Below are 461,373 nucleotides of genomic sequence, written 5' to 3' on the forward strand. Positions count from 1 at the left end.
CGCGCAGCAATAATGCGTATCCCGTTTTCTTGATCCCAAAAGTTCATTGGCATGTTCGCTGCAGATAAAAACACATTCACCACATCATCACCATCGGTATCAACGCCATACATAAAGTGAATATTTTCGATGCCATCGATCATCGGCTCAAACACCATTTCATCATTATCCAGTCGTCCATGCATCAGCACCGGAATAACTTGACCTGAAAGTGTTTCGTCTTTGATGTAATAGACATGATGTTGATATTGCCAAATTGTGGCATCATCAAGATTTGGCACCGGGGACGAGCCTTTAAACATAGCCCCTGTCCCCAAGTTGGCCTTAATGTAATATTCCGTTGCCTGAATATCGGCTTCGTCAATGGGCTGAGCTAACACCCGTTTTATTTGCAAAATATCACTACCAATTTTTGCATCGCTGATACAGTTTATTGGCGAGATGGTTGTTGCTGTCGCTCCCCAAAGCATGCGAAATTGGCCATCGGTATTAGGAAACGAGGCATTATTGACGCCATCACCGATACAATCCTTGTTGGCATTTATTGCCACAGGGATTTGGGTAAACTGCTGTGTTTGTTGTATCGTTGTACTTTCACCTAAAAAACCAGCACGCAATAATTCATTACTCAGTACCGATACAGCAAAGCGGCCGTTTTCTTGTAACATACCCGCCGCAGTTGTTTCTGCGGTAGTGGCTCGAACATTTGTAAAAACACTGATTAATCCAGTTAGTAAGAACAAACTCACCACCATCGCAATCATCAATTCCAGTAACGAATAACCTTTAATATTCATAAACCACCTAATAAATATGCATGGTTACGCTAATTTGTCGGCGATTAGCGCTCGCTGTGCCACAGGTAACGTCACTGGCACCGTCAACGGTTGCTGTACGACTTTGCCAACTGATCACCACAGTTACTTGGGCAGCATTGTAATTTATGCAACCGGTAGGATTAACCAAGCCACCAATGTTACTGCCATCGGAAGTGACACTGGTTTTACCAAGTAGGGCTTGTTCCCATTGATATAAATCGGCGGTCGCAATTTGCGCTGCAGTACAAAGTGAAGCAGCATTATTGCAGAGGTTAGCTGGTTGGGTGAGAGCGCCTGAGCCAAACGTGCCATTATAGGCAGTAAGAAATGAGCCGGTACCATCGTTGGCGCGCATACGCTCAATGATATCTTGTGCTAACGAGGAGGCGAGCGAACGCTGCATCGCGTCAAAGCTGCCTTTTTTGACGGACGCTTCCATGGATATGGCACCAAGAATACCTGCAGCAAGAATAAAAAATGCCACAAGCGCTTCTATCAGCGTCATTCCGAGTTGCTTACGTGCACTGACAAGTCTCATTATTATTATATTTCTATTATTTATTATTATATATCGATAAATATCAGCTATCGTCTATCACGATAAATTTATCGTTATTTTGTTACGGTCTTATACCGCAAATTTAGCATCCAAACACTGCTGTTAAGTATGGTTTCACACCTAACGGGCAATATAGAATCAAGAGCATGTTGTTGCCTTTATTATCGTTGCAGATCCTAAAACCGGATTAACGACAGGCCACCGTCTTCACACATTAATGATACTATCTCACAGTTTAAAATAGCATCAAAAAGGCAAAAAACAAACAACTAAGGTAACTTTTTATTAACAAGGTGAGTGTGTAAAAGCTTGATAACAATCATAACTTTAGCATCGTAGGTTGGAGGTCTGGCTTTGGTTACTGGATGATGTCTTTGCGACCTAACGCTAACAGATTTGCTATGAGTAGACAGATATAGAATGTCTCAATTTATGAATTTCTCACCACAGTGAGTTTGAGGGCGCAAATAACGTTACCTGGTCATGACTGCGCTACTCATTTTAGTGACTGTTCGCTCAAAAATGCCGGCTGATTAGTTTGGGATTAGTTCAGGATGAATTCGTGGTTGGTATTAATGAACTTTGTTTGCTAAACCTATAACTAGTACTCATTAACAAGGATGTTAAGATGCTTTCAAGCAACCGCCATAGGCGGAAATTTCACCATAGCAGTATCCACTATAACGCATATAGCTCAATGCGCTCTTTTCCGTTAAAAGACGACGTCGGTGACAAATCACGCCATTGTGGCCAAGATATCATAAACGAATTGAGTCGACATCCCCCAAGCTTGCAGTCAAAAGCGTCTGGTTTTAGTCTTATTGAGGTGTTAATTGCCCTGCTGATTTTAGCTCTTGGTGTATTAGCTAACGCCAAGTTGCAACTGATGTCGCTGCACAGTATTCGCTTTGCCACACAGCAAGGGCAAGCGGCGAATTTAGCGGAATATATTCGCCATAAAATTAGCGCAAATCCGCAGGCCCAAGCGCATTACCAATTGCAGACAACGATCCCCATGACTTCTCCGGTTAATTGCCTAGAGCAGTTTTGTCAGCCTAAGCAGCTTGCTAAGTATGATCTGGCTGTATGGCAACAACATGTTGAGCGCCGGCTACAAGGTGGTAAAGGACTCATCAAAATCAATGGCAATAAAGCGAATATTACTCTCGGTTGGCCAAACGCCAGTAACCAGCACAGCAACAGTTGCCCGCCTCAGTTACGACATTATGTCTGTGTAACATTTACATATTCGATACATTTTGAGGCGTTCAATGAATAATCGACAACAGGGCTATTCCATTGTCGAGTTAATGATAGCCCTTACCATCGGCTTGATGTTACTGTCCTCGGCTCTCGCCTACTTAATTGATAGCCTCAAAACTCATAAGCAAATACAACAACAAAGCCAGCTTAATGAAAATAGCCAATTAGCGATGGCATTACTCATCAATGACATTGCCAACAGTCGCTTTTGGCTGGCCGCAAGTGAATATCATCAAAGTACCGGTAGCATCGATTTAGCAGCATTAACAACAGGTTTATGTGATGAATCGACCATCGATTGGGCGGCAGATCTGAATAGCGCATTTTCAGTTTCCAGCAACGCGGAAAATCTACAGTGCATAAAAAATGATGATTACCTACAAGGCGATATTATCCACGTGAGATATACTCAGCCATGGCAAGCTAGCTTTGTTAATAAACGACTCTACAGCAGAATATTAGCGACACAAATAAAACTATTTAACGGTGATCAGCAAGCAACCAATCAACTCAACAATAGCTTAGTTGAACAGCTTGTCGCCCATAGTTTTTTTATTGCACAAAGTAACGACAAATGCCAACAACGGGACATTCCGGCGTTGTATTGGCAACGTTCTGCTAATGGTTTGCCGAGCAAAGAAGAGCTCATTCAAGGGGTCGAAGATATCAAAATCATTATTGCTGTCGACAGCAATAATGACGGTAATATTGACGGCTATAGACAGCAATTTAATGATATCGATTGGCGCCAAGTTAAACTCGTCGAAGTGCATATGATAACGCGCACACTATGCCCCTATTTTAGCCAACCTACCAAGCAACAATTTCACTTTGCAGGGCAAGAGATCACCATTAACGATCGCTATTTACGCAAGTATACGCTGAACAACGTGTTGCTCTAAGGAGCACACGACAGAGCAAGGATAGATATGCTCGAGTCAAATTTAAGGATAATACAGTGACTGATTTAGACTTTACTAAAATAACTTCGACACAGACTAATAAAGGCTTTGTGCTAGCCACATGCTTAATATTGATATTGATGATCAGTGCGCTTAATGCATCGTTGATCGCGAGCGTTGATAAACAGATTATTTTTCACCAAGAACAACAGGGGTTATCACCAGCTCAGCACTTTAGCGTACTTGCTCGACAGCAAATTACACAGACATTAACAGCGATGGTCACTAATGGCGATAATCTAACGCTCGATAAGCCGGGCTATATTGGGCGCTGGCAACCGCTAACCGCGCAACAAGTGCGCTGGCATGAGCAAGCTGTGGCATTAAATAACCATGATCCAATTCGCTACTTAATTATCTACCTCGGTGATAAGGCCACTTCAACAACCCCTAATCGCGGCGAGCTGCAACACTTATTTAAAGGGTTTATTTATTATCACCCGAGCGGAGATGTGGGCTCTGCACGCCTGAGCACAGAGTTTTTTGTCATAAAAGGTGCTGTCCATGAATAACCAAGCTCATAATAATCACCACGATTTGGTTACTGCTCAAGCTGATGGTGTAAATTCAGCAGATACTGACAATGCCAATCAAGTGGCATCAGGCTTTAGCTTACTTGAGTTGCTGATTGTCATGGCTATCATCGGCATTTTGGCAAGCATCGCCTTGCCAAGTTATGAGCAACAAATACAACACGCGAGGCGTCAGCAAGTTCAACAATATCTACTTATGCTGGCAACAGCCCAACAAAAGCAATTTAGCCTCACGGGTGAATTCACCGAAAACGCTTTGGATCTTGTTAGTGATGACGCTGACATCAGCCAACATTATCAGGTTGACACGATAATTATCAACGCGAGCAATGCATTACCGATCCGGGCGCGAATGCGTGCTACCGCCAAAGGCAGTCAAGCCAAAGATCAGCTATGCACAACCATAATCATTGATACCCTAGGTAATAAAACCAGCCTAAATTCATCGGGGGTAGCGACTGAGCATTGCTGGTAGTAAAGGTTTCACTCATGTTTCTTTGTCACGAGTTGTTGCTAATAATGGTTAAGGTAGCGTTAAACAATGTAGCAGTTATAAAATTTCTGACTAGTAAACTACCAGCTCATCAGTTACTGCTTTATTAACTAACACAGCTAACGCGGCTAACACCGTACCGGCACATTACGGCGCTTTTCGTGCACGCCATCACCATTGTAGTCTCGGGAGGCTTTTAACCGCCCGCTGCTGCTAACAATGACAGCTCGCCCTTGCGATGCAACCTGCCGATGACATAACGTCATGGTACCGTTATAGCCACGAGCTAAACCGTAGCTATTAAAGACAATCAATGCGTTACGTTGCAATGACGTCCAGCGCAGTTCGATATTTTCAGGTACATCCGCCAGTATTGCTAATAAACGGTCATCATCATCAAATTGTCGATTACCATTATTATCAACAAAACTCATCGCCCCATGTTGCCAGTCATCAACGCATATCAGTTGCTGTTTTTTAGGGCAAATGACTACAGCAGTTTGATAGCGAATCGCTTGGCGTCGGGCCAATGCCAGATGACGTTGCCATTTTAGCTGCTCATGTTCGATTGTCAGCCGGCGCTGCATATCTGCGAAATTTGGCATAACAATACGGATCACAATCAACAAGATAGCTAGGGTCACTAAGCATTCAATAAACGTCACGCCGCCTTGATGACGCAAACGATTGATTGATGGTCTCGGTTGGGAGGAAAATCTAAATAAGGCGCTTGATTGGCCTTGGCAAAATCCATTTGCTGACATGCTAGTCTTCCTTGGTTTATCTGCGTTATCAAAACATATTGACAAAACGCTATATGATTCCTTAATACGCATTTAACGTGAATGAAAACGTCTATTGATATAATAAATCTGTCATACCAACTCGCATAAAAATTTAGTATACGTCATTCAGTATAGTCCACAGACAAAAATGCCGACACTAACTAAGCTTAGTGTCGGCATTTTTTACAAGCTAGATGATGTACTAACGTCGCGTTAGTTGGCGATGTTTTACTAACGTAATTCAGCAGGTACGGCAAATACCGTGGTTTCTTCACGGCCAGGGTTTTCAATAACCACTTTACCGCCCATCCCCTTTAATGTATCAACAACTTGTTTAACTAACACTTCAGGTGCCGACGCGCCCGCGGTTACACCAACAGAATTGATATCAGCTAACCAGTTTTTCTCAATATCAGCAGCACCATCAATTAAATAAGCGGTTGTGCCCATTTTTTCGGCCAGCTCGCGCAGACGATTTGAATTGGAGCTATTCTTAGCACCAACAACCAGCAGTAACTCGACTTTTTCAGCGATAGAACGCACCGCATCTTGGCGATTTTGTGTCGCATAGCAAATATCGTCTTTACGCGGCCCTTCGATGTTCGGGAACTTAGCACGCAAGGCATCAACCACTTCCGCGGTATCATCAACCGAAAGCGTTGTTTGCGAACAATAAAACAGGACATCAGGATTTTTCACCTGCAGGCTTGCAACGTCCGCTACCGACTCGACCAAATAAATACCACCCGTTTGTGATTCGTATTGGCCCATAGTACCTTCCACTTCCGGATGTCCTTCGTGACCGATCAAAATACACTCGTGGTTTTTACGAGACGCGCGAGTCACTTCCATATGCACTTTAGTGACTAATGGGCAGGTTGCGTCAAATACTTTTAAACCACGATCGCTAGCTTGCTTACGTACCGCTTTTGATACGCCATGGGCAGAGAAGATCACCGTATTGCCATCTGGCACTTCATCTAACTCGTCAACAAAAATGGCACCACGATCACGCAAACCATTTACCACAAACTTGTTGTGCACCACTTCATGACGCACATAAATAGGCGCGCCAAAGATATCTAACGCTCTATCTACAATACTTATCGCTCGATCAACGCCGGCACAAAAACCGCGAGGATTAGCTAAAATAACGTCCATAATAATTCCTGTTGTCGCCTATAAAATATCAACAAGCTCAACGTTAAAGGTAACGTCTTGACCTGCTAGCGGGTGGTTAAAGTCAACCGTTATCGCCAAGTCATTCACTTCTCGAATAATACCAGGCACTTCACCACCGGGGGCGGTAAAGGTCATGATGGTACCAACTTCTGGAACGCCATCAGCGGCAAATTTTTGGCGATCAACGTAATGTATATTTTCTGGGTTTGGTTCACCAAAGGCATCTTTGGCGACAAGCGTAAACTCTTTGCTCGCGCCAATGGTTAACCCCAACAACTGCGCCTCAAATGCTGGCGATATACTGCTGTCACCTAAGTTAACGCGTGCCGGCTTGTTATTCACCTTAGTACTATCAACAGCAGAGCCATCTGCTAACGTCATGGTGATGTGCATTAACAGGTTAGAATCTGACTGTACTACTTTATCGGTCATTCGGTATTACCCTTGCTTACTATCTACGTGTTCGTTGTCGGCGACTTGTTTATTCTCGCCAGTACGGTTATCGCTTTGCTCATTGTTGGTAAACGCATCATAGATCATCAATGCGGCACCAACAAAGATGGCTGAATCGGCAACATTAAACGCCGGCCAATGTTTATTGCCGATGTAAAAATCAAGGAAATCGATAACATAACCAAACATTAAACGGTCAATCACATTGCCAATCGCACCACTTAAAATCAGCGCGAAGGCGATTGAGATGAGTGCCTGCTGTTTTGGTGTTTTACGCATCCAAATGATCAGCATCACGCTAACAACAATAGCCACCGCAGATAAAAACCAACGCTGCCAGCCACTTTGATCGGCAAGCCAACTAAAAGCGGCACCGGGGTTATGCACATAGGTTAAATTGAAAAATGGCATCACCTCAATCACCTCGCGATAATTAAAGGTTGCCGCAACCCAGTGCTTTGTTACCTGATCGATAATTAGCAACAGCAGCGCTAGCCAAAGCCAGCGCAATCCCGTTTCCTTGAAGACGTTACCCATAGACAATTACCCTATCCTTGCTTATGCAAATTGGCGTGTTTCACCATCGCCATCAATGTTGGTCACACAACGACCACATAAATCGGTATGTTGCTCATTAGCACCAACATCGTCGGTATAGTGCCAACAACGCTCACACTTACTACCGTTTGATGCAGTGACCTTAATTGCTAAGCCGGCAATATCAGTCGCTTGTGCGCCTTCTGATTGACCATCACCGACAACCACTTTGGCACCAGAAGTAATAAACACAAAGCGCAATTCATCAGCAAAGACATTAAGTTTGTCTGCTAACTCGGCTGATGCATAAAGCGTTACGTTTGCTTGTAGCGTTGCACCAACAACGTCTTCTTTACGAGCCAACTCTAATGCTTTGTTAACTTCATTACGCACCGCGATGATTTGCGTCCAAAAATCGTCATCTAGCTTGTCATCAACGCGTTTAAGGCCGTCGAACCATACGCCAGTGAAAACAAATTCATCACGCTCACCAGGTAACGCTGACCAAATTTCTTGTGCTGTAAACGACAAAATTGGTGCCATCCAGCGTACCATAGCTTCAGCGATTAGGAATAATGCTGATTGACATGAACGACGTGCGTGGGAATCTTGCTTAGCGGTATATTGTCTATCTTTAATAATGTCTAAATAGAAGCCACCAAGCTCTGTTGTACAGAAATTCATAATTTTTTGCACAACCGCATGGAATTCGTAGTTATCGTACGCGTCGATAATTTCTTGCTGCAACTGCGCTGCACGGCCAACAACCCAGCGGTCCAATGCCACCATATCGGCCACATCGACCATGTGTTGGTTCGGCTCAAAACCGTTGATATTGGCTAATAAGAAACGTGACGTATTACGGATACGACGATACGCATCAGCTTGACGCTTAAAGATTTCATCCGATACCGTGATCTCTTGGGTATAGTTCACCGACGCGACCCATAAGCGTAAAATATCGCCACCCATTTTTTTGGTGATTTGATCCGGTGTTACCACATTGCCTAATGACTTAGACATCTTGTGGCCTTTAACATCAACCGTAAAACCGTGTGTTAATACTTCACTGTATGGCGCTTCACCAGTCATCGCTACCGATGACATCATCGACGACATAAACCAACCACGGTGTTGATCGCTACCTTCAAGGTATAAGTCGGCACGTTTATCAAACTCATCACGGGCATTAACAACCGAGTAGTGAGATACGCCAGAATCAAACCAAACATCCAAGGTATCGGTAACTTTCACATATTGTTCAGCGTCACTTTCGTTAAGTAAGTCCGCAGGCTCTAGGTCAAACCAAGCTTGGATGCCCTTTTCTTCAACCAACAAGGCAACTTTTTCGATTAACGCGACCGATTCTGGGTGCAAAGCACCAGTGTCTTTATCAACGAATAGTGCAATTGGTACACCCCAGGTACGCTGACGTGAAATACACCAATCAGGACGCCCTTCGACCATTTTTTCAATACGGCTTTGGCCCCAATCCGGGATCCATTTGGTTTTTTCAATTTCTTTTAATGAGTCGCTACGCAAATTATTTTTGTCCATGCTAATGAACCATTGTGGTGTCGCACGGAAAATAATCGGCGTTTTATGACGCCAGCAATGTGGGTACGAATGCTCATAGGCATGATGGTGAACAAGTGCACCCTTCTCTTTTAACACCTCGACCACATTATCATTGGCTTTAAATACGTGCTGACCAGCAAACAATTCGGTACCTTCTAAGTACACACCATTTGCACCAACCGGGTTGGCCACTTCTAAGTCATATTGACGGCCAACGTTAAAGTCATCAACACCGTGACCAGGTGCTGTGTGAACACAACCGGTACCCGAGTCGGTGGTAACGTGATCACCTAAAATGATTGGCACAGTAAAGTCATAGAACGGGTGCTGAACAGGTACGTTTTCTAATGCATTACCTTGGCAGAAACCTAATGCATGGTATTTTTCAACGCCGAAACGATCCATGCAATCTTTCACTAGGTCGGTTGCAAGAATAAAACGTACAGGTCCTTGCTCAGTATAGGCTTGTACTAAGCTGTATTGTAATTCAGGGTGCACCGATACGGCGCGGTTCGCTGGCAGTGTCCATGGCGTGGTGGTCCAAATAACAATACCGATTTGACCTTCACCACCATGACCTTCAGGGTGGTCAAATAAGTCTGCAACGCTATCATCTACGTTAAATTTTACGTCAATCGCTGGTGATACTTTATCTTTGTATTCAACTTCAGCTTCAGCAAGTGCTGAACCACAGTCTGTACACCAATGTACGGGTTTAAAGCCTTGATGTAAGTGGCCATTTTCAGTGATTTTGCCCAATGCTCGAATGATATTCGCTTCGGTATCAAAATCCATGGTTAAATAAGGCTTATCCCAATCCGCGAATACACCTAAACGTTTAAAGTCTTCACGCTGGCCATTCACTTGAGTCATCGCATATTCGCGACACTTTTGACGAAACTCGGCTGAATTTAATTTTTTACCCGGCTTGCCCCACTTTTTCTCAACAACAAGCTCAATTGGTAAGCCATGACAGTCCCAACCTGGCACATAAGGCGCGTTAAAATCAGATAAGGTTTTAGCTTTAACGATAACGTCTTTGAGAATTTTGTTAACCGCGTGACCTAAATGAATATTACCGTTTGCATACGGAGGACCATCGTGCAAAATAAACGATTTTTTACCTTTTTTGGCAGCTCGGATTTGACCATACAAGTCTTTGTCCGCCCACTCTTGTAACATTTTCGGTTCACGTTGCGGCAAGTTACCGCGCATTGGAAACTCGGTATCTGGTAAATTTAAAGTATGTTTATAGTCACTCATTGAATCTAATATCCGTAGCTATTAAAATTTTTCGGCAACAAGCTGTTTGGCTTGTTGTGTATCTTGGCTAATTTGTGCTGTTAACGCGTCTAGCGACGCAAAACGTTGCTCTTCTCGCAACTTTTTCAGCAAAATCACGTCGATTTGCTGGCCATACAAATTACCTTTAAAGTCAAAAATATGAACTTCCAGTTGTTGGCGCATACCGCGCACGGTTGGTCTGGAGCCAATGTTGGCGACACCATAATAACGACTGTCGTTGAACTGAACTTGTACTGCATATACCCCACTCACAGGTGACACACAGCGTTTTAATAAGACATTAGCCGTTGGAAATCCTAACTGTCGCCCTTGCTTATCACCATGCACAACGCGGCCAATAATGCTGTATGGGCGGCCCAACATAGATTGGGCTTCAATTAAATCGTCTTGTTGCAATGCTTTGCGAATTTCAGTGCTGGAAATTCGGCAATCGTCCAGTTTAAAACTGGCGGTATCGGTAACAGCAAAATCAAACTTTTCACCTGCTTGCTTCAACATAGCAAAATCACCGCGACGATTTTTGCCAAAACGAAAATCATCACCAATGATCAGGTGCTTAACACCCAACTTAGCCACGAGTAATTGCTCAATAAACTGTTCAGCAGACTGACTGGCAAACTGGTGGTTGAAGTTAACACAAATAAGTCGCTTAACGCCCAATTGGCGCAGTAAAGTGTACTTATCGCGCAGACGAGTGAGTCGTGCGGGTGCCATTTGCGGATTAAACAACTCTTGTGGCTGTGGTTCAAATACCATAACCGCAGGTATTAAACCTAACTCTTCACTCTTTTTTATTAAGGCACGAATAACGCGCTGATGGCCTAAATGCACGCCATCAAAATTACCAATGGTCAATACACAACCATTGTGAGCGTCTCTAATATTGTGAATGCCTCGAATCAATTGCATTAGATAAAAACCTGAACTTACGTTTAACGGCAACAATAACCGGCGAATTATATATCAGTGCGGATGATTAATCAGCAATAAAACCCATGATTGCCAAACTTTTCATGGATTTTTTGTATTCACCGCCAGTCACTTGCTTACATTCAATGATAACACGCAGATCATCATGTCGTTAATGGGCGATAAAATGACGTGCCCGTACCCCAAGGGCAAACGCACTTAACGCATAAATACATACCCCGGCCAAAATTAATGCCAGCAAATAACCTATTTGCTGGCTCACACTCATGTGCAACCATACGGCAAACATCGGTGAGATAAAAAACAGCGCGACAGCCATAATAACAGCGGCAATTATCAAGCGGATAATGACCGATTTACTTTGTCTATCAAGCTGATAAATTTGTTGCGCCTGCAAGCCACGGTAGAGCAATACGGCATTTAATGTCGCCGATAGAGCGGTCGCCATGGCCAGACCAACATAACCAAAAAATGGCGCCAACATTAAATTAAATACCATGTTAGCAACCATAGCCTTGATGGCAATACTCACGGGGGTCTTGGTATCTTGCCTTGCGTAATAGCCAGGCGCGAGTATTTTGATAAACATAAAGCTAAGTAAGCCACTCATGTAGGCAAACAACGCATAAGATACTTGTAAGACATCTTGCTGGGTAAACTCACCGCGCATAAACAAAATCATAATAATCGGTTGTGCCAACACCATTAGTCCCGCCATTGCCGGCCAGCCTAACAAACTAACCACTTTTAAGCCCCAGCCTAACGTATGGGCAAAGGCTCGTTGGTCTTTACCTGCGTGCAAGCGCGAAAGGTTTGGCAAGATAATGGTAGCAATAGCGATACCAAATAAACCCAATGGGAACTCTAGCAAGCGATCGGCGTAATACAGCCAACTGATGGAACCCGTTATCAAGAAACTGGCGATAAGGGTGTCGAGTAGTAAATTGATTTGCGTAACCGATACACCAAACAAGGCCGGGATCAGTAACTTGCGAATTTTTCGTACCCCTGGATGCGACCAACCCCAGCTAGGCTTCACCAAAACACCGGCTTTAACAAGAAATGGAATTTGAAATAAAAACTGTGTTAAGCCACCAAAAAATACCCCCCAAGCGAGCGCGTACGCTGGCTCAGCAAAGTATGAAGAAGCATAGATTGCAGCAACAATAATACAAACATTAAGTAGCACCGGAGTAAACGCCGCAGCAGCAAACTTGCCAAGCGTATTAAGAATAGATCCCGCTAATGCGGTTAAACTAATAAACCATAAATAGGGAAAGGTAATGGTTAATAAGCTCGATGCTAAGTCAAATTTTGCGGCATTAGGGCCATCGTTGAGCCAATCCATAAACCAGCCAAAACCAAATAAAGCAACCACCACTGGCGTGGCGATCATACCAAACAAGGTGACGATGCTAACAATGACGCCTAACGTACCGCTGACCTTAGCAATCAACTCCCGGCTGTGTTGACTGCCATTTTTATCATCGTCATGTTGATACTCAGCTAATACCGGCACAAACGCTTGGGCAAAAGCCCCTTCGGCAAACAAACGACGCAGAAAGTTGGGGATTTTATTGGCAAAAAAGAACACATCGGCGCCCGCACTGGTACCAATTTTGTCCGCAATCACGATGTCGCGTACCAGACCGAGTACACGAGAAATAAGAGTCATAAAGCTAACGATGAGGCCTGACTTGAGCAATTTTTTCGCCAAAATTGCTGCTCCTTGCTTATTATTTGTATCTATTTAGCAACGAAGCTTGGGAAAACTTCGTACTGAGGCTTAAGTGTGGTAATATCATAGCCTTTGATGGGCCCGGTTAAAACAGCTAATTCATCTTAATCACTGCTTATCCGTCATTAATCGGATAAAAAGTTTGACATTGGTTGAAAAAACAGGCATATTTCACGGCCTTAAATTATGGCTATATTTATTTTATTTTAGGAGCTCACCTTGGCTAACTCTAAGTCTGCTAAGAAGCGCGCTATCCAATCAGAGAAGCGTCGCCAACACAACGCTTCACGTCGCTCTATGATGCGTACTTACGTGAAGAAAGTTATTGCTGCTATCGAAGCAGGTAACAAAGAAGTTGCAATGCAAGAACTTGCAGCAGCTACACCAATTTTAGACCGTTACGCAAGTAAAGGTTTAATCCACAAGAACAAAGCAGCTCGTGCTAAGAGCCGCTTAAATGCAAAAATCAAAGCGTTATAATCGCCTGATAGCATTGTGTTCTTGAGAAATACCGCCTTCTGGCGGTATTTTTTTTATCTGCAATTTAGTGACTGCAAGCTACCAACCACCAACTATAAGCAGGCCCCTAGCGTCTAATGCACTTTAACGGGAAAGTGGCACGCAAATAATGTACACATAACAAACAACAAATTCGCTATCGACACCAGTAAGCCCTCAATAGGGCAAACTTTGTAAACGCATTTCACCCTGTAGCAGCTTTACTTACTGCTATCTACTCACCTCGATAAGCCATCAAAGCCCGCCGTAAAAAACCACTGTGCAGGGCAAGCAACTGCTCCCCCTCACTCAAACCAAGCCCGGTTAACACATGCAAGATTGCCAATTTCACCTTGTTATCACACACCTTTAATGCCGAAATTGCCTGCTGTTGTTGGCAATTAGTTGCTTGCATAACAATGCGCACCGCACGTGCGTGCAGTTTTTCGTTACTGGCATGTACATCAACCATCAGATTTTGATAACTTTTTCCTGAGCGGATCATACTTGCTGTGGTAAGCATGTTAAGCACTAATTTTTGTGCTGTGCCTGACTTTAATCGCGTTGAACCGGTGAGCACTTCTGGACCGACAATAGGACAAATGTGGATTTTTGCTTGCGTGGCAATTGGTGAATTTGGGTTGCAGGATAACGATACCGTCATCGCCCCGAGTTGATTTGCGTAGTCTAAGCCACCGATAACATAAGGTGTCCTGCCACTCGCAGCAATACCTACCAATACATCATTTGCATCAAAGTCGATGTCTTGTAAATCCGCAACAGCCGCTTCTGGCTCATCTTCGGCACCCTCTACGGCTTTATAAATAGCGCCATCACCACCAGCAATTAAGCCAATGACCATGTCATCTGGGGTACTGAAGGTAGGCGGACACTCTACCGCATCAAGTATGCCTAAGCGGCCACTGGTGCCTGCGCCGATATAAATCAAACGTCCGCCTTTGGCAAATGCCGCAACTATCGCATCAACAGCTTGGCTTATCGGCGTTAAACACGCCTGTACCGCACCGGCAACGTTCATATCTTCGTCATTGATTTGGCGCACAATTTCTAGCGAATTATGCAGATCAATATCCATCGTTCGTGGATTACGTCCCTCTGAAACCAAGCTATTAAGCTGCTGCAACAAAACAGAGGTTTCGTCTGCATGTTCTGGCGTTACATTGTCAGCTGAGGCACCGCTTTGGTCGATTGGAATGTGCTCTGTTGATTGTTCAGTTGATTGCCTGAGGCAGTACTGACGAGCTAGATAACAAGCACCATCAAGCGATGTGCCGCGACTTATCTGGCATCGCTGTTGGTAACGTTCACTAAGATGAGGCAAGGTCGCCTTTGCTAAGCCGCCCATCAATACAACAGGCACTTGAGTTTGCTGGCAGCTAAGTTCGATCAACTGCTCGACATCAGCCATATGGCGACTTAGCAACGCCTTCGCTGTTGGGCAATGCTCGGCTAGTTTAAATACCGACTCAGCGAAACGTGCATAATCTGCGGGTTTAGCCGATGCGAGCCAAGTCAAAATGTCGGTGTGTGTTATGCCAAGGTGGTTTTGAATATATTGTGCTAAGTCGCTAAGAGGCGATGTTCGTGCGTCCAATTCATGCAATAACACCTTGACGGCGTTAAACCCGAGCAGTGCACCACTGCCTTCATCGCCGATAGGAAAGCCCCACCCCCCGGTATATAACTCTTGCTTATCTTGTGTTAATAATGCACCAACGGAGCCCGTCCCTAACGCAACAACAGCAACAGGTTTACCTAAATTCGCACCATAGAGTGAGGTTGTCGCGTCATTGACAATGTCGATATATGCAAATGAATACGAGAGATAATCCTTTAAGCGAGCAACTTGTACTGCGTTTCCAGCCCCGGCAAGCCCCATCACCACAGCAGTTTCTTCTGCTGTAGCCTTGGCTTGCGCCAATAGATCATCGATTAACGTCACTAAGTTACGACATGCGCCATCAAAGTCATTAGTCAACGAACTTGCACCCGCGCTTGCATGATAGTGCTTTGCACCAGCGACATGCTCTAATCGAGCAATGGTCTTGGTGCCACCACCATCAATCCCAAGAATGTAGTTAATCGTCATGACTTAATGATCTCCATACCATGATTCCTTTGTTATCGTCAGCACAAGCCCATAAAGCTAACCATAATAATGCCTTAGGCGTATCCTGTATTTCGTTACATTATCTATTATATCAAGCCAAGGCAAAAGCATATTCACTGCATTTATGATCTGCTTTTGATTACCACGTATACCGCATTAATAACACACTATGCGAACTCATAAAAAAGAGGACGTTGTGTCCTCTTTTATTGGTTAGTGATGTTAGCTTGGCTTATACCGAAAATGGATACTGAATTGGATCGTGGTGCTGGTAGCCAGTCACTTTAAAGTCATCCGCGGTTACCCATTTTTCTACATCGTCGAGTGTTTTGATATCTGGGTTGATTTCCAGCTGCGGCGATGGAAACGGTTCACGTTTTAATTGCACATTTTGCATTAAATCTAATTGATCTTCGTAAATATGCGCATTAACAATTTTATGGTACGCCGTACCGGCCTTGTGACCGGTGATTTGTGCCATCAACGCTAAGAACGTAAACACCTGAATTTGATTAAAATTCAAACCTAAAGGGACATCACATGAACGCTGGAAACTGGTTAGATACAGGGTATCACCGAGTAGCGAAAAATTATGGGTGTGCATACATGGGCGTAGACAGCCCATATGAAATTCACCAGGGTTGTAAAAACTAATGATTTCACCGCGATCGTCAACACCGTTTTTGAGATTTTCAACCACCTTTTTCAGCTGGTCGATACTACCACCATCCGGCTTTTGCCAAGCACGCCCTTGTACGCCGTAAACACGCCCCATATCGTCTTCGCCTTTACGGTACGGATTGTTTAACCAGGCACTGTTCTCATTGGCATTGGCGTCCCAAGTTTTGGTACCCAGAGCACGAAAGTCCGCCGCGTTATCGTAGCCTTTAATGTAGCCAAGGAGTTCAGCAATAGCCGCTTTATAAAAGCTCTTACGGGTAGTGATTAATGGAAATTGATTTTTGCCAACTTGATATTCTAAGTCGGCATTAATCACGGTTAGACAGCGTTTACCGGTACGCTTATTATCAACCCAAACACCTTCATCAATAATGCGTTGGCATAATTGTAAATACTGCTTCATTATTTTGCTCCCGCTCGTTGCGAATTACTGTTGTGCTTTAGCCCCCAAACAATGAGACCAATACCAATGATGATCATCGGTAACGACAACACTTGGCCCATAGAAATAAAACTAAAAATAAAACCTAAATGGGCATCTGGTTCACGGAAAAACTCGACGATAAAACGGAATGTTCCATAGCCCGCTAAAAAGGTACCACTGGCAACGCCACTGGCTTTGGTGTATTTGCTAACAAAGTACACCATAAAGAATAACACCACACCTTCTAAGAAAAACTCATACAGTTGGGATGGATGACGGGCAAGCCCTTTGGCATCGGTCGGAAATACCATAGCCCACGGCACATCACTTTCGCGTCCCCAAAGCTCTGCATTGATAAAGTTACCGATACGTCCAGCACCTAAACCAAATGGCACCAAAGGAGCAACAAAGTCACCTACTTGTAAAAACGTTTTCTTCTCTTTATGGGCAAAAATTGCGATGGCCACAATAACCCCAAGTAAGCCACCGTGGAATGACATTCCACCGGTCCAAATTTTGAATAAATATAATGGGTCTGTTAGGAAATAATCGAAATTATAAAACAACACATAACCGATACGGCCACCGAGGATCACCCCTAAAAAACCGTAGAAGATTAAATCACTTACCTGATCGCGAGTCCATACACCGTTTGATTTGTCAGCGACGCGATTAGCGTAGAGGATGGCAAAGATAAACCCTAATAAATACATAAATCCGTACCAGCGTAACGATACGGGACCAATGGAAAAAATAATAGGATCAATTTGTGGAAACTGAATAGCTGCTAATGTCATAGATAATCCATATTAGAACATCATATTTATCGCCACTAAAATTAAAAATGCAGCGAATACTTTTTTTATTGTCTTTACTGGTAACCGATTAGCGAGTTTTACCCCGAAACGTGCGGCAATGGTTGATGTACTGGCTATACCAAGTACGGCAGGCCAAAATACATACCCTAGACTCCAACTAGGCAAATCTGGGTTACCAAGTCCTGCTATCATAAACGCCATCGTGCCAAAAAGCGACACTATCATACCGCAGGCCGTGGAAATACCGATGGCATGGAGTAAATTCAAACCACAATAGGTTAAATATGGGATCAAAATAGCCCCACCACTGATGCCCATCAGACTGGCTATAACCCCACTGATACCGGCAACGGCTTGCACCACTTTGTTGGCAGGCATACTGCGCTGTACCGGTTTACGAATAGAAAAGATCATATAACTGGCAAGGGCAATAACAAAGGCGGCAAACAAGCTTTTTAATGCCTTTGCGGGTAATAAATCAGCCAAGTTGGCACCGACGACGGCACCCACTGCAACCCATACCATTAACTTTTTGGTAAAACGCCAGGGTATATTACCTAGCTTATGATGGCTAAACGCCGCACTCGATGAGGTGACGACGATGGATGCCAGCGATGATGCTAAGGCGATTGGCATCACCACACTCTGATCCACAGCAAATTTTGGCAGTAAGACAACCAAAGCAGGAACAATGACCAAGCCACCACCGATACCCAGCAACCCAGCGAGTATACCAACAAAGGCACCGATGACCATGCAAGCAAGAAAAACGGAGAAAAACATGATTTAAATTTTTGTCTCTACTGATTACATTGTAGCGCATCCCATAAAGGGGATACACGCTTGGGCAATTACTTACCTGCTCGCACGAAACTACCGAAACCTAGCTGCTCTAATTCACGATTTAAGTAAGCGTGCACTTGTTCTGATGTCGCACATTGCAAGCAATGCGCTAATATTTTCTGACTGTGTTTAAATTCGACATTACGCACCACCCACTTCACTTTGGGGATACTTTTCGAGGTCATACTTAACTTGTCGTAACCCATTGCAAGTAGCAATAATGCACCAGCAGGCTCTCCAGCTAATTCGCCACATAAACTTAATTCAATAAGATTTTTTTGTGCTCGCTCAGCAATAAAGTTTAATGCTCTAAGTACGGATGGGTGATAAACATCATACAGGCCAGATACCCGGGCATTGTTGCGGTCAACCGCTAACAGGTATTGCGTTAAATCGTTACTGCCAACAGAAAAAAAGTCAACACGCTGCGCGAGCTCATCAAGTTGAAAAATAACCGATGGCACCTCAATCATGACACCAAGTTTGGGTTTTGCTAGCTGTTGCTGTAACTCGCTACTCACTTCAGCGTGCGCCTGTTTGATTAATGTTATCGCCTCGTCCACTTCACTCACATTAGATATCATCGGCAACATAATTTCTAGGTTGCCGGAATCAGCGTTGGCTTTTAACATGGCGCGAATTTGCACCAAAAATATTTCCGGATGATCAAGGGTAATACGAATACCTCGCCAACCTAAAAACGGATTGCTTTCTTCAACCGGAAAATATGTCAGTTCTTTATCGCCACCGATATCTAAGGTGCGCATCACCACAGGTTGACGCGGAAACGATGCCAGCACAACTTGGTACCATTGATATTGTTCTTGCTCAGAAGGAAAGCAATTGCGCTCCATAAATGGTATTTCAGTGCGATACAAACCAATACCGGATGCGCCATTTTTCATTGACTCATCAAATTGCGAACTTAATCCGGCGTTTAATAATAATTCAATCGAGCGACCATCGCGGGTGATCGCCGGCAAGTTAATCACCTTAGCGATAATTTGGTTCAGCTCTTGCTCTTCACGTTGCAGGCGTCGATATTTAGTTAAGATTGACGCCTTGGGCGATAGATATACTTCACCAGAGTAGCCATCAACAATCGCTTGTTGGTTACGAAACGACGCTAACGACATTTGACCAAGACCAACGACAGCTGGAATACCTAACGCTCTTGCCAAGATCACCGCATGGGAATTGGTTGAACCACGGAGCGATACAACCGCGCGAATTTGGCTTTGTTGAAATTCCGCTAACAGCGCAGCCGTCACCTCCTCGGCCACCAAAATCATATCGTCAGGTACAGCTATATGTTGTGCTTCATTTTCTTGCAAATGCAATAACACCCGATTTCCAAGATCTTTAATGTCCGTTGCTCGCTCTCGAATATAGGCATCCTCGACACCTTCAAATTGCACAACATATTGATCAATGATCAACTTGAGCGCACTTTGAGCATCCCAACCTTCGGCAATTTTGTCATATATTTCATTACCTATGGTGGCACTTTCCAACATATGACGATACATTTCGAATATTTCGAGCGTATCTTGGGGAATAACTCCCTGCATTTGTTCGGCCATTTTGGTCAGGTCAGAGCGTGTGCGCTGTAAGGCTTGTTTTAAGGCCGCGGCCTGCTCCTTTGGTTGCTCCGTTTTGGTTAGACTGACACTGCTTAATTGGGCTTTAGGATAACTGACAAATATGTTGCCAATGGCAACGCCTGGAGAGCTAGGAATGCCTTGTAAAAACGGCTTGGACGGCAGTGATGCTAAACGAGTTCTACTGCCTTTGCTGTCAATATTGGCTATGGCACCAGCTAATTGCGCCGACAAGGTGACTAAAAAGGCCTCTTCGTTCTCATCAAACTGGCGCGCTTGTTTTTGCTGCACGGTTAACACGCCAACTACTCGACGTTGATGGATTATTGGCGTACCTAAAAAGGCGAATAAATCATCTTCTTCAACTTCAGGAGCGTATTTAAAGCGCGGATGCTGTTGGGCATTATCGATATTAATAGGCTCTTCCCGTTGCCCCACTAAACCGACTAATCCTTCGGAAAAGCCAATGGCTGTGCGCCCCAACGAACCTTGCGCCAAACCATCTGATGCCATCAACAAAAAATGCTGTTTGCTATCATCGGCCAAATACACAGAGCAACAATCGGTCGCCAGAGCTGTTTTGACATCACTCACCATATTGCTCAAAGCAACATCTAATTCAGGTTGTTGATTAAATGCTAAAACGATACGGCGAAGCGTGGTTAACATGATTTCCCTTATTTATGCCATATGCCGTTATTGTTACTCATGACAGAGCTGGTTTGGTGATTGCCAGTAATACCATGACAGCTTTGGCGATAGTATCCACAAAGACCAAATGATGATGACGGCGCGGTGAACACTAAGTATACCGCAAAAATGTTACTATTAAAAATCAGCAACTTATTAAATAACAGCAATAAGAATACGACGATAGATTAGAGCGTGTTGATCTTTCAGGGTTAAATTTTGTTCGAATTAAATGCATTTTTATCGCCGCACTTGTGATACGCATAGTTATTCTACGCACAGAGCAAGTAACAATGAAAAAAATGCATTTAAACGAATCTAAAGGACAGCTTTTATGACGCCTTTCTACTGTGTTATCACTTACTTATGTGGAGCAACCGCGCAGCATAAGTTCTGCCTTGTATAAAAACATCATACATTGCTGCAAAAACAACCTCAAAAGATCAACACGCTCTCGTGTTTAGCACTAGAAAAACAACCTTACAACAAACAAAAAGACCGCGATAAATCGCGGTCTTTTTCTTAGCTTTAGCAATGCAATTACTAGATGCCCTTCGACTTACGACGCCGTTGATTACGTCGTTGATTGGGATTTTTTCGATACTTCTGCTGTCCTTGCTCTTGGCTATCAAATTGTCCCTTGGGTAGCGCTATCGGTGCAAACTCCTTCATTACCCGTCGATACACATCCCGTTTAAAAGAGACGACTTGCCGTACCGGATACCAGTAACTCACCCAACGCCAGTCATCAAATTCAGGGTGGGATGAGTGCAACAAATCAACGTCTTGATCAGCACAGGTTAACTTGAGTAAAAACCATTTTTGTTTTTGCCCAATACACACAGGATTACTGTCATGACGTATCAGTCTCTTTGGCAATCGGTACTTTAACCAGTGTTTTGAGCTCGCGATGATTTCCACCTGATGTGGTTTCAAACCAACTTCTTCATGCAATTCTCGATACATGGTTTGCTCTGCAGACTCACCATCATCGACACCACCTTGTGGAAATTGCCAAGAGTGCTGGTTGTATCGACGCGCCCAAAATACTTGTCCCTTGCCATTTGTAATTACAATGCCGACATTGGCTCTATAGCCCTCGGCATCAATCACATGAACTCCTGTTCAACTCGTTCAATTTAAATTGATTGTTCCATAAACAACGCTATTGAGCAAATAAACAAACAAAATAATTAATCATTTGCCGGTATGCCTTATTAATTAAGGTCATTAGCAGCACAAATTGTTGAGCAAACATTGCTTTTTAGGGAGCTAGCATGACAAAATAATTACAAATGGCAAAGTCTCGTTACTATGATCACTCCAGCGACTGAACAGCAATTATTAACACATGCCCAAGCGATTGCCGGCCTAACGCTCGGTCAGTTGGCAAATAAACATCATGTTGTGGTACCAACATCACTTAACCGTGAAAAAGGTTGGATAGGTTTATTGTTAGAAAAAGAACTGGGCGCGCAAGCGGGCTCTAAACCCCTGCCTGACTTTCCTGAGCTGGGTATCGAATTAAAAACCCTGCCGATTAATCGTCAAGCAAAACCACTGGAAACCACCTTTGTTAGTGTGGCACCGTTAACGGGTATTACAGGACAAACATGGCAACAAAGTCATGTGCGCCGCAAACTAAATAAGGTGTTGTGGGTACCAATTATTTCGGAACGAGATATCCCCATTGCCGATCGTATTGTTTGTACGCCATTTTTGTGGACTCCTAACCTAGAAGAAGAACGGCTACTAGCAGAGGATTGGCAAGAACTAACCGATATGATTGCTTTAGGAGAAGTTGAAAAAATTAATGCGACTTACGGGCAAGTGATGCAGCTACGACCTAAAGCCGCCAATAGCCAAGCCAAAACGCAAGCCTATGACCGCCATGGTCGTCCATTTATGACGCTACCGCGGGGTTTTTACTTAAAGACGCAATTTACCCAGCAAATACTCCACAATCATCTGCGAATCAACTAGAGCCTGTCAAATACGCCATTTATCGCTTTAGATTGCGTACACTAAAATCGTTTGCGACATAGATAACCTTGCCCCCGCAGCAACAGATTGCGCTTCAGTATTTGCAGGCTCAACACAAACAAACTCTGTTTCCCCACCAGGGTGCACATCCGTCATTGTCGATGCGATATGATGATCAGGGTTCCATAATACGGTCTGCTCACTGTTTGATTTTTTAATCTCGATTGCTCGACGCATGCCTTTATCAATCAAGGTTACCGAGCCTTCATGATAATAAACCCGATCAATAGGTCCTTGGCAACTAAACACGTCGTGCGGCGGATTATTTTCCGTCCCCGTTATTTTGTCATCGTACATACAGGGGTTAAGCTCTGGTATGGCGACATGCTGTGGCGCGCTGACTAAAAAATAACTGTGTAGAGCATCGGTAACTTCACAGCTATGCTGGCTTAAATTGGTAAATTGGAGCTCTTGCGTAAATGTCTCGGCAAAAATCAAGCGTTGCTTTAAATCGAATGCATTATCCCAACAAGGACTTTGCCTCTCACCACCAAGAGAAAGCTCGATCATTACCTGTTCTGCACTAATCTCGATAGCTGATAATTGCCATAGGCTGTTACGTGCAAAACCATGCTGTGGTGCGTTTTCACGAGGGCCAAACCAAGGCCAGCAAATTGGTACTCCTCCTCGAATAGCTTTACTGCCATCGAGCGCAGAAGTTTGGCTTAACCAAAACACCGGAGCTTGACCTATAGGCTGCCAAGTAAGAACTTGCCCACCATAGAGTGAAAACGACGCCTGAGCTAATTGATGTTCTATTTGCACAATACGGTTTTCACCATATTCCGCACGGACAAATACACGGCCGTGTTCATTACTCTCTAACATTTGCTCGGGATTATTCATATTACTTGCTGACAAAGTCAGTACTCCTGTAGCGCGGCTAATGCAGTACCGCGACAATGACATTGATGATCATTCACTATAGCACTTGTCAGGCAGCCTGCCGATACACTGATAGCTATGATGGTTGGCAAGCATCATAACGAAAAGCTTTTGTCAGCTCAACACGCTTAGGTTAGAGTAAAATCATCACTTTCAAAAAACATAAACATGAAGATTATCAAACATCTACTATGGCACAGTTGCAGTGTATCATTACTGTTATGTTGTTTTGGATTAGCCTGGCAGATAGCCAAGGGTATCGACTACGGTTATCCATGGTTTTATGACATGTTAGCTATAGACCAGCATATTGCGACCTACGCGCCACAAAACCGTTTACACAAAGATAACTTTGTTACCACCGAAAAAGCACAACATCTGCAATTATTTGAGGATATAGCAACAGCGATTAATAATGGCGGCATTGGCTTAACACAACTGCATTATCGTGTTGATGGTGTCTTCTACACTCTGCTCACCAAAGATGAAGTGATTCATCTGCAAGATGTTGCCAACCTTGTTGATAAAGGCAAACGACTCTGGTGGGTTAACTTAGCCGTATTAAGCTCGCTGCTGGTAATCTGTTATCGTTACCGCCTACACAAACCAAGTCGCCGTCAGCGTATTTGGCTAGTAACGACGGTTACCAGCCTAATCGTCGCATTATTTGCCACATTTGGTTTTAAAAAAATTTTTGCCTATCTTCATACCTTACTGTTTCCGCCTGAAAACCCTTGGTTCTTTTATTATCAGGGTTCGTTAATGTCCACCAGTATGAAAGCACCTGACTTATTTGCCGTTATTGGCTTGCTGCTACTGGCAATAACACTGGCTATTTTTGCCTTGTTACATTGCCTGTTAACTAAATGCACAACCAGCGAAAAGTAAAAAGCCAAACATTTAGTCTGGCTTTAGCAGTTTAAGCATTGCCGTTAATTGGCTTTCGTTGACTTAAGTTGGCTTAATTAGACGCTTCAATAAACTCAATTGCATCAACGTCTAACGTATAGCTTGTTGGGATTTGCTTCGCTCCATCAACCAAACTCAACTCTGGTGACATATTTTGTGACGTCATCAGACCTTGAACTTTAATTGCGGTAAACAAATTAAGTGATGGTGGCTCTACCGGCGTCTCAAGTTTTGCGTAAACAATTTGATTGGCAGCCGGTGGTGGCTCATGAATACACGCGCCCACGTAAGGCACCAGCAAAAACTCTTTGACTTTTTTACCTTCAAACTCCAGCGGTAATAAAAAACCAGACATTTCAATGTTGGTGTTCTCTAGCACCGGGTTAGTTGACGAGTATTCTAACTCGCGTTGAGCGATAATTTGTTCACGAATAGCAAATAATTTATCGATATCAATACCCTTTTTTTGCAAATCAATACGGGCATTTTCCGCTAATTGCTTCGAATTATCGTCAATCGGCTGACCGCTACTGATAATATCCTCAACAATAGCAATTTGTTGCATTTTACGAATATCTTCAATCGCCATATCTTCAAATGGATTCTTGATTTCTTTTCTTACTACATGTTCGTTGAGGGTGTCCCAACTGATTTTTTTAATATCTAGCGCATTAACCGCGGAGCTTACAAAAGCGATACATAAGGTCGCTGCGGCAAATAAGTTTTTCATACTTTATCCTAATTAACTTCTTACAGACATGCCATCTGACAAGGCATAACGGTATATTTGAATACTTGGTATTAAGCTGATTAATAAACCAGCTCCAGCTACAAGAGCCAATAACATTAACTCATCCGTCGTTGGCATACCCAACTGCAAATAGATACCGAAATTGTCTAATACAAATGGTTTGATAGCAAACAATATCGCATATAAACAGCCAACACCAAGCGCGAGCCCTAGTGCGATAAGCGCTAACGCTTCGCCCATCATTAGCGTAAAGATGTGCCCCGGTCGAGCGCCGATGGCTCTAAGAATTGCCATCTCGCGACGACGCTGATTTAAACTGTTTAATAAAATTATCAACATCGATGCTAAGGCAATGAGGATGACCATAATAGATATTGCAAACAAGGTTTTTTCGACCACCGACAATACCGACCATAACTCCAACAATGCCACACCCGGCATGATCGCCATCAATGGCTCAGCTTGATATTTATTAACTACTTGCATCATGGTCAATGCTTGCGGTCGCTGCTTTAACCCCATATAAAAGCCACTGATGCTATCGGCATCGTGATGATGGTCATGGTCTGCGACATCATGAGCTGTATCCGCAATCATCGGCTGTGTATGCTCACCTTCATGCTCGTGTTCATGTTCATGTTCATGTTCATGTTCATGTTCATGTTCCGCATGATGAGTGGACTCTGCCTGAGTGACAACTGACTGGCGTTTAGGCGCATCAGCCAACATCTGAGCAAACGGATCATGCCCTGTAGCAATCGACTTTTGCTCTTCATGCAGTGCTTCAATACCTGCCAATGATGTAAACACGGTGCGATCAATAGGCGTACTGGTTGCTGCTAAAATACCAACGATAATAAACGGGTCATTATCGTGCTTTATGTAGCTATCGGCACCACCATGAGAAATAATAATCTTGTCACCTAGATGATAGTGCAACATCTTAGCAACTTCGGCACCAATCACAACGTGATTGTCTTGGCTAAACCAGCGTCCTTCTATTATCTTCAACGCTTGCTTAGCGCCGTATTTATAGTGCTGATAAAAGGCTTCCGTTGTCCCCATAACGGTATAGCCCTTATGCGTATCACCTAAAGAAAACGGTATCGTCCATTCAACCATAGGGTGAGCGGCAATCTCTTCATATGACTCGTAACGGATAGCGTTTGTGGGTGTTCCCATTTGAAACACTGACGATAGCAATAGGTTTACCGAACTGGTGCGGGCACCAACAATCAAATCGGTGCCAGAAATCGTACTCGTAAAGCTATCTTTAGCTTGTACCCGTACTTTCTCTATGGCGATAAGTAATGCCACACTGAGAGCTATCGATAACACCGTCAGAAAAATGGTCACTTTACGATTACGAAAGCTTTTTAGCGCTAAATTTGTCATCGCCATTAGCTGTGCACCTCGTGATTAATCGTTACCATATCTTGCTGACCATCAATAAAGGTGCGTGATAAGCCCAAACTACGATCAAAATCCCGCTGCAAACGCATGTCATGACTAACAAAGATAAGTGTTGCTCCCGATGCTTGGCACTCTTTGAACAATAATTGCAAAAATGCCTCACAACGATCGGCGTCCAATGATGATGTCGGCTCATCGGCAACGATGATTTCAGGTGCCCCCATCAGAGCTCGTGCGGCGGCTACACGCTGTTGCTGACCAATACTTAATTGGTTTACAGGCTTGTGTAACAAGTGCTCATCGGCCATATCCAAATGTGCCAAAAGACGCTTAGCTTCATCCGCTAAGGTTGGCGAGCTCGCTAACGCTCGCTGCTTACGACGAGGTGAAAACTGACACGCTAGCAACACATTTTCTATGGTGGATAAATACGGGATCAAATTAAACATTTGAAAAATGACGCCAATATGATCAGCTCGAAACTGATCGCGTTCAGCGGCGCTCATCTTCGTTAAATCTTTACCAAGCATCTTCAGTTGGCCACGGTTTGCTTTGGTAATACCACACAGCAAACTCAATAATGTGGTTTTCCCTGAGCCACTTGGACCTTTTAAAAATAACCGTTCACCCTGTTGAACATTAAAATCCGTGATTTGAAAACGAAAATCGGCTTGCTTGTGCCAACTAAACTCTAAATTCGATATGTTAATAACCGAACTCATTCATTACTCCCTGCGACCCTATTAACATGTTTAGCTAATACGACAAATATATTTGCCAGATCACAACACAAAGCCATCCCTACCGCAAGCATCAACATCAGTCTATTTAGCGTTTAATGGCATGAGATATAGTCAGCGATTCTTTACATTTTACCGAGTTACGCTTTATCGCAAATAGTGGTTGTTTATCGCTTCTGCTATTGACTCAATACACTAGGGGCAATACATTTAGCTGCTTTTATTTAGCAAGCTAGTTTGCTCAGAATGGCATCGCCTTCTTGAGCATTGCCAATCGTGATTATCAGGGGCTTATATGAAGTTAAAATTCATGCTTGCTGTTGCGTCGCTGTGCACCGCATTTACGTGCTCAGCTTCGACAATGGCAGTAAAACAAACCAAAGGTGACTTTGAAGATAAATTTAGGCAAATGGAAGAGATTTTGCCGACACCAAACGATTACCGTAATGCCGCAGGTGAGCCAGGTAAAGAGTACTGGCAACAACAAGTGGACTATGACATCGATGTGGTTCTTGATGAGAAAAAACGTCGTCTTAGCGCCACACAAACCATCAACTATTATAATAACTCGCCTTACCGCTTAAAGTATTTATGGATCCAATTAGAGCAAAATCGCTTTAAAGGCGATTCGATTTCTGAGCGCTCGGCCGATTTTGGTGGCATTGGTCGCCGTGGTCCAGCAACCGGCAAACCGGCACCTGGTAAGCCTGGTCAAATAAGCTTTGCAGAACTTCGTAAGCAGCAGGCCTATGCCGATAACAGCTATGGTTACGATGTTTTTGAAGTAACCGATAGCCGCGGCAAGCCGCTAAAAACAACGATTGTTGGCGCTCAAGCACGTATCGATTTACCAACACCGCTAGCTTCTGGCGATGACATTGAATTTAACATCAAGTACGCCTTTAACATTGTTGAAGAAAATGCGGTATCAGCACGTGCGGGTTACGAGCATTTCCCTGACGATGCCAACCCTGGCGGTAACGATATTTTCTTATTGGCTCAGTGGTTCCCACGTGTTGCCGCGTTTTCTGATTACGAAGCTTGGCACAACAAAGAATTCTTAGGACGTGGTGAATTCACCCTAGAATTTGGTGATTACGACGTTGAAATGACCGTTCCTGCCGATCACATTGTTGCTTCAACGGGTGTATTGCAAAACGAATCTGACGTACTTACTAAAACTCAACTGCAACGTTTAAAAGACGCTGAAACAGCTAAGCGCCCAGTATTTATTGTGACTGCGGAAGAAGCCTTAGAAAACGAAAAAGCGGGCACAGATGCAACCAAAACTTGGCGCTTTAAAGCAGAAAACGTACGTGACTTTGCCTGGGCTTCATCACGTAAGTTTATGTGGGATGCAAAAGGCTACCAACAAGGTGGTGATGTACAACCGTTAGTTATGGCAATGTCGTTTTACCCGAAAGAAGGTGGCGACTTATGGAAGAAGTATTCGACCGAATCTGTGGTTCACACTATGGAAGTGTACTCGCGCTTTACTTTTGACTACCCATACCCAGTAGCCCTAAGTGTAAACGGTCCGGTAGGTGGTATGGAATACCCAATGATCACCTTTAACGGTCCTCGTACTAAGTGGCACGAAGATGGCTCTCGTACCTACACATTGGCTGAGAAGCGTTTTCTAATCGGTGTTGTTATCCATGAAGTCGGTCATATTTACTTCCCGATGATCGTTAACTCTGATGAGCGTCAATGGACTTGGATGGACGAAGGTCTAAACAGCTTCCTTGACGGTGTTGCGGGTCGTGAATGGGACCCAATGATCCCTTGGGGTGTTGAACCACGCGATATTACCAGCTACATGAAGTCTGACGTGCAAGTACCGATCATGACTCAGTCTGATAGTATCTTAAAACTAGGCCCTAACGCCTATGCTAAACCAGCTGTGGCATTAAACATCCTACGTGAAGTGATCTTAGGTCGTGAGTTATTTGATTTTGCTTTCAAAGAGTATGCACTTCGTTGGCAAGGCAAACGCCCAACGCCATCAGATTTCTTCCGCACTATGGAAGAAGCATCTGGTGTTGATTTAGATTGGTTCTGGTACGGTTGGTTTTACACCACTGACCACGTTGATATCAGCGTTGATAGTGTTTATAAGCTACGTTTAGATACTAAAAACCCAGACATCGACTTTGACCGTCGTCGCCAAGAAGAGTTAGACAAGCCAAGCTCGTTACACGTTGATCGTAACAAAGCCGAAGGCAAAAAAACGTGGGTAGAATTAAATTCTGATGTTCGTGATTTCCACGATGAAAACGATCGTTGGACGGTTACCAATAAAGAACGTAACGCCTATAAAGAAATGCTTAACAATCTAGACCCATGGGAGCGTAAAGCGTTTGAGCGTGCGGTTCGCGAAGATAAAAACTACTACGTAGTGAACTTCTCTAACCTTGGCGGTCTAGTGATGCCTATCTTACTTGACTTAACTTATGCTGACGGTAGCACCGAGTCGATGCATATCCCTGCTGAAATTTGGCGCCGTTCACCAAAAGCAGTAAGCAAGTTAATTGTCACTGAGCGTGATAAGCAACTGGTTTCAGTAACCGTGGATCCGCATTGGGAGACTGCAGATGTGAATGTAGAGAACAATCACTACCCACGTCGTATTATTGAGTCTCGTATTGAAGCGTTTAAACGTGAAAAGTCGCAAAAAATGGAATACCGCGACATCATGCACGATAGTAAAACTGAACTGAAAGAACCTGAAGTAAAAGTTTTCAAAAAGTAAGATAACATTATGACATTCCGAGCACTGTTATTAACGGTTTGTATGTCTTTAGGATTGATGAGCGCGGCTAGCCACGCTCATCAGCTAAAAGAGGCGTTCACTACCGTATTATTTAATGACCGCACTAGCAACATTGAAGTATCGCATCGCTTTTATTTACACGATGCGGAACACGCTATGGTTGATATTTTGGGTAAAAATACCGATTTGCTTAGTGATAAGCAATCGCAAGCTGATTTTGCCCAGTACATTCAGCAGCAGTTCCGCTTATTGGATCAGCACAAGACACTCCTTGCGCTAGGTGAGGTCGGCTTTGAGGTCGAAGGTAAATTCTTTTGGGTTTACCAAGAAATCGAGCAACCACAAGGGCTCACCTCCGTATTCGTAAAAATGCGTGCGCTACAAGATGTCTGGCCTGGTCAAGTAAACCAAATTAATGTGGAATACACCAACAGTGCATTAATGGAGAAAAAAGTGCGTTCGGTACGTGTTACCGAAGAAGATGATTGGCAGGAGCTCGTTATCGATAGAGCCCCTGGCAACGACTAACCACTTAATGTCATAGCCGTTAATTTTAGCTACAAAAAAGGCTTGTCATTGACAAGCCTTTTTCATCAGCATGGTAACCAAAGTTACTTCGATACCATTACCATGGCTGGACGGATCAAGCGGCCATTTAATTCATACCCCTTTTGCATTACGGCAATAACGGTATTAGCGGCAACGCCTTCAACTTCTTGCATTGACATTGCTTGATGAAATTCAGGATTGAATGGTTGATCTTGTGGATCAACCGCTTTAACACCAAACTTATCTAACCCTGATAACAAACCTTGTAGGGTTAAGTTAACGCCTTCATAGGTGTTTTTCTGTGCTTCATCTTCAGCGTCGATGGTTGCTAAACCACGCTCTAAGTTATCAACCACAGTTAACATTTCACCAGCAAACTTCTCTAACGCAAATTTACGTGCTTTTTCAACATCTTGCGCACTACGACGACGAATGTTTTCAACTTCAGCTTTAGCGCGAACAACACTGTCTTTCTGCTCATCGATGGTTGCTAAGGCAGCAGCTAACTTCTGCTCTAGTTCAGCAATTTTCTCTTGCTCTGGCGATAATTCAACAACATTTTCTGCTTGCTCAGTCTCAGCAGCTGTCTCGATAACATCAGCTTCAGTCGCTGAGTTCATTTCTTCTTGCACAACTTCTTGCTGTGGCTCGGTTTTATTTGACTCTGTGGTCATTGAAAACTCCCAAATTTCTTACAGCGATAAAACGCTAGTGCTCTATATTTCTGAGGTAATTAATGGGGGCATTATAACCGCTTTCAAGAGATATTTTGACTAAAAATATCATTGCGTCTTTACAATAATTAAAATCTTGGTAAAACTGCCATAATAAATCAATACATAAAGGCAATTAAGACAACCGCATGGCTAACATTTATCAGACCATTGGACTTATCGGTAAACCCGATCATGACGGTGCGTTGGCAACCATTGCTGCTTTACATCATTATTTACAGGATCACGGCTACACGGTGATGATTGAAAGCAAAGTTGCTAAGGAGCTTAACAAAGATGCCAGTGTAACATTCGATATTGTCGATATTGGCGTACAAGCAGATCTTGCCGTAGTGGTGGGTGGTGACGGCTACATGCTGGGAGCAGCCCGTGTACTTGCAAGCCATGATATTGATGTGGTCGGAGTTAACCGCGGTAATCTTGGCTTTCTTACCGACTTATCACCGGATAACTTAATTGAACCACTGGACGCCATTTTAGCCGGAAAATCTAAAACCGAAAATCGCAGCTTGCTTTACGCTGAAGTCTATCGTCATGGTCAATTAAAAAGTGCTAATGCGGCGATGAATGAGGCGGTATTACACCCAGGCAAAGTTGCTAGCATGATGGAGTTTGCGGTTTACCTTGATGACGCTTTTATGTTTTCACAGCGCAGTGACGGCATCATTATCTCCACACCGACTGGGTCAACCGCTTACTCAATGTCCGCAGGTGGGCCAATTATGACGCCTAACCTTAATGCCTTAACCTTAGTGCCAATGTTTCCACACACACTCACGTCAAGGCCTATCGTTGTTGATGGTGATGCTGAAATAAAAATTGTTGTTGCCGCAAATAATCACGAAGAATTGCAAGTGAGTTGTGATGGTCACGTTATCTTAGCGGTAATGCCAGGCGACGAAATACGCATTAGAAAAAACAAAGATACCTTACGTCTCGTTCACCCACTAGATTACGATTACTTTAATGTGCTGCGTACTAAACTGAGTTGGGGCAACAAGGTGTATTAACGGATAATGAGCTGAACCCACAGATTATTCAGTCCGCTCAACCCAAAACTCGAAAAAGCATTAAAGTTATTGATAAATAAGAAGTTATCAATAACTTTAATGCTTTTTTATTGCTCGTTAAAAATTCCACTTGCAAAGCTGAAAAAACACTGTTAATTTTCACTGTATAAATAAACAGTAACCTATAGTTACGCATTGATATTGCCAATTCGAAACGCTTTGCAGAGGCCACTATGCTTATCAACCTATCGATTAAAAATTTTGCGATTGTCAGTTTTGTCGAAATAGACTGGCAACATGGCATGACCACCATCACCGGTGAAACGGGCGCAGGTAAGTCGATTGCCATTGATGCTTTAGGCCTGTGCTTGGGCGATAGAGCGATGAGTAATACCGTAAGACCTGGTGCTGATAAAGCCGAAATTTGTGCAAGTTTCGATGTAAGTAAACTACCGAAAGTACAAAAATGGCTGTTGCATCATGACTTACAGCAAGAAGATGAATGCATCATTCGCCGTGTGATCTCAAAAGAGGGCCGCTCGAAAGGCTATGTTAATGGCTGCCCGGTGCCGTTATCGCAATTAAAGGACATTGGCCAATACCTCATTAATATTCACGGTCAACATGATCATCAGTTACTATTAAAGCCGAGTGAGCAAAGACGCTTACTCGATGATTATGGCAAGCACCAAAAGCTACTTAAGCAAATTGGTCAATTACATCGCCAATACACCAGTCTGCTCAACGAAAAGCAAGCACTGCAAGCAAGCCACGATAAACGCCAAGCTGAAATGCAATTATTGCAATATCAAGTAAAAGAATTCGACGAATTTGCATTACAAGCAAATGAATTTGAACAGCTAGAGAATGATTTTAAGCGCCATGCTAATGCCCAACAATTACTGCAAACATCAGAGCTTTGTTTAGCACAGCTTGCTGGCGATGACGCCTACTCGATATTGTCACTTATTCAACAATGTGGCGATCAACTGCATAAGCTGGCCGAGCTTGACAGCAATGCGCAGACAATCGCAGACATGGTAGAGGACGCACGCATATCACTGCAAGAGGCACAACATGATTTGAGTCATTATCAACAGAGTATTGATATCGATCCGCAAACCTATGCTTTAATAGAGGAGCGCTATTCATTCGCCTTACAGCTTTCTCGGAAACACCAAGTATTACCTGAAGCCTTATATGATTATCACCAACAACTGCGTCAACGACTGGCATCTATTGGTGATGATGACAGTCGATTAGAGTTCATTGATGGTGAGCTCATTGATGTCTGCCAAAGCTATCAACAATTAGCGGCACAATTAACCCAAGCAAGACAGCGCGCAGGGGAAAAGCTTGCCAAACAAATTAGTCAATCGATGCACCAACTCAACATGGAAAATGCGCGTTTTTCTGTCCAATTACAACAACACCCGCAGCAACAGCTAAGCAGGCATGGCCAAGATGACATAGAGTTCGTGGTAAGTATGAACCCTGGTCAACCACTTGAAGCGTTGCATAAAGTGGCCTCTGGTGGCGAATTATCCCGCATCAGCTTGGCCATTCAGGTTATCTTGTCAGCTAAAGTCACCACGCCAACACTGATTTTCGATGAAGTTGATGTTGGTATCAGTGGCCCCACGGCGGCTATGGTGGGTAAGCAATTACAGCGCTTAGGGCAATCGACACAAGTTATTTGTGTAACCCATTTACCGCAAGTTGCCAGTAAAGGTCGGCAACAATTATTTGTAGCCAAGCTAAGTGATGGCCAGCATACGCAAACCTCTGTAACACCGTTATCAACACCAATGCGTGAGCAAGAAATTGCTCGACTGCTAGCCGGAGATCAAATAACCGAGCATAGCTTAGCCAATGCACGTGAACTTTTAGCAAGTTAGGCTATCTACTATGGTTGATAATAGGTTACTTGGTGCTTGTTAGCTGTGACATAAAAATTGCTCAGGTAAACATGCTTTGTTGGGTAATCGTCGAACAAAGCAACGAAGCAAACTAAGGCAGGCGCTTTAAAAATAAGTTTTTCAACAAAAGCCTTTAATCTAGCGCAGTGCTTCGTTATTATTCTGACAGTCATGACGTTTATAACAAATAATACGCCATCGCTGTAATCACAGCGCAGGTACCGATTTGTCAAAGGCAGTCGCAATAAGGATAACAATGAAATGATACGAGCTTTAATCGTTAGCACAGCTTTGGTTTTAACCTCTGCTTGTGTATACAAAATTGACGTGCCACAGGGCAATTACATCGAGCAAAACCAAATAGATAAACTGCAAGTAGGCATGACCAAAGAACAAGTTAAGTATGTTCTTGGTAACCCTGTTGTGCAAGACACATTCAATGATGATACTTGGTATTACGTATATGAATTTTTATCCGGTAAAGACCAAGAATTGAACCGTAGCAAGCGCCTTGAATTGACCTTCGACAACGGAAAATTGACTAACGCATCTGGCGACTATGACATTGGTGAAAATTTTTACACGCCAATGGAGCAGTAATCTGTAAACCAAACATAAAAAACCGAAGCGAATGCTTCGGTTTTTTATGTGCTCAATTGTACTCTCTCAGTGCAACGTTTAATACAGGCTATCTTGGTTAATATTGATAGCTATTTGCTTTGCTTAACAATGCTTTGCTGTCTATCGACTCTAATACACAGCTTTTAATATCGGCCTTTTTAAACACGATAACCTTGTCTTTATTGCCTTGGCGTTGCTGCTCACCTGCCCCTTTAATGATAACTGACACATATTGCTCGTCAGGTATCTGACGCAAACCTCCGCCATAACGACACATCACCTGTGCTAAGTTTTGTTCCAGCGAATGCAAAAACTGTTGCTTCTCTGCTAAACGCTGTTGTTTTAGTGCGGCTACTTTTTCACGGTATTGTTTATTTTGTGCTTCAATAGCTTGTTTCGATTCTGCTATCTCAGCCTTTTTTTGTTCAATCTTCTCAAGTTGCTGTTTAAGTTCTTGTTTCTGCTGCTTCTCTACATGCAGCTTTTGATATTTTAAATCGCGCTCTTGTCTGGCAAGGTCACGCATGGCATAGGCTAACTCTCTTTCTTGCTCTCGTAACGTTCTTTGCTCTTCAAGTTGTTGCCGCAAGCCATCGTTTACTCGTTCCGCTACTAAGGCTGCGTCCTCTAAGGCTTGCTCAATAACCACTTCAAAGCCCTCACCAAATAGCGCTTCGCCACTCTCACCAACAGGAGGTACAGGCACCACTGGAGCAACTGGAAAATCAGCGAACCTAGAGGCATTCATTGACAGAGTAAACAGTACCCCCTGACCAGCCAGGTAATGTGAATCGACACGACTTACTCGGTGACGTTTATTACCATCCACTTGGTTGGCGCTATCTTGCATGATATTGCCCATGATATCGAGTTGCTTATGGATGTCATCCATATCAACAGCGGCGGCACTATTTAACGCCATAAAAGAGCCTGCGAGTAGTGACAATACACTCACCTTAGTTAACTTACTCATAATCGTTCTCCTTATTCACTTCCAGAGATGGCGTTATCGCCTGTGTTTGAATTTTATATTGCAACTGTTGTAATCGAAGCGTTTGATTTAGATTATCTTCACCACGACTTTGATTAACAAAACTGACCACGTCGGATATATCTTGTTGGCGCTCAGCTCGACTGGCACTAAGCACATAGGTCGCTAACTTCAAATTATTGTCTTGTTGGCGATCAACTATATCTTGATTAAACGCCGCCATAACCAACTGTTGTTCTTTCGCAAAATCAATCAAGCGTTGGTCGACCAAAGTTTCGATATCGTTAGGCAGTGCTTGTTGACTATGCCCGAACGCAATCGTCAATCCTTGCTCTGTCTGACTGACCTTAACGTTAAACAACACTAAGCCTATAGCGAATATAGACATTGCCATCGACGCAACCGGTAACCCTTGCCATTGCCACCAAGGCTTATGCTCTGTGTCAAATGTTGCGCTTTTATCCCACTTAGGTACCGATTGCTCGGCATAGCAAAATGCTTGCTGCTCAGCCAAGCGCGCGGTCATCAATCGTTGTGCTAATTGCTCATCGTCACTGGCTAATCGCTCTAGTTGCTCACTTTGCTCAGGACTGATCTGCCCATCTAGCCAGCATTCGAACAATCTTTGTTTATCTTGTTCAGACATACTCCACCTCCAGTAAATCTTTTAACTTTGCTAACGCCGCATATAATCGCGATTTTACGGTGTTTGTTGATGCGCCAATTTGTTTGCCTATCTCTTCAAAGGTGTATTGGTGAAAAAACTTTAACTCAATCACCACTCGCTGATTAACGGATAAACATTGCATCGCTTTGGCTAAATGATTTTGTTGCGATGATATTTCGCTACTTGCACACGGTAAATTACGCTGATCTTGATCAACCATTTCAGATTCATCATCTAACGACATGGTTGGTCTTTTTTTACGATAGAACTCTACACAGCGAAAATGAGCAATGCGAAATAACCAGGTTTTAAACTGACTATCACCACGAAAGGATGACAGATTTCGATAAACACTGATAAAAATATCTTGCATCAGATCAAGCGCGTCATCTCGATTTCCAACCATTCTTAAGGCGTAGTTATACACTTGCTTTTCATATCGCGAGATCAATGCAAACCAAGCCGATTTATTGGCTTTTTTGGCTTTTTCTATCAGAGTTTGATCACTGCGCTCGAACAAAAGAATATCCAATTATTGTTGTCTTGTAGTGGTTTAGTCGATGCAAAGAAATAAAAAGTTTGAAAATAAATTAACTTTTTTTAAGTTGCTGTTTGAAAAGTTTTGCCAATAATGAAAACGTCTGGGTACGCGGACTATGCTGACGTTCGAGTAAGGCGATAGCTCTACTGGGTTGATCTGGTAGCAGAGCACTTTTAACATTACTGATATCTGCTATACCTTTGCGAATAGCCATTTCCGGCAAGAAGGTCACCCCTTTATGGTGTATAGTCATCTGCATTAATGTTGTTAATGATGTTGGGGCAAAGGCATTGACTTTGCTTTTATCAACAAGTTTACAAGCAGAGATGGCATGCGCTGTCATACAGTGCTCATCCGACAATAAATAAATACTACCGTCAGGGATGTGACGATAGTGTTGATCTTTAATAATACTATCGACTAAGCTCGGCTCACCACTTACATAAAAGTTGTCGCTACCAAGCTCACTAATATGAAACGTATCTGAGAACTTATCATTAATAGGCATCGCTAAGATTGCGACATCAATATCACCAGACTGTAGCTTAGTTAACAATGCATCGGTAGGCGCTTCTGTGATCAACAGCTCAATATCTGGCAGCTGTTGTTGCACACTACTGACCACATCGGTTAACAAAAACGGAGCTATGGTGGGAATACAACCAATATGTACCAACCCTTTATCAACCTTACCTTGCGACATAGAAAACTCGACAAATTCCGACGCCTGAGCAACAAGTTTCTCGGCCATAGCAACCACCGCTTTACCATGAGTAGTAAAGACAAAGCTTTTGTGTTCACGCTCGATTATTTGGCAATCCAGTAACTGCTCAAGCTTAATAATGGCACTGGACAAGGTTGATTGTGAGACGAAACACGCATCCGCCGCTTTATGGAAATGGCGGTGCTCATTCAACGCCAATAAATATTGTAGGTGCTTGAGATTTGGAAGATGAGTATTCATCACTAAAACTAATCAAAACTTGCCAATGTAAGACATTAACTTAATGCAAAATCACCTTTTTTACCAATTTACGGGCAATATATTTATCTTATAGAGTGCATAGGTGTTGCGTAGTAAAGTCGCATAGATCTTAAAAAGAAATACATAAAGCCTTCTTGGGAATAAGAAATGACATCGCCCAAACAAAAAAGCCAGGCACTTGGCCTGGCTTTGTCTTAATCGTGTTTTGTATCGCGAGCGATTAGCTAAACATGCCTTTAATCATAAAGAAGAAGATGATAGAAAGACCGGCACCTACAGGTAGAGTTACCACCCAAGATACAACAATGTTACGTACAACACCTAAGTCAATTGCTGCAATACCGCGTGCCATACCAACACCTAAAACGGCACCAACTAACGTTTGCGTAGTTGAGATTGGTAAACCCGTACCCGATGCAACAACAACGGTACACGCCGCAGCAAGCTCAGCAGCAAAACCACGACTTGGCGTTAAGTGAGTGATGCCCTTACCGATAGTGGCGATAACACGGTGACCAAAAATCGCTAAACCAAGCACGATACCAATACCACCTAGAGGTAAAATCCACCATGCTAACGCTGCTTTCTTTGCAATTTCACCGCCACTTTCAACAACAGACACAACGGCAGCTAGTGGACCAATTGCGTTAGCAACGTCATTTGAACCGTGAGCAAATGCCATACAACAAGCGGTAATCACCATTAAAATTGCGAATACTTTTTCAACGTTTAAGAAGTCTGCACGCTTGTTAGTTTCTTTAAACTTAATGCGAGAGATGAAGATCTTACCAACAAGGGCAACAACAATCGCAACAGCAATTGCCCACATAAAGCCTTCGGCTGTACCAAGGTCTAAACCAACGTGTTTTAAGCCTTTTTTGATGGTCACAAGTGACAATACAAAACCAGCTAAGAACATGTAAACAGGCACCCAAGTACGTGCTTTTTCTAACGGCTTGTCGGTATCAAAAATCAGCTTTTGTGCACTGTTAAAAATGATAAATGAGAATACACCAGCGATAAGCGGGGTAACAATCCAGCTACCAACAATGCCACCAACTTTACCCCAAACAACAGCGTCCATCGACACACCAACGGCAGAGAAACCAATGAGCGCCCCAACGATTGAGTGAGTCGTTGATACTGGCCAGCCCATGTATGAGGCAATTAATAGCCAAGTACCTGCCGCCAACAACGCGGCAATCATACCGAACACCAGTTGTTCAGGAATATCAACAAAGTAGCTTGAGTCAATAATGCCTTTACGGATAGTAGAGGTAACCTCACCACCAGCTAAGTAGGCACCAGCAAATTCGAAAATCATCGCAATGATGATCGCTTGTTTAATGGTTAGTGCTTTTGAACCAACCGATGTACCCATCGCGTTCGCTACGTCGTTTGCACCAATACCCCAGGCCATAAAAAAGCCAACGACAGCAGCAAAAATAACTAACGTGCTACCGTAATCCATCAAAATATCCATGACTTGGACCCTTATCTTGCTAACATGATTTCTAAACGCGCACCTGCACGTTCAGCTAAATCGGCTAAATCGCCCACCCACTCGATGATTTGATACAAAAAGATCGCATCGATTGGGTTTAATTCAGCTTCCATCGACTTAAGACTACGACGTAATTTGACTTGCATGCCATCTGTATCATCTTCAATCTTAGCTAGCTTATCGATCATGTTTTCAACCAAATCCACTTCACGACCACGGAAACCGGCTTCTAATAGATCATCTAACTCATTTACCGCATCAGCAGCTTGTTTAACCGCATCAAGGCAGCGTGTTAGATACGCATTGAAGTCAGGCAAAAGCGAACCTGGGATAATTAATTCACGTCCAAATACACGACCGGCAATATCTTTGGTGCGGTTGGCAATTTTGTCTTGCTGACGCACTAATTCAAGGATATCTGTACGTTGCACTGGCATGAACAAACCGCTTGGTAGTTCATTGCGAATTGCACGTTTCATCTCATCCGCTTGCTTTTCAAGCGTTGAAATCTCTTTACGTAGTTTTTCCGCTTTTTTCCAGTCATTTTCTGCACATGCAGAAAAAAACTCAGGCAATAAAGCGGCACATTCATTTACTTTACGAATATGCTTTTCTAAAGGTTTTAATGGTGATTTTGCAAATACACCAAGTATGTTATTTCCACTCATATTTTATTCCTGCAACAAGGTTGTTGCTCGTTAAAAATGCCGAGGCAATATACACTATTTTGAGGGTTGATTAAAAACATTTACGCCTTAAGTATATCTATTACACCAATAAAATGTACTTTTTGTAACAAATAACACCATGCCAATGTTTTATCTATCAATACCCATAATTTTTGTGTGATTAACCCGGGCGGTTTTTGCTTAAATATTCATTGCCAACACTCGATAAGCGAGCGTTAAGCAAAGAATTTAGGTTCGCTAATACCTTAAAATGAATGTTTTATCGCATCCGTAATAATAGTATTAGCTAAAATGTCTTTATTAACTTTTTAACAGCTCTTCACTAATGTCACCATCGCCAATATGACGAATTACTTTACCTTTGACATAGTAAATCACGTATTCACAGATATTTTGACAACGATCACCAATACGCTCCAAGGCGCGTGCTGACCAAAGCACCGACATAATCGAAGGAATAGAGCGCGGATCTTCCATCATGTAGGTCATTAACTCACGCATTAAACCTTCATATTCACGGTCAATTTTTCGATCGCTTTTGTGAACCTGCAACGCCGCATCAACATCCATACGGGTAAATGCATCTAAGGTATCATGTAAGGTCTTTAGCGTGAGTTGTCCTAAGTTTTCCAAGCTCAATAAAAAGTCTTTTTGTTTTGAGCCAAATTGCTCGAGTGCCACCTTAGAAATTTTTTCAGCTTCATCGGCTATACGCTCTAAGTCGGCGATGGTTTTGATCACCGCCAAGACTAAACGTAAATCACTGGCTGCAGGCTGACGTTTAGCCAAAATATGAGTACATTCTTCATCAATCGATACTTCCATACGGTTGATTTTATAATCGCTAGAAAGTACTTTTTGTGCCAACTCGATGTTGTTATCGTGAACCGCACGCAACGCATCCTTAAGTTGTTGCTCAACCATACCGCCCATGACCATGACGTGATTACGCACGGCATCTAATTCTTGATTAAACTGCCCTGAAATATGGCGACCTGTATCTAATCTATCCATTGTCTACTCCGACACTTTGGTTATATCTGCCCTGTAAAAGTATAAACAGCGGCAGACAATAAAATGTTAATTCACTCAATCAAATAAATAAGGCGAACCATGTTATGACGTCTGGCTCGCATTCGCTCCATTAACCGTAACGGCCGGTAATGTAGTCTTCAGTTTTTCTCTTTGCCGGCGTTGTAAACAAGGTATTGGTATCAGCGTATTCAATTAAATCGCCCATATACATAAACGCTGTTTGATCTGATACACGCGCCGCTTGTTGCATATTGTGAGTCACAATCACAACGGTATACTTTTTCTTTAAGTCGTTAATTAGCTCTTCAATGGTTAAAGTAGAGATTGGATCAAGTGCAGAGGTTGGCTCATCAAGCAATAACACCTCTGGTTCAATAGCGATCGCGCGAGCAATGACCAAGCGTTGTTGCTGACCACCCGATAATCCTAGGGCGCTATCATGAAGGCGATCTTTCACCTCGTCCCATAATGCGGCTGCTCGCAATGAACGTTCACATACTTCATCCAGAACTCGACGATTATTTTCGCCAACTAAACGCAGACCGTAAACGACATTCTCGTAAATCGATTTAGGGAAAGGATTTGGCCGTTGAAACACCATACCTATTTTACGGCGAAGTTGTGCCACATCGACATGCTTCGAATAAATGTTCTCGTTATTTAGGTTGATTTGACCTTCAATACGGCAAATATCTACCAAGTCATTCATGCGGTTAATGCAGCGTAATAATGTCGATTTACCACAACCACTTGGGCCGATAAAAGCAGTTACTTGGCCTTTAGGGATTTTCATTGAGATGCCGTTAAGTGCCTGCTTGTCACCGTAATATAAGTTTAAACCTTTAATCTCTAATGCGGTTTGCTCTGCTGTTAAGTTGTTGATGTCAATCTTCTCTTGACTAGACATAGCAACATCCGGTTTCACTGTAATCATTGCAATTTAACTCTATTTTTAAATCTAAAATTCTGTTCGCTAACGCTAAGTTGTTATTAGTGTTCAAGCGCGCGGTATTTTTCGCGTAAACGGTTTCGAATCGTTACTGCCGTCATATTCAAGGCAACGATAATTGTTACCAACAATAGCGCTGTCGCATAGACCAATGGACGTGCTGCTTCAACATTCGGGCTTTGAAAGCCTACGTCGTATATATGGAAGCCTAAGTGCATGAATTTGCGCTCTAAGTGTAAAAATGGGAAGTTACCGTCTAATGGTAAGGTTGGTGCCATTTTGACCACACCAACGAGCATTAATGGCGCGACTTCACCGGCCGCACGAGCAATGGCCAAAATGATGCCGGTCATTATTGCTGGGCTGGCTATGGGGATAATAATGCGCCACAAGGTTTCCGCTTTGGTGGCACCTAACGCTAATGAACCATGGCGCATACTTGCAGGAATACGCGCAAGGCCTTCTTCAGTGGAAACAATAACCACAGGTAAGGTTAAAATTGCCAAGGTAATTGCTGACCACATAACCCCTGGTGAACCAAAGGTAGGGCTTGGTAGTGACTCAGGGTAGAAAATTTGGTCCAGCGAGCCACCAATCATGTAAACAAAGAAACCCAAACCAAACACCCCGTAAACAATCGAAGGAACACCTGCTAAATTAATCACGGCGATACGAACTAACTTGGTAAATGAGTTATTGCCGGCGTATTCATGCAAATAAATCGCCGCCACAACCCCTAACGGTGCGACGATAACCGTCATTAGAAGGACCATCAGTACGGTACCGAAAATCGCTGGGAATACACCACCTTCGGTATTAGCTTCGCGTGGGTCGTCAGCAACAAAGCTGCCAATTTGTGCGAAAAACATGGCCAATTTACTGAAAAACGATAAATCGTTATTAAAGTTAATTTGAATAACTTGCTCAAGCGGGATATCCACTAAACTATCGTCCATGGCACGCACAACAATTTTATCGCGCTTAACTTGCTCGCGTAGCTCATTTAATTGTTTTTCTAATGTTAAGTAGTCTTCATTTAACGCTTTGCGCTGGGCGTCAAATTCTGCTTGACGTTCAGCCGTTAACTCACCATCAAGCTCTGCTTTACGCTCTTTTAAGCGAATACGTTCAAGATCGTAGTTGATAGCACCAATATCTACTTTTTGTAGATCGTTAATATCAGCTTGCAGTGCATTAACTCGTTCAATAAAGGTATCAAGTTGGTCTACCGGCGTTTTTGTGCCGTCAATGTACAATGCTTCGATGAAGCCATAAAAGTTACCGTTCTTGCGGCGCTCAATCACAGCCACATCGGTTGGCATTGAGCGCTCTGTTACCATGGGCTCTAATATCCAACGAAAGTCCAAAGGTACCAGTTCGCGGTTACCGGTTTTGATCAGATAGCGAGTAACCATACCATCTTCATCACCTTCAAGCGCCAAATTTGCTAACTGCGATGCCGGTACGTTTTCTACATCGTAAATCTCACCAATAACCGTTGAATTAATGCCGTTGCCATCCGTTAATTGAAATTGATGAATCTCTGATGGCCAAAAGTACGATAAACCACGCGATGCGATTAAAAACAATAGACCAACCACCGAAATCAAACTGATGGTTACACCGCCAGCACTAAGCCAAACCCATGGCGATCCTGATTTAAACCAATTATTCATAATTGTTACTTCCTATAGCGAGCTGTATTTTTCACGAAGACGCTGGCGTACAAACTCAGCTACTGTATTAAATATAAATGTAAAGATGAACAGCACAAACGCGGCTAAGAACAAGATACGGTAATGTGAACTGCCGACTTCAGACTCAGGCATTTCAACCGCGATATTGGCGGATAAGGTACGCATACCTTGGAAAATACTCCAATCCATTACCGGCGTATTACCTGTTGCCATCAAGACAATCATAGTTTCACCTACCGCCCGGCCAAGGCCCATCATAATGGCTGAGAAGATACCTGGACTTGCGGTTAGCAACACCACTTTTACCAAGGTTTGCCACTGAGTAGCCCCTAGCGCCAAAGAGCCTGAAGTTAAGTGTTTTGGCACCGAAAAAATCGCATCTTCAGCCATAGAGAAAATGGTTGGAATAACGGCAAAGCCCATCGCGATACCAACGATTAATGCGTTACGCTGGTCAAAGTTAATACCTAAATCATTAGTCAAATACTGACGCATATCACCACCAAACAATGCGGCTTCGACATCACCAGACAAAGCAAATGATACCCAGCCAGCGGCAATGATAAACGGTAATAAAATCAGTGGTGAATACGCTTCTGGTAACCAAACTTTTACGTTCTTTGGTAAGTTGTGCCAGGCTACCGCAACGGCCACAATGGTGATTGGTATCACAACCAGTAAGGAAAATACCGCCGGTAAGTTCGCTTCGACTAATGGCGCTAACCAAAGACCAGCAAGGAAACCTAAAATAACGGTTGGCAAAGCTTCCATTAATTCGATGGTAGGTTTAACCGTTTTACGCAATGCCGGCGGCATAAAATAGGCGGTGTAAATAGCAGCCGCTAACGCAATTGGTACCGCAAACAACATCGCATAAAGCGCCGCTTTCATGGTACCGAATGAAATCGGCATTAACGAGAACTTGGCTTCAAAGTCATCAGAGCCCGACGTTGATTGCCAAATATAATCCGGCTCAGGGTAACCTTCATACCAAACTTCCTGCCATAATGCTGACCAGGTTACTTCTGGGTGTTCGTTATCAACTTTAACAGTTTCAATCGTTGCGCCATTATTGATAACGAGTGCGTTAGCGCGAGGGGCAATACTGACATGTTGCTCAGCCGAGTCGAGCAAATGAGCTTGCCATAATTCGGCCTCTGACGTGGTATAGTAAATTCCTACCAGCCCTGATGGTGTTACCGCATAAAAGCTCTTGCGATACAGCTCTGGGTATAAACGCACCACAGACTCGTTATCACTCACTGTGAATGAGCGAATGTGTTGAAATGCGCGCCCTTCTTCGCTTGCTACTTCAAAATATTGATGTACTTGACCATCGCTAGTACCGAGCAAAATGGAACTTGAACCAGACAATAACGCCATACTGGTTACAGTTTGCTGCCTAGCAACGGCCACAAAGGTACTGCGTACCGGTACCTCCCAATCGTCCTCTAGGTCATATACCAACACTTGTTGATCAATAACCGTAAATGCCGCGGTCATATCGGGGGTGATATCAAAAAAGTCGATATCATCTGCCTGCTCTTGAATAACTTGAAATTCTGTGGCGTATTCAGGATCGTAACTAAAGTCATCTTCAGCGATAAGCGACGTTTTGATCAGACGATTATCTTCTGTCAAAGCAACAAATACCGCTCGCTCGCTATCCATCGCAAAGCGCACATCCATTAAGGTGACTTCTTGTTCATCAATTAACAGTGGCTGTTCACCTAACGGATAATCAATGTAAGGGTAAATGTTGCGCTTATCCGCGACGAATTCCGCTCTAAATTTAGGAACGATGAGGTGTACCTTACCAGCCTCAGTAACCAATAAATACTGACCTGTATTGCTACTTACAATGCGGTGTACTGTTTCATCAGCAGGGATAAGTACTTTCTCTAGCAGCAATTGGTCAGCTTGACGTTCATCATCCTGGCTAATCTGGAAAAAGCGAATAACGCCATTGTTGTCAATGTTGTATGCAATCTCTTGCAATTCATCAACCCCTGCTACCAAGCTGTTTTCAATATTGGTGTTGATGATCTGGCTCGGCTCAACAGAGGCCGACTCAAACACTGGTTTAACAACATAAACAAGGTATAAGAATATAAGCACTAGGGTAAATAAAACACTTATCCCCCCAGCGGAAATCATCCATTTAGCAAGATTATTTTTTATTTTTCTTGCCTGAAAATTACTTGCAGATGAAGACACAGAACTACCTTAAACTATGATTAATTTAACAACATCGGCGATTATAAAGAACCAATATGACAGTTTTGTTACAGCAAGCCATTTATTAAATTTTTATTACATAAAACCGCTTATTACCTTAAAGAGCCTAGAGCGTGTTGATCTTTTGAGGTTGGTTTTGCACCAATTTATGATGTTTTTATACAAGGCAGAGCTTATGTTGTGTGGTTAACCCACATAAGCAATTGATAACACAGTAGAAAGGCGTCATAAAAGCTGTCCTTTGGATTCGTTTAAATGCATTTTTTTCATTGTTACTTGCTCTGTGCGTAGAATAACTATGCGTATCACAAGTGCCGCGATAAAAATGCATTTAATTCGAACAAAATTTAACCCTGAAAGATCAACACGCTCTAGCTCACAAACAAACCATTTACGTCGCGTTGACATAAATCAACACTTTATCTAGGTAATATCCTGTAAAGTGGTGATAGAGTAACCGTTGCATTAAACGCGAGTGCATCAACGTGTTATACCAATTACACTAAGTTTGTGCCCAACTCTGAGTTAGAGCAGAGGTTCAGTTACAACATAGATTTCATTGAAATAGTCATTCTATATTAATGAAATATAGGGCCGTAAATGGGCCTCTGGCAAACGCCCTACGGGTGAGTTTTAAAGGCTTTTATGCTGCCTAACTGATTTTGACAATGGAATAACCATTCTCTGCAATCAAAGCCTTGCCTAAATGCCTTTAAATTCTCACTGAGTGAGCAATAACTTAATGTTATTGGTATTATAAAATCCAACAGCGAGTTTGATAGAGTGACATTCGATGAGTGAAGATAAACAGATTACGTACTTAAAAATCAGTATTGTCGTTGGTTTGCTGTTATTGCTGGCAGGCCATGTATTGTTAAGTTACACCGATATAACGCAAACCTACGGGCCGATCGCGATGGCATGTTGCGCAGCCCTTATTGCATTGGGTTTGGTATTTTCGCTACCGACAAAAATGTACCTCACGTTTCTTTTAGTCAAACGAGAACAACAAAATAAAAAAATGCGCTAGTCGAAACACAGTGTGTAAAATATGCGATGCGCTTTTAAATAGCCGAATAGATAACTGCGCAAATAACACTTAGTTGGCCACTAATAATTCTACAAATAGCATTTCGTTACATTTTAAAACGTAAAATTCCCTTCATCCATTTTACATATGCGGCAGATTAGGTTAAAACCTATAACGCAAAAATATAATCGGTGGTCCCTACAACAAGTTAATCTGGCTTCTGCCAAATCTTGACCACCGCTAGATGAATAACAGGGAGCATGCATGAAAGCACGCATTTTATCACCAATAGCACTTGCTATTGCTTTGGCCGGTTGTAATGCCGCCAATACTGAGTTAACACCAACAACACAAGAAACTGTCGCTGGCGCCGAAGTGACCAGCCAGAACCCTTTCTTCAGTGAATACACCACGCCATATAAAGTACCACCATTTGAGCAAATTAAGATTTCTCACTACCGTCCAGCGTTTGACCGTGGTATTGAAGAAGTCATTGCTGACATTGACGTTATTGCCAATAACCCAGAAGCACCAACATTTGAAAACACCATCGAAGCAATGGAAATGTCAGGTGACTTATTGGATAAAGTGACTAGCACCTTCTTTGGTTTAATTGGTTCAATGTCAAGCCCTGAAATGCAAGCCATTTCAAAAGAGTATTCACCAAAGCTTTCTGCTATGGGTGATGACATCTACTTAAACGACAAGTTGTTTGCTCGCGTTAAAGCTGTTTACGAGCAAAAAGACAGCTTGACGCTGAACACTGAACAAAAAACCTTGCTAGAGAATACTTACCGTGGATTTGTTCGTGCCGGTGCTAATCTAAACGAAACAGATAAAGCACAACTTCGTGAACTAAATAAGCAAATCTCTAAGCTGTCGATTCAGTTTGGTGAAAACCTGCTAGCTGAAACCAACGCCTTTGAATTGGTTATTGATAACAAAGCTGACTTAGGTGGTTTACCTGAGTCTATCATTGCTGCTGCAGCGGCAACAGCATCACAACGTGGCCACGAAGGTAAGTGGGTATTTACCACCCATCGTCCAAGTTTTTATCCATTCTTAACGTATTCAACAAACCGCGATCTTCGTAAGCAATTATTCCACGCTTACACGCACCGTGGTGATAACGACAATGCTAACGATAATAAAGACATCGCAGCAGAAATGGCATCATTACGCTACCAACGTGCTCAGTTGCTTGGTTATAAGACGCACGCTCATTACGTGTTAGAAACCAACATGGCGAAAACGCCAGAAAACGTATACGGCTTGTTGGATCGTGTATGGCCTGCATCATTAGCTCGTGCTAAGCAAGAAGTTGCCGATATGCAAGCGTACGCTGAAAGCGAAGGCTTTAAGGGTAAGTTAGAAGCATGGGATTGGTGGTACTACTCAGAAAAAGTACGTAAAGCAAAATACGACTTAGACGAGTCAGTAACTAAGCCTTACTTTGAGCTGAACAACACCATGCAAGGTGTGTTTTACACCGCTGAGAAGCTTTGGGGCGTTACGTTTAAAGAGCGCAACGACTTACCTAAGTATCACCCAGATGTAACCACGTACGAAGTGTTTGATAAAGATGGCTCGTCAATCGGTGTTTACATGACCGACTTCTACGTACGCGCGTCGAAACGTGGCGGCGCATGGATGAGCTCGTTCCAAAAACAATACAAAATGTACGGTGAAAACGTTAAGCCTGTTATTTACAACGTGCTTAACTACCCAGCACCAGTGGGCGATGAGCCTGTATTATTAACCTTTGATCAAGCATCAACCTTATTCCACGAGTTTGGTCACGCGATTCAAGGTTTATTATCAGACGGTTACTACCGTTCACTAACCGGTACCGCTTTACCACGTGACTACGTAGAGTACCCATCACAAGTGATGGAAAACTGGATGACTGAACCAGAAGTGTTAGCTAACTTTGCCCGTCACTACAAAACGGGTGAAGTGATCCCAGCTGAACTTGTTGAAAAAATCCAAGCATCAGGCAAGTTCAACCAAGGCTTTGCCACCACCGAGTACATGGCGGCAGCATTACTTGACTTGAAATGGCACACCCTAGAAACCGCTGAAGTGCAAGATGCGGACGCATTTGAAGCAGCGGCGATGAAAGAAATCGGCCTAATTGATGAGATTGCACCGCGCTATCGTAGCACCTACTTCTCACATATCTTTGCCGGCGGCTACTCATCTGGTTACTACGGTTACATTTGGTCGAACATCTTTGATGCCGATACTTGGGAACTGTTTAAAGAAAAAGGTATTTTCAATCAAGACGTCGCCACAGGTTACCGTGAAAACGTTCTTGAAACCGGTGGCACTGAAGATCCAATGAAAATGTACAAACGTTTCCGTGGTCAAGAGCCAAACCCAGATTATCTATTAATCCGTCGTGGTTTAATGTCAGACAGCAAGTAATTGTAACTGACAGCAGATAAAAAAAGCCCTGAGATCAAAATCAGGGCTTTTTTATGTTTATTGTCCCGACTGTTTGACGAGTATAAGACTAAGTGAATCGTTAATGCTGTTTAGTGTCGATTAAACGCGGACAGTAATATTAGCAATTCCCATAAAGACTTACTCATTCGGCAAGATTTATACCAATTACACTAAGTTTGTGCCCAACTCAGAGTTAGGGTAGAGGCTCATTTACGGGTGAGTTTTAAAGGAATGGATACTTCTCTATTAATATCGACAAAACAGCTTATGAAGCTTTTAAACTCGCCCTTCGGAAGCTTTAATTTTAAAGATACAGTGCACCGCAAGACAACAACTACCAGCTTGAGGCTACTGCCAACACTGCTCTGGCGCTTTAACACCGTTTGGGTTGCTGGCATTAACCGTAAATGTTATCGCCGTACAGACACTGTCATTTGCCTGAACGCCCTGCGCGCTCGCGGTTAATGTATAAGCGTTACCTGAAGCACTGCTAACACTCAGCTGATAATAGCTATTCTCACTGCTTTGCGGGGCTTTTAAAGTGCCATTAGTGCAATCATTGCTACTGGCAAGACTACTGGCATACTGCGGACACTGAATGCGATATTTAGCCTGAGCCATTGCTAAACCCATTAACGCTGCTTGCGCATCGCTACGACGGGCTTTTTGCATATGATCAACATAACTTGGGTAAGCTATTCCGGCGATAATACCAAGAATAGCCACCACTATCATAAGTTCAATTAAGGTAAATCCCTGACTTTTGTTCATATCATTCCTTGCTATGTCATTGCTTATATATCATCAATATTAGTCGTCGCACATTGACCATTATTTACGGTAACATCGATATTCATGATCCCAGACTGCGCATTGCTTATAGCCACGGTTGATTGTTGCGAACCGTTTGTCACATCAAGCGTCGCGGCAGTGGTATTGTTTATATACGTGACACACGCCTTCGCTTTCGAAGCCTTGTAAGTAATAGTGCCATTAAACAAATTATTCACATCAAAATTTTCGCCAACACACTCATAAGTGGTGCCGGTAATGGTACACGCGCTGTCATCCAGGGTAATTGCCTCAATGGCACCGCTCGCTATAGTGATGTTACCTTTTACAATCATCATATTACTTGCCGCTGAAGCGTTATCATGACAGACAAAGTCACCTATGGTTGAATCGCCAGTAATTGCCTTGTTATCGGCAATATTGATGGCCAATGGATTACAGGTAAACGTCGATAAATCTGGGGTGATTTGCACATACCCCGTCCAGCCGTTACCCCAATCAAACACGTCGCATTGATAGTTCCAACGATATGCATGGGTCCCCACTAAGTCAGGTAAACTGACCCCACAGTTATAATAACCATCAGACGTATATATCCAGAAGTTATCTAACTTGTCGTAATTACCATCAGCAAAAGTAATAAATAAATCACCACTAATGGTATGTTTTTGCGACGGCGGATCGCTTGGATCAAACGGGCAATAGTTATCGCTACTGTAACCATATGCGTCCATTTTTACGCTATCTATCCAATCACTATTTTGATTTAAACAGAAAAAATCGGTAGGCACACCCGCAAATAAGTCACCATCACTGCCATTAACATTGCTGTCAGGGTGCATCATGACCGGATCCGTTTGATTATCACCTAGGGTACATAGAGATTCATCACTTGAGCTTAAGTTGGAAACGACAAAATCATGCCCCGCTTGGCCTTCGGCAGGTAAAATTAAGGCATCGGCAACACCGACTGAATAATAAATGGTGTTGCCTTTGTTATCGGTAATGGGGGCATTGGTGTCATCGGTTTTATAGGCCATGCCGCGGTACACTCGACGAATGGCAACTTTCGGGGCATCAAAACTGTCGGCGGCATTCGGATCGCCCATACACGCCCATTCTGGGCCATCAATCATGACCCCTACGTTGCCATGCCAGCCACCACCAAGATAACAGGTGTAATCAAAGTAATCGTAATTACCGGTCGCTGTTGATAGCGCACTATTGGTATCGGCAGTAACGGCTACGGCATCACCGTTGCTCGCAGTATAATAACGCTGACAATAAGCGGCATCGGAAGCGATGACATGCACACCACCAACACTGACCGATGTTTCAGCGCGATCGATATAGACTCTTCCCGATATTTCAACGAAGCCCGTACAAGGCTCATTGGTACGAATTCCGTCGTCTAATTCACAGGCATCTTCTAACGTTAATACCACATCATTGTCTGAGGTTAAGCGCAGATCACCATCACCACGGTCCAACAAACCTGTGGTATCGCCATTGCTGTATACGACCTTACCTGAGGCAATTTCTTCCTCCGTTACCTCACCTTTACCAAGACGCGCACGACCGGTAGCAGAGCGAACTAACGGGCCGATAGCTTGAGACATGTCAGCATCTCCGGCTAACCCAGGAGACTTATAAGCAAATTCTGTTGATAACTCGACTTGCTCTTGTTGTCCAGAGGCATCTTGCCATAACACCTGCACGGTGATTGTTTTTACGGCGTCATTTGCCAGGATCATCTCTTGGCGAGTAAATAAGGTGTTCGTGCCTTGATGGGTCGCTTGATTCGCAAATTCGGTGACAATGGGGAAAAGTTGGTGAAAATCCGCTTGTGAAACGGCTAAGTCGGTATAGTTGCGCATTTGTTCTATGCGTTGTTGAGCGATGGCTAACGCCTCGGCACGATTTTTACTGGTCGAGCTTTCGTTAATGACTGTGATATGAAAAGCCGCCATGGTCATCAAACCAAACGCCATGATTGCCAGAGCGACCAATACCTCAATTAAACCAAACCCCCTAATACGTCCCTGTGAATACGTCATTGTTAAAAATCCCGCCACGCGCCAGCAACACCTGCACGAGGGCCAATTTGTTGCACTTTTTCTAATAACTGCGAGTTATAAACGGCATCCAAACTACCGGTTCCCGTTGACACGTTGCCAGCGACCATCATCGCCCCGTGAATGGTTAAATTACCCGCGCCGATCATGTCGCCCATAACAAATAGCACGCCGTAAAAATGTGGTGTACCGCTAAAATCAACATCACCATTAACGATCACTATACTTGGTAGCTCATCGGCATCGCTACACACATGACTACCCGTAAGAGAAACAGCACAGCCCACACTGGCGCCCGTTTCGCTTACGTCACCTTCAATCCATATCACTTCGTTAAGCGCCATATCCACACAACCTGCCCAGGTATTACCGCAATCACCACGTGATTCACTCGGGTTAGCCGTATCCACGATGCGCGTCGCCATCGTCTCTTTGTAACTGCTAGGTGACATACCGAAAAAGTTCATAAACATTTCTTCGGTTGTTAAATTCGCTAAGTCGCTGTCGTGCTCAATAATATCAAGACCGGCCATTTCGCGATTTGAAGACTCAATCAACGCACAACTATGAGGAATGTCCATACAACCTGGGTAGGCTGGATCATTGGGATCAGCGATTAAGGTTTTCGTGGAATTATTGGAGCCGACATCAATATCGCCACCGCTCCAAATACTGCTATGCCCTTCAGAGTTACTGACTGTGGCAGAGCCACCGATAACAAAAGCTCCTTTACTGTTCAGTGGGTTATCGGGCACATTGGGGATAGGGTTAAGTGCTTTGACTTCGTTAACCAGTGTCCGCGATGCTGTGCCATCGCTGCTGGTACCCGTTGAGGTGATGCGCAAAGCCAGCATGCTATCGATTTCCATCTCTTCGATGGTTACCGAAAAACGGTTCTCACCTAAGCTACCCCGAAATGAATCGTCGCCAACGCCTGCTCCACTGGCAAATATTTCGTACTTACCATCGGCGGTATTGTTAGCAATGCCTTTCATAAAATATTGCTGCGCGATTGCAAGCCCAGCTTCGGCGGCCTCAAAGGCTTGCTTTGCTCGAGTATCACTGGCCACCAATTTTTGCTCTTGCAACACAGTACGGGCTAAATACAATGACACAATGGTGATCAACACCAGCAAAATAATCGATATCGTTAATGTCGCCAAACCGCGCTGTTTATGTATTGAAACCATTAACGGATCCTCACCACATCGTTTCTAACGCGAACAGCTTGCGCGATTTGTGTACGAACATCAGTATCGCGGTTAAGCCTTGCTGCTAAGGTAATTAATACTTCTCTTGTCTCAACAGTAATATCGCCGGTCTGTGGGGTAACGTTGTAACAGTCAAATTCAGCATCATCATCAATGACGTTATTACCATCACCAACAGCGTCAACATCATTTGGTTCACTTGAATTAATGCAGGCAGAGTTTACAGGGTTAAAAGATAATTCGGTTACGGTATATAAAGTTTTATCTGAGATTACTTCCCAAGTACCATCGGTACAACTGTCTGCATCAGATACCGAACCGGCTAAGCGCATTTCAACGGCACCGTCATTTAGACGCACACCAAACAGCTCGTTATCAACACCAAGCGCGTCAACAACACCATTTATATTACGATCATAACTGTATAAAACGCACGAACCTGATTGATCGGTATTTTCTAAAATTTTGCTACTGTCGGCCATGGAATTGACGATAACCAGCAATGTGTCATCGTCAACATTAAATGGGTTATCAGAAGGTTCTTCATGAGTGGCATTCGCCCAGTAGCCAGCGCGGCGGATATCTGCTGAGATGACGGCCATCATGGTCGCTACTTGGCTGTTTAATTTAGTGTTTTGTAATGTGCTAGAGCTAGAGGATATGACCGATACATAAACATAAGTCACGCCTGATAAAACAATTAAGCCAAAGACCATACTCAGTAGTAGCTCCACCAGAGTAAAACCATGCTGTTTTGTATATCGGCGTGTTAACTGCATGATGGATACTCGGCATAATCATTAGAGCATATTTTTACCAGCCCCAATTTATTAACTCGCACCACCAGTTGCTTAGCGTCGCTGACAAAATGAAAACTGCGACTGTTATCGACTGTACCGCGAGCAGGATCAAACACCATACTGGTTGAAGACGAGTTTGTTGCCAATCCTAGCTGCAAGTTGATGCCATCGTGTTCGCTCGCATCAATACGATGCAGCACGTAATCGTCTACCGTTGTGGTTCCATCGCCATCATCAATCAATAACACACATGCTGATGTATGGCTGGTGTCCGTTACCGTTGGATCACAATCGCCCGCAGTAGCCGTTGCAGGTAAATTGGCGGATTTCATCCCATATGACCAATTGCTACTGGCCATATTAGCGACGCTGACGTGGATTTTTTCAGAGCGAGCGAGAGACTCCGCACGAGCTTGTTGCATAAAAGAATACATCTGCTCAGCGGCACTTTGTAATTGCCTTTTTTTGAATGATTCAGCAAAGCTGGGACCGGCGACGCTAGCTAAAATACTCAACACGAGCAGTGCAACTAACACCTCGATCAGCGTAATACCTATTATTTTTTTCATTTCCAACACTTTCGCTACGCGAAAACAAGGGCAAAAGCACCCTGCTGTACAACTAGATTCTTCTTAAAATGTCAGCCCCTTGCTAATTAACAGACTTGTCTATTCACTCCACCGCTTTAATCCTAACGGCTAAACATAGCCTAATAAACGCCTTATTGCGCAGGCTTTCGCCATCCTGCAACTCAACATTAACTTTGACAAACTGATGAAATTAAAAGATAAACTGACTACCTTCCATAGCAACATATAGACTCACACGATATGCCTCTAAAGTCAAACAATTCAGTGTTAACCCTGATGATTAGCAACTTGGCACGCTCAATAATCAACCCTAATTTAACACTACAATTGCCGGTACTATACCGATGTGACAATGTCAGGTCGCGTGATACGTCATCAGTGTAGTCGTTCTAATGAATGGATTAGGGTATCCACATCATCACTTAATGCCAAAGGTTTACCGAAGGTAACTTTTATCATATTTTGTTTAACAAGCTTTGGTCTAACAGACGTGTTGTGATTTTTGGCAAAATCCATGAGTGAAAATGGCGTTATCATTGCAGTATCACCAAGTGCAACGATAACGGGTTTTAGAGGAAACTCTAGCTTCTCTTCAATAAAGCGAATGTTCTTCGAGTTACCTTCCCCCGCAACAATGTCAGCCACCAGACAAACCACGCCACCGTGTTGCAATGTATGATTAACGCTTGCCCATACTTGTTTACTGTAACCTTCTCGGATAGTGCTAATCGATAAAAGCTTTTGCAGTAGTTTTATAGGCCAAGAATGCATAGAGCTGCTCGATACAACAAAGCGAATAGGCCGCGGGCAAGCCGATTGCAACAATAACATTTTATACCAACTCAAAGAGTGGCCGAGCAATAATACCCCGGCGGAGCGAGGAAGTAGATCTAAGCCAATAACATCGATACGTTGGTAGCGAAAGTGACTCGCGCTTGTCACAATACGAATCAATGTTTGTGGCAAGCGATAGACGATATAGAGGGTGCCAATGATGATGATGGTGGTTAAAAAATAAAAAACGTCAACGGCTTCAATACCTATTGATACAACGCTGATGGTCAATAACAACCCTGACAGCATCGCAACATTTTGTACCCAATTATTACCGGCTAAAACTCGACCTAACTGATTGTCGCCTACATGATATTGCATCAAGGCATTAAGCGGTATAATAAACAGCCCGCCACTGATACCGAGCAACAAAAACACAATCGCCATACTGTGTGCTGTATCGAGCAAGGTTATAGACACTAACAAGGTCGCAAATGAGAGCGCCGCGATAGGTACGAAACCCAGCTCAATATAATTTTTCGACGCGTTGGCGGACAACACAGAGCCGATGACAATACCCACACCGGTGCAAGCCATAATCCCTTGAATAACAAAGGTGTTGGTTTCGTTTAACACGTCTTTAGCAAAAGCGGGGAACGTTGCCAACATCACTTGCGATACCGACCAAAACATCGATAGTCCTAGAATCGCTAGCCAGATGCTATGTTTACTGCGAATAAGTTTGAGATTATCGCGTAAGTAACCGCCTTTGAGATAACGTTTGAGTTCTAATTTTTGACTATCATCTCGCGTTGTTGTTATCGGTAATTGCCTTGCAAAATACCACTCGAGCAATGACAACAAGACGAACACCCAAGCAAGTACGACCACAGATTGCAAAATGCTGGCTTCATCTACTGCGCCAGCCTCTGGTGTAGCCTGCGCCGCTAATAACCATTCAAACAACCCCGAAAACACCAGCGTGCCAGATAAAATCGACACGATTGTGACCGCTTGTACCACCGCATTACCTTTTGCTAATAAGCTAACGCCAAGTAGCTCTTTGACATAACCATATTTAGCTGGCGAATAAAGAGCCGACTGTATCCCCATAATCAGCGTCATAATAAATGCTGGTACAAACCAACCTTGCCAATAACAAATGGTTATTAACGAGGTGGCAATAACCGCGACAATAGCGCTGACACGCATAATTTGTGGTTTAGGGTATTTGTCTGACAAATATCCAGAGGGACTAAACAAAAGAATAAAAGGTAATAATATGAGAGCATTAAGGATTGCGGTTAGAATAATCTGCGTTTGTCCATCGTAGATTTTAAATACGGTGTTTTGCACAACGATTTTATGACCCAGATCGACAAACGCATTAATAAACACCACAAGTAGATAGGCACTAAATCCCTTAAAAGCAAATAGCTTTTGCATGTAAAGCCCTCGTTATGGTTATATTATCGACGTTACTGATGCCATGGCGATCAACCTTTCAATTAAACTATATATTCATGTTAAATTGAACCGCGGGCACAGAAACGTCACTGAAGAGTTATTCCTCCAGTTGCGCTGTTTGTAGTTGTTCAAGCTCTAATAGTAACGCCAAGCTCAATTGCTCAATATAGTCTGCATCAACAGGTTGTTGCGCTAATGCTCTGTCTACGATAGCGGCAAATTCAGACAGCGTTGGGTAACCAAATACAGCTGCTGCCCCCGCCAACTGATGCACTTCATGACGCAGTTGCTGCCAATTTTTTAGCGCTAACAATTCGCTAATTTGCTGGTGGTTATCGGCAAGTTTGTTGGCAAAGCTGTCGACCAAATCGTCCATATTAGTGATTAATGGTAACTCAAGCGCAATACCGGTATTGGTTTGCCCCTTCACAGAGAGTGACTCATTCGACGCTTTATCGGTTGCGACAATATTGTGGTTATCCACGTTCGCCGTTGCTACAAAGTACTTAGCCACCGAGCGAACAAACGCGGTTCGATCAATCGGTTTTTTAATATGCTCATCAAAACCACGCTGCAAATACATTTTCACATCATGCGCCATAGTATTGGCGGTTAACGCGACAATCGGCTTGTAAAAACCATCATTACGTAACTTATCAAGTACTTGCAAACCATCCATGTGTGGCATTTGAATATCCAGTAACAGCAGGTCTATTTCTTGTTCGGCAATAATGTCCAACACTTGGGCACCATGACTGGCTGGAAAAACCGTTAAGCCCATAGCGGTTAGCATACGTGAAATAAAGCGTAGGTTATCGAGATGATCCTCAGCAACCAATACTCGTCCCTGCAAAGGCGTATCAATTAGGCTACTGATATTAGCGTCTTGAAGTTGATGGTGCTCTGTGCTTAACAACTTGGCTGGCATGGCGAAGGTAAAGCAACTCCCCTGGCCTAACTCACTGTGCACACAGATATTGCCTTGCATCAGCTGAGCCAGTTGACTTGATAAAAACAGACCTAAGCCAGTACCGCCAAAGCGACGATTTATGGAGCTGTCGGCTTGTGAGAAACTATCAAAAACCCGTTGTAATTGCTCTTGACTCATGCCGATACCGGTATCTTCGATACTCACCAACAACTGTTCATTATTCAGACTGATTGAGACTTTCACCTGCCCCTGATGCGTGAACTTGATAGCATTACCACACAGGTTGATGATAATTTGACTAAAGCGTAAGTAATCAATGGCAACGATACATGGACTTGGTAAGTTGTTGTCAATGACCAGCTCAAGTCGCTTTTGTTTTGCTTGCCCGCTAAAAATATTCAATAAATCACTACAAATTAAACTGATATCAGTAGCCTCTGGCGCAATTTGTAATTTATTCGCTTCGATTTTACTTAAATCAAGAATGTCGTTAATCAATTGCAATAGATGCTTACTGTTACTGTAAATCACATCAACTTCATCGAGTATCTCGTCGTCATTGACTTCGCCATAACGAATAGCTTCAGCTTGACCAATAATTGCCGTTAATGGCGTACGTATTTCGTGGGTCATATTGGCCAAAAATTGACTTTTTATAGCATTCGCTTCACTCAACTGCTCCATCGTTGCCTGCAGCTCTTGAGTACGCTCTTGAACAAGCTGCTCCAAGCTGTATCGATATTTGTTATCACGACTTTTACGGTACGCCATAAACCCGAACAAGAGTAAAAAACCAACCAACACTAAAACAAAGTTACGATGTTGCTGCATTTTTGTCTGGTTTAATTGAGCGATTTTTTGTTGATGTTTCAACTCATTAATCTGATGGTGAAGTTGCTCTGATTCATAGCTAGATAACTGTTTACTAAAATCGGCTTTCAATAACTCAGCTAAACCCTCTTTAGCATTTTGATAACTTTCCATTGCTTGTTGCCGATTGCCTGCCCCAGCATAAAGAACCGGCAATAAATTCTTCGTAATAGCCTGCATTGTCACATCGCTCAACTGCTCAAATAATTGTGCGGCACGTATGGCGTTTTCGATAGCTTGTTGCGTCTCACCATCGTGATAGAAAACTTTCGCTTGAAGATACAGACAATTGGCATAGGCCTGATTGTTTTCAGACTTCTGCGCTGATGGTAAGCATTGCTCGACATAGCCACGTGCTTGCTCAATGCGCCCCATAGCAACATACAAATCAGCAAGGTTGTTGAGCTGACTCGCCGTGTGAAAATAATGTTTTTGTTCCCGGTAGTAGCTCAAGTTTTTTAAATGATATTGCTCGGCAAGCTGATATTGGCCAGTATGTTTATAGGCTAAACCTAGATGGTTATAGGCAAGAGCGGCATCATCGTATAATTGTAAGCGTTCACGCTCTTCAATAACCGGAATAAGTAGCTCAATCGCCTTGTCATAACGCTTTAAGGTAATATATAAGCCCGCTAAATTAAAAGAAATATCATTTTTATCAAGTTCACTGCCAATATCATCATAAATGCTTTTAGCATTCAAAAAACTATTGAATGCGCTATTAACTCGCCCTAATCGATCATAGGCTAGACCTAGATTGTTATATAAGTGTGCGACGTCAATACGTTTATTTGTTTGCAGGTAATACGCTAGAGCTTGCTCATAATGTACTACGGCCTTGGCATTTTCACTTTGATAGTAATAAATAATCCCCATCAATTTCGCGAACTGCGCTTGCATTTCAAACTCGTGCATTTGCTTTGCGAACTGTTTACCTAACTGGGCAAAATGAAGTGCTTTTGACAACTGTCCTGATTGATGCCAATTCAGCGCGATTGCTCGATACACTTGCCCTTTTTGCTGCGAGCTTAATTGCCCATTAGCAAGTAACTGCAGAAATGCTTGCTGTGCGTCCTCGCCAACTTGGGTGTCATTAATGCGAGCTAAACGCTGTTCGAATGTCACCACGTTAGCATAACTAGGGACCTGACAGAGTATCAGCGCGAACCAGATAATAATTATAAATCCGTTTTTCACGTTATTTTTATCGTTAAAGATAGATTATCTAGGTTTATATCATATTCACATTAAAATTTCCTTTGCTCAAACGGCAAATTGGTCGAATTATTAGCAGCCTTCCCCCCTTCGGTGCTGCCATCATTTAAGCACGCCTATAACCGTGTTCGTTGTAGACAATTCGGCTTTTTCATTTGCCTAACCAGATACTAATAACCTAAAATAACGCCAATTATTTACCCTAGATAACAAAAAGGTTTTCCTATGGCTCAGCCGTTACCTGATAAGTTTATTTATTCGATGCATCGCGTTTCAAAAGTGGTGCCTCCGAAAAAAACAATTTTAAAAGACATCTCTATTTCCTTCTTCCCTGGCGCCAAAATTGGTGTGTTAGGTTTAAATGGTGCGGGTAAGTCAACCTTACTTCGCATTATGGCCGGCGTTGACACCGAATTTGAAGGTGATGCTAAATTACTATCGGGTACCAAAGTTGGCTACTTGCCACAAGAACCAGAACTTGATGAAAACGCAACCGTTCGCGAAGTGGTAGAACAAGCGGTTAGTGAGGTAAAAAACGCCCTAGCCCGTCTTGACCAAGTGTATATGGAATACGCCGAAGAAGGTGCTGACTTTGACGCCCTCGCTAAAGAGCAAGGTGAATTAGAAGCGATTATCGATGCCCACGATGGTCACAACATCGATAATGCCCTTGAGCGTGCAGCGGATGCCTTGCGCCTACCTGAGTGGGATCAAAAAATTAAAGTACTATCGGGTGGTGAGCGCCGTCGTGTTGCTTTATGTCGTCTATTACTTGAAAAACCAGACATGTTGTTACTGGATGAGCCAACCAACCACTTAGATGCCGAATCTGTTGCTTGGTTAGAGCGCTTCTTACACGACTATTCAGGTACTGTTGTGGCTATTACCCACGACCGTTACTTCTTAGATAACGTTGCCGGCTGGATTTTAGAGCTTGACCGTGGTGAAGGTATTCCATGGGAAGGTAACTACTCTTCATGGTTAGAGCAAAAAGACGCTCGTCTTGAAATAGAAAAGCGCCAAGAAAACGCTATGGCGAAAACCATTAAGCAAGAGCTTGAGTGGGTTCGTCAAAATCCAAAAGGTCGTCAAGCGAAATCAAAAGCGCGTATGGCTCGCTTTGAAGAGCTACAAAGCCAAGAAAACCAGAAACGTAACGAAACCAACGAGCTGTACATTCCACCTGGGCCTCGTCTAGGTGACAAAGTATTAGACGTTGAGCACGTGACTAAATCATACGGCGATCGCGTACTGATTGACGATTTGAGCTTCTCAATTCCAAAAGGTGCGATCGTTGGTATCATCGGTCCAAATGGTGCCGGTAAATCAACCTTATTCAAAATGCTATCAGGTGCAGAGCAACCTGATTCTGGTACAGTAACCCTAGGTGACACAGTGCAATTGGCGTCAGTTGATCAGTTCCGTGACGACATGATTGATACTAACACCGTATACCAAGAAATTTCAGAAGGTGCGGATATCATTCGTATCGGCAATTACGAAATTCCAGCTCGTGCGTATGTATCGCGCTTTAACTTTAAAGGTAACGATCAGCAAAAGTTCATCGGCGACTTGTCAGGTGGTGAGCGCAACCGTGTGCATTTAGCAAAATTAGTAAAAACTGGCGGTAACTTATTGCTACTCGATGAGCCAACCAATGACTTGGACGTTGAAACCTTGCGTGCACTTGAAGAAGCCTTATTGCAATTTCCAGGCTGTGCCATGGTTATCTCACATGACCGTTGGTTCTTAGACCGTATTGCTACTCACATCATCGATTACCGTGATGAAGGTCAAGTGAACTTCTTTGAAGGTAACTACACCGAATACGATGCCTGGTTGAAGAAAACTCTTGGCCCACAAGCTAACGAACCACACCGCATCAAGTACAAGCGTATCAGTAAGTAATATCTGATTTAATACACTTAATAAACGTAAAACGCCTGTGCTATATCCTAAAGCACAGGCGTTTTTATATCGGACTAGTTAAGACGATTCGCTCAATCTTCGCGGTTGATAGTTAGGTACGAATAATAATGAACTAATCTAAAAACTCATAAGCATCTAATGCTTGACGTGCTTGTGCTACCGTACAATTAGCTAAGGTGACCAACTCGTTGACACTGATGTTTGGATTGCGCTTTACAAACTCCAAAATATCAGCTTCGGTATAGCTGCCTATTTTACTTTCAAGTAATGTTAATACCCACTGCCAACTCGGTTCATCTTGCTGACGCAACAACTCTATAATTTCTAATATCTGCTCGCGACTAGCACTCAAGCGCCAATTCCGAGAGCGGCCAATACGAGATAGCTCGCACCCTGATTGACGTATAATCGCTTTTAACTCGAATGCACGCATTGCTCTGCGTAAAAACGATGGCAACATAATATGCCGTAGCTTGGCTGTATTTTGGCTCGACTTTTGACGACTCATAAGGTTTGATAAAGCTAACAAATGCAAGACTAGGCAGTATATCAAGACTGTTAATTTTGACAATTATCGTATTAGTACCTCAACGCATTAAACCTTGCAACTGCCTAAGGCCTAACTCAAGCCCAATAATTGCCTAGCTAACCCCAAGAGAGAGTAAAATCATCGAGGCAAAGGCGATAAACAGTATGGTTGTTATGCGCTTTAATTTATCTTCATTAAGGCGTGACAACCATCGTTTTCCAGCATATACACCCAACAAACAACTCAACACCAACGCCAAAGTGGCACTTGTCCATACCAACATAGCAGGTTGAGTCATACCGATCGTTGCCACTGCCAACTGAGTTTTATCCCCCATTTCGGCGACCATGATCAGCAAAAAGGTCGACACGGCGACACCATGCCTTAGTTTACTTGGCGAATTATCATCTTGTTCATCACCTTGCCAAGTTCTCCATGCAAAAAGTAATAATATACCGGCTGCAAAAAGCTTCAATGCTAGCTCGGGTATAAACTGGGCGATGCTAGCACCAACAACAACGGCTAACGCATTAAGGAGCATAAATGCACTTATTGCACCTAAAAGAACCGAACGTGCGCGATATTGTGCCGCCAGAGCCATACACACCAGCTGTGACTTATCACCAAGCTCTGCCATAAAGATTAAAGCGAAAGTGCTTAAGCCATTAATAAGTAGGGTTGCAATGCTTGTAAAATCCATAGGTTTATATTGTCTTTAGATATGTTTTAGAAACTAAATCGCTCGAAACAAAACACCTCGCATTAAGCGAGGTGTTTATGTCATACGGTATATGATAAACCAATAGTATTAGCTGTCGATACCATGTAATTCAAAACACTTTACCAAAAGCTCTTCTTCGCTTTCTTTGTGCTCTGGATCTGGCTTTATGCAATCGATTGGGCAAGCAGCAACACACTGTGGCGTGTCATAGTGACCAACGCATTCAGTGCAACGATTGGGGTCGATCTCATAGATCTCCTCACCCATGTATATCGCTGTGTTTGGACACTCTGGGTCGCACATATCACAGTTGATGCAGGTATCAAGTATTTTTAACGCCATTAGTTATACCTAGGTTTATCCATTTTTAGGACAGACACTCTGCCCTTAATATTGAAGATGAATTACTTACTAAGCTTTTGCCGCTTTTGCGCCGTCTTGGTTTTGTGCAAATGGGTGACGCGTGTTTTCACCATCATTTAAGTAACGCATGATAATACCGTATTCAACATCTAGATCAGTGTCGCACTTAATTTGCACAATGTAACCCGAGCCTTTGGCATCGTGAATTTCTTCACCTTTGCGGGTTTGCATGTATTCTAACACAAAGCTCTTATTGCCTTTTGGCGTCATTAACTCGATTTCATCACCCGTTAAGAACTTGTTCTTAACTTCGATTTCCAACAAACCATCGTCAGTACGGCCTAACACTTCACCAACAAATTGTTGTGAGTCTGATTTTGAGTAGCCATATTCAAAGTTTTGCAAACCATCGTGACGATGACGCGACAAGAAGCCCTCGGTATAGCCACGGCTTGCTAAGTGCTCTAAATCTAACTTTAAGCGCTCATTAAAGCTGCGACCTTCAACCGCATCCATTATCGCTTGCTTATAAATTTGCGCCGTACGAGCACAGTAATAGAACGACTTAGTACGACCTTCAATTTTTAATGAATGCACGCCCATTTTCACCAAACGCTCAACATGCTCAATTGCACGTAAGTCTTTTGAGTTCATAATGTAAGTGCCATGCTCGTCTTCAAATGCTGGCATGTATTCGCCTGGACGACCTTGCTCTTGCAATAAGAACACTTCATCAGTAGGTTTAAAGTCTGCCGCTGTATTGCCATTTGGCGTCCAGATCTCTGGCTGCTCGCTACCAACGATAGGCTGTTGCGGTTCTACCGCAATGATATCACCGTGTTCGTTTTCTTTTGCGTCATGAGCATTATATGACCAACGACATGCGTTAGTGCAGGTACCTTGGTTTGGATCACGCTTGTTAATGTAACCCGATAACAAACAGCGACCTGAATAGGCCATACATAAAGCACCGTGAACGAAAACCTCGATTTCCATTTCCGGTACTTGCATACGGATTTCTTCGATTTCATCTAGGCTTAATTCGCGTGATAAAATAACGCGTTCAACACCTTGTTGATACCAAAATTTCACCGTTGCCCAGTTCACTGCATTCGCTTGTACTGATAAGTGGATCGGCATATCTGGATAGGCTTCACGTACCATCATGATAAGACCCGGATCGCTCATAATAAGCGCGTCTGGCTTCATCGCCACCACCGGTTCAATATCGCGTAGGTAGGTTTTTAACTTAGCATTATGCGGAGAAATATTACTAACCACATACAGCTTTTTGCCTAAGCTATGCGCCTCATCAATACCAATTTTTAGGTTTTCAAGGTTAAATTCATTATTGCGAACGCGAAGTGAATAACGCGGTTGGCCTGCATAAACGGCATCTGCACCGTATGCAAACGCATAACGCATGTTTTTAAGGCTACCAGCCGGTGATAGTAATTCAGGTACAAACATAATAAAGCCTTTAGATAAACTGTGTACGAGACAATTTTAAAAAGTGCGCTATTGTAATGCCGATAACAACAAGGCGCAATGCACATTGGTTTAACATTCGTTACCAAGTGTAATCGCGCCTTAAGAAAGGAGTGAGTCACTTAGCAAACAAGTGACTCACCTCAATTGATGGTATTGGTTTAACCTTAGCTTGCTATATTAGCTTTCTATATAAGCATCGGTCGTTAAATCAAACTGTGCTAATAAATCATCAATAAAGTTATTAAGGGTGCCAGTCATTAACGTGAAATCAGCATCTAACTTAACCAACATATCGTCATTGGGAATATCTTCGTTTTGCTCAAAAACGCTCTCGTGGAACTTAACACGTTTTACTGATAAATCATCAGCAAGCACGCACGATAACGCTTGCTCATAATCAAATGCCAACTTCACAACTTGCTTGTCAGTATTTAAATGCGCCAAGATCTCGTCAGATAATAAATCTTGGTTTTTACATTTGATTACTGCGGCATCTTCACCCATCGCCTTTAATTCGCCTTCAAAGCCAATAACAAAACGTTCAGGTAAGTTTTGCTCCAATAACCAGCTTGTCATAATAGTTTCTGCGCCAGCATCAGGGGTAAAGCTAGTAACCGGTAATGAGCCAAGGCACTTACGCAGTAACGCCAAAAAGTCTTCGGCTTTGTTGCGTGAGCTGGTATTAATAACTATGATATTTTTCTCTGCACAAATATAGCCTTGCGTATCACTGATCCGCGAAAAAGCACGCGGTAATAAGGCAAAGGTAATATCTTCTTTAAACTGCTCTTTTTCTTTCTTGGTGGCTTTACGGCTATGCTCGTGCTCAAGCTGCTCTATTTTTTCTTCAAGTTGCTCTTTTACTACCGACGCAGGTAATATTTTTTCTTCTTTACGTGCATTTAACAAGATACAGCCATTAGCATTGTGCAATAAACGGTCGCCGTGTTTGCCAAGCGCACTGCTCCAGCCAAAACGTGACATTTCAGTTTTTCCACACGGTGCAAACACGTGCTCTTGTAGTGCCTTTTCAAGCTCTTCTTCACTGGTAGTAAATGGACGGGTAAATGCAAAAATATATAAATTTTTAAACCACATGATGATATTCCTTGGCTAAGCTATCTAGAGTAGTTGAGATCTGATCAGACACTAACGAATGAAACGATAAGGATTGAGATGATAACCAAATTGATACTGCTAAGTATATCTATTTTTTTAGTGGCCAAAGTACTCGATGGGATCCACATGAAAAATGGACTAACCGCCGTGATTGTCGCCATTGTTTACTCTGTAGTTGACTTATTTCTGTGGTGGCTACTGGTGATACTGTCTATCCCCTTGATTCTCATAACGTTTGGCTTATTTTTATTTATCATCAACGCATTTTTATTATGGTTAACCGATAAAATGCTCGATGATTTTACAATTAAAAACAAACGAACCACGTTGTTGGCTTCATTATTAATTTCAGGGATTAACTTACTACTAACGGCACTAATCACCTAGTCATGACATCGATGGTGTTTTAACTATGTGATCGCTACTAACCAATTTATGTTAATGATGGTCGCGCGGTTATGGCTCAAATTAAGACACTATACGAAACGACTCTTCAACTGGAAACTCAAGACTAAAACAACTGCCCTTGCCTAGCTCTGATCTGATTTTGAGACGGCCTTTATGGTTTGTCGCGACATGTTTAACAATGGCAAGGCCAAGGCCAGTGCCACCGGTATCACGCGAGCGCGACTTATCAACACGATAAAAACGCTCACTAAGGCGTAAGATATCTTGTTCAGCAATACCACAGCCATTATCTTCAACGGAGAAAATACATTTATCATTAACCTTTTGCCAAGAAATTTTAATAGTACCAGCATGTTGGGTGTAACTCATGGCGTTAACGATTAAATTAGAGCAGGCACTTTTTAATTCCGACTCGACACCCAAAATACCGAGCTCAGGTGTAATATCGAGAATAAGTTCGTGTTGCTTTTCTTGATTGAGAAAATAGATATCTTCCATCACTGCGTCTATAAGTTTAGGCAGATTGATTTGGTGACGGATATCGTCCTCATTATGCGATTCGACACGCGATAATACCAATAACTGCTGAACTAGCCGATCCATGCGAGTAACCTGATCTTCAACAGTACGCAGGCTTTTTTGCCACTGGGTGGGCATACTATCATGATCTTGCATCATTTCGACATAACCGCGCATTACCGTTAAAGGCGTCTTTAACTCATGGGATACATTCGCTACAAAATCGCGTCGCATTTTTTCAATGCGCTTTAGTTGACTCACATCTCGAGCTAATAGCAAATATTGATCATCGCCATAATTCATGAAACGCAGTTCAAGCTGTTGATTTGGGTTTTCAGGCGAGACTAGAGCGCATGGTTCACTAAAATCTGATTTTTCAACATACTTGTTGAGCACTAGCGAGCGCACTAAGTTGGTGATGCGTTGACCCGAATCTTGCGGCCAGCGAATCCCCAATAAACGATTGGCTTTTTTATTAGACCAGCCAATTTTATAATTTAAATCTAGGACAACGGCCGCATCTGGCAGGGCTTCAGCACCATCTCGATATTGTTTAATACGAAAATTGAGCTGCTTTTGCCGGCTACGATAGTAACGAATGCGTCGGTAAATACCATCGTATACATGCCCCCAGATACCGTTCGATTCTGGAGGGTATAATAAGTTTTTATGCCATAACCACTGAATTACCGCAAGCAAATGACGGTAATGAAGCGCCAGATTAACAGCTGTCACTAACCACAAAACCAGCCAAACATGACCAAACCAGTAGCCGATAAGCGCACTGGCAAGCAATAATGCAAGCTGCTTGACGATAAACTGTCGAGCAGAGAAACGATAGATCATAAATAATGTGTTTTGGTTAGTTGGCCAACGGCGCTATGCTACTCTACTTGAGAATCGATAGCCAGCGCCACGCACCGTTTGTACAAATTCGTCGTGTCCTGAACCGGCCAGTGACTTGCGTAAACGACGAATATGAACATCAACGGTTCTGTCTTCTACATAGACGTTCGTACCCCAAACGTTATCTAACAGCTGCTCTCGCGAATAAACACGCTCTGGGTGAGTCATAAAAAAATGTAGCATTTTAAATTCTGTTGGACCCAACTCTATCGGCTTATCGTCAATGGTGACACGATGGGATACCGGATCTAACGTCAGTCCTTTAAATTCAATAAGCTCTTCGAGCGCAGTTGGTGCAACGCGACGAATAACCGCTTTTATACGGGCTATGAGCTCTTTAGGAGAGAAAGGCTTAGTAACATAATCATCAACGCCAACCTCAAAGCCTTTCACTTTATCGTCTTCATCAGAGCGGGCAGTAAGCATAATAATAGGAATGTTACGCGTGTAGGCCTGTTGTTTTATTTCACGGGCAATCTTTAACCCGCTACCGCCAGGTAACATCCAATCGAGCAAAACTAAATCCGGCAAGGGATCAACGAGATGTTTTTTCGCATCATCATAATCACAGGCCTCAATTGGGTTAAAACCATTTTGCTCTAACACAAAGGTAATCATCTCTCTGATTGGTGTCTCGTCTTCAACGACAAGAATACGGCGTTCCATAATAAATAAACCCTGACCATTGGTAGTACGCTACATGTGACTATTTTGCCTGATTTTAATGACATTTTTATGACAATGATTATAAAAATGTCACTTTATGACTCAGCCTAACAGTATGAAAAGATAATTCCATTGTCAAAAACTTAACATCGAAACAACCATGCTAACAATAAAAAAGCCACGCATCTGCGTGGCTCTACATTAGCTGTTTCTATCCGCTAGATAAGCGCGTTTATAAATTAAAACTTGTATTCAAAACCTGTAGAGATAAAGGTGCTGTCTTCATCACCTGTAATGCTCTTATCATTATCAAACGATGTTGCCCAAGCAAATACCTTCGCGTTTTTAGCAAGCGCGTAGTCTAAACCTAACGAGTAAGCCGCATAGCTCGCTTCGTCGCCGAAGTCTTCTTCTGCTGTTTGTACTTGACCTTTCAGAGTAATGCTATCGATTTTATAAGCCGCTGATACTAACAAACCTTTCGTTTGTTCACCGGTGCTGGCTTTTTCATGTTGGTGAGCAATAAAACCTAGTTTAACACCGGCAAGCTTAGTTGCTAGGTTAAAGCGCATCGCGTCTTCACCGTCTACTTCATTATCAACTGCAAATGATGCGAACCAGTCTGAATTTTTAAGGCCTTTATCACCGTAAAATACTGCAGCAGAAACACCCGCTTCACCATTTTGATCTTTATCGCCTTCAGCGACATAGGTGATACCCGCAGAGAAGTCACCGATCTTAGGCGTGATATAAGTTAACGTTTCGCCCATGCGGTTTTCACCTTTCCAAAGGTTTTTGATATCGCCTTCGTAATCGCTGAATAAATCAATTTTTCCTTGAGATTGCTTTAACATGGTGTCGTTACGACCAAGTAATACGGTACCAAAATCGCCTTTTAAACCAACGTACTGATTACGACCTTTAATGTGATCAGCGTCATCATTAGCCATATCGATTTGAACTTCCGCTTTATAAACAACACTTAAGGTGTCATTTACTTTTAGGCCACCATTAACGCCTAAACGAGAAGAATTTGATTTTACTTCTGTTTGCGACTCACCACCTTCGTCAGAAAACTGCAAACCAATATTAGCTTTACCGTAGAAATTGATTTCATCTGCAGCCATTGCTGGTGCTGACATCACCGCCATTAAAGAAAGTGCAATTGAAGTTTTGGTTAAGTTCATTTTTTTAATCCCAAACTGTAAATAATAAATATGGATAACTGGCATTCCAGTCATTTAATGCTCGCTAGTGTGCCACCGATTTATGACATTTTTATGACAAACTGTAATTAAATTGAACTTTAGACGGAAATTTAATAAAACTCTAACAAATCAAAGAAATAGACAAAATAAAATAGCAAAACACGGTGTTTAAAATATCTTCACCGCGTTCTCGCGCACGTACCGTTAATAGCGAATAAATCACATATCTGTCAGAAGCTTACGAATTAACCAAAACATTTTAACTAAAAATATAAGTCAGAAATTTTATCTTACGAAAAAATTCAAATAATTAGCAAACTGTCATCAAAGTGTCACACTCGCGCCTTAACATCATCACCATCAAAAGACTTAATTAATAACATTTATACTCTTTGTGGAGAACGATTATGAAACTTAAAAGCTTACTAACTGGCGTTGCGCTAGCTGTTGCATCGCTAGCGAGCTCTAACGCATCAGCGCTCGATGCAAATTTGCCGGTCTATGAAAAAACCAGTGGTATTTCAGGTAATTTATCATCGGTAGGTTCAGATACACTAGCCAATATGATGACGTTTTGGGCAGAAGAATTTAAACGCACTTACCCAAGCGTTAACATTCAAATTCAAGCAGCGGGTTCATCTACTGCGCCACCCGCGCTAACCGAAGCAACTTCAAACATGGGTCCTATGAGCCGTAAAATGAAATCAAAAGAAATCCAAGCTTTTGAGAAAAAATATGGTTACAAGCCAACAGCGGTTCGTGTAGCGATTGACGCTTTGGCGGTATTCGTTCATAAAGATAACCCAATTAAAGGTTTAAATATTCAACAAGTGGATGCGATTTTCTCGTCAAACCGTAAATGTAAAGGCAACGAAGATATCGATCGCTGGGGTAAACTAGGTCTTGATGGTGATTGGACGGGTAAAGACATTCAATTATACGGTCGTAACTCGGTATCAGGCACTTACGGTTACTTTAAGAAAAAAGCGCTTTGTAAAGGTGACTTTAAAAACACCGTAAATGAGCAACCAGGTTCAGCATCGGTTGTGCAGTCAGTCTCTGCCTCACTAAACGGCATTGGTTACTCAGGTATCGGTTACAAAACATCAGGTGTTCGCGCGTTGCCACTAAGCAAAAAGGGTGACAACTATGTTGAAGCAAACATGGATAACGCAGTATCGGGTGACTACCCACTATCTCGTTACTTATATGTTTACGTTAACAAGCATCCTAACAAACCACTTTCACCAAAAGAGGCTGAATTCTTAAAAATGGTCTTATCTAAACAAGGCCAGAAGATTGTTGAAAAAGACGGTTATATTCCGTTACCAGCGTCAGTTGTAGAAAAAGAATGGGCTAAACTTGGTTTGAAATAAGCGATTATCAATACCATCAAACTCTCATTGAAAAAGCCCTAAAGGTCAATCCTTGGGGCTTTTGATTATCTGGTTTTCACTTTGACTATTGGCAAATGACAATACAACGGCCAATTAACGATTGATGTCAACAATCAAATCATCTTCTATATTTTCAAGCGCTTGAATCAGTGCATCAATCTGTTGCTCTGATTGTACGGCGACGATTGCCGATGCTTTAAAAATAGCTTGCCCAAAATGAGGCGCTTTGCCCTGCCGGCTAACCAGCTTCACCAGATTACCCCGAGTTTTATGTATAACCGATGATATATCACCAATAATTCCCGGACGATCATTGGCTACAATTTCTAAAGAAATGGTTTTGTCTTGCTGATAACGCGGTTCAGTGATTTGCACATGCATTGATAAACTTGGAAACGCTTTCAACTCATAAACCAGTGCCTCTGCCTTTTCTTCACTCACTTGTACCTCAAGGATACCCGCAAAAAAACCGGATAAATGACGCATGCTACTGGTTTGCCAATTACCATCATGCTTTTTCACGATACTGGCAAGTTGCTCAACAATACCTGGACGGTCTTCCCCTAAAAACGAAATTACCACATGTCTCATGCTACATCCCTCTTGTTTACATCAACCAACGCCATTATTAAAAACAGCTGTTAACTAATTAATAACAGAGCCGTTTAGTCGGCGCAAAGACTTTTGTTGTCAAAGCGAGATTTATTTCTTAAAGTTTATGCTAACAATGAACCTGCAGTAACATATGCATCATCTATGTTATTGCCTAAAAACAACATTGGAACTTCCATGAAAAAACATAAATTAGCTGTCGCATTGATGTTAGCGACAGGACTATTCGCAGGGTGCTCTGAAAAAGCAGAAACCGCAGAACGTTATACGCTAGTAGAAAGTGCTCAACAGCGTTTAGATATCTACAAAGAAGTTACCTTAAGTGCTGATTTGTCCCATTTATCAAGCGATCAAAAAAAGATGTTGGCAATCCTTATTGACGCATCGAAAATCATGGATAACCTATTTTGGCGCCAAGCGTTTGGCGATAACAAAAGCGAATTTCTGGCTCGCATCGACGACCCAAAAGTAAAACGCTTTGTTGAAATCAATTACGGACCATGGGATAGACTTGATGGTGATAAGCCAATATTAAATGGCGTGAGTGAAAAACCTCTTGGCGCTCAGTTTTATCCAGAAGATATGACCAAAGCTGAGTTTGAGGAACGTTCATTTAACGGAAACACCGCTTTATACTCATTGGTAAAGCGCAATGATAAAGGCGAGTTATATTCAGTACCTTACTCTGAAGCATACGCAAAAGAACTTGAACGTGCCGCTGCCTTATTGCGTAAAGCCGCGACCTTCGCAGAAGACGAAGAATTTGCGAACTATCTAAAACTTCGAGCGAATGCCTTTTTATCGGATAACTACCAGCCATCGGATTTTGCATGGATGGACATGAAGAATAATCCAATTGATGTGGTCATTGGTCCTATCGAAACCTATGAAGACTTATTGTATGGCTACCGCGCGAGTTTTGAATCATACGTATTGGTCAAAGATTTAAGCTGGAGTGAAAAACTGGCGAAATACGCTGAATACTTACCACAGCTACAAAAAGACTTGCCGGTACCAAAAAAATACAAACAAGAAGTACCTGGCTCCGATGCGGATCTTAATGCTTACGACGTGATTTACTATGCCGGTCACTCGAATGCAGGATCTAAAACAATCGCCATAAACCTGCCAAATGATGAAGAAGTGCAACTACAAAAAGGGACCCGCCGATTGCAGCTAAAAAATGCTATGCGTGCTAAATTTGATGCGATCATGCTACCCATTGGTGAAACCCTGATTAGTCCAGAAGATAGAAAACACATTACCTTTAATGCCTTCTTCGCTAATACCATGTTCCATGAAGTCGCTCATGGTCTTGGCATTAAAAATACGATTAATGATAAAGGTACGGTTCGTCAAGCATTGAAAGAGCACGCATCAGCATTAGAAGAAGGTAAAGCGGATATTCTAGGTTTGTATATGGTACGCCAGCTACTCGCAGAAGGGGCTATTACCGAGGGTGAATTAAAAGACTATTACACTACTTTTATGGCCGGTATTTTCCGGTCAGTGCGCTTTGGAGCATCAAGCGCCCACGGTAAAGCCAACATGGTACGCTTTAATTACTTTGCTGAAGCTGGCGCCTTCACTAAAGATGACGCTGGCCTATATAAAGTGGATATGGATAAGATGACTAAAGCGATTGACTCATTGTCTGAGCTAATTCTAACGCTGCAAGGCAACGGCGATTATCAAGGTGTCGATCAACTCGTCAAAGACAGCGGCTTTATCAAAGAAGATTTAGCCGCCGATTTAGCTAAGTTAGAAGCAGCCAATATTCCTGTAGACATTACTTTTAAACAAGGAAAGCGCGTTTTAGATCTATAAACGTTCGCTAGCAATCTAATATAACCTAAAGCCAGCAGGCACCGCGTGATAATGGTTCTGCTGGCTTTTCCTATTTGTTCATCTCATTGGTTATCTAATTCGCCACTTGATTATAACGAGATGTCTGCATGGTCAATTGGCCATTATCTAAATGATACACCTTGTCCGCCATATTTATGGTTTCCTGACGATGAGCGATAATAATTCGAGTCATTGATAAGGCTTGTATTTGCTGATTAATTTTTAATTCATTACTTGCATCTAAATGGCTCGTTGCTTCATCCATATATAACATACATGGCGATTGATACAGCGCTCTGGCTAATAATATTCTTTGAATCTGGCCACCTGACAAACTTGCTCCCATGTCACCAACAAGAGAGCTATAGCCCATATTCATTGCTTCAATGTCGTGGTGAACAGCGGCTAGATGAGCACATTGCTTTATTTTTAAAAGGTTGGGCTGCGGATCAAAAAAGCTTATATTATCATTAATTGAGCCAGCTAATAGCGTGTCGTCTTGCATCACGGCAGCAATTTGTCGGCGATAGTGCTTTAGGCCTAGTTTTGTTATGTCGTGACCATCAAATAGCACGCGACCAGATGTTGGTTGCAATAACCCCAACATAATTTTCATCAATGTGGTTTTTCCGGCACCAGACGCTCCCGTTATCGCGATTGACTCGCCAACATCAACACTAAGATTCAAATCACTGAATAACGGCGCCTGTTGGTTATCATAGCTAAAACCAACACCTTCTAACCGTAGCTGCCCTTTAGTCTTTTGTTGACTATGGTGAACATCAGCGCAGTGTGCAGTTCCCTCTCGATAAGACTCTTGCTCTGTCAACGCAATATCAGCAATACGGTCTAAATGCAAACGCATCATTTTAAACTGTATCAGTTGTTCAATTAACTGCACAATGCGCTGAATTAACTGCCCTTTGTAAGCCATAAACGCCAGCACCATACCAACCGACAAATGCCCTGCAATTACCGCCAGAGCAGCAAGATAAACAACCAACACATTTTCTAAACCAAACAATAGTTTGTTAAATGCATCAAAGCTTATGGTTAAACGTCCTAATCGTATTTCACTATTAATGACATCGGCATATCGGTGCTGCCATATACCTTGCCTTTGCGCCTCATTAGCAAACAGTTTAATGGTTTGCATGCTACGAATATTTTCCAAAAAATGAGATTGCTCAGTGGCTGAGTTTTGGATCATCTCTTCGGTCGCTTGATGCAAAGGCCGATACAAGGCCAAGCGCACTAGAGTATATAAGGCGATGGTGCCACACACCACCATGGTTAGCGTAAGCGAATAAAACCCCATCATCACCAACACTGTTACCGCCATAATGCCGTCAACCACGGTTTCAACAACGCCTGTTGTCATTCGTTCGCGAATTTGTGCTAGTGAGCCAAAGCGGGATACGATATCGCCAATATGACGAGATTCAAAATAATTCATGGGTAGACGAAGTAAATGGTGCAATAAGTTCACCCCCATTTGCATACTTAACATGCTTGAAAGGCGCAGTATCAACCAACTTCGTAGCGTATTCGTAACAACTGAAATAATCGCAATAAGGGCGAAACCTATCGCTAACACCGACAGCAGTGATGTATCAAAGCTAATTAACACTTCATCAACAACCCACTGCATATAATACGGTGCCATTAATGCAAATAACTGTAATATCAAAGATAACGCCAATAGCTTTAATACCCCGGAGGTTAAGCCAGTCATTGCACTCCATAACTGGCTTAGTCGCATTGATAGCTTTTCTTCGCTGACTTTAAAATGTTGAGTCGGTGTTAACTCTAAACAAATGCCGGTAAATTGTTGGCTAAACTGCTCAACAGATACGGTGCGCTTGCCTTTGGCAGGATCATGAATAACAAACCGGCGAGACTGGCCACTACCACTAACTTTAGTCAGAACGACAAAGTGATTCATGTTCCAGTGCAAAATACATGGCAGTTTAAGTTGATGAACTTCTTCTATAGGGCATTGTAGCGCGCGACTTGCTAACCCTAGGCTATCAGCAAGATCGATAAGCTGATGTAATGTAGTCCCTTTTAAGCCGACGCGATAACGTTTGCGCATCGCTGGCATATCTAACTGATGGCCATAATAGCTCGCTACCATTGCCATTGATGCTAAGCCGCACTCTGCAACTTCAGCTTGCAGGATGAGCGGAACTGTTTTTAATGAGGAAAAATTAAGTAAGCTGGTTACTGATGTTTTGTCTTCCATAACAATTTATTTCGCAACATGTAAAAAGATCTTGTTGCGCCCCTATTTTTATAAATCAAATTACAAAAGGTTAAATTATTGTCTCATACCAACCTCTTCAACCAACTATTTCAATTAATATTATTTAGTTAAAATAGGTTTGATATGCTATATAAATCAATCAGGTGTCCCTATCGCATAATGTCTAAGCAGAATGGTTGTAAATAATATTGAGAACATTAAACAACCAATAAATAACAAGTAATGTTTAGTGCTATGTCCATATAAAGAAAAACATATAATCATTGATAACCCCAATGTAGCAGTTAACATAAGCACTCTAAGGGATGCTGAGTTTTGAGCGTTTAAAATCTCTTTATCTCTAAAAATGAAGGCAGAGATTCTCAAAATAGGTAGATTTTTATGATCTTCAGCAAGTACTTCCCCTTCTTGATATATATATGCTTTTGAACTAATCAATAAGGTAATAAGAAATAACAGTGCGCTGACTATAAAATTAGTAGTTTGTAAGGCTTGAAATAGAAAACTAAAACAGATTATTAAAGATGCGTAACAATATACTTTTTTCATGTTGTTTCCTCATTATTTAATGATAAATTGCATCAACTAGCCTCTGCTAGCCGATGCTAAATTTAAAGTGTTTAGTTTGATTCCGTATAATCCATCACAGCATCAGCCGCTCCAATAATCGCGCCGATTCCCATTCCAATAAGCCCTCCAACTAACGCTCCGGGAGGACCTGCAAGTGCCCCTCCAACGGTTGCTCCTACACCCAGCCCGCCCACAGCACCAGTAGCCCCGCCCTCTCCGGCAGCCTGACTTATGCTTCCGCCTGTAATAATAGTTAACTCTTCAGTATGTAAATCTCGCATCACCTTCTCCTTTAGTTTGTAAGCCAGCTATAAATTGCACCTGCCACTGCACCTGTAGCAACAGCGGTTAGAGTCACAGGTGCTGTCACTGTTATCCCGACAGCGATAGCAGCACCAACTGCAGTAGCGCCCACTCCAGCTCCTGTCAACCCACCTGCGGCTACATCCCAACCATCGCCACCAACAACCAGTTCAACTTCCATCGTGTTTAATTCACGCATAATATAACTCTCCTTGTATCTGGCATAATGTGCCAGGTTAAATAACAGCCCTATACACGGGCTGTGTAACGTTGATTGAAATAATGAAATTTACCCACTATTTCAACCTCGACTCTTCAATGAATTGCATAAACCAAACTCATTGAAAGAATATTTAACGATTAGCCTAATCGTCCTTGTATGCTGTAAATAGGTTCTAATAGCCATGCCATAAGCGAGCGTCGCTCGAGCATTATATCTGCTTCAAATAACATGCCACTTCGTAAATCAAAGGTTTGTCCATAGGCAGCAATATATTGCTGTTTAAGTTTTGCTTTTAATCGATAAACGGGCTCTTGAAGCGCGACAGGAATTTGAATTTCATTCGGCGTGACAATGGCGTTATCGATACGCACTATCTCACTTTCAATAAAGCCAAAACGCTGATAAGGAAAGGCATCAAAGCGCAGTCGAGATAACTGGCCTTGCTCAACAAAGCCTGCCGATCGTGTAGGCAATAGCAGCTCTGCAATAAGCTCTGCGCCTTCAGGTAAAATATGCATTAATGGGCTAGACTGCGCCTTAATAGACGATAGCGCTTGTCCTTCAACCACCTGTAGCGCCATTACCGTACCTGCTTGACTGGCAACAACCGTATAGCGATAACTGCTGTTTATTTGGGCAAGTTGCTGCTGCAAATCAGCCTTTTGCCGTAATAGCTGATTGATGGTTAGCGTGTAGGTTTGCGGCAAATTAGCCTTTTCAAATGTTAACTGTTTAATGTGATTATTTTGCTGCACTATGAGACGAGAGATCTGATAATGCTCTTGCTGCGCGTCCATTAATGCTTGTTGGTGACGCTCTGTTTCAAACTTAGAGAGATAACCTTGCCGTTTCAGAGATTCCATATCCCGTTGTTTAGCGCTAAGTAATATTAATTTTTCAGCAGTAAGCTGTTGCTGCGCAATTAATGCGTGCTTTTCCTGCGCTAAATCTTGCAACTGCTGGTCAAAGTTAAGGCTTTGCTGTGTTTGAATGGTTTTATATTGTTCGATTTCAGCGTCTAATAAGTGTAATTGGGTATCGTATTGGCTTTGTAATTTGTCATTTAGTGCTATACCGTCAGCGGCGTTATTGGCAATAATTAAGGTTGCTAACGCATCCCCTTTTTGTACGTTACTACCAACATCGACCCACAGCTTCTCTATGGTACCACCTTGCTGAGCAAAGCTTTTTATCATACCTTTGTCGGGTGCTAAGAAACCTCGCACAGTTTGTTTTCGTGCATATTCCGCTGTTGATAGAAACACGATAATGAGCAAAGTGACAGCGAGTAACACCCCGACACTTACTTTAATGGATAATGGTTGATTAAGGGCAATGGCCCCACTGAGGCGCTGGCTTTGATGAGCTAAAACTTCCTTACGAAATAATGACATATCAACTCCTTTTGAACATATCCTATAACTAAAGCTAGGTAATGATCGAGAAGTCGTCAAATTTACACCGCTAAAAATTCAATAAAAATTTTGCAACACAATCAATGATATAGCTATGCCTAGAAAACAATCATTGCTAAGCTAAAAATTTCCCATAAAAAACGCCATCAGCATAAGCTGATGGCGTTAATATTATTGCGTTATATTTACTAATCTCGTGATAATTAATCTTCTAAGCGAATGGTGTTAATAATCTCCGTTGTTGAGATACCCTCTTCAAAGTTTAGTACTCGCACTTCACCACCATTGTCAATCACTTCCTTACCACCGGCAATTTGTTCGATTTCATAATCACCGCCTTTAACGAGAAGATCAGGTAATATATTGGCAATCAAACGTTGTGGTGTATCTTCGCTAAACTTTACCACCCAGTCGACTGCGCCAAGTCCAGCAAGTACCGCCATGCGACGATCTAACGAATTCACTGGTCGGCCGCTGCCTTTTAAACGCTTAACAGAATCATCGTCATTAACTGCGACAATTAATCGATCACCTAACTCAGCTGCGTGGCTTAAATAACTAACATGACCAGCATGCAAAATGTCAAAGCAGCCATTGGTCATAACCACTTTTTCACCACGTCGTTTGGCTTGTTCGATAATAATTTTTAGTTGCTCTTCGCTAACTACGCCATTGCCGCTTTCTTGGCCCACTGACAATGCTTGAGCTATTTCCACTTCGCTCACTGTTGAAGTCCCAAGTTTACCAACCACAATGCCTGCAGCAATGTTGGCGAGTGCCGAAGCTTGACAATAAGAGCTACCCGCAGCTAATGCCAAGGCAAGTGTCGCAATCACCGTATCGCCTGCGCCCGTTACGTCATAAACTTCTTTCGCTTGAGTAGGAATGTGTAGTTCAGGCATATCTGGGCGAATCAGCGTCATGCCTTTTTCTGAGCGGGTCACCAAAAGCGCTTGCAGCTCAAGATCGATAAGCAGTTGTTGGCCTTTTTCAACGATTTCGTTTTCATCTCGGCACGGACCGACAACCTCTTCAAACTCGGCCATATTCGGGGTAATTAATGTCGCCCCTCGATATTTAGCGAAATCAGAACCTTTTGGATCAACAACCACTGGGACGTTTTGCTGTCGAGCGATAGCAATTAACTCTTGCACCTCAGATAATGTTCCCTTGTCATAATCAGACAGTAACAATAGGTGATGTTGGCGAATATTCTCGGCAACAAAGTGAGACAATGCGCCTTTATCTAGGTGATGTAATGACTCTTCAAAATCCAAACGTAACAACTGTTGATTGCGGCTTAACACCCGCAATTTGGTAATCGTTGGTACCGACTCATGTTGCATAAACTGACATATCACATCCATCGAAGACAACCGGGTATCTAACGCCTGGGCGACATCGTCTTTACCGGTGATTCCAGACAAGGTTACCTGCCCGCCTAACGCGGCAATATTGAGTGCCACATTAGCCGCCCCACCCGGTCGTTCCTCTCGCCCACTAATTTTAACAACTGGCACTGGGGCCTCTGGTGAAATGCGACCGGTAGGTCCTGACCAATAGCGGTCAAGCATCACATCTCCTACGACCAGTACGCGCGCATGACTAAAATTAGGAATATCTACTTTCATACCTGTTTCCAAAGTGGGTATAATTAACGTTTGACAGCTTACTCAGTACAATTAAATCAACATCATGTCGTCTATTGTACGTCAATTAGCCGAGTTATCGGTTACTGTTTATGTTATTGGGTATAGTGTACCATAAGCTTTTCATTGAGTAGACCGAACCTTGAGTAAAAACAAATCGTTACAAACCAAATTTAAAGCCAGCTTCCTCCTGCCAAAATATTGGCCTACTTGGCTTGCTGTTTTCTTGCTATACCTGATCTCTTGGTTGCCGTTTAAAATGCAGTTAGCAATGGGCGCTGCTGTTGGACGCCTATTTATGAAACTCGGCGGTAGTCGTTTAAAAGTCGCCAAGAAGAATATCGAAACCTGTTTTCCAGAGCTTAGTGCCAAACAACAGCATGATATGCTGGTAGCAAATTTTGAGAACACAGGCCGAGCGTTGTTCGAAACAGGTATAGGCTGGTGGTGGCCAGAGTGGCGCATCAAACGCAAAGTCAACGTGGTCGGCTTAGACATTCTTAAACAGGCGCAGCAACAAGGCAAAGGTGTGTTGCTACTAAGTTTGCACAACTTAAGCTTAGAAGCATGTGCTCGCGTTATCGGTCACATTCACCCAACCGTGGTATTTTATCGTCCGAACCATAATGAACTTATGGAGTACTTTCAGCACGCAGGTCGCGCTCGTTCAAATAAATATATGCTCGACAAGTCGGATGTTCAAGGTATGAAAGATGCCTTAGCCGACGGTGAAGTATGTGTTTACTTACCCGACCAAGATTACGGCAAGAGACGCTCTATTTTCGTACCGTTTTTCGGCGTTGAAAAAACTGCCAGTACCATTGGTACTTTATTGTTCGCGAAACAACCTAATGTACGCACCATCATGGCTGTACCATCACGCTTGCCGGACAACAGCGGTTATCAAATCGAGTTTGTTGATGGTTTTGAGAACTTCCCTAGTGGTGATGACGAAGCCGATTTAACGCACGTCAACAACATACTTGAAGAGAATATCCGTAAACAACCTGAACAATACATGTGGTTGCATCGCCGCTTCAAGTCACGGCCAAATTCTGACGATCCTAAGTTTTATTAACAACGGCTATTGCAACGATTAATATCAACAATCACAAGCATAAAACATCATGGTTCTAGAGCCTTAGTTTTATCGCTTGTGATTAGTCACGTCATTGGGTTTGGTTCTCGGCTACGTTATCAACCTCACGCTTCGTTCAACCAGTTTCCCCTCGGGCTTTCTAAACGAGTTATCGTGAGTCGTTATCCGAGACAAATTATCCCAAGTACTTGTCCCAGCAGCTTATCACCTGCTGCCTAAGCTCATCAAAGTCCGCCTGAGACACCAACGTTGGTTTATTTTGCAAGGTTAATGCATGGCCTTTATCTCGCAAACTACAGTATGCGTTAATTAATTGCTGGCTTTCCCTTTGACTCAATAGTCCGGCTTGATGTAATTGTTCAAACATCCGCACATTGTCAGAGAATTGACACAAATTTGGCTGCTTATGGCAATACTTTAAAAGCAAGAACTGCGCTAGAAATTCGATATCCGCTAAGCCACCTTGCCCTTGCTTAATATCAAAGACTTGGTCATCGCTTTTATCTAAATGCGCGCGCATTTTTTGCCGCATCTCGATCACGTCTTGGCGTAGCTGTATTGAATCTCGTTCTTGGCTAAGAATGTCTTGACGGATAGTATCGAAACCTTGCTGTAAGGCGCTATCACCATAAATAAAACGTGCTCTGGTCAATGCCTGGTGCTCCCATGTCCACGCATCGTGTTGCTGATAGGTCGCAAACGTATCGACGTGAATCACCATTAAGCCTGAATTTCCCGACGGACGAAGGCGCATATCTATCTCGTACAAAATACCACTCGCCGTTCGGGTATTAAATAAATGCATGACCCGTTGTGCCAATTTTAAATAAAACTGACTGCTTGGGATCGATTTTTCGCCATTAGTGTGATCTTGAGGGTCACATTGATGGATAAACACTAGGTCTAAATCGGAGCCGTAACCTAGCTCGATACCACCAAGTTTGCCGTAACCGATAACCGCAAAACGTTTATCATCACTGCCTAGGGTCGAATTTGGTTGACCATAGCGGTGTACCATTTGTTGCCACGCCAAATTCACCGCCATGGTAATGACACTTTGCGCTACGGCGGTTAAATGATCACTAACCTGCATCACCGGTAAAATACCGGTTATATCTGCTGCCGCTATTTTTAAATGTTTAGCTTGCTTAAATTGTCGTAAAGTTTCCATTTGCGCTTCTAAATCATCTTCCGGAACCCGCATCATTTGCTCTTGTAAATGGCGCTGGTAGTCCGCTAGTGATGGAATAGCATATAGCAATTTTGGGTCAATCAGTTCATCAAGCAACAACGGATAACGTGACAAATAATCGCTGATCCAACTGCTCGCACGGCATAATCGAATTAGCTGGCTAAAAGCTGGAGGGTTTTCTAGCAACAATTCCAAATAGACTGTGCGGGTGACAATTTTACTAAGTACCTGTAATACCCGCTGTAAGCTCACCAAAGGTTGCACTTGCTCTGCGAGTAAATGCAATAAGGCAGGGATTAATTTATCCAAGATAAGTCGACCACGATTGCCAATGCTACGCTTTTTGACATCATCGCGAAAATCATCCAAGGCTTTATATATTTTGTCAGCTGGCCACTCTGGCTGATGCTCGGCAATAAACTCAGTGGCATCTTGAGGTTGCCAATCGGCTTGCCATAATGTTTGCCAATGCTCTTGTGCCGACTGGCTGTGACCATTTTCTTCGCCAATTAATAAGTTAAACTCGCGATTAACCGCTTGCATATGTTGTTCACAAAGGCTGAGAACCTGTTGCCAATCATCGGCGGCCAACAAACTGACTAAGCGTGCCTGATTTAATTCATCGCTCGGTAATTGCTGGGTTTGCTGATCGTTAAACGCTTGTATTGCATTTTCTATGCGTCGCAATACGTAATAGGCATGCTCTAGTTGTTGCCTCGATGTGACCGATACACAATCATACTGTTCAAGCAATGCTAACGCGCGCATACAATTGCGTTGCTGCAGTTGTGGAATGCGACCTCCTCGCATCAACTGAAATACTTGCACAATGAACTCTATCTCACGAATACCGCCAATACCCAGTTTGATATTTTGTTGCAATTGGCGGCGCCTTGCTTCTTGAGCGATCATCATTTTCATTTGTCGCAAGCTTTCAATAACGCTGAAGTCTATATAACGTCGATAGACAAACGGACGCAGCATATCTCTGAGTTGTCCATGATATGGGCTGTCGCCAATTAAACGCGCCTTAAGCATTGCATAGCGTTCCCAGTCTCGACCTTGCTCTTGATAATAGGTTTCCATAGCAGCAAAGCTAAGTACCAAAGGGCCACTGTCACCAAATGGACGCAAACGCATGTCAACACGATAGACAAAACCATCGACGGTAACTTGATCGAGCGCAGCAATTAACTTTTGTCCCAGCCGCGTAAAAAACGTTTGATTATCTAAGCTACGCCGACTGCCTGATGTTTCGCCGTTTTCAGGAAAGCAAAATATTAAGTCGATGTCGGAAGAAAAGTTCAACTCTCTGCCACCTAATTTGCCCATGCCATAAACCAATAAAGGCTGCTCGTTACCCTGTGCATCCTGTGGGATTCCCCATTGTTCGGCACAGCGTTTATATAACCAATTATTTGCCGCACAGATGAGCGTATCAGCTAAGTGTGATAAGTTATAAAAAGAAACTTCGATAGGTGCGCCAGCACACAAATCCACATAAGCTATGTGGGTCATATACCTGTTGCGTAACTGCCTTAATACTTGATGAAGCTCTTGTTCTGAGCGACAAGCATCCACTTGCTCATGTACCGTTACCGTCAGGTCAACGTGCTCACTAAACATACTTGCTTGTCGAAATAACTGGTCGATAAGTTCAGGGTGTCTAATCAGGTTTTCAGCAATAAAATCACTCATGGCGAGTGCATATTTAAGTTGTTGCAACTGATTACTATCGAGCTGTTGCACGAGTTCCGTAGCGTACTCACAAAGGCGACGAAAGTAGCCTTCTTGCTTGGCATGCATTACCGCAGGTAAGGTATCAGGCACATCTTGGCGCATGGTCTTTCTCTTAATAAACTATCTGAACATCAATTTAAGGTTAGCCTTATGCTAACGCATTGTAGGCATTTGCTTAACTTTATTTAACGTGACTTATTATCATTGAAGCCTCACGCAATCTGTAATCAGCAAATTTTAATGATATACGACTTTGCTATAGACATATTATGTCAATTGACGTAGTCTTTTCTCACCGTTGACATGATGACATAATAACGTCCTTATTGTTATCCTAGATACGCACCTAACGTCATCTCCTAGATAAAGGTAAGATTTTGACAACAAAAGGAAAGTTGGATTTAATGCGATATTTTTATTTACTGCTTTTAGCTTTATCCATGTTACTCAGTGGATGTGGCGATCCCAACCAAGCTAAATTTGATGAGCAGTTACCTCTCACCGAACAGCGTTTAGCACAGCTAGCTAATGCGCTCAATAAGCAAGATATCCGCAATGCGCGCTTAATCGATAGTTATGCCGATACCTTAATTGCCCAAAAGCCCAATTTAGCACCAATCATCAATGAGTTTCGCAAAGATGCCAGCAGTGAAGGACCTATGTATCAAGGGTTACTGCAACGTCTGAATGAAGTTAAGCAGCAACCAGATCTATTTGAGTCCAGCGAAGCACGATTGAATGAATTACAAACCATTTATCAAGCCGCAGATAGTGCGATATTTTCTGATGCACTCAGTGATCCTCTCAATGTGCTAGCTGACATGTCAGACGGTGAACTACCACGCGTTAATTCATTATCAAAACAGCAAGCGCTTGCAGCCAATGGTGCCGAGGACTTTGGCGTTGGTTCGCAATTAATCGGTAACCCAGCTTATGGCCAATGGCAAACCAACAGCTCTGGCATGTCATTTTGGGAGTGGTACGGCATGTATGCGCTAATGAGCAATCTATTTGGTAATGACCGTGTCTATTATGATCGCTGGGGACGCAAGCGTGGTTATAGTTACTATCATGACTATGGCCGTTCATATTACACATCGGCGAGAAAATATCGCGCTCAACAACAGCTTGAAACTCGCACGCGAAAGTCATTTGAACGTCGTGGACAAAAATTTGAAAGCACTTATGCCAAGCCTCGCACTGGCTCGTCAGGCTTATCAAGACAAAGTAAGACCGCACAACAAGCCAGTAAATTCAGACAAACCAGTAGCAGTAAATCTAAATACGCAAGTAAGTCAAACTATGCGAGCAATTCAAGCTTTAGAAACAGTAGAAGCACTACCACACGCAGTTTCAGACGTGGCAAATAACAGGAAGAATAATGGATAAATTACTTAACATTACCACCATCAACCAAGATTTATTAATCATTCTCGCTATTGATGTCGCCATTGCTATTTTGCTACTAACCGCTATGCGTTTTATCTCTGGTTTTACCGCCAAAGTTAGCACTAAGCATGAGCTAGCTAAAGAAGACAATTTCGCCTTTGGGATCAGCGTCGCCGGTTCAATTTCGGCACTGGGTATCGTCTTATCTGGGGCAATCACCGGAGAAAGCGCTGATAGCTTTACAACAGAAGCCATAGGCATGCTCAGTTATGGCCTGCTTGGTTTAGTGCTGATTAAGTTTGGTCGTTTTGTTCACGACAAATTAGCGCTAAACAAACTCGATAAGATGACAGAGATCCGCAACCGCAATATCACGGTGGGTATCGTTGATGCGGCAAGTGCCATCGCCACCGCAATTGTTATTCGCGCCGTGCTGATCTGGGTCGATGGATTAAACATTTACACCTTTGTCGCGATTTTCAGTGGCTTTGTGGTATCGCAAGTGACCTTAGTATTAATCACTCGTATTCGTGAAACGCATTATGCTCGCAACAACCAAAATGACTGTATGCAAGAAGCCTTTGTTGACGGTCAAGTCGCCCTTGCCTTGCGCTATAGTGGGCAAATTATTTCCACCGCATTAGCGATGACTGCGGCCAGTTACTTCCTTATTTACACGCCTGAGACCATCGTTGAAAACTTATTGGGCTGGTTAGTATTTGGCTTGCTCATGACCGTACTGGTGTCGTTTTTAACCTATTTCGCCAAACGTATTATCCTTATCGGAATTAACACCTTTGAAGAAGTAGACCAGCAACACAACATTGGTGTTGCCGCGGTAGAAATGGCTATCAGTATCGCGATTGCAATGATATTAACCGGCTTAATGGCCTAACCCATTACGGTAAATCACGTGCAATCAACATCAGGGCTAGTAAATAAAGCTCAACAACGTATCTCATCTCGACTATTTTGGGACGATGCGTTGTTGATGCTAACCATGGCTGTGCTAGCTGGCTGTGGACTTATCTACGAATACTTATTGTCGCATTATGCTGGGCGCGTATTAGGGATAATGGAAAGTACCATCTATGCGATGATCGGCTTAATGATCGTCGCTATGGGACTTGGATCATTTGCTGCACGTCTTGTAAAAGATGCGTTTCAAGGTTTTGTGGTATTAGAGCTTATTATCGGTTTACTTGGCAGTGCATCGATTTTAATTATTGCTAGCCTGATTGGCTTCACGCAAATTTTACCGCAAACCATCGCCGATTTATTAGCCCTACCTGCCGACGCCCTGCCTCAAGGAGGCATTTTTAAGCAACTCAGTGCCTTAGCATTGAAAACGCCCTATGTATTTGGCTTTATTCTCGGCTTTTTTATCGGCATGGAAATTCCCTTAGTTGCGCGTATTCGCGAGATCGTTCACCAACAACATTTAGCGCATAACTTTGGCACTATGTATGGCGCTGACTACATCGGCGCAGGCATTGGTGCAGCAATTTGGGTGATATTCTTATTAGCCATGGATATTTCCAAAGCTGCGGCGTTAACGGCAACACTTAACTTGCTCGCTGGTAGTTTTTTTATCATGCGTTTTTGGTCACGCTTACGCTATCGCAAACTTCTGCTGATTTTACATACAGGTTTATTGGTGATGCTGTTGCTGGTTCATCAACTCGGCGATCGCTGGCTTAATGAAATGAGCAATTTATTATTTCTTGATAAAGTCACCCACAGTGAAAAAACTCGCTACCAGCAGCTAACGTTTACAGAACGGAATATGGGTAATGGCGAGCCCGTAATCAATTTTTACTTAAACGCTCGTTTGCAATTTTCCTCCAGCGATGAGTTTATCTACCATAGCTATTTAGTCACCCCAGCGTTAGCGGGTTCCGCACGCCAGGAAAATATTTTAATCATTGGTGGTGGCGATGGCTTGGCATTACGAGATGTACTGAAATGGCCGGTAAAAAATGTGACATTAATTGACTTAGATGAACAGCTAGTCAATATATTCAAACAACCTGAGCAACATTTACCTGAGTCGCTAGCACGTCGAATCGAAAACCTAACCCAGGGCAGTTTACGCGATCCTCGGGTGCAAATTATTAACGATGATGCGTTTTTGTATATCGATACCTTACTCTCTTCAGGGCAAGTATTCGATGCCATCATTATCGACTTACCCGATCCAAGTCATCCTGATTTAAATAAACTTTATTCGGTAAACTTTTACGCACGAGTAAATCAATTGCTGGCCGGTGATGGCCTACTGAATGTCCAATCTACCAGCCCTTATCATGCAAAAAATGCGTTTATATCGATTGGCAAAACATTACAAAAAGCCGGATTTAATCATGTTGAACAGCTTCACGATAATGTGCCAAGCTTTGGGGAATGGGGCTGGAGTATCGCCAGTAAAGTAGGTGCTAAGCCATCTGCTCGCATACAACAATTAACGCAGTTCCCGATCGAGCACCAATGGCTTTCGTTACCGCTATTACGATCTGCTTTTATTTTCCCAAATGATTTTTACAAAAACGCCGATCAAATCGACGTTAATTATTTAGGCTCACATCAAATATATCAGTACCATCAGCAAGCATGGCAAAACCAACAGGGGTTAAATAATGCAAGTTTACAGCAATAGCTAACTAGAGCTCATCATTAACCCTATGAAAAATATGATATAAGCTTAGCTTACCGGTAAACAAAAAAACTATTGACATATTATGTCTGGGTGCTAAAGTTACTCATGCGACATATTATGTCGCTAAGCAATAATCGTAAATGAGGATAATAATGAACATTCATAACATTGCTGACCACCTAAACGGACTTGGAGATAACTCATTCACAGGTTTGTCATTTGACTGTCAACCGATCTCGGGCGACGTCGATGTATTACAAATTACCATTGAAGGGCGTGAAGAGTTACCGATATTTTTATCTGTTACTGATGATCAAATACTTTGCATCACCTATCTATGGGGCGAAGGCGAAGTCAAAGCAGAAAAACGCACTGAGATGCTAGAAGCAATGCTAGAAATGAGCATTCCTATGCCATTATCTTCATTTTCAAAAATTGCCGATAAATACGTTATCTTTGGTGCATTATCAACATCATCGGCATTTAATGACATTGAGCACGAATTAGCCGTGCTAAGCAACAACGCTATCGAAGTGATAGCAGATATGGACGAATTTTTAGTTTAAGCGGAGTTATTATGAGTATTTTCAAAAAAATTATGACTGCCATTCGTGGTGGTGCAACAGAAATTGGTGAAGGCATTGTTGATGCAAATTCAACCCGTATTTTTGAACAAGAAATCCGCGACGCAGAAAATCACTTAACCAAAGCTAAGCGCGATTTAACATCGGTGATGGCGCAACAAATGGCGGCAAGCCGTGAAGTTGACCGTCTAAAGCGCGAAGTTGTTGAGCACGAAGGCTACGCCGGCCAAGCATTAGAGCAAGGTAATGAATCACTAGCCCTACAGGTTGCTGAAAAGATTGCTAACTTAGAATCAGAGCTTGCTACGCAGCAACAAGCACTAGATAGCTTCAGCACGAATGCCGATAGATTAAAAGAGTTAGTGAAAAAGTCCGAGCGTCAAGTGGCTGAATATAAGCGCCAATTGTCTATGGTTAAGACAACCGACAGTGTACAAAAAGCAACGTCGGCGATTACCGATAATTTTGCATCAAGCAATTCAAAACTGCTTAATGCCAAAGACTCTCTAGAGCGCATCAAAGCCAAGCAACAAAAATTTGATGATCAATTAAAAGCGGCAGAGGTACTGGAAGCTGAAGATTCTGACGCTAGCTTAGCAGCGCAATTAAAAGCAGCCGGTATCGGTGCTCAAGATAACAGCGCAAACTCAGTGCTAGAGCGCATTAAGGCGAAGCAAAAGTAATCGCCTTCAACCGCAATAACAGCAACGCCCCATGGCGTTGCTTTTTTTGGGGCTGTTGACCTTTGTGATATGAATTTTGTTCGAATTAAAAGGGATTTAATCGAGGCGCAGTGAGAGTGGTATGGTTATTCCATACGAACGAACTGCAACAACGAAAAAATTACTTTTAAGCGAATCCATAGGACAGCGTTTTTTGAGTATTTTTACAGCGTTATTACTTACTCATGTGGAATAACCACACGTCATAAGCGCTGCCTTGTAAAAACACTCACTAAACCGCTGCAAAAACATACAGCAAAGGTCAACAGCCCCGTATTTATAGTGGTAGATTTTTATGAGCTTTCTAAAGAAACTTTTTAACAAACCAACAGAGCAGCGAAAATTAACGCAAGTGGCCGATTTACGCAAAGGCGATATTTTTGTTCTTGATGATAGTTTTGCCTTGCCTGAGCTGTTGCGCGGTCAGCAATTTGAAGTCAGCGCAGTGAATAGCTATGAGTATGAGCATCACACTGAAACCGAATGGGTGCTACAAAATCACGCCGATCAGCAACTTTATTTATCACTCTATGTTGATGACAAAACCTACCTAAAGTTATCAATTAAACTTGCTCACGAAGATGTCGAAGCCCTATTTGATTTAGAGCAATTTGCTGATGTTTTTGAGGAAGGTGACTGCATCATTGAACGACGACGAGATAATCAGCAAACACAAGGTTTTTCGTGCCCTCAGTACCGCCAGTATACGTTCGCTAAAGTGGGCTTTTTTCATCGTAAAGATCACCGTAACGAAAATCTCAGTGAGTACGTCGGTAAAGATCAAGGTGAACGCTTTGAGTTATTCCAACTTGAAGGCAGTGACGATCGCTATGGCATTGATATCGAAGTTTGGGAAGATGGCGATACCGACGTGTTTTTACATTTATATCGACCATTAACCGACGTAAAAGATATGTATCCTGGAAGCTAATATGAATAATCGTAAAGTACCAGAAAAGTGGCAGTCTAACATTAAAGCGGTAAAAGCGGTGCAAGTCGCTTTTGACATGGATGAGAAGGTACAAAAAGAAATTCGTAAAGCGGCGGTAGAAGCGGGTTTAAGTCCGTCAGATCAAATTCGTAAGATTCTCGGCCTTACTGTGCATAAAAAACCCAAACGCCCGCGTTTGACGGTTTCATTAAGTCCCGAAGATTATCAAGAGCTAGGCGAAAAGTACGGCATCCCCGCCGAACAGCAACTGGATATAAAAAGACGTTTAATGGAAGAATTAATCGAATTCGTCCAACAAAACTAACCATGTTGATCTGAGTTTACTCATTCTGCTGTTTATTGAGTTATTCTCCAAAGAGAAAAACAGCTCTAATAACAAGCCCGCTACTCGACGCTGGCTTGTTATTATCGATATCGAAAGCGATATAAACAGGTTATCACAACCAATAAGGCCTCAAAGTAAAGGCCACTTGTCGACATTGCTCTAATGCCAACAACAAAACATCGATTTTTTCATCAATCCACATCACTAAGTTCGTCGCAGGTTGTTCACCATGTTGTTGCAAATAGTGCTTTAAAAAATATAACGTTTCTAATTCATCGACACCCTGATGGATATCAAGCCACGGACCACGGTATTCTTGTCGATTAGAGTCCATAAACAATCGACCAAACCAACACCCTGTTAATAAACTGAATATCACCTGTTTATGATGGTTAATATAATCCGTTGCGCCAAGGTCAATATCGGCTGCCATATGCTCATGCAAAGAGTCGCGGTGTATCGACAACCAACTTTTCGCAAGATCCATAAGCGTTGTGTCTGTTTGCAACGTTGTCCAATCGGCAATAGTCAGCTGCAACATAGACAGTTGCAGTAAATTAAACTGCTCGCTCATCAATAACGCAGCAACATCATTTACATCTACTAACTGGTGTTTTTGCTCTTTAAGTTGCTCGAGTAATAAGTCGCTGTTTTCAATTTTGCGGCGATAATTACCTTTTTTATCGGTCAACTCCTTAATTTGACAAGCCGTTTTAACCCAACAAAGTTCGGTCAATATATGTTTAATCTGCTGCCTTAACAAATCGGCCTGTTGCTCAGGCAAGTAATCTTTATACAGCCAAATACCGTGACGAACTAATGCCAGCGTATCGGTAATACGCTTAAGCACCAGCAAATCATGGTCGTTTAAATATCGCTCTATTTGAGCTTGCATATACGTTAAGCACTGACCAAGACCAGCTTGAAATGAATGGATTAGATCATCGTCAGGGGTAAGCGCTAAAACCAAATCTCGATCGTCATCTAGCGGCGACTCGTCTTGCAGATTAGCCAATTGATAACCCCGTGCGGCCTTACTCTGCACACCTGGACGCATAGTAAACTCAGCAAATAACAACTTAGCCAAATCAAAAATAAATGAACTGTCGCCATCAATAAGCTCTATTTCAAGTTCGTGGATGCCAACATTATGTTGTGAATTGGCAATCGTGCCTGAGTCAAACACCAATTCGAGTTGATTGCCTTGTGGATCGCTGATCATATAGCTGCTGCGCACAAAGTTTGTGGTAAATAAACGCTGTAGACGAATGTTTATTTGCTCAACATCTATCGTCTCCGGCCAAATCGTGGCGTCAAATAACGCCAAATCAGGCACATTAGAGTCGACCATCACATTAAACTCAGGTCTTTGGTGCAGGCCACCGATCACTGTTCCAGCTAATTTAATCGTTTGCTCTTTACTGGCGTCTTCAAATTCGCGAATGCGAAGCCCAATATCGGCGTTACGCAGAGCGAGCTCTGGGGTGTCGTAGTAGCTATTTATTAGGTGCTTTTTAGAATGCGTGTAGGCAATATTGTGACGTGTTAATAAACCAGCCAGTTTATTATCTACATCGTCGTCTTTGAGTAGATACTTTAGTTCTATTTCGGTGTTCATCGACAGTGATGAAAGCTCGCAAAAGGGTGATACGTTAACAATACAAAAGCTTTATCTTGCTGGCAATAGCAGAGCAGGCAAAATAGACGCAAAATATCCCCAAACAAGGCCACAACGGCAGATCAAGATATTCTCAACTTAGGGTTGGGCGCTTATCGATTATGGGGTACACTATTTGCTCGTTACGTTTGGCTATGCACAGCATATGTTATTTCTAGAATAACCGCTGGTCGTAATATCAGAATTTATAAGATTTAATGCGAAAACCAGGTTGTACACTATGCGCTATTTAACTTCACTGTTCATCTCAGTATTGATGATGACTAGCCCTCTTGTTCAGGCAACAACAGAAGCAAGCATCAATCGCTATATCAGCGATGACCTATTTATTTATTTTCATTCGGGTCCTGGTACACAGTATCGTATCCTTGGCAGCATTGACGCAGGTAGCGAAGTTGACCTAACAGGCGCAAAGCAAAACGGCTTTAGCGAAATTATTGATAGCAAGCAACGTCAAGGTTGGGTTGATGACAAGTTTTTGAGCGAGCAGCCAGGCTTGCGCCACGTTGCCGAACAACTCAATCAAGAATTACAATCCAGCCAGCAGCAATTACTTAGCATCAATACGGCACTGGAAGATAAGCAAGCCACCATTGCCACTCAGTTAAGCAAAATAAATGACCTCGCAAATCAAAACAATAAGCTAGTCAAAGTCAATCAAGAACTTAGCGAACAACTAGATACCAAAGGTCTAGACATTAAAGTGACCTACTTTAGCTACGGCGCCGGTGTCTTATTGTTAGGCTTATTCGCTGGTTTAGTACTACCTAGATTAGTGAAACCGAAAAGCAATTACTCATCATGGGGCTAGATGCGATTACCCCCTAGCAGTCACAAGACAAATAAACGGCATTAAGGGCGTTTCAGAGCGCACTTAATGCCCCTCCCTCCTCAATCAAATCTAAAATCTTCGAATTGCTTTGTGATTTCGCAAAGCCATGTCTACCGTTATCATCGTTGGCAGTATTCAGCCGATAACTTTCCCCTTGCACAGATCCTACAGCTTGCCATCGACACGATACGCGCATAATCGCCTACTCTCTCTGCCTGCAAAATAGTCCACACCAACGATAATGTTAAAAACTCGTTAATTTCGTATTGACAGTGTTGAATAAAGACTCTAGTGTTTAATAAACATGCTAATTCAATCAAAAGAATACAACATGAATCATCACTTTAATGCTATTGACCTCTTAATGCTCCTTCTGAGTCACATCAGCGGGCGTTAACTTATGTGAATAGCACTTAAAGTAACAAAAAACCCGCACATCAATGGCGGGTTTTTTCGTTCTTACACCGCCAGTTGCGATAACGTAAACAAGGAATTCGGCTATGACGGATAATGTCATTATTTTTGATACAACCTTGCGCGATGGGGAGCAAGCGTTAAGCGCTAGCTTATCAGTTCATGAAAAATTACAAATCGCTTTAGCCATCGAGCGTCTCGGCGCCGATGTTATGGAGGTGGGCTTTCCAGTCTCATCACCAGGTGATTTTGAGTCGGTACAAACAATCGCCAAAGCGCTAACTCGTAGTCGCGTATGTGGTTTATCAAGAGCCGTCAAAGCCGATATTCAAGCTTGTGCTGATGCTATGAGTGTTGCTGAGGCGTTTCGTATCCACACCTTCATTTCAACATCTGATGTCCATGTAGAGCAGAAACTAAAAAAAAATTTTACCGACGTACAACAAATGGCGGTTGATGCCGTTAAATTTGCTCGTCGCTTTACCAACGATGTTGAGTTTTCTTGTGAAGATGCAGGTCGTACACCAATAGATAACCTATGCCGTATGGTAGAGGCTGCCATTAATGCCGGCGCAACCACCGTGAATATTCCAGATACGGTCGGTTATACCCTGCCACATGAGTTTTCAGGCATTATATCCAACCTATTTAATCGCGTACCAAACATCGACAAAGCCGTTATTTCAGTACATTGTCATAATGACTTGGGTTTGAGCGTTGCTAACTCCGTTGCTGCGCTTCAGGCTGGTGCCCGTCAAATTGAATGCACAGTTAACGGCATAGGCGAGCGCGCTGGCAATTGCAGCTTAGAAGAAGTCGCAATGATCCTTAAAACGCGCCACGATTTATTAACGCTCAACACCAATATTCAGCACAAAGAGATCGCTCGCACCTCAAAATTAGTGAGCCAAATTTGTAATATGCCAGTGCAGCCGAACAAGGCGATTGTTGGCGCAAATGCGTTTTCGCATTCCTCAGGAATCCATCAGGATGGTATGTTAAAAAGTGCCGACACCTACGAAATCATGACACCAGAAAGTGTCGGCATTAGTCAAACCAAGTTGAACTTAACCTCGCGTAGCGGTCGTCACGTCATCAAACATCGCATGCAACAGCTAGGTTATCACGAAAGCGACTATCAACTGGATGATTTGTATGCCGATTTTCTAGGTCTTGCAGATAAGAAGGGTCAAGTTTTTGACGACGATTTAGAAGCTTTATTGTTCAGCAAACAGCAACAAGACACCAGCGACACCTACAAAATTGATTACTTGAGCGTTCACTCTGGTAGTGGCGAGTTTGCAACTGCAAGTATCAAACTGCTTTGCAACGACCAGGCAACAATAAAATCCGCGACAGGGAATGGCCCTGTCGATGCCCTATACCGCGCTATCAAGCAGGCAGTTGATATTAATTTTGATGTATCAGATTACAAAATATCCAATAAAGGAGAAGGTGAAGATGGTCTTGGTCAAGCCGACTTAGTTGTCAGCTATCAAGGCCGTAAATATCACGGCTATGGACTTGAAACTGACGTCATAGAAGCCTCAGCAAAGGCGCTTATCAACGCCTTAAATAATATTGCCAGAGCAGAACAGGTTGCCTGGCTAAAACAACAAGCAAAAACTCAACAAACAGTACAAGGAGTATAACCTGTGGCGAAAATTGCAGTACTAGCCGGTGACGGCATTGGCCCAGAAATTATGGCAGAAGCAGTCAAGGTTCTTGATGCTGTTGCGACTAAGTTTAAATTGAACTTTGTTCTTAACGAATATGATGTTGGTGGCCTCGCTATCGACAAACATGGCACCGCATTGCCTCAAGCTACCGTTAATGGCTGTGAACAGGCCGATGCGATACTATTTGGCAGCGTTGGTGGCCCTAAGTGGGCTAATTTACCGCCAGCAGAACAACCTGAGCGCTGTGCGCTACTTAATTTACGCGAACATTTTCAACTATTTTGCAATATGCGACCAGCAACGCTGCAACCAGCGTTAAGTCACTTATCAACACTGCGTGCCGATATTGCCGAGCCAGGATTTGATGTGTTGGTGATCCGCGAATTAACTGGCGACATTTACTTTGGCGAACCTAAAGGCCGTCGTGGTGAAGGTGAACAAGAAACCGCCTTTGATACCATGCTTTACTCACGCCATGAAATCAAACGCATCGCCCACTTAGCCTTTAAATCGGCGCAAAAACGTCAGCACAAAGTCACGTCGGTAGATAAAGCCAATGTACTGGCGACCAGTCAACTTTGGCGGCAAGTCGTTGAAGAAGTGGCAACCGACTACCCTGACGTTAGCTATGAGCATTTATATGTTGATAATGCGGCGATGCAACTGGTTCGCGATCCAAACCAATTTGATGTCATGCTTTGTCCTAATCTATTTGGTGACATCCTGTCCGATATCATAGCCATGATCACCGGCTCAATGGGCATGTTACCTTCGGCAAGTACCAATCAAGCAGGATTTGGGTTGTATGAGCCCGCCGGCGGTTCAGCACCAGATATTGCTGGCCTTGGCATCGCTAACCCTATTGCCCAAATCTTATCGGCATCCTTACTATTGCGTTATAGCTTAAATCATAGCGATGCTGCTGATGCCATTGAACAGGCGGTTGGTAAAGCATTAACGGCCGGTTTTATGTCCGCTGACTTATTACCAGCAGAGCAACGCCACCAAGCAAAATCAACCAGCGAAATCGGCGATTTTATTGCCGCTAATATTTAGGGGACTAAGATGGCAACCACATTATACGAAAAACTATGGCAGCGACATCTTATTGAAGCTAATGCCGGGGAAACACCACTGATATTTGTTGATCGCCACCTTGTTCATGAAGTGACGTCGCCACAAGCATTTGCCAATTTAAAATATCACGGTCGCAAAGTGCGCAGTCCAGAGCGAACAATCGCAACCATGGATCATAATATATCCACCAAAAGTTGTGACATTGATGCTGCAGGGGAAAGCGCAGCAAATCAATTAAAAACCTTAGCGCAAAATTGTCAAGAATTCGGGATTGAGCTATATGGTATGGGCCATAAGAACCAAGGCATTGTCCATGTTATAGGGCCTGAACTTGGATTAACCCTACCGGGTCAAGTTATCGTCTGTGGCGACTCTCATACGGCAACCCATGGCGCTTTTGGTGCGTTAGCTTTTGGTATTGGTACATCAGAAGTTGAACATGTGTTAGCAACCCAAACACTTCGCCAAAATAAAGCCAAGACCATGAAAATAGATATTCAGGGACAGGTTTACCATGGGATAACCGCCAAAGATATAATCCTTGCGATCATCGGCACCGTTGGTCATGCAGGTGCAACTGGCTACGTTGTTGAATATTGTGGCGCTGCCATCTCTGCACTGAGTATGGAAGAGCGTATGACCATATGTAATATGAGTATTGAATTTGGTGCGAAAGCGGGGTTAATTGCCCCAGACCAAACTACGTTCGATTATTTATGTAATAAGCCAAATGCTCCCAAAGGTACGTTGTGGTTACAAGCCGTTAATGATTGGCTTAGCCTAAAGTCGGATGATGGTGCTCAATTTGATAAAGTTGTTACCATTGATGCAAGCAAGATAAAACCGCAAGTGACTTGGGGTACGAATCCAGGCCAAGTGGTTGCAATCGATGCTCTAGTACCTGCACCAGAGCAATTTAGCGATCCCGTCGAACGTGAGTCTTGTATCAGCGCATTAAAATATATGGACCTGCAACCCGGAACCAAAATTAGTGATATCACTATCAACAATGTATTTATCGGCTCATGCACCAATTCTCGTATCGAAGATCTGCGCATTGCAGCCAAAGTTATCAAGGGCAAAAAAGTGGCTGATGGCGTTACTGCCATCGTCGTCCCAGGCTCTTATCGTGTGAAACAACAAGCTGAACAAGAAGGTCTGGCCGAGATATTTACCGAAGCGGGATGTGAGTGGCGCTTACCAGGTTGCTCCATGTGCTTAGGCATGAACGACGACAAACTGAGTGACGGCGATCGCTGTGCGTCAACCAGTAACCGAAATTTTGAAGGTCGACAAGGGCGTGGTGCTCGTACTCATTTAGTTAGCCCCGCCATGGCTGCTGCGGCCGCCGTTGCCGGTCGCTTTACCGATGTAGACGTTTAGGAGATGATTATGGAAAAATTTAACCAACATACTGGTAAAGTCGCGCCATTGGATCGCGCTAATGTCGATACAGATCAAATCATTCCCAAACAGTTTTTACAAAAAACCACGCGTACCGGTTTTGCTGAGCACCTGTTTCATGACTGGCGTTACAACGACTATCAAGGAACACAAACAAACCCCGAGTTTGTCCTGAACAAAAGCCAATATCAGGGCGCATCCATATTATTAGCCCGCGAAAACTTTGGTTGTGGTTCATCACGCGAACATGCCCCTTGGGCAATTCAAGAGTTTGGCTTTAAAGTGGTCATAGCCAGCAGTTTTGCCGATATCTTTTATGGAAACTGTATCAATATCGGTTTAGTTCCGGTGGTGCTTGATGAGAAGATTATTGATGAGCTATTTCAGATGGTACATCAAGGTGAACTATCGCTAACGGTGGATTTAACAACCATGCATGTTACCCATGGAACGCAGCAATATCCTTTTCAGCTTACCGACTTTCAAAGGTATTGCCTTATGACCGGTATTGATGCGGTAGGTTGGACCTTGCAAAAACAAGATAAAATTGATGGTTTTGAAAGCTCGCTTCCTGCGTGGCAATAGCCAAATCCGACCATCGAAAATCTCCCATAAAAAAGCCTAGTGAGAACGTCACTAGGCTTTACATAAAACACGTTGTTTCCCCAAACCATAAACGACCTAAAATTGCACTCCAACCATGAGTTACAAACCCTGGTTACCAGCTTGATAGTGCAGCGACTTTAAAGCGCTCACCTTGATAACGCATAATCACATGCTGTGGCGAAATCTCATCAATAATAAGTCCTTCTTGGGTGATATCCCCTGGAGCGTAATCTTTACCATTTAATCGAACCCAACTGTCTGTGGCTTCAGAGGTGTACATGTGTTGAGTAAAATGCATAGTCGGCACCGCTTGTTGTAACCAACTTGGCATTTGTCCAAGTGTTTTGATATCAGCGTGTTGTGGCGTTTCTTGAGTATTTGCTTGAGAGCCCTCGCTTAGATCAGTCGCTTGCAATGCCGATTCAAATGCGGCAACTAACTTAGGATCAATATCCTGCAGGTTTTCTTTATTTAACGAAAAATCACTAACTTTTGGCTGACTTTCAGTACTTGTAACTTCCGTAGGGGTGATGCTAGCAGCATTGGCAAAGACCGTTGGCGTTGCTGCCAGCACGGCTTGGATTTGTGCAGTTAACTGTTGTTGCTGCAGGCGCTCATCCGCAAGTCGCTGTGCAGCTATCGTCTGCTGTTTTTCAATAAACAACGCCTGTCGGCGCGCATCCATCTCTTGTTGAAACGCTTTAGTATTCACAAAATAAGAGGCTAATTCATGAGTTTCCACGTAAGGACTATGTAGCCTATCTTGTGGGTATTGAAGCTTTTCAAGCGCTTGCTTTTGCGCAAACTGTTGCTGTTGTAGATTAGTCAAATGCTGTTGCTTAGCAAGTAACGTATAACCACCAAAGCACAGGTAACTTAGTGCGCTAAGCAATATCGTACAACCAACCAACAGGCTAACTTTACCCCACCATGATGAGGCTTGCGCTGGCTGGCTTACTTGCTTAACCAATTGTTGTTGTAACGCTTCACTCGCCAAAGGTTGCAGATGTTTATTTGGTGATGGCTCAGCGCGATCTGATTGAGCGTTATCATTGTTTTTTCGTAGTGATGTGAGAATAAATGACATCTTATTGCCCTCCTACGATATGATGCTGTCCAGCCTTGGTAAGTGCGATAACCGCTTGGGTATCCGATAACGGTGTGTCGGCAACTTGATGTTTAAATTGACTAAACTGATTTAACAGGAGGGCGTCGACAGCATTAATGTCTCGTGCCGCTCGTCGCTGAACGAGTGCCAGTTGTTGCTCAAGCCATGCAATAAAGCTTGGACTTGCGTTGTCATCAACCTCACCAAGATAATCGTCTGGCACTTGCCATAGCATGACGGCTTGTTGCTGGAACTGCTGCTCAACAAAATCTCGCGTTAACACGTTAGCTTGCCCTGCTATTGTTAAGACAATATCGTCGCTACTGCGATCACCTTGAGCCTGCTCTGTTTGAGCGTCAGCGCCAATTGGCGTTGCAATAGAGGGCTGATAAAGCGCGTAGTAATGATCGCCATGGCGATTTACTAAGCGTAAAATGGCATTTTGTTGCATCGCCAAGAGTTGCGATAAGCTACCGTCAAACCAATAACACTCAAGGTTCAATGAGATTGCTTTATCGCATGCATTCATCGTATTGTCCTGCGACAGGTGCGAATACGTGATTTGCCAAGATTGATATAGGCTGACAAATGCTTTATCTAAATCTTGAGCTTTCGCGATTAACTCATTACTGACTCTATTTTTTGTTGCAAAGGCAATATCCAGCTGTGTTTTTTGCAATGTTTGCTCGTGCTCAACGATGGCTAAGTCCATGTACATAACTTGCCTGTCAGCATAGATTGCTGCTAAAGCGGAAGGGACAGCAAACAACGCCAAAGCAGCAAATCGAGTAAACCAAGGGTGTTGCCAACGATTTAATTTGTGCGACTCGATATCAAGCGCTTGTCGTGCTGCTTGATTTAACAATCGCTTGTCAACATGTGTTTGATGCTGAGCATAAGCGCCTAACAAGGCTTTATCACAAAGTAAGTTAATAAGCCTTGGCACACCACCCGATAATCGATGCGCTTGTTTCAACGCGCTGCGAGAAAAAACCGGGCGCGAGCACCCTGCAACGGACAACCTGTGTTCAATATAATTGCGTGTTTCTTGCTCTGTTAATGCGAGTAAATGATAGCGAGCCGTAATGCGCTGGGCTAGCTGACGTAAGTCCTGCCGCTTTAGTAATTGCTGTAATTCTGGCTGGCCAATTAAGATCACCTGTAACAGCTTCTTGCTGTCAGTTTCTAAATTGGTTAGCAAGCGAAGTTGCTCCAACACCTGCGGTTGCAAATGTTGCGCTTCATCAATCACCAATAGCGTATTTTTTTGCTGCTGATGGTTTATCAGCAAATGTGCCATAATGGCGTCAGTTAAGTCCTTTAATGATGCACTTGCTTGGTAGGCTATATTGAGCTCATCACATACGGTTGCTAACAACTCGTGCGCCGACAATGTTGGATTTAAGATAAATGCCGCTTGGGTATTCTCTGGCAATTGATTAAGCAGACAACGCGAAACGGTGGTTTTTCCCGTTCCCACTTCTCCGGTAAGCAAGACAAAACCACCCGACTCACCAAAACCATAAGTCAAATGAGCAAGTGCTTCTTGATGACGATCGCTCATATACAAGTAATGTGGGTTTGGCGCGATAGAAAAAGGCGCTTCGGTTAACGAAAAATAGTCTAGGTAGTTAGCAGACATAACAACTTTGTTAGGGCGTTGGTTTGATATAGGCAACGCTACCCAAACACGACGACGAAGTCAAAACATGTTACCAATAGATGACTAGAGAATATAGTTTTTGCCGTAATTAAAACAACACTATCGCTCAATAGACTGATTGAGCAAAGCTAAACGCGTTCTATGGTATTACCCTATTTTAGGATAAACTTAACAGCAATATGATAACTCGCTATAAAAACCATGCGCTCGATAGAAAATAATACCTACTTAGTTGGCGGTGCGGTTCGAGATGAACTGTTAGGTCGTACCGTCATTGAACATGATTACTTGGTGGTTGGGGTTTCTCAGCAAACCATGCTTGAACTTGGTTTTGTGCAAGTAGGTAAAGACTTTCCTGTATTTTTGCACCCTAAAACTAAAGATGAATATGCCCTTGCCCGCACGGAGCGTAAACAAGGGCAAGGCTACACCGGTTTTGTTTGTTATGCTGAACCCGACGTTACTATTGAGCAAGACCTATTACGTCGTGATTTAACCATTAATGCGATGGCTAGAGATAGCAAGGGTAATATTATCGATCCTTACCATGGTCAGCAGGATTTAAAAGCGAAACTGTTACGGCATGTGTCTCCAGCATTTAGTGAAGATCCACTTAGGGTTTTACGCGTTGCGCGTTTTGCCGCTCGCTATCATTACCTCGGTTTTAAAGTTGCCGACGAGACTATGGCACTGATGACGACAATGGTTAACCAGGGTGAATTAAATGCACTCACCCCAGATCGCATTTGGAAAGAAATGTCACGTGCGTTATTAGAAGATAACCCGGAAGTGTTTGTCCAGTTGCTGCGTGATTGTGGCGCCTTGAAGGTGATTTGGCCGAGTCTTGATAAATTGTTTGGTGTACCTAACCCTATCGAGCATCATGGTGAAGTCGACAGTGGTATACACACCGTAATGGTCTTGCAACAAAGCGTGAAGTTTTCTGATGAACTTGCCGTGCGTTTTGCTGCCTTAACCCACGATTTAGGTAAAGGGTTAACACCCGAAACTGACTGGCCTAAACATTACGGTCATGAAAAACGAGGTTTGCCATTAGTAAAAGACATTTGCAAAGCATTGCGTGTGCCCAATCAAGTACGCGATTTAAGCTTAAAAGTTTGTGAATTTCATTTGCATGCCCACCGCGCTTTTGAACTGCGCCCGGACACATTACTAAAGATGTTTGATTCACTCGATGCTTGGCGCAAACCCGAGCAGTTTGCTTGGTTTTTGACTGCATGCCATGCTGATGCAACCGGCCGCTTGGGAGAAGAAGATAGCGACTACCCACAAGCTGAATATTTGCATAAAGCCCATCAGTTATGCGCTAGCGTTGATGCCCGAGAGTTCGTGGCGCAAGGTTTACAAGGACTACAAATCAAACAGGCGATACACGCAAAACGCCTTGCTATCATTAGTGATCTTAAACAAAACTTATCGTGATTGTCCGTACGACAATGATTCAGCTCTTTAGCCATCACTGCATCACTCATGAAAAAGCCCGCGATTTTGCGGGCTTTTTCATGGTGCTACGATAGGTGACTAGTTCGCTTAAACAATAAACCACACTAAAAAAGCGCCCAGCAATAAGCGGTATATAACAAACGGCATCATACCGATTTTTTCAAGCAATAATAAAAACACATGAATGCAGCTATAAGCACTGACAAAGGCTACTAACGTTCCTAAGCTGATTGTCGCCCAATCAACCGCTTCAGCAGCTAGCACCAACTTGATGGTTAAATAGGTACCCGCCATAGCAATAGCAGGGATCGATAGCAAAAATGAAAACCTTGCCGCCGCATCGCGAGTTAGACCCAGCATCATCCCCATCGTCATGGTGATCCCTGAACGAGATGTACCTGGAATTAACGCTAACGCTTGTGCGACACCAATCATCATAGCGCCTTTAAAGTCGAGCTTTTCAATGGTGCGATTTTGCTTGCCTTTAATATCGACGAAACCAAGCAACAGACCAAACACAATAGTCGTTACTGCAATAACGGCCGCCGAACGTAAGTGCTCTTCAATAAAGTCTTTACCAAACAGACCAAATAATCCTGCCGGGATCGTCGCAAACAGAATCCACCACGCAAGTTGGCTATCGAAAGTTTGCTTTTTATGAACAATACTGTCTGTCCATGCAAACAACATGCTCATGACCTCTCGACGAAAATATATGATAACGGCAGTAAGAGTGCCAACATGCACTGCCACATCAAATGCCAAACCTTGATCAACCCAGCCGAGTAACTGTGAAGGCAAAATAAGATGAGCAGAGCTGGAAATAGGTAAAAATTCGGTTAGCCCTTGAATAAGTGCTAATACAATGGTTTCAAGAGTTGACATGTTATTGTTATAAATCCTATTAAGGGTAGTTACTGCGGCGTAAGTTACAACTTAGGCCAACTAAATTCTATTCGTTGAACAGCTTGTTTGCTTTTATCGTATTGTTGCCACAGTTGCTGATATGTTAGCTCTAGCACGGGGTGAACATCATCAGGAGCAATTTCAGCCAACGGTTGCAACACATAGGCATTTTTGGGGATTTCGTCACGAGGGATTTGTACCGGTTGTTCCATCACCAGATCGTCATACGTTAAAATATCCAAATCCATTTTACGAGCACTGTACTTTTTCGAAAAATCGACTCGTCCGTGCTGTTTCTCTAACGACTTTAACAAGGCACCAATATACTCTGGCGATTGTTTAGTTTCAACCTTGGCAACGAGGTTATAAAAGTTTTCACCGGTAAACCCCACAGGTTCACATTCGTATACTGACGATAACTCTACCGTACCAAATTCTTGCTGCAGTGCTCGCACTGCCAGGGTAATTTGATTTTCACGATCAATGTTACTGCCGATGGAAATAAACACTTTCGCCATCAGGACTTTTGACCTCGCTCGATAATCACGCCGACGCCTGTGGCATTAGCGACCGCATCGGGCTTGTTTATCTTTAAACGCAACCAGTCAATCGCATAAGTTTGCATCAAATGCTGGGCAAGATTTTCAGCAAGCGTTTCCAGTAGATCAACCACTTTTGCGTTTGCAAATCGCTCGATCTCTGATGATATAACGGCATAATCAAGTGTTTTAGCAAGCTCATCACCAGCTGCTGCGGCTCGAATATCACATCCCATTTGCAGATCAAAAATGAGAGGTTGTTTAATCTGTTTTTCCCAATCGTAATAACCAATGGTTGTTTCGATTCGTAACCCCTCGATAAATACGATATCCATCACACGCATCTCATGTTTACATAAAAACACAATTTTACCTCAATGTGACCGAGAAAAACTAGGGGATAGGCATCTTTGTTAATAAATTATGGAAAACAAATAGACAATAATAAGGCGCCAGAAGGCTTCTCTGGCGTTACTCAGTAGGTCTGTGGACTGCGCCAACCACTTGGCTTCGCAATGACAGCGACTGACCTCTATGGTATAACTACGAAGGTAATGCTATTCCATCATTTAACCAACTCGAGGTTTTCACGTGCTATTAGCCATCGGCTTTATGATTGGTGCTTATTTACTCGGTTCTATTTCCAGCGCCATATTGATTTGTCGTTTACTGGGTTTGCCCGATCCACGTACCCAAGGTTCACACAACCCCGGGGCGACCAATGTATTGCGTATCAGCAACAAAGCCACCGCCGCCTGTGTACTTTTATTTGATGTTTTAAAGGGAACCCTGCCAGTCTGGTTAGCTTATAAACTAGGCGTCGAGCCATTAATGCTGGGCTTTATCGCCATAGCGGCATGCCTTGGCCACATGCTACCTATATTTTTTGGTTTCAAAGGTGGTAAAGCTGTTGCCACGGCCTTTGGTGCGCTTGCACCGATTAGCTGGGGGTTTGCTTTGGCGATGATATGTACATGGATCATTGTCTTAAAGCTCACACGCTATTCTTCGTTAGCGGCTATTGTTACCGTCAGTTTAGCGCCACTATATACTTGGCTTATTAAACCTTTGTATACACAATCGGTGACGATGTTATCGATTTTGATCATATTTCGCCATCGCGAAAACATCGTCAGATTGCTTAAAGGCAAAGAAGATAAAGTATAAGCCCTGTTTTATACGGGCGGTAAGCTATCAAGAGGCCAACGCGGGTTAGCTTTAAAGGTCAAGTCAGCGTTAACACCTGATTTTAAACGTTGCATACCAGCAAATGCGATCATCGCGCCATTATCGGTACAAAACTCAGGACGCGGGTAATAAACTTTGCCGTTGAGTTTTTTCATTGTTGCAGCCAATTTTTGGCGCAATGAGGTATTCGCGCTCACCCCACCAGCAATAACCAGACGATTTAGTCCACACTGCTCTAATGCACGCTTACATTTAATTGCTAAAGTATCAACAACGGCTTCTTGAAACGCATAGGCTATATCGGCTTTGGTTTCGGCGCTGTCATCTTCATTGCGAATGGTATTGGCTGCAAAGGTTTTTAACCCGGAAAAACTAAAATCAAGGCCAGGTCTGTCGGTCATTGGGCGCGGAAATTTAAAACGCCCAGGGGTGCCAGTTTCTGCCATTTTTGCCAAAACGGGGCCACCAGGGTAATCAAGCCCTAATAGTTTTGCGGTTTTATCGAACGCTTCGCCGGCGGCATCGTCAACAGATTCCCCCAACAACTCGTATTCACCTATACCGTCAACGCGAACCAACATAGTGTGACCACCAGAGACCAGCAAAGCAATAAACGGAAACTCAGGAACGTCCTCTTCTAGCATAGGTGCCAGCAAATGTCCTTCCATATGATGCACTGGCACAGCAGGAAGATTCCAACCATAAGCGAGTGAGCGACCAATAGAACAACCAACCAATAAAGCACCAACAAGGCCTGGGCCTGCCGTATAAGCAACACCGTCTAGATCTTGTGGCGTCATTCCCGCTTCGTTAAGCGCTTCTTTTATTAACGGAATGGTTTTGCGCACGTGATCACGTGAAGCAAGTTCCGGAACAACCCCACCATAATCGGCATGGACCTTAATTTGTGAATACAGTTTATGGGCTAAAATTCCCTTGTCTTCATCATAAATGGCGATGCCTGTTTCATCACAAGAGGTTTCTATACCTAAAATTCGCATGGGATTTAAATTCCATCAGTAAAATTAACAACATGTTCACAGCAACCATAATAACGTCGCTGTATTGTGTGAATTCTAACGCCCAATGAACAAATTAACCACCGCTTTTCAATAAAAAGCGATTTAAGACTTTACTTTCGTTCGGCGATCGGATTAGAATACTGCACCATTTTTAAACAGTCTCGATTTGTTATATCGAGTTAACAGTATTCACTAGAGGTGAGAGGCACAATGCCAGTAATTAAAGTAAGAGAAAACGAGCCGTTTGACGTAGCTCTTCGTCGTTTCAAGCGTTCATGTGAAAAAGCAGGTATCCTTTCTGAAGTTCGTCGTCGCGAGTCTTTCGAAAAGCCGACTTGGGAACGTAAGCGTAAGAAAGCAGCTGCTGTTAAGCGTCACGCGAAGAAAGTTGCTCGCGAAAACGCTCGTCGCGTTCGTTTATACTAAGACTTTAGGCATATACGCTTAAGTTATGAGTTTATTTGACAAACTCAACAACGAAATGAAAAACGCCATGCGTGCCAAAGACAAACCTCGTCTTGGCGTAATCCGCATGGCGTTGTCAGCTATCAAGCAAGCTCAAATTGACGGTCAAAAAGACATGACCGATGATGACATTCTTGCGTTAATCAGCAAAATGATTAAACAACGCAAAGAGTCAGTGGCAATGTACACTGATGGTGGTCGTCCAGAGCAAGCAGCAAGTGAGCAAGCAGAAATTACTGTTTTAGAAGAGTTTTTGCCTCAAGCTTTAACTGCCGAAGAAATTGTGGCACTTATTGCTGATGCTATCGCTGAAAGCGAAGCAAGCTCTATGGCTGATATGGGTAAAGTTATGGCGATTTTAAAGCCTAAAATGCAAGGCCGTGCCGATCTAGGCCAAGTAAGCGGTCAAGTAAGAGCGGCATTAAACGCTTAATTAACCCCAAATCGTTATCGAAAACCGCACACTATGTTGTGCGGTTTTTTTATGCCTGTTAATTTCCCCCTTTGCTATTTTGCTATAGCCTTCACGCGATAATATTTGGTATAGTTGCTGTTCACATACGTTTTCTTACTGACGCATATTCTGCATTTTATGGCTGGCTTAATCCCTCGTACTTTCATAGATGACCTTCTCGCAAGAACCGACATTGTCGACTTGGTTGAAAGCCGTGTACCGTTAAAAAAAGCCGGTAAAAACTACTCAGCTTGCTGTCCATTCCACAGTGAAAAGAGCCCGTCATTTACGGTCTCACGAGACAAACAGTTTTATCACTGTTTCGGCTGTGGTGCACACGGCAATGCGATTAGCTTTGTAATGGAATATGACCGCCTCGAATTTGTTGATGCCATTGAAGAGCTGGCGAGCTTTCACGGTTTAGAAGTTGAACGAGAACAAAGCCACAAAACTCCTGCCGAGTTAAAAAAAGCGCAAATCGCTCATAAGCAAAAACAAGACGACTATCAGCTAATGACGCAAATCAGTCGCTTTTATCAGCAAAACCTGCGCACTCACAATGACGCCCCAAAAGTCATAGAGTACCTAAAAAGTAGAGGCTTAACTGGCGAAATCGCTAAGCGCTTTAATATCGGCTACGCCGCCGACAGCTGGGACGATGTGGTTGCTAAATTTGGCCATAATCATCACAACCAAAAGCAATTAGTTGATCTAGGCATGGCAATTCAAGGCGATAAAAGCCGACCTTATGATCGCTTTCGTGGCCGGTTAATGTTTCCCATCACCGACAAACGCGGTCGCGTTATCGGTTTTGGCGGTCGAGTCATTGAAGAAGGTACACCCAAGTATTTAAATTCGCCAGAAACTCGAATTTACCATAAAGGGCATGAGTTATACGGCCTGTATGAGGCGAAACAATATACCACCGATTTACAACGTTTAGTGGTCGTAGAAGGGTATATGGATGTTGTCGCCTTGGCACAACACGGTATCCCTTATGCGGTGGCATCGCTGGGAACGTCTACCACAACCGAACAACTGCAAACCATGCTACGCACCGTAAAAGAGGTAATTTGCTGTTACGATGGCGATAAAGCCGGTCGTGATGCGGCATGGCGGGCAATGGAGAACGCCCTACCGTTAATTCGAGACGGTGTATCATTGAAGTTCGTTTTTGTGCCCGACGGCGAAGACCCAGACTCGCTTGTGCGCAAACAAGGTCAACAGGCCTTTGAGCAATTGCTTGATAACGCCAAACCTATGTCAGAGTTTTTATTTGAACACTTGTTATCGAGTGTAGAGATTGCTTCCCTCGAAGGCAAAGCAGCTTTAGTTGAGATTTTTCAACCCTATCTACAAAAAATGCCTGACAGCGTATTGAAAGATTCGATAGTTAACGAACTCGCCAATAAGTTTGGCGCTGGCTCACAGGCTCAACTACAAAAACTCAATGCCAGTACCAGCCAACAGGCAGTAGCGCGAACAAATAATAAGCAAGGAAAAGCAACTCCTGTTCGTTTAGCTATTGCATTATTGCTTGAGCATCCCCATTTAGTAAATGTAATAGATGATATAACTGTACTCGAGCCTATAGATTTACCTGGACTCGACTTATTTAAGCGCTTATTGCTACAGTGTAAACAAAATCCCAATATGAGCTCAAGCCAGCTCATTGAAATGTGGCGGGGAACAGAACAAGAGAAGATTTTGTCAAAGCTACTCATTTGGGAACACCATATAAACAGTGAAGCTGCAGAGCAGGTGTTTAGCGATATTATTGAAAAATTTATTAATACGTATGTAGAAAAGCGTACCGAATTATTATTACAAAAAGCTCGTATTGGACAACTTAACTCGTTGGAAAAAAAGGAACTTCAAGCACTGATTAATGCACAAAATTAAACAATTTGCTGTGCATAACTCGCTGGTATTTCTTATTCCAACTTGCTATAATTTTGTCCTTTACTGTTCGTATTTTGATAGCCAAGACAGGTGGACAATCGTCAATGGATCAAGCCCCACAATCTAGATTGAAAGAACTTATCACCAAAGGTAAGGAGCAAGGGTTCTTAACTTTTGCTGAAGTAAACGATCACCTTCCACAAGATATTATCGATTCTGACCAAGTTGAAGACATCATTCGCATGATCAACGACATGGGTATTCAGGTGTTTGAAAACGCCCCTGATGCTGATGAATTGATGATGAGCGAAGCTAATACCGATGAAGACGCAGCCGAAGCTGCTGCTCAGGCACTAGCTACGGTTGAGAGTGAAATAGGTCGTACAACGGACCCTGTGCGTATGTATATGCGTGAGATGGGTACGGTAGAACTTCTTACCCGTAAGGGCGAAATTCAAATCGCTAAGCGTATTGAAGAAGGTATCCGTGAAGTACAACGCAGTGTATCTGAGTACCCACCTGCAATTAATTACTTATTAGAGCAATGGGATAACTTTGAAGCTGAAGAAGTTCGCTTAAGCGACATCATCATAGGTTTTGCTGATCCTGATGCCGACGAAGATGACATTGCCCCTACAGCAACCCACATTGGTTCAGAATTGTCTGATGATGATCTTGACGATGAAGACGATGACGGTGTTGAGGACGATGACGACGACAGCTCTGACGAAGAAGAGGACACTGGTCCAGATCCTGAAGTTGCTCGTGAACGTTTCCAAGAACTGCGTCGCTTGTACGAAGCTGCCAATGTAGTTATTGAGAAAAAAGGCCGCAGTAGCAAAGAAGCGACCGCGGCTATTGATGCCGTTTCTGAAGCCTTTAAAGAGTTTCGTTTAATCCCGAAAGTATTTGATCGCTTAGTAAAAAACATGCGCGATGTCATGGATCGCGTGCGTGTGCAAGAGCGTTTGATCATGAAGCACTGTGTTGTTGGCGCAGGTATGCCAAAAACACATTTCATTAAGATTTTCCCTGGTAATGAAACGCAAACTGAATGGTTAGAGCAAGAAATTTCTGCTGGCCATGCTTACTCTGAGAAACTAAAACTGGTTGCCTTTGATATTGAGCGCAGTGTGCACAAGCTTAATCAGCTTGAAGAAGAAGCATCACTTAATGTGCATGGCATCAAAGACATCAACCGTCGCATGTCGATTGGTGAAGCAAAAGCCCGTCGTGCGAAAAAAGAAATGGTTGAAGCCAACTTACGTCTGGTTATTTCAATTGCCAAAAAATACACCAACCGTGGCCTACAATTCCTTGATTTAATTCAAGAAGGTAACATCGGTTTGATGAAAGCGGTTGATAAGTTTGAATACCGTCGTGGTTATAAATTCTCAACTTATGCGACATGGTGGATTCGTCAGGCAATTACTCGTTCTATTGCTGACCAAGCGCGTACCATCCGTATTCCGGTACACATGATTGAAACCATCAATAAGCTCAACCGTATTTCTCGCCAAATGTTGCAAGAAATGGGTCGCGAACCAACACCAGAAGAACTTGCTGAACGCATGATGATGCCTGAAGACAAGATCCGTAAGGTATTAAAGATCGCTAAAGAGCCAATTTCAATGGAAACCCCTATTGGTGACGATGAAGATTCGCACTTAGGTGACTTTATTGAAGACGGTAGCGGTGAGTTACCTGTTGATGCGGCAACCACAGAAAACTTAAAAGCAGCCACGCATGAAGTCCTAGCAGGCTTAACTGCGCGTGAAGCAAAAGTTCTGAGAATGCGCTTTGGTATTGATATGAATACCGACCATACGCTTGAAGAAGTAGGTAAACAGTTTGACGTTACACGTGAGCGTATTCGTCAAATCGAAGCGAAAGCGTTACGTAAGCTACGCCACCCTTCTCGTTCAGAACAACTGAAAAGCTTCCTAGACGGCGAATAACGCACGTCCAAGCTAACGAATTAAAGCCTGTTTCGACAGGCTTTTTTATCGCCCTCAATAAAGTGAGTCAACGATAACATCCGACACCTTCCTAGAATCGTGTCACACGAACATAGGCAAATCACGAGTGTTCAATATTTGAGCTAACGAACCGATAATACTCGATTTTTTTGACACAAGTGGTGACAAGAAAATAAAAACTGCTTATACTTGCCGAGTTTTCAGGAATTCTCCTAAACACCTAATGGCCCCTTAGCTCAGTTGGTTAGAGCACCCGACTCATAATCGGTAGGTCCCGTGTTCAAGTCACGGAGGGGCCACCATTTAATTCCAAATAAATATAAGTAAGATGCCTCGAGCATCTTTTTTTATGTCTGAAGTTTGCTGATACCAAAAGCAGCTATAAGAAACAGCATAGACTCAACTCATATAACCCCGAGCCAACTACCGTGTTCAAGTCACGGAGGGGCCACCATTTAATTCCAAATAAATATAAGTAAGATGCCTCGAGCATCTTTTTTTATGTCTGAAGTTTGCTGATACCAAAAGCAGCTATAAGAAACAGCATAGACTCAACTCATATAACCCAGAGCCAACTACCGTGTTCGGTCACGGAGGGGCCACCATTTAATTCCAAATAAATATATGTAAGATGCCTCGAGCATCTTTTTTTATGTCTGAAGTTTGCTGATACCAAAAGCAGCTATAAGAAACAGCATAGACTCAACTCATATAACCCTGAGCCAACTAACGTGTTCAAGTCACGGAGGGGCCACCATTGAATTCCAAATAAATATATGTAAGATGCCTCGAGCATCTTTTTTTATGTCTGAAGTTTGCTGATACCAAAAGCAGCTATAAGAAACAGCATAGACTCAACTCATATAACCCTGAGCCAACTAACGTGTTCAAGTCACGGAGGGGCCACCATTGAATTTCGCCCCCGAAGAGCTGATAATTTTCTGACAACACTTTAATACGTATCAGACTTTGTATCACTTGACTCGATAATCGTCAGGGTTTCTTCCGCTTCAACTAGCACAGCTTCTTCAACGTCAGATATCTCCTAGTATTGAGCATAAGCATTAGATACACACCTTGATAGTCCGATTAAAACTCGCAATAAAAATAGTTTATTCGTTTTGTATTACCCATTTTAGGTAAAACTAAGTTACTGGCAATATTTTGCGGCTTACCAAAGATAACAAAAAAACATACCAATCAGACACTTATACATAAACACAAAAATAAACACAGGCTTTTTTGGCATGCTTGTAACAATATAAATGCCGATAAAAATTATTAAATCTAAAATCAACTCCGCATTTTTATTGGCCTGCAAGGGATTTATTTACCTTGTAAACTTGTTATTTTGCCATTTCTCTGCTGTGCTTTAAGCGAGGATTAAACATATCACACTACTGGAAATAGTCTTGCTGATGTACCTTAACATTCCTTTAGTAATGATTAGTGCGATCTTCTGTCATTCAAAAATTAAAGACAAAAGGTTTAATCATGAAAACAGTAAAAAATTTATCTGTGGCTCTTACGATTGCAGCCTCTCTGACCAGTTACAACGTTTTTTCTCATGAATTTCTAGGAATCGGTGAAGGCGGTTACGTTGGTATCGCTGTTGGTGAAAGTGATTTAGATATGGATTGGTTCGATCACCCTACCGGTTGGGAAATATATGGTGGTTGGGAGCTTAGTGACTACTTCGGCTTAGAAGTATCTTATATTGACTTTGGCAAGTTCGAAAATCCATATGCCACAGATACCAATGGGTTGATTCAATCCATAGATGTCGAAGCATACACATTAGGTTTAATTGGTAAAATACCAATCACTGAAACAATTGATATCTTCGCCAAGATTGGTTACAGCCATTGGGATGCTGATGTTAGCCTAGTAGGGTATAGCGATAACAGTTGGGATACATTCTGGGGCGTTGGTGCTAATTACAAAGTTAGCGAACATTTCGCAGTCGGCGTTCGTTATAGTGAATATAAGCTTGATGCCGTAGGCCCTGCAGTTTGGGAAGATGACGTTTCTCTTGTCTCTCTCAACCTTGAATATCATTTCTAACCAATTCTACCGTAATATGATGCTCTCACTCGCGTGGGAGTATCATAAATATAGTCGTAGCAGAGAAGCTTTATCTCGACGTAACCTCTCTCATCTATCTACAAATACAGTGTGTTCAACAAGGCTATCATTCATCAAAAATTCACAAGATAATTAAGTAATTACCCTTTATACAAGTTCCGCTCGACATTCGTACATTTTTTTCATTTACATTAACCGTCAAGTTAAGTGGCTGATTTTTTTGTTACAAGATTACTTTTTATTTCAACTCTAATTAATCTTCACCCGCCTAATAACATACAAAACATTGCGATTCAGCCACAATGAACTTAACTTAAGAGTTAAGATCGTATGCATACTAATGATTTCAAGGGGCGTATATGCCATCCACACCTGCCAAGCTAAACCCCAAAGTCTTTGGTCCTGCAACCATTGTTATCGCCTGTTTGTTAGTTTTTACCGTGGTATGGCCAAAATACGCCAGTGAGAAATTTAGTGCGCTACAGGCCAGTATTACCCTAAACGGCAGCTGGTTTTATGTGTTAACGGTGGCGATCATTTTAGGCGTAGTGGTATTTTTAAGCTTATCGAAATTTGGTGACATAAAGTTAGGGCCCGATCACTCAACTCCTGATTACAAAGTGGGTACATGGATATCTATGCTATTTGCCGCTGGTATGGGGATCGGCTTAATGTTTTTTGGCGTAGCCGAGCCACTGATGCATTATTTAGCACCTCCTACCGCTGAGCCTGGCTCACTTGAAGCCATCAAAGAAGCTATGCGTATTACCTATTTCCATTGGGGCTTTCACGCTTGGGCGATATATGCCCTTGTGGCGTTAATTTTAGGGTACTTTGCTTATCGTCAAAATTTGCCATTGACACTGCGTTCTGCTCTGCACCCTTTAATCGGCGATAAAATCTATGGTTGGCCTGGGCATCTTGTTGATATTTTTGCCGTTGTTAGCACCGTTTTTGGTACAGCGACCACTCTAGGCCTTGGTGCCACACAAGTGAATTCTGGTCTTAATTATTTATATCAGTTTGACATCAGCCAGATAAATCAATTAATCATTATCGTGGTTATCACTATATTTGCGTCGATTTCTGTAGCTACCGGCTTAGATAAAGGCATCAAAATTTTATCAGAGCTCAATATGGGCTTGGCCATAATCCTGTTATTGCTTATTTTCTTTATTGGCCCGTCGGTATTTCTATTGCAAGCTTACTTACAAAATATCGGCGAGTACCTATCCACCATAGTTTCAAAAACCTTTAATTTATTTGCGTATGAAAAGCAGGATTGGATAGGTGGCTGGACAATATTTTACTGGGGCTGGTGGCTTGCGTGGGCACCATTTGTAGGCTTATTTATCGCGAGGATTTCCAAAGGCAGAACCATTCGAGAATTTGTGTTAGGCGCATTGCTTGTGCCCACTGCATTTACGCTATTATGGATGACCGTATTTGGTAATTCTGCAATATCCTTAGTTGTCGATGACGGTGTCACAAAAATAGCAGAAATGGCTAGCGAAAACTCTTCGGTTGCCTTGTTTGTCTTTTTGGATAACCTGCCATGGTCAAACGTCTTAATGATCGTCTCCATCTTTATGATCATTGTCTTTTTCGTCACCTCTTGTGATTCTGGCGCCATGATTATTGATATGATTTGTTCTAACGGTAGTAATGAGACCCCTGTATGGCAACGGTTATTTTGGGCGATACTAATGGGCGCAGTGGCAGGGATACTCAGCCTAGCTGGTGGTTTAGAAGCATTACAAACGGTAACCATCGCCAGTGCCCTGCCCTTTGCTGTGGTGCTATTACTGGCATGCTATGGTCTTGCTAAAGCGTTACGCATTGAGTCAGCAAAACGTGAAAGCTTGCAGCTTAACGTTACTGCTAACAATATTTATAGTGACACGGATAACTGGCAAGAAAACTTAAACAACATCTTATCGACGCCGAGCAAAGGCAATGTTAACGTATTTATCACTCGCACAGTAAGGCGCGCTCTTTATAAAGTTAAATCTCAGTTTGAGCTGAATGAAGTCGATGTCAGTATTAGCCAAGAAAAGTCAGGCATCATCATGAAAGTCTGTCATGGCGATGAGTACGATTTTGTTTACAGCGTATTTAAAAAACAATACTCATACCCGGAATTCAACAGTGCAGAGGGCGCTGAGCCAGAGGTTTATTATCGAGCCGAAGTGCATTTAGTTGAAGGTGGGCAAGACTACGATATTATGGGTTGGTCGGAGCAAGCGATCATCAATGATATTGTCGATCAATATCAGAAGCATCTGCATTTTCTCCATTTATTGCGCGAGTAGTGCATAGCTGAATGGTCGAGTTTCAAAAATATTAAATGAGTCAAATTAGTCTGTATGAACGCAAGGCAACTAGTATATAAAAAGGTGAACCCTAAAACGGAAGTTCACCTTTTTAATGCCATACCACGTTATTTAGTAATAGCTAATTAATTACCACACAGTGCGTTACTGTTGGTGCTATCAAGAGGTAAGCCGCCCGTGACACTATCAACACAGAATGACACCTGTACGGAGCCTGACTGCGCCGTACTGCTCTGCATGGTCACAGTACCGTCAGCAGCCGTAACACCGCTAGCCACTTCACTCCAAGTACCGCTAAAATTACCTGATACCGTCACACCTTCAACTGGATGGCCTAAGTTATCTAATACCGTTACTGTCGCTGTACCATACTTTTTACCTTTACCTGCACCTTGTGTGCCTGTTGTTAACGAGCTAACAACCAGTGAGGTCGCTTGCTCACCAGTACCTTCTTGCACGCTGACGACGGTATTGGTGGTATGGGTTGCTCCTTCGTTGTCGGTAACCGTTAACGATACGCTGTAATCACCTGCGCTAGCGAAACTGTGATTTACCATAGCGCCTGTTGCGCTATTGCCGTCGCCAAAGTTCCACTGATATTCAACAATGCTGCCATCACTGTCGCTGCTTGCCGATGCATCAAAGCTACAGGTTAATTCGCTACAATTACTGCTTATATTGGCGACTGGCGCCATATTTTGCGGTGTGCTACTGGCCGATAAAATATTAATGTTATCGATAACGTAGGTATCGTTATTAAAGCTATTTGGATCAATAAGAATCAACAGCGAGTCAACACTGGTATCGCTGGTTGCACCATCAATACGCTCAAGCAATTGGAAGCGCAGCGTCTGCCAGCCATTAGCATGCTCAACAAAGGCTTGGAACTTACTATGACGACCGCTTGGATAGTTGCTTGGCGTAGCAACGCTACCGTCTTCTAATTGAATTAAAATTTCTTTACCAACGAGACTTGCATCAAGGTTGTTGATGTCCATTTCAAACGCTTTATCACCAAGTAAAAATGGCTGAACGTCAGCTACTTGGCTGGTACTGTGGGCCATCACATCCCATTGACTTGCCGCATCACGGGTATACGTTAATACACCATCAGCGCTAACATAGTTACCATTGGCAGAAGTTAACGTCATATTCGACATGCCATCGTAATCAGCAAGCACAATGTCTTTGGTCAGTTTTTTACCCACGTAAATATTGGTGGTTACATCACACCCTTCGGTGCTAACCGTCAGGCTTTGCTTGCTCGCAGCGCTCGCTTCATCCCATGTCACTTGTACCGTGTCACCGCTACCAGAAATGGTGCCGCCGGTTACTGACCAAGCAAGATTACCTGAGGCATTTAATACCGAGTATGTTTCTGTCGTACCAGGTGCAGGTAAATGATTACCACTCAAGTTCGGCTGGTTACCACCATATACACGCACATAGTCTACTTCTAACGTTTGTGGTAAAACGGAATCATCTACCGCGCCACCCCAGTTGCCACCAACCGCAAGGTTTAAAATAAAGTGGAAATTATTACGACCATCAAATGGCCAATCTTCAGGGGCAACATCTTCAATTCGTTTGGTTGAGTAGAGCATGTTATCAACATACCAGCGAATTTCATCCGCTTCCCATTCAATAGCATAAGTATGGAAATCATCAGACCATTTACCTGGTTGCATTAGCATGCTACCACCCTGATGCGCATTATCCGGCCATGGTTGACCATAATGAATGGTACCGTATGCGGTATTAGCACTTTGTCCTACCGATTCAAAAATATCGATCTCGCCACTCATCGGCCAGCCTTGCACTGGGTCTGTCGGTAACATCCAAAACGCCGGCCACATACCTTGACCATCAGGGAACTTCATACGAGCTTCAAAGCGACCAAACGCCCACTCACCGCTTGCAGGCATATTCGCAGTACGAATACGTCCCGAGGTATATTGTGTACCTCGAATACGTTGCTTACGTGCCTCGATGGTCATTACACCATTCGCTAAAGTAATATTATCAGCTTGGTAGCTTTGTAATTCGTTATTACCCCAGCCACACATGCCAGTACCTTGGTCACAACCATCACCTGTTTGAATTTCCCAAGCATTGCTATTTAACGCTGTTTGATCGAAGTTATCTTCCCAAACGACCGGTTGACATTGTTGCGCATAAGCGGCTGAAGCACTTGCGCATGCTGCTGCAATAACCGCTAAACGGATCTTGCTGGTAACGAACTTTTGTTGTTTTGTCATAGTGACTCTCTGTTGTATTGCTTAGTACATATGAGGCATATGTCTAAGTCGTATCTTTTGGTTTTATTTTTATAATATTGCTATCGCAATTTTGTAAGCGCTTACATCATTAACGTAAACAAACTCCCTAAATGAGTTAAAAAATAACAAGAGATTGTTTACAAGGCGTTAAGGTAAGGTTGTTTTACAATATGTAGATATACCGCAGACAGTTATTTTTAGCAAACATTCAACCTACAAATGACCGATAAGTGTTCAGTGCTAAGCCAGTTTGTATAAAAAAGCTCATGACAAATACCTTGCCATGAGCCTTAAAATTGGATTAACCCAATTTGCGGTCAACCACTAGTTACATTTAGATCATTGTTTGTTCAACATACTTAACCACAACAAGCATTAAAAACGACAACATACAGCACGTACTAACGTTGTGCAGATTAACGAAACGTTTCGCTTTTATTAGCTTACGAATACTGGCGACACTTAAATGAAACGCGTCTGCCTTTATTATATTGTTTTTATTAATGTGAAATTCCCAATTTAGTTATTAAAAATGTTCTAAGCAGTTCCTCAGCCTAGCTGTTTAAACGCGAATATGACCGTCGCCATTAACGACAAACTTTTCAGTGGTCAATGACTCTAATCCCATAGGGCCGTATGCGTGTAACTTAGTGGTGGCAATACCAATTTCTGTTCCTAAGCCAATTTCGCCACCATCATTAAATCGCGATGAGGCATTAACCATAACAACAGATGCATCAACGATACGTTGGAACAGTTCTGCTCGGTGTTTATCTTCGGTGCAAATAACTTCGGTGTGATTACTACCAAACTCGTCGATATGGGCAATAGCATCGGTAAAATCTTTTACGGTTTTAATTGCGATCTCAGGGCCAAGATATTCTTCACCAAACTGATCAGCTTCTAACAGGGTGGCATTAGAAAAATGACCAATCGACTGTTGGCATGCGTTCACTTTCACATCGCGCTCAGCTAAGGCCTTTGCAACCATAGGCAAAAACTTCTCAGCAACATCTTGATGAACAACCAAGCCTTCTAATGCATTACAAACACCATAGCGTTGAGTTTTGCCATTTATTAGCAAGTCTAATGCTTTACCCAAATCAGCATATTCATCAACGTATAAATGACATACGCCTTTAAAGTGCTGAATCACCGGTACCCTGCTGTTTTCACTAACAAATTTAATTAGTCCTTCACCACCGCGTGGAATAATGACATCGATGTGTTTATCTTGTTGCATCAGATCAGTAATGTGAGAGCGATCTGACTCTGGTACTACAGTGATTAATGCTCGAGGTAACTCAAATGATGCTAATACGTTTTGCAATACGACAGCAATAGCACGACTTGAACGCAACGACTCTTTACCACCACGCAAAATCACCGCATTGCCCGATTTAAAACATAATGCGCCAGCATCGGCGGTGACGTTAGGACGAGACTCGTAAATCATGCAAATAACACCAAGTGGCATACGCATTTTACTAACTTTCAAGCCATTAGGTTGCTCGCCTAGATCACGCAGTTTACCGACAGGATCAGGTAAGGTCGCAACTTTCTCTATGGCCTCAGCCATCGCGTCAATACGTTGTTCTGTTAGCAACAAGCGATCGATCATTGCCGCTGATAAATTCGCTTTTTTAGCTTCTTCTATATCTGATTTATTGGCATCTAAGATCACTTTTTTATGACTACGAACACTGCATGCCATCGCTAAAAGAATATAATTCTTTTTTGCTTCATCTAAGGTTAATAACGCTTTAGATGCTTTTGCGGCTTGTGCTGATAGTTTTTCAATAAGGTTCATTATTTCTCCAATACGGCAATGTGTTCATTATGGATAATCGACGTCTTCTGTACATGGATATCGGCAGAAGACAAATTACCTTGTTCTTTCTTTAAAAATTTAAGCAAACAGCTACTAAACTTTGTTTTTGCTTTAGCAAGACAAGTGCCATCATCACTTTTCAGTAATATGGTATCGCCAACCGAAAATTGGCCATTAACATCAACAATATCATCACTGGTCAGCTGCTCATCATCACCTGCAATCGGCGATTTATCGTTACTAATAATCACTTCCCCACGGTGCTTCACGGTATGGGTTAGCCAGTGTTGAGCGGGTGACATAGGAGCTGATTTGCCCTTAAATAAGGTGCCAGGGTTGACGCCTTGCAATAAACTATAAAAGCTGATCGAGTTAAACCCGTTAACAATGTAGGTATCAATGCCATGTGCAGTTGCTTTATCAGCAGCTTGAAGTTTGGTGTGCATACCACCTGTACCAACATCGCTACTACTGTCACCAGCCATTGACCAAATGTGTGGATCAATTTCTGCAACCGTATCGATTAGCTTAGCGTCAGCAAAATGCTGAGGATTTTTATCAAATAAACCATCCACATCGGTACACATTATTAACGCGTCAGCTTTCGTCGCGGCAGCCGTCATAGCGGCTAAATTGTCATTATCGCCAACTTTAATGCGCTCACAAGAAACAGTATCGTTTTCATTGACAACAGGGACGACGCCACCCGCCAAAATAGACTCGATCGTATCTTGGATACTCATATAACGTTCGCGATCATTAAAATCAGCATGCGTAAGTAGCAACTGCGCTAAAGGCACATTTAACAACTTGTCCCACATCGCCATCATCTCGGTCTGTCCAGTCGCGGCCATGGCTTTCTTAAGCCCTTGTTGAGGGCGCTTATCACGGAACCATTGTTTACCCGCGGCAACAGAGCCTGACGAGACGATAACGACGTCTTGGCCATTCGCTCGGCAACGTAAAACAAACTGAGCAATGTTTTTTAAATATTTTGTACTACAACCATTGCTTTGTGGTGCGATTAACGCACTACCTACTTTTATTACGATACGTTTTTTATCTCGTAGTGACATAAATCCTCTTAGCTCGTTGCTTGACGATATTGGTTTTGTACTTGTCGGTACAAGCTCAACACACGTTCTGTTGGACGCTGAGTTAATAAACTCACCAACACTATGAGAACTGAGCTGACAATAAAACCCGGTACAATCTCATACAGTAGTCCTGATAAACGACCACCATCGGCGAGCACGGGTGCATAAACCCAGAATAATACGGTTACTGCCCCACCAATAATTCCGGCTAATGCACCTTGATAGGTGATGCGAGACCAGAACAAGCTAAATAAAATTAAAGGGCCAAATGCGGCGCCAAAACCTGCCCAAGCATTACTGACAATAGATAAAATGCTACTATTTGGGTTCAAAGCAATCATTGACGCAATCAATGCCACTAAAAACACACAAACCCGACCAATATTAACCAAGTTAGATTGTGACAAGGCTTTTTTCGAATACACCTTAACGATGTCATCGGTCAATGAGCTTGAAGACACCAACAACTGGCTTGAAATGGTACTCATCACCGCGGCTAAAATTGCTGCCAATAAGAAACCACTAACTAATGGGTGAAACAACACCTGCGAGAAAAATACAAAAATGACCTCAGGATCGCTTAAACTCACGCCAAATTTATTGACGTAGGCCCCCCCCGTTAAACCAGTTGCTAAGGCACCAATAATCGTTACCGTCATCCAACTCATACCAATGTGGCGAGCCGTTGAAATGTCAGCGACAGATTTAATCGCCATAAAGCGTACAACGATGTGAGGTTGACCAAAGTAGCCTAGCCCCCATGCCATACTTGATACTAGGGTCAAAAACGTTAATGACTCCAGACTTTGAGTGAAGGTTGGGATAACAGCATCGGAGTAATTCATCATTGTGCTTGCGCTATCAAAATAGGTAAACGCGACATAGGGAACCATGACTAAAGCGATGAACATGATGGAGCCTTGGACAAAGTCGGTTAAGCTCACCGCAAGGAATCCACCCAATAACGTGTAGGCAACAACAACAAGCGCTGTAACCGCAATACCAAGCTCGTAAGGTAATGCAAATGCTGAGACAAATAACTTGCCACCAGCAACTAGCCCTGCGGATGTGTACAAGGTAAAAAACACCACAATAACCAACGCAGAGACGAGTTTTATCGACCCGTTTGGTTTATCAAAACGTTTACTGAAAAAGTCAGGTAACGTGAGCGCATCGCTAGCTTTTTCAGTATAAATTCTGAGTTTTGGGGCGACTAATTTATAGTTTGCCCATGCCCCAAACAGCAACCCAAGAGCAATCCATACAGTGTTAAAGCCTGAGACAAACATCGCGCCAGGTAGCCCCATGAGCATCCAGCCGCTCATATCTGATGCGCCTGCTGATAAAGCGGTTACCTGCGGGCTTACTTGCCTGCCGCCTAACATGTACCCTGATAAGTTACTCGTTGACTTACGTGCCGCGTACACACCAATAGCCAACATTAATACAAAATAGATTAATAGTGCTAAATACGTGTAGCTCATTACTTCCCTGCTCTTTTCTTTGTACTCAACTTATAAGCTTTATACAGTGGATAAAACACATAAGTACTAAGAATTAAGCTAAAACATAGAAAACCCGTAAAATTTTTAGCCATTCGATTCAAACGCCTCGTACTAGCGTGAGATTTCAATAACTTTGAAAGCATCACTTTAATTCCTCCTCAAATAATTAGTACACTAATCATTATGCGGATTGATAGATTAAAGATCAACCGTGAAATAAAAATTTATATCAATTAGCTTGTTACTAAGATGTTGCTGTGTCGGTATTTGGCGGTTATTTTTGGTTTTTTGTTGATAGCTTTGTTAGTATTGTAACGATTAGTATTAAATTAATAGTGATGAATAAAAAGTTGCCGAAATGGAAAAATACGAAGAGCTCCTAATATCGTTACGACAAGTGATTCGTGCGATTGACTTATACTCAAAGAAGTTAAGCAAAGAAACCGGACTAACGAGTCCACAACTGTTGGTGTTACAATCAATTGCAGCCAATAATCACAGTACTGTAAAACACATTGCCGAAAGTATTAATTTAAGCTCCGCAACGATTACCAGTATTTTAGACAGATTAGAAAAGCGTGAATTAGTAAGCCGTGTGCGCTCAGTTACCGATAAGCGTAAAGTTGATATCACGCTAACGGAACAAGGCAGAGACATCATTAAAGACGCGCCAAAACCTTTACAAGAACACTTCATTAGTCGCTTTGAAGCGATGCAAGAGTGGGAGCAGTCGCAAATGTTAGCCACGATGCAACGGATTGTCAGCATGATGGACGCTGAAAATGTTGACGCATCTCCAGTATTACAGGTTGGTCATATTAGTGACACCCCACAATAGTAACAATCCCACTTAAAAACCGAGTGCCATTAATAAACTTGTTAAGGCACTCGCTTTCCATGTGAACTCCCCTTGTCACTACGTAATATCGAAAGCCTACTACCAACATAACAAGATATATTACCATCACCTAGCGCCATTCATTTCCCTGAACTTAACGCGACTATCCGCACCACGATTGTGCATTTATTGTTGAGATATACATAGTCTTCTTTATGCGCTATTACAACTGGTGAAAAACTAATTCTCTGTTAAATTTAAATAGTTAGCGATCAAACACTAGAATACGTGTTGCCATAAAATAGGAGAAATATAATGGCTTTTGAAGTGACATTTGAATTAACGGAATCTGATCTTGAACACTTTCGTGAGGTGATGACTACAGCACAAAGTAAAGCCATGCTTTTACCTGAGCACATCATAATTGAAAATGCTAAAAACCTAATTCAAGACGTTAGTGATAGCGTGCCTGAATTTGTTAAACAACGCATTGATAAACTGCAAACATTAATCGCTATGATTGAAGACAGCGAATGGAAAATTCCAGAAGAAGAGCGTAAGGACGTTATTAGCGCTTTGTCTTACTTTAGTGAACCTGAAGATATGGTGCCCGATGATATTCCAGCGTTAGGCTTTCTCGATGATGCTATTATGATTGAACTGGTTGCAGAAGATCTTAAAGACGATATTGAAGCATTCGATGAGTTTTGTGCCTATCGTCAACGCGAGCAAGAACGTGCGGGTGACGATGTTATTACCAAAGAAGACTGGCTCGATGCGAAACGCAGGGAGCTACATTCACGCATGCGAAATCGACGATCATCCCGTCGTAGCGGTCGCTCTTCGTTTCGTATTTTCTAATGACTTACATGCGATACTGATGGGCACTTATGGTAGCCAGTTTAAACAAATCCCACAGAACTAGGACGATATAACCTATATCGTCCTAGTTTTCATTCACTAAAGTGACACGCTAGCAACAGCATATCTGCAGGGCAATAACGACTAACGGCTTAGCATCTGTTGTCTACAACCATATAACTTTCAATTATTTGCACCTTGCAGCCCAACCCTAACAACTGTATATTTAGACAGTTACCCATCAATTTGTCTGTTTATGAAATTATATATCGCCGAGAAACCAAGTTTGGCGCGTGCCATTGTAGCCGCGCTACCTAAGCCGCACAAAAAAGCCGATGGCTATATTGAAGTGGGAAATGGTGATGTGGTCAGTTGGTGTATTGGTCATATCCTCGAGCAAGCAGAGCCTGAAAAATACGATGAAAAATACAAAAAGTGGCAACAAGATCACTTACCAATAATACCTCAACAATGGGCATTACAACCTAAATATAAAACCCGTAGCCAATTGTCGGTGCTGCGCAAGCTTGTTACGCAATGTTCACAACTAGTACATGCCGGCGATCCTGATCGCGAAGGACAATTATTAGTTGATGAGGTACTCGATTACTTAAAGGTGGGTCAACAAAAGAAACAACAATGCCAACGCTTGTTGGTCAGTGACTTAAATACTCCAGCAGTAAAAAGAAGTTTAGCCAACCTCGCTAGCAATACTGATTTTATCAGCTTATCGGTGTCTGCATTAGCACGTTCCCGTGCCGATTGGTTGTATGGCATTAACTTAACACGGGCATATACCTTAGCAGGGCAAAAATCAGGCTATAACAGTGTGCTTTCTGTGGGCAGAGTACAGACACCTATTCTCGGTTTGGTGGTTGAACGCGACAACAACATTGATAACTTTGTAGCAAAAGATCACTACCAAGTCCTAGCTCATGTTATCGATAAAGGTAATCAAACCATCAAAGCGAAATGGCAACCTAGCGAAGCGTGCAGCCCATACATGGATGATGAAGGGCGAGTGCTTCACAAAGCCTTAGCTGACAATGTGGTTCGCCGTATAGGCGACCAGCCAGCTAAAGTGATGGCTAATAAGCAGCAACAAAAGAAACAATTCGCTCCACTACCATACAATCTATCAGCGTTACAAATTGATGCCGCAAAAGCATTTAATATGAATGCGAAACAAGTACTGGATACATGCCAAAGCCTTTACGAAAAGCACAAACTTATTACCTATCCTCGTTCAGATTGCCGTTACTTGCCTAGCGAACATTTTCAGCAAGCGACAAGCATTATCTCAGCCATTTCAGCAAGCGAGAACAAATATCAACAAGCGTGCAAAGGCGCTGACAGAAAACGCAAAAGTAAAGCATTCAACGATGTTAATGTTGGTGCTCACCATGCTATCGTCCCAACCGAGAAAGTCGCTAAGTTAACTGCTCTGTCAAAATGGGAATTACAAATATACGAACAAATATGTGGTAATTACCTAAGTCAATTTTATCCACCGTATGTATATCAACAGGGCAAGCTGGAGTTAACCATTGCCGGAGGGATGTTTGTCGCCACCAGTAAAATAACCATAGATTTGGGCTATAAAGCGTTATTTGCAAATCAGCAAACTCAAGCGAAACAAGAAGAGCGAGATGATAATGAAGCAAGCAACGCAAGTGATTTTAGCCACTTAAGTGTTGGTGATGAGTTATGGTGTAAGCACGGCGAACTACTCGCCAAACAAACGCAACCGCCAGCAGCTTTCACCGATGCTACATTATTGCAGGCGATGACCGGTATTGCCCGCTTTGTCAACGATCCCAGCATCAAAGCGATTTTAAAAGAAACGGATGGTTTAGGCACCGAAGCAACGCGTGCAGGGATAATGGAGTTATTGTTTAAGCGAGGTTATTTACAACGTCAAGGTAAGGCCATCAAAGCGACCGATGTCGGCAAAGCGCTGATCAACGCATTACCCGCCATGGCCACAAAGCCAGATTTGACCGCCAAGTGGGAAGCGGATCTAACAGCCATCGTCGACAAAAAAATGAGCTACCAGCAATTCATGCAACCACTAACAGAACAAATACGCCAGTTTATTGAGCTTAGTCATCAACAAGACTTTTCGGGTTTACCGAACAAGCCATTTAAAGCAAATAAACGTCGTCGTTCTCAAGCGTCACCAAGCAAAAAGTCCCGCTCGACCACGAACAGAAAAAAGTCAGCAAAAATGAGCTAGGGTCTGTTGATTTAGTTACTAAAAAAACGCTCCACAATCCAGATATAGCCGAGTCCACCTAAGTAAACACCAACGATACCCATCACCCCCGATAGTACGGGCGGCGCAGGAATGGGTAATTTTAGAAAGGAAAATAACACCCCAACAATAAAACCAGCGAGTAACGCCAATAACACTTCTTGAACCATGCTGCTCTCCAATTATGCCTGAATCAGCATTAAGTTTAGACGCTATCAGAAAATTCGGTGGCTAGATTGCTGGTAAAAGCCTGCGGATACTTTTATTTTTAGGTGATTTGCCGTAACCTCACAAAAAACACAATAATATTGACGCAGATGAGCCTCGATAAAGCCCCTAAACACATTCAATTAGCCGTTGATTTAATTCAAATACTCGAAGACAATCAAGTAAACGAGCAAGTCGTTTTAGATGCATTACAGATTGTCATCAACGACTATCAACATAAGTTAACCATCAAGCAAAGCAAACACGAAGTAACAACTAACAATGACAATGACAATAAATAGTTGAGGCTCATATCAAAAACCTAACCAAATCATTACTAACGCTTTGGCTAACCGGTGTCCTCGTTGATATGCCACTTAGTGCAACAGAGGATACTGTCTTTACCTATCGTAACTCAGATGGCGTCGTCGCTTTTTCTGATATGGAACCTTTAGATCGGCCGTATAGACAAATCCGTGTAGGTTGCTATGCCTGTAAAGTCAGCTCGAAAGTTAATTGGCATACAACGCCTCTTAATCGTTTTGCCTATGCCAATGAGATAACCAAGCAAGCTAAACAACACCAGGTAGATGTAGCCCTTGTTCGAGCGATTATTCACGCCGAATCGCACTTCAAAGAGGATGCCATATCAAGAGTTGGCGCCCTAGGGCTGATGCAGTTGATGCCAGAAACGGCGAAAGAACTTGGCGTAACAAACGCTTTAGATGCCGAACAAAATATCGCCGGAGGAGTGAAGCACCTTGCCAAATTATTACAAAAATACCAAGGTAATATTGCGCTCACCGCTGCAGCCTACAATGCAGGCGAAGGGACAATAGCCAAATACAACGGCATCCCACCTTTTGCAGAAACGCTTGCCTATATCAGTCGAGTTGAAATTTTACGGCAACGTTACCAACAGGGTTAACGATGACGACAACACCGCCCTAGTGCGCATATAATCGTTAGCCTTGTTAAGCCCTATCAATACCGACCAAAAGAATTTATAAGATCATTTTACCTGATCTTATTCTTGTTAAACTCATTCTCCTTAACCCACAATCCTTGGCTCCATCCTCCAAAAGCTCGGGGAACTTTAGTTACGTGTATCAGTCAAAGGGAACGCTGATGTATCGTTCATGATTGATATCATCGAAGCTGTCGATAGCGATTGTTCTACCCAGCGGAGTTATCAAATGAAATTGTCACCTATTATCCCTACACTTATTGCCCTTACCTTAAGCGCCTGTGCCAGCAATTATGCTCACAACAGCAACCTTGTAAACGACACCAGCGAGCGCCAGCAAATCAGTAAAGTCTGTTTTGCATCAAATCTCGATGCGTGGCACCAGATAAAATCTGCCAGCCATAACAGTATTATTGTCGAAGACCAACAACAAACTTACCAACTCAATTTAATAGGGTCATGCGATCCTAAATGGCCGGATTTTAGAGTGAACACAATCAGTCGTAGTGCCGCTAATTGTTTAAGTCGTGGCGATAAAATCATCACTAATGCCTATTATGACGGCTACAAAAGCTGTGTTATATCAAGCATTCATGTATGGCAACCAAATCCATCTGCTGAGGTAACGGCTACGTTTGAACAAGCAAGCTCAACTCAAGCTAGGTTTTTACAATGAACGCCAACAATGAAATTAACGGCAAAGGGTTAGAACGGCTAAAACGACTTCGTTAGGTTATTGGTTACGTTAATCGCCGCTAATCTTTAATCGACATCGTTTCGTATAACCAGTAATCGAAGATTTGTTGGCAATGATGAGATAGGAACACATGGTTAATTGGCGATTAATATTAAATGGCTTAGCATTCAATGCGGTTTGGCTCGCAGCACTGGCCATAAAGTCGATTCCCCTTGCGGTCACACTAATGATGATTTGGCTAATCGTCGAATCAAAACAAGTAAAACAGCATTGGCGTTACCTTGTGATTTTGCTATCGTGCGGGCTACTTATCGATAGTGGTTTATTCTTGCTTGGCTGGATGGAGTTTCAAGCTGACATACTCCCTGCAAGCATTTTATTATTGATTTGGCTCGCCTTCAGCTTCTTTACCACGTACTTTTTTGATGCGACTAACTTTTCTTGGCCATCGCTGGCTTTGTTGTCGGTGGTAGGTGGCCCATCGAGTTATCTCGCCGCTCATTCACTCGGTGCGGTGCACATCAATTGGCAACAAGTCGGCTTTACAACCGCCTTCATCGTCTTCTGGTTCGTCGTTCTTCCGCTCGCCGCCAATATGTTTAGGAGCTTATCATGCAAAAAAGATATCCGCTATTAGCACTCGTTATTATCGCTGCGATTATCGCGTCGTTTTCAATTTCCGCGTCAACATCAACGCAATGGAAACAAGTTGGTGATGCTAAACTGAAAGTTATGTTTTGGGATGTATATACAGCTCGCCTCTATACCGAAACTGGCAAATTTGACGGTATTCAAGGTCCGTTAAAATTACACCTTACCTATCATATTGATATCGACGCCGATGAACTTGCCGAAGAAACCGGGAAACAGTGGCGAAAAATGAACTTTAAGCATCCAGACGACAGCGCTTGGGTTGCAGAGCTTCATCAGATTTTTCCAAGCTTAAAACGCTACGACAGCCTGACCCTCATTCTCGATGAACAAGGTCAAGGTAAGCTACTACACAACAATCAACCACACCATGATTTTGAACCCAGTGTGCAACTGCAACAATTTTTAGCCATTTGGTTATCGAAAAGAAGCACACGCCCAGATTTAGTCGCCGAGCTAACTGGCCAAAGATAATAAATATGACGACGCACCAAGGACCCTGTTATGTTAAAACCATTAATGATCGCCGCGCTAAGTTTGCTGTTACTTGCCTGTTCATCGAGTGACTTAAGCGAATACAAAAACACCACGCCAGAATTTAAACTGGAAACCTTCTTCAATGGCAAAGTAATAGGGTATGGCTTAGTAACGGGCTTTAGCGATGAGGTAACGCGACGTTTTGTTGTCGATATCGACGCATCATGGCAAGGCAACAAAGGCACTCTTGATGAGTACTTCACGTACAATGACGGTGAAAAGCAGTTTCGCCAATGGCGCATAACTAAGGTCGACGACACCCGTTATCAAGGCGAAGCCGATGATATTATCGGCACGGCAACAGGGCAACGTTCAGGCGCTGTCATTCATTGGCAATACGACATGGAGCTAACGGTTGATGGCAGTGACTATCAAGTGACATTCGACGACACCATGGTGCTGATAGATGATAAACACATGATCAACAAAGCTAAAATTTATAAATTCGGCCTCAATGTTGGTAACGTGACACTATTCTTCGAAAAGCTCGACTAAAGCAACCAAGCACAAAGTGACGATCTGAGCTGATTGCTCTTTCACAGCTTGCAGTCGTGGTTTTTTCGTCTATTTTTGATACAGACATTTCTCTTCGGTAATGGTAGCATCGGTGTTCATTAATAAAATAATAACAATTACATAGGAAGGATTATGGGCGCACCTCGTGAACACTTCAGTTCGAAGCTTGGTTTTATTCTCGCCGCGGCAGGCTCTGCAGTGGGGATCGGAAACATTGTCGGTTTTCCCGTAAATGCCGCAAAAAATGGTGGCGGTGCCTTTTTGCTGATGTACGCAATTTTCGTTTTTGCCATTTGTCTGCCAGTTATGATGGCAGAAATGGCTATTGGCCGTAAAACAGCAAAAAACCCTGTGGGTGCCTACAAAGCACTTGCTGGTGACAATTCAAAATGGCGCTTTGCCGGCTTATTAAGCATTATTACCCCATTTATGATCGCGGTATTTTATACGGTGCTGACCATTTGGATTTTCGTTTATTTGGCCATGAGTGTATCAGGGCAACTTGACTATTTAGCAAGTAATATCGGCTTCAACGAGATCATCAACAATCCATACTATTTATTCTCAGCAATGATTGCTGTCGGAGCATTAATCGCCATCATTTTAAAATCAGGCGTGAAAGATGGTATTGAGCGTGCGGCACGCATCATGATGCCTGCACTATTTGTTATGTTGCTATTACTCGTGGCATTCGTACTCACGTTAGATAACGCCATCAGTGGTCTCGCGTTTTACCTTATCCCAGAAGTCGATAAAATCACCCCTGCGGTTGTTAGCGGTGCCTTATCGCAAGCATTCTTTTCGCTATCGTTAGGTATGGGTATTTTAATCACCTACGGTTCATATATTTCAAAGAAAACCGACATCGAAGGCTCTGCAAAACTTGTTGCGATTACCGATACCAGTGTCGCATTTATCGCCGGCTTGATGGTATTACCAGCGATTTTTTCGTTTAACCCAAATGTTAACCCAGATGAGCTAAGTGACAGTTCCGTGTCGATGATCTTCGTATTTTTACCGAAAATCTTCCTCGCATTACAAGCCACGGTCGGTTACTTTTTTGCTAGCGTAATCGCGTCGGTATTTTTCTTATTGGTATTTTTCGCTGCGCTTACCTCACTGGTTTCAATTCTAGAAGTGCCAGTGTCGTACTTAATCGATGAGCGCAAACAAACTCGAAATACCGCGTTACGCAATATCTTTATTGTTGGTGGTGTATCTGCTGTGTTAGCCACATTAAGCTTTGGTATGGTTGAGTTTTTAACCAAGTTTGTAAGCTACGGCGGTGCTAACAAGTCGTTATTCGATGTTATTTACGATATATTTTACGACACGATTTTACCGCTAAATGGCTTGTTGATTTGCTTATTCGTTGTTTATCGTTGGAAAAAGCACAACTTAAACGCCGAGCTTAGTGAAGGTAATAAAAGCTTTGGCAGCAGTATGTTAGCTAAGTATGTAGACTTCTCATTGGGTACCTTTATCCCAGTTATATTGGCGCTAATATTTATCAATACCATCGCCAAAATTTACTTTGGTTATAGTGTGTTTGGCCTATAAGCCAATTCCAATAACAACAATTAAACCCGGTTTAGCATAGGCGCACCGGGTTTTTTATTGCCATTTCCGTTACAATATTCTGCATATATTCAAATTCATACGTACAAACAAAGAGAAACCAAATGAAGGTGCAAGAGTTGCTGCAACTTATCGACTTAAGCGATATTGATGACCACGAGTGTGGTCGGTTATTTCATGGTCGTGGTCACGCCTATCCCGGCTATGAGCATATCAATATCGATTATTTCCCGCCGATGTTATTAATCACCGTCTACCAAGAAACTGACGCCGATTTCTTACAGCAACTGAGCGAGCAACTGCATAGCAGTATCAACAGATGCAATTCAGTTAAAGTACAATATCGCTGTCGACCAAAAGCGCCATTTGCTACCTTAGTTGGTGAGTCTATTGAGTCATTAGTTGCGATAGAGCATGGCCTTAAATTTCAACTGCATTTTAGTGAGAACCAAAATTTTGGCTTATTTCTCGACATGCGAAATGGTCGTCGCTATGTCCTTGAACATAGCGAGGGCAAAAGCGTGCTTAATCTATTCGCTTATACGTGTGCTTTTTCAGTCGCAGCTATCGCTGGCAATGCCGCAAAGGTGGTCAATATTGATATTAGTAAAGCTGCGCTTAGCAAAGGTCGTGATAACCACCGTCTTAACAAGCACCCGCTAGAGAAAGTCCGCTTTGAAGGCGTGGATATATTTAAATCATACAATCGCTTAAAGAAGCACGGCCCTTATGATTTGTTAATTGCTGATCCTCCGTCATTTCAAAAAGGCAGTATCGATGTTAAGCGCGATTATCCCAAAATCATTCGCCGCCTTGACCAATTCATGGCGGAAGATGGCTTATTGATGCTGTGCCTGAACTCACCCGATTTAAGTGAAGAATTCCTGTTTTCAATGATGAACGAATACAGCCCTAACAGTGAATTTGTCGAGCATATAGAGCCACCAGCAGTATTCAAAGAAGCTTATACAGGCAAAGGATTAAAAGTCTTAGTGTTTCGCTATAAAAAATAACCATACATAGCGAAGTTAATTGCGACAACGATGTCAACGGGCGGATTTAGTAGGCTGAGAACAACTAAAGCCGCCACAACAATCATAGGCAAGTCGAACTCACCAAATAACACGAACAGCTAATAAAATTAGAACCAGCCCAGTGATCCGTTCAAGGTAATGTGCGTTATCCCGTAACCGCTGCAACATCGCCCCACGTGAGAGTCCCCAAGCAACCAAACAATACCAAAGCGTATCGATCACACCAACCGTTGCCACCATAATGCTCTGTTGCAATAACGTGGCATGGCTGTCAACAAATTGACTGAACAACGCGAGAAAAAACAGCGCTAACTTAGGGTTTAAAAACGCAATAAAAAAACCATCGCGCCAGCCATTTACCTTGCTTGTCACAACAGGTTCTTCGGCGTCATGCTTAGCGATGATATTGCCACGATGGCTAGTCAACGATTTATAAGCCAGATATAGCAAAAACAACGCACCGCTGTATTGAATGATGTTAAAAACGGTCTCAGATTGGACAATCACCAGGCCGATACCAGTCACCGCGATAGCCGCATACAAAGCAACCCCCAAGCCATGAGCAACAGCCGTACTCAATCCCCCTGTACGCCCCGCGTTAATGGTGTTACGAACGACAAGGGCCAATGAGGGTCCTGGTGAAAGCGCACCTAAAATACAAACCAACACCAACGATAACCATAAATCGAATGCCATTAATCCTCCATGACTTATTTAAAAACATACACATAAACATCTAATAAATAGAGAGTATTGACCACCGACGCAATCCGTTTGATAAAAACACCATCATACGACCCTACCCATGTTGCACATTAGAACAGACATTCAGCAAAACGTGGATAACGACTAATAAATGGCCATTTTCACCAACAATGCCTCTTTCTTTTATGGCGATCCAAAATAAAACCATTATTTACAAACACTTACCAACTGGCACTCACTTTGCATTATTGCATCAATAACAAAATATATGATGACAATTTAACTTATTAAGAGGTAAAAAAACTATGGCACAAACTATTTCTGTAATCCGCACACTTGTTGGTGCTATCTGCTTATTAATTGGTATCGCTTTTATTGTCTTACCTGGTCCTGCGATTATCTTTATTCCGGCTGGATTATTATTACTCAGTGAGCAATTCCCTATCGCCGAGCAGTGGTTAAAACAATACATGCGTTACACACGTAAAGCGGCAAACCAAACGGATCGCATGATAAAAAATGCTAAACAGCGCTGGCTTCAGCGTAAGTGGGTATAACGCCAATGCATTCTCACAATGCCCGAGCAGATAATAAAACGCCGCATTTTGATGCGGCGTTTTATTATCTGCGAAGACTGTTAAGTGCTATGACTAAAAGACACTAAGCTTCAACATTCAACAATAAGCAAAAGGCTGTTACGCGGTGTAGTTAAGCGACGCGATAAGCACCTTTCATGTCGTGATAGTCACCAATAATATTGTCGATGGTTTGCTGATCATAGGCTCGTAACCCACTCAACACCATGTATTTAATACCATGACCTACGACCTCACCATCGGCGATTAAATCAAACTTTAATTTAGCTTGGCCACGCTTGCCATCAACACTTAAGGTGGTTTCATCAGCATCAAATTGCAATGATAACTGCTGCATATCGACGCGGTCTAAACAGATTTCCATGCTCTCGTACATGATCATAGGTCGAGTGGGATTGATCATGACCTGATTTTCACGCATCAGATCACATAATATTTTCGGGAATGTTTGGCCTGAAAAGCCCACATAAGAGCGGATAAGCGATTCAATTAATGTTGAACATTGGCTGTGTTCACCATCACCAGCATAGCTTAAGTATTCTTTACCATTATCATCATTGATCGTTGCACTAGACTGATGTTCTATCGGGAAATTAAGTTGCACATCTTCGGTAACCATACCCGAAAAGGTAAAGTTCATTCGCTGCTGCAAACCAGACTTTTGCAAAATGATGGCAAACAACAAGTCACCGGGAACACAAAAACGCTTTGCATCAACATTGTGAATAGGATTGAAATCATCAGCAATTTGCTTGGCAAAATCGCTGGCTTGTTGACGCGTGAAGCTTATCTTTTGATTATCTTCGCTGTAGTATTGCTCAATAAACATCGGTTACCTGTTGTTATTGTCTGTTTTCTATGCGCTGCTAGTGTAGCAATGTTAGAAAATGAAATCATCGACAAAACAACTAATAAGACCAGCGCAAAAAAACAGCAAAAGAAAGGTAGCAAGGCGTCTATAGACCCGCTAACTGCAGTTTTTTATTACGACTTAAACGCTTGATGGCGGCTTCGCGCTTACTTGCTGACGAGCGGCACGGATAAGATTCCGAATACACTAAAGTAACCGGTAAACGGACTCGCGTGTATTTCGCTGCAAGTTTTCCTCCAGCGTTATGTTCCGCTAAGCGACGAGTTAAATTGGTGGTTATACCTGCGTATAAGCTATTGTCGGCACATTGCAACAAATAAACATACCAAACAGGTTCAGATGTTGTTATCGTATCAGTCACGTTGATCATTGGTTGTGTTACAGCACCTGCAACTATACTGGCTAGCATCGATACAAAGCAAATGCGTTTTTTAGAAATTAATCACAATTTAAAAATTGATATGCAAGCGATCGAATTGCAGATGATCCGAGCCCAAGGCAGTGGTGGTCAAAATGTCAATAAAGTTTCCTCGGCTATCCACCTTCGTTGCGATTTGCACAAAGCAAACATTAGCGATGATATGCTCAATAAAATCCTTGCTCTTAATGATAAGCGGATCAGCAAAGATGGTATTATCATTATCAAAGCACAAAATTTTCGAACCCAAGAGAAAAATCGGGACGATGCCATAGAGCGCTTGATAGCAATGCTTAAGCCTGTCACACTGTTCAGTAAAGTACGGCGGCAAACCAAGCCAACTCGCTCGTCACAGCGTAAACGCTTAGACAAAAAAAAGGCGCATAGTCAATTGAAGTCAAGCCGCGGCAAAATTCGTATTTAATTCTCACCTTTAATAAGCTAATTTTATTATGACGACAACTTCATGTACCGGACACTTAAGTAAAATGGTGTCGCATTTACAAGATGGTATAGCCCATTATCAACTTCCGGTTGGTGATACCTTAATCGATATGAATAAGCTGATTGGCAAGCATTTAACGCTTGAGCATACCGGTAATATCAACTGCCAAGAGTGCGGTAAAAAAACCAAAAAGAGCTATTCACAAGGTTTTTGCTACCCCTGTATGAGCAAATTAGCCAAGTGCGACATGTGTATTATGAAACCTGAAACCTGTCACTTTGCCGAAGGTACTTGTCGTGAGCCTGAGTGGGCTGAGCAACATTGTATGGTTGATCATTATGTTTATCTAGCCAATACCACAGCCATTAAAGTTGGCATTACCCGTCATACTCAAATTCCAACCCGTTGGATAGATCAAGGTGCTAATCAAGCTCTCCCTATATTCAAGGTAAGTACTCGCTTACAGTCTGGTTTGGTTGAAACCGCTCTCGCTGAATTCATTAGTGACAAAACCAATTGGCGCAATATGTTAAAAGGTAAAGCAGAGCCTATCGATTTACAGCAAAAAGCTGGTGAATTAATTCCAAAAATTGCCGAAAAATTAGCGGAATTGCAGCTAACCTATGGTGCTGATGCGGTAGTGCAATTGAATGAGGATGTGGTGGACATCGATTACCCGGTGGCCGAATACCCAAGTAAAATAAGCTCGTTCAATTTCGACAAGAACCCTGTCGTCGCCGGTACGCTGACAGGGATCAAAGGCCAATACTTATATTTTGATACTGGAGTGATTAATATTCGTAAGTTCACTTCATATGAAGTGACTGCGACCTTTTAATCACATTACCAATTGTGACGTCATCGCGCATTCCATAAATGCGCGTTAATGCGCTTTGCTTATTTGGGATCAAAAACGATAACAGGCTGTGGTGTTAAGCAAACTCGCACTTTAGCGCCTATGGTCAAGACAATATGTGCCGGCACCCAAACTTCTACCTGGCAATCGGCTAACGCGATCGTTGCCCGATAACCATCATCTCTAAATTGAAAGTCGACAATATAACCGTTGCTTTGCTGATTTTCCGCTTCGGCTACCTGCAAGTCAAACTGATGAGGTCGAATAAATAACTCAACCTGCTCATTGGCTACTAAAGGCCTATTGGTTTGTAAGTGAAGATCCGTACCTAATGGGCAATTAACCGTTAGATCAGCATTTACTTGCGCTGCTATGACACTGCCTTTACCAAGGAAGTCGGCAACAAATCGATGGGCAGGATTTTGATATAACGTCTGTGGTACACCCGTTTGCACAATACGCCCCTCATTGAGTAACGCCATACTATCGGCAAGTGCAAACGCTTCTTCTTTGGCATGAGTAACAAATACCGCGGCAATGTTGCGCTTTTTTAATATTTGGCGAATGTCTTTTATCAGTGGTAAACGCAACTGCGAGTCAATATTTGAAAATGGCTCATCAAGTAATAACACCTTAGGGTCACGTGCTAGGGCTCTGGCAATGGCAACACGCTGCTGCTGGCCACCAGAAAGTTGATGAATATAGCGCTGCTGATAACCTGATAGCTCGACTAAGTCGAGTAACTCATCGACGATGCGTTGTTGCTCAGCTTTACTTTTATCGGCAATGCCAAAGGCAATATTCGCCGCCACTGACAAATGAGGAAATAACGCGTAATCTTGAAAAATCATGCCCAGATCACGCTTATCACTGGTCACCGCAATATTGGCATCGCAATCGAGTAACAGTCGCCCAGCTAAATGAATGCTCCCTTGTTGGCAATCAATTAAGCCTGCAATGACTTTTAGTAATGTCGTTTTACCGCAACCGCTCGGGCCAAGCAAACACATGATTTCACCGGCTTTAAGATCAAGCGATACCTGTTCTAGCACTTTCGATTGCTGATACGAACAGCAAACGTTTTTGATGGCTAATAAGCTATTTTTCGTGGCCGTCGATGACGAATGTTCAATAGACATAAATGTTACTGCTGCTCCATGCTACGGTTAAGCAAAATAATAGGAACTAAACCGGCGATAATAATTGAAATGGCTGCCATTGAGGCGAGCTCAAGTTGTTCATCAGAGACATACTGAAATACGTAAGTCGCTAACGTATCATAATTAAACGGGCGCAACAGTAAAGCAGCCGGCAACTCTTTCATCGCCTCAATAAACACCAATAACATCGCTACTAGTGCACCACGCTTTAATAATGGCAAATGCACAGCTGATAAGGTTTGCCAACGATTTTTACCGAGCATGTAAGATGCCTGATCAAGCGATGGTGGCATGCGCTCATAACTCGACTCAATCGCGCCGATGGCGACTGCGCTAAAGCGAATAACATAGGCAAAGCCAATAGCAAACACAGTGCCTGTTAAGATAAGACCAACAGGGTCTATACCAAGTTGGCGTAAATAATGATTAATACCATGATCAACAACGGTGAGTGGGATCAACACCGCGATAGCCAATACCGTACCAGGCATGGCATAACCACTACTTGCCAAACGCATCGGCAATAGTGAACCCAGCCGATTACCATGGCTGTCTTGACTGAATCGTTTGAGCACCACCAAAACCAGTGCGACAACAAGGCAAATTAATGCCACGCTAAAACTTAACGATAAGCTATTTAAACCAAATTGAAAAAAGTCGCTATTCCAAGCTTGCGCCCGGTATAGATAAGCAAACCGCAACAAATAAGCGACAGGTACAATAAATCCAGCGCTTAACACCAAAAAACAGGCACTGAACGCCAGCGCGTTGGCGCTACCTGACAATTGCTTTAATGGATGCTTTTGCTGTTGTTGATAACTGCGTTGCTGTTTGCGTGAAAAGCGCTCTAGCGAGATTAACAACAGTACTATCACCAGCATAATTACCGATATCTTCGCCGCTGCAGTCAAACTACCGTAATTTAACCAAGTATCATATACCGCGGTGGTTAACGTATTTACTGCAAAATAATTTACCGTAGCAAAATCCGCTAGAGTTTCCATCGCCACTAATGCTGCCGACACCGCAATGGCCGGTCTTGCCAAAGGCATCGACACTTGCCAAAAAATTTGGCGTCGGCTTTTACCCAACATACTCGCGGCGTGAGACAAACTTTGCGATTGCTCTTTAAAAGCGGTTTTGACAATTAAAAATACGTAAGGAAATAATACCAACGCTAATACAAATGCAGCGCCGCCTAAGGTGCGAATATCAAAAAAGTAATAATCGGCTTTATTTTGCCAGTCAAATAACTGACGCAAGAAGCGCTGTACAGGGCCTGCGTACTCAAACCAATCGGTATAAATATACGCCATCACATAAGATGGCATCGCTAACGGCAGTAACAGCCCCCAATTAAAAAAGCGGGCTCCGGAGAATTGATAATTGGCCAACAAATACGCCAACGGTACGCCAATGAGCAAACACAGAAGGACAACCAACGTAATGAGCAATAAGGTATTACCGATATAATCAAATAATACGGTATCAAACAGGTGGGAGAATATCTCGGTTTCAACCACTAACGACTGCAGTGCTATGGCGACCAGCGGGGTGATCAATATGGCGGCAAGTACATAGGCGCTTATCGCCCAAGGAGAATGCCATTTAGGTGCTAACACGTGGTTCTCTTAACATTACTGTAATAGGGTAAATCAGTGTACGCTAAATGTAAGGCGCTTCTGACATCATTATCGACGAAATAAGGCGCAATAAATGCGCCTTATCAATATCTGCATAGTACGAAACTCGTCGTTACAGATCAAATTTCACTTCATCTAATAGCTTTATCGCCGTCGCACGATGCTTGACAATTTCAGACAAGGCGATGCTATCTTCCTTAAAGTCACCCCAAGATGCCACCATCTGAGATGCTTTGACATTAGGATTTACTGGGTATTCCATATTTACCTCAGCATAATCTTGCTGTGCTTGTGCCGAAGATAAAAACTCAATTAAGGCAATTGCATGCTGCTTGTTTGGCGCGTGTTTTGTCATAGCGACACCACTAACATTGATATGCGAGCCACGATCTTGTTGGTTCGGGAATAAAATATTTACCGAGTCAGCCCATACTTTTTGCTCTGGATCTAACAACATTTTACCAAAATAGTAACTATTACCAATCGCTAGATCACATTCACCTTCTTTAATTGCACGAACTTGGGCGCGATCATTACCTTGCGGTTTGCGTGCTTGATTTGCCTTCAAACCTTCTAGCCAGGTTTTGGTATCCGCTTCACCGTGATGAGCAATCATCGATGCAACAAGGCCAAGGTTGTATGGGTGCTTACCACTGCGCATACAAATTTTTCCTTGGTACTCAGGGTTAGCAAGTGCCTCGTAGCTGATATCTTGCAAGTCAGCTAAACGTGCTTTCGATGCATAGACATTGCGTACACGCTTGGTTAATGCATACCAATGGTGTTGTTCATCGCGAAACTGTGCAGGAATATTGGTATCTAGCACATCACTTTCGACCACTTGGCTTAGACCTGACTCGGTCATTTCCATTAAACGAGCAAAATCAGACGTTAATAAAATATCGGCTGGAGAATATTCACCTTCTTTTTTAAGCTTTTCAACTAAGCCCGATTTTGCATAAACGATGTTGGCGGTAATACCTGTTTGCTCTGTGAATTTCGCTAAAATTGGCTCAATAAGAAACGGTTGGCGGTAAGAATAAATATTAACTTCTTTCGTTTCGACTTGCTGCGCTTGTTCAGCTTTAGGTTGCTTACCGGTCTGCGACTGTTCTGCTGGTGAACAGCCCAATAACGTTGCCACCATAGACAACACGACGATTGTTGCTTTTTTCATTGTGATACCTTTCGCTCGAGTAACCGCCTTAAGTCATACTAATTCAGGCGCAAATAATAATAGTTCTCATTTGCGATTATACCGATAATTAACCAGAATAAAATAAATTTATTTAATTAAAGCAAATATCCTAAATAAAGCTGTGGTTTAGCAAGATATGGATTAAGATAAACACAATCATTTAACCCCTAAATTTTAGATACGCTGTTAACTTAACTTTTATAACTCAGCTAACCGACAATCACTTTTACGGCATATTATGAAAACCTTTTTAACTACCTCATTCACCACGCTATCTTTGTTACTATTAACATCTTGTTCAAATGAAGAAGCTCAGCCAGTACAACAAATTAGCCCTGCTGCGGCTGAAGCCACCTCGACAGAGTCGATAAGCCAACAGTTGGCGCAACTATTTGACGATTATTTTAATGATTCGTTAGCTCTTAATCCGGTGTCTGCTGTCTATCTTGGCGACTATCAATATAATGACCGCTTTAATCCACCAATTTCCAAAGAATCGATCGCGGCCAAACTAGCGCTAGAGAAAAAGTATTTAGCAAAATTAGCTTCCATTGATGCTGCTAAACTGTCCGGCCAAGACTTACTCAGTTATCAAATTTTTGAACGTGACCGTAAGCTCAATATCAAAGGTTTTGAGTTTAATGGCTATATGTTGCCACTAAACCAAATGTATGGCGTCCATAATAGCTTTGCAGCGCTTAGTTCAGGACAAAGTGCTCAGCCATTTAACACCATAAAGGATTATCAAGACTTCGTAAAACGTGCCCATGGTTTTACTGATTACATGGACAGTGCTATAGCCGCCATGCGCGAAGGCATGCAAAAAGGTATGGTATTACCTAAAGCCATCGTCGCTAAAGTAATCCCGCAAATGAGAGCGCACCAAGTCGATAACATTGAAGACAGCGTTTTTTGGGGGCCGGTGACAATGCTTGCTGATAAATCCTTCAGCGCCGATGAAAAACAACAAATTGAGAATGATTATCGTCAGCTGATCAGCAACACCCTGATACCAACATTTACCAAGTTTGCTGAGTTTTTAGAAAACGAATATATGCCTGTTGCACGTGATAGCGTTGGTTTATCAGCATTACCAAACGGCGAGGCATGGTACCAGCATCAAATTGAAGTAAACACCACTCTGCCACTATCGGCTGCTGAGCTACATGAATATGGTAAGCAAGAAGTTGCTCGCATTCTAAGCGAAATGAACAAGGTCAAACAACAAGTTAACTTTGATGGTGACCTACCAGCATTCTTTGAGTTTTTAAAAACCGATCCGCAGTTTTATTGGAATAACGAGCAAGATGTTGTCGATGCCTATGTTGCCATACGTGACAAAATTGATGCGCGTCTACCGAAACTTTTTGAAGTTTTTCCTAAAGCTAACTACGAAGTGCGCCCTGTAGAAGCATTCCGCGCGACTTCAAGCGCCGGCGCCAGTTATCAAGCACCAGCACCAGATGGCTCGCGTCCAGGCATTTTCTACATCAACACCCACAACTTAAAAGCTCAGCCTAAATTTATTTTAGAAACGTTAAGTATTCATGAAGCGTCACCTGGCCATCACTTCCAAATTTCGATTCAGCAAGAAGTGAAAGGCTTACCTAAGTTTAGAAAATTTGGTGGCTATACCGTGTTTGTTGAAGGTTGGGCACTTTATGCTGAAAGCTTAGGTAAAGAGATCGGCATGTTCACCGACCCATATCAATGGTATGGCCGTTTATCCGATGAGCAGTTGCGAGCGATGCGCTTGGTTGTCGATACCGGCTTACACGCATTTGGTTGGACTCGTGAGCAGGCGATTCAATATATGGTGGACAACTCTTCATTAGCATTAAGTGATATCACCTCGGAAGTGGAACGTTACATATCCATTCCAGGACAGGCGCTAGCGTACAAAACAGGTCAGCGTGCGATTCGTGACATGCGTAACAAAGCTGAAGCGCAATTAGGTGATAAGTTTGATATTCGTAAATTCCATACGCAAATCTTGACCGATGGCGCGTTACCCATGCCGGTATTAGCCAAAAAGATCGATGCATGGATCGACTCACAAAAATAATAGCCCGTGTTCGTTAACCAATGTTTATAGGTCACATTGACTCATTAGTGTGATATCAGCATTAAAAAACAACCAAAATTAAAGAGCTCCCGATTATTCAGGAGCTTTTTTTTTGTCTCATTTTTAACGCCATTGCTCGTCCGATTGATTACCCTATTCACTCCCTCATTAATCCCCCCATCAAGAGTAAATAACATGTAAACAACCCAATTTACCTCATCAACATCCATCACCGACAAAACAACATCATGTCGACAAAATTGATAAAAGCATTGGGAAATGTAAATAAATTTATAATTATTTACACATCGCGGGTTGTAAATGAAATGTGAACTCGATATAAACAAAAGACGCACATAAAAATAATAATAACGTGCCGGACTTACAATAAGACGCCTTGGAATAAGTCTCTGATCTAAAAATAATAAGTAGGAATTAGTTTATGTCTCAATCATTCAAGTTACGTCATCTTACCCTTGCTGTTGGTATGGCGTTAGCAAGCCAACCAACGTGGGCTGCAGACGCTGAAGACAGCGCCGCAGATGAAAATATCGAACAAATTGTTGTCGTTGGTAGCCGTGCAGCACCACGTTCCGTCGCAGATTCTCCAGTACCGGTCGACGTGATCAGCAGCGATGAGCTCGCTAAATCAGGCTCAAGTGACATGCTTGATATGCTGCAAAGCAGCGTGCCGTCGTTCAACGTACGTGCACAGCCTATTTCAGATGCCGCAACGCTTATCCGCCCCGTCAACTTGCGCGGCCTATCATCTGACTCAACACTGGTATTGGTTAACGGCAAACGCCGTCACCGCGCTTCTGTTATCGCCTTCCAAGGTGGCGGTGTGAACGATGGTGCACAAGGTCCAGATATTTCAGTGATTCCAGCAGCGGCTCTTAAACAAGTGGAGGTTCTGCGTGATGGTGCATCGGCACAATATGGTTCTGATGCGATTGCCGGTGTAATGAACTTTATCCTGCGCGATGACAGCGAAGGTGGTTCAATCTCGGTTAAATACGGTGAATACGCCCAAGGCGATAACGGCGAAGACGGTGGCATGACCGTGATTGATGGTAACATCGGTTTACCATTTACCGATGACGGTTTCGCGAACTTTAGTTTCCAACTAAAAAACGCCGATCCTACCAGCCGCTCAGTACAGCGCCCTGATGCAGCCAACCTTATTGCTCAAGGTAATACCTCCGTTGCCGATCCGGCGCAAATTTGGGGTAACCCAGAAGTAAAAGACGACATCACCTTATTTGCCAATATTGGCTTAGAAGTTGCTAAAGGTACTGAAGCCTACCTATTTGGTAACTACGCAGAGCGTGATGTCACTGGTGGTTTTTACTACCGTAATCCACATAATCGCAGTAACGTCTATTCCGTTGATGGCGGTGAAACTTTATTGGTGGGCGATGTTGGCTTAGCTAATGGTGGTGAAGCAACGTGTGCGGTTGTACCAATCCCGAAAAATGCTGATGGCTCAGATGGCAATGTGTTAGAAACCGATGACTATGCAGCAATGGTTGCAGATCCAAACTGTTTCTCAATGAACCAAATATTCCCGGGCGGTTATACCCCGCAGTTTGGTGGCAACATCACAGATACGTCATTAACTGCCGGTGTCCGTGGTGATATTTATTCTGGTTGGTTAACCGATTGGAGCTTTGACCTAAGCGCCTCTGTAGGCCGCAACGAATCGGCTTTCTTATTGAAAAACAGTCTTAACCCATCATTAGGTTTGAGCACACCAACCGATTTTGAAACAGGCAAGTACATCCAGCTAGAGAAAACAGTTAACCTAGACCTTGTTCGTGCTTTTGATGTTGGTATGGCTGAAGATCTGAACCTAGCAATGGGTGCAGAGTGGCGTGAAGAAAGCTTTGAAATCGTTGCTGGTGAAGAATCGTCTTGGAAAGCCGGTCCATATGCGGCGCAAGGCTTTAACATTGGCTCACACGGTTTTAAAGGCTTTGGTCCCGAATCGCAAGGCGTTAATGTGCGTCGTAACGTAGCCTTATACATTGATGCTGAAACCTACCTAACCGAAACATGGATGGTTGGCGCAGCGTTGCGCTTTGAAGACTACAGTACCTTTGGTGATACGCTAGACTACAAACTGGCAACGCAACTTGAATTAACCGACAGCGTCTCGTTACGTGCATCACACAGCACCGGTTTTAGAGCACCTACTGTTGGTCAAGCGAACGTGGTTAACACGCAAACATCTATGGTGGAAGGTGAGCTTATCCAGTCATTCTTGGCGCCGCCAACCAACCCGCTATCGGCCTTCTACGGTGGTAAAGAGCTGACGCCTGAAGAGTCAACCTCGTTCTCTGCTGGTTTAGTATATCAGCAAGGTGATTTCTTTATGACCATCGATGGTTACAGCATTGAAGTGACGGATCGTTTAGCGCAATCAAGTCAAATTGATGTATTATCAAAAGATCATGCAGAGCTTCGCGCCCGTGGCGTTAGTAATCCAGGTCTTATTTCAGCGGTGACTTTCTTTAATAATGACTTTGATACCACCACAGAAGGTGTCGATGTGGTTGCTAACTACTCAACTGAGTTAATGGATGGCTATACCAAGTTCAGCTTGGCCTATAACTTCAATGACACAACGGTTGATAGTTTTAATCCAGAAACCACCAACGAAGGTAAAGTAAAACGCCTTGAAGACGGTATCCCTGCGCATCAAGCAACCTTTACGGTAAGTCAAAGCTGGGATCAAGTGAGTGCGTTTGTACGTATGAACGCGTTTGGTGAGTACTATGCAGTGCATGCTGATGACACCTCAGCTGGTTGGTCAGAAATGGCAGACTCGGCAGTGACCTTTGATGCCGAAGTAAGCTGGTATGCAACTGACGACATCACGGTAAGCTTTGGTGGTAGCAACATCTTTGACCAGGACGCGCAAGAACTGCAAAAAGGTGACGGTGGTGCTTACGGAATTGTAGGCGGTAAATACTATGAAAGTGGTCCATTTGATTATAATGGCTCATTCTACTACGTAAAAGCCAGCTACAGCTTCTAAACAAAGCGAAAATATCCTTTATTTCTAGGGATAAAAAACGGGATGGCCATATTGCCATCCCGTTTTATTTTTGCCTGCCTTCATTTTAATCATTGTCGCTAAAGATTAAGTCATCATGCGACGTCCGCAAAACACTATGGATTAAAATGAGTAAACGCCGCTTCAAATGCACTTTGTTGATATTGTTTTAAGCCAGTGTCGCGAAAATCAATAGTCACTTGCGCACGGTTTAATTTTTCTTTAATGATATTGGCGCGTGCCAACTCAACATTCAAACCATCAATCAACTGGATCGCAGCTTCCATTTTGAAACCTTGCGAGCCTCCAGCAAATTTGCCTTTGGTTGGGCGTTCTTTAATCACCACAGTATCAATTTTGTAATCTTCAACCAATTTGGCAAAAGTGAACTGGAATTTGCGAATATTTTCCGCATCAGCGCCTTTCTGCAAACTGATTTTTGGCACTCGCAAGTACGGAATATCATACAAGCCATTTTCTAATGCCACTAAGCAGACGATGGCATCATCGCCCTTAATTTCAACGCCACAAGTACGCATTTTATCTCCAATAGTTAGGTAACGGCGTGATTATAATCTAATATAGCCGCTAACTTAAGTATTTGCCTTCGCAGTTATTTATGGCAAGGTATCAATCACAAAACGATAATAAACTAGCATTAGGAAAACACACATGAAAAAACACCTGATCGCCAGTGCTATTTTAGCAGCACTTATGGGTTGTTCACCGGCAGATAAAGAGCAAACACAAACACAGGCGCTAACGCCAGCTGAAACGAGCACTGAAACGGCAAAAGTCAGCGACACAGCCAGCCAAGAACAAGCAAATCAAAAGTTTAGCGAATTTTCTAATGCCTTAATTGAGAAAATCTGGCAGCACAACCCAGGCTATGCCGTTTATGTTGGCTACTACAAATTCGATGATCAACTAAGCATTCCAAATACAGAAACCATGGCCAAAGATCTCGCCTTTGCTAAACAAACCTTAGCACAGCTTAATGCCATGGATGTCAATTTATTAAACGCCAGTAATGCCAGTGATTACTACATTTTGAAAAATTTTGTGGAATCGCAGATTTTTACCAGTGAAGAGTTAAAAAGCCACCAATGGAACCCTGCAAACTATAACGTCGCTGGTGTTTTTGGGGTGATTCTAAATACCGATTATAAAAATAAAGATGAACGCTTGCGCACCATTTACCGACGTATGGAAAATATTCCAGCCTACTACCAAGCAGCTCAAGCAAATATCACCACCCCAACCATTCCTCACACCGAGCTGGCTATTCAACAAAACCAAGGCGCCGCCGGGTTATTTACTGGCTCATTGCAACAAGCGGTTGATGAATCAGGTTTGACAGAGCAAGAAAAACAGCAGTTTAACGAGCGCATTGCACAATCAACCAAAGCGATTAACGATTACATTGCCTTTTTAACCAATAAACTTGCCAAAATTAAAGCCGATGGCAGCGCTAAAGATTTTCGTATTGGCGAAGACCTTTATGAGAAAAAGTTCAAACTCGACATTTATTCCGACTTAACTGCGAAACAGTTATATGACAAAGCAGTAAGTGAGAAAACTCGCGTACACGCAGAAATGATCAAGTTGACCGAGCAACTATGGCCAAAATATTTTAACGATGAGCCGATGCCAGAAGATAAGCTGGTTGCAGTGAAGAAATTAATTGATCACTTAAGTGTAAAACACGTCGCTCGTGATGAGTTTGTTAGTGCCATCAAAGCGCAAATCCCTGAACTTGAAAAGTTCGCCATGGAGAAAAACCTGCTTGAAATGGATCCTGACAAACCACTTGTTGTCCGTGAAACACCAGAATACATGCGTGGTTTTGCTGGTGCCTCAATCAGTGCTCCGGGTCCATACGATAGTGGCGCCAATACCTATTACAACGTTACACCATTAGATAATTTTAATGACGAGCAAGCCGAAAGCTACTTGCGCGAGTATAACCATTGGATTTTACAAATCTTAAATATTCATGAGGCGGTACCGGGTCATTACACGCAACTGGTGCACAGCAATAAATCAAAGTCATTAGTGAAATCAATTTTCGGTAATGGCGCCATGGTAGAAGGCTGGGCCGTTTACACTGAGCGCATGATGCTTGAAGAAGGCTATGGTGATTTTGAACCAGAGCTTTGGTTGATGTACTACAAGTGGAATATGCGGGTAATTATGAACTCGATCATTGACTATTCAATTCAAGTAAAAGGCATTGGCGAGCAACAAGCGATGGATATGATGATTAACGAAGCCTTCCAACAGCAAGCGGAAGCTAGCGGTAAGTGGCGTCGAGCAACGTTATCACAAGTACAGTTAACCAGTTACTTTACCGGGTATTCTGAAATTTATGCTCTGCGTGAAGAGCTAAAAGATAAACTTGGTGATAAATTTAACTTAACCGATTTTCATAATCAGTTTTTAAGTTATGGTAGCGCACCCGTGCCAATCATCCGTAAGATGATGTTAGCCGATTAACTCTGCACGTAAATTTGTACTTACAAAACGGCGAGCTTAGCTCGCCGTTTGTATTTTTCGATTAAGGTTATAAAAAGATCATTAAATCATTAACCTTTTCGACAAAATTGATAGTAAAATTAATATCAAAACAAATAACAAGAGACAAATCATTGAAACCAGATTCGTTTACGCAAAAACGTCACTTTATTATTACCCTAGGTAAAATGTTGCATAAGTTTGGGGCGACTACCTATCGGCTGGAGAACCACCTTAAAAGCGTATCTGAATTTCTTGATGTACCGGCCTCTTTTGTACTGACACCAACGTCGATGACCTTTGTGCTATATAACGCCGAAGATCAACAAGATTATAACTTCATTATTCGAGTAGCTCCTGGGGATATAGATTTAGCATCGCTGGCACGCACCAATGAGTTAGTATCCGAGCTTGAATCGGGTACTCGTACCCTAAGCGAAGCCATCGAACGCTTGCAAGACATCGAAAGCAAGCCTCCAACCTATGCCAAGTTTTTAACGTTTTTGGGTTATGGCGCATCCGGTGGCGCCTTTGCTTTACTCATGCGCACAACTTGGAATGATGTATTTTGGTCTACCATGCTCGGCTTTGTGGTATTTTTATTTGTTATGTGGTCCGAACGTTCAAAAGGCATCGCCAACTCTCTCGAGCCACTAACAACCATAACCGTTGCCTTGCTCGCTAGCGCCATCACCATCATCGACCCCGCCATTAATGCGTCCTTGGTCATATTGTCCAGTATCATCGTCTTTATTCCTGGCCTGAGTTTAACCACCGGCTTAAGTGAACTTGCCGAGCGCCATTTAATATCAGGCACAGCGAAGATTATGGATGCGACTATGGTGATGTTTAAATTATTTTTTGGCGCATTTCTGGGACTCACGATAGGCGATCTTCTCTGGGGAACTTCCGTCAAAGTTGCTGCTCAGTTGGTGCCCGACTGGAATGCGTGGTTAGCTGTGGTCACTTTATCGTTAGCCTTAGTGATTATTTTCAAAGCGCTACCAAGACATGCCATTTGGTGCATATTCAGCGGTGTCATTGCCTTTGCCGCCAGTCTCTGGGCAGGCTATTACGTCGGTCCTGCGCTAGGTACCTTTGTCGGTGCATTTGCAATTGGCGTTTATGCCAACCTGTTTGCTCGCTTTGGTAAAGCACCCGCCAGTATTGTTATGCTGCCTGGCTTAGTTGTACTGGTTCCCGGTTCTAAAGTATATATTGGCTTAACAGCAATGGTTACGGGTAGCCAAATCGTTGCAGCAGATCATCTCGGCTCACAAACATTTTTGATATTTATGAGCCTTGTAGCGGGGTTGATCTTTGCTAATGTTATTGTTCGACCTAAAAATAATTCACTGTAACCAAGGCAAAAGAGTCGCTTATGTGTATCTTATTTATCGCCATAGAGCAGCACCCCGATTACCCGCTGATCATTGCTGCCAATCGCGATGAATTTTATCAGCGACCAACCCAACAAGCCCATATTTGGCACGGTCCTGACGGCATTTATGCCGGTAAAGATAATCAACAAGGTGGTACCTGGCTTGGCATTAATCAGCGGGGCGAGTTTGCGGCATTAACGAACATACGCGAACAAGAGCGACATAGAGATGATGCGACCTCGCGTGGCGAATTAGTTGTAAAGGCCCTAGCGGGTGATATAAACCATGATTGGTTATTGGCGCACAGCGACGAGTATAATCCGTTTAATTTGGTCTATCAGCATCAACACACCTTGTATTGCTATAACAGCATCGATAAAACCCAGACCATGATTGATGAGGGGTTTCATGCGATTTGTAATGGCCATATGGATGATGTTTGGCCGAAAATGGCCCGGGGCGAACAAGCGCTAGAAACTTTAGTGCGTCAAGCGAAACAACAACGACTTAATATTGATAAGCACGCATTATTAGCGTTATTAAAAGATCCCGAGCAAGCACCAGACTATTTGCTTCCCGATACCGGCGTCGGCATTGATTGGGAGCGCACATTATCCAGTGTTTTTATTCAATCAAGTTTTTATGGTACCCGCTCCAGTGCGATTGTTTTGAAAAAAAACGACAACAGCTTCGAATTTTTCGAACAAAGTTATAACAGTCAAGGAAGCGTCACTGAAACAACCAATGTATTCCTCAACCAACAAGGTCAGTATGAGTTCTAATTCTTCTCCCGTATGTATTGTTACCGGTGGTTCATCCGGTATTGGCTTGGCAATTTGTAAGGTGTTTATCAGCGCTGGTTACCAAGTGTTTAACCTCGATATTCAAGTCAGTGATATTGGCCATTTCATTGATTGTGATATGCGCAACAGTGCGCAAGTTAAGGCGGCGATAAGTCAAGTGGTTAGCAACACAAGTCGTGTTGATGTACTGGTTTCCAATGCCGGCATGCATTTTAGCGCAAATATCGAACAAACCTGTGAGGCAAGCTTTGATAAGGTTTTTGATTTAAACGTTAAAGGTGCTATTGCTGCCACCCAAGCAGTATTGCCGATGATGAAACAGCAACACCATGGTAGCATTATTTATATTGCTTCTGATCAAGCCCTAATAGGCAAGCCATCATCATTTGCCTACAACCTTTCCAAACATGCGTTAGCATCGATGGCCAAAACAACGGCCCTTGATTACGCCAGTTTTAACATCCGTGCTAACGCCCTTTGTCCTGGCACCATCGAAACACCGCTGTATCATCAGGCGATTGATAACTATTGTGCCAAAAGCGGTGCTGATAAAGTCAAAGTAGATGCCGAAGAAGCAGCCTTGCAACCTCTTAACCGTTTGGGTCAGCCTGAAGAAGTTGCGGAGTATGCGTTATTTTTAGCATCGAACAAAGCCAGTTTCATTACTGGTTCATTGCCCGTGATTGATGGTGGTTATACGACCCGCTAGCTACTGGCAACATTAGCGATATCCTATGCAAATTATCGATCCGCACCTGCATTTATTTAATCTGCGACAAGGCGACTACCACTGGTTGCAAAAAACTCGCGCGCCATTTTGGCCAGACAAAGCGATTATTAACAAAGATTTTCGCGAAAACGATCTACAACTCAGTGATGGTTTAAAATTGGCTGGTTTTATTCATATTGAAGCGGGCTTTGACAACTTAAAACCATGGCGTGAGCTAGGTTGGTTAGAACAACATTGCCATCTGCCATTTAAAAGTATCGCTTTTGTTGCCTTGGACGATGGTCAATTTAGCGATAAATTAATGCGCTTAAACGATCATCGATCAATGATCGGCATCCGCCACATTCTCGAAGACGATGCCAAAAAGGTACTCAAGCAACCGACCGCATTAGCGCATTTACAACAACTTGCTGAGCATCAGTTATTATTCGAATGCCAAGCCAATCTCGCCGATCACAGCATCGTTGAAGCATTATTGCAATTGTTGATCAAGACACCTGATTTGCAGATGATTATTAACCACTGTGGTATGCCGAGTAGCAATCACATGAGTAATAGCTTAATCGACAATTTGACCTTATTAGCCCAGTTTACAGGGGTAAGCATCAAATGCTCTGGGTTTGAAATGCGTGACAGACATTGGCAATGGTCAGAGCTAGAAGATACCCTCGCTATACTTATTGATATATTCACTATCGAGCGAGTAATGCTAGCAAGTAACTTTCCACTGACACTATTTAGCCGATCATACCAAGCATTATGGCAAGGCTATGCGTCGTTAAGCTACCCGAGCCAGCAATTAGATGCGCTTTGCTATGATAATGCCAAGCGCATCTACAAACTCTAATGCGACACTTGTAAATTGTACTTATTTAACAATCATATGCGGTGAGCGATAGACTACCTCGTCGTTTAAATGAATACCGATACCCGGCGTATCAGAAACGATAAAGTTACCATTTACAGGCTGCGGATCTTCAATACATAATTCGCGATTCCAGTCTTTTATGGCGTATGTGTGGTGCTCATGAATTAAAAAGTTTGGGATGGCTGTTTCAAGATGCAAAGCCGCCGCCGTTGCCACCGGCCCACCACAAACATGCGCTTGAATACGTACATCAAAGGTGTCGGCATAATCACATACCTTTTTGGTTTCGGTATAACCACCACACAAACCAATATCGGGCTGCAGGACATCAATCGACATATCTTGCATATACGGTTTAATGTTCCAGCGATTATATAAACGCTCGCCTCCAGCAATAGGGACATTAACTTTTTCGGCGACTTTTTTGTGGAGATCGGAGTTAAGGTAATTGACCGGCTCTTCAAAATACATGCAGTTAAACTCTTGTGCTAGTTCACCTAACTGAATTGCACTACTTACACCTGGCAACGAATGGCATTCAAAAATAATATCCGCGTCATCACCAATTGCATCGCGAATGGCTTGTAAGCGGGCTCGAAACAAACGCAGCTCTGATTGAGTAAATAATTTTGTGCGATCAAAAAAACATTCCCCATCTGCGCCATACATAATAGGATCCACTTTTACTGCATCATAGCCTTGCGCTATCGCCTTACTGGCCGCTTCACCGTACTCTTGTGGCGCAATTAACGCTTTAAACTCACTATCCCAGTCAAATTGTAATTGTGATGCATAAGTACGCAGCTTATCGTTCACTCTACCGCCAAGTAGCTGATATACCGGCACTCCTAACGCTTTACCTTTAATATCCCACAATGCGGTATCGATGGCGCTCATGGCCGCATAAATGATAGGCCCACCACCTAAGCCCCAAAAACTCTCGCGCAACATTCGTGACCACAACGCTTCTGTTTGCATAGGATCGTGACCAAGCAACATGGCCTCGCTAATTTCTTTTATCATATGAGCGGCTGCACTGTGCCCTAAATCGTAAGCCAGACCCGCTTCTCCAATACCGTTTATTCCTTCATCGGTATGTATACGCACAAATACGGGATTCCATACTGTTCGTTTGGGACAGTGAATATCAAAAATTTCAACACTCGTTACTTTCATCGCTGGGCTCGCTTATTATTGATTGAAATCAGAGTTAATACGCAACGCTTTGCGCATCATAGCTGGCCATGCTTTATCACCACCAGTTTGTCCAGAATGCACCACATTGGCTTGGCGATATATGTTATCGGCAACATCATCTGCGACATTAACCACATCAGTACCAGTTGCTTGTAGTTGCAATTGGATTTCACAGGCGCGTTGTAAGTCGTACATTCGCATAAACGCATCGCCGATGCTCGAACCTAGTGTTAAGGCCCCGTGATTGCGCAGCAACAAATGATTATTTGAGCCAAGGTTTTCTTGTAAACGTGCTTTTTCATCAGGGTTTACCGCCAACCCTTCGTAGTCGTGATAACTTAAGCTAGCCAATGAAAACAGCGAATACTGACTCAATGGCAATAATCCCTGTTGTTGACTGGCCACAGCAATCGTCGCATTGGTATGTAAGTGCATAACGCAAGTTGCATCATGCCGAGCTTGGTGCACGGCACTGTGAATCGTAAACCCAGCAGGATTAATCGAAAATTCACCGCCATCAAGGACATTGCCATCGATATCAATTTTTACCAGATTGGATGCCGTCACTTCATCAAACGCAATTCCAAACGCGTTAATTAGGAAGTGTTCGCTATTAGGAATACGTACAGATATATGCGTATAAATCAGATCATCCCACCCAAAATGAGCCACCAATCGATAACAGGCGGCAAGTTCCACCCGCATTTGCCATTCAATATCACTAACCTTTGTTTTTAAATTTCGCTGTAATAACTGATACATAACCACCAAAAACGTTAACCATTTGTTAAAACATACTATATGAGGTCACGGATAACTGGCAATCAAAACATTCGCGCATTAAACTTACAGTACCCTGTCGATAAGGCAGTGACTCTGTATTTAGCTTTGATGTGATGTATCAACATGTTCTATAAATTTATGCTCGCTATAGTTAGTGTTTGTTTACTTACGCTAACAAATTCTATTTATGCTATTGAATTTCAAATTCCTCGAGACGATAGTCGCCTGGTAGGCGAACTAACGTATTACACCGTGCAAGACGGCGATCACTTTCAAAGTATTGCTGAAAAATATCGCGTCGGTTATTTGGCAATGATGGAAGCCAACCCTGGTGTCGATCCGCTTCGCCCTAAGGTAGGTACTGAACTTGTCATACCAACTCAAATGATTTTACCGTACGTTAAGCAGGACGGTATTGTTATCAACTTATCGGAATTAAGGTTGTATTATTTCGACAAACAGCGTGATACCGTTCATGTGTTTCCTGTCGGTATCGGCAAAATAGGCGATATGACACCACGTCTCGTCAGTAAAATTACCGAAAAACGAAAAAACCCTAACTGGTACCCGACAGCCAATACCCGTCGAGAATACCTTGCCAAAAACGGCAAACCAATGCCTAAGATGATCCCTGCAGGTCCTCAAAACCCGCTTGGCGATTACGCAATGCGCATTGGTAATAGTGCCTATTTAATCCATGGAACTAATCAACGCTTTGGTATTGGCATGCGCGTTAGTGCCGGCTGTATTCGGATGTACCCTGCTGATATCGAATGGCTATTTAATAACACGCCTAAAGGCACTGCGGTACGCATTATCGACCAACCAATCAAAATGACTTACTTAGAGCCTGATGTACGCATGATTGAAATTCATGCGCCATTAACCAGTAACAATGGTGAAGTCCCTAGCTTGTTGCCACTATCGCTTGGTGTGCAAAATTTTATTGGCGATAATCCAGAGAAAATTGAATTAGTGGAAGAGTTACTTGATGCCCCAACAGGTTTACCATTATTGCTCGATCGTCGTTAATCAAAGCGATGAAACCGCAGTAAGTGCGGGTGTCATTAATAAACAATGCGCTTGTGATGAGTAGAGCGAAACAACACCGCTCGTTAACTAAGTGCTACATTGATATGGTACATTATCTTCAGTAGTCATTTAATGATAAAAGTGAGACACAAAAAAACGCCGACATTACGTCGGCGTTTTACTTCGATAATACTTAGGTGTCGCTATTTTTTGTAACCGCTGACAATATTGTCAATACGATCATTTGCACGTTCTGCTTCAGATTTAGCATCAGCCGCCATCGCTTTTGCATCATTTGCAGCTGCGGTTGCTGCTGCCACATCATCTCGTAACGCTGCTTGACCATCTGCTAGAGAATCAACTTTTGATGCTAGGTTATCCATCTTCATGTTTAAGTCTGCGATATCAGCTTCTAATTTTGCGTGACCAGCACAGCCAGATAGACCGAGTGCTAGAACCACAGTTGAAAGCATTAATGATTTTTTCATCCTGTCACTCCGAGTTTCTCAATTGTTAACATTTAAGGTAATACCAAAGTCAGTATGGCATAAAATCACAAAAGTACATATTTTTTGGTTAACTATTAATCACTTGCTCTGTCCGATATGCCATATTCAGATTCTTAGTTGATTAAGATCAAATGTTTAATGGCGCTAAGCTTAGGTAGACTGCGTCGCCAGTAACGGTAAACCTAGATCTTCCTTCACTTTCTCTATGACAACATAAGTATGGGTTTGCGATACACCTGGCAATTCCACCACTTTGCCCAACACATCACGATAATTGTCCATACTGGTTACGCGAAGCTTTATAAGGTAATCAAACCCGCCAGCCACCATATGGCATTCGGCGACCTCGCGAATACCAACCACTTGATCGCGAAATTGATTAAATATATCAGCCGTTGTTCTATCTAATGTCACTTGAATAAAGGCCGACATGCCGATATTCAGTTTTTGCGCATCTAATATTGCCCCGTAGCGCTTAATATATCCCTCTGCTTCAAGTCGTTTTACTCGATCAAGGCACGGGCTAGGGCTTAAATTAACTTGTTTAGCAAGCTCAACATTGGATATGCGAGCATTGAGTTGCAGGGTCGCTAGAATAGTTAAATCAATGCGGTCCAACTGTCTACTTTTCACACTCATAAAGTATTAAATATGGTTTTGGAAAGATATTTCCCAATATTATACCGATTTTTTGCCGAATACATCAGCACATTTTGTTATGAATAGTTGATAATGCGCGCAAAATTATCGTACAAAATTTAGATAGGTTAAAACTATGCTTTTTAATGGGACCTTAACGACTGACGATCCTATTCGCCAGAAAATACGCGACGCCTATCGCGCCAATGAAAACGACATTCTTGAGCAATTACTACCTCTTGCGGAAATCGGTGCAAACGCTCGTTCTCGAGTGTGGGAAAAAGCCCGCCAAATGGTAGTGCAAATTCGTAAAGATCAAGAAGGTAAAGGTGGCGTAGATGCGCTATTAAACGAATTCTCACTTTCGACTGAAGAAGGTGTGGTATTGATGTGTTTGGCTGAAGCCTTGTTGCGCGTACCAGACAAAGATACCGCGGATAAGCTTATTCGCGATAAGCTTGCTGAAGGTGACTGGAGTTCACACATTGGTAACTCCGACTCTATTTTCGTTAATGCGTCATCATGGGGCTTACTACTAACCGGTAAGCTGGTTAATTACTCAGACGAGAAAAAAGCCGAGCAATTTGGTTTATTAAGAAAAACCGTTGGTCGTTTAGGTGAACCAGTAATCCGTAAAGCGGTGCGTTATGCGATGCAAATTATGGGCACCCAATTTGTTATGGGTCGCACCATTGATGGCGCTGTAGAGCGAGCAGTAAAAACCGAAGCAAAAGGCTATACCTACTCTTACGACATGTTAGGTGAAGGTGCGCGTACCATGAAGGACGCTGATCGCTACCTACAAAGCTACGTCACTGCCATTCATGCCATTGGTAAAGCGGCTAAAGGTCGTGGTCCTCAGAAAAGCCCTGGTATTTCGATTAAATTATCGGCCATTCACCCACGCTATGAATTTACCCATCGCGACCGTGTGATCGAAGAATTAGTACCACGCTTAAAAGATCTTGCGCTATTAGCGAAATCTTACAATATTGGTTTTACCGTTGACGCAGAAGAAGCGGACCGTCTAGATATTTCTTTAGACGTGATTGCTGCGGTATTCCTAGATAAAGATCTTGATGGTTGGGATGGTTTTGGTATCGCCTTACAGGCTTATCAAAAACGCGCTCTATTCGTTCTTGAGTGGGTACGTGAACAAACCTTAACGGCGGGTCGTCAAATGATGGTACGTTTGGTTAAGGGTGCTTACTGGGATAGTGAAATTAAAATTACCCAAGTTGAAGGCTTTGAAGACTTCCCTGTATTCTCACGTAAACCGTCTACTGACGTGTCTTACCATGCTTGTGCAAAAAAACTGCTTGAGTACCGAGATACCATTTACCCACAATTTGCCACCCACAATGCCTACACCGTAGCCACCATTTTAGAAATGGCTGGCAGCAATAAAGAAGGCTTTGAATTCCAACGTTTGCACGGTATGGGTGAATCTTTATACGACCAAGTAGTGACCGGTGATCGTGTGCCTTGTCGTGTATACGCCCCAGTTGGTGAGCATTCAGATCTTCTGGCTTACTTAGTTCGTCGCTTACTTGAAAACGGCGCAAATAGCTCGTTTGTAAACAACATTGTTGACGAAAAAATTCCAGTGGAATCACTACTACAAGATCCGGTAGAAGAAGTGCGTGGTTGGGTCAATAAATATAACCCTCAAATTCCACAATCTATTGAGATTTACGGTGAAGAGCGCGATAACTCAAAAGGTATCGATTTAACCAATATCGATCACATCACACCAATGCGTGACAACTTAAACGCATGGTTTGAAAATGCGATTAAAGCCGAAAAAATCGACGGCGCTGAGCCGGTAATCAACCCAGCGAATCACGATGAAGTTATCGGTTACATAAAGCATGCTGACAGCCAACAAATGCAGCAAATTTTAGCCGACTCACAAGCAGCCTTCGCAAGTTGGTCACAAGTCGATGTTGCCGAGCGTGCAGAGATTTTATTAAAAACGGCTGTTCTACTAGAAGAGCATATGGACGAGTTCATCGCTATGTGTATCAAAGAAGCAGGTAAGATCCCAGCAGATGGTGTTGCAGAAGTTCGTGAAGCTGTCGATTTTTGTCGTTACTACGCGGCGCGTGCCAAAGAGCTAATGGCCGACGACGAGCTACAATCACGTGGCGTGGTGTTGTGTATCAGTCCATGGAACTTCCCGCTAGCAATCTTCCTAGGCCAAGTTGCTGCGGCAATTGTTACTGGTAACACGGTTGTAGCTAAACCTGCTGAGCAAACCAGCCTAGTTGCCCTGCGCACCATTGAGCTAATGCAGCAAGCTGGTTTACCTGCCGATGTTGTTATTCCAGTGATCGCTCGCGGTAGCGAAGTTGGCGCAAATATTGTTCCAGATGAACGCGTTCAGGCGATCATGTTCACCGGTTCAACGGCGACAGGTACTTGGATTTCACAAAAACTGGCTGAGCGTCAAGGCGAGCCAGTGCCACTGATTGCCGAAACTGGTGGTCAAAACTGCATGATCGTGGATTCAACTGCGTTACCAGAGCAAGTGGTTGATGATGTGGTTACTTCGGGCTTCCAGTCTGCTGGTCAACGTTGCTCTGCATTACGCGTGTTATTCTTGCAAGAAGATATCGCCGATAAAGTTATCGACATGATCAAAGGCGCAATGCAAGAGCTACATGTTGGCGATCCAGCATTACTCAGCACAGACGTTGGTCCGGTTATCGACGAAAAAGCCTTTAATGCCCTAAACGCTCACGTTGATTACTTAAAAGATAAAGCGACATTGCACTACCAGTGCAGTCTGCCTAAGCTAGCTCATGGTCACTACTTCTTTGCACCGCGCCTGTATGAAATCAGCGACTTATCGGTACTTAAAGAAGAAGTATTTGGTCCATGTGTGCATATTATCCGCTACAAAGCTCAAGACTTAGAAAACGTGATTGACCAAGTTAATGGTACCGGTTTTGGTTTAACTATGGGTATCCATACGCGTATCGAAGAGAAAAGCGAATACCTAGCGCAACGTTCACGTGCCGGTAACGTTTATGTTAACCGTAACATGATTGGTGCGGTTGTTGGTGTGCAGCCGTTTGGTGGTCGTGGTCTATCTGGTACTGGCCCTAAAGCCGGTGGTCCAATGTACTTGACTCGCCTAGTTAAACGCGCGGATGCCGTAACTGAATTCACTATGACTGATGACGAGAAGCAACAACTGATTAATCAGTTCAACGACTACTCGACCTCTGCCTGGAAGATCGGTGCTAAGTTACAAAATGCCAAAAATGATGAGTTAAAATGGCGTGATACCGCTTTAACCGTTCGCGTATCAGTGGTGCGTCAATTGCTAGCACAAATCGCTGGCAATAAAGTATTTATCTCGCAAGAAGATGAACTTGAGCAAGTCATTGAAACTGCTCGTCGTCAATTAAAGATGATTGAGAAAAAACTTGCCAAGCCGACCCAGCTACCAGGCCCAACAGGTGAGTCAAACACCTTATACCTAGAGCCTCGTGGCGTGTTAACTGTCGTTCGCGATCAAGACACGAGCTTTGCTTATTGGTTGTTATCAATTGTTTCGGCATTAGCTACAGGTAATAACGTCATCGCTATGGTTAATGAAGAATACTTAGATGAAGCAGAAGCCTGTGAACGCGTTCTTGCTGAGTTAGGTATTGTGTCAGGCATCTTCCAAGCGGTATCGTTAAATCATTTACCAACGGTATTAGAAAGCGACCACTTAGCAGGTGCTGTTGTAGCTCCTGAGTCTCGCTTAAAGCAATTGCTAAACGAGAAACTGGCAGCACGTCAAGGTGCTATTTTGCCTCTGATCACGGCAAGTGATTACGATAACTTGTTTGAGCGTTTAGTCACGGAAAAAACCATTACTATTGACACAACGGCAGCAGGTGGCAATGCCTCATTGATGACAATGGAAATGGCCGACTAGTTACCGTAACTCTACTGACAAAGGCGCTAAGCATTATGCTAGCGCCTTTTTTGTCGCAATTGTCTCGTCCTGATATACGATGGTCTTCGCACTCTGTGATCGGGCCCCATTAACAATAACAAGTAGCAAGCTATTCAAACGCTATCGCGATTTGTCGTGAAATGCATTAGACGCTTCATGCAAGGCATTAATGCCTTGATGATAAACTCAATGAAAAGCGTAACCTTATTAAGACATTCATCAGCACAATTCACATCATTTTTTAGCGATCAAGAAATGCTTGTTCAGTGACATAATGACCTTGTTGTCTTGACGTTGCCTTACTAAATCCAAACTGTTCAAGGATCTCAGTGGTATCGTTGAGCATATGCTGATTGCCACATAGCATAAACCGATCGTTATCCACATTTAGAGGCGCTAAGCCCGTTTGTTTGACGATAGTATGATTGAGTAACAAACTTGTTATGCGTTGCTGATGAGCCGCACCGGTAAACGCCTCTCGCGTTACGGTTGGGTAATAAATCAACTTATCCTTAACTAAGTCACCAAAATAAGGGTTGTTGGGTAATTCTGTGGTAATGCTATGTTGGTAAGCAAGCTCACTGGCATAACGGACACTATGGACAACGATCACTTTATCGTACTTTTCATAAATACTGGGATCTTTAATGATGCCAATAAATGGTGCTAAACCGGTTCCCGTCGCCAGTAAATATAAATGTTTACCAACCAGCAAATTATCAACAACAAGTGTCCCCGCTGGCCGGGTAGAGAGTAGCAATTTATCCCCAACAGCGATATGTTGTAATTTTGACGTTAACGCACCATTGGGTACTTTTATGCTAAAAAACTCAAGCTCATTTTCATAGTTGGCACTGGCAATACTGTACGCTCGCATCAAAGGCTTACCATCGACCTCGAGACCAAGCATAACAAATTGGCCATTTTCAAATGTATAACTTGGTCGGCGAGTGGTTTTAATGCTAAAAAGCTTATCGTTCCAATGACGTACATCTGTCACCGTCTCACAAATCGTATTCCGCATCCTAGTCTCTTATTATTATGCTTTATTAAACCGTACCTATCACGATACTGCAGATAAGCGTATACAAATGATAATAGCCACTATTTCGACGAAAACCAGCTGAAATTTATAACAAAGCTAATACCAATCACATTAAGTTATTGCTCACTCAGTGAGAATTTAAAGGCTTTTAAGCAAGGCTTTGATTGCAGAGAATGGTTAATGTGAGGGTAATAAAAAAGCCGCCTTAGTACGATGACTAACGCGGCTTTTTAATGGCTATCTCCGATTACGCGTTACGATTGGCGCTGATATCGGCTAAAGCAATTAATGCTTGCTTGTATTCACTGTCTGGTAAGACAGCAAGAGCAGCAATGGCTTTTTCGGCCTCTTGCTCGGCTTGCTGTTGAGTAAAGGCCAACGCCCCTGTTTGTTGCATTGCCTCTAAAATAGGCTCCAGATTATCCATACCGTTACCTAATTCAATGGCATCGCGGATCATTTTCGTTTGCTGCTCTGTACCATGACGCATGGCGTGTAATAAAGGTAAGGTAGGCTTACCTTCAGCAAGATCATCACCAACATTTTTGCCCATTTCTTGCGCTTGTGCAGTGTAATCCAGCAAATCATCAATAAGCTGAAATGCGGTGCCGACATGCATACCATAGGCTTTCATCGCCGCAACAATTTGCTCATCTTGCTCGGTGATGACTGCCGCTAAGCGCGTTGCTGCTTCAAAAAGCTTGGCTGTTTTACTGTAAATCACCTGCATATAACTATCGATGGTGGTGTCAGGATCATTGACGTTCATCAGCTGCAAGACTTCACCTTCAGCAATCACATTAGTGGCATTCGATAGCACCTTCATCACTTCCATGCTATCGAGACCAACCATCATTTGAAACGAACGGGTATATAAGAAGTCACCGACTAACACGCTAGCACTATTGCCAAACATCGCGTTGGCGGTTTCCAAGCCTCTACGCATTGTTGACTCATCAACAACGTCATCATGTAACAAGGTTGCCGTATGAATAAATTCAATAATAGCAGCTAAGCTGATATGCTTTGCGCCTTGATATCCCATTGCTCTGGCTGCCAAGACGGTCATCAGCGGTCGCACGCGCTTTCCACCCGCATTAACAATGTACATGCCCAATTGATTAATTAGCGCCACATCGGACTCTAATTGTTTGTAAATCAGCGCATTAACGTCGGCCATGTCCTTACTAGCCAATTTTTGGATATCGGTAATATTCATAATAATTCAGGTTTGATCCTCAGTGGATCCTCATATTTTGTTACTGCTTTAATACAAAAACATCGCACTAAGCAGTGATATATCTTGCTATAATTATGGCAGCAGATTTTACACGATTTTGCGCAAGAGCACAGTAAAGATATTGCAATTACGTGATTTTTCCTAGACTTACCTAGCACGTTTTATGAGTTAGTAGTCAGTTTAAATCATAGACACCAAGGTAGGTTTTTGGCAGGTTAGCGCCCTAATCGAAAACAAGCCTGACTTTTTGCTAAAAAATTCAGGAAATTTTATCGCTAAAGCTTGCGTAACAAATAATCTTAGCGTAGAATCCGCCACCTATTATTTTAATTTGTGCGCCTTTAAAGTTATGGCGCGTTTCGGAGTAGCAAATGTACGCGGTATTCCAAAGCGGTGGTAAGCAACACCGTGTAAGCGAAGGTCAAGTGGTTCGCTTAGAAAAATTAGAGCAAGAAATCGGCTCATCTGTAGAATTTGATAATGTTTTAATGGTTGCTGATGGCGACGACATCAAAGTAGGTGCTCCTTACGTTGATGGTGGTAAAGTTACAGCTGAAGTTGTAGCGCAAGGTCGTGGCGACAAAGTTAAAATCGTTAAGTTTAAACGTCGTAAGCATTCACGCAAGCAGCAAGGCCACCGTCAGTGGTACACTGAAGTGAAAATTACTGGTATCAACGGTTAATAGGAGTAATTAACGATGGCACATAAGAAGGCAGCAGGTAGTACTCGTAACGGTCGTGATTCAGAATCAAAACGCTTAGGTGTTAAGCGTTTCGGTGGTGAGTCTGTTCTAGCGGGTAACATTATCGTTCGTCAACGTGGTACTAAATTCCACGCTGGTACAAACATGGGTATTGGTAAAGACCACACTTTATTTGCTTTAACTGACGGTAAAGTTCAGTTCGAAGTAAAAGGTCCTCAAAACCGTAAGTTTGTATCAATCATCGCTGAATAATAGCGATATCTGAGACAATCCGAAAAACCTCGCTTTCGCGAGGTTTTTTTTTGAGCGTATCTTACTATTCTTCATGAAATATTATGTTTCGTGAAGAGAGTTATATATTTAAAAGGTTTGGGTTTATAATTAACCTCTACCTATAATCTGGTCAGTTTTTAGGAGCTGGTTACAAACTAATGAAATTTGTTGATGAATCAGAAATCCGCGTTGAAGCGGGTGATGGCGGCAGTGGCTGTGTCAGTTTCCGTCGTGAAAAATACATCGAATATGGTGGCCCTGATGGTGGCGATGGCGGTGATGGTGGTGATGTTTACCTTATCGCTGACGAAAACCTAAATACCCTTATCGATTACCGCTTTGAACGTTTTCATAAAGCCCAACGTGGTGAAAACGGTAAAGGTCGTAATATGACGGGTAAGCGAGGCCAAGACTGTACATTAAAAGTTCCTGTCGGTACCCGTGTTATTGATGTCGATACTGGTGAGCAAATTGGTGATTTAACCAAGCATAAGCAAAAGCTGATGGTAGCCAAAGGTGGCTGGCATGGTTTAGGTAATACTCGCTTTAAAAGCTCAACGAACCGTGCTCCACGACAAAAAACCTTAGGTACTCCTGGGGAAATACGCAATTTAAAGCTTGAATTAATGCTACTTGCCGATGTCGGTCTTCTCGGCTTACCAAACGCCGGTAAATCAACATTAATTCGCAGCGTTTCTGCAGCTAAGCCAAAGGTCGCCGATTACCCGTTTACAACCTTAGTGCCAAACCTTGGTGTGGTGCGTTTAAATCAGCAACGCAGTTTTGTCATTGCCGATATTCCAGGGCTAATCGAAGGCGCTTCTGAAGGTACCGGTCTTGGTATTCGCTTCTTAAAGCACCTTGAACGTTGTCGTATTTTATTACATTTAGTTGACGTGTTACCGGCAGATCAAAGCGATCCAGCTGAAAATGCGGCGACCATCGTTAATGAGTTAGAACAATACTCAGAAAAGCTCGCCTCTAAACCGCGCTGGTTGGTGTTTAACAAACTTGATTTGTTATTAGAAGATGAAGCTGAAGAAGTCATGCAGCGCGTTATTGAGGCGCTAGACTGGCAAGGTGAAGTGCGCACGATTTCGGCGTTTAATCGTGAAGGTACCGAATCGCTAACCCAAGACATCATGAACTTCCTTGAAACCCTTCCTTCGGTTGAGGAAGAAGTTGAACAAGATCAAGAAGATGTTGAATTCAAATGGGATGATTATCATAAAGATGCCATCGAGAATTACGATTACGATGACGATCTTGACGATGAAGAGTGGGATGAAGACGATTATGACGTGGACGTTGAATATCGTCGCTAAATAACACAAACCTCATTTATCCTGACAATAAAGGCCTGAATATAGATAACTATACTCAGGCCTTTTTCTTTGGCACAATGACCGCCAAAATAACGATAGCCATCGCTATAGCAGCCTGTATATAAAAGCAATAGCTATGGTGACCGTTTGGCGTTAACAGAACTCAGAGATACCAATGACTATTCTTTCTATGATCGTCGCCCATGCACACAACCGTGTTATTGGCAAAGACAATGACATGCCTTGGCACATGCCTGCAGATTTAAAGTACTTTAAACAAACCACAATGAAAAAACCGGTCATTATGGGTCGTAAAACCTTTGAATCGATTGGTTTTCCATTGCCTGGGCGTCGCAATATTGTTATCAGCCGCGATGCACAATACCACGCCGAAGGTATTGAAACCGTCGCCAGTGTTGATGCAGCATTAGCGCTAGTGCAAGATGTTGAGGAAGTGATGGTGATTGGTGGTGGCAGCATTTACCAGCATTGCTTACCTGCCGCAGATCGTTTGTATATCACCGAAATTGATTTAGACACTGACGGGGATACGTTTTTCCCTGACTATAACGCTAATGGTGAATGGGTTTGTGTAAATCAAGATCCACACCCAGCTGATGACAAAAACCCGCATCCATACAACTTTAAGATCTATGAGCGCAAGTAACCACTTGCTTCACATCTGAGAAAAATATTTCAGGATGGGACAGACCATAAAAAAGAGCGAACAACATTATGCTGTTCGCTCTTTTATTAATAACAGACGCTTAATCAGAAACTGCTGTATTAGCGTCAGGATTGGCAACCACTTGCTGTTTGTCACGACCCTTAAATAAGCCGCCGACTTTGCCCTTAATGTCTTCGACAATAATGTACAAACATGGGATCAGCATTAGCGTAACGACGGTAGCGAATAGTACACCAAAACCTAATGATACCGCCATTGGCACCACTAACTTCGCTTGCATGCTGGTTTCAAAGAACATGATAGGCGCTAAACCAATAAAAGTCGTCAGTGAGGTTAACAAAATAGCTCTAAAACGATAGCAACCGGCGTCAACCACCGCATCTTTCGCTCGCACACCTGCCTGTTTCGCTTTATTAATGTAATCAATCATCACCAGCGAGTCATTGACCACAACACCTGCTGCTGCAATTAAGCCGAACATTGATAATGCCGATAAATCCATACCAAGTAACATGTGACCACCCACAGCGCCAATAACACCAAATGGAATGACCGACATAATGATCAGTGGCTGTGAATAAGATTTTAATGGAATCGCTAACAAACTAAAGATAACCAACAACGATACGATAAAATCGCGAGTTTGGGTGTTGGCACTATCAATTTCTTGCTGAATGCGTCCCGATAACTGGCTTTTTACCAATGGGTATTTTTGCAATAGCGTTGGAATGTAGTTATCGCGAATGTCCTTGGCAATTTTAAACGGTTCAGCCTGCATCGCATCGACCTTGGCCCAGACATTAATGGTGCGATTACCGTTTTCTCTTCGAATTTGACTCACGCCATCGGTAACAATGATATTGGCCACTTCGGATAACGGGACCTCACCACCATTTGGTAATAGAATCATCACATCATCAACATGGGCAATCGAGCTACGATCTTGCTCAGGGTAACGCACCATTACCTTGATCTCTTCACTGTTACGCAATATACGCTGCGCTTCAATACCATAAAAACTATGACTGACCTGTGAAGCAACATCCGCTAAGGTCAAGCCTAGGGTATAGGCTAAAGGCTTAAGTTCGAACTGTACTTCTTTGGCGGTATTCATGCGTGAATCATTAACATCGCTCACGCCAACCAAGGAATTAAGCTTAGCTTTGAGTTCTTTTGATGCAGCTAACAGCTGTTGGTCATCACTGGCTTCTAATTTAAAGCTGATATCACCATCGTCTCGGTCGTTACCGAACAAGTTATCTTGGGTATCTAAGCTTTTCACGCCTGCAATCATTGGCATATTGGCACGCCAACGTTCAGCTATTTCAAAGGTATTTAGCGGACGTAGCTCTGGCTCAATCAGTTTCACCATCACTTGCGCACGGGTGCGACTGCGTAAGTCAACTTGCATGTCTGAAATGACACGTGTGCCAAACTCTTGCTCAATTTGATCATCAACTTGATACAAAGAACGCTCAATGGCACGTGCAGCGTCTAGAGTTGCTTGTTCAGACGTGTCAAGGTTCATTTCTAAATTGATACGCGGAAAGTCATGAGGGACTTTGGGTTGACCAATAAAGCGCACTACACCACTTTCAAATAAACCGGCACAAATCAAGACCAGCGCCACGAACATACAGGTAACGGCGTAGCGATATTTTACCGCCGTAGTCAATGTATGTCGGTAACGGTTGTCAACAAAGCCTTTTAAGCCATTATCAATCGCTAAACGCATACGTGCGAGAGGATTTTTCAGGTTCGGCTCGGTTACTTTCATTCTCGCTAAGTGAGCAGGCAAAATCAGCTTTGATTCGATTAATGAGAATATTAAACATAGCACCACAACAAAGCCGATTGATTGACTCCATGCTGCGCCTTGACCATCACTTAATACCAATGGCATAAAGGCTGCAATGGTTGTTAACACACCAAATGTTGCAGGCATCGCTACACGTTTTACACCACGGATAACATTATCGACGCTATGACCTTTTTTCTCGATTTCAGCATGGGCACTCTCACCCATAACAATGGCATCATCAACAACGATACCGAGCACCAGAATAAAGGCGAATAAGGAGGTAATATTGATGGTGACGTCAATCATGCTCATAGGCATTAGCAATAAGGTGCCTAAGAAACACACTGGTAGGCCCATCATCACCCAAAACGCTAAACGTACACGAAGGAATATGGCCAACATTAAGAACACCAACACTGCGCCACTTAACAAGTTCGACATCATCATGTCCAAACGTTGCTCAAGATAGCCAGTCATATCAACCCAAGTTTCTAACTTTACCCCTTGAGGCAATTGAGTTTGCTTTCTTTCAACATAGCCCTTTATGACTTTAGCGACATCAGTAATTGACTGGTCGGCAGCAGCGCCTATAAAGAAGGTCACCGAGTTTTCACCATTAAACTTGGAATATTGAATACCGTCTTCAAAGCCATCGTTGATGGTCGCCACTTCACCTAAGAAAACCGTACTGCCATCAGCTCGGCTGATCAGTGGCAGATTTTCAAATTCATGGCCAATGTACGCTTGATTCTCAACACGTAAATTAATATAACCGTTTTCGGCTTTGATGGTACCCGCAGACATGTTGCGCGACCAGTTGCGCACAGCACTCGCTACTTGCGTAAACGATAAATCATACTCGCGTAATTTATCTTTGCTAACCTCAATGGCTATTTCATAATTTAAGCCACTGTAGTATTCGGAAATATTGACCAGCGGTAACTGCTGAATTTCATCGTGGATCTTACGACCAAACTCTTTTAACTGCTTTTGTTCCATATCGCCATACAAGCTGATGTACATAACCTCTTGGCGCATCTTTATGCGTTCTACCGTCGGCCGTTCCATGCCAGCCGGAAACGACGAGATAGAATCAATTTGCGATTTAACTTCTTCCAGCACAATCTGAGGGTCGTAACTATCGTCGACGCGGATAAAACCATAAGACGAATTACGTCCAGAATAGGTGATCATCCGCTCAATGCCTTGCACCGATTCTAACGCTTCTTCAACCTTAATGGTGATGCCTTCCTCAACTTCTTGCGGTGCGGCACCAGGGTAGACGGCACGATACTCAAGCCAGTGGATTTCGACTTGCGGAAAAAACTGTTTGCGAATGGTCCCCATGGTCAGCAAACCACCGATGATGATCACCGCCATTAATAAGTTAGCGGCAACCGGATTACGGGCAAACCAAGCAATGATGCCCTTATTTGTATCAATCATTACTGGTCACCTTTCAGAGCAACTTGCGTGTCTGCCTCTGCTGTCTGCGTATCTTGCTCTGCACCGAGTACGGATACTTTCATGCCATCAACAGGGAAATCGAGTGCTGAAGTGATGATCATATCGCCTTGCGTCAAACCGTCGGTAATAACCACTTTATCGCCTTGCTGACGCAAAATATCAACGCTTTTATAACGTAAGGTATTATCGGCATCGATGGTGGCTACTTGCTGTTCATCGACTAAATGACGTGGGACTAGCACCGCGTTATCAACCGCAACACCTTCAATAGTCGCGTTAACGTAGGTACCAAAACGAATCACAGGTTTGTTGCTCTCTAATGCATACGGATCAACAATTTCTGCGACAAGATAATTCATACGAGATTGCTTATCAATCACGCCTTCGCTGCGAGCAATGCGCGCTTGCCAAGCCATATCTTTGCCCGACACTTGGCTCGTTAACAGGACATTAGATCCTTTACCACTGTTTAGTAAAAACTGTAACTTTTGATCCGCAACCGGCAAACGAACTTCTGCGACATCAACGCTAAGTACATGGCCTAATTTACTGCCGACGGTCACGAACGAGCCTAAACCGATATCGCGCGCTTCTATCATCGCATCGTATGGGGCGACAATTTTAGTGCGCTCGAGATTACGTTTAGCACGCTTAACCGCAGCCTCTGCAGCATCAACACGAGCCATTTCTTGCTCTAATTGTGGTTTACGCAAGCTTAAGTTGGTTGGCGAACTGGTTTTGATGCGTTGCCATTCTCGCTCGGCAACTTTACCACGGGCGATCTCTTGCTCAAGCGCGGCTTTGGCCGATGCCAGTGATGCTTGTGCATCCATCAAAGCTGCTTCGTAATCGTTTGGATCAATTTGCGCTAACAACTGGCCTTTCGTTACAAACCCGCCGCGTACGAATACATCAGCAAGTTCAACGATTTGCCCTGATACTTGGGCAACCAATTCGGTTTGGTATTTCGGTTCGACTAAACCGTACGAATCAACGTTTAAGGTTAACGGCTCTAACACAACATGCTGTACCGACACCAACGGTGTGGTATCGACTTGTTTTTTCTCTTCAGGTGGCTTTTTCATTGCACTGAGTGCGGAAAATCCGCCCACACCGGCAAGTAAAATAGCAATAGGTAAAATAATCTGTTTTTTAGTGGCCACGATGCTCACTCCCCCCCTTATATTTTTCTAACTAGGATGTTAGCAAAGTGTTATCAATTTGAGTGTGTCAATATGTTACGAGTTATTACAAGATGAAGATCTTTCATACACACAAAATAACATCCTTTCGATTAATGGTGCGGCGATGTGGTGTCGATAGTTGCAATTGCACGCTATTACGACGGTTAATAAAGCGCTACATCCTGGCTCATATTGCCGTTTCACGCGATTGATTTTATTGTTTATATGGCAACAACTGAAACTATACTAATACCTATTACACTAAGTTTGTGCCCAACTCAGAGTTAGGGCATAACTTAATGTGATTGGTATAAGTCTTGAGCGTCCAATATCAATATCATCACCACCTCAACCAAGGCGATGATAGTAAACTAAAAAATTACAGGTAGAAACTATTAATGATCAATAGAATTAGGGTCTTTTTTAAATCACTTCAAACAGATACGGTGATCAGTAGTGCCATGTCTATCGAAATTGCTACTGCCGTTTTATTATTGGAAGTGGTCCATGCCGATCAGCAAATACATGAAAATGAAAAAACACAAATGGTCACGTTATTACAACAGCATTTTGCATTGACCAAGGCCGATGTGGAAGAAATATTATCGCAGGCAGAAGATGAAGCGTTACATGCGCATGACCTATATAAATACACCTCATTAATCAACGGCCAATTTGAACTAGCTGATCGCATAAAAATTGTCGAGATTCTTTGGCAGTTAGCCTATAGCGACGGCCACCTCGATGTTATCGAAGAGCATATAATTCGTCGTATTGCCGATTTATTGCATCTACGTCACGGTGAGTACATCCAATGTAAGTTAAAAGTTCAGAATCAATTGGGCGAGCATTGTTAACTTAGGGTACAATAACGCTCTTACCTATTTCAGTCGGCACAGGAACATTTATGGCCACTATCGGCAAACGCAATTTACTTACTGTCATCAAATTAACCGATTTTGGTGCTTATCTCGATGCCGGTGAACTCGGAGAGGTATTATTACCAAAACGCTTTGTACAGCCTGAACATCAAGAAGGTGAACAAGTTGATGTGTTTATCTACTTCGATTCTAGCGATCGTTTGGTTGCAACCACTGAAATTGCCAAAGGTGAAGTCGATCAGTTTGTTAGCCTAAAATGTATTCAAACCAATAAAATGGGCGCGTTTTTAGATTGGGGCTTGAGTAAAGACTTGTTAGTCCCCTTTAATCAGCAAAAGCCAAGAATGGAAGAAGGCAAGTATTACTTGGTTAAAATCTACCAAGATAAATATACTGACCGAATCGCTGCGACCAATAAAATCGACCGCTTTTTAGATATTTGGCCGACGAACTATGAAATTGGCGAGCGCGTTAACCTAACGATAGCTAACCGCACTGATTTAGGTGTTAAAGCCATTATCAACGACAAACACTGGGGACTGATTTTTGCCAGCGAAATATTTAAACCGTTGCGCTCAGGGATGAAAATAACTGGCTACGTTAAAAACGTGCGCCAAGACGGTCGTGTTGATTTAACCTTAAACCGTACGGGCATGAGCAAAATTAACGACTTTGCGCCACAGTTTATTGATTATCTCAACGCTCATAATGGTTTTTCTCATATCCACGATAAGAGCACACCAGAGCAAATTAACGACACCTTCGGGGTCAGTAAAAAAACTTTAAAAAGCACCATCGGCAACTTGCTAAAACAGGGAAAAGTTAGCGTTGAAGCAAACGGAGTGCGTTTGGTCGTTAATAGCAAAGCTAATGCGAAAAAGCCTGCAAACACGAAAACCCCTAGCAGTTCAAAAGCACAGCGCCAACCAACGCAAAAATCAGGCAGAAAGCCTGATAATAAACGCTAGCTCATCACATCCTGTGTACGACAGAAGTCATATGTTTTAACACAAAAAATGGAGGCGAATAGAAGCCTCCATTTTTATAGATACCGACTTATCTTTATAAGTAATGATCTATCGTTTGCTCGCGTTAACACATACTCTAGGCTCTAGCTTCAACCTATACGTCCTAGTGTTAAGCGCCAGCTCTATTGCTTTTTAGCTCGATTATGTCGGTGATGTATTCAATGGCTCTGTCTGTACAGTTACGCAGCTCTTACCAGTTTACTCACACTAACAAAGATAACGGCACAACACGCTAAGGCCCAAACGACACTTGCCCCAGAAGGGAGATCCCAAATCACTGATGCGGCTAACCCCACGACAAAGGCAGTCGCCCCCACTAGGTATGCCCATAGGTAACGATAACGGGTTAAATTTGTTGTGGCTAAAGCCGGGATAATCAAGCAACTGAATACCAAAAACACCCCAACCATCTGTACCGAACTGGTAATGATCAGCGCAAACATGAAATAAAACGCTTTGCCTTGCAACCAGTGTGGACGTAAAACAAAACATAACAATGCTGCCGCATACAACGCCATATGCGGGTACAGATCAGTAAAGGTGACCCATAGTATTTGCCCAGACAAAACTTGTTTAAGTAAGTCTGCGCCATGCGGGTCATTAGCGAGCAGTAAGAAAGCCCCCGTTGCCGAGAGAACGTACAAACAACCAATTAATGCTTCTAAGTGTTGCCGTGCGTATTTTTCAAATACAGCAATCGCTCCCGCACCAACTAACGCAAAACTCACTGCAACCGAATATTGCGCCATAGGGATATGATGAGCAATATCACTTGCTGCTACCATAACCGCACCTAGCCCAGCAACTTGAGCAATTGCTAGATCGATAAAAATAATCTCACGCTGCAGCACTTGAAAGCCAAGCGGAATGTGAGTAAGCAATACCAATAAACCGGCGACCAATGCAGGTAATAGTATATCCAACATGTCCAGTATCACATCACAACCCTACTCGATCAATCACGAGATTCAATAGCATTTAACAGTAACTCGATATGGCTGTCCATTAAAGCGAATAGATCACTACTTTGTGAGTTGCCCCCAACCGTATAGGGTAATTGCAGTGCCTTAATGGCAGACTTACTGGCAAGCCAGTTAGCACCTTTATCGTCATGATAAGCCGTGTAAACAATGGCGATAATATCTTCGCTCTTGGTTTGTGATAGCAACGACATTAAGTGACTCGTCGTCGGAGGTAACCCTGGTTTTGGTTCTAAATCAGCTACCTGTTCTATAGCCAAAAAGTCGAATAAGTAACGAAACGACGAATGGTAGCCGATAACTTTACGTCCATGTAACGGTGTTGCTTGTTGTTGCCAACGTGCTATAGCCTGTTGCCAACGGCGCTGAAAATCATCAAACCTTTGCTGATAGACATCAGCATTTTCAGCATCAAGGCTTTGCATTTTTTCGGTAGTCGCTTTAGCGATCTGTAATAAACGATGCGGATCCAAATGTACGTGAGGATTACCTGCCGCATGGACATCGCCCATAGACGCATCGACACGGTCCAGCACATCTAAGTTTTCAACCACATCTGATGCGAAAAGCACCCCTGAACCGTTTACCTTCACCGCACTGTTACCGGCCTTCATTTGCAACATCGGCAGCCAACCAATTTCTAAATCGGCACCAGCACAAATAAGTAAATCGGCTCTACGTAATTTGGCGATAAGGCTTGGCCTAGCCTGTACAAAATGAGGATCCTGTTTGGCCGTTGTTGCACTATTGATGGTAATTAATTCACCACCGAGTTCACGTACTAACGAAGCATATTCCGGCTCACAGGCAAATACGTTTAATGCCGCGCGAGCAGGCAACGCTAGCATCAAACATGCTGCTAGCGTCACGCTCAAATATTTGCCCCATTGGTTATGTTGCTTAGAATTGGTGTGCACTATGATCTCCTAAGACCATCGAAAATTGCAGAGTCACTTGATTATCGGTTATCTCTTCAACAGATTTATCTTGGTTAAATTGCCAACGTACCGTTGAGAAATGTGAATGGCGATATTCGACCATTGCTGTGGCAATGGATGGCCTAAAACCATCGGAATAAGGCGCATCAAAATCAACTTCAGAGTAACGCAATCCAGCAGCCCAGTTTGGACTAAATTGGTATACACCACTGACATAATAACCATGGTGTTCGCCATGCTGTTCATCATGATGCATATTTTCTGCTAGCATGCTTATTTCATCCGCATGAACGCCATGTTCTTCGTGCTCTTCATGATGGCCTAGCTCACCATCTTCTTTTACCCAAAAGTACTCAGCTGCAAATGTTAGATTTTGGTATTTGTAATTGCCATCAGGCGCCCATTTCCATACAAAATCAACTAAATAAGAGTCTTTTTTTCCGCTAAAGTCACAAGCACCGGCAATGAAATGCTCTTCGAGCCCTTCTTCGTGCTCATGCTCTGCTTCGTGTTCATCTTCATGAGCGTGATCTTCTTCATGGCCATGGTCGTGTGCAGAACACGCACCTTTGTCATTATCAAAGCCTAAATACGATACCCCTAATTGCCAACTTTGTTCTTCATTGATATCGCCACCAGTTTTCACAAACAGCGACGTTGCGCCAACTCCGCTACCATCACTATACGCCGGCATTTGCCCGCCTTTGAATAATTCACTACCAATTTCTAAATATAGATCGGTTGGTGCCACCCATGACACTCGCACACCATCATCATAATAGTGATCATTTAAAAAGGCGCGATAGACCAATGGGCGATCGGCAAAACTGTCGGTATGCGCATGCTTGTTATTTAAATAACCAACATTTGATAAAAAGCGACCAACACGCAACGATAGACCATAATCTAGCCCTATGGTTTGCACAAACGCTTCTTCTAATTCTATTTCGGTTGCGCCGTCATGCTCATCTAACACCAAGCTAACCTTACCGTAGAACATATCATCAATCGGAGCTGATAATGTCAGCTCAGTATGATCCACCCAAAAGCCTTGCTTTAACCCCGCGGCATGTTCATCAACCCCATAACCGGCAATTCCGTTAAACTCATCTCGCTCGGTATAGCCAACATTGATTACTGAGCTAATATTTATATTGTCCGCAGCGAACGTTGAAAATGACGTACTGGCTACCATTGTGGCAACCGCTAATTTTTTAATTTGCATTGATAAATTTCCACCTAAAAGTAACTGAAAAAATCAGTTAAAAACGACCTGTAAAATGATTTAGTAACAGGAGGTTTGCGGTGGGGCACGCGGATTTGGCAAGCAAAGCGACGGTTTAATTGTCTCATGTTGCTTGGCATAGAGAGGGAGCGAAAAGACTACTTGAGAGATGCGATCAGCGTAATCATCAACAACGAAATCATCGTTAAGAACGCTCACATGACATAAATAACATAGCGTATCTTGATGTTTATAATCAAAGTGTTCGCCAAGATGATCTGCCTTAGCAAGCGGGATCAGCAACATTGCGATAAATAAGCCTACGCTTAATACCGTTTTCATTGCCTGATTTGCTCTTATTTGCCGAATCATCATCCGTTAATATCGCTACTTGATAGGATGCGTTGTCTATCACAACGCTTTTCATTTTGTGACATTATAACAATTACTCAACGCATTGCATCAATTAAATTTAATCACCACATTTGTTATTTTTTATCCAATCCCATAGAGTAAAAACAAACGGCCATGATCGGCATGAACTAGGAAATACATTGGTCATTAGCAAATGGAGAGCTGATATGGTTACCCTTGAGATTAAAAATACGATCGCTTTTGTCACACTTAATCGCCCTGACAAACTTAACGCCTTAAATATGCCAATGTTTAAGCAACTTGATAGCACGATTAAATCGTTACGTAAAAATCGGCAAGTTCGCGCGGTGATCGTTTCTGGCAGTGGGGCAAGTTTTTGTTCTGGTCTCGATATTAAAGCCATTATGAACTCGCCGAGTAACGTTATACGGTTGCTATTTAAATGGCTACCTTGGCAAGCAAACTTAGCACAACGTGTCAGTTATGGCTGGCGACAATTGCCCGTCCCAGTTATATTTGCTATCCACGGTCATTGCTATGGCGGTGGCTTACAAATTGCCTTAGGTGGGGACTATCGAATTGCCAGTAGTGATGCCCACTTTTCGATTATGGAAGGTAAATGGGGATTAATCCCCGACATGGCCGGTAATGCGCCTCTAAGTGAGCTGATGCCTTATGACCAAGCCCTTAAGCTCGCTATGACCGCTGATGTTATTGACGCGAAGCAAGCACGGTCATTTAATCTGATCAGTGAAGTTGCGAATAATCCACTACAACAGGCTATTGACCTAGCTAAGCGCTTAATCGAACGATCCCCCGACACCGTCGCTGCCAATAAACGCCTGTACCGTCGGTGTTGGCATAGTGGCAAAGGTCGTTGGCTAATGCTAGAAAGTATTTACCAAATAAAAAACATGCTCGGTAAAAACATGAAAATTGCCATCAAGCGGCAACAACAAAAAGATGCAAAGCAAGAGGTTAGTGACGAATATCAACCCAGAATGCGCTGGTAGCGAATCGCGAGTTATTTTTAAAACGCCGAACCAGCGTGAGTTTATTTCGACAGGTAACCAATTGCCAGTTACCTGTGTTCAAAGCTGCGCAGCGATTAAGCTGTGACGTTTTTATACCAAGCACTAATAGCCTCATCAGCTGTCTGCAGATTAGTATGACTTGGCAATTCGCGATGTGTTAGTGGCGCACGCAATACCGGTGTGCTAATTTGCCCTTGTTTGTGCATTAACACTTTAACAGGAATAGGGTTAGCCACCTCAAATAAAGCACTAACGGCATTGTACCATGTTGGAAATAAGCCTTGAGTTTCACCGGCCAGTGATTTACGCACGTACAAGTTAGTTGCCTCAGGCCAAGCATTAGCGCATACCGAAACCAACCCTACAGCCCCCGCTGAGGCTAAATATGGCATCAAGCCATCTTCACCTGAGTACATTTTTAGGTTGGGGGCTGCCTCAACATAGGCAAGAAACTCATTGATATCACCGCTAGCTTCTTTCATCGCCCAAAGATTTGGATGCTGAGCGAGGTTTGCAACCGCCTGTACAGGGATGCTCGCGCCAGTTCGTGATGGCACGTTATAAATCATGCACGGTAATAACGCGGCATCCATTAGCGCCTTAAACCACTCAGTTTGTCCCACTACACCTGGTTTTGTATATAGCGGTGCAGTAAGTAAATAGCAGTGCACAGGCAATTGATTACAACGTTTGATCCATTCTTGCTGTTGTGTAAGGTTAGAGCCGCCAACAGCGACCATTAGCGGTACTGTTGGCTGCAAGTCACATACAAACTTAACGATTTCGTATTGTTGCTCTGGCTCAATGGCAAGTCCTTCGCCCGTACTACCACAAATTAAAATACCATTGTTGGCTCGCTCTTGTTGAGCAACGACGCTTTTTAGGCTGGCAAAGTCTACTTGGCCTTGTTCATCAAACGGCGTTACCAATGCGGTCCACAAAGAAAAGTCATCAAGTTGAAAAGTTGTCATGTTTTGTCTCATTACTGCCCGAATGACAGCACGAATCGAGCGCTCCATTCGGCGATTTTTTATTAGAAAAGTGAAAGACTGGTGTAACGTCAAACCGCTACGACCAGAAGCACTCCACTTAACCCATATTCGTTAAGCGACAGCTGCACGGATTCAGCCGTTACAGCCGACATTGTGACGCCCTATATCGTCACAATGCCTCGGCGATAATCCCCATCATTATCTATCTTCGGGTTAGGCCCTCCAGATAACTGCCTGGTTAACGCTCCTCTTCTGATCCCCTATAATTGAGGAAATATATCAGTGCAATATTTTGCTGACTAATACCAATAGGCATAAAGTGCCAGTTATTTAATCATTTTAGTACTAACAATGCAATCTGAGGCAAGCCCGAACGTATGGCAAAATTTGCTTTTTAAATATTTGCTAGCGTGAGAAAATACCATGGCAGATAGTAATCAATAATCAACTTGGCACATCCTTATGAGTTTAACTAACCCGTCACAACTTCTTGTTCGCAATATGCATTTACTCGAAGGAAACAATATCTTGGTCATCGGCTGCCCCGATCCATTATTTTTTCAAGAACTAAGTGAACACAGCCCGCATGCCCAAGTGACAAGTTACAACATCAACTATGCCGATCATCAGGCGATTAAACAACAAAACCCAGATGTCGACTGTGTATTTAGCGAGCAATATCACACAATCAATAAGCATGACTTAGTCATCTATTATTTTCCAAAATCAAAGCCTGAATTTGTTATGCACATGGCCATGCTCAGTAATTATTTAACTGAACAGGCTATTGTGATGTTCGTTGGCGAAAACAAAGGTGGGGTCAAGTCCGTTACTAAGCTAGCCAAACCTTATGCAGCGCGTTGTGATAAGGTCGACTCGGCGCGCCACTGTATCTTATTCGAAATGATTTTTAATAATCAAAGCTGCGACTTTGACCTAGAACAATGGTTTAAATCCTACCCATTAACCCTAAATGATACCACTCTGATAGTTAAGGCACTGCCAGGCGTCTTTAGCCATAGTGAACTTGATATTGGCACTAAGTTACTATTAGACAATTTGCCAGCGTTATCGGGACAAGTGCTTGATTTTGGTTGTGGTGCTGGTGTTATCGGTTGTTTCGTAAAAAAAGCCAATCCGCACGTTCGCATCGATATGCTCGATGTAAATGCCCTAGCGATCGCCAGTGCAAAACGTACTCTGCAAGAAAACCAACTTGAGGGTCACGTATTCGCATCCAATGGCTTACAGCAGGTTACTGATAATTACCATGTGGTATTATCAAACCCACCGTTTCATCAGGGTTTAAAAACCCATTACTTCGTTACGGAACAATTTTTAGAAAATATTAAGCATCATATGCAACCTAAAGCGACACTCACCATTGTCGCCAATAACTTTTTAAAGTACGCCCCTATCATCAAGAACGCGTTAAATAACTATCAATTAATCGCCAATGAACGTGGCTTTGCTATTCATCAGGCACAACGATAATCTCCACAATCCAATCACAGACAACGGCTTGTTAACACTGCGTAAGACACTGTAAAACAGGCCGTTAAAGCAACGTGTCGATTTACACTCAGATCACATTCTGCTAATCGAAAATTGGCAAATTTAAACGCCTAATAACCACAAAAATACTCTGGCAATTACAATTTGTTGCAAACACAAAATTAACACACCTGACCAGAAACAGAACACAAAACCGCTTAAAATCATAGATATAACAAAAAAACAACATCTTAAAATAACAACTTTACGCTTACATTTTTACAACAATTTCACCATTGTTTAGTTGTTAACTTTAATTATCATATGCGCACTGAAAAATAGACTCGTTTACTCGACACAGATTCGAGTAACAAACTAACCAACATATGCTCGCTACATACTTTGGTGATATTGAACTTTGAGGTATATATGATCAACCAGTCCCAGGCTAAGATTCTTATTGTCGAAGACGAAGAAATTACCCGCATCAACCTGAAAAACCTATTTGAAGCCGAAGGTTATGAAACGTTTGTTGCTACCGATGGTGAAGAAATGGAACGCCAATTAACCGAGCGTAACATTGACTTAGTGTTGATGGATATCAACCTTCCAGGTAAAAATGGCTTATTGCTAGCCCGTGAAATCATCGAACGCAATGATAAAGGTTTGATGTTCATCAGTGGCCGTGATAGCGAAGTAGACAAAGTTCTTGGTCTAGAGATTGGTGCCGACGATTACGTCACCAAGCCATTTAACCCACGCGAATTAACCATTCGTGTACGTAATCTTTTAAAACGTTTAAGCCAGGTAGAAACAGCAACCCCTGTTGCAGACACCGAAACTATCCGTTTTAACGACTGGCAGTTAGATCCAAACTCTCGTCAAATGACGTCTCCTAAAGGTGATACCTTCCCTATTCCTCGTGGTGAATACCGTGCTTTACGCCTACTTATGGCTAATCGCGGAAAAATTGTTACACGTCAGGCGTTAATTCAAGAAATGACGGGCCGTGATTTGCGTGAAAACGATCGTACGGTTGATGTGACCATTCGTCGTTTACGTAAGCATTTTGAGTCAGATGATACTAGCCCTGAATTTATCAACACCATTCACGGTGAAGGCTACCGCTTTGTAGGTAATATCGAAGCCTAATTCATCGAATTAAGTCGTAAATACAAAATAGGCAAAGGTCGATAACCTTTGCCTATTTTTTTATCTGCTATTGCACGACTTGGATCATGCTAAAAACTGTTTAAGCTGCACCAAGCATTCGTTGTTTAGCTGTTTAGCCTCGGCAAGTTTGTCAGTCATGTGCTGTTGATTGGCACAGGTATATTCCATATCACCTAATAATTGATGCAGCGCCTTTAGGCCCATATTGCCTGCTGCGGATTTCATCGTGTGACAGCCTTTTTGCCATGCTTGTTTGTCGTTATGATCGATGGCGGTCGCTAAATCGGTAAAATAATTTGTTGCTTGCTGCTCATATAAACTCAGCGTCTGCAAAAACACATCTTTACCAAGCGCCTCAGTATATTCGCTAATAATTACGGTATTTAAATGTTCCATAATACGTCCCAGTTGCCTGCGATTTATTGTCTACTAACACAGAAAGTACTGCATTTGCCCGACGATACCATGTTTTTACTACAGCGTCTTGCCTTGCGAAAAAAAACAGTTGCACAACCACGGCGTGACATAAACGCCACACCATAATAACAATAACCAAACATCCTGAGAAAATGGCCAGAAAATATCTACTTAGCCACTCTTGAAAGCCAATATTTCAACGCCATATAGTGTGAACTGCCAATTATATTGGCTAGACTTTGCTAAATATCTTGCCATTAGGCTCTATGTGTAAACAACAACTTACACGATATTTACCAGTAATTACGTGTTTTTCCGTAAATTCACAAAAAAGAGTAAAAAAATGGGCAATTTTTCGCTAGAATATGCGCCCTGAAATCATTCGACATGTTCAGTAATAACGTTGTAATAGGAAACTGATAAATAATGCCAACATCAATGCCAGATATCGCTAATCAAACAGCGGCACAAACCGAAGGCACACTCGACAGAGTGGGCATGGGTAATATTGAAATGCCTATCATGTTAGCGGCGAAAGATGAAGCTGAGCGCGTCATTAATGCGCATATTGACGCATTTGTTAACTTAACGCAGCCAAAAGCCAAAGGCATTCATATGTCTCGTTTGTATTTGGCGTTGGATGATCTTGCCAGTAATAGTGTCCTAAACTACCCGTCACTGGTGTCGTTATTAAACGACTTCATTACTTCGCATGAAGACTTAAGTGATACCGCCTACGTTAAGTTTGCCTTTGATTATCCAATCCGTCGCGAAGCGTTATTAAGTGGTAAGAAAGGTTGGCGTGTATACCCAGCTGCCATTATCGGTAAGTTAGAAAAAGGCGTATTAGATATTGAGCTATCTATCGATATCGCCTATTCATCGACTTGTCCGTGTTCAGCAGCTCTAGCACGTCAACTAATTCAAAAATCGTTTGCTGATAAATTTGCTGGTCAAGCTCAGGTGGACAATGAAGATGTTCACGCATGGCTGGGCACTACTGAAGGTATTGTTGCGACGCCGCATTCACAACGTTCGATTGCTGAAATTAAAGTAAAACTTAACTCGCAAGTAGACTCGTTTCCAATTACCGATATCGTCGATACCGTTGAAGCTGCGCTGCAGACACCGGTGCAATCAGCAGTAAAACGTGAAGACGAGCAAGAATTTGCCCGCCTCAATGGTCAAAACCTAATGTTCTGTGAAGATGCCGCTCGTCGCGTACAACACGCAATGAACTTAATCGATGGCTATGATGATTTTTGGGTTAAAATTAACCATCTTGAATCATTACATGCGCATGATGCGGTAGCGGTAACCACCAAAGGTATCGCTGGCGGTTACCAACCATAACGGTGCAACGCAACCAATATTGCGATTAATCAGCATATTGTGTAGAGCCAAATTCGATAATCGTTCGAATTTGGCTTTTTTGTTTCTATCGCAAGTTTCATTACTGACCCTAGCCAAACTCCCCCTATTTCATATCAGGTATCAGCTTGCGCTCACCTGTGCAGCATAAACAGCCATTACTTTCTGTTAAAACTGCTCGCCACACCAACACGAATGTTAACAAAACATCAACACAGCACCCGTAAATGTAAACCAATCATCAAGAGCAATAACTCTAATTAGTATTGACCTTTGTATATCATCCCTATATCTTTAGAAGTTCCCCTATGAAAAAACGCGATATTTATTCATTTTTTATTCTTATTTATCCGCGTTGTTAGCAAATTATTCATCTACATGAATACAGGAGTTATTGCATGCAACTTTATGATCGCAATTTCCAAAAAGATAATTGCGGATTTGGCCTTATCGCTCACCAAGAAGGCGAACCGAGTCATAAATTAATAAAAACCGCTATTGCCGCTCTGGATAGAATGCAACATCGCGGTGGCATCGCTGCCGATGGCAAAACAGGTGATGGCTGTGGCTTACTTATGCAAAAACCTGACAGTTTTTTCCAAGAGATTGCTGCAGACAATCATTGGAAACTGAGCAGTAAGTATGCTGTCGGTATGATTTTTCTTAGCCCTAATCCCGACGAAGCGCTAATTAGTAAACAAATTCTAGAACACGAGTTGACCGAAGAGACTCTTGATGTGGTTGGTTGGCGAAAAGTACCGACCGATATTAATGTGCTTGGTCCTATCGCCAAAGGTAACCTACCCGCCATTGAACAAGTGTTTATTAATTGTCCGTCAGGTTGGCGCAGTCAAGATTTTGAGCGACGCTTATTCATGGCGCGCCGACGTGCCGAGAAGCGTATCAATGACAAACGCTTTTACGTTGCCAGCCTGTCTTGCTTGGTGACCATCTACAAAGGCCTGGTGATGCCAAAAGATCTACCAAACTTTTATTTAGATCTTGCTGACATTCGCATGCAATCAGCAATTTGTGTCTTTCACCAACGTTTTTCAACGAATACCTCACCGCAGTGGCATTTAGCACAGCCATTTCGTTATTTAGCTCATAACGGTGAGATAAATACCATTCGTGGCAATCGCCAATGGGCCAAAGCCCGAACGTATAAATTTAAAACGCCATTAATCCCTGATCTTAAAGATGCCGCACCATTTGTTAATGAAAGTGGCTCTGATTCATCATCGTTAGATAACATGCTGGAATTATTCCTTGCTGGTGGCATGGATCTGTATCGAGGCATGCGCTTGTTAATGCCACCGGCGTGGCAGAATAACGGTACTATGGATGACGACTTGCGTGCTTTTTACGAGTTTAACTCGATGCATATGGAGCCTTGGGATGGTCCAGCGGGTATCGTTATGACCAATGGTCGCCACGTTGCTTGTAATCTTGACCGCAACGGCTTGCGCCCAGCTCGTTATGTTCGTACTCGTGACGGCTTTATCACCTTAGCTTCAGAAATAGGCATTTGGGACTATGGTGAAGATGAAGTCATTGAAAAAGGCCGCGTCGGTCCAGGTGAAATGCTCAGTGTCGACACCTATACGGGCACCTTATTTAAGTCGAGTGATATCGACAACGAACTCAAATCACGCCACCCATATCGAAAATGGCTAGACAACAATAGTCGCCGTTTGGTGCCATTTGAAAAGTTAACCGCCGAACTAGCCGGCAAACGCGTGTTTAGCGATGCGGAAATGGCCTGCTATCACAAGCTGTTTAATTATTCCTATGAGGAAATTAATCAAGTCATCAAGGTGATGGCAGAAAATGCTCAAGAAGCAACAGGCTCAATGGGTGATGATACGCCAATGGCGGTATTATCTAGCAAATCGCGAACGCTTTATGATTACTTTCGTCAGCAATTCGCGCAAGTGACTAACCCGCCCATAGACCCGCTACGCGAACGTTACGTGATGAGCTTAGCTACGTGTATTGGCCGCGAACATAATGTTTTTAATGAAACAACAGGCCTTGCTGATCGGGTATTGTTTGAAACGCCAATAATGATGTATACCGGTATAAAACAGTTACGTGAACTTGATGACGAACATTATCGGTGTGAGACCATTTCGCTAAATTATCATCCCGCTGAAGGTTTAGAAAACGCCCTATTACGGGTATGCGACCAAGCAACACAGTTAGTGCGTGAACAACGCGTCGTTATTCTTATTTTAAGTGACCGTAAAGTAAGTAAAGATACATTACCTATCCCTGCAGCAATGGCCGTCGGTGCAGTACAAAAGCGCCTGATTGATGAGAACCTACGTTGCGATTCAAATATCGTTGTCGAAACAGCAAGCGCTCGTGATCCACATCACTTTGCTGTTTTATTAGGACTTGGTGCAACCGCGATATATCCATTCTTAGCGTATGAAACCATTGAAACGTTAGTCGAAAAAGGACAATTAGACCTTCATCCAAAACAAGCATTAACCAACTATCGTAATGCGATTAATAAAGGCTTATTAAAGATCCTGTCAAAAATGGGCATCTCATCTATTGCCAGTTATCGTTGCGCCGGCTTATTCGAAGTGGTTGGTCTCAATCAAGATATCATGCAGTTATGCTTTGAGGGCATCCCAAGTCGTATTCAAGGCAGTAATTTTGACGATCTACAGCAAGATGCGATTAACCTAGCACGCCGTGCATGGTTACCACATCAAAAAATCAGTCACGGTGGCTTATTAAAATACGTACATGGTGAAGAGTATCATTGCTTTAATCCTGATGTGGTATCAAGCTTACAGCGCGCTGTACAAACGGGAGATTATCAAGCGTATAAAGTATTCGCCAAAGCTGTCAATGAGCGTCAACCGGCAACGATACGCGATCTACTGGCATTAAAAGAAGATCAAGAAAGTATAAAACTGGATAAAGTAGAAGCCGCTGAAGCTATGTTTCAACGCTTCGACAGTGCAGCTATGAGTATCGGTGCACTAAGCCCCGAAGCACATGAAGCGTTAGCCATAGCAATGAACCGCTTAGGAGGTTTTTCTAACTCAGGTGAAGGCGGTGAAGATGCCAGCCGTTTTGGTACGGTTCGTAACTCGCGCATTAAGCAAATAGCTTCAGGGCGCTTTGGCGTGACGCCTCACTACTTAGTCAATGCTGATGTGTTACAAATCAAAATTGCGCAAGGGGCTAAACCTGGTGAAGGTGGTCAACTACCTGGTGATAAAGTCACCCCGTTAATCGCCAAACTGCGTTTTTCGGTGCCAGGAGTTACGCTCATTTCGCCACCACCGCATCATGATATTTACTCGATTGAAGATTTAGCGCAGCTAATTTTTGACTTAAAACAAGTTAACCCAAGCTGTATCGTCTCGGTAAAATTAGTGTCGGGTCCTGGTGTTGGCACCATTGCCTCGGGTGTTGCGAAAGCCTATGCCGACTTCATTACCATTTCTGGCTACGATGGCGGTACCGGTGCCAGCCCATTAACATCAGTTAAGTACGCAGGCTGTCCATGGGAGCTTGGTCTTGCGGAAGCACATCAATCTCTGGTTGATAATGAACTGCGTCACAAAGTTCGCCTGCAGGTTGATGGTGGCTTAAAAACCGGTGTTGATATCATCAAAGCGGCTATTTTAGGTGCCGAAAGCTTTGGTTTTGGTACTGCGCCTATGGTGGCGCTTGGTTGTAAGTTCCTGCGTATTTGTCACTTAAACAACTGCGCGACAGGTGTTGCAACGCAAGATCAGTTATTACGTGACGAGTATTTCAAAGGCTTGCCAGAGCAAGTGATGAACTACTTTAAATTTATTGCTGAAGAAGTTCGTGAGTTGTTAGCCAAACTCGGCGTCGCCTCATTGCAAGAACTGATCGGTAGAACAGATTTACTTGAACAATTACCAGGGCTTACCAGTAAACAGCAAAAGTTAGATCTATCTCCTATTCTGGCTGCGGTAAAACCAAGTAAACACACGGCGCTGTATCAAACAGAGAAAAACGAGCCATTTGATAAAGCGGTGTTAAACAATAATATTCTTGCTCAAGTTAGCGAGGCTATTACAGAGAAAAGCGGCGGCGAATATTACTTTAATGTGCAAAATACCGATCGTAGCGTTGGCGCGCTAATCTCAGGTGAGATCGCTCGTCAGCACGGCGATCAAGGCATGGCTAGCCACCCGATTCAGTTGAATTTAACCGGTACGGCAGGTCAAAGCTTTGCCTGCTTTAACGCCGGAGGTTTGCATATCCGCTTAACCGGTGATGCCAACGATTATGTTGGTAAAGGTATGGCTGGTGGCATCGTTGCCGTTATGCCGCCTAAAGGCGTTACCTACCAAACGCATTTAACGCCGATTATGGGGAACACCTGCTTGTACGGTGCTACCGGTGGTAAGCTCTACGCCGCGGGGCGCGCTGGTGAACGTTTTGCCGTTCGCAACTCAGGATGTCATGCCATCGTTGAAGGTGCCGGCGATCATGCCTGTGAATATATGACCGGCGGTGTTGTTACCTTCTTAGGTGATGTCGGCCTTAATTTTGGCGCGGGCATGACCGGTGGTTTTGCCTACGTGCTTGACGAACAGAACGATCTACAAAGTCGTCTCAATGGCGAGTCGATAGAGATCGTTGATTTGCAATCGTTAACCATTCATCAAGAGCATCTGCGCGGTATTATCAATCACCACTTAGAAGAAACGGGTAGCCCAAGAGCGGCTTACATTCTCGAAAATTTTGCTGAGTTTGCAACAAAATTCAAGTTGGTTAAGCCAACCGCAACGGATGTAAAAACCCTGCTAGGTCATCGCAGTCGCAGCGCTGCAGAGCTTAGAGTGCAAGCGCAGTAATCAATAGGATTGTGTTATGAGTAAGAATGTTTATCAATTTATTGATGTAAAAAGAATTGATCCGCCAAAGAAAGCGATTGATGTACGCAAAGCTAACTTTGTGGAAATCTATCAGCCGCTAAGTAATGAGCAAAGTGCCGGCCAAGCGGATCGTTGCTTAGACTGTGGTAATCCTTATTGTGAGTGGAAGTGCCCTGTCCATAATTATATTCCACAATGGCTAGAGCTGGTCACTGAAGGTAAAATATTAGAAGCGGCTGAATTGTGCCATCAAACGAACTCGTTACCTGAAATGTGTGGCCGAGTTTGTCCTCAAGACAGGTTATGTGAGTCGGCGTGCACATTAAATGATGAATTTGGTGCTGTCACCATAGGTAATATTGAAAAGTTTATTACCGATAGCGCATTTGCCATGGGTTGGACGCCTGACTTGAGTCATGTCGTCGATACCGGTAAGACGGTTGCTGTTATTGGCGCAGGCCCTGCAGGCCTAGCATGTGCGGATGTGCTCACCCGCAACGGCGTAAAGGTAACGGTTTATGACAAGCAAGCTGAAATTGGTGGCCTACTGACCTTTGGTATTCCGAGCTTTAAATTAGAAAAAGAGGTGGTCGTTAGACGTCGTAAAATCTTTGAAGGCATGGGAATTACCTTTAAATTAAACACCGATGTCGGTAAAGACATCAGCTTTAGCGAGATTAGCGACCAATACGACGCGGTATTTTTAGCTCTTGGAACATACACGGATATGACCGGTGGTTTTGCCAATGAGCAAGCCAACGGTGTTTACAACGCCTTAGATTACCTGATTGCCAATACCCAACATACCATGGGCTTAACCGATAACGTCAAACCTTACACCAACTTTAAAGATAAAAAAGTCGTGGTACTAGGGGGCGGTGATACCGCTATGGATTGTGTGCGTACCGCTATTCGACAAGGAGCAAGCGAAGTCACGTGTGCTTATCGACGCGATGAAGCCAATATGCCTGGCTCACCACGTGAAGTACAAAACGCAAAAGAAGAGGGGGTAAATTTTCAATTTAATTTACAGCCTCTCGATATCGCTATCGATGCTGCTGGTAATGCCATTGGCGTTGAGTTTGTAAAAACCAAACTTGGTGAAGCGGATGCCAATGGCCGTCGCAGTCCAGAGCCAATCGCAGGCAGTGAATTCATCAAAGAAGCTGATGCTGTCATTATTGCTTTTGGTTTTCTACCTAGCCCGCCTAAATGGATGCTTGACGCGGGTGTTGAAACCGACAGCAAAGGCCGAGTAATTGCTTGTGACAATAGTGCATTTGCGATGCAAACGACCAAGCAAAACATCTTCGCGGGTGGTGATATGGTACGAGGCTCAGATCTTGTCGTCACCGCTATCGATGAAGGCCGCAAGGCTGCCTTAGGTATTTTGGATTTTGTCATGGCTGACGAATTACTGCACATTCAACAAGCCTAACGACAATAACGAAGCCAAGAGTTTTAATATCCATTAGGACTCTTGGCTTTTTACTGTATGACAGGCCTATCCAGCAAGCCTAGCCTACACGCTCTCAGCGCATTACAAAAGCCACTGATTTTTATATAAAAAACACTCGAATTGTGCATCACCCTGTAATAAAGTGGTAAGCATTGGGCAAACGATAAGCAGTCATAACTTGCAAATAACATTAACAGTTGGCCCTCATGGATGCACAAATGATACAAGCAGAAAAGATTATAATTGCCGACGATCACCCGTTATTTCGCCAAGCCCTGCTTGGTGTGCTCAGCAATAAAATGCCGCAAGTGAATTGGATACAAGCCGAGCATGCCGACCAGTTAGAGGGTGCTCTGCAACAGCACACAGATTCCGATTTATTGCTATTAGATCTTGATATGCCCAACGCTCACGGCTTTAACACCTTAATTCGTATTCGTAGTGAGTTTGCTCATATCCCCGTTGTCATTATTTCAGCATTTGAAGATGATGAAACAATCGCCAAAGCAATTGATTATGGTGCATCGGGTTACATTCCTAAATCCACACCACCGGAAGAAATGTTTGCTGCCATTAATTGCGTAATGCAAGGTGAAGTATGGTTACCTCAAGGCAATCAAGTCAGTCACTCTCATGATGACATTGCCGAGCGCTTAGCAAGCTTAACAAGTCAGCAATACAAAGTATTAAGAATGTTTGCTGATGGTATGCTCAACAAGCAAATCGCCTATGATTTACATGTCTCGGAAGCAACAATAAAAGCACATGCCACAGCCATTTTTAAAAAACTTAAAGTGCGCAATCGTACCCAAGCTGTCATAGCTATAAGCCACTTGCAACTAGAGCATCACTTTAGTGAATAATTGCTTATTTGCTGTTTAGTGCCGATTTATAGTTCGGTTATCGTGACACTTTGCTCTAAGCGCAGATTTACTGCCAGATAAACTGATTAGCTAAATTTCAGGGTTTACCTTAACCGTATATTCCTTGTAACCCTTGAGATAACTGCGCGTTTATCATCGCTCGCAATGCTGCCGGTTTAACCATTTTAGCTAAAAAGCCAAAGCCTAATTGTTGCGCTTTCGCTGGTAGTTCAGGATCGGTATTCGCAGTGATTAAAATGCATGGAATTTTGTGCCCTGCTGATTGCTCAATCGACGACAGCAACGCTAAGCCAGTGTGTTCATTTTCTAAATGATAATCCGCAATCACCATATCAATATCGTGAGCGTGTTTATCAAACATCTGCATACCTTGATGATACCCACCAGCTAAAATTGTTTTCACACCCCATACTTTTAATAAACTATCCAAGCCACTGAGCACCATTTCTTCATTATCAATACACAGTATCGTCAGGCCGTTTAACGTCCCCGATGTTTTCCTTATCGGCAACGGTTGCACTTGCGGTAATTCATCCGCTAGTGGCATACGTAAATAGAAGGTGCTGCCTTTTTGTTGAGTCGACTTAACGCCAATTTGCCCTCCTATAATCGTCGACAAGCTTTTCGCTATATTAAGGCCAAGCCCCAACCCCGCAGCGCCGCTACAACTGTCTGTATGCAGTTGGGTAAATTGTTCGAAAATAAATTGCTGTTTGTCTTTTGCAACCCCTGGGCCATCGTCGATAACTTGAATCTCAAGTTGCTGCCCTCGTTTGCGACAACCGAGTAGCACTTTACCATTCGCCGCGTACCGAAACGCATTGCCAATAAAGTTTTGTAATACGCGACGCACCAGTTTTATGTCGGAATCAAGCCAAAAGCTCATGTTAACGACACGAAACTCGACGTGATACTTCCCCGCAAGCAACTTGTATTCATCAATTAAATCATTTGCTAATGCTTGCAAATTGAAGCGACGATTTTGCGCTTTAATTTTACCGCTTTCGATACGGGCAATCTCGCCAAGCGACGCCAATAAATCATTCGCAACAGCTAGCGCATTTTCAATATTATTCACTTGCTGACGTTGCCAGTCGGTCAACTGATTGGCTTCAGATAATGCCGATGCGAACAGTTTTGCTGCTTCAAGTGGTTGCATTAAGTCATGTGAGCAGGCTTTTAAATATTGGCTTTTCTCTCGGCTGGTTTTCGCCGCCAAGTCATTCGCCTTGGCTAACGCTCTATTGGACTCTGCCAACGAACGAGTGTGTTGTTTCACAATACCTTCTAAATCGAGATTCTTTTCCGTTAAGATTTTTTCGACGTGCCGATACGCAGTGATGTCGGTGAAAATCATCACAAAACCACCACCCGGTAATGGATTGCCCTGTAAACGGATAGTTTTTCCATTTGCCAGTTCACGCACCGATTGGTGTGAGCTGCCCGCTTGCAAATAATCAATACGTTTATTGATTTTATGCTCAATATCCTCGCTACCAAACAATCCTCTTTGGGCGTTATAGCGGATTAATGATTCTATCGACTGCCCTCGAACTAATAAGGTATCTGGATAATCAAACAGCTCAATATACTTTTGATTCCAAGCAACAAGGTTAAGGTTTTCATCAATAATCGACATACCTTCACTGGCGTTTTCGATGGCACTGGTCAACAAGTCTAAACTGTATTCTCGTTTTTCAGATAACGCTTGCTCAACCAAAAAAGCAATGTCATTAAGATCGATATCTCGACCATCCATCGCGGAAGATAAGACTAACTGCGCCGAACTTGCTCCCATCACCCCGGATAATACTTTTTCCGTATGTTGTAAAAGCCGCTCATTAAACTGAGCTATGGCCATGCTGTCTTTAGGGTTGCAGCGCAAAAACTGGGCAAAGCTCTTTTCTGCTTTATCTTCGCCTAAAAAAGAGGCGACAAGCGCTTGTAACTCTTCCATCGCCAACATACGGCTAGCATGGCTGTGATAAGGTTGTGAAACATTTTGAGGGATAAAATATTGGGCTTGAATTCGCTCACGCACAGTCGGTCGTGTAAGCTGTGAAAACCACCATAACACCAGCACATTAACCGTTAAACTCAACAGCGTTGCCATCGTTGTCGCCGGTACTAAATTGTTTTCAAAAATACTCGGATACAACCCAAACGCAGGCAACAAGTTAAGAACAAACCACATCATAAAGCCGATACTGATGCCACTATACACACCAATAAGATTGGCATTGCGCCAATAAAAAGCAGCTAACAAGGCCGGCATTAACTGCGCTACGGCGCCAAATGCGATTTCACCCAGCGTCGACAACGTGTCGGCAGTCGTCAGTAAAAACACCACATAGCTTAAGGCAATAATGAATAGTGCTAACAGCTTACGCACCCTCAACATTTGCCACTTAAAATGAGTGAAGTCACCGACTACTTTGCTTTGTTGCTTAAAAAGTCTAGGAAAGACCACTTCATTACTGAGCATGGTACTTAGCGCCATAGTACAGATGATGACCATCGAGCTCGCAGCAGATATGGCGCCAACAAAAGCAAGCAGCGTTAGCCAACCTAGTTGATTAGCACTCGGTAATAATAAAACGTATGCGTCTCTTGGTGCCATATCACCCAATACATGAACGCCTGCAACACCTAGCGGTATCGCCAACAGAGCAAACGCCAGTAAGTACAAGGGAAACATTGTTCGCGCTAAACTAATATGACGAATATCTTTTAGCTCAACAATCATCACCTGAAATTGTCGAGGTAGCACCAAAAACGCAGCCATAACAATCACTAACAAGCCAAACATCGAGGTTAAACTTGGCAGTGTTGTTGCAGTAGATAGGTCAACGGATGTCGCCGCCTGCTCAAACAACTGCAGTGGAGAGTCATATAACCAAAAGCAAACAAAAATTCCAACCAATGTTAAGGCGATTAATTTAACAACCGACTCAAACGCAATTGCCAACATCACGCCTGGGTGTCGCTCGGTGACATTAATACTGCGAATACCAAATACAATAGTAAAACCAACCAATATCGCGCTAACCGCCAAACCTATTTGCCAGTTACTGAAATGCTCCTTAACCACCAATAGCTGAAAGCTGTTAACAATCGCTTTAATTTGCAAAGCAATATAAGGCAAGGTACCAATGAGAGTCACCATGGTGACGAGCACGGCTAATTGCGGAGATTTGCCAAAACGCGAGGCAAGTAAATCTGCTATCGATGTGAGATTGAGTTTTAAACTGGTTTTGATAAGACGGGTAATCACTGGCCAAGCAAATATAAAGAGTAAAATGGGGCCAAGATAGATAGGGATATGGGACAGGATATTGTCCGCCGCTTGTGCAGTCGTACCAAGGAAACTCCAAGACGTACAATATACACCGAGCGATAGCGCGTAAATTAAAGCATGGTTTTTAGATGAGATACGAGCATGAAATTTATGACCAGCTAGCGCAACTACAAACAGAAAACCGGTATACCCTAAACTAACCAGCAACAACACCCAATCTTCAAACATATACCCTGCCTATTGTTGTTATTCATCCACGCGCTATTTTATTGCGCCAACACTTTTAAATTCGCTAATGTAATTATCGCCTTGCGAGACTGCGACTAAGCGTAGTGTAACCATGGCTTTATCATCTTGTTCCACTGGCAAATGTGTTTCGCTTTGCCAATAAAAGGGAGAGTCTTGCATTTGCATAGGAAATACGCGAGTAACCTCACCGCTTTTCACCACCATTAAGGTAAGTTCGTCCATGGCAAAGGTCGTATTAATTTTTGTCAGGTTCGCTTGTTGGGTCAGCTTGATTTTTAGATCGCCACTTTGCAGTAAGCACGCGTCGCCTACCACATCACAACCCGGCTCTGGTGTTAATTGATACACACCGCCACCTTTTGTATGTTTGGCCCAATAATCAGCAGCAATATAGCCACCTAGTAGTAGGAACGGGGCAATAAAAATTGCCACTTTTGTGTGTCTATTCATATTTTTATCACAAAATTTCGTTTGCTAAACTTACGGTTTCTATAGTCACTGTATCGCAACAACGGGCAATAACCTAGTGTTACAATTCGGTTATTTGATAAGAAAAGGGCTTCACGATTGAAGCCCTATAACACGACTAGTGGTTGTGAGCGGCGCCTGCTCCCGATGGAATCCTAAACGATTCCACTAGGTTTTGGATTTCTTTCGGTGCAGGTCCGGTTACTTTCAAGATAATAAAGGCTACCGTAAAGTTAACAATGGCACCAACAACACCAAAGGCATTAGGAGATATACCAAAGAACCAGTTTTCGTCTAAGCCACCTAAAAACGAGGTACCCGAGATAAACATGATGCCTTTGTGCTGGAATACATACAGCATGGTTACGCCGATACCAGCAATCATGCCCCAAACAGCCGCCTTACCGCTCATTTTCTTGGAGAAAATGCCCATCATTAATGCCGGGAATAATGAGCTTGCTGCCAGGCCGAAGGCCAATGCAACCGTCCCTGCGGCAAAGCCAGGTGGATTAAGCCCCAAATATCCGGAAATAAGGATGGAGATGGTCATAACAATTCGTCCCCACCTAAGCTCACTTCGCTCTGACATATCTGGGGTTAAGACCCCTTTCATTAAATCATGGGAGACGGATGAGGAAATCGCCAACAATAAACCGGCAGCCGTCGATAGCGCTGCGGCAAGACCACCTGCTGCGACCAATGCGATAACCCAGTTAGGTAAATTTGCGATTGCAGGGTTAGCCAAAACCATAATGTCACGGTCAACTTTAACCATTTCATTTTGTTCATTATCTGCTACATACTGCACTTTACCATCATTGTTTTTGTCTTCGAATTTCAGTAGACCTGTTGTTTCCCAATTTTTAAACCACTGCGGACGCTCATCGTAAACTAAATGCTCGCCTTTAACCGGTTCAATGGTACTCATCAGATTTAATCGCGCCATTGCTCCAACCGCAGGTGCTACCGTGTAAAGTAATGCGATGAAAATGAGTGCCCAACCGGCTGATGCACGAGCGGCTTTAACACTTGGTACGGTAAAAAATCGCATAATAACGTGTGGCAAACCAGCAGTACCGATCATCAGTGACATAGTGTACGCAACCATATTCAGGCTACTGCCCATTTTTGACGTTGTGTACTCTTTAAAGCCAAGGTCAGTTACCACCATATCTAACTTATCGAGTAAGTACACGCCACTACCATCAGCGAGCGTAGAACCCAAACCAAGTTGTGGAATAGGGTTACCGGTTAATTGAAATGAAATGAATACCGCAGGAATGGTGTAGGCAAAAATAAGCACACAATATTGGGCGATTTGTGTATAGGTAATGCCCTTCATGCCACCTAATACCGCATAAACCCAGACAACGCCCATACCAATGCCCAAACCGACACCGTAGTCCACTTCTAAAAAGCGAGAGAAGGCGACTCCAACGCCTTTCATTTGACCGATAATGTAAGTCAAAGACGCGATAATTAAACAAATAACCGCAACAACCCGAGCTGTTTTTGAGTAATATCTATCGGAAATAAATTCAGGGACGGTAAACTTGCCGTGTTTACGCATATATGGCGCGAGTAGCATCGCTAGCAATACATAGCCGCCAGTCCAGCCCATTAAAAAGACCGAACCACCATAACCTAAGAAAGCTATCATGCCTGCCATCGAAATGAACGACGCGGCGCTCATCCAGTCTGCGCCTATTGCCATACCGTTTTGTATGGGTCCTACACCACCACCAGCAACATAAAAATCACTGGTTGAACTCGCTCTTGCCCACCAAGCAATGGCAAAGTACATGGCAAACGAGCCAAAAACGGCAATATAGGTATAGAGTTTTAATTCATCCATTATTTTTCTTCTCCTACACCGTATTTTTTATCAAGATCATTCATCTTTTTGCCATACCAAAAGATCAGTGCGACAAAGGTATAAATGGAGCCTTGTTGTGCAAACCAGAATCCCAGTTTATAGCCGCCTATGGTAATCACATTTAACTGTTCAACCAATAACAAACCAAAGCCAAACGAGACAACAAACCAAATCCCTAAGCAAATCAGGATCAGGCGCAGGTTTTCCTGCCAATATGAGCTGATTGATTCCACGAAACACCCCTTTTTTGAGTTATTTGTTTATATTCAATTACATAAATCAATTGTGGCGAACTCTACTAAATTGATGTGTTATCACACACATCACAATAAGTCGTTTATCAAATTAGCAACTAAACCGGTCGGGGGGTATTAAACTTTAGTCTATAATGACCTGCTATTTGTTGATTTTAGCTGTCGATGAATTTTTAATAATAAGCAGCAACACATAACCTAAACAGGTAGATAGCCATGGATAATGATGTAACGGACCTTATCGACTTTATAAGCCAAACAGAGCCGTTTTCAGCACTCGACAATCAGCAAAAGCAAGGTCTTGTTAAGCTGATCAAGATCACTTACATCCGCGCGGGCGAAAAATTATGCCAAGACGATTTTAACAACGATAACCTGTTTATTATTCGTAAAGGTGCCATCAACCACTGGCAAATCGAATCAGCTAATAAGCTACTGCTAGGTAAGTATGGTGAGGGTGATATATGCACAGCATTATGTAGCTGCCAATTAACCAATCAGAGTGACCCCAAAGAGCGAGAAAAGCATAGCAAGAGTCAAATCATAGCGGCGGAAGATTGCTTATTGTATGTCATCCATTGGCCTGATTTAGCTGAGCAGTTGCATAACAACAAGTTTGTGTTGCGTTATTTCCTTGAGTCATCAGCGCAAAAGCTAAAACACAAGGTAAAACAAATAAGTAACGATGCCATCGTCAACGCAACCTTAATGAACCAAACTATCGCCGATTTTTATAATGCTCCAGCGGTTAGCGTGGACATTAACACCAGCATTACCCAAGCGGCGAAAACCATGGCCGAACATGGTTTTTCGTCTTTATTGATCACCAATCAAGAGCAACTTGTCGGCATTGTTACCGATAAAGACTTGCGTAATCGCTGCTTGGCTAACAAGTTAAATCCAGATAGCGCGATAGGTAGCATCATGACTGAGCAATTGCTTACTATTGACCATCAAGCCAATGCATTTGATGCGCTGCAGCAAATGTCAGCAAAGCAAGTACACCACTTACCAGTCATGGCGCAAGGAAAGCTCTGTGGTATGTTATCGGCGGCAGATTTAATGCGCCAAGAGCAACGTAATGCCATTAACGTCAGTGCAAGGCTGCATCATGCACAATCACTCGATGAATTAATTGATGCCAGCAAACTGATACCTCAACTGCAACTGAAGATGACGAAAATGGGCACCACGGCATCCCATGTTGGTAAAACCATTAGTGCGATAGCCAATACCTTAACGTGTCGATTAATTGAAATGGCAGAGCAAACACTCGGCAGCCCACCTTGTCGCTATGCCTGGATCGCAGCAGGCTCACAAGCGCGCCGTGAGCAAGGAGCTCACTCTGATCAAGATAATGCCTTGATCATTGCTGACGATATTCAACCTAGCGATGATGCATGGTTTAAAGCGTTGGCGGAGTTTGTTTGTGATGGCTTAAATGCCTGCGGTATTGTTTATTGCCCAGGGCATATCATGGCAACCAACCCACAATGGCGACAACCAAGTAGCGTTTGGCATCAATATTTTCAGCAGTGGATCGAAACACCGGATCCTAAAGCCTTGTTAAACTGCAGTGTATTTTTTGATATGGCGTTAGTATATGGCGATGCTGAGTTACTTCACGATGTGCGCTCACAGATGTTACAACGCACTCAGGTCAACACCTTGTTTCTTGCACATTTGAGTAAAAATGCACTCTTGCACCGCCCGCCACTTGGTTTTTTTCGGGATTTTGTCTTGGAAAAAGATGGCAATAACAAAAACACCCTTGATTTAAAACATAAAGGATTAGCGCCGATTGTTGATTTGGCGAGAATTTACGCGCTTGCCGAAGGCGTTGCAGAGGTTGGCACTATCGAACGATTAAACGCAATCGCCGGCAGTGTATCACTAACCCAAAAATCAGCGGATGATTTAATCGATGCGTTTGAGTTTATGGGCATGTTACGGCTTGAACATCAAATGACACAGCTCGAATTACACCAACCAGCCGATAACTACCTAAATCCAAAGAAGCTCTCTCGTCTTGAGCGCGATCATTTAAAACACGCATTTAAAATCGTCCAGTCGCTGCAAGATGTGCGGCAAAGTGCATACGGGTAAGCTATGAAGTACTCCTTTAATAACCCAACGTTATGGCGACACGATTTTTTCAGGTGGCTTCACTTTCATTGCAGCCATTACAACAGCCATCGTGAGTATTTATTACAACGCGCGCCTGCCGGCCCTGTGCAAGATTACCTTTCGGTGCCATTACCGAGCCCTAAATTAGCGATTGTTGATGTGCCCATTGTGTCACTTGATTTTGAAACAACAGGCCTCAACCCACGCCAAGACAATATATTAAGTATTGGGCACGTTAACCTTCAACACTGGCAAATTGATGTTGCGAGTGCATCACATTACATCATAAAACAAGATAAAGACCTTAATAGTGACAATGTTATTGTGCACCATATTACCGACCAACAAATGCAAGACGGCATCAGTGCAAAGCAAGCATTAGCAACGCTGCTAAACGTGCTCGCAGGCAAGGTGTTACTGGTGCATTTCGCCACCATTGAATTACGCTTTTTAAAACAGGCCTGTATACATTATTTTGGCTTTGCGCCGATATTTGCCACCATTGATACCATGCTCATAGCAAAACGCCGATTTGATATGCGCGATATCAGCTACGATCCATCACAACTGCGTTTAATGAATTTAAGAGCACGCTACCAACTACCAAAGCATCACGCTCACAATGCACTGAGCGATGCACTAGCCACTGCTGAATTATTTATGGCACAAGTCTGTGATTCGCCGCAAAACAAAGACACCCCGTTATCACACTTTTTGCGTTATTAACGCGTTAGATATTGTCGCAATCTTAGACCAAGGTCTAATTTAACTCCTTGTCATCAAGAGCTATTTTGTAATTCATCGACCATGTAACCAATACCATTGGTAATCACCACAAAACTGCAAACATTGATGGAGTTAACAATGACAAACCCAGATCAAAATGTTTTTTTTCATCCAAGCCAAGACGTCGTGCAACAAGCGAACGTTGAGGAATATGACGCTTTATATGATTTTTCAATAACTAACCGTGAAGCATTTTGGGCTGAGCAAGCACACACCCTCGATTGGTATCAGCCTTGGGATAAGGTTCTAGATGAATCAAATGCGCCATTTTATAAGTGGTTCGCAGGTGCTAAAACCAACATCGTCTTAAATGCAATAGATCGCCACGTTGCGACAGCGAATCGCAATAAAATGGCCATTATTTGGGAGAGTGAGCATGGTGAAGTGCGCAATTACTCCTATAACGGCTTAAACCGTCTCGTGTCACAATTTGCCAGCATATTAAAAAGCATGGGGGTTGAAAAAGGTGATGTGGTAACCATTTACATGCCGCAAATTCCTGAACTCATTTTTGCTATGCTCGCTTGTGCCAAAATCGGCGCGGTACACAGTGTGGTATACGGTGGTTTTAGCACCGATGCGCTTGCTTCGCGAATTGATGATGCTCAATCTCGGGTATTGATAACCGCCGATGGCAGCTGGCGTCGCGGTAAACAAGTTGCTCTCAAACCGATTGCCGATGAGGCGATGAAACGCACACCAAGCATTGAAGTATGTATTTGTGTCAAAAACAACAGTATGGATGTGGACATGGAGCCCACACGTGACTTTTGGTATCACGACTTACAAACCCTCCCTATTGCCTCTCCTGTTTGCGAAACAGAACAACTTGATGCAGAAGATCCGTTATTTATACTTTACACCTCAGGGACCACCGGCAAGCCGAAAGGCATGCTACATACCCACGGTGGTTATTCTGTTTACACCTCAACCACACACCGAATGGCGTTTGATATTAAACCTGAAGACCGATGGTGGTGTGCTGCAGATCCAGGCTGGATCACCGGTCATAGCTACATTGTATACGGACCACTCATCAATGGTGCCACCATCATGCTCTATGAAGGTGCGCCGAACTACCCTTATCCTAACCGTTGGTGGCAAATCATTGAAAAATACGGCATCAATATTTTATATACCTCACCAACGGCGATTCGTGGCTTAATGCGCTTTGGCGATCGCTGGCCTAAGAAACACGATCTATCTAGCTTGCGATTGCTTGGTAGCGTTGGTGAACCCATTAACCCAGAAGCCTGGAAGTGGTACCACGAGGTTATCGGCGACAGTAACTGTCCTATTATCGATACTTGGTGGCAAACCGAGACCGGTGGTTGCATGATTTGTCCACTTCCTGTGACGCCATTAAAACCAGGCTCGGCTACAAAACCTTTCTTTGGTAATGAAATTACTGTTGTCGATGACGACGGACATCCAGTCGCTGCTAACGAAGAAGGAAAATTGGTTATCGACAACCCTTGGCCAGGCATGGCTCGCACCATTTTTAAAGACGATCAACGCTATGCCGATCTTTACTGGCAACAACACAACGGTCAATGGCGATATATGGCCGGCGATAGCGCTAAAGTTGATGAAGATGGATACATATGGGTTATCGGCCGGATGGATGAAGTATTAAAAGTCAGTGGTTATCGCCTTGGTACCGCTGAAATCGAAAGTGCTTTAGTCAGCCACTCGCTCGTTAGCGAAGCAGCCGCCATTGGTTTACCCCATGAATTAAAGGGTAATGCTATTCATACCTATGTCATTTTAAATGACGGCGTTGAAGGCAATAAAGAACTGGCACAGCAACTTAAAGCCCATGTAGGTAAAGAGATGGGGCCAATAGCAACGCCTGAGTCGGTAACCTTTGTCGACACTTTACCCAAAACACGCTCTGGAAAAATCATGCGTCGCGTTTTAAAGGCACGAGCATTAGGCCAAGACGAAGGCGATTTAAGTACGCTTGAAGAATAACCCCGGCGATATGTATAAACAACGGGCACGATAGTTAGTACTTTAAAGAGTACCTCAATCAAGCCCAAGTTTATCCGTCATAACAACAATTATTTGCGCTACACGAGGAACATCATAACCATGAATAAGCTCAAATCGAAGATTGGCATTGCGGTATTTATTGCTTTAACTCAAACAACGACAGCATCGGCTGCGGTCACCCTTAATGACACATTAAAAGATACAACCTTTACCTTTGGTGGGTATATTAAAATAGACTCCTTTTGGACAGAAACATCTGACGGTGCAATTGCTTCTAATAGTATTGGTCGTCAATTCTATGTCCCTTCGACGATTCCTGTTAACGCTGGTGATAGTGCAACCTCATTTGATACCCATGCTCGCTCCAGTCGTTTTAATTTTGGTACCACAAGTGATGTCGATGGCGCTAAAATTAAAACCTTTTTAGAGTTTGATTTGCTCGGCACGGCAGGTGGTAACGAGTTAGTATCAAATAGTTATTCACCTCGACTTAGACATGCATTTGTCTCCTATAACAACTGGTTAGTCGGCCAAACTTGGTCGACCTTTCAAAACGTTGGCGCTTTACCAGAATCTATCGATTTTCTAGGCCCTGCCGATGGTTCGGTATTTGTTCGCCAATCACAGGTACGCTACACCCACGGTAACTGGCAATTTGCCTTAGAAAACCCAGAAAGCCTCATCCATAATTATCAAGGTGCCGGGAGAAGTGCTTATGATGAAAGTGTCTTACCCGATGTCGTCGCAAGATATAACATCAGCGAAGATTGGGGGCAAATGTCGTTAGCAGGCCTGATGCGCCAATTAAAAGCAGATAATGACTTAATCGATGACACTGCCACTGCGTTTGGTATCAGTGTTAGCGGCAAGCTAAAGGTTGGTAGCAAAGACGATATTCGCTTTATGGGAACGTACGGGTCAGGCATGGGGCGCTATATTGGTCTTGCGCTGATTAGTGACGGGGTACTTGATACGAACCACAATATCGAAACCATAGACAGTTTTGGCGGATTACTGGCGTATCGGCATTTTTGGACAGACACAACTCGATCTACCATTAGTTACTCATTTCTTGAGGCCGACAACGATCCGAATTTAACCGGTCATTATGTCAGCCAAAGTTCCAAGAGCTTACATGTCAACTTGGTGTTTGAGCCGGCAAAGTCGTTTACGGTGGGCACTGAATATATATTTGCTAACCGCGAATTAGAAAACGGTGATGATGGTGACATGAATAGGCTGCAGATATCTGTCAAATACGCTCTGTAGCCAATAGAAATATATGGGGTATCTTGCACAATTGCTTGTTGCCCCAGTCCCTAAGGTTACATAAACCAACTCCCCGTAGACTCTTTACCCACCAAGCTTTGATAATGCCGCTGTTTTCCATATCAAGCTCTCACTAGATCACAGTTATTACCAGCAAAATCCCTGACAAATTGAAAAATTAGTCTAACTTGAAAGGGATAAATAAAAACATTGGAGAATGTAATATGAAAAAATTAGCACTATCATTGTCGACAGCACTACTGCTGGTCATATCAAACCAAAGCTTTGCTGCACCACCTCTAGATAAGAAACTACCAGAGCAAGCCAGTGAAAAAGCCAAAGAGCGCGTTGCGGAAAATGCCGAGAAGAAAGCGGCTAAAGCTGAGGAAAAAGCTAAAGAAAAAGTAGCAGAAAAGACAGCTGAAGAAGCCAAAGCAGTAGAAGGTGAAGTCAAAGCTGTCGAAGAAGAAGCGACAGCGCAAGCAGAAGCTGAAATGGACGATATAACCAAAGAGATCAAAGAAAAGGCAAAGGAAAAAGCGAAAAAAGAAGCTAAGAAAAAAGCGCTGGAAGTCATCGATTAATAGTGCTTCTCAGCCAACCTAGCTTAGTAAATAGCAAACACAAAAAAGCCCGTTAAGTTCAATACTTACGGGCTTTTATTTATCGCTTAATTACGGGCAATAATGAGTAGGATTATTCCCACTCGATTGTCGCTGGAGGCTTACCAGAGATATCGTAAACAACACGTGAAATACCGTCGATTTCGTTAATGATGCGGTTCGATACCAAACCTAGGAAATCATATGGTAAGTGAGCCCCTATTGGTTATGGCGGTCATAAGTTATGACGAGCCAAGGGCACAAAAAAAGCCCGTTAAGTTCAATACTTACGGGCTTTTATTTATCGCTTAATTACGGGCAATAATGAGTAGGATTATTCCCACTCGATTGTCGCTGGTGGCTTACCAGAGATATCGTAAACAACACGAGAAATACCGTCGATTTCGTTAATGATGCGGTTCGATACCAAACCTAGGAAATCGTATAGTAAGTGAGCCCCAATTGGTTATGGCTGTCATAAATTATGACGAGCCAAGGGCGCTAAAAAAGCCCGTTAAGTTCAACACTTACGGGCTTTTATTTATGGCTTAATTACGGGCAATAATGAGTAGGACTATTCCCACTCGATTGTCGCTGGTGGCTTACCAGAGATATCGTAAACAACACGAGAAATACCGTCGATTTCGTTAATGATGCGGTTCGATACCAAACCTAGGAAATCGTATAGTAAGTGAGCCCCAATTGGTTATGGCTGTCATAAATTATGACGAGCCAAGGGCGCTAAAAAAGCCCGTTAAGTTCAACACTTACGGGCTTTTATTTATTGCTTAATTACGGGCAATAATGAGTAGGATTATTCCCACTCGATAGTCGCTGGAGGCTTACCAGAGATATCGTAAACAACACGTGAAATACCGTCGATTTCGTTAATGATGCGGTTCGATACCAAACCTAGGAAATCGTATGGTAAGTGAGCCCAATGCGCTGTCATGAAATCGATAGTTTCAACCGCACGTAATGACACAACCCAGTCGTATTTACGACCGTCGCCCATAACACCTACAGAGCGAACTGGTAAGAATACGGTAAATGCTTGGCTTACTTTGTTGTATAGATCGTGCTTGTGTAGCTCTTCGATGAAGATCGCATCAGCACGGCGCAGTAAGTCAGCGTATTCTTTTTTCACTTCACCTAGAATACGAACACCAAGGCCTGGACCTGGGAACGGGTGACGGTATAGCATGTCGTATGGTAAACCAAGTTCTAAACCAATTTTGCGAACTTCATCTTTGAATAGTTCACGTAGTGGTTCAATTAAGCCAAGTTCCATATCTTCAGGCAGGCCACCTACGTTGTGATGTGACTTGATAACATGCGCCTTACCTGTTTTTGATGCTGCTGATTCGATAACATCTGGGTAAATTGTGCCTTGTGCTAACCACTTAGCATTCTTAAGCTTGCTAGCTTCTTCATCGAACACATCAACAAATACGTTACCGATGATCTTACGCTTCGCTTCAGGATCCGCTTCACCTTCAAGACGATCTAAGAAACGTTGTTCCGCCTTCACATGAACAATGTTTAGGCCAAAGTGGTCGCCAAACATGTCCATAACTTGCTGGCCTTCGTTTAGACGAAGTAAACCGTTATCAACGAATACACACGTAAGCTTGTCGCCAATGGCGCGGTGAATTAGCATCGCTACAACCGATGAATCAACACCGCCTGATAAACCTAGAACAACTTCGTCATCACCAACTTGCTCTTTAATTTTGGCTATCGCATCTTCGATGATTGACGCCGATGTCCAAAGTTTCTCACATTGACAGATATCAACAACAAAGTGCTCAAGAATACGCATGCCTTGTTTGGTGTGCGTTACTTCTGGATGGAACTGTACACCATAGAATTGCTTTTCTTCATTAGCCATTGCCGCATAAGCACAGCTTGGTGTTTGCGCGATCGTCGTAAAGCCAGCTGGAATTGCCGATACTTTATCACCGTGGCTCATCCATACATCTAATGTGGCGTTACCTTCTGCGTTAACCGCATCTTCAATGTTTTTGAATAATGAAGACTGAGCGATAACCTCTACTGCTGCATAACCAAACTCTTTGTGTTCTGAGCTTTGTACACCACCGCCAAGTTGTTCAGCCATGGTTTGCATGCCGTAACAAATACCTAGTACAGGTACGCCTGCGCTAAATACATATTCAGGCGCACGTGGCGAGTTTGCTTCGGTTACAGACTCTGGACCACCAGCTAAAATAATACCGGTTGGCGCAAACTCTTTAATTTGCTCTTCAGTTACATCCCAAGCCCAAAGTTCACAGTAAACACCGATTTCACGAACACGGCGAGCGATTAGTTGTGTGTATTGAGAACCAAAATCTAAAATCAGAATTCGGCTGTCATGAATGTCTTTACTCATTTTATTCTCTTTTTCAGAGAGCACCGTTATATAAACCATGCTCTCACTTCAACGTCAGTGTAAACAAGATAGGCTATCTTTTGTTTGCGCCTGCTGGCTGATACAACAATGACCTATCTCGAAGTGATTAACCTAAACGGTAGTTTGGCGCTTCTTTGGTAATGGTCACATCATGTACATGTGATTCGCCCATACCCGCACTGGTTACGCGCACAAATTCCGGCTTAGTACGTAACGTGTCAATGTCTGCTGAACCGGTTAAGCCCATAGCACTGCGAATACCACCGATTTGTTGGTGAATGATGTTAGCGATAGGACCTTTATAAGCAACACGACCTTCAATACCTTCTGGTACTAACTTGTCGGCTTCATTTGATTTTTGGAAGTAACGATCTGATGAGCCTTCTTTTTGGTTCATTGCGCCAAGGCTACCCATACCACGGTAAGACTTGTAGTAACGACCTTGGTATAGCTCCACTTCACCCGGTGCTTCTTCAGTACCAGCTAGCATTGAACCAACCATGACACAGTGTGCACCAGCAACAAGTGCTTTAACGATATCGCCAGAGAAGCGAATACCGCCATCTGCGATGATCGTCACATCCGTACCTTCGACACCTTTAACCGCTTCAGAGATAGCGGTGATTTGTGGTACACCACAACCGGTTACGATACGTGTAGTACAAATAGAGCCTGGGCCAATACCCACTTTAACCGCATTAGCGCCGGCATCAGCCAATGCTTTTGCACCTTCTGCCGTTGCAATGTTACCAGCAACAATTTGTAAATCTGGGTATGTTTCACGCGTTTTCTTAACGCGCTCAATGACACCTTGAGAGTGACCGTGTGAGGTATCGATAAGTAAAATATCAACACCGGCTTCCACTAGAGCGGCGATACGCTCATCGGTACCAGCGCCAACACCAACGGCTGCACCAACACGCAGGCGACCAAATTCGTCTTTACATGCATTTGGTTTGCTTTCCGCTTTTTGGAAATCTTTAACGGTGATCATCCCTTGTAAGGTGTAATTATCGTCAACTACTAAGATTTTCTCGATGCGGTTTTCGTGCATCAAATTAAGGATTTCTTCACGGCTTGCATCATTTTTTACGGTAACTAGCTTGTCTTTACCTGTCATAAGCTCACATACTTGCTTATCTAGGTTAGTTTCAAAACGTAAATCACGAGAAGTAACGATACCGACTAAGTTGTCGTCGCAATCAACGACAGGGAAACCAGAAAACTTTAATTCTTCTGATAGTTGCATAACGTCACGAATGCTAACGTCTGGGCTAACCGTAACAGGATCGGTTACAATACCTGATTCAAACTTTTTAACTTGACGTACGTTAGCTGCCTGCTGTTCTATCGTCATATTTTTGTGGATAAAACCAAGACCACCTTCTTGAGCTAACGCAATCGCAAGGTTAGCTTCAGTTACAGTATCCATAGACGCAGATAAAATCGGAACGTTTAATTCGATTTTGCTGGTTAGCTTAGTTTTAAGGTTGGCAGTGTGTGGTAACACTGTCGAGTGGGCAGGTACTAATAGTACATCATCAAAGGTTAAGGCTTCACGAGCGATTCTTAACATAGCAACATTCTCACTTATATGGGAGTAGTAAATATTGCGCAGGGATTTTAACGACTTTGCCTATACAGGTAAACCAAAATCTGTAAAAATCTGTAAAAAGTTTTAAAAAACTGTTCTCATTAACATAAACGAAATATTTGGCATGTTTAATAGTCCCAAACAGCACATATTAAAGGTTAGCGAGCTAACCAAAAAAGTACGTTATCTTCTAGAATCTGAGTTAACTACGCTGTGGTTAACCGGTGAAATATCTAATTTCATGGCGGCAAGCTCAGGTCATTGGTATTTATCATTAAAAGACGATAAATCACAAGTCCGTTGTGCTATGTTCAAAGGCAACAATCGCTACAGTCGAGTTCGCGCTGAAAATGGCAAACAAGTGCTGGTCAAAGCACGGGTGTCAATGTATGAACCTCGCGGTGAGTTCCAGCTAATCATTGAGCAAATGGAAGACGCTGGCGAAGGCTTACTAAGACAAAAGTTTGAGCAACTCAAAGCGCAACTGCAAGCTGAGGGGCTATTCGATCAAAAATATAAGCAGCCAATACCTGAGTTTGTTGAAACCCTGGGTGTCGTTACTTCTCCTACAGGCGCTGCCATACATGACATTTTGCATGTATTAAATCGCCGTAATCCGAATATCAACGTGATTATTTACCCAACACTAGTACAAGGCGAAGGCAGTAGCGAACAAATAGCTGATGCCATTTATACCGCTTACGAGCGCGATGAAGTTGATGCGCTTATCGTTGGTCGCGGTGGTGGTTCATTAGAAGATTTATGGGCGTTTAACGAAGAAGCTGTGGTGCGGGCAATATTCGATTGTGACATACCTATCGTCAGTGCCGTTGGTCATGAAGTGGACGTTAGCCTTGCCGATTACGTCGCAGATATGCGCGCCCCGACACCATCAGCAGCGGCTGAACTACTGTCAAAAGATACCTCGATTCAAGGTAAGCAACTGCAAAACTCAGTGGTACAGTTGGCAATGCAGATGCGCCATAAGCTGCACACATGGCAACGCCAGCTAACGCAACAGCAACATCGCCTAGCCATACAAAACCCATTAAACAAGTTACGCGAACAACAACAACGTGCCGATGATTTGCATATGCGCCTTGAACGCATCAGTAATACGTTATTACAACACCGATGCACTCAACAGCAATGGCTTGGACAACGCTTAACTGCGGCCAATCCGGCAAACAGATTGCCACAGCATAAGAAGCATCTCGCCGATTTGTCACTGCGCCTAAAACAAGCGTTATGGCACAGTAAAGACACGAAACAGATGCAATTGGCTCGCCTTGCGCAAAGTTTGAATATTGTCAGCCCATTAGCAACAATTGCGCGTGGTTACAGCATCACTCGTGACCAGCAAGGCAATATTGTCAGGCAAACAGATAAAGTCAATATTGGCGACTCCATTACTGTTCAAGTCAATGATGGTTCTCTTGACGCAACCGTTACCGCTATCCAGCACAACGACGATTAACCCCAGCTTATATCGACCACTTATAGCCAGCGTCGTACCTGCTGGCTATAGTCATCATACGCTTTACCAAATAATTGCTTTAGAGCTTGCTCCTCGGGAATAATTTGCCAAAGGGTAAGGTAAGCCGTAAAGGCTGGGGTGACAATAAATAGCCAAACACTATTCATAAGCAAACCAAAGGCAATAATAAGTAACACAAAGGCTAAATATATTGGGTTACGGCTATATGCAAATATGCCCTGATTTATTAAGTGAGTTGTCTGCCGCGGATCTCGTGGATCTATCGTGGTTTGCTGACGGCGAAAGCCTATCACGGCTACAACAATTATCACCAATGCCAAAGCCCCCAACAGCAAAGCAATGACGTTGGTTAACCATAGCCTGTCTTCGCTAACTAAATTGTTATTCGGTAACATCGCTAATAACAAACCAGCAAACACTAACAACAGTGCCGGTGGTATTTTGGTATTTAAACGAGCAAGCATGAATAGAGAATTCCTATCGATATTGTACAAACAGTAATACTTTGTGTTGAGTTGCTACAATGGTACACTTTCGCCAACATTAGCAAGTAAATTTCGGGACTCCCATGAGCAATACATTCCCACGTGCCGGTTTTCGCCGTCGCCTTGGCTCATATATTTATGACGTATTATTGGCCTTTGCAGTATACATGCTAGCTGGCTTTATCTCATTTGCCGCTTTTGGCGTATTGTTTGATCAACAAATTATTGCCACTAAAGGCCATCAACATGCCATAGATTTAATGCAAAGTTCATGGTTTTACACCAGCTTGAATGAGCTGTGGAAACTATTTTGGGTAAGCTTTTTCTTTGTCTACTTTTGGAGTAAAAGCGGGCAAACCATTGGCATGCGCGCTTGGCGTTTGCGAGTGCAAAACCAAGATCAAACCCTGATCAGCAAAGCCACAGGCTTTAAGCGCTTAGCATTTACCCTATTTGGCCTAGGTAATTTATGGGTGTTATTTGATCGAAAGAACAAATTGAGCCTACAAGATCGCATGACCAACACCGAAGTGGTTGTGTTATCAGTCGCGGCAAACCGTGACAAACTGCGTTAATTGATCGTTAACTAGTACATTTTCAAGGGATAAAAAAATCGAGGCTAGCCTCGATTTTTTATAATGATTGATGTCACCTAGTGGCTACACCTGTTTTCGCAAGAAATACACCGCCACAGCAATAAACAGCAAGCTAGGTAGTACAGCCCCTAATACCGGTGGCAATTGAAATGTTTGGCTAATTGAACCAAACATTCGATTAATAAAGTCATAGGCTATACCAGTACCTATCCCCATCATCACGCGCGCGCCCATAGACGTACTGCGTAGTGGCCCAAAGATAAATGACAACGCAACCAATAGCATCACTGCGACCGTTAACGGCTGCATAATCTTACGCCAAAAGGCTAACTCATACCGTGAGGTATCTTGCTTGTTTTCTTTTAAATAACCAAGATAGCTGACTAAGCCCTGTAACGATAACGCTTCCGGTTTGACCGTTACCACACCAAGTTTATCTGGCGTTAATGTTGACTGCCAAAGTTGTCTTTCAATTCGCTCGGTATTAATTCGTTTGCTAGTAAATTGTGAAACTTCAACGCCAACTAACTGCCACTTATCATTATGCCAAAAGGCTTCATTTGCGCTGAGCCATTGCTTCATTTGACGATTGTCGTCGAATTTATAAAGAGAAATATTTTTTAAGGTACCCGTGTCAGCGACTTCGGTAATATGAACAATAAGTTCACCATCTTTAGTCCACACACCGTTTTTCGCCGATATTAAGCTGCCGTCAGAAATCGCTTGCGCTCTTAGTTCACGTGCCGTTGCTTCTCCTTGCGGTGCTAAAAACTCACCAACGCCCATGCTTAATAAAATCAGTAATACCGCCGTTTTCATTACCGACTTAATTATTTGTAAACGTGACAATCCTGCCGCTTGCATCACCACCAGCTCAGAATGCGTGGCCATCATACCAAGGCCAATTAAACCACCAACTAAAGCAGCCATTGGAAAGAATATTTCGACATCACGAGGGATAGAATAAAAGGCAAATAAGGCCGCATCGATAAGATCATAATTACCACGTCCTACGGCACGCATTTGCTCTACGAACTTAATGATGCCACTGATGCTGACCAGCACAGCTAACGTTAAAAAGGTCGTGGTGGCGATAATGCGACCAATATACATATCAAGAATACGCATTATGCTTTACCTCGCTTCAAACGAGCCTTAATTTTTTTGCCACTACCCCGACTTTTCAGTAAAAGCATCCAACCAATAAAGAGTGCGGTAATATGAATTGGCCATAGGCCAACGATAGGCGCGATTTTACCATCATCCATAGCTGAACGAGCTGACGTAAGCAGTAAGTAATAAACGAGGAATAACAGTAAAGCGGGGAACATCTTCGCGAACTTACCTTGTCTGGGGTTTACCACACTTAATGGCACGGCCACTAAGGTTAGCACGAGTACAGAAATAGGGAACGCTAATCGCCATTGCAACTCAGCTTGCGCTTCAAAATCGTTACGGTTAAGCAAATCTACAGTCGGGATTGCGCTCAGCTTGCGGCGTTTTTCTTCAACTTTTTGATCACGAATTTTCATTTGGTAACCACTAAATGACATGGTCTCAAATTCCGTGGTAAGGTTATTTTTTTGGTAGCGATTACCTTGATTCATGATCAGTTTTTGCGCGCCACTGGCATCTTCAACCACCTGCCCTGTTGCTGCAAAAATGACATTAACCACATTTTGCTTGCCATCTTCACCTTTTGGTAACTGCGCTACGAATACATTTTCAAGCTGTTTCTCTTTGTTTATATTTTCAATAAAAACAACCGCTTGTTCGTTTGATGTCTTTTGGAATCGACCAGCTGTCAAAGCCGTCAAGCCAATATCTTTCGATAATTGCTCCTGCACTTGATACTCTTTTTCTTGCGCCAACGGTGCTAAGTACAAAGTAAACAAACCGGTGACAATGGCAGTCACCAAAGCCAACACCATAGTTACCCGAGTGACATACCACTCACTTACTCCGCATGCATGCAACACCGTCATTTCATTTTCCGCATAAATTCGACCATACGCGATCAAAATACCCAAAAATAAACTTAACGGTAACATGACCCCCATCAAGTGCGGAATAGTTAACCCCATGAAGGTCAAAACCATCTGCGCAGGAAAGTCTCCATCGGATGCATCTCCAAGAATACGCACAAATTTTTGACTGATAAAGATGGTCATTAAGACGAAAAAAACCCCTAATTGGGTACGACCAACTTCATTTAACAAATATCGAAAAATAATCACAAATTTAACCTAAAAAACTTTGTTTTTTTCTGACAACCGCTCAAATTTTGAGTAAACTACTCATTTTTATACATCAGTGTTTTTGACCTACGTCACAATAAAACATTCAAAGGCGCAATACATAGCTATAATTACTAGCTATAAGAATAGCCCAAACAATTCTAAGTGGCGTTAAATAGTCTATCGTTTTCACCTTGTTTTAAGCAAGTTGATAAATATAAAAGTGGTTAAAACTACACAATTAAGCATTAAATAGGAGAGTTCATGGAGTTCAGTGTAAAAAGTGGTAGCCCGGAAAAACAACGTAGCGCCTGCATCGTTGTTGGTGTTTATGAACCACGCCGACTAAGCGCTGTTGCCGAGCAACTTGATGAAATCAGTGGTGGTTATATTTCTAACCTACTACGTCGTGGTGACTTAGAAGGCAAACCTGGCCAAATGTTACTGCTGCATCAAGTACCTAATGTTTTATCTGAGCGTGTATTATTGGTTGGCTGTGGTAAAGAGCGCGAGCTAGATGAACGCCAATACCGTCAAATTATCAGCAAAACCATCAACACCCTTAACGAAACCGGTTCAATGGAAGCCGTATGCTTTTTATCAGAACTGCACGTTAAAGGTCGTGATACTTACTGGAAAGTACGTCAAGCGGTTGAAGCAACGCAAGATTGTCTATACAGCTTTAATCAACTTAAGACGCGTAAAGAAGAAGCGCGTCGTCCTTTGCGAAAAATCGTGTTCAATGTACCGACTCGTCGCGAGTTAACTATTGGTGAGCGTGCTCTTGCTCATGGTTTAGCCGTATCAAAAGGCATGACAGTGTGTAAAGACGTTGCCAATATGCCACCAAACATTTGTAACCCAGCCTATCTTGCAGAGCAAGCTAAACTGCTTGCCGAAAACAACGACAAGATCAGCATAGAGGTCGTTGATGAAGCGCAAATGGCTGAGCTTGGTATGAACTCATACTTAGCCGTTGGCCGTGGCAGCGTTAATGAATCATTAATGACTGTCATCAAGTACCAAGGCGGCGCAGAAGACGCAAAACCAATCGTACTTGTTGGTAAAGGCTTAACCTTCGATTCAGGCGGTATTTCAATTAAGCCTGGCGAAGCCATGGACGAAATGAAGTACGACATGGGTGGTGCAGCTGGTGTACTTGGTGCAATGAACTCATTAGCGGAGCTTAACTTGCCAATTAACGTTATTGGTGTCTTAGCTGGTTGTGAAAACATGCCAGGTGGCAACGCGTACCGTCCGGGTGATATTTTAACAACGATGTCGGGGCAAACCGTTGAAGTACTAAATACTGATGCCGAAGGCCGTTTGGTACTGTGTGACGCCCTGACCTACGTTGAACGCTTTCAACCAGACACGGTTATCGATGTTGCGACACTAACCGGCGCTTGTGTTATCGCCTTAGGTGCGCACGCGACTGGTTTATTAAGTACTCATAACCCATTAGCGCATGAGCTACTAAATGCCTCAGATCAAAGTGGTGACCGCGCGTGGCGCTTACCACTGTGGGATGATTATCAAGATCAACTAGATAGCCCGTTTGCCGATTTCACTAACTTAGGTGGTCGCCCTGCGGGTACCATTACCGCAGCGTGTTTCTTGTCTCGTTTCACCAAGAAGTACAACTGGGCACATCTTGATATTGCCGGTACCGCATGGCGTGGTGGCGCGAAAAAAGGCTCGACTGGTCGCCCAGTTGGCATGTTAACCCAGTTCTTGCTGAACCGTAGCGGTCAGGAGCAAGGTGAATAACATGGCAACCGATGTCGTTTTTAATGTCCTAGCAAATAGTGATCAAGATCACATACAACTTGCTTGCCATAAAGCGGCTCAGTTATATCGCCAAAATAAGAGGGTATTCATCTTTTGTGACAGTCAAATTGACGCCCACAAAATCGATGAGCTGTTGTGGTCATTTGAGAGTAACAGCTTTGTCCCTCATAACCTGCCAGGCGAAGGCCTAGAGTCAGGTTCGCCGGTGGAGATCAGTTGGCAAGCGCCAACCAACCATCGGCAAGTATTAATCAATCTGGCCAGCAAGGTTCCTGCCTTTGCTGGTCAATTCAAGCAAATTGTCGACTTTGTTCCTGCTGATGAAGAACGCAAACAGTTAGCCCGAGTTCGCTACCGTGGCTACCAGCAAGCGGGCTGTTCATTAACAACAGAGTCAAGTTAAGCTTTGCACACACAGTTGCAACGCATATTAAGATTGTAAGAAGCATCATGGAAAAAACATTTAATCCTTCCGCTATCGAACAAGCCATGTACAGTGCTTGGGAAGAAAAAGGTTATTTTAGTCCAACAAACGCAGACGATGGTTACTGTATTGCCATCCCGCCACCAAATGTTACCGGTAGCCTGCATATGGGGCATGCCTTCCAACAAACTATTATGGACTCTTTGATCCGTTATCAACGCATGCAAGGCAAGAGTGCCTTATGGCAGTCGGGTACCGATCACGCGGGTATCGCTACGCAAATGGTGGTTGAGCGCAAAATTGGCGCAGAAGAAAATAAAACCCGTCATGATTACGGTCGCGAAGCCTTTATCGACAAAATCTGGGAATGGAAAGAACACTCTGGTGGCACCATTGGCCAGCAAATGCGTCGTTTAGGTAACTCGATCGACTGGTCGCGCGATCGTTTCACCATGGACGATGGCATGAGTAATGCCGTACAAGAAGTGTTTGTTCGTCTATACCAAGAAGACTTGATCTATCGTGGTAAGCGCCTAGTAAACTGGGATCCAAAACTACACACCGCTATTTCTGACTTAGAAGTGGAAAATAAGGACAAGAAAGGCCACATGTGGCACTTCCGCTATCCTCTTGCCGATGGCGTGAAAACAGCCGACGGTAAAGACTACATTGTGGTAGCAACAACGCGTCCAGAAACCATGCTAGGTGATACTGGTGTAGCGGTAAACCCAGAAGATCCGCGCTACAAAGATCTTATTGGTAAAAACATCTTATTACCAATCGTTAATCGTTTAATTCCAATAGTTGGCGATGAACACGCCGACATGGAAAAAGGCACCGGTTGTGTAAAAATCACTCCGGCACATGACTTTAACGATAACGAAGTGGGTAAGCGTCATAACCTACCAATGATCAATGTCTTTGACATTGACGCAGCGGTGTTAGCCACAGCACAAGTGTTTGATGTCAATGGCGAAGAATCGAATGTTTACAGCAGCGAATTACCTCGTGAATATGCCGGTCTAGATCGTTTTGAAGCACGTAAAGCGATTGTTGCTGAGTTTGACAAGCTTGGCTTGTTAGAGGAAATCAAAGATCACGACTTAACCGTTCCTTACGGCGATCGTTCAGGCGTAGTCATTGAGCCTTTCCTAACCGACCAATGGTATGTACGTACTGAAACACTGGCAAAACCTGCGATTGAAGCGGTTGAAAACGGCGATATCGAGTTTGTGCCAAAGCAGTACGAAAACATGTACTTTGCTTGGATGCGTGACATTCAAGATTGGTGTATATCTCGTCAATTATGGTGGGGACACCGTATTCCAGCTTGGTATGACGCGCAAGGTAAAGTCTATGTTGGCCGCAGCGAAGAAGAAGTTCGCAGCCAATATAATCTAGCCGATGATGTTAGCCTAAGCCAAGACGATGACGTATTAGATACTTGGTTCTCATCAGCACTTTGGACCTTCTCAACCTTAGGTTGGCCTGAAGACACTGAGGCGTTAAAGAAATTCCACTCGACCGACGTACTGGTTACTGGCTTTGACATTATCTTTTTCTGGGTAGCGCGCATGATCATGATGACCATGCACTTTATTAAAGACGAAAACGGCAAGCCACAAGTTCCATTTAAGAAGGTTTACGTAACAGGTCTTATTCGCGATGAAAACGGCGATAAGATGAGTAAATCAAAAGGTAATGTTATCGATCCTTTGGATATGATCGACGGCATCAGCCTAGACGACTTACTGGAAAAACGTACTGGTAATATGATGCAGCCTCAGCTGAAACAAAAAATTACCAAGCTAACCAAAAAAGAATTCCCAAATGGTATTGAAGCACACGGTACCGATGCACTGCGCTTTACCTTAGCGGCGGTTGCCTCAACTGGCCGTGATATTAGTTGGGATATGAAGCGCTTGGAAGGTTATCGTAACTTTACCAATAAGCTATGGAACGCCAGCCGTTACGTGTTAATGAACACCGAAGAGCACGATTGCGGTCTTGAAAACAAAGACATGCAATTATCGCTTGCTGATCGCTGGATCATCGGTCAATTCCAAAACACGGTAAAAGCGGTACACGAAGCGTTTGATTCGTTCCGTTTTGATATCGCGGCACAAGCTTTGTATGAGTTCACCTGGAACCAATTCTGTGATTGGTACTTAGAGCTTACTAAGCCTGTGTTATTCAAAGGCAGTGAAGCAGAGCAACGTGGCACCCGTCATACCTTAGTCAACGTGTTAGAAGCCCTGCTGCGTTTGATGCACCCAATTATGCCATTTATCACCGAAACCATTTGGCAGCGTGTTGCACCATTAACCGGTACCGATGTAACCGATACCAGCATTATGGTACAGAGCTTCCCGCAGTTTGATGCGTCACAAGTTGATGAACAAGCAATTAATGACTTGGAATGGGTGAAACAGTTTATCGTCGCGATCCGTAATATCCGTGGAGAAATGGACATTGCGCCAAGCAAGCCATTACCGGTATTACTGAAAAACATCAACAACGAAGACGCTCGTCGCCTTGAAGAAAATCGCAACTTCATCAGCGCCTTAGCGAAACTAGAGAGCATTGATGTACTAGCCGATGACGAGCAAGGCCCTGCATCAGCAACCGCGGTTATTGGTGAAATGAGTGTGCTTATCCCTATGGCAGGTCTCATCGATGTGGAAGCGGAGCTTAGCCGCTTAACGAAGGCCATCGATAAAATCGAAAAAGACGTTGCCCGCACTAAAGGCAAGCTAAGCAACGACAACTTCGTTAGCAAAGCACCAGAAGCGGTTATTGCCAAAGAGCGTGAAAAACTGGCCGAAGCCGAAGCAACGGTTGCCAAACTTATTGAACAAAAACAGGCGATCAGCAACTTATAATCGCCCCGTTTTAGCTAATAAAGTAGCCAATAAAACAGCGTAAAAATAAAAGCCAGCACGTCATACGACCTGCTGGCTTTTTTGTATTTGAGATATATAGCTTAGCTTTACTGTATATCTACAAATCCGCTAAACACTAAAAATGCACATCAAAACCTAATGAGACTGGGTGATCATCTTTGCCATTTATGCTGATGCCTTGGTATTCCGCTCTTATAGACACTCGCTGAAAAAACATATAACTAGCACCAAAACCATAGGTTACATCACTCCCTGTATATTCACGTTGCCTTTCGCTGATCACATCATCATATAATTCATAATAATCTAAATCTTCAGACCACCATAAATAGCCCAGTTTTCCATACACAGCAAAATCACCCAATGGGTATTTAGCGATTAGCTCAAGCCCCTTGGCATTGGCCGACCATGCGTCCCTGCCTACAGGCGAGCCATAAGTTTCCTCACCAAAATCCAAATAACTTGCTTCAATCGCGAAATGCTCGTTAAACGAATAACCACCATGGAATTTGTACGCTTGGCTTTCAGTGTAATTATCTAAAAAAATAGCTGAAGCCCCTAGATATAGGTTATTCTGCTCAGATGCTTGGCTTACATTGCTCAATGCTGATAAACCGACAAGGCCAATTGCCATCCATTTTTTCATTATTATTTCCTTTTTAGTTCTTTTTTGTTCGTTATATCATTCGGTATGTAAAGACCCATCGTTTAATAAAGCCACCAATAAGCCAAAGACACATTAGCCTATTTGGCTGAGTTATTCCGTTGATATCCATTACTGTCACACAACAGAATCACCAAGCTTACATACTTATATATCAATAACTTAACTCCCCCATCCCACCATTGTCTAGCTAAAAACACGAGCTAAGAAAATATAAATCAATATCCTCTTCACCCAAAACTGTGGTCACTTCATCGCAAATGATATTGACCCGTCTGCGGTGAACACGATAGGTTGATGTACGCTTACTCCCAACAATAACAATTAAAGAGTCCACTATGATCAGGCTTTCGATTTTCCTATTATTTTTCTTTAGCTTAAGCGCTAACGCGTTGGCACAAACATTCCTTGGTAAAACACTTACTATTGATTCGAACGTGCTAGGGCAACAACGAGAGTTGCTGGTATCGCTTCCGAGTAATTATCAAACTGAAAAGTTTTACCACTACCCTGTGCTGTATATCACCGATGCCGATAGTCAGTTTAATCACATTGCCGCAACAATAGAGCTGCTTAATGGCACCATTAGCCCGATGATCGTGGTTGGGATCAAACAGCAAGAGCGCATGGCGGAGCTAGCGCCCTTTGCCTTTGATAAATCTTTGAGTCAAAGCAGTGATAAATTTCGCCGCTTTATTATTGACGAAGTAAAGCCATTTATTAGCCAGCAATATCGCACCGCCAACTTTAGCATGCTAAGCGGTCACTCAATTGGTGGCGCCTTTGTGTTGAATGCGTACTATCAAGACAAAGACAGCTTTGATGGATTTCTTGCTTTATCGCCAACGCTGGCTTGGGGTAACGAGCAATTATTAACCATGTTACCCGAGGTATATAAGCAACAAGAGCAACCTAAGCTTGCTACTGTATTTGAAGGACAATCGCCATTTCCTACACCAAAACAAAGTTATCAAGCACTTAATGAGCTCAATAAGCAGTATGCCCATTTAGCCACCAGTCACAGCAACACCCTGCTAGAGCAAGAAGATCACGTTTCGGTATCTCATTTAGGCGCATATCTCACATTAACTGAGTTATATCGTGGCTGGTTTTTATCGGTCCCGAAATTACTGGCAAGCCCTACAGCTTTTGATGGACACTATCAGCAATTAACGGATAAGTTAGGGTATACGGTCCAACCGACCGAAAACGAGCTGTGGCAATTAACTCAGGCACTACTGGGCGCTAAAAAGCTGGAGGATGCAACACGCGTTGTACAAAAAGCCAAGGCGTATTATCCCAACTCAAAATTTTCCTATGTGTTATTGGCTGATATCGCCAAAGCACAAGACGATAAAGACAAAGAAAAAGGCTATTTACTAAAAGCCATCAGCCTTGCAAATGATGATGAAATGCGTAAGCAGCGCTATCAAAAACGCCTAGCGAAACTTTAGTGAAAGTATAATTGGCTGGCATGTTAACCGTCACTGGTTAAACCAAAAAAGTCTAAACACAAAAAAGCCGCGTTCACGCGGCTTTTTAATACTAGGATGGCTATCACTTACTCCTCGAAGTAAGTGCCCCAACCATCGTAGTCAATGTTATTAGCAAGCGCGAACTCAAACATTTGCTGCGCTTCTTGTTTAATCACATCTTCTTCAAGGTACTGCTCGGTGATGATATCAAAAGCAAATACGCGAGCACCGTTTTCTAGCTCTGCTTCTTCTGGCTCTTCAACTTCTAGACCTAGCTTGAAGGCCGCAATCGCTGCCGCTTCTAACACGTCAAAATTAGAGCATGAAAAATGATGTTCAATGGTGTGTAGCGCTTCATCGTTCGAGCCATCTTCCAATAGCTCATTAACCAATGCATCGGTATGAGCAAACCACTCTTGTAGTTCTTCTTGTTGCTCGGCTGTTAGCGTCACTTCTGTACTCATACGTTTTCTACCTTTTTCGTTTCTACTAAAACATTGTCAAATGAGTGACCTGCTTCATCACTCAACTGTTTAATTTTATCTAACATCAATGCGTGGGTGTCATTAGCTAAATGGCGAATGTAATCACGCTCTGTGCCTTTCACTTCAATGGGTTCTAAGAACTCTATGATCATTTTACCGTTATTCCAACGGTTGAGTTTTACCATGTCATGGGTGTTGCTGACGCACACCGGTACAATCGGTACCTCTGCCATCGCGGCGGTATGGAATGCGCCGGTTTTAAATGGTAGCAAGCCACGGCCGTAACTGCGTGTACCTTCGGGGAACAACCACACTGAAATATTGCGCTCTTTAATTTTTTCTGCTGATGACGCAATGGTGCCGTGCGCTTTAGCGCGATTACCACGATCGATCAAAATATTGCCGGTGAACCAGTACATTTGGCCAAACAATGGTATCCATTTAAGGCTTTTTTTACCAATGCTTACGGTTTCTTTAGGTAATGATGCGCTCACGGTAAAAATATCATAAGAATTTTGATGATTCGCTACGTACACCATAGGGCCATGTTTACCCAAATTCTTCGGACGGCGAATTTCAACATCGATACCTAAAAGATAGGCTACTTTACCAATCATCGATGCCGTGTCGTGGACATTATTTTTATGGAATGGACGAACCACACAAAGTAGCATGGAAAAACAGAATATCAGCACTAATGCAATAAAAATTAAAATAATACGTAATATAGCTAGCACGAACCAACCTCATTAGCTAATAACAGGTTGCGAATTATACACATTAATAGCAGGGGTTGCGACTTTCATCTTCTCGAAATATAAAGCGCAGTAAAAAAGGCAGCTCAATGCTGCCTTCTTCATCTATTGGCTATCAGAAACTTATTCGCCATCGCCAATGTGAATACTTTCAACACGTTGTAATCCTCGTGGCAACTTGTTACCACGACGACCGCGCTCTCCGCGATAATGCTCTAAATCACTTGGTTTTAGCGTGAGTTTGCGTTTGCCTGCAAATAACGTGACCGGTACGTCTTTATCAACGACGGTTAAAATCGTCACAAACTCTTCGCGAGCCTTAGCTCTCGCCGCGGGCACATTAATGATTTTATTGCCTTTACCTTTACTTAGCTGCGGTAAATCGGTTAACGGGAACAACAACATACGGCCTTCTGTGGTAATCGATAAACACAGTTGCTGGTCAATATCATTAACCTCTTGCGGTGGCATCACCTTAGCGCCAGTTGGTAAAGTTAATAATGCTTTACCGTTTTTATTGCGCGATACCATATCGGCAAAATTACCGATAAAACCATAACCGCTATCGGAAGCCAGTAAATATTTTTGCTCATCGGCAGCCATCACCACATTGGTAAATGTCTCGCCTGCGCCTAAATTAAAGCGGCCTGTTAATGGCTCGCCTTGGCTGCGCGCCGATGGTAAGGTGTGCGCATCAGTGGCGTATGCCCTACCGGATGAATCAATAAATACCGCAGGGTTATTGCTGCGCCCTTTGGCACTGCATAAATACTTATCCCCCGCTTTGTAACTTAAACTTTCGGCATCAATATCATGCCCTTTGGCGGCGCGTGCCCAACCTTTTTCAGAAACTACCACAGTAACCGCTTCTGATGGCATCAAATCTTTTTCACTTAGGGCTTTAGCTTCGCCGCGCTCTACTAGCTTACAGCGACGTTCGTCGCCGTATTGCTCAGCGGCGGCAAGAATCTCCTTTTTCATTAAGGTGTTCATGCGCGCCTTAGAGCCAAGGATCTTTTCAATTTTATCGCGTTCAGTAGCGAGTTCGTCTTGCTCAGCGCGGATTTTAACTTCTTCAAGCTTGGCTAATTGGCGAAGTTTAATTTCAAGAATCGCCTCCGCTTGAGTTTTACTTAAGCTAAAGCGACTCATGAGTTCGCCCTTGGCGTCGTCATATTCACGAATAATGGCGATCACTTCGTCAATATTTAGATAAGCAATTAACAAACCTTCAAGAATATGCAAACGGGCAAGCACTTTATCGAGACGGTATTGTAAACGGCGGCGAATGGTTTCGCGACGAAACTCTAGCCACTCCGATAAAATTTGCTGTAGGTTTTTCACCGCTGGGCGGTTGTCTAACCCCAGCATATTTAGATTTACTCGGTAATTTTTCTCTAAATCGGTGGTCGCGAACAAATGCGCCATTAATTGCTCAACGTTAACGCGATTTGAACGAGGCATAATCACTAAGCGTGTTGGATTTTCATGATCAGATTCATCACGTAAATCCGCTACCATAGGTAATTTTTTGGCCTGCATTTGTTGAGCTATCTGCTCTAATATTTTCGCACCTGATGCCTGGTGAGGTAATGCGGTGATCACAATATCGCCCTGCTCGATATCATAAACGGCGCGCATTTTGATGCTACCACGACCCGTTTGGTACATTTTAGCAATGTCACTTTGCGGGGTAATGATTTCCGCATCGGTTGGGTAATCTGGCGCTTGCACATATTGTAATAAATCGGCAACATCAGCTTTCGGTTGCTCAATTAAGTGCACGCAGGCATTGGCAAGTTCTCGCACATTGTGCGGTGGGATATCGGTTGCCATACCTACAGCAATACCGGTAATACCATTTAATAAGATGTGCGGTAAGCGCGCCGGTAATGTCTTCGGCTCTTTCATGGTGCCATCAAAGTTTGGCAACCAGTCAACCGTGCCTTGGCCCAGCTCTGACAATAACACTTCGCTGAACTTCGATAATTTGGCTTCGGTATAACGCATTGCCGCAAACGATTTAGGATCGTCCGGCGCACCCCAGTTTCCTTGGCCGTCAACCAATGGATAACGATACGAAAACGGCTGAGCCATTAACACCATGGCTTCATAACATGCTGAATCGCCATGCGGGTGGAACTTACCCAGTACATCACCCACGGTACGCGCTGATTTTTTATATTTAGCGGCGGCATGTAAACCAAGCTCGCTCATCGCGTAAACAATGCGACGCTGTACCGGTTTTAAACCGTCACCAATGTGCGGTAGTGCACGGTCCATAATCACGTACATTGAGTAATTTAAGTAGGCGTCTTCGGTGAAACGTCTAAGCGGCAGTTGTTCTACGCCGTCTAGACTCATCTCTATGGCATCAGACATATGCAGGGAATCCTATATACCAGAATCAGTTAGGTTGACTATTATGATTTTTATAATCATTAGAATATCGAAAAAAAGCCTCTGAAAAAACCGTTTTTTCAGAGGCTTTTAAAAAACGTTTAAATTTTCATGCAATTAGCTACTTGTTAGAGGCTTGGTACTCCACATCCCAGAAACTTGCTTCAATGCGATGGCCATCTAAATCGATAATAAAGCAACCATAATATGGTGCACCATATTCAGGGCGAGGTCCTGGTTTGCCATTACATTGCCCACCATTGGCAAGAGCAACGCGGTAAAACTCATCAACTTGCGCCTTGCTGGTGGCCATAAAACCAATATGCGAACCATTAGCGACGGAAGCGGCTTGCTGATCGTAGGGTATTTGCAGCCAAAACGTTGGATAACCTTTACCATACGCCACCGCCTGCTCGTGTTGTACCACTTGCGTGATCCCTAACGTTGCGAGCACCTGGTCATAAAAAGCGATAGCATCTAACAGCTGGTTGGTTCCAAGTGAAATATGACACAAGGTTTTTGCCTGCTGTTGAGCTGAAGTAATATCCATATTTCATTATCTTGATTAACTAAATTTTGCTTAGTTTAATCTATCGCTACGCCAATAGCGACTGGGCTTTTGATTGACTTGCTGAAGACTGCCTTCTTCGTCAATTAAATAAGCTAACACGCTATCACTATCAAACTGATACTCCACTTGACTGACTAATGTACTGTCTTCGTCAATTTCTACAGCATACTGCATAAAGTCTTTAACTTCGTTTTTATCATCAAAGGTTAACAACAATCGTTGTTGTCGATTTGAAAATATCGACATTTCAGCCAGTAAATAGGTGTTTTTACCTGTAACATTATTATGCAAAACACCAATCGCCATACCTCGCCAGTATTGCAAATGTTCATTACGGGCTTTGGTAAATACGGCATAAGCATATTTTTGTTTAACATCCGAAACTAGCTCAAAGTGCTCTTGCTCCATGGTTCGAAAAGTCTGATCACGGAATTTAAGCATTTCCATGCGAACATAGGTAGGTGGCGGTAACGAACTACAAGCAAGAAGGGCAAAACACAGGCTTAAAGATACAAATACTTTCATAGCTAACTCTTTTATTTTTATCAGTATTTGTAAAGCATAGTAGAAAAATTTCAGCCTTCAACTAGAGATAACAAGCCGTATTGGTACCGTCCCAGAAAGTGTGTCTCTCTTATTTTAATTTCAGTTTCAAATTACCTAGTTAAACAAGTTACTTTTCTCAAAGCGACTTATCGGGTATTGGTAAGTCGTTTTATTCATATCCAGTGCTACCTTACTTAGAATGGTTAATACAGAATCAACACTTGGCATGGAATTCCTTATTTTTAACGTTCGTTTGAATGATTTATTTAATCGTTCAATCCAGTTGGTAGTATAAATCATATTGCGGATGATCGGCTCAAAGTCCAAGTATGTGGCGTAATACTGCAAGTACGGCTTATCAATAAACATCTTAAAGTTAGAATATCTCTTACCCCACTTCTCATATAACCACCGAGCGCGGATCATAAGTTCTTCACGGTCATCTGATTGATCATCTAAATTAAAGACAAACCTCAAATCATCAGCGACTTCACCACGATGAGACTTCTTCACTTTTTTTAAGATGTTGCGTTTCATATGTAAGACGCACTTTTGAATTTTACATTGATAATGCCGTTCAATGGCCGAATCTAAGCCCGATAGGTTATCAATCACAGCAAGGTCGATTTGCTTGAGGCCACGCTCCTTTAAATCTAACAAGATGTCATCCCAATTGGCTGCTGATTCGGTCGGTGCATTGTAAATACCAATCACTTCACGAGTCATGTCGTGCTTTACCGCTAAAACGATATAGTAGGCTTCGCTAGAAACCGTTTCACGCTTTGTTTTGATAAATGTCGCATCGAGATAAATGATGGGGTAATAATCGCATAACTTCTGTTTTCTGAAGTCTTCCATTTCCTCATATAGGCTCTTAGTAATGCGCGATACGGCGCTTCGAGTGAGCTTTTGGCCATAGATAGATTCAGTTATTGATTCAATTTCTCGAGTTGTAAGCCCCTTGGCATAAAGCTCAAAACAAAGTTCGTTCAGTGTATCGCTTTGCTCTTTCATGACATTGAGGATCCAAGGCTTGAATTGATTTAATCGATCACGAGGTACCTGTAAAGATAGAGCATCACCTATACCTAAGCCTGCCACAGGTCTATAGCCATTGCCTTTGTTACCTTGAGAAGATCTTAGGTATTCCGTTCGCTCAGCTTTCATAAATGAATTAAGGGCGAGCTCTAATACCTGATTTAGACCACCTGGCTTTTGGATTAAAGAATCTAATGCTGCTTGAATTTGCTTACTATTCAGCGTTAAATTAGTCATAGTCTCTCTCCGTTTGTTGTTGATTGTTTTTTGGTCGAAACTTTCAACTAAACTAAGAGAGACTTTTTTATTTGTCTAGTGGGACACACTTTAGTGGGACGGTATGGCCGTATTATGCTGCTGTCGCTGATTTTATTTGGTCAACAAAAAAGCCCCGCTAACGAGATTCGCGGGGCTTTAACGTATGTTGGGCTTAAAATTACGACAAGGTAACCAAATTACCTTTTTCTTGCAGCCAATCCTTGCGATCTCCAGCACGTTTTTTTGATAGCAACATGTCCATGATTTCCATGGTGGTATCGTATTCATCTACCGTTAATTGGACTAAGCGACGGGTATTAGGGTCCATAGTGGTCTCCCGCAATTGCAATGGATTCATCTCACCTAAACCTTTAAAGCGCTGTACGTTAACCTTGCCACGCATTTTTTCTGCCTCGATACGGTCAAGGATGCCTTGTTTCTCTTGCTCGTCAAGGGCATAAAACACCTCTTTACCGACGTCAATTCGGTACAGAGGTGGCATCGCCACGTAAACATGACCAGCTTGCACAAGTGGTAAAAAATGCTGAGTAAATAACGCACAGAGAAGGGTCGCAATATGCAGACCATCGGAGTCTGCATCGGCTAAAATACAAATTTTGCCATAACGCAAACCGGATAAGTCCTCAGAGTCTGGGTCGATACCAAGTGCTACCGAAATATCATGAATTTCTTGTGATGCTAAAATCTGTCCAGACTCCACTTCCCAAGAGTTCAGAATTTTACCGCGCAGAGGCATAATCGCTTGAAAGTCACGATCTCGCGCTTGTTTGGCACTACCGCCAGCTGAGTCACCCTCAACTAAGAATAACTCAGTACGTTCTGGCTCTTGCGAGCCACAATCCGTTAATTTACCCGGTAACGCAGGGCCTTGGGTTACCTTTTTACGGACCACTTTTTTACTGGCACGCATCCGACGCTGGGCATTGGCAATACAAAATTCCGCTAACGCTTCCGCAATATCAGTATGTTCATTAAGCCATAAACTAAAAGCGTCTTTGACCACGCCCGAGACAAAAGCAGAACATTGTCTTGACGACAAGCGCTCTTTAGTTTGACCTGCAAATTGTGGATCTTGAATTTTTACTGACAAGATAAACGCACATTTATCCCAAATATCATCTGGGGTCAGTTTTACGCCGCGAGGAATTAAATTACGAAATTCACAAAACTCGCGCATCGAGTCCAGCAACCCTTGGCGCAAACCGTTAACATGGGTACCACCTTGAATGGTAGGAATTAAGTTAACATAACTCTCACCAATGCTATCGCCGCCTTCCGGTAACCAAGTAACGGCCCAATCAACGGCTTCGTGCTGTGATGCAAAGGTTCCGATAAATGGTTGTTCAGGTAAGTTAGGCCATTTGGCAACGGCTTCTTTCAAGTAATCTTGTAAGCCATTTTCATAACACCAATGATATTTTTCACCCGCTACTTTATCGTGGAACTTAATCGATAAACCCGGGCATAACACGGCTTTGGCTTTTAAAATGTGTACCATGCGTGATACGGAGAATTTATGCGAGTCAAAGTAACTGGCATCAGGCCAAAAACGTACACGAGAACCGGTATTGCGCTTACCAACGGTCCCCGTTACCGTAAGATCCGATACCTTTTCGCCGTTTTCAAAGGCCATTTCAAAAACTTTTTGATCGCGGCGCACCACCACTTCAACACGAGTTGATAAGGCATTAACCACAGAAATACCAACCCCGTGTAAACCACCTGAAAATTGATAATTCTTATTCGAGAATTTACCGCCGGCATGCAGACGACAAAAGATCAACTCAACCCCCGGAACGCCCTCTTCAGGGTGTATATCCGTTGGCATCCCACGACCATCATCAATAACTTCTAGCGACTGGTCTTCATGTAAGATCACTTGGATATTACGAGCAAAACCTGCTAAGGCTTCATCTACAGAGTTATCAATAACCTCTTGTCCTAAATGGTTCGGTCTATTGGTATCGGTGTACATGCCTGGGCGGCGGCGTACAGGGTCGAGACCACTTAAGACCTCAATGGCGTCGGAATTATATTGATCAGTCATAAAGGTATCACTATATGTATTGATTGGCTTTATTGTTGTAGTTTGTGCGCAGATATCTGCTTACACCGTACCGTATCACTGGCTAAGTAAGCAAGAATACACAACATTTACGATGCTAAAGGTTTACCCATTATTCTCTAATTGAAAGAATTTGACAACATCGGGTAGCATTTTTTCAAAGCCGACAAAGCTGTGGTCACCACCTTCTTGTACCAATAAGCAGGTGTCACGATACTTATTAACCGCTTGCTGATAATCAAGTACTTCATCACCTTTTTGCACCATAACCATAAACTTATCGACATCAATATCATCAACCCAAAGCCTTTTAAGTTGCTGCATATGCTCGCTTGTTACGTGATACGTTTCATTGGTATATGGGTTGGTATGCTCACCAATAACCTCAGCTAATAATTCAAACGGTTTAACTGCAGGGTTAATTAATACCGCAGGAATCGAAAAGCGTGATGCCAAATAGGTGGCAAAATATCCCCCCAATGATGAACCAGTCAACATCCAAGACGCCTCAGGGGCAGACTCAATAATATCGACGAGTTGTTTGATCGCCGCATCTGGTGTGGTCTTCAGCTGTGGCGCGACAACATCGATTTGTGGAAAGTGTTGATTAAAGTAAGCCTTGGTTTGTTCCGCCTTTAAAGATTTTGGCGAACTATTAAAACCATGGATGGTAAGTAGCTTTTTCATATTAAATGGTTTCGTTATTATATTTTTTGTTTGTTAAGTCATCATTAGCCTGCCGTCCTAGCATGGCAACAGGCTAGTCTCTATAGGTAGACAAGGCGCGAGTTGATGACATCATTAGCCCCTAAATCAAATAAGCGCAAACCTGGCCTGGTTGATTCGGCAAGTAAGTCATTGGGGTGGCGAGCAAACATAATAGAGGTTGCAGGACAGGTAAATACAGTCACATCATTATAGTGATACTCCTCACCACGATGGACATGACCACAAGCAATGGCGCGGATCTTCGGCGCGCTAGCAACTGACTGCCAAAATTGCTGTTTGTTATTAAGGCCATGACGGTCAATAAAGTAACCGACATCCATCGGATGATGATGCATAAATACTAGGCTTGGTTGCTCAGTCAATGCCTCAATGCGACGCCTTTGCGATGAGTTTACCTCACCACTTGGGGTTACTGATTTGCTATCAACAAGCAATATCTGCCATTCATCGAGGTGAATCGTTTGCTCGTGAGTAATGCATGTTGCCGTTAATTGTTGTTTAAGCAGTTGACGATCATCGTGGTTACCTGGGACATAAGCAACAGGGCAAGGCAACTTGGCAGCCGCGACCAATTCATTAAAGCGCTGATAAGAAGCAATGCTATGATCTTGTGATAAGTCACCGGTGAACACCACCAGTTTTAACTCCGCCATCCTCGCAAGGTAACTAAATACTGTTTCTAAATTTCGGTAAACGTTGGCGCCAAAGTGTAAGCTATCGATATCACCATATAAATGACAATCAGATATTTGCGCTATTTGAATGCTTGATTGCATATCCATTGCTGGTACCGAAGGTGGTTGTTTATCCATAATATTCAATCGCCCCCACTAAAGATTCAACTGCACAGGCGCTCTACCCTGCTGTAAACACAATTGCAACCATTGGCCAAGAAACGCCAAGGTTTGATGTTTTTCATCGGGTTGATGCATGTTTTTATTAGGGTAATTATAACGCGGCTTTATTTGGCGCACGCATTGGCTTTCTATCACCTCAATGACTTTCGCATCATGGTAAAGGCGAATAACCATCACTGGTCTTGGTAAAAATACCTTGCCAATCGTATGTTCACTATCGCTACGTAATTGTTCAAATTTAACCACATGGGTATAACGTGTATCCTCTAATACCGTTAAACGATAACTTAAGTGATCATCGATAAAAAATAGACGACTTTGCCCTTGTTGCTCAATTGGTGTTAACAATCGATTTAGCAACATGTAATTGGTTTCGGCTAATGACAGTAAGTTGGTTAAATCCGGTTTATAACGACTCATGCTAATCCTTGTAATGTAGCGCTAGCCATTGTAACCCAATTATCGTTGAAGCGTTATTGACTTTACCTTGCTCGAGCAACCGCAGGGCTTGTGTCAAGCTAACTTTATAGCTTTTAATATCTTCGTGTTCGTTATCTAAACCATGCACTTGACCGGCCTGATAATCACTCAAGTCGACATAAGCAACATAGAGATAAAGCTTCTCAGAGCAACCGCCAGGACTTGGCAGAAATTCCATGACATACTCGCAATCGGCGACATCAATATCAATATTGGCTTCTTCTTTTGCTTCGCGTATCGCAACTTCTATAGGTTGCTCATTCGGTGCGAACATGCCGGCAATGAACTCTAACATCCAAGGGTCATCTTGAGTACGAATAGCACCCGGACGAAATTGCTGAATTAACAATAAATGCTTCGCCTGCCTATCAAATACCATCAACACCACCGCATCACCGCGTTCAAAAATTTCGCGCGTAATCAATGGACTTTGTTCACCATTGAACAGCTTGTGCCGTAATCGGTACTCATCAATGCGAAAAAAGCCTTGATAGTTGCTATTTATAGCCTCTACATTGAAATCTTGGTCAGTAAACCGACTAATTGTTTGCTTGCTTTTCATAATTTGTAATACTTATAGATATAACAACATGTTAGAGAAAACTTCTGTTACACTTTAACAAGGTTGGTAACGGTTTTTAATTTCCGCATAACATTAAATAACGATACACTTACCCTAATAACAAAAGCTTTATAAACCAAGGGAAAAACATACTCATGACAAATAAATTTAATTCTGTGGTTGCAGGGTTAGTTTTAGCTGGCATCAGTTCGCTGGCCAGTGCTCAGGACCTAAAAGATAGCTATCAGCTAGCGCTACAAAATGATCCAACAGTATTAAGAGCCGAGGCACAAGTTAAAGCATCCAAAGAGCTGGTTGAACAAGCTCGCTCGCTATTGCTACCGCAAGTTAATGGTGCTGCATCTTATACTATGTCACAAACCGACTTCGATGCCTTCTCGCAAGATGATGACGTACTGCGCCTTGGTGTTAATCTGAATATGGATGTTTATAATCATAGCAGCTGGCTAGGATTGGACATTGCCGACAAACAAGCGCATCAATTTGATATTAACTATCAATTTGTTAAACAACAAATGATCACCCGTGTCACCGAAGCTTATTTTGACGTGCTAGCAGCGATGGATACCTTAGAATTTGCACGAGCAGAAAAAAATCCCATCGAACGTCAATTAGAGCAAACCAAACAGCGGTTTTCTGTTGGCCTAACGGCAATCACTGACGTTCACGAAGCGCAAGCACAATACGATAATTCAGTCGCCAACGAGATTTCCGCACAAAATGACGTGTACACCGCTGAAGAAGTACTACGAGAAATCACGGGGACTTACCCTCGCAATTTAGCGGTATTAAATACCGAACGCTTTAGCGCCGTAACACCATCACCAGCAAGTGCCGAACAATGGCAACAAACCGCCGAAACAAACAATCTGCAGTTAATTAATCAAAAAGTCAGCGTTGACATTGCCAAAGAAAATATTGACTTAGCGCAGTCGGGTCATTATCCAACATTAGCGTTAAGCGGTAGTGTTGGTACCAGTAACAGCGATAGAGATTGCTCGCCAACCAGCTTTTGTAATAGCTTAAATGGCGCCGATGTCGATGACTCTTCCATTGGCTTAAGCTTAAACGTGCCTATTTATTCTGGTGGCCGAACCAGCTCATTAGTACGTCAAGCACAACAAAATTATGTTGTTGCTAGCCAAGATATGCAGCTAACCTACCGCGGTGTTGTACGAGGCTCACGTATCGCCTATAACACCATTGTTGCAACGATCTCGAGCATCAAAGCATTAGAGCAATCAGTCATTTCAGCGGAAAGTGCGTTAAAAGCAACCGAAGCTGGCTTTGAAGTAGGTACTCGTACCATTGTTGATGTGTTAGACCGCACCCAAAGCTTATATAACGCTAAACGTAACCTGTCCAATGCTCGTTACCGCTACATCATTAACATGCTGCGTTTAAAAGAGACTGCTGGCACCATTTCTGATCAAGATGTATTGGCGATTAACCAAGGACTTGTTGCTCAATAACAAGCTACTATTTAGCTCTAGGTATTAGCCAGAAGAAACAAAGGCGACCAGTTGGTCGCCTTTGTTATATAAAAACGTTAACGTATTAACGTTTTCTTGCTTTCGCTTCGTCGCTCCAGCCTTCTGTTTCACGAGCGCGCTTCTTACGTTCGGTGTAAGATAGCTTGCGCTTATGCGCAAACGGGTTCGCTGTGCCCCTAAAGTCAACCTTGACCGGGGTACCCATGATCTTCAGTGACTTTCTAAAGTAGTTGATCAAATAGCGCTTGTAGGAATCAGGTAACTGATTTACTTGGTTACCGTGAATAACGATAAGAGGCGGGTTGTAACCACCTGCATGCGCGTATTTCAGCTTAATACGACGGCCATTGACCAACGGTGGCTGATGATCAAACACTGCCATATCCAAAATCTTGGTTAACATCGCTGTTGATGTGCGCTTGGTCGCCGAATCAAAGGCTTCTTCCACCGATTCAAAGATATGACCAACGCCGGTACCATGTAACGCTGAAATAAAGTGCAAGCGAGCAAAATCAATAAACCCTAAACGACGGTCAATTTCCGATTTAATGCGATCTTTCACATCATTATCAAGACCATCCCACTTGTTAACCACCAAGACTAACGAACGGCCTGAGTTAAGGATGAAGCCCAGTAGGCTCAAATCTTGGTCGGTAATTTCTTCACGCGCATCCATCACCAACAATACCACGTTGGCGTCTTCAATCGCTTTAAGCGTTTTGATCACCGAGAACTTTTCAACCGCCTCATGCATATTCTTACGACGGCGAATACCTGCTGTGTCAATCAGGGTGTAGTTACGCTCATTACGCTCCATTGGAATATAAACACTATCACGTGTTGTGCCTGGCATATCGTAAACGACAACGCGCTCTTCACCTAATATGCGGTTGGTTAAGGTTGATTTACCCACATTCGGTTTACCAACGATAGCCAGCTTGATGGTGTCATCTTGAGCCGTTTCATCGCTGTCATCGAACTCTTCACCTTCGGCCAAATCGACCACGTCATCGTGCTCATACAGTGAATCATCTTCATCGATCTGTTCGCTCGCATCCGCCGCTTTGGCAAATGCCTCAATATGCGGGGCTAGGGCTACATACATTAACTGCGTCACACCTCGGTTATGCGCCGCCGCAATTTGATAAACCGTATCACCCAAGCCAAGCGAATAGAATTCAGCAATGGCCGAGTCAGCGTCAATGCCATCGATTTTATTGGCAACCAAGAATACTTTCTTGCTTTGTTTGCGCAAGTGAGCAGCAATAGCTTCGTCCGCCGACGTCAAACCAGCACGAGCATCGACTAAAAATAAAACCGCATCAGCTTCTTCAATCGCCATCAAAGATTGCTCGGCCATCTTTGCATCGATGCCTTGCTCATTACCTTCAATACCACCGGTATCAATAACGATGAATTGTTCGCCATCCACTTCCGCTTGACCATATTGACGGTCACGGGTAAGTCCCGGAAAGTCGGCAACTAAAGCATCGCGGGTACGCGTTAGACGATTAAACAACGTTGATTTACCAACGTTTGGGCGCCCTACAAGGGCAACAACAGGAAGCATGGCCACCTCAAAAATTCCACCTCAAAAATGAGGAAATTAAAACAACAAACGGCCCCGTAAGTACTTAGGGGCCGTTAATAACTGTAGCAACTCAGACTTATTTTGCCGAGTTTTACATTATAAAATAACTAGTTATTGCTCATTAGCCGTTGGCGTTGCAATAACATCAAAACTACCATCGCGAGCATATACATACAGCAGGTTATCGCGAACCACTGGCGTTGCAAAAATACCACTTGAGTCAACTTGGTAACGAGCAACAATGCGGCCGGTTTGCTTATCGAGCCAATGTAAGTAGCCTTCAAAGTCACCTACGACAACATAATCACCAACACTCACTGCACCAGTCGTTTGGCGATTGGTTAACTGTAAGTTACTCCACTCTTCCATCCCTGTGACACGATTAATAGCATAAACATGTCCTTGAACATCCGTCGCAAAAACTTGGTTATCATCAATCGTAAGCTGACGATACGATGAATATTGACGCTTCCAAACTTCACGGCCACCACGTAAATCAATCGCAGCTAAATTACCATTTGAAGAGATTGCGTAAATTCTATCGCCAACAACAACTGGCGTAGAATCAACATCAACAATGCGTTGTAGCTCGGTTGCACCGCTTGGTTCGCCGATGTCTACTGCCCAACCTTGTTGACCTGTTTCAGCAATATACACAGCTACTTGACCTGTTGCTGAGCCAACAAACACACCGCCACTGCTGGCTGCAATACCACTAATACCGCGCAAGGTTAATGGTGGCACTGCTTGTTCAGCTTTCCACATTGCTTCACCTGTATTGGCATCCAATGCAACCAACACGCCTGAGGCGGTATTTACAATCAGTTTATTATCGCTAAAAACGGGTTTAGCGATGACTTCACCAGCGACCTTAGTCTGCCAAAGTAACTCACCTGAATTAGCGTCTAATGCAAACACATCACCATTTTCACTGCCCCAAACGACTTTGTCGTAACCAGCAACAGCACCACCGGCAATACGTGCAGATACAGCATCATCAAAAAAGCCACGTTTATCGTCGATATCACTTAAATCCACCGACCAAATGGTTTTCCCCGTTTGCTGATCAAAAGCATATGCCTCACCAAAACGGCTACTAACAAACACTTTGTCATAAGCTACCGCAGGTGCAAGACGAGAAAAATAGTGCTCGACACCATTACCAACGGACTCATCCCAAACAACGTTTGGCTCAAAAGCATTATCAATTGCAGTGAGTTGTGCAACTTTACTTGCTTCCTCTTCATCAGTATCCGAAGAAGAACAAGCAACTAGGGTGCTGGCTAATAGTGCAGCACCGATTAAACGCTTATTTAACAGGTTCATAAGCTTCTCCGACTATGAGTTAACAGCGACTGCTAAATCATCCAATTTCATTTGTAACGTCGGGTTACCTTGCAAACCGCCTGCGTCGGCAGCTACTTGGTATTCAGCGCGAGCTTGTTGTTTATTACCTTGCAACAAGTATGCATCGCCCTTAACTTCAGCAACCGCGGCTTTAAATGACTCTGGTAGCGGCTTATTTAGGGTCGCTAATACTTTATCAAAAGCTTGTTGTTGCAATTGCACACGCGCTAAACGTAATGTCGCAATGGCCTTCAACTCGGTGCTCTGGGCTAACGCAACCGCACTGCTCAGCTGTTTTTCAGCTTCAGCAAAGTCGGCCGTTTCAACAGCATCTTTAGCAAGCGCAAACGCAGCAAACACCGCATACACTTGATCAGAGTTATTGTCGATAAATGCTTGCGTATTAGCCTTGTATTCAGCTTCTTTGTTGCTGTAGGCATCCATTGCTTGTTGGTATTGGTATGAGGCTAAGTATTGCGCTTCAAGCTGACTATCTTGGTAGTAGTTCCAGCCAATAAAGCCACCTAAACCAATCACTAAGCCCGCAATTAACGAGTTACCGTTTTCTTGCCAAAAGCTTTTAATCGCTTCAACCTGTTGTTCTTCCGTTTGGTATGTTTCCACGTTACTACCCTTTTATAATAATTCTTTTAATACGTCTGCCACCTCTGCAAATGGCACGGTTTGTTGTTCTTTAGACTGGCGTAAGTACTTAATGGTTGCTTCACCGTTAGCCAGCTCGCTTTCACCGATGATAATCGCCACTTGTGCGCCCGATTTATCAGCTCGCTTTAATTGTTTGTTGAACTTACCGCCACCACAATGGTATTGCAAGCGTAAGTCACTTAATTCATTGCGCCATTGCTCAGCTAACTGTAAGCCTTTAAACTCAGCTGCTTCTCCTGCCATAACCAAGTAAGCATCGGTTGTGCCACGAATATCGCCTAATTTATCAAGCTCAGTTAACATCAACACCAAGCGCTCAATGCCTAACGCAAATCCAACGCCTGGCGTGCCTTTACCACCGAGTTGCTCAACTAAGCCATCGTAACGACCACCCGCACATACGGTACCTTGAGCACCTAAGCTGTCGGTTACCCACTCAAATACCGTGCGATTGTAGTAGTCAAGGCCACGTACTAAACGCTCATTTAATGTGTATTTAACACCGGCAGCGTCAAGGCGCTTACAAAGTTGCTCGAAGTGCTGGCGTGATTCTTCATCTAAGTGCTCAGACAATTTTGGCGCATTCACCAATAATGCCTGCACGTCAGGGGTCTTGGAGTCCAGTACGCGCAATGGATTACTATGCATACGACGTTTGCTATCTTCATCAAGTTGCTCTTGATGTTGTTCTAAAAACGCAACTAAGGCATCGCGATATTCAGCACGCGCTTGATTCGAGCCAAGAGAGTTCAACTCCAGTGTGACAAATTCGCTGATACCAAGTTCCCGCCACAAACGTGCACTTAATAAAATAACTTCCGCGTCAATGTCTGCTGTCGCAATACCAAAGCTTTCAATGCCGAATTGATGAAACTGGCGATAGCGACCTTTTTGTGGGCGCTCGTGACGAAACATTGGCCCCATGTACCATAAACGTTGTTCTTGGTTATATAGAAGACCGTGTTGATTACCAGCGCGAACACAGCTTGCGGTGCCTTCTGGACGCAACGTAAGACTGTCACCGTTGCGATCTTCAAATGTGTACATTTCTTTTTCTACGATATCGGTTACCTCACCAATACCGCGCTTGAACAAGTTAGTCGACTCAACTACGGGCATGCGGATTTCAGCATAACCGTAACTTGCTGCGACACGGCGTAAAACCTGTTCAACCATTTGCCACTTATTGCTTTCACCTGGCAAAAGGTCATTCATTCCTCGGATTGCTTGAATCGCTTTACTCACTCGAATCGTCTCTTAAATTTGTCATTAAAGGCGGGCATTATAGGGGATTTTTGCTTATTCTTACAACAAAATCCCCTAATTAGTCTATCGATTATCGACTATTTTACTTGCTTGATATCGATGCGATTCTGCTCGCTCAACATGTTCGCTTTAGCGCGAATTTTTTGCTCCAGTTGATCGACAATATCGTTATTATCAATACGTTCTTTTTGACGTTCGCCGTCAACATAATAGCCTGACTTTCTCGCTCCACCGGTTAATCCAATATCAGAAATAGTCGCTTCACCTGGGCCATTCACGACACAGCCAATTATTGATACATCCATTGGCGTTAATACGTCTTCTAATCGTTGTTCCAACGCATTGACCGTATTGATCACATCAAACTCTTGGCGCGAGCAACTAGGGCAGGCGATAAAGTTAATACCGCGAGAACGTAAACGTAGTGACTTAAGGATATCAAAGCCGACTTTAATTTCCTCAACTGGATCTGCTGCTAAAGAAACACGTAATGTGTCGCCAATACCTTCAGCTAACAGCATACCTAAGCCAACCGATGATTTAACCGCACCAGAGCGGAAACCACCCGCTTCGGTAATACCAAGGTGCAGCGGATTATCGATTTGTTTTGCCAGTAAACGATAGGCACCAACTGCTAAAAACACATCGGATGCTTTCACGCTCACTTTAAATTGATCGAAGTTTAAGCGGTCGAGAATTTCAACATGGCGAAGCGCCGACTCAACTAACGCTTCTGGCGTTGGTTCACCGTATTTCTCTTGTAGGTCGCGCTCTAAAGAGCCACCATTAACACCAATGCGAATTGGAATATTTTTGTCACGAGCAGCATCCACGACTTGGCGAATACGGTCTTCTTTACCGATATTACCAGGATTAATACGTAAACAGTCGACACCATACTCTGCCACTTTCAGGGCAATACGGTAATCAAAATGAATATCGGCAACTAACGGCACTTTTACCTGTTGTTTAATTTGCTTAAACGCTTCGGCGGCATCCATTGTAGGCACACTGACTCTAACGATATCAGCACCAACATTTTCTAATGAACGAATTTGTGCAACCGTCGCAGCAACATCGGTTGTTTTGGTATTGGTCATCGACTGCACAGAAATAGGTGCATCACCACCGACGGGTACATTACCGACCATAATCTGTTTTGACTTGCGACGAATAATTGGAGATTCACTGAACATAATGACACTTGGACCTGTAGGTCTAATTAATTAATAAAACAAAGCCGCCATAGTGTAACATGGCGGCTAAATAATCCTATGCTTTTAACCGTTATTGGTTAATTTTCTTGCGCTGGCCAAACAAACTTAGCAACCTGACCTTTTCGGTAATTACTTAAGTCATACGGTTTACCATCGATCGTTAGCGTCACTAACTCTGGCGCCCCTAAGGTAAAGTTAATTGGTGGTTGCCCTTGTACAGACAATACATACCCCTGATTTTTAATGCCATACGCTAAGCGCTCACCTGCTGCGTCATAAATATTCACCCAACAATCACCAGCAAAGCTCATCACCACCACATGACCTGTTCCGGCTTCCAGTTGATCAACAATGATCTGTTGCTGCCCAGTTTGGTTATTCACCTGAGGCTCGCTACCCTGCTGTACAGAGCCCATGTGCTGCTCAAATACCTCATCCTGTGTTTCTTCAGATTGCGTCGTCTGGTCGATACTGGTACTTATTGAAGCCGGTGTATTGGTGGCAGGCTGGGCAATACTCGCGCCAACATCCTCAGCCGTCGCTTGGCTATTTAACACATCGGTATTAACAACCTCTACTCGGGCTTGATTACCTTGCGCAGTCGTACTGGCATCATCCGGATTTGAATCCGCGGTTAAGACCGTTGTTGGTAAGGTCGCGGCTTCAATATTGCTTGCCTTTTTGCTGGCTGCCTGCTGAGCCCACCAGATGACCGTCAATGCTAATAAAACGGCAACAATGAGGTAAATCGCAATCATTAGGCGATTATTTTCCGCTCGTTTACGAGTTCCCTGTGAAAACGAGGTCATTGTCGCAGCCGCGGGTTCGTTACCCGTTAGCGAGTCGTAGCGTGAGATAACCTCTTCTTCGCTGACATCAACCAATTTGGCATAATTACGCAAATACCCACGGATAAAGGTTTTTGGCGTTTTAGGATCTATTCTGTCCGCTTCTATATCTTCAACCAAGCTAGGGCGCAAGTTTAACTTGTGAGCGACTTCATCCTCACTTAGATTCAATGCATTACGCGCATCTTTTAACATGCGCCCAGGTCCTATCACCTGGATATCGCTATCATTTGCGGTTTTATCAGTATCTTGGCTCATATTCTATTTTGGTTTCTTCACTCGGATCTTTTGACCAACGCTAATATTCTCACTAAGTAAGTCATTCCAGCGACGTAACGTCGCAATAGTGACATTGTACTTTATCGATATTCGATACAAATTATCGCCAGGTTTCACAACATGTACATCAGTGTCTTTGGGCTGCGTCGCGGTCGACGTTTGAGGTACAACACGACTCACTGCTGACGACTTAGCTACTGGCTGCTGTGAAGTCTGTACTGGCGTGACTACGGCGCTGCGATTATGGTTTGACGAATTAGCGAGCTGATTCGCCTGCTTGTGGTTGGCCGGTTGACTTGCTGCCCCCACAGGTGACGTCACTGGTGTCACGGTTGCTTTTGACGAAGCCGGCTGCTTTGTAACCTGACCTGTTACCGTTGTGGTAACAGCTTGTTTTTCCACTTGCGGTCGCATCGCTACATTTTCAACCACCATTTGCTCGTCAGGCAATGCTTCAATAACCATTTGCGCCCCCCCCTGGTTATTCGGCGTCTGTAGTTTTTCAACGCCAACAGTGCCATTCGAGGCGCGCTTATCCTCTATAATAATAGGCTGTTTGTTTACTTTCGCGCCAGATTTCAGCAAAGTATATTTTTTATATTGAGTTGCCAACTCATCGGCATCGATTGTCGCCAGTTCGTTATCAAGGTATTGCTTCGCTTCATTAGATTCTGGAAACATATTCAATAACATGGTCGCGTAATTATCGGCAATCTCGTCATTGCCAAGATTTTTGTGTACTTTAAAACTTAACGCGATCGCCTGCGCAGTAAAGCGACGGGTAGCTAGTTCATATCGACTTAAATAGTCTGAAGCTTGGGCAAATGCTTGTTTTGCATACTGTAGCTGCGCCATTTGCAATAAACTACTGGCGCTATTTGGGCTGTGTAAAATACTGCGCTTCAAGGCCTCTTCGGCTTTTGAAAAATGCGGTTTTTTCAAATAACACAACGCAATATTTTGATATGTTTCAGAGACGCGAATATAGGTTGGCACACGAATCGCGCGCTTAAAATAGGTTTCGGCTTCTTCTATACGGTTTTGGCGACACAAAAATACGCCAAAATTATTAAGACTGTCGGCATCTTGCTCTGCCAGTTGCAACGCATGCAAATAGGCTTCTTCAGCCTGCTCATTTTCACCAACACGCTCAAAGTAATGACCAAAAGCGCGATACACATCAGCCAACTCAGGGGCAAATTGACGTGCTTTTTCTAAGTTGAATTTGGCCTGCGCAGTATTGCCCATATCCAAATAACCTAGCGCTAATGAGATGCGAGTCTTCGCCAGTTGTTCGTCACTATAATCTTTAGTGACAACAGGTTCATCATCCGCAAAATTTTGCGTTACACAACCGGATAAACCCAGCGTATTAAATACAAAGGCAAGAGCCAGGAAGCGCTTGCCTGACTTAGGTAGACGTTTGGACATAATTTAGCTCTAAGGTATTATTTTTATTATTGCCAACAAGGTAATCTAAACACAGGCTTACCCTTTGCTGTGTAGATTACCTTGCCTGTCGCTAAATTACATCACTTTAAGTGAAATTTCTTCACTGTTTTGCAGTTGCTTCTTCACTGCGCGCTTAGTTCTATCTTTAATATCACCGGCAAGTTGACCACACGCAGCATCGATATCATCACCGCGTGTACGACGAGTAATCACCGTAAAACCATAGCTTTGTAAGACCTTATCAAAGCGGTCAATACGAGAATTACTTGAACGACCATAAGGCGACCCTGGGTATGGATTAAATGGGATCAAGTTAATTTTACTTGGTGTACCTTCCAGCGCTTTGGCTAATTCATGCGCATGATCGGTAGAATCATTAATGTGATCCAGCATGACATACTCAATAGTTACTTGCTTGTTGGCTTTTGAGCCTTCAATGTAACGTCGACTCGCTGCTAAAAACTCTTCCAATGGGTACTTTTTGTTAATTGGTACCAATTCATCACGCAATTCGTTGGTCGGGGCGTGTACAGAAATAGCCAGTGCACAGTCCACTTCTTTTTTCAGCATGTCCAAAGCAGGAACAACACCAGAGGTTGACACTGTTACCCGACGTTTTGAAAGGCCGTAGCCCAAGTCGTCCAAAAACGTTTTCAACGCTGGCACTAGGTTTTTCATGTTAAGCAATGGCTCGCCCATACCCATCATTACGATGTTGGTAATTGGACGCGTACCGGCGATGCGAGTCGCACCAATATCATTGGCAACACGCCACACTTGACCAATAATTTCAGAGACCGATAAGTTACGGTTAAAACCTTGTTGCGCGGTTGAGCAGAAGGTACATTCTAATGCACAGCCAACTTGCGATGATACACACAAGGTTGCACGGTTATTTTCAGGGATCCAAACCGTTTCAACTTCTTGGCCACCCTCAAGTTTAATGGCGTACTTAATGGTACCGTCACTTGATACCTGCTTGGCGGCAATTTCAGGCGCTTTGATTTCACAAAGACGTGCCAACTTTTGGCGTAGCGCCTTGTTAAGGTTGGTCATTTTTTCAAAATCATCGTAGCCGAAATGGTACATCCATTTCATCACCTGATCGGCTCGAAATGGTTTTTCGCCGATTGACGCAAAATATTCACGTAGCATTTGATGATCAAAATCAAGAAGGTTTACCTTTTTTACAGCACTATCGGTCATTAAGTTGGCTCACTTTTTTACAAGAGGTTGGTATAAACAGGATAAATTGTACATTTTATGTACTGCGTAAACAATTTTTCATTGTTATGACTTTGTTAATGAATCGTACAGACAAGCCATTAGCAAAAGCATAATATCCACAGATGATGAATAAAATTTAGCACGCTATTAACGCAAAAAGAGGACTTTACCTAATAGCAAAATCCTCTTCTTGAAGCGCTCAACAACACATCGTGCTTAGAGCGACTTCGCTACGTAAATCGCGATTAGCGAGTACGTGGGCAGATTTCGTCTTCAGAGAAGAAGTACGCGATTTCACGAGCTGCTGACTCAAGAGCGTCAGAACCGTGCACTGCGTTCTCATCGATAGAAGCCGCGTAATCGCTACGTAGAGTACCAGCTAACGCTTCAGCAGGGTTAGTTGCACCCATGATTTCACGGTTCTTAAGAACAGCGTTTTCGCCTTCAAGAACTTGAACCATAACTGGACCAGAAGTCATGAAGTCAACTAAAGCGCCAAAGAAAGGACGCTCTGCGTGCTCTGCATAGAAGCCTTCAGCTTGCTCACGGCTCAAGTGAACCATTTTAGAAGCGATGATTTTTAGACCAGCAGTTTCGAAACGGTTGTAGATTGCACCGATTACGTTTTTAGCAACTGCATCTGGTTTTACGATAGAAAAAGTACGTTCGATAGCCATGATATGCCCTCAATAATTGTCATACGAAAATTTTGGCGCGAATTATAGAGGAATTATGATAAAAAATACACGATTAAATACACCGATAACGAATAATTCATACTAAACGGTTAAATGCGTATCTGCTGGCGATTCAGGCAAATCAAGCTGACCTTCTGACTTAGCAACAATCGTATTAATCGCCGTATCGCCAATCACGTTTGCGGTGGTACAGAACATATCGCAAATGCGGTCAACCGCTGCGATAATCGCTAACGCCTCCACAGGTAAACCAAATGTGTGTAAACAAATACCAATCGAAACGATACCGCCGCCAGGCACACCACCAGCGCCAATTGCGAGCAACAGTACGGTAAACGCCAAAGATATCATTTGCTCACTGTTCATTGGCATACCGTAGGCATTCGCAACAAACACAGTGGCAATTGTGATATAAACAGCGGCACCTGACATATTCATCGTCGCACCAAGCGGTACGCCAAAGCTTGCGACAGATTTACTCACGCCGATTTTTTCCGTTAAGGTGCGCATCGTCACGGGAATGGTCGCATTTGATGATGCACTCGATAATGAAAACAATATTTGTTCGCGAGTATGAGCAATAAACGTCAGCGGTTTAATTCCTGTGGTAACAAATACAGCCAGCGGATAGATCACTAAAAACATGATCAAAAACATGGTAACAACCAAGGCAATATAGCCGGCAACAGCGAGCATTCGAGAAGAGTCGAGCGTTGCACCAAGTGAGATCATTAAGAAAAACACCCCATAAGGAGCGAGTGACATCACTAAAGTGATTAGCTTCATCATCACGTCATTAGCAACTTTAAATGAGCGAATCGCAGGGCCACCTGACGAATCAAGCGCTTGAATAGCAATACCGGTCATGATCGCCATAAAAATAATTTGCAGCATGTCACCTTGAGCAAACGCCTGAAATGGATTTGACGGAATGATATTAATCACCAGTTGCCACATGCTCGGCGTTTCTGTTGCCATTAATGATACTTGCTCGGTCACAGAACCAAGGTTAACGCCAGCACCAGGTTTTAACCACATCACCACAACCAAGGTCATCGCAATGGCGACAATAGTATTGATAATATAAAAGCTGAATGTCTTCGTACCCAAACGACCGAAACTTGACAAGTCTTTTAGCTCACAAATACCGTAGGTTATTGAGATAAAGACCAGTGGAACAACGATCAATTTGATCATCGACACGAACATAGCACCAAAGCCAGTAGCAGCTTCGGTCAAAAATGAGGCCAAGGGCCAAGATTGTGGTATCAGATATTGAATAATCGAGCCAATAATAAAGCCGATTACAAGACCAACAAATACTTTGGTCGATAGCGAATGTTTGATTGCACTCATTGATTACTACTCAGCGATTCAATGCACCCTTAACGCTCTAGGGCCTATTGAACAACGCTCAATTAAAAAAGAGCGCGATAATAATGCAATAACGATTATGTGCTTAGTAAAACAGATACAGGGCTACAATTTTCCACAATCTGATGACAGTACTCAACAGTGTACCAACAAAATATGTGACCCCTTGAGCTCGCTTACTTACTTTTCATGTCACAGCAAATCAGTCAGCAATTTAGCTCACAGCAAGCACTACATGTTCTATAGTTAAAAGACATTCTTCGCAGAACCTTTGACCGAGACCTCCTCACCATGAATGACACAATAATTGAAGTGGGTGCCATAGAATCGCTGATTATTGCCATTTTAGTGTTATTTATCGGTCGCCTGATCAACAGTGTCTTCAAAGGGATGCAAAAGTTTAATTTGCCCGAACCTATTCTCGGTGGTTTGATTGTGGCAATAGCCATCACGTATTTGCATAGCAACCACATAAAAGTGGTGTTTAACCTGCCCTTGCAAAACACCTTTATGTTACTGTTTTTTTCGACTGTGGGTTTATCTGCAAATTTTAAGCTACTTGCCAAAGGTGGTGCGCAAGTATTGGTCTTTCTCGCCATTGCTTCGATTTATATCATTGTTCAAAATGGCCTAGGTCTGGGCTTGGCATCGATACTCGGCCTTGAGCCGGTGATGGGCTTAATTGCCGGCTCAATAACCTTATCTGGTGGACATGGTACAGGAGCAGCATGGGCAAACACCTTTGAGCAAATGTATGGTATCAACACCTTAGAAGTTGCGATGGCTTCCGCAACGTTTGGACTTGTTATGGGGGGTATCATTGGTGGGCCTTTAGCGCAACGACTCATCGATAAAAATGGCTTTCAATCTAAATACGGCGTTGGCGCACACCATCATGATACTCATCCAGATTTAATCACCTACAACCAATATGAAGAAGATAAAGTAACGGCTCGACGGGTCACAGAAACCTTGTTTATTATGTTAATTTGTGTCGCCGGCTCTAGCTATGTGAAAGAGTGGGTTGACTCGTTTGATATCAAGTATCTGCAAATTCCTAATTTCGTTTATGCCTTGTTTATAGGAGTGATTATCACCAACCTATGCGAATTCACAAAAAAATACAAAATAAACAATGAAACTGTCGATATCCTTGGCACGGTATCATTAGCCTTATTTTTATCGATGGCACTGATGAGTCTGAAACTATGGGAGATTTTTGATCTTGCCATTCCGCTGTTAATCATTCTTGTTTGCCAAACCATTATGTTGGCACTGTTTTGTTACTTCGTGACCTTTAAAGCGATGGGACGAGATTATGATGCGGCGGTTATTGCAGGTGGGCATTGTGGCTTTGGCATGGGCGCAACCCCTACCGCGGTAATGAATATGGGCACCTTAGTGTCGCGCAATGGACCATCGCCAAAAGCCTTTATGGTGGTTCCCATTGTTGGCGCTTTTTTTATCGACATCACCAACTTAGTTATTTTACAGGGCTTTCTAATCTTTTTAAGTTAGCTCATAATCGGGCAGCATTGCTATACAATGACCACAGATTAAGTCAGCGATAATAAAAATAATTAAGGACTTCTTATATGATGATGACTGTGCCCCCTTCGGAACGATTAACGTATCGACTCATGGACGTTGATGACAGTGAGCGCTTTTACCAACTGGATCAAGATCCACAAGTGATGAAATACATCAATGGTGGTACACCGAGTAGTCGCGACGACATTGAGCACAAATTAATGCCGCGTTTAGCACAAATTAATGCCGCGTTTAGCACAATACCGTAACCCTGAAAAAGGTTGGGGCGTGTGGCAAGTTAACGATAAAAATGCTGGTGAATTTATCGGCTGGATCCTGATTCGACCTATGTACTTTTTTACTGACGCGCCAGCTTGGCACGACATAGAGATTGGCTGGCGATTTAAACAAAGAACTTGGGGACAAGGTTTTGCTACAGAAGCTGCTAAACATATAATGCAAACGCTCACCATAAGCCAAGATATCGGCTATTTTAGCGCGATCGTCGATGCCGATAACCTTGCCTCAATAGGGGTGATGAAAAAGCTGGGGATGGATTATCTAAAAACCGATACCCACCCTGATGTCGCGGATGCTACGGTGGAATTTTATCAAGTGAAAGTTTAAGTGGGACAATAAGCAGCTTGCGAGCCGATTATTGTCCACACCGCTATGATGGCATTGGTGTAAAAATGTGGTTATTCGCTGTCTTCATCCTTGTGTAGCCACACTTTACTAAAACCAATACGAGCAAATTCTTTTTGTCGAAAGTTTTTCATAATACCTTGACCACGCGACACCGTTTCTAACTGCTGCTCCATATCCAATATTGACTGAATATTTACGCCTTCTGCTGCGGCAGCAGCCTCATAAGCATCACGGTATTTCGCATAAGAAAAAGGAATTTTTTTCTCTTTACCTTTGTAAGTGTATTGAACAAATCGAGCCATAAAATTACCTTACTTAAACACGGTTGATTAAACGCTGAGATATCCACTTTGCGATATCACTCACTTGCTCTTGGCAAACCGCATGTGGCATAGGGTATTGCTTGAAGTCTGGGTGATAACCAAATTGCTCCAGCGATTGCATGGCCTTGCGTGCTAGCTCTGGAACAACCACAGGATCTTGGCTACCGTGCATTACCATAATATCGATCTCGGCATTGGCAGCATTAACATTAATGCTGTCTTTACTGGCAAAATAGGTTGATAACGCCAACAATCCTGCCAGCGGCTTATCAAAACGTAGTGCCGTTTCATAAGCGACTGCGCCACCTTGCGAAAAGCCAGCGAGAATAATACGTTCGCTAGGAATACCACGAGCAATTTCTCGTTCAATCAATGCCTCAACCGCATCAGCAGATTGGCGCAGTTGGCCAATATCGACCTTACGCTCAACACTCATATCGAGGATGTCATACCAAGCAGGCATGACCATGCCACCATTAATTGTCACCGGCAGTTTTGGCGAATGCGGGAAGACAAAACGTATTTGCAACTCGTCAGCAAAGTTCATCATAGGTACAACCGGCTCAAAATCATGGCCATCGGCGCCTAAGCCATGTAGCCAAATAACACAAGCATTGGCTGGTTGTTGCGGCTCTTTCACCACACAATCTAAATAATTCATTGGCGCTATTCCTTTTTATCTTTTGCTATGACGTCAATTATTTGTTCATCCCTGCAAGTTTTGCGCGAGCGCCATGCAGTTTTTTATAGCTTTCAATCAAACGCAAATGTTTATCGATGCCTTCAAGGTTCATGCTCGTTTCGAATAAACCAAAGAAGCGAACATCGCCATTAATCGAGCCGATTACGTTACTCATTAGCTCTTCACCATACATACGATTAAATGCGTGCAAATAATGTTCAATATCTAAATCATCATCTAGCGCCACATGCAAAGTCGTGTGCATTGCTTGATAAAACATCGCACGTTCTGGCAAGGTATTGTCATTGTATTGCAAAAACTCTTCAATGGCTTCATTGGCCGCTTCAATCGCCCCAAGCGCTAAATAGATCAAGATCTTCAGCTCTAAAATAGTCAACTGTCCCCATGGCGTATTTTCATCAAACTCGATACCGATAAGGGTGCGTATATCAATATAGTTATCTAACTGACTATCTTCTAAACGTTCAACTAGCTCGGCCAATTCATCTTCATCGAGACGGTGAATATTAAGAATATCCTCACGATATTGCAGCGCTTTGTTGGTGTTATCCCAAATAAGATCTTCTACCGGGTAAACCTCTGAGTAATCCGGAACTAAGATGCGACAAGCACTTGCTCCTAATTGGTCAAATTCAGCAACATACGCTTGTTTACCAAGATCTTCGAGAATAGCAAACAAACCAGCACACTCTTCTTCATTCGTGCCAGAAAAATCCCATTCCACGAAATCGTACTCAGCTTCGCTTGAGAAGAAGCGCCACGAGATCACTCCTGTTGAATCAATAAAGTGTTCTACAAAGTTTTCAGGCTCTTGTACCGCCATGCTATTAAAGGTTGGTTTCGGTACATCATTTAAGCCTTCAAAACTGCGACCTTGTAGCAGTTCGGTTAAGCTGCGCTCTAAAGCAACTTCAAAACTAGGGTGTGCACCAAATGATGCAAATACCCCACCGGTTCGAGGGTTCATTAAAGTCACACACATCACTGGGAACTGCCCCCCCAACGAAGCGTCTTTAACCACTACAGGGAATCCTTGCTCCTCTAAACCTTTTATGCCGGCCAAAATTGCCGGATATTTCTCTAATACGGCGTGTGGAACATCCGGTAAAATAATTTCCTGTTCGATAATTTGACGCTTTACCGCACGCTCAAAGATTTCCGATAAGCATTGAACTTTGGCTTCAAATAAGTTGTTGCCTGCACTCATGCCATTACTTAAGAATAGGTTTTCAATTAAATTAGACGGAAAATAAACCGTTTCGCCATCACTGTGGCGTTGATATGGAATGGCAACAATACCACGTTCAACATTACCTGAATTGGTATCGATCAGGTGTGTACCACATAATTCGTCATCGGGGTTATAAATGTCTAAGGTGTAATCATCTAATAGCCCTGCCGGTAATGAATCATCATCGGTTAACGCGAACCACTTTTCATTGGGGTAATGAACAAAATCACTGTTGGCGATCTCTTCACCAAAAAACTGATCGTTATAGAAGAAGTTACAATTTAAGCGCTCAATAAATTCGCCTAATGCTGAACACAATGCACTGTCTTTGCTGGCCCCTTTACCATTGGTGAAACACATTTCTGATGCCACATCGCGAATATGCAATGACCAAACATTAGGCACGATATTGCGCCAAGATGACACTTCAATTTTCATGCCTAAATCGGCAAGAATGGCCGTCATGTTCTCAATGGTTTTCTCAAGAGGCAAGTCCTTACCAAGGATAAAGGTACTGCTGTCTTGTGGTAAATCCATCAGCATAGCTTGTGCATCCGCATCAAGGTTTTCGACGTGCTCAACACGAAACTCAGGGCCACTTTGAATAACTTTTTTTACCGTGCAGCGATCAATAGAACGTAAAATCCCCTGGCGGTCTTTGTCACTGATATCGTCAGGTAATTCAACCTGAATTTGAAAAATTTGATTGTAGCGATCTTTTGGATCGACAATGTTATTTTGTGAAATGCGAATGTTTTCTGTAGGGATATCGCGTGATTTACAATAAACTTTGACAAAATACGCCGCACACAAAGCCGAAGACGCTAAAAAATAGTCAAACGGGCTAGGCGCAGAGCCATCCCCTTTATAGCGAATTGGTTGATCGGCAACCACCGAAAAGTCATCAAACTTGGCTTCAACGCGCAAGTTATCAAGAAAATTAACCTTAATTTCCATGCTTTGCTCCCATCAGGCCAGAGCACACTGGCATCAGTATCTAGATAATGGCGCGTATTATCCTTAATTTCGCCGAATTAGTCTTGAACTAATTATACTATTTGTGGGGGCTGTTGATCGTTGCGGTATGAATTTTGTTCGAGTTAAAGGTAATTTTATCGAGACGCCGTAAGAGCAGTATGGTTGTTCCATACGAATAAACGGCAACAATGAAAACATCACTTTTAAACGAATCCATTGGATAGCGTTTATTGAGGATTTTTACAGCGTTATTACTTACTCATGTAGAACAAGCGCACATCGTAAGCGCTGCCTTAAAAATTTGCTAACTAAACAGCGACAAAAACATACAGCAAAGGCCAACAACCCCCTAATACCTTAGTTGCGAATTTGCTAGCGCTTGACATTACTTGTCGACACATCAATTTATGGGGTGTAGCAGCAATTGCTCTAGAGGGTAAGCTTTGTTTAATCGTGAAGCTGAGAGATGCAACAGAGCGCACGATAAAAACGACTAAGCCCATAAGTCAGCGAAATAACTTATGGGCTTGTCTGAGTTTAAGCGAGCTTCATTAAAACAATGTTTAGATAGCCGCTTTACAGTACCGTTAGTTTTTCAAGATGCGAATTGAACCATTAACGCTATCTAAATCAATATTGGCATCACCGTTGCCAATAGTGCCTTCAAGATCGGTACCGTAGTACTTACCCTTAATGCCTTGCAAACCAAATTCGGTTTTAATGGCACCGTTACCGGTACTGGCATCAATCTCTGCTGAAAAATCGCTCGGTAAATACAAGCGAATACCACCATTTACTGTCTCTACATCAATATCAATATTGCTGGCTGTGTTGCTAAATTTAAGTTCAACCCCACCATTAACAGAGTCAATTTCAACATCAGAGGCAAGACCGGTTGCTTCAACCGACCCATTTACGATATCCACATTTAACTCACCAGCAACATCGTTGACTTGCAACGAGCCATTGACCAAATCAATATCGCGCAGTTTGGCATTAGTTGGGACCTTAACCGTAAATTCAATGCTACCGCCGTTGGCATTTTTACCCCAGCCTTCATCGCTTTTATACTCGGTTTCAACAACAACACGATCACCGCTTTGTTTGAGGATCACTTGCATACGATCCAACGCGTCTTGGTCGTTGGCAACCTTTACTGCTGTCACCATGATTTTAGATTGATCCCATGAGCTAATGGTGACGTCACCGTTAACGTTTTCTAAAATCAGTTGGCTACTATCGCCTACCTCAAAGGTTTTTTCTATGGTTTGGCTGACATCAGCCAACGCCGGTGTGGCAACCACAAATAAGCTCGATAATACTAATTGCTTTACAGTGTTCATTACAGTTTCCATCTATTTAACGTATTTGTCTGTTATGATGCGTGCTATCGTAAAAAGGTTTAAACACCAATCTAAAAAATTTTTATTTCAGGATCAAATATGTTGAATGTGCAATTGTTACTTACCGGTAACGAGTTAATGAGTGGCGATATAGTTGACACGAATTCCGCATACCTTGCTCAACAATTAAAAGACATAGGCATTGAGCTGCATTGTAAAACGACGGTTGGTGATAGCCTGCCACTGCTGATTGAGATGATGCAGCAGTTGTCTCGTTCAGCCGACGTATTGATTGTTAACGGTGGTTTGGGGCCAACTGTGGATGACATGACCGCACAAGCATTAAGTGATGTATCGGCGCGCCCGCTGACCATTCACCCTCTCGCTTTAGAGCATGTAAAGCAATGGTGTCTAAAGCGTCATTACACGTTAACCGGTCCAAATATAAAGCAAGCTTTGCTACCACTTGACTGTGATTTGGTAACCAATTCTATTGGCAGTGCGCCAGGTTTTAAACTGACCCACAATAATTGCTTGATCATTTGTACACCTGGTGTACCGAGTGAATTAAAAACGATGTTTGCAGACCAGATCAAACCATTATTGCAAACCATGCTGCCTGATGCGCTGAATGTGGTAACCGATAAAATGCATGTATTTGGTATTGGTGAATCCGGCTTACAAAAGATGATCAATGAGCAATTACCCGAATGGCCAGAGCAAATCGAGCTTGGCTTTCGCGCCAGCATGCCGATATTAGAAGTTAAAGTGACCAGCCGATTTAAACAAGACGACGAATTACGTCAGCAATGGGGCAGCAAACTTAACACATTATTAGGGCAACATGTGGTAAACCATAATGGCGACACGCTAGGCAAAACGCTGATACATGCTTTGGCAGAGCGTAATCTAAAAGTCACCACGGCCGAATCCTGTACCGGTGGTCTCATTGCCTCATTACTCACTCAAGTACCCGGCTCATCGGCAGTGTTTGAAGCAGGGTTTGTCACCTACTCCAATGCTATGAAACAACAGCTACTTGATGTTGATGCGGCTACCTTGCAACAGTGTGGTGCGGTAAGCCAAGCCGTTGTAGAACAAATGTTACATGGTGCTTTAACTGTCAGTGGCGCTGATTATGGAGTGGCTGTTTCTGGTATCGCTGGCCCTGATGGTGGCACCGAAGATAAACCGGTCGGCACAGTTTGGTTAGCTTGGGGTAGCAAAAATGATATCAGAGCCGTAAAACTGTTTTTTCCTGCAGGACGGCAATACTTTCAACGCTATGTTGCCAGTGCTGGTTTGGATTTATTACGCAGAATGATACTTGGCTTTAACGACCAACCACGCTATATCAGTGAGCGCCAACCTTTATCGGTAAAATAAGCTAACAAATAGTAAAAATGACTAAACCATTAAATCACCACAACCAACACGGAACATTAAGTAATTGATTTTTAACGGTTTTAAATTTTGGCAAGAGTTTTGCCTTGTTAAGGCATAGTTCTTTATAAGGCAAAAACGCAAACCAAGGATAATGATAATGAAAACAACGATTCTGGCTTTAACTACGGCATTAACGTTACTGTCGACCAGTGTTAACGCGCATGACGATAAGCAAAACTACAATATTCAATCAGATCATTGCTCTATCAATCTCAACTATGGCGTCGTAGTTGAAGGCGATCAGATTCGTTTTATCGACAACGATGAAACTTACGTACAAATCAATAATGCTCAACACTTGTTTGTTAACGGCAAGCAAGTCGCATTGAATCAGCAACAACAAAACTTAGTTACCGATTATGCTGAGCAAATTAATAAACAAGTGCCTGTGGTTGTAGATTTGGCTAACGACGCCGTGGGCATTGCCTTTGGTGCGATTTCCTCGGTTGCCTCGGCATTTACTGGAGACGACAATGTAAGCAGCGATAAGTTAGACGCTCTGTTAACGCAAGTACAAGAAAAGGTCGCACTGAAATTTAATAAAGACAACAATGGTTATTATATTGCCGAACAAAGCTTTGACGAGTTTGAGCAATTTATGGAAAACGAAATCGAAGCTGAAATAGAGTCTGTTATTGCCAGTTTCGCTGGTGACATTCTCATTGCCGTTGGTACCGCGATAAACAGCGAAGATGGAAGTTTTGAAGAGAAAATGCAAGCCTTCGGTGAACGTATGGAAAGAATGGGCGATGATATCGAGGCCAGTGTCGAACAGCAAGCAAGTGACTTAGAAGCAAAAGCAGAGTACATGTGTGATAGCTTGCAACAGCTTGATGCAACCGAACAACGCTTAGTTTCGAATATCAAAGAATTACGTAACTTTAATCTATTGGATGTAAGCGACTAACTTGTCAACGCACATGTGCAGCAAACTCAAACTCGCATTGAGATGGTAACGGAACACGGTTTAGCAAAAACAGGTTATGTTGTCGATGGCATCAGACGCTTGCACAGCGCATAGGCGTTACTCAAGTTTTGGTTTCAAACCGTTTTCCATGTTTGCCGGCGAAAGCCGTTATGATAGGTATGCCAATTAATGCAGCCACCGAGAACCATGTCGGGTGGCTGATAACCATAAGGCTGGTAAGTGCGCCAGCGTAAATAAGCACACCAACAAAAGCGGCCATTAACATACTGGCTCTTTTGGCAATCACGCACGCTGCAAGACCACCGACATAGCAGCCGATATACCACGCTAAAATGACGAAAAGCAAAGCCGCAAACGGGGCTGATTGAATGTACGTATTCATCTGCTCGATATTATCTAACAGCAAATTTTCTGGTGGCGGATACAGTATATGCCCTAAACCTTCAATAACCGCGACCAAACCGATAGCCACAGCCCAACCAACAATGACCGCCAATGGATAGCGCAGTGTTCTTTTCATAGTATCTCTCTTTTTAGTATTCCTAGACTCGAATCAAATCTGTGTGTCATCCAAGACTAAAATACCCTAATAACGATATCGAAAATGCTCCTTGTTAGCATGTGTTCGATAACCTCACATCCGTTCTATTAAGCATGGCAATAAACATAAATAATACAATTTTCATGGCGTTATTGATTTATACTTAGCATAACTTGCATAGTACACGAGGGAACTGCGATGATGAAAATTAGTGATCTTGCCGAGGAAAACAACATCACACCGTTTTTTCGTCTCGGCTTTCGCCCGTTATTTACGCTAGGTGCTTTATTCAGTTGCATAACTCTGGTTTTATGGGCTGGCTTTTTAGGCGGTACATTTGACTTGTCGCTATACGGTGGTGGCTACTTTTATCATACCCACGAGATGATTTTTGGCTTCATCAACGCCATCATTGTTGGCTTTTTGTTAACCGCAGTGCAAAACTGGACTGGCATTCGCAGTTTGCACAGTAAGCCGCTCGCGCTATTGGTGAGCATTTGGCTTACCGCTCGCATCTTCATGATCGTGCCTGTGGTTGCAAACTGGCTTATCATGCTAATTGACGTCAGCTTCATGCTATTTTCGGCAATAATTCTTGCTCGTCCGTTAATCGCGGTAAAGCAAGTTCGTAATTTATTTTTCGTGCCGCTATTGGTGATGTTTGCTGTATTAAACGCCTTATTTCATGGTCAAATGCTTGGTTTTTGGCAGTTAAACCTGCGAGATCTCGCCTACGCCAGTAGCACCCTGGTATTACTGTTAATGTCAATTATGGCTGGAAGAGTCACACCGATGTTTACCGCCAATGGTACGCAAACGGCAAAAGTAGCGCCATTAGCGATTCTCGAGTGGGCTTGTACCGTGACTCTGCTACTGATATTTTTACAGTTTTTGTTGCAACAACCACTGCCGACAAGTACCACAGCATCACTGTTTTTTATTGCCGGTGTTTGCCAACTGATACGTTGGTTACGCTGGAGACCTTGGATAACATTGCACGTACCACTGCTTTGGTCACTGCATACAAGTATGCTATTTTTCTGGGTTGGTCTGATTGCTATGTCTGTGTCAATAATAGGCAATAGTATGGCGATCAGCCATATATGGCACTTACTCACCGTGGGCGCTATGGGTGGGCTCATTTTAGCAATGATTTCTCGAGTCAGTTTAGGACATACCGGTCATCCACTCACCCCAGCTCCGGTAATGTCTATAGCGTTTATCGCCATTTTCATTAGTGCGTTACTGCGTGCGTTGGGGCCAACGCTGATGCCTGAAAAGCATTTGTTATTTGTATCAATGTCGAGTATCTTGTGGTTGCTTGCCTACTCCATATTTATCATCAAATATGCACCGTTATTATTACAACCTAGAAGAGATGGACGTCCAGGATAAACATGAAAGCCGTATTTCTCGATCGCAGTACCATAAGCGATAAAATTAACTTCAATAACCTAGAACAGTGTTTTCATACCGTTAGCTATTTTGATCACAGCAGTAGCGAGAAAGTGGTGTCACGTTGTCGCTTTGCCGACGTCATTATCACCAATAAAGTGATCATCAGCGCTGACATGATGAGCCAATTACCTAAGTTGCGATTAATTTGTATTGCTGCCACTGGCACCAATAATGTCGATTTGGTTGCCGCCAAACGACACGGTATCGCGGTATGCAATGTCAGCGGTTATTCCACATCATCGGTGAGTCAATACGTGTTTGCCATGTTGCTTGAACATATGCAAAAGAGCTCAGAATACATCGCCAGCGTACGAACTGATAAATGGCAAAACAGTCCTGTATTTTGTCATTTTGAATCACCGATTGAAGAGCTAGCAGGGCAAACCATAGCATTAATAGGCTATGGCGAAATCGCCCGTGCAGTAGAACGGATTGCCCGCGCATTTTCGATGCAAGTCATTATTGCTGAACGCCAACATGAATCACGCATTCGCCCTGGCCGTGTTGCCTTTGAGCAAGCATTAGCGCAAGCCGATGTGGTCAGTTTGCATGCGCCACTGAGTGCCGCAACGGAAAACCTCATAAACGCTGAGACACTGGCGTTAATGAAGCGCAGTGCCATTTTAATCAACACAGCTCGCGGTGGCTTAGTAAACAGTGAACACTTACTATCAGCATTAAAGCTTAAAAGAATAAAGGCTGCAATTTTAGACGTGTTGGAGAATGAACCCCCCAATGCTGATCACCCGCTTATCGCCCATAAATTAGACAACTTATATATCACTGGGCACATAGCCTGGGGCTCGCAACAGGCACAACAGCGACTTATCGATGGTATTGCTGACAATATTATTGCCTTTCAACAAGGTCTGGTGCGTAATCGCGTCGACTAATTACAGTCCGTAAACCATCATCAATAATAATAACGTAGCATGAAATGCTTAATGAATACGATCAGGCGGTTAATGGATCATTGATGATCCTTTCACCAATTTTACTGATAAAACTTAGTTCACCTGGGTATACCGCCAAGATAGATTTATTACGTCGGTACGTTTTAGATAACAATACCTTACCGTACTCATTCAGGGTTACATCCACATAGTCATGTAATAATTCTAATGATGTTTTATGATAATAAATAACTGTAACTCGCATAACTTAACCACTACCTACTGCGGATTTCATAAAAGTTCTGTTTATTAACTTTTGTCAATGCTTACTAAATAATATCTTGATTGCAATTCTGTATATCGAGTGGTTTATGAATGCCCTGACAAACAGCGACAATAGATTTGCCAAGTTTAAATTCATCGTTGAGCATCACTCGGCCATTATCCACCACAGGGAACGCGCCATAAGTGTGCTCCAATTCCATTGTCTCACCGTCAATATAAATAATGGTGACATCTTGTAGATTGCTTGCAGACATTAATTACTTCACTCATATGTTGTTATTGCTTTTGAGTTGCCCTGCATTTGTACCAAATGCAGTGACATACTGATCGTAGCGATGTGGCGATAACACCACCAGTTATCGCTGATAAATCAACCAACAAATAATAACTTACAGGATATTATCGGCAGCAACAAGTGGTATCACTTTAAAATCTATAATAATCATACCATTAGCATTCGATGCCTTTTGTTAGCGACATTTCCCTGCAGATTTTCGATTTCAAGGATGGTGTGTAACATACAATCCTAATAGAGGGAATGGGCTAGTAATAGCGGTCTTTAAATTTACCGTAATGGAAATAGGCCCATTGACCAACACGTCTAAATTGCGGCAACGGAAACGTTGGCAATGGCTTGTTATACAAAGGAATATCTGGAACATCAACACCAGCGACTTTTTCCGCGAGTCGCTTACCCGCTTGCACAGAAAACGACACACCGTTACCGCAATACCCCATACCATAAAATACGCCTTTATTGATGGTGTCTTCGCCAATATGAGGGATATCATCGAGAGCCATACAAATCCAGCCAGCCCACTGATATTGATAGCGGATATCTTGTAATGCTGGAAAGCTGCGTTTTAATTCGCCAAGTAATCGATCGGCAAAATAACTATTTTGTGCACCTTTACCGGTAATCGCGCCACGGCCACCAAACAAGATTCGGTTATCGGGCAGTTTACGGTAGTAATACTTCAATGCACGCGTATCCATAATCACATTTGAGGTGATAAAATTACATTGACGTAACTGTTGTTCGGTTAACGGTTCGGTAACGATGATTTGCGACAATACCGGCAGCGATTTATTGGCGACTGCTGGGTGAAACCCTTGCGGTAAGTAGCCATTACCGGCGATCACAACCTTACGACAAGAGATATGAGCTTGCGGCGTACGAACTCGATAGCCATTGGCCACTTTTTCAATCGCCAATGCTGGTGTATTGGTATAAATATTTACCCCTAGCTGATTAAGAATATCTTGATAACCAAATGCCAGTTTTAGTGGGTTAATACCAACACCGTCATGAAAACGAATCGCCCCATGGGCATTTTCATCTGCCATGTACTGTTGATGTACGTCTTTTCTCGACAGAATATCTACGTCATAGCCAAACATTTGACTGAGTAAATTGGCTTGCTGGACAAGCTCTTTCATCATCGACGGCTTATGCGCCACACGAATGTAGCCAGGCTCTTGCATATCGCAATCAATACCTTCAGCAATCAATGCTTTTACACTATCAACGCCAGAACAAGCTTCATGATACACTTGGCGCATCACGTCCTCACCCCAATCTTGTTGCATCGCAGTCCACGCTTTACGGCCAGTAGATTTTAAAATAAACCCCGCATTGCGACCACTACACCCCCAAGCCGTTTGATTTGCTTCTATTACCACAGGACTCACGCCATGTTCTCTAGCTAAATGCAAAGCACATGACATGCCTGTGTAGCCAGCACCAATAATCAGCACGTCGGTATTAATATCTGTGCCTAATACGCCCGCGTTGCTCGGTGCTTCGCCGCTGATATCCGCCCAATAGCTGTTTGGATAGGGTTGATTAAATAGGATTTGTTTTTGTTTTAAAGGATCGTACATAGCTTTAGCTGCGCCAATTGGCGATATCGACAGGGATGCGTTCTCGTTTTTTAGTGAAAAATGGGTATAATCCGGTCCTTTCAACAAGAACGAAACATCTAATAAAAAAATATATGACAAATACTATTACATATCGCGCAATGGATGCTAGCGACTTTGCACAAATTATTGCCTTAGGTAACGACGTACATGGTGACGGTTATCTTGACAATGACAATATTCAGGAATGGTTTGCTAAAGGTATAAGCCAAGGCATTAATGCCAACTTTGTCGCTTATGACAATGATAAACTGGTCGGTTTCCGTCTAAGCTTTGCACCAGGGTCCTTCACTATTGATCAGTGGTATAGCCCTGAGCTGTGGCAATGCGATATTAGCAAGGTGGCGTATTTTAAGTGCAATACCGTCGATGATGCGTATCGTGGTAAAGGTATTGGTTCGACCCTGTTAAAACTATCTACCAATGCATTACAACAACAAGGTGCGAGTGCAGGCGTCAGTCATTTATGGCGACAAAGTCCGGGCAACAGTGCCGTTATGTACTTCACAAAATGCGGTGGTGTACTGATTAAAGATCATCCCGATAAGTGGAATGCCGACAGTAAAGCCGGCTATGAATGCACCTTCTGCGGTTTTGACTGCCACTGTGTTGCCGCAGAAATGATCATTTATTTTAATCAGAACTAAAGGCCTCAACAACTAACCAAGATGCTTAATCAAATAATGCTTGTTGCTGGCTGGTATTCTTGATTAAGCGCCAATCTATCGGTTGCTGCTTACTATCGAGTAAATATTGATTAGCAGTGGAAAAATGGCGGCAACCAAAAAAACCACGATAGGCCGATAGTGGCGACGGATGTGCACCGCTAAGCACAAAGTGCTTATTGGCATCAATATGCTTACCTTTTTGTTGTGCATGTTTACCCCATAAAATAAATACAATATTATCTCGATACTGGTTCAACGCCTCAATTATTGCATCGGTAAAGGTTTCCCAACCAAGCTTAGCATGCGAATGAGCCTGCCCTTGGCAAACCGTTAATACCGTATTGAGTAGCAACACACCCTGCTCTGCCCAAGCCGTTAAGTTACCGTGCTCTGGCACAACAAAGCCATCGATATCATCCACCAGCTCTTTGTAGATATTTTTTAATGATGGTGGCACTTTAACATCCGGCAGCACCGAAAATGCCAAACCATGTGCTTGCCCTGGTCCGTGATAGGGATCTTGTCCAAGAATCACCACTTTCACTTGCTCAAATGGCGTCAATGAAAAGGCATTGAATACATCTGCTTCTGCCGGGTAAATAACAGCGCCAGTCTGACGCTGTTGTTGCAGTTGTTGTTGCATATCTTGGTAATATCCAAGCTTTTGCTGCTGGCTAATAATATCTGACCAGTTCATTGCTCACCTGTGTTGTTAGGATATATTGAGCATGTCACGGTCAAGCTACTATCTAGACCTGCGCATTAACTGTCTAAGCATATAACCGTTTAGCCCAATAAGAATGTGCGTAGCTTAGCAAAGTCAGCATCCATAGGCACGGACAATATTTCCTCAGTTGAGCAATCAGCCAAGGCTTTCGGCAAACCAATTGGCGTACCTAAAATACTCTCAACGGTATCTTTAAATTTTGCCGGATGTGCGGTGCCTAAAAACACGCCATATTCGCCATCAGTTAACTGGTATCTTAACGCCTTGTAAGCTACTGCGGCGTGTGGTTCACTAATGTAACCGGCATTGTTCAGTTGCTTCATGGCAATCTGCGTTTGCTCCTCATCAATCGATACCGCTTGCAAGCATCCCTCAGGTAGCGCAGCAGATGTCAATAAGTGCTCAACACGTGGCCAATTATTTGGATTAGATACATCCATGGCATTAGACATGGTGGAGACTGTGTTATGTGGCTGCCATAACTGATTGGCTAAATAGCGGGGTACCGTATCATTGGCATTAGTGGCGGCAATAAAACGTTTTATAGGTAAGCCCATACCTCTGGCCATCATTGCCGCAGTTAAATTACCAAAATTACCACTAGGCACCGCGATGACCATGTCGTCAATTTGTCCCCGTTGACGTTTGATTTGCGCTGCCGCCTCGAAGTAATAGCAAATTTGCGCCAATAAACGGGAAATATTAATCGAATTAGCCGAATTCAAACCGATTTCATGGCGTAACAACTCGTCATCAAAACTTTGTTTTACCAGCGTCTGGCAATCATCAAAACTACCGTCAATGGCAATGGTGCGAATATTACCACCTAAAGTCGTAAACATTTTTTCCTGCAATAAACTGATTTTTCCTTGTGGATATAAAATCACCACATCAATATTATCTAAGCCGTGAAAAGCATGTGCCACAGCAGCACCAGTATCACCCGACGTTGCGGTAAGGATGGTTATCCGATCATTACTTTGCTTACTAAAGTGCTGTAAACATTGAGCCATAAAGCGAGCACCAAAATCCTTAAAGGCCAATGTGGGTCCATGAAATAACTCTAATATAGCGACATCTTCGTCAATAGACTGTACTAAGGCTGGAAAATTAAAGGCTTCAGTGAGAATGTTTCGCAATGTGGCTTCTGACATTTCATTACCAACAAACGGTAACAATAATCGTACGCTACGCTCGACTAAAGGCATTGCTAATAAACTATCAAGATCATCGAAATGAGGTAACGTTTGTGGAAAAAACAAGCCTTGGTTTTTACCTAAGCCTTGGCGCACCGCCTGAGCAAAACTAACCTGTTGTTGAGATTCTTTTAAATTATAAAACTGCATAAAGTCACCTTATTATTGGCCATTATCCGTGTTGGCAGTGATCGTACGAGCACCTTGTGTATCGGTTTGACAGATATGGACGAAGCCTTGTGCCGATTGTAAATAGTTTTGCTGCAAATAATCGGCCAAATCTTGCGCCACACTCAATTTGTCACAGGCGACAAACAGTGTCGGCCCCGACCCTGAAATCCCCGCAGCGAGAGCACCATGTGCCATCACATATTGCTTTGCTTCAGTAAATCTTGGAATAAGGTCTCTGCGATAAGGCTCTGCCACTACATCATTGACATACGACATAGCCTCTTCACTATCTTGTCGATAACAAGCGTCAATAAAGCTTGCGAGATTTTGACCAAATGTAATCAATGTTGAGCGAGAATACGTCTCAGGTAAAACCTCTCTGGCCATTTTGGTAGAAACGCTAATACCAGGGTAAGCCATCAACCAATAGATCTCTTTAAAATCAGGAAGCTGTCTTGAGATAATTTGCTCGTTCGCAACCATAAGTTGCAAGCCACCCAAATAGCATGGCGCGACGTTATCATAGTGAACACTACCACTGATATGAGCTTCCATCGCCCCCATCATAGACAATAACTCAGCTTGGTTGAATGGCCGTTGATAAAACTCATTTAATGCAACAAGGGCTGCGACAACAGAGCATGCACTCGAGCCTAAGCCACTGCCGACCGGCATATTTTTTTCAAGCTGTAAATGCACTGCCTGCTTTGTCAGCCCCTGCAAAACCAGCTTTTGCTCAAATAGAGCCATGCACTGGAATACAATATTATCTTTAATATCAACAGGTAGCTTGTTAACAAACTCGCCAATGACTTCCAGACTATTTTGGTTACCTTCTGCCGCTTTAATTGATACTACATCACCCAACAATTTGCCGTTGATTGGCGAAACCGCCATCCCCAATACATCAAAACCCAAGCTGAGATTACCGATAGATGCCGGCGCATAGATTTTTATCATCGTTACAATTCCTGCTTCCAAGCCTGAGTACGTAATAAGTCGCCAAATACACCTGCTGCAGTCACTTGTGCGCCGGCACCATAACCGCGCAGTACTAGCGGGATCGGTTGGTAATAACGGCTTAAAATAGACAGCGCATTTTCACCATCTTTAATGGCATATAGCGGGTGCGAATTATCAACCGCTTCCATGACAACTTGGCACTTACCATCAACAATTTTGCCAACATAACGAAGTACTTTATTTTCGCTACTCGCGCTGGCAACTTTATCGGCAAACAATTGATTTAACTCTGGTAAACGTTGCATAAATTCATCAACAGAGCCTGATGCATCAAACTCTTTAGGTAAAACTGGTTCGATTTCGATATCTGTTAATTCAAGTGCTAAACCGGCTTCACGAGCCATGATCAATAGTTTACGAGCGACATCCATACCAGAAAGATCATCACGAGGATCCGGTTCAGTAAAACCGTTTTGTTTGGCGATAACCGTTGCCTCAGAAAGACTCATACCCTCGTCAAGCTTGCCAAAGATATACGATAAGCTGCCCGATAAGATCCCGGCAAATTGCTGTAAGCTGTCACCGGCTTTAAACAGATTCTGCAAGGTGTCGATGACCGGTAATCCGGCACCGACATTGGTTTCGTAAAGAAATAGACGATTGGTGCGCTGCGCACTTTCACGCAATTTTCGGTAATATTCATAGCTGTCTGTATTGGCTTTTTTATTTGGCGTGACAACATGAATCCCCTCATCCAGATAATCAGCATACGTTAGCGCCAATCCCGCATCCGAGGTACAGTCGACCAGAACCGGGTTAATTAAATGGTTAGTACGGGCAAAGTGTTTAATTGTGTCAACGTCTAACGGTAACTGTTGTGATGATAATGCCGACTGCCAGTCTTCTAGTGCAAAGCCTTCGGCGTTAAATGCTATGCCTTTAGAGTTGGCGATACCGTAGACTTTTAATTCTAGACCTTGCTGTTTTAGTGACTCCTGTTGGCGCGCAATTTGCGCCAGCAATTCACTGCCGACAACACCACAACCGACAACAAAGGCATCAATGCTTTGTTTGTGTGAAAAAAAATTTTGATGACACACTTTTAGCGCATCGGTACATTTGCGTTGTTCAATAACTACAGAAATACTACGTTCAGAGGAATCTTGAGCAATCGCCACTACATTGACGCGGGCTTGTGCCAATGAACTAAATAATTTACCAGCGACACCACGCTGATGATGCATACCGTCGCCAACCAATGACACGATCGATAAATGAGATTGCAATGAAATCGGTTCAAGAAGTTGATTTAAAAGCTCAAGTTCAAACTCTTGTTGCAAACTTTGTTGGGCACGGTAGGCGTCATGAGAGTGAATACAAAAACTAATACAGTACTCTGACGATGACTGCGATATCATCACTAAGGAAATATTTTCACGTCCCATGCAGGCAAACACTCGGCTTGCCATGCCAACCATGCCTTTCATGCCCGGCCCTGAGACGTTAATCATGGTCAGTTCATCTAAGTTAGAAATCGCTTTAACTTGTTTTTCGCCATTATCTTGGTTTGAAATCAACGTACCCTTTGCATGGGGATTTAAGGTATTTTTGATCAAACATGGGATATGATATTGCGCGATAGGTCCTATCGTTTTAGGGTGTAGCACCTTTGCACCAAAATACGATAATTCCATCGCTTCTTGATATGACAAATGCGATAACACTTGCGCATCTTTAATTAAGCGCGGATCGGCGTTATAAACGCCATCCACATCGGTCCAAATTTCACAACACTCTGCATGAGCACAAACACTGAGTACAGCCGCAGAATAGTCAGAACCATTGCGACCTAGCGTTGTTAACTGACCACGCCCATTGACACCAATAAAACCTGGCATCAAATTTATCTGAGCAAGCTCAGCATAATGGTTGGCAAAGCTTTCTCGTGATAGCACTAAATCGGCAATCGCATTAAGAGGTGAATCGCTGGTGTGTAAAAACTCAGCTGGCTCGATCACCGCGACATCATGGTTCGTCGCCAATAACGATTGCAATATCGCCACACTTAGTCGCTCACCAAGGCTTATAATGGAGGCGCAGATATGCTCTGGACAATATGACAGTAATGCCGCGCCTTGTAACCAACGTTGCAACTGGTGCAGCTCATGAGCCAATACTTGTTCGGCATGCTGGCGATTAAAACTTGGGCTGCTTTGCGCTAACTCACTTAGCAGCACCTGCATGCCTTGTCTTAGCAGCTCAATCTCATGGTCGAGCAATGCCTCTTGAGGCAGGTTTTGCGTCAGAGCGACTAATTGATTGGTAATACCTTGTGGAGCTGAAACAACGACGCATAATGGTGATTGCTTGCTTGAGTTAACAATGATCTCACCCACACTCATAAAACGCTGAGCATCGGCTAATGAAGACCCACCAAATTTAATTACTTTCATTCCCACTCCCTTTGCTTTGTTGCGTTGCATTAACAATGCAGGATTACCCTTGAAACGAAAAAGCCCGTGAACTTTGCAGGTCACGGGCTTTTACTGAACTTTATTCTATGCGTTAGCCTATGACCGCCTTCCTCATGAGGATGGTGGTAATGGTTGTAGGCATAATTTTCATCACGAATAATAAGGTAAAACGCATATCGATTTATTTTTTACATTGCTTAATTTTCACTCTGCCCTACACAGCATCTAGTGTCAAGTAGATATTTAACACAGTGTTAACATTAGTGTTTACGAGTAACAGCAAGGGTTTCGCGTCAAGCTAGGGTTTGATGGGTTCGTGGTCGTTAGCGCAGAACGAAAAGACTTGACGGTGTGGGACCATAAGAAGACAAGCCAATAATCATCGACTATTGGCTCATCAATGCAGGTGGGTGTTATGTTGATTATGCAAACAGTATCGTGTCAACGACTAAGCGATAACTGCGACTAATGTTGCCAATACAGGTGCTGCTGATGCTGTTGCAGCCAGCGTTTGGCGTTAACATGTTCAACCTCAAAGCTCGACACTAATTGCCAAAACTCATTTGAGTGGTTTAGATGTTGGATATGGCAAAGTTCATGAACAATCACGTAATCAATCACCCACATCGGCGCCATAACCAACAACCAATTTAACTTAATATGTGACTTACTATCACAACTTCCCCAACGGGACTTAAAATAGCGAACCGTTAATTGGTTGGCATACAATTGCGTTTTTTGTTGCCAGTAAAGTAATCGTTGCGACAATATTTGCTCTGCTTGTGTTTTATACCACTGGTGCAAAGCTTTCTTAACATGTTGTTGTGATCCTAGCTGTCGGCTTGTCAGCTTGACGCTTAACCTCTCAGGTAAGATTTCGACGCTATTAGCATTTGCTTTTGAGACAGTCAGTAACAAAGGCTGCCCAAGCCAATAAAATGTCTCCCCGCAACAATAACCACGTTCAGAAATATCAGGTTGGTGATATAAGGCTATTTTTTGTTGTAACCAAGTTTGCTTTTCAAGCAGTAATTTTTCAATGTAGCTTGTTTCAACAAAATCAGGCGCCAATACTCGCACTTGCCCCTGTTTTACCTGCAAGCTGATCGACTTACGTCGACCACTTCGCACCAACTGATATTCTATTGGCTTCATTTGGCCGCTTTAGTTTTCTTTGCCTTAGCTGGGCTAGTTTCTTTGCCTTCAGCCTCTTGCTCAGCGACTTTGCTACTGACAGCTTTACTCGTAGCAACTTTCTTAGTTATGGCTGGCTTAGCTTTTTTTGCTTGCAACGAAATTAACACATCGTCACGATGCTTGGCTAAGAAAACACTTAATTCTTCAACAACTTGGTCATCAAGTTTCAACGGTGACTGTTCAAGCAACTCAGACAAGCTGTCTGCCATGTCGAGCATCTTGTCATACTCATCTGCAGATTTTTTGTCCATAAATGTCTCAACCTCCACTCCATCTCGAACGACGACAAAACGACTTTCTACAGCCATAGTGCTCCCTTTTTATTCAGCATATTCATGTGTTATTCATACGAAATCTAAGATAAAACAGTCAAGCTTTACCTATTTTGTTACAAACATTGTATATTCATACAGTTATTTAGCAAGCCTTTATTATGAAAAACTGCCATGTACAAAAAAACAACAAATTTTCATCGTAAATAACCCTCCATTCATCTTACGAATACCGCCTAATCATCGTCATTTTCGCCAGGCAATGTAAAAAAATATGTCAGAAGACATAATTAAAAACCCCATGATGGCAATCTAAACCACTGATTAACATTACCTTTAATAAAAACATCAATGAGATATATAACACTCGCCATTGTTACATCCTGCGAATTTTGATTAACAACTTTTACGCAAAATTAGACCACTATATACATGACAGCAGTAACACATTTAATCATTTGAAAATAAGCATTCGGAGATACCAACATGAAAGCACTAGCAATCGCAACTTTACTAGCAAGCACTATGAGTTTAACCAATACCAGCCACGCAGCTATGGACCCTTATTTAGAAAATGCCTTAGTATCGATTTGTAAAGAAGCACAAAGCGATAACGTATTATCGATGCGTCGTACCATTAAAGGCTACCGCATGAGCGAGACTAATGTCGCACAAAACTTAGTATGCAACGGTGAGCCTGTTATCGAGTTCGCCGAAAATAATGGCGCATACAAAACCGCAAGTCATCTACAAAAGCGTGTAGCGGATAGTGAAATAATCGACTTAGCAGGTGTCTATTCAGTCACATTTGAATAAACAATGCCACCATAACAGTCGCTAGTTATCATGCGATTGTTTGCAAATCGCTAGTCCCCCCAACGTCTCGGCTTTGCTGTTCAAGTCGAGGCGTTACCATCAACAAACTCAATCACGTTATCGCTAGTACTAACTTAATTTTGCCATCAATCGCAACGGTAAAATCTTTAATATATAGCGCAATATCGCCCATGGCCATGTTGGCACAAAGGCAATACTACGCTCATGTTCTATAGCCCTGACAATAGCTCGACAGCCCTCATTAACATCAACAATAAATGGTGGGGTTTTCATGCTATCGGTAAGTTCGGTGTGAATGTAACCCGGATGAATTGTTGTTACTTTTATGGGAGTGTTAATAACATCAGTGCGGATCCCCTAGGTTAATGACGCTAATGCCGCTTTACTTGCGGCATAGACATTTAAACGTCTAGCGAAGCCTCGCTGAGCGCTAACCGATGATATGGTCACTAAATGTCCGTGATTTTGCTGACGAAAAATCGCCATCGCGGCTTCACATTGACAAAGCGCGGCAACAAAATTGGTTTGGGCAATTTGTTTGTTCTGCACATATGCCCCCGTGCCAACAGAGGCTCCTTTGCCAATGCCAGCATTAACAATAACGCGATCAATTTCACCTAACGCCTGCTGTGCTTGAGTAAACGCAGCAAAGACTTGATCGTCATCATTGACATCAAGTGGCATCACCATGACGGCTATTTTAGGGTAAATCACTCTCAGTTTCTCAGCTAACTCAGTTAATTTATCAACACGTCGGGCGCATAACACCAAGTTACGACCTAGTGCTGCATATTGCTTTGCCAGCTCTTGACCAATACCAGAGCTAGCGCCAGTAATAATAATGTTTTTTCTTATATGCATCAGGCGGTTAAATTGAAAAATCAAATAGTTACCTCCACCATATCGACTTCAACAAAAATTGCAACTGCAACGTGTAACAAAAAATAGCCTTAAGCCAGTTATGACGGGCTCCGTAGCTTTTTTCAGCGAACGATAAAAAAGCCTTATTTTTTGTTTGACGTAAGCAAAATTTTTGCCTATTTTTCAGATCTGAAGGTCTTAGCCAATTATTGAGGATGTGGTAATGTCTCGAAACAAGATCATTGACGATGTCGACTTTAGCGGTAGCGATGAAGATTTTGATGATGATGTAAGTGCAAATACGGACGACGAAAAGGGCAATCAAGAAAGTGCCAAAACGCGCCGCCGTATCGATGAGTTGCTTGAACGTAAGCGCTTAAAAGAACTACTCGATGAAGACGAGTGGGAGTTGTAAACTCCCACTACCAGCCATAAAACTTCTGCTTTTAATTTCCAGTTAAATCCCCTATTGTGTTGATATAAAAAGAATAAGACCTACAGGGGATCTATGTTTAAAAAAACCATACTCGCTATTAGCGCGGCACTCGCTATCGCCTCTAGCCCATACTCGCACAGCGCCTCAGCGCAACAAATGGCCACCGATGTAGAGGCCGATGTCATTAACTGGCGACGTCATTTTCACCAATATCCTGAACTTTCTAATCGAGAATTTAACACCAGCAAAACCATTGCCCAAGAGCTATCCGCTATGGGCCTGAAGGTAGAAACGGGTATTGCCCATACTGGCGTTGTTGCCGTACTAGACAGTGGAAAAGCAGGTCCGGTGGTCGCTTTGCGTGCCGATATTGATGGCTTACCAGTTACCGAAAGCAGTGATCTACCTTTTGCATCAAAAGTCGTCAGTGAATTTAACGGTCAACAAACTGGTGTTATGCATGCCTGTGGCCATGATACCCACATTGCTATGCTACTAGGCGCGGCAAAAATGCTCAGCCAACACAAGCAGCAACTGATAGGTAAAGTGAAATTTATTTTTCAACCAGCTGAAGAAGGCGCCCCAGTTGGTGAAGAAGGCGGAGCCGAGCTAATGGTTAAGCAAGGCGTGCTCAACACCCCTGACGTCGACGTTATTTTTGGTTTACACATATGGTCAAACCTTGATGTCGGTAAAATTAGCTATAAACCTGGCGGCACACTGGCAGCCGTCGATACCTTTAAAGTCGTCGTTAAAGGGAAGCAAGCGCATGGCGCATACCCTTGGAAAAGTGTCGATCCGATAGTCACGGCAGCGCAAATTATTATGGGATTACAAACCATTGTGTCTCGGGAATTACAATTAATTGACGAAGCAGCCGTAGTCACTGTTGGTAGCATCCATGGTGGTGTGCGCTCTAACATTATCCCTAACGAGGTAGAAATCATTGGTACGCTGCGCTCGCTAACGCCGACCATGCGCGAGCAAATTCGCCAAGCGGTTGTCCGCAAAGCGACCAATATTGCCGCCAGTATGGGCGCTGAAGCCGAAGTAACGGTACCGTTTGGTGCAAATTACCCCGTCACATATAATGACCCAATCTTGATGACGCAGATGTTACCGGCACTGAACCAGGTCATTGGTGAAGACAATGTTGTATTAGCTAATGCGCAAACCGGCGCTGAAGACTTTTCGTTTTATCAACAACAAGTACCCGGATTGTTTTTAGGGGTAGGTGGTAAGCCACTCAACGTTAGCGTAGAAGATGCACCAGCACACCATACGCCCGAATTTATGATTGATGAATCCGGACTAAAAACAGGTGTCGCTGCACTTATTGGTCTAACTCTTGACTATATGAACAAGCATAAGGCCACAAAATAAGCACTAAATATTATTTCAATCTTATAATAGGCGATTGATAACAACCGCCTATTATTTTGTATTGCTCTAATGGTAAAGGTAAGGCGACTAAACCGCTCTGGCGATACCTAACACAATACAAATCGCGCCACCCACCATACCTGCCCAAGCTTTCCACGGTGTTTCACCACCCAATGTACGAGTTAGCTCAGAGCCAACAGATTGATAAATATCGTAGCCCCAATATGCTAAAAAGGCGCCAATGATTATTAATATAATACCGATGAGTTTTCTTTCCATTGTGATCTCTTTGTTAATCTTTGTGAACCCTACTTCAAGGTAGCATAGTTAACAAAAGTCATTGATATTTAAAGAAGCTTCTCTGCTCAGATGAGTGAAACAATAGATTATCATTTGCAAAATAACAGATATAATTAAGTCAACGTCGGTCAGTAGCTGTGCATATTATGGAAAACTTGCTACAACATTTTTCACTATTAGTAACAAATAAAATTTTCATCACCATCGCGATAATTATCGTCATTCGTTTGATCACCAGAATGACCATTGCGTGGATTAAACGTGATAATGATTTTCTCAATGAAAAGCACCGTAAGTGGATTTCACGCAGTAAAAATTTGTCCGTGATCGCCATTATTGTCATGCTCGTGAGCTTATGGTGGACAGAGCTACAAACATTCGCGCTATCGATCGCAGCCATTGCTGCTGCTATCGTCATTGCTTCAAAAGAGCTTATTCTGTGCTTTAGTGGCTCTGTATTACGGGCAAGTTCTCATTCTTTTAGTATTGGTGATTGGATTAAGGTCGGTAACAACACCGGAGAAGTGATTGAATACAATATGATGTCAACGGTTATTCAAGAAATTGATTTTTCTCATAACAACTACAACTATACCGGTAAAACAGTCACCTTGCCTAACAGCTTATTCTTAGCTGAGCCTGTCCACAACATGAATTTCATGAACCGCTATGTGTATCACACTTTTTCCATTCATTGTGATACCCGCCTGAATGTGTTTCGCATGCGAGATTTTATTTTTGAGCGCGTTAGCGATTACAGCAAGGAGTTTATGGAGGTTGGCCGTCGCTATAACGCCGTGATTGAAAAGCGTTTGGGCGTGGATTTACCTGGCGAAGAGCCCCATATTCGCATCACAACCACCGAAACTGCCAATTTTATTTTCACTATCACCATTTTTTGCCCAACCGAGCAGGCGGTTTCGTTAGAGCAGCACATCACCCAAGACTATATGGAATATCGCTATCAGCAGTTACAACTCTTAAATACGACTAACGCATCGGCGTAGTCTACAAACTTGGCATGGCAAAATTAAGTCCGCTGTAACTATCCCTCGAAGGCGGGCTACGTTGTAAAATGGCGAGATGTTGAACAACGCTGTATGCATGGCATGACAGCTAGGCAATATCGTGTTCACTTTTAAGCTTGCACATCACTTCGTATCCCCCTACTCTAACGACACTGATAGGCTTAATAGCCTGTACATAAATAATTATAAATCAATACCATTACAACAATTTAATAAGAGACCGTTATGAGCATTCGTCAAATACCTTTGATCATTGGTGGGGAAAAAGTTATCTCTCAATCCGACACATGGTTAGATGTGTTAAACCCGGCAACCCAAGAGGTTGTTGCCAAAGTCCCTATGGCGACAATGGATGAAGTTAATGCCGCGATTGCAAACGCTAAACAGGCCTTTGCAGACTGGCGCAAGACCCCGTTAACCAAACGCATGCGAATTATGATGAAGTTTCAGCAACTGTTGGAGCAACATACCAATGAGATTGCCACCTTGATCACTGAAGAGCATGGCAAAACCTTACCTGATGCAGAAGGCGAAGTGGGTCGAGCATTAGAGGCCGTGGAAAATGCTTGTGCAATTACCCGCCTGCAACTTGGTGAAATAGCCAATAATGCGGCAACCGGTGTCGATGTATATACTCTTAACCAACCATTAGGTGTTGGTGTCGGTATTACTGCGTTTAACTTCCCAGTGATGTTACCCGCCTTTATGTTCCCTGCAGCGATAGCCTGTGGCAACACCTTTGTACTGAAACCGTCCGAGCAAGATCCCTCTGCAACCATGTTAATGGTTGAACTCGCATTACAAGCCGGGGTACCGGCTGGAGTGCTTAACGTCGTCCATGGTGGTGCTGACGTTGTTAACCGTTTATGTGAGCATCAGGATGTGAAAGCAGTATCATTTATTGGTTCAACCCATGTAGGTACTCATGTTTATAATCATGCCAGCCAACATGGTAAGCGAGCACAATGTATGATGGGTGCTAAAAACCACATGGTGATCATGCCAGATGCAAATAAAGATCGAGCTATTAATGACTTGCTAGGCTCTGCATTTGGTGCCGCTGGCCAACGTTGTATGGCAAATCCTGTGACTATCTTAGTAGGTGAAGCACGCCAATGGCTAGATGAAATTGCAGAGCGTGCCAAGAAGATGACTGTCGATGTTGGCACCAATCGTAACGCCGATCTTGGCCCTGTAATTTCTCCACAAGCCAAACAACGCATCATTAACCTGCTTAACTCCGGCGTTGAGCAAGGCGCGAGATTGCTCGTTGATGGTCGTGATGTCATCGTTCCTGGCTATGAGAAAGGTAACTTTGTTGGCCCAACGATGTTTGCGGGCGTGACCACGGAGATGGACATTTACAAGCAAGAAATATTTGGTCCAGCATTGTGTATTTTAGAAGCCGAGACTCTAGAGCAAGCGATTGACATCATCAATGCCAACCCACATGGCAATGGCACCTCTATTTTCACTTCATCAGGTTATGCCGCGCATAAATTTGAAAACGACATAGATGTTGGTCAAGTAGGTATCAACGTACCGATCCCTGTACCGGTAGCTTATTTTTCATTTACCGGATCGCGTGCCTCAAAATTAGGTGATTTAGGTCCAAATGGTAAGCAGGTAACCCAATTTTGGACCCAAACCAAAACAGTTACAGCAAGATGGTTTGAGCCATCACATGACGATGGCGAGAGTGTGCACACCACGATCAGCCTAAAGTAACTTATCAACACAGTGTTTCGGAGCTTTACAGCACCTATACTGTTGATAACAAAAGGCGAGCGTGGCTCGCCTTTTGTATTTATACACGGATCTAATCCAAGCCCTTTCGCTGCGGCTTGTAAACACACATTCAGAGGTTATCTACGCTTTACAGATATCGAACACGGGTGACACTGAGCATAAGTAAATCACATCATCTTTATGCTCGGATGGTCATTAACTTACTGCCCCATTAACTTATTGAGTCACGAGCCATAAAGCATGAATAATACCTGGGATATAAAAAAACAAACACAATATGATATTTAACAATAAATGCTTACCAACACCGTTATTTAAAAATACGGCTACCGGGGGTAATAAAATCGCTAGGACAATTAACAGCAACTTATTCATAAGCGTATCTCGCTTGTTGAGTAACAAAAGTGCTATTCATCGTTGCGAAATAGCCAATAAAGATACGAATTCAACACAGTTTAGCACGTAGCCCTTGCTAGTTTTTCGCTACCGAACAGTACTCTGTTAACAGGTTTAAGGTATCTTAAGTATAGACCTTATCGGTTTGAATGTCTGATACATAAAATTAGCTCGTTACGTTATATATCAGTAACTTGATGTTTATTACTCAGAGCCAACTATGGCTAGAGCGTGTTGATCTTTCAGGGTTAAATTTTGTTCGAATTAAATGCATTTTTATCGCGGCACTTGTGATACGCATAGTTATTCTACGCACAGAGTAAGTAACAATGAAAAAAATGCATTTAAACGAATCCAAAGGACAGCTTTTATGACGCCTTTCTACTGTGTTATCAATTACTTATGTGGAGTAACCACACAACATAAGCTCTGCCTTGTATAAAACATCATAAATTGCTGCAAAAACAACCTCAAAAGATCAACACGCTCTAGTCTATAGTGGCTGTGCTACACATATTTGCATTCAACACCTCTTCACTGTCAGCCTGCAAAAATTGTCCGTTATTAGTTCGGATATGCGTCAATTGCACTTGGTTACGGCCATTCGCTTTAGCATGGTATAACGCTTGATCGGCAATTTTTAACCATTGTTCTAGTGCATCATTGATCTTAGCTGGTGCCAATATCGCACCAAAACTTGCCGTCACGGATAACGATTGTTGACCATCCATAATGCACGCCTGTTCAATATCGACCCGCAACTTCTCGAGTTTGCGTTTTAGATGCACTTCGCTAATTGCATTAATCAGTAACACAAACTCTTCACCACCAAAACGGGCGATTAGATCGGTTTCTCGACTAAATTCCTGCTTCAACAAATCTGCGACATATTGCAAACACTTATCACCAGCAACATGACCATAGTTATCATTTATTTTCTTAAAATGATCAAGATCGATTAACACAAGCGCCAAGTCATTATTATTGCGCACAGCAATTTTTTGAAATAACGCAAAAGTATTATTGAAATAACGACGATTATATAGCTTGGTTAAGCCATCAAGCTGAGCTAGTTTTTGTAGCTTATCATTGGCTAAAGCCAACTCTTGAGTGCGCGCTTCAACCTTATCTTCGAGTTCATGTTGATAGCTTAATAACTGTGTCTTAGCCTGTTTAATTTCATCATAAAGGGTGATTATCTCTTTAGCAGAATTGTTATACAAAGGAGAAAATTCGCGTTCCTTATCCTCCTCAAATTGATGCACCTGCTTAAGAATAAAGTGAATCGGCCGGGTAACTTGAATACTGATTTTGTGCGCCAAACTTGCTGATATCAAAAACGCTAAAAATAATAAGTTAAAGATCAAGAAATACTCTTTTTCAACAGATTCCAATACAGTCGCTGAATCGAGCAGTACATAGACATGCCAACGATTTGGTAACTCAGAATGACGCAAAAAGTACTCTTTGGCGATGGTTTCACCATCGATTAAAATATCAAACAACCCCGTATCATCAAAAGTTAAATCACGTTTTTCTAAATAACTAAAGTTTGTCAAAGGCGAAATGTTGAGATGTGAGCTTGCGTAAGCGACATTATTTAAATGGTCAGTGATAACGATCGCTATATTGGCATTAGTAGATTTAGGAACCATATTGGCGATGGTTGGTAATTTAATCGCCCCTTGCACAATACCGCTATGACTAAGATGATCTTTGAATTGATACGCATGAGAGAAGGTGACGATAGCATCTGAACCAAACCCCTGCCCTTGCAGTGCCTCAGACATAATTGCCTTTTCAGTACTCATGGCCTGCTGATAATAAGAGCGAAATGCCATATTTAACTGACCTCGTTGAGCCGCTTGTTGGCGCAAACCAAGTGGACTTGAGACGCTAATATCCCCTAAATTATCGGTTAATGCCATCGATACAAATTGTGGATACTGTCGGTGTAACTGTTGTAAATAACGCGTCACAGCAACACCTTCGTTTGCATTCATCTGCGCCAATGTCTGTGCCCCATGAATCACCGCTAACTGATGTTTTTCAAGCATTTCGACAACTGAACGGTGAACGGAGTTATTGTGCTCTTCAATGCTTGCTTCTAGCATATCATGTTGACTATCAATAACATTGTGACTGACAAATATTGATGTGGTGACCACGGATAAGGTAATGGCAAGAATCGTGACGTACACCAGTTGTTGACGAAATGCCCTTTGAATTTTAGGTTGCTGGCGATAACTCAGAGCAAAGGTCTTCGGAAAAAATTGCACTATAAGCCCGGCAAGACAGGCATAAATTAAGCCATTAAAGCCCTGCTTTACCGTTGCAAACCAAACAAATTGCTGCGGTACGTCAATGACAAATTCAAGCAACAGTAAAGTTAATGGCATACCTAACAATAGCCAGTAGGCAATATCGGCGTACAGTACATACCAGCCACGTCGTCGCAAGCAAGCGAGAAATATGGCTTCTAAGCCAAATAATAAATAGCCAAAAGGGCTATCTAAGGAAATAACAAACGCTGTTGAAACAATAAAGGCCGCAAGTAGGCTATACAGCACGCCAAAACGCATAGCAACGATAACGTAAGCAACGTTACCCAGCAGTAAGTGAATGTTTGAGAATAGCGGCAATGGAAACAGGTTAATAATAAAACCTGCCAGTGATAACAACAGTACAAACCGAAGTGGCCGCAACTGCTGTTTAAAACTTTGACTTAAAAACAAAATATTCTCTTTAAAATTATTATTAGTAGCAGAGAGTTCGTTATCGCCGATAAGTCATCAGCGGTTGAGTAACTATAAAATATAGGCAATTAAAAAGGAAATGTTTTTCGCTTAGCCACTTGTCTGATATGCTAGGTGAACTATTAGTTGCTCAGATAGCGTGATAAATAACAACAAATGATGTCATTATTCGCTACCTTAACACAACATCTGCGCCTAGCCTCACTAAGGAACATACTATGCAGTTATCTCAATGGGTCGATGAATTATTTGAAATTTTTGATGAAGATAAAGACGGTGTAATTAATCGCTCTGAATTCGTCGAGTTAATCGATTGTTTGCTTCAAGAAAAAGGCATCCGCATGTGTGAAAGCATTTTTCTAAAATTTGATAAAAATCATGACAATGCGATCTCTAAAGAAGAATTAACTGAAATGATTATTGATTTAGCGCTGTAATCAATACGCGAGATCTTTAGCGCTAGATAAGATTACGGTTGTGCTGTGCTCTGTCTGTCGTAATCGACGCAAGTATCTACAAAAAATGCCGACCTGCTAATGCAGTGTCGGCATTTTTATTACCTACTTATTGGCGACAAAGTGCGCCTTTTATATCGGTTATTCAAAGTAAAAAGGCTGACGCTTTGTATTGTCGTTACCCACCTCATTCATGGTGCTGGTATCGTATAAACGGCCATTAAGCATTACCTGTGACACTTTGTCTGACTGACGAATATCTGCTAACACGTCACCATCAATAACAACGATATCCGCTAACTTACCCGCTTTAAGAGAGCCAATATTGGCATCAAGTCCTAAGTGTTTTGCCGAGTCTATCGTCGCTGTTTGTAACGCTTGATGAGCACTCATGCCACCTTGAGCAAACATCCACATTTCCCAATGTGCACCTAAACCTTCACGCTGACCGTGTGCGCCAATCGCAACCTTAACATCCATGTCTTGCATTTCTTTAGCGACTTTTGCAACGTTAATATGATTGTAATGATGCTCTGGCGCCGTTGTTCTGCGCATTGAGCGCGGTGCCAAGATATCTGCTGGTACGTACTTACTTAAAATTGGGTGCTTCCAAACTTCAGTTTTATCATACCAGTAGTGCTCGCCCGAAATACCACCGTAAGCAACCACTAAGGTTGGTACATAAGCCGTTTGCGACTGTTGCCAGAATTGACGAATATCATCATAAATTTTCGCAGTAGAGATAGAGTGCTCAAGTGACGTATGACCATCAGCAACCATGGTTAAGTTATGCTGCAATAATGAGCCACCCTCTGGTACCACCATCATTTCCATTTCACGAGCCGCTTGGATTACCTGTTGACGCTGATTACGACGCGGTTGGTTATACGATTTAACGGTAAATGCACCAACTTTCTTCAAACGCTCCACGTGAAAACGAGCATCATCTAAGTTGTCAACGTGTGATGTGTAACCCGGCATCGATGCACCATATAAAATGGTACCTGTCGAGAAGATACGTGGCGCCACAATATCGCCCGCTTTTTGTAGCTCGGATGCGGCAAAGACTTCCGTAGTATCATTAGACGGATCGTGGATCGTGGTCACCCCCAGTGATAAGGTGGCGTAGTTCACCCAGTTTTGTTGAGGAATAATTTCACTGCTACCTTGAGCGCCATGGGCATGGGCATCGATAAAGCCAGGAACAATGGTTTTACCAGCTACGTCGATAACCTTCGCACTTGATGGAATACTTACCTCATCGCGCGTACCAACCGCTTTAATGTGCTTACCTTCAACCAGTACCACACCATTTTCGATAACTTCATCACCTTCCATGGTAACTACCTTACCACCAACTAATGCGATAACCCCGTCAGGTGCATCCACATCATGGTTAAAGCCTAAGTTCGTTACGCTTGGTTCAACATCAGTATCGCTGGCATAGCCGATATCAAACATCTTACCAAGGCCTGCTTGATAAAGCTCTGGACCTAGGCTCCAATACAAGGTATCAGACTGTGCATTCCAACTGATGTTCTCGCCTGCACGTGCCGATAATTTGTGAACAGGTATGTTTTTGGCGTCAGGGCCAATATGAATCACATCACCGCGCTCGGTCAGAGGCGTGACAAATACCTTAAAACGCTCAGCAAACGCTAAATACTTGCCATTAGGCGCAACACGAAACTCAGTCGCGTACTTACCGGTATATAGGGTTTGTTCGTTTTTGCCATCGAGATCAATGCGTGCTAGCTCAGGCATTTCACCACGACGCATGACATAAATTCGGTCATTACGATCAGCAAATTGCGGTTGCTTACCATTTTCAGTGATCAACTGAGCCTCACCGCCATCACTTGATACTTGGTAGATACCTGGGTTTAAACCAAACTGTGGAGATGTGATATAACCACCGCGGATTTTACGGAACACCACGGTTTTGCCATCGGGTGAAAACGTTGGTTCAATGTACTTACCAGGCTCGGTAAGTAAGTTGTCACCGCGACCGGTTTTTGCCGATACCACACGGATATTGCCTTGCTTTTGATCGTTCCATGTGGCAAAAACGATATGCTTGCCATCACGTGAAAAGCTCGGGTTTAGCTCAAAGTAATCGCTTTGGCGAGTCAAACGCTTTGGCTTGCCGTTTGGCAAATCGCGAGTGTATATATGACCTAAAGCTTCAAATACAACACGCTTACCGTCGGGTGATATCTCCACGTCACGTAGCATTTTCACATCAAACTTATCAACATCGATATTCTGGGTAAAACGCACTGCAGGCTGCATCTTTTTAGTCGTTTCAACGGCAAAGTCGATCACTTGGCTGTCACCACTGTCAAGATCTAACTTGTTGATTTTACCGCCGGCCCAAAAAATAATGGCGTCATTGTCTGGCGTCCATGCCATAGTCGGATAAACACCGTGAATCGCCCATGTCTCTTGCATGTCACGATCGAGCTTGTCATAAACGGCCGTTTTCTCACCAGTTTCTAAGTCATAAACAAATAAGGTCGATTGAAAATCAACGCGAGATACATACGCAAGCTTTTTACCATCCGCAGATGGTGTCGGGCGGATGGCCCCGCCACGACCAGATAAAATAACGTCAATGTCACCTGTCTCTAAATCGTAACGCTTGATTTTATAAATACCCTTTTCACTGTCTTTTGAGTAGTGAAAGGTTTTGCCTGGTGTCGCATCTTGAGAAAAATAAACATAACGGCCATCAGGTGAAAACGCTGGTTCGCCTAAATCTTTTTGTTGATTAGGACGTTTAGTCAACATCATGCCATTACCACCAGACTTGTGGTACATCCATACCTCACCAGCACCTAGTGAGCGAGTACCAGTATAGTGCTTACGAGCAACAAGAAATTCACCATCAGGGCTCCAAGCAGGTGAATTCACCAAACGAAACGTTTCTTTGGTTACTTGCACTGGGTTCGAGCCATCGGCATTCATTACCCAAATGTTATCACCACCACCTTGATCGGATGTGAACGCAATGTATTTACCATCAGGCGAAAACGTCGGCTGCATTTGCCAGGCAATATCTTGAGTTAGCGCTGTTGCCTTACCACCAGAAACCGGCATGGTGTAAATATCACCAAGTAAGTCAAATACGATGGTTTTACCATCCGGTGAGATGTCAACGTTCATCCAGGTACCGTTATCAACCTTGATGTTTACGTCGTAGAAGTCGCCCATTGGCTCATTTACAGACCATTGTTTGTTTTCTTGTTTTTCGTCGGCGCTTGCCAACGCCGGTGCGCTAGTTAGCATTAACCCAAGCGTGGCAGCTAACACGCTACGCTTAGCGGTGAACTTGTTCAAAGACATGCAGTAAACCTTTGTTATTAATGTGTGGCACAGTAGCTCTATAAAAATACTTGGCTACGTGCAGATGATTTTGGATGTAGGGAAATAAAACATATTGCGCAAGCCCTGTAAAGGCAGGCAAGGCATATTATGGTAAGTTTGAGTTTATTGATGATTATATGTAACAAGCACCTTGCAGTGCTTGTCTTTTGCGGTAACAAAAAGGTTCGATTTAACGAACCTTGCTAAAGCACTATTTAGTGTACCCCCAGCGAGGCATAATGTCTTGGTCGATACCTAAATGATCGAGCATGCGTCCCACCATAAAATCAATTAAATCTTCAATCGATTCAGGGTTGTGATAAAAACCCGGTGCGGCCGGCATTATGGTAACGCCCATTTGCGATAAACTATGCATGTTGGCAAGGTGAATGGTAGAAAAAGGCGTTTCGCGAGGTACCAAAATCAATTGGCCACGCTCTTTTATCACCACATCAGCGGCGCGTTCAATTAAGTTATCACTCATGCCTTGGCTAATTGCCGCTAAGGTGCCTGTTGAACACGGACAAACCAGCATTTTTTTCGGCGCCGCAGAACCTGATGCGACAGGAGAAAACCACTGCTCTTTACCAAACACCCGAATTTGTTCAGGCTGAGCTTGATAACGCTCGATAAAGAATGCACTTGCCGCATCTGGATTTGCGGGTACTTTCAATCCTACTTCGGTATCTAAGACAACACGCGCTGCAGAAGAAATTAATACATACACTTGATATTGTGCCGCAACCAAACATTCTAATAACCGTAATGCATAAGCACTACCTGATGCACCGGTTATTGCTAAGGTGATTTTGCCTTTAAACAACGCTCAATTAACCTCTTAATTTTGTTAACTTATCCAAAAGCTTAGTATGAAAGCTGCCAAAGCCACCATTACTCATTACGACCACATGATCGTCTGGACGGACAAAGTTAGCCACCTGCTCCACCAAGTCATCGACATCGTCGTTAAAGTAGGCTTCACCACGACACTCGTCGACTAATTCAGCAACCGACCAAGTGACATCTTCATCTTGATATAAAAACACCACATCGGCGTCATCTAAGCTCGGCGCAAGCGTATCACGATGCACGCCAGATTTCATGGTATTTGAGCGAGGCTCTAGAACAGCAATAAGTCGCTGTTTGCCTATTTTACTGCGAAAAGCCGCAAGGTTTTTTTGTATTGCCGTGGGGTGGTGGGCAAAATCGTCGTAAACACGAATGCCACTCACTTCGCCACGCAGCTCTTGACGACGCTTGGTATTAACAAATTCCATCAACGCTTGGCAGCCGATATGGCTTGGCACACCAGCATGACGTGCAGCAGCTATCGCCATCACGGCATTATCCATATTAAAATCGCCAATCAAATCCCAACGCACCGTGCCTTGCAAATCGCCAGCAAAAAACACATCGAAAGCGCTGCCATCGTCTGTGAGCTTCCGCGCCTGCCAACCGTTGGCATTGTGACTGCGCTCAAGTGGCGTCCAACACCCCATAGCGAGCATATCATTTAATGCTGTGTCATCATTTGGCACCAACACCAAGCCATTGCCGGGCACGGTGCGCATTAAATGATGAAATTGCCTTTGAATATCTTTGAGTGAATCAAAGATATCAGCATGATCAAATTCAAGGTTGTTAAGCACTAAGGTGTGCGGTCGGTAATGGACAAATTTAGATCGCTTATCAAAAAATGCGGTGTCGTATTCATCGGCTTCAATGACAAAAAAAGGGCTGTCCCCCAGCCTTGCCGAACAACCAAAATTTTGCGGTACACCGCCAATTAAAAAACCCGGATTAAGCTTAGCGTATTCTAAGATCCAAGCCAGCATCGATGTGGTCGTCGTTTTACCATGCGTACCAGCAACCGCGAGAACCCAACGATCTTTAAGCACATTTTGTAACAACCACTCAGGGCCTGATGTATAGGCGATATTGCGCTCCATCACATATTCCACCATAGGGTTACCGCGTGACATCGCATTACCGATAATAACCATATCCGGCAAGTCATCTAAGTGTTCCACTTTGTAGCCTTGCTTGAGCTCAATACCAAGTTGCTCAAGCTGGGTACTCATTGGTGGGTATACATTAGCATCGCTACCCGACACCCGAAAACCAAGTTGTTTGGCAATGGCCGCGATACCGCCCATAAATGTGCCGCAAATACCAAGAATATGGATATGCTGACTCATAACTTACTCCTACGTTACCGTCTATTGTCGTTAACCAATAGGCGAGCCCGGCGGTAATGCCACCGGTTGATGTTTAATAATCACATTACCTTGATCAAAGCTGAAGGCAATTTGTTTGTTCAGCAACAGATAATGTCCATAGAATGGATGCTCAACTGAGTACTGTTTCGACTGTTTATCAAGCCAGTTTTGTAGCTCTAGCATAGTAACATACACCTGACTTTTCACTTCACTTACCACTTCAGCGTTATGCCAAAGCGCTATCAACATATCCAATACTTGCTGATTTACGCGCTGTTGCACGGCAACTTGTAAACCGCTTGTCGCAGGACGCTTAATGGTCGATGTGACGGTTTTAGCTAATAATTGATGAACCGATGGTAATGATGCATCTTGCGTATATTGCTGATTAAGGCGAGCTAAGCGTGCTGGGTTAAGCAATAAATTTAATGTATGAGTGGCATTCGCCTGTGCCGCACTTACCGGATCAAAGGTTAAGCCGGTAGCGCTAGCAAAACTTTCACGGCTGCGTGAATAGCCGTAAGCTTTTGGTGGTATAAGGGCAACGATATGCTCTGGAATGGTTAGAAGCTTGACATCCAGTGTATTTAACAGCGCCTCTAACGCACGTTGTTGGCGTGCTCCTGCAACAACCGTTTGTGGCACGTCATCTTCACCTTTAACCGCATAACTGTAATCGACACCAGCCAATAATTTGGCTACTGCTTCCACTTGGTAACGGTGCAAGTTATAAATCGGCACTAACACATTTTCTAATTCAGAGTATGGTCTGCCATCGGCTATGCTATTGCCCCCCATATTGGCAAGTGCCTGCTCACGCACCGCCAGCAAGCGCATTAACTCAGCCACCGCATCTTCGCCATTATCCCAAAGGTGACCATTGCTGTCGGCGCCACTTTTCGGTCTTGCATCTGGATCAGACATATAACGCAAGCCTTTATCTTTAGCCGCTTTTACTATTGCTTTTAACGATGTGGCATCATTCGCATCACCATAAGCATAAAGAATGACGTGCTTATCCCATTCACCAATTTTATCATCATATGCTTGGCTCAAATCAACTCGACCATCGTCGTCTAAGGTGATTAATGGATGCGGATAATCCATCACCGATGCTCGATTATTACCACTGGCAGAGAAGTTATGAGCGATACCTAAAGTATGGCCTACCTCATGCGCAGATAATTGACGAATACGCGCTAACGCCATTTCTTTTTGCGCGGTTGTATCAACCTTATCTTGATTAAACGGTGATGTTAAACCAAGGGCTATAAGATAATCTTGACGCACCCGCAACGAACCTAGGGTGACGTGCCCTTTGATAATTTCCCCTGTGCGCGGATCGACAACAGATGCACCATAAGACCAACCACGGGTAGCACGGTGCACCCATTGAATGACGTTATAACGCACATCCATAGGATCGGCATCTGCTGGCAACAATTTCACTTGAAAGGCATGTTTGTAACCAATCGCTTGAAACGCTTGATCCCACCAAAGTGCTCCATCAATCAGCGCCGAACGAACCGGCTCTGGTACCCCAGGATCTAAATAATAAACGATGGGTTCTACCGCTTCGCTCACCGCTTGTTGCGGATATTTTTTTTGTAGACGATGACGCGGAATAATACGAGTTAATAAAGGATCTTCAATGGCGCTCGCGTAATCGGCGTACGCAAGTGACCACATACCCGAAAACGGATGGAATTGTCGTACTTGGTAACTATCATCAGGAAGTCGGATTAATGAGTGATGCATATTCACTGTAACCGCCTTTGCATCTGGGGTCACCGCCTTAAGGTAGTTACCTGCACCACTCCCGGTAAAAGTAATCGTCGCCTCAAGTTCAGTGTTATCCGGAAAAGCTTTGGTGCGAGCAGTGAATAAACCGCTACGAGTTACATCAATTTTAAAGCTACCTTGTTTAGTCGCTTTTAGGGTATCGGCGACGTTATGGATATCCGAAAGTAAAAACGGTGTGTAATCAATGTATACCTGTTGCTCATCACGTTCTGCTATCGTAAATCCCCAAATAATCGACGAGGCAAACGCTTCATCGATGGCTTGGCGCTCAAGCACATTGTCGCTAGTAGCACGATAGTCGGTATTAAATTGGCGCAAAAACACTTTATCACCGACTCGTTCAAACTGTACTAATCGGGTTGCCCCTAATTGACCTCGATCTAAACCAATGTCGTTAGAGCCCACACCATGTGGCAAACTACTTTGAAATAAAAACTGCTGATTAAAATCATCTATTTGTAAATACACTTTACCACTGGCATCGTCGATTAATAACGGCATAAAACCGTCAAGACGGGTTTTGTTATCACTAAAAGCGGCAAAAACGAGAGTTGGTAAGAAGATGGCAACAGCGAGCAAAGCGCGTCCCCACAATGTTATCAGCGGCATGAAAAATCCCTAATTATGATTATTATTACGCCCCAATATACCCTAATTGACTAATAAAAGTGAGCTATCACTAAAATTATTTGCTGTAGCAAGGTCTGTTTTATTTAGCTATTTTATTTAGCGATCTGCGCATAGATTTAGTACAATGAACGCGTTACCCATAACGGTAACTTACACATGCAATTACAAAACTAATTCAGGGTACTAATAAATAATGCAACGAATAGCTCCCGCGCTGCGTGAAGACGGCGTCCCTTTAGACTTGATTTCCCTTATAAAAACCATCCTTGCTGCCTGCAAAGAGATTTCGTTCCGTGTCGGACAAGGCCATCTCAGCGGTGTAATGGGCTCCACTTTAGATGAAAACATCCAAGGTGAAGTACAAAAAGAACTTGACGTGGTTGCCAATCAGCTGTTTAAAGACATTATTCTTGAATCCGGCTTTGTTAAAGCAATTTCCTCAGAAGAAGAAGATACTTCCGTTGCCGGTAATCCTAACGGTAGATACATCGTTTCTTTCGACCCTCTCGATGGCAGCTCAAACATTGAAATTAATTCGCTAGTGGGTACGATTTTCTCAATTATGGAAGTCGATGAGGATACCGATCCACAAGACCCAAATATCTTCATGCAGCCAGGTACAGCTCAAGTATGTGCAGGTTATGTGTTATATGGCCCGTCTACCGTGCTTGCTATGACCACCGGTAAAGGAACCCATTTTTATACCCTAGATCGCACTCATGGTAGCTTTATGCTAACCGAACGCAATGTACAAGTTACACCACAAACCTCAGAATTTGCAGTTAACATGTCAAACCAGCGCTTTTGGCAACCTGCCATGCAAAACTATATTAATGACGTAATTGCCGGTAGCGAAGGTCCTCGAGGCCGTAATTTTAATATGCGTTGGGTTGCGGCTATGGTTGGCGACGTGCATCGTGTATTAGTGCGAGGCGGTATATTCACCTACCCGGCCGACAGCAAAAATGCAGACAAGCCATATAAATTACGCCTGCTTTATGAAGCCAACCCAATGAGTTTTCTTATTGAGCAAGCTGGCGGCCTAAGCATGACTAGCGAAGGTCGTATCATGGAGATTATGCCAAACGATATCCATCAACGTGTTGAAGTTATTTTAGGCTCACGCGAAGAAGTTGAAATCTGCCTGAGCTATTATCAGTAGGCTATATCATCTTTAAATAGCAATACATCACCAACACCGGTGTATTGCTATAAAGTATCCGCATCGCCACGACGACAAAATCAAACCATCTAAATTTCATCTAACGCTTTTCTGCGCAAAATCAGTAAATCTGCATCATACTTTCTAGCGATAACCGATACCTATTCGATTAACGCGAACCCTTATTGCAGGTAATGCTTTGCTTATATCAACATCAATAAAAACGGCTAAACGGCTAACCGTATTTCACTGTTTTTGCCTGCTTGTCGTGTTATGCGTTCCTTTTCAGTCCAACGCTAAATCGTTGCCTTTAGCAACTATTTTCACCTCGCTCGAAGCATCGAGGACTCAGTCTTCTTTACCAACATCAACGCCCACATCTATAACCTCGCAAAACGAGCAAGCACAACAGCAAGAAAACGCGCAGACCAACAAGGTCAAAGGCCAAGCGAAAAGTAATGACCAAGACGATAGCACTAAAAAAATCGCCAACAAAGTCACCGAAGGTACTGCAGGCTCAAACTCATTGCCTAATAAACCATCACTAACCAATAACCAAGATACCAATAATAAGTTTGTCAGCACAGGCTTACTACGACAGTTTGAAAATCAATTTGCCGCACTACAAAACGATCAGACAGAAGACGATGCCGATCGTGAACAATATCAACGGTTATATTTTCAAATTCGTCCCGTTATTGCTGAGAAAACTAAAGCACTCCAACAACTCACCGATCAACCTAATGTCGATTTAAGTTTATTAAGCCAATGGCGAAACACCGAAAAATTTAAGACGCTCGTACAACGCTATCAGGAGTTGCAACGCTACTATCAGTTGCGAGAACAAATTTTTGCCAGTGCACCATCTGCATTGCGTGATTCACTTACTTCGTTTCGTATAACAGGGCTTGAAGAAGCAAAACTTGAGAGTCAATTTGTTCGCCTTCAAGCAAGCGTGTTAAGTAAAGCGGCAGTGCAACGAACAAAAGAATTACCCGCGCTAATAAATTTAGCGCCTATGGATATATTCAAACAAGTGTTGATTATTATTATCGCCTTATATGTATTTATTAACTGGCGTCGATGGGCAATACAAGGTTTGCCTCAATGGCGACAAAATATCCTTGCGGTTAGGCCGAGAACGTCCGCAAGAATAAAAGTTGCCCGAGCTATTTGGTATTTAGAGCAAACTCGTCAACCGCTTGAATGGCTTATATTTTTCTATGTGATTATTAACGCTCTCAAGCTGTTTCAGTTACCACTACTGATCAATGTTCTGCAAACCATTGTTTTCTGGCTTTGCCTGACCAGTTTTGCTTATACGTTTCTAAGTAAGGTGATTCAACGCGGTAAACAAAATGTGTTACGCAATATCAGTAGCGCGCAATCGGTATCTTTAAAAACAGTAATTTGGTGGGCCGGCTTATTTAAATTGGTCACCGCATTAACCGAGCTTGTTATCACCAAAACAACCATATTGGGTTGGCTAAGTACGCTATTCTTAACATTACTCATACCTGTTTACGTATTTTTCATTCAAAGTTGGCGAGATGACTTTTTTAATTATGTCGACCAAGAACGAGACGCCCCCCAGATTGTTCATAGCTTATTAAAAAATAGGCGCGGGATTAAAGGCTTTTTGGCCGCAGGTTTTGCCTTTATTTTCGCCTTGTACTTCTCATTGTCCAAAAAATTTCTCAACCTGATTTCAAAAGTTGAATCAGGACGTCGTATTACCACGGAAATTTACCGTAAAAAACTACTTAATGATAATGCCCAACTCATTGAAGACAGTAAAAACATGGCCAATCTCAATGAGGGTGTCAGTGATCTTTTAATCCACGGTAATGGCGAGCATGTTGCATCGATTATTGAACCACTAGTCGAGAAGATCATGGCGATGGTAGAGCAAAAAGAAAGATCACATATTGCGGTTATCGGTGAACGTGGCATAGGTAAAAGCCACTTATTGCAAACTCTCACTGAACGACATCCGAAAAGCCTCATGTTAAGTTGCAGTGAAGATTTCAACGACATCATTGAACAGCTTAAACAGCAATTAAATTTAGATACTGAACAGAGTAAATCTAGCGATGTCATGGCTGCCGTTAAAGAGCAAGGCATCGATTTGATCTTGCTTGATAATTGTCACCGCCTGCTCACCCCAGAAGTCAGTGGTCAACGCGAGATGCGCCGTTTGTATGGTTGGATAACAGACTTTAAAGGTCAGGCCTTGTGGATATTGAGCTTTGATCGCAGCAGCTGGACCTTGCTCAACGCATTGGGCATCGCCAGTGGCTTTTATGCCAGTAGCATTCAAATGCATTCATGGAGCGAAGAACAAATCTGTGAATTATTTGATCAACGTTGCCAACAAGCGGGCATTGATGTTGACTACAGTAAACTATCGATTCCTAAACAATTAGTCGATATCGAAGAAGACGATTTTGAAGCTCGCAACAAATATGGCATCTTGCGCATTATTTGGGGTTACGCAGAAGGTAACCCTGCAATCGCCTGCCGCACGCTCGCACAAGCGTTAAAAGTTGATAATAAAAACGTAATAGCGCAGATCCCGCTCTACCCAGATAATAAAATCATCGAACAATTTGAAATAAATACCCTGCTGGTTCTCAGAGTCATATGCCAATTTGGTCGTTGCTCTGTTAATGATATCGTAAAAAATCTGCGCTTACATGGCTTGGTTGTCAACTCTGCCATCGCCGCCTGCGTCGCGCAAGGCATTCTGGAGCAAGTCGCAGGCCGCTACCAAATCACCTGGCTATGGTTTCGCCCCGTGTCGAAATATTTAGCTCGGCAAAATTTATTACCTCGATAGGAGTCTATATGAACGTTCGGGCTATCGCTTTTTACAGGTTAATCTTGATGTTTTGTATATCGACACCAGCGGCCGCACAAGAGCAAGTATCGAAAGAGCTACAAGTGATCAATACACTTGCTGAAGTAATAAAACCTGGCGGCATTTTAATGTCGGTGCTGCTCTTTGTTGTGGTGTGGATTGTGCTTAAAGTGATGAAGTCTATCGTTAATGATTTAAGCGAGGTATTTGCCGAAAAAAGACTGTTATTACAAAAAGCGTTAGTGTTTTTCCAGTTTCTCATTTATTTTTTTGCGATCTCTGCCTCGGTATTGTTGAGTTTTGAATTTAGCAAAGAGTTATTGGCGATTTTAGGGGGGACACTTGCCGTTGCCGTAGGCTTTGCCATGAAGGACCTTGCTGCCTCAGTAGTTGCTGGCATTATCATCATGTTTGATCGACCTTTTCAGGTGGGTGATAGAGTTCAATTTGGCGGTGAGTACGGTGATATTAATGCTATAGGCTTGCGTTCTGTAAAGATGACAACCTTAGATGATAACGTTGTAACCATTCCCAATAATATCTTTCTCAATGAGCTTACCTCATGCGGTAACTACGGCGAATTGGATATGCAAGTTGCCATATCATTTCATATTGGCGTTGAGGAAGACTTAGCCAAAGCACAAGATATTATTCGCGAATGTGCCGCATTGAGTAAATTTACCTATTTAAATAAACCCATTAATGTAATTATCAGCCAAGTTGTTACCAATCAATTTATTGCCTACAAACTTACCTTAAAAGTTTATGTCCTCGACACTAAATACGAAAAAGCCCTTGAGACAGATATTACTCTTCGCGTTAATGAGCAATTTCGTGAAGCAAGTATCAAGGCGCCGACGCTACATATTACCAACCAACTTATGCGAATACCGAGCAAATCTTAAATTTTCACTATACTTATAAGCACTCATTTTCTGCTGGGGTATCGTTGTGAGCGAATCAAATTTAAGTTCCACTGACACCGAAGAGGATAGTGCAACCAAAGTCAAAGAGTTTAAGGCCTTCATGTTCATTATTCTGTTTTTTTTCCCTATTTTATTAACCGTTGTGTTTGGCGCCTACGGATTTATTGTTTGGATGTTACAGGCAACGCTTGGTCCTCCTGGGCATGGCTAACAGACAGTTAGTTCATATTCATCACGGGAGCGAAACATGCTTAAGTCAGTAAAAGAGTTTTTATCTATTTGTAAAAAGCCCAGCGCCTATTTTAGCTTGGGTACCCTCGCCTTTGGTGGCTTCATCGCTGGTATTTTGTTTTGGGGTGGCTTTAATACGGCACTGGAAGCAACCAACACAGAAGAATTCTGCATCAGTTGTCATGAAATGGAAGATAACGTTTATCAAGAGCTTAAAGAAACAGTTCATTGGAAAAATCATTCTGGGGTTCGAGCAACATGTCCCGATTGCCACGTCCCTCACAACTGGACCGATAAAATGGCACGCAAAATGAAGGCATCTAAAGAAGTCTGGGGCACGGTATTTGGTACCATCGACACCCGCGAAAAGTTTTTAGCAAAGCGAGCAGAGTTGGCACAACATGAGTGGGATCGGCTAACCGCGAATAACTCGTTAGAGTGTAAAAATTGTCACGACTACGCATCTATGGACTTTGACACCATGAGCGAACGTGCGCGAGTTCAAATGAAAATGGCCGCAGAGCGCGATCAAAGTTGTATTGACTGTCATAAAGGCATTGCCCATGAATTACCCGATAGCGTACTAGCCAACGAAGGCGCCTTAGCTGAGCTCGAAGCCATGTCTACATCACGATTCAATGAGGGCGAAAGTTATTACAGCGTACGTCAATTACCACTGTATCAAGATAAAGCATTACAAATCAGTGCTGGTCAACTCAATGCAGCAACGAAAGTGACTGTGCTGGAAAAAAGTGGCGAAGCTTTAAAAGTAAAACTCGATGTCTGGCGAAAAAACAAAGGCTTTGGTCGCATCATGTTTGAAGACTTTTCGCTCAATATAAACAATGGCTACTTAACGCCTGAAGTAGCAAAAAGCGAACAATTTGTTACCGCAACGGGCGACGAAGTGGAAGACGACCTGACTGGTTTACCATGGCAGAAAATAGAGGTTACAACATGGATGCGCGCGGGTTCACTGGCAACATCAACCGATGATTTATGGCAATTTGCTAAAACAACCTATGACAAGAACTGTTCTACATGTCACTCGCAACCTGCAGTCAACCACTTTGACGCCAACACCTGGCCCGGCATGTTTAACGGGATGCTGTCGTTTGTAAACTTAGACGGCGACACTCAAGCTCTGGTGCTCAAGTACCTGCAAAAGCACTCATCGACGTTTAATAAAGACCATTAATGAGGGAGCGAACCATGAGCATTTCAAGACGCACATTTTTAAAGGGTCTGTTAGTAACCAGTACCGCTTCGTTAGTTGGACCAAGTTTACTTGCCGCGGCTAAATCAGTCGCTGCAGAAGCTAGTAATAAAAACGGTGTTTGGAAAGTGTCCGGATCACATTGGGGCGCTTTTAGAGCAAGAGTTTTAGCTGGCACAGTACAAGAGATAAAACCGTTTGATTTAGATAAATACCCTACCGACATGCTCAAAGGCATTAAAGGGATCATTTACAGCCCTTCGCGGATCCGTTACCCCATGGTACGTTACGATTATTACCTTAAACGCCATAAAAGTGATACCAGTCAGCGGGGCGACTTCCGCTTTATTCGGGTTACCTGGGATGAAGCCATCGATATGCTTTATCAAGAGCTTGAACGTATACAAACCACTTATGGGCCTTCGGGTTTATATGCTGGTCATACAGGGTGGAGACAAACGGGCCAAGTGCACAGCTGTGGTAATCATATGTTTCGTGCCGTAGCCATGCACGGCAACTTTGTTCGCAAAGTTGGCGACTATTCAACTGGCGCGGGACAAACCATTTTACCCTATGTGATGGGCTCTACCGAAGTCTACGCGCAAGGCACCTCGTGGGAAAATATTTTAGATAACAGTGAGATTGTAGTCTTATGGGCTAATGATCTTTATAAGACACTGCAAGTAGGTTGGAATTGTGAAACACATGAATCGTATGCTTACCTTGAACAATTAAAACAAAAAATTGCCGATAAAAAGATCCGCGTGATCGCCATCGATCCAGTGAAAAGTAAATCGCAGAATTACCTTAATTGCGAACACCAATATGTGAATCCGCAAACTGACGTCGCCTTAATGCTGGGCATGGCCCATCATCTGTATACAAATGATTTATACAATAAAGAATTCCTCAACACCTATACACTCGGCTTTGATAAGTTTCTACCTTATTTACTTGGTGAAAAGGACGGCATCGCCAAAACCCCTGACTGGGCAGCATCCATTTGCGGTATTGACGCTGAGAGCATCAAAACCCTTGCAAGTGACATGGCAGCCAAACGTACTCAAATCATGTTTGGCTGGTGTATACAGCGCCAACAGCACGGTGAGCAACCGTATTGGATGGGCGCGGTATTCGCAGCGATGCTTGGCTACATCGGTTTGCCCGGGGGCGGTGTCAGCTATGGTCACCACTATTCGGGCATTGGCGTATCTTCAACAGGTGCAGCGGGGCCAGGTGCCTTTCCAGGCATCCCTGATTCAGAAGACGACATAAAGCATAAGAGTAACGATTTTAAAGGCGCAAGTTCTGTAATCCCCGTTGCTAGATGGATTGACATGTTACTTAATCCTGGCCAAACCATTGACGCCAATGGTTCAAAAGTGACATTCCCTGATGTACGGATGGCGATGTTTTCAGGTAATAACCCTTGGCATCACCATCAAGACAAAAATAAGATGAAAAAGGCATTTCGTAAGCTCGAAACCGTTGTCGCGATTGACTTTTCATGGAATGCTACTTGCCGCTTTGCAGACATTGTTCTACCAGCCTGTACGCAGTATGAACGTAACGACATTGATCTCTATGGTAGTTACTCAGGTCGTGGCGTTATCGCTATGCACAAGTTAGTTGATCCACTTTATCAATCTAAAACAGACTTTGAGATATTTACCATGTTCTGTAAACGCATGGGAACAGACCGTAAATACACACAAAATAGAGACGAAATGGAATGGGTCAAGTACCTGTACAACGGTTGTGTCGAAGCAAATAAAGGTAAATTTGACATGCCTGCATTTGATGAGTTTTGGCAAAAAGGTGTAGTTGACTTCGGTACCGGCGCTTTATGGACTCGACTCGCTGATTTTCGCGAAGATCCAGAGCTAAACTCACTTGGCACACCATCAGGATTTATCGAAATTTTTTCTCGTAAGATTGAACGGTTTGGGTACGATGATTGCCCTGGTCACCCCATTTGGATGGAAAAAGCAGAGCGCTCTCATGGCGGTCCAGGATCTGACAAATATTCACTGGGCTTACAGTCATGTCATCCTGATAAGCGTTTACACTCACAGATGTGCGAGTCGACCGATTTTCGTAATACCTACACCGTACAAGGTAGAGAGCCAGTATTTATTAACCCTGAAGACGCTAAATCGCGAAATATCCAAAACGGAGATTTAGTGCGTGTATATAACGACCGGGGACAACTCATCGCTGGCGCAGTCATCGACGCCAATTACCCACCAGGCTTAATTCGTATTCAAGAGGGAGCATGGTATGGTCCTCTAGATGAAAAGATAGGTTCTATTGATACTTACGGCGACCCAAACACACTGACAATGGATATTGGCACGTCAAAGCTAGCGCAAGCATGTAGCGCCTTCACTTGTTTAGTTGAGATTGAAAAATTCAAAGGGGATGCCCCCGCAGTAACCGCGTTTAATCAGCCTACGGAGATAACGGAATGACCGAAGCCCACTTGGTTGAGATCAGAGCCAGTATATATTGGTGGTTTGCCACCTTATTAAGTAAAGAGTTAACACAAAGCCAATTTACTGGATATGCAAATAGCGAAGGAGCTAATTTACTCAACCAACTAGCACTGGAGCCTATGCTGAGAAAAGACGTCGACGCAATCAAACAGTCGTTGGCTAAACTTAACCTGCACAAACACCCTTACCTTGAGTGTAAAGCAGAGTTTAGCCAACTCTTTCTGATGGACAATAAAACGGGCGCGCCACCATATGCGTCGATCTATTTATCAGAGCAAGAGTTAATGTTCCAACAAGCACACAATGAAATGGTTGCATTGCTAAAACAGCAAGGATTGGCGATCGTCGATGAGTTTAATGAACCTGCAGATCATATAGCCATCCAACTGGACTATTTAGGAAACTTGGTTTTAGCAACATTACAAGCCAGCGATAGCAGGCAGGTTTGCAAACAGCAGTTGGATTTTATCGAGAATAAAATTCTTATTTGGTTACCTTTATTTCTCGCAAGAATGACTCGCATTAACAATTCTGGTTTTTATCAAAACATTTGCCAGCTGTTACATAGTTATTTATTACTTGAAGTAGAATTGTTGCGTGATAATATAAAAGCGTAACGTATCTAATTTTGCGTTCTGTCATCCTATATTTAATGCGGAGCTTGTTTGGGTGGAGCTACGGCTCATTACCGAAGGAGTTGCGTTTTAAAGCGGGGTGACGGAGTGCAAACCTTCCTATTGATCAAATCATAACGCAACTATAGTCATTTGACAGTCGTGTTCTGGCAGTGTTACCAAGCAAATGTGCGACGCTACGATTAACCCGAATTGAGATTAATACCAATTACACTAAGTTTGTGCCCAACTCAGAGTTAGGGCAGAGGTTCAGTTACAACATAGATTTCATTGATATAGTCATTCTGTATTAATGAAATATAGGGCCGTAAATGGGCCTCTGATAAACTCCCTACGGGTGAGCAATAACTTGATGTGATTGGTATAAGTTAAAATGTGCCATGTCAGATTTCATGTCGTTGGATGTAACCTCGTAGTACTAATGAGACGGCAAGATTGAATAGCACCGATTGGGAAAAATCTGCATAATGCACAGCCATTATTTAAATTTTCACCTGCCGGTTATGTCCATGGATGGACGGTATGACGATGTTTCATGGAGAGAAAAACATCGTGAACCTACGCAGTAGGTCGAGCAATGCCTTAAACGAGAAAAGCCCGTTCAAAGGAACGGGCTTTTCGGAATTGGCATACCGTCCCACTAAAGTGTGTCCCACTAGACAAATAAAAAAGTCTCTCTTAGTTTAGTTGAAAGTTTCGACCAAAAAACAATCAACAACAAACGGAGAGAGACTATGACTAATTTAACGCTGAATAGTAAGCAAATTCAAGCAGCATTAGATTCTTTAATCCAAAAGCCAGGTGGTCTAAATCAGGTATTAGAGCTCGCCCTTAATTCATTTATGAAAGCTGAGCGAACGGAATACCTAAGATCTTCTCAAGGTAACAAAGGCAATGGCTATAGACCTGTGGCAGGCTTAGGTATAGGTGATGCTCTATCTTTACAGGTACCTCGTGATCGATTAAATCAATTCAAGCCTTGGATCCTCAATGTCATGAAAGAGCAAAGCGATACACTGAACGAACTTTGTTTTGAGCTTTATGCCAAGGGGCTTACAACTCGAGAAATTGAATCAATAACTGAATCTATCTATGGCCAACAGCTCACTCGAAGCGCCGTATCGCGCATTACTAAGAGCCTATATGAGGAAATGGAAGACTTCAGAAAACAGAAGTTATGCGATTATTACCCCATCATTTATCTCGATGCGACATTTATCAAAACAAAGCGTGAAACGGTTTCTAGCGAAGCCTACTATATCGTTTTAGCGGTAAAGCACGACATGACTCGTGAAGTGATTGGTATTTACAATGCACCGACCGAATCAGCAGCCAATTGGGATGACATCTTGTTAGATTTAAAGGAGCGTGGCCTCAAGCAAATCGACCTTGCTGTGATTGATAACCTATCGGGCTTAGATTCGGCCATTGAACGGCATTATCAATGTAAAATTCAAAAGTGCGTCTTACATATGAAACGCAACATCTTAAAAAAAGTGAAGAAGTCTCATCGTGGTGAAGTCGCTGATGATTTGAGGTTTGTCTTTAATTTAGATGATCAATCAGATGACCGTGAAGAACTTATGATCCGCGCTCGGTGGTTATATGAGAAGTGGGGTAAGAGATATTCTAACTTTAAGATGTTTATTGATAAGCCGTACTTGCAGTATTACGCCACATACTTGGACTTTGAGCCGATCATCCGCAATATGATTTATACTACCAACTGGATTGAACGATTAAATAAATCATTCAAACGAACGTTAAAAATAAGGAATTCCATGCCAAGTGTTGATTCTGTATTAACCATTCTAAGTAAGGTAGCACTGGATATGAATAAAACGACTTACCAATACCCGATAAGTCGCTTTGAGAAAAGTAACTTGTTTAACTAGGTAATTTGAAACTGAAATTAAAATAAGAGAGACACACTTTCTGGGACGGTACCGGAATTGGAAGCCTGGCGATGATGTACATGGATGTACAAATGCAAATAGGTTCATGGATGAACGTTTTCTATTTGTGACCTACGTAGTAGGTCGAGCCAATACCTTAAACGAAAAAAGCCCGTTCAAACGAACGGGCTTTTCGGAATTGGAAGCCTGGCGATGACCTACTCTCACATGGGAACTCCCACACTACCATCGGCGCTACTTCGTTTCACTTCTGAGTTCGGCATGGGTTCAGGTGGTTCCAAAGTGCTATTGTCGCCAGACAAAAAACTTTTATAAATTCGGAAATCTGATATTTAACTTTTTCTTTCAATATGAATGCTTGAACTATTTCATGTCAGACCATATACACCTGAGGAAAACCTCTTGGGTGTTGTATGGTTAAGCCTCACGGGCAATTAGTACAGGTTAGCTCAACGCCTCACAACGCTTACACACCCTGCCTATCAACGTCGTAGTCTCCGACGACCCTTTAGGGAGCTTAAAGCTCCAGTGAGAACTCATCTCAAAGCCTGCTTCCCGCTTAGATGCTTTCAGCGGTTATCAGTTCCGAACATAGCTACCCGGCAATGCCACTGGCGTGACAACCGGAACACCAGAGGTTCGTCCACTCCGGTCCTCTCGTACTAGGAGCAGCCCTCTTCAATTCTCAAACGCCCACGGCAGATAGGGACCGAACTGTCTCACGACGTTCTAAACCCAGCTCGCGTACCACTTTAAATGGCGAACAGCCATACCCTTGGGACCGACTTCAGCCCCAGGATGTGATGAGCCGACATCGAGGTGCCAAACACCGCCGTCGATATGAACTCTTGGGCGGTATCAGCCTGTTATCCCCGGAGTACCTTTTATCCGTTGAGCGATGGCCCTTCCATACAGAACCACCGGATCACTATGACCTACTTTCGTACCTGCTCGACGTGTCTGTCTCGCAGTTAAGCTGGCTTATGCCATTGCACTAACCGTACGATGTCCGACCGTACTTAGCCAACCTTCGTGCTCCTCCGTTACGCTTTGGGAGGAGACCGCCCCAGTCAAACTACCCACCAGACAGTGTCCCCAGCCAGGATTACTGGCCCAGGTTAGAACATCACGCATACAAGGGTGGTATTTCAAGATTGGCTCCACGAATACTGGCGTACTCGCTTCAAAGCCTCCCACCTATCCTACACATGTAGGAGCAATGTTCACTGTCAAGCTATAGTAAAGGTTCACGGGGTCTTTCCGTCTAGCCGCGGGTATACGGCATCTTAACCGCAAATTCAATTTCACTGAGTCTCGGGTGGAGACAGTGTGGCCATGATTACGCCATTCGTGCAGGTCGGAACTTACCCGACAAGGAATTTCGCTACCTTAGGACCGTTATAGTTACGGCCGCCGTTTACCGGGGCTTCGATCATGAGCTTCGCTTGCGCTAACCCAATCAATTAACCTTCCGGCACCGGGCAGGCGTCACACCGTATACGTCATCTTTCGATTTTGCACAGTGCTGTGTTTTTAATAAACAGTTCCAGCCACCTGGTTACTTCGACCGACCGGTGCTTACTCCGCAAGGGATTCACACTAGCCGGCGTACCTTCTCCCGAAGTTACGGTACTATTTTGCCTAGTTCCTTCACCCGAGTTCTCTCAAGCGCCTTAGTATTCTCTACCTAACCACCTGTGTCGGTTTGGGGTACGGTTCCTTATAATCTGATGCTTAGAAGCTTTTCCTGGAAGTATGGCATCAACAACTTCAACTCCGTAGAGTCTCGTCTCGTATCTCAGCCTTAGGAATCCGGATTTGCCTAAATTCCCAGCCTACATACTTTCACATGGACAACCAACGCCATGCTTGCCTAGCCTGCTCCGTCCCTCCTTCGCAATTATAAGAAGTACAGAAATATTAATCTGTTTCCCATCGACTACGCGTTTCCGCCTCGCCTTAGGGGCCGACTTACCCTGCCCTGATTAACATGGGACAGGAAACCTTGGTCTTTCGGCGTGGGGGTTTTTCACCCCCATTATCGTTACTCATGTCAGCATTCGCACTTCTGATACCTCCAGCATGCTTTACAACACACCTTCAACGGCTTACAGAACGCTCCCCTACCACTTGAACCTAAGTTCAAATCCGCAGCTTCGGTGCTATGTTTAGCCCCGTTACATCTTCCGCGCAGACCGACTCGACTAGTGAGCTATTACGCTTTCTTTAAAGGATGGCTGCTTCTAAGCCAACCTCCTAGCTGTCTGGGCCTTTCCACATCGTTTCCCACTTAACATAGACTTTGGGACCTTAGCTGGCGGTCTGGGTTGTTTCCCTTTCCACGACGGACGTTAGCACCCGCCGTGTGTCTCCCGGATATCACTCACTGGTATTCGGAGTTTGCAAAGGGTTGGTAAGTCGGGATGACCCCCTAGCCTTAACAGTGCTCTACCCCCAGTGGTGTTCGTCCGAGGCTCTACCTAAATAGATTTCGGGGAGAACCAGCTATCTCCCGGCTTGATTAGCCTTTCACTCCGACCCACAGGTCATCACCGCATTTTTCAACATACGTGTGTTCGGTCCTCCAGTTGATGTTACTCAACCTTCAACCTGCCCATGGGTAGATCGCCGGGTTTCGGGTCTACACCTTGCAACTAAACGCGCAGTTAACACTCGCTTTCGCTACGGCTCCCCTAATCGGTTAACCTTGCTACAAAATGTAAGTCGCTGACCCATTATACAAAAGGTACGCAGTCACCCGAAGGCTTCCACTGCTTGTACGTATGCGGTTTCAGGTTCTATTTCACTCCCCTCACAGGGGTTCTTTTCGCCTTTCCCTCACGGTACTGGTTCACTATCGGTCAGTTAGGAGTATTTAGCCTTGGAGGATGGTCCCCCCATATTCAAACAGAATTTCACGTGTTCCGTCCTACTCGATTTCACGGTAAGGTCATTTTCGTGTACGGGACTATCACCCTGTATCGTCAAGCTTTCCAGCTTATTCCACTAATTCACAAACCGCTTAAGGGCTAATTCCCGTTCGCTCGCCGCTACTAAGGAAATCTCGGTTGATTTCTTTTCCTCGGGGTACTTAGATGTTTCAGTTCTCCCGGTTCGCCTCGTTAAGCTATGTATTCACTTAACGATACCTGCCTTATGACAGGTGGGTTTCCCCATTCGGAAATCTGTGCTTATAACGCCTTTTATCGGCTCAACACAGCTTATCGCAGATTAACACGTCCTTCATCGCCTCTAACTGCCAAGGCATCCACCACATACGCTTAGTCACTTAACCATACAACCCCAAAAAGTTTCGAGTGATTCGGTGACAAAACCGAACCCAAATGTATGTCTGACATGTTCACGCATTCATAAGAATGTCTTGAAAGAAATTGATTTATAAAAATCAATTTTTGAAGAATTTCTTCTTCGTTTTGGTATTTCATATGTTAATGAAGAACTACGCGACATAGTCTTCTATGAAATACCGGGTTTAATATCAGCTTTCCAAATTTTTAAAGAACAGTGAGTTAAAAACTCAAACATAAACGTCAACGCTTATGTTTGAGTTCTTTGAGAAGTAAAATGGTAGGTCTGAGTAGACTTGAACTACCGACCTCACCCTTATCAGGGGTGCGCTCTAACCAGCTGAGCTACAGACCTACTACATAGGTATGTCTACCAAAGTTTCAGTAAATGGTGGAGCTAAGCAGGATCGAACTGCTGACCTCCTGCGTGCAAGGCAGGCGCTCTCCCAGCTGAGCTATAGCCCCACTACTGAGATACTTCTCTTACAATCGTTATCTATGCAATTTGTGTGAACACTCGACAAGGAATGTTTTACTTAAGGTAAGGAGGTGATCCAACCCCAGGTTCCCCTAGGGTTACCTTGTTACGACTTCACCCCAGTCATGAATCACAAAGTGGTAACCGTCCTCCCGAAGGTTAAACTAGCTACTTCTTTTGCAACCCACTCCCATGGTGTGACGGGCGGTGTGTACAAGGCCCGGGAACGTATTCACCGTGGCATTCTGATCCACGATTACTAGCGATTCCGACTTCATGGAGTCGAGTTGCAGACTCCAATCCGGACTACGACGGACTTTCTGGGATTCGCTCCACCTCGCGGTCTTGCTGCCCTCTGTATCCGCCATTGTAGCACGTGTGTAGCCCATCCCGTAAGGGCCATGATGACTTGACGTCGTCCCCACCTTCCTCCGGTTTATCACCGGCAGTCTCCTTAGAGTTCCCGCCCGAAGCGCTGGCAAATAAGGATAGGGGTTGCGCTCGTTGCGGGACTTAACCCAACATTTCACAACACGAGCTGACGACAGCCATGCAGCACCTGTCTCAGAGTTCCCGAAGGCACCAAACTATCTCTAGTAAGTTCTCTGGATGTCAAGGGATGGTAAGGTTCTTCGCGTTGCATCGAATTAAACCACATGCTCCACCGCTTGTGCGGGCCCCCGTCAATTCATTTGAGTTTTAACCTTGCGGCCGTACTCCCCAGGCGGTCAACTTAGCGCGTTAGCTACGCTACCCACGGATCAAGTCCACAGACAGCTAGTTGACATCGTTTACGGCGTGGACTACCAGGGTATCTAATCCTGTTTGCTCCCCACGCTTTCGTGCCTCAGCGTCAGTATTTGTCCAGGTGGCCGCCTTCGCCACTGATGTTCCTTCCAATCTCTACGCATTTCACCGCTACACTGGAAATTCCACCACCCTCTACAATACTCTAGACAGCCAGTTCGAAATGCAGTTCCAAGGTTGAGCCCTGGGCTTTCACATCTCGCTTAACAATCCGCCTACGCACGCTTTACGCCCAGTAATTCCGATTAACGCTCGCACCCTCCGTATTACCGCGGCTGCTGGCACGGAGTTAGCCGGTGCTTCTTCTGTAGGTAACGTCACAGATAGCCGATATTAGCGACTACCCTTTCCTCCCTACTGAAAGTGCTTTACAACCCGAAGGCCTTCTTCACACACGCGGCATGGCTGCATCAGGCTTTCGCCCATTGTGCAATATTCCCCACTGCTGCCTCCCGTAGGAGTCTGGGCCGTGTCTCAGTCCCAGTGTGGCTGATCATCCTCTCAAACCAGCTAGAGATCGTCGCCATGGTAGGCCATTACCCCACCATCTAGCTAATCTCACTTGGGCTAATCTAAAGGCGAAAGGTCCGAAGATCCCCTCCTTTGGTCCGTAGACATTATGCGGTATTAGCAGTCGTTTCCAACTGTTGTCCCCCACCTAAAGGCATATTCCCAAGCATTACTCACCCGTCCGCCGCTCGACGCCTTCTAGTAAACTAGAATCGTTTCCGCTCGACTTGCATGTGTTAAGCCTGCCGCCAGCGTTCAATCTGAGCCATGATCAAACTCTTCAATTAAAAATTAAATCGTGATTCCGAAGAATCGACTCAATGAATTACGCTTGTTGGTATTGCTACCAACTTGACATATGTCGTTTTGCGTGTCACTCATCAAGTTATGTCTTAAAGACAATATGGTAAAACCATTTTCTTGTGAGTGCTCACACAAATTGCATGATAACTATTTGTTAAAGAATTAAGTAATAATCGCATTCGTTATTACTTGAACTTCATCGGCGTTTGCCGTTGAAGTGGATGCGCATTTTACGCATCTCAGTTTCGATGTCAACACTTTTTGAAAATTAATTTTCAAAAGTTTTTGTTGACCGTTAAGGCTCATATTGAACAACTTAACTTATCAAAACGAGGCTTTGTAAAAACACTGAATTGGATTCGTTATTTTTACAAACTTCAGCACTTCAACTGCTGTGAAGCCTTATTGGCTGTGCCGTTGAAGTGGATGCGCATTTTAGGGATTTTTGATTTAAGGTCAACTGTTTTTTTGAAAAAACTGACAATTAATTTGATACAGCGCAAATAACAAACAAAAGCAACAAAAAACCAACAAACCGTTAGCGATATCTCTTCATTTTCATGAGCAAAGTTATAACTTGATTAAAATTTGAACTTAGCGTTATATTAACTGTCATATTGCTGATTATAATACAGCGAACCGGCAGCGATGCGATCTTGCTAACTTTTGAGATACCAACAGAGATAGCAACGCTACTTGTGTATTTCTTAATAACATAATGTACGGTCTAACTATGAAAACAATAACCCTATCTATACTACTCGTCTGCTTATCTATGACAGTCAATGATACATGGGCTATGGGCACCTCGACCCAGGAAAAGTTTCTTACCAGTTTACTCAATAAAACCGTAGAAAAGGAAATATCGGTAGAGCGAGCAGTGAGTAGCTTACTAAAGCTTTATCCTGAATTACATGAATCAACGATAAACATCGCATTGGCAGAATATCCGAATAACTACCAACAAATAATTAGAGGAACGCTTAAAGCTGATCCTAATTATGCCAGCATTGTCATCAAGCAAGCGTTAAGTCACGAAGTTGCACAATGTACTGACATTATAAAGTACGCGATCAATGAAGAACCGGCTTATGCTGATGATATTGTGATTACCGCCAGCAAACTGCATCCTAACGAGCGGGATGGGATTTTTATCACCGCATTACAAACCAAACCCGTAGTCGCTAATAGTGTGATTACCCGTATCATTCATCAATACCCAGATGATTTTGGCCAATTAATGAATATCGCCTTCACGGAGTTGCCAAATAAACTGCCGTCATTGTTAGAAAGCTTGTTCGCAAACTTTGAAGACAACAAAGAGCAAATTGTTACAGCCGCTATTGCATCGTCAGATAAAGATCAAGTCAGAGTGATCGTTGATATGGCTGTTAAAGCGGGATTAACAGAAGAGACGGCGATCCAAGTTGCGATTAAGGCGGGTGCTGATGAAGCAAAGTTCGCGCACACTAATGAGTGATAATATGCAATGTAATACCTAGACGTGGCTCAATGCTTACAGTGTATCATTCGACTAGATGATTCATTGCGTCGTTTTTAGACCCAATAATTCTTTAAAGCAAAAAAACAGTCAAGTTTCACATTTAAAGTCAATTGTGTGGTCGTCACGCAGATCGCATAAAACAATAAAGGGGCCGATGCCCCTTTATTGTTTTATGCGAGTTAAGTTGTTAATCACAAATTCAACTATACGCGTTCAAATACTGTAGCAATGCCTTGCCCTAAGCCGATACACATTGTCGCCAAACCTATTGTCGCATCTTTATCTTCCATGATGTTGATCAAGGTTGTGGAAATTCGGGCTCCAGAACAACCTAATGGGTGACCTAAAGCGATAGCGCCACCATTTAAATTAATCTTATCGTCCATCACATCCAGCATGCCTAATGATTTAATACATGATAACGCTTGTGCTGCAAATGCTTCATTGAACTCAGCTACATCAATGTCAGCAATAGATAAGCCCGCACGTTTCAATGCTTTTTGTGTTGCCGGCACAGGACCGAATCCCATGGTTGCCGGATCGCAACCAGCTACGCCCATTGCTCGGATTTTCACTCGTGGAGTTAAGCCTAATTGTTGAGCTTTAGATGAAGACATCACCAACATGGCACTTGCTCCATCAGAGATAGCCGATGAACTGCCTGCCGTGACGGTGCCGTTTGCCGGATCAAATACCGGTCGTAGAGAGGATAAACTTTCCACCGTACAATCGGCACGAATAACCTCATCTTGCTCTACTAACGTTAGCGCACCTGCCGCATCATGACCTTCAATTGCAACGATTTCACTGGCCCAACGACCTTCTTGCTGAGCCATATAGGCGCGCTGGTGAGAACGTGCCGCAAATTCATCTTGCATGTCTCGACTTATCGCATGCTGACGTCCTAGTAATTCCGCCGTTAAGCCCATGTTACCCGCCGCCTTGGCCATGTACTTGGCCATTGCAGGGGCAAAGTCAACATCGTACATCATAGGGACATGGCCCATGTGCTCCACACCACCAATAAGATAGACGTCACCCTGCCCCGCCATAATGCTGGTGCTCGCTTGATGCAATGCTTCCATCGATGAGCCACACAAGCGATTTACCGTAACGCCGGCAACCGACTTGGGAATTCCAGCTATTAGGGCGGCGTTACGGGCAATATTGAAACCTTGCTCTTTAGTCTGTTTAACACAACCCCAAATAACATCTTCAATATCGTTAGGATCAAGTGCAGGATTTCGTAATAATAAATTACGCATTAAGTCGGCAGACAATTGCTCTGCACGAACATTTCGAAACGCACCGCCTTTAGAACGCCCCATTGGCGAACGGATACAATCAACAATTACTACATCATTCATAAACTATTCCGCCCTATTTTATTTTTACATCGGTTGTGAAATACGACTTACCTGAAGCCGCCATTTGACGAAGACCATCGGTGACTTGATAAATTTCACCCAAGTGAGCATAACGATCAGCTAAGGCGACAAAATTATCTAAGCCCATTGTTTCTAAGTAACGGATAGGGCCACCTCTAAATACAGGGAAGCCTAAACCATAAATTAGTCCCATATCAGCTTCAGCTGCGCTATCAACAACACCTTCTTCTAAGCAGCGAATGGTTTCGTTAACCATAGGGATCATAAGACGAGCAATAATCTCATCACGTTCGAATTTACTTACATCAGCGCAGATGGTCGCTAATAAATCGATACTCGATTCGCTTGCGACTTTAACAGGACGGCCACGCTTATCTTTTGAATATTGATAAAAACCACAAGCGTTTTTCTGACCAAGCTTGTCATGAGCATACATAAGAGCGATAGGATCTTGCTCAAGCTTTGCCATACGAGATGGAAAACCTTGCGCCATCACATCCGTACAATGATCAGCGGTATCAATACCTACGACATCAAGTAAGTACGCTGGTCCCATAGGCCAACCAAATTGCTTTTCCATTACCTTATCTACTTGAGTAAAGTCTGCACCTTCAAGCAATAACTGGCTAAAGCCGGCTAAGTATGGGAACAACACGCGATTGATATAAAAGCCTGGACAATCGTTAACGACAATCGCTGATTTACCCATTTTCGTCGCATATGCAACAACATTGGCAACTGTTTCATCAGAGGTATGTTTACCACGAATAACTTCCACTAAAGGCATTTTATGCACAGGGTTAAAGAAGTGCATACCACAGAAGCGCTCTGGGTTATCAAGACTTTGCGCCAATAAATCAATAGAAATTGTTGATGTATTTGACGTAATCACCGCATCTTGGCCAACGACCTGTTCTACTTCGCTAAGTACTGCGGCTTTAATTTTCGGGTTCTCGACCACCGCCTCAATGACAATATCGCTTTGCTTAACACTGTCATAGGTTAGCGTCGGCGTTATGCTGTTAAGTACCGATGCCATTTTTTTGGCATTGATTCGACCTTTATCTGCTAATTTACTGAGAATTCCTGCCGCCGTAGTTAAGCCCAAATCAAGTGCATCATTACTGATATCTTTCATGATAATAGGGGTGCCTTTATAGGCTGACTGGTAAGCAATCCCGCCGCCCATAATACCTGCACCAAGTACCGCCGCGCGTTCAACTAACTTGGTTGCCGATTTACTGGCTTTTTTTGCTTTACTTTTTACTACCTGATCAGCAAGAAATACCCCAACTTGCGCTGTACACTGGTCAGTTTTGGCAACTTTAGCAAAAGCCTTATTTTCCAATAACATGGCTTGTTCACGCGGTAACTTCACCGCTTGCTCTAACAACTCAACCATAGCAACGGGAGCTGGATAATGCTTACCCGCCTGTGCTGCAACCATTGCCTTGGCGGTAGAAAAGCTCATTAAATGCTCGGTTTCAGATAGCAATACCGGTTCTAACTTAGCACGTTTTCGTGCCTGCCAATCTAATTTTCCAGCGATTGCTGCTTTTACCATATCAAGCGCTGCTGTGCGCAAATGCTCAGGCGCAACAACCGCATCAATTGCGCCATAGGCGAGCGCTTGCTCTACTTTATGTGCTTTACCAGTGGTCATCCACTCCAGCGCATTATCAACACCAATAATACGCGGTAGACGCACCGTTCCGCCAAAACCTGGCATTAAACCGAGTTTAACTTCAGGTAAACCAATACGCGCAGTGGTATCGGCAATGCGAAAATCACAAACCAGTGCGGTCTCGCATCCGCCACCTAATGCAAAACCATTAATTGCCGCGACAGTGGGAATGGATAGATCTTCAAAGGCATCAAAGATATCGCTTGATGCCTTAAAGGTGCCTGCTATTTTGTCATCGGCTATTTTAAATAGCTCGGTAAATTCAGTGATATCTGCGCCAACTATAAAGGCTGGCTTTGCCGATGTAACGATAACGCCTTGCACCTCTGCACATGCCGCAATAGCGATAATCGCTTGCTTGTACTCTTGCAGCGTTGCAAGGTTGAGCACATTAACTGATCCTGACGATGCAAAACATAACTCAACGATACCGTCTTCTAGCAGTTTGGCAGTAAGGCTATTGCCTTGAAAAATCATGCCGTTCTCCTTCGTGATTATATTCTTGTTGTTCAACGACTTATTTATATTCTTGTTAAGTCACTTTTTTGTTATTCGAGTTTGCCCTGTCTGGTTATGCAAATCAATACATTTTTAAACAAGCGTTTAAATTTGGCGTTTCAAATTGCTTTATGCACATTGAAAACCACAACAATATATCGCTGCGATTTAAGGGCATTCATTTTTTGTAGACTATATTTGCTGATATCGCGAATGAAATGAATCTTCAGGCATAAAAAAACCCGTTGTTATACAACGGGTTTTTTATTTTTAGGCAATAAGATAATCGCTTAGAATGCTGGTTTAACTTCAGCTTCTTCGTAGCGTTTTACACTTGCTGTGATTTCATCTTTGGCAGCTTGAGCATTGTCCCAACCTTCAATTTTAACCCACTTGTTTGGTTCTAGATCTTTATAACGCTCAAAGAAGTGAGAGATTTGGTTAAGCAATAGTTGAGGCATTTCTGTTGCTTCGTTAATGCCACGGTAGATAGTTGATAACTTGTCTACAGGTACCGCTAAAACTTTTGCATCTTCACCAGACTCATCGGTCATTTTTAAAACGCCGATCGGACGACATGTAATAACAGCACCTGGCATTAGTGGGAATGGAGTAGGAACTAATACGTCTACTGGATCACCATCTTCAGATAATGTGTGAGGTACATAACCGTAGTTCGTTGGGTAGTGCATACAAGTAGACATGAAACGATCTACAAAGATAGCGCCTGAATCTTTGTCAACTTCGTATTTTACCGGATCAGCGTGAGCTGGAATTTCGATGATTACATTGATTTCATCTGGCAGGTTCTTACCCGCTGGTACTAGATTTAAGCTCATGGAATTTCCCACTTAAAATTTAATGATATTTAAAGGTCGCTTATTATACCCCGTTAAATATTAAATACATCAATTTTTCACCAACAAATACCGGTAAATAAGCGACCTTAGCTTGATCGCGTATAATATTTTTTTTCATCAATGCCTGAATATCTTAGTTTTTTCCTAATAGAAACTACACTTTTTTCCACAACAGAGCTAACATCTTAATTAATAAGAAAATAATACTAACCTCTTTGTGTCGATGTCTTGGTGGTAGTATGTACATTAACGTAGCTTACGGCTGCATATAAAACCTGTTTTGCGGTTAGGTTTTCTCCGATAACAACAAAAATGGGGACACCATGGATAACATATTGTATTTATCACCGATATTAGGTCTTGTCGGTTTACTATTCGCTTTTATTCTTTACCAAATAATCAAGTCATACAGTCCAGGCAGTGAAGCACTGCAAAAAATTGCCAATCAAATCCATTTAGGTGCCATGGTATTTATGCACCGAGAATATAAAATGCTGGCGATTTTCTCTCTTGTCCTGTTAGTACTGCTTTATTTCTTTGTTTCCCCCAAAACTGCGCTAGCCTTTCTCGTTGGTGCGGTATCGTCAGCGCTTGCCGGTTACATTGGGATGTTTACCGCAACCAAAGCAAATGTTCGCACCACCAATGCCGCACATGAAAAAGGGGCTGCGTCTGCGTTGACCGTGGCTTTTTTCGGCGGCTCTATAATGGGTTTGTGTGTTGCCTCTTTAGGCCTCATAGGCTTAGGAACTCTTTACTGGTATTTTGGTGGTGACCCGACCACAGCTCATTATATTCATGGCTTTGGTATGGGGGCATCTTCTGTCGCACTGTTTTCGCGCGTCGGTGGTGGTATTTACACCAAAAGTGCCGATGTTGGCGCTGACTTGGTTGGTAAGGTTGAAGCTGGGATCCCAGAAGATGATCCGCGTAACCCAGGCGTTATCGCTGATAATGTCGGTGACAACGTTGGTGATGTTGCCGGTATGGGATCGGATATTTTTGAGTCTTATTGTGGTTCGATGATCGCTTCAATAGCTATTGCTTCAACCATGGCGGTCGATGCCCTAGGTGAGCGCAGTGCGTTGATGGCATTACCCTTAGTGCTAGCATCCGTTGGTCTAATTTGCTCCATATTAGGCATTTTATTAGTAAAAATGATGTCATCAAGTAAAGCCGAAGTTGCCTTGCGAAGTGGTACTATGGGCGCGGCGTTGCTATTCATTGTTGCCGCCTACTTTACCGTTGATGCCATGGGCATTAACTCGTATGTTTGGGGTGCAGTACTGACTGGCGCCATCGGTGGTATCATCATTGGCTTGGTCACCGAATATTATACCTCAAGTAAACCTATTGAGAAGATTGCCAAAGCAGGCGAGACAGGCTCGGCAACCGTGATGATCACTGGTTTATCGGTGGGTATGGAATCGGTAGTTATTCCTATTCTCACGTTAAGCGCGATTATTTTTGCCTCAACCTCTATGGCCGGGTTATACGGTGTTGGTATCGCCGCTGTCGGCATGCTAGCGACTGTCGGTATTACCATGGCGATTGATGCGTATGGCCCTGTGGCCGATAACGCCGGTGGTATTGCTGAAATGGCTGGGCTTGGTGAAGAGACACGTAAAATAACCGACTCACTTGATGAGCTAGGTAATACCACTGCTGCAATTGGTAAAGGTTTTGCGATAGGTGCAGCAGCATTAGCAGCGCTGGCCATTATCGCTGCCTATGTTGAAACCATGTCAATTAAAATTCCCAATTTCTCATTGCATTTAGGCAATCCTGAGGTCCTAATGGGCTTGTTTATAGGTGGTATGGTACCGTTTTTAATTGCATCTATTACCATGAATGCCGTTGGTGATGCCGCGTTTGAAATGATTCATGAAATTCGCCGTCAGTTTCGTGAAATAGATGGTTTACTTGAAGGTAAAGCCGAGCCAGATACCGCAAGGTGCGTCGATATTGCCACCACTGCAGCGTTAAAGAAAATGATATTACCCGGTATTATCGCCATTGGTGTCCCCGTTATTGTGGGCTTTGGCATAAGCCCGGAAGCGCTTGGTGGTACCTTAGGTGGCGCACTGCTTGGCTGTGTACTGATGGCATTGATGATGGCTAATGCCGGTGGCGCATGGGATAACGCTAAAAAGTTTGTCGAAAAGGGTAACTTAGGTGGCAAAGGTAGCCCTGTGCATGCCGCGACGGTGGTTGGTGACACGGTTGGTGATCCGTTTAAAGATACGTCAGGTCCATCAATGAATATCTTGATAAACGTTATGGCTATCGTTTCATTGGTTATCGCGCCGGTACTTTAATTACCGTATTCTGACAAATTTAATTACGTAAAAATTAAAATCCTAAGCCCGCTAGCTGACGTGAACAGTAAATAGCGGGCTTATTATTTTTAGCATGGTTAATCTATTAACCATGCTCACAAGATCATTAAATACCGTCACCATCGGTATGCAAACCACACTCTCGCTGCATGCCATTAAAGCGGGTATCTTGCTCACTCAGACCATGACTTAGCGGCTTGCTTGAATGCACATCACCGACTGATACATAACCTTTATCCCATAATGGATGGTAGGGTAAATCATGTGCTTTAAGGTATTGGTGTACGTCACGGTTAGTCCATTCCAAAATGGGGTGCACCTTAAAACGCCCCCTTAGTACCTGCAATGGCAATAAGGTCTGACGATGATCGCTTTGGCTACTGCGGATCCCAGAAAACCAAGTATGTACGGAAAGTTTATCTAAGCCATCCTGTAAAGGTTCAACTTTATTTGCTAGATTGTATTGTGCTAATGCCTGCTTATCTTGACTCCACTGTTGGCCATAACGGGCGCGTTGCCACGCAGGTGATAATTTGGCACGACATACATGCAGATTGAGTTGCAGCCGTTCTGTCATTTGATCGATGAATCGATATGTTTCAGCAAATAAATACCCCGTATCTGTTAATACTACAGGGATATCTGCTTTAATTTGCGTCATCATGTGTAACATAACTGCCGACTGAATACCAAAGCTTGAGGTAAGCGCAAATTCCCCTGGTAAGTTGGTCATGGCCCAGTTCACTCGCTGCTGCGCCGACATTGGCCGTAATATGGTATTACAAGCCTGCAACTCGGTATCGGTTATTGACGTTGGCGATGGTATGAAAGATCGGTTATCAGCCATGAGGTTACCCATAAAAGTCGTCTTTACTGACTTTTACTTCGGCGACGATGCCGCTACGAATAACAAAATCACCAAAACTTTCATCACCAAGCCGAGCTGCTACCCAAGCGGCAATAAGCTCATCCATTTCCGCAAGCACCTGCGACGATGAAATATTGTCGCGGAATAATTTAGGAATGCGTGTACCTGCCGGATTTCCACCTAGATAGAGATTATATTTATCAGGCCCTCGCCCGACTAAACCAACTTCCGCTAACATGGCCCTACCGCAACCATTAGGGCACCCAGTAACCCGGAAAATAATATGTTCATTCGCAATGTCATGCTTAGTGAGTAATCCTTCAATTTGCGTGACAAAGCCTGGTAAAAACCGTTCCGCTTCTGCCATTGCCAAAGGGCAGGTAGGAAATGACACACAAGCCATCGAATTTTGCCGTTGCTGTGATTGACCTGAGTCTATTAGCCCATGCTGTATAGCCAACTGTTCGATTATGGCTTTATCTTGCTCTGCAACGCCGGCAATAATGATATTTTGATTGGCGGTCATGCGAAAATCACCTTGATGTATTTTGGCGATCTCGCGCATTCCCGTTTTTAAAGGAGCATGTTGATTGTCGTAAATACGGCCATTCTCAACAAACAAGGTTAAATGGTGCAAGCCATCTACTCCCGCAATCCAACCAATGCGATCACCGCGAGAAGTAAATTGGTATGGCCTCGACTCAGCAAACGAAATACCCGCTCGATGCTCCACCTCTTGCCTAAATACATCAACACCGACCCGATCTAAGGTATATTTGGTTTTCGCATTTTTGCGATTAACGCGATTGCCCCAATCTCGCTGGGTAGTTACCACGGCCTCTGCCACGGCTAAAGTATGCTCAAGCGCAATAAAACCAAAATCATCGGCTCGACGCGGATAGGTCGACTGGTCGCCAAAGGTCATCGCTAGGCCACCACCGACAAGCACATTAAAGCCGACTAACTTACCCTGCTCTGCAATGGCAACAAAACTCAGATCGTTGGCATGAACATCAACATCGTTATCGGGGGGGATCACCACGCTGGTTTTAAATTTACGGGGTAAATATGTGTTACCTAACACCGATTCAACAGGTTCTGTTTGCTCTACTTTTTCACCGTCTAGCCAAATTTCGGCATACGCATTGGTTTTAGGCAATAAGTGTTCGCTGATTTTGGCTGCCCATAGATAAGCCTGTTGGTGCAATTCTGATTGCACCGGGTTCGAGGTACACAGCACATTGCGATTTACGTCACCCGCTGTGGCGATAGAATCGATACCTATTTTATTTAAGGTTTGATGCATCAACTTTATATGACGCTTAAGCACACCGTGAAACTGGAATGTTTGTCGCGTTGTAAGCCGAATGCTGCCATAAGATGTGTATTCATCCGCAAAAGCATCGATTGCTAACCATTGCTTAGGCTTAATTATGCCGCCTGGCATTCTCGCGCGGAGCATAACATTATGTAACGGTTCAAGCTTTTGCTTACTGCGTTCGGCACGGATATCGCGATCATCTTGCTGATACATGCCATGAAAACGAATTAACTGAAAATTATCCGCTGTAAAGCCTCCCGTTATCGGGTCGTCAAGATCGTCACTGATGGTGCCGCGCAAATAATTCGACTCAGCTTTAATGCGCTCATTGTCAGCCAACTTACCAATAACGATTTTTGCTTGTGATTGACGAGACATTAGTAGACATCCTTCTGATAACGTTTGTTGATACGTAATTGTTTTAAATACCGCTCGGCTTGCTCTTCGCTTTGTTGACCATGTTCAACCACAATGTCAACTAGCGCCTGATGTACATCTTTTGCCATACGGCTCATATCACCACACACATATAAATGGGCACCTTGCTCTAACCATTGCATCACTTGTGCACCATGTTGACGCAACTTGTGTTGCACATATATTTTTTCCGCTTGATCACGAGAAAATGCGACGTCTAATTTAGTCAGCAAGCCAGACTTTACGTAGCTTTGCCACTCGACTTGATATAAAAAATCTTGGGTAAAGGTTTGTTCGCCAAAAAACAACCAGTTTTCACCACTGGCATTCGTCGCATCGCGATGCTGTAAAAAACCTCGAAATGGCGCTACACCAGTACCTGGACCAACCATAATCACCTTAGTGTCTGGGTTGTCAGGTAAACGAAAGTTCGGATTTGGTTCGATAAACACTTTAACCTGTTCATCAACAGCTAAACGCTCAATGAGATAGCCCGAGCCACAACCAACTCGGCGTTGCTCGGTTTGTTCAATGTCACCACCGTTAACATCATAACTAAGTAAACCAACCGTTAAATGCACCTCATTCTCGACTTCCGCCTGACTCGAAGCAATGGAATACAAGCGAGGTGTTAGTACTGGCAGTAAATCAACCAATTGCTGAGCCGTTAAACGCGCTGGAAACTGTTGGATAATATCGACAAACTGCATGCTGTTCAGATAATCCCTAGTACTATTGGCATTTGCTAACAATTGCTCAAGTTCACCATGACTAGCCATTGCGCCATATTTTACTAACGCGATTTTGTTGATTGCAGTAATTTCTTTATGCTCGGCTAACGCTTTATATAGCGTCATATTTTGCTCACTCACTACAACAGGCGCCTCTGCATCAAGCGAAAACTCATTGATTATACGTGTAATAAGCTGTGGCTCATTAGTTGGTAGAATACCCAAGGCATCGCCAGGTTGATAGGTTAGCCCTGAGCCTTCAACATCGAGTTCAAGATGATGAACCGTTTTATTTGAATCGCGACCAGTTATTTTCTGATTATCAATCACTGTCGCTAAAAAGGGCTGGATTTTACTATAAGGTTTGGTTGTTGATTCTATTGAAGGACGCAAGCTAACAATGTTATCAAGATTTTGCTGATTAATAGCGTTAGAAAATTCTTTACCGAGTTTTTCTAACGTCTGTTGTTGCCATTGTTGTACAGCCTCTTGAAAGTCGACATCACAATCAACCCGTGCAAATAAACGCTGGGCACCAAGCTCAGCCAAACGCTCATCAAAGTCTTTACCTGTTTGGCAAAAATACTCATAGCTTGAATCACCAAGAGCTAACACAGCATAAGACAAGTCATTAAGTTTGGCAGCGCGCTTAGAAAATAGGTACTCATGTAGCGCCATTGCATCATCGGGTGGCTCCCCTTCCCCATGTGTACTTACAACAATAAGTACATACGACTCCGACTTTAATGATTTCGGCTTAAACTCTGTCATATTGGTTAAGGTTACCGTCAGCCCCAGCTGTTGCGCCGCAGCAAATACTTGTTGACCTATCGCTTTCGCGTTACCCGTTTGCGAGCCATATAATATGGTTAGCTCAGGGCTAACACTAACCGCAGCTACCGTGGATGTATCTGGCGAACCATTTTCACTTTTCGCCGCCAAGTAACCACTCGCCCACGCTAACTGCAAAGGAGAATATATCGATATAGTTTGTTGAAGCTCTGCTAGCTGCTTTGACGACAAGGTAGAAGAGGTCGCTGCCACACTGTGATCTGCTGCTCGTGACATAATGCTTTTGCTCACTAATAAAAATTATCTAACGTGAACAAAGAATAACTAGCACTAACTAAAACATAAAAGAATAAAAAAGGATTTTTTATATCTTTGGAGAATATAGGGAGAATATCAGGTTAATCATGTCAAAATTTTACGTATCGGGTATTTCAATGATTAGAGAAATTAACAAAGTCATCTGAAGTAAGCCTATTATATTCTGTCCTCGCAATAATAGACTTACATTCAGCAAAACGGCATATAGATTAATAACGGCCTAGATCAGGACGCTAGCTTGGCTTGTTTAAGCAGTTAACCCTACGAAGCGCCTCCGAGTAACTTTTTAATAAAGCCTATAATGACGAGTAGTACACCACCACCAACGCCACCGCCGGCAACGCTACCAAGAATGCTACTTAAATCCATACCGCCGGTACCAATATCCATACCAAACATGGCAAGAATTTGTCCGCCTAATCCACCGCCGAGAATACCAACAAGCGAGTTTAGTAAGGTACCAAGAGATAAGTTTTTCATCAAACTGCCTGCTACGTTGCCGCCAACAGCACCACTTATCAGTTGAATAATTACGGGTAATAAGGTTTCCATCATTGTTTCCTCTTGTAAACATGGATACATAGATGCAAACGCAACAACATGCACCTACAACTCTGGGAGGTAGTTGACCTCGCCACTTTTTGTAAGTTAACCGCTCGTATACTGCGGACTATATTGCTCGATCTAGTTGATTCAAAGCTAGGTTAACTCAGCTTGAAACTTCATCAAGTTTTCCCTAACTACCTAGTAAAAGGCTAGTCTGCATGATAATAAAATCAAATTTTAAGTAAATTATTTCAGGGGTTTGATGGCAGTTTTTCATAACTAGTGCAATGAATAAACTCTCAATTAAGGGCGTTCAATAAACACCGGTAAAATGTCTGCTATCTATATATCTATGGAAATAGACATAAAGCTACACAGGTTGTATTGCCGAGCACTTTATAGACAACTTTTGTCATCGAAAAAATACCCCATGGTAGATAGGCTGCGCTATTGAACCTAGCGGACTCTTCAGAATAATTGTGGTTGATACAAAAAAGGCCTGATTGCTCAGGCCTTAGTCATATAAAGTATGAATACACTGCTAGTTAAAAGTGTACTTCTAAACCAGCAAACACACCGTCAAATTTAAGGTCTGCATAGATATCGTCAACATCATCAAGTTCAACTTCAACAACGCGGTAACCTAGCTGAACATCAACGTCAACAATCATATTGTCAACAAGGGCGTAAGCAACGCCGGCTTGGTAATCGGCTAATGTATTATCGCCAATCGCCAAAATATTACCTTCAGCAAATACATCTAACCCCGTTAGAGGCAACGCCACTTCAGCAGATAGGTATAGCATTGGAATGTACGTGTCTACATTTAAGCTATCACCATTTGAGGTCACAAAGTCACCACCAAAGTCTTTGGCGGTTAAACCAAAATCGAATGAGAACAAGCCATTATCAAATAGCTCGTAGTACAAGGTGTAATCGGTGTACGTTACATCAACCTCACCGTTGAGCTCACCGTCGATTAGCATCGCATCGAAACCAAATTCGAAACCTGCAGTCATTAATTCACTATGAGCAATTTTAACATTAGGAATCAGTGGTACAGGGTGTTCAACTTCAATATATAAGCGATTTTGTTTTTCACTCTCAAAATCGTATTCTGTTTGCATAGAGCTATCTGCATAGCTACCTTCAGCAGACATATCCCATAATTGCGCACCAGCGTATACACCAATAACATCAGCATTGGCATTCAGGCTGGTTAACATCATCATTGAACCGAGTAATGCAGCGGTCTTTTTCATTATTATTTTATCCTTGGCTAAGGAGCTCTCTTAAGTCAATCAGGGCCGCATTGGCACGGGAGATATAATTAGCCATAACCAAGGAATGATTAGCGACTAACCCAAACCCATTGCCATTTAGAATCATAGGACTCCAAACCGTTTCCTGAGTAGCTTCAAGCTCTCTAATTATTTGGCTAACGCTAACGCTAGCATTTTTATTTTGAAGAACATCGGCAAAATCGACCTCAATTGCTTGTAATAAGTGCAATAAAGCCCAACATGCGCCACGCGACTCATAGAATACATCATCTATTTGCCACCAGCTAGTTTTTACCATAACCGAAGATGCACTGACTGTCGATTGTTGCGCCGTGCGATCGCCAGCTAAGTCGGTGTTAAGTTGATTACGACCGACACTGGCACTCAGTCGTTGTGAATAGCTACCTAAACGTTTTTCGACTTCACGTAGCCAATCACTTAAATTATCTGCACGCGCATAAAACTGGGCATCCTGTACTAGAGGATCAGCAAGATCTTTACGATAAGCGTATAAATTTTGAATAGCATCCTGGTACTCACCTTCAGCAGAAGGAATTGCCCAATTACGATGATCAATATTAAATTTTGGTTGGGCTTGCTTTAAATGCGCATTCTCTAATGACTGCGACTGTGAGCGTGAAAATGATTGTCGCATCGCAAGCGACATATCGCGGATCATTTCTAATGCGCCAAACTCCCATGCAGGAATATTATCAAGTAATACCGATGGTGGGGTTATATCATTAGCCAAATAGCCACCCGGCTTATTTAATACCGTTTCGGCGACTTCAATTAGTGTAGTTGTTGTGGTGTAACCGACAACAGGCTTAACATTATCTACTTTTGCGTCATTAAGTGCGACTTCTCTTACGTTAAAGCTGTCGGGTTCAAAACTCCAAAAAACACCAAGCAAATAAAATAATAAAAACACGATAGCAACAACACCGGCTATCGATTTGGTAGAGACATTTAACGCCATATCATATCCTTACAGAAGCTTTTCAGAATTATTGTCGAGCAAGCCCTTTTACAGGTACTTTAATAGTAGCAGTAGTTTGGTCGTCAAAATATAGGCTTAATTCAATTTCTTGCCCCGCGTGTAAACGTTGTTGCAACGCAAAAATCATGATGTGATAACCGTGTGGCTGCAAAACCGTATAATCGTTAGCTTCGATTGCAATGCTATTAACTTGTTGCATTTTCATCATATCACCATCCATGATGTGTTGATGCAATTCGATACGTTCACTGATATCAGAAGTGACGTTGACCAGTTTACGTTGCTGCTCACTATGGTTATGAATGTGCATATAAGCAGCACTGATTTTGGTACCAGGAATGGTTTCTTTTACATAATGATCGCTGATGATCAAATGATGCGCGCTGACTTGGCCTGAAAATAGTAAAAATAGGGTTGTAAGCAACAGAGTTAATCGTTTCATCGTAGCCTCAGGTTATCTAATCTGTGCTACATCATCGCTTATTTTTAACCTCCTCACAATCAACTATTAAAGGATTTACAATAATTTAAGCGCTATACCACAGTCGACACACTCGTTTCTTTATGTCTATTTAGCATGCCTTTATTGGTCGCTCTCGAGTGCAAAAATAAATAACGAAAGCGACTAATATAAACGGCCATGCCATACCAACGCCCAACGCCAATAGACCAGCAACGACTGAGATACCGATAAACGCAATCAAGCCAAATACACTTACAAGTATCACCGTTAGAACAATACCTATAACCACTACAGCCAACGCCGAATAACTCACCGCGGATAATAAATTAATATGCTGCTCAGCTAAAGCATCGCCTATTCCTAATAACTCTAAGGTTGAGATACCAAGCGCCCACGTCAGTAGCACAGATACAACAATAGCTAACAATAAGGCTTTAAAAAACTTCATAACCAATTTCCTGCATTAAGCGACATTTATTTAAATGATTTGCTTACCAAAATTAAATGATCGATTTAATAACGACTTGGCATAACAAGCGCAGCAACAAAGTAGGCAACAATCGTTGTCATTGGCATCATGAACCCTAACACAACAACCGCGGCGCGAACGCCAATAGTTGGTAAATCAAAATAACGAGCAACACCGGCGCAAACACCTGAAACGGTTTTATTTGCCATATCTTTACGTAATGTATTGTGATCGCTGCTATATCTCATGTTATTTCTCCAACAGATAAAAATTCATATTCAGTCTACGGCAACCACGCCATAGCATTAATGGTTAGCGACTATTCGCTATCTCTTTACTTAAATGATTGCGCTATACCAAATACGCCAGCGCCAACAAAAAAAGTAATAACCGGAACTAACCATAAGGTTATTGCTAATGATAATGGAAACATACTCCCCCCAACCCCGCATTAAAGCGCAAACGACTATGCGTTTGCCGCCTTTTGTTTCAATTCTTGAAGCTCACGCTCAACATCATCATTTTTTTCTAATGCAGCAATTTCTTCATTTAAGGTTTTGCCTGCAGTGAAATCAAATGATTCAACCTGCGCTTCTAACTCATCAACCTTTTGTTGATAACGTTCAAACTTTGCAATAGCACCATCAATATTGGTGGTGTGTAACACTTGCTTGGCTTGTAGTCGTACCGATGCTGACTGCTGGCGCATGGTAATCGCCTCTTGACGGCGTTTAGCTTCTTGCAACTTTTCCTGAAGACGGACACAGTCGGTTTGAATATCGTCAAGAACCGCACTCACCGATTCGACTTGTGTGTTCAGAGCATCTAATTCCGCTGTTACATTTTGTTTTTCTTGTAACGCGGCACGAGCTAAATCGTCTCGGCCTTTGCTTAGCGCAAGCTCGGCGTTTTGCTGCCAGTGACTGACTTTACTTTCTAATTGACGCTGTTGACGTACAGCCGTTTTCTTTTCAGCTAAATACTTGGCAGCATCGGTGCGCACATCAACGAGCGTCTCTTCCATTTCCTGAATGATCAAGCGGATCATTTTTTCCGGGTTTTCCGCTTTTTCGAGCAGTGCGTTGATGTTTGCGTTGATGATGTCTGTGAATCTTGAAAACATACCCATGATATACTCCTAAGGTTTCTTATTGCTCTTCGGCTACTTCAATTGGTGCTTCTAAAATCGTTACTGTTGGTACACCTTTGTCAGTAGATAACAGTGAATCGATTGAAAAGTTAGCAACTTGTTGCTCAACGCTATTAGCGACTTCTTGTGCCAACACCTCAACCACATGTTCTGTTTGCTGGCTCACTATGTAGCCTACATAAGTTTCTAGCGATACTTCTTCAGCTTGTGCAGGCGCCATTACTGATGCTGTTAATAGAGTTGCTACTAAGGCTGCTTTACTCGTTAGGTTTTTCATTGTCTTCTCCTTAATTCCCATCTTGAGATAATTAGCTATGGCGCCTACCACTTAACTTTCGCCAACTTTGTCATTACTAATTCAATCTGTGTGCCAACTTTTAAAAACACACCTAAACACATGTTTTAAAAGGATTTAATCAAAGCGAATCAACACCACACAAGAATTAACATAGATTTCACAAACCCATCATTTAGTTAATTTCACCAACACGTTAGTAAAATTAACCACTCAATAAGATCGCGACTTTGTAAATCGCAGGTATAAAAAAAGCAGCTATTCGCTGCTTGAAGTATCGATAGTTAGGTAACACATTAATTAATATAGAGAAATCACCAAATCAGAGCTGATAATAAATAACCAAGAAGTATTGTAGGTGAGGGTTAACGCTTGAGTTACAGCTTTTCAGTCACAGCTAAAACCAATGAACACAGCAAAGTTAATGCACCAGGAACCAATAAAATGAAAAACATTTCTGTTAACGGATACATATCTTTTCCTCAATTGTAGTAGTGACTATGGTGTTGATATGCTATTAGTCGCGACAAATAAAAAAAAGGTTTAAAAAAATGCCGAAATAAGATTATAAATACTTATTTCGGCATTTTATGAGTATTGTTATAAACCGATTATTCGCTTACTGGGTTACCCGTTAATGCAAACGCTTGTCGCAATACTGTCGAATCTGCACCTGGTTGCCCTGCATTTTCACTCAGGTAGCGTCTAAATTTACGCGCTCCCGGCAAGCCATTACACAAGCCAAGCATATGACGAACGATATGCCAAACTCTTGGGCCATGACCTTCGTCACTAATGGTCCTATCAATGTATTCGCACATTTGCTCTATAATTTGTTGGCGAGAGACTTGTGGGTGATCTTGGTTAAAAATCTGTTGATCAGCAAGGCTTAGCAAATATGGATTTTGATATACCTCTCTACCAATCATAACACCATCAATATGCTGCAAATGCTCAAGCGACTCTGCTAGCGTTTTGATACCACCATTGATTGAAATGGATAAATCTGAAAAATCTTTTTTAATGTCATAAACACGACTGTAATCAAGCGGTGGAATTTCTCGATTTTCTTTCGGGCTCAAACCACTTAACCAAGCTTTACGGGCATGAATAATAAAATGCTCACAGCCAGCTTTGGCTACGATATCAATAAATTGATGTAAAAACTCGTAGCTGTCTTGATCATCAATACCAATACGAGACTTTACCGTAACCGGCACCGATACAGCATTTTGCATCGAGCTTATACACTCGGCAACAAGATCAGGCTCGGCCATTAAACAAGCACCAAAACGACCATTTTGCACGCGGTCTGATGGACAGCCGACGTTAATATTAATGGCATCATAACCTTTTTGTTCAGCGATTTTCGCGCATTCAGTCATCGCTTGCACATCGCTACCACCAAGTTGTAAGACTAATGGGTGCTCTTCTTGGTTATAGCCAAGGTAATCCCCTTTACCATACAAAATAGCACCCGTTGTGACCATTTCGGTATACAACACAGTATGTTTACTTAACAAACGCAAAAAGTAACGACAATGACGATCAGTCCAATCGAGCATTGGCGCGACAGAGAGTTGTTCGGTGAACGGCTTATTCATAGAAATTCTTTAACTACCTATACAATGGGTTGCCGCTGATTAAGCCGAACACCCCCAATAAGTTAAATCCTCTTAGCGAAAAGTCATAACAAACCTTGTTTCGCTGGTGAGCATCAAATTGCCATATTTTAGCATAGAAAATTTTTAGAATATCAGCCTTATCAACAAAGCAGACAAATATTCTATCAAGGCAACAACGACCTCATGCTCCGATAGAGTAGTGGCATGCAAAATTTGCTGTGTTAAACTAGGTGCACTTTCATCTTTATATATAGTTTTATGGACGCGAATCAACTACTTGAGCAAGCCAAGCGCCATTGCCAAAAAAATGGCGCAAGACTGACACCTGCGCGTGAACAAGTATTTATGTTACTTGCACAAAATCGTGGTGCTATTGGTGCTTACGATCTACTGGAAAAACTAAAAGCAGTCGACCCTGGTGCCAAGCCAGCAACAATATATCGTGCCCTTGATTTTCTTGCTAGCCAAGGATTTGTCCATAAAATTGAATCGATTAATGCGTTTTTATTGTGTGATCATTTCAGTGAGTGTAATCACCCTGTGCAACTACTTATTTGTGACAGTTGCAGTAAGGTTGAAGAGATCCAGTCTAATAATTTAGATTTGGCATTACGGGCGATGGCAGATGCGAGCGGCTTTAGCATTCATCGCCAAGTTGTTGAAGCACACGGCACGTGTCGCCAATGCCAAGAGCAAAGTCAATAACTGCTTGATTGGGAGTATCTTAGCTAACGTTAATTTTTTATTGTGATTAACGTTAACTCGCTCGCTTCGATTCGTTAGGGAAAATTGTCCTATCACCAAGCGCGTTACGTAGCTGGCAATGACCATCAAATACGGCAATGATAATTTTATCATCACGATAGTCTGGCGATAATAATACACGCTTATCAGAGCTCACGGTAAGATCTGTTAATACATCAGTACACACCGTGGTTAAATCGTTTTGATTGTAATACAACACCGTCACATCACTTGTTACGCTTGCCATCCGTCCCCCTTAATTAAGCAGTAACACCAACACTGGAATTAAAAATAAAACAAGCAAATTCAATGACATTGATTTATAAAACTATAGACAGCAAATAACTATTACTCAAATTTACTTAAGTTTTTCTAGGGATGTCTAATCAGACTGAAGAGACGTTGCGGTATTGCAAGAAAGCGTTAGCAACTTACACTAACTCGATTTTGACTCGCTTACTTATATTACAAAGTAGCTCATAAGGGATAGTGGTTGCCCATTTTGCAACCTCATTAACATTCAAGCTTGCTCCCCATAGCTCGACATAATCACCAATGTTGTCTTTGGCATCGGCACCTAAATCGACGGTTATCATATCCATCGACACTCGGCCAACGATCGATACCTTTCGACCATTAACTAGTACTGGCGTACCTGTAGGTGCATGTCTAGGATAACCATCACCATAGCCAATGGACACCACACCAATGCAAGTATCTTGCTTTGCTTGCCAAGTTGCCCCATAACCGACACTGTCGCCAGCCTTAATATGCCGCTTAGCAATTAAACTGGCATGCAAGGTCATAACCGGTTGTAAATCGAGAGTTTTATCATGGTTAGCAACTAACGGATCAATACCATATAACATCAAGCCAGGACGTACCCACTGATAATGGCTATGTGGCCAGGCACAAATACCTGCCGAATTCGCTAATGATTTTTCATCGGCAAGATGACCGGTTAATTGTTCGAATAAAGCGACTTGCTCTGTGGTATTCACCATCTGTAGATCATCAGCACAACCTAAGTGACTCATTAGCAGAATGTTATCTTGCACGTTGGAGCACTGCTTTAATCGCTGGTAAAACTCGGCAAACTCGCTTGGTTCAACACCCAAGCGATGCATACCTGTGTCCACTTTAAGCCATACTTTTATCGACTCCGTTAATTGAGCTTGCTCAAGGGCTTCGAGTTGTTGACGGTTATGAACAATGGTTTGTAAATTATTGGCTGCAAGAATAGGTAGGTGATCTAACTCAAAAAAACCTTCCAATAACACAATGGGTTTTACTACACCACCTTGTCGTAACTCTAACGCTTCATCAATACGAGCCACACCAAATGCATCGGCTTGTGGCAAACTCTTGGCGATACGAACCAAGCCATGCCCATAAGCATTGGCTTTTAATACCGCCAGCACCTTGCTACCTGGCGCCATGCTTTTAATGCGCTGATAATTATGCGACAGTGCTTGGCGATGAATAGTAGCGGTTGCAGTGTGCTGAGCTCGAAACATGGCGATAGCTTACCTTATTAATCTTCGTCCATGATGCCACCAGGGCCGGCGAAGTTGTCAAAGCGAGAATATTGACCTTGGAAGGTGACTCGAACTCGGCCAATTGGACCATTACGTTGCTTACCGATGATAATTTCCGCAGTACCTTTATCTGGTGAGTCATCATTGTAGACTTCGTCACGATAAATAAACATGATCAAGTCGGCATCTTGCTCGATAGAGCCTGATTCACGAAGATCCGAGTTAACTGGACGTTTATCAGCACGTTGTTCCAATGAACGGTTAAGCTGAGATAGAGCCACCACAGGAATATTTAACTCTTTTGCTAACGCTTTTAGTGAGCGCGATATTTCGGCGATTTCAAGGGTACGATTATCACTAAATTGTGGTACCCGCATAAGTTGTAAGTAATCCACCATGATCATTGATAATCCGCCATGATCGCGGGCAACGCGACGTGCTCTCGAACGCACTTCGGTTGGCGTCAAACCCGCCGCATCATCAACAAACAGTTTGCCTTTTTCAACCAATAATCCCATGGTAGACGATAATCGCGCCCAATCTTCATCATTCAGTTGACCGGTACGGATTTTAGTTTGGTCAATACGCCCTAATGACGCCAACATACGCATCATGATCTGATCTGATGGCATCTCCAGTGAAAAGACCAGTGCCGGCTTATCATGAGTCATTGCCGCACTCTCAACCAAGTTCATAGCAAAGGTTGTTTTACCCATCGAAGGACGAGCTGCAACAATGATCAAATCAGATGACTGCATACCAGCCGTCATCTTGTCGAGATCAGTAAAACCAGTAGACACCCCTGTAACACCATCATGTGGCTGGCCATAAAGCTTCTCTATCTTATCGACCGTTTTTTCCATAATGGAATGAATGCTTTCTGGCCCCTCTGATTTATTCGCACGCTGCTCAGCAATGGCGAATACTTTACTTTCAGCAAAATCAAGTAACTCAGCACTACTGCGACCACTGGTATCATAGCTTGCATCAGCGATTTCATTAGCGACACCAATTAATTCACGGGTTACCGCACGTTCACGGACAATATCTGCGTATGCAAGGATGTTGGCCGCACTCGGGGTGTTTTTCATCATCTCTGCGAGATAAACAAAACCACCTACATCATCGATTCGTTGTTCGTTTTCTAATGCTTCTGATAGGGTAATCAAGTCAACTGGGTTACCCTTTTCAATCAAATTACCAATGCATTGGTAAATCAATCGATGACCACGAGAGTAAAAGTCTTCGGCAACAACGCGTTCGGCAACGTTATCCCAGGCATTATTGTCTAACAACAGTCCGCCGAGTACTGATTGCTCCGCCTCCATTGAGTGAGGGGCAATTTTTATTTGCTCTAGTTGTTTATCTTTGCCTTGATTAGTCGCTTGTTTTTGCGCCATAGTTGCGAATCATTCCGTAAGTAGAAGGTATTGAATAATAGGGTGTTCAATTTAAGCGATCTCAGCAAAAAATTGAAGTAAAAACTACCGCTCAGTAACAATTTCAAGCAGCCTTTTACAGAGGAATAGCGATTAATTTCTAATCGTTGGTTACAGCGCTAGCGGGTAAACATACTTACGATTTATTGCTCTCAGGACATTTAGCAATAATAAACCGCTCGCCGTTTTTATCTTTTTGCACTAACTTGACATCAAATTGCCAAAGGAAATGTAAATGCTTGAGCACTTCTTCTCGACTGGTGGCCAGTGGCACATCATCAACAGGTATATATTCTAGCGTCAGCGAGCGATCGCCATTAATATCAGCATTAATGATTTGCACATTAACTTCAGCGTAACTTAGGTCATATTGCTTGGCGAGCATAGTACGCACTTGTCGGTAACCTTGCTCATTATGAATCGCTTTAACACTGAGAAAATTATCACGATCATTATCGTGTAACTGAAACAGTTTCATATCGCGCATCACTTTAGGGGATAAAAACTGACTAATGAAGCTTTCGTCTTTGAAATTTTGCATAGCAAAATGCACTGTCTCTAACCAGTCCTTACCAGCAAAATCAGGAAACCAAAACTTATCTTCTTCCGTCGGTTGCTCGCAAATACGGCGGATATCGGTAAACATATTAAACCCCAGTGCATATGGGTTTATGCCAGAATAGCCAGGATGGTTGTACGGCAGCTGAGTGATGACATTGCTGTGATGGTGAATAAATTCAAGCATGAAACGCTCAGATAACAACCCTTCTTCAAATAAGTGCTGAATAATCGTGTAATGCCAAAAACACGCCCAGCCCTCGTTCATGACTTGGGTTTGTCGTTGCGGATAAAAATACTGCGCAATTTTACGCACAATACGGACAATTTCCCGTTGCCACGTGCGTAACTTCGGTGCATTTTTTTCAATAAAATACAGCAAGTTTTCTTGCGGATGCTCTGGAAATGTTGGTTGCTTTTTATCTGCTTGCGGTTGATTATGTTTATCTACTTGATGCCACAGCGCGTCAAGGTGTGACTGCAAGAACTTCTCGCGTTCGATTTGTTTCTCTCGCTCTTTAGAAACCGACAGTTTTTGTGGTCGCTTGTAGCGATCAACCCCAAGGTTCATCAACGCATGACAAGCGTCTAGGGTATCCTCTACCGCATCAATGCCGTATTTTAACTCGCACTTGTGAATATAGTTCTTGGCAAACAATAGGTAATCGATAATCGAGTCAGCGTCTGTCCATGTTTGAAACAAGTAATTACTTTTAAAAAACGAGTTATGCCCATAACACGCATGCGCCATTACCAACGCCTGCATCGTCATGGTATTTTCTTCCATCAAATAGGCAATACATGGATTAGAATTAATGACAATCTCGTACGCTAAGCCCATGCGGCCACGGCGATAGGTTTGCTGAGTCTGAATGAACTTTTTGCCGTAACTCCAATGATTGTAACCAATCGGCATACCAATACTGGCGTACGCATCCATCATCTGCTCAGAGGTGATCATTTCGATTTGATTTGGATAGTAATCAAGACGATATAAATTGGCGACGCGCTCAATGTGATGCTGATACTCCTCTATCAGCGGGAAGGTCCAGTCGGGTCCATCGTCAAGCGGTTGGGCGTATCGTTCAAATTTTAATGCACCTTTAAAATCATCCATAAGCCACCTTTGCATCGTCACGCTTTTTAAACAGTTCACGAAATACCGGATAAATATCACCGCTATCTTTAACCTGTTTCATATTAAAATGCGGGTTTGCATTGGCCATTTTTTGGTAATGCTGCCACATTGCTTTTGGCACTAACTTATTTATTTCGATGTAGGTAAAGTAACGACATTGGGGCAAGATTTTATCTTGTAACAAGCGACAGCATTTGTCGTTGTCATCTTGCCAGTTATCACCATCACTGGCTTGGGCACCATAAATATTCCACTGACTGGGTGAGTAGCGCTTGCTAATAATGTCACTCATTAATTGCAACGCACTCGACACGATGGTACCGCCGGTTTCTCGAGAGTAGAAAAACTCTTGTTCTGTGACTTCTTTTGCGGTGGTATGGTGGGTGATATAAACCACTTCAATGGTCTGGTAATTACGACTCAAGAATAAGTACAGCATAATGTAAAAACGCTTGGCCATGTCTTTGGTTTGCTGAGTCATTGACCCTGATACATCCATAACACAGAACATCACAGCTTTAGAACTAGGCTTGCTTTGCTCTTTGTAATTGCGAAATCGTAAATCGAAGGTATCAATAAACGGAACACTGGCAATTTTATCTTTCAATTGCTGAATTTGCAGTTCGAGATCGTCAAGTTGTTGCTGACGTTGCGTCGTAGGCTCCGATAGCTGCAACGCCAAAAGCTCTTCACGGTGCTTTTCGCAACCACGCAATTCTGCACGAACAGAACTGGTCATCGCCATTTTTCGCGCCATGGATTTTTGCAACGAACGAACAATATCAAGGTTGGCTGGAACACCATCGTTGCTATAACCACTGCGCACTAAGCTGGTTTCGGTAAGCTGCTTGTCATCTTTGCGCTCAAGGTTAGGCAATTCAAGATCTTCAAACAACAAATCAATATATTCATCGGCGGAAATAGCAAAGCTAAATTCATCTTCGCCACTGCCAGTATTGGATGCATTGCCCTGCCCTTGACCTTGACCGGCGCCACCACCGCGAGGTTTGGCTATCTTATCGCCGGTATTAAACTGATCATTACCAGGTAATACAACATCGCGACGCCCACCACTCCCCTTATGAAATATCGGCTCTTTGAGGTCTTTATCTGGAATAGTAACAACTTGTTCTGACTTGTGATCAGTGACTTGTCGGTCGGTAATTGACTTAGCTAGCGACTCTTTAATTTGTCGTTTATAGCGACGTACAAACCGCTGGCGGTTAACCATAGATTTGTTTTTGCCGTTAAGACGTTTGTCGATAAAATTTGCCATACCTATTACCTACGACCTCATATGATTTGCTATAAATGCGCTTATTAATTTCCTCTTTGCTTTATGACGACTTGCGTACCCGCAAGTACCACTCACACAATAGTCTAACTTGTTTTTGTGTATAACCTTTTTCCACCATGCGTTCGACAAATTGATCATGTTTTTTCTGATCATCTGATGATGTCTTGGTGTTGAACGAAATCACTGGCAATAAGTCCTCGGTATTCGAGAACATTTTCTTCTCGATAACGGTACGCAGTTTTTCGTAGCTGGTCCAAGCTGGGTTTTGTCCGTTATTATTCGCTTTAGCACGCAATACAAAGTTAACGATCTCATTGCGAAAATCTTTAGGATTTGAGATCCCTGCTGGTTTTTCGATTTTTTCTAACTCGTCATTTAATGCGCTGCGATCAAGGATCTGCCCCGTATCACTGTCTCGATACTCCTGATCTTGAATCCAAAAATCGGCATAGACGACATAGCGATCAAAAATATTTTGGCCATACTCTGAATACGACTCTAAGTAGGCCGTTTGAATTTCTTTTCCGATAAACTCTATGTATTCAGGGATTAAGTAGCCCTTAATGAATTCAAGATATTGATCTGCTGTTTCTTTAGGAAGCTGTTCACGCTCTATTTGTTGCTCTAGAACATAGAATAAGTGCACAGGATTGGCAGCAACCTCACCATGCTCAAAGTTAAATACTCGTGATAAAATTTTAAAAGCGAAACGTGTTGATAAGCCATTCATGCCTTCATCGACGCCAGCAAAATCACGGTATTCTTGATAAGATTTAGCCTTTGGATCGGTATCCTTCAAGCTTTCGCCATTGTACACCCGCATTTTCGAATAAATACTGGAGTTTTCTGGCGCTATAAGGCGTGATAACACACTAAACATAGCGAGTATGTTTAACGTGTTTGGCGCACACTTAGCGTCACACAGCTCACTGTTGGAGAGCAATTTTTGGTAAATTTTGACTTCTTCACTTACTCGTAAACAGTAAGGCACCTTAACAATATAAACACGGTCTAAAAATGCTTCATTGTTTTTGTTATTACGAAAAGTTTGCCATTCAGATTCATTTGAGTGGGCTAAAATGATGCCATCAAATGGCAACGCGGATAAACCTTCGGTAGGATTGTAATTGCCTTCTTGGGTCGCCGTTAACAGCGGATGTAACACCTTAATTGGCGCTTTGAACATCTCAACAAATTCCATAATGCCTTGGTTAGCACGACACAGCGCACCGGAATAACCATAAGCGTCAGGATCATTTTGCGCATAATGTTCAAGGCGACGTATATCAACTTTACCTACTAGTGTTGAAATGTCTTGATTGTTATCATCGCCCGGCTCAGTTTTTGCAATCGCTATTTGATGAAGAATTGATGGATAGATTTTAACCACTTTAAACTTCGCAATGTCGCCATTAAACTCTTGCAAGCGCTTCGCTACCCAAGGTGACATAATGCCCGACAAGTAGCGCTCAGGAATATTGTATTCTTCGGTTAGAATTTTACCATCGGATTGACTGTCAAACAGACAAAACGGGTGGTCATTTACCGGGCTCAGCTCACCGTTTGCCGATAGCACATAAATGGGTTCTTTTTGCATCAAGGACTTAAGGCGCTCGGCTAATGATGATTTACCGCCCCCTACAGGTCCTAGCAAATATAGGATTTGTTTCTTTTCTTCTAACCCTTGACTGGCGTGCTTTAAGTAAGAAACGATTTGCTCAATGGCATCTTCCATACCAAAGAATTCAGAGAACGCTGGATAACGGGCGACAACCCGGTTGGAAAATATTCGACTTAAAATCGGATTTTTCGCGGTATCGATCATTTCCGGTTCACCAATGGCTGCCAACAACCGTTCTGCGGCATTCGCGTACGCCATTTTGTCATCGCGACAAATATCGAGAAATTGCTGCAAACTCAACTCTTGATGTTGGGCTTGTTCGTATCGATTTTGATAATGCTCAAAAATACCCATAACGCCCCCTAATTGATGCTAAGTGCTTTAAGAAATTGTGCTGTTTCTTATATAGACCGAGAAAACAGCGATTTAGTGCCTGTTAATTGAGGATTAAAATGTAACCACAGCACGCTTTTGGGCAAACGTAAGAAAAATCCTCTTAACTACAACATGGCACAAATACCAAGAAGTGCAAGTGTACTAACGACGAACTTAGCCATCTCTCAAGCTATTGATTCCCCTTACATTAACAATACTGTAAAAACATCGAACGGGATTAGTTTGAGCATCTAAAAATGCCCTGCACGCTAGGTATAGCTTGAGTTTAAAAGGAGCTAAATAAAAAACATTGGTCGCGCAGAGAAAAACAAAAGTCACAAAAAAAGCGCTCATGAGAGCGCTTTCTAATCAATGCCAATGCCTATTAACTTGAGCCTAAAAAAACATTGCCTTTAATGGTAGGAAAATACCACTTTACCATTGATGGTAGAGACCTTGATCATCGCGCCGTCTTCACCAACACGAGTGACTAATCTTGACGATGGGCCATGCTCAGCTGTTTGTACACTATCATCATTAATACGATTAATAATTTTACCACCACTAGAATGCGCTTTAATGGCCGCATTGAGATCTTTTTGTAGCTTCAGCTCGATATCCCCGTTAACACTCGACATACGTACTAAACCATCATTTTTAATATTCATTTGCGCATCAACATCACCACTTACTGTCGATACCGTTGCATCACGCACATCGCTAAGCTGAATATCCATATCACCAGAAACAATCGTCGCCTTGACCTTTTCACATTGACACGACGCAGCTATTTTGCCGCTCACCGCCTGATAGCTGACATCCCCATACGTATTCGTCGCTGATATTTCACCGCTCACACTCGATAATTCAACGGTACCCGATAAGTTATCGCTAATTACGTCACCACTTATTGAGTGAAGCTGGATATCATTTTTAAGATTATTGGCTTTGACATCACCGCTTACGGTTTTAATGAATGTGTTATTGCGAAGATTACTGACGTCGACATCGGTAGATACCCCAGTAAAATGCACACTCGCCTGTTGAGGTACCTGAATGACCAGATCCGTTTGCTTATCGTTGTAGCGCCAATGATTATTCATTTTGCTTGGCATTTTTACAAAAATGCGTGTGGTATCGCCCTCAGTATCGAAAATAAAATTAGTCGCCTCTTCATCGATACGGCCTTTCACCCATACCTCATCTTGTTCGCTCCCGATAATAACCACCTTGCCGCGTAGATTTTTTATCTCAATGTTCGCTGTCGCAGCAACGTCTTTTCGCTCATCGATGGTTTGTGCTGTTACAGTGAAGGTTGTGGTGGCACTCAATAATAGCGCCATCAACACGCTCGCCTTAGCAAAAACCTTACCTTGTGATGCTGTCATAATCATTCTCATCATGGTTACTTTCCAAATACCAACGTCTATCGAGGTCGAACCTAAATACTTTGCCATTTAGGGGCAAATAATTGTTCTAACAAACTCAGTTCTTGTTGCTGTGTCCATTTCAATAAATTCAGTAAATCTTTATTGTTAGGATCATCTTGCAGTGCTTGTAGTAACGAGCTTCTTGCTGATTCGAGTTCAATAAATTGCTGTTGTATATCATTAGGCAACTGACTGATATCAGGCTTACCAAAACTTACTAACATGGTTTCTCGCTGTTGCTGATATTGCTGTTGCAATATTTCAACCGGTGTTTGCGCAACAACAGGCTGTGGCTGTTGCCCTTGTGGTAATAATTGCCACGTTAATAACACCGCAAACACGACTGACGCTGCCCATGCCATTGGCATATAGTTCGATTGACGAGATTGCGTTGGCTGGTGCTGGCTTTGATGCTCAATCGCCCGCTCTACGCCAAGCCACAAATCACGACTTGGCTCAATGGTTTTACTTAACGCATCAATTTGCTGTTGCAATTGTTGATCTGTTATCTGCTTACTCATACTGATAACCACTCTTTTAATAACTGTCTGGCTCTGTGAAAATGCGATTTACTCGACCCTACGGCCATATTTAACATGTTGGCAATTTCCTCATGGCGATACCCTTCTACGGCAAAAAGAACAAAAACCAAGCGTGCCTTTTCTGGTAATCTTAATATCGCTTTATCTAAATCCGATAAGTTTTCTATTTCATTGCCTGCTTGTTCAAGCATCGGTTTATCTTCAATACTAAAGACTTTTTGTAACCAAGATTTTTGCTTACGCATATGGCTTAGTACCGTATTGGTGGCGACTGAATGTAGCCATGTCGAGAACTTCGAATCACCTCGAAAATTCTCCATTTTCAGCCATGCTTGCACAAACACCTCTTGTGTCACATCTTCGGCCTGCTCGCGACACGACAGCATACGTAAGCAAAGCGCAAACACTTTCCCCACATGCAAGTGATAAAGCTTGGCAAATGCTTGGCGATCACCTATTTTGGCGGCACTTATCCAGTCTTGCTCTTGCTGGTCAACAAAGACTTGCTGTGCATCAATTACCGTGTTTTCCATTGACAATGTTTTCGTTCCCGAATCTTACTGGGCCTTGCTCTAACATGCCCTGTTGATTGCTTTGTAAGTTATGATGCACCTTCAACCAAAAAGGTTTAAACATCATAAAATTATTTTTAGTCTGACTAGGGGGACAAACCAGTCGCAGCCGATTTCTATCGCAATAGTCGACATAAGCACCGCTTATTGCGTAACATAACATGGTCTCAGCAATAAGTAATTAGGGTCTGCTGACCCTAATTACTTATATTTAATAGAGTTAGGTTATTTACGGTAATGAAGTTAAATTGTGATCTAGGGGAGCTCCCCTATTCTGCCAACGCTCAAGATACGTCGCTTAATACGCAACATCGTGAGCCACATCCTGATCAACAGATTATGCCACTCATCGATATGGCCAACATTGCCTGTGGTGGTCATGCAGGGGATAAAGACAGCATGAGTGGCGCAGTGCAGTTAGCAAAAGCGCACCAAGTTATGATTGGTGCTCATCCAAGTTACCCAGATAAAGAAAACTTTGGTCGCATCAGTATGGCACTGAGCAAACAACAACTGCAACATAGTCTGAACCAACAGATACACGCCCTACTTCATCAATGTGAACAACATCAAACCGAATTATGCTATGTCAAACCCCATGGCGCGCTTTACAACGATATGATGCAAGACTTGCGGTTATTTGCAGATATTTGTGAAACAGTCGCTTTGTTTAATCAACAACATGGTTGTCAGTTAACATTAATGCTTCAAGCGTTAGTTGATAACCAACTGCATCAGGCCATTGCGACAGAGCACAACATTGAAGTGATCTATGAAGCATTTGCTGATAGAGCCTATAACCCCGACGGCAGTTTAGTATCTCGAAAGGAGAATGGCGCGGTGTTACATGAACGTCAGCACATTAAGCGAAGAGTACAGCAGCTTATAATTCATCAAGAAATACAAACCCACGATGCGCAAATTATTAAGATAAAAGCCGACAGCTTGTGTGTTCACGGAGATAACCCACAAGCCATAGCGATTGTAAAATCACTACGACGCCTAATAAATGACTTACATGAACAGCAATAACCACCGGCAATTATTACCACAGCAGGCTGAAATTTTATCGGCGACCTCCATCGCACTTTACTGGCGTGAAAGCATTGATGTTCGCCTCAATCAAACGCTCATCGCTTGTACACATATGTTACGTCAACATTTTGCCGGCAAGATCACAGATATTATATGTTCGTATAGCAGTTTGTTAATAGAACTTAGCCCTCCTTACACCGCCAGCACAGCCCTGCTCGATGACATCTGCTCCGCCGTCGATAAATTTATCTCAAGCTATAGTCAACAAGCCCATTATCAAGGCCAACATCATGTCATCGATGTCTACTATGGCACCGACAGTGGCTGGGATTTAGCCTTAGTTAGTGAACAGACAGGGATATCTGTGTCAGAAGTGATTAAACGTCATAGCCAACCAACGTACCATGTCTTTGCCAATGGTTTTATGCCGGGTTTTGCTTATCTGGGGATTGTTGATAAAACGTTACAATTGCCTCGTAAAGCAACACCGAGACTACAAATACCGCAAGGCGCCGTTGCCATTGCCGATCAGCAAACCGCAGTTTATCCTTATGCCTCTCCCGGTGGTTGGTTAATACTCGGGCAAACGGCTCACTCACTCATGAATAAACGAGCAAGTGATCCGCAATCTTGGCAGCCACGCCTGTTACCGGGCGATAGCGTTCGATTTCGTCCTATCGATAAACAACAGTTTGCATCACAAGGGGGGATACTCATGCGAGAGAATAAAGGACCTGAAAGTAGACGATGAATCATTTAAAGACGCTCACAGTTAACGTGATAAAGTCCGGTCCGTTAATGCTATTTCAAGATCTAGGTCGCCCTCAGGTGCAGAATTTAGGCTTTGCCAGCTGTGGGGCTGCCGATGAATATGCCTACATGTGGGCCAACAAATTGGTTGCAAATCCAGTTGGTACGCCAACATTGGAAGTTACCTTTGGCCAAGCGCAACTGCAATTTAGCGACGCTTGTACGATAGCGATGACGGGCGCTAACTGTAACGCTCGCATCGTCGAGTCAGCAAGTTCTGCAGTCGCATCAACGCATAGCCAATATGTGGCTATTGGCAAAAGCATCAAAGTCAATAAAGGCCAAATCTTGCAATTGCAGGCCCCCAAAACAGGCCTGCGTACCTATATTGCTATTGCTGGACGCTGGCAAGTGCCTACCTGCCATCATTCAGCCGCGACAAATATTAATGAACCGGATATTAGTAGGCAACCTCTTGGATTACATGACGGGAGTAAATTCTCAGTAAGCCAATGCGACGTACTACAAGGTAAAAAATCACAACAAATGCCACTGTTGTATCAAGTCGATTACAGTCAAGAATTACTGTTGCGCTTTAACGCGAGCTTGTTGTGGCAACAGCAAGCTGCGCAAACAAGAAAGGTATTAAGCGGGGCCTCTTACCAAATAGATAGCGCAAGCAATCGTATGGGTTATCGATTAAACGGTAAGGCGATAGAGTTATCTAATACTCCAAGCATTTCTCGACCAACCTGCTTTGGCGCTATCCAAATTGCCAGTAATGGCCAACCCATGGTATTACTCAAAGACCGGCAAACCATTGGAGGCTATCCCGTCATAGGAAGTGTATTACATAAAGATGCCTGCCGTCTTAGCCAACTTAGACCAGGTCAGCGGGTACGTTTTATGGACGTTTCGCAACAACTGGCCAGCGAGGAGATGACCAATTATTATCAGTTTTTCTTTGCCCCTGATGAATGCTTGGATAATGATTGAGGCGGACACGTCTTTATCGATAACACCACACCTAAACCAACAGCCAATAATGCGCCTGTCGTCAACTTAGGATAAAAGCCCGGCACCGCATATAACAGTGAAAAACCACCAAATAAAGCAATAGAAAGTACAGCGATACATTTGGCTTTAAAGGGGATGCAGCGGTTATGGTGCCAGTTATGCAGGATTGGCCCAAACAACTTATTATTCAACAACCAACGATGCCATCGCTGTGATGATTTAGCAAAGCACGCTGTAGCCACTAATAAAAATGGCGTGGTAGGCAACACAGGAAGAAAAGCCCCTAAAATAGCCAAACCAACAAAACCAAAGCCAACAGCTAAAATCAAATAACGCATGATAAAGACCAATCGCAACAGGCTATAAACTTATTTCGTTTGCTGCCACGGATTATTATCGTGATACTTAACTTGCATACCTTTTAAGAAATTACGCAAAAACTGGTCTTTACATTCGCGGTAGTGTTTATGCCCTTCTTTACGAAAGAAAGCCGATATTTCTGCTTTACCAACAGCCAAACCTGCCAGTTTAAGTAGCTCTACCATGTCGACATCGGTAAGATTAAAAGCGATCTTTAATTTACGTAAGATGATGTTGTTGTTTAGCTTTTTCTCTGGCTTTGGCTGTTCACCATCACGCTTGCCACGGTGTTTGTTAATCAAACCGTTTAAAAATACTGCACACATAGTATCAGTAAGGTTAACGAATTTAGGATCGTCGTCTTTACGCAACCAGTTGTGCATAGCCTGTAAATCGACTTTGGCATCAGCCTCGGCAAAAATAGCCAACATATCCCCATCACTATAACTAAAGATGTAGCGAATACGTCGCAAAATATCATTATTTGTCATTATCAGACCTTACACTTGTTTTATATCAATCATTGTCTCACGGCTATGACCGCTTGTTTGCAGTTGCTGTAAATACTGCTGCCACATACTCTCTTTATTTTGAGCGAGTTGAGATAATAATAACTCGCTATAAACAGCACTATGTTGATCGTCAAATAACAAACGAAAACCATGCTTTGCAACCGGCTCGATAGCCAACAGTTGCACCATTTTTTTATGACTTACAACGTGCTTTTGACCCGTTTGAGTCAGCGGAGAGTAAACCCGCAGCAACTCAAAACTCAATTGCTGCTCAGTTCCATCAACGAAAACAATCGCAAGTTCTGCTTGGCGTTTGTCGAGGGTAAAGCGCTGTATCTGCATAGCCATTCCGTATTATTTAACCTATTGGACATTATACAAAAAAAGGAGCGTAACCTATAGCTACGCTCCTTTTTATTTACAACAAACTGAATTTATTGATTTTGACAAGGAAGTAACCGTTGCCTGCAATCAATAACTTACCTAGAAACCTTTACATTCTCGCTGAGTGAGTAAAAGTTTAATGGGATTGGTATTACAGAATAAAGCGACTTAGATCTTCGTCTTGAACTAAGATATCAAGCTTGTCTTCAACGTATGCTTTATCAATGGTTACTGTGCTGCCAGATTTCGCATCTGCTTGGAAAGATAACTCTTCAATCAAACGTTCCATCACCGTATGCAGGCGGCGCGCACCAATATTTTCAGTCGTTTCGTTTACCTGCCAAGCTGCTTTAGCAATGGCTTCAATGCCATCTTGGCTAAACTCAACATTAACGCCTTCGGTCGCTAATAGCGCACAGTATTGCTCTGTTAGAGACGCATTTGGCTCAGTTAAAATACGAACAAAGTCATCAACCTTCAAGGCGCGCAATTCAACACGAATAGGTAAACGGCCTTGTAACTCAGGGATCAAGTCACTTGGCTTTGACATTTGAAACGCACCTGAGGCGATAAATAAGATGTGATCCGTTTTTACCATGCCGTGCTTGGTGCTTACCGTTGAGCCTTCGACTAACGGTAGCAGGTCGCGTTGTACCCCTTCACGTGACACATCTGGGCCACCTGAAACGTCACTACGCTTACAAATTTTGTCGATTTCATCAATAAAGACAATACCGTTTTGCTCAACCGCTTGTAATGCTTTTTCTTTTAGATCTTCAGTGTTAACCAGCTTGCTTGCCTCTTCTTCTTGTAAGGCTTTTAACGCATCTTTAATTTTTAATTTACGCTTTTTGGTTTTCTCTGAAGTCATGTTTTGGAACATGCTTTGCAATTGGTTGGTCATCTCTTCCATGCCTGGAGGCGCCATGATTTCCATACCAACTTGCGGTTGTGCGACATCGATTTCCACTTCTTTATCGTCAAGCTTACCTTCACGTAATTTTTTGCGGAACACTTGTCGTGTAGACGAGTTATCGGCTTGTTCTTCTTCCCCAAAGGTGTTGCGAGGATTTGGCAATAAGATATCAAGAATACGTTCTTCAGCCGCTTCTTCGGCTTTAAATTTAACGCGTTCCATTTCAACTTCTTTGGTTAACTTAACCCCCATATCGGTTAAGTCACGAATGATAGATTCTACTTCTTTACCAACGTAGCCTACTTCGGTGAATTTAGTGGCTTCTACCTTAATGAATGGGGCATTGGCTAATTTCGCCAAGCGACGAGCAATTTCAGTTTTACCCACACCGGTAGGACCGATCATTAAAATATTTTTTGGGGTAACTTCAGCGCGCAGCTCATCGTTAAGCTGCATACGACGCCAGCGGTTACGAAGCGCAATGGCTACCGCTTTTTTAGCATCATCTTGGCCGATAATATGGCGGTCCAGTTCATGGACGATTTCACGTGGAGTCATATTAGACATAAAAATATATTCCTTCTCTGTCACCTAAAGCGAGCGAGGCAACAGCTGTACTTAAATTTCGTCGATTGTATGATGTAAATTGGTAAATACGCAGATATTGCCAGCGATAGTCAGTGATTTTTCAACAATATCACGCGCTGATAATTCGGTATTTTCAAGCAATGCAGTCGCCGCTGCTTGCGCGTAATTACCGCCTGAGCCTATAGCGATTAAATCGTTTTCAGGCTGTACCACATCTCCATTACCGGTAATGATAAGTGACGCGGTTTCATCGGCAACCACTAGCATCGCTTCTAAACGTCTTAAGGCGCGGTCGCTACGCCAATCTTTGGCAAGTTCAACCGCAGCTTTGGTTAAGTGACCTTGATGCATTTCAAGCTTACTTTCAAAACGCTCGAACAAAGTAAACGCATCTGCAGTGCCACCAGCAAAACCCGCTAACACTTTATCGTGGTACAAGCGACGGACTTTACGGGCATTACCTTTCATCACAGTATTACCCAAACTTACTTGGCCATCACCGCCAATACATACTTTGCCGTTACGGCGAACTGAAACTATGGTTGTCACGTTGAACCTCTGTAGATAAAGCCCACGCCTAAAGCATGGGCATAAGATTTCTTCCTGTAGAGGTATGTGGGCACGGTTAAGAGATTTTTCAAGCCCAAGGTTTGATTAAGCAAGAATTAATATCGTTGCTTCGCAAAGCGTGTTTAGTCTTTTCTGCTTCACGTTTTTTTGTAAAAGGACCGAGTATAACTTGATACCAAACACCATTAGCGGATTCACTGGTGCGAACTTCACTACTGAAACCAGAAAACGCAATCGTCGCTTTTAACTGCTCTGCTTGCCTTTGTTGGCGAAACGAGCCACATTGCATTGCATAAGGGCCCATTTGTTCAATTTGGTAAGTTTCTACAGCGACATCTTTATTCGGCAAATCTTCCATAAAACGCCATGTTTCTTTGCTTGTGTTACTGTCGTTTGCTGATTTATCCGAGATCTGTTGTTGTTCGTTCGTAGTATCGGATAGTTGCGGGGCATTATCAGTCAACCATTTTAACGCAAATGCGAAACCGCCAATCAAAATCACAATGGCCAATAGTGCCTTTTTACCACTGCCAACGGTTGAATGAGTCGCTTGAGAAGATTTTTTTGCTTGCGCTGCTTTACGGGTGTTTTTCGCTGCGCCACGTTTTTGAGCCATACTGCCTATCTTTATTAATTAAATTATCGCAATTTTAAACAACCCATAGGCAATGTACAGCCCTTTATCGGTTGCGATTACCATGTCAGTTCTTGTGGGTCGATATCCAATGACCAACGCACTTTATTTTTTAACGGATGCTGCTCGGCATTAGCCAAAATCTGTTGCACTGCTGCATGTAAGGTGCTGCGCTGCTTAGCTTGCAATAGCAAATGGAAACGATATTTACCGGCTTTTTTCTCCTGCGCTGGCGGCAATGGGCCACTCACCATACAACCTGTAAACTCATTAGCGCTAATATCTCGCAAAAAGCTTTCAGGTAAATTGGCGTAGTTTGCTTCAGCTCGCAGTAAAGCCTGGAAACTATATGGCGGCATTAACGCCATTTGTCGCTCGCTTAACGCATAGCGAGCGAAGTGCGCGTAGCCATTGTTGACCAAATCTTGCAGTAAGGGGTGATCAGGATATTGCGTTTGCACTAACACTTTACCGGGTTTACTTTCTCGTCCTGCGCGGCCAGCAACTTGCACCAACAATTGCGCCATGTGCTCAGGAGCGCGAAAATCATAACTAAACAAAGCACCATCGATATCAAGCACTGCTACCAAGGTCACGTTTGGAAAGTGGTGACCTTTGGCGAGCATTTGTGTCCCCACCAAAATTTGATGCTGATTATCGGTCACTTGCTGTAATAATTTGGCTAACTCGCCTTTGCGCCTAGTACTGTCTCTATCGATTCGTACCGATGAGTAATCTGAAAACAACGCCAGCAAACGCTGCTCAAGTTGCTCCGTCCCCTGTCCGAGTGGCTTTAAACGAATACTGCCACACTGTTGACATTGTTTAACCACACGCTTTTGACTGCCACAGTGGTGACATACCAATAAGCCTTGCCCTTGATGCAACGTATATGGCTTATTGCAACGCTGACACTCACATAGCCAATTACATTCTTGGCAACTGATCGCTGGCGCATAGCCACGACGATTTAAAAATAGTAATACTTGCTCACCTTTTGCCAACGTTTGCTCGATAGCGGCCTTTAAGCTACCCGATAAACCAAACTCGCTGATTTCTTTTGCCATATCGATAAGCTCAATATTGGCAACTGAGCTCACCCCTGCGCGTTTAGTAAGTTGGTGATAGCGGTATTTTCCATTAAGCGCATTATGCAAGGTTTCTAATGCAGGTGTTGCACTACCTAACAATACTGGCACATCCCATTGACGGGCGAGGATTAAGGCAATATCACGCGCATGATAACGAAAACCTTCTTGTTGCTTGAAAGAGCTATCGTGTTCTTCATCAATAACAATTAAACCGGGATTCTTTAATGGTGAAAAAACGCCTGAGCGAGTGGCAATAATAATGGCTGCGGCCCCCGATTTACTTTGCCGCCATGTATGCAGTCTTTCTTTATCCGTTAACGCTGAGTGATGCAACGCTACGGGCACATTAAAGCGTTTTTCAAAACGATTTAATGTTTGTGGTGTTAAGCCTATTTCAGGCACTAGCACCAGCACTTGCTTATTTTGTTTAAGTACTTGTTCAATAACTTGTAAATAAACCTCGGTTTTACCGCTTCCGGTAATACCGTCGAGTAAATGACAAGCGAAGTGATTTAACTCACTATTAATGGCACTAACCACCACCGATTGCTCTACCGATAGCTGGGGTTTATTTTGCTGGTTAATCTGTGATTCTTGATATTGGTAAGCCACCTCAGGAACCACATTTTCAACTAACAGTTGCTTAGTCACTAAAGCTTGCAATTGAGCTTTACTGTAGCCCGCCATGCGGATTTCTGGCCATGTAATTTGAGTGTGTTCACCAATAAAATTCAGTAGAGCCCGCTGTTGATGTGCCGATGGGCGAATGGTTTGTTTGATATCAGCAAACTGTTGAGATGATAGCTGTTCGTTCTTGCGCCAGCACGGCTCTTGCTGTAAATCAACCGGGTTAGTTTGACGCAGTAATACTGGTAGCGCCGAAAAAACAACATCGCCAATAGGATGATGATAATAACGACTGATCAGCCGTAAGAATTGCAAACTTGATAACGACAAATTACCCGCGCTTGGTAACTGCTCGATGGCATCTTTAATTTTTTCTGTAGGCAAATCGCATGGCACATCAAGCGCCATCACTACAGCTATCAGCTGACGGTTAGCAAATGGTACCAAGAGTCGATCGCCCACAGCGACCTCCGATAACGTGGCAGGTAGTCGGTAGGTAAAGGTTTGTCGCATCGGAACCATTAATGCAACTTCGACGAATTTATCCTGTACGGCGTCCACAAATATCACTATCAAGGTATGAAAAATATTAGAAATATTGTGACGACATGCATCGCATTTGCCAAGTAAAATAAATCCACGCCGGTGATAAATAATTATCCGTTAGCAAGGAATGATTGCTTGTTATTAGGCCTTTATCGCCACATCTGAATACTCGCTAAATAACAAACCACTAAGGGACAGCTAACGCAAAGCCTAATAAAGCCAGTAGAGACATAAAAAACATCAATATTTTTTATTGTTTTTAACAAATTTAGGTTGAACATTAACCAATGATACCGTATGATTCGCACCCTTAAATTGTAACTCGTATGGTGTCTGGCACTGGATCAGATAGCGATACGGCCTAAACCGAGGTAACCCCATGAAAGCAGGTATTCACCCAAATTACGTAGCGATCAAGGCAACTTGTTCGTGTGGTAACGTTATTGAGACTAGTTCTACTCTAGGTAAAGATCTTTACCTTGACGTATGTTCTGAGTGTCACCCATTCTACACTGGTAAGCAAAAAGCTGCTGAGACCGGTGGTCGTGTAGACAAATTCAACAAACGTTTCGGCATGCTTGGCAAGAAGTAATTTTTGCGAAAAACGAAATGTTTTACAAAAAGGCGCTGATAGCGCCTTTTTTGTTTTTTCGATGCCGACGATTGTGTAACCTTATCCAGCGTCAATATAGTGTCATCAACGTTGCTTTACTTTGACACAGCGTCATTCAAATCATTCGTAAAATCTGCCTTACGGCACATAAACATCTCCCACTATCGCGGTTAAATGTCGAAAAAATAACAAATTCTGAATTTTGTCTTAAAATTTAAAGTACGCTTTCATCGACCATAAAATTGCTATGTTTAAGTATCTAAGTTGTGCCTTAACAAGCGTACTGTTATCTGCATGCTTAGCCACCAATCCGCCTGTTGATCATAGCCAGCAACTCAATAGCATGAACAACCACCTCAATGAGATGGAACAAAACCTTGTTGATCATATCAGCCGGTATTGCGAGCAAGATGAACAACAGCTAGTCAGTGATATCGTTAACGCCGTTAAAGCGGCACAACCTAAACCCGATTCCGTTACACCAAAACCGACCATTAAAACCAAAACCGTTTACGTTGAACGCTGTTCAAACCAACACAGCTCGGTCACCGGTGACACACAAACGAGCGAGGTATATGCAGATAAAATCATGCTTGGGGAAATTGAAAATGTTCATTTAAGCAAAGAGCAACTTACCTTTAGCGCCCGCATTGATACCGGTGCCGTGACATCTTCAATTGGGGTTTACAGCAAAGTGCGCTTTGAACGCGATGGTAAAAAGTGGATTCGCTTTACCCTAGAAGAAGGTGAGCAAGCACCTGTCTATGAGTACCCTTTAGAGCGCACCATTCGAATCGTGCAACAAAGTAGCACTGATGTCAGCAGACGCCCGGTAATAAAATTACGCTTTCGCATTGGTAGCAAAGACTATAGCGCCGAGTTCTCGCTCGCCGATCGCGCCCATTTAGAGTATCAAGTGTTAATTGGCCGTGAATTTTTACGTGATATTGCCGTAGTCGACGTCAGTTCTAAATACTTACAAGGTGGAAACTGATTGTGGCCTCACGCACTCCATTTATTGTTCTCGTAGCACTACTGATTATTGCCGGTATCACCAGTATCTATCATCGTCACGCCAAAATGGGCGTACCGTTAACACCTGGCGAACAAATCGATATATGGCAAATCGAAGCCACGGTTGAGTTTCGCGCCAATAATAATCCGGTTACCGCCAAGCTGACGTTGCCCAACGATCCCAATTATGAGTTGGTAGACGAATTCACCGCATCGCCAGCCTATGGTGTTAATTTGGTGCGAGATGCCGATATCCCCCATGTTACTTGGAGCAAGCGAGAAGTAACAGGCGAGCAATTACTTTACTACCAAGCGTCCTATAAAAATGCCATCACGCCCAAACCGATACCTGCACCAAGCCAGCTACCCGAGCTTGCTCCCATTGCCGAGCCACTGCAGCGCTGTTATCGCGCTTTGCTTGATGAAGCATACAGTAAATCAGGTGATAACGAGTCCCTAGTTTCGCAAGTAAGATTACTCCTAAAATCGGATAATCAAAACATGGCTATGTTACGGAGCCAGTTTAGTAAGTCTGAAATTTTCGAACGACTGATGATTATGGCTAATATCCCCGCCAAATTAGTGCGTGGCTTAGTGCTTGAGGATGGACGCCGTAAACAAAGTCTGATCCCGTTAATTCAAAGTTATTATGATGATAGTTGGCACCTTATCGATCTTGAAACCGATACCTCTGATGATGATTTACCCATTCTCGTATGGTTACAAGGTGCGCCTAGTTTATTGGATGTGGTCGGTGGACGTAATTCTCAAGTACGGTTTTCTATCAGCCGTAGCACCACCAGCGCCGTCATCGAAGCCAATAAAAATAGTACCCAAGGTGATTTTTTTGATTTTGGTCTTTACCAATTACCCCTAGAAGAGCAGAACCTATTTAAGGGCATTTTATTATTACCAATTGGTGCCTTGGCCGTAGTATTTTTGCGTATCATCGTTGGTTTAAAATGTAGCGGTACCTTTATGCCCATCCTTATCGCCACGTCGTTTATTCAAACTGAATTAATGAACGGTTTATTAGGCTTCTTGCTCATTGTCTCGGCAGGGCTAGTGATCCGCTCTTATTTATCACATCTTAATCTGTTGTTGGTGTCACGTATCTCAGCTGTCGTGATTGTGGTAATAGGCATCATTACTGTGTTTACGGTGTTTGCCTTTCGCATCGGCCTTACCGAAGCGCTCACTATCACATTTTTCCCGATGATCATTATGGCCTGGACCATAGAGCGCATGAGTATTTTGTGGGAAGAAGAAGGTGGCAAGGAAGTATTGATCCAAGGCAGTGGCAGTTTGATCGTGGCTGTCGTTGCCTACCTCCTAATGGACAACTACCTACTGCGTCATTGGGCATTTAATTTCTTAGGGATCCATGCCTTGATCATGGCTGCCATATTGATCATGGGACAGTACACTGGCTATCGCCTGTTAGAGTTACGCCGCTTTAAACCCATGCTTGAGAACTAGGAGACCAAGTGTTTAACTTAGCCAACCCATTTAAGCTCCGAGCACGCGGTGTTATGGGCATGAATCGACGTAATTTTGCCTACATTGGTCGCTATAACGATCGCTCGTTATACCCCAACGTTGATGACAAGCTAAAAACCAAGCAGCTTGCTATTGAGCATGATATCTCGGTCCCTGATCTCATTGGTGTGGTGCGTTTTCAGCATCAGGTAAATGAGGTTTTTGCTTTACTCGACGGTCATAATGGCTTTTGTATAAAGCCCGCAAAAGGTAGTGGCGGCAAAGGCATATTAGTGATCTTAAAAACCGATGAAAAAGGCTATATGAAAGCGAGTGGTGAGTATGTCGATAAAAATGAAGTCATCCGTCATGTATCCAATATTCTCGCCGGTTTATTTAGTTTAGGTGGTGCACTTGATATTGCTTTAATTGAAGCCTTAATTGAATTTGATCCCGCATTTTCCGGGCTAAGCCATGAAGGTGTTCCAGATATTCGCATCATCGTCTTTCAAGGCTACCCTATGATGTCTATGCTTCGCTTGGCTACTCATGCAAGTGACGGTAAAGCCAACCTGCATCAAGGTGCGGTTGGCGTAGGTATCGATATCGCAACAGGTAAAGCCAAACGTGCAGTACAATTTGATCGGCCAGTCACTCAACACCCAGATACCGGCATGACCTTCGCCGAGATTGCCATTAGTGACTGGGATCGTTTGCTTTATCTTGCCGCCAGCTGCTTTGAAATGTCTGGGCTGCGCTACCTAGGCGCCGATATCGTTATTGATAAAATAAAAGGGCCGATGGTGTTAGAGCTCAATGCTCGACCAGGACTAGCGATTCAAATCGCCAATGGTATGGGTATGTTGCCACGACTTAAACAAATCGAAAAACTGGATCACCGCCGCATCAAGCCGGTTGCGAAACGAGTCGCTTATGCCAAAGAGCACTTTAACGATTAAAGCCAACGTAGTTAACAACACGTGCCGACAAATACGCATGTTTGTCATACTGCTAAGTTGCTGCTGTCTTTTGCTAAGCTGTCATAGTAATCAAACATTGCTCACTGTAGATGCTAAGTTACCTGCCAATAGCATTCATCAAGCTGCTACGAAATCAGTATCTTACCAGCAAGTTGCGACACGTATTCAACATACATTCGAGCAGCATTTATATCAGTTACCGCCGCGTATTCAAGGGCATTATGCCATTCGCTTGTATCGGCTAACCGGTGACAAAAAATACTTATCTGCAGCGCTCTATGATTACTATGTTGTTAACGACCGCCTGCATGCTATCGTTAGTAACCTTGATAAGCCTAACTACATAACCGATAAAAGTGCGCAGTTAATCAGTCAGCTAAGCCTTGGCAAACGTGGCAAGGCAAGACGCCTAGCGCTGAAACCATTTCCAGAATTTATCTTTTATGCCGATGCCCTACTGCGCTACGCTGCTCGTCTCAATGAATTTGGTATCGACGTGCCTGAGGCTGTGCGAAATGCCCTAGCCTCTTACGATTTTTTACCTGCACTGACCAATCAAGCGATGATCCATGCGTGGGCTGCGCAGTTAGCCAACTATGTGTATTGGCTCGATCAACTAGGCATCGTCGATCATCGCCAGCGATATCAACAAGCGTTTATAGCCGCCTATCCGGATCATAACGATCATGCCTTATCACGATGGCAATTTCACAACAAGCTCTACGGCTTAACCCATTTTATTTTTGCCGCCTCACGCTATTACCAGCAACATCTTGAGTTATCAAAATTTTCATGGGTCTTAAATTACTTTACCCGTAATCAGCAGCGGATCGTAGAACAGGCGAGCGCCGATATCATCGCCGAAGTGGGTTTAAGCTATTTGTTGCTGAAACAGCATCAGCATCCTATGGTTAGTATCAGTAAAGATTCGTTAATTCAGGCATTTGATCCGACCGTTGGCTTAATCCCGAGCGTCTCTGGTAAAGCGGAGCTTGCCTCAGCAGAGCACCGCAATGTATTAGCCTTGATGCTACTAAGCTGGCCCCAAACGCTTCACCAAGGGCCCCACTTTGAACAACTGCCAAGTATCGACGGGCTATTACCTGAACACGTTTTTAATAATACCAATCGCGGTAACGGAGAGCGTTAATGTCTCATAAATTTGTTTTGGTAGCATCGCTACTACTGTTATTTAGTTTCATGATTTTGACAAAAAGCGATAACATGGCATATGCACAAGCCGACCATAACCGTTATCAAGAGACCGCGAACCGCATTCGCGCTAATTATGATAGCAACTTCATGATGCTAACCGATAAAGCACAAAATCATTATGCGACACGCATGTATCGTTTTACCGGTGAATATTACTATGCTCAGCAAGTTGTCGATGAAGTGCTACAAATCAGTGCTCGCCTAAATACTTACGCTGTAAATATACAAAGTAAGTCATGGCGCTTAATCAAAGCACAAGAGATGATTGACGAGTTACCGTTAACACGCCGTGGCACCTTACGAAAGAAAGCCCTAAAAAACACCGCAGATAAGCGTTTTGCCATGCACCTTATTTATCAAATGGCCAAACTTGACGAATATGGCTTGCAACATCCGTCACATGATCTGTTTGTCGCTTATCTTAAGCAAGCGGAGCTTTATGAGCTAATGATGTCGAGTGACTTCATTAAGGCTTATGCGGCACAAGCAGCTAATTATGTATATTGGTTAAAACAACTTGATATTTTTGATTGGCGAGAGAGTTTTCATTCTGCATTTCAATTTACCTACCCAGATAAGCGTGATGACAAACTCGACCGTCATGAATTTAACAATAAACTGTATGGCTTAACCCACATCATATTGGCAGACAGCCACTATTATCAACGCCCGGTTTCGGCGGGCAAACATCGCTGGATATTAAAGTACTTTCAGCAGCAACAGCAGCGTATTTTAGCTTATGCTAAAGAAGATATTCTGGCCGAAATCGGCTTGTGTTATTTACTTGCGGGGCTCAATAACCACCCCACACTCACAGCGGTGAAAAAACATATCAATGGAGCTGTTGATAACAACAAAAACATGATTTTATCTTTGAGTGGTAGCGATAATCTCAGTCACGGAGAGCATCGTAATGTGTTAGCCTATGCGGTACTCAACTGGCCAAGTGTTATCTATCCTGGTCCAAAGTTATTAGATTATGAAGATTTACGTAATCAACTACCTTTAATGTATCGATAACCTTATAGCGACAGAGTACAAGTAAAACATCGCGCCATTGTTTGATTTAGGTCGTGTTAATCCAATAACTTGGCCTTGTCGGCTGTCACATTGTGGTTATACTGTAATTGACCACAGCGCTGATGGTTCCAATAACAACGGTAATAAAGGAATTTGGAGTTAACATGCAATACAACACGTCTGAATTATGCAACTTGTACGGCGATTCAATTGACGTACTTGAACCCCTATTAAGTAACTACGGCGGTCGCACATCGTTTGGCGGTAGCGTGGTTACCATTAAGTGCTTTGAGTCTAATGGCTTAATTAGCACGACCATTGAACAAGACGGCACCGGTAAAGTGTTGGTCATTGATGGCGGTGGTTCAAATCGACGTGCTTTAATTGATTCATATATTGCCGAAACCGCAGAAAAAAACGGCTGGGAAGGTATTGTTTGCTACGGCAGCGTGCGAGAAGTAGACCAATTGGAAGACATTGAAATAGGCATTCAAGCTATGCTGTCGATTCCTGTTGGTGCTGATGATACGGATGTAGGCGAAGTCGATGTCGCTGTTAACTTTGCCGGCGTTACCATATTACCTGACGATCATATTTATGCCGATAATACCGGTATTATTTTATCGCAAGACCCTCTCGATATTGAATAACGAGCTTATCGCAAGCAATAGGGCTCGGTTAACCAAGCCCTATTTTTAATAAAAGACTTTATTTAACCTGTTGACCGGCTTTATAAAGCGCCGTTAGTGGGTTTACTCCGTATTGATAACACAACTCTGCTGGTTGACTGATATCCCACATAGCGATATCTGCTTGCATGCCGACAGCAAGCTCACCAACACGATCATCAATACCTAATGCTCGTGCCGCATTGCACGTTACCCCAGCTAACGCTTCATTCGGTGTTAAACGAAACAGAGTACAGGCCATATTAAGCATTAATTGCAGCGAATTAATAGGCGACGAACCTGGGTTAGCATCACTGGCGATGGCGATACGCACGTTATGATCACGTAAGCTCTGTACCGGTGGCAACTGGGTTTCACGCAGAAAATAAAACGCGCCAGGTAATAATACAGCGACAGTACCCGCTTTGCCCATCGCTTTAGCACCATCCTCGCTTAGAAATTCAACATGATCACTCGATAACGCATTATACTTTGCCGCGAGCTCACTACCACCAAGATCCGATAACTGCTCAGCATGTACTTTAACGCGAATACCATGCTCAGTCGCCGCTTTAAATACCGCTTCGGTTTGCTCAATATTAAAACCAATACCTTCACAGAATACATCAACAGCATCGGCCAAACCTTGCTTAGCTACCTCAGGGATCATGCTATTGCACACAAGATCGATATAACCATCGCTATCGTCTTTGTATTCTACCGGTAATGCATGTGCGCCTAAAAAGGTCTTCTCAATATCAACAGGTAACGCTTCTTGTAAACGCTTCGCAACGCGTAACATTTTTAATTCGTTCTCAAGATTCAGTCCATAACCTGATTTAATCTCTAAGCTTGTCACGCCTTCGTTATGCAATGCTTGCAAACGCTTTAATGCACTGGCAAATAATTCATCTTCACTGGCTTGGCGTGTGGCTTTTACTGTAGACACAATGCCACCACCATTTTGCGCAATTTGTTCGTAACTTGCGCCCTGTAAACGTAGTTCAAACTCATTGGCGCGATGGCCACCATAAACCAAGTGGGTATGACAGTCGATTAATCCCGGTGTTAACCACTTACCAGCAACATCGACAACCGTTACGCTTTCAGAGATGGCTGGTAAGGTAGCCATAGAGCCTAACCAAGCAATTTTACCGTCAGCTACTGCTAGCGCTGCATCTTCAAGTGCGCCATACGATGTGCCGGCTTGCGTCATGGTTGCGATATTGGCGTTAATAAACACCGTTTGCCATAAGTTCGGTTGCATTACAAAATCCCAGATATTGCTAATAATTTATCGGCGCTATTTTACGGTGTGAGCTCGTATTGAGCAAACGACAAAACTGTTTTACCAATGAAATCGTATGCAAAGATTGGCATTTATTAGGGGCTGTTGCAAAACTTTACAGCAAAGATCAACAGCCCCTAGCAACAAGTGCGTAGCCTATAGAGCTAACGCCGGTGTGAGCAATCGTTATTAACGTCGCGTATCATCACTTAAATAATTTATGCCGTTTATATATCACCCAGCAGTGTTACTATAGGTAGCAATAATAATAACGACCTTATTAATGTACTACCCATCACATTAAGTTATTGCTCACTCAGTGAGAATTTAAAGGCTTTTAGGCAAGATTTTGATTGCAGAGAATGGTTACTCCATTGTCAAAATCTGTTACGCAGCATAAAAGCCTTTAAAACTCACCCGTAGGGAGTTCACCAGAGGCCCATTTACGGCTCTATATTTCATTAATATAGAATATCTATATCAATGAAATCTATGTTGTAACTGAACCTCTGCCCTAACTCTGAGTTGGGCACAAACTTAGTGTAATTGGTATAAGGTTTTGATCACGGTTTAGTAGCTTTTATGTCGTTAACATCTCGCATTTTATCCAGTTTTAGTCTTACAGTCGCCGTTGCTAGCGGTTATGTTTACGCCGAGCAACAAAGCGCGTCGGCAGCAATAGAGCGCATCGTTGTTACCACATCGACATCCGCCGAAACGTTCGCTGATAGCGTAAACAGTGAGGCGCTAGCACACATTAATCCGCAGCATATTGAGCAAATCATGCAACGCATCAGTGGCGCTAACTTACAGCGTGGTAGTGGCGTTGAGTACCTACCCTCGCTGCGATCCCCTGTGTTAACCGGGGCTGGTGCCTGTGGCAGTATATTGACTTTAATCGATAACATTGCACTGCGCGCTGCTGGTTTTTGTAACATTAACGAGTTATTTGAGGCGCCATTACACCAAGGCCAATATATTGAAGTATTTAAAGGTCCGTGGAGCTCTATTTTTGGCTCTAATGCACAAAGTGGCGTGATTAACATTGTTACTGCCGATGTATTGGCCGACGACCACGTGTACCTTGGCTCAACATTGGCAATTGATGATAGTTACCGGTTAACTGTTGATGCAAACGATGCCGACAATCAAGTGCGCGCACAATTGGCATTGACCGATAACCATGGCTGGCGCGACGACGCTGGCTTTCAGCAACAGCAATTACAGCTCAAACATGCTTATGCCAATGAACATACGCAAATCACCTCAACCTTCAATATTAACCACCTTGATCAACAAACGGCAGGCTATATTACCGGTAGCAATGCTTATAAAGATAAAGATCTAAGCCAAACCAACCCTAATCCTGAAGCCTATCGCAATGCATTGAGTATGCGCTTTGCGAGCCATATCGAGCATCAACGTCACAACGGTGATGTGATCAATATAACGCCTTATCTGCGTTACGCTGAAATGGACTTTTTGATGCATTTTTTACCAGGGCAACCGATTGAAGAAAATTGGCAACGCAGTGTCGGCCTCAAAAGTCAGTATCGACTGCAACAAAGTGATAACTGGTTTTGGCTTGTCGGCATCGATAGCGAATACACCCAAGCCGGCTTGTTACAAGTACAAGATAAGCCAACGCAAGGCTCAGCTTATTTACAGCAAACAATACCGCAAGGTAAGCACTACGACTATGATGTAGATGCGCTGTACGCTGGTGCATTTGTTCGAGCGCATTGGCAAGCCAGCGATAAATTTGCTCTGCAATTTGGCCTGCGTCAAGACTATCAAAGCTATGATTATCAAAACCTCATGGTAAGCGGTCGAACAGACGAAAACGGTGAGATTTGTGGTTTTGATGGCTGTCGCTACACTCGACCAGAAAGCCGCGAAGACAGCTTCAGTGAGCCATCATTACAATTTAACGCGCAATATCAACTGAGCTCTGCAACGCAAATTTTTGTTAACGCAGGACATGGTTTTAGAGCGCCACAAGCAACCGAACTATATCGCTTACAACGACAACAAGTGGTAGCCGAACTCGACGCAGAGCAAACCGACAGCATCACCCTTGGCATAAGTACCAAGCAAAGTCAGTTCAATATAAAAGTGGCGGGTTATTACAGCGAAAAAGAGGATGTGATTATTCGTGATAGTGACTTTTTCAATATCAATGGCGCGGGCTCTCGTCATCAAGGTATCGAGCTCGACATCAACTGGCAGTTAACCGAGCAATTACGCTATTTTCAACATAGTAGTTTTAACCGTCATACCTACACGCACGGGAATAATAACAGTACCGCTACCATCGCTGGTAACGACATGGACTCAGCGCCAAAGCATTTACATACGGCGGGTTTAAACTGGCAAATAACGCCACAGTTTATCAGCGAGATTGAATACCGTTTTGTTGATGGTTATTTTACTGACGCAGAAAATGATCATTACTATCAAGGTCACCAATTAGTGAATTGGTACAATAATTACCACGTTAACGATAATTTACAGCTCCAGTTGCAAGTGTTTAATCTGTTCGCTGAGCGTTATGCTAACCGTGCCGATTACACTCGATTTTCTGGCGATCGCTACTTCCCAGGTCAAGGACGTCATGGCGCGCTGAATATCAAATATCAGTTTTAACAAACCCTACGACTGATACCAACGATGGCAAGAAGTTGATAACACAAACCGGTTAATAGCCGATATTTGTATTGGTTATTGCAGGACGAGTGGAACGTGTTATATTTCCGCTCTATAAACAAAAACAAACAAAAAAGCGCGTATAGATAACCATACGCGCTTTTTTATTTAAGTAACTCGCTTAAAACGATAAGTTATCTAAGATATCGTCTTCAACTAAGTTTGCTAAAGTAACCTTTAGCTTTGGTGTACGTGCCATTTCACGCTTAATTGCAAAGTTCGCTTCTTCGTTACGCGCCCAGCTGCGACGGGCAATACCATTGTTTACATCAAACAATAGCATCGACTTTAAGCGACGTTCAGCATCGCTGCTTCCATCAAGTAGCATCCCAAAGCCACCATTGATAACTTCGCCCCAGCCAACGCCACCACCGTTGTGGATTGATACCCAAGTTGCACCACGGAAACCATCACCAATAACGTTATGAATGGCCATATCGGCGGTAAAACGGCTGCCATCGTAAATGTTTGACGTTTCACGGAATGGTGAATCGGTACCACTGACATCATGATGGTCGCGGCCTAGCACCACTGGGCCAATCTCGCCGCGGTTAATAGCATCGTTGAAGGCTTTAGCGATTTCCATACGGCCTTGTGCGTCTGCATACAAAATACGTGCTTGAGAACCAACAACTAGCTTGTTTTGCTTGGCATCTTTGATCCAAGTGATGTTATCTTGCATCTGTTGCTGAATTTCCGCTGGCGACTCAGCCATGATCTTATTCAACACCTCAGCAGCAATGGCATCGGTTTTGTCTAGATCGTCAGAGTTACCTGAGGTACATACCCAACGGAACGGACCAAAACCATAGTCAAAACACATAGGGCCAAGAATATCTTGCACGTATGATGGGTATTTAAAATCAATACCGTTTTCCGCCATAACATCACCGCCTGCACGCGATGCTTCAAGTAAAAACGCATTACCGTAATCGAAAAAGTACGTGCCTCGTGCGGTGTGTTTGTTTACCGCATCAGCGTGGCGTTTTAAGGTTTCTTGTACTTTCACCTTAAACAATTCTGGCTCTTCGCGAATTAAACGATTTGACTCTTCATAGCTAATGTCTACTGGGTAGTAGCCACCAGACCACGGGTTGTGTAATGAAGTTTGGTCTGAGCCTAAGTGAACAAAAATTTCTTGTTCGTAGAATGACTCCCAAACATCAACCACGTTACCAATGTAAGCGATCGACACCACTTCTTCGTTCGCTTGCGCCAGTTTGACACGGGCAAGTAAGTCATCCATGTTGTCAATTAGCTCATCAACCCAACCTTGTTGGTGACGCTTTGTCGCCGCCTTAGGGTTAACTTCAGCACAAACGGTAATACAGTTAGCGATGTTACCGGCTTTTGGTTGCGCGCCACTCATACCACCAAGACCCGCGGTAAGGAAGATTTTTCCTTTTGGCGCTTCGCCTTGTGCTAACACTTTACGGAACGCGTTCATTACCGTAATCGTGGTACCGTGAACAATACCTTGTGGGCCGATGTACATAAACGAACCCGCGGTCATTTGACCGTATTGAGTCACACCCAAGGCGTTAAATTTCTCCCAATCATCTGGCTGAGAGTAATTCGGGATCATCATGCCGTTGGTCACCACAACACGCGGTGCATCAACAGACGACGGGAATAAACCCATAGGGTGGCCAGAGTACAAGTGCAATGTTTGATCACTTTCCATGTCACTTAAGTACTTCATGGTTAATAGGTATTGTGCCCAGTTTTGGAACACCGCACCGTTACCACCGTAGGTGATCAACTCTTCTGGGTGCTGTGCTACCGCAGGATCAAGGTTGTTGTCGATCATCAACATAATTGCCGCAGCTTGCTCGCATTTTGCTGGGTAGTCACTGATCGAGCGTGCTTTTAATGCATAGCTTGGTTTAAAGCGATACATGTAAATACGACCAAAGTCTTTTAGCTCTTGGGCAAATTCTTGCGCCAACTCTTGATGCCACTCTTTAGGGAAATAGCGAAGCGCGTTGCGTACCGCTAATTGTTTCTCTTCAGCACTAAGAATATCTTTGCGCTTAGGTGCGCGGTTGGCATCGGCAGGGTAAGGTTTAGCAGCCGGTAATTCACTTGGAATACCTTGCTTAATTTGTTGTTGAAAATTGATTACATCATTCATCGTTATTATCCCTTATTTGTAATCGCCAGCAACGTTAAATGCTTGTGATTTCACCAATGCTATCATGGCATCGATGTCTGGCTTTAATAGGCGATCTTCTTCAAGCTTGGCGACTTTGCTGCGGATTAAAGCAAAGTTTTCTTCGACTAAATCTGAACATTTATTTGGACGTCTAAAGTCAATCGCTTGTGCTGCGTACATTAACTCAATGGCAAAAATTTTGTCTAAGTTACCTAAGATTTGGTTTAACTTACGGCCTGAGATACTGCCCATAGAGACGTGATCTTCTTGGCCCATAGAGGTTGGAACACTATCCGCTGACGGTGGAAAACATAGCGACTTGTTTTCGGTGACAAGTGCTGCTGTTGCGTATTGCGGGATCATCATGCCAGAGTTTAAACCACCCGAGGTGGTTAGCAAGCGTGGTAAACCGTGTAAGCCTTCGAGCAATAAATAACAACGACGATCAGCGATATTACCTAACTCAGCGGCAGCAATTGACGCGTAATCAAGTACCATTGCAAGTGGTTGGCCGTGGAAGCTACCACCAGAGATGGCTTCTTCGCTACTGATAACAATTGGGTTATCGGTAACTGAGTTCATTTCTATTTCTGCCAACTCTTTCAAGTGGTAGTAGGCATTGCGTGAGGCACCATGAACTTGCGGAATACAACGGAGTGAATACGGGTCTTGCACACGATCACAATCGGTGTGGGACGCCATATTTTGTGAGTCTTTAAAGAAACGACGCATACGCGCAGCAACTTCTAAGTTACCTTTAAAAGCACGCGTTTGGTGCAATTCGTCTCTAAATGGCGACTGGCTACCTTGCATGCCTTCAATACTCATCGCCCCTGCTAAATCGGCAAGATCCAATAAGTAGCGCATTTTGGTTAATGCGGTAATCGCGTGTGACAAAATAAATTGCGTACCGTTAATTAACGCTAAACCTTCTTTAGCATGTAATTCTAACGGTGCTAAACCATGTTGGCTCAACAGCTCTTTTGCTGCGACGGTTTTATCACCTTGCCAGAACTCCCCTTCGCCAATTAATGGTAAGAATAAGTGCGATAGTGGCGCTAAGTCACCCGATGCACCCACTGAGCCTTGCTCTGGTACTACAGGAATAAGGTCTAAATCAAGAAACGCTAACATGCGCTCCACCACTTCAAGGCGAATACCCGAAAAGCCTTGGCTTAGTGCATGAACCTTGGTAATTAGCATAAGCTTTGAGATCGATTTAGCAATCGGCTCACCAACACCTACGGCATGAGTGATGAGTAGGTTCTTTTGCAGTAAATGGGTTTCTTCTGGGGAAATTTGCGTATCACATAATGGACCAAACCCCGTGTTGATACCGTAAACGGCTTTATCGGAGCTTGCCATTTTTTCAACATTTTGACGGCTGGTATTGATTTGCTGCAACGCTTGCGAACACAACTCCGCTTTGATGCTACCATCGGCAATGCCGTTAACAATATTAAGATCTAAACGATCGACACCATATTTAAACGTCACGGTGATCTCCTAATAACTAATTAAAATGTTAAATGTCCGCCAAGGCGATATTTATCGCCCGGCGAAGTCAATATGGCAAAACTAACCACACCTTGTGATGACCATGTACGGCGTTTTACCTGTAAGCAAGGTTGTTGGTTATCAATCGCCAACAACTGATTAATTTTTGATGAAGCAATTATCGCTTCAATCTCGTGAGTTGCTTCCGTTAACGGTGCAACTTTTGACAAGTATTCGTGTGGGGTAAGCTTAGCAAAGTCTTGGTGAGCGTACTCAGGGACAAGCAAGGCATTAACGTAACGCTGTTCCAATTGAATCGGCACGTCATTTTCAAAGTGCAAAATTTCGCTGTAGAACACACTGTTTTCAGCCATTGATGAAAATAAAGGCGCTAAACTCGTAGGTAATGATTGCTCGCAAATTTGTAACGTTTGTGCGTGATAACGATGACCACGTTCGCGGATTTCATCGGCAATATTTTTAATTTCTAATGGCGATGATTGCGATTTAAAACTGGCAACAAAGGTGCCTTTACCCTTGGTACGAAGCAGTACATTCTCGTCGGTCAACTCTTGCAACGCACGACGCGCCGTCATACGGCTCACGTTAAATAGCTCAGCAAGCTCATTTTCTGAAGGCACTTGATGATTTTCAAGCCATATACCCAGTTCTATTTGCTCAAAGATATACTGCTTAATTTCAACGAATTTAGGCTTTGCCACGATACATACCACGAATAATAACTTGTCTATACAAGATAGGGGCGAAGTTTGCCATACATCACTTGTATATACAAGCTGTAGGAGCTAATAACAGTACTTTGCTCGAATCTGTGCAATGCATGTTAAAAGTAAATTTTTTCTACGTGGGAATGCTTGCTACAGACGAGAAATCTCAAAAGAGATTTTGAAGGTTCCAACTAAAACACAAACCTTTTTTTTGCCAAAAATCGAACTAAAAATAACCCCACTTATAGGTCTGGATAAATTCTAGATGACGTTTTGGGCAATATGGAGAATAGCGATATAGGTGTTATTCGAAAAAATTACATGAAGAAGCTTTCAGGGAAGCAAAGTTAGTATGACTCGTTTAACAAGCTCATTGAAGCTCGTACCGAGCGCTTGCATGCCGTTTGTAGTGTTTTGCAGAAAAGCGTACCGCTATTCTCTGGGGTTAGGTGTCGTTAGCTATACGCTCACTCTTGTTTATTTTTTATATTCATTTAAATGATTGCTATCACATATTAAAAACAAACAATGTGTTAGCCACGGTCTAAATATTCACGATTTAACAGTTAGCCTAATTTAAACTACATTGTAACAATTCTATTTATAAATTTTTACGGGTTTAGCATCCATTTTCGCAACCTTTTTAGCTTGCATCTCAATCATTTTCGACTACTTTGATTTGATTAACTCGATATTTATGAATTACCATTGGCATAAATATCGAACCTTAACGTTATGATTCCTTCAATCCTCTCACGAGCAACTATAATTGGATACTTAAGAATAGCTTGGTATAAGTTTTGGTGCTTAGTAGGATTTTAGCATAACCTCTATAGCATCAAGGGCTGGCTCAAAACCTTGGTTCGCCGCTTTTGTATACCACTTAATCGCTTCACTATACGATTGTTCTACACCGTATCCACGCTCATAAAATACTCCCAAATTATACTGTGATTCCGAGAATCCTTGATTTGCCGCTTTTGCGTACCACTTGGCCGCTTCGCTATATGATCGCTCTACACCGTATCCATTTTCATGCAATATTCCCAAATTATGCTGTGCGTTAGCATAGCCTTGGTTCGCCGCTTTTGTATACCACTTAATCGCTTCACTATACGATTGTTCTACACCGTCCCCATTCGCATAGAATACACCTAAATTATACTGCGCTTTAACATAACCTTGGCTGGCCGCTTTTGCGTACCATTTAGCAGCTTCACTATACGATTGTTCTACACCTTTTCCGTTATTAAACAATAGACCCAAGTTAAACTGTGATTCAGAGAATCCTTGCTTTGCGGCCTTTGCGTACCAATTGGCTGCTTCGCTATATGATTGCTCTACACCATATCCATTTGCATACGCGAATCCCAAATTATGCTGAGCCTGTTTTAAGTTTTGATTTGCTGACTTTTTGAACCACTTGACTGCATCACTAAATGATTGCTCTACCCCTTTTCCATGAACATAGAAGGTCCCCAAATCATATTGTGCTTGCTTTAAGCCTTGAATCGCTGCTTTAGTATACCACTTGGCTGCTTCCTTATATGATTGCTCTATACCTTTTCCTTGGTTGTAAAGTACCCCTAAATTATACTGTGCTTCGGGATATCCTTGCTGAGCCGCTTTTGTGAACCATTGTATTGCTTCGGTATATGATTGCTCTACACCTTTCCCATCGTGATACAATAACCCCAAATTATGCTGAGCTTTTGTGATGCCTTGGTCTGCCATCTCTCTAAAATGAACATAAGCCGTTTCATAGTCTTGTTTTTGTAAGGCAATTTCTCCATCTTCATAGCTGGCATTAACGACTGGAATTAAAGTAAAAGATAGAAGGGTTGGTAATAATAGTTTTTTAAGCATAATCATCCTTGAAAAGTATTGCAGAGTTGGCCAAGGTTTAAACGTGAATTGACTAAGATATTGATTAGACGTAAGACAGTAATGTGAAAACTTTAATTTATGGGAAGATGCAAGTCAATCTGGTTCACTGATCAATAAGCATCTATAGAAAACTTACTAGGCATTAAACTTAACCAAAACAACACCTTTGCATTGACAAATCGCTCAGATCTCGTAATATTCATCCGAATTTCGAGCATAACTCTAAAAATATAGGGTATATACGTACCAGCTTGAATTTACTGAGATCAAGCTTAAGTAGATTGGCTAACCTGCTTCTATAAATAAAGTTAATTTGGGATTTTGACCTATTCAATTAATTTAAAGGACACTTTATGATACGGACTATTACTTTTATTTTTGCTCTTTTTACATCTGTAGCTCAATCTGCTGATTTTAAAGAAGGCGCGATGCTTTACGCAAATAATAACTTCGAAGCAGCTATTAAAATATTTAAACCATTGGCAGAACAAGGACATGTGAAAGCACAGTATGCGCTTGGTTCTATGTACCAACTAGGTTTAGGCGTACCTGAAGATTTTGACCAAGCAGAATTTTGGTCACGTAAAGCTGCAATTAGAGGCTTTGCATTAGCGCAATATGATTTGGCGTCACTATACCTTTCTACCAAACAGTTCAAATTAGCATATATGTGGCTAGTGTTTGCTTTGCGAAATGACGTGCCGGATGCAAAAAGCACCCTAAACGACCTAAGATTAATAATGACAAAGCAAGAAATGGAAGAAGCAGAACATATGTTTCTTAAATGTTTGGAATCTAATTTCAAGGATTGCAATTAATATTAGTACAAGTTGAAATCAAACTTCCGCCAACTTGAATGTGGTGGGTTTACGGCAGTTACTAGCACATTTATTGTATGTACTATATAGAGTTTGCGCATATCACTGCGCAACTTTTACTTATATGGCCAAACTTTCACGTCATTTTACTATTCAGTTAACAGCAACAAGTTATAAATATGCTAGAATCCACGAAGGCTTTGAAAAAAGCTCGTTTTCGGTAAACCGCTTACAAGGCTGATAAAAAACGCAGTTCACCTAAGAAGCACTTTGCTGCTGGGCCTAAATGATCACCATCTTTAAAAATCACGTAAAGAAACGCTTCTCGATTATTATCAAAATTGGTATTAAGAACTTGCAGCTCGCCCGATGCCAGCTCTTGTTTAATAGAGCTTTTCGGTAACCAAGCAAAACCCAAACCGTTTTTTATCATATCAATCGAGGTACGCAGATGGCTTACCGTCCAACGCTGCTCTGCGCCTAACCAACCCGCATCAGTATTGGTTTGCAAAGCAGAATCTCGAATCACAATTTGCCGGTGCGACTTTAAGTCTTCCACGGCCAATGGCCGCTTAACATTGAGTAAAGCGTGTTGAGGATTGACTACTGCACAAAAGTTAACGCGAGCGATTTGCTCATTAAAACCGCCATCTAGCTTAAACGGCGAAATGGCAATATCGACCTCGTCTTGCTCTAATAATTCCTTAGCGCCACCTAAAATAGACTCGCGAATTTCAATATTAAGATGAGGAAATTGCGCCGATACGTTCTCAAGTACCTGATATAAAATATCGGTAGGAAAAATCTCTTCGACTGCGATACGCAGCGTGGTTTCTTCGCCCTGCGCTAAACTGATCCCCACCGCTTCAAGCTTAGCCGCTTCTTGCAGCAAGTAATCGGCGCGTTGCAATAGCTTTTGACCGGCCTCGGTTAATACCGTTTTACGCCCTTCAATAGTGAATAGCTTTAGGTTAAGCGAGTCTTCTATTTTGCTCACCGCGCTGTGAATACTCGATTGGCTTTTATGGATCTGTGCCGCCGCCTGATTAAAGCCACCATAATTAACGACGGCTCTAAACATACGCCACTGTTCGAGTGTTATTCGTAATAGTTGATCCATAAAGCGTCCTTTTTGATTGTTACTGTGTGTATGCGGTTTTACACACCACGGTTATGTGCACTGGTGTAATCAATGTTAGGCCCTGCAGGTACTACCTGAGTTGGGTTAATCATGGTGTGCGAAAAGTAGTAATGGCGCTTAATATGATAAAAATCAACCGTTTCTGCAACACCAGGGTATTGATAAAGCTCACGCAGGTAACCACTTAAGTGAGTATATTGTTCAATGGTTTGTTTATTACATTTAAAATGACCAACATACACGGCATCAAAGCGTATTAAGGTGGTAAACAAACGCCAATCGGCTTCGGTTAGTGTATCACCAAGCAAGTAACGATTATTCGTCAATCGCTGCTCTATCTTATCAAGGGCGGAAAATAGCTGCTCGAAAGCTTGCTCGTAAGCATCTTGCGTGGTGGCAAACCCCGCCTTATAGACGCCGTTATTTATGTTATGATAAACAAACTCGTTAATCTCATCGATTTCACTCTGCAATGATTTTGGGTAAAAATCAGCATCGTTACCTGTTAGTTGGTTAAACGCCGAATTAAACATACGAATAATTTCTGCTGACTCGTTCGAAACAATACATTGTTGCTGCTTATCCCAAAGCACGGGGACCGTCACTCGACCTGAATAATCGGTTTTATTCTTGGTGTAAATCTGATGCATACACTCAGACTGATACAACGCATCACCCGTTGAGCCAGTATTTTGATCAAAGGTCCAGCCGTGCTCAAGCATATCAGGGCTGACAACCGACACATCGATATATTCTTCGAGGCCTTTCAGTTTGCGAAAAATTAATGTGCGATGCGCCCAAGGGCATGCCAGAGACACGTATAAATGATAACGACCTTTTTCGGCTTTAAAACCTCCCTTGCCACTAGCGCCAGCACTGCCGTCAGCTGTTATCCAGTTGCGCATTTGCGCGCTCTCACGCTGAAACTGACCGTTAGTCTCTTTCGTTTCATACCATTTGTCGTGCCAAACGCCGTCAATCAATAAGCCCATTGCTCACTCCTAAATTTAACCAATTCGTCATAGAACATTATGGCGTTCGAATTGTAAGATTAAAATTTCAAATATAGACACCTTTCGTTCTACTTTAAAGAATATGTCGACATATAGTGCAATATGAAGGGCCTAAAATGAGAGACGTTAAATTATGTAGGTATGAAAAAACCAGCCCCATTTATATAACTTAATATATAAAACGTTGGCTGGTTTATAGCGATATAAGCAGCTAGTGAGTTAGCGAGCTAGAAACGACTAGGCAAACAACTAACTTAAATTGATGATTTGCACTTGGTTAGCAAGCTTTTCTTGCTGATCATCCTCGTCAATAACTGCAGGGTTGGCAGGGATATCAGGCTTATCAAAGCCTATATCGCCATCAGCAAATGGTGCACCCGTTGCTTTTAAACCGGCAAAGTCATAAAGGTTGATATCGGCCAAGTGTGAAGGCACCACATCAGTCACCGCTTTAAACATGGTTTCAATACGTCCTGGGAATTGTTTATCCCAGCTGTTTAGCATCTCTTTGATGATTTTACGCTGTAAGTTCTCTTGTGAACCACACAAGTTACACGGAATAATTGGATATTCGTTGTGATCAGCGTAACGAATGATGTCTTTTTCACGGCAATACGCTAGTGGGCGGATAACAATATGTTCACCATTATCGGTAACTAATTTAGGCGGCATACTCTTAAGCTTGCCACCGTAGAACATGTTCAAGAATAACGTTTCTAAGATATCATCACGGTGATGACCTAACGCTATTTTCGTTGCCCCTAATTTTTTCGCTGTTTTATACAAAATACCACGACGCAAACGCGAACAAAGCGAACACGTGGTTTTGCCTTCAGGGATCTTTTCTTTAACGATTGAGTAAGTATCTTCGTTAACAATCAAATGCTCAACATTGATTGAGGCTAAGTATTCTGGCAAAACGTGCTCAGGGAAACCCGGTTGTTTTTGGTCCAGGTTCACAGCAACAATGTCAAATGAGATCGGTGCAACGCGTTGCATATGCATTAGCGTGTCCAGCATAGTGTAACTGTCTTTACCACCAGACAAACACACCATGATCTTGTCACCGTCTTCAATCATATTAAAGTCAGCAATGGCCTTACCCACCTCACGACGGATGCGTTTTTCCAATTTATTGAAATTGTGAGCCTGTTTTTTGCTGATAGCGTCTTGCATTTTGACCTCGAAAATAACCAACATAATGCCAAAGAAATAAGTCGGCGCGGATTATACTGAAATACAAGCCTTTTGGATATGAAATATTTGTACACAATGTAAGCAATCGCACATTGGCTCTGGGTTGGCGAGCAATCATTAGTTCCATTAGAGTATTGCTCGCAGTGCAAGTGAATCACAATAGCGGATCTTCAGTATTGAAATAGCTCATTTAGGCGCTGCTTTGTAGCAAGGCTAAATACCACCCATACATAAATATTTGATGTCTAAGTAATCGTCCAAACCATATTTTGATCCTTCTCGACCTGATCCCGATTGCTTAACACCACCAAACGGCGCTGCAGCATTTGAGATGAGGCCTTCGTTAATGCCTACCATACCAAACTGCAATGCTTCGGAAACACGCCAAACTCTACCAATATCTCGACTATAAAAATACGCAGCCAAGCCATATGGGGTATCGTTAGCCATGGTAATAGCCTGACGTTCATCGGTAAAAGTAATAATCGGTGCTACCGGGCCAAAGATCTCTTGCTGAGCAAGCGCCATATCATTAGTTACGTTGGTAACAATGGTGGGTTGATAAAACTGTTGACCATGATCAGCGAAGTTACCACCGCAAACTAGCGAGGCACCTAGGCTGATGGCTTCTTGCACCAAGCTATGGATGTTGTGTGTAGCTTCGGTAGTGATCAACGGCCCGATAGTGACTTTATCTTCGAGGCCATTACCTAACTTTAAGTGTTGCACCGCGTTAGCAAACTTCTTGGTAAATTCATGAGCAATGCCATCCTGAACTAAAATACGATTGCTACAGACACACGTTTGCCCAGCATTACGATATTTCGAGGCTAAAGCGCCTTCTACAGCGGCATCAATATCGGCATCATCGAAAACAATAAACGGTGCATTGCCACCAAGTTCCATCGATACTTTCTTTACCGTTGTTGCACATTGCTCACTCAGTTGTTTACCGACTTGTGTAGAACCCGTAAACGTAAATTTGGCAACATCGGGATGTTGCGTTAACACCTTACCAATGGCATTAGCATCTTCTGAAACAACCATGTTAAACACGCCAGCAGGAATACCTGCACGATGTGCTAACTCGGCTAGAGCAAGTGCCGATAGCGGTGTTTGCGAGGCAGGCTTACAAACAAAGGTACAACCTGCGGCCAATGCAGCTGCCGCTTTGCGCGCAATCATGGCATTAGGGAAATTCCACGGGGTAATCGCGGTTACGACACCAACCCCCTGTTTGATAACAATAATTCGTTTATCTGCAGAAGGTGCGCCAATGGTATCACCATAAACTCGCCTGGCTTCTTCGGCAAACCATTCAATATAGGATGCACCATAAGCAATCTCCCCCTTCGCCTCAGCTAATGGCTTGCCTTGCTCTAAGGTGAGCAATCGCGCCAGTTCGTCTTGGTTTTGCATAATTAATTCAAACCATGCACGCAATAAAGCGCTACGCTCTGTTGCCGATAACGCCTGCCACGCAACCAGCGCTTGTTTGGCAGCATCTATCGCCAATTCAGCATCGCCTGCGTTGGCATCAGAAACAGCAGCGATAACCTCAAGAGTCGCAGGATTGATCACGTCAAATTGATTTTCGGCTTGCTGCCACTGACCATTAATATAGGAATGGTTACGAAGTAATGGAAGGTCATTATTTTTTTGCATAGACATAATCTTTAAATATTAAACAACATAGCGAACAACAGAGCGTGTTGATCTTTCAGGGTTAAATTTTGTTCGAATTAAATGCATTTTTATCGCGGCACTTGTGATACGCATAGTTATTCTACGCACAGAGCAAGTAACAATGAAAAAAATGCATTTAAACGAATCCAAAAGACAGCTTTTATGACGCCTTTCTACAGTGTTATCAATTACTTATGCGGAGTAACCACACAACATAAGTTCTGCCTTGTATAAAAACATCATAAATTGCTGCAAAAACAACCTCAAAAGATCAACACGCTCTAGGATCTGTTGACCCTAGTTTACCGAATAAAGTAGCCACATTGACATCATATTATTGAGCATGTGAATGGCTATACAATAATAAAGATTATTCGTTTTATAACGGGTCCACGACAAAATTAGGGCTAGCACAAATAAGTCGATTAATACCAAGCCTTGATATTGACTATGTAAAAACGTAAATAATAACGCGGTGATCAGTAAAGCACCTGAGCGCCCTAATCGGGTTGAGGCTAAACGGCTAAAAATATAACCTCGAAATACAATTTCTTCAAAAATCGGTGCGACAATACAAATAGCCAACACGCTTAGCCATACGTAGTCCGTGGTATTGAGAATATCGACCATAAACTGTGGCATCTGTGTATTGATAGCAGTATGAATGGCAACACTGGCAAATATATAAATCCCTGTGATTAGAAAATAAGGGCGAAACTCCACCATAGAAAAGCGATGTTCTAAAGCAAAAAAAGTGCGTTTGTTAGGTTCTCGAAAGGTGATGACATAAAGCATAGGTAAGGTAACCAACGCCATCAATATGCCAAACACTGCGGTTGTATCACCATCAAAAAACCAACGGATAGGATCGTCAATCGCGCTACTGGTATCGGCATAAACCGCGAATACAAAGCTCAGTAGCATGGTGGGTAAATACAGCGCGACAATCCAAAAAAGCGCATTGCCTAATGGGTAATATTTGTTTTGCCGCATTTTATAGGCCGAACTGTCGGATTGCTTTTTTGGATCTAAATTATCACCATTTTCGTGCAATGTGTTGTCCTCAACTAACCTCTTATCTTTAAAGCTAGCAAAATTTTCACAATTGGCTGTGCAATTTTAGTTTTAATCAATGATGAGATAACTTTATTGCCATCGCTTAAAAGCGTTCGCCAACCCACCATTGATAAGCCACATATCACATACAGTTCAGTAACTTAGAAAAAACAGCAAACATCAATCTTGACATATTATGTCGCTTTTATAAAAAAACGATGCTATGATGATTAACAATGTATTAACCACGCATGGAGAAAGGCTATGGATATAAGCAACGATGTGATTGCTTGGGGTTGTGTTGGTCTCATGCTGATGATTGCTGAGTTAGCTATTCCTGGCGGTATTGTGGTCTTCCTTGGTACGTCCGCGCTGGCCGTGGCCCTATCGCTGCAATTTGGCCTCATCGACAATTGGATACACGCCTTCACTATGTGGTTTATATTGTCGATCATTTTACTGCTACTTTTTCGTAATCTTGGTCAGTCAATGGTCGGTGGTGATAGCCGAGTCGATAATACTGATGAAGAGCTCGACGTTTACGGCAAACAGGTCAAGGTTATCGCAACCATTGGTCCTGGTAATAAAAAAGGTCGCATCGTCTTTCAAGGGAGCGAATGGACCGCGCTCGGTGACGGTAGCGTAATCGAAAAAGGCGAAACAGCGACAATTGTGTGCCGCGATAATATTTCGTATGTGGTTGAAAAACAGCCTCCACAGTCACCCTAAAAAGTTCACTTTAAAAATAAACCGGTAAGTTGCGGTGCACTCATATAGTGGCTCATTTACCCCAAAAGTAATAAGGAGAGTTGCGTGTTTATATTAACTCTGGCCTTCTTGGTCATATTATTCATTCTGTATAAATTGGTGCTCATTGTCGAAATGCGCGAAGTATGTGTGGTTGAGCGATTAGGAAAGTTTCGCGCTGTGATGCAGCCTGGATTTCATTTTTTGATCCCGTTTTTTGACAAGGTAGCGTATCGCCATGAAACTCGTGAGCAAGTATTGGATATTCCCGCGCAAAGTTGTATTTCCAAGGACAACATTCAAATTGATGTCGATGGCCTGGTTTACATCAAAGTCATGGATGGCGCGAAAGCCAGTTATGGCATCGAAGATTACCGTCGCGCCAGCGTTAACTTAGCGCAAACGACCATGCGCAGTGAAATCGGTAAGCTCAATCTGAGCCAAACCTTCAGTGAACGCGATACATTGAACGAAATCATTGTTCGCGAAATCGACAAAGCATCAGATCCTTGGGGGATTAAAGTCTTACGTTACGAAGTACGTAATATCACCCCATCGCCAAATGTCATTCATACCCTTGAAAAGCAAATGGAAGCGGAGCGACAAAAACGTGCCGAAATTACCTTAGCCAACGCTGAGCGAGACTCCGTTATTAACTTATCGGAAGGCGAACGCCAAGAAGCGATTAACCTGTCAGAAGGTGACAAGCAAAAACAAATTAATGAAGCGGAAGGCCGCGCTCGTGAGATAGAGATCATTGCTGATGCAACAGCAACCGGTATGAGTTTAATCGCCTCGGCGGCTAATCAGCCGTGTGGTCATGATGCCATTAAGATGCGCTTAATGCAGGAGTTTATCACCCAAACAGGTCGCGTATTAGAACATGCTGACGTATCGATACTGCCAACGGACATCGCTAAGTTAGAAGGCTTTTTTGAAGGCATGGACAAGGTCACAGCAACGGCTAAAGGAGCGAAATAATGGAACATTTTGAAGGTCTACCGATAACCGACATTGCGGTACTGGCAATATGGGCACTGTTGTTTTTTATCTTTATTGTTAAGTTATTCCAGTCCATTCGACTGGTACCGACCAAATCCGCCTACGTGGTAGAACGTTTGGGTAAATACCACAAAACCTTGGAAGCAGGTTTCCATGCGTTATTTCCGTTTATCGACAAAGTCGCTTACATCCAAGATTTGAAAGAAGAAACCATCGATGTGCCACCGCAAGAGTGTTTCTCGATGGACGAAGTAAATATTGAAGTAGACGGCGTTATCTATATCTCAGTAACCGATCCGGTAAAAGCGAGCTACGGCATTACCGATTACCGATTTGCAGCCATGCAATTAGCACAAACTACGACGCGCTCGGTAATCGGGACTTTGGATCTGGACCGCACGTTTGAAGAGCGCGATCTCATCAGCGCAAAAGTCGTTGAAGTACTGGACGCGGCGGGTGAATCATGGGGGATCCGCGTTCATCGTTATGAGATTAAAAACTTAACACCACCACAAACGGTACGAGACGCGATGGAAATGCAGGTCAACGCAGAGCGTGAACGACGCGCGATTATGGCAAAAAGTGAAGGTGAAAAGCAAAGTCGTATTAATCGCTCTGAAGGTAGCAAGCGAGAAATGATTAATATTTCTGAAGGTGAAAAGCAACGTCGTATTAATTCCGCCGAAGGTAAAGCGGCGGAAATTTTAGCGCTCGCCAAGGCAACTGCCGAGTCGATTAGCAAAGTCGCGCATGTGATTAATCAAGATGGCGGTCAGCAAGCACTTGAGATGCAGCTTAGCGAACAATACCTGAAACAAATGCAAGGGCTAGGCAAACAAAACCGCAAAGTTGTACTGCCTGCTAACTTACTCAATTATGAGCAGTGGATGATGACTATGGGATTAAATAAGTCACATCAGGTCAGCAAGTAAACAAAGACTATCTAGCTAAATAGCTAGCTAGGTGAGCGCATATTTATATACCTGTATAGATGTATAAATATATAAACTATACCTAAAGTTTTGTTCACCTGAAGGGCAACTAAGTCAGCTACAAAAAAGCCGAGGTACACAATGAAGTGTACCTCGGCTTTTCATTTGCTGCGTATTGCTAAAATATAGCGATTAATCTATCGCCAAATTTTTCTTTAAAAACGCTTCGCTATCGGCCGTTAATATACTGCGTGAGATGTAACTATTACTGCCATTTTTTTCAAAAACGATGTAACCCTTTTCGGTCATGATGGTTTTATCAATCTCTGCCCAAGGGAGCGACTTTTTCACGTAGTCAGAGTAAATTTCAATACCTTGATCATCAAAGCTGATGTTTACATCGGATCCTGAAGCTTTAGAAAACATTTGTCTGGTTACCCAAAAACCTCTGGCAAACCGCACACTCAGTATTTCAACAACAGCTAAGATATAAAAGAAATAACCTAAATGACCGCTAAGCTTTTCGATGTTTGCCGCAGCAATTAAAAAGCCCAAGGCAAATAAAATAATCGCTTTGGTGTAACGGCGCCAGCTTTGGTCGCGTAACATCGCAGATTGCTCAAAACACTCGTTAAAATGCTCTCTATCTAAGGTAAATGTATGTTCAAATTTCATCACAGTATTGATTAACCATTGGGTACTAATTTTTTAATGCCTTGGCCATCAACACCAATGTATATGAAACCATCTCGACCTTGATAAACATTACGCACACGGCCAACACCTTCGAGCAGTTTTTCAGTCGCAACGACCTTATCACCATCTAAGGTAACCAAAACCAGATGACCAAACTTCATTGAACCCAGTAGCATTTTATTTTGCCACTCAGGGTACTTATCAGACGTTACGAAAATCAAACCCGATGGCGCGATAGATGGGTCCCAGTAATGTTTCGGTTGCTCCATCCCTTCTTTGGCGGTTAAATCGGTAAACGACGTGCCATTATAGTTAATGCCGTAACTGATCACTGGCCAACCATAGTTCTTACCCGCCTCGACTAAGTTGATTTCATCACCACCTTTAGGGCCATGCTCATGTGACCATATCGCACCGGTTTTAGGATGAGTCGTTAAGCCTTGTGGGTTACGATGACCATAGCTATAGATTGCGGCTTTGGCATTGTTCATACCGAAAAACGGGTTGTCTGCTGGAATTTGACCGTCATCATGAAGGCGATAAATTTTACCACCATCGCGAGTTAGATCTTGTGGATTCACATCACGCGCACCACGATCACCAATGGAAAAATATACATAGCCTTGCTTGTCAAAAGTAATACGAGAGCCGTAATGATGACCGCGCTCACTGTTCTCACTCCCCTTATAAAGCCATTGCAAATCGGTTAGTTGAAAATCTGTTAACTTAGCACGAATTAATGCGGTGTTACTGCCTTTGCCCTCACCTTTATCACTGGAAAATGTAAAGTAAATCCAACCATTCTTGTCATAATCCGGATGCAGAGCAACATCAAGTAAACCACCTTGATTATTGGCAATGATGTTAGGCAAGCCAGTGATGTCTTTATCGACCATGATACCATCACGGATAATACGCAGTTTACCTGTGCGTTCCGATACCAATAAGTCATTATTGGCAAGCTGCACCATTCCCCAAGGAATAATCACATCGCTTTGCGTTGGCATCAGCTTTACTTGTGCTGATGCTGTATCCGTACTTTCATTCGCAGCGCCGCAGGCGGCAATAAAAGAGGCGGCAATAATAGCGGCTAAAGATTTACATCGCTTATTAATTTTCATCGTTTTTCTCATTGGTTTTATTTATATAGCGTTGATAAATATAGTTTATCAAGCAAAGAATAACAGAGCCTAGCGCTACCGTGAACACATGGATTAGCACGGTTTGCCAGCGCATGTTCTGTTGCCACAAAAACACCGGCCCGTTTGCTGTAACAAAAAACAAATTAAGCAAGCTAAGGTGCAGCATTAAAATGATCGCAAACAGAGCTAATTGTTTAGAACTAGGCACGATATTCCTTAGCAAATTTACTGTCGAAGTAAGCAAATAGATCAGCAACCTGAAATTGTGGATAGATATCAGCTAAGTAAACACTATCAACTTGTTTGCCTTGCTGTTCCTGTTGCTCTGCAAATTCAGGGGTTAGGTGCGCTAATGTTAACAGCGCTTTTTGATAAAAGTCGCGACGTGTCGGATGATGAGGACAGACACCATTGACGATATTCGCCACCGTATCATAGCGTGCAAGTAATTGCTGCAATATGGCAATCACATCATCTTGATGAATAAAATTAATCACCGAATCTGGATTGGGTACCGCTTTGTGCGTGAAATATCGACCGGGTTGGCGATCGTAACCAAACAAACCACCAAGCCTTAATATCGTTTTGTAAGTAACAGACGAATTTAAAACTACCTGCTCCGCTGCATGTAAAAGGGCGACCTTAGTGTCTTTGGTATCCAGTGCACTATGCTCTGTGACCACGCCAGCTAAACCGTTATACACAGCCGTCGAACTCAACAAAATAAGCTGTTTTACACGACCATTAGAGCTAGTAGCAAAATCAACGAGGGCTTGGATTTTATCAGCGTAATCGCTCTTACCTTGACGGATTCCCGGCGGAATGCAAATAATCCAATGTGGATACTGGTGAAGCGCTAGTGGTAACTGCTGCGGGGTGTTTAGTATACAAGCGCGAATTCCTTGCTGGTTAAGCTGCGCCACTTTCGTAGCTGATGTTGTGGTAGCCAGCACTTCCATACCTTTTGCGATCAGATGTTTTGCTAACGGATAACCAATCCAACCTGCTCCAATCACAGCGACATGCGTTGCCTTGTTATTTATCATTCACTTAAACCTATACAGCTTGCTTCGCCGACTTGTTAACTATCTTTAGGCAAAATAACATATTTTCCCGTAAAACTTGCTACGGTTAAATCGCCATCTTTTACTTTGACATCAATGCTCAAGCGCGCCCGGCGACCAAGGTCGAGTGCAGCTACATCACCTTGCACTGCAACAGTTTGCGCTAACGGTTGCCCCTGTAATGGCTTATGATAACGCATATTAGCATCCGCAAGAACAATATCACCTTGCAACCCAGCTGCAGTTAATAACAAATAAGCGCGCCCCCAACCGGTAAGTGTGGCCAAGGTGTAGATGCTGCCAGCAAACATGGTGTTATGTAAATTGACGTTGGCCTCGCGACTTGCACACACGGTTAATTGATCTGCAACCAAACTTACCGGCTGAATATTCATAAATGCCGATACGGGAATCGTCTGGTGCCAGATCTGCTCAAGCGCATCGAGCTGGTCGCTAAAATCATTGTGAAATTTCTTCAATGATTTACTCATTTTGTAATGCTGAATCTCGTTATAGAGACAGTGACTTTTATCATGCAACTGATAGCCACAAGCCCGATAAAAAGGCACCGCTACTTCACGAGCATTTAAGTCAATGCGCCTTACACCTTGCCGATGAGCTTCTTGCTCTAGTGCATCAAGTAATTGCTTACCAATGCCTTGCCCCTGATATTTATCATCAACCGCCATAAAGCGAATTTGGGCAACATCGCTAGCGGTTTTGTGCAAGCGGCCAACCGCAGCGACATTACCATCGCTGGTAGTCAACATACGATGTACCGCTTGTTGTTCTATATCGTCGACTTCGCTTCCCGGCTTCTGACCCCAAGGTTGGCGCAGCACTTTATAGCGCAATTGATGATACACTTTGAAATCCGCTTCACTCTGCGGGGTAACTAATGTAAACGCCACTGCCTATACCTTTAACGAAAAGGTTACCGGACCGTCATTTGTTAGCGATACCTGCATATCAGCACCAAATTCACCGGTAGGCACTTTAAAGCCTTTGTCTCGTAACAGCTGACAAAACGCTAAGTACAACTCGTTACCTAAGGTTGGCTCTGCCGAATTAGAAAAACTTGGGCGTTTACCGCTGTTGGTATCGGCCGCTAACGTGAACTGCGATACCACTAAAATATCACCGCCTATCTGACCAACATCTAGGTTCATTTTGCCATTTTCATCGGTAAACATTCGATAGCCAGCGACTTTGTCGGCAAGACGTTGGCACTTCTTTATATCGTCGCCTTTTTCAACGCCCAATAAGACTAAAATTCCTTGGTTAATTTGACCATTCACGGTACCAGCAATGCTCACGCTGGCGTGACTTACTCTTTGTATTAATGCAATCATGATAAATTAAATATTTGCGAACGTTAGATGAAACTATTGAGTTATATAATTATTTTTTATTTTCAAGAAACAAAGCCATTGCATCAGATGCTTGGATAATGGCGTCAATCGTTCCTTCTTCAAAGCCACTATGACCAGCTTTGGGGATAACTTCAAGACGCGCATTAGACCATGCGTCACTAAGCTTATAAGCTTGCTTTAATTGACACACCATATCATAACGGCCATGGATGATATACGCTGGTAAATGAGATATTTTTGCCATGTTAGCTAATAACTGATTAGGCTCTAAAAAGCAGTGATTCACAAAGTAATGGTTTTCAATACTGGCCATGGCAATTGCACCATGATTATCATCCACATTTTCGTTGGTAGTATTATCTAAATGCAAAGCAGAAATGCGGTTTTCCCAAAGGGTCCACGCTTTAGCCGCAGCAACTCGCGTTAATTCATTGCTTGATGTAAGCAAGGCATGATACTGGCTGACAATGTTTGCCGCTTGGTAGCCGCTGATTGGCTGACAAAAATCTCGATAATATTCCGGAAAAAAACCGGCCGCGCCATCGTGACCGTAAAGCCAATCGACTTCATCGTCTGTACCAAGAAAAATACCACGTAAGATAAAACCCGTTACCCGCTGCGGATATTGTTGGCCATACGCCAACGCAAGTGTTGTTCCCCAAGACCCACCGGCAACAAGCCATCGTTCAATAGCGAGTAACTCACGGATCTCTTCCATATCTTCTATCAAGTGCGCGGTGGTATTGTCATCTGTAGCAGCATGAGGTGTTGATTTGCCACAGCCGCGTTGATCAAAGACAATAATGCGGTATTTAAGTGGATTAAAATAGCGACGATGATCCTCACTTGAGGCACCACCCGGTCCACCATGCAAGTACACTACGGGAATACCACCTTCTGCACCACTTTGTTCCACGTAAATCCGATGACCATCACGTTCGATGAAATCCTTTCGGTTTATATTAATTTTTGGATACAGTGATCGCACTGGCATTCCTTGGATTATTCACAACAGGCGGTTGTTACTAAGTCTAGCCTATTTGCCGTATGGTGTTGATAGCCTTATCTTGGCTCGTTTTCTTTGGCAACAGGGTCGCTAACATCAAACTCATCTAAGCACACAGTAAATTCAGCGCCAACAAACACCACCAACCAAGACACATACACCCAAACAAATAAGATAGGAATGGCTGCCAACGCACCGTAAATGGCTTCATAAGACGGTAAATGGGTAATGTAGGCTGAAAATATTTTCTTCGCCAGCTCAAACAATGCGGCACCTGCGAGACTGCCAACAAAGGCGTGCTTTAACTTTATATCTGTATTGGGAACAAACAAATAAAGCACTACAAAGCCCATCCATGATGCGAAAAACGGCAAAGCTTTAAGTAAAAAGTTGTTAACCTCTTGGCCACCAAAAGAAACCAAGGACACCATATAACTGGTCGCGGCAATAGAAATACCCACCAACACAGGTCCTAAGGTTAAAATCATCCAATAAATCGCAAATGATGTAATGGTTTTACGTGGCTTATAGACCCGCCAAATTCGATTCAACGCTTTATCTATAGACGAAATAAGTAACATTGATAATAACATTAACGCCAAGATGGCTGTTGCCGACATTTGCGATGCATTATTCACAAAACCATTTAAGTTCTCTTGAATAGACTCTGAAGCCGCTGGCACAAAGTTTGTGAAAATGAAGTTCTCAATATCCTGCTTAAATTCAGCGAATACCGGAAAGGCGGTAATAATAGAAAAAACCACCATAACCAAAGGTACTAATGACATTAAGGTAACATACGACAAGTAGCCAGCGGACACTTGAATTTGGTCTTGCCGACAACGGGACGCAAAGTGCTGAACAAAGTCGACACCAACACGTAAAGGCTTATAATGGTTCACAATTTGTGACAATTTCATCGAACAGTATTTATATACATTAACTTTGCATCAACTATACTAGATTTAATTGAAATGTATAACTAACTCTGATTTACAAATCAGGATTTATTGGGGGATTTATATGGCTGGACAAGGTTCAGGTGGCAATGTATTAGCAGCTATTTGTAGCTTTTTCATACCAGGCTTAGGTCAATTAGTACAAGGGCGTATTATCGCCGCATTGCTATTTTTTGTTATTACGGGCGTGCTTTATTTCACTTGGATTTTCGCCATTATCGGCCTGATCTTTCATGCATGGTCGATTATTGATGCAGCCCGCTTTAAAGGCGCACCATAAACCGCAACTTAGCTTATTCAGAAACAATAAAAAAGGTTGAGCACTCTCAACCTTTTTTGTCGTTATCCTATGGTTTTATCACTACAACGCAAGCAGTAAACCAACCAATACCGCTGTTAACAATAACGAGCAATGGATAACACCGCGTACTGTTGTCATTGGGCCTTGTTTACCCACGATAGCATTGATTTCTAACAGTACGATTAAGCCGACACAAATCCACATCGCGTCAGAGCCCCAACCTTTACCGTAACCAGCAAAATGCGGGCCTGCCAACATGAAAAATGCCATTGGTGCAGAAAATAACACGTTGGTTCTTGATGCCAACAATGCCTTTGCGCCAGCTTTAGCGGCATCACCATCAACCATACCTAAAGCCACTTTTTGGTTTGGCCAAATAATTAACCAAACATTCAAAAACATTAAGGTCCCCAATAACGCACCAACAACAATGTAGTTATTCATCACGTTAAGCTTAGTAACGCCAACTAATAACAATACACCGGTGATAAAGGTGAACATCGCCGCCCAACGGAACCACCATAATGCTTCTGGCGCTAAATGCTTTTTCGCGTCAGCCAGTGCTTCAGCGCTGGCCTTTTTAAAGTAGCCACCTTGAACAAAGTTAAAGTAATACAATAAACCTATCCAAGCGATACCGAACAACACGTGCGCCCAGCGAAATAAAAAGTTAATAATATCCATTGTGCTCATCACACATCCCCCAAAAATGAATTTATATGCTTATCAGCTAGTTATTGAAACAACCAGCAACGCAACAACCTTACACTTGGCGCGATAATTAATCAATTTTTTGCAACAATAGTAAAATCGCTCTTGTATTAATACCGAGTCACCCCCATAGAGCTATGCAGATAGTAAAAAGATTCGTTGCGAGTGACTATCAAACAACGAAAGGTTATAAAGCTGCGCTGGTAAATCGTGCCATTCACGTTAAAATACCAAGCAGAATCAAGCCTATAAACGCTGAACATTTTAATAAAATTTCTTTGGAGACAACTATGGCAATTTCATTACCTGCATTACCTTATGCAATGGACGCACTTGCGCCGCATATTTCTCAAGAAACTCTAGAGTTTCACTACGGCAAGCATCACAACACTTACGTTGTAAAATTAAACGGTTTAATTGAAGGCACTGATTTTGCTGACGCATCTTTAGAAGAAATCGTTAAAAACTCTGAAGGCGGTGTATTCAACAACGCTGCACAAATCTGGAACCACACCTTCTACTGGAACTCACTAACACCAAACGGTACTGGTGCTCCTGTTGGTGAATTAGCTGACGCTATCAACGCTCAGTACGGTTCTTTTGACGAGTTCAAAGCTAAGTTCAACGACATGGCTGTAAACAACTTCGGTTCAAGCTGGACTTGGTTAGTGAAAAAAGCTGACGGCACGTTAGACATCGTTAACACCTCTAACGCTGCTACGCCTCTAACTGAAGAAGGTGTTAAGCCACTAATCACTGTAGACCTGTGGGAACACGCATACTACATTGATTACCGTAACCTTCGTCCTAGCTACATGGAAGCGTTCTGGACACTAGCTAACTGGGAATTTGCAAACGCAAACTTCACTGCTTAATTGCTAAGCGCCAACTAAAGGCATTAATTGAAAAAGCGACCATATATGGTCGCTTTTTTATTATTTATTCGATGAAACAAAACACAAAAAGCCCACCGCGACGCCAGCTACAACGTCATGTTCAAATGGCTAACAACAAAAATGCCAGCTTAATGCTGGCATTTTAATCTGGTTAAATAATCGGTCGATTATTTTTTATTGCGAGATTCACGCTTACGATCCGACTCTTTTAAGAACTTCTTACGAATACGGATGTTCTCTGGCGTTACTTCTACTAACTCGTCGTCATCGATAAACTCAAGCGCTTGCTCAAGGGTCATCTTAATTGGCGGCGTAAGTACCTGTGCATCATCAGTACCGGCAGCACGTACGTTAGTTAATTGCTTACCTTTTAACACGTTAACGGTTAGGTCGTTATCACGGCTGTGAATACCTACAACCATACCTTCGTATACTTCAACACCGTGACCAATCATTAGACGACCGCGATCTTGTAAGTTAAATAACGCGTTGGTTAATGCTTTACCTTGTGCGTTAGAAATCAATACACCGTTTAGGCGTTGACCGATTTCACCACCTTTGTGCGGACCGTACTGTAAGAACGTGTGGTAAATCAAACCAGAACCAGACGTTAGCGTCATAAATTCAGTTTGGAAACCAATTAAACCACGGCTTGGCATAATAAAGTCCATGCGAATACGACCTTTGCCGTCAGGTGCCATATCGGTTAATTCGGCTTTACGGAGACCCATTTTCTCCATGATCGAACCTTGATGCTCTTCTTCAACATCAATCGTCACTGTTTCATACGGTTCTTCGATTTGACCATCAACTTCGCGCATGATTACTTCTGGACGTGAAACCGCTAACTCGTAACCTTCACGACGCATGTTCTCGATAAGGATACCTAAGTGTAATTCACCACGACCTGATACACGGAATTTATCTGGATCATCGGTTTCTTCAACACGCAATGCTACGTTGTGAACCAATTCTTTTTCCAAACGCTCTAGGATGTTACGTGAAGTAACGTATTTACCTTCTTGACCCGCAAACGGAGAGGTATTTACTTGGAACGTCATGGTAACCGTTGGCTCATCTACTGATAATGGTGGTAGTGGCTCAACTTCGCTTGGACAACAGATGGTGTCAGAGATTTTTAAATCGCCTAAACCAGTAATCGCGATAATATCACCCGCTTGTGCTGATGCAACTTCGTAACGATCAAGACCTAAGTAACCGTATACTAAGCCAACCTTGCCGTTGTGTATTTTACCGTTAGCTGTTTGCACAGTAACTTGCTGACCTGGCTTAACTGTACCACGGGTAACACGGCCTAAACCGATAACACCAACGTACGAGTTGTAATCAAGCTGAGAGATTTGCATCTGGAAAGGACCATCTACGTCAGCATCTGGACACGGTACTTCGTCGATGATGGTTTGGAATAATGCCGTCATGTCAGTGCCAGTTTCGCCTTCTTCAAGAGAAGCCCAACCGTTGATAGCTGACGCGTAAACCACTTTAAAGTCTAACTGTTCATCAGTTGCACCAAGGTTATCGAATAAGTCGAATACTTGATCCATAACCCAATCAGGACGTGCACCTGGCTTGTCGATTTTGTTGATAACAACAATCGGCTTTAAGCCTTGTGCAAATGCTTTTTGCGTAACGAAACGCGTTTGCGGCATTGGACCTTCTTGCGCGTCAACAATCAACAACACAGAGTCTACCATCGACATAACACGCTCTACTTCACCACCAAAGTCGGCGTGACCAGGGGTGTCAACGATGTTTACACGGTAGTCGTTCCAGTTAATCGCAGTATTTTTTGCCAAAATGGTAATACCACGCTCTTTTTCGATATCGTTTGAATCCATCACACGCTCATCAACATCAGCGCGTGAGTCAAGCGTTCCTGACTGCTGCAATAATTTATCTACAAGAGTTGTTTTACCGTGGTCAACATGCGCAATGATAGCGATGTTACGTAATTTATCTAACACGTTTCTAGCCCTTCTCAGCCTTGCACCAAGGCTGTTAAATTGAGTATAAAAATTTGATCGCGCGTATTATAAACTAATTCCGACAAATAAACCGCAATATTTCTCAGATAACTCACCGCCTTTATTTTTTGCTGTATGGCTTGTAGACAACTACAAGGCCAACTAATTTGAATGCTTTTTGAACTATTCACTTAAGTCATGCGTATTTTTCAACGTCAAATAGAACAGCGGGCACATGTCATGCGGTAATGAGTGCTCGTACTACTTACCACAACAAATATGGGAAAACATAATGAACGTAACCAGAATCAGTCTAGCCAAAATTTTTGTAGCTGTAATTTTGTTGTATTCAGCATCGGTTTTTGCAGGAGGCGGCTACGGAAAAAAAGACATTGTTGACACAGCAGCTTCTAATGATACTTTCTCAACTCTCGTTGCTGCCGTTCAAGCTGCGGACTTGGTAGATACATTAAAGGGAGATGGTCCTTTTACTGTATTTGCAGCAACCAATGAGGCTTTTGCTAAGTTGCCTGCAGGCACATTGGAAGATCTTTTAAAGCCAGAAAACAAAGACAAACTTGCTGCAATTCTGACTTATCACGTCGTCGCTGGTGAAGTTATGGCGGCCGACGTTGTTTCGCTCAGCTCAGCAACTTCTGTGCAAGGTGGCGATATTGCCGTTACGGTATCCGACACTGGCGTGCAGATAAATGAAGCCAATGTGATCAAGACCGACATTAAGACAAGCAATGGCGTGATTCACGTTATTGACTCTGTCATTTTGCCACCAGCTGAATAAAGCCCCATCTGATCCACTTACTTTCTTTCCTAATGTGAGTCATATGGCTCACATTTTTATATTCTTTATGCCTGGGCATGCTAGAGCCATTTTATCGAGCCATAAGCATCGTTATCAAAATGACTACTGTCACAACAAGCAACGACAAATTGTAACTAAAAGTAATCAAAATGACGTAAATGTGTGACAAGTGTGTAGTCGGTTGTTATTCTCCGTACAGCAATGGATCAGCAAGGATCTTCTTTCGTAATAAGGTAATGAGCGCCCACAAACAAACCATGCACCACAACAGTGCAAATGCGCACCACGAAGATCCAAAAAGCAGATTTCCGCCAGGCCGAATTACATAAATCCCTTTATAATTAAGAGATTATAAAGTTGGCACGGTTATCGCTTACAACTTGGCATCAGTCGAATATCGACAAATAATTTTAATAATCAACCTGCAATATATACGGAGACTTTCATGTCACAAGCAGTTTTAGATCTAATTAAAGAAAATGACGTTAAATTCGTTGACCTGCGTTTTACTGACTCAAAAGGTAAAGAGCAGCACGTATCGTTACCTCACCACCAAATCGACGAAGATTTCTTCGAAGATGGTAAAATGTTCGATGGTTCATCTATCGCAGGTTGGAAAGGTATCAACGAATCAGACATGGTTCTTATGCCTGACGCGTCAACTGCTGTTCTAGACCCGTTTACTGAAGAAACAACTCTTAACATTCGTTGTGACATTCTTGAGCCTGCAACAATGCAAGGTTACAGCCGTGACCCACGTTCAGTAGCTAAGCGTGCTGAAGAGTACATGCGTTCAACAGGTATTGCAGACACTGTACTAATTGGTCCAGAGCCAGAATTCTTCATCTTTGACGACGTGAAATTCAAAGCGGATATGTCTGGTGCTATGTACAGCATTGACGACAAAGAAGCACACTGGAACAGTGCAACACACTACGAAGAAGGTAACCACGGTCACCGTCCACGCGTAAAAGGCGGTTACTTCCCAGTTGCACCAGTAGACTCTTCACAAGATCTACGTTCAGCTATGTGTTTAGTAATGGAAGAAATGGGCTTAGTTGTTGAAGCTCATCACCACGAAGTAGCAACTGCTGGCCAAAACGAAATCGCTTGTCGTTTCAACACTATGGTTAACAAAGCTGACGAAGTACAAATCTACAAGTATGTTGTACACAACGTTGCACACGCATACGGCAAAACAGCTACTTTCATGCCTAAGCCATTAGTTGGTGATAACGGTACTGGTATGCACGTTCACCAATCTCTAGCGAAAGACGGTGTTAACTTATTCTCAGGTGACCAATACGGTGGTCTTTCTGAAACTGCGCTTTACTACATCGGCGGTATCATCAAGCACGCTAAAGCACTAAACGCTTTCACTAACGCTTCTACTAACTCATACAAGCGTCTAGTTCCAGGTTTCGAGGCGCCAGTAATGCTTGCTTACTCTGCACGTAACCGTTCAGCGTCAATCCGTATTCCGGTAGTACCTTCACCAAAAGCACGTCGTATCGAAGTTCGCTTCCCTGATCCAACAGCTAACCCATACTTAGCATTCTCAGCAATGCTTATGGCTGGCCTTGACGGTATCAAGAACAAGATCCACCCTGGCGATGCAATGGATAAAGACTTATACGATCTACCAGCTGAAGAAGCAGCTGCGATCCCACAAGTTGCTGCATCTCTAGAAGAAGCATTAACTGCTCTTGACAGCGATCGTGAGTTCTTAACAGCTGGTGGTGTTATGGATGACGACATGATCGACGCATACATCGCCCTTAAGCGTGACGAAGTTGAGCGCCTAAACATGACAACTCACCCAGTTGAGTTCGAAATGTACTACAGCGTATAATCGCTTGTAAGTGATCTAAAAACCCGCAGTGATGCGGGTTTTTTTTCGCCTCAAGTTAAACTCACCAAAAGCGAATCATCGAATGGTCCAATTAAATCGTTAGCTGGCATGAAAAACCCTTTGTTACAACAATGTTAAACAAATACTAGATCAAAGGCGATTTGTTCGGTAAATTAGCTGATAGCGCTGAAAATTTTCGCGTTATGTTATGCCATAATAATAAATATAAGCAAATGCTTAACAACGAAGGACTAACGTACATGGTTCGGTGTGCAGTACTCATCATTCTCGTTTTATCAATGCTAGCGCCGATGTTAGCAACAGCCACTAAAGTATACGTATGGCGTAATGAAAGTGGAGAGCTAGTATTCTCTGACTCACCAAAACCAGGCGCTGAAGAAATCGAAGTTAAAGATCAACAAACCATCATCTCATCGATTGATACATCAATTCTTGATATTACCCCTCGGCTGACAACAGAAGAGTACGAAGTTGAGATTGCCCAGCCAGAAGATCACGCAACCATTCGTGATAATTCAGGCTCTGTTTACATCTCCGGTCAGGTTGCGCCGGTATTTAAGCGAGGCTTAACCGTGCGCTTAGTATTCAATGGCGAAGTCTATGGTGAGCCACAGACTCGCTCGGTATTTATTTTGCGCGATATCGATAGAGGTGAGCACAAAATAAAATTAGAGCTGTTAGACAATCAAGGCAAGGTTATTGCATCATCCAAAGAAAAGACCATTTATTTGCATCGGACTAGAGTAAATTAATCATTTCATCTCCATTTAGGTGCAATTAAAGCGGCGATTTATTACACTGGATAAATCGATGCACCACATTGGTGCGCTTGGAGTTCCCCTTGTTTAGCAACAGTAGCCTGAAAGAAATTAGACAGCAATATGCCACCCAATTGATTGGGCAAATGGTCACGGCAGTCGTCGTCCTTAACGAGCATTTACAAGTTCAGTATTTAAATCCCGCGGCAGAAGCGTTATTAAGTAAAAGCCTCAACCGTCTTTATCAACAAGATTTTCTCTCAGTATTTACCCATAGCACCTTAACGGCTGAGCGATTGCATCAAGTACTGCGTAGTGGCCAGGATTTTACCGATTCAGACGTGCAATTAGAGTTCATCGAGGGGCATCATGTTAGCCTCGAAATCAACGGTTCGGTAGCATTGTTTCATAGCCAAGAGCACATCTTATTAGAGTGCCGTCGTATTGATAAGCAAAAGGAAATTTCATCTGAAGTTTTCCAAGCACAGCAATGGGAGGCGGCTCGAGATCTGATTCGCGGTTTAGCCCACGAAATAAAAAACCCGCTTGGTGGCTTACGGGGCGCTGCGCAATTGCTATCACGTGAAATAGACACGGAGCAACGTGAATTCACCGATATGATCATTGAGCAAGCCGATAGGTTAACCAACCTAGTTGATCGTCTGCTTGGTCCCAATCAACTGCCCGACTTAGCGCTACATAATATTCATGAAGTCGCAGAAAAGGTTTATCAGCTGGTGAGCTTAGATAACCCCAAGGAGATCGCTTTTGTGCGTGATTATGATCCGTCGATCCCCAATATCATGCTCGATACTGAGAAATTACAGCAAACCTTATTAAACATCGTTGGTAATGCCATTGCCGTGCTTGATAAACATGGCCAAATCACCATTAAAACGCGCATTGCCACCAATCAGACCATTAACGGCAAAAAAGTTAAGCTCGCCGTAAAATTATCCATTATTGACAATGGTCCTGGTATCCCTGCCGAATTACAAGATACCTTGTTCTACCCTATGGTCTCAGGTCGCGACAATGGCACCGGCCTAGGTCTTTCTATCGCCCAAACATTAGTGCACCAGCACCATGGCAAACTTGTTTGTCATAGCTACCCAGGTCGCACCGAATTTTCCATAATTTTACCTTTACCTAAGAGATCGTAACATGAATGCTGAACACGTCTGGATTGTCGATGACGATAGCTCAATTCGCTGGGTCCTTGAACGCGCATTCAAAAGCGCAAATATCAGCTGTGCTTCCTTTAGCAATGCTGACGACATACTCGCGGCGCTTGATGTCAGTCAGCCGCAAGTAATTATTTCTGATATTCGCATGCCGGGTATGGACGGCATGACCTTACTGTCGATCATTAATGACAAATTTCCTGAGCTACCCGTTATCATCATGACCGCTCACTCCGATTTAGATAGCGCAGTAAATGCTTATCAAGGTGGTGCATTTGAATACTTACCCAAGCCTTTCGATATTGATGAAGCGCTGAGTTTAACCAAACGAGCACTAACCCATGCGCAGGAACAGCGAGCGCGACAAAGCAGTCGTCAAAATAAGACCTCAAGTGTTGGCATCATTGGTGAAGCACCAGCGATGCAAGAAGTGTTTCGCGCCATCGGTCGCTTATCACGCTCAAGCATTAGCGTGTTAATAAATGGCGAGTCAGGCACCGGTAAAGAGTTAGTTGCCAATGCCTTGCATTCACACAGTCCACGTAAGAATGCGCCTTTTATCCCGTTAAATATGGCCGCAATCCCTAAAGATTTGATTGAATCTGAGCTGTTCGGTCATGAAAAAGGTGCCTTTACAGGAGCAAATTCTGTGCGCCAAGGTAGATTTGAACAAGCACATGGTGGGACGCTATTCTTAGATGAAATTGGTGACATGCCGATTGATGTACAAACCCGTTTACTACGGGTATTGGCCGACGGTCAGTTTTATCGGGTTGGTGGTCACAACCCCATTAAAGTCGATGTACGTATTATTGCAGCTACCCACCAAAACTTAGAAAACAGAGTCGCCAAAGGCGAGTTCCGAGAAGATTTGTTTCATCGTTTGAACGTGATTCGAATTCAATTGCCAAGCCTCAAAGAGCGCCGTGAAGATATCGGCCAATTAGCGAAACACTTTCTTGCTCATGCCGCTGAAGAGTTGGGGGTGGAGTGCAAGTCTATATCCAAAGAAGCTATTGAATTTTTAAAGCGATGTGATTGGCCTGGTAATGTCCGACAATTAGAAAACACCTGTCGCTATTTAACGGTCATGGCCAGTGGTCAGGAAATATTAGTCAGTGACATGCCTAGCGAAATTACCCACTCGACCAGTTCGAAACAAGGCGCTGAGCAATCTGGCGAATGGCAAGAGTTGTTATCGCAGTGGATAGATACAAAGCTCGCCAATGGCGACAACGATATTCTGTCTTATGCGATGCCTGAATTTGAACGTATTTGCTTAGACAGAGCGCTACATTTTACCCACGGCCATAAACAAGAAGCGGCGAAGAAACTTGGCTGGGGTCGCAATACACTAACACGTAAGTTAAAAGAGCTACACTAAGCCCTTAGTGTAAACGGTGAGTATCGCTTAATTTAACGTTGTATGCGGGATTTAATGTGAAATAAAAAAGGAAGCTAAGCTTCCTTTTTTCAGATGCGTTTAACTGACTGTTTCTTCTGAGCCACACTCGTGCTCGCTACAGGTGCGACAGCTATTACATAACCTGAGATTTATTACGTGTGCCGCCACTAATAAGCTAGCACCAACGATGATCATCAGCGGTTGCACGCTTTCATCGACACTGTGTTTATGCCAGTAAATAAAGCCACCAAGGAATAGCAAATAAAACGGATAAATTTTACGGTGATAACGCTTAAAGCCTGAAAATAAGGCAAAAGATCCTAGGATTAAGGTCGCAAATAAAAATACATGCTCAGCCTCATGCGACGCCCACGCCTCGAGACCAAATAATGACAGTAATGGCAAAAGTATGGGTAATAATATGCAATGTAATGCACATAAAGAGGTAGCGGTAATACCCAGTCTGTCTAACATGCTTAACCTTATTTAAAAAAAGCCCAAAGCTTAGCTTTAAGCGAGAAAAAACAACAGATAGTGATAATATCACACTTCCTTTAGTATAACAGGTATTTTTTGTTAAGCTCTGTTAACATCAAAGCTGAGTACATCAGACAAATGCGGCTTATTCAGCGCCAACATAATTAAGCGATCAACGCCCAGAGCAACCCCGGCACATTGTGGCAAGCCATGTTGTAATGCCGCAAGTAAGTTTTCATCGATTGGCTTGCTTGGTAAGCCCATTGAAACACGCACCTTATTGTCGTCAACGAAGCGCTTGCGCTGCTCTGAGGCATCTTGTAATTCATCAAAGCCGTTGGCAAGTTCAATGCCTTTAAAATAGACTTCGAAGCGGCGAGCGACACGCGGGTCATCGTTGTCGATTTTAGCCAGCGCTGCTTGTGATGCCGGAAAATGGTAGATAAAACACGGTCGTTGTTTACCAATACTTGTTTCCACATATTCTGCAAACATAAACTGTAATAATGTATCGATATTGTTTTCTTGTTGTAACCAATCGTCGCCACAACCTAATGACAATAACTTTGCTTTTAATTGCTCTATTTGGGCTGTAAGCGGATCAATTCCGACATAACGTTTAAATGCTTGCTGATAGCTCATCATCTGCGCCGGTTCACAAGCCAACACGGCTTGTAAAAGCTGGTCCATTTCCGCCATTAGCTGCTTATCGTCATACCCAACTCGATACCATTCAAGCATGGTAAATTCAGGGTTATGGTGACGCCCTGCCAGCTCATGACGAAAGGCTTTGCCCATTTGATAAATACAACCGCTACCAGCGGCTAATAAGCGCTTCATGGCAAACTCAGGCGACGTTTGTAAAAACAACTCAAGGTTTTGATTGTTTGCTGTTTGATCTGCTTCTAATGTGGTTGCAAACGATTGTAAATGAATATCGGTGACGGTTGCTGACGATAATAACGGCGTGTCAACTTCCATCACATTTCGCTCAGCGAAAAAGCGACGAATAGTGGCTAAGATATTTGCCCTTTCGCGTAAACTCTCGATGCTTGCGTTCGGTTGCCAATTTTGCATACTGCGCCCTAATTAGAAATAAATCCTATTAAACTAAATTTGTGTCGTATAAATGTTTGTAAATAAAAAAGGTTAACCGTAAGGCTAACCTTTAAAATACCAACAAAAGTAAGTGATAACTTACTTTTTATTACTTACCAGCACGAGACACGTACTCACCACTACGAGTATCTACTTTAACGATTTCGCCAATTTGTACGAATAAAGGCACACGAACTACCGCACCTGTAGATAGTGTTGCTGGCTTACCACCAGTACCTGCCGTGTCACCTTTTAGGCCAGGATCGGTTTCAACGATTTCTAGCTCAACAAAGTTTGGTGGTGTAACCGTAATCGGTGAGCCATTCCATAGAGTAATGGTACACATGTCACCGTCTTTTAACCATTTAACAGAATCACCTACCGCTTTTTCATCAGCAGCGATTTGTTCAAAGGTGTCATTGTTCATGAAGTGCCAGAACTCACCGTCGTTATAAAGGTAAGCTAAATCAGTTTCCATTACGTCTGCACCTTCAACGCTTTCACCTGATTTGAAAGTTTTTTCTAGCACTTTGCCAGAAATTAGCTTACGAATCTTCACTCGGTTAAACGCTTGGCCTTTACCTGGCTTAACGATTTCATTCTCTAAAATATTACACGGCTCGCCGTCGATCATTAGTTTCAAGCCGGCTTTAAATTCGTTCGTACTATAATTTCCCATAGTGTTCTCTTATATCTTTGTGTTCTTTAATCGATTAAAATCTGCCACCAAGAAACATGTATTGGCATTTGAGATTGTTAATGTCGCAAATAATAACCCGAATCGGAGAAGATTTGCATAGCTTTTGGGAAAAAGAGTTAGCAAATGTGATCACAGACCCAAAAGAGCTGTTGGCTATGCTAAATATAGACGACAAGCACTATTGTGCCCATTTTAAGGCGCGCAAGTTATTTCCGGTTAGGGTACCAAAGCCTTTCATTGGCAAAATGAGCTCAGGTGATGTTAACGATCCACTATTGCGTCAAGTGATGCCATTAAGCGACGAATTTATCGACCAAGACGGTTTTATCACTGATCCTGTCGGTGAGCACGACACCGCTGCAGAAGGGTTACTGCATAAATACAAAAGCCGCGTGCTGATGATTGTAAAACCAGGCTGCGCCGTAAACTGTCGCTATTGCTTTCGACGACACTTCCCATACCAAGACAACAGTCCCAACAAACAACGCTGGCAAAACGCATTAGATTACATTGCCACCCACCCAGAAATTAACGAGGTTATATTCTCAGGTGGAGATCCGCTTATGGCGAAAGATAATCACTTACAATGGCTGATTGAGCAAGTTAGCGCTATAAAGCACGTAAAACGATTACGCATTCACACTCGTTTGCCAGTGGTTATTCCAAGTCGCATCAATGAGGCTTTAATTGATATGCTGAGCAACAGTCGTTTGCAAACTATTATGGTGTTGCATATAAACCACCCTAATGAAATATGCGATAACCTCACCAAGGGTGTGCAACGCATGAAGCAAGCCAATATCACCGTACTTAATCAGAGCGTATTATTGGCAGCAGTCAATGATGATGCCAATATCTTATGTGAACTCTCTGAAAAATTATTTGCAGCAGGTATAATGCCTTATTATTTGCACTTACTTGACCCCGTGAAAGGCGCAAGCCACTTTCATGTGAGCCATGAGCGGGCAAAACATATTGGCCAACAAATGTTAGCCACATTGCCGGGCTTTTTGATGCCTAAAATGGTACAAGAACTCGCTCAAGAAGCCAGTAAAACCCCTTTTAACCTTTAACCACCAACCGTAGCAAGGTAATACACATATGACTGCAAGTGTCGAACAACACTTAATTGATAATATCTCACAGCTATTAAAGCGTTCTTTGGTTGCCGATAGCGCTTTACAAGAGTTGCGCAGTAACAACAAAGCCAAGTTCAGCGCCTTATTTCCTGAGCAAACGGCTTTCAAAGTAAAAGCAGACACCTTTCAGCCTTACATTCAAGAATTAGCGGACGAGCTATTGGTATGGCAACAAAATAAAGACAATCAGCTGCTCGCGTCTATGGTGAAGAAAATTGAATTGTTATATGATTTACTCGCCAAGCTTGAAGGCCATTACCAGCACTAACATGGTCGCCAAGAACGTTGGCTGAGTACCAAGTTTGCTCAAACTTAGCTTCAAAAAAACAGGCCTGATCTGTAAAGATATAGGCCTGTTTTATATAAATGTTACTGTTGGTAAATCCAGCTCCTGAGAATTACCCTGATTACTTCACATCAAAGGTTTCTTCAAACCAATCACTGATCATCGCTTTTTCATAAGTAAAGGACTCGCGATTTAAGCGCTGATGAGTGCTGTTGAAAAAGCCCATATCTTTGATGTTTTCTTTGCCTTGCGCCAGCACCTTGCCGTCTTTATCTAGCAGGCTATAGTTAAAACGCATTTTTGGGAAATATAAATCTTCGATGACACGGATACTATCGTTATTAGGGCCAACCATATAGCGAATTTCACCCGCTAAATCGAGGTTTACCACGTCCATTTTTAAGGTTTGTTCAGCCGGTAGCTTGGCTGCTAACTCACTGATGTGTTGCTCCAACTCTTTAAAGACTCGCTCTTCAAAACGCTTACGAGATTCATCACCAGAACGTATATCAGTGTAGCTCTGTGGATCAACCCAGTTTACTTCTGCTTGACCTGCGTAACTTGTCGCGGCAACCGCTACACTACCAGCCAATGCAAACGCTATGTTTTTCACTAATCTCATATTTTTTACCTTTTGTTGACTGCAACGGATAATACATAGACAACAACCACTATCATAAAGTTTTCTAAAAATTGTAAAAGTTTGATAGTTATTGTTATTTACTGCAAATATCGACCGCCTTAAGCTGTACTGTATGATGACTAAATAACGCTAGACAGTCTACATTTAGCTGAAACCCTATTGCTGACTCTGACACTTAGAATAGCAACAGCCTAAATTTTTAGCGTAATTGCCCCCTAAGTTAAGAGCTGAATAACCGTAAAGTAAACCTGCCAGTTTATTAGTGATAGCAAAAACTCACTGATAAACTACAGATATAAAAAAGCCCCGCTAGTGCGAGGCAATATGCAACCTTTACTTTAGATATTTTTGGCTATTAAATTCGCTTTTAACAAACCGCCTTTTGTTAATAACTTCGGGGAGAATTTAGGATTTCTTTTACTTTTGAAGGCATCCAAAATTAACTTCAATCCTTCAGCTTCAAGCAGCGAAATATTTACTTCAGTATCCATTTCAGCACTTTCGATGAAGTCTTCTGAAAAACTTGGGGCAACAATTAGCACTTGTGCTACGCGTTTACCGTTATTCTCTGCCCTAGTTACATAAGACTTCACTTGTCTCGACGTTGTAGAATACTTCGCAAAGTCACCATTTTTACACGTTTTCGCCTCTCCAATAATGATATCATCATCGCTTAATGAGATTACTATATCCGCCTTATCTTTTGAAGTATTTAAATCTTTTCTTAGATCCTCATCAACATTTAAATCCAAAGATTCAAAAATAGCCTTTGTTACTTCCTCAAACTTCACCCCTATATCAGCTTCCGCAATATCGATCCCAACATTTTTTAATCCAGCTAAATCTCGGCAAGCAAGTAACGCATAATTATCTATTAATCTATCCGTGGCGCTAGCGAAGCTTTCTAAAATCAGAAATCTTGGGTTACCTTTTTTACTGAGTCCCATCGCATCTCTAATTTCTTTTACTTTCTCATTAGTTAATAGGTATAAAATATCATGAGGAGTGATAGATAATGCTCTAAGCTTTTCAGTATCTATAGCTTCATTTTCTTCCAATTCGAAAGCGTGCTTAATTTCGATAAACAGCTCGCTATGATGAAGTTCTAAAGCTTTCAATAACTCTTTAAAACCGCTAGCACTCAGTGAATCAAATTCTTTTTCTGTCGAGTTTTGTAAATATGAAATGATTAACTCAACTCGTTCTTGTATGGTGGTTCCCAGTTTGTCTGTTTCGATGTCTAAGTCACTGATAAGCTGTTTTAAACGCTCTTTTCGCTGGTTTATTGGCTCTCCACCGCCAAACATGTCACGAGTTAGTAACACAGCGCCAGTAATGCCTAGGTGAAGTATTTGACTAATTTTGTCTAAACGAGATACTCCCCTTATTTTTCTCCCGTGAACCTTCAGTACATTTGATAGTTCCGCATCAGAAAATGTTCTAAGTATTCTCAATATGTATTTTTCTTGAAGATCTTTACCTTGAATCTGATTTAAAACACGAACCATTTCATCAGGAACAAACACTTCTTGTCGTTTTTTACTAATGAACAGCACCCCCATATCACGCAATATATTTAGCGCATCTAAAACACCGGTTTTGGGAATAGGGTCGACTAAGTGCTCAATAGCTGCACATTCATCCGCTGATATATGAAGTTTGGATGCTAATCTATTTAATATTGTTCTCTCTTCATCAGTCACTTTGGCCTGTCTGTTGTATTTTTCATCGTTCCTGTATGCTTCTTCCATACATGACTTGTAGATATCTAGCTTGTAAGATCTTTCTTCGATGCTTTCTGAATCAGATTGCGCTATTTCTTTTTGTAAATCTCGAGATAGTACATTTAGAGCTTTCCACTCTTTGGAATATAACGTTTCAATCCAACTTATTCGTGCAACACAGTTACCGTCTCGTGTTAGTATATTTATAAGTAAATTAAGCTGGGCAGAAGTCATCGATAACTGCTCTTTAACTTCTCTCTTGAATAAATGCTCAACAGCTTTAAATAGTAAATTTATCTCACTACTACTAGCATTTTTAATTTGACCATCAATTTTTTCAATAACTCTAGCCAGTTTTTTTTCATTCCCTCCAGCACTATTACAAAGCTTATCTAAACTTGTAATAAACTTAGATTTTTCGAATTGATTTACTGCTGATAATACTTGATTAAGCTTCATCCTTGGTGACCCTTATTAATATTTCGCTAACCCAAAGACTAAAGTAGCAACATATCAAATTGATTACAAACAACCAAGTAAAGGCAAAAAATCAAAGTATAAGTCTTGTATATAAATAACTTACAACATTGTCGCCCTCATATATCCGCTAACTTAACCACATTTAAGAAAGCCTGTTCTAGGCAAAACTTTCGTAATTTTCTCTAACCTTATGACACAAAAAAGCCCCGCTAGTGCGAGGCTTTATTGAAGCTATGGTTAGCTCGGGGGATTACATCATACCGCCCATGCCACCCATGCCACCCATGCCGCCCATGTCAGGCATTGCAGGAGCTGCTGAGTCTTGTGGAGCTTCAGTTACCATAGCTTCGGTAGTTAGCATTAGGCCTGCTACTGATGCTGCGAACTGTAGTGCGCTACGAGTTACTTTAGTTGGATCTAAGATACCCATCTCTAGCATATCACCGTAAGTACCGTTACCAGCGTTGTAACCAAAGTTACCTTCGCCTTGACGAACTGCGTTTAGTACAACTGCAGCTTCGTCACCACAGTTGGTTACGATTTGACGTAGAGGCGCTTCCATTGCACGAAGGGCAACTTTAATACCGTGGTTTTGATCTTCGTTGATACCTTCAAGACCTTTTAGCTTGTCAGCAACACGAACTAGAGCAACACCACCACCGGCAACAACACCTTCTTCAACTGCAGCACGAGTTGCGTGAAGCGCGTCTTCGACACGGTCTTTCTTCTCTTTCATTTCAACTTCAGTTGCTGCACCCACTTTGATTACTGCAACACCGCCAGCTAATTTAGCTAGACGCTCTTGTAGTTTCTCTTTGTCGTAGTCTGACGATGTTTCTTCGATTTGCTGACGAATTTGCGCTACGCGGCCTTCGATTTCAGCTTGCTCACCGATACCATCGATAATAGTCGTGTTGTCTTTAGAGATAACAACACGCTTTGCTTGACCAAGATCTTCAAGAGTTGCTTTTTCAAGCTCCATGCCGATCTCTTCAGAGATTACGGTACCAGCGGTTAGTACCGCGATGTCTTGCAGCATTGCTTTACGACGATCACCAAAGCCAGGTGCTTTAACCGCAGCAACTTTAACGATACCGCGCATGTTGTTTACAACTAGTGTTGCTAATGCTTCACCTTCAACATCTTCAGCGATGATTAATAGTGGCTTACCAGCTTTGGCAACGCCTTCAAGCGTACCTAGTAGTTCACGGATATTAGATACTTTTTTGTCAACTAATAAGATGAATGGGTTTTCAAGTTCAACGGTACCGTTTTCTGCCTTGTTGATGAAGTAAGGAGAAAGGTAACCACGGTCAAACTGCATACCTTCAACAACGTCTAGTTCGTCGTTAAGGGCTTGGCCTTCTTCAACAGTGATAACACCTTCAGTGCCTACTTTGTCCATTGCAGTGGCAATGATTTGACCAACGGTTGCATCAGAGTTCGCTGAGATGGTACCCACTTGCTCGATTGCTTTGTTGTCAGCACATGGCGTAGAAAGCTCTTTTAATTCGGCAACCGCTGCAACAACCGCTTGGTCGATACCGCGCTTAATATCCATTGGGTTCATGCCCGCTGCGATTGATTTTAAGCCTTCGTTTACAATTGATTGCGCTAATACGGTCGCCGTCGTTGTACCGTCACCCGCTTCATCGTTTGCTTTTGACGCAACTTCTTTAACCATTTGTGCGCCCATGTTTTCGAACTTGTCTGCTAGTTCGATTTCTTTTGCAACGCTTACACCGTCTTTAGTGATTGTTGGGCCACCAAAGCTTTTGTCTAAAACAACGTTACGGCCTTTTGGACCTAATGTAACTTTAACTGCATCAGCTAAAACATTAACGCCGCTTAGCATTTTAACGCGAGCATCATTACCAAATAATACGTCTTTTGCTGCCATTTTTAATTCCTCTAATATTTTTATAAATGAGTCGGGTTGTTATTCAACAACAGCCAAAATGTCGGCTTCGCTTAAAATAAGAACTTCTTCACCATCGATTTTTTCTGTTTTTGCGCCGTAGCCTTCAGAGAAAATCACCTGGTCACCTACTTTAACGTCTAGTGGACGTACATCACCGTTTTCTAAGATACGGCCGTTGCCTACAGCAACAACTTCACCACGGGTTGATTTTTCAGCAGCGCTACCAGTTAACACGATACCGCCAGCAGATTTAGTTTCTACTTCTTTACGTTTGATGATCACACGATCGTGTAAAGGACGAATGCTCATTTACTTTCTCCTGAAACAAGTTAAAAGTTGTTTTTAAATCATTATGTTTAAAGCAAATAAGGGTATGTTTTTGCTTTTTCAAGGGTCACTAACAATATTTTTGCATTATTAGTAGCCAATTCTGTTATTTATCCAACTTGGGTTGGTTTTCGTCAGCATCAACGTCTTTACTTGATACTTCTATGTCAATGACATCATCTGCCGATTGTTGATAACGGCCTTGTTGTTGATGTTGATAGCTGCTGTAAAAAAACGTGGTGCCATTTTGTTGCGATTTCAATAGTTGTTTTTGAATTATTTTCACTATCGCCTGTCGCGATACAGGCCACAATAACGCTAAGCCAAAGCCATCGGTAATAAATCCTGGGGTTAGCAGTAAAACGCCAGCAACCAATAATAACAATGCCGCGATAATTTCATCTGATGGCATTTGCCCTGCGGCAAGTTTGTGTTGCACCGACTGATAGGTTGCTAAGCCCTGCTGACGCACCATACCGGCACCTAGCCAAGCGGTAATGATCACCAATATTATTGTCGGTAATACACCAATCAACGCACCAACGTTCATCAATACCATAATTTCGATAATCGGCATGATGACAAATAATAAAAATAAAACTTTAAACATTTAAGAGCTCTTGTGCGTTTACTATAACGATAATCTTTGTAACTAATATTGGGGTTGTCAGGTCTATTTCAAGCAAACGTCATAACGCGAAACCGCCATAAAGCATTATGCTCTGCTATCAGCACATTGTTATAAGCTAGACAAAGCTCGTAAAATCAAGGCGTAATGCCAACGGATGTCATATTGGAAAGAAAGCGAAAAACTATGTATCAAATTGTTTTATGTAATTGCCCGAACAACGAAGTAGCAACCACTATTGCGAAACGATTAGTAGGTGATAAACTCGCCGCCTGTGTTAACATAATCGCCAATGTCAGCTCAGTATATCGTTGGCAAGACAATATCGAAATAGATAACGAAGTCACCTTATTGATCAAGAGTAAAACATCGTTATTTAGCGAGATTGAGCAATGCATTGAGTCTATCCATCCTTATGATGTGTGTGAGATCATAGCAATCGATATCAACCAAGGTAATCCATTGTATTTAAACTGGCTAAAAGAATCTGTGAAGTAACTGATGCAATTAATAACGTTAATATTTTCAGCGCTGCTGTTGTTCGCTCCATTGCAGGCACATGCGCAAAGTTCAATTTTTGACACCTCCGCTATTGATAATACTTTATCCAATACGGAAGAGTTTTTACCGGTTGACGAAGCGTTTCGCTTTGACTTTTATCAGCAAGACAACAAGGTAGAAATATACTTTGGCATTGCCGATGGCTATTACTTATATCGCGATAAATTCAAATTCAGCATAGACAATGGTCAATTGCGCACATCTATCCTGCCTTTGGGCGTTGAACATGAAGATGAATACTTTGGTATTCAGCAAGTTTATTATCAACAAGCCAAATTTATCGTCGAGATAGCCCAGGCCAGTGCTAATGCACAGCTAACAATTACCTACCAAGGCTGTGCCGACAAAGGCTTGTGTTACCCGCCAACGAAAAAGCTTATTCCACTTAACGCCGTCAATAGCGCCAGCAGCGACGCCATTCTTGCCGGTTTAAGCGCTGCCGATAATAGCGCGGCTAATGAGGCTGTGAGTAATGCTACTGGTAGTACGAATAACATCAGCAAAGCTCCTCTTAGTCAGCAAGATGAGCTGGCTGCTAAGTTGAGTTCCGACAACCTGCTGCTGGTGTTGTTAAGTTTTCTTGGCTTAGGCTTATTATTGTCATTTACCCCATGTGTGTTTCCAATGTACCCAATTCTTACCGGTATCATTGTTGGTCAAGGTAACAAACTCACCACCAAACGTGCGGCAACGCTATCGTTTGCTTACGTACAAGGTATGGCAATCACCTACACCATATTAGGCGTGGTTGTGGCGATGGCTGGTGCGCAATTTCAAGCAGCATTCCAACACCCAATCGTGCTTATTGCGCTAAGTATATTATTTATTATTTTGGCTTTATCTATGTTCGGCGTTTTCAACCTCGCCTTACCATCGAGCTGGCAAAATAAACTGACCGAATTAAGTAATGAACAAAAAGGTGGTGCCATTGGTTCGGTATTTACCATGGGGGCTATTTCGGGCTTAGTCGCCTCTCCGTGTACTACCGCACCATTAACTGGCGCGCTAATTTATATAGCGCAAACGGGCGATGTCGTGGTTGGTGCCTCAGCTCTATATGCGTTAAGTATTGGTATGGGGATTCCGCTGCTTATCTTAGGTAGCTCAGGTGGTAAGTTATTGCCAAAAGCAGGCAATTGGATGAACATCATTAAAAATGTATTTGGTTTCTTATTGTTAGCAGTCCCCGTGTTTTTGCTTGAACGCTTCTTACCAGAAACGGTAACGAACTTACTTTGGGCGGCATTACTGCTGGTCACCGCAACCTATTTTTACGTTGTTAATTCGCAAACCGACAATGGCAATAAAGGCTTTTGGTTTGGCCTGCGCAGCTTAGTTATTTTTGTGTTGATGTTTTTTGCCGCTACCATCGGTTATCAAACCTTAGTTGGTCAATCCGCTGTGAGCCAACAAGCCACAGCAAAACAGTTTGTTGTTGTTAAAGATTTAAATGAACTTAAACAAACGGTTCGCGACGCAAATAGTAATGGCCAAACGGTGATGGTCGATTTGTACGCTGATTGGTGTGTCGCCTGTAAAGAGTTTGAAAAATACACCTTCCCTGTAGCGAGTGTGCAACAAGCGCTCAGCAACACGCTATTAGTCAAAATCGATTTAACCGACACTGGCTCTGATGCTAGCGTTGAAATTATGGAACACTTTAACGTGTTTGGCTTGCCGGCAATTTTATTCTTTGATGAAGATGGCAACGAATTAACGCAACAACGCGTCACTGGATTTATGCAAGCTGAGCCCTTCGCTGCTCACATAAAACGCATTTTCAATTCATAAAATAATCAGTGTTAATGCTAAGCCTCAATAAGTTTACTTATTGGGGCTTTTTTATTGACCAAAATCAATCTGTAGTGATTAGACCAGTATTTTACTGCTAACTTCTGCGAAAATCTCTATAATGTGCTGCAATTTAAAAAAACCGTGTCATATTAGGATAAACTCAAAGTTGCTCGACTAAAAAAACGAGCAAGTTTATTAAAAATAAAAATTAATATGGATTTCTCTGCAGATGACGACAAGATATAAAGTTTTAGTGTTAAATGGTCCGAACTTAAACATGCTAGGCAAACGTGAGCCTAATCTGTACGGTTCGCAAACTTTGGCCAACATAATAGATTCGCTAAGCCAACAAGCTAAGCAACTAAATATCGAACTGTCGCAGTTGCAAAGCAACGCTGAACACGAACTTATTGAGCGCATTCACCAAGCATATGGTGTTGTCGACTACATCATTATTAACCCTGCGGCGTTTACTCATACCAGCGTAGCGTTACGGGATGCATTGTTAGCAGTCGACATTCCATTTGTTGAAGTGCATTTATCAAACGTTCATGCACGCGAACAATTTAGAAAACATTCATACCTTTCGGATATAGCCGATGGTGTAATTTGTGGGCTTGGCGCACATGGCTACTCATATGCCTTGCAACACGCCCATTATCAACTGAATAAAAATACATAAAAACATTATTTAAGGTGTACTAATGGATATTCGTAAAATTAAAAAACTAATTGAGCTTGTTGAAGATTCAGGTATTAGCGAACTAGAAATCTCAGAAGGCGAAGAGTCGGTACGCATCAGCCGTGGCGGTCAAGTAATGGCAGCACCAGTTGCGGCGCCAGTAGCGGCACCAGTTGCAGCACCAGTTACAGCTGCTCCAGCGGCGCCAGCGGCAGAAGCGATTTCTGGTCACATTGTACGTTCACCAATGGTTGGTACGTTCTACTCAGCGTCATCTCCTGATGCACCTAAGTTTGTTGAAGTTGGTCAACACGTTAACGCTGGCGACACACTATGTATCGTTGAAGCGATGAAAATGATGAACCAAATCGAAGCTGATAAATCAGGTGTTATTAAACAAATTCTTGCTGAAAACGAAGATACAATTGAATTTGATCAACCGTTATTCGTAATCGAATAAGCAATCGGGGAAGACTAATTCCATGTTAAATAAAGTTGTTATAGCCAACCGTGGTGAGATTGCCTTGCGTATTTTACGCGCTTGTAAAGAGCTCGGCATCAAAACGGTTGCTGTCCATTCAACGGCAGATAAAAATCTAAAACATGTGTTGCTAGCCGACGAAACCATTTGTATTGGTAAACCAGCAGCAACAGAAAGCTACCTTGATATTCCACGCATCATCACCGCTGCGGAAGTAACCGACGCGGATGCGATCCACCCAGGTTATGGTTTCCTTGCAGAAAATGCTGATTTTGCGGAGCAGGTAGAAGATTCAGGTTTTGCCTTCATCGGTCCAAAAGCTGATGCGATTCGCCTAATGGGTGATAAAGTATCGGCTATCGAAGCGATGAAAAAAGCTGGCGTACCTTGTGTACCAGGCTCAGATGGCCCACTAACTGATGACGAACAAGCAAACCTTGCACATGGTCGTCGTATTGGCTACCCAGTAATCATCAAAGCCTCAGGTGGTGGCGGTGGTCGTGGTATGCGTGTTGTACGCGATGAAGCCGACTTGCTTGAATCAATTCAATTAACCAAAGCAGAAGCCCGTGCCGCATTCAACAATGACATGGTGTACATGGAGAAATTCCTAGAAAACCCTCGTCACGTTGAAATTCAAGTGCTTGCTGATGGTCAAGGTGGTGCAATTCACTTAGGTGAGCGTGACTGTTCAATGCAACGTCGTCACCAAAAGGTGGTTGAAGAAGCGCCTGCTCCTGGCATTACTGAAGAAGTACGTGCAAAAATTGGTGAGCGTTGTTGTAATGCGTGTATCGAAATTGGTTACCGCGGTGCAGGTACCTTCGAATTTTTATACGAAAACGGTGAGTTCTACTTCATTGAAATGAATACCCGTATTCAGGTTGAGCACCCAGTGACTGAAATGGTGACTGGTGTAGACCTAATCAAAGAGCAATTGCGCGTTGCCGCTGGTGAAAAGCTAAGCCTGAAGCAAGAAGATATCCAAGTGAAAGGTCATGCTATTGAGTGTCGTATTAACGCTGAAGATCCGCGTACCTTTATCCCTTCACCGGGTAAAATAACACGTTTTCATGCCCCAGGTGGTATGGGTGTACGTTGGGATTCTCACGTATACACTGACTACTCAGTGCCGCCTCATTATGACTCAATGATCGGTAAACTGATCACTTACGGTGAAACTCGTGATGTTGCTATCGCGCGCATGAAAAACGCCTTAGATGAGCTAGTGATCGATGGTATTAAAACCAACATCACCCTGCAAGAAGACATCATGGCCGATGTTGGGTTTGCTCGTGGTGGTGCCAACATTCACTACCTTGAGAAAAAGCTTGCTGATATTGAGTAATCGATAGTCGGCCCGTTTTGAATCACAAAACCCTGCAAATGCAGGGTTTTTTATTACAACAAAGCACAGTAAAATCACATGATAGTGAGCACCGCATGATCAGGTTACGTACTAGTAAGTAACAGGTTAACCGCGCGATAAACAAGATTAGAGATCAATATGACAGAGCAGATAGACGTTATTGAAAAACCATTACCACCGGGTGACGGCGAGTGTTGTGAAAGTGGTTCGTGTAACCCGTGTGTGTGGGATTTTTACTATAGCGAATTACAAAAATGGCGAATTCAACAAGCTGAGCTTAAAAAATCAGCTGAACAAAAAGACTAATCAAGCCAGTGCGATTGAGCTCGATTGTAAGTAATCAATCACAAACCAATTTTGTATAACAAGTTATAATAGTAAGCGAATTAGTTAGCTTAAATCATTCCGCTTGGAGTAAAATTGCTGCATCGAATATCGTTCCAGCCCAAGACCGCAACATTAGGTATTATCGCTACCTATTGCTATCGTTATGCTTAGCTATCGCTTTTCTTGGCGAACAAGACATCGTTAATGTTCGCGCGCTGAAACACACCTATGGCAAGCACAGAAACAAACATCAATACCGTAAACGGAATGGCGGTATCATTGTGAAAAAACGTCAATATAGGCCCAGCTAAGGCACCAACACCAAAACGCAAGGTACCAATAACCGCAGTCGCGGTCCCGGTATTGTTAGCAAAACTGATCAATATTAGTGAGTCGGCGCTCACCGCGATTAATGATATGGACGACATCAGTGGCAATATACAGATCACAGTCCAAAAGAGCGGTAAGCCAAAGGTATTAACGAGCACTAACAAGGCTGCGGCTATCGTTCCCATAAAAAATGCGCCAACTAATATGCGTTGCGATCCTAATTTGCCAACCATTTTAGTATTAAACACATGGGCGAGCATGAGCGCGATAATATTTAGACCAAATAAAAAGCTAAACATAAATTCGCTGGTTTTAAATATTTGTAAATAAACAAATGGTATTGCCGTTAAGTAGGCAAAAAACGACAGCGATACTAGCATCGAAGCGAGAATATAAGGTCTGGCAGGCTTACTCGAAAATACCGTTTTATAATTGCCAATAATATCTATTTTCGGCTTGCTCTGACCACCAGCACGAGCAGGCACTTCGGGGAGCTTGAGTAAACAACCAATAAAAATCAGTAACGCATAGACTGATAAAAACACGAACATCGCCTGCCAGTTAAAAACAAACATAATAGCACTGCCAAGTGTGGGAGCAGCCAACGGCGCCAGCATCATAATCATCGAGACATACGACATGCCTTTTGCGGTGTTTTGGCCGTAAAACTGGCGAATGACGCCCGGCACCACCACCGTTGCAGCACTGCCACAAAATGCTTGAGCAAACCGCAAGCTAGTAAACTGCTCAGCGGTTTGCGCAAAAGCCAATAATAGTGACAATATAGAAAACAACAGCAAACCCGTTAAAGCCAGTTTGCGACGACCGATGCTATCGGCAACAGGGCCAAACAATAATAAACCAAGTGCGTATCCCGCCAAATACACGCTTAATGAATTTTGAATAACGGCAATCGAAACCTGATAATAATCAGCAATAGATAACATGCCAGGCAAGTATAAATCGAGTGCCAACGGGGTAATGGCAACAACAGAGGCCAATAAAGGCAATAAGATTTTCATGTTCGCTTGCATGGTTTGCGCGTCAGTGTGTGGCATAACGGGTGAGGTACAGCTATTGATATTCGCAGTGAGCCTAGTATAACGGATCTTTAACCATTAAGTGTTATAATCTATCCGCGCTTTCATCACGACAGGGAATGAACATGATTTTGCAAGATATATACAGTTATCCTCTTAAATCCGGCAAAGGACAGCGTCAGCAGCAAGCCTTTATCAGTGAGCGCGGTGTCCCCTTTGATCGCTACTTTGTGATAACTGACAACAACGGCAAATTCATTACCGGCCGGACCAAAGCCAATATGGTTCATATTGAGTGTCAACTACTAACCATAAATAATGACGATTATGTGCGTTTTCAAGCTCCTAATATGCCAGCATTACAGCTGAAATTAGACGCCTTTAGCGAACATTACAGCCCAGTTAAAGTCTGGCAAGATACCATCGATGCCCAACATGTTGGTAGCGAAGCCGATCAATGGTTTGCACAATTTCTAGCAACACAATGTCGATTATATTTTTTAGGTACTCACTCATCAAGACAGGTGCAAGGTTATCAAAACCAACTGAGTTTTGCCGATGGTTATCCGATTTTACTTATTGGTGATGGTTCATTGCATGACTTAAATAGCCGCTTAAATAAGCCGGTAAGCATGAGCCAATTTCGCCCAAATTTAGTGATTGCCGATTGCCCTGCATTTGCAGAGGATGACTGGCAGGAAATAAAAATTGGTGAGGTGCACTTTGCCATCGCTAAACCATGTAGCCGCTGTATTTTTACCACAGTAAATAGCAAGACTGGTGAGCGAGATGAGCATAAAGAGCCGCTAACAACGTTGGCAAGCTATCGTCGTGCAGATAATGGTGATATTAATTTTGGTCAAAATCTCGTGCCACTCAATCAAGGTGTTATTCACCAGGGTGAACCACTAAAGGTTATTCGTTAAGATACGACAAAAGTTAAGCTGAAATAAGCGACGATTATTTGTATAATGCCGACGATTTAACTAACTTGGCGTACCACAATGTTGTTGATGATAGACAACTACGACTCTTTTACTTTTAATCTTGTCCACTACTTTGAAGAACTTGGTCAAGATGTCAGAGTATATCGCAACGATGAAATCAGCATCGCAGATATTGAAGACTTAAAACCTGACTACATCGTGATTTCGCCAGGCCCATGCGATCCAAATAGCGCCGGTTTATCACTAGACATTATCGCTAAGTTTGCCGGTATCATCCCTATTTTAGGTGTTTGCTTAGGGCATCAAAGTATTGCCCAGCACTTTGGTGGCAAGGTCGAAAAAGCGCAAAAAGTGATGCACGGTAAGACCTCGCTAATTAAGCACAATAACCAAAGTGTATTTACTGGCTTAAATAATCCACTACAAGTTACCCGTTATCACTCATTAATCGTCAATGCTGATAGCCTACCTGAGTGCTTAGAAGTCACCGCTTGGAGTGAAGATGAGCAGGGCAATTTCGCCGAAATCATGGGTTTGCAACACAAAACTCTGGCCATTGTCGGCGTGCAATTTCATCCTGAATCCATTTTGACTGAACAAGGTCACCAGTTACTCAATAATTTTTTACAGCTAAAGTGATATAAATTCATCATTACCGATGACAAGCTTTGATTTTTTCGTTACTTTAATGGTTACCGTTTATTAACACATTAAATAATAACAAAAAACCATGTTACATGAACGACGCTTTAGCCCTCGTAAAACCTACATCACTCCTGTTCAATTAGTTGCCAAAGACGGTAGCGAATGGCCTGCGCAAAGCCAAAATTTATCACTATTGGGGATGGAAATTGGTGTTAATAAGCAAACAGTCGAGCACCTAACCCAGTTTAAAAAGTTACCCATCGAGTTTAATCTTAGCTTTAGCAACCATCCGCTAGAGCAACTCCCTTGTCGCCTGGTGATTAATCGTCGTTGCGCCCACGATGACTTTATTTTAGGCGTTAAATTCGTCAATCTTTCCCCCCAGCAAAACCAGCTAATCCAGCAGTTAATCACCTAGCACAATACAAACCATTAACACCACTTACCATTGTTTGATGTTTTATTTACTAATCACTGCGTGTTTATCACCATCAAAAAGTGAAAAAATAGTTATGCAGCAAAACTGAATAAAACCAAGCAACCCCTTATTTTTACAGGGCTTGCGCTAGATTTGATACAGACAAAACCTGCCAAATCTGCGATAATATTGGCTCTTTTTAGTAAAGCCAGCGCCAGCATGCGCGCAATTACAACTATTCATGTTAATTAACAATTGGCTTACTACCTAAATTTTTGGATGAGGAAACAGAATATGACTGAGCAATTTGCAGTAGATCGTCAACTTTTTGATCACGTTATGGTGCCTAACTATTCACCGTCAACGGTTATCCCAGTGCGTGGTAAAGGTTCTCGCGTTTGGGATCAAGACAATAATGAGTTGATCGATTTTGCTGGTGGTATCGCCGTCAGCTGCCTTGGTCATTGTCACCCTGCACTTGTTGATGCACTAATTAGCCAAGGTGAAAAGATTTGGCATTTATCAAACGTGATGACCAACGAACCAGCATTACGCCTAGCAAAGAAATTAGTCGACAACACCTTTGCTGAAAAAGTTTATTTCGCTAACTCTGGCGCAGAGTCAAACGAGGCGGCATTGAAGCTAGCTCGTCGTTGGGCACTTGATGTATATGGCGAAGATAAATCACAAATCATCGCCTTTAAGCAAGGTTTCCACGGTCGTACCTTCTTCACCGTAACCGTGGGTGGTCAAGAAGCCTACTCTGACGGCTTTGGTCCAAAGCCTGGCGCCATCGATCACGCAGAATACAACAACCTAGAATCACTAGAAGCACTAATTAGTGACAAGACTTGTGCAGTTGTAATGGAACCTCTACAAGGTGAAGGTGGTATCGTTTCACCAACGCAAGAGTTTGTTGAAGGTGTTCGTGCACTATGTGACAAACACAACGCTCTACTTATTTTCGATGAAGTACAGACAGGTGTTGGTCGTACAGGTGAGTTATATGCTTACATGGGCTTAGGCGTAACTCCTGATATCTTAACAACGGCTAAAGCACTGGGTGGTGGCTTCCCGATTGGTGCAATGTTAACCACAACAGAGATTGCTAAACACCTAAAAATTGGTACCCACGGTTCAACCTACGGTGGTAACCCATTAGCATGTGCCGTAGCTGAAGCTGCATTTGATACCGTAAACGATGTCGCGGTATTAGAAGGCGTAAAAGCGAAAGAGCAACAGTTCAAACAAGGCTTAATGGCCATCAATGAAAAATACAATGTATTTAAAGAAATCCGCGGTAAAGGTTTATTAATCGGCGCGGTGTTAACTGACGAATATCAAGGTCGCGCAAAAGACTTTCTAAATGCAGCAATGAGTCACGGTTTGATGACCTTAGTTGCTGGTGCCAACATCATCCGTTTTGCACCGTCTTTGGTTATTACCGATGCCGATATTGTTGAAGGCTTAGATCGTTTTGAGCAAGCCGTAGCTAGCATCGTCAACGCCTAAGCACAATAGGATCGATGATATGATCATTGTTAGACCTATTAGAAGTAGCGATTATGATGCCTTGCATCAAATCGCTATTGAGTCAGGGCACGGCTTTACCAGCTTACCGGTAAATGAAGAGCTGCTATTAAATCGCATTAATGGCGCCAACCAGTCGTTTCATAAACAAACCAACTTTGACGGTAATGAAAGTTACCTGTTTGTTATGGAAGATAGTGAAACGGGTGAGGTCGTCGGTACCAGCGGTATCGAAGCCGCGGTTGGTTTAAACGACGCTTTTTACCATTATCATGTCGGTAAGGTTGTGCATTCATCACGCGAGCTAAATATATACAACAATATTGATGTACTTTCGCTGAACAACGATTACACCGGAGCTTCCGAGCTATGTACCTTGTTTTTACGCAACAGTTATCGCGCGAATAACAATGGTCGTTTTTTATCGAAAGTTCGCTTTTTATTTATGGCTGAGCATCCGCAGCGCTTTAATTCAACGGTGATCGCCGAAATGCGCGGTGTATCCGATGAAAATGGTAACTCACCATTTTGGCAGTGGTTGGAAGAGCACTTTTTCTCAATGGACTTTCCAACGGCAGATTACCTAACGGGTATTGGCAAAAAAGCATTCATTGCCGAATTAATGCCTAAGTACCCGATTTATGTAAGCTTACTAAGCAAAGAAGCACAGCAAGTGATCGGCCAAGTTCACAAAGATACCGTACCGGCACTGCGCTTACTTGAGCGAGAAGGTTTTGTCAGCCGCGGTTATGTCGATATCTTCGATGCCGGCCCGACCGTTGAGTGTGAACTGACAAACATCAAAACAGTACGCACATCAGAGCGTTATCAGGTAGCCATCGGTGAAGTTAGTGATGCAGAACGTCACATGGTGATTAATCAAGACGTGCAAAATTTCCGTGCAGTATACCAGCCGGTCAGAACTGATATTGACAGTAAGATTGCCACCATAAGTACTGAAACAGCAAAAGCTCTACAAGTTAACGCTGGCGATATTATTCGCTTGGCAAAAGCATAACGTGGGAGAAGTTATGACAAATAACGTACAATTTATTAATGGTGACTGGGTTGCAGGCCTTGGTCAGCCAATGACCTCGCTAAACCCAGCGACCAATGAAATGATCTGGCAAGGCGCCAGTGCAACACCTGAACAGGTCGAGCAAGCCATTACCAGCGCTCGTAAAGCTTTTGAAAGCTGGGGCGTGTTAGAAGTAGAAGAGCGCCTAGATGTTGTTAACCGCTTTATGCAAGTGTTGACAGACAACAAAGAAGAAATGGCTATTGCTATTGCCCGTGAAACAGGCAAGCCACTATGGGAAACGCGCACTGAAGCGGGTGCCATGATTGGTAAAATCAATATTTCAATCAAAGCCTATAATGAGCGCACTGGCACAGTTGAAAATGCCATGCCAGGTGCAAAGGCATTTATTCGCCACAAACCACACGGTGTCGTGGCCGTATTTGGCCCGTATAATTTCCCTGGTCACTTACCTAATGGCCACATTGTGCCGGCTCTTATTGCTGGTAACACGGTTGTTTTCAAACCGTCAGAGCTAACCCCTATGGTTGCCGAGCTTACCATGAAATTATGGCAACAAGCCGGACTACCTGAAGGTGCAATCAACTTAGTGCAAGGTGAAATTGAAACCGGTAAAGCACTTGCCTCTCACCCTGCGATCGATGGCTTATTCTTCACTGGCAGCTCGACCACAGGTAAACTTTTACATGAGCAATTTTCTGGTCAGCCAGGCAAGATTTTAGCGCTAGAGATGGGTGGCAACAATCCGCTTATCGTTAATGATGTGGCTAATGTTGATGCGGCTGTTCACGATATTATTCAGTCGGCGTTTATTTCAACGGGTCAACGTTGTACTTGTGCACGCCGCCTATTTTTAAAAGACGATGCTAATGGCGATGCCATTTTAGCGAAATTAATTGCAGCGACTAAAGCAATTAAGGTCGGCTACTACGATGATGAACAACAACCGTTTATTGGTTCGATGATCAGCGCCAAGGCGGCTTCAGGCATGGTTGGCGCACAGCAAAAAATTATTGAGCTAGGTGGCAAAGTATTGGTTGAACTGACTCAACCAAACACAGAAACTGGCTTTGTCACACCGGGCATTATCGATGTAAGCAACGTTAAAAATCTTCCGGATGAAGAGCACTTTGGACCACTACTTAAAGTGTATCGCTACAGCGATTTAGACAAAGCGATTGATGAAGCCAACAACACCAGTTTTGGTTTATCAGCGGGCTTATTAAGTGATAGTGAAGCCACTTACCAACACTTCTTTAAGCGCATTCGTGCTGGTATTGTAAACTTCAACAAACCGATTACCGGCGCAAGTAGTGCTGCACCATTTGGTGGCATTGGTGACAGTGGTAACCATAGAGCAAGCGCATACTACGCGGCCGATTACTGTGCGTTCCCAGTTGCTTCTGTTGAGGCTGAGCAAGTAACTCTGCCAGAAAAATTAAGCCCTGGGCTTAGCATTTAATGCATTGATGCAAAATGCTGTTACGTTATCAACTGCAAGTAGCGAGTATCAAACCGAGCTTTTTTAAGGCGGTTGATAACCTATAAAAAACAGGCGAAGGTGCTCCCCTTCGTCTGTTATCATTCGAACTCATTGAGCACCTTCACTAACAACAATAAGACATACACACATACCAAGGCGATCAGGTATCGAAATAACGGTATAAATCTAATTGGGGAACAATTATGAGTAATCAAGTAAAACAACTATTCGCAAACATTTGGCAACAATACCTTGAAGTCACACCATCAGCACAACAAGTGCACCAGTTACTGGGCAATGGTGAAGACATCATTAACGATCACGTTGCCTATCGCACGTTCAATTTAGAGAAAGTTAACTTAGACAAGTTAGCTCAACACTTAATTAAACTTGGTTATCGCGAATGTGGTGAATATCATTTTGAAGCGAAGAAGCTTTACGCCAAACATTTTGAACACGCCGATGACACGCTACCAAAAGTATTTATCAGCGAGCTGTTAGTTGAGCAATTATCTACTGACGCACAACAAATCATCCAGCGTATTGTTGATGATATTGACGCGAATAGCATGGATGATGCAAGCATCTTATATGCCGGTCGCAATTGGGATATCAGCTTTAAAGAATACCAACAATTAGCGGACGAAAGTGAATACGCTGCATGGCTTGCTGTCTGGGGTTACCGCGCGAACCACTTTACGGTAAGTATTAATCACTTAGCAAATTACGATAATATCGCCGATGTAAACCAAGCCATTAAAGATGGTGGCTTTGCATTAAACAGCTCTGGCGGCGAAATCAAAGGTGATGCGAGTGTGATGCTTGAGCAGTCATCGACGATGGCCGACAAAGCTGACGTTGCTTTTACCGACGTCACCACCAGCATCCCAAGTTGCTTTTACGAATTTGCAAAACGCTACCCTAAAGCTGACGGCACGTTATACACTGGTTTTGTTGCCGCCTCGGCCGATAAAATTTTTGAAAGTACCAATAACGGATAAGCACTGTTAAGTGTGTCATTCTCGAAAACCACCTACTGTAAATCATATGAGGAAGGTGGTTTTTTATTGCGACTAACTGACAATGACATCGCACTTGTTCAATGAAATGAACACAAGCCCTGCCCTGCTGACTATATAGAAACCGTATACCTATTCGAACAAATATCTAGCCACGTTAGAGCTACGTCAGAGCTGAAAGAATATGCCAAGTATGTGGCAATATAGTCGATTTGCATCAACCTCATTTGGCGCGATAATCTCGTCGCCGTAAAGCTCCCTAAGAGCGAATTAAACGCTCCACATGCTACTTATTCTCGATAAATGATCAAATCTGTATTCAACTTGGTCGTACACTAAGCAAAGCGATAATCGCGCTTATCCTTATCAACTATTCCCTATCTGCTAACGGTTAGTTAGAATGACAAGGTAACAAAATTAAGGAATTACTATGAAAGCAGAAGTTAAATGGGTTGGTGGCGATAAATTTATGGGCACCTCAGAGAGTGGTCATAGCATTTTATTCGATGCCAATGGTGGTGAGCACGCACCTAGCCCAATGGAAAACGTGTTAATGTCATTAGGCGGTTGCTCATCTGTTGATGTGGTAAGTATTTTACAAAAGGCACGCCAAGACATTCGCGACTGTGTGGTTGAACTTAGCGGTACTCGCGCAGACTCTGTACCTCGTGTATTTACCGATATTCACTTACACTTTGTTATTATCGGTACTGACGTTGCTGAAAAACACGTGGAGCGTGCTGTGTCATTATCTGCAGACAAATATTGCTCTGTAGCGTTAATGCTAGATAAAGCGGTTACCATTACTCACGACTTTGAGATCAAACAGGCTTAGTCCATAGTCTCTGTCGACGCCTATTACGCCGGTGAGCAATAAGTGACAGGTTTAATACTTTGGCCTAGCTTTCGGCGTAAATAAGCCCTGAGCCTCGTTAGAGAGGCTCAGCTCCCAGTTATTTATAGTTTTGCATCCAATCAATCTGCTGACTAGCCAATTGCTTGCGCTCCATTAGCTTTTCTATCAACGGCGTAAGGATCAATTCCATCGCCAAGCCCATTTTACCTCCGGGTACCACTAAGGTATTAATACGCGACATAAATGAGCCATCGATCATGCGTAGGTAATACGGAAAGTCGATGTTTTTCTTTTCCCTAAAGCGGATCACCACAAAGCTTTCGTCAGCGCTTGGGATGGCTTTAGCTGAAAATGGATTGGATGTATCTACCGTAGGCACCCGTTGGAAATTAATATGAGTGCGCGAAAATTGCGGGGTAATAAATTTAAAGTAATCTTCCATTGAGCGAACAATGCTTTCATTTACCGCTTCACGTGAGTGACCTCGCTTATCCGTATCGCGAATGATCTTTTGAATCCACTCAAGGTTGACAATCGGAACTAAGCCTATTAACAAATCGACGTGTTGAGCTACATCGTGCTGCTCAGTCACTACACCACCATGCAAACCCTCGTAAAAGAGTAAATCAGAATTAGCGCCTATCGGTTGCCAAGGGGTGAATGTACCCGGCATTTGATTGTACGGTACGGCTTCGTCGAAGGTATGTAAATAGCGACGCATTTTACCTTCGCCTTTTTCTGCAAAGTCTTTAAAAAGGCTTTCTAAAGCACCGAAATCGTTAGCGATATCACCAAAATAACTTACCGAACGACCTTCGTCTTTCGCCTTACGCTTTTCGAGCTCCATCTCAGGACGAGTAAAACGATGAAAGCTATCCCCCTCAACTACAGCGGCATTTATATCGAGACTGCGAAACATATGCGCAAAAGCTTCTGAAGCCGTTGATGTACCGGCACCAGAAGAACCTGTCACAGCAATAATAGGGTTACGTTCAGACATAATGGACACAAAAAGTTAACAAGACTAACAGTTATACGGCTTATTTAAATTACGGTCAAGTTTAGGTGGAATTAGAGGTACTTAGATAGAGCCACTTCGGTATTAAGGAGATCCCATCCTACAACATGATGGGATGACGAATTCGCGTACTTTAGAAACATACGGAACTAGCCCGTCATACCATCTTTGTATGAAGTGAGGAAAAATGGATTTAATCAAGGCAAATGAATATGACGTGTAGTTTGCCTACACGAATGTTCAATTAACACAGAGTAAATTCATTTTAGCCACGACTAAAAACAAAAAAGGCACCCGAAGGTGCCTTTTTGAATTTAAGCTTTTAATTAAGCTTCAGCTGAAGTTTCTTCTACTTCAACAGCTTCTGCTGCTGGTAGATCAACTAGCTGGATGTAAGCCATAGGCGCTTTATCACCAGTACGGAAACCGCATTTAAGAATGCGAGTGTAACCACCTGGACGATCTTGGTAACGAGGACCAAGTTCGTTGAATAATAAACCTACTACTTCTTGATCGCGTGTACGAGCAAACGCTAAACGACGGTTTGCAACGCTGTCAGTTTTAGCCAAAGTGATTAGTGGCTCAACAACGCGACGTAGTTCTTTAGCTTTAGCAACAGTAGTTTTGATAGTACCGTGCTTAACTAGAGAGCTTGCCATATTGCGGAACATCGCTTGACGATGACTGCTATTACGGTTTAACTGGCGACCTGCTTTACGATGGCGCATAAGTTAATCCTTCTTCTCTATAAACGTTTAATGTGATCGACTTAGTCGTTATCAGCAATGCTAGCTGGTGGCCAGTTTTCTAGGCGCATACCTAGAGATAGACCACGTGACGCTAACACGTCTTTGATTTCGGTTAGAGACTTCTTACCTAAGTTAGGTGTTTTAAGAAGTTCAACCTCAGCACGCTGTACCAAGTCACCAATATACTGAATCGCTTCTGCTTTCAAACAGTTAGCTGAACGAACTGTTAACTCTAGATCGTCAACTGGACGTAAAAGAATTGGATCGAAGGCAGGTTTCTCTTCCTTAACTTCTTCTTCTTTAACATCACGTAAGTCAACAAATGCATCTAGTTGTTCAGCAAGAATTGTTGACGCACGACGGATAGCTTCTTCAGGATCTAACGTACCGTTAGTTTCCATGTCGATAACTAGCTTGTCTAAATCAGTGCGTTGTTCAACACGTGCTGAGTCAACGTCATAAGCAATTCTATGAACAGGACTAAAAGAAGCGTCAACTAACAAACGGCCAATTGCGCGCTCTTCTTCTTCGGCGTTACGACGAGTAGAAGCAGGAACGTAACCACGACCCATTTCTACTTTAATGCGCATGCTGATAGAACCGTCACCTGTTAAAGTACAGATAACGTGCTCAGGATTAGCGATAGTTACATCGCCATCATGCTGAATATCAGCTGCCGTTACAGGGCCTTCACCCGACTTAGTTAAAGTTAAAACTGCTTCAGTTTTGCCTTCTAAACCTACAGCCAAACCTTTTAGGTTCAACAAGATCTCGATGATGTCCTCTTGAACACCTTCTTTAGAGCTGTATTCGTGCAATACACCGTCAATTTCAACTTCAGTCACTGCGCAACCAGGCATAGATGACAGAAGAATACGACGTAGTGCGTTACCTAAAGTATGACCAAAACCACGTTCTAGTGGTTCTAAAGTTACCTTGGCACGAGTTGATGATACATTTTCAATACCAACCAATTTCGGCTTAAGGAATTCGGTTACAGAACCCTGCATTATTGTCCTCTCTTAAAGTTCAGCTTTATTTCGAGTAAAGCTCGACAATCAACTGTTCGTTAATTTCTGCTGATAGGTCAGAACGGTCAGGAATACGCTTGAACGTACCTTCCATTTTCTTACCATCAACTTCAACCCAGACTGGCTTCTCACGTTGCTCAGCAAGTTCTAAAGCAGCGATGATACGTGCTTGAGATTTTGCTTTTTCGCGAATTGAGATCACATCGTCTGCTTTAACAGCGAAAGATGGAATGTTAACAACTTTACCGTTAACTACGATAGCTTTGTGGCTAACTAGCTGACGAGCTTCCGCGCGAGTAGACGCGTAACCCATACGGTATACAACGTTGTCCAAACGCTTTTCTAAAAGCTGTAGCAAGTTTTCACCTGTGTTACCTTTTAGACGAGCAGCTTCTTTGTAGTAATTACGGAACTGTTTCTCAAGAACGCCGTAGATACGACGAACTTTTTGCTTCTCACGAAGCTGAACACCGTAGTCAGATAAACGACCACGACGTGCGCCGTGCTGACCCGGAATAGTTTCGATTTTACATTTAGTATCGATCGCGCGAACACCAGACTTAAGGAATAAGTCGGTACCTTCACGACGGCTAAGTTTTAGCTTAGGACCTAAATATCTTGCCATTTTCTTTCTCCAACTTACCTATTAAACGCGACGTTTCTTAGGTGGACGACAACCATTATGAGGAATAGGTGTTACGTCAGTAATGTTGGTGATTTTAAAACCAGCAGCATTTAAGGCACGGATTGCAGATTCACGACCTGGACCTGGACCTTTAACGAACACTTCAATATTCTTCAAACCAAACTCTTGTGCGGCTTTACCAGCACGATCAGCAGCAACCTGTGCAGCGAATGGAGTAGATTTACGTGAACCACGGAAACCTGAACCACCAGCAGTTGCCCAAGATAACGCGTTACCTTGACGATCTGTAAGAGTTACGATTGTGTTGTTGAAAGACGCATGGATGTGCGCCATGCCATCAGCAACTTGCTTTTTAACGCGCTTACGAGCGCGAGTTGGTGTTTTAGCCATGTCTAATTACCTCGATCTACTTTTTAATCGGCTTACGAGGACCTTTACGGGTGCGCGCATTAGTCTTAGTGCGTTGACCACGTAGAGGAAGACTGCGACGATGGCGTAAACCACGGAAACAGCCAAGGTCCATCAGACGCTTGATGTTCATTGATACTTCACGACGTAAGTCACCTTCAACGGTGAATTTCGCCACTTCGTTACGAAGCAAATCGATTTGAGCTTCGTCTAGTTCACTGATCTTAGTATCTTCAGCGATACCGGTTGCCGCACAGATAGCTTTTGCGCGGGTTGCACCGATACCGTAGATAGCAGTAAGGGCAATTACTGCATGCTTACGATCAGGGATGTTAATGCCAGCGATACGGGCCACTAACACATCTCCTATTAATTTAGGTTAAAAGAAACCGGTTGAAAAGCCCGTAAGGATACTCAACCAGCAGTTTATTTGCAATATAAAGTGTCACAAATTGCACTAAATTACAACTTGTGACACTAAGTTAAAGATTAATCCGAATTAACCTTGACGTTGCTTGTGCTTAGGGTCGCTCGAACAGATTACACGAACAACACCAGCGCGCTTAACAACTTTACAGTTACGGCAAATCTTTTTAACGGATGCACGAACTTTCATTTTATACTCCGTTGGTCTTATCGACCATAGCCTTTAAGATTGGCTTTCTTCAGGACGCTGTCATATTGATGAGACATCAAATGAGTTTGTACCTGAGCCATGAAATCCATGATAACAACTACAATGATTAGTAGAGACGTTCCACCGAAGTAGAATTGTACGTCCATGAAAATCATCATGAATTCTGGAACCAAACAAATAAAAGTAATGTATAGAGCCCCAGCTAAAGTTAAGCGGGTCATTACTTTGTCAATATATCTAGAGGTTTGCTCACCAGGACGAATGCCTGGGATAAACGCACCAGATTTCTTCAAATTATCTGCAGTTTCACGCGGGTTGAAAACAAGCGCCGTGTAGAAAAAGCAGAAAAAGATTATTGCTGCAGCATAAAGCATTACATACAAAGGTTGACCTGGCGACATTGCTAGAGAAATCTCTTGCAAGAAGTCTGCAACTGGGCCACTACCTTGACCGAACCAACTTGCGATGGTACCCGGGAACAAGATAATACTTGAAGCGAAGATTGGTGGAATAACACCAGCCATGTTCACTTTAAGTGGCAAATGTGTACTTTGAGCGGCAAATACTTTGCGACCTTGTTGGCGCTTAGCATAGTTTACCACAATACGGCGTTGGCCGCGCTCTACAAATACAACAAACCAAGTTACAGCAGCAACGATACCAGCGATCAAGAATAATGCTAACAAGTGCAGTTCACCTTGACGCGCCATTTCTGCAGTTTGACCAACTGCTGATGGCATGCCTGCAACAATACCAGCGAAAATCAGGATTGAGATACCGTTACCAATACCACGCTCAGTAATTTGTTCACCTAACCACATTAAGAACATGGTACCGGTTACTAAAGAAACTACTGCAGTGAAGTAGAAGCCAAAGCCAGCGTTAACCACTAAGCCAGGCATCATCGTCGGTAAACTCTTCGCAATCGCAATTGACTGAACTGTTGCCAGAAGCAGTGTGCCGTAGCGTGTGTATTGGCTGATCTTACGACGTCCAGCTTCCCCCTCTTTTTTCAATTCCATCATACTAGGCACAACGTGCGTAGAGATTTGCATGATAATCGAGGCCGAAATGTACGGCATAATACCAAGAGCCAATACAGAGGCTCGCTCAAGAGCACCACCAGAGAACATGTTAAACATTTCTACAATGGTGCCCTTTTGTTGTTCAAACAACTGAGCTAGTACAGCGGCGTCAATACCAGGGATTGGTACAAATGATCCTAAACGAAACACGATAAGTGCTCCGAGTACGAACAACAATCTTTGTTTCAGCTCAGACAAACCGCCTGAAGCCTTATTTTCCATTCCTGGTGTAGCCATTTTAGTACTATTCCTCTACTGTACCACCGGCAGCTTCGATTGCTGCACGTGCACCTTTTGTTACTGCTAGGCCACGAACCGTAACTTTACGGTTGATCTCGCCAGACAACATGATCTTTGCAGTTTCCATGTTGCGAGAGATAACGCCTTCTGCTTTAAGAGCGTGAATATCGATCACTTCTGCAGTCATAGTGTTCAACTCGTGTAAGCGAACTTCAGCGCGAACCAAAGACTTACGAGAGGTGAAACCAAACTTAGGCAAACGTTGCTTAAGTGGCATTTGACCACCTTCGAAACCTGGACGTACGCCGCCGCCAGAACGAGACTTCTGACCTTTGTGACCACGACCACCAGTTTTACCTAGGCCAGAACCAATACCACGACCAACACGCTTCTTAGCTGATTTTGAACCAGGTGCAGGGGATAATGTGTTTAAATGCATTGTTTAGTCCTCCACCTTAACCATGTAACGAACTAGGTTGATCATACCACGTACTGATGGAGTATCTTCTAACTCTACAGTATGATTGATACGACGTAAACCTAAACCTTTCAAAGTCGCACGGTGAGTCGGAAGACGACCGATTGAGCTTTTAACTTGAGTTACTTTAACAGTCTTAGCCATTGTTCATTACCCCAGAATATCAGTAACGTTTAGGCCACGCTTAGCAGCAACAGCTTCTGGCGACTTCATGTCAGCCAAAGCGCCGATAGTAGCGCGAACAACGTTAATTGGGTTAGTAGAACCGTATGCTTTTGACAATACGTTCTGTACGCCAGCAACTTCTAGTACTGCACGCATCGCACCACCGGCGATGATACCTGTACCTTCTGCTGCAGGTTGCATGTAAACTTTAGAACCTGAGTGCTTACCTTTAACAGCGTGCTGTAAAGTAGTACCTTTAAGGTCGATGTTTACGATGTTACGGCGAGCCTTTTCCATTGCTTTTTGGATTGTAGCAGGAACTTCACGTGCCTTACCGTAACCAAAACCAACACGGCCGTTACCGTCACCAACTACAGTTAGTGCAGTGAAACTGAAGATGCGACCACCTTTAACCACTTTTGATACGCGGTTAACAGCGATTAGCTTTTCAGCGAATTCACTTTGTTGTGTGTTTTCTACATTAGCCATTATCTACTCCTAGAATTTAAGGCCAGCTTCACGAGCCGCTTCAGCTAGTGCTTGGATACGACCGTGGTATAAGAAACCTGAACGATCGAAAGCAACAGATTCGATGCCTTTAGCAGCAGCGCGTTCTGCGATAGCTTTACCTACAGCAGCAGCAGCTTCTTTATTGCTAGTTGCTTTAACTTGCTCACGGATTTCTTTGTCAAGAGTTGATGCAGATGCAACAACTTGAGCGTCAGCCGTGATAAGTTGAGCGTAAATGTGACGAGGAGTACGGTGTACAACTAAGCGATTCGCACCCAACTCGCTGATTTTAGCACGTGTGCGTTTTGCACGACGTAAACGAGATGTTTTCTTATCCATTGTATTACCCTACTTCTTCTTAGCTTCTTTACGACGAACGATTTCGTCTGAGTAACGAATACCTTTACCTTTGTATGGCTCTGGCTTACGGTACGCACGAATGTTCGCAGCAACTTGACCAATCACCTGCTTATCAGCACCCGTAAGTACGATTTCAGTTTGACTAGGAGTTTCACAAGTAACGCCTGCTGGAATCGCGTAGTCTACTGGGTGCGAGAAACCTAAAGATAGGTTCAAGCTTTGACCAGCAGCTTTTGCACGGTAACCAACACCGTTAAGGATTAAACGCTTTTCGAAGCCTTGGCTCACACCAACAATCATGTTGTTGATAAGTGCGCGAGCAGTACCGGCTTGCATCCAAGCAGCTTTTGACTCTTCAGCTACAACAGTTTTGATCTCGTTCTCTTCTTGAGCAACGTTAACAAGGCTGTTGATAGTGCGAGTTAATTCGCCTTTTGGACCTTTAACTGTGATCTCTTGACCAGATAACGTAACTGTAACGCCAGCAGGTACAGCCACAGGTGCTTTTGCAACACGAGACATATTCTTGCTCCTTACGCTACGATACCGATGATCTCACCGCCTAAACCTGCATTACGTGCAGCGCGGTCAGTCATAAGACCTTTTGAAGTTGAAACGATCGCAATACCTAGACCAGCTAATACTTGTGGTAGATCGTTGCTACCTTTGTATACGCGAAGACCAGGACGTGAAACACGCTTGATAGTTTCGATTACTTCTTTACCTTCGAAATATTTCAAAGTAACTGATAATTCAGGTTTGTTACCTTCAATCACTTCAAAACCGTTAATGTAACCTTCTTCTTTAAGCAAGTTAGCGATAGCAACTTTCAGCTTTGAAGATGGCATAGTTACTGCAACTTTGTTTGCAGCTTGACCGTTACGGATGCGTGTGAACATATCCGCGATAGGATCAGTCATCATAATCGCTTACTCCTTACCAACTTGCTTTCTTAAGACCAGGTACTTCACCACGCATGGTTGCTTCACGTAGCTTGATACGGCTTAAGCCGAACTTACGTAAGTAACCGTGTGGACGACCAGTAACAGTACAACGGTTACGTTGACGGCTGCTGCTCGAGTCACGAGGTAAAGACTGTAGTTTTAATACTGCATCCCAACGCTCTTCTTCAGAAGAATTTACGCTAGAGATGATCTCTTTAAGTGCACGACGCTTTTCAGCGTACTGGGCGACTAATTTTGCACGTTTTGCTTCACGTGCCTTCATTGATGATTTAGCCATTACTCTACACCTTATTTCTTAAACGGGAAGTTAAAGGCAGTCAGCAAAGCACGACCTTCCGCATCGTTACCCGCAGTAGTAGTGATAGTGATATCCATACCGCGAATTTTATCTACTTTATCGTAGTCGATTTCAGGAAATATGATTTGCTCACGCACACCCATGCTGTAGTTACCACGGCCGTCGAACGACTTAGGGTTCAAGCCACGGAAGTCACGGATACGAGGAACTGAGATTGAGATTAAACGCTCAAAGAATTCCCACATGCGCTCGCCGCGTAGAGTTACTTTTGCACCAATAGGGTAGCCTTCACGGATCTTGAAGCCAGCAACAGATTTGCGAGCTTTAGTCACTAGAGGCTTTTGACCCGAGATTGCAGTAAGATCAGCAACAGCGTTGTCTAGCACTTTCTTATCAGAAATAGCTTCGCCAACACCCATGTTAAGAGTGATCTTCTCAATTCGAGGGACTTGCATGACACTTTTGTATCCGAACTCTTTGGTCAGTTCAGCAACAACTGTATCTTTGTAAAAATCATGCAGTTTCGCCATCGTTTACTCCAAATTAAACTAATTCGTTATTAGACTTGAAGAAACGAACTTTTTTGCCGTCTTCAATTCTAAAACCAACACGATCAGCCTTGCCAGTAGCAGGGTTTTTGATCGCAACGTTAGATACGTCGATTGCAGCTTCTTTCTCAATGATGCCACCAGCTTGCTGTAACTGAGGTACAGGCTTTTGGTGTTTCTTCACTAAGTTGATGCCTTCAACGAAAACTTTACCTTCAGCTGTAAGAACTTTAGTGACCTTGCCACTTTTGCCCTTATCTTTACCAGCTAGGATTACTACCTCGTCATTTTGACGAATTTTAGAGGCCATTTATAGACTCCTTATAGTACTTCTGGAGCTAGTGAAACGATCTTCATGAACTTTTCAGTTCGAAGTTCACGTGTCACTGGCCCGAAAATACGAGTACCAATTGGTTGTAAGTTGGTGTTCAACATTACAGCCGCGTTACCGTCAAAACGGATGGCTGAGCCATCAGCGCGACGAACGCCTTTTCTAGTGCGCACCACTACCGCGTTCAGTACATCACCCTTCTTCACTTTACCGCGAGGAATAGCTTCTTTTACAGAAACCTTGATGATGTCACCGATACCAGCATAGCGACGGTGCGAGCCACCTAGAACCTTTATACATTGCACGCGTCGAGCGCCGCTGTTATCAGCAACGTCTAACTGTGATTGCATTTGGATCATGTTATGTGCTCCGCTTTTGTTAAAATTCAAGACCGTTTATCGGTCTTTCACTGCCTTAAAAACCACCCACTTAGAGTGAATGGGCGCGAGATTATAACACTACAAATTAAAAAGTGGTACTTTATTTAAACAAAAACTTTAGCAAGGAACGCGAGGTTAATATATTGTTAATATATGAGCAAGCTAAGATGCTGATTTTTGGTGTTATTTATAATCGAACAGGATTACATATTGTTACCTTTTTAATTATTAAACAATTAATAGCCGAGAAAACCCTGTAAAGGGACGTAACTCCAGGTAACCAAACTGTTAACAACGACCTTTAAAAGGCTAATTAATCGACAACAACAGGTCTTTCTAGTCCAATAGATGAACTTTTTTATGTGTTGTATTGGATAATTTCTGCACTCTTAAACTCTAAAATAGCAACCGAAGTTAACACGTATAGTGATTTCATCGTCGCTGAGCTCACTCAACAAGAGAGTGTCATAAAGCAAATTGAATCATAAAACTGTCATAAAACATTAATGAGGAAATATTATGAATAGAAACATTGGCGTGGTAGATAGAATTTTACGTATCGTAGTTGGTTTAGTAATGATCTCGTGGGCTGCAACCTATGGTCCTGCCTGGGGCTATATTGGCATTATCCCTCTTATCACCGGTATATTTACCTTTTGTCCGGTGTATCGAGTACTGGGTATGAGCACATGTGCTAAGAGCTAGTTAGTATTGCAGTACTGGTGAGCAGTTATTGAATATAAGTATTTGCAGTACTCTTATCAATCAAATGAGTGCCTAGCTGTAAACCTTACCACTTATATCGTATGTAGCTGTCGATATTGTTTTGGTGTACAGCCCTCCAGCTGTTTAAAAACACGATTGAAAGTCGCCAATGACGAGAAACCAGATTCGAGACTAACAACAAGTATTGTCCAATCTTTACTTGGCTCTACAGTTAACAACCTTTTTGCATGCTCTAAGCGAAGGTGATTAATAAAGTGGTTAAAGTTTTTGAAATCTGTTCTGTCTTTAATTTCTTTACTTATTTTATACTCGGGTTCGTTTAATGCATTCGCTACGTCCATGAGTTTGAGTTCGGGCTGCAGATACAAAGCTTTTTCTGTCATCAAGCTTTCAATCAAGTTAAGTAGTTGTTCATCATTGCGGCCTTTTTCGCTGATAAACTTTTGCGTTTGTCGATTAACAACTCTGTACTGATGCTGCAGCCAAAGTACGATAATGATGACGGTTAGCATGGCGCTAGCAGCAACACTTCTCACTCCAGGGTACAAGGTTGTCATTAATTCAGGGTCTAACGGTAAACTCGGAAAAATAACCCTTGTGCTCATTACAGCAACTAGCATGGTTCCTGCAATCATGAACTTTTGTTGTCGTATCCGTTTACTGCTTGCTCCGTAACCTCGAATTACTTCCCAAAACGCTAGCAATAAGACACCCGAAGTAAGTATTTTTAGCAACTCACTCAAGGAACGCTTTAGCAAGTCAAATGTTTGTTGCTCTATCCATTGTAATGAAATAGCGATATCGATACTTCGGACTAACAAAATGAGCACAGCAATGACACCGGCGAGAATATAATGAGCATTAGCTAGCGCCCTCCCCTTGCGAAACATGCAACGGGTTAATAGCCAAAAAACATTACAAGTCGCAAATGTTCCCAATGCAATAAACTGCTGCTCAACTTCGAAGGGTGTTGCAAGTAATTGACTCAAGGCTAAGCACACCAGAGAAAAAGCCAAAATGACGAAAAGATAATGTTCTATTCTTTGTGGACTAAACAGGTACAAACTAGCGCAGCTACTAATAGCTATGATCAGTAATAAATAGTGAGGGAAATTTTCAAACATATCTAATAACCAAGTTAATCTCGACCCGCCATATAAGAAACAAATATCGACTGTTACACATCATAAAGATTTCTAATTAGCTTTACCATTTTACTGTACAGCTAATCAGCTTTTGCTAAGTGGATTGCCCCAATTTAGCGATTTATTATTCTCATATTCGAAATTTGCACAGCATTAGCCCTTTAAATCCGCACAATAGCTACTTCTATGTTGTTTTTAAGAGGCCGTAAAATGAACCAAGTTGCAGTGACAAGCAAAAAACAAAAAATCGCAGGCTACCACAAGTCTTTATATGCTTATATTAATTCCTGGCTATCCGGTGCGACTAAGACATGGCTAGTAGCTGTGTTGTGCGGACAATGGATGTTTGCACTCTATATTTTCGCACAATTCACCATCCCCTGGATTACAGGTGAACTCGATGAATCTCTATTCACTCATATGATTCGTGGTTATAGGAATGGTGAAATATTTAGCAATGCAGTATTGCTACTACACATCATACCGGTAATGTTCATCAATTTAAGTGCTACCTTTCAACTTATTCCGTATATAAGAGTTAGGTTTCCAGCGTTCCACCGATGGAATGGCAGATTATTTTTAGTCGTTGGTTTCTTCGGTGCTATTAGCGGCCTGTATATGACATGGGGGATTGGTAGCCGCTTGAGTGATGTAGGCTCTATTGGTGTCACATTAAATGGCATACTGCTCCCTATCTTCGTTTATTATGCATGGCAAACTGCCCTGCAAAAAAACTTTGCATCGCATCGTCGACTGGCAGTACATACTTTTATTTTAATTAATGGTGTTTGGAATGTGCGTCTGTATTTAATGGGTTGGTTTATGGTCAATCAAGGCCCTCTTGGAAACAGCAAACAAATTGACGGCCCTGCCGATATTGCTATTTCGTTTGCTTCGTATTTACTGCCTATGGTCGTGGCTGAAATCGTTTTCTGGGCTGAAAGAAAAAATCAAGTAAGGCCAAAGCTGATTGCCGCCTTATCTGTGTCTTGTTTAGCATTGATAACAATCGTTGGGGTTTACGCTGCATCGACAAAGATGTGGATACCTAGGATTGGAATAGGGATTTAACAGGCCTTATTGAAAATATTATTCTTTGATCAAGAAAATCTAATCGTTCCTTGTTTAGGCTAGCAATTCTGCCAAAACCAACTAGTGGTGTATCAACCATGCCGTTATCTGACAAGAAAACAAAAAGGGCTCCCTAAGGAGCCCTTTTTACAGCTTTAAGAACAATCTTAAATTATGCTTTTTCTACAACGTCAACTAGAGTCCAAGACTTAGTTTTTGAAACTAAGGGTATGACCACATTCAGCGAATGTGCATTTCAACAAACTTGCTGGAGATATCCAGCTATTTTTCTACCCAATCTGTAAAAACAAAAAGAGCTCCCTAAGGAGCCCTTTTTACAGCTTTAAGAACAATCTTAAATTATGCTTTTTCTACAACGTCAACAAGAGTCCAAGACTTAGTTTTTGAAACTAAGGGTATGACCACATTCAGCGAATGTGCATTTCAACAAACTTGCTGGAGATATCCAGCTATTTTTCTACCCAATCTGTAAAAACAAAAAGAGCTCCCTAAGGAGCCCTTTTTACAGCTTTAAGAACAATCTTAAATTATGCTTTTTCTACAACGTCAACTAAAGTCCAAGACTTAGTTTTTGAAACTAAGGGTATGGCCACATTCAGCGAATGTGCATTTCAACAAACTTGTTGCAGATATCCAGCTATTTTTCTACCCAATCTGTAAAAACAAAAAGAGCTCCCTAAGGAGCCCTTTTTACAGCTTTAAGAACAATCTTAAATTATGCTTTTTCTACAACGTCAACTAGAGTCCAAGACTTAGTTTTTGAAATAGGAGCACATTCACGAATTGTTACTACATCACCTTCGTTACATACGTTAGCTTCATCATGCGCTTTCAACTTAGTTGAACGGATCATGAACTTACCGTAGATAGGGTGCTTAACACGACGCTCGATCAGTACAGTGATAGACTTGTCCATTTTGTTACTGACAACGGTGCCTTGTAGAGTACGAATAGTTTCGCTCATTATGAAGCCGCCTTCTGGTTTAGGATTGTCTTAACACGTGCGATATCGCGACGTACGTTACGTAGCAAATGTGTTTGAGCTAGCTGACCAGTGCTTGCTTGCATGCGATAGTTAAACTGTTCACGCAATAAGCTTAGTAATTCAGCATTAAGCTCTTCAATGCTTTTGTCTTTTAGTTCACTAGCTTTCATTACATTACCTTACGAGTTACGAAAGTTGTCTTGAAAGGTAGTTTAGCAGCTGCAAGTGAGAATGCTTCACGTGCTAGCTCTTCGCTTACACCTTCCATTTCATACAATACACGACCTGGCTGAATTTGGCATACCCAGTATTCAACAGAACCTTTACCTTTACCCATACGAACCTCAAGAGGCTTCTTGGTAATTGGCTTGTCTGGGAATACACGGATCCAGATTTTACCTTGACGTTTAATGTGACGTGTCATTGCACGACGAGCCGCTTCGATTTGACGAGCAGTCATACGACCACGCTCTACAGATTTCAAACCGAAAGAACCGAAGTTAACTGAGCTACCAGTGTGAGCTAGACCACGGTTACGCAGTTTCATCTGCTTGCGGAATTTAGTACGTTTTGGTTGTAACATGACTTATTTCCTTACTTGCTGCTCTTGCCTTTGCCTTTTCTCTTCGGCTTAGCCGGTGCTTCAACCTCTAGAGGCATGCCACCGATAACTTCACCTTTGAAGATCCAGACTTTAACACCAATAACACCGTAGGTAGTGTCTGCACGAGCTGTTGCGTAATCGATATCAGCACGTAAAGTGTGTAATGGTACACGACCTTCACGATACCATTCAGCACGTGCGATATCCGCACCGCCTAAACGACCGCTAACTTGTACTTTGATACCTTTAGCACCTAAACGCATAGCGTTTTGTACAGCACGCTTCATAGCACGACGGAACATAACACGACGCTCTAATTGGCTCGCGATGCTGTCAGCTACTAGTTGCGCATCCATTTCTGGCTTACGAACTTCAGCAATGTTGATTTGTGCAGGTACACCAGCGATTTGAGAAACTTTCTTACGTAATTTCTCAACGTCTTCACCTTTCTTACCAATCACAACACCTGGACGTGCAGTGTGGATAGTAACGCGAATAGACTTAGCTGGACGCTCAATAACAATTTTCGACAAAGATGCACGCTTTAACTCTTCAGTTAGGTAAGCACGAACTTCGTGGTCACCTTTGATGTTAGCTGCATATTCTTTAGTATTTGCATACCAAGTAGACGCGAAAGGTTTCGTGATACCTAGGCGAATACCGGTAGGATGTACTTTCTGACCCATTCGAATATCTCCTAGCTATCAGATACAACCACAGTAATGTGGCTAGTACGCTTAAGGATACGATCCGCGCGACCTTTCGCACGAGGTTTAATACGTTTCATTGTTGGACCATCGTCAACCATAATGGTTTTTACGAATAGTTCATCAATGTCTGCACCTTCGTTGTGCTCAGCATTAGCGATTGCAGAGTTAAGAACTTTCTTAACTAGAACAGCAGCAGACTTGTTGCTGTATTCTAGAATTTCAAGAGCTTTCTCAACGTGTAAACCGCGGATTTGGTCAACAACCAAACGAGCTTTTTGAGCTGAACCACGGGCAAATTTATGTTTAGCGATAGCTTCCATTTAATTTCCCCTTATCTTTTCTTCGCTTTCTTATCAGCAGCGTGGCCGCGATAAGTACGAGTAGGTGCAAATTCACCCAGCTTGTGACCGATCATTTCATCGGTAACGAATACTGGAACGTGTTGACGGCCATTATGGACAGCAATGGTCAATCCGATCATCGAAGGGATGATCATTGAACGACGAGACCAAGTTTTGATAGGTTTCTTGTTCCCGCTTTCCAGAGCTTTCTCTACCTTCGTTAACAAGTGCAGGTCAATAAATGGACCTTTCTTGAGAGAACGTGGCATGGTAATTCCTCTTTAATTAAAAATTAGTACTACTTAGTACGACGACGTACGATGAACTTGTCAGTACGCTTGTTCTTACGAGTCTTGTAACCTTTAGTTGGTACGCCCCATGGAGATACAGGGTGACGACCACCAGAAGTACGACCTTCACCACCACCGTGTGGGTGATCTACCGGGTTCATCGCAACACCACGAACGGTTGGACGAACACCACGCCAGCGAGAAGCACCCGCTTTACCTAGTGAACGCAACATGTGTTCTGCGTTACCGATTTCACCTAGAGTCGCACGACACTCAGCTTCAACTTTACGCATTTCGCCTGAACGAAGACGTAGAGTTACGTAAGCGCCATCTTTAGCTACTAACTGTGCGTAAGTACCCGCGGCACGAGCGATTTGTGCGCCTTTACCAGGCTTAAGCTCGATTGCGTGAATAACAGAACCTAGAGGAACGTTACGTAGTGGCATAGTGTTACCAGCAGAGATTGGTGCATCAACACCAGACTGTACTGTATCACCAGCTTTTAGGCCTTTAGGAGCCAAGATGTAACGACGCTCACCGTCTGCGTAAAGTACTAGTGCGATGTTAGCACTACGGTTTGGATCATATTCCAAACGCTCAACTTTCGCTGGGATACCGTCTTTAGTACGCTTAAAGTCGATTACGCGGTAGTGGTGCTTGTGACCACCGCCAACGTGACGAACTGTAATACGACCAGTGTTGTTACGACCACCAGACTTAGAGTTTTTCTCTAGTAGAGGTGCGTAAGGCTTACCTTTGTATAACTCAGGGTTAACCACTTTAACGACGTGGCGACGACCCGGAGAAGTAGGTTTACATTTTACAACTGCCATTGCTAAATCTCCTATTGCTCAGCGCCAACGAAGTCGATGTCGCTGCCTTCTTTAAGAGTAACGTAAGCTTTTTTCCAATCGCTACGACGACCCATGCGCATACCTGTACGCTTGGTTTTACCCTTAACATTTAGAGTGCGAACACCAGTAACTTCAACTTCGAAAAGTTTTTCTACGGCAGCTTTGATTTCTGCTTTAGATGCATCAGTAGCTACTTTGAAAACAACAGTGTTGTTTGCTTCAGCAGATACAGTTGCTTTTTCAGAAATGTTTGGTGCTAAAAGCACCTTCAACAAACGTTCTTCGTTGATCATGCTAACATCTCCTCAATTTGCTTAACAGCAGCTTCAGTTACCAAAACTTTCTCAAAGCGAACTAGGCTTACAGGGTCGATTGTTGCTACGTCGCGAACGTCAACCTTGTGCAAGTTACGAGCAGATAAGAATAGGTTTTCGTTTACTTCTGGAGTAACGATTAGAACGTCGTTTAGTTCTAAACCTTTTAACTTAGCTACTAAGTCTTTAGTTTTTGGCGTTTCTACCGCAAAATCTTTAACAACAACTAGACGCTCTTGACGAACTAGTTCAGAAAGAATGCTACGGATAGCACCGCGGTACATTTTACGGTTAACCTTCTGGCTGTGATCTTGTGGCTTAGCTGCGAAAGTTACACCACCAGTGCGCCAGATTGGGCTACGAGTTGTACCAGCACGTGCACGGCCAGTACCTTTTTGACGCCATGGCTTCTTGCCACCGCCACTAACTTCAGAACGAGTCTTTTGAGCACGAGTACCTTGACGAGCACCTGCTGCGTAAGCAACAACTACTTGGTGTACTAGAGCTTCGTTAAACTCACGTCCAAAGGTAGCTTCAGAAACTTCAAGAGCGCCAGACGCGTCTTTTAATGCTAATTCCATCACTAATCTCCTCAGACGTTAGGCTTTAACAGCTGGTTTAACGATCACGTTGCCATTAACAGCACCTGGTAAGGCACCCTTAATTAGAAGCAAGTTACGCTCAGCGTCAACGCGAACTAGTTCAAGGTTCTGAGTAGTAACTTTCTCAGCACCCATGTGACCAGACATTTTTTTGCCTTTAAATACACGACCAGGTGTTTGACACTGACCGATTGAACCGTTTGAACGGTGAGACAAAGAGTTACCGTGTGTAGCATCTTGCATACGGAAGTTCCAACGCTTGATACCACCTTGGAAACCTTTACCTTTAGAGGTACCGGTAACGTCTACTAGTTTGGTTTCGTTTAATACTTCAACAGTTAACTCACTGCCAGCTGCGAAATCTTCACCTTCACCATCTTTAAGACGGAATTCCCACAAACCACGACCAGCTTCGATGCCGGCTTTAGCGAAGTGACCCGCCATTGGCTTGTTTACACGGTTAGCTTTCTTAGCACCAGTGGTAACTTGTAATGCGCGATAACCATCGTTTTCAAGAGTTTTAACTTGAGCAACGCGGTTCGCTTCAACTTCTACGACAGTAACTGGAATTGAAACGCCTTCTTCAGTGAAGATGCGAGTCATACCAACTTTACGTCCGACTAAACCAATAGTCATAGTTGTACTCCCCTTATTAACCCAAGCTGATTTGAACGTCTACACCAGCTGCAAGATCAAGACGCATTAGAGCATCAACAGTCTTTTCAGTAGGTTCAACGATATCAATCAAACGCTTGTGAGTACGGATTTCGTACTGGTCACGAGCGTCTTTGTTTACGTGTGGAGAAATCAGAACAGTGAAACGCTCTTTGCGAGTAGGTAGTGGAATTGGACCACGAACCTGTGCACCAGTGCGCTTAGCTGTATCTACGATTTCAGCGGTTGATTGATCAATCAAACGATGATCGAACGCTTTCAAACGAATGCGAATTCTTTGATTTGACATGTAATCAAATCCCCAATTAAAAAAAGAACGAACAAAGTATGACTCATCACCATCTTAATGAGATGGGGAGCATACCGGCTAATTACATTCAACTTCATATCGAAGTTGCTGTTGGCCTGCATTTTACTTGGCATTTCGGATAGAAACACTTGGGTAAAACCGGCGAAAAACCTAAGCCTTATTGGCTAAGGTCGGCGTATTATACTGAAATAGAAAATCAATGCAAGTTTATTTTCTGTACAACAGCGAGTATTTTGTATAAAAATTGTTAACGAGGTTAACGAGTGCTTCGAGGTACTAATTTTGTAGAAACTGTTCACCGTCGTCCCACAATGTCTTTGTGTGGGATCTCGTGCAGTTTCGAAGTGGCTTCGTTGTAGGCACGCTATTACCCAAGGAGGTCCCATCCTCGGTAACAGCTCCATGCGTTACTCTACCTCCTGCATCCTTGCAGTCGAAAAGCATGATGGCATGACGCTGGGTATTTTTAAAGATAGTTCTGAATTGCAATGTGATTTAGTTATAGCACACTATAGTAACACGAGGTCCCGGACATCAGCAGAGCTGATTCCGGGTTGACGGTGAGCCAGTTGTTAGATAGCCAACAAGCCTATACAAAAACGCCAGCATCAGCTGGCGTTTATAGTTATAGCAAAGGCTTTAAGAACCTTGCAGTATGGGATGCTTTATCATCCGCTACGTGTTCTGGTGTACCGGTTACTAAAATTTCACCGCCACCAGAACCACCCTCTGGGCCGAGATCGACAATCCAGTCAGCAGTTTTAATAACATCAAGATTGTGTTCAATAATCACGACCGTATTACCGTGGTCACGTAAACGATGCAGAACCGCCAATAATTGCTTAATATCATGAAAATGCAAACCTGTGGTCGGCTCATCTAAAATATACAAGGTTTTACCGGTATCGCGTTTTGATAGCTCTTTCGATAGCTTAACACGCTGCGCTTCACCACCCGACAAGGTTGTCGCAGACTGACCTAGTTTAATATAAGACAAGCCAACATCCATTAAGGTTTGCAGTTTACGTTTTACCGCAGGGATGGCATTGAAAAACTCAAAGGCATCTTCGATGGTCATATCAAGCACTTCGTGAATGTTCTTACCTTTGTATCTAACCTCTAACGTTTCACGATTATACCGTTGACCTTTACACACATCACAAGGTACGTAGACATCCGGCAAAAAATGCATTTCAACTTTAATCACACCGTCGCCCTGACACGCTTCACAACGACCGCCTTTGACGTTAAAACTAAAACGGCCTGGCTTATAACCACGAGAGCGAGCTTCTTGTGTCGCCGAGAATATATCGCGAATATTAGTGAAGATACCGGTATAGGTAGCAGGGTTCGAGCGTGGCGTACGACCAATTGGACTTTGGTCAATATCGATAACCTTATCTAAATGTTCTAGTCCCTCTATCGATATATAAGGGGATGGTTCATCTAATGTTGCTTTGTTTAGCTCGAGGTGAGCAATCTTATAAAGCGTATCGTTAATCAAGGTTGACTTGCCCGAGCCAGATACTCCAGTGACACATGTCATTAAACCCACGGGTATGGTTAAGTCGACCTGCTTAAGATTGTTACCTGTCGCACCTTTTAATTCAACGACTCGTTCCGTGTCATATGGGGTACGCTTTTTCGGCACCACGATCCCTTCTTTACCGCTTATATATTTACCGGTCAATGAATTATCATTGCTAACGATTTCTTCTAACGTACCGCTTGCAACCACCTCACCGCCATGCACACCGGCACCAGGGCCAATATCAATAATATAATCCGCTTCTTTTATAGCATCTTCATCGTGCTCGACTACGATCACGGTATTACCCAAATCGCGCAGGTGCACTAAAGTATTTAATAAGCGTTCGTTATCACGTTGATGCAAACCAATCGATGGCTCATCCAGCACGTACATAACCCCGACCAAACCGGCACCAATTTGAGATGCCAACCGAATACGCTGTGCTTCACCACCGGATAAGGTATCTGCACTACGGGACAAGGTTAGGTAGTTTAAGCCGACGTTGACAAGAAAGCCCAATCGATCGTTAATTTCTTTCAAGATTTTTTCAGCGATCTGGCCACGTTGCCCTTCCAGATCTAATGCCTGAAAAAACTCTGCTGATTCAGCAATCGAATATTCGACAATGTCGTGTAATGGCTTATCTTCAACAAACACGTTACGAGCTTCAAGACGCAAACGTGAGCCATGACAACTTGGGCACGCTTGATTATTCAGGTACTTGGCAAGCTCTTCGCGAACAGCATTAGACTCTGTTTCGCGATAGCGACGGTCCATGTTAATTAAGATCCCTTCAAACGGGTGCTTGCGGATGACAATATCACCTCGGTCATTCATATATTTGAATTCGATTTCGACCCGACCACTACCATGCAAAACAAGATGCTGAATATCATCGGGCAACTCTTTAAAAGGCTTATTCAAATCAAAGCCGAAGTGTTCAGCTAGCGAGCTGAGCATTTGGAAATAATAAAAGTTACGCTTATCCCAACCGCGAATTGCACCGCCAGCTAGACTTAACTCGTTATTAGCAATAACGCGTGCGGGATCAAAAAATTGCTTGTGACCTAAGCCATCACAACTTTGACAGGCGCCTGCCGGGTTATTAAATGAGAATAGCTTGGGCTCTGGTTTTGCCATCGAATAGCCACATTGTGGGCAGGCAAAGTTTGCTGAAAACAACAATTCCGGGCTGTTCGGCTCGTCCATAAAGGCGATAGAAGCAACCCCATCGGTAAGCGACAGTGCGGTTTCAAACGATTCTGCTAAACGCGTTTGAATATCATCACGGACCTTCAAGCGGTCAACGACTACCTCAATGGTGTGTTTTTTATGTAAATCCAATGTTGGTGGATCAGATAAATCACATACTTCACCGTCGATCCGGGCACGAATGTAGCCTTGTGCTGCAAGGTTATCTAGTAGCTTTATATGCTCACCTTTTCGGTCTTGTACCACCGGTGCCAACAACATGACCTTAGTCCCTTCAGGAAGCTCTAGGACTTTATCAACCATTTGGCTTATGGTTTGCGCGGCTAGGGCATCACCGTGCGTCGGACAACGCGGTTCACCGACACGCGCAAATAACAAACGTAGGTAATCATATATTTCGGTAATGGTACCAACCGTGGAGCGCGGGTTATGAGATGTCGATTTTTGCTCGATAGAAATCGCTGGGGACAGTCCCTCGATATGATCGACGTCAGGCTTTTCCATTAATGATAAAAACTGACGAGCATAAGCAGACAATGATTCAACATAACGTCGCTGGCCTTCGGCATAAAGCGTATCGAATGCTAACGACGATTTACCTGAACCGGACAAGCCCGTGATAACGATCAACTTGTCTCGAGGAATATCGATATCTATATTTTTCAGGTTGTGAGTTCGAGCCCCACGAACTTCTATTTGTTTCATCATACATCCTGTCGATAATTGGCAAAAAGGCGCGACAATCAGGTTATGAACCGCGCTAAATCGAATCGGGCATTATGCCCTATTTTGTCTAAAAAATCAGCCTAGTACTGATTAATAAGGTTAAATTGTTAATACTACTCACATTAACCCTTTACCTCTTGCAAAGCAGTTATGGCTAACAAACGTTAACAACTATGATTAAGTTTACTTGAAACTACTGTTTTAGCACGAGCAAGGGTATAGAGATTTGTGGGTAGTTTGACTTATAGGAAGCGACCGTGCGACGTCAGGTTCGGATTTCTGATTAGCATTAAAGCGTCTGTAGACAATGCACGGTGATATATGCGTAAAAACTAAAAACGCGCTATAGGCTAACGATAAGCGCGTTCCTATGCTCAGGAGTCGATGATGACAAGGCGATATAACAAGCTAATGACCTGTCTAAGATATGTCATGAATAATCACGACTAAATTTTTGCAGCTAGCTCGGCCCCTTGGCGAATCGCCCGTTTCGCGTCAAGCTCTGCCGCGACATCAGCACCGCCAATCAAGTGTGGCTGTAATTGTAAATCCAGTAATTGCTGGTACAAATCACGTTGTGGCTCTTGTCCTGCACAAATAATGATATTATCAAACTGTTCAAAGCGCTGCTTGCCGTTAACGCTGAAGTTCATACCCGTATCCGTGATACTGTGATACTCGACACCAGGTAACATATGCACACCGTGATTTTTTAGTGTACTGCGATGGATCCAACCTGTGGTTTTGCCAAGTCCTGCACCAACTTTTGACGTTTTTCGTTGCATTAAGTAAATTTCGCGAGGCGTTTTATTGTGGCGATGGTTTGGCACTAACGCACCACCTTGCTGGTATTGTTTATCGATACCCCATTCCGCTAACCATTGCTCGGGTTGAGTGGTAAGCGATTGTTGTTCAGCAAGAAACTCAGCGACATCAAAACCAATTCCACCAGCACCAATAATGGCAACTTTGCGACCAACCTTGGCGCCATTTTTAAGCACATCTATGTAACTCAGGACAATATCGCGGTCAATCCCGTCAATTGGTGGCGTCCGCGGTTTGATGCCGGTAGCCACAACAATTTCATCGAAACCTTGTTGTGTTAATGTTTGCGCGGTTTGTGGGCTTTGCAAATGCAATTTAATATCTAGCAGCTCAAGTTGCTTGTGGAAATAGCGGATAGTTTCATAAAACTCTTCTTTACCAGGTATCTTCTTGGCCATATTAAACTGACCACCAATATCATCGCCAGCTTCAAATAAACTGATTTTATGGCCTCGCTGTGCGGCATAAACGCTAAATGCCAAACCAGCCATTCCCGCGCCAACAACAGCGATGTGCTTACTATCTTGTGCTTTATCGAAATTTAACTCGGTTTCATAACATGCTCGAGGGTTGACCAAACACGTCGCACGCTGTTGTTTAAAGACATGGTCAAGACAAGCTTGATTACAACCAATGCAAGTATTAATTTCGTCTGCGCGATTTTCTGCTGCTTTATTAACGAATTCGGCATCGGCAAGGAATGGTCGCGCCATTGATACCATATCGGCCTGGCCAGACGCCAATACTTGCTCAGCGACAGCTGGCATATTAATGCGATTGGTCGCCACTAACGGAACGTTTACTTCGCCCATCATGCGCTCCGTTATCCAGGTAAACGCAGCCCTTGGTACACTAGTAGAGATAGTCGGCACACGTGCTTCATGCCAGCCAATTCCGGTATTGATGATGGTGGCGCCCGCTTGCTCTATCGCTTTTGCCATGATCAGTACCTCTTCCCAGGTATTACCACCTTCAACCAAATCTAGCATCGACAAGCGGAAAATAATGATAAATTTTTCTCCAACTTTAGCGCGAATTGCTTTTACTACCTCAATGGCTAAACGCATACGGTTTTCGATACCGCCACCCCACATATCGGTGCGGTAGTTGGTTCGAGCACAACTAAACTGATTCAGTAAATAACCTTCAGAGCCCATAACCTCAACACCATCATAGCCCGCCTTTTGTGCTAATCGCGCCGAATGAGCGAAATCTTTAATGGTATGCAAAATTTGCCGTTCAGACATAGCTTTCGGTTTAAACGGATTAATGGGGGCTTTAATGGCACTGGCAGAGACGTTAAAAGGGTGATAGGCATAACGACCAGTATGCAAAAGTTGCAGACATATTTTAGTCGGGTATTTGTGTACCGCTTGAGTAACTTGTCGATGTTTTTTGACCTGCCACCAACGGCTCAACTCACCACCAAAAGGTGCGACACGGCCACGAAAGTTTGGACTAATACCACCAGTAACAATCAAACCAACGCCACCTTTAGCACGTTCTTCATAGAAAGCGGCAAGCTTGGCAAAACCATGTCGCTCTTCTTCTAACCCTGTGTGCATTGATCCCATTAGAACCCGGTTGCTTAGCGTAGTGAAGCCTAAGTCCAAGGGGCGAAGTAAGTTTGGATACGCTGATGATGTGCCTGCTTGTTGGCTTATTGTTGTCATAAATTACCCGTGGTCATACCTGTTTACATCTTCGTATTTAGGCAGAAGCTTACGAAAATGTAAACAGTTGTTTAGCCAAATTGTCGAACAAAGGCTTGTAATGGTTAGTTAATAACCCCTTGTTAGTAAACCCTTCTTAGTAAACCCTTCTTAGTAAACAAGGTTTGCTACCATGACAATAACCGGCAAGGTAATAATGGTACGCAAAATAAAAATAATGAATAAATCGAGAATGTTCACCGGAATTTTCGTACCAAGCAACATAGCGCCCACTTCAGACAAATAAATTAACTGAGTGATTGACAGCGCAGCAACGACAAAACGAGTCATTTCGTTTTCTACAGACGCCACTAGAATCGCTGGTAAAAACATATCAGCAAATCCAATCACTACAGTTTTAGAAGCAGCAACCGCTTCGGGAACACCTAATAGCTCCAGATACGGAATAAACGGCATACCTAAGTAATCAAATACCATAGTATGTTCAGCAAAAATCAAGGCGATTGTACCAACCCCCATCACCACAGGCATAACCACGAACAGCATCTCAAGAGCATTTTTAATACCTTCTAAAATAACCGTCTTAAAGCTGGTTACCATCGATGCACGCTGTGTGGCCATCTCTAAACCGTGGCTAAAAATATTGGTGCCATCAGGAATTTTATCGGCATGAGGTTCTGGTTTAGTCCCATCAATATATAAGTGACGCTTACGACTCAAAGGTGGCAAACGAGGAACGATAATCGCCGCGACTAAGCCCGCCAAACACACTGCGCTATAAAAAGGAATAAACATATGGATCAGACCAACTTGGGCGATCACAATTAAACTGAAGGTGATTGATACTGCTGAAAATGTGGTACCAACAACCGCAGCTTCACGCTCGGTATATACTTTTTGCTCGTATTGCTTACTGGTTAATAGCACGCCAACGGTACCGTCACCAAGCCACGAAGTGGTACAGTCGATTGCCGCCCTACCTGGTAATTTAAATAGCGGGCGCATAATTTTACTAAACAACACACCAATAAATTCAAGTAAGCCAAAGTTAAGAAGCAATGGTAATAACAAGCCAGCAAAAATAAACACTGAAAATAGTATCGGCATTAAGTCATTGAGTAACATGCCACCGGTTGCACTACTCCACACCATTTCAGGTCCCACTTGAAAGTAAACCATCAGTGCAAATAACGCCCCCAAACAACGGACGATTAACCACACGGGGGTCACTTTAAATAAACTGGCCATAAACGAACCATCGCTGACTCGATGACGTGCAAAAACCGAAACGGCAATACTGGCAATGGCCGTAATACCGGTCAACAAGCAAATTATAGGGACAATATACGCACTAAGCGCGGCTTGCAGCGATTTAGCTAAAACAGCAACAGGAATACTGGTTTGCTCATTGTATTGAATTGGCAGCATAAACAGGGTTAAGCCAATCAGCGAAGGGATCAGAAAAGTTAACAGATTTCGTTTCGTTACAGGATTTTGCATAGTATTCGTTATCGCATCAGATAATTTAAAAATATGACACATTTTAACTAATTCGCACGTTTTCCAATTGTTTCATAAAATTACTGTCAAAAGGTGCGCGCAATCGTTAAAATTCGCGGCACGTAAGGTAACACAAACTAGAGACCGATGCTAAGCCATATACATCCCGACAATTACACCAGCCAACTTGTGAAAAAACAGCAGGCGATGCAAACTTTATTTAGCGACTTTAATGTGCCTGAAGCTGAGGTATTTAACTCAGAACCTTTACATTACCGCCTGCGCGCAGAATTTCGTGTGTGGCACGAAGGGGATGACTTGTACTACATCATGTTTGATCAACAGACCAAACAAAAGTTTCGTGTTGATCAATTCCCTGCGGCATCGCTGTTAATAAACCAAGCAATGAATGCACTAATGGATTACATTCGTGACAATCATGATCTTCGCTACAAATTATTCCAAGTTGATTTCTTATCAACTTTGAGCGGAGAATTGCTCGTCAGTTTGTTGTACCATCGCCAATTGGATGACGCTTGGTTAGAGCAAGTTCAACAACTGAAGAGTTCACTTAGCCAAATAGCCCCAGTAAACATTATAGGTCGCGCCCGTAAGCAAAAGATCATTGTTGACCAAGACTATGTTACCGAAAGACTGACCGTAAAAGGTAAGGCATTAAGCTATCAGCAAGTGGAAAACAGCTTTACCCAACCCAATGGTAAAGTAAATGAAAAGATGCTTACATGGGCTATTGACGCCAGCACTACCCCCGAAGCAGACTTAGTAGAGCTGTATTGTGGCAACGGTAACTTTTCTATCGCCTTAGCGCCGTATTATAAAAAAGTGTTAGCCACCGAAATTTCCAAGAGTTCAGTGCACTCGGCGCAAATCAATATTGCCGCTAATAACATCGACAACCTTGATATCATTCGCATGTCTGCAGAGGAATTTAGCCAAGCAATGGCGGGCGAGCGCCAATTCCGTCGTCTAGAAGGTTTTGATTTAACTCAATACAACTTCGATACCGTATTGGTGGATCCACCGCGAGCAGGGATGGACGATGATTCGTGTCGCTTAGCTGCCCAGTTTGAAAAGATCATTTATATATCGTGTAATCCAAGTACCTTACACGATAACTTATCGATTCTTTGCGAAACCCATAAAATCGAGAAGTTTGCCTTATTTGATCAATTCCCTTATACCGATCACATTGAATGCGGCATGGTACTAACACGCAAATAGTTAACCATTTTAGCCAACAATGCTAGCAAGCCAATACAAACAAAAGCGCAACCATATGGTTGCGTTTTTTATCGTTGAAATATTGTTGCTGATAACATTAACAACAATTATTACTCATTTTTACGCTGCGCCATGTCCATCGCTCCACGAGCGATAAAGCGCAGTTGCTTAATCATTCTATCTTGCAATTCTTCGCGTTCAGCTGCATCTGCGTCAAGTGCTTCGGCACCGGTACTAAACACGATGGTCGCCGCCGCGTTTGCTTGTAAGTAAGCAATTTCCGCATCTAAGTCATTGGTCTTTTGCAAATAATCGCATAGTTCCATGGTGAAAAAACGAATTTCTCGGTTTACTGCGGCACGAAACTCAGCCGAGGTTCCTGAACGCTCACGCAGTAACAATCTAAATTCATTGCCGTTTGAGTCAATAAACTCCATGAAGGTCTTTACCGATATTTGAATTACCGAGCCACCTTTAGCAATACGTTGACGCGCTTGTCGCATTAACTGGCGTAACGTTAAGCCCGCTTCATCAACTAACGTTAAGCCTAATTCATCCATATCATTAAAATGACGATAAAACGAGGTTGCTGCAAGACCGGCCTCTTTAGTGACCTCTCGCAAACTTAAGCTGGAAAAACTCCGCTCAGCACTAAGTAAGTTAAGTGCTGCTTCAATCAGCAAGCGGCGCGTTTTTTCTTTTTGCTGGGCTCGAATTCCTGACATATGTGTTCATTCCAAAACAGTGTAAGTGAGCATATTAGCATATTTGACAGAATATCACTTGACCTTGCTTAGTGCATGGATAAAATAGCGCACACTTGTACACTGAAATTAATTAACACAAGGTTGTCCATGAGCAAACCTCGCCTACTTTGGCTAAATATTGCGATTTTCGCTTCTACTTTTATTGTCGCGTTATTTGCCGTGCCTTACCGTGCTTACACGCATGGCTTCGATGCATTCGAAATTTTGGCAGCAATTTTTTGTTTTATCTTCTGCGGTATGTCGATTACCGTTGGTTATCACCGTTTATGGTCACATCGCACATACAAAGCGCATGCCTTCGTGCGCCTCTTCTGCGCGCTAGGTGGTGCTTTTGCATTACAAAATAGTATTTTGCACTGGAGTTCAGATCACCGTGTGCACCACAAGCACGTCGATAACAACGATGTTGACCCGTACTCAGCTAACAAGGGCTTCTGGTATTCGCATATTGGCTGGATGCTGCGTGATTATCATGCGAGCACCTACAGTAATTACGATAACGTCCGAGATTTACAAAAAGAAAAAATCGTTATGTGGCAACATAAATACTATGTACCACTAGCACTGGCAATGAATATCGGTATACCTGTATTACTGGGCTGGCTAAATGGGGATATTGTTTCGGCCTTATTACTGGTTGGTGTATTACGTTTAGTATTAAGTCATCACACAACGTTTTTTATTAACTCGCTAGCGCATATCTGGGGTAAGCAAACCTACACCGATAAAAACACCGCCCGCGATAATGGCTTCTTAGCATTTTTTACTTTTGGTGAAGGCTACCATAACTTCCATCATATATTTGAAAACGACTACCGTAACGGTATTCGCTGGTTTCAATTTGACCCGAGTAAGTGGTTGATAAAAGGTTTAAGCTATATTGGCCTAACATGGAATCTGCGAAAAACCCCCGAAGACAAGATCGCTAAAGCAAAAGCGAAAATGCAATTGCAATTTAGTCAGCAAAAAGCGCAAGGCAAAATCAATGCCGATGATGTATTAGCGACACTACAGGCAGAGTACGATTTGCTGATTGAGCAAATGACCGACTACTATGATGCGAAGAAAACGTTGTTAAACCACAAGCGCGATCAGCTTGCCAAAGATGTTGAGGACTGCGCATTAATGCAACGCTATATAGAAATGCGTAACCAGTTAAAGCTACGCACTAAACAGTGGAACATGTTACGTGCACAATACGCTTAAACGTTAAATATTACCTATCATGGTCAGTTATAGCGACTTAGCTGTACTGGCCATTTTATTTGTTAACCTCGGTCAACGACAACGATAACCAACCACCTCTGTTATCGAGCTACTATTCATAGGCTAATAAAGTTTGTTCGGGTTTGCTTTACCTTGCTCTAACACTTCAACCTTGAGTACCTTAAATGGTGTGCCCCATTGCTGAATTGTACTGATGTTTTTCTGTGGGTAACCAAACAATCGCAACTTGGCGCCATGCTGATGCAATTCTTTATCTAAATTAAGTGGCAATAAACGCGCACCACTATCACTGATAAAGCCATAAAAACCACCTTCTAATTGATAATAGCGCAAGGTACCTTGGTACCATTGTGCTTGAATTTCGCCTTTACTTAATGTCTCTGGTGGTGGAGTTTGATGTTTTGTCATGACCAATACACTGTCGCTCTTATTAATTACGGAAGTTGATGATCTTGCTTGCTGAACGACTTGCACATCGCTTGGCCGTTCGGCAATGATCATAGCCTGCTTATTGGCACACGCCTGCTGGCTAAATAAAACCATCACAATAGCAACGTTAAAGGCATACTTTTTCATCGTTAATACTTCCTTGGTAGCTTGTCTTTGAATACAGATAAAGCAACGACAACATGTGTTGCTTTGCACTATAAGCTCAAAGTTATGAGAGTAGCTATGGCGATAAGTTCCTAAAACTTACCTACCTCGCTCATAATACCAGAGCAAGTCTAACCGTCCGATTTTTTTAAGTGTACGTCCATTTGTGGGAATGGGATGTTAATACCATGCTGATTAAAATGCTTATAGATATTCTCATTCATATCAAAAAACACGCCCCAATAATCCGCAGAATTTACCCACGCCCGCACAGTAAAATTAACCGAGTTATCTGCTAATGCTGACATCGCGATAAATGGCTCAGGATCTTGTAAAATCCGCTCGTCTTGATCACATAATTCGCGCATTAAGGCTTTGGCTTTATCAACATCATCACCGTAGGCAATGCCAAATGTCCAATCAACACGGCGTTTTGATTCAGTAGAGAAGTTGATCATTGAGCCCGTAGATAACCCACCATTGGGAATGATAATGGTTTTATTGTCTGCTGTTTTTAAAATGGTATTGAAAATTTGGATTTCCTTTACTGTACCCGAATAACCCTGTGCATCAATAAAGTCGCCGACCTTAAATGGGCGAAACAGCAATATCATCACTCCCCCCGCAAAGTTTTGTAGGGTGCCTGATAGAGCCATACCCACGGCTAAACCGGCTGCACCCAAAATAGCGATAAAGGACGTCATTGCAATACCAACCATACTAAGTACAGTGATAACCAATAACACTTTTAATAACGTGTTAATTAAGCCTAATAAAAACGGCTTTAATGACGCATCCACATCACGTTTATCAAATGCTTTTTGTAATGCTCCCATAATGCCTTTGATAACCCATGAACCTATCAACCAAACGGCAATGGCAGATAGTAGTTTAGGACCATAGAGGATAATCATGCTCATTAAGTCATTTATTATATTTTCGTATTCCATGCTTTCACCTGTAAGCAAATTATTATTAATAAAAGCTTATATCGATATTTATAAATTACCAAAGCAATAGTTAAAATATCTAAATAACACAGAGGGTTACACATTTCATCAGTTAGTTACGTAACAATTCTAGTCTCAAAAATCACAAAGTGACGTACATGGATGTACTAATGCCGACAGGTTCAGGGACGAACGTTTTATGTCGGTAACGTACATGGACGTACTAATGCCGGCAGGTTCAGGGACGAACGTTTTATGTCGGTAACGTACATGGACGTACTAATGCCGGCAGGTTCAGGGACGAACATTTTATGGCGGTAACGTCCAGGGAAGCACAAATGCCGGCAGGTTTACGGATGAACGCTTTACGCCTTGGAACTACTCGTGCAATAGTCCTTTTACTTAGACCGCAAAAACAAAAAGAGCAGCCATTGGCTGCTCTTTTCTATAGATGGGTGTTAAAACCTATCGATTACTCGATGATTTTTGATACAACACCAGCACCTACTGTACGACTCTAACGTCGAGCCAGAGGCTCTCGTCCTCGCTTACTAAAAACAGTCCATTAGGACTGTTTTCTTAACGTGCTCCGTCATCACCCTAAATCCATATTTGGCCGTCAAGTCGGTCGTGCCTATAACAAAAAAGGCCGCTTACGCGACCTTTTTCTCAAAAATGCTGATTGTCAGCAAAAATCATTATTCAATGATTTTTGATACAACACCAGCACCTACTGTACGACCACCTTCACGGATAGCGAAGCGTAAACCTTCGTCCATCGCGATTGGGTTGATTAGTTCTACAACAAACTTTAAGTTGTCGCCTGGCATTACCATTTCTACACCTTCTGGTAACTCAACTGCACCTGTGATGTCAGTTGTACGGAAGTAGAACTGTGGACGGTAGCCTTTGAAGAATGGTGTGTGACGACCACCTTCATCTTTAGTTAGTACGTATACTTCTGACTCAAACTTAGTGTGAGGAGTGATTGAACCTGGCTTAGCAAGTACTTGACCACGTTGTACTTCATCACGCTTAGTACCACGAAGAAGAACACCACAGTTCTCACCAGCACGACCTTCGTCAAGAAGCTTACGGAACATTTCAACACCTGTACAAGTTGTTGAAGTAGTGTCTTTGATACCAACGATTTCTACGTCGTCACCTACACGGATGATACCACGCTCAACACGACCTGTTACAACAGTACCACGACCTTGGATTGAGAATACGTCTTCGATTGGTAGGATGAAGTCACCATCGATTGCACGCTCTGGCTCTGGAATGTAAGTATCTAAGTGGTTAGCAAGTTCTAGAACTTTCTCTTCCCACTGAGCTTCACCGTTCAATGCACCTAGTGCTGAACCTTGAACTACTGGTAAGTCATCACCTGGGAAGTCGTATTCAGAAAGAAGTTCACGTACTTCCATTTCTACTAGCTCTAGAAGCTCTTCGTCATCAACCATGTCACATTTGTTCATGAATACGATGATGTAAGGTACACCAACCTGACGAGAAAGTAGGATGTGCTCACGTGTTTGTGGCATTGGACCATCAGTTGCTGCAACTACTAAGATCGCGCCGTCCATTTGAGCAGCACCAGTGATCATGTTTTTAACGTAGTCGGCGTGACCTGGACAGTCTACGTGCGCGTAGTGACGGTCAGCTGTGTCATACTCGATGTGAGAAGTATTGATTGTGATACCACGCTCACGCTCTTCTGGAGCGTTATCGATTTGTGCGAAATCACGAACTTCACCACCGTGAGTTTTAGTTAGAACTGCAGAAATCGCAGCAGTTAGAGTTGTTTTACCGTGGTCAACGTGACCGATAGTACCAACGTTAACGTGCGGTTTCGAACGTTCAAATTTTTCTTTAGCCATTTTACATATACCTTAAAAGTGATAAACAAACGGGCGGCAACCCGAATTTTTGCTTAATTTTTACTCTTTTACATGCAAAAAGCAGTTCTACAAAAGACTGTGTAACCACCAAATTTACATTGAGCTTTTTTTCCGGGGCACAATTTAGCAAACTGAAGGCATATTGTCTAAACTTTATGCTTTCTTAAACGCAAAAAAAGCCAAAAATTGGCAAATTATTTCCAGCATTACAGACAAACATCGATTTTCGAGGGTTTATGTGCTTGATTGATTAATTTTTATCAATTTTTGATGTTAGTTTTTTTCAACTAATGTATAATTCGCGCAAAAATTTTTACGCAACGTTAATTTTAACATAGAGAATTACAATGGCTGATTTATCAAAATACAGAAATATTGGTATTTTCGCTCACGTTGATGCTGGTAAAACCACAACAACTGAACGTATCCTTAAACTTACAGGTAAGATCCACAAGCTTGGTGAGGTTCATGATGGTGAGTCAACAACTGACTTCATGGAACAAGAAGCGGAGCGTGGTATTACTATCCAGTCTGCTGCTGTAACCTGTGAATGGAAAAAACACCGCTTTAACGTTATCGACACCCCGGGCCACGTTGACTTCACAGTTGAAGTTTACCGTTCATTAAAAGTTCTTGACGGTGGTATCGGTGTATTCTGTGGTTCTGGTGGTGTTGAGCCACAATCAGAAACCAACTGGCGTTACGCGAACGAGTCAAAAGTTGCTCGTTTGATTTTCGTTAACAAGCTAGACCGTTTAGGTGCTAACTTCTTCCGCGTTAAAGACCAAGTTAAAAAGGTTCTAGGTGCTAACCCACTAGTTATGACTCTTCCAATTGGTGAAGAAGATAACTTCGTAGGTGTTGTAGACGTACTAAGCCAAAAAGCTTACGTTTGGGACGATTCAGGCCAACCTGAAAACTACGAAATCACTGACATCCCTGCAGACATGGTTGACCAAGCTGCTGAGTACCGTGAAATGCTAATCGAAACTGCTCTAGAAGCAGACGAAGATATGCTAATGGAGTACTTAGAAGGCGAATTAGACCCAACAGAAGAGCAAATTAAAGCATGTATCCGTAAAGGTACTAACGAGCTATTGTTCTTCCCTACTTACTGTGGTTCTGCATTCAAGAACAAAGGTATGCAACTTCTTCTTGACGCTGTTGTTGATTACTTACCTTCACCAACTGAAGTTCCACCACAGCCATTAACTGACGAAGAAGGTAACCCAACTGGTGAATTCGCTATCGTTGACGCAGAAGAGCCGTTCCGTGCACTTGCGTTCAAGATTATGGATGACCGTTTCGGTGCTCTAACTTTCGTACGTATCTACTCAGGTCGTATTAAGAAAGGTGACACTATCCTTAACTCATTCACAGGTAAAACTGAGCGTGTTGGCCGTATGGTTGAGATGCAAGCAGATGACCGTACTGAACTTACAGAAGCGCAAGCGGGTGACATCCTAGCTATCGTTGGTATGAAGAACGTTCAAACTGGTCACACTTTATGTGATGTTAAGCAACCTTGTACTCTTGAAGCAATGGTATTCCCTGAGCCAGTAATCTCAATCGCTGTTTCTCCTAAAGAGAAAGGTGGTGCTGAGAAGATGGGTATCGCTATCGGTAAGATGGTTGCAGAAGATCCAACGTTCCAAGTTGAAACTGACGAAGATTCAGGTGAAACCATCCTTAAAGGTATGGGTGAGCTTCACTTAGATATCAAAGTAGATATCCTTAAGCGTACTTACGGCGTTGAGCTAGAAGTAGGTAAGCCTCAAGTAGCATACCGTGAAACCATCACTATGCCGATTGAAGATTCTTACACGCATAAGAAGCAATCTGGTGGTTCTGGTCAATTCGGTAAGATCGATTACCGCATCAAGCCAGGCGAGCCGAACACTGGCTTTAAGTTCACTTCTACCGTTGTTGGTGGTAACGTTCCTAAAGAATTCTTCCCTGCAATCGAAAAAGGTTTCGCGAGCATGATGGAAGAAGGTCCAGTAGCAGGTTTCCCTGTACTAGACGTTGAAGTTGAACTATTCGATGGTGGTTACCACGCAGTTGACTCGTCTGCAGTAGCATTCGAAATCGCAGCGAAAGGTGCATTCCGTCAATCAATGCCTAAAGCTGGTGCTCAATTACTAGAGCCAGTGATGAAGGTAGACGTGTTCACTCCAGAAGACAACGTTGGTGACGTTATCGGTGACTTAAACCGTCGTCGTGGTATGATCAAAGACCAAGAAGCTGGTACTACTGGCGTTCGCATCAAAGCTGACGTACCTCTATCAGAAATGTTTGGTTACATCGGTCACTTACGTACTATCACTTCAGGTCGTGGTCAATTCTCTATGGAATTCAGCCACTACTCAGCTGCTCCAGCAAATATCGCTGAGCAAGTTGTTGCTGAAGTTAAAGAGCGTAACGCTAAGAAGTAATTTTACTTCTCACAATATTAGAAAAGGCCGCATTTGCGGCCTTTTTTGTTGTGTGTAATAACAAGTTATTTAGTGCTATTCGCTTTCGGATTATTCGCTTAGCGCTTGCTACTGCGCCCTTGATTAGCGTCCAACATCAAATTCATATTCTGCATGTTGGCTGGCACTACAACCACACCACCATCGTTTTTAGCAAACATCTTTAACGCTTCATTTAGTTCATGCTGTAAATATTCTGGCGTTAGCGATGAATTAATGATTTCATTGGCTTTAGCGATACCACGAGCACGGGCAATTTCAATCTCGGCATCCTTAGCAGCAATTTCCACCTCAACTTTTTTTGCTTCTAAGGTCTTTTGTGCTTGTACCGCCTTTTGAATCGCCGCTTCTATGGTAGGGTCGGTATTTAAGGCACGAATAGCAACGCGGGTAATGGTAAATATGCCAGGATCTTTATCGTCGAGTTTCAATTGCAACTCTGTCGCTATTCCTGCACGCAACTGGTCTCGATTTCGATGCAGCTCCAAGGAATCTATTTTAGTCACTTCCTCGTAAATCACATCACGCCCTTCACGATATACAATGGCATAGGCAGGTAATAATGCCGCATCACCCTCAGCATACGACGATGCATATTTGACCATTGTTTCGGCGATATGATTGGCTGAAACGCGGTAGTAAATACTTACATCCAAATCTTGCAAGCGTAGGTTGTCACGTGCTTTTGGCCGCAAATCATTAAAATCAATAGCGATTTCTTTCGCTGAAAATTCATAAGCTCTGGTTAAGATCGGTAGTTTCCAATTTAAGCCTGCCGGCACCTCTTCCATGTCAACCGTACCTAACGTTTTTTTAACAGCAACATGGCCTGTATCGACAACGTAATAAATGCTAAATAATATAATGGCGATAAGAACCGCGATAAAAGCACTAAATACCTTTTGTGCCGAGCCTTTTGATCAGTACATAAAAGTCCTTGAATAATTAATATTGTTATAAGGCTAACCTAGCACATCTATAACAATCCCCGCTATAGCTACTTCCAAGTAGCAACCCATTTGCCACATCCCTATGTTCTCAATAATCATCCATAAACTTCAGGGTGTTCTATACTAGTTTAAGGGTATCACTTGTCCTTAGAATAATATGCAATCTATACTTTTCGACCGAAATTCAATTGTGGACAGCGCTTTATTATTGGCGCAACGAGATGGATGGCAAAACATTAATCTTTTAGCTATATGCGAGCACTGCGGTTGCTCTATGGTGCAATTGCGTAGTCACTTTCGTTCGAAAGACGATATTGCTGAAGCATTATTTGATCGCGCAGATGAATACGCTCTGAGTTGCTGTGACGAGCAAGATTTTAAACTACTTGATAGCGAAGAACGCCTACAATACATGATTGTTGCTTGGTTAAATTTTTTACTACCATACCGAAACTTAGTAAAAGATATCATCGCCTATAAGATTGAACCAGGCCATGTTCATTTACAGGCTCATGCCATCACTCGCATCAGCCGCACGGTACAATGGTTTATGCATGCCGCTGATGTCCAGTCAAGTAACGTCAAGCGTGTTATGGATGAAATCGCCATCAGTGCTATTTTCGTCTGCACCATGACAACCTTTATGATGAGTAAGCGCACCTCCACCGATCGCGCTAATGCGTTATTAGGCAAACTGCTGCACCGTCATTTTAATTGCCCCTTAAGCAATCGCATATACAAAACACAGCAAAGTAAAACCATAGGTTTAAGCACCAGCAGTTGATGCTATAACTAAACCGATTGGGTGTTGTGCAACTATCACACTCACCTCACCCAACTTTTATGGTTAACTCTGATTAAGTAAACTTAAGCACCTATATTAAGGTGCGTTAAACCCGTTCATTCGCTCTATATTTATCCTTACTATGGCACTAGTAGGATTAGAGATATTTGCCTGCAACATCGACTATTTTTACTAAACTTAGATCACCGTTTCACTCTTTGGAGGGCTGCGATGAAACTGAAAGACATCCACACCGAACTACAATCTGGCATCCTTAACTATTTAGCTAGTCATCCCAACGCCATGGGCTCTGTAGAGCATATTGCCAATCAATGGTTATTTAATGAAAAATACGAGCACACACCGGAGCAGGTCAATGCCGCGGTAAAAAGCATGGTTGCCCGGGGCGAATTAACACCAAGATTGGGTGGTGACTTTTACTCACAATAATGTCCAAACAGCTTGCGAATTCACTAAGCTGAAATTTCAACAATAAACTATCTTCGCAAGCTGTTCGTAATACCGCCACTAGTGATAAAATAGCCAGTATATTATCGTCGCTAACAATAGGTTCTGTTACCTTATGTCAAATCAAATCGATTGCTTTAAGGCATTTAGCAAGGACATCTCTGATCTTAGCATTCCAAATCGCTTTACCTTTCCATTTTATTATCACCCTCATCCACTAGCTGTTAGCGCAGCTGAGCAGCTACAACACGAGCTTGAGCAAGGACAATATCAACATAACTTTGGCTTAAAAACAGGCGACGATAAAGATGCTGCAAGCGGTAAAATGTTTGGCGTACTGGTTGTTGAAAACAAACAAAAGCAACTTGGCTTTTTAGCGGGATTCTCCGGTAAGCTCGGGGATAACACCCAAGTACCAGGCTTTGTGCCACCTGTTTTTGATATGCTTAATAAAGATAGCTTCTTTAAGGAGGAGCTCGATATCATCAACAAGGCCAGTAGTGATTATAAGCTTCTCGAAAACAATCCATTACGCCAACAACTCGCAAAGCTGGTTAACAAAGAGCGGCAGGCTTTCGACTGTGCGCTAACCACATTTAAGCAAGACGCGGCTGAGCGAAAATCAAGCCGTAAACAGCTGCGTAATAACGGCAAAACAACGCTAAGTGATGAGCAATATGAGCAACTCTGTGTTGAGCTAAGCCAGCAAAGCGTTATTGATAAACTCAAACTTCGCGATTTAAAACTGTATTGGCAGCAACGCATCGAGCATGCCCAATCGCAGCACGACGAGCTAGAGCAACAACTTGCTCGCTTAGCCAAAACACGGCGTAAGCTTTCGGCAAAACTACAGAAAAAGCTTTTTGCGCAGTACCAGTTTTTAAATATAGAGGGTGTGCAAAAAGATTTAAATGATATTTTTGCTGATACCGCGTTTAAAATACCCCCTGCTGGCGCAGGTGATTGCGCAGCACCTAAATTATTGCAATATGCTTTTAATCATCAGCTTAAACCCGTGGTGATGGCAGAGTTTTGGTGGGGAGAATCACCTAAGTCGCAAGTGCGCCGTCATAAGCATTATTACCCATCATGCTACAGTAAATGCCAACCTATCTTAGGGCATATGTTGGTTGGCATGACATTAGATGACAATCCCTTATTGGAGAATCCGGGGAAAAATAAATTATTAGACATTCTCTATGAAGATAACGATATGATTGTCGTTAATAAACCTTCAGGGCTGTTGAGTGTGCCAGGAAAAACTATCTCTGATAGTGTTTATACTCGCATTAAACAACGCTACCCTAATGCTACTGGGCCGCTTATCGTTCATCGCTTAGACATGTCGACCTCAGGGCTAATGGTCTTGGCACTCAATGCTAAAGCCAACAAGGCCCTGCAACGGCAATTTATCGCCCGTAGTGTTACCAAAAATTACATTGCCGATGTCGATGGTATCGTAACCGAAAATGAAGGCGAAATTACCCTACCATTAACTTTAGACATTAACGATCGACCTAGACAGATGGTGTGCTTTGAAACAGGTAAGCCTGCGCACACTCATTTTAAAGTGCTTGAACGTAAAGGTAACATTACTCGTTTGTCATTGTTTCCAAAAACGGGTCGAACACACCAACTACGTGTTCATTGTGCTCACAAACTTGGTTTGAACATGCCAATTATTGGCGATGAACATTATGGTAATGGTGCTGACAGACTGCATTTGCACGCTGAATATTTACAGCTAAAACATCCTGTGAGCCATGAAGTTATGAGCTTTAACGCGGCTCCTGATTTTTAATCCGCAAGCCAAACACATTCTACTGACAATATGATTTGAAAAGAGAAAGAACTAAAAAACAACGATCGCGCTCATCTACAGCTTGGGTTCTAAGTAAAATAGACATAGTATGGTTAGCCAAAAAACAACAATAAGTAAGATATGGACTTTATTAAAAAAACTGCGCTACTTATCGCACTACTACCTAATTTGCTACTCGCTAATGAAGACAGCGATATAATCGTTGTCGGCGCAGGCATTGTGGGAGCATCAACGGCTTATCACTTAGCTAAACAAGATGTTAAAGTAACCGTTCTCGATCGCGAGGGGCCAGCAAGCCATGCCAGTCGAGGCACTTTCGCATGGCTTAATGCCAGCTGGGCAAAGCAGCCTTTTGCTTACCATCAACTCAACCAAGCGAGTGTAGCCTATTGGCATGAGTTAGCGGAACAATTGGATATTCCGATAAAATGGGAAGGCTCACTTGAATGGTTTGCAGGGCAACAGCGCTCCGAAAAACTTGTCGCGCAAATCGCCGAACAAGTCACATGGGGTGAGCCCGCTGAGATTTTAGCCACTCCCCAGGCACAACAATTAGAGCCGAAGGTAAATTTCCCGCAACAAGCAACTGTTGCTTATTCAGGCAATGACGGTGCGCTCGATCCTCAACTTGCCACTGAAAAACTTTTAGCTGCCGCGACTGAGCTTGGTGTTCAAGTGCGCTTTCCCTGTAATGTAACCGATATCGTGCGCGACCAACAAAAAGTTGTCGTCAATAGCTCATGTGGTTCATTTTCAGCAAAAAAAGTAGTCTTTGCTGTCGGTGCCAACTCGAAAATTATTGAAGCCACCACTGGGCTTACTATTCCACAACGCAGTACGCCAGGCATTATCGCCATTACTAAACCGATGCCCCCTGTAATCAACAGAATTATTGTCGCCCCTGGTGTTCACATTCACCAGCGTGTAGACGGTCGTGTGGTTATTGGCGAGCAACAAGGCGCACCGAAAACCGAGCAACATAAACAGCGCTTAGTAAACCGCCCTAATAGTTACCCAAATGAAGTGTTAGCGCAGGCGCATTTTCAGCGTATGTTAACCGTTGCTAAAGGTATCGTGCCAGCGCTTGCCAATGCAGAAATGGAAGATATGTATATTGGTTGGCGGCCACTGCCATTAGATGGACATCCTGTACTTGGCTTCTCAGATGAACAACAAAGCACTTATATTGCGGTTATGCATAGTGGCGTCACCCTAGCCCCTATTGTCGGCAAGTTAATCGCTCAGGAGCTTACTGAAGGCGCACAGGACGTATTAGCACCATACAGACCACAGCGCGATTTTGAATTAATCAAACGATATTAACAAACTGTAATTCAGCATCGCTGAATTGCACACAAACAAAAAGAGCAGCCATTGGCTGCTCTTTTCTATAGATGGGTGTTAAAACCTATCGATGACCACCATAGATGGTGGAAATGCCGAAAATGCACGGAGCTGTTTTCGGCCTGTACGACTCTAACGTCGAGCCAGAGGCTCTCGTCCTCGCTTACTAAAAACAGTCCATTAGGACTGTTTTCTTAACGTGCTCGGTCATCACGGAGCACCGTGAAGCCGGCCGTAAAAACAAAAAGAGCAGCCTATGGCTGCTCTTTCTATAGATGGGTGTTAAAACCTATCGATTACTCGATGATTTTTGATACAACACCAGCACCTACTGTACGACCACCTTCACGGATAGCGAAGCGTAAACCTTCGTCCATCGCGATTGGGTTGATTAGCTCTACAACAAACTTCAAGTTGTCGCCTGGCATTACCATTTCTACACCTTCTGGTAACTCAACTGCACCAGTGATGTCAGTTGTACGGAAGTAGAACTGTGGACGGTAGCCTTTGAAGAATGGTGTGTGACGACCACCTTCATCTTTAGTTAGTACGTATACTTCTGACTCAAACTTAGTGTGAGGAGTGATTGAACCTGGCTTAGCAAGTACTTGACCACGTTGTACTTCATCACGCTTAGTACCACGAAGAAGAACACCACAGTTCTCACCAGCACGACCTTCGTCAAGAAGCTTACGGAACATTTCAACACCTGTACAAGTTGTTGAAGTAGTGTCTTTGATACCAACGATTTCTACGTCGTCACCTACACGGATGATACCACGCTCAACACGACCTGTTACAACTGTACCACGACCTTGGATTGAGAATACGTCTTCGATTGGTAGGATGAAGTCACCATCGATTGCACGCTCTGGCTCTGGAATGTAAGTGTCTAAGTGGTTAGCAAGTTCTAGAACTTTCTCTTCCCACTGAGCTTCGCCGTTCAATGCACCTAGTGCTGAACCTTGAACTACTGGTAAGTCATCACCTGGGAAGTCGTATTCAGATAGAAGTTCACGTACTTCCATTTCTACTAGCTCTAGAAGCTCTTCGTCGTCTACCATGTCACATTTGTTCATGAATACGATGATGTAAGGTACACCAACCTGACGAGAAAGTAGGATATGCTCACGTGTTTGTGGCATTGGACCATCAGTTGCTGCAACTACTAAGATCGCGCCGTCCATTTGAGCAGCACCAGTGATCATGTTTTTAACGTAGTCGGCGTGACCTGGACAGTCTACGTGCGCGTAGTGACGGTCAGCTGTGTCATACTCGATGTGAGAAGTGTTGATTGTGATACCACGCTCACGCTCTTCTGGAGCGTTATCGATTTGTGCGAAATCACGAACTTCACCACCGTGAGTTTTAGTTAAAACTGCAGAGATAGCAGCAGTTAGAGTTGTTTTACCGTGGTCAACGTGGCCGATTGTACCAACGTTAACGTGCGGTTTCGAACGTTCAAATTTTTCTTTAGCCATCTTAAATGTACCTTAAAGTTAAAGTAACTAGGACAAGCCTAGCGAGTAATTGAAATTATTTTTGCTACTGAAAATGGTCAATTAAAAATGACCATTTTCAATAATTGCTTCTGTGATGTTCTTCGGCGCTTCTGAATATTGCTTGAATTCCATCGAGTATGAAGCACGGCCTTGTGTAGCACTACGTAGATCTGTGGCATAGCCAAACATCTCACCTAATGGTACAACCGCATTAACTAGCTTCATGCCAGCCGGACCTTCGTCCATGCCTTCAATCATGCCGCGACGACGGTTAAGATCACCAACTACATCACCCATATTTTCTTCTGGGGTGGTAACCTCAACTTGCATCATAGGTTCTAGTAATACTGGGCTAGCATCTAGAGCACCCTGTCTGAAACCCATCGACGCCGCGATCTTGAAGGCCATTTCGTTAGAGTCGACATCATGGAAAGAACCGTCAAATAAGGTTACCTTGATGTCGAGCATCGGGAATCCGGCTAAGACACCGTTTTCCATTTGCTCTGCACAGCCTTTTTCTACAGCTGCCCAGTATTCGCGTGGTACTGCACCACCAACGATTTCACTTTCAAACTGGAAGCCTGAACCTTCTTCTTGAGGTTCTAGTTTCAGCCATACATGACCGAATTGACCACGACCACCAGATTGGCGAACAAACTTACCTTCAACTTCTACCGGCTTACGAATTGTTTCACGGTAAGAAACTTGTGGTTTACCAACGTTTGCATCGACTTTAAATTCACGCTTCATACGATCAACGATGATATCTAAGTGCAACTCACCCATACCAGAGATGATGGTTTGCCCTGTCTCGTCATCAGTTTCAACGCGGAACGATGGATCTTCTGCCGCTAATTTACCTAAAGCAATACCCATTTTTTCTTGGTCTGCTTTGGTCTTTGGCTCAACAGCAACTGAGATTACCGGCTCAGGGAACTCCATACGCTCTAAGGTGATCACGTTTTGTTGATCGCATAAGGTATCACCGGTGGTAACGTCTTTCATACCAATAAGAGCAGCGATATCACCCGCGCGAACTTCTTTAATTTCTTCGCGGTTATTTGAGTGCATTTGCACGATGCGCCCGATACGCTCTTTTTGACCTTTTACTGGGTTGTAAACCATGTCACCGGTTTTAAGGACACCTGAGTAAACACGTACGAAGGTCAAGGTACCAACAAACGGATCCGTCGCAATCTTAAACGCTAGTGCGGCAAACGGTGCTTTGTCGTCTGCTTCACGCGTATCTTCGGTTTCGTTTTTATCATCACGAATACCTTTTATCGCCTCAACTTCTGTTGGCGATGGTAAATATTCAACAACCGCATCAAGAACCGCTTGTACACCTTTGTTTTTAAAAGCGCTACCACAGGTGGTTAATACGATTTCGTTATTGATGGTTAATTGACGCAACGCAGCTTTGATCTCTTGCTCTGACAGTTCACCTTCTTCTAGGTATTTGTCCATCAGTTCTTCACTTGCTTCAGCAGCCGACTCAACTAAGTGTTCATGCCACTCTTGGGCAAGATCTTGCATATCGGCAGGGATCTCTTCGTATTCGAAGGTCATACCTTGATCCGCTTCGTTCCAGTTAATTGCCTTCATTTTAATAAGGTCAATAACACCTTTGAACTCTTCTTCACTGCCAATCGCCAATTGAATTGGCACAGCATTCGCGCCTAGACGATCTTTACATTGTTTAACAACGTTTAGGTAATCCGCTCCCATACGGTCCATCTTATTAACGAAGACCATACGTGGAACTTTATACTTCTCCATTTGACGCCAAACGGTTTCGGTTTGCGGTTGTACGCCTGATGAACCACAAAGTACTAATACAGCACCGTCTAAAACTCGCAACGAGCGCTCTACCTCAATGGTAAAGTCTACGTGGCCTGGGGTGTCAATGATGTTGATGCGGTGATCATCGAACTGACCTTGCATGCCTTTCCAAAAACAGGTGGTCGCCGCAGAGGTAATGGTGATACCACGCTCTTGCTCTTGCTCCATCCAGTCCATGGTGGCTGCACCATCATGCACTTCACCAATCTTGTGCGACAAACCGGTGTAAAACAATACACGTTCGGTTGTCGTTGTTTTACCTGCATCTACGTGTGCAGCTATACCAATGTTACGATAACGTTCAATAGGGGTCGTACGAGCCACTAATGGATTCCTCTATGTTCGGGATGTACCTGAAACTAATTTTCAAAAATATTGGAAATACACTTTTGAAAACCAGCTTTGCTAATGCCTGCAGCAGTTATTAGCGTGATTCAATATGTTTAGCTATGTATAGAAGAAAAGCGCAGCGGCTAACGCCGCTACGCTTATCATTATATTACCAACGGTAATGAGCGAATGCTTTGTTCGCTTCAGCCATTCTGTGAACGTCTTCACGTTTCTTCACAGCTGAACCTTTGTTTTCAGAAGCATCTAACATTTCGTTAGCTAGGCGTTGAGCCATTGATTTTTCACCACGTTTACGAGCAGCTTCAACTAACCAACGCATGGCTAGAGCGTTACGACGAACTGGACGAACTTCTACTGGAACCTGGTAAGTTGAACCACCAACACGACGAGATTTAACCTCTACGTGTGGACGGATGTTATCAAGAGCGATTTCGAACAAGTCTAAGTGCTCTTTCTCAGGGTTCTTTTCAGCTAGAATATCTAGTGCACCGTATACGATTTTCTCTGCTACAGATTTTTTGCCATCAACCATAAGGATGTTGATGAATTTTGCTAAAAGTTCGTTTTTAAACTTCGGATCAGGTAAGATTTTACGCTGACCAACAACACGTCTTCTTGGCATTTTAAATTCTCCGATTAGCTTCAGGATTATCCCAAAACAATTAAATATTAAATGTTAGTTTGGCCTTACTTGACGGAGAACCGTTAAGATTTAGGGCGCTTAGCACCGTACTTAGAACGGCCTTGTCTACGATCGTTAACACCAGAACAGTCTAGTGCACCACGAACGGTGTGATAGCGAACACCAGGTAAGTCTTTAACACGACCACCACGGATTAAGATAACGCTATGCTCTTGTAAGTTGTGACCTTCACCACCGATGTAAGAAGTAACTTCGTGACCGTTAGTTAAACGTACACGAGCTACTTTACGTAGTGCTGAGTTAGGTTTTTTAGGTGTAGTTGTATACACACGAGTACATACACCGCGACGTTGAGGACAAGCTTCTAACGCCGGAACGTTACTTTTTTGTACCTGCTTAACACGTGGCTTACGTACTAATTGGTTAATAGTTGCCATTATAGCTCCTGATTAGTTAAAAATAGTGCAAACTCCAACGAAAATCGATGGATAGGTTCACACTCTCATAAACGTGAAAAATACCTACCATAACAGTAGGTCGCGGAATTTTATTAGTGATGGGGGTCACTGTCAAGCAAATGTGACTCTGATCTTTGATCTTTTTTGTGCATTTAGTAACCAAAAAAGATCAAAGATCATTGCTTGTTAATCACTCGATATATTTAATTTGCCGCTAAAAACAAAGAAGGGACCCTAAGGTCCCTTCTAACATTAGTTATGCGTTAACGATTATTCGTTATCTGCTTGGCCTTCACCACCTGTTAAGTCGCCGAAGCCACCTAACATTTCGGCATTAAGCGCATCAGTAAGAGCTTGTTCTGCATCTTCTGCTGAAACCATTGGCTCTTGTTCTGTTGTTGCCGCTTCTGCACGCTTTTTGTGATAAGCGTAACCAGTACCTGCTGGGATCAAGCGACCAACGATAACGTTTTCTTTCAAACCACGTAAGTCGTCTTTCTTACCAGCAACCGCTGCTTCGGTTAGTACACGTGTTGTTTCTTGGAACGACGCTGCAGAGATAAATGACTCAGTTGCCAATGATGCTTTGGTAATACCCATCAGCATTGTTTGGAACTCAGCAGGTTTCTTACCTTCTGCTTCTAATTGACGGTTAGCAATCTTAACGCGTGCAACTTCTACGTGCTCACCCGCTAAGAATTCGCTGTCACCACCATCCATGATTTCACACTTGCGCAGCATTTGACGAACGATAACTTCGATGTGCTTATCGTTAATCTTTACACCTTGCAGACGGTAAACGTCTTGTACTTCATTAACGATGTAGTTTGCAACATGGTCAATACCACGTAGACGTAAAATGTCATGTGGAGATTCTGGACCATCGGCGATAACTTCACCTTTTTGAACCGCTTCACCCTCGAACACGTTAAGCTGACGCCACTTAGGAATCATCTCTTCGTATACTTCACCGCTTGGCTGGGTGATTTGTAAACGACGCTTACCTTTAGTTTCTTTACCGAAACCAATGATACCGGTCTTCTCCGCTAGGATTGCAGGCTCTTTCGGCTTACGCGCTTCAAATAAGTCAGCAACACGCGGTAGACCACCGGTAATATCACGAGTCTTCGAAGACTCTTGTGGAATACGCGCTAGCGCATCACCAATATTAACCTCAGAACCATCTTCTAGGTTAACGATTGCGTTACCTGGTAAGAAGTATTGAGCTGGGATATCTGTACCCGCAATCATTACGTCATTACCTTTAGCATCAACTAGCTTAACCATTGGGCGCATTTCTTTACCCGCAGAGTTACGTTGTGCTGCATCGGTTACAACCACGCTTGATAGACCGGTTAAGTCATCAGTTTGCTTGGTCATAGTTACCGATTCGATAAGGTCAACAAATTTGATCTTACCAGCTACCTCAGTGATGATTGGGTGAGTATGTGGATCCCAGTTTGCTACCGTTTCACCAGCGGCAATCTCTGCACCATCAACTTTCGTCAAAATTGCACCGTAAGGTACCTTATAACGCTCTTTCTCACGACCTAACTCATCAATAACGGTTAGCTCAGATGAACGCGAGGTAATTACAAGCTTGCCATCAGAGTTGGTAACAAACTTCGCATTTTGTAACTTCAAGGTACCGGTGTTTTTCACCTGTACGCTGTTTTCTGCAGACGCTCGAGATGCCGCACCACCGATGTGGAAGGTACGCATGGTAAGCTGTGTACCCGGCTCACCGATTGATTGTGCTGCAACAACACCAATTGCTTCACCTTCGTTGATAAGGTGACCACGAGCCAAGTCACGACCGTAACATTGTGCACAGATACCAAAGTCAGTATCACAGGTGATGATTGAGCGAACCCAAATTTGATCAACCGAGTGCTCTTCTAAGATGTCACATTTTGCTTCATCTAAAAGTGTATTACGGGCAAATAATACGTCTTCAGTACCAGGAATGAATACGTCTTGTGCTACGGTACGACCTAGTACACGTTCACGTAACGGTTCAACAACGTCACCACCTTCAATAAGTGGTGTCATTAATAGACCTTCTTCTGTACCACAATCGTTTTCAGTAACAACCAAATCTTGTGCTACGTCAACAAGACGACGTGTTAGGTAACCCGAGTTCGCTGTCTTAAGTGCGGTATCCGCCAAACCTTTACGAGCACCGTGAGTTGAGATGAAGTACTGTAGTACGTTCAGACCTTCACGGAAGTTCGCGGTGATTGGCGTTTCGATGATTGAGCCATCTGGTTTTGCCATTAGACCACGCATACCCGCTAGCTGACGGATCTGAGCAGCACTACCACGAGCACCTGAGTCAGCCATCATAAAGATCGAGTTAAACGAGTCTTGAGCTTCCATTTCACCATCGCGGTTTTCAACGTGCTCTTTCGACAAGTTGTCCATCATCGCTTTCGAAACTTTTTCGTTCGCTGATGACCAGATATCGATAACTTTGTTGTATTTCTCACCGGCAGTTACAAGACCAGATTCGAACTGTTGTTGAATCTCTTTAACTTCTTCTTCAGCTGCATCGATGATGGTGTATTTCTCATCAGGAATAACCATATCGTCGATACCAACAGACGCACCGGCGATCATCGCGTAGTGGAAACCTGTGTACATAATGTGATCTGCAAAGATAACAGTATCTTTTAGACCAAGGTTACGGTACGCATGGTTAATTAGGTTAGAGATTTGCTTCTTACCTAATGTCTTGTTGATGATCTCGAATGGTAAACCTTTTGGACAAACCATCCATAAAATCGCACGACCAACGGTAGTGTCGATTAATGATGTTACGTCTTCACCATTGATGTGCTGAGTAATACGCACTTTTACGCGTGAATGCAGACCAGCAACTTCGGTACGGTAAGCTTTTTCGGCTTCTTCAGGAGAACCGAATACCATGCCTTCGCCTTTGCCGTTTACACGGTCGCGAGTTAAGTAGTACAAACCTAATACAACGTCCTGTGAAGGTACGATGATTGGATCACCGTTCGCAGGAGAAAGAACGTTGTTAGTAGACATCATTAGTGCACGTGCTTCTAACTGAGCTTCAATCGTTAGCGGTACGTGAACAGCCATTTGGTCACCATCGAAGTCAGCGTTATATGCCGCACACACTAGTGGGTGTAACTGGATCGCTTTACCTTCGATAAGTACTGGTTCAAACGCTTGGATACCTAGTCTGTGAAGTGTCGGTGCACGGTTAAGCATAACCGGGTGCTCGCGGATAACTTCATCTAGTACGTCCCAAACTTCACCTACTTCACGCTCTACTAATTTCTTAGCTGCTTTGATAGTTGTCGCTAAGCCACGTGCTTCTAGCTTGCCGTAAATAAATGGCTTGAATAACTCTAAAGCCATCTTCTTCGGTAAACCACACTGATGTAGACGAAGTGTTGGACCAACGGTAATTACAGAACGGCCTGAGTAGTCAACACGCTTACCTAGAAGGTTTTGACGGAAACGACCTTGCTTACCTTTGATCATGTCAGCAAGTGATTTCAGAGGACGTTTGTTAGAACCCGTGATGGCACGACCACGACGACCGTTATCTAATAACGCATCCACAGATTCTTGTAGCATACGCTTTTCGTTACGTACGATGATGTCTGGTGCTACTAGATCTAATAGACGCTTCAAACGGTTGTTACGGTTGATTACACGACGGTATAGGTCGTTCAAATCAGATGTCGCAAAACGGCCGCCATCTAGTGGTACTAGTGGACGTAGATCTGGTGGAAGGATCGGTAGAACCGACATGATCATCCACTCTGGCTTGTTACCAGATTGGGCGAATGCTTCCATAAGCTTAAGACGCTTAGTGATCTTCTTACGCTTAGTTTCACTACCAATTTCTGGTAGCTCTTCACGCATTTGCTCGATTTCACCGTTTAGATCGATTTGCTGAAGAAGCGCAAGAATTGCTTCTGCACCCATCTTCGCGTCGAACTCATCACCATGCTCTTCTAATGAGTCTAAGTACTCTTCTTCAGTAAGGATTTGGCCTACTTCAAGAGTCGTCATACCCGCTTCGGTAACGACGTATGATTCAAAGTACAATACACGCTCAATATCACGTAACGTCATGTCTAGTAATAGACCGATACGAGATGGTAATGATTTTAAGAACCAAATGTGTGCAACCGGGCTTGCTAATTCGATATGACCCATACGGTCACGACGAACTTTAGTTAGTGTTACTTCAACACCACATTTTTCACAAATTACACCACGGTGCTTAAGGCGCTTGTACTTACCACATAAACACTCATAATCTTTTACTGGGCCGAAAATACGAGCACAGAAAAGGCCGTCGCGCTCAGGCTTGAACGTACGGTAGTTGATGGTTTCAGGCTTTTTAACTTCACCGAATGACCATGAACGAATCATGTCTGGTGACGCTAAGCCGATGCGAATACCATCGAATTCTTCAGTTTGATTTTGTTGCTTAAGAAACTTAAGTAAATCTTTCACACTCTATCTCCTGTCGGAGTTAACATCTGGGAGGGTTACTACCCTCCCGTTAAATTCGTTTTCGGACCTAGGCTTATTCTTGGTCTAGTTCAATGTTAATACCTAAAGAACGGATTTCTTTAAGTAGTACGTTGAACGACTCAGGCATACCAGGTTCCATACGATGATCACCATCAACAAGGTTCTTGTACATCTTAGTACGACCGTTAACGTCATCCGACTTAACAGTAAGCATCTCTTGTAGGGTGTAGGCAGCACCGTATGCTTCCAGTGCCCATACCTCCATCTCACCGAAACGCTGACCACCGAACTGAGCTTTACCGCCCAACGGTTGTTGCGTAACAAGAGAGTAAGAACCAGTTGAACGGGCGTGCATCTTGTCATCAACCAAGTGGTTAAGTTTCAGCATGTACATGTAACCAACAGTTACAGGACGCTCAAACGCACGGCCAGTACGACCATCATAAAGCGTGAATTGACCGCTTTCTGGCATATCCGCTAAGCGGAATAGCTCTTTGATTTCTTTCTCTGCTGCACCATCAAATGCTGGTGTTGCAATTGGTAGGCCTGCACGTAAGTTATCAGCTAAGCGCATGACTTCATCGTCTGAGAAGTTATCGATATCAACTATTTGACGAGATTCGCCAACTGCGTACACGTCTTTCAAGAATGAACGAAGTTTCGCAAGCTCTTGCTGTTCCTTGATCATGCGATCGATCTTCTCACCGATACCGCGTGCCGCCATACCTAAGTGAGTTTCTAGGATCTGACCGATGTTCATACGTGACGGTACACCTAGTGGGTTAAGTACGATGTCTACCGGCTCACCGTTTTCATCGTAAGGCATGTCTTCTACAGGAACAACGTTAGAGATAACACCCTTGTTACCGTGACGACCCGCCATCTTATCACCTGGTTGTAGGCGACGTTTAACCGCTAAGTACACTTTAACAATCTTTAATACGCCCGGTGCTAAGTCATCACCTTGAGTGATCTTGCGGCGCTTAGCTTCGAACTTCTTCTCGAAGTCTGCTTTGATTGCATCGTATTGCTCAGCAATTTGCTCAAGCTCAGTTTGCTGACCTTCGTCTGCTAAGCTTTGTGTTAGCCACTGGTCACGAGACATGCTGTTTAAGTCTGACTCGTTCATGCCAGCTGTCATTAGCAGCTTCTTAGCACGTGCATAGATGCCGTCTTCTAAAATGCTGAACTCGTCACCCAAGTCTTTCTTAACTTGAGCAAGTTGCATTTCTTCGATTTCAAGGGCACGTTTGTCTTTTTCTACGCCATCGCGAGTAAAGATCTGTACGTCGATGATGGTACCTTGCACTGAGTTAGGTACACGTAGCGAGCTGTCTTTAACGTCAGCAGCTTTTTCACCGAAGATTGCACGTAGAAGTTTTTCTTCAGGAGTAAGTTGTGTTTCACCTTTTGGCGTCACTTTTCCTACTAGGATGTCGCCACCCTTAACTTCTGCACCAATGTATACAACACCTGACTCATCTAGCTTGCTTAATGCAGACTCACCAACGTTTGGAATATCTGAAGTAATTTCTTCAGAACCTAACTTGGTATCACGAGCAATACAGCTTAGCTCTTGAATGTGAATCGTTGTGAAACGGTCTTCTTTGGTTACACGCTCAGAAATCAACATCGAGTCCTCGAAGTTGTAACCATTCCAAGGCATGAACGCGATACGCATGTTTTGACCAAGTGCTAATTCACCCAAGTCAGTCGATGGACCGTCAGCTAGAACATCACCACGTTGTACTGGCTCACCAACGTTACAAGTAGGACGCTGGTTAATACAGGTGTTTTGGTTAGAACGCGTGTATTTGGTTAGGTTGTAGATATCAATACCAGCTTCACCTGGAACCATTTCACTTTCGTTAACACGTACTACGATACGTGACGCATCAACGTAATCAACAACACCACCACGCTTAGCAACTGCAGTTACACCTGAGTCAACAGCGATGGTTTTTTCCATACCAGTACCAACAAGAGGCTTGTCAGCTTTTAATGTTGGAACCGCTTGACGTTGCATGTTGGCACCCATCAATGCACGGTTCGCATCATCGTGCTCAAGGAACGGGATAAGTGATGCTGCCACAGAGATGATTTGCTGTGGAGAAACATCCATATACTGAACTTGATCAGATGACATTAAGGTAAATTCGTTTTTGTGACGACACGGTACAAGACCGTCAACTAGCTTGTTATCAGCATCTACTTCAGCGTTTGCCTGTGCAACCACAAAGTTGCCTTCTTCGATTGCAGATAAGTAGTCGATTTCGTCAGTAACAACACCGTCTACAACACGACGATATGGGGTTTCTAGGAAACCGTAATCGTTAGTACGTGCATAACAAGACAATGAGTTAATCAAACCAATGTTTGGACCTTCAGGAGTCTCGATTGGACAAACACGACCATAGTGAGTTGGGTGAACGTCTCGAACCTCGAAGCCTGCGCGTTCACGAGTCAAACCACCTGGGCCTAACGCTGAGATACGACGCTTGTGCGTTACTTCTGAAAGCGGGTTGTTTTGGTCCATAAACTGCGATAGCTGTGATGAACCGAAGAACTCTTTAACCGCTGCAGAAATTGGCTTAGCGTTAATTAAATCTTGTGGCATTACTGCATCAAGATCACCAAGAGATAAACGCTCACGAACGGCACGTTCAACACGTACTAAACCTACGCGGAACTGGTTCTCAGCCATTTCACCTACAGAACGAATACGACGGTTACCTAAGTGGTCGATATCGTCCACTTCACCTTTACCATCACGGATCGAGATAAGGGTCTTCATTACATCGATGATGTCGTCGTTAGATAGAACGCCTTCGCCAGTTGATTCGCTACGACCAACACGACGGTTAAACTTCATACGACCAACGCTTGATAAATCGTAACGCTCATCTGAGAAGAATAAGTTATCAAATAACGCTTCGGCAGCTTCTTTCGTTGGTGGCTCACCAGGGCGCATCATACGGTAAATTTCAACAAGCGCGTCTAGACGATTTGTTGAGCTATCGATGCGTAAAGTGTCTGACATGTATGAACCACAATCGAATTCATTCATGTACAGAGTATCTAGTGATTTGTAACCCGCTTGAACAAGTTCAGCAACAAGCTCTAACGTAAGTTCAGTGTTTGCTTCTGCAACTAACTCACCTGTGCTCTTGTTGACGTAATCTTTAGCTAGCACGCGACCAACGATGTAATCTGGTGGTACTTCTAACGTTTCTACGTTCTCTTTCGCTAGATCACGGATGTGACGAGCGGTAATACGACGGCCTTGCTCAACTAAGATATCGCCATTCGGCATCTTGATATCAAACGTTGCTGTTTCACCACGTAGACGTTCTGGAACCAATTCCATAACGACTTTATTCTTTTTGATGTCAAAACGTGTTGTGGTGTAGAACATCGCCAGAATTTCTTCTGTGCTGTACTCAAGTGCACGTAGGATGATCGACGCAGGTAACTTACGACGACGGTCAATACGTACGAATAAGTTATCTTTTGGATCAAACTCGAAATCCAACCATGAACCACGGTAAGGGATAACGCGTGCGTTATAAAGCACTTTACCTGACGAGTGGGTTTTACCCTTGTCATGATCAAAGAATACACCAGGAGAACGGTGTAATTGTGAAACAATAACACGCTCAGTACCATTGATAACAAACGTACCGTTTTCTGTCATCAATGGGATTTCGCCCATATATACTTCTTGTTCTTTAATATCTTTTACGGTACCTGCTGCGGCTTCTTTATCGTAAATTACAAGACGTAATTTAACGCGTAAAGCTGCAGAATAGGTAACACCACGGATTTGACATTCTTTAACGTCAAATAATGGCTCACCTAAACGGTAGCTAACGTATTGTAACTCTGAGTTACCAGAATAACTTTTGATTGGGAATACACTACGGAAAGCGGCTTCTAAACCTACTGTACCCGTTTCGTCGATATCAATAAACTTGCGGAAAGATTCGAGTTGGATAGACAACAGGAATGGATAGTCCATTACCTGAGCGCTCTTACCAAAATCCTTACGAATACGCTTCTTCTCAGAATAAGAGTAAACCATGGGTTCCTCATCTTGCTCGTTATGGCCAACCTGATACTGGGGTTAGTATCAGGAGTAAATCTTGTAAAACACTAAGCAAATATCTCTTGGCTTATTTGCTTAACATTTACCGTCAATCCTTATATAAAAAAAAACCTCAACTGACGAAAAAATCAACAGTTGAAAACTTTTTTCTTTTAAGAACCGGTGTTTACGCTAAAGAGACGGTAACTTTAAACACTAACAAGTTAACATAAAAAAAACAATCTCTTTTAGCGCAAAAAGGCCGGTGACATTTATCACCAGCCATTGCCTAAATTAGGCAGCTAATCTGTAAGTATACAGATTACTTGATAGCAACAGTTGCGCCTGCTTCTTCAAGTTCAGCTTTAAGAGCTTCAGCTTCTTCTTTAGAAACGCCTTCTTTAAGAGCTTTAGGAGCTGATTCAACAACTTCTTTAGCTTCTTTAAGACCAAGACCAGTAGCACCACGTACTGCCTTGATAACAGCAACTTTGTTACCACCGAAGCTTTCTAGAACTACGTCGAATTCTGTTTGCTCAGCAGCAGCTGCACCAGCGTCAGCAGCAACAGCAACAGCTGCAGCAGCAGAAACACCGAACTTCTCTTCCATTGCTTCAATTAGTTCAACAACTTCCATTACTGACATTTCAGCAACTGCATTTAAGATATCGTCTTTAGAGATAGACATAATCATCTTTCCTATTAAATTTAAACAGCCAATACGCTGTTAGATAAAAACTATATAAATACAAGCTAACAGCGCAATTAAGCTGCTTCTTGCTCTTTCTGATCGCGAACTGCAGCAATAGTGCGTACAAGTTTGCCAGCAGATGCTTCTTTCATTGCGCTCATCAAGCGTGCAATAGCTTCGTCGTAAGTAGGTAGCTTAGCTAGTACTTGTACGTCTACTACGTCACCTTCGTATGCAGCGGTTTTAAGTTCAAAGATATCGTTTTCTTTAGCGAAATCACTGAAAATACGCGCTGCAGCACCTGGGTGCTCGCTTGAGAATGCGATTAGTGAAGGACCAACGAATGAATCTTTCAAACATTCGAATGGAGTACCTTCTA

402 protein-coding genes, 3 tRNA genes, 3 rRNA genes, 5 pseudogenes and 1 riboswitch (2 of these 414 only partly in view) are annotated in these 461,373 nt (G+C 43.0%); of the genes and pseudogenes, 160 read left to right on the forward strand and 253 right to left on the reverse strand.

Translation table 11 applies throughout. The features are described from left to right. Together ACAX20_RS11580 and pilV (ACAX20_RS11585) are read right to left on the reverse strand one after the other, a co-directional pair. On the reverse strand, positions 1-797 hold the 5' portion of the coding sequence (locus tag ACAX20_RS11580) for a PilW family protein (protein WP_371186352.1). It extends 160 nt beyond the left edge of the window; only the first 797 of its 957 coding nucleotides appear in the window; the start codon lies at positions 795-797; its stop codon lies beyond the left edge, outside the window. A gap of 7 nt (positions 798-804) precedes the next feature. Beyond that, positions 805-1,356: a type IV pilus modification protein PilV gene (gene pilV / locus ACAX20_RS11585; protein ID WP_371186353.1), complete on the reverse strand. Its 552-nt coding sequence runs from the start codon at positions 1,354-1,356 to the stop codon at positions 805-807. Positions 1,357-2,074: 718 nt separating this feature from the next. Between pilV (ACAX20_RS11585) and pilV (ACAX20_RS11590) the strand changes: the two genes are divergently transcribed. From pilV (ACAX20_RS11590) to ACAX20_RS11605, 4 genes are read left to right on the forward strand one after another with little or no spacing between them, the layout of a single operon-like run. Beyond that, positions 2,075-2,656 (forward strand): type IV pilus modification protein PilV, encoded by a 582-nt coding sequence (pilV, locus tag ACAX20_RS11590; protein ID WP_371186354.1) that lies wholly within the window; start codon positions 2,075-2,077, stop codon positions 2,654-2,656. After that, positions 2,649-3,542, forward strand: a complete 894-nt coding sequence (locus tag ACAX20_RS11595) for a PilW family protein (RefSeq protein WP_371186355.1) — start codon at positions 2,649-2,651, stop codon at positions 3,540-3,542. Before pilV (ACAX20_RS11590) ends, ACAX20_RS11595 begins: the two co-directional genes overlap by 8 nt. A gap of 56 nt (positions 3,543-3,598) precedes the next feature. After that, complete coding sequence (locus tag ACAX20_RS11600; RefSeq protein ID WP_371186356.1) at positions 3,599-4,114, forward strand: hypothetical protein; 516 nt, start codon at positions 3,599-3,601, stop codon at positions 4,112-4,114. Further along, complete coding sequence (locus ACAX20_RS11605; RefSeq protein ID WP_371186358.1) at positions 4,107-4,610, forward strand: type IV pilin protein; 504 nt, start codon at positions 4,107-4,109, stop codon at positions 4,608-4,610. Before ACAX20_RS11600 ends, ACAX20_RS11605 begins: the two co-directional genes overlap by 8 nt. A 146-nt stretch (positions 4,611-4,756) precedes the next feature. On the opposite strand, the gene ACAX20_RS11610 is transcribed toward ACAX20_RS11605, so the two are convergent. The 7 genes from ACAX20_RS11610 to murJ all read right to left on the reverse strand — a co-directional run bounded on the left by ACAX20_RS11610 (position 4,757) and on the right by murJ (position 13,115). Further along, positions 4,757-5,392: a GspH/FimT family pseudopilin gene (locus tag ACAX20_RS11610; RefSeq protein ID WP_371186360.1), complete on the reverse strand. Its 636-nt coding sequence runs from the start codon at positions 5,390-5,392 to the stop codon at positions 4,757-4,759. Positions 5,393-5,644: 252 nt separating this feature from the next. Next, positions 5,645-6,574 carry a 4-hydroxy-3-methylbut-2-enyl diphosphate reductase gene (gene ispH / locus ACAX20_RS11615; RefSeq protein WP_371186362.1) on the reverse strand — a complete coding sequence of 310 codons (930 nt, stop codon included), beginning with the start codon at positions 6,572-6,574 and terminating at the stop codon, positions 5,645-5,647. An 18-nt stretch (positions 6,575-6,592) separates the two neighbouring features. Then, positions 6,593-7,027: an FKBP-type peptidyl-prolyl cis-trans isomerase gene (gene fkpB, locus ACAX20_RS11620; protein ID WP_371186364.1), complete on the reverse strand. Its 435-nt coding sequence runs from the start codon at positions 7,025-7,027 to the stop codon at positions 6,593-6,595. A gap of 6 nt (positions 7,028-7,033) precedes the next feature. After that, the gene (gene lspA / locus ACAX20_RS11625; RefSeq protein WP_371186366.1) at positions 7,034-7,585 is read right to left on the reverse strand and encodes a signal peptidase II; all 552 of its coding nucleotides are present in this window, start codon (positions 7,583-7,585) and stop codon (positions 7,034-7,036) included. A gap of 21 nt (positions 7,586-7,606) precedes the next feature. Continuing rightward, positions 7,607-10,426, reverse strand: a complete 2,820-nt coding sequence (gene ileS / locus ACAX20_RS11630) for an isoleucine--tRNA ligase (protein WP_371186368.1) — start codon at positions 10,424-10,426, stop codon at positions 7,607-7,609. Positions 10,427-10,447: 21 nt separating this feature from the next. Further along, complete coding sequence (ribF, locus tag ACAX20_RS11635; RefSeq protein WP_371186370.1) at positions 10,448-11,377, reverse strand: bifunctional riboflavin kinase/FAD synthetase; 930 nt, start codon at positions 11,375-11,377, stop codon at positions 10,448-10,450. Positions 11,378-11,549: 172 nt separating this feature from the next. Next, on the reverse strand, positions 11,550-13,115 hold the full coding sequence (murJ, locus tag ACAX20_RS11640) for a murein biosynthesis integral membrane protein MurJ (RefSeq protein WP_371186372.1): 1,566 nt from the start codon (positions 13,113-13,115) through the stop codon (positions 11,550-11,552). Between the two features lie 240 nt (positions 13,116-13,355). Between murJ and rpsT the strand changes: the two genes are divergently transcribed. Then, positions 13,356-13,616, forward strand: a complete 261-nt coding sequence (gene rpsT, locus ACAX20_RS11645) for a 30S ribosomal protein S20 (protein ID WP_371186374.1) — start codon at positions 13,356-13,358, stop codon at positions 13,614-13,616. Between the two features lie 253 nt (positions 13,617-13,869). Here the strand turns inward: rpsT and murQ are convergent, their stop codons facing one another. The 7 genes and pseudogenes from murQ to rppH form a co-directional block, all read right to left on the reverse strand. Further along, positions 13,870-14,781, reverse strand: a complete 912-nt coding sequence (gene murQ / locus ACAX20_RS11650) for an N-acetylmuramic acid 6-phosphate etherase (protein WP_371189643.1) — start codon at positions 14,779-14,781, stop codon at positions 13,870-13,872. A 210-nt stretch (positions 14,782-14,991) separates the two neighbouring features. Continuing rightward, positions 14,992-15,744: pseudogene (locus ACAX20_RS11655) on the reverse strand (BadF/BadG/BcrA/BcrD ATPase family protein); the annotation flags it as partial. Positions 15,745-15,997: 253 nt separating this feature from the next. Continuing rightward, on the reverse strand, positions 15,998-16,849 hold the full coding sequence (locus ACAX20_RS11660; protein WP_371186376.1) for a thymidylate synthase: 852 nt from the start codon (positions 16,847-16,849) through the stop codon (positions 15,998-16,000). Continuing rightward, entirely contained in the window at positions 16,849-17,667 is an 819-nt protein-coding gene (gene lgt / locus ACAX20_RS11665) for a prolipoprotein diacylglyceryl transferase (RefSeq protein WP_371186377.1), read from the reverse strand. The genes ACAX20_RS11660 and lgt overlap by 1 nt, the downstream gene beginning before the upstream one ends. A 12-nt stretch (positions 17,668-17,679) precedes the next feature. Continuing rightward, the gene (locus ACAX20_RS11670) at positions 17,680-18,471 is read right to left on the reverse strand and encodes a sulfite exporter TauE/SafE family protein (RefSeq protein WP_371186379.1); all 792 of its coding nucleotides are present in this window, start codon (positions 18,469-18,471) and stop codon (positions 17,680-17,682) included. Between the two features lie 68 nt (positions 18,472-18,539). After that, positions 18,540-20,801, reverse strand: a complete 2,262-nt coding sequence (ptsP, locus tag ACAX20_RS11675; RefSeq protein WP_371186381.1) for a phosphoenolpyruvate--protein phosphotransferase — start codon at positions 20,799-20,801, stop codon at positions 18,540-18,542. 564 nt (positions 20,802-21,365) lie between these two features. Continuing rightward, the gene (gene rppH, locus ACAX20_RS11680) at positions 21,366-21,935 is read right to left on the reverse strand and encodes an RNA pyrophosphohydrolase (RefSeq protein WP_371186383.1); all 570 of its coding nucleotides are present in this window, start codon (positions 21,933-21,935) and stop codon (positions 21,366-21,368) included. Between the two features lie 201 nt (positions 21,936-22,136). Between rppH and mutH the strand changes: the two genes are divergently transcribed. Next, a complete protein-coding gene (gene mutH / locus ACAX20_RS11685; protein ID WP_371186385.1) occupies positions 22,137-22,805 on the forward strand; it encodes a DNA mismatch repair endonuclease MutH in 669 nt (222 codons plus the stop codon). A gap of 27 nt (positions 22,806-22,832) precedes the next feature. Here the strand turns inward: mutH and ACAX20_RS11690 are convergent, their stop codons facing one another. Continuing rightward, complete coding sequence (locus ACAX20_RS11690; RefSeq protein WP_371186387.1) at positions 22,833-23,726, reverse strand: D-hexose-6-phosphate mutarotase; 894 nt, start codon at positions 23,724-23,726, stop codon at positions 22,833-22,835. Positions 23,727-23,918: 192 nt separating this feature from the next. Here ACAX20_RS11690 and ACAX20_RS11695 point away from each other — a divergent pair, with 192 nt between their 5' ends. Continuing rightward, on the forward strand, positions 23,919-24,638 hold the full coding sequence (locus tag ACAX20_RS11695; RefSeq protein ID WP_371186389.1) for a DUF1461 domain-containing protein: 720 nt from the start codon (positions 23,919-23,921) through the stop codon (positions 24,636-24,638). A 73-nt stretch (positions 24,639-24,711) separates the two neighbouring features. Here ACAX20_RS11695 and ACAX20_RS11700 read toward each other — a convergent pair whose 3' ends face one another. From ACAX20_RS11700 to ACAX20_RS11710, 3 genes are read right to left on the reverse strand one after another with little or no spacing between them, the layout of a single operon-like run. Continuing rightward, positions 24,712-25,389 carry a DUF3299 domain-containing protein gene (locus ACAX20_RS11700; RefSeq protein WP_371186391.1) on the reverse strand — a complete coding sequence of 226 codons (678 nt, stop codon included), beginning with the start codon at positions 25,387-25,389 and terminating at the stop codon, positions 24,712-24,714. Positions 25,390-25,401: 12 nt separating this feature from the next. Next, positions 25,402-26,811, reverse strand: coding sequence for an ABC transporter permease (locus tag ACAX20_RS11705; protein ID WP_371186392.1), 1,410 nt, complete (start codon positions 26,809-26,811; stop codon positions 25,402-25,404). Beyond that, complete coding sequence (locus ACAX20_RS11710; RefSeq protein ID WP_371186394.1) at positions 26,811-27,545, reverse strand: ABC transporter ATP-binding protein; 735 nt, start codon at positions 27,543-27,545, stop codon at positions 26,811-26,813. Before ACAX20_RS11710 ends, ACAX20_RS11705 begins: the two co-directional genes overlap by 1 nt. Before the next feature lie 328 nt (positions 27,546-27,873). On the opposite strand from ACAX20_RS11710, the gene ACAX20_RS11715 reads away from it, so the two are divergent. Beyond that, entirely contained in the window at positions 27,874-30,315 is a 2,442-nt protein-coding gene (locus ACAX20_RS11715; protein WP_371189645.1) for a M1 family metallopeptidase, read from the forward strand. 9 nt (positions 30,316-30,324) lie between these two features. Next, entirely contained in the window at positions 30,325-30,864 is a 540-nt protein-coding gene (locus ACAX20_RS11720) for a DUF6702 family protein (protein ID WP_371186396.1), read from the forward strand. An 83-nt stretch (positions 30,865-30,947) separates the two neighbouring features. Here ACAX20_RS11720 and grpE read toward each other — a convergent pair whose 3' ends face one another. Further along, positions 30,948-31,559 carry a nucleotide exchange factor GrpE gene (grpE, locus tag ACAX20_RS11725; protein ID WP_371186398.1) on the reverse strand — a complete coding sequence of 204 codons (612 nt, stop codon included), beginning with the start codon at positions 31,557-31,559 and terminating at the stop codon, positions 30,948-30,950. 188 nt (positions 31,560-31,747) lie between these two features. On the opposite strand from grpE, the gene nadK reads away from it, so the two are divergent. The 3 genes from nadK (at position 31,748) to ACAX20_RS11740 (ending at position 35,148) form a co-directional block, all read left to right on the forward strand. Then, on the forward strand, positions 31,748-32,629 hold the full coding sequence (nadK, locus tag ACAX20_RS11730; RefSeq protein ID WP_371186400.1) for an NAD(+) kinase: 882 nt from the start codon (positions 31,748-31,750) through the stop codon (positions 32,627-32,629). Between the two features lie 233 nt (positions 32,630-32,862). Further along, positions 32,863-34,527, forward strand: coding sequence for a DNA repair protein RecN (gene recN, locus ACAX20_RS11735; RefSeq protein WP_371186402.1), 1,665 nt, complete (start codon positions 32,863-32,865; stop codon positions 34,525-34,527). A gap of 282 nt (positions 34,528-34,809) precedes the next feature. Beyond that, positions 34,810-35,148: an outer membrane protein assembly factor BamE gene (locus tag ACAX20_RS11740; RefSeq protein ID WP_371186404.1), complete on the forward strand. Its 339-nt coding sequence runs from the start codon at positions 34,810-34,812 to the stop codon at positions 35,146-35,148. A gap of 97 nt (positions 35,149-35,245) precedes the next feature. On the opposite strand, the gene ACAX20_RS11745 is transcribed toward ACAX20_RS11740, so the two are convergent. From ACAX20_RS11745 to ACAX20_RS11790, 10 genes are all read right to left on the reverse strand, one after another. Beyond that, positions 35,246-36,142: a hypothetical protein gene (locus tag ACAX20_RS11745; RefSeq protein WP_371186406.1), complete on the reverse strand. Its 897-nt coding sequence runs from the start codon at positions 36,140-36,142 to the stop codon at positions 35,246-35,248. Continuing rightward, positions 36,135-36,806, reverse strand: a complete 672-nt coding sequence (locus ACAX20_RS11750; protein ID WP_371186408.1) for a hypothetical protein — start codon at positions 36,804-36,806, stop codon at positions 36,135-36,137. Before ACAX20_RS11750 ends, ACAX20_RS11745 begins: the two co-directional genes overlap by 8 nt. Further along, complete coding sequence (locus tag ACAX20_RS11755) at positions 36,799-37,347, reverse strand: RNA polymerase sigma factor (RefSeq protein ID WP_371189646.1); 549 nt, start codon at positions 37,345-37,347, stop codon at positions 36,799-36,801. Before ACAX20_RS11755 ends, ACAX20_RS11750 begins: the two co-directional genes overlap by 8 nt. Before the next feature lie 70 nt (positions 37,348-37,417). Then, positions 37,418-38,332, reverse strand: a complete 915-nt coding sequence (locus ACAX20_RS11760; RefSeq protein WP_371186410.1) for a LysR substrate-binding domain-containing protein — start codon at positions 38,330-38,332, stop codon at positions 37,418-37,420. A gap of 241 nt (positions 38,333-38,573) precedes the next feature. Beyond that, positions 38,574-39,836, reverse strand: a complete 1,263-nt coding sequence (locus ACAX20_RS11765; protein ID WP_371186412.1) for an inorganic phosphate transporter — start codon at positions 39,834-39,836, stop codon at positions 38,574-38,576. An 11-nt stretch (positions 39,837-39,847) separates the two neighbouring features. Beyond that, complete coding sequence (locus tag ACAX20_RS11770) at positions 39,848-40,525, reverse strand: TIGR00153 family protein (protein WP_371186414.1); 678 nt, start codon at positions 40,523-40,525, stop codon at positions 39,848-39,850. 321 nt (positions 40,526-40,846) lie between these two features. Beyond that, the gene (gene phoU, locus ACAX20_RS11775) at positions 40,847-41,560 is read right to left on the reverse strand and encodes a phosphate signaling complex protein PhoU (RefSeq protein ID WP_371186416.1); all 714 of its coding nucleotides are present in this window, start codon (positions 41,558-41,560) and stop codon (positions 40,847-40,849) included. Between the two features lie 130 nt (positions 41,561-41,690). Then, the gene (gene pstB, locus ACAX20_RS11780) at positions 41,691-42,515 is read right to left on the reverse strand and encodes a phosphate ABC transporter ATP-binding protein PstB (RefSeq protein WP_371186418.1); all 825 of its coding nucleotides are present in this window, start codon (positions 42,513-42,515) and stop codon (positions 41,691-41,693) included. A 56-nt stretch (positions 42,516-42,571) separates the two neighbouring features. After that, a complete protein-coding gene (gene pstA, locus ACAX20_RS11785) occupies positions 42,572-44,209 on the reverse strand; it encodes a phosphate ABC transporter permease PstA (protein ID WP_371189647.1) in 1,638 nt (545 codons plus the stop codon). A 9-nt stretch (positions 44,210-44,218) separates the two neighbouring features. Beyond that, positions 44,219-46,384, reverse strand: coding sequence for an ABC transporter permease subunit (locus ACAX20_RS11790; RefSeq protein WP_371189649.1), 2,166 nt, complete (start codon positions 46,382-46,384; stop codon positions 44,219-44,221). A gap of 874 nt (positions 46,385-47,258) precedes the next feature. On the opposite strand from ACAX20_RS11790, the gene ACAX20_RS11795 reads away from it, so the two are divergent. Next, positions 47,259-47,495 (forward strand): hypothetical protein, encoded by a 237-nt coding sequence (locus ACAX20_RS11795; protein WP_371186420.1) that lies wholly within the window; start codon positions 47,259-47,261, stop codon positions 47,493-47,495. Between the two features lie 264 nt (positions 47,496-47,759). Further along, positions 47,760-49,922, forward strand: coding sequence for a M3 family metallopeptidase (locus ACAX20_RS11800; RefSeq protein ID WP_371186422.1), 2,163 nt, complete (start codon positions 47,760-47,762; stop codon positions 49,920-49,922). A gap of 369 nt (positions 49,923-50,291) precedes the next feature. Here ACAX20_RS11800 and ACAX20_RS11805 read toward each other — a convergent pair whose 3' ends face one another. From ACAX20_RS11805 to ACAX20_RS11835, 7 genes are all read right to left on the reverse strand, one after another. After that, on the reverse strand, positions 50,292-50,714 hold the full coding sequence (locus ACAX20_RS11805; protein ID WP_371186424.1) for a type IV pilin protein: 423 nt from the start codon (positions 50,712-50,714) through the stop codon (positions 50,292-50,294). A 23-nt stretch (positions 50,715-50,737) separates the two neighbouring features. Further along, positions 50,738-52,792, reverse strand: coding sequence for a prepilin-type N-terminal cleavage/methylation domain-containing protein (locus ACAX20_RS11810; RefSeq protein WP_371186426.1), 2,055 nt, complete (start codon positions 52,790-52,792; stop codon positions 50,738-50,740). 2 nt (positions 52,793-52,794) lie between these two features. Continuing rightward, positions 52,795-54,000 (reverse strand): PilX N-terminal domain-containing pilus assembly protein, encoded by a 1,206-nt coding sequence (locus ACAX20_RS11815; protein WP_371186428.1) that lies wholly within the window; start codon positions 53,998-54,000, stop codon positions 52,795-52,797. Then, complete coding sequence (locus tag ACAX20_RS11820; RefSeq protein ID WP_371186430.1) at positions 54,000-54,800, reverse strand: prepilin-type N-terminal cleavage/methylation domain-containing protein; 801 nt, start codon at positions 54,798-54,800, stop codon at positions 54,000-54,002. The genes ACAX20_RS11815 and ACAX20_RS11820 overlap by 1 nt, the downstream gene beginning before the upstream one ends. After that, entirely contained in the window at positions 54,791-55,390 is a 600-nt protein-coding gene (locus ACAX20_RS11825) for a GspH/FimT family pseudopilin (RefSeq protein ID WP_371186432.1), read from the reverse strand. Before ACAX20_RS11825 ends, ACAX20_RS11820 begins: the two co-directional genes overlap by 10 nt. Before the next feature lie 396 nt (positions 55,391-55,786). Continuing rightward, positions 55,787-57,631, reverse strand: a complete 1,845-nt coding sequence (locus ACAX20_RS11830) for an MFS transporter (RefSeq protein ID WP_371186434.1) — start codon at positions 57,629-57,631, stop codon at positions 55,787-55,789. A gap of 118 nt (positions 57,632-57,749) precedes the next feature. Next, complete coding sequence (locus ACAX20_RS11835) at positions 57,750-60,578, reverse strand: ATP-binding protein (RefSeq protein ID WP_371186436.1); 2,829 nt, start codon at positions 60,576-60,578, stop codon at positions 57,750-57,752. 315 nt (positions 60,579-60,893) lie between these two features. Between ACAX20_RS11835 and ettA the strand changes: the two genes are divergently transcribed. After that, positions 60,894-62,576 (forward strand): energy-dependent translational throttle protein EttA, encoded by a 1,683-nt coding sequence (gene ettA, locus ACAX20_RS11840; protein ID WP_371186438.1) that lies wholly within the window; start codon positions 60,894-60,896, stop codon positions 62,574-62,576. Positions 62,577-62,709: 133 nt separating this feature from the next. Here the strand turns inward: ettA and ACAX20_RS11845 are convergent, their stop codons facing one another. The 5 genes from ACAX20_RS11845 to rdgC form a co-directional block, all read right to left on the reverse strand. After that, positions 62,710-63,105, reverse strand: a complete 396-nt coding sequence (locus ACAX20_RS11845) for a ribosome recycling factor family protein (RefSeq protein ID WP_371186439.1) — start codon at positions 63,103-63,105, stop codon at positions 62,710-62,712. A 133-nt stretch (positions 63,106-63,238) separates the two neighbouring features. Then, entirely contained in the window at positions 63,239-63,826 is a 588-nt protein-coding gene (locus ACAX20_RS11850) for a TMEM165/GDT1 family protein (protein ID WP_371186441.1), read from the reverse strand. Positions 63,827-63,934: 108 nt separating this feature from the next. Then, positions 63,935-64,189, reverse strand: a complete 255-nt coding sequence (locus tag ACAX20_RS11855; protein WP_371186443.1) for a YfhL family 4Fe-4S dicluster ferredoxin — start codon at positions 64,187-64,189, stop codon at positions 63,935-63,937. Between the two features lie 69 nt (positions 64,190-64,258). Continuing rightward, entirely contained in the window at positions 64,259-65,680 is a 1,422-nt protein-coding gene (gene yegQ / locus ACAX20_RS11860) for a tRNA 5-hydroxyuridine modification protein YegQ (RefSeq protein WP_371186445.1), read from the reverse strand. 198 nt (positions 65,681-65,878) lie between these two features. Then, complete coding sequence (gene rdgC / locus ACAX20_RS11865) at positions 65,879-66,799, reverse strand: recombination-associated protein RdgC (protein ID WP_371186447.1); 921 nt, start codon at positions 66,797-66,799, stop codon at positions 65,879-65,881. Between the two features lie 78 nt (positions 66,800-66,877). On the opposite strand from rdgC, the gene ACAX20_RS11870 reads away from it, so the two are divergent. Beyond that, entirely contained in the window at positions 66,878-67,207 is a 330-nt protein-coding gene (locus ACAX20_RS11870; RefSeq protein ID WP_371186448.1) for a phage holin family protein, read from the forward strand. Between the two features lie 81 nt (positions 67,208-67,288). Here the strand turns inward: ACAX20_RS11870 and phoR are convergent, their stop codons facing one another. The 3 genes from phoR to ACAX20_RS11885 all read right to left on the reverse strand — a co-directional run bounded on the left by phoR (position 67,289) and on the right by ACAX20_RS11885 (position 70,506). Further along, the gene (gene phoR, locus ACAX20_RS11875; protein ID WP_371186449.1) at positions 67,289-68,593 is read right to left on the reverse strand and encodes a phosphate regulon sensor histidine kinase PhoR; all 1,305 of its coding nucleotides are present in this window, start codon (positions 68,591-68,593) and stop codon (positions 67,289-67,291) included. A 33-nt stretch (positions 68,594-68,626) separates the two neighbouring features. Then, positions 68,627-69,319, reverse strand: a complete 693-nt coding sequence (phoB, locus tag ACAX20_RS11880; RefSeq protein ID WP_371186451.1) for a phosphate regulon transcriptional regulator PhoB — start codon at positions 69,317-69,319, stop codon at positions 68,627-68,629. 239 nt (positions 69,320-69,558) lie between these two features. Continuing rightward, complete coding sequence (locus ACAX20_RS11885; protein WP_371186453.1) at positions 69,559-70,506, reverse strand: porin; 948 nt, start codon at positions 70,504-70,506, stop codon at positions 69,559-69,561. 428 nt (positions 70,507-70,934) lie between these two features. Here ACAX20_RS11885 and ACAX20_RS11890 point away from each other — a divergent pair, with 428 nt between their 5' ends. Continuing rightward, on the forward strand, positions 70,935-71,903 hold the full coding sequence (locus ACAX20_RS11890) for a PstS family phosphate ABC transporter substrate-binding protein (protein WP_371186455.1): 969 nt from the start codon (positions 70,935-70,937) through the stop codon (positions 71,901-71,903). Positions 71,904-72,017: 114 nt separating this feature from the next. On the opposite strand, the gene ACAX20_RS11895 is transcribed toward ACAX20_RS11890, so the two are convergent. Then, positions 72,018-72,515, reverse strand: coding sequence for a glycine cleavage system protein R (locus ACAX20_RS11895; RefSeq protein WP_371186457.1), 498 nt, complete (start codon positions 72,513-72,515; stop codon positions 72,018-72,020). Between the two features lie 198 nt (positions 72,516-72,713). Between ACAX20_RS11895 and ACAX20_RS11900 the strand changes: the two genes are divergently transcribed. Then, positions 72,714-74,363 (forward strand): dipeptidyl-peptidase 3 family protein, encoded by a 1,650-nt coding sequence (locus tag ACAX20_RS11900; RefSeq protein WP_371186459.1) that lies wholly within the window; start codon positions 72,714-72,716, stop codon positions 74,361-74,363. Between the two features lie 94 nt (positions 74,364-74,457). Here the strand turns inward: ACAX20_RS11900 and ACAX20_RS11905 are convergent, their stop codons facing one another. From ACAX20_RS11905 to hldE, 6 genes are all read right to left on the reverse strand, one after another. After that, positions 74,458-76,629, reverse strand: a complete 2,172-nt coding sequence (locus ACAX20_RS11905) for a peptidase domain-containing ABC transporter (RefSeq protein WP_371186461.1) — start codon at positions 76,627-76,629, stop codon at positions 74,458-74,460. Positions 76,630-76,785: 156 nt separating this feature from the next. Continuing rightward, positions 76,786-77,199, reverse strand: a complete 414-nt coding sequence (locus ACAX20_RS11910; protein ID WP_371186463.1) for a hypothetical protein — start codon at positions 77,197-77,199, stop codon at positions 76,786-76,788. Positions 77,200-77,270: 71 nt separating this feature from the next. Continuing rightward, a complete protein-coding gene (locus ACAX20_RS11915; protein ID WP_371186464.1) occupies positions 77,271-77,501 on the reverse strand; it encodes a hypothetical protein in 231 nt (76 codons plus the stop codon). A gap of 11 nt (positions 77,502-77,512) precedes the next feature. Further along, positions 77,513-77,722, reverse strand: coding sequence for a hypothetical protein (locus tag ACAX20_RS11920; protein WP_371186466.1), 210 nt, complete (start codon positions 77,720-77,722; stop codon positions 77,513-77,515). A gap of 161 nt (positions 77,723-77,883) precedes the next feature. After that, entirely contained in the window at positions 77,884-79,140 is a 1,257-nt protein-coding gene (locus ACAX20_RS11925; RefSeq protein WP_371186468.1) for an HlyD family efflux transporter periplasmic adaptor subunit, read from the reverse strand. A gap of 224 nt (positions 79,141-79,364) precedes the next feature. After that, positions 79,365-80,792 (reverse strand): bifunctional D-glycero-beta-D-manno-heptose-7-phosphate kinase/D-glycero-beta-D-manno-heptose 1-phosphate adenylyltransferase HldE, encoded by a 1,428-nt coding sequence (hldE, locus tag ACAX20_RS11930; RefSeq protein ID WP_371186469.1) that lies wholly within the window; start codon positions 80,790-80,792, stop codon positions 79,365-79,367. A 160-nt stretch (positions 80,793-80,952) separates the two neighbouring features. On the opposite strand from hldE, the gene lpxL reads away from it, so the two are divergent. Continuing rightward, complete coding sequence (gene lpxL, locus ACAX20_RS11935; RefSeq protein WP_371186471.1) at positions 80,953-81,888, forward strand: LpxL/LpxP family Kdo(2)-lipid IV(A) lauroyl/palmitoleoyl acyltransferase; 936 nt, start codon at positions 80,953-80,955, stop codon at positions 81,886-81,888. 196 nt (positions 81,889-82,084) lie between these two features. On the opposite strand, the gene glnE is transcribed toward lpxL, so the two are convergent. Continuing rightward, entirely contained in the window at positions 82,085-84,943 is a 2,859-nt protein-coding gene (gene glnE / locus ACAX20_RS11940; protein WP_371186473.1) for a bifunctional [glutamate--ammonia ligase]-adenylyl-L-tyrosine phosphorylase/[glutamate--ammonia-ligase] adenylyltransferase, read from the reverse strand. A gap of 302 nt (positions 84,944-85,245) precedes the next feature. On the opposite strand from glnE, the gene ACAX20_RS11945 reads away from it, so the two are divergent. From ACAX20_RS11945 to ACAX20_RS11975, 7 genes are all read left to right on the forward strand, one after another. Next, the gene (locus ACAX20_RS11945) at positions 85,246-86,211 is read left to right on the forward strand and encodes a hypothetical protein (protein WP_371186475.1); all 966 of its coding nucleotides are present in this window, start codon (positions 85,246-85,248) and stop codon (positions 86,209-86,211) included. Positions 86,212-86,222: 11 nt separating this feature from the next. Next, entirely contained in the window at positions 86,223-87,125 is a 903-nt protein-coding gene (locus ACAX20_RS11950; RefSeq protein WP_371186476.1) for a DUF350 domain-containing protein, read from the forward strand. Positions 87,126-87,143: 18 nt separating this feature from the next. Next, positions 87,144-88,886, forward strand: a complete 1,743-nt coding sequence (locus ACAX20_RS11955) for a polyamine aminopropyltransferase (RefSeq protein WP_371186478.1) — start codon at positions 87,144-87,146, stop codon at positions 88,884-88,886. A 152-nt stretch (positions 88,887-89,038) separates the two neighbouring features. Next, complete coding sequence (locus ACAX20_RS11960) at positions 89,039-89,452, forward strand: YjfI family protein (RefSeq protein ID WP_371186480.1); 414 nt, start codon at positions 89,039-89,041, stop codon at positions 89,450-89,452. A gap of 11 nt (positions 89,453-89,463) precedes the next feature. Continuing rightward, entirely contained in the window at positions 89,464-90,153 is a 690-nt protein-coding gene (locus tag ACAX20_RS11965) for a PspA/IM30 family protein (protein ID WP_371186482.1), read from the forward strand. 334 nt (positions 90,154-90,487) lie between these two features. Beyond that, on the forward strand, positions 90,488-91,123 hold the full coding sequence (locus ACAX20_RS11970) for a DUF4178 domain-containing protein (RefSeq protein ID WP_371186484.1): 636 nt from the start codon (positions 90,488-90,490) through the stop codon (positions 91,121-91,123). A 1-nt stretch (position 91,124) separates the two neighbouring features. Then, positions 91,125-91,448 (forward strand): hypothetical protein, encoded by a 324-nt coding sequence (locus ACAX20_RS11975; RefSeq protein WP_371186486.1) that lies wholly within the window; start codon positions 91,125-91,127, stop codon positions 91,446-91,448. Between the two features lie 133 nt (positions 91,449-91,581). On the opposite strand, the gene ACAX20_RS11980 is transcribed toward ACAX20_RS11975, so the two are convergent. Further along, complete coding sequence (locus ACAX20_RS11980; protein WP_371186488.1) at positions 91,582-93,087, reverse strand: inorganic triphosphatase; 1,506 nt, start codon at positions 93,085-93,087, stop codon at positions 91,582-91,584. Between the two features lie 280 nt (positions 93,088-93,367). Here ACAX20_RS11980 and ACAX20_RS11985 point away from each other — a divergent pair, with 280 nt between their 5' ends. The 5 genes from ACAX20_RS11985 to leuD all read left to right on the forward strand — a co-directional run bounded on the left by ACAX20_RS11985 (position 93,368) and on the right by leuD (position 99,138). Further along, positions 93,368-93,958 (forward strand): TIGR04211 family SH3 domain-containing protein, encoded by a 591-nt coding sequence (locus tag ACAX20_RS11985; RefSeq protein ID WP_371186489.1) that lies wholly within the window; start codon positions 93,368-93,370, stop codon positions 93,956-93,958. A 521-nt stretch (positions 93,959-94,479) separates the two neighbouring features. After that, positions 94,480-96,045, forward strand: coding sequence for a 2-isopropylmalate synthase (leuA, locus tag ACAX20_RS11990; RefSeq protein WP_371186491.1), 1,566 nt, complete (start codon positions 94,480-94,482; stop codon positions 96,043-96,045). Between the two features lie 3 nt (positions 96,046-96,048). After that, entirely contained in the window at positions 96,049-97,128 is a 1,080-nt protein-coding gene (gene leuB / locus ACAX20_RS11995; protein ID WP_371186493.1) for a 3-isopropylmalate dehydrogenase, read from the forward strand. A gap of 9 nt (positions 97,129-97,137) precedes the next feature. Then, complete coding sequence (gene leuC / locus ACAX20_RS12000) at positions 97,138-98,532, forward strand: 3-isopropylmalate dehydratase large subunit (RefSeq protein WP_371186495.1); 1,395 nt, start codon at positions 97,138-97,140, stop codon at positions 98,530-98,532. 9 nt (positions 98,533-98,541) lie between these two features. Further along, complete coding sequence (gene leuD, locus ACAX20_RS12005) at positions 98,542-99,138, forward strand: 3-isopropylmalate dehydratase small subunit (protein ID WP_371186497.1); 597 nt, start codon at positions 98,542-98,544, stop codon at positions 99,136-99,138. Positions 99,139-99,271: 133 nt separating this feature from the next. Here the strand turns inward: leuD and ACAX20_RS12010 are convergent, their stop codons facing one another. Both ACAX20_RS12010 and ACAX20_RS12015 read right to left on the reverse strand, forming a co-directional pair. Beyond that, positions 99,272-100,246 carry a general secretion pathway protein GspB gene (locus ACAX20_RS12010; RefSeq protein ID WP_371186499.1) on the reverse strand — a complete coding sequence of 325 codons (975 nt, stop codon included), beginning with the start codon at positions 100,244-100,246 and terminating at the stop codon, positions 99,272-99,274. 1 nt (position 100,247) lies between these two features. Continuing rightward, the gene (locus ACAX20_RS12015) at positions 100,248-101,909 is read right to left on the reverse strand and encodes an ExeA family protein (protein WP_371186501.1); all 1,662 of its coding nucleotides are present in this window, start codon (positions 101,907-101,909) and stop codon (positions 100,248-100,250) included. 222 nt (positions 101,910-102,131) lie between these two features. Here ACAX20_RS12015 and ACAX20_RS12020 point away from each other — a divergent pair, with 222 nt between their 5' ends. Beyond that, on the forward strand, positions 102,132-103,373 hold the full coding sequence (locus ACAX20_RS12020; RefSeq protein ID WP_371186503.1) for a multifunctional CCA addition/repair protein: 1,242 nt from the start codon (positions 102,132-102,134) through the stop codon (positions 103,371-103,373). A gap of 108 nt (positions 103,374-103,481) precedes the next feature. Here ACAX20_RS12020 and ACAX20_RS12025 read toward each other — a convergent pair whose 3' ends face one another. The 3 genes from ACAX20_RS12025 to folB are packed head-to-tail and all read right to left on the reverse strand — an operon-like array spanning position 103,482 to position 105,204. After that, complete coding sequence (locus ACAX20_RS12025) at positions 103,482-104,279, reverse strand: undecaprenyl-diphosphate phosphatase (RefSeq protein WP_371186504.1); 798 nt, start codon at positions 104,277-104,279, stop codon at positions 103,482-103,484. A gap of 44 nt (positions 104,280-104,323) precedes the next feature. Then, complete coding sequence (folK, locus tag ACAX20_RS12030; protein WP_371186506.1) at positions 104,324-104,818, reverse strand: 2-amino-4-hydroxy-6-hydroxymethyldihydropteridine diphosphokinase; 495 nt, start codon at positions 104,816-104,818, stop codon at positions 104,324-104,326. Further along, on the reverse strand, positions 104,818-105,204 hold the full coding sequence (gene folB, locus ACAX20_RS12035) for a dihydroneopterin aldolase (protein ID WP_371186507.1): 387 nt from the start codon (positions 105,202-105,204) through the stop codon (positions 104,818-104,820). Before folB ends, folK begins: the two co-directional genes overlap by 1 nt. 226 nt (positions 105,205-105,430) lie before the next feature. Here folB and plsY point away from each other — a divergent pair, with 226 nt between their 5' ends. Continuing rightward, on the forward strand, positions 105,431-106,006 hold the full coding sequence (gene plsY, locus ACAX20_RS12040; protein WP_371186509.1) for a glycerol-3-phosphate 1-O-acyltransferase PlsY: 576 nt from the start codon (positions 105,431-105,433) through the stop codon (positions 106,004-106,006). Positions 106,007-106,014: 8 nt separating this feature from the next. Here the strand turns inward: plsY and tsaD are convergent, their stop codons facing one another. Next, entirely contained in the window at positions 106,015-107,028 is a 1,014-nt protein-coding gene (gene tsaD / locus ACAX20_RS12045) for a tRNA (adenosine(37)-N6)-threonylcarbamoyltransferase complex transferase subunit TsaD (protein ID WP_371186511.1), read from the reverse strand. 231 nt (positions 107,029-107,259) lie between these two features. Between tsaD and rpsU the strand changes: the two genes are divergently transcribed. The 7 genes from rpsU to ACAX20_RS12080 all read left to right on the forward strand — a co-directional run bounded on the left by rpsU (position 107,260) and on the right by ACAX20_RS12080 (position 116,246). Continuing rightward, entirely contained in the window at positions 107,260-107,475 is a 216-nt protein-coding gene (rpsU, locus tag ACAX20_RS12050) for a 30S ribosomal protein S21 (RefSeq protein ID WP_135437986.1), read from the forward strand. Between the two features lie 25 nt (positions 107,476-107,500). Next, on the forward strand, positions 107,501-107,947 hold the full coding sequence (locus tag ACAX20_RS12055; RefSeq protein WP_371186513.1) for a GatB/YqeY domain-containing protein: 447 nt from the start codon (positions 107,501-107,503) through the stop codon (positions 107,945-107,947). A 159-nt stretch (positions 107,948-108,106) separates the two neighbouring features. Then, positions 108,107-109,870: a DNA primase gene (dnaG, locus tag ACAX20_RS12060; RefSeq protein WP_371186515.1), complete on the forward strand. Its 1,764-nt coding sequence runs from the start codon at positions 108,107-108,109 to the stop codon at positions 109,868-109,870. Between the two features lie 77 nt (positions 109,871-109,947). After that, positions 109,948-111,828, forward strand: coding sequence for an RNA polymerase sigma factor RpoD (rpoD, locus tag ACAX20_RS12065; protein WP_371189650.1), 1,881 nt, complete (start codon positions 109,948-109,950; stop codon positions 111,826-111,828). Positions 111,829-112,074: 246 nt separating this feature from the next. After that, positions 112,075-112,151: transfer RNA gene (locus ACAX20_RS12070), tRNA-Ile, on the forward strand. Positions 112,152-113,343: 1,192 nt separating this feature from the next. Further along, positions 113,344-113,913, forward strand: a complete 570-nt coding sequence (locus ACAX20_RS12075) for a porin family protein (RefSeq protein ID WP_371186517.1) — start codon at positions 113,344-113,346, stop codon at positions 113,911-113,913. Positions 113,914-114,293: 380 nt separating this feature from the next. Beyond that, on the forward strand, positions 114,294-116,246 hold the full coding sequence (locus ACAX20_RS12080) for a BCCT family transporter (protein WP_371186519.1): 1,953 nt from the start codon (positions 114,294-114,296) through the stop codon (positions 116,244-116,246). Between the two features lie 146 nt (positions 116,247-116,392). On the opposite strand, the gene ACAX20_RS12085 is transcribed toward ACAX20_RS12080, so the two are convergent. From ACAX20_RS12085 to putP, 4 genes are all read right to left on the reverse strand, one after another. Beyond that, positions 116,393-118,525, reverse strand: coding sequence for a family 16 glycosylhydrolase (locus tag ACAX20_RS12085; protein ID WP_371186520.1), 2,133 nt, complete (start codon positions 118,523-118,525; stop codon positions 116,393-116,395). 583 nt (positions 118,526-119,108) lie between these two features. After that, positions 119,109-120,356 carry a glutamate-5-semialdehyde dehydrogenase gene (locus ACAX20_RS12090; protein WP_371186522.1) on the reverse strand — a complete coding sequence of 416 codons (1,248 nt, stop codon included), beginning with the start codon at positions 120,354-120,356 and terminating at the stop codon, positions 119,109-119,111. After that, complete coding sequence (proB, locus tag ACAX20_RS12095) at positions 120,356-121,453, reverse strand: glutamate 5-kinase (RefSeq protein ID WP_371186524.1); 1,098 nt, start codon at positions 121,451-121,453, stop codon at positions 120,356-120,358. Before proB ends, ACAX20_RS12090 begins: the two co-directional genes overlap by 1 nt. 8 nt (positions 121,454-121,461) lie before the next feature. Next, a complete protein-coding gene (gene putP / locus ACAX20_RS12100) occupies positions 121,462-122,958 on the reverse strand; it encodes a sodium/proline symporter PutP (protein ID WP_371186525.1) in 1,497 nt (498 codons plus the stop codon). 379 nt (positions 122,959-123,337) lie between these two features. Between putP and ACAX20_RS12105 the strand changes: the two genes are divergently transcribed. The 3 genes from ACAX20_RS12105 to ACAX20_RS12115 all read left to right on the forward strand — a co-directional run bounded on the left by ACAX20_RS12105 (position 123,338) and on the right by ACAX20_RS12115 (position 126,914). Then, positions 123,338-123,817: a MarR family winged helix-turn-helix transcriptional regulator gene (locus ACAX20_RS12105; protein WP_371186527.1), complete on the forward strand. Its 480-nt coding sequence runs from the start codon at positions 123,338-123,340 to the stop codon at positions 123,815-123,817. A gap of 315 nt (positions 123,818-124,132) precedes the next feature. Next, a complete protein-coding gene (locus ACAX20_RS12110) occupies positions 124,133-124,678 on the forward strand; it encodes a YkvA family protein (protein WP_371186529.1) in 546 nt (181 codons plus the stop codon). Between the two features lie 256 nt (positions 124,679-124,934). Next, entirely contained in the window at positions 124,935-126,914 is a 1,980-nt protein-coding gene (locus tag ACAX20_RS12115) for a DNA topoisomerase III (protein ID WP_371186530.1), read from the forward strand. An 11-nt stretch (positions 126,915-126,925) separates the two neighbouring features. On the opposite strand, the gene ACAX20_RS12120 is transcribed toward ACAX20_RS12115, so the two are convergent. After that, the gene (locus tag ACAX20_RS12120; protein WP_371186531.1) at positions 126,926-127,102 is read right to left on the reverse strand and encodes a XapX domain-containing protein; all 177 of its coding nucleotides are present in this window, start codon (positions 127,100-127,102) and stop codon (positions 126,926-126,928) included. A 147-nt stretch (positions 127,103-127,249) separates the two neighbouring features. Between ACAX20_RS12120 and ACAX20_RS12125 the strand changes: the two genes are divergently transcribed. The 8 genes from ACAX20_RS12125 (at position 127,250) to ACAX20_RS12160 (ending at position 133,098) form a co-directional block, all read left to right on the forward strand. Further along, positions 127,250-127,441 (forward strand): DUF2496 domain-containing protein, encoded by a 192-nt coding sequence (locus tag ACAX20_RS12125; RefSeq protein ID WP_371186533.1) that lies wholly within the window; start codon positions 127,250-127,252, stop codon positions 127,439-127,441. 68 nt (positions 127,442-127,509) lie between these two features. After that, positions 127,510-128,067, forward strand: a complete 558-nt coding sequence (locus ACAX20_RS12130; protein ID WP_371186534.1) for a lytic transglycosylase domain-containing protein — start codon at positions 127,510-127,512, stop codon at positions 128,065-128,067. A gap of 268 nt (positions 128,068-128,335) precedes the next feature. Beyond that, positions 128,336-128,782 carry a DUF6491 family protein gene (locus ACAX20_RS12135; protein ID WP_371186536.1) on the forward strand — a complete coding sequence of 149 codons (447 nt, stop codon included), beginning with the start codon at positions 128,336-128,338 and terminating at the stop codon, positions 128,780-128,782. 151 nt (positions 128,783-128,933) lie between these two features. Next, positions 128,934-129,440 (forward strand): DUF2878 family protein, encoded by a 507-nt coding sequence (locus ACAX20_RS12140; protein WP_371186538.1) that lies wholly within the window; start codon positions 128,934-128,936, stop codon positions 129,438-129,440. Next, on the forward strand, positions 129,416-129,928 hold the full coding sequence (locus tag ACAX20_RS12145) for a hypothetical protein (protein ID WP_371186540.1): 513 nt from the start codon (positions 129,416-129,418) through the stop codon (positions 129,926-129,928). The genes ACAX20_RS12140 and ACAX20_RS12145 overlap by 25 nt, the downstream gene beginning before the upstream one ends. Positions 129,929-129,958: 30 nt before the next feature. Continuing rightward, complete coding sequence (locus ACAX20_RS12150) at positions 129,959-130,486, forward strand: DUF3833 domain-containing protein (protein WP_371186542.1); 528 nt, start codon at positions 129,959-129,961, stop codon at positions 130,484-130,486. A 153-nt stretch (positions 130,487-130,639) separates the two neighbouring features. Further along, positions 130,640-132,067: a sodium-dependent transporter gene (locus tag ACAX20_RS12155; protein ID WP_371186544.1), complete on the forward strand. Its 1,428-nt coding sequence runs from the start codon at positions 130,640-130,642 to the stop codon at positions 132,065-132,067. A gap of 122 nt (positions 132,068-132,189) precedes the next feature. Next, positions 132,190-133,098 carry a class I SAM-dependent methyltransferase gene (locus tag ACAX20_RS12160; protein ID WP_371186546.1) on the forward strand — a complete coding sequence of 303 codons (909 nt, stop codon included), beginning with the start codon at positions 132,190-132,192 and terminating at the stop codon, positions 133,096-133,098. A 99-nt stretch (positions 133,099-133,197) separates the two neighbouring features. Here ACAX20_RS12160 and ACAX20_RS12165 read toward each other — a convergent pair whose 3' ends face one another. Continuing rightward, the gene (locus ACAX20_RS12165; protein WP_371186548.1) at positions 133,198-133,815 is read right to left on the reverse strand and encodes a LysE family translocator; all 618 of its coding nucleotides are present in this window, start codon (positions 133,813-133,815) and stop codon (positions 133,198-133,200) included. 314 nt (positions 133,816-134,129) lie between these two features. On the opposite strand from ACAX20_RS12165, the gene ACAX20_RS12170 reads away from it, so the two are divergent. Beyond that, positions 134,130-134,381, forward strand: a complete 252-nt coding sequence (locus ACAX20_RS12170) for a PGPGW domain-containing protein (protein ID WP_371186550.1) — start codon at positions 134,130-134,132, stop codon at positions 134,379-134,381. Positions 134,382-134,532: 151 nt separating this feature from the next. Here ACAX20_RS12170 and ACAX20_RS12175 read toward each other — a convergent pair whose 3' ends face one another. Both ACAX20_RS12175 and ACAX20_RS12180 read right to left on the reverse strand, forming a co-directional pair. After that, positions 134,533-135,249, reverse strand: a complete 717-nt coding sequence (locus ACAX20_RS12175; protein ID WP_371186552.1) for a DUF3581 family protein — start codon at positions 135,247-135,249, stop codon at positions 134,533-134,535. A 127-nt stretch (positions 135,250-135,376) separates the two neighbouring features. After that, positions 135,377-135,661 carry a GIY-YIG nuclease family protein gene (locus tag ACAX20_RS12180; RefSeq protein ID WP_371186554.1) on the reverse strand — a complete coding sequence of 95 codons (285 nt, stop codon included), beginning with the start codon at positions 135,659-135,661 and terminating at the stop codon, positions 135,377-135,379. Positions 135,662-135,713: 52 nt separating this feature from the next. Between ACAX20_RS12180 and arfB the strand changes: the two genes are divergently transcribed. Both arfB and ACAX20_RS12190 read left to right on the forward strand, forming a co-directional pair. After that, a complete protein-coding gene (gene arfB, locus ACAX20_RS12185) occupies positions 135,714-136,133 on the forward strand; it encodes an alternative ribosome rescue aminoacyl-tRNA hydrolase ArfB (RefSeq protein WP_371186556.1) in 420 nt (139 codons plus the stop codon). Positions 136,134-136,197: 64 nt separating this feature from the next. Next, complete coding sequence (locus ACAX20_RS12190; RefSeq protein WP_371189652.1) at positions 136,198-136,992, forward strand: DUF2797 domain-containing protein; 795 nt, start codon at positions 136,198-136,200, stop codon at positions 136,990-136,992. Between the two features lie 59 nt (positions 136,993-137,051). Here ACAX20_RS12190 and ACAX20_RS12195 read toward each other — a convergent pair whose 3' ends face one another. From ACAX20_RS12195 to ACAX20_RS12205, 3 genes are all read right to left on the reverse strand, one after another. Beyond that, the gene (locus ACAX20_RS12195) at positions 137,052-138,149 is read right to left on the reverse strand and encodes an ABC transporter ATP-binding protein (RefSeq protein ID WP_371186558.1); all 1,098 of its coding nucleotides are present in this window, start codon (positions 138,147-138,149) and stop codon (positions 137,052-137,054) included. A 5-nt stretch (positions 138,150-138,154) separates the two neighbouring features. Further along, positions 138,155-139,792 carry an ABC transporter permease gene (locus ACAX20_RS12200; RefSeq protein WP_371186560.1) on the reverse strand — a complete coding sequence of 546 codons (1,638 nt, stop codon included), beginning with the start codon at positions 139,790-139,792 and terminating at the stop codon, positions 138,155-138,157. Positions 139,793-139,925: 133 nt separating this feature from the next. Beyond that, a complete protein-coding gene (locus tag ACAX20_RS12205) occupies positions 139,926-140,990 on the reverse strand; it encodes a Fe(3+) ABC transporter substrate-binding protein (protein WP_371186562.1) in 1,065 nt (354 codons plus the stop codon). A gap of 259 nt (positions 140,991-141,249) precedes the next feature. Between ACAX20_RS12205 and ACAX20_RS12210 the strand changes: the two genes are divergently transcribed. Further along, the gene (locus ACAX20_RS12210) at positions 141,250-143,076 is read left to right on the forward strand and encodes a DUF885 family protein (protein WP_371186564.1); all 1,827 of its coding nucleotides are present in this window, start codon (positions 141,250-141,252) and stop codon (positions 143,074-143,076) included. 442 nt (positions 143,077-143,518) lie between these two features. Then, positions 143,519-146,116 carry a TonB-dependent receptor plug domain-containing protein gene (locus tag ACAX20_RS12215; protein ID WP_371186565.1) on the forward strand — a complete coding sequence of 866 codons (2,598 nt, stop codon included), beginning with the start codon at positions 143,519-143,521 and terminating at the stop codon, positions 146,114-146,116. Between the two features lie 134 nt (positions 146,117-146,250). Here ACAX20_RS12215 and ACAX20_RS12220 read toward each other — a convergent pair whose 3' ends face one another. After that, positions 146,251-146,673 carry a DUF3010 family protein gene (locus ACAX20_RS12220; protein WP_371186567.1) on the reverse strand — a complete coding sequence of 141 codons (423 nt, stop codon included), beginning with the start codon at positions 146,671-146,673 and terminating at the stop codon, positions 146,251-146,253. Between the two features lie 133 nt (positions 146,674-146,806). Between ACAX20_RS12220 and ACAX20_RS12225 the strand changes: the two genes are divergently transcribed. From ACAX20_RS12225 to ACAX20_RS12245, 5 genes are all read left to right on the forward strand, one after another. Then, positions 146,807-148,630, forward strand: coding sequence for a DUF885 domain-containing protein (locus tag ACAX20_RS12225; RefSeq protein WP_371186569.1), 1,824 nt, complete (start codon positions 146,807-146,809; stop codon positions 148,628-148,630). A 152-nt stretch (positions 148,631-148,782) separates the two neighbouring features. Next, a complete protein-coding gene (locus tag ACAX20_RS12230) occupies positions 148,783-150,009 on the forward strand; it encodes a threonine/serine exporter ThrE family protein (protein WP_371186570.1) in 1,227 nt (408 codons plus the stop codon). Between the two features lie 20 nt (positions 150,010-150,029). Beyond that, positions 150,030-150,812 carry an NRDE family protein gene (locus ACAX20_RS12235; RefSeq protein WP_371186572.1) on the forward strand — a complete coding sequence of 261 codons (783 nt, stop codon included), beginning with the start codon at positions 150,030-150,032 and terminating at the stop codon, positions 150,810-150,812. After that, complete coding sequence (locus ACAX20_RS12240; protein ID WP_371186574.1) at positions 150,802-151,542, forward strand: SDR family NAD(P)-dependent oxidoreductase; 741 nt, start codon at positions 150,802-150,804, stop codon at positions 151,540-151,542. Before ACAX20_RS12235 ends, ACAX20_RS12240 begins: the two co-directional genes overlap by 11 nt. Positions 151,543-151,567: 25 nt before the next feature. After that, positions 151,568-152,410 carry an amidohydrolase gene (locus ACAX20_RS12245; protein ID WP_371186575.1) on the forward strand — a complete coding sequence of 281 codons (843 nt, stop codon included), beginning with the start codon at positions 151,568-151,570 and terminating at the stop codon, positions 152,408-152,410. 21 nt (positions 152,411-152,431) lie between these two features. Here the strand turns inward: ACAX20_RS12245 and ACAX20_RS12250 are convergent, their stop codons facing one another. Together ACAX20_RS12250 and ACAX20_RS12255 are read right to left on the reverse strand one after the other, a co-directional pair. Next, the gene (locus tag ACAX20_RS12250) at positions 152,432-153,607 is read right to left on the reverse strand and encodes a mandelate racemase/muconate lactonizing enzyme family protein (protein ID WP_371186577.1); all 1,176 of its coding nucleotides are present in this window, start codon (positions 153,605-153,607) and stop codon (positions 152,432-152,434) included. A gap of 15 nt (positions 153,608-153,622) precedes the next feature. Continuing rightward, complete coding sequence (locus ACAX20_RS12255) at positions 153,623-154,390, reverse strand: class II aldolase/adducin family protein (protein WP_371186579.1); 768 nt, start codon at positions 154,388-154,390, stop codon at positions 153,623-153,625. 144 nt (positions 154,391-154,534) lie between these two features. Between ACAX20_RS12255 and ACAX20_RS12260 the strand changes: the two genes are divergently transcribed. Continuing rightward, entirely contained in the window at positions 154,535-155,443 is a 909-nt protein-coding gene (locus tag ACAX20_RS12260) for a L,D-transpeptidase family protein (RefSeq protein ID WP_371186581.1), read from the forward strand. A gap of 203 nt (positions 155,444-155,646) precedes the next feature. On the opposite strand, the gene ACAX20_RS12265 is transcribed toward ACAX20_RS12260, so the two are convergent. Both ACAX20_RS12265 and ACAX20_RS12270 read right to left on the reverse strand, forming a co-directional pair. Continuing rightward, positions 155,647-155,931, reverse strand: a complete 285-nt coding sequence (locus ACAX20_RS12265) for an Lpp/OprI family alanine-zipper lipoprotein (RefSeq protein WP_371186583.1) — start codon at positions 155,929-155,931, stop codon at positions 155,647-155,649. Positions 155,932-156,102: 171 nt separating this feature from the next. Next, a complete protein-coding gene (locus ACAX20_RS12270) occupies positions 156,103-156,591 on the reverse strand; it encodes a winged helix-turn-helix transcriptional regulator (RefSeq protein WP_371186584.1) in 489 nt (162 codons plus the stop codon). 136 nt (positions 156,592-156,727) lie between these two features. Here ACAX20_RS12270 and putA point away from each other — a divergent pair, with 136 nt between their 5' ends. After that, positions 156,728-160,525 (forward strand): bifunctional proline dehydrogenase/L-glutamate gamma-semialdehyde dehydrogenase PutA, encoded by a 3,798-nt coding sequence (putA, locus tag ACAX20_RS12275; protein WP_371186586.1) that lies wholly within the window; start codon positions 156,728-156,730, stop codon positions 160,523-160,525. Positions 160,526-160,787: 262 nt separating this feature from the next. On the opposite strand, the gene ACAX20_RS12280 is transcribed toward putA, so the two are convergent. Next, a complete protein-coding gene (locus tag ACAX20_RS12280; protein ID WP_371186588.1) occupies positions 160,788-161,570 on the reverse strand; it encodes a ferredoxin--NADP reductase in 783 nt (260 codons plus the stop codon). Between the two features lie 268 nt (positions 161,571-161,838). Then, positions 161,839-162,810: an octaprenyl diphosphate synthase gene (gene ispB, locus ACAX20_RS12285; protein ID WP_371186590.1), complete on the reverse strand. Its 972-nt coding sequence runs from the start codon at positions 162,808-162,810 to the stop codon at positions 161,839-161,841. Between the two features lie 392 nt (positions 162,811-163,202). Between ispB and rplU the strand changes: the two genes are divergently transcribed. From rplU to folA, 4 genes are all read left to right on the forward strand, one after another. After that, complete coding sequence (rplU, locus tag ACAX20_RS12290; RefSeq protein WP_371186592.1) at positions 163,203-163,514, forward strand: 50S ribosomal protein L21; 312 nt, start codon at positions 163,203-163,205, stop codon at positions 163,512-163,514. A 15-nt stretch (positions 163,515-163,529) separates the two neighbouring features. After that, positions 163,530-163,787, forward strand: a complete 258-nt coding sequence (rpmA, locus tag ACAX20_RS12295; RefSeq protein ID WP_290252225.1) for a 50S ribosomal protein L27 — start codon at positions 163,530-163,532, stop codon at positions 163,785-163,787. A gap of 179 nt (positions 163,788-163,966) precedes the next feature. Continuing rightward, a complete protein-coding gene (cgtA, locus tag ACAX20_RS12300; RefSeq protein ID WP_371186594.1) occupies positions 163,967-165,133 on the forward strand; it encodes an Obg family GTPase CgtA in 1,167 nt (388 codons plus the stop codon). A 175-nt stretch (positions 165,134-165,308) separates the two neighbouring features. Continuing rightward, positions 165,309-165,800: a type 3 dihydrofolate reductase gene (gene folA / locus ACAX20_RS12305; RefSeq protein WP_371186596.1), complete on the forward strand. Its 492-nt coding sequence runs from the start codon at positions 165,309-165,311 to the stop codon at positions 165,798-165,800. A 100-nt stretch (positions 165,801-165,900) separates the two neighbouring features. On the opposite strand, the gene ACAX20_RS12310 is transcribed toward folA, so the two are convergent. Further along, a complete protein-coding gene (locus ACAX20_RS12310; protein WP_371186598.1) occupies positions 165,901-169,068 on the reverse strand; it encodes an efflux RND transporter permease subunit in 3,168 nt (1,055 codons plus the stop codon). Further along, entirely contained in the window at positions 169,068-170,252 is a 1,185-nt protein-coding gene (locus ACAX20_RS12315; RefSeq protein WP_371186600.1) for an efflux RND transporter periplasmic adaptor subunit, read from the reverse strand. Before ACAX20_RS12315 ends, ACAX20_RS12310 begins: the two co-directional genes overlap by 1 nt. Positions 170,253-170,671: 419 nt before the next feature. On the opposite strand from ACAX20_RS12315, the gene ACAX20_RS12320 reads away from it, so the two are divergent. Beyond that, a complete protein-coding gene (locus ACAX20_RS12320) occupies positions 170,672-171,130 on the forward strand; it encodes a TerB family tellurite resistance protein (protein ID WP_371186602.1) in 459 nt (152 codons plus the stop codon). A 50-nt stretch (positions 171,131-171,180) separates the two neighbouring features. Beyond that, complete coding sequence (locus tag ACAX20_RS12325) at positions 171,181-172,122, forward strand: S1 RNA-binding domain-containing protein (protein ID WP_371186604.1); 942 nt, start codon at positions 171,181-171,183, stop codon at positions 172,120-172,122. A gap of 239 nt (positions 172,123-172,361) precedes the next feature. Here the strand turns inward: ACAX20_RS12325 and ACAX20_RS12330 are convergent, their stop codons facing one another. Genes ACAX20_RS12330 through ACAX20_RS12345 form a run of 4 tightly spaced genes read right to left on the reverse strand, consistent with a single transcriptional unit; the run spans position 172,362 to position 175,667 of the window. After that, complete coding sequence (locus ACAX20_RS12330; RefSeq protein WP_371186606.1) at positions 172,362-173,108, reverse strand: metal ABC transporter permease; 747 nt, start codon at positions 173,106-173,108, stop codon at positions 172,362-172,364. Positions 173,109-173,137: 29 nt separating this feature from the next. Next, the gene (locus ACAX20_RS12335) at positions 173,138-174,079 is read right to left on the reverse strand and encodes a metal ABC transporter solute-binding protein, Zn/Mn family (RefSeq protein ID WP_371186608.1); all 942 of its coding nucleotides are present in this window, start codon (positions 174,077-174,079) and stop codon (positions 173,138-173,140) included. Further along, entirely contained in the window at positions 174,063-175,325 is a 1,263-nt protein-coding gene (locus ACAX20_RS12340) for a hypothetical protein (RefSeq protein WP_371186610.1), read from the reverse strand. The genes ACAX20_RS12335 and ACAX20_RS12340 overlap by 17 nt, the downstream gene beginning before the upstream one ends. Positions 175,326-175,385: 60 nt before the next feature. Next, positions 175,386-175,667, reverse strand: coding sequence for a hypothetical protein (locus tag ACAX20_RS12345; RefSeq protein WP_371186612.1), 282 nt, complete (start codon positions 175,665-175,667; stop codon positions 175,386-175,388). A gap of 239 nt (positions 175,668-175,906) precedes the next feature. On the opposite strand from ACAX20_RS12345, the gene ACAX20_RS12350 reads away from it, so the two are divergent. Continuing rightward, entirely contained in the window at positions 175,907-176,713 is an 807-nt protein-coding gene (locus tag ACAX20_RS12350) for a crotonase/enoyl-CoA hydratase family protein (protein ID WP_371186614.1), read from the forward strand. A gap of 95 nt (positions 176,714-176,808) precedes the next feature. On the opposite strand, the gene dapA is transcribed toward ACAX20_RS12350, so the two are convergent. Continuing rightward, on the reverse strand, positions 176,809-177,705 hold the full coding sequence (gene dapA / locus ACAX20_RS12355; protein WP_371186616.1) for a 4-hydroxy-tetrahydrodipicolinate synthase: 897 nt from the start codon (positions 177,703-177,705) through the stop codon (positions 176,809-176,811). 99 nt (positions 177,706-177,804) lie between these two features. Further along, a riboswitch (Lysine riboswitch) is annotated at positions 177,805-177,986 on the reverse strand. Positions 177,987-178,188: 202 nt separating this feature from the next. Between dapA and ACAX20_RS12360 the strand changes: the two genes are divergently transcribed. Then, positions 178,189-179,220, forward strand: coding sequence for a methyltransferase (locus ACAX20_RS12360; RefSeq protein WP_371186618.1), 1,032 nt, complete (start codon positions 178,189-178,191; stop codon positions 179,218-179,220). A gap of 429 nt (positions 179,221-179,649) precedes the next feature. Further along, complete coding sequence (gene arcA / locus ACAX20_RS12365; RefSeq protein WP_371186619.1) at positions 179,650-180,372, forward strand: two-component system response regulator ArcA; 723 nt, start codon at positions 179,650-179,652, stop codon at positions 180,370-180,372. An 84-nt stretch (positions 180,373-180,456) separates the two neighbouring features. Here the strand turns inward: arcA and ACAX20_RS12370 are convergent, their stop codons facing one another. After that, positions 180,457-180,789, reverse strand: coding sequence for an Hpt domain-containing protein (locus ACAX20_RS12370; protein ID WP_371186621.1), 333 nt, complete (start codon positions 180,787-180,789; stop codon positions 180,457-180,459). A gap of 447 nt (positions 180,790-181,236) precedes the next feature. Between ACAX20_RS12370 and folE2 the strand changes: the two genes are divergently transcribed. The 4 genes from folE2 (at position 181,237) to ACAX20_RS12390 (ending at position 189,383) form a co-directional block, all read left to right on the forward strand. Next, the gene (gene folE2, locus ACAX20_RS12375; protein WP_371186623.1) at positions 181,237-182,163 is read left to right on the forward strand and encodes a GTP cyclohydrolase FolE2; all 927 of its coding nucleotides are present in this window, start codon (positions 181,237-181,239) and stop codon (positions 182,161-182,163) included. 416 nt (positions 182,164-182,579) lie between these two features. After that, the gene (gltB, locus tag ACAX20_RS12380) at positions 182,580-187,040 is read left to right on the forward strand and encodes a glutamate synthase large subunit (protein WP_371186625.1); all 4,461 of its coding nucleotides are present in this window, start codon (positions 182,580-182,582) and stop codon (positions 187,038-187,040) included. A 16-nt stretch (positions 187,041-187,056) separates the two neighbouring features. Next, positions 187,057-188,499, forward strand: a complete 1,443-nt coding sequence (locus ACAX20_RS12385) for an FAD-dependent oxidoreductase (RefSeq protein WP_371186627.1) — start codon at positions 187,057-187,059, stop codon at positions 188,497-188,499. A 239-nt stretch (positions 188,500-188,738) separates the two neighbouring features. Further along, positions 188,739-189,383, forward strand: a complete 645-nt coding sequence (locus ACAX20_RS12390; RefSeq protein WP_371186629.1) for a response regulator — start codon at positions 188,739-188,741, stop codon at positions 189,381-189,383. 109 nt (positions 189,384-189,492) lie between these two features. Here ACAX20_RS12390 and ACAX20_RS12395 read toward each other — a convergent pair whose 3' ends face one another. From ACAX20_RS12395 to ACAX20_RS12410, 4 genes are all read right to left on the reverse strand, one after another. Continuing rightward, positions 189,493-192,930: a PAS-domain containing protein gene (locus ACAX20_RS12395; protein WP_371186632.1), complete on the reverse strand. Its 3,438-nt coding sequence runs from the start codon at positions 192,928-192,930 to the stop codon at positions 189,493-189,495. A gap of 33 nt (positions 192,931-192,963) precedes the next feature. After that, on the reverse strand, positions 192,964-193,401 hold the full coding sequence (locus ACAX20_RS12400; RefSeq protein ID WP_371186634.1) for a hypothetical protein: 438 nt from the start codon (positions 193,399-193,401) through the stop codon (positions 192,964-192,966). Positions 193,402-193,537: 136 nt separating this feature from the next. After that, complete coding sequence (locus ACAX20_RS12405) at positions 193,538-195,274, reverse strand: sodium:solute symporter family protein (RefSeq protein ID WP_371186636.1); 1,737 nt, start codon at positions 195,272-195,274, stop codon at positions 193,538-193,540. After that, the gene (locus ACAX20_RS12410) at positions 195,274-195,528 is read right to left on the reverse strand and encodes a DUF4212 domain-containing protein (protein ID WP_371186638.1); all 255 of its coding nucleotides are present in this window, start codon (positions 195,526-195,528) and stop codon (positions 195,274-195,276) included. The genes ACAX20_RS12405 and ACAX20_RS12410 overlap by 1 nt, the downstream gene beginning before the upstream one ends. Positions 195,529-195,765: 237 nt before the next feature. Here ACAX20_RS12410 and ACAX20_RS12415 point away from each other — a divergent pair, with 237 nt between their 5' ends. From ACAX20_RS12415 to ACAX20_RS12435, 5 genes are all read left to right on the forward strand, one after another. Then, positions 195,766-197,655, forward strand: a complete 1,890-nt coding sequence (locus tag ACAX20_RS12415) for a putative nucleotidyltransferase substrate binding domain-containing protein (protein ID WP_371186640.1) — start codon at positions 195,766-195,768, stop codon at positions 197,653-197,655. Positions 197,656-197,781: 126 nt separating this feature from the next. Beyond that, a complete protein-coding gene (locus ACAX20_RS12420) occupies positions 197,782-198,402 on the forward strand; it encodes an exonuclease domain-containing protein (protein ID WP_371186642.1) in 621 nt (206 codons plus the stop codon). 138 nt (positions 198,403-198,540) lie between these two features. Then, positions 198,541-200,436 carry an acetate--CoA ligase gene (gene acs, locus ACAX20_RS12425; protein ID WP_371186644.1) on the forward strand — a complete coding sequence of 632 codons (1,896 nt, stop codon included), beginning with the start codon at positions 198,541-198,543 and terminating at the stop codon, positions 200,434-200,436. Between the two features lie 120 nt (positions 200,437-200,556). Then, positions 200,557-201,726, forward strand: coding sequence for a DcaP family trimeric outer membrane transporter (locus ACAX20_RS12430; RefSeq protein ID WP_371186645.1), 1,170 nt, complete (start codon positions 200,557-200,559; stop codon positions 201,724-201,726). A 224-nt stretch (positions 201,727-201,950) separates the two neighbouring features. Then, positions 201,951-202,310, forward strand: coding sequence for a hypothetical protein (locus ACAX20_RS12435; protein ID WP_371186647.1), 360 nt, complete (start codon positions 201,951-201,953; stop codon positions 202,308-202,310). Positions 202,311-202,422: 112 nt separating this feature from the next. Here the strand turns inward: ACAX20_RS12435 and ACAX20_RS12440 are convergent. The 5 genes and pseudogenes from ACAX20_RS12440 to guaB form a co-directional block, all read right to left on the reverse strand. Further along, positions 202,423-202,545 (reverse strand): annotated as a pseudogene (locus ACAX20_RS12440) (hypothetical protein); the annotation flags it as partial. A 117-nt stretch (positions 202,546-202,662) separates the two neighbouring features. Then, positions 202,663-202,785 (reverse strand): annotated as a pseudogene (locus tag ACAX20_RS12445) (hypothetical protein); the annotation flags it as partial. 117 nt (positions 202,786-202,902) lie between these two features. Continuing rightward, positions 202,903-203,025 (reverse strand): annotated as a pseudogene (locus ACAX20_RS12450) (hypothetical protein); the annotation flags it as partial. Positions 203,026-203,142: 117 nt separating this feature from the next. Further along, a complete protein-coding gene (gene guaA / locus ACAX20_RS12455; RefSeq protein ID WP_371189653.1) occupies positions 203,143-204,720 on the reverse strand; it encodes a glutamine-hydrolyzing GMP synthase in 1,578 nt (525 codons plus the stop codon). Positions 204,721-204,847: 127 nt separating this feature from the next. After that, entirely contained in the window at positions 204,848-206,317 is a 1,470-nt protein-coding gene (guaB, locus tag ACAX20_RS12460; RefSeq protein WP_371186648.1) for an IMP dehydrogenase, read from the reverse strand. Between the two features lie 142 nt (positions 206,318-206,459). Between guaB and xseA the strand changes: the two genes are divergently transcribed. Next, a complete protein-coding gene (gene xseA / locus ACAX20_RS12465; protein ID WP_371186650.1) occupies positions 206,460-207,812 on the forward strand; it encodes an exodeoxyribonuclease VII large subunit in 1,353 nt (450 codons plus the stop codon). A gap of 20 nt (positions 207,813-207,832) precedes the next feature. On the opposite strand, the gene ACAX20_RS12470 is transcribed toward xseA, so the two are convergent. Continuing rightward, a complete protein-coding gene (locus tag ACAX20_RS12470) occupies positions 207,833-208,297 on the reverse strand; it encodes an isoprenylcysteine carboxylmethyltransferase family protein (RefSeq protein WP_371186652.1) in 465 nt (154 codons plus the stop codon). Between the two features lie 104 nt (positions 208,298-208,401). Between ACAX20_RS12470 and ACAX20_RS12475 the strand changes: the two genes are divergently transcribed. Then, complete coding sequence (locus ACAX20_RS12475) at positions 208,402-208,893, forward strand: RDD family protein (protein WP_371186654.1); 492 nt, start codon at positions 208,402-208,404, stop codon at positions 208,891-208,893. An 84-nt stretch (positions 208,894-208,977) separates the two neighbouring features. On the opposite strand, the gene lptG is transcribed toward ACAX20_RS12475, so the two are convergent. After that, positions 208,978-210,042, reverse strand: a complete 1,065-nt coding sequence (lptG, locus tag ACAX20_RS12480) for an LPS export ABC transporter permease LptG (RefSeq protein WP_371186656.1) — start codon at positions 210,040-210,042, stop codon at positions 208,978-208,980. Continuing rightward, a complete protein-coding gene (lptF, locus tag ACAX20_RS12485; protein WP_371186658.1) occupies positions 210,042-211,151 on the reverse strand; it encodes an LPS export ABC transporter permease LptF in 1,110 nt (369 codons plus the stop codon). Before lptF ends, lptG begins: the two co-directional genes overlap by 1 nt. 264 nt (positions 211,152-211,415) lie before the next feature. Here lptF and pepA point away from each other — a divergent pair, with 264 nt between their 5' ends. The 3 genes from pepA to ACAX20_RS12500 are packed head-to-tail and all read left to right on the forward strand — an operon-like array spanning position 211,416 to position 216,248. Then, complete coding sequence (gene pepA, locus ACAX20_RS12490) at positions 211,416-212,921, forward strand: leucyl aminopeptidase (protein ID WP_371186659.1); 1,506 nt, start codon at positions 211,416-211,418, stop codon at positions 212,919-212,921. 1 nt (position 212,922) lies between these two features. After that, complete coding sequence (locus ACAX20_RS12495) at positions 212,923-213,345, forward strand: DNA polymerase III subunit chi (protein ID WP_371186661.1); 423 nt, start codon at positions 212,923-212,925, stop codon at positions 213,343-213,345. A 47-nt stretch (positions 213,346-213,392) separates the two neighbouring features. Then, complete coding sequence (locus ACAX20_RS12500; RefSeq protein ID WP_371186663.1) at positions 213,393-216,248, forward strand: valine--tRNA ligase; 2,856 nt, start codon at positions 213,393-213,395, stop codon at positions 216,246-216,248. Between the two features lie 136 nt (positions 216,249-216,384). Here ACAX20_RS12500 and ACAX20_RS12505 read toward each other — a convergent pair whose 3' ends face one another. Continuing rightward, the gene (locus tag ACAX20_RS12505) at positions 216,385-216,915 is read right to left on the reverse strand and encodes an outer membrane beta-barrel protein (RefSeq protein ID WP_371186665.1); all 531 of its coding nucleotides are present in this window, start codon (positions 216,913-216,915) and stop codon (positions 216,385-216,387) included. A gap of 356 nt (positions 216,916-217,271) precedes the next feature. Between ACAX20_RS12505 and ACAX20_RS12510 the strand changes: the two genes are divergently transcribed. Continuing rightward, on the forward strand, positions 217,272-218,387 hold the full coding sequence (locus ACAX20_RS12510) for an alpha/beta hydrolase-fold protein (RefSeq protein WP_371186667.1): 1,116 nt from the start codon (positions 217,272-217,274) through the stop codon (positions 218,385-218,387). 107 nt (positions 218,388-218,494) lie between these two features. Here the strand turns inward: ACAX20_RS12510 and rraB are convergent, their stop codons facing one another. From rraB to ACAX20_RS12565, 11 genes are all read right to left on the reverse strand, one after another. Next, on the reverse strand, positions 218,495-218,872 hold the full coding sequence (gene rraB, locus ACAX20_RS12515) for a ribonuclease E inhibitor RraB (protein WP_371186669.1): 378 nt from the start codon (positions 218,870-218,872) through the stop codon (positions 218,495-218,497). After that, entirely contained in the window at positions 218,869-219,630 is a 762-nt protein-coding gene (locus ACAX20_RS12520) for a 1-acylglycerol-3-phosphate O-acyltransferase (RefSeq protein WP_371186671.1), read from the reverse strand. The genes rraB and ACAX20_RS12520 overlap by 4 nt, the downstream gene beginning before the upstream one ends. Positions 219,631-219,771: 141 nt before the next feature. After that, positions 219,772-222,030, reverse strand: a complete 2,259-nt coding sequence (parC, locus tag ACAX20_RS12525; RefSeq protein ID WP_371186673.1) for a DNA topoisomerase IV subunit A — start codon at positions 222,028-222,030, stop codon at positions 219,772-219,774. 139 nt (positions 222,031-222,169) lie between these two features. Continuing rightward, the gene (locus ACAX20_RS12530; protein ID WP_371186675.1) at positions 222,170-222,598 is read right to left on the reverse strand and encodes a VOC family protein; all 429 of its coding nucleotides are present in this window, start codon (positions 222,596-222,598) and stop codon (positions 222,170-222,172) included. Positions 222,599-222,628: 30 nt separating this feature from the next. Continuing rightward, the gene (locus ACAX20_RS12535) at positions 222,629-223,144 is read right to left on the reverse strand and encodes a hypothetical protein (protein WP_371186677.1); all 516 of its coding nucleotides are present in this window, start codon (positions 223,142-223,144) and stop codon (positions 222,629-222,631) included. Positions 223,145-223,279: 135 nt separating this feature from the next. Next, positions 223,280-224,440: an IS256 family transposase gene (locus ACAX20_RS12540; RefSeq protein WP_371185618.1), complete on the reverse strand. Its 1,161-nt coding sequence runs from the start codon at positions 224,438-224,440 to the stop codon at positions 223,280-223,282. Between the two features lie 199 nt (positions 224,441-224,639). Next, the gene (gene parE, locus ACAX20_RS12545; RefSeq protein ID WP_371186679.1) at positions 224,640-226,529 is read right to left on the reverse strand and encodes a DNA topoisomerase IV subunit B; all 1,890 of its coding nucleotides are present in this window, start codon (positions 226,527-226,529) and stop codon (positions 224,640-224,642) included. 123 nt (positions 226,530-226,652) lie between these two features. Beyond that, on the reverse strand, positions 226,653-227,234 hold the full coding sequence (locus ACAX20_RS12550; protein ID WP_371186680.1) for a YqiA/YcfP family alpha/beta fold hydrolase: 582 nt from the start codon (positions 227,232-227,234) through the stop codon (positions 226,653-226,655). An 80-nt stretch (positions 227,235-227,314) separates the two neighbouring features. Beyond that, entirely contained in the window at positions 227,315-228,088 is a 774-nt protein-coding gene (locus ACAX20_RS12555) for a metallophosphoesterase (protein ID WP_371186682.1), read from the reverse strand. An 18-nt stretch (positions 228,089-228,106) separates the two neighbouring features. Beyond that, positions 228,107-228,553: a DUF1249 domain-containing protein gene (locus tag ACAX20_RS12560; RefSeq protein WP_371186683.1), complete on the reverse strand. Its 447-nt coding sequence runs from the start codon at positions 228,551-228,553 to the stop codon at positions 228,107-228,109. 1 nt (position 228,554) lies between these two features. Continuing rightward, positions 228,555-229,175: an NUDIX domain-containing protein gene (locus ACAX20_RS12565; RefSeq protein ID WP_371186684.1), complete on the reverse strand. Its 621-nt coding sequence runs from the start codon at positions 229,173-229,175 to the stop codon at positions 228,555-228,557. Between the two features lie 155 nt (positions 229,176-229,330). Here ACAX20_RS12565 and tolC point away from each other — a divergent pair, with 155 nt between their 5' ends. Further along, on the forward strand, positions 229,331-230,668 hold the full coding sequence (tolC, locus tag ACAX20_RS12570) for an outer membrane channel protein TolC (protein ID WP_371186685.1): 1,338 nt from the start codon (positions 229,331-229,333) through the stop codon (positions 230,666-230,668). An 85-nt stretch (positions 230,669-230,753) separates the two neighbouring features. Here tolC and der read toward each other — a convergent pair whose 3' ends face one another. From der to ACAX20_RS12620, 10 genes are all read right to left on the reverse strand, one after another. After that, positions 230,754-232,259, reverse strand: coding sequence for a ribosome biogenesis GTPase Der (der, locus tag ACAX20_RS12575; RefSeq protein WP_371189654.1), 1,506 nt, complete (start codon positions 232,257-232,259; stop codon positions 230,754-230,756). 132 nt (positions 232,260-232,391) lie between these two features. Then, complete coding sequence (gene bamB, locus ACAX20_RS12580; protein ID WP_371186686.1) at positions 232,392-233,606, reverse strand: outer membrane protein assembly factor BamB; 1,215 nt, start codon at positions 233,604-233,606, stop codon at positions 232,392-232,394. A 12-nt stretch (positions 233,607-233,618) separates the two neighbouring features. Next, positions 233,619-234,251, reverse strand: a complete 633-nt coding sequence (locus ACAX20_RS12585) for a YfgM family protein (RefSeq protein WP_371186688.1) — start codon at positions 234,249-234,251, stop codon at positions 233,619-233,621. Positions 234,252-234,263: 12 nt separating this feature from the next. After that, complete coding sequence (gene hisS, locus ACAX20_RS12590; RefSeq protein WP_371186689.1) at positions 234,264-235,538, reverse strand: histidine--tRNA ligase; 1,275 nt, start codon at positions 235,536-235,538, stop codon at positions 234,264-234,266. A gap of 98 nt (positions 235,539-235,636) precedes the next feature. Then, positions 235,637-236,755, reverse strand: coding sequence for a flavodoxin-dependent (E)-4-hydroxy-3-methylbut-2-enyl-diphosphate synthase (gene ispG / locus ACAX20_RS12595; protein ID WP_371186691.1), 1,119 nt, complete (start codon positions 236,753-236,755; stop codon positions 235,637-235,639). A gap of 98 nt (positions 236,756-236,853) precedes the next feature. Next, entirely contained in the window at positions 236,854-237,882 is a 1,029-nt protein-coding gene (locus tag ACAX20_RS12600; protein WP_371186693.1) for a RodZ domain-containing protein, read from the reverse strand. Between the two features lie 3 nt (positions 237,883-237,885). After that, positions 237,886-239,334, reverse strand: coding sequence for a type IV pilus biogenesis/stability protein PilW (gene pilW, locus ACAX20_RS12605; RefSeq protein ID WP_371186695.1), 1,449 nt, complete (start codon positions 239,332-239,334; stop codon positions 237,886-237,888). Between the two features lie 96 nt (positions 239,335-239,430). After that, on the reverse strand, positions 239,431-240,561 hold the full coding sequence (locus ACAX20_RS12610) for a bifunctional tRNA (adenosine(37)-C2)-methyltransferase TrmG/ribosomal RNA large subunit methyltransferase RlmN (protein ID WP_371186697.1): 1,131 nt from the start codon (positions 240,559-240,561) through the stop codon (positions 239,431-239,433). Positions 240,562-240,827: 266 nt separating this feature from the next. Beyond that, complete coding sequence (gene ndk / locus ACAX20_RS12615; RefSeq protein ID WP_371186699.1) at positions 240,828-241,259, reverse strand: nucleoside-diphosphate kinase; 432 nt, start codon at positions 241,257-241,259, stop codon at positions 240,828-240,830. A gap of 102 nt (positions 241,260-241,361) precedes the next feature. After that, positions 241,362-242,627: a dicarboxylate/amino acid:cation symporter gene (locus tag ACAX20_RS12620; protein ID WP_371189656.1), complete on the reverse strand. Its 1,266-nt coding sequence runs from the start codon at positions 242,625-242,627 to the stop codon at positions 241,362-241,364. Between the two features lie 318 nt (positions 242,628-242,945). Between ACAX20_RS12620 and gltS the strand changes: the two genes are divergently transcribed. The 3 genes from gltS to ACAX20_RS12635 all read left to right on the forward strand — a co-directional run bounded on the left by gltS (position 242,946) and on the right by ACAX20_RS12635 (position 244,811). Further along, entirely contained in the window at positions 242,946-244,172 is a 1,227-nt protein-coding gene (gene gltS / locus ACAX20_RS12625; protein WP_371186701.1) for a sodium/glutamate symporter, read from the forward strand. Between the two features lie 77 nt (positions 244,173-244,249). Next, entirely contained in the window at positions 244,250-244,453 is a 204-nt protein-coding gene (locus ACAX20_RS12630; protein WP_371186703.1) for a GNAT family N-acetyltransferase, read from the forward strand. Further along, positions 244,428-244,811, forward strand: coding sequence for a GNAT family N-acetyltransferase (locus ACAX20_RS12635; RefSeq protein WP_371186705.1), 384 nt, complete (start codon positions 244,428-244,430; stop codon positions 244,809-244,811). Before ACAX20_RS12630 ends, ACAX20_RS12635 begins: the two co-directional genes overlap by 26 nt. 71 nt (positions 244,812-244,882) lie before the next feature. Here ACAX20_RS12635 and ACAX20_RS12640 read toward each other — a convergent pair whose 3' ends face one another. From ACAX20_RS12640 to ACAX20_RS12655, 4 genes are all read right to left on the reverse strand, one after another. Further along, positions 244,883-245,134: a DUF2960 family protein gene (locus ACAX20_RS12640; protein WP_371186707.1), complete on the reverse strand. Its 252-nt coding sequence runs from the start codon at positions 245,132-245,134 to the stop codon at positions 244,883-244,885. Positions 245,135-245,147: 13 nt separating this feature from the next. Beyond that, positions 245,148-245,816 carry an alpha/beta hydrolase gene (locus tag ACAX20_RS12645; protein WP_371186709.1) on the reverse strand — a complete coding sequence of 223 codons (669 nt, stop codon included), beginning with the start codon at positions 245,814-245,816 and terminating at the stop codon, positions 245,148-245,150. A 37-nt stretch (positions 245,817-245,853) separates the two neighbouring features. Further along, complete coding sequence (locus ACAX20_RS12650) at positions 245,854-248,046, reverse strand: OsmC domain/YcaO domain-containing protein (protein ID WP_371186711.1); 2,193 nt, start codon at positions 248,044-248,046, stop codon at positions 245,854-245,856. Positions 248,047-248,654: 608 nt separating this feature from the next. Next, positions 248,655-249,410: a DUF4097 domain-containing protein gene (locus ACAX20_RS12655; protein WP_371186713.1), complete on the reverse strand. Its 756-nt coding sequence runs from the start codon at positions 249,408-249,410 to the stop codon at positions 248,655-248,657. A gap of 99 nt (positions 249,411-249,509) precedes the next feature. Here ACAX20_RS12655 and ACAX20_RS12660 point away from each other — a divergent pair, with 99 nt between their 5' ends. Continuing rightward, the gene (locus ACAX20_RS12660) at positions 249,510-250,796 is read left to right on the forward strand and encodes a CinA family nicotinamide mononucleotide deamidase-related protein (protein ID WP_371186715.1); all 1,287 of its coding nucleotides are present in this window, start codon (positions 249,510-249,512) and stop codon (positions 250,794-250,796) included. 157 nt (positions 250,797-250,953) lie between these two features. Further along, on the forward strand, positions 250,954-251,763 hold the full coding sequence (locus ACAX20_RS12665; protein ID WP_371186717.1) for a YggN family protein: 810 nt from the start codon (positions 250,954-250,956) through the stop codon (positions 251,761-251,763). 121 nt (positions 251,764-251,884) lie between these two features. Here the strand turns inward: ACAX20_RS12665 and ACAX20_RS12670 are convergent, their stop codons facing one another. Next, positions 251,885-252,304, reverse strand: coding sequence for a hypothetical protein (locus ACAX20_RS12670; RefSeq protein WP_371186719.1), 420 nt, complete (start codon positions 252,302-252,304; stop codon positions 251,885-251,887). A gap of 219 nt (positions 252,305-252,523) precedes the next feature. On the opposite strand from ACAX20_RS12670, the gene ACAX20_RS12675 reads away from it, so the two are divergent. Both ACAX20_RS12675 and ACAX20_RS12680 read left to right on the forward strand, forming a co-directional pair. Beyond that, positions 252,524-253,720 (forward strand): NnrS family protein, encoded by a 1,197-nt coding sequence (locus ACAX20_RS12675; protein ID WP_371186721.1) that lies wholly within the window; start codon positions 252,524-252,526, stop codon positions 253,718-253,720. A gap of 2 nt (positions 253,721-253,722) precedes the next feature. Beyond that, on the forward strand, positions 253,723-254,676 hold the full coding sequence (locus ACAX20_RS12680) for a D-2-hydroxyacid dehydrogenase (protein WP_371186723.1): 954 nt from the start codon (positions 253,723-253,725) through the stop codon (positions 254,674-254,676). 61 nt (positions 254,677-254,737) lie between these two features. Here the strand turns inward: ACAX20_RS12680 and ACAX20_RS12685 are convergent, their stop codons facing one another. From ACAX20_RS12685 to ACAX20_RS12695, 3 genes are all read right to left on the reverse strand, one after another. Further along, positions 254,738-254,941 carry a DUF2375 family protein gene (locus ACAX20_RS12685; protein ID WP_371186725.1) on the reverse strand — a complete coding sequence of 68 codons (204 nt, stop codon included), beginning with the start codon at positions 254,939-254,941 and terminating at the stop codon, positions 254,738-254,740. Positions 254,942-255,005: 64 nt separating this feature from the next. Then, positions 255,006-255,215 carry a DUF2375 family protein gene (locus tag ACAX20_RS12690; protein ID WP_371186726.1) on the reverse strand — a complete coding sequence of 70 codons (210 nt, stop codon included), beginning with the start codon at positions 255,213-255,215 and terminating at the stop codon, positions 255,006-255,008. A gap of 289 nt (positions 255,216-255,504) precedes the next feature. Next, positions 255,505-256,845 (reverse strand): NAD(P)/FAD-dependent oxidoreductase, encoded by a 1,341-nt coding sequence (locus ACAX20_RS12695; protein WP_371186728.1) that lies wholly within the window; start codon positions 256,843-256,845, stop codon positions 255,505-255,507. A gap of 113 nt (positions 256,846-256,958) precedes the next feature. On the opposite strand from ACAX20_RS12695, the gene ACAX20_RS12700 reads away from it, so the two are divergent. Then, positions 256,959-257,531, forward strand: coding sequence for an N-acetyltransferase family protein (locus tag ACAX20_RS12700; RefSeq protein ID WP_371186730.1), 573 nt, complete (start codon positions 256,959-256,961; stop codon positions 257,529-257,531). A gap of 25 nt (positions 257,532-257,556) precedes the next feature. Here the strand turns inward: ACAX20_RS12700 and ung are convergent, their stop codons facing one another. The 6 genes from ung to ACAX20_RS12730 form a co-directional block, all read right to left on the reverse strand. Next, a complete protein-coding gene (ung, locus tag ACAX20_RS12705; protein ID WP_371186732.1) occupies positions 257,557-258,249 on the reverse strand; it encodes a uracil-DNA glycosylase in 693 nt (230 codons plus the stop codon). Positions 258,250-258,338: 89 nt separating this feature from the next. After that, positions 258,339-259,625: a threonine synthase gene (gene thrC, locus ACAX20_RS12710; protein WP_371186734.1), complete on the reverse strand. Its 1,287-nt coding sequence runs from the start codon at positions 259,623-259,625 to the stop codon at positions 258,339-258,341. A 12-nt stretch (positions 259,626-259,637) separates the two neighbouring features. Beyond that, a complete protein-coding gene (thrB, locus tag ACAX20_RS12715; RefSeq protein WP_371186735.1) occupies positions 259,638-260,606 on the reverse strand; it encodes a homoserine kinase in 969 nt (322 codons plus the stop codon). Between the two features lie 2 nt (positions 260,607-260,608). Beyond that, positions 260,609-263,062, reverse strand: a complete 2,454-nt coding sequence (gene thrA / locus ACAX20_RS12720; protein ID WP_371186737.1) for a bifunctional aspartate kinase/homoserine dehydrogenase I — start codon at positions 263,060-263,062, stop codon at positions 260,609-260,611. A gap of 486 nt (positions 263,063-263,548) precedes the next feature. Beyond that, positions 263,549-264,238 carry a M48 family metallopeptidase gene (locus tag ACAX20_RS12725; protein WP_371186739.1) on the reverse strand — a complete coding sequence of 230 codons (690 nt, stop codon included), beginning with the start codon at positions 264,236-264,238 and terminating at the stop codon, positions 263,549-263,551. Then, a complete protein-coding gene (locus ACAX20_RS12730; RefSeq protein WP_371186741.1) occupies positions 264,235-264,588 on the reverse strand; it encodes a YebG family protein in 354 nt (117 codons plus the stop codon). The genes ACAX20_RS12725 and ACAX20_RS12730 overlap by 4 nt, the downstream gene beginning before the upstream one ends. 450 nt (positions 264,589-265,038) lie before the next feature. Here ACAX20_RS12730 and ACAX20_RS12735 point away from each other — a divergent pair, with 450 nt between their 5' ends. Then, the gene (locus tag ACAX20_RS12735; protein WP_371186743.1) at positions 265,039-265,368 is read left to right on the forward strand and encodes a DUF3718 domain-containing protein; all 330 of its coding nucleotides are present in this window, start codon (positions 265,039-265,041) and stop codon (positions 265,366-265,368) included. A gap of 129 nt (positions 265,369-265,497) precedes the next feature. On the opposite strand, the pseudogene ACAX20_RS12740 reads toward ACAX20_RS12735, so the two are convergent. Further along, positions 265,498-266,250, reverse strand: a pseudogene (locus ACAX20_RS12740) (SDR family oxidoreductase). A gap of 223 nt (positions 266,251-266,473) precedes the next feature. Between ACAX20_RS12740 and ACAX20_RS12745 the strand changes: the two are divergent. Together ACAX20_RS12745 and ACAX20_RS12750 are read left to right on the forward strand one after the other, a co-directional pair. Continuing rightward, entirely contained in the window at positions 266,474-266,665 is a 192-nt protein-coding gene (locus ACAX20_RS12745; protein WP_371186745.1) for a PA3496 family putative envelope integrity protein, read from the forward strand. 93 nt (positions 266,666-266,758) lie between these two features. Further along, positions 266,759-268,069 carry an amidohydrolase gene (locus ACAX20_RS12750; protein WP_371186747.1) on the forward strand — a complete coding sequence of 437 codons (1,311 nt, stop codon included), beginning with the start codon at positions 266,759-266,761 and terminating at the stop codon, positions 268,067-268,069. An 87-nt stretch (positions 268,070-268,156) separates the two neighbouring features. Here ACAX20_RS12750 and ACAX20_RS12755 read toward each other — a convergent pair whose 3' ends face one another. Further along, a complete protein-coding gene (locus ACAX20_RS12755) occupies positions 268,157-268,348 on the reverse strand; it encodes a DUF3185 family protein (RefSeq protein ID WP_371186749.1) in 192 nt (63 codons plus the stop codon). Between the two features lie 167 nt (positions 268,349-268,515). Between ACAX20_RS12755 and ACAX20_RS12760 the strand changes: the two genes are divergently transcribed. Continuing rightward, positions 268,516-269,376, forward strand: a complete 861-nt coding sequence (locus tag ACAX20_RS12760) for a mechanosensitive ion channel domain-containing protein (protein WP_371186751.1) — start codon at positions 268,516-268,518, stop codon at positions 269,374-269,376. Positions 269,377-269,622: 246 nt separating this feature from the next. Next, complete coding sequence (locus ACAX20_RS12765) at positions 269,623-271,125, forward strand: CoA-acylating methylmalonate-semialdehyde dehydrogenase (protein ID WP_371186753.1); 1,503 nt, start codon at positions 269,623-269,625, stop codon at positions 271,123-271,125. A 237-nt stretch (positions 271,126-271,362) separates the two neighbouring features. Here the strand turns inward: ACAX20_RS12765 and ACAX20_RS12770 are convergent, their stop codons facing one another. Then, entirely contained in the window at positions 271,363-271,521 is a 159-nt protein-coding gene (locus ACAX20_RS12770) for a YqaE/Pmp3 family membrane protein (protein ID WP_371186755.1), read from the reverse strand. Between the two features lie 509 nt (positions 271,522-272,030). Next, a complete protein-coding gene (locus ACAX20_RS12775) occupies positions 272,031-274,277 on the reverse strand; it encodes a diguanylate cyclase (protein ID WP_371186757.1) in 2,247 nt (748 codons plus the stop codon). Positions 274,278-274,516: 239 nt separating this feature from the next. Here ACAX20_RS12775 and ACAX20_RS12780 point away from each other — a divergent pair, with 239 nt between their 5' ends. Next, the gene (locus tag ACAX20_RS12780) at positions 274,517-274,735 is read left to right on the forward strand and encodes an EF-hand domain-containing protein (RefSeq protein ID WP_371186759.1); all 219 of its coding nucleotides are present in this window, start codon (positions 274,517-274,519) and stop codon (positions 274,733-274,735) included. A 159-nt stretch (positions 274,736-274,894) separates the two neighbouring features. Here ACAX20_RS12780 and ACAX20_RS12785 read toward each other — a convergent pair whose 3' ends face one another. The 4 genes from ACAX20_RS12785 to ACAX20_RS12800 form a co-directional block, all read right to left on the reverse strand. Beyond that, positions 274,895-278,098: an amidohydrolase family protein gene (locus ACAX20_RS12785; RefSeq protein WP_371186760.1), complete on the reverse strand. Its 3,204-nt coding sequence runs from the start codon at positions 278,096-278,098 to the stop codon at positions 274,895-274,897. A 232-nt stretch (positions 278,099-278,330) separates the two neighbouring features. Then, entirely contained in the window at positions 278,331-278,942 is a 612-nt protein-coding gene (locus tag ACAX20_RS12790) for a flavin prenyltransferase UbiX (protein ID WP_371186761.1), read from the reverse strand. A gap of 7 nt (positions 278,943-278,949) precedes the next feature. Continuing rightward, positions 278,950-280,317: a UDP-N-acetylmuramate:L-alanyl-gamma-D-glutamyl-meso-diaminopimelate ligase gene (gene mpl / locus ACAX20_RS12795; protein ID WP_371186763.1), complete on the reverse strand. Its 1,368-nt coding sequence runs from the start codon at positions 280,315-280,317 to the stop codon at positions 278,950-278,952. Positions 280,318-280,347: 30 nt separating this feature from the next. Further along, on the reverse strand, positions 280,348-282,750 hold the full coding sequence (locus ACAX20_RS12800) for a zinc-dependent metalloprotease (protein WP_371186765.1): 2,403 nt from the start codon (positions 282,748-282,750) through the stop codon (positions 280,348-280,350). A 214-nt stretch (positions 282,751-282,964) separates the two neighbouring features. Between ACAX20_RS12800 and ACAX20_RS12805 the strand changes: the two genes are divergently transcribed. From ACAX20_RS12805 to ACAX20_RS12840, 8 genes are all read left to right on the forward strand, one after another. Continuing rightward, positions 282,965-283,933 (forward strand): class 1 fructose-bisphosphatase, encoded by a 969-nt coding sequence (locus ACAX20_RS12805; protein WP_371186767.1) that lies wholly within the window; start codon positions 282,965-282,967, stop codon positions 283,931-283,933. Between the two features lie 304 nt (positions 283,934-284,237). After that, complete coding sequence (locus ACAX20_RS12810; protein ID WP_371186769.1) at positions 284,238-286,772, forward strand: ATP-binding protein; 2,535 nt, start codon at positions 284,238-284,240, stop codon at positions 286,770-286,772. An 8-nt stretch (positions 286,773-286,780) separates the two neighbouring features. Continuing rightward, positions 286,781-287,698 carry a mechanosensitive ion channel family protein gene (locus ACAX20_RS12815; RefSeq protein ID WP_371186771.1) on the forward strand — a complete coding sequence of 306 codons (918 nt, stop codon included), beginning with the start codon at positions 286,781-286,783 and terminating at the stop codon, positions 287,696-287,698. A 46-nt stretch (positions 287,699-287,744) separates the two neighbouring features. Then, positions 287,745-287,930 (forward strand): periplasmic nitrate reductase, NapE protein, encoded by a 186-nt coding sequence (locus ACAX20_RS12820; RefSeq protein ID WP_371186773.1) that lies wholly within the window; start codon positions 287,745-287,747, stop codon positions 287,928-287,930. Between the two features lie 36 nt (positions 287,931-287,966). Then, complete coding sequence (torC, locus tag ACAX20_RS12825; protein ID WP_371186775.1) at positions 287,967-289,148, forward strand: pentaheme c-type cytochrome TorC; 1,182 nt, start codon at positions 287,967-287,969, stop codon at positions 289,146-289,148. A 14-nt stretch (positions 289,149-289,162) separates the two neighbouring features. After that, positions 289,163-291,637: a trimethylamine-N-oxide reductase TorA gene (gene torA / locus ACAX20_RS12830; protein WP_371186777.1), complete on the forward strand. Its 2,475-nt coding sequence runs from the start codon at positions 289,163-289,165 to the stop codon at positions 291,635-291,637. Continuing rightward, on the forward strand, positions 291,634-292,278 hold the full coding sequence (gene torD, locus ACAX20_RS12835) for a molecular chaperone TorD (protein WP_371186779.1): 645 nt from the start codon (positions 291,634-291,636) through the stop codon (positions 292,276-292,278). Before torA ends, torD begins: the two co-directional genes overlap by 4 nt. 752 nt (positions 292,279-293,030) lie before the next feature. Beyond that, positions 293,031-294,191 carry an IS256 family transposase gene (locus ACAX20_RS12840; RefSeq protein WP_371186781.1) on the forward strand — a complete coding sequence of 387 codons (1,161 nt, stop codon included), beginning with the start codon at positions 293,031-293,033 and terminating at the stop codon, positions 294,189-294,191. A 205-nt stretch (positions 294,192-294,396) separates the two neighbouring features. Here ACAX20_RS12840 and rrf read toward each other — a convergent pair. From rrf to ACAX20_RS12865, 5 genes are all read right to left on the reverse strand, one after another. Continuing rightward, positions 294,397-294,511 (reverse strand): 5S ribosomal RNA (gene rrf / locus ACAX20_RS12845). A 114-nt stretch (positions 294,512-294,625) separates the two neighbouring features. Next, positions 294,626-297,507 (reverse strand): 23S ribosomal RNA (locus ACAX20_RS12850). Between the two features lie 291 nt (positions 297,508-297,798). Beyond that, positions 297,799-297,875, reverse strand: a tRNA-Ile gene (locus ACAX20_RS12855). A 34-nt stretch (positions 297,876-297,909) separates the two neighbouring features. Then, a tRNA-Ala gene (locus ACAX20_RS12860) sits at positions 297,910-297,985 on the reverse strand. A 77-nt stretch (positions 297,986-298,062) separates the two neighbouring features. Beyond that, positions 298,063-299,602: ribosomal RNA gene (locus tag ACAX20_RS12865) — 16S ribosomal RNA — on the reverse strand. The 16S, 23S and 5S rRNA genes sit together here with 2 tRNA genes alongside, the layout of an rRNA operon. Before the next feature lie 749 nt (positions 299,603-300,351). Here ACAX20_RS12865 and ACAX20_RS12870 point away from each other — a divergent pair. Further along, a complete protein-coding gene (locus ACAX20_RS12870; RefSeq protein WP_371186783.1) occupies positions 300,352-301,098 on the forward strand; it encodes a hypothetical protein in 747 nt (248 codons plus the stop codon). Positions 301,099-301,325: 227 nt separating this feature from the next. Here the strand turns inward: ACAX20_RS12870 and fadA are convergent, their stop codons facing one another. The 3 genes from fadA to ppa form a co-directional block, all read right to left on the reverse strand. Further along, complete coding sequence (gene fadA, locus ACAX20_RS12875) at positions 301,326-302,489, reverse strand: acetyl-CoA C-acyltransferase FadA (RefSeq protein ID WP_371186785.1); 1,164 nt, start codon at positions 302,487-302,489, stop codon at positions 301,326-301,328. A 13-nt stretch (positions 302,490-302,502) separates the two neighbouring features. Beyond that, entirely contained in the window at positions 302,503-304,671 is a 2,169-nt protein-coding gene (gene fadB / locus ACAX20_RS12880) for a fatty acid oxidation complex subunit alpha FadB (RefSeq protein ID WP_371186787.1), read from the reverse strand. Positions 304,672-304,982: 311 nt separating this feature from the next. Then, positions 304,983-305,531, reverse strand: coding sequence for an inorganic diphosphatase (ppa, locus tag ACAX20_RS12885; RefSeq protein ID WP_371186789.1), 549 nt, complete (start codon positions 305,529-305,531; stop codon positions 304,983-304,985). Positions 305,532-305,875: 344 nt separating this feature from the next. Here ppa and ACAX20_RS12890 point away from each other — a divergent pair, with 344 nt between their 5' ends. Continuing rightward, positions 305,876-307,870: a sodium-translocating pyrophosphatase gene (locus tag ACAX20_RS12890; protein WP_371186791.1), complete on the forward strand. Its 1,995-nt coding sequence runs from the start codon at positions 305,876-305,878 to the stop codon at positions 307,868-307,870. 127 nt (positions 307,871-307,997) lie between these two features. On the opposite strand, the gene ACAX20_RS12895 is transcribed toward ACAX20_RS12890, so the two are convergent. The 12 genes from ACAX20_RS12895 to dusA form a co-directional block, all read right to left on the reverse strand. Next, positions 307,998-308,738, reverse strand: a complete 741-nt coding sequence (locus ACAX20_RS12895) for a phosphoadenylyl-sulfate reductase (protein ID WP_371186793.1) — start codon at positions 308,736-308,738, stop codon at positions 307,998-308,000. A 4-nt stretch (positions 308,739-308,742) separates the two neighbouring features. Beyond that, positions 308,743-310,458, reverse strand: coding sequence for an assimilatory sulfite reductase (NADPH) hemoprotein subunit (cysI, locus tag ACAX20_RS12900; protein WP_371186795.1), 1,716 nt, complete (start codon positions 310,456-310,458; stop codon positions 308,743-308,745). Further along, a complete protein-coding gene (locus ACAX20_RS12905) occupies positions 310,458-312,296 on the reverse strand; it encodes an assimilatory sulfite reductase (NADPH) flavoprotein subunit (protein WP_371186797.1) in 1,839 nt (612 codons plus the stop codon). Before ACAX20_RS12905 ends, cysI begins: the two co-directional genes overlap by 1 nt. Before the next feature lie 303 nt (positions 312,297-312,599). Next, positions 312,600-312,893, reverse strand: coding sequence for a hypothetical protein (locus ACAX20_RS12910; RefSeq protein ID WP_371186799.1), 294 nt, complete (start codon positions 312,891-312,893; stop codon positions 312,600-312,602). 536 nt (positions 312,894-313,429) lie between these two features. Further along, a complete protein-coding gene (locus ACAX20_RS12915) occupies positions 313,430-314,146 on the reverse strand; it encodes a TIGR04219 family outer membrane beta-barrel protein (protein ID WP_371186801.1) in 717 nt (238 codons plus the stop codon). A gap of 7 nt (positions 314,147-314,153) precedes the next feature. Beyond that, positions 314,154-315,146 carry a DUF2333 family protein gene (locus ACAX20_RS12920; protein ID WP_371186803.1) on the reverse strand — a complete coding sequence of 331 codons (993 nt, stop codon included), beginning with the start codon at positions 315,144-315,146 and terminating at the stop codon, positions 314,154-314,156. 28 nt (positions 315,147-315,174) lie between these two features. Next, positions 315,175-315,609: a copper chaperone PCu(A)C gene (locus ACAX20_RS12925; protein WP_371186805.1), complete on the reverse strand. Its 435-nt coding sequence runs from the start codon at positions 315,607-315,609 to the stop codon at positions 315,175-315,177. A gap of 130 nt (positions 315,610-315,739) precedes the next feature. After that, the gene (locus tag ACAX20_RS12930) at positions 315,740-316,078 is read right to left on the reverse strand and encodes a hypothetical protein (RefSeq protein WP_371186807.1); all 339 of its coding nucleotides are present in this window, start codon (positions 316,076-316,078) and stop codon (positions 315,740-315,742) included. A gap of 65 nt (positions 316,079-316,143) precedes the next feature. Then, positions 316,144-316,347, reverse strand: a complete 204-nt coding sequence (locus ACAX20_RS12935; RefSeq protein WP_371186809.1) for a PspC domain-containing protein — start codon at positions 316,345-316,347, stop codon at positions 316,144-316,146. Between the two features lie 218 nt (positions 316,348-316,565). Further along, positions 316,566-317,228 (reverse strand): phage shock protein PspA, encoded by a 663-nt coding sequence (pspA, locus tag ACAX20_RS12940; protein ID WP_371186811.1) that lies wholly within the window; start codon positions 317,226-317,228, stop codon positions 316,566-316,568. 19 nt (positions 317,229-317,247) lie between these two features. Beyond that, positions 317,248-317,526: a hypothetical protein gene (locus ACAX20_RS12945; RefSeq protein ID WP_371186813.1), complete on the reverse strand. Its 279-nt coding sequence runs from the start codon at positions 317,524-317,526 to the stop codon at positions 317,248-317,250. 629 nt (positions 317,527-318,155) lie between these two features. Then, the gene (gene dusA / locus ACAX20_RS12950; RefSeq protein ID WP_371186815.1) at positions 318,156-319,148 is read right to left on the reverse strand and encodes a tRNA dihydrouridine(20/20a) synthase DusA; all 993 of its coding nucleotides are present in this window, start codon (positions 319,146-319,148) and stop codon (positions 318,156-318,158) included. 279 nt (positions 319,149-319,427) lie between these two features. Between dusA and zur the strand changes: the two genes are divergently transcribed. Continuing rightward, on the forward strand, positions 319,428-319,874 hold the full coding sequence (gene zur, locus ACAX20_RS12955; RefSeq protein WP_371186817.1) for a zinc uptake transcriptional repressor Zur: 447 nt from the start codon (positions 319,428-319,430) through the stop codon (positions 319,872-319,874). Positions 319,875-319,926: 52 nt separating this feature from the next. Here the strand turns inward: zur and ACAX20_RS12960 are convergent, their stop codons facing one another. The 9 genes from ACAX20_RS12960 to ACAX20_RS13000 form a co-directional block, all read right to left on the reverse strand. Further along, on the reverse strand, positions 319,927-320,160 hold the full coding sequence (locus ACAX20_RS12960; protein ID WP_371186819.1) for a DUF2375 family protein: 234 nt from the start codon (positions 320,158-320,160) through the stop codon (positions 319,927-319,929). A gap of 184 nt (positions 320,161-320,344) precedes the next feature. Further along, a complete protein-coding gene (gene alr, locus ACAX20_RS12965; RefSeq protein ID WP_371186821.1) occupies positions 320,345-321,430 on the reverse strand; it encodes an alanine racemase in 1,086 nt (361 codons plus the stop codon). A 17-nt stretch (positions 321,431-321,447) separates the two neighbouring features. Continuing rightward, on the reverse strand, positions 321,448-322,851 hold the full coding sequence (gene dnaB, locus ACAX20_RS12970; RefSeq protein ID WP_371186823.1) for a replicative DNA helicase: 1,404 nt from the start codon (positions 322,849-322,851) through the stop codon (positions 321,448-321,450). A 175-nt stretch (positions 322,852-323,026) separates the two neighbouring features. Continuing rightward, complete coding sequence (locus ACAX20_RS12975; RefSeq protein WP_371186825.1) at positions 323,027-324,565, reverse strand: SpoVR family protein; 1,539 nt, start codon at positions 324,563-324,565, stop codon at positions 323,027-323,029. Continuing rightward, on the reverse strand, positions 324,558-325,862 hold the full coding sequence (locus ACAX20_RS12980; RefSeq protein WP_371186827.1) for a YeaH/YhbH family protein: 1,305 nt from the start codon (positions 325,860-325,862) through the stop codon (positions 324,558-324,560). The genes ACAX20_RS12975 and ACAX20_RS12980 overlap by 8 nt, the downstream gene beginning before the upstream one ends. Positions 325,863-325,923: 61 nt before the next feature. Next, a complete protein-coding gene (locus ACAX20_RS12985) occupies positions 325,924-327,858 on the reverse strand; it encodes a PrkA family serine protein kinase (protein WP_371186829.1) in 1,935 nt (644 codons plus the stop codon). A 434-nt stretch (positions 327,859-328,292) separates the two neighbouring features. Then, positions 328,293-329,282: a DUF4097 domain-containing protein gene (locus ACAX20_RS12990; RefSeq protein ID WP_371186831.1), complete on the reverse strand. Its 990-nt coding sequence runs from the start codon at positions 329,280-329,282 to the stop codon at positions 328,293-328,295. A gap of 38 nt (positions 329,283-329,320) precedes the next feature. After that, positions 329,321-329,830: a hypothetical protein gene (locus ACAX20_RS12995; protein ID WP_371186833.1), complete on the reverse strand. Its 510-nt coding sequence runs from the start codon at positions 329,828-329,830 to the stop codon at positions 329,321-329,323. After that, the gene (locus tag ACAX20_RS13000; protein WP_371186835.1) at positions 329,827-330,384 is read right to left on the reverse strand and encodes an RNA polymerase sigma factor; all 558 of its coding nucleotides are present in this window, start codon (positions 330,382-330,384) and stop codon (positions 329,827-329,829) included. Before ACAX20_RS13000 ends, ACAX20_RS12995 begins: the two co-directional genes overlap by 4 nt. A 276-nt stretch (positions 330,385-330,660) precedes the next feature. On the opposite strand from ACAX20_RS13000, the gene ACAX20_RS13005 reads away from it, so the two are divergent. The 3 genes from ACAX20_RS13005 to ACAX20_RS13015 are packed head-to-tail and all read left to right on the forward strand — an operon-like array spanning position 330,661 to position 333,204. After that, a complete protein-coding gene (locus ACAX20_RS13005; protein WP_371186837.1) occupies positions 330,661-331,455 on the forward strand; it encodes a 5-oxoprolinase subunit PxpA in 795 nt (264 codons plus the stop codon). Next, a complete protein-coding gene (locus ACAX20_RS13010; RefSeq protein WP_371186839.1) occupies positions 331,442-332,209 on the forward strand; it encodes an allophanate hydrolase subunit 1 in 768 nt (255 codons plus the stop codon). The genes ACAX20_RS13005 and ACAX20_RS13010 overlap by 14 nt, the downstream gene beginning before the upstream one ends. Next, positions 332,206-333,204, forward strand: coding sequence for a biotin-dependent carboxyltransferase family protein (locus ACAX20_RS13015; RefSeq protein ID WP_371186841.1), 999 nt, complete (start codon positions 332,206-332,208; stop codon positions 333,202-333,204). Before ACAX20_RS13010 ends, ACAX20_RS13015 begins: the two co-directional genes overlap by 4 nt. Here the strand turns inward: ACAX20_RS13015 and ACAX20_RS13020 are convergent. The 7 genes from ACAX20_RS13020 to priA form a co-directional block, all read right to left on the reverse strand. Continuing rightward, positions 333,162-333,563 (reverse strand): YbaN family protein, encoded by a 402-nt coding sequence (locus tag ACAX20_RS13020; protein WP_371186843.1) that lies wholly within the window; start codon positions 333,561-333,563, stop codon positions 333,162-333,164. The genes ACAX20_RS13015 and ACAX20_RS13020 overlap by 43 nt on opposite strands. 30 nt (positions 333,564-333,593) lie before the next feature. Continuing rightward, a complete protein-coding gene (locus ACAX20_RS13025; protein WP_371186845.1) occupies positions 333,594-334,076 on the reverse strand; it encodes a DUF1456 family protein in 483 nt (160 codons plus the stop codon). Positions 334,077-334,085: 9 nt separating this feature from the next. After that, on the reverse strand, positions 334,086-334,439 hold the full coding sequence (locus ACAX20_RS13030) for a gamma-butyrobetaine hydroxylase-like domain-containing protein (RefSeq protein WP_371186847.1): 354 nt from the start codon (positions 334,437-334,439) through the stop codon (positions 334,086-334,088). Positions 334,440-334,632: 193 nt separating this feature from the next. Next, positions 334,633-335,964 carry an HslU--HslV peptidase ATPase subunit gene (hslU, locus tag ACAX20_RS13035; RefSeq protein WP_371186849.1) on the reverse strand — a complete coding sequence of 444 codons (1,332 nt, stop codon included), beginning with the start codon at positions 335,962-335,964 and terminating at the stop codon, positions 334,633-334,635. A gap of 51 nt (positions 335,965-336,015) precedes the next feature. Continuing rightward, positions 336,016-336,534, reverse strand: coding sequence for an ATP-dependent protease subunit HslV (gene hslV / locus ACAX20_RS13040; protein WP_371186851.1), 519 nt, complete (start codon positions 336,532-336,534; stop codon positions 336,016-336,018). An 88-nt stretch (positions 336,535-336,622) separates the two neighbouring features. Beyond that, positions 336,623-337,171: an SPOR domain-containing protein gene (locus ACAX20_RS13045; protein ID WP_371186853.1), complete on the reverse strand. Its 549-nt coding sequence runs from the start codon at positions 337,169-337,171 to the stop codon at positions 336,623-336,625. 77 nt (positions 337,172-337,248) lie between these two features. Then, entirely contained in the window at positions 337,249-339,468 is a 2,220-nt protein-coding gene (gene priA / locus ACAX20_RS13050) for a primosomal protein N' (protein ID WP_371186855.1), read from the reverse strand. Between the two features lie 364 nt (positions 339,469-339,832). On the opposite strand from priA, the gene rpmE reads away from it, so the two are divergent. The 7 genes from rpmE (at position 339,833) to rraA (ending at position 346,424) form a co-directional block, all read left to right on the forward strand. Then, the gene (gene rpmE / locus ACAX20_RS13055; RefSeq protein ID WP_371186857.1) at positions 339,833-340,045 is read left to right on the forward strand and encodes a 50S ribosomal protein L31; all 213 of its coding nucleotides are present in this window, start codon (positions 339,833-339,835) and stop codon (positions 340,043-340,045) included. A 268-nt stretch (positions 340,046-340,313) separates the two neighbouring features. Further along, the gene (locus tag ACAX20_RS13060; RefSeq protein ID WP_371186858.1) at positions 340,314-341,060 is read left to right on the forward strand and encodes an ATP-dependent zinc protease; all 747 of its coding nucleotides are present in this window, start codon (positions 340,314-340,316) and stop codon (positions 341,058-341,060) included. A gap of 2 nt (positions 341,061-341,062) precedes the next feature. Beyond that, positions 341,063-342,559: an inactive transglutaminase family protein gene (locus ACAX20_RS13065; protein WP_371186860.1), complete on the forward strand. Its 1,497-nt coding sequence runs from the start codon at positions 341,063-341,065 to the stop codon at positions 342,557-342,559. 53 nt (positions 342,560-342,612) lie between these two features. Beyond that, positions 342,613-343,518: an alpha-L-glutamate ligase-like protein gene (locus tag ACAX20_RS13070; RefSeq protein WP_371189657.1), complete on the forward strand. Its 906-nt coding sequence runs from the start codon at positions 342,613-342,615 to the stop codon at positions 343,516-343,518. Continuing rightward, positions 343,493-344,689: a DUF3541 domain-containing protein gene (locus tag ACAX20_RS13075; RefSeq protein ID WP_371186862.1), complete on the forward strand. Its 1,197-nt coding sequence runs from the start codon at positions 343,493-343,495 to the stop codon at positions 344,687-344,689. The genes ACAX20_RS13070 and ACAX20_RS13075 overlap by 26 nt, the downstream gene beginning before the upstream one ends. Beyond that, on the forward strand, positions 344,689-345,774 hold the full coding sequence (locus ACAX20_RS13080) for a DUF3541 domain-containing protein (protein WP_371186864.1): 1,086 nt from the start codon (positions 344,689-344,691) through the stop codon (positions 345,772-345,774). The genes ACAX20_RS13075 and ACAX20_RS13080 overlap by 1 nt, the downstream gene beginning before the upstream one ends. A 164-nt stretch (positions 345,775-345,938) precedes the next feature. Further along, positions 345,939-346,424, forward strand: coding sequence for a ribonuclease E activity regulator RraA (gene rraA, locus ACAX20_RS13085; protein WP_371186866.1), 486 nt, complete (start codon positions 345,939-345,941; stop codon positions 346,422-346,424). A gap of 58 nt (positions 346,425-346,482) precedes the next feature. Here the strand turns inward: rraA and hutI are convergent, their stop codons facing one another. After that, the gene (gene hutI, locus ACAX20_RS13090; RefSeq protein ID WP_371186868.1) at positions 346,483-347,709 is read right to left on the reverse strand and encodes an imidazolonepropionase; all 1,227 of its coding nucleotides are present in this window, start codon (positions 347,707-347,709) and stop codon (positions 346,483-346,485) included. 603 nt (positions 347,710-348,312) lie between these two features. On the opposite strand from hutI, the gene ACAX20_RS13095 reads away from it, so the two are divergent. After that, complete coding sequence (locus ACAX20_RS13095; RefSeq protein ID WP_371186870.1) at positions 348,313-350,376, forward strand: TonB-dependent receptor; 2,064 nt, start codon at positions 348,313-348,315, stop codon at positions 350,374-350,376. A gap of 181 nt (positions 350,377-350,557) precedes the next feature. Here the strand turns inward: ACAX20_RS13095 and ACAX20_RS13100 are convergent, their stop codons facing one another. From ACAX20_RS13100 to ACAX20_RS13115, 4 genes are all read right to left on the reverse strand, one after another. Beyond that, complete coding sequence (locus tag ACAX20_RS13100; protein WP_371186872.1) at positions 350,558-352,570, reverse strand: urocanate hydratase; 2,013 nt, start codon at positions 352,568-352,570, stop codon at positions 350,558-350,560. A gap of 12 nt (positions 352,571-352,582) precedes the next feature. Continuing rightward, a complete protein-coding gene (hutH, locus tag ACAX20_RS13105) occupies positions 352,583-354,088 on the reverse strand; it encodes a histidine ammonia-lyase (RefSeq protein WP_371186874.1) in 1,506 nt (501 codons plus the stop codon). A gap of 20 nt (positions 354,089-354,108) precedes the next feature. Continuing rightward, on the reverse strand, positions 354,109-354,810 hold the full coding sequence (gene hutC / locus ACAX20_RS13110; protein WP_371186876.1) for a histidine utilization repressor: 702 nt from the start codon (positions 354,808-354,810) through the stop codon (positions 354,109-354,111). Positions 354,811-355,623: 813 nt separating this feature from the next. After that, positions 355,624-356,682, reverse strand: a complete 1,059-nt coding sequence (locus tag ACAX20_RS13115; protein ID WP_371186878.1) for an SEL1-like repeat protein — start codon at positions 356,680-356,682, stop codon at positions 355,624-355,626. A gap of 374 nt (positions 356,683-357,056) precedes the next feature. Here ACAX20_RS13115 and ACAX20_RS13120 point away from each other — a divergent pair, with 374 nt between their 5' ends. Further along, the gene (locus ACAX20_RS13120; protein ID WP_371186880.1) at positions 357,057-357,521 is read left to right on the forward strand and encodes a tetratricopeptide repeat protein; all 465 of its coding nucleotides are present in this window, start codon (positions 357,057-357,059) and stop codon (positions 357,519-357,521) included. Positions 357,522-357,750: 229 nt separating this feature from the next. Here the strand turns inward: ACAX20_RS13120 and ACAX20_RS13125 are convergent, their stop codons facing one another. The 5 genes from ACAX20_RS13125 to ACAX20_RS13145 all read right to left on the reverse strand — a co-directional run bounded on the left by ACAX20_RS13125 (position 357,751) and on the right by ACAX20_RS13145 (position 363,611). Continuing rightward, on the reverse strand, positions 357,751-358,641 hold the full coding sequence (locus ACAX20_RS13125) for a LysR family transcriptional regulator (protein WP_371186882.1): 891 nt from the start codon (positions 358,639-358,641) through the stop codon (positions 357,751-357,753). Between the two features lie 38 nt (positions 358,642-358,679). After that, positions 358,680-359,654 carry a glutathione S-transferase family protein gene (locus ACAX20_RS13130; RefSeq protein WP_371186884.1) on the reverse strand — a complete coding sequence of 325 codons (975 nt, stop codon included), beginning with the start codon at positions 359,652-359,654 and terminating at the stop codon, positions 358,680-358,682. A gap of 270 nt (positions 359,655-359,924) precedes the next feature. Continuing rightward, positions 359,925-360,851 (reverse strand): tRNA 2-thiocytidine(32) synthetase TtcA, encoded by a 927-nt coding sequence (gene ttcA / locus ACAX20_RS13135; RefSeq protein WP_371186886.1) that lies wholly within the window; start codon positions 360,849-360,851, stop codon positions 359,925-359,927. Between the two features lie 234 nt (positions 360,852-361,085). Beyond that, positions 361,086-362,537: an NAD-dependent succinate-semialdehyde dehydrogenase gene (locus tag ACAX20_RS13140; protein ID WP_371186888.1), complete on the reverse strand. Its 1,452-nt coding sequence runs from the start codon at positions 362,535-362,537 to the stop codon at positions 361,086-361,088. Between the two features lie 318 nt (positions 362,538-362,855). Then, on the reverse strand, positions 362,856-363,611 hold the full coding sequence (locus ACAX20_RS13145; protein WP_371186890.1) for a lysostaphin resistance A-like protein: 756 nt from the start codon (positions 363,609-363,611) through the stop codon (positions 362,856-362,858). Between the two features lie 267 nt (positions 363,612-363,878). Between ACAX20_RS13145 and ACAX20_RS13150 the strand changes: the two genes are divergently transcribed. From ACAX20_RS13150 to ACAX20_RS13160, 3 genes are all read left to right on the forward strand, one after another. After that, complete coding sequence (locus ACAX20_RS13150; RefSeq protein ID WP_371186892.1) at positions 363,879-364,343, forward strand: NfeD family protein; 465 nt, start codon at positions 363,879-363,881, stop codon at positions 364,341-364,343. Between the two features lie 84 nt (positions 364,344-364,427). After that, entirely contained in the window at positions 364,428-365,342 is a 915-nt protein-coding gene (locus ACAX20_RS13155) for an SPFH domain-containing protein (protein ID WP_371186894.1), read from the forward strand. Next, positions 365,342-366,295: an SPFH domain-containing protein gene (locus tag ACAX20_RS13160; RefSeq protein ID WP_371186896.1), complete on the forward strand. Its 954-nt coding sequence runs from the start codon at positions 365,342-365,344 to the stop codon at positions 366,293-366,295. Before ACAX20_RS13155 ends, ACAX20_RS13160 begins: the two co-directional genes overlap by 1 nt. 192 nt (positions 366,296-366,487) lie before the next feature. On the opposite strand, the gene ACAX20_RS13165 is transcribed toward ACAX20_RS13160, so the two are convergent. The 7 genes from ACAX20_RS13165 to ACAX20_RS13195 all read right to left on the reverse strand — a co-directional run bounded on the left by ACAX20_RS13165 (position 366,488) and on the right by ACAX20_RS13195 (position 372,496). Beyond that, a complete protein-coding gene (locus tag ACAX20_RS13165) occupies positions 366,488-366,970 on the reverse strand; it encodes a YcxB family protein (RefSeq protein ID WP_371189658.1) in 483 nt (160 codons plus the stop codon). Positions 366,971-366,981: 11 nt separating this feature from the next. Then, positions 366,982-368,112 carry a PQQ-dependent sugar dehydrogenase gene (locus ACAX20_RS13170; RefSeq protein WP_371186898.1) on the reverse strand — a complete coding sequence of 377 codons (1,131 nt, stop codon included), beginning with the start codon at positions 368,110-368,112 and terminating at the stop codon, positions 366,982-366,984. A gap of 221 nt (positions 368,113-368,333) precedes the next feature. Further along, on the reverse strand, positions 368,334-369,179 hold the full coding sequence (locus ACAX20_RS13175) for an NAD(P)-binding domain-containing protein (RefSeq protein WP_371186900.1): 846 nt from the start codon (positions 369,177-369,179) through the stop codon (positions 368,334-368,336). 35 nt (positions 369,180-369,214) lie between these two features. Next, positions 369,215-370,108 carry a YiiD C-terminal domain-containing protein gene (locus ACAX20_RS13180; protein WP_371186902.1) on the reverse strand — a complete coding sequence of 298 codons (894 nt, stop codon included), beginning with the start codon at positions 370,106-370,108 and terminating at the stop codon, positions 369,215-369,217. Between the two features lie 3 nt (positions 370,109-370,111). Continuing rightward, entirely contained in the window at positions 370,112-370,549 is a 438-nt protein-coding gene (dtd, locus tag ACAX20_RS13185) for a D-aminoacyl-tRNA deacylase (protein WP_371186904.1), read from the reverse strand. Positions 370,550-370,598: 49 nt separating this feature from the next. Beyond that, positions 370,599-371,558, reverse strand: coding sequence for a prolyl aminopeptidase (gene pip / locus ACAX20_RS13190; protein WP_371186906.1), 960 nt, complete (start codon positions 371,556-371,558; stop codon positions 370,599-370,601). 74 nt (positions 371,559-371,632) lie between these two features. Beyond that, positions 371,633-372,496 carry a virulence factor BrkB family protein gene (locus tag ACAX20_RS13195; RefSeq protein WP_371186908.1) on the reverse strand — a complete coding sequence of 288 codons (864 nt, stop codon included), beginning with the start codon at positions 372,494-372,496 and terminating at the stop codon, positions 371,633-371,635. A gap of 103 nt (positions 372,497-372,599) precedes the next feature. Here ACAX20_RS13195 and ACAX20_RS13200 point away from each other — a divergent pair, with 103 nt between their 5' ends. Continuing rightward, positions 372,600-372,815: a hypothetical protein gene (locus ACAX20_RS13200; RefSeq protein ID WP_371186909.1), complete on the forward strand. Its 216-nt coding sequence runs from the start codon at positions 372,600-372,602 to the stop codon at positions 372,813-372,815. A gap of 81 nt (positions 372,816-372,896) precedes the next feature. Here the strand turns inward: ACAX20_RS13200 and ACAX20_RS13205 are convergent, their stop codons facing one another. Then, positions 372,897-373,529 (reverse strand): urate hydroxylase PuuD, encoded by a 633-nt coding sequence (locus tag ACAX20_RS13205; protein WP_371186911.1) that lies wholly within the window; start codon positions 373,527-373,529, stop codon positions 372,897-372,899. Between the two features lie 308 nt (positions 373,530-373,837). On the opposite strand from ACAX20_RS13205, the gene ACAX20_RS13210 reads away from it, so the two are divergent. After that, positions 373,838-374,422 (forward strand): Fe-Mn family superoxide dismutase, encoded by a 585-nt coding sequence (locus ACAX20_RS13210; protein ID WP_371186912.1) that lies wholly within the window; start codon positions 373,838-373,840, stop codon positions 374,420-374,422. 188 nt (positions 374,423-374,610) lie between these two features. On the opposite strand, the gene typA is transcribed toward ACAX20_RS13210, so the two are convergent. Beyond that, the gene (gene typA / locus ACAX20_RS13215; protein WP_371186914.1) at positions 374,611-376,428 is read right to left on the reverse strand and encodes a translational GTPase TypA; all 1,818 of its coding nucleotides are present in this window, start codon (positions 376,426-376,428) and stop codon (positions 374,611-374,613) included. A gap of 292 nt (positions 376,429-376,720) precedes the next feature. Here typA and ACAX20_RS13220 point away from each other — a divergent pair, with 292 nt between their 5' ends. From ACAX20_RS13220 to glnG, 5 genes are all read left to right on the forward strand, one after another. Next, positions 376,721-377,227, forward strand: coding sequence for a fasciclin domain-containing protein (locus ACAX20_RS13220; protein ID WP_371186916.1), 507 nt, complete (start codon positions 376,721-376,723; stop codon positions 377,225-377,227). Positions 377,228-377,693: 466 nt separating this feature from the next. Further along, entirely contained in the window at positions 377,694-379,100 is a 1,407-nt protein-coding gene (glnA, locus tag ACAX20_RS13225) for a glutamate--ammonia ligase (RefSeq protein ID WP_371186918.1), read from the forward strand. Between the two features lie 233 nt (positions 379,101-379,333). Then, positions 379,334-379,873, forward strand: a complete 540-nt coding sequence (locus tag ACAX20_RS13230) for a DUF4124 domain-containing protein (RefSeq protein ID WP_371186920.1) — start codon at positions 379,334-379,336, stop codon at positions 379,871-379,873. A gap of 89 nt (positions 379,874-379,962) precedes the next feature. Then, positions 379,963-381,042 (forward strand): nitrogen regulation protein NR(II), encoded by a 1,080-nt coding sequence (gene glnL, locus ACAX20_RS13235; protein ID WP_371186922.1) that lies wholly within the window; start codon positions 379,963-379,965, stop codon positions 381,040-381,042. Between the two features lies 1 nt (position 381,043). After that, positions 381,044-382,447: a nitrogen regulation protein NR(I) gene (gene glnG, locus ACAX20_RS13240; protein WP_371186924.1), complete on the forward strand. Its 1,404-nt coding sequence runs from the start codon at positions 381,044-381,046 to the stop codon at positions 382,445-382,447. Between the two features lie 99 nt (positions 382,448-382,546). Here the strand turns inward: glnG and ACAX20_RS13245 are convergent, their stop codons facing one another. From ACAX20_RS13245 to efp, 3 genes are all read right to left on the reverse strand, one after another. Next, entirely contained in the window at positions 382,547-382,942 is a 396-nt protein-coding gene (locus ACAX20_RS13245; RefSeq protein ID WP_371186926.1) for a MerC domain-containing protein, read from the reverse strand. Between the two features lie 102 nt (positions 382,943-383,044). Next, on the reverse strand, positions 383,045-384,022 hold the full coding sequence (gene epmA, locus ACAX20_RS13250) for an elongation factor P--(R)-beta-lysine ligase (protein WP_371186928.1): 978 nt from the start codon (positions 384,020-384,022) through the stop codon (positions 383,045-383,047). A 130-nt stretch (positions 384,023-384,152) separates the two neighbouring features. Then, positions 384,153-384,722 (reverse strand): elongation factor P, encoded by a 570-nt coding sequence (efp, locus tag ACAX20_RS13255; protein WP_371186930.1) that lies wholly within the window; start codon positions 384,720-384,722, stop codon positions 384,153-384,155. An 80-nt stretch (positions 384,723-384,802) separates the two neighbouring features. Between efp and epmB the strand changes: the two genes are divergently transcribed. Both epmB and ACAX20_RS13265 read left to right on the forward strand, forming a co-directional pair. Beyond that, positions 384,803-385,816: an EF-P beta-lysylation protein EpmB gene (gene epmB / locus ACAX20_RS13260; RefSeq protein ID WP_371186932.1), complete on the forward strand. Its 1,014-nt coding sequence runs from the start codon at positions 384,803-384,805 to the stop codon at positions 385,814-385,816. A gap of 28 nt (positions 385,817-385,844) precedes the next feature. After that, positions 385,845-386,150: a hypothetical protein gene (locus ACAX20_RS13265; protein WP_371186934.1), complete on the forward strand. Its 306-nt coding sequence runs from the start codon at positions 385,845-385,847 to the stop codon at positions 386,148-386,150. 139 nt (positions 386,151-386,289) lie between these two features. Here ACAX20_RS13265 and ACAX20_RS13270 read toward each other — a convergent pair whose 3' ends face one another. The 5 genes from ACAX20_RS13270 to ACAX20_RS13290 form a co-directional block, all read right to left on the reverse strand. Beyond that, positions 386,290-386,790, reverse strand: coding sequence for a DUF3016 domain-containing protein (locus ACAX20_RS13270; protein WP_371186935.1), 501 nt, complete (start codon positions 386,788-386,790; stop codon positions 386,290-386,292). A gap of 359 nt (positions 386,791-387,149) precedes the next feature. Next, entirely contained in the window at positions 387,150-388,994 is a 1,845-nt protein-coding gene (locus tag ACAX20_RS13275) for a hypothetical protein (RefSeq protein ID WP_371186937.1), read from the reverse strand. 271 nt (positions 388,995-389,265) lie between these two features. Continuing rightward, on the reverse strand, positions 389,266-390,915 hold the full coding sequence (gene groL / locus ACAX20_RS13280) for a chaperonin GroEL (protein ID WP_371186938.1): 1,650 nt from the start codon (positions 390,913-390,915) through the stop codon (positions 389,266-389,268). Between the two features lie 39 nt (positions 390,916-390,954). After that, positions 390,955-391,245: a co-chaperone GroES gene (locus ACAX20_RS13285; protein ID WP_371186940.1), complete on the reverse strand. Its 291-nt coding sequence runs from the start codon at positions 391,243-391,245 to the stop codon at positions 390,955-390,957. A 124-nt stretch (positions 391,246-391,369) separates the two neighbouring features. Further along, positions 391,370-391,873 carry an FxsA family protein gene (locus ACAX20_RS13290; protein ID WP_371186942.1) on the reverse strand — a complete coding sequence of 168 codons (504 nt, stop codon included), beginning with the start codon at positions 391,871-391,873 and terminating at the stop codon, positions 391,370-391,372. 204 nt (positions 391,874-392,077) lie between these two features. Here ACAX20_RS13290 and cutA point away from each other — a divergent pair, with 204 nt between their 5' ends. From cutA to ACAX20_RS13320, 6 genes are all read left to right on the forward strand, one after another. Continuing rightward, positions 392,078-392,389: a divalent-cation tolerance protein CutA gene (gene cutA / locus ACAX20_RS13295; RefSeq protein ID WP_371186944.1), complete on the forward strand. Its 312-nt coding sequence runs from the start codon at positions 392,078-392,080 to the stop codon at positions 392,387-392,389. Positions 392,390-392,392: 3 nt separating this feature from the next. Next, positions 392,393-394,243: a protein-disulfide reductase DsbD gene (locus ACAX20_RS13300; RefSeq protein ID WP_371186946.1), complete on the forward strand. Its 1,851-nt coding sequence runs from the start codon at positions 392,393-392,395 to the stop codon at positions 394,241-394,243. Between the two features lie 232 nt (positions 394,244-394,475). Then, positions 394,476-394,928, forward strand: coding sequence for a type II 3-dehydroquinate dehydratase (aroQ, locus tag ACAX20_RS13305; protein WP_371186948.1), 453 nt, complete (start codon positions 394,476-394,478; stop codon positions 394,926-394,928). Positions 394,929-394,950: 22 nt separating this feature from the next. Next, positions 394,951-395,388 carry an acetyl-CoA carboxylase biotin carboxyl carrier protein gene (accB, locus tag ACAX20_RS13310; protein ID WP_371186950.1) on the forward strand — a complete coding sequence of 146 codons (438 nt, stop codon included), beginning with the start codon at positions 394,951-394,953 and terminating at the stop codon, positions 395,386-395,388. A 22-nt stretch (positions 395,389-395,410) separates the two neighbouring features. After that, positions 395,411-396,757: an acetyl-CoA carboxylase biotin carboxylase subunit gene (accC, locus tag ACAX20_RS13315; RefSeq protein ID WP_371186952.1), complete on the forward strand. Its 1,347-nt coding sequence runs from the start codon at positions 395,411-395,413 to the stop codon at positions 396,755-396,757. 159 nt (positions 396,758-396,916) lie between these two features. Next, a complete protein-coding gene (locus ACAX20_RS13320) occupies positions 396,917-397,084 on the forward strand; it encodes an oxidoreductase-like domain-containing protein (protein ID WP_371186954.1) in 168 nt (55 codons plus the stop codon). Positions 397,085-397,272: 188 nt separating this feature from the next. Here ACAX20_RS13320 and ACAX20_RS13325 read toward each other — a convergent pair whose 3' ends face one another. Beyond that, positions 397,273-398,493: a multidrug effflux MFS transporter gene (locus ACAX20_RS13325; RefSeq protein ID WP_371186955.1), complete on the reverse strand. Its 1,221-nt coding sequence runs from the start codon at positions 398,491-398,493 to the stop codon at positions 397,273-397,275. A 107-nt stretch (positions 398,494-398,600) separates the two neighbouring features. On the opposite strand from ACAX20_RS13325, the gene ACAX20_RS13330 reads away from it, so the two are divergent. The 8 genes from ACAX20_RS13330 to ACAX20_RS13365 all read left to right on the forward strand — a co-directional run bounded on the left by ACAX20_RS13330 (position 398,601) and on the right by ACAX20_RS13365 (position 406,391). Beyond that, a complete protein-coding gene (locus ACAX20_RS13330; protein ID WP_371186957.1) occupies positions 398,601-399,401 on the forward strand; it encodes an MOSC domain-containing protein in 801 nt (266 codons plus the stop codon). Positions 399,402-399,479: 78 nt separating this feature from the next. Then, positions 399,480-400,061 (forward strand): aminodeoxychorismate/anthranilate synthase component II, encoded by a 582-nt coding sequence (locus tag ACAX20_RS13335; protein ID WP_371186959.1) that lies wholly within the window; start codon positions 399,480-399,482, stop codon positions 400,059-400,061. A 91-nt stretch (positions 400,062-400,152) separates the two neighbouring features. Continuing rightward, the gene (locus ACAX20_RS13340; protein ID WP_371186961.1) at positions 400,153-400,485 is read left to right on the forward strand and encodes a PilZ domain-containing protein; all 333 of its coding nucleotides are present in this window, start codon (positions 400,153-400,155) and stop codon (positions 400,483-400,485) included. 294 nt (positions 400,486-400,779) lie between these two features. Next, entirely contained in the window at positions 400,780-401,997 is a 1,218-nt protein-coding gene (locus tag ACAX20_RS13345; RefSeq protein WP_371186963.1) for an aspartate aminotransferase family protein, read from the forward strand. Between the two features lie 19 nt (positions 401,998-402,016). Then, positions 402,017-403,033, forward strand: coding sequence for an arginine N-succinyltransferase (gene astA, locus ACAX20_RS13350; RefSeq protein WP_371186965.1), 1,017 nt, complete (start codon positions 402,017-402,019; stop codon positions 403,031-403,033). 13 nt (positions 403,034-403,046) lie between these two features. After that, complete coding sequence (astD, locus tag ACAX20_RS13355) at positions 403,047-404,516, forward strand: succinylglutamate-semialdehyde dehydrogenase (protein ID WP_371186967.1); 1,470 nt, start codon at positions 403,047-403,049, stop codon at positions 404,514-404,516. Between the two features lie 224 nt (positions 404,517-404,740). Then, positions 404,741-405,538 carry a DUF1338 domain-containing protein gene (locus ACAX20_RS13360; RefSeq protein ID WP_371186969.1) on the forward strand — a complete coding sequence of 266 codons (798 nt, stop codon included), beginning with the start codon at positions 404,741-404,743 and terminating at the stop codon, positions 405,536-405,538. 448 nt (positions 405,539-405,986) lie between these two features. Beyond that, complete coding sequence (locus tag ACAX20_RS13365; RefSeq protein ID WP_371186971.1) at positions 405,987-406,391, forward strand: OsmC family protein; 405 nt, start codon at positions 405,987-405,989, stop codon at positions 406,389-406,391. Between the two features lie 118 nt (positions 406,392-406,509). Here the strand turns inward: ACAX20_RS13365 and ACAX20_RS13370 are convergent, their stop codons facing one another. From ACAX20_RS13370 to rplN, 18 genes are all read right to left on the reverse strand, one after another. Next, positions 406,510-407,412 (reverse strand): phosphoribulokinase, encoded by a 903-nt coding sequence (locus ACAX20_RS13370; RefSeq protein WP_371186973.1) that lies wholly within the window; start codon positions 407,410-407,412, stop codon positions 406,510-406,512. Between the two features lie 344 nt (positions 407,413-407,756). Beyond that, complete coding sequence (rplQ, locus tag ACAX20_RS13375; protein ID WP_371186975.1) at positions 407,757-408,158, reverse strand: 50S ribosomal protein L17; 402 nt, start codon at positions 408,156-408,158, stop codon at positions 407,757-407,759. 41 nt (positions 408,159-408,199) lie between these two features. Beyond that, positions 408,200-409,189 (reverse strand): DNA-directed RNA polymerase subunit alpha, encoded by a 990-nt coding sequence (locus ACAX20_RS13380; RefSeq protein ID WP_371186977.1) that lies wholly within the window; start codon positions 409,187-409,189, stop codon positions 408,200-408,202. 25 nt (positions 409,190-409,214) lie between these two features. After that, positions 409,215-409,835, reverse strand: coding sequence for a 30S ribosomal protein S4 (gene rpsD / locus ACAX20_RS13385; RefSeq protein ID WP_371186979.1), 621 nt, complete (start codon positions 409,833-409,835; stop codon positions 409,215-409,217). Positions 409,836-409,856: 21 nt separating this feature from the next. Beyond that, entirely contained in the window at positions 409,857-410,246 is a 390-nt protein-coding gene (rpsK, locus tag ACAX20_RS13390) for a 30S ribosomal protein S11 (RefSeq protein WP_136736752.1), read from the reverse strand. Between the two features lie 16 nt (positions 410,247-410,262). Continuing rightward, positions 410,263-410,619: a 30S ribosomal protein S13 gene (gene rpsM / locus ACAX20_RS13395; RefSeq protein ID WP_371186981.1), complete on the reverse strand. Its 357-nt coding sequence runs from the start codon at positions 410,617-410,619 to the stop codon at positions 410,263-410,265. A 144-nt stretch (positions 410,620-410,763) separates the two neighbouring features. Then, complete coding sequence (rpmJ, locus tag ACAX20_RS13400; RefSeq protein WP_284300974.1) at positions 410,764-410,880, reverse strand: 50S ribosomal protein L36; 117 nt, start codon at positions 410,878-410,880, stop codon at positions 410,764-410,766. 17 nt (positions 410,881-410,897) lie between these two features. Then, positions 410,898-412,223 (reverse strand): preprotein translocase subunit SecY, encoded by a 1,326-nt coding sequence (gene secY, locus ACAX20_RS13405; protein ID WP_371186983.1) that lies wholly within the window; start codon positions 412,221-412,223, stop codon positions 410,898-410,900. A 7-nt stretch (positions 412,224-412,230) separates the two neighbouring features. Beyond that, positions 412,231-412,665, reverse strand: a complete 435-nt coding sequence (rplO, locus tag ACAX20_RS13410; RefSeq protein ID WP_371186985.1) for a 50S ribosomal protein L15 — start codon at positions 412,663-412,665, stop codon at positions 412,231-412,233. 3 nt (positions 412,666-412,668) lie between these two features. Next, positions 412,669-412,848, reverse strand: a complete 180-nt coding sequence (rpmD, locus tag ACAX20_RS13415; RefSeq protein WP_290252522.1) for a 50S ribosomal protein L30 — start codon at positions 412,846-412,848, stop codon at positions 412,669-412,671. Between the two features lie 6 nt (positions 412,849-412,854). Further along, a complete protein-coding gene (rpsE, locus tag ACAX20_RS13420) occupies positions 412,855-413,358 on the reverse strand; it encodes a 30S ribosomal protein S5 (RefSeq protein ID WP_371186987.1) in 504 nt (167 codons plus the stop codon). 9 nt (positions 413,359-413,367) lie between these two features. Then, positions 413,368-413,718 carry a 50S ribosomal protein L18 gene (rplR, locus tag ACAX20_RS13425; protein ID WP_371186989.1) on the reverse strand — a complete coding sequence of 117 codons (351 nt, stop codon included), beginning with the start codon at positions 413,716-413,718 and terminating at the stop codon, positions 413,368-413,370. 9 nt (positions 413,719-413,727) lie between these two features. Next, positions 413,728-414,261: a 50S ribosomal protein L6 gene (gene rplF / locus ACAX20_RS13430; RefSeq protein ID WP_371186991.1), complete on the reverse strand. Its 534-nt coding sequence runs from the start codon at positions 414,259-414,261 to the stop codon at positions 413,728-413,730. 11 nt (positions 414,262-414,272) lie between these two features. Beyond that, positions 414,273-414,665 (reverse strand): 30S ribosomal protein S8, encoded by a 393-nt coding sequence (gene rpsH / locus ACAX20_RS13435; RefSeq protein WP_371189660.1) that lies wholly within the window; start codon positions 414,663-414,665, stop codon positions 414,273-414,275. Positions 414,666-414,675: 10 nt separating this feature from the next. Further along, on the reverse strand, positions 414,676-414,981 hold the full coding sequence (gene rpsN, locus ACAX20_RS13440; RefSeq protein WP_371186993.1) for a 30S ribosomal protein S14: 306 nt from the start codon (positions 414,979-414,981) through the stop codon (positions 414,676-414,678). An 11-nt stretch (positions 414,982-414,992) separates the two neighbouring features. Continuing rightward, positions 414,993-415,532 (reverse strand): 50S ribosomal protein L5, encoded by a 540-nt coding sequence (rplE, locus tag ACAX20_RS13445; protein WP_371186995.1) that lies wholly within the window; start codon positions 415,530-415,532, stop codon positions 414,993-414,995. Between the two features lie 13 nt (positions 415,533-415,545). Then, positions 415,546-415,860 (reverse strand): 50S ribosomal protein L24, encoded by a 315-nt coding sequence (rplX, locus tag ACAX20_RS13450; protein ID WP_371186997.1) that lies wholly within the window; start codon positions 415,858-415,860, stop codon positions 415,546-415,548. Positions 415,861-415,871: 11 nt separating this feature from the next. Then, positions 415,872-416,240: a 50S ribosomal protein L14 gene (rplN, locus tag ACAX20_RS13455; protein ID WP_371186999.1), complete on the reverse strand. Its 369-nt coding sequence runs from the start codon at positions 416,238-416,240 to the stop codon at positions 415,872-415,874. A 540-nt stretch (positions 416,241-416,780) separates the two neighbouring features. On the opposite strand from rplN, the gene ACAX20_RS13460 reads away from it, so the two are divergent. Further along, positions 416,781-416,966 (forward strand): DUF2892 domain-containing protein, encoded by a 186-nt coding sequence (locus ACAX20_RS13460; protein WP_371187001.1) that lies wholly within the window; start codon positions 416,781-416,783, stop codon positions 416,964-416,966. A 92-nt stretch (positions 416,967-417,058) separates the two neighbouring features. On the opposite strand, the gene ACAX20_RS13465 is transcribed toward ACAX20_RS13460, so the two are convergent. Beyond that, positions 417,059-417,976, reverse strand: coding sequence for a helix-turn-helix transcriptional regulator (locus ACAX20_RS13465; RefSeq protein WP_371187003.1), 918 nt, complete (start codon positions 417,974-417,976; stop codon positions 417,059-417,061). A gap of 366 nt (positions 417,977-418,342) precedes the next feature. Here ACAX20_RS13465 and ACAX20_RS13470 point away from each other — a divergent pair, with 366 nt between their 5' ends. Then, positions 418,343-419,203: a DUF2306 domain-containing protein gene (locus ACAX20_RS13470; protein ID WP_371187005.1), complete on the forward strand. Its 861-nt coding sequence runs from the start codon at positions 418,343-418,345 to the stop codon at positions 419,201-419,203. 736 nt (positions 419,204-419,939) lie between these two features. Here the strand turns inward: ACAX20_RS13470 and rpsQ are convergent. The 14 genes from rpsQ to ACAX20_RS13540 all read right to left on the reverse strand — a co-directional run bounded on the left by rpsQ (position 419,940) and on the right by ACAX20_RS13540 (position 432,376). Beyond that, a complete protein-coding gene (gene rpsQ / locus ACAX20_RS13475) occupies positions 419,940-420,188 on the reverse strand; it encodes a 30S ribosomal protein S17 (RefSeq protein ID WP_371187007.1) in 249 nt (82 codons plus the stop codon). Next, positions 420,188-420,379: a 50S ribosomal protein L29 gene (gene rpmC, locus ACAX20_RS13480; protein ID WP_290252512.1), complete on the reverse strand. Its 192-nt coding sequence runs from the start codon at positions 420,377-420,379 to the stop codon at positions 420,188-420,190. Before rpmC ends, rpsQ begins: the two co-directional genes overlap by 1 nt. Beyond that, positions 420,379-420,792, reverse strand: a complete 414-nt coding sequence (gene rplP, locus ACAX20_RS13485; RefSeq protein WP_371187009.1) for a 50S ribosomal protein L16 — start codon at positions 420,790-420,792, stop codon at positions 420,379-420,381. Before rplP ends, rpmC begins: the two co-directional genes overlap by 1 nt. Before the next feature lie 11 nt (positions 420,793-420,803). Continuing rightward, the gene (rpsC, locus tag ACAX20_RS13490) at positions 420,804-421,499 is read right to left on the reverse strand and encodes a 30S ribosomal protein S3 (protein WP_371187011.1); all 696 of its coding nucleotides are present in this window, start codon (positions 421,497-421,499) and stop codon (positions 420,804-420,806) included. A gap of 11 nt (positions 421,500-421,510) precedes the next feature. Then, complete coding sequence (gene rplV, locus ACAX20_RS13495; protein ID WP_290252509.1) at positions 421,511-421,843, reverse strand: 50S ribosomal protein L22; 333 nt, start codon at positions 421,841-421,843, stop codon at positions 421,511-421,513. 11 nt (positions 421,844-421,854) lie between these two features. After that, positions 421,855-422,133: a 30S ribosomal protein S19 gene (gene rpsS / locus ACAX20_RS13500; protein ID WP_290252508.1), complete on the reverse strand. Its 279-nt coding sequence runs from the start codon at positions 422,131-422,133 to the stop codon at positions 421,855-421,857. Between the two features lie 29 nt (positions 422,134-422,162). Next, positions 422,163-422,987, reverse strand: coding sequence for a 50S ribosomal protein L2 (gene rplB / locus ACAX20_RS13505; protein ID WP_371187014.1), 825 nt, complete (start codon positions 422,985-422,987; stop codon positions 422,163-422,165). Positions 422,988-422,998: 11 nt separating this feature from the next. Further along, a complete protein-coding gene (rplW, locus tag ACAX20_RS13510; RefSeq protein WP_371187016.1) occupies positions 422,999-423,301 on the reverse strand; it encodes a 50S ribosomal protein L23 in 303 nt (100 codons plus the stop codon). Then, the gene (rplD, locus tag ACAX20_RS13515; protein WP_371187018.1) at positions 423,298-423,903 is read right to left on the reverse strand and encodes a 50S ribosomal protein L4; all 606 of its coding nucleotides are present in this window, start codon (positions 423,901-423,903) and stop codon (positions 423,298-423,300) included. The genes rplW and rplD overlap by 4 nt, the downstream gene beginning before the upstream one ends. A gap of 18 nt (positions 423,904-423,921) precedes the next feature. Further along, positions 423,922-424,560, reverse strand: a complete 639-nt coding sequence (rplC, locus tag ACAX20_RS13520) for a 50S ribosomal protein L3 (protein WP_371187020.1) — start codon at positions 424,558-424,560, stop codon at positions 423,922-423,924. Between the two features lie 16 nt (positions 424,561-424,576). After that, positions 424,577-424,888, reverse strand: coding sequence for a 30S ribosomal protein S10 (gene rpsJ, locus ACAX20_RS13525; protein WP_115998799.1), 312 nt, complete (start codon positions 424,886-424,888; stop codon positions 424,577-424,579). Positions 424,889-425,534: 646 nt separating this feature from the next. After that, on the reverse strand, positions 425,535-428,357 hold the full coding sequence (gene uvrA, locus ACAX20_RS13530) for an excinuclease ABC subunit UvrA (protein WP_371189661.1): 2,823 nt from the start codon (positions 428,355-428,357) through the stop codon (positions 425,535-425,537). Between the two features lie 467 nt (positions 428,358-428,824). Beyond that, the gene (locus ACAX20_RS13535) at positions 428,825-430,876 is read right to left on the reverse strand and encodes an FAD-dependent oxidoreductase (RefSeq protein WP_371187022.1); all 2,052 of its coding nucleotides are present in this window, start codon (positions 430,874-430,876) and stop codon (positions 428,825-428,827) included. Positions 430,877-431,026: 150 nt separating this feature from the next. Further along, positions 431,027-432,376, reverse strand: coding sequence for a YjiH family protein (locus ACAX20_RS13540; protein ID WP_371187024.1), 1,350 nt, complete (start codon positions 432,374-432,376; stop codon positions 431,027-431,029). Between the two features lie 147 nt (positions 432,377-432,523). Here ACAX20_RS13540 and trmA point away from each other — a divergent pair, with 147 nt between their 5' ends. Next, on the forward strand, positions 432,524-433,618 hold the full coding sequence (gene trmA / locus ACAX20_RS13545; RefSeq protein ID WP_371187026.1) for a tRNA (uridine(54)-C5)-methyltransferase TrmA: 1,095 nt from the start codon (positions 432,524-432,526) through the stop codon (positions 433,616-433,618). Positions 433,619-433,728: 110 nt separating this feature from the next. On the opposite strand, the gene fabR is transcribed toward trmA, so the two are convergent. Further along, on the reverse strand, positions 433,729-434,343 hold the full coding sequence (gene fabR, locus ACAX20_RS13550) for an HTH-type transcriptional repressor FabR (RefSeq protein ID WP_371187028.1): 615 nt from the start codon (positions 434,341-434,343) through the stop codon (positions 433,729-433,731). A 129-nt stretch (positions 434,344-434,472) separates the two neighbouring features. Here fabR and ACAX20_RS13555 point away from each other — a divergent pair, with 129 nt between their 5' ends. Continuing rightward, positions 434,473-435,591 (forward strand): acyl-CoA desaturase, encoded by a 1,119-nt coding sequence (locus ACAX20_RS13555; protein WP_371187030.1) that lies wholly within the window; start codon positions 434,473-434,475, stop codon positions 435,589-435,591. A gap of 123 nt (positions 435,592-435,714) precedes the next feature. Here ACAX20_RS13555 and ACAX20_RS13560 read toward each other — a convergent pair whose 3' ends face one another. The 3 genes from ACAX20_RS13560 to tuf (ACAX20_RS13570) all read right to left on the reverse strand — a co-directional run bounded on the left by ACAX20_RS13560 (position 435,715) and on the right by tuf (ACAX20_RS13570) (position 439,039). Continuing rightward, complete coding sequence (locus ACAX20_RS13560) at positions 435,715-436,188, reverse strand: hypothetical protein (protein WP_371187032.1); 474 nt, start codon at positions 436,186-436,188, stop codon at positions 435,715-435,717. A 149-nt stretch (positions 436,189-436,337) separates the two neighbouring features. Continuing rightward, positions 436,338-437,156, reverse strand: coding sequence for a mechanosensitive ion channel family protein (locus tag ACAX20_RS13565; RefSeq protein WP_371187034.1), 819 nt, complete (start codon positions 437,154-437,156; stop codon positions 436,338-436,340). Between the two features lie 698 nt (positions 437,157-437,854). Beyond that, a complete protein-coding gene (tuf, locus tag ACAX20_RS13570) occupies positions 437,855-439,039 on the reverse strand; it encodes an elongation factor Tu (RefSeq protein ID WP_371187036.1) in 1,185 nt (394 codons plus the stop codon). A 368-nt stretch (positions 439,040-439,407) separates the two neighbouring features. On the opposite strand from tuf (ACAX20_RS13570), the gene fusA (ACAX20_RS13575) reads away from it, so the two are divergent. After that, positions 439,408-441,495, forward strand: a complete 2,088-nt coding sequence (fusA, locus tag ACAX20_RS13575; RefSeq protein WP_371187038.1) for an elongation factor G — start codon at positions 439,408-439,410, stop codon at positions 441,493-441,495. Between the two features lie 98 nt (positions 441,496-441,593). Here the strand turns inward: fusA (ACAX20_RS13575) and ACAX20_RS13580 are convergent, their stop codons facing one another. Next, positions 441,594-442,418 (reverse strand): SPFH domain-containing protein, encoded by an 825-nt coding sequence (locus tag ACAX20_RS13580; RefSeq protein ID WP_371189663.1) that lies wholly within the window; start codon positions 442,416-442,418, stop codon positions 441,594-441,596. 256 nt (positions 442,419-442,674) lie between these two features. Between ACAX20_RS13580 and ACAX20_RS13585 the strand changes: the two genes are divergently transcribed. The 4 genes from ACAX20_RS13585 (at position 442,675) to ACAX20_RS13600 (ending at position 446,881) form a co-directional block, all read left to right on the forward strand. Then, positions 442,675-443,268, forward strand: coding sequence for a TetR/AcrR family transcriptional regulator (locus ACAX20_RS13585; RefSeq protein ID WP_371187040.1), 594 nt, complete (start codon positions 442,675-442,677; stop codon positions 443,266-443,268). A 231-nt stretch (positions 443,269-443,499) separates the two neighbouring features. Next, positions 443,500-443,718 (forward strand): hypothetical protein, encoded by a 219-nt coding sequence (locus ACAX20_RS13590; RefSeq protein ID WP_371187041.1) that lies wholly within the window; start codon positions 443,500-443,502, stop codon positions 443,716-443,718. 133 nt (positions 443,719-443,851) lie between these two features. Next, positions 443,852-445,537, forward strand: coding sequence for an RluA family pseudouridine synthase (locus tag ACAX20_RS13595; protein ID WP_371187043.1), 1,686 nt, complete (start codon positions 443,852-443,854; stop codon positions 445,535-445,537). A 141-nt stretch (positions 445,538-445,678) separates the two neighbouring features. Further along, a complete protein-coding gene (locus tag ACAX20_RS13600) occupies positions 445,679-446,881 on the forward strand; it encodes an NAD(P)/FAD-dependent oxidoreductase (protein ID WP_371187045.1) in 1,203 nt (400 codons plus the stop codon). A gap of 317 nt (positions 446,882-447,198) precedes the next feature. Here ACAX20_RS13600 and tuf (ACAX20_RS13605) read toward each other — a convergent pair whose 3' ends face one another. The 8 genes from tuf (ACAX20_RS13605) to rplJ form a co-directional block, all read right to left on the reverse strand. Beyond that, on the reverse strand, positions 447,199-448,383 hold the full coding sequence (tuf, locus tag ACAX20_RS13605; RefSeq protein WP_371187036.1) for an elongation factor Tu: 1,185 nt from the start codon (positions 448,381-448,383) through the stop codon (positions 447,199-447,201). Positions 448,384-448,464: 81 nt separating this feature from the next. Further along, on the reverse strand, positions 448,465-450,570 hold the full coding sequence (fusA, locus tag ACAX20_RS13610) for an elongation factor G (protein WP_371187047.1): 2,106 nt from the start codon (positions 450,568-450,570) through the stop codon (positions 448,465-448,467). Positions 450,571-450,745: 175 nt separating this feature from the next. Next, positions 450,746-451,219, reverse strand: a complete 474-nt coding sequence (rpsG, locus tag ACAX20_RS13615) for a 30S ribosomal protein S7 (RefSeq protein WP_371187049.1) — start codon at positions 451,217-451,219, stop codon at positions 450,746-450,748. A gap of 83 nt (positions 451,220-451,302) precedes the next feature. Then, the gene (rpsL, locus tag ACAX20_RS13620; RefSeq protein WP_371187051.1) at positions 451,303-451,677 is read right to left on the reverse strand and encodes a 30S ribosomal protein S12; all 375 of its coding nucleotides are present in this window, start codon (positions 451,675-451,677) and stop codon (positions 451,303-451,305) included. 291 nt (positions 451,678-451,968) lie between these two features. Beyond that, entirely contained in the window at positions 451,969-456,198 is a 4,230-nt protein-coding gene (rpoC, locus tag ACAX20_RS13625; protein ID WP_371187053.1) for a DNA-directed RNA polymerase subunit beta', read from the reverse strand. A gap of 73 nt (positions 456,199-456,271) precedes the next feature. Beyond that, positions 456,272-460,300 (reverse strand): DNA-directed RNA polymerase subunit beta, encoded by a 4,029-nt coding sequence (gene rpoB, locus ACAX20_RS13630; RefSeq protein ID WP_371187055.1) that lies wholly within the window; start codon positions 460,298-460,300, stop codon positions 456,272-456,274. Positions 460,301-460,625: 325 nt separating this feature from the next. Beyond that, positions 460,626-460,991 (reverse strand): 50S ribosomal protein L7/L12, encoded by a 366-nt coding sequence (rplL, locus tag ACAX20_RS13635; protein ID WP_290252152.1) that lies wholly within the window; start codon positions 460,989-460,991, stop codon positions 460,626-460,628. A gap of 77 nt (positions 460,992-461,068) precedes the next feature. Then, a protein-coding gene (gene rplJ, locus ACAX20_RS13640; protein WP_371187057.1) for a 50S ribosomal protein L10 crosses the window boundary here: on the reverse strand, positions 461,069-461,373 show its 3' portion. Its footprint extends 190 nt past the window's final position; only the last 305 of its 495 coding nucleotides appear in the window; its start codon lies off the right edge, out of view; it ends in the stop codon at positions 461,069-461,071.

Origin of the sequence: Thalassotalea sp. Sam97, assembly GCF_041379765.1 — a bacterium.
Taxonomy (GTDB): Bacteria; Pseudomonadota; Gammaproteobacteria; order Enterobacterales; family Alteromonadaceae; genus Thalassotalea_A; species Thalassotalea_A maritima.

What these genes read in the sequence shown, in the direction of transcription:
- pilV (WP_371186353.1), bottom strand. Translation starts at nt 1,356, where the DNA reads ATGAGACTTGTCAGTGCACGTAAGCAACTCGGAATGACGCTGATAGAA.
- pilV (WP_371186354.1), top strand. Translation starts at nt 2,075, where the DNA reads ATGCGCTCTTTTCCGTTAAAAGACGACGTCGGTGACAAATCACGCCAT.
- ACAX20_RS11595 (WP_371186355.1), top strand. Translation starts at nt 2,649, where the DNA reads ATGAATAATCGACAACAGGGCTATTCCATTGTCGAGTTAATGATAGCC.
- ACAX20_RS11605 (WP_371186358.1), top strand. Translation starts at nt 4,107, where the DNA reads ATGAATAACCAAGCTCATAATAATCACCACGATTTGGTTACTGCTCAA.
- ACAX20_RS11610 (WP_371186360.1), bottom strand. Translation starts at nt 5,392, where the DNA reads ATGTCAGCAAATGGATTTTGCCAAGGCCAATCAAGCGCCTTATTTAGA.
- ispH (WP_371186362.1), bottom strand. Translation starts at nt 6,574, where the DNA reads ATGGACGTTATTTTAGCTAATCCTCGCGGTTTTTGTGCCGGCGTTGAT.
- fkpB (WP_371186364.1), bottom strand. Translation starts at nt 7,027, where the DNA reads ATGACCGATAAAGTAGTACAGTCAGATTCTAACCTGTTAATGCACATC.
- lspA (WP_371186366.1), bottom strand. Translation starts at nt 7,585, where the DNA reads ATGGGTAACGTCTTCAAGGAAACGGGATTGCGCTGGCTTTGGCTAGCG.
- ileS (WP_371186368.1), bottom strand. Translation starts at nt 10,426, where the DNA reads ATGAGTGACTATAAACATACTTTAAATTTACCAGATACCGAGTTTCCA.
- ribF (WP_371186370.1), bottom strand. Translation starts at nt 11,377, where the DNA reads ATGCAATTGATTCGAGGCATTCACAATATTAGAGACGCTCACAATGGT.
- ACAX20_RS11660 (WP_371186376.1), bottom strand. Translation starts at nt 16,849, where the DNA reads ATGAAGCAGTATTTACAATTATGCCAACGCATTATTGATGAAGGTGTT.
- lgt (WP_371186377.1), bottom strand. Translation starts at nt 17,667, where the DNA reads ATGACATTAGCAGCTATTCAGTTTCCACAAATTGATCCTATTATTTTT.
- ACAX20_RS11670 (WP_371186379.1), bottom strand. Translation starts at nt 18,471, where the DNA reads ATGTTTTTCTCCGTTTTTCTTGCTTGCATGGTCATCGGTGCCTTTGTT.
- ptsP (WP_371186381.1), bottom strand. Translation starts at nt 20,801, where the DNA reads ATGTTAACCACGCTTCGCCGTATCGTTTTAGCATTTAATCAACAACCT.
- mutH (WP_371186385.1), top strand. Translation starts at nt 22,137, where the DNA reads ATGATCACTCCAGCGACTGAACAGCAATTATTAACACATGCCCAAGCG.
- ACAX20_RS11695 (WP_371186389.1), top strand. Translation starts at nt 23,919, where the DNA reads ATGAAGATTATCAAACATCTACTATGGCACAGTTGCAGTGTATCATTA.
- ACAX20_RS11700 (WP_371186391.1), bottom strand. Translation starts at nt 25,389, where the DNA reads ATGAAAAACTTATTTGCCGCAGCGACCTTATGTATCGCTTTTGTAAGC.
- ACAX20_RS11705 (WP_371186392.1), bottom strand. Translation starts at nt 26,811, where the DNA reads ATGGCGATGACAAATTTAGCGCTAAAAAGCTTTCGTAATCGTAAAGTG.
- ACAX20_RS11710 (WP_371186394.1), bottom strand. Translation starts at nt 27,545, where the DNA reads ATGAGTTCGGTTATTAACATATCGAATTTAGAGTTTAGTTGGCACAAG.
- ACAX20_RS11715 (WP_371189645.1), top strand. Translation starts at nt 27,874, where the DNA reads ATGCTTGCTGTTGCGTCGCTGTGCACCGCATTTACGTGCTCAGCTTCG.
- ACAX20_RS11720 (WP_371186396.1), top strand. Translation starts at nt 30,325, where the DNA reads ATGACATTCCGAGCACTGTTATTAACGGTTTGTATGTCTTTAGGATTG.
- grpE (WP_371186398.1), bottom strand. Translation starts at nt 31,559, where the DNA reads ATGACCACAGAGTCAAATAAAACCGAGCCACAGCAAGAAGTTGTGCAA.
- nadK (WP_371186400.1), top strand. Translation starts at nt 31,748, where the DNA reads ATGGCTAACATTTATCAGACCATTGGACTTATCGGTAAACCCGATCAT.
- recN (WP_371186402.1), top strand. Translation starts at nt 32,863, where the DNA reads ATGCTTATCAACCTATCGATTAAAAATTTTGCGATTGTCAGTTTTGTC.
- ACAX20_RS11740 (WP_371186404.1), top strand. Translation starts at nt 34,810, where the DNA reads ATGATACGAGCTTTAATCGTTAGCACAGCTTTGGTTTTAACCTCTGCT.
- ACAX20_RS11745 (WP_371186406.1), bottom strand. Translation starts at nt 36,142, where the DNA reads ATGAGTAAGTTAACTAAGGTGAGTGTATTGTCACTACTCGCAGGCTCT.
- ACAX20_RS11750 (WP_371186408.1), bottom strand. Translation starts at nt 36,806, where the DNA reads ATGTCTGAACAAGATAAACAAAGATTGTTCGAATGCTGGCTAGATGGG.
- ACAX20_RS11760 (WP_371186410.1), bottom strand. Translation starts at nt 38,332, where the DNA reads ATGAATACTCATCTTCCAAATCTCAAGCACCTACAATATTTATTGGCG.
- ACAX20_RS11765 (WP_371186412.1), bottom strand. Translation starts at nt 39,836, where the DNA reads ATGGATATTTTGATGGATTACGGTAGCACGTTAGTTATTTTTGCTGCT.
- ACAX20_RS11770 (WP_371186414.1), bottom strand. Translation starts at nt 40,525, where the DNA reads ATGAGTGGAAATAACATACTTGGTGTATTTGCAAAATCACCATTAAAA.
- phoU (WP_371186416.1), bottom strand. Translation starts at nt 41,560, where the DNA reads ATGGATAGATTAGATACAGGTCGCCATATTTCAGGGCAGTTTAATCAA.
- pstB (WP_371186418.1), bottom strand. Translation starts at nt 42,515, where the DNA reads ATGATTACAGTGAAACCGGATGTTGCTATGTCTAGTCAAGAGAAGATT.
- ACAX20_RS11790 (WP_371189649.1), bottom strand. Translation starts at nt 46,384, where the DNA reads ATGATTTCCGCTGGGGGGATAAGTGTTTTATTTACCCTAGTGCTTATA.
- ACAX20_RS11795 (WP_371186420.1), top strand. Translation starts at nt 47,259, where the DNA reads ATGAGTGAAGATAAACAGATTACGTACTTAAAAATCAGTATTGTCGTT.
- ACAX20_RS11800 (WP_371186422.1), top strand. Translation starts at nt 47,760, where the DNA reads ATGAAAGCACGCATTTTATCACCAATAGCACTTGCTATTGCTTTGGCC.
- ACAX20_RS11805 (WP_371186424.1), bottom strand. Translation starts at nt 50,714, where the DNA reads ATGAACAAAAGTCAGGGATTTACCTTAATTGAACTTATGATAGTGGTG.
- ACAX20_RS11810 (WP_371186426.1), bottom strand. Translation starts at nt 52,792, where the DNA reads ATGACGTATTCACAGGGACGTATTAGGGGGTTTGGTTTAATTGAGGTA.
- ACAX20_RS11815 (WP_371186428.1), bottom strand. Translation starts at nt 54,000, where the DNA reads ATGGTTTCAATACATAAACAGCGCGGTTTGGCGACATTAACGATATCG.
- ACAX20_RS11820 (WP_371186430.1), bottom strand. Translation starts at nt 54,800, where the DNA reads ATGCAGTTAACACGCCGATATACAAAACAGCATGGTTTTACTCTGGTG.
- ACAX20_RS11825 (WP_371186432.1), bottom strand. Translation starts at nt 55,390, where the DNA reads ATGAAAAAAATAATAGGTATTACGCTGATCGAGGTGTTAGTTGCACTG.
- ACAX20_RS11830 (WP_371186434.1), bottom strand. Translation starts at nt 57,631, where the DNA reads ATGCAAAAGCTATTTGCTTTTAAGGGATTTAGTGCCTATCTACTTGTG.
- ettA (WP_371186438.1), top strand. Translation starts at nt 60,894, where the DNA reads ATGGCTCAGCCGTTACCTGATAAGTTTATTTATTCGATGCATCGCGTT.
- ACAX20_RS11845 (WP_371186439.1), bottom strand. Translation starts at nt 63,105, where the DNA reads ATGAGTCGTCAAAAGTCGAGCCAAAATACAGCCAAGCTACGGCATATT.
- ACAX20_RS11850 (WP_371186441.1), bottom strand. Translation starts at nt 63,826, where the DNA reads ATGGATTTTACAAGCATTGCAACCCTACTTATTAATGGCTTAAGCACT.
- ACAX20_RS11855 (WP_371186443.1), bottom strand. Translation starts at nt 64,189, where the DNA reads ATGGCGTTAAAAATACTTGATACCTGCATCAACTGTGATATGTGCGAC.
- yegQ (WP_371186445.1), bottom strand. Translation starts at nt 65,680, where the DNA reads ATGTTTGTACCTGAATTACTATCACCGGCTGGTAGCCTTAAAAACATG.
- rdgC (WP_371186447.1), bottom strand. Translation starts at nt 66,799, where the DNA reads ATGTGGTTTAAAAATTTATATATTTTTGCATTTACCCGTCCATTTACT.
- ACAX20_RS11870 (WP_371186448.1), top strand. Translation starts at nt 66,878, where the DNA reads ATGATAACCAAATTGATACTGCTAAGTATATCTATTTTTTTAGTGGCC.
- phoR (WP_371186449.1), bottom strand. Translation starts at nt 68,593, where the DNA reads ATGATCTATCGTTTCTCTGCTCGACAGTTTATCGTCAAGCAGCTTGCA.
- phoB (WP_371186451.1), bottom strand. Translation starts at nt 69,319, where the DNA reads ATGGAACGCCGTATTCTTGTCGTTGAAGACGAGACACCAATCAGAGAG.
- ACAX20_RS11885 (WP_371186453.1), bottom strand. Translation starts at nt 70,506, where the DNA reads ATGAACTTAACCAAAACTTCAATTGCACTTTCTTTAATGGCGGTGATG.
- ACAX20_RS11890 (WP_371186455.1), top strand. Translation starts at nt 70,935, where the DNA reads ATGAAACTTAAAAGCTTACTAACTGGCGTTGCGCTAGCTGTTGCATCG.
- ACAX20_RS11895 (WP_371186457.1), bottom strand. Translation starts at nt 72,515, where the DNA reads ATGAGACATGTGGTAATTTCGTTTTTAGGGGAAGACCGTCCAGGTATT.
- ACAX20_RS11900 (WP_371186459.1), top strand. Translation starts at nt 72,714, where the DNA reads ATGAAAAAACATAAATTAGCTGTCGCATTGATGTTAGCGACAGGACTA.
- ACAX20_RS11905 (WP_371186461.1), bottom strand. Translation starts at nt 76,629, where the DNA reads ATGGAAGACAAAACATCAGTAACCAGCTTACTTAATTTTTCCTCATTA.
- ACAX20_RS11910 (WP_371186463.1), bottom strand. Translation starts at nt 77,199, where the DNA reads ATGAAAAAAGTATATTGTTACGCATCTTTAATAATCTGTTTTAGTTTT.
- ACAX20_RS11915 (WP_371186464.1), bottom strand. Translation starts at nt 77,501, where the DNA reads ATGCGAGATTTACATACTGAAGAGTTAACTATTATTACAGGCGGAAGC.
- ACAX20_RS11920 (WP_371186466.1), bottom strand. Translation starts at nt 77,722, where the DNA reads ATGCGTGAATTAAACACGATGGAAGTTGAACTGGTTGTTGGTGGCGAT.
- ACAX20_RS11925 (WP_371186468.1), bottom strand. Translation starts at nt 79,140, where the DNA reads ATGTCATTATTTCGTAAGGAAGTTTTAGCTCATCAAAGCCAGCGCCTC.
- hldE (WP_371186469.1), bottom strand. Translation starts at nt 80,792, where the DNA reads ATGAAAGTAGATATTCCTAATTTTAGTCATGCGCGCGTACTGGTCGTA.
- glnE (WP_371186473.1), bottom strand. Translation starts at nt 84,943, where the DNA reads ATGCGCCAAGATGTGCCTGATACCTTACCTGCGGTAATGCATGCCAAG.
- ACAX20_RS11945 (WP_371186475.1), top strand. Translation starts at nt 85,246, where the DNA reads ATGCGATATTTTTATTTACTGCTTTTAGCTTTATCCATGTTACTCAGT.
- ACAX20_RS11950 (WP_371186476.1), top strand. Translation starts at nt 86,223, where the DNA reads ATGGATAAATTACTTAACATTACCACCATCAACCAAGATTTATTAATC.
- ACAX20_RS11960 (WP_371186480.1), top strand. Translation starts at nt 89,039, where the DNA reads ATGAACATTCATAACATTGCTGACCACCTAAACGGACTTGGAGATAAC.
- ACAX20_RS11965 (WP_371186482.1), top strand. Translation starts at nt 89,464, where the DNA reads ATGAGTATTTTCAAAAAAATTATGACTGCCATTCGTGGTGGTGCAACA.
- ACAX20_RS11970 (WP_371186484.1), top strand. Translation starts at nt 90,488, where the DNA reads ATGAGCTTTCTAAAGAAACTTTTTAACAAACCAACAGAGCAGCGAAAA.
- ACAX20_RS11975 (WP_371186486.1), top strand. Translation starts at nt 91,125, where the DNA reads ATGAATAATCGTAAAGTACCAGAAAAGTGGCAGTCTAACATTAAAGCG.
- ACAX20_RS11980 (WP_371186488.1), bottom strand. Translation starts at nt 93,087, where the DNA reads ATGAACACCGAAATAGAACTAAAGTATCTACTCAAAGACGACGATGTA.
- ACAX20_RS11985 (WP_371186489.1), top strand. Translation starts at nt 93,368, where the DNA reads ATGCGCTATTTAACTTCACTGTTCATCTCAGTATTGATGATGACTAGC.
- leuA (WP_371186491.1), top strand. Translation starts at nt 94,480, where the DNA reads ATGACGGATAATGTCATTATTTTTGATACAACCTTGCGCGATGGGGAG.
- leuC (WP_371186495.1), top strand. Translation starts at nt 97,138, where the DNA reads ATGGCAACCACATTATACGAAAAACTATGGCAGCGACATCTTATTGAA.
- leuD (WP_371186497.1), top strand. Translation starts at nt 98,542, where the DNA reads ATGGAAAAATTTAACCAACATACTGGTAAAGTCGCGCCATTGGATCGC.
- ACAX20_RS12010 (WP_371186499.1), bottom strand. Translation starts at nt 100,246, where the DNA reads ATGTCATTTATTCTCACATCACTACGAAAAAACAATGATAACGCTCAA.
- ACAX20_RS12015 (WP_371186501.1), bottom strand. Translation starts at nt 101,909, where the DNA reads ATGTCTGCTAACTACCTAGACTATTTTTCGTTAACCGAAGCGCCTTTT.
- ACAX20_RS12020 (WP_371186503.1), top strand. Translation starts at nt 102,132, where the DNA reads ATGCGCTCGATAGAAAATAATACCTACTTAGTTGGCGGTGCGGTTCGA.
- ACAX20_RS12025 (WP_371186504.1), bottom strand. Translation starts at nt 104,279, where the DNA reads ATGTCAACTCTTGAAACCATTGTATTAGCACTTATTCAAGGGCTAACC.
- folK (WP_371186506.1), bottom strand. Translation starts at nt 104,818, where the DNA reads ATGGCGAAAGTGTTTATTTCCATCGGCAGTAACATTGATCGTGAAAAT.
- tsaD (WP_371186511.1), bottom strand. Translation starts at nt 107,028, where the DNA reads ATGCGAATTTTAGGTATAGAAACCTCTTGTGATGAAACAGGCATCGCC.
- rpsU (WP_135437986.1), top strand. Translation starts at nt 107,260, where the DNA reads ATGCCAGTAATTAAAGTAAGAGAAAACGAGCCGTTTGACGTAGCTCTT.
- ACAX20_RS12055 (WP_371186513.1), top strand. Translation starts at nt 107,501, where the DNA reads ATGAGTTTATTTGACAAACTCAACAACGAAATGAAAAACGCCATGCGT.
- dnaG (WP_371186515.1), top strand. Translation starts at nt 108,107, where the DNA reads ATGGCTGGCTTAATCCCTCGTACTTTCATAGATGACCTTCTCGCAAGA.
- ACAX20_RS12075 (WP_371186517.1), top strand. Translation starts at nt 113,344, where the DNA reads ATGAAAACAGTAAAAAATTTATCTGTGGCTCTTACGATTGCAGCCTCT.
- ACAX20_RS12080 (WP_371186519.1), top strand. Translation starts at nt 114,294, where the DNA reads ATGCCATCCACACCTGCCAAGCTAAACCCCAAAGTCTTTGGTCCTGCA.
- ACAX20_RS12085 (WP_371186520.1), bottom strand. Translation starts at nt 118,525, where the DNA reads ATGACAAAACAACAAAAGTTCGTTACCAGCAAGATCCGTTTAGCGGTT.
- ACAX20_RS12090 (WP_371186522.1), bottom strand. Translation starts at nt 120,356, where the DNA reads ATGAACCTTATTGAAAAACTATCAGCACAAGCCGCAAAAGCATCTAAA.
- proB (WP_371186524.1), bottom strand. Translation starts at nt 121,453, where the DNA reads ATGTCACTACGAGATAAAAAACGTATCGTAATAAAAGTAGGTAGTGCG.
- putP (WP_371186525.1), bottom strand. Translation starts at nt 122,958, where the DNA reads ATGAGCTACACGTATTTAGCACTATTAATCTATTTTGTATTAATGTTG.
- ACAX20_RS12105 (WP_371186527.1), top strand. Translation starts at nt 123,338, where the DNA reads ATGGAAAAATACGAAGAGCTCCTAATATCGTTACGACAAGTGATTCGT.
- ACAX20_RS12110 (WP_371186529.1), top strand. Translation starts at nt 124,133, where the DNA reads ATGGCTTTTGAAGTGACATTTGAATTAACGGAATCTGATCTTGAACAC.
- ACAX20_RS12115 (WP_371186530.1), top strand. Translation starts at nt 124,935, where the DNA reads ATGAAATTATATATCGCCGAGAAACCAAGTTTGGCGCGTGCCATTGTA.
- ACAX20_RS12120 (WP_371186531.1), bottom strand. Translation starts at nt 127,102, where the DNA reads ATGGTTCAAGAAGTGTTATTGGCGTTACTCGCTGGTTTTATTGTTGGG.
- ACAX20_RS12125 (WP_371186533.1), top strand. Translation starts at nt 127,250, where the DNA reads ATGAGCCTCGATAAAGCCCCTAAACACATTCAATTAGCCGTTGATTTA.
- ACAX20_RS12130 (WP_371186534.1), top strand. Translation starts at nt 127,510, where the DNA reads ATGCCACTTAGTGCAACAGAGGATACTGTCTTTACCTATCGTAACTCA.
- ACAX20_RS12135 (WP_371186536.1), top strand. Translation starts at nt 128,336, where the DNA reads ATGAAATTGTCACCTATTATCCCTACACTTATTGCCCTTACCTTAAGC.
- ACAX20_RS12140 (WP_371186538.1), top strand. Translation starts at nt 128,934, where the DNA reads ATGGTTAATTGGCGATTAATATTAAATGGCTTAGCATTCAATGCGGTT.
- ACAX20_RS12145 (WP_371186540.1), top strand. Translation starts at nt 129,416, where the DNA reads ATGCAAAAAAGATATCCGCTATTAGCACTCGTTATTATCGCTGCGATT.
- ACAX20_RS12150 (WP_371186542.1), top strand. Translation starts at nt 129,959, where the DNA reads ATGTTAAAACCATTAATGATCGCCGCGCTAAGTTTGCTGTTACTTGCC.
- ACAX20_RS12155 (WP_371186544.1), top strand. Translation starts at nt 130,640, where the DNA reads ATGGGCGCACCTCGTGAACACTTCAGTTCGAAGCTTGGTTTTATTCTC.
- ACAX20_RS12160 (WP_371186546.1), top strand. Translation starts at nt 132,190, where the DNA reads ATGAAGGTGCAAGAGTTGCTGCAACTTATCGACTTAAGCGATATTGAT.
- ACAX20_RS12165 (WP_371186548.1), bottom strand. Translation starts at nt 133,815, where the DNA reads ATGGCATTCGATTTATGGTTATCGTTGGTGTTGGTTTGTATTTTAGGT.
- ACAX20_RS12170 (WP_371186550.1), top strand. Translation starts at nt 134,130, where the DNA reads ATGGCACAAACTATTTCTGTAATCCGCACACTTGTTGGTGCTATCTGC.
- ACAX20_RS12175 (WP_371186552.1), bottom strand. Translation starts at nt 135,249, where the DNA reads ATGTTTATTGAGCAATACTACAGCGAAGATAATCAAAAGATAAGCTTC.
- ACAX20_RS12180 (WP_371186554.1), bottom strand. Translation starts at nt 135,661, where the DNA reads ATGATCAACGTGACTGATACGATAACAACATCTGAACCTGTTTGGTAT.
- arfB (WP_371186556.1), top strand. Translation starts at nt 135,714, where the DNA reads ATGCGTTTTTTAGAAATTAATCACAATTTAAAAATTGATATGCAAGCG.
- ACAX20_RS12190 (WP_371189652.1), top strand. Translation starts at nt 136,198, where the DNA reads ATGGTGTCGCATTTACAAGATGGTATAGCCCATTATCAACTTCCGGTT.
- ACAX20_RS12195 (WP_371186558.1), bottom strand. Translation starts at nt 138,149, where the DNA reads ATGTCTATTGAACATTCGTCATCGACGGCCACGAAAAATAGCTTATTA.
- ACAX20_RS12205 (WP_371186562.1), bottom strand. Translation starts at nt 140,990, where the DNA reads ATGAAAAAAGCAACAATCGTCGTGTTGTCTATGGTGGCAACGTTATTG.
- ACAX20_RS12210 (WP_371186564.1), top strand. Translation starts at nt 141,250, where the DNA reads ATGAAAACCTTTTTAACTACCTCATTCACCACGCTATCTTTGTTACTA.
- ACAX20_RS12215 (WP_371186565.1), top strand. Translation starts at nt 143,519, where the DNA reads ATGTCTCAATCATTCAAGTTACGTCATCTTACCCTTGCTGTTGGTATG.
- ACAX20_RS12220 (WP_371186567.1), bottom strand. Translation starts at nt 146,673, where the DNA reads ATGCGTACTTGTGGCGTTGAAATTAAGGGCGATGATGCCATCGTCTGC.
- ACAX20_RS12225 (WP_371186569.1), top strand. Translation starts at nt 146,807, where the DNA reads ATGAAAAAACACCTGATCGCCAGTGCTATTTTAGCAGCACTTATGGGT.
- ACAX20_RS12235 (WP_371186572.1), top strand. Translation starts at nt 150,030, where the DNA reads ATGTGTATCTTATTTATCGCCATAGAGCAGCACCCCGATTACCCGCTG.
- ACAX20_RS12240 (WP_371186574.1), top strand. Translation starts at nt 150,802, where the DNA reads ATGAGTTCTAATTCTTCTCCCGTATGTATTGTTACCGGTGGTTCATCC.
- ACAX20_RS12245 (WP_371186575.1), top strand. Translation starts at nt 151,568, where the DNA reads ATGCAAATTATCGATCCGCACCTGCATTTATTTAATCTGCGACAAGGC.
- ACAX20_RS12250 (WP_371186577.1), bottom strand. Translation starts at nt 153,607, where the DNA reads ATGAAAGTAACGAGTGTTGAAATTTTTGATATTCACTGTCCCAAACGA.
- ACAX20_RS12255 (WP_371186579.1), bottom strand. Translation starts at nt 154,390, where the DNA reads ATGTATCAGTTATTACAGCGAAATTTAAAAACAAAGGTTAGTGATATT.
- ACAX20_RS12260 (WP_371186581.1), top strand. Translation starts at nt 154,535, where the DNA reads ATGTTCTATAAATTTATGCTCGCTATAGTTAGTGTTTGTTTACTTACG.
- ACAX20_RS12265 (WP_371186583.1), bottom strand. Translation starts at nt 155,931, where the DNA reads ATGAAAAAATCATTAATGCTTTCAACTGTGGTTCTAGCACTCGGTCTA.
- ACAX20_RS12270 (WP_371186584.1), bottom strand. Translation starts at nt 156,591, where the DNA reads ATGAGTGTGAAAAGTAGACAGTTGGACCGCATTGATTTAACTATTCTA.
- putA (WP_371186586.1), top strand. Translation starts at nt 156,728, where the DNA reads ATGCTTTTTAATGGGACCTTAACGACTGACGATCCTATTCGCCAGAAA.
- ACAX20_RS12280 (WP_371186588.1), bottom strand. Translation starts at nt 161,570, where the DNA reads ATGCGGAATACGATTTGTGAGACGGTGACAGATGTACGTCATTGGAAC.
- ispB (WP_371186590.1), bottom strand. Translation starts at nt 162,810, where the DNA reads ATGAATATTACCGATATCCAAAAATTGGCTAGTAAGGACATGGCCGAC.
- rplU (WP_371186592.1), top strand. Translation starts at nt 163,203, where the DNA reads ATGTACGCGGTATTCCAAAGCGGTGGTAAGCAACACCGTGTAAGCGAA.
- rpmA (WP_290252225.1), top strand. Translation starts at nt 163,530, where the DNA reads ATGGCACATAAGAAGGCAGCAGGTAGTACTCGTAACGGTCGTGATTCA.
- cgtA (WP_371186594.1), top strand. Translation starts at nt 163,967, where the DNA reads ATGAAATTTGTTGATGAATCAGAAATCCGCGTTGAAGCGGGTGATGGC.
- folA (WP_371186596.1), top strand. Translation starts at nt 165,309, where the DNA reads ATGACTATTCTTTCTATGATCGTCGCCCATGCACACAACCGTGTTATT.
- ACAX20_RS12310 (WP_371186598.1), bottom strand. Translation starts at nt 169,068, where the DNA reads ATGATTGATACAAATAAGGGCATCATTGCTTGGTTTGCCCGTAATCCG.
- ACAX20_RS12320 (WP_371186602.1), top strand. Translation starts at nt 170,672, where the DNA reads ATGATCAATAGAATTAGGGTCTTTTTTAAATCACTTCAAACAGATACG.
- ACAX20_RS12325 (WP_371186604.1), top strand. Translation starts at nt 171,181, where the DNA reads ATGGCCACTATCGGCAAACGCAATTTACTTACTGTCATCAAATTAACC.
- ACAX20_RS12330 (WP_371186606.1), bottom strand. Translation starts at nt 173,108, where the DNA reads ATGTTGGATATACTATTACCTGCATTGGTCGCCGGTTTATTGGTATTG.
- ACAX20_RS12340 (WP_371186610.1), bottom strand. Translation starts at nt 175,325, where the DNA reads ATGCAAATTAAAAAATTAGCGGTTGCCACAATGGTAGCCAGTACGTCA.
- ACAX20_RS12345 (WP_371186612.1), bottom strand. Translation starts at nt 175,667, where the DNA reads ATGAAAACGGTATTAAGCGTAGGCTTATTTATCGCAATGTTGCTGATC.
- ACAX20_RS12350 (WP_371186614.1), top strand. Translation starts at nt 175,907, where the DNA reads ATGGTTACCCTTGAGATTAAAAATACGATCGCTTTTGTCACACTTAAT.
- dapA (WP_371186616.1), bottom strand. Translation starts at nt 177,705, where the DNA reads ATGACAACTTTTCAACTTGATGACTTTTCTTTGTGGACCGCATTGGTA.
- ACAX20_RS12360 (WP_371186618.1), top strand. Translation starts at nt 178,189, where the DNA reads ATGAGTTTAACTAACCCGTCACAACTTCTTGTTCGCAATATGCATTTA.
- arcA (WP_371186619.1), top strand. Translation starts at nt 179,650, where the DNA reads ATGATCAACCAGTCCCAGGCTAAGATTCTTATTGTCGAAGACGAAGAA.
- ACAX20_RS12370 (WP_371186621.1), bottom strand. Translation starts at nt 180,789, where the DNA reads ATGGAACATTTAAATACCGTAATTATTAGCGAATATACTGAGGCGCTT.
- folE2 (WP_371186623.1), top strand. Translation starts at nt 181,237, where the DNA reads ATGCCAACATCAATGCCAGATATCGCTAATCAAACAGCGGCACAAACC.
- gltB (WP_371186625.1), top strand. Translation starts at nt 182,580, where the DNA reads ATGCAACTTTATGATCGCAATTTCCAAAAAGATAATTGCGGATTTGGC.
- ACAX20_RS12385 (WP_371186627.1), top strand. Translation starts at nt 187,057, where the DNA reads ATGAGTAAGAATGTTTATCAATTTATTGATGTAAAAAGAATTGATCCG.
- ACAX20_RS12390 (WP_371186629.1), top strand. Translation starts at nt 188,739, where the DNA reads ATGATACAAGCAGAAAAGATTATAATTGCCGACGATCACCCGTTATTT.
- ACAX20_RS12395 (WP_371186632.1), bottom strand. Translation starts at nt 192,930, where the DNA reads ATGTTTGAAGATTGGGTGTTGTTGCTGGTTAGTTTAGGGTATACCGGT.
- ACAX20_RS12400 (WP_371186634.1), bottom strand. Translation starts at nt 193,401, where the DNA reads ATGAATAGACACACAAAAGTGGCAATTTTTATTGCCCCGTTCCTACTA.
- ACAX20_RS12405 (WP_371186636.1), bottom strand. Translation starts at nt 195,274, where the DNA reads ATGGATGAATTAAAACTCTATACCTATATTGCCGTTTTTGGCTCGTTT.
- ACAX20_RS12415 (WP_371186640.1), top strand. Translation starts at nt 195,766, where the DNA reads ATGGATAATGATGTAACGGACCTTATCGACTTTATAAGCCAAACAGAG.
- acs (WP_371186644.1), top strand. Translation starts at nt 198,541, where the DNA reads ATGACAAACCCAGATCAAAATGTTTTTTTTCATCCAAGCCAAGACGTC.
- ACAX20_RS12430 (WP_371186645.1), top strand. Translation starts at nt 200,557, where the DNA reads ATGAATAAGCTCAAATCGAAGATTGGCATTGCGGTATTTATTGCTTTA.
- ACAX20_RS12435 (WP_371186647.1), top strand. Translation starts at nt 201,951, where the DNA reads ATGAAAAAATTAGCACTATCATTGTCGACAGCACTACTGCTGGTCATA.
- guaA (WP_371189653.1), bottom strand. Translation starts at nt 204,720, where the DNA reads ATGAGTAAAGACATTCATGACAGCCGAATTCTGATTTTAGATTTTGGT.
- guaB (WP_371186648.1), bottom strand. Translation starts at nt 206,317, where the DNA reads ATGTTAAGAATCGCTCGTGAAGCCTTAACCTTTGATGATGTACTATTA.
- xseA (WP_371186650.1), top strand. Translation starts at nt 206,460, where the DNA reads ATGTTTAATAGTCCCAAACAGCACATATTAAAGGTTAGCGAGCTAACC.
- ACAX20_RS12470 (WP_371186652.1), bottom strand. Translation starts at nt 208,297, where the DNA reads ATGCTTGCTCGTTTAAATACCAAAATACCACCGGCACTGTTGTTAGTG.
- ACAX20_RS12475 (WP_371186654.1), top strand. Translation starts at nt 208,402, where the DNA reads ATGAGCAATACATTCCCACGTGCCGGTTTTCGCCGTCGCCTTGGCTCA.
- lptG (WP_371186656.1), bottom strand. Translation starts at nt 210,042, where the DNA reads ATGCGTATTCTTGATATGTATATTGGTCGCATTATCGCCACCACGACC.
- pepA (WP_371186659.1), top strand. Translation starts at nt 211,416, where the DNA reads ATGGAGTTCAGTGTAAAAAGTGGTAGCCCGGAAAAACAACGTAGCGCC.
- ACAX20_RS12495 (WP_371186661.1), top strand. Translation starts at nt 212,923, where the DNA reads ATGGCAACCGATGTCGTTTTTAATGTCCTAGCAAATAGTGATCAAGAT.
- ACAX20_RS12500 (WP_371186663.1), top strand. Translation starts at nt 213,393, where the DNA reads ATGGAAAAAACATTTAATCCTTCCGCTATCGAACAAGCCATGTACAGT.
- ACAX20_RS12505 (WP_371186665.1), bottom strand. Translation starts at nt 216,915, where the DNA reads ATGAAAAAATGGATGGCAATTGGCCTTGTCGGTTTATCAGCATTGAGC.
- ACAX20_RS12510 (WP_371186667.1), top strand. Translation starts at nt 217,272, where the DNA reads ATGATCAGGCTTTCGATTTTCCTATTATTTTTCTTTAGCTTAAGCGCT.
- rraB (WP_371186669.1), bottom strand. Translation starts at nt 218,872, where the DNA reads ATGAGTACAGAAGTGACGCTAACAGCCGAGCAACAAGAAGAACTACAA.
- parC (WP_371186673.1), bottom strand. Translation starts at nt 222,030, where the DNA reads ATGTCTGATGCCATAGAGATGAGTCTAGACGGCGTAGAACAACTGCCG.
- ACAX20_RS12530 (WP_371186675.1), bottom strand. Translation starts at nt 222,598, where the DNA reads ATGGATATTACTTCAGCTCAACAGCAGGCAAAAACCTTGTGTCATATT.
- ACAX20_RS12535 (WP_371186677.1), bottom strand. Translation starts at nt 223,144, where the DNA reads ATGAAAGTATTTGTATCTTTAAGCCTGTGTTTTGCCCTTCTTGCTTGT.
- ACAX20_RS12540 (WP_371185618.1), bottom strand. Translation starts at nt 224,440, where the DNA reads ATGACTAATTTAACGCTGAATAGTAAGCAAATTCAAGCAGCATTAGAT.
- parE (WP_371186679.1), bottom strand. Translation starts at nt 226,529, where the DNA reads ATGACTGATCAATATAATTCCGACGCCATTGAGGTCTTAAGTGGTCTC.
- ACAX20_RS12550 (WP_371186680.1), bottom strand. Translation starts at nt 227,234, where the DNA reads ATGAAAAAGCTACTTACCATCCATGGTTTTAATAGTTCGCCAAAATCT.
- ACAX20_RS12555 (WP_371186682.1), bottom strand. Translation starts at nt 228,088, where the DNA reads ATGGATAAACAACCACCTTCGGTACCAGCAATGGATATGCAATCAAGC.
- ACAX20_RS12560 (WP_371186683.1), bottom strand. Translation starts at nt 228,553, where the DNA reads ATGAGTCGTTATAAACCGGATTTAACCAACTTACTGTCATTAGCCGAA.
- ACAX20_RS12565 (WP_371186684.1), bottom strand. Translation starts at nt 229,175, where the DNA reads ATGAAAAGCAAGCAAACAATTAGTCGGTTTACTGACCAAGATTTCAAT.
- tolC (WP_371186685.1), top strand. Translation starts at nt 229,331, where the DNA reads ATGACAAATAAATTTAATTCTGTGGTTGCAGGGTTAGTTTTAGCTGGC.
- der (WP_371189654.1), bottom strand. Translation starts at nt 232,259, where the DNA reads ATGCTTCCTGTTGTTGCCCTTGTAGGGCGCCCAAACGTTGGTAAATCA.
- bamB (WP_371186686.1), bottom strand. Translation starts at nt 233,606, where the DNA reads ATGAACCTGTTAAATAAGCGTTTAATCGGTGCTGCACTATTAGCCAGC.
- ispG (WP_371186691.1), bottom strand. Translation starts at nt 236,755, where the DNA reads ATGTTCAGTGAATCTCCAATTATTCGTCGCAAGTCAAAACAGATTATG.
- ACAX20_RS12600 (WP_371186693.1), bottom strand. Translation starts at nt 237,882, where the DNA reads ATGAGCCAAGATACTGATAAAACCGCAAATGATAGCGATATCCAGGTG.
- pilW (WP_371186695.1), bottom strand. Translation starts at nt 239,334, where the DNA reads ATGTCCAAACGTCTACCTAAGTCAGGCAAGCGCTTCCTGGCTCTTGCC.
- ACAX20_RS12610 (WP_371186697.1), bottom strand. Translation starts at nt 240,561, where the DNA reads ATGACCGATAGTGCTGTAAAAAAGGTAAACCTTCTTGATTTTGATCAT.
- ndk (WP_371186699.1), bottom strand. Translation starts at nt 241,259, where the DNA reads ATGGCTATCGAACGTACTTTTTCTATCGTAAAACCAGATGCAGTTGCT.
- gltS (WP_371186701.1), top strand. Translation starts at nt 242,946, where the DNA reads ATGAATGACACAATAATTGAAGTGGGTGCCATAGAATCGCTGATTATT.
- ACAX20_RS12630 (WP_371186703.1), top strand. Translation starts at nt 244,250, where the DNA reads ATGATGATGACTGTGCCCCCTTCGGAACGATTAACGTATCGACTCATG.
- ACAX20_RS12635 (WP_371186705.1), top strand. Translation starts at nt 244,428, where the DNA reads ATGCCGCGTTTAGCACAATACCGTAACCCTGAAAAAGGTTGGGGCGTG.
- ACAX20_RS12640 (WP_371186707.1), bottom strand. Translation starts at nt 245,134, where the DNA reads ATGGCTCGATTTGTTCAATACACTTACAAAGGTAAAGAGAAAAAAATT.
- ACAX20_RS12645 (WP_371186709.1), bottom strand. Translation starts at nt 245,816, where the DNA reads ATGAATTATTTAGATTGTGTGGTGAAAGAGCCGCAACAACCAGCCAAT.
- ACAX20_RS12650 (WP_371186711.1), bottom strand. Translation starts at nt 248,046, where the DNA reads ATGGAAATTAAGGTTAATTTTCTTGATAACTTGCGCGTTGAAGCCAAG.
- ACAX20_RS12655 (WP_371186713.1), bottom strand. Translation starts at nt 249,410, where the DNA reads ATGAACACTGTAAAGCAATTAGTATTATCGAGCTTATTTGTGGTTGCC.
- ACAX20_RS12660 (WP_371186715.1), top strand. Translation starts at nt 249,510, where the DNA reads ATGTTGAATGTGCAATTGTTACTTACCGGTAACGAGTTAATGAGTGGC.
- ACAX20_RS12665 (WP_371186717.1), top strand. Translation starts at nt 250,954, where the DNA reads ATGAAAACAACGATTCTGGCTTTAACTACGGCATTAACGTTACTGTCG.
- ACAX20_RS12670 (WP_371186719.1), bottom strand. Translation starts at nt 252,304, where the DNA reads ATGAAAAGAACACTGCGCTATCCATTGGCGGTCATTGTTGGTTGGGCT.
- ACAX20_RS12675 (WP_371186721.1), top strand. Translation starts at nt 252,524, where the DNA reads ATGATGAAAATTAGTGATCTTGCCGAGGAAAACAACATCACACCGTTT.
- ACAX20_RS12680 (WP_371186723.1), top strand. Translation starts at nt 253,723, where the DNA reads ATGAAAGCCGTATTTCTCGATCGCAGTACCATAAGCGATAAAATTAAC.
- ACAX20_RS12685 (WP_371186725.1), bottom strand. Translation starts at nt 254,941, where the DNA reads ATGCGAGTTACAGTTATTTATTATCATAAAACATCATTAGAATTATTA.
- ACAX20_RS12690 (WP_371186726.1), bottom strand. Translation starts at nt 255,215, where the DNA reads ATGTCTGCAAGCAATCTACAAGATGTCACCATTATTTATATTGACGGT.
- ACAX20_RS12695 (WP_371186728.1), bottom strand. Translation starts at nt 256,845, where the DNA reads ATGTACGATCCTTTAAAACAAAAACAAATCCTATTTAATCAACCCTAT.
- ACAX20_RS12700 (WP_371186730.1), top strand. Translation starts at nt 256,959, where the DNA reads ATGACAAATACTATTACATATCGCGCAATGGATGCTAGCGACTTTGCA.
- ung (WP_371186732.1), bottom strand. Translation starts at nt 258,249, where the DNA reads ATGAACTGGTCAGATATTATTAGCCAGCAGCAAAAGCTTGGATATTAC.
- thrC (WP_371186734.1), bottom strand. Translation starts at nt 259,625, where the DNA reads ATGCAGTTTTATAATTTAAAAGAATCTCAACAACAGGTTAGTTTTGCT.
- thrB (WP_371186735.1), bottom strand. Translation starts at nt 260,606, where the DNA reads ATGATAAAAATCTATGCGCCGGCATCTATCGGTAATCTCAGCTTGGGT.
- thrA (WP_371186737.1), bottom strand. Translation starts at nt 263,062, where the DNA reads ATGAAAGTAATTAAATTTGGTGGGTCTTCATTAGCCGATGCTCAGCGT.
- ACAX20_RS12725 (WP_371186739.1), bottom strand. Translation starts at nt 264,238, where the DNA reads ATGAAGCCAATAGAATATCAGTTGGTGCGAAGTGGTCGACGTAAGTCG.
- ACAX20_RS12730 (WP_371186741.1), bottom strand. Translation starts at nt 264,588, where the DNA reads ATGGCTGTAGAAAGTCGTTTTGTCGTCGTTCGAGATGGAGTGGAGGTT.
- ACAX20_RS12735 (WP_371186743.1), top strand. Translation starts at nt 265,039, where the DNA reads ATGAAAGCACTAGCAATCGCAACTTTACTAGCAAGCACTATGAGTTTA.
- ACAX20_RS12745 (WP_371186745.1), top strand. Translation starts at nt 266,474, where the DNA reads ATGTCTCGAAACAAGATCATTGACGATGTCGACTTTAGCGGTAGCGAT.
- ACAX20_RS12750 (WP_371186747.1), top strand. Translation starts at nt 266,759, where the DNA reads ATGTTTAAAAAAACCATACTCGCTATTAGCGCGGCACTCGCTATCGCC.
- ACAX20_RS12755 (WP_371186749.1), bottom strand. Translation starts at nt 268,348, where the DNA reads ATGGAAAGAAAACTCATCGGTATTATATTAATAATCATTGGCGCCTTT.
- ACAX20_RS12760 (WP_371186751.1), top strand. Translation starts at nt 268,516, where the DNA reads ATGGAAAACTTGCTACAACATTTTTCACTATTAGTAACAAATAAAATT.
- ACAX20_RS12765 (WP_371186753.1), top strand. Translation starts at nt 269,623, where the DNA reads ATGAGCATTCGTCAAATACCTTTGATCATTGGTGGGGAAAAAGTTATC.
- ACAX20_RS12770 (WP_371186755.1), bottom strand. Translation starts at nt 271,521, where the DNA reads ATGAATAAGTTGCTGTTAATTGTCCTAGCGATTTTATTACCCCCGGTA.
- ACAX20_RS12780 (WP_371186759.1), top strand. Translation starts at nt 274,517, where the DNA reads ATGCAGTTATCTCAATGGGTCGATGAATTATTTGAAATTTTTGATGAA.
- ACAX20_RS12785 (WP_371186760.1), bottom strand. Translation starts at nt 278,098, where the DNA reads ATGTCTTTGAACAAGTTCACCGCTAAGCGTAGCGTGTTAGCTGCCACG.
- mpl (WP_371186763.1), bottom strand. Translation starts at nt 280,317, where the DNA reads ATGAGTCAGCATATCCATATTCTTGGTATTTGCGGCACATTTATGGGC.
- ACAX20_RS12800 (WP_371186765.1), bottom strand. Translation starts at nt 282,750, where the DNA reads ATGCCGCTGATAACATTGTGGGGACGCGCTTTGCTCGCTGTTGCCATC.
- ACAX20_RS12805 (WP_371186767.1), top strand. Translation starts at nt 282,965, where the DNA reads ATGCAACGAATAGCTCCCGCGCTGCGTGAAGACGGCGTCCCTTTAGAC.
- ACAX20_RS12815 (WP_371186771.1), top strand. Translation starts at nt 286,781, where the DNA reads ATGAACGTTCGGGCTATCGCTTTTTACAGGTTAATCTTGATGTTTTGT.
- torC (WP_371186775.1), top strand. Translation starts at nt 287,967, where the DNA reads ATGCTTAAGTCAGTAAAAGAGTTTTTATCTATTTGTAAAAAGCCCAGC.
- torA (WP_371186777.1), top strand. Translation starts at nt 289,163, where the DNA reads ATGAGCATTTCAAGACGCACATTTTTAAAGGGTCTGTTAGTAACCAGT.
- torD (WP_371186779.1), top strand. Translation starts at nt 291,634, where the DNA reads ATGACCGAAGCCCACTTGGTTGAGATCAGAGCCAGTATATATTGGTGG.
- ACAX20_RS12840 (WP_371186781.1), top strand. Translation starts at nt 293,031, where the DNA reads ATGACTAATTTAACGCTGAATAGTAAGCAAATTCAAGCAGCATTAGAT.
- ACAX20_RS12870 (WP_371186783.1), top strand. Translation starts at nt 300,352, where the DNA reads ATGAAAACAATAACCCTATCTATACTACTCGTCTGCTTATCTATGACA.
- fadA (WP_371186785.1), bottom strand. Translation starts at nt 302,489, where the DNA reads ATGAATGATGTAGTAATTGTTGATTGTATCCGTTCGCCAATGGGGCGT.
- fadB (WP_371186787.1), bottom strand. Translation starts at nt 304,671, where the DNA reads ATGATTTTTCAAGGCAATAGCCTTACTGCCAAACTGCTAGAAGACGGT.
- ppa (WP_371186789.1), bottom strand. Translation starts at nt 305,531, where the DNA reads ATGAGCTTAAATCTAGTACCAGCGGGTAAGAACCTGCCAGATGAAATC.
- ACAX20_RS12890 (WP_371186791.1), top strand. Translation starts at nt 305,876, where the DNA reads ATGGATAACATATTGTATTTATCACCGATATTAGGTCTTGTCGGTTTA.
- ACAX20_RS12895 (WP_371186793.1), bottom strand. Translation starts at nt 308,738, where the DNA reads ATGGCTGATAACCGATCTTTCATACCATCGCCAACGTCAATAACCGAT.
- cysI (WP_371186795.1), bottom strand. Translation starts at nt 310,458, where the DNA reads ATGTCTCGTCAATCACAAGCAAAAATCGTTATTGGTAAGTTGGCTGAC.
- ACAX20_RS12905 (WP_371186797.1), bottom strand. Translation starts at nt 312,296, where the DNA reads ATGTCACGAGCAGCAGATCACAGTGTGGCAGCGACCTCTTCTACCTTG.
- ACAX20_RS12910 (WP_371186799.1), bottom strand. Translation starts at nt 312,893, where the DNA reads ATGATGGAAACCTTATTACCCGTAATTATTCAACTGATAAGTGGTGCT.
- ACAX20_RS12915 (WP_371186801.1), bottom strand. Translation starts at nt 314,146, where the DNA reads ATGAAAAAGACCGCTGCATTACTCGGTTCAATGATGATGTTAACCAGC.
- ACAX20_RS12920 (WP_371186803.1), bottom strand. Translation starts at nt 315,146, where the DNA reads ATGGCGTTAAATGTCTCTACCAAATCGATAGCCGGTGTTGTTGCTATC.
- ACAX20_RS12925 (WP_371186805.1), bottom strand. Translation starts at nt 315,609, where the DNA reads ATGAAACGATTAACTCTGTTGCTTACAACCCTATTTTTACTATTTTCA.
- ACAX20_RS12930 (WP_371186807.1), bottom strand. Translation starts at nt 316,078, where the DNA reads ATGAAGTTTTTTAAAGCCTTATTGTTAGCTATTGTTGTATCTGTGCTA.
- ACAX20_RS12935 (WP_371186809.1), bottom strand. Translation starts at nt 316,347, where the DNA reads ATGAGATATAGCAGCGATCACAATACATTACGTAAAGATATGGCAAAT.
- pspA (WP_371186811.1), bottom strand. Translation starts at nt 317,228, where the DNA reads ATGGGTATGTTTTCAAGATTCACAGACATCATCAACGCAAACATCAAC.
- ACAX20_RS12945 (WP_371186813.1), bottom strand. Translation starts at nt 317,526, where the DNA reads ATGAAAAACCTAACGAGTAAAGCAGCCTTAGTAGCAACTCTATTAACA.
- dusA (WP_371186815.1), bottom strand. Translation starts at nt 319,148, where the DNA reads ATGAATAAGCCGTTCACCGAACAACTCTCTGTCGCGCCAATGCTCGAT.
- zur (WP_371186817.1), top strand. Translation starts at nt 319,428, where the DNA reads ATGGACGCGAATCAACTACTTGAGCAAGCCAAGCGCCATTGCCAAAAA.
- ACAX20_RS12960 (WP_371186819.1), bottom strand. Translation starts at nt 320,160, where the DNA reads ATGGCAAGCGTAACAAGTGATGTGACGGTGTTGTATTACAATCAAAAC.
- alr (WP_371186821.1), bottom strand. Translation starts at nt 321,430, where the DNA reads ATGTTTCGAGCTCAGCACACTGCAACCGCTACTATTCATCGCCAAGCA.
- dnaB (WP_371186823.1), bottom strand. Translation starts at nt 322,851, where the DNA reads ATGGCGCAAAAACAAGCGACTAATCAAGGCAAAGATAAACAACTAGAG.
- ACAX20_RS12975 (WP_371186825.1), bottom strand. Translation starts at nt 324,565, where the DNA reads ATGGATGATTTTAAAGGTGCATTAAAATTTGAACGATACGCCCAACCG.
- ACAX20_RS12980 (WP_371186827.1), bottom strand. Translation starts at nt 325,862, where the DNA reads ATGGCAAATTTTATCGACAAACGTCTTAACGGCAAAAACAAATCTATG.
- ACAX20_RS12985 (WP_371186829.1), bottom strand. Translation starts at nt 327,858, where the DNA reads ATGGGTATTTTTGAGCATTATCAAAATCGATACGAACAAGCCCAACAT.
- ACAX20_RS12990 (WP_371186831.1), bottom strand. Translation starts at nt 329,282, where the DNA reads ATGATGAGAATGATTATGACAGCATCACAAGGTAAGGTTTTTGCTAAG.
- ACAX20_RS12995 (WP_371186833.1), bottom strand. Translation starts at nt 329,830, where the DNA reads ATGAGTAAGCAGATAACAGATCAACAATTGCAACAGCAAATTGATGCG.
- ACAX20_RS13000 (WP_371186835.1), bottom strand. Translation starts at nt 330,384, where the DNA reads ATGGAAAACACGGTAATTGATGCACAGCAAGTCTTTGTTGACCAGCAA.
- ACAX20_RS13005 (WP_371186837.1), top strand. Translation starts at nt 330,661, where the DNA reads ATGAAGTTAAATTGTGATCTAGGGGAGCTCCCCTATTCTGCCAACGCT.
- ACAX20_RS13010 (WP_371186839.1), top strand. Translation starts at nt 331,442, where the DNA reads ATGAACAGCAATAACCACCGGCAATTATTACCACAGCAGGCTGAAATT.
- ACAX20_RS13015 (WP_371186841.1), top strand. Translation starts at nt 332,206, where the DNA reads ATGAATCATTTAAAGACGCTCACAGTTAACGTGATAAAGTCCGGTCCG.
- ACAX20_RS13020 (WP_371186843.1), bottom strand. Translation starts at nt 333,563, where the DNA reads ATGCGTTATTTGATTTTAGCTGTTGGCTTTGGTTTTGTTGGTTTGGCT.
- ACAX20_RS13025 (WP_371186845.1), bottom strand. Translation starts at nt 334,076, where the DNA reads ATGACAAATAATGATATTTTGCGACGTATTCGCTACATCTTTAGTTAT.
- ACAX20_RS13030 (WP_371186847.1), bottom strand. Translation starts at nt 334,439, where the DNA reads ATGCAGATACAGCGCTTTACCCTCGACAAACGCCAAGCAGAACTTGCG.
- hslU (WP_371186849.1), bottom strand. Translation starts at nt 335,964, where the DNA reads ATGTCTAATATGACTCCACGTGAAATCGTCCATGAACTGGACCGCCAT.
- ACAX20_RS13045 (WP_371186853.1), bottom strand. Translation starts at nt 337,171, where the DNA reads ATGGCTCAAAAACGTGGCGCAGCGAAAAACACCCGTAAAGCAGCGCAA.
- rpmE (WP_371186857.1), top strand. Translation starts at nt 339,833, where the DNA reads ATGAAAGCAGGTATTCACCCAAATTACGTAGCGATCAAGGCAACTTGT.
- ACAX20_RS13060 (WP_371186858.1), top strand. Translation starts at nt 340,314, where the DNA reads ATGTTTAAGTATCTAAGTTGTGCCTTAACAAGCGTACTGTTATCTGCA.
- ACAX20_RS13070 (WP_371189657.1), top strand. Translation starts at nt 342,613, where the DNA reads ATGGGCATGAATCGACGTAATTTTGCCTACATTGGTCGCTATAACGAT.
- ACAX20_RS13075 (WP_371186862.1), top strand. Translation starts at nt 343,493, where the DNA reads ATGCCAAAGAGCACTTTAACGATTAAAGCCAACGTAGTTAACAACACG.
- ACAX20_RS13080 (WP_371186864.1), top strand. Translation starts at nt 344,689, where the DNA reads ATGTCTCATAAATTTGTTTTGGTAGCATCGCTACTACTGTTATTTAGT.
- rraA (WP_371186866.1), top strand. Translation starts at nt 345,939, where the DNA reads ATGCAATACAACACGTCTGAATTATGCAACTTGTACGGCGATTCAATT.
- hutI (WP_371186868.1), bottom strand. Translation starts at nt 347,709, where the DNA reads ATGCAACCGAACTTATGGCAAACGGTGTTTATTAACGCCAATATCGCA.
- ACAX20_RS13095 (WP_371186870.1), top strand. Translation starts at nt 348,313, where the DNA reads ATGTCGTTAACATCTCGCATTTTATCCAGTTTTAGTCTTACAGTCGCC.
- ACAX20_RS13100 (WP_371186872.1), bottom strand. Translation starts at nt 352,570, where the DNA reads ATGAATGATGTAATCAATTTTCAACAACAAATTAAGCAAGGTATTCCA.
- ACAX20_RS13115 (WP_371186878.1), bottom strand. Translation starts at nt 356,682, where the DNA reads ATGCTTAAAAAACTATTATTACCAACCCTTCTATCTTTTACTTTAATT.
- ACAX20_RS13120 (WP_371186880.1), top strand. Translation starts at nt 357,057, where the DNA reads ATGATACGGACTATTACTTTTATTTTTGCTCTTTTTACATCTGTAGCT.
- ACAX20_RS13125 (WP_371186882.1), bottom strand. Translation starts at nt 358,641, where the DNA reads ATGGATCAACTATTACGAATAACACTCGAACAGTGGCGTATGTTTAGA.
- ACAX20_RS13130 (WP_371186884.1), bottom strand. Translation starts at nt 359,654, where the DNA reads ATGGGCTTATTGATTGACGGCGTTTGGCACGACAAATGGTATGAAACG.
- ttcA (WP_371186886.1), bottom strand. Translation starts at nt 360,851, where the DNA reads ATGCAAGACGCTATCAGCAAAAAACAGGCTCACAATTTCAATAAATTG.
- ACAX20_RS13140 (WP_371186888.1), bottom strand. Translation starts at nt 362,537, where the DNA reads ATGCAAAAAAATAATGACCTTCCATTACTTCGTAACCATTCCTATATT.
- ACAX20_RS13150 (WP_371186892.1), top strand. Translation starts at nt 363,879, where the DNA reads ATGGATATAAGCAACGATGTGATTGCTTGGGGTTGTGTTGGTCTCATG.
- ACAX20_RS13160 (WP_371186896.1), top strand. Translation starts at nt 365,342, where the DNA reads ATGGAACATTTTGAAGGTCTACCGATAACCGACATTGCGGTACTGGCA.
- ACAX20_RS13165 (WP_371189658.1), bottom strand. Translation starts at nt 366,970, where the DNA reads ATGAAATTTGAACATACATTTACCTTAGATAGAGAGCATTTTAACGAG.
- ACAX20_RS13170 (WP_371186898.1), bottom strand. Translation starts at nt 368,112, where the DNA reads ATGAAAATTAATAAGCGATGTAAATCTTTAGCCGCTATTATTGCCGCC.
- ACAX20_RS13175 (WP_371186900.1), bottom strand. Translation starts at nt 369,179, where the DNA reads ATGATAAATAACAAGGCAACGCATGTCGCTGTGATTGGAGCAGGTTGG.
- dtd (WP_371186904.1), bottom strand. Translation starts at nt 370,549, where the DNA reads ATGATTGCATTAATACAAAGAGTAAGTCACGCCAGCGTGAGCATTGCT.
- ACAX20_RS13195 (WP_371186908.1), bottom strand. Translation starts at nt 372,496, where the DNA reads ATGAAATTGTCACAAATTGTGAACCATTATAAGCCTTTACGTGTTGGT.
- ACAX20_RS13200 (WP_371186909.1), top strand. Translation starts at nt 372,600, where the DNA reads ATGGCTGGACAAGGTTCAGGTGGCAATGTATTAGCAGCTATTTGTAGC.
- ACAX20_RS13205 (WP_371186911.1), bottom strand. Translation starts at nt 373,529, where the DNA reads ATGAGCACAATGGATATTATTAACTTTTTATTTCGCTGGGCGCACGTG.
- ACAX20_RS13210 (WP_371186912.1), top strand. Translation starts at nt 373,838, where the DNA reads ATGGCAATTTCATTACCTGCATTACCTTATGCAATGGACGCACTTGCG.
- ACAX20_RS13220 (WP_371186916.1), top strand. Translation starts at nt 376,721, where the DNA reads ATGAACGTAACCAGAATCAGTCTAGCCAAAATTTTTGTAGCTGTAATT.
- glnA (WP_371186918.1), top strand. Translation starts at nt 377,694, where the DNA reads ATGTCACAAGCAGTTTTAGATCTAATTAAAGAAAATGACGTTAAATTC.
- ACAX20_RS13230 (WP_371186920.1), top strand. Translation starts at nt 379,334, where the DNA reads ATGCTTAACAACGAAGGACTAACGTACATGGTTCGGTGTGCAGTACTC.
- glnG (WP_371186924.1), top strand. Translation starts at nt 381,044, where the DNA reads ATGAATGCTGAACACGTCTGGATTGTCGATGACGATAGCTCAATTCGC.
- ACAX20_RS13245 (WP_371186926.1), bottom strand. Translation starts at nt 382,942, where the DNA reads ATGTTAGACAGACTGGGTATTACCGCTACCTCTTTATGTGCATTACAT.
- epmA (WP_371186928.1), bottom strand. Translation starts at nt 384,022, where the DNA reads ATGCAAAATTGGCAACCGAACGCAAGCATCGAGAGTTTACGCGAAAGG.
- efp (WP_371186930.1), bottom strand. Translation starts at nt 384,722, where the DNA reads ATGGGAAATTATAGTACGAACGAATTTAAAGCCGGCTTGAAACTAATG.
- epmB (WP_371186932.1), top strand. Translation starts at nt 384,803, where the DNA reads ATGTCGCAAATAATAACCCGAATCGGAGAAGATTTGCATAGCTTTTGG.
- ACAX20_RS13265 (WP_371186934.1), top strand. Translation starts at nt 385,845, where the DNA reads ATGACTGCAAGTGTCGAACAACACTTAATTGATAATATCTCACAGCTA.
- ACAX20_RS13270 (WP_371186935.1), bottom strand. Translation starts at nt 386,790, where the DNA reads ATGAGATTAGTGAAAAACATAGCGTTTGCATTGGCTGGTAGTGTAGCG.
- ACAX20_RS13275 (WP_371186937.1), bottom strand. Translation starts at nt 388,994, where the DNA reads ATGAAGCTTAATCAAGTATTATCAGCAGTAAATCAATTCGAAAAATCT.
- groL (WP_371186938.1), bottom strand. Translation starts at nt 390,915, where the DNA reads ATGGCAGCAAAAGACGTATTATTTGGTAATGATGCTCGCGTTAAAATG.
- ACAX20_RS13285 (WP_371186940.1), bottom strand. Translation starts at nt 391,245, where the DNA reads ATGAGCATTCGTCCTTTACACGATCGTGTGATCATCAAACGTAAAGAA.
- ACAX20_RS13290 (WP_371186942.1), bottom strand. Translation starts at nt 391,873, where the DNA reads ATGTTTAAAGTTTTATTTTTATTATTTGTCATCATGCCGATTATCGAA.
- cutA (WP_371186944.1), top strand. Translation starts at nt 392,078, where the DNA reads ATGTATCAAATTGTTTTATGTAATTGCCCGAACAACGAAGTAGCAACC.
- ACAX20_RS13300 (WP_371186946.1), top strand. Translation starts at nt 392,393, where the DNA reads ATGCAATTAATAACGTTAATATTTTCAGCGCTGCTGTTGTTCGCTCCA.
- aroQ (WP_371186948.1), top strand. Translation starts at nt 394,476, where the DNA reads ATGACGACAAGATATAAAGTTTTAGTGTTAAATGGTCCGAACTTAAAC.
- accB (WP_371186950.1), top strand. Translation starts at nt 394,951, where the DNA reads ATGGATATTCGTAAAATTAAAAAACTAATTGAGCTTGTTGAAGATTCA.
- accC (WP_371186952.1), top strand. Translation starts at nt 395,411, where the DNA reads ATGTTAAATAAAGTTGTTATAGCCAACCGTGGTGAGATTGCCTTGCGT.
- ACAX20_RS13320 (WP_371186954.1), top strand. Translation starts at nt 396,917, where the DNA reads ATGACAGAGCAGATAGACGTTATTGAAAAACCATTACCACCGGGTGAC.
- ACAX20_RS13325 (WP_371186955.1), bottom strand. Translation starts at nt 398,493, where the DNA reads ATGCCACACACTGACGCGCAAACCATGCAAGCGAACATGAAAATCTTA.
- ACAX20_RS13330 (WP_371186957.1), top strand. Translation starts at nt 398,601, where the DNA reads ATGATTTTGCAAGATATATACAGTTATCCTCTTAAATCCGGCAAAGGA.
- ACAX20_RS13335 (WP_371186959.1), top strand. Translation starts at nt 399,480, where the DNA reads ATGTTGTTGATGATAGACAACTACGACTCTTTTACTTTTAATCTTGTC.
- ACAX20_RS13340 (WP_371186961.1), top strand. Translation starts at nt 400,153, where the DNA reads ATGTTACATGAACGACGCTTTAGCCCTCGTAAAACCTACATCACTCCT.
- ACAX20_RS13345 (WP_371186963.1), top strand. Translation starts at nt 400,780, where the DNA reads ATGACTGAGCAATTTGCAGTAGATCGTCAACTTTTTGATCACGTTATG.
- astA (WP_371186965.1), top strand. Translation starts at nt 402,017, where the DNA reads ATGATCATTGTTAGACCTATTAGAAGTAGCGATTATGATGCCTTGCAT.
- astD (WP_371186967.1), top strand. Translation starts at nt 403,047, where the DNA reads ATGACAAATAACGTACAATTTATTAATGGTGACTGGGTTGCAGGCCTT.
- ACAX20_RS13360 (WP_371186969.1), top strand. Translation starts at nt 404,741, where the DNA reads ATGAGTAATCAAGTAAAACAACTATTCGCAAACATTTGGCAACAATAC.
- ACAX20_RS13365 (WP_371186971.1), top strand. Translation starts at nt 405,987, where the DNA reads ATGAAAGCAGAAGTTAAATGGGTTGGTGGCGATAAATTTATGGGCACC.
- ACAX20_RS13370 (WP_371186973.1), bottom strand. Translation starts at nt 407,412, where the DNA reads ATGTCTGAACGTAACCCTATTATTGCTGTGACAGGTTCTTCTGGTGCC.
- rplQ (WP_371186975.1), bottom strand. Translation starts at nt 408,158, where the DNA reads ATGCGCCATCGTAAAGCAGGTCGCCAGTTAAACCGTAATAGCAGTCAT.
- ACAX20_RS13380 (WP_371186977.1), bottom strand. Translation starts at nt 409,189, where the DNA reads ATGCAGGGTTCTGTAACCGAATTCCTTAAGCCGAAATTGGTTGGTATT.
- rpsD (WP_371186979.1), bottom strand. Translation starts at nt 409,835, where the DNA reads ATGGCAAGATATTTAGGTCCTAAGCTAAAACTTAGCCGTCGTGAAGGT.
- rpsK (WP_136736752.1), bottom strand. Translation starts at nt 410,246, where the DNA reads ATGGCTAAAACACCAACTCGCGCTCGTAAGCGCGTTAAAAAGCAAGTT.
- rpmJ (WP_284300974.1), bottom strand. Translation starts at nt 410,880, where the DNA reads ATGAAAGTTCGTGCATCCGTTAAAAAGATTTGCCGTAACTGTAAAGTT.
- secY (WP_371186983.1), bottom strand. Translation starts at nt 412,223, where the DNA reads ATGGCTACACCAGGAATGGAAAATAAGGCTTCAGGCGGTTTGTCTGAG.
- rplO (WP_371186985.1), bottom strand. Translation starts at nt 412,665, where the DNA reads ATGCATTTAAACACATTATCCCCTGCACCTGGTTCAAAATCAGCTAAG.
- rpmD (WP_290252522.1), bottom strand. Translation starts at nt 412,848, where the DNA reads ATGGCTAAGACTGTTAAAGTAACTCAAGTTAAAAGCTCAATCGGTCGT.
- rpsE (WP_371186987.1), bottom strand. Translation starts at nt 413,358, where the DNA reads ATGGCTAATGTAGAAAACACACAACAAAGTGAATTCGCTGAAAAGCTA.
- rplR (WP_371186989.1), bottom strand. Translation starts at nt 413,718, where the DNA reads ATGGATAAGAAAACATCTCGTTTACGTCGTGCAAAACGCACACGTGCT.
- rplF (WP_371186991.1), bottom strand. Translation starts at nt 414,261, where the DNA reads ATGTCTCGTGTTGCAAAAGCACCTGTGGCTGTACCTGCTGGCGTTACA.
- rpsN (WP_371186993.1), bottom strand. Translation starts at nt 414,981, where the DNA reads ATGGCTAAATCATCAATGAAGGCACGTGAAGCAAAACGTGCAAAATTA.
- rplE (WP_371186995.1), bottom strand. Translation starts at nt 415,532, where the DNA reads ATGGCGAAACTGCATGATTTTTACAAAGATACAGTTGTTGCTGAACTG.
- rplX (WP_371186997.1), bottom strand. Translation starts at nt 415,860, where the DNA reads ATGGCCTCTAAAATTCGTCAAAATGACGAGGTAGTAATCCTAGCTGGT.
- rplN (WP_371186999.1), bottom strand. Translation starts at nt 416,240, where the DNA reads ATGATCCAAATGCAATCACAGTTAGACGTTGCTGATAACAGCGGCGCT.
- ACAX20_RS13460 (WP_371187001.1), top strand. Translation starts at nt 416,781, where the DNA reads ATGAATAGAAACATTGGCGTGGTAGATAGAATTTTACGTATCGTAGTT.
- ACAX20_RS13470 (WP_371187005.1), top strand. Translation starts at nt 418,343, where the DNA reads ATGAACCAAGTTGCAGTGACAAGCAAAAAACAAAAAATCGCAGGCTAC.
- rpsQ (WP_371187007.1), bottom strand. Translation starts at nt 420,188, where the DNA reads ATGAGCGAAACTATTCGTACTCTACAAGGCACCGTTGTCAGTAACAAA.
- rpmC (WP_290252512.1), bottom strand. Translation starts at nt 420,379, where the DNA reads ATGAAAGCTAGTGAACTAAAAGACAAAAGCATTGAAGAGCTTAATGCT.
- rplP (WP_371187009.1), bottom strand. Translation starts at nt 420,792, where the DNA reads ATGTTACAACCAAAACGTACTAAATTCCGCAAGCAGATGAAACTGCGT.
- rpsC (WP_371187011.1), bottom strand. Translation starts at nt 421,499, where the DNA reads ATGGGTCAGAAAGTACATCCTACCGGTATTCGCCTAGGTATCACGAAA.
- rplV (WP_290252509.1), bottom strand. Translation starts at nt 421,843, where the DNA reads ATGGAAGCTATCGCTAAACATAAATTTGCCCGTGGTTCAGCTCAAAAA.
- rpsS (WP_290252508.1), bottom strand. Translation starts at nt 422,133, where the DNA reads ATGCCACGTTCTCTCAAGAAAGGTCCATTTATTGACCTGCACTTGTTA.
- rplB (WP_371187014.1), bottom strand. Translation starts at nt 422,987, where the DNA reads ATGGCAGTTGTAAAATGTAAACCTACTTCTCCGGGTCGTCGCCACGTC.
- rplW (WP_371187016.1), bottom strand. Translation starts at nt 423,301, where the DNA reads ATGATCAACGAAGAACGTTTGTTGAAGGTGCTTTTAGCACCAAACATT.
- rplD (WP_371187018.1), bottom strand. Translation starts at nt 423,903, where the DNA reads ATGGAATTAGCATTAAAAGACGCGTCTGGCGCTCTTGAAGTTTCTGAA.
- rplC (WP_371187020.1), bottom strand. Translation starts at nt 424,560, where the DNA reads ATGACTATTGGTTTAGTCGGACGTAAAGTTGGTATGACTCGCATCTTC.
- rpsJ (WP_115998799.1), bottom strand. Translation starts at nt 424,888, where the DNA reads ATGTCAAATCAAAGAATTCGCATTCGTTTGAAAGCGTTCGATCATCGT.
- uvrA (WP_371189661.1), bottom strand. Translation starts at nt 428,357, where the DNA reads ATGAAACAAATAGAAGTTCGTGGGGCTCGAACTCACAACCTGAAAAAT.
- ACAX20_RS13535 (WP_371187022.1), bottom strand. Translation starts at nt 430,876, where the DNA reads ATGACAACAATAAGCCAACAAGCAGGCACATCATCAGCGTATCCAAAC.
- ACAX20_RS13540 (WP_371187024.1), bottom strand. Translation starts at nt 432,376, where the DNA reads ATGCAAAATCCTGTAACGAAACGAAATCTGTTAACTTTTCTGATCCCT.
- trmA (WP_371187026.1), top strand. Translation starts at nt 432,524, where the DNA reads ATGCTAAGCCATATACATCCCGACAATTACACCAGCCAACTTGTGAAA.
- fabR (WP_371187028.1), bottom strand. Translation starts at nt 434,343, where the DNA reads ATGTCAGGAATTCGAGCCCAGCAAAAAGAAAAAACGCGCCGCTTGCTG.
- ACAX20_RS13555 (WP_371187030.1), top strand. Translation starts at nt 434,473, where the DNA reads ATGAGCAAACCTCGCCTACTTTGGCTAAATATTGCGATTTTCGCTTCT.
- ACAX20_RS13560 (WP_371187032.1), bottom strand. Translation starts at nt 436,188, where the DNA reads ATGAAAAAGTATGCCTTTAACGTTGCTATTGTGATGGTTTTATTTAGC.
- ACAX20_RS13565 (WP_371187034.1), bottom strand. Translation starts at nt 437,156, where the DNA reads ATGGAATACGAAAATATAATAAATGACTTAATGAGCATGATTATCCTC.
- tuf (WP_371187036.1), bottom strand. Translation starts at nt 439,039, where the DNA reads ATGGCTAAAGAAAAATTTGAACGTTCGAAACCGCACGTTAACGTTGGT.
- fusA (WP_371187038.1), top strand. Translation starts at nt 439,408, where the DNA reads ATGGCTGATTTATCAAAATACAGAAATATTGGTATTTTCGCTCACGTT.
- ACAX20_RS13590 (WP_371187041.1), top strand. Translation starts at nt 443,500, where the DNA reads ATGAAACTGAAAGACATCCACACCGAACTACAATCTGGCATCCTTAAC.
- ACAX20_RS13595 (WP_371187043.1), top strand. Translation starts at nt 443,852, where the DNA reads ATGTCAAATCAAATCGATTGCTTTAAGGCATTTAGCAAGGACATCTCT.
- ACAX20_RS13600 (WP_371187045.1), top strand. Translation starts at nt 445,679, where the DNA reads ATGGACTTTATTAAAAAAACTGCGCTACTTATCGCACTACTACCTAAT.
- tuf (WP_371187036.1), bottom strand. Translation starts at nt 448,383, where the DNA reads ATGGCTAAAGAAAAATTTGAACGTTCGAAACCGCACGTTAACGTTGGT.
- rpsG (WP_371187049.1), bottom strand. Translation starts at nt 451,219, where the DNA reads ATGCCAAGAAGACGTGTTGTTGGTCAGCGTAAAATCTTACCTGATCCG.
- rpsL (WP_371187051.1), bottom strand. Translation starts at nt 451,677, where the DNA reads ATGGCAACTATTAACCAATTAGTACGTAAGCCACGTGTTAAGCAGGTA.
- rpoB (WP_371187055.1), bottom strand. Translation starts at nt 460,300, where the DNA reads ATGGTTTACTCTTATTCTGAGAAGAAGCGTATTCGTAAGGATTTTGGT.
- rplL (WP_290252152.1), bottom strand. Translation starts at nt 460,991, where the DNA reads ATGTCTATCTCTAAAGACGATATCTTAAATGCAGTTGCTGAAATGTCA.